The 446559-nt window shown below is 64.4% G+C and carries 447 protein-coding genes, 4 tRNA genes and 1 pseudogene (2 of these 452 running past the window's edge); 236 read left to right on the top strand and 216 right to left on the bottom strand.

Annotated elements, in window-relative coordinates:
- From ligA to WFP36_RS08475, 7 genes are all read left to right on the top strand, one after another.
- Positions 1-3, top strand: partial view of a protocatechuate 4,5-dioxygenase subunit alpha gene (gene ligA, locus WFP36_RS08505; protein WP_336979630.1) — the end only. The gene continues 417 nt to the left of window position 1, outside the view; 3 of the gene's 420 nt are visible here — the last part of the coding sequence; its start codon lies beyond the left edge, outside the window; the stop codon is at positions 1-3.
- A 2-nt stretch (positions 4-5) separates the two neighbouring features.
- Positions 6-917, top strand: a complete 912-nt coding sequence (locus tag WFP36_RS08500) for a class III extradiol dioxygenase subunit beta (protein WP_336979628.1) — start codon at positions 6-8, stop codon at positions 915-917.
- A 104-nt stretch (positions 918-1021) separates the two neighbouring features.
- Positions 1022-1978 (top strand): Gfo/Idh/MocA family oxidoreductase, encoded by a 957-nt coding sequence (locus WFP36_RS08495; RefSeq protein ID WP_336979626.1) that lies wholly within the window; start codon positions 1022-1024, stop codon positions 1976-1978.
- Positions 1979-2150: 172 nt separating this feature from the next.
- Positions 2151-2489 carry a hypothetical protein gene (locus WFP36_RS08490; protein WP_336979624.1) on the top strand — a complete coding sequence of 113 codons (339 nt, stop codon included), beginning with the start codon at positions 2151-2153 and terminating at the stop codon, positions 2487-2489.
- Positions 2490-2607: 118 nt separating this feature from the next.
- Positions 2608-3594, top strand: coding sequence for an aldo/keto reductase (locus tag WFP36_RS08485; RefSeq protein WP_336979623.1), 987 nt, complete (start codon positions 2608-2610; stop codon positions 3592-3594).
- Between the two features lie 36 nt (positions 3595-3630).
- Positions 3631-4455 carry a CmcJ/NvfI family oxidoreductase gene (locus WFP36_RS08480; protein WP_336979622.1) on the top strand — a complete coding sequence of 275 codons (825 nt, stop codon included), beginning with the start codon at positions 3631-3633 and terminating at the stop codon, positions 4453-4455.
- A 19-nt stretch (positions 4456-4474) separates the two neighbouring features.
- Entirely contained in the window at positions 4475-5449 is a 975-nt protein-coding gene (locus WFP36_RS08475) for an alpha/beta hydrolase (protein ID WP_336979620.1), read from the top strand.
- A 223-nt stretch (positions 5450-5672) separates the two neighbouring features.
- Here the strand turns inward: WFP36_RS08475 and WFP36_RS08470 are convergent, their stop codons facing one another.
- Complete coding sequence (locus tag WFP36_RS08470) at positions 5673-6554, bottom strand: dienelactone hydrolase family protein (RefSeq protein WP_336979618.1); 882 nt, start codon at positions 6552-6554, stop codon at positions 5673-5675.
- Positions 6555-6679: 125 nt separating this feature from the next.
- Positions 6680-7609, bottom strand: coding sequence for an SDR family NAD(P)-dependent oxidoreductase (locus WFP36_RS08465; RefSeq protein ID WP_336979616.1), 930 nt, complete (start codon positions 7607-7609; stop codon positions 6680-6682).
- A 72-nt stretch (positions 7610-7681) separates the two neighbouring features.
- Here WFP36_RS08465 and WFP36_RS08460 point away from each other — a divergent pair, with 72 nt between their 5' ends.
- The 7 genes from WFP36_RS08460 to WFP36_RS08430 all read left to right on the top strand — a co-directional run bounded on the left by WFP36_RS08460 (position 7682) and on the right by WFP36_RS08430 (position 16525).
- The gene (locus WFP36_RS08460) at positions 7682-8380 is read left to right on the top strand and encodes a nuclear transport factor 2 family protein (protein ID WP_336979615.1); all 699 of its coding nucleotides are present in this window, start codon (positions 7682-7684) and stop codon (positions 8378-8380) included.
- Entirely contained in the window at positions 8377-8838 is a 462-nt protein-coding gene (locus tag WFP36_RS08455) for a nuclear transport factor 2 family protein (protein WP_336979614.1), read from the top strand. Before WFP36_RS08460 ends, WFP36_RS08455 begins: the two co-directional genes overlap by 4 nt.
- 23 nt (positions 8839-8861) lie before the next feature.
- Entirely contained in the window at positions 8862-9284 is a 423-nt protein-coding gene (locus WFP36_RS08450; RefSeq protein ID WP_336979613.1) for a nuclear transport factor 2 family protein, read from the top strand.
- 36 nt (positions 9285-9320) lie between these two features.
- Positions 9321-10454, top strand: a complete 1134-nt coding sequence (locus WFP36_RS08445) for an amidohydrolase family protein (RefSeq protein ID WP_336979612.1) — start codon at positions 9321-9323, stop codon at positions 10452-10454.
- Between the two features lie 152 nt (positions 10455-10606).
- Positions 10607-13057 carry a TonB-dependent receptor gene (locus WFP36_RS08440; protein WP_336979610.1) on the top strand — a complete coding sequence of 817 codons (2451 nt, stop codon included), beginning with the start codon at positions 10607-10609 and terminating at the stop codon, positions 13055-13057.
- A gap of 387 nt (positions 13058-13444) precedes the next feature.
- The gene (locus WFP36_RS08435; RefSeq protein ID WP_336979608.1) at positions 13445-15784 is read left to right on the top strand and encodes a TonB-dependent receptor; all 2340 of its coding nucleotides are present in this window, start codon (positions 13445-13447) and stop codon (positions 15782-15784) included.
- Between the two features lie 309 nt (positions 15785-16093).
- A complete protein-coding gene (locus tag WFP36_RS08430) occupies positions 16094-16525 on the top strand; it encodes a GFA family protein (RefSeq protein ID WP_463323410.1) in 432 nt (143 codons plus the stop codon).
- A gap of 62 nt (positions 16526-16587) precedes the next feature.
- On the opposite strand, the gene WFP36_RS08425 is transcribed toward WFP36_RS08430, so the two are convergent.
- Entirely contained in the window at positions 16588-17697 is a 1110-nt protein-coding gene (locus WFP36_RS08425; RefSeq protein ID WP_336979606.1) for a 5-methyltetrahydropteroyltriglutamate--homocysteine S-methyltransferase, read from the bottom strand.
- Positions 17698-17925: 228 nt separating this feature from the next.
- On the opposite strand from WFP36_RS08425, the gene WFP36_RS08420 reads away from it, so the two are divergent.
- From WFP36_RS08420 to WFP36_RS08370, 11 genes are all read left to right on the top strand, one after another.
- Entirely contained in the window at positions 17926-18696 is a 771-nt protein-coding gene (locus WFP36_RS08420) for a glutathione S-transferase family protein (RefSeq protein ID WP_336979605.1), read from the top strand.
- Positions 18693-19481 (top strand): glutathione S-transferase family protein, encoded by a 789-nt coding sequence (locus WFP36_RS08415; RefSeq protein WP_336979603.1) that lies wholly within the window; start codon positions 18693-18695, stop codon positions 19479-19481. Before WFP36_RS08420 ends, WFP36_RS08415 begins: the two co-directional genes overlap by 4 nt.
- A 58-nt stretch (positions 19482-19539) precedes the next feature.
- Entirely contained in the window at positions 19540-21651 is a 2112-nt protein-coding gene (locus WFP36_RS08410) for a PQQ-dependent dehydrogenase, methanol/ethanol family (protein ID WP_336979601.1), read from the top strand.
- A 181-nt stretch (positions 21652-21832) separates the two neighbouring features.
- Complete coding sequence (locus WFP36_RS08405) at positions 21833-23347, top strand: aldehyde dehydrogenase family protein (protein WP_336979600.1); 1515 nt, start codon at positions 21833-21835, stop codon at positions 23345-23347.
- 70 nt (positions 23348-23417) lie between these two features.
- On the top strand, positions 23418-24290 hold the full coding sequence (locus tag WFP36_RS08400) for an amidohydrolase family protein (protein ID WP_336979598.1): 873 nt from the start codon (positions 23418-23420) through the stop codon (positions 24288-24290).
- A 134-nt stretch (positions 24291-24424) separates the two neighbouring features.
- On the top strand, positions 24425-24880 hold the full coding sequence (locus tag WFP36_RS08395) for a protein tyrosine phosphatase family protein (RefSeq protein WP_336980044.1): 456 nt from the start codon (positions 24425-24427) through the stop codon (positions 24878-24880).
- On the top strand, positions 24880-25626 hold the full coding sequence (locus tag WFP36_RS08390; RefSeq protein WP_336979596.1) for an SDR family NAD(P)-dependent oxidoreductase: 747 nt from the start codon (positions 24880-24882) through the stop codon (positions 25624-25626). The genes WFP36_RS08395 and WFP36_RS08390 overlap by 1 nt, the downstream gene beginning before the upstream one ends.
- 14 nt (positions 25627-25640) lie before the next feature.
- The gene (locus WFP36_RS08385; RefSeq protein ID WP_336979594.1) at positions 25641-26414 is read left to right on the top strand and encodes a glutathione S-transferase family protein; all 774 of its coding nucleotides are present in this window, start codon (positions 25641-25643) and stop codon (positions 26412-26414) included.
- A gap of 138 nt (positions 26415-26552) precedes the next feature.
- Positions 26553-27557: a zinc-dependent alcohol dehydrogenase family protein gene (locus WFP36_RS08380; RefSeq protein WP_336979592.1), complete on the top strand. Its 1005-nt coding sequence runs from the start codon at positions 26553-26555 to the stop codon at positions 27555-27557.
- A gap of 77 nt (positions 27558-27634) precedes the next feature.
- Complete coding sequence (locus WFP36_RS08375; protein ID WP_336979591.1) at positions 27635-28882, top strand: MFS transporter; 1248 nt, start codon at positions 27635-27637, stop codon at positions 28880-28882.
- 4 nt (positions 28883-28886) lie between these two features.
- Positions 28887-29786, top strand: coding sequence for a TauD/TfdA dioxygenase family protein (locus WFP36_RS08370; RefSeq protein WP_336979589.1), 900 nt, complete (start codon positions 28887-28889; stop codon positions 29784-29786).
- Between the two features lie 151 nt (positions 29787-29937).
- Here the strand turns inward: WFP36_RS08370 and WFP36_RS08365 are convergent, their stop codons facing one another.
- The gene (locus WFP36_RS08365) at positions 29938-30348 is read right to left on the bottom strand and encodes a VOC family protein (RefSeq protein ID WP_336979587.1); all 411 of its coding nucleotides are present in this window, start codon (positions 30346-30348) and stop codon (positions 29938-29940) included.
- A 108-nt stretch (positions 30349-30456) separates the two neighbouring features.
- Here WFP36_RS08365 and ligM point away from each other — a divergent pair, with 108 nt between their 5' ends.
- The 3 genes from ligM (at position 30457) to WFP36_RS08350 (ending at position 33119) form a co-directional block, all read left to right on the top strand.
- Positions 30457-31863 carry a vanillate/3-O-methylgallate O-demethylase gene (ligM, locus tag WFP36_RS08360; protein WP_336979585.1) on the top strand — a complete coding sequence of 469 codons (1407 nt, stop codon included), beginning with the start codon at positions 30457-30459 and terminating at the stop codon, positions 31861-31863.
- A gap of 137 nt (positions 31864-32000) precedes the next feature.
- Positions 32001-32387, top strand: a complete 387-nt coding sequence (locus WFP36_RS08355) for a GxxExxY protein (RefSeq protein ID WP_336979583.1) — start codon at positions 32001-32003, stop codon at positions 32385-32387.
- Positions 32388-32438: 51 nt separating this feature from the next.
- Entirely contained in the window at positions 32439-33119 is a 681-nt protein-coding gene (locus tag WFP36_RS08350; protein WP_336979582.1) for an alpha/beta fold hydrolase, read from the top strand.
- Between the two features lie 850 nt (positions 33120-33969).
- On the opposite strand, the gene WFP36_RS08345 is transcribed toward WFP36_RS08350, so the two are convergent.
- Positions 33970-34434: a GNAT family N-acetyltransferase gene (locus WFP36_RS08345; protein ID WP_336979580.1), complete on the bottom strand. Its 465-nt coding sequence runs from the start codon at positions 34432-34434 to the stop codon at positions 33970-33972.
- 16 nt (positions 34435-34450) lie between these two features.
- Positions 34451-35461, bottom strand: a complete 1011-nt coding sequence (locus tag WFP36_RS08340) for an NAD(P)H-dependent flavin oxidoreductase (protein WP_336979578.1) — start codon at positions 35459-35461, stop codon at positions 34451-34453.
- Between the two features lie 224 nt (positions 35462-35685).
- On the opposite strand from WFP36_RS08340, the gene katG reads away from it, so the two are divergent.
- The 4 genes from katG to WFP36_RS08320 all read left to right on the top strand — a co-directional run bounded on the left by katG (position 35686) and on the right by WFP36_RS08320 (position 41972).
- Entirely contained in the window at positions 35686-37845 is a 2160-nt protein-coding gene (gene katG, locus WFP36_RS08335; RefSeq protein ID WP_336979577.1) for a catalase/peroxidase HPI, read from the top strand.
- Between the two features lie 182 nt (positions 37846-38027).
- Positions 38028-38543 (top strand): nuclear transport factor 2 family protein, encoded by a 516-nt coding sequence (locus WFP36_RS08330; RefSeq protein ID WP_336979576.1) that lies wholly within the window; start codon positions 38028-38030, stop codon positions 38541-38543.
- A 100-nt stretch (positions 38544-38643) separates the two neighbouring features.
- Positions 38644-40866 (top strand): TonB-dependent receptor, encoded by a 2223-nt coding sequence (locus WFP36_RS08325; protein ID WP_336979575.1) that lies wholly within the window; start codon positions 38644-38646, stop codon positions 40864-40866.
- A 32-nt stretch (positions 40867-40898) separates the two neighbouring features.
- On the top strand, positions 40899-41972 hold the full coding sequence (locus tag WFP36_RS08320) for a PepSY-associated TM helix domain-containing protein (RefSeq protein ID WP_419716622.1): 1074 nt from the start codon (positions 40899-40901) through the stop codon (positions 41970-41972).
- On the opposite strand, the gene WFP36_RS08315 is transcribed toward WFP36_RS08320, so the two are convergent.
- Complete coding sequence (locus tag WFP36_RS08315) at positions 41973-43241, bottom strand: aspartate kinase (RefSeq protein WP_419716621.1); 1269 nt, start codon at positions 43239-43241, stop codon at positions 41973-41975.
- A gap of 56 nt (positions 43242-43297) precedes the next feature.
- Here WFP36_RS08315 and ubiG point away from each other — a divergent pair, with 56 nt between their 5' ends.
- Both ubiG and WFP36_RS08305 read left to right on the top strand, forming a co-directional pair.
- Positions 43298-44035: a bifunctional 2-polyprenyl-6-hydroxyphenol methylase/3-demethylubiquinol 3-O-methyltransferase UbiG gene (ubiG, locus tag WFP36_RS08310; protein ID WP_336979573.1), complete on the top strand. Its 738-nt coding sequence runs from the start codon at positions 43298-43300 to the stop codon at positions 44033-44035.
- A 22-nt stretch (positions 44036-44057) separates the two neighbouring features.
- Positions 44058-44948: a bestrophin family protein gene (locus WFP36_RS08305; protein ID WP_336979572.1), complete on the top strand. Its 891-nt coding sequence runs from the start codon at positions 44058-44060 to the stop codon at positions 44946-44948.
- Positions 44949-45131: 183 nt separating this feature from the next.
- On the opposite strand, the gene WFP36_RS08300 is transcribed toward WFP36_RS08305, so the two are convergent.
- From WFP36_RS08300 to WFP36_RS08275, 6 genes are all read right to left on the bottom strand, one after another.
- Complete coding sequence (locus WFP36_RS08300; RefSeq protein WP_336979571.1) at positions 45132-45479, bottom strand: ArsC family reductase; 348 nt, start codon at positions 45477-45479, stop codon at positions 45132-45134.
- Between the two features lie 45 nt (positions 45480-45524).
- Positions 45525-45833 carry an antibiotic biosynthesis monooxygenase family protein gene (locus WFP36_RS08295; RefSeq protein WP_336979569.1) on the bottom strand — a complete coding sequence of 103 codons (309 nt, stop codon included), beginning with the start codon at positions 45831-45833 and terminating at the stop codon, positions 45525-45527.
- The gene (ruvC, locus tag WFP36_RS08290; protein WP_336979567.1) at positions 45833-46306 is read right to left on the bottom strand and encodes a crossover junction endodeoxyribonuclease RuvC; all 474 of its coding nucleotides are present in this window, start codon (positions 46304-46306) and stop codon (positions 45833-45835) included. Before ruvC ends, WFP36_RS08295 begins: the two co-directional genes overlap by 1 nt.
- Position 46307: 1 nt before the next feature.
- Entirely contained in the window at positions 46308-46658 is a 351-nt protein-coding gene (locus tag WFP36_RS08285) for a DUF3147 family protein (RefSeq protein WP_336979565.1), read from the bottom strand.
- Positions 46658-47401: a YebC/PmpR family DNA-binding transcriptional regulator gene (locus WFP36_RS08280; RefSeq protein ID WP_336979563.1), complete on the bottom strand. Its 744-nt coding sequence runs from the start codon at positions 47399-47401 to the stop codon at positions 46658-46660. The genes WFP36_RS08285 and WFP36_RS08280 overlap by 1 nt, the downstream gene beginning before the upstream one ends.
- Before the next feature lie 136 nt (positions 47402-47537).
- Entirely contained in the window at positions 47538-47855 is a 318-nt protein-coding gene (locus WFP36_RS08275; RefSeq protein WP_336980040.1) for a heavy metal-binding domain-containing protein, read from the bottom strand.
- Between the two features lie 121 nt (positions 47856-47976).
- Here WFP36_RS08275 and WFP36_RS08270 point away from each other — a divergent pair, with 121 nt between their 5' ends.
- Positions 47977-48690, top strand: coding sequence for a CPBP family intramembrane glutamic endopeptidase (locus tag WFP36_RS08270; protein ID WP_336979561.1), 714 nt, complete (start codon positions 47977-47979; stop codon positions 48688-48690).
- Positions 48691-48694: 4 nt separating this feature from the next.
- Here WFP36_RS08270 and WFP36_RS08265 read toward each other — a convergent pair whose 3' ends face one another.
- Together WFP36_RS08265 and WFP36_RS08260 are read right to left on the bottom strand one after the other, a co-directional pair.
- Entirely contained in the window at positions 48695-48931 is a 237-nt protein-coding gene (locus WFP36_RS08265) for a DUF2312 domain-containing protein (protein WP_054531130.1), read from the bottom strand.
- Positions 48932-49048: 117 nt separating this feature from the next.
- Entirely contained in the window at positions 49049-49363 is a 315-nt protein-coding gene (locus WFP36_RS08260; RefSeq protein WP_336979559.1) for a DUF1244 domain-containing protein, read from the bottom strand.
- A 60-nt stretch (positions 49364-49423) separates the two neighbouring features.
- On the opposite strand from WFP36_RS08260, the gene pyk reads away from it, so the two are divergent.
- Complete coding sequence (gene pyk, locus WFP36_RS08255; protein WP_336979557.1) at positions 49424-50896, top strand: pyruvate kinase; 1473 nt, start codon at positions 49424-49426, stop codon at positions 50894-50896.
- Between the two features lie 59 nt (positions 50897-50955).
- Here the strand turns inward: pyk and WFP36_RS08250 are convergent, their stop codons facing one another.
- Positions 50956-51639 (bottom strand): pentapeptide repeat-containing protein, encoded by a 684-nt coding sequence (locus WFP36_RS08250; RefSeq protein ID WP_336979555.1) that lies wholly within the window; start codon positions 51637-51639, stop codon positions 50956-50958.
- A 211-nt stretch (positions 51640-51850) separates the two neighbouring features.
- Between WFP36_RS08250 and chrA the strand changes: the two genes are divergently transcribed.
- Positions 51851-53038 (top strand): chromate efflux transporter, encoded by a 1188-nt coding sequence (chrA, locus tag WFP36_RS08245; protein ID WP_336979553.1) that lies wholly within the window; start codon positions 51851-51853, stop codon positions 53036-53038.
- Positions 53039-53054: 16 nt separating this feature from the next.
- Here the strand turns inward: chrA and WFP36_RS08240 are convergent, their stop codons facing one another.
- From WFP36_RS08240 to WFP36_RS08225, 4 genes are read right to left on the bottom strand one after another with little or no spacing between them, the layout of a single operon-like run.
- On the bottom strand, positions 53055-53849 hold the full coding sequence (locus WFP36_RS08240; RefSeq protein ID WP_336979552.1) for a TlpA disulfide reductase family protein: 795 nt from the start codon (positions 53847-53849) through the stop codon (positions 53055-53057).
- A 15-nt stretch (positions 53850-53864) separates the two neighbouring features.
- On the bottom strand, positions 53865-55196 hold the full coding sequence (gene gltX, locus WFP36_RS08235; RefSeq protein WP_336979550.1) for a glutamate--tRNA ligase: 1332 nt from the start codon (positions 55194-55196) through the stop codon (positions 53865-53867).
- A gap of 26 nt (positions 55197-55222) precedes the next feature.
- Positions 55223-55711: a hypothetical protein gene (locus WFP36_RS08230; RefSeq protein WP_336979548.1), complete on the bottom strand. Its 489-nt coding sequence runs from the start codon at positions 55709-55711 to the stop codon at positions 55223-55225.
- Positions 55712-55719: 8 nt separating this feature from the next.
- Entirely contained in the window at positions 55720-57375 is a 1656-nt protein-coding gene (locus WFP36_RS08225) for an NAD+ synthase (RefSeq protein WP_336979547.1), read from the bottom strand.
- 229 nt (positions 57376-57604) lie between these two features.
- Here WFP36_RS08225 and WFP36_RS08220 point away from each other — a divergent pair, with 229 nt between their 5' ends.
- The 3 genes from WFP36_RS08220 to WFP36_RS08210 all read left to right on the top strand — a co-directional run bounded on the left by WFP36_RS08220 (position 57605) and on the right by WFP36_RS08210 (position 62703).
- Complete coding sequence (locus WFP36_RS08220) at positions 57605-60031, top strand: PhoX family protein (RefSeq protein WP_336979545.1); 2427 nt, start codon at positions 57605-57607, stop codon at positions 60029-60031.
- Between the two features lie 176 nt (positions 60032-60207).
- Positions 60208-61812 carry a tetratricopeptide repeat protein gene (locus WFP36_RS08215; protein ID WP_336979543.1) on the top strand — a complete coding sequence of 535 codons (1605 nt, stop codon included), beginning with the start codon at positions 60208-60210 and terminating at the stop codon, positions 61810-61812.
- A gap of 252 nt (positions 61813-62064) precedes the next feature.
- The gene (locus WFP36_RS08210; RefSeq protein WP_336979541.1) at positions 62065-62703 is read left to right on the top strand and encodes a hypothetical protein; all 639 of its coding nucleotides are present in this window, start codon (positions 62065-62067) and stop codon (positions 62701-62703) included.
- A gap of 80 nt (positions 62704-62783) precedes the next feature.
- On the opposite strand, the gene rpoC is transcribed toward WFP36_RS08210, so the two are convergent.
- From rpoC to rpoB, 3 genes are read right to left on the bottom strand one after another with little or no spacing between them, the layout of a single operon-like run.
- Positions 62784-67091 (bottom strand): DNA-directed RNA polymerase subunit beta', encoded by a 4308-nt coding sequence (gene rpoC / locus WFP36_RS08205; RefSeq protein WP_054531138.1) that lies wholly within the window; start codon positions 67089-67091, stop codon positions 62784-62786.
- Positions 67088-67297 carry a hypothetical protein gene (locus WFP36_RS08200; RefSeq protein ID WP_336979538.1) on the bottom strand — a complete coding sequence of 70 codons (210 nt, stop codon included), beginning with the start codon at positions 67295-67297 and terminating at the stop codon, positions 67088-67090. Before WFP36_RS08200 ends, rpoC begins: the two co-directional genes overlap by 4 nt.
- A gap of 9 nt (positions 67298-67306) precedes the next feature.
- The gene (gene rpoB, locus WFP36_RS08195) at positions 67307-71482 is read right to left on the bottom strand and encodes a DNA-directed RNA polymerase subunit beta (protein ID WP_336979536.1); all 4176 of its coding nucleotides are present in this window, start codon (positions 71480-71482) and stop codon (positions 67307-67309) included.
- 420 nt (positions 71483-71902) lie between these two features.
- Between rpoB and WFP36_RS08190 the strand changes: the two genes are divergently transcribed.
- From WFP36_RS08190 to WFP36_RS08180, 3 genes are read left to right on the top strand one after another with little or no spacing between them, the layout of a single operon-like run.
- Positions 71903-72031 (top strand): hypothetical protein, encoded by a 129-nt coding sequence (locus WFP36_RS08190; protein WP_336979534.1) that lies wholly within the window; start codon positions 71903-71905, stop codon positions 72029-72031.
- Between the two features lie 24 nt (positions 72032-72055).
- Positions 72056-72592: a DUF2975 domain-containing protein gene (locus tag WFP36_RS08185; protein ID WP_336979533.1), complete on the top strand. Its 537-nt coding sequence runs from the start codon at positions 72056-72058 to the stop codon at positions 72590-72592.
- The gene (locus WFP36_RS08180) at positions 72592-72810 is read left to right on the top strand and encodes a helix-turn-helix domain-containing protein (protein ID WP_336979531.1); all 219 of its coding nucleotides are present in this window, start codon (positions 72592-72594) and stop codon (positions 72808-72810) included. The genes WFP36_RS08185 and WFP36_RS08180 overlap by 1 nt, the downstream gene beginning before the upstream one ends.
- Before the next feature lie 44 nt (positions 72811-72854).
- Here WFP36_RS08180 and WFP36_RS08175 read toward each other — a convergent pair whose 3' ends face one another.
- Positions 72855-73550: a class I SAM-dependent methyltransferase gene (locus tag WFP36_RS08175; protein WP_336979529.1), complete on the bottom strand. Its 696-nt coding sequence runs from the start codon at positions 73548-73550 to the stop codon at positions 72855-72857.
- 378 nt (positions 73551-73928) lie between these two features.
- On the opposite strand from WFP36_RS08175, the gene rplJ reads away from it, so the two are divergent.
- The 3 genes from rplJ to WFP36_RS08160 all read left to right on the top strand — a co-directional run bounded on the left by rplJ (position 73929) and on the right by WFP36_RS08160 (position 76094).
- Complete coding sequence (gene rplJ / locus WFP36_RS08170) at positions 73929-74444, top strand: 50S ribosomal protein L10 (RefSeq protein ID WP_336979527.1); 516 nt, start codon at positions 73929-73931, stop codon at positions 74442-74444.
- 79 nt (positions 74445-74523) lie between these two features.
- On the top strand, positions 74524-74901 hold the full coding sequence (gene rplL, locus WFP36_RS08165) for a 50S ribosomal protein L7/L12 (RefSeq protein ID WP_226795259.1): 378 nt from the start codon (positions 74524-74526) through the stop codon (positions 74899-74901).
- A gap of 149 nt (positions 74902-75050) precedes the next feature.
- On the top strand, positions 75051-76094 hold the full coding sequence (locus WFP36_RS08160) for a hypothetical protein (protein WP_336979525.1): 1044 nt from the start codon (positions 75051-75053) through the stop codon (positions 76092-76094).
- A 104-nt stretch (positions 76095-76198) separates the two neighbouring features.
- Here WFP36_RS08160 and WFP36_RS08155 read toward each other — a convergent pair whose 3' ends face one another.
- Positions 76199-76750 carry a c-type cytochrome gene (locus tag WFP36_RS08155; RefSeq protein ID WP_336979523.1) on the bottom strand — a complete coding sequence of 184 codons (552 nt, stop codon included), beginning with the start codon at positions 76748-76750 and terminating at the stop codon, positions 76199-76201.
- Positions 76751-76967: 217 nt separating this feature from the next.
- Here WFP36_RS08155 and WFP36_RS08150 point away from each other — a divergent pair, with 217 nt between their 5' ends.
- From WFP36_RS08150 to bla, 4 genes are all read left to right on the top strand, one after another.
- Complete coding sequence (locus WFP36_RS08150) at positions 76968-78347, top strand: MATE family efflux transporter (protein ID WP_336979521.1); 1380 nt, start codon at positions 76968-76970, stop codon at positions 78345-78347.
- 187 nt (positions 78348-78534) lie between these two features.
- A complete protein-coding gene (gene groES / locus WFP36_RS08145) occupies positions 78535-78822 on the top strand; it encodes a co-chaperone GroES (protein WP_226795255.1) in 288 nt (95 codons plus the stop codon).
- A 125-nt stretch (positions 78823-78947) separates the two neighbouring features.
- Positions 78948-80585, top strand: coding sequence for a chaperonin GroEL (gene groL / locus WFP36_RS08140; RefSeq protein ID WP_226795254.1), 1638 nt, complete (start codon positions 78948-78950; stop codon positions 80583-80585).
- Between the two features lie 186 nt (positions 80586-80771).
- The gene (gene bla / locus WFP36_RS08135) at positions 80772-81818 is read left to right on the top strand and encodes a class A beta-lactamase (RefSeq protein WP_336979518.1); all 1047 of its coding nucleotides are present in this window, start codon (positions 80772-80774) and stop codon (positions 81816-81818) included.
- Between the two features lie 280 nt (positions 81819-82098).
- Here the strand turns inward: bla and WFP36_RS08130 are convergent, their stop codons facing one another.
- Positions 82099-82323, bottom strand: a complete 225-nt coding sequence (locus tag WFP36_RS08130; RefSeq protein ID WP_336979516.1) for a hypothetical protein — start codon at positions 82321-82323, stop codon at positions 82099-82101.
- Positions 82324-82598: 275 nt separating this feature from the next.
- On the opposite strand from WFP36_RS08130, the gene polA reads away from it, so the two are divergent.
- Positions 82599-85487, top strand: a complete 2889-nt coding sequence (gene polA / locus WFP36_RS08125; RefSeq protein WP_336979515.1) for a DNA polymerase I — start codon at positions 82599-82601, stop codon at positions 85485-85487.
- Positions 85484-86512, top strand: coding sequence for a mechanosensitive ion channel family protein (locus WFP36_RS08120; protein ID WP_336979514.1), 1029 nt, complete (start codon positions 85484-85486; stop codon positions 86510-86512). The genes polA and WFP36_RS08120 overlap by 4 nt, the downstream gene beginning before the upstream one ends.
- 231 nt (positions 86513-86743) lie before the next feature.
- On the opposite strand, the gene WFP36_RS08115 is transcribed toward WFP36_RS08120, so the two are convergent.
- Both WFP36_RS08115 and WFP36_RS08110 read right to left on the bottom strand, forming a co-directional pair.
- Positions 86744-89053: a CDC48 family AAA ATPase gene (locus WFP36_RS08115; RefSeq protein WP_336979512.1), complete on the bottom strand. Its 2310-nt coding sequence runs from the start codon at positions 89051-89053 to the stop codon at positions 86744-86746.
- 493 nt (positions 89054-89546) lie between these two features.
- Positions 89547-90002 (bottom strand): COG3650 family protein, encoded by a 456-nt coding sequence (locus WFP36_RS08110; protein ID WP_336979510.1) that lies wholly within the window; start codon positions 90000-90002, stop codon positions 89547-89549.
- 128 nt (positions 90003-90130) lie between these two features.
- On the opposite strand from WFP36_RS08110, the gene WFP36_RS08105 reads away from it, so the two are divergent.
- From WFP36_RS08105 to WFP36_RS08085, 5 genes are all read left to right on the top strand, one after another.
- Positions 90131-90838 (top strand): CoA transferase subunit A, encoded by a 708-nt coding sequence (locus WFP36_RS08105; RefSeq protein WP_336979509.1) that lies wholly within the window; start codon positions 90131-90133, stop codon positions 90836-90838.
- Positions 90838-91710, top strand: a complete 873-nt coding sequence (locus tag WFP36_RS08100; protein WP_336979508.1) for an HAD family acid phosphatase — start codon at positions 90838-90840, stop codon at positions 91708-91710. The genes WFP36_RS08105 and WFP36_RS08100 overlap by 1 nt, the downstream gene beginning before the upstream one ends.
- Positions 91707-92366: a CoA transferase subunit B gene (locus WFP36_RS08095; protein WP_336979507.1), complete on the top strand. Its 660-nt coding sequence runs from the start codon at positions 91707-91709 to the stop codon at positions 92364-92366. Before WFP36_RS08100 ends, WFP36_RS08095 begins: the two co-directional genes overlap by 4 nt.
- 192 nt (positions 92367-92558) lie before the next feature.
- Complete coding sequence (locus WFP36_RS08090) at positions 92559-93839, top strand: spinster family MFS transporter (protein ID WP_336979505.1); 1281 nt, start codon at positions 92559-92561, stop codon at positions 93837-93839.
- 92 nt (positions 93840-93931) lie between these two features.
- Entirely contained in the window at positions 93932-95212 is a 1281-nt protein-coding gene (locus tag WFP36_RS08085; RefSeq protein WP_336979503.1) for a hypothetical protein, read from the top strand.
- Positions 95213-95933: 721 nt separating this feature from the next.
- On the opposite strand, the gene metK is transcribed toward WFP36_RS08085, so the two are convergent.
- From metK to WFP36_RS08050, 7 genes are all read right to left on the bottom strand, one after another.
- A complete protein-coding gene (gene metK, locus WFP36_RS08080; protein ID WP_336979501.1) occupies positions 95934-97142 on the bottom strand; it encodes a methionine adenosyltransferase in 1209 nt (402 codons plus the stop codon).
- Positions 97143-97193: 51 nt separating this feature from the next.
- Positions 97194-98789, bottom strand: coding sequence for an apolipoprotein N-acyltransferase (gene lnt, locus WFP36_RS08075; RefSeq protein WP_336979499.1), 1596 nt, complete (start codon positions 98787-98789; stop codon positions 97194-97196).
- 99 nt (positions 98790-98888) lie between these two features.
- Complete coding sequence (locus tag WFP36_RS08070; protein WP_336979498.1) at positions 98889-99581, bottom strand: DUF4167 domain-containing protein; 693 nt, start codon at positions 99579-99581, stop codon at positions 98889-98891.
- 228 nt (positions 99582-99809) lie between these two features.
- Positions 99810-100637 carry a peptide chain release factor N(5)-glutamine methyltransferase gene (gene prmC / locus WFP36_RS08065; protein ID WP_336979497.1) on the bottom strand — a complete coding sequence of 276 codons (828 nt, stop codon included), beginning with the start codon at positions 100635-100637 and terminating at the stop codon, positions 99810-99812.
- A 177-nt stretch (positions 100638-100814) separates the two neighbouring features.
- Complete coding sequence (prfA, locus tag WFP36_RS08060; protein WP_336979495.1) at positions 100815-101885, bottom strand: peptide chain release factor 1; 1071 nt, start codon at positions 101883-101885, stop codon at positions 100815-100817.
- 133 nt (positions 101886-102018) lie between these two features.
- The gene (gene hisS / locus WFP36_RS08055; RefSeq protein ID WP_336979494.1) at positions 102019-103281 is read right to left on the bottom strand and encodes a histidine--tRNA ligase; all 1263 of its coding nucleotides are present in this window, start codon (positions 103279-103281) and stop codon (positions 102019-102021) included.
- Between the two features lie 185 nt (positions 103282-103466).
- Positions 103467-104576, bottom strand: a complete 1110-nt coding sequence (locus tag WFP36_RS08050) for an LLM class flavin-dependent oxidoreductase (RefSeq protein WP_336979492.1) — start codon at positions 104574-104576, stop codon at positions 103467-103469.
- Positions 104577-104852: 276 nt separating this feature from the next.
- On the opposite strand from WFP36_RS08050, the gene ppa reads away from it, so the two are divergent.
- Complete coding sequence (gene ppa, locus WFP36_RS08045) at positions 104853-105392, top strand: inorganic diphosphatase (protein WP_054531162.1); 540 nt, start codon at positions 104853-104855, stop codon at positions 105390-105392.
- A 43-nt stretch (positions 105393-105435) separates the two neighbouring features.
- Here ppa and WFP36_RS08040 read toward each other — a convergent pair whose 3' ends face one another.
- Both WFP36_RS08040 and WFP36_RS08035 read right to left on the bottom strand, forming a co-directional pair.
- Complete coding sequence (locus WFP36_RS08040) at positions 105436-106782, bottom strand: TldD/PmbA family protein (protein WP_336979490.1); 1347 nt, start codon at positions 106780-106782, stop codon at positions 105436-105438.
- Between the two features lie 85 nt (positions 106783-106867).
- Positions 106868-107257 (bottom strand): hypothetical protein, encoded by a 390-nt coding sequence (locus tag WFP36_RS08035; protein WP_336979488.1) that lies wholly within the window; start codon positions 107255-107257, stop codon positions 106868-106870.
- A 192-nt stretch (positions 107258-107449) separates the two neighbouring features.
- On the opposite strand from WFP36_RS08035, the gene lptB reads away from it, so the two are divergent.
- The 5 genes from lptB (at position 107450) to WFP36_RS08010 (ending at position 112435) form a co-directional block, all read left to right on the top strand.
- Entirely contained in the window at positions 107450-108250 is an 801-nt protein-coding gene (lptB, locus tag WFP36_RS08030) for an LPS export ABC transporter ATP-binding protein (RefSeq protein WP_336980038.1), read from the top strand.
- A gap of 120 nt (positions 108251-108370) precedes the next feature.
- A complete protein-coding gene (gene rpoN / locus WFP36_RS08025; RefSeq protein WP_336979485.1) occupies positions 108371-109876 on the top strand; it encodes an RNA polymerase factor sigma-54 in 1506 nt (501 codons plus the stop codon).
- Between the two features lie 212 nt (positions 109877-110088).
- On the top strand, positions 110089-110784 hold the full coding sequence (ctrA, locus tag WFP36_RS08020) for a response regulator transcription factor CtrA (RefSeq protein ID WP_336979484.1): 696 nt from the start codon (positions 110089-110091) through the stop codon (positions 110782-110784).
- Between the two features lie 76 nt (positions 110785-110860).
- Positions 110861-111577 (top strand): tRNA (guanine(46)-N(7))-methyltransferase TrmB, encoded by a 717-nt coding sequence (gene trmB, locus WFP36_RS08015; protein ID WP_336979482.1) that lies wholly within the window; start codon positions 110861-110863, stop codon positions 111575-111577.
- Between the two features lie 93 nt (positions 111578-111670).
- Entirely contained in the window at positions 111671-112435 is a 765-nt protein-coding gene (locus tag WFP36_RS08010; RefSeq protein WP_336979481.1) for a sulfite exporter TauE/SafE family protein, read from the top strand.
- A gap of 21 nt (positions 112436-112456) precedes the next feature.
- Here the strand turns inward: WFP36_RS08010 and WFP36_RS08005 are convergent, their stop codons facing one another.
- A complete protein-coding gene (locus tag WFP36_RS08005) occupies positions 112457-114721 on the bottom strand; it encodes an NADP-dependent malic enzyme (protein WP_336979480.1) in 2265 nt (754 codons plus the stop codon).
- A gap of 113 nt (positions 114722-114834) precedes the next feature.
- Between WFP36_RS08005 and mutS the strand changes: the two genes are divergently transcribed.
- Positions 114835-117435: a DNA mismatch repair protein MutS gene (gene mutS, locus WFP36_RS08000; protein WP_336979478.1), complete on the top strand. Its 2601-nt coding sequence runs from the start codon at positions 114835-114837 to the stop codon at positions 117433-117435.
- A gap of 49 nt (positions 117436-117484) precedes the next feature.
- Positions 117485-117901 (top strand): hypothetical protein, encoded by a 417-nt coding sequence (locus tag WFP36_RS07995; RefSeq protein WP_336979476.1) that lies wholly within the window; start codon positions 117485-117487, stop codon positions 117899-117901.
- A gap of 19 nt (positions 117902-117920) precedes the next feature.
- Here WFP36_RS07995 and WFP36_RS07990 read toward each other — a convergent pair whose 3' ends face one another.
- From WFP36_RS07990 to gluQRS, 4 genes are all read right to left on the bottom strand, one after another.
- Positions 117921-118790 (bottom strand): 3-hydroxyacyl-CoA dehydrogenase family protein, encoded by an 870-nt coding sequence (locus WFP36_RS07990; RefSeq protein ID WP_336979474.1) that lies wholly within the window; start codon positions 118788-118790, stop codon positions 117921-117923.
- A 159-nt stretch (positions 118791-118949) separates the two neighbouring features.
- Complete coding sequence (locus WFP36_RS07985; protein WP_336979473.1) at positions 118950-119534, bottom strand: cob(I)yrinic acid a,c-diamide adenosyltransferase; 585 nt, start codon at positions 119532-119534, stop codon at positions 118950-118952.
- A 20-nt stretch (positions 119535-119554) separates the two neighbouring features.
- Positions 119555-119785 carry a hypothetical protein gene (locus tag WFP36_RS07980; protein WP_336979472.1) on the bottom strand — a complete coding sequence of 77 codons (231 nt, stop codon included), beginning with the start codon at positions 119783-119785 and terminating at the stop codon, positions 119555-119557.
- Positions 119782-120639 carry a tRNA glutamyl-Q(34) synthetase GluQRS gene (gene gluQRS / locus WFP36_RS07975; RefSeq protein WP_336979470.1) on the bottom strand — a complete coding sequence of 286 codons (858 nt, stop codon included), beginning with the start codon at positions 120637-120639 and terminating at the stop codon, positions 119782-119784. The genes WFP36_RS07980 and gluQRS overlap by 4 nt, the downstream gene beginning before the upstream one ends.
- Positions 120640-120760: 121 nt before the next feature.
- On the opposite strand from gluQRS, the gene WFP36_RS07970 reads away from it, so the two are divergent.
- Positions 120761-121369 carry an HNH endonuclease gene (locus WFP36_RS07970; RefSeq protein ID WP_419716620.1) on the top strand — a complete coding sequence of 203 codons (609 nt, stop codon included), beginning with the start codon at positions 120761-120763 and terminating at the stop codon, positions 121367-121369.
- Positions 121370-121723: 354 nt separating this feature from the next.
- Here WFP36_RS07970 and WFP36_RS07965 read toward each other — a convergent pair whose 3' ends face one another.
- From WFP36_RS07965 to dksA, 6 genes are all read right to left on the bottom strand, one after another.
- On the bottom strand, positions 121724-122191 hold the full coding sequence (locus WFP36_RS07965; RefSeq protein WP_336979468.1) for a hypothetical protein: 468 nt from the start codon (positions 122189-122191) through the stop codon (positions 121724-121726).
- A 41-nt stretch (positions 122192-122232) separates the two neighbouring features.
- Positions 122233-122565, bottom strand: coding sequence for a hypothetical protein (locus tag WFP36_RS07960; RefSeq protein WP_336979467.1), 333 nt, complete (start codon positions 122563-122565; stop codon positions 122233-122235).
- Positions 122566-122870: 305 nt separating this feature from the next.
- Complete coding sequence (locus tag WFP36_RS07955; protein ID WP_336979466.1) at positions 122871-123287, bottom strand: DUF4112 domain-containing protein; 417 nt, start codon at positions 123285-123287, stop codon at positions 122871-122873.
- Positions 123288-123292: 5 nt separating this feature from the next.
- On the bottom strand, positions 123293-124762 hold the full coding sequence (locus WFP36_RS07950) for an ABC transporter substrate-binding protein (protein WP_336979464.1): 1470 nt from the start codon (positions 124760-124762) through the stop codon (positions 123293-123295).
- 67 nt (positions 124763-124829) lie between these two features.
- Positions 124830-125189: a PilZ domain-containing protein gene (locus WFP36_RS07945; protein ID WP_336979462.1), complete on the bottom strand. Its 360-nt coding sequence runs from the start codon at positions 125187-125189 to the stop codon at positions 124830-124832.
- 185 nt (positions 125190-125374) lie between these two features.
- Positions 125375-125833, bottom strand: a complete 459-nt coding sequence (dksA, locus tag WFP36_RS07940) for an RNA polymerase-binding protein DksA (RefSeq protein ID WP_336979460.1) — start codon at positions 125831-125833, stop codon at positions 125375-125377.
- 420 nt (positions 125834-126253) lie between these two features.
- On the opposite strand from dksA, the gene WFP36_RS07935 reads away from it, so the two are divergent.
- Complete coding sequence (locus WFP36_RS07935; RefSeq protein ID WP_336980034.1) at positions 126254-126490, top strand: SEL1-like repeat protein; 237 nt, start codon at positions 126254-126256, stop codon at positions 126488-126490.
- 4 nt (positions 126491-126494) lie between these two features.
- Here the strand turns inward: WFP36_RS07935 and WFP36_RS07930 are convergent, their stop codons facing one another.
- From WFP36_RS07930 to WFP36_RS07910, 5 genes are all read right to left on the bottom strand, one after another.
- Positions 126495-127634: a GNAT family N-acetyltransferase gene (locus tag WFP36_RS07930; protein ID WP_336979459.1), complete on the bottom strand. Its 1140-nt coding sequence runs from the start codon at positions 127632-127634 to the stop codon at positions 126495-126497.
- A 314-nt stretch (positions 127635-127948) separates the two neighbouring features.
- Complete coding sequence (locus WFP36_RS07925) at positions 127949-128722, bottom strand: glycerophosphodiester phosphodiesterase family protein (RefSeq protein WP_336979456.1); 774 nt, start codon at positions 128720-128722, stop codon at positions 127949-127951.
- Positions 128719-129177: a RidA family protein gene (locus WFP36_RS07920; protein WP_336979454.1), complete on the bottom strand. Its 459-nt coding sequence runs from the start codon at positions 129175-129177 to the stop codon at positions 128719-128721. The genes WFP36_RS07925 and WFP36_RS07920 overlap by 4 nt, the downstream gene beginning before the upstream one ends.
- Before the next feature lie 17 nt (positions 129178-129194).
- The gene (locus WFP36_RS07915) at positions 129195-129821 is read right to left on the bottom strand and encodes an HAD family hydrolase (RefSeq protein ID WP_336979452.1); all 627 of its coding nucleotides are present in this window, start codon (positions 129819-129821) and stop codon (positions 129195-129197) included.
- Positions 129818-130105 carry a DUF3572 family protein gene (locus WFP36_RS07910; RefSeq protein ID WP_336979450.1) on the bottom strand — a complete coding sequence of 96 codons (288 nt, stop codon included), beginning with the start codon at positions 130103-130105 and terminating at the stop codon, positions 129818-129820. The genes WFP36_RS07915 and WFP36_RS07910 overlap by 4 nt, the downstream gene beginning before the upstream one ends.
- A gap of 57 nt (positions 130106-130162) precedes the next feature.
- On the opposite strand from WFP36_RS07910, the gene WFP36_RS07905 reads away from it, so the two are divergent.
- From WFP36_RS07905 to WFP36_RS07890, 4 genes are all read left to right on the top strand, one after another.
- Positions 130163-130525: a response regulator gene (locus WFP36_RS07905; protein ID WP_336979448.1), complete on the top strand. Its 363-nt coding sequence runs from the start codon at positions 130163-130165 to the stop codon at positions 130523-130525.
- Positions 130526-130722: 197 nt separating this feature from the next.
- Positions 130723-130965 carry an acyl carrier protein gene (locus tag WFP36_RS07900; RefSeq protein WP_054531192.1) on the top strand — a complete coding sequence of 81 codons (243 nt, stop codon included), beginning with the start codon at positions 130723-130725 and terminating at the stop codon, positions 130963-130965.
- Between the two features lie 23 nt (positions 130966-130988).
- The gene (gene spt, locus WFP36_RS07895; protein WP_336979446.1) at positions 130989-132191 is read left to right on the top strand and encodes a serine palmitoyltransferase; all 1203 of its coding nucleotides are present in this window, start codon (positions 130989-130991) and stop codon (positions 132189-132191) included.
- Between the two features lie 64 nt (positions 132192-132255).
- Positions 132256-133719: an ATP-binding protein gene (locus WFP36_RS07890; protein WP_336979444.1), complete on the top strand. Its 1464-nt coding sequence runs from the start codon at positions 132256-132258 to the stop codon at positions 133717-133719.
- A 215-nt stretch (positions 133720-133934) separates the two neighbouring features.
- Here WFP36_RS07890 and WFP36_RS07885 read toward each other — a convergent pair whose 3' ends face one another.
- Positions 133935-134837 carry a LysR family transcriptional regulator gene (locus WFP36_RS07885; protein WP_336979442.1) on the bottom strand — a complete coding sequence of 301 codons (903 nt, stop codon included), beginning with the start codon at positions 134835-134837 and terminating at the stop codon, positions 133935-133937.
- Between the two features lie 107 nt (positions 134838-134944).
- On the opposite strand from WFP36_RS07885, the gene WFP36_RS07880 reads away from it, so the two are divergent.
- Positions 134945-135400, top strand: coding sequence for a cupin domain-containing protein (locus WFP36_RS07880; RefSeq protein ID WP_336979440.1), 456 nt, complete (start codon positions 134945-134947; stop codon positions 135398-135400).
- Between the two features lie 195 nt (positions 135401-135595).
- Here the strand turns inward: WFP36_RS07880 and WFP36_RS07875 are convergent, their stop codons facing one another.
- Together WFP36_RS07875 and WFP36_RS07870 are read right to left on the bottom strand one after the other, a co-directional pair.
- Positions 135596-136144, bottom strand: a complete 549-nt coding sequence (locus tag WFP36_RS07875) for an NADPH-dependent FMN reductase (protein ID WP_336979438.1) — start codon at positions 136142-136144, stop codon at positions 135596-135598.
- A gap of 75 nt (positions 136145-136219) precedes the next feature.
- On the bottom strand, positions 136220-136855 hold the full coding sequence (locus WFP36_RS07870; RefSeq protein ID WP_336979436.1) for a YqaA family protein: 636 nt from the start codon (positions 136853-136855) through the stop codon (positions 136220-136222).
- Between the two features lie 290 nt (positions 136856-137145).
- On the opposite strand from WFP36_RS07870, the gene WFP36_RS07865 reads away from it, so the two are divergent.
- Positions 137146-137718, top strand: coding sequence for a hypothetical protein (locus WFP36_RS07865; protein WP_336979434.1), 573 nt, complete (start codon positions 137146-137148; stop codon positions 137716-137718).
- Positions 137708-139078 (top strand): DNA-packaging protein, encoded by a 1371-nt coding sequence (locus WFP36_RS07860; RefSeq protein ID WP_336979432.1) that lies wholly within the window; start codon positions 137708-137710, stop codon positions 139076-139078. The genes WFP36_RS07865 and WFP36_RS07860 overlap by 11 nt, the downstream gene beginning before the upstream one ends.
- Before the next feature lie 36 nt (positions 139079-139114).
- On the opposite strand, the gene WFP36_RS07855 is transcribed toward WFP36_RS07860, so the two are convergent.
- The gene (locus tag WFP36_RS07855) at positions 139115-139654 is read right to left on the bottom strand and encodes a hypothetical protein (RefSeq protein WP_336979430.1); all 540 of its coding nucleotides are present in this window, start codon (positions 139652-139654) and stop codon (positions 139115-139117) included.
- A gap of 187 nt (positions 139655-139841) precedes the next feature.
- Here WFP36_RS07855 and WFP36_RS07850 point away from each other — a divergent pair, with 187 nt between their 5' ends.
- The 18 genes from WFP36_RS07850 to WFP36_RS07765 all read left to right on the top strand — a co-directional run bounded on the left by WFP36_RS07850 (position 139842) and on the right by WFP36_RS07765 (position 153550).
- The gene (locus tag WFP36_RS07850) at positions 139842-140243 is read left to right on the top strand and encodes a hypothetical protein (RefSeq protein ID WP_336979428.1); all 402 of its coding nucleotides are present in this window, start codon (positions 139842-139844) and stop codon (positions 140241-140243) included.
- Positions 140244-140438: 195 nt separating this feature from the next.
- On the top strand, positions 140439-141590 hold the full coding sequence (locus tag WFP36_RS07845; protein WP_336979426.1) for a phage portal protein: 1152 nt from the start codon (positions 140439-140441) through the stop codon (positions 141588-141590).
- Positions 141587-141895 carry a DUF6127 family protein gene (locus WFP36_RS07840; protein ID WP_336979424.1) on the top strand — a complete coding sequence of 103 codons (309 nt, stop codon included), beginning with the start codon at positions 141587-141589 and terminating at the stop codon, positions 141893-141895. The genes WFP36_RS07845 and WFP36_RS07840 overlap by 4 nt, the downstream gene beginning before the upstream one ends.
- The gene (locus tag WFP36_RS07835) at positions 141892-142389 is read left to right on the top strand and encodes an HK97 family phage prohead protease (RefSeq protein ID WP_419716619.1); all 498 of its coding nucleotides are present in this window, start codon (positions 141892-141894) and stop codon (positions 142387-142389) included. Before WFP36_RS07840 ends, WFP36_RS07835 begins: the two co-directional genes overlap by 4 nt.
- Before the next feature lie 141 nt (positions 142390-142530).
- Complete coding sequence (locus tag WFP36_RS07830; RefSeq protein WP_336979422.1) at positions 142531-143664, top strand: phage major capsid protein; 1134 nt, start codon at positions 142531-142533, stop codon at positions 143662-143664.
- A 144-nt stretch (positions 143665-143808) separates the two neighbouring features.
- A complete protein-coding gene (locus tag WFP36_RS07825; RefSeq protein WP_336979421.1) occupies positions 143809-144357 on the top strand; it encodes a head-tail connector protein in 549 nt (182 codons plus the stop codon).
- Positions 144354-144521 carry a hypothetical protein gene (locus tag WFP36_RS07820; protein WP_336979419.1) on the top strand — a complete coding sequence of 56 codons (168 nt, stop codon included), beginning with the start codon at positions 144354-144356 and terminating at the stop codon, positions 144519-144521. The genes WFP36_RS07825 and WFP36_RS07820 overlap by 4 nt, the downstream gene beginning before the upstream one ends.
- Positions 144522-144524: 3 nt before the next feature.
- Complete coding sequence (locus WFP36_RS07815; RefSeq protein WP_336979417.1) at positions 144525-144911, top strand: DUF3168 domain-containing protein; 387 nt, start codon at positions 144525-144527, stop codon at positions 144909-144911.
- Positions 144912-145074: 163 nt separating this feature from the next.
- Positions 145075-145482, top strand: a complete 408-nt coding sequence (locus WFP36_RS07810; protein ID WP_336979415.1) for a phage major tail protein, TP901-1 family — start codon at positions 145075-145077, stop codon at positions 145480-145482.
- The gene (locus WFP36_RS07805) at positions 145479-145793 is read left to right on the top strand and encodes a gene transfer agent family protein (protein ID WP_336979413.1); all 315 of its coding nucleotides are present in this window, start codon (positions 145479-145481) and stop codon (positions 145791-145793) included. The genes WFP36_RS07810 and WFP36_RS07805 overlap by 4 nt, the downstream gene beginning before the upstream one ends.
- Positions 145790-145987: a phage tail assembly chaperone gene (locus WFP36_RS07800; RefSeq protein ID WP_336979411.1), complete on the top strand. Its 198-nt coding sequence runs from the start codon at positions 145790-145792 to the stop codon at positions 145985-145987. The genes WFP36_RS07805 and WFP36_RS07800 overlap by 4 nt, the downstream gene beginning before the upstream one ends.
- Positions 145980-146543, top strand: a complete 564-nt coding sequence (locus tag WFP36_RS07795; protein WP_336979410.1) for a tail tape measure protein — start codon at positions 145980-145982, stop codon at positions 146541-146543. Before WFP36_RS07800 ends, WFP36_RS07795 begins: the two co-directional genes overlap by 8 nt.
- Before the next feature lie 163 nt (positions 146544-146706).
- Positions 146707-149037 (top strand): DUF2460 domain-containing protein, encoded by a 2331-nt coding sequence (locus WFP36_RS07790; RefSeq protein ID WP_336979409.1) that lies wholly within the window; start codon positions 146707-146709, stop codon positions 149035-149037.
- Positions 149034-149855 carry a DUF2163 domain-containing protein gene (locus WFP36_RS07785; protein ID WP_336979408.1) on the top strand — a complete coding sequence of 274 codons (822 nt, stop codon included), beginning with the start codon at positions 149034-149036 and terminating at the stop codon, positions 149853-149855. Before WFP36_RS07790 ends, WFP36_RS07785 begins: the two co-directional genes overlap by 4 nt.
- Positions 149852-150265 carry an NlpC/P60 family protein gene (locus tag WFP36_RS07780; RefSeq protein WP_336979406.1) on the top strand — a complete coding sequence of 138 codons (414 nt, stop codon included), beginning with the start codon at positions 149852-149854 and terminating at the stop codon, positions 150263-150265. The genes WFP36_RS07785 and WFP36_RS07780 overlap by 4 nt, the downstream gene beginning before the upstream one ends.
- Positions 150266-150275: 10 nt before the next feature.
- Complete coding sequence (locus WFP36_RS07775) at positions 150276-152459, top strand: GTA baseplate fiber-binding domain-containing protein (RefSeq protein ID WP_336979404.1); 2184 nt, start codon at positions 150276-150278, stop codon at positions 152457-152459.
- Between the two features lie 17 nt (positions 152460-152476).
- Positions 152477-152935, top strand: a complete 459-nt coding sequence (locus WFP36_RS07770) for a DUF2793 domain-containing protein (RefSeq protein WP_336979403.1) — start codon at positions 152477-152479, stop codon at positions 152933-152935.
- 63 nt (positions 152936-152998) lie between these two features.
- Positions 152999-153550: a superoxide dismutase family protein gene (locus WFP36_RS07765; protein ID WP_336979402.1), complete on the top strand. Its 552-nt coding sequence runs from the start codon at positions 152999-153001 to the stop codon at positions 153548-153550.
- A gap of 6 nt (positions 153551-153556) precedes the next feature.
- Here the strand turns inward: WFP36_RS07765 and WFP36_RS07760 are convergent, their stop codons facing one another.
- From WFP36_RS07760 to WFP36_RS07730, 7 genes are all read right to left on the bottom strand, one after another.
- Positions 153557-155107 (bottom strand): MFS transporter, encoded by a 1551-nt coding sequence (locus WFP36_RS07760; RefSeq protein ID WP_336979400.1) that lies wholly within the window; start codon positions 155105-155107, stop codon positions 153557-153559.
- Between the two features lie 28 nt (positions 155108-155135).
- Positions 155136-155849, bottom strand: coding sequence for a 7-cyano-7-deazaguanine synthase QueC (gene queC, locus WFP36_RS07755; RefSeq protein ID WP_336979397.1), 714 nt, complete (start codon positions 155847-155849; stop codon positions 155136-155138).
- A gap of 54 nt (positions 155850-155903) precedes the next feature.
- Complete coding sequence (locus WFP36_RS07750; RefSeq protein ID WP_336979396.1) at positions 155904-156317, bottom strand: hypothetical protein; 414 nt, start codon at positions 156315-156317, stop codon at positions 155904-155906.
- A gap of 89 nt (positions 156318-156406) precedes the next feature.
- Entirely contained in the window at positions 156407-157315 is a 909-nt protein-coding gene (gene hslO / locus WFP36_RS07745) for an Hsp33 family molecular chaperone HslO (protein WP_336979395.1), read from the bottom strand.
- Between the two features lie 10 nt (positions 157316-157325).
- Positions 157326-158252, bottom strand: a complete 927-nt coding sequence (gene argF / locus WFP36_RS07740) for an ornithine carbamoyltransferase (RefSeq protein WP_336979392.1) — start codon at positions 158250-158252, stop codon at positions 157326-157328.
- A 4-nt stretch (positions 158253-158256) separates the two neighbouring features.
- Positions 158257-159453, bottom strand: coding sequence for an aspartate aminotransferase family protein (locus WFP36_RS07735; protein ID WP_336979391.1), 1197 nt, complete (start codon positions 159451-159453; stop codon positions 158257-158259).
- A gap of 143 nt (positions 159454-159596) precedes the next feature.
- Positions 159597-160370, bottom strand: a complete 774-nt coding sequence (locus tag WFP36_RS07730) for a cold-shock protein (protein ID WP_336979389.1) — start codon at positions 160368-160370, stop codon at positions 159597-159599.
- 251 nt (positions 160371-160621) lie between these two features.
- On the opposite strand from WFP36_RS07730, the gene WFP36_RS07725 reads away from it, so the two are divergent.
- Genes WFP36_RS07725 through WFP36_RS07710 form a run of 4 tightly spaced genes read left to right on the top strand, consistent with a single transcriptional unit; the run spans position 160622 to position 163169 of the window.
- Positions 160622-161428, top strand: coding sequence for a TerC family protein (locus WFP36_RS07725; protein WP_336979387.1), 807 nt, complete (start codon positions 160622-160624; stop codon positions 161426-161428).
- Positions 161425-161862: a protein tyrosine phosphatase family protein gene (locus WFP36_RS07720; protein WP_336979385.1), complete on the top strand. Its 438-nt coding sequence runs from the start codon at positions 161425-161427 to the stop codon at positions 161860-161862. The genes WFP36_RS07725 and WFP36_RS07720 overlap by 4 nt, the downstream gene beginning before the upstream one ends.
- Positions 161859-162260 carry a hypothetical protein gene (locus WFP36_RS07715; protein WP_336979384.1) on the top strand — a complete coding sequence of 134 codons (402 nt, stop codon included), beginning with the start codon at positions 161859-161861 and terminating at the stop codon, positions 162258-162260. Before WFP36_RS07720 ends, WFP36_RS07715 begins: the two co-directional genes overlap by 4 nt.
- 3 nt (positions 162261-162263) lie before the next feature.
- Positions 162264-163169, top strand: coding sequence for a sterol desaturase family protein (locus tag WFP36_RS07710; protein WP_336979382.1), 906 nt, complete (start codon positions 162264-162266; stop codon positions 163167-163169).
- Positions 163170-163292: 123 nt separating this feature from the next.
- Here WFP36_RS07710 and WFP36_RS07705 read toward each other — a convergent pair whose 3' ends face one another.
- The 11 genes from WFP36_RS07705 to WFP36_RS07655 form a co-directional block, all read right to left on the bottom strand.
- The gene (locus WFP36_RS07705; RefSeq protein WP_336979380.1) at positions 163293-165365 is read right to left on the bottom strand and encodes a tetratricopeptide repeat protein; all 2073 of its coding nucleotides are present in this window, start codon (positions 165363-165365) and stop codon (positions 163293-163295) included.
- A gap of 271 nt (positions 165366-165636) precedes the next feature.
- The gene (locus tag WFP36_RS07700; protein ID WP_336979379.1) at positions 165637-165975 is read right to left on the bottom strand and encodes a P-II family nitrogen regulator; all 339 of its coding nucleotides are present in this window, start codon (positions 165973-165975) and stop codon (positions 165637-165639) included.
- A 256-nt stretch (positions 165976-166231) separates the two neighbouring features.
- Positions 166232-167638, bottom strand: a complete 1407-nt coding sequence (locus WFP36_RS07695) for an ammonium transporter (protein ID WP_336979378.1) — start codon at positions 167636-167638, stop codon at positions 166232-166234.
- Between the two features lie 29 nt (positions 167639-167667).
- Entirely contained in the window at positions 167668-168006 is a 339-nt protein-coding gene (locus WFP36_RS07690) for a P-II family nitrogen regulator (RefSeq protein ID WP_336979376.1), read from the bottom strand.
- Between the two features lie 250 nt (positions 168007-168256).
- On the bottom strand, positions 168257-168865 hold the full coding sequence (locus WFP36_RS07685; protein WP_336979374.1) for a hypothetical protein: 609 nt from the start codon (positions 168863-168865) through the stop codon (positions 168257-168259).
- A gap of 101 nt (positions 168866-168966) precedes the next feature.
- Positions 168967-169467, bottom strand: a complete 501-nt coding sequence (locus tag WFP36_RS07680) for a hypothetical protein (protein ID WP_336979372.1) — start codon at positions 169465-169467, stop codon at positions 168967-168969.
- 54 nt (positions 169468-169521) lie between these two features.
- Complete coding sequence (locus WFP36_RS07675) at positions 169522-170484, bottom strand: IS1595 family transposase (RefSeq protein ID WP_336979371.1); 963 nt, start codon at positions 170482-170484, stop codon at positions 169522-169524.
- Positions 170485-170707: 223 nt separating this feature from the next.
- Positions 170708-171382 (bottom strand): hypothetical protein, encoded by a 675-nt coding sequence (locus tag WFP36_RS07670; RefSeq protein ID WP_336979370.1) that lies wholly within the window; start codon positions 171380-171382, stop codon positions 170708-170710.
- Positions 171383-171471: 89 nt separating this feature from the next.
- Positions 171472-172170: an endonuclease/exonuclease/phosphatase family protein gene (locus WFP36_RS07665; protein ID WP_336979368.1), complete on the bottom strand. Its 699-nt coding sequence runs from the start codon at positions 172168-172170 to the stop codon at positions 171472-171474.
- A gap of 5 nt (positions 172171-172175) precedes the next feature.
- A complete protein-coding gene (locus tag WFP36_RS07660; RefSeq protein ID WP_336979366.1) occupies positions 172176-172754 on the bottom strand; it encodes a pyridoxamine 5'-phosphate oxidase family protein in 579 nt (192 codons plus the stop codon).
- 274 nt (positions 172755-173028) lie between these two features.
- On the bottom strand, positions 173029-174564 hold the full coding sequence (locus WFP36_RS07655) for a peptide chain release factor 3 (protein ID WP_336979364.1): 1536 nt from the start codon (positions 174562-174564) through the stop codon (positions 173029-173031).
- A 110-nt stretch (positions 174565-174674) separates the two neighbouring features.
- Here WFP36_RS07655 and WFP36_RS07650 point away from each other — a divergent pair, with 110 nt between their 5' ends.
- Positions 174675-175322 (top strand): hypothetical protein, encoded by a 648-nt coding sequence (locus WFP36_RS07650; protein WP_336979363.1) that lies wholly within the window; start codon positions 174675-174677, stop codon positions 175320-175322.
- 2 nt (positions 175323-175324) lie between these two features.
- Positions 175325-175978 (top strand): hypothetical protein, encoded by a 654-nt coding sequence (locus tag WFP36_RS07645; protein ID WP_336979361.1) that lies wholly within the window; start codon positions 175325-175327, stop codon positions 175976-175978.
- A 20-nt stretch (positions 175979-175998) separates the two neighbouring features.
- Here WFP36_RS07645 and WFP36_RS07640 read toward each other — a convergent pair whose 3' ends face one another.
- The 10 genes from WFP36_RS07640 to glpX all read right to left on the bottom strand — a co-directional run bounded on the left by WFP36_RS07640 (position 175999) and on the right by glpX (position 185188).
- Positions 175999-176373, bottom strand: coding sequence for a hypothetical protein (locus tag WFP36_RS07640; RefSeq protein WP_336979360.1), 375 nt, complete (start codon positions 176371-176373; stop codon positions 175999-176001).
- Between the two features lie 40 nt (positions 176374-176413).
- Complete coding sequence (pheT, locus tag WFP36_RS07635) at positions 176414-178867, bottom strand: phenylalanine--tRNA ligase subunit beta (RefSeq protein WP_336979359.1); 2454 nt, start codon at positions 178865-178867, stop codon at positions 176414-176416.
- The gene (gene pheS, locus WFP36_RS07630; RefSeq protein WP_336979357.1) at positions 178864-179964 is read right to left on the bottom strand and encodes a phenylalanine--tRNA ligase subunit alpha; all 1101 of its coding nucleotides are present in this window, start codon (positions 179962-179964) and stop codon (positions 178864-178866) included. Before pheS ends, pheT begins: the two co-directional genes overlap by 4 nt.
- Before the next feature lie 119 nt (positions 179965-180083).
- Positions 180084-180998 carry a helix-turn-helix domain-containing protein gene (locus WFP36_RS07625; RefSeq protein ID WP_336979356.1) on the bottom strand — a complete coding sequence of 305 codons (915 nt, stop codon included), beginning with the start codon at positions 180996-180998 and terminating at the stop codon, positions 180084-180086.
- A 179-nt stretch (positions 180999-181177) separates the two neighbouring features.
- Entirely contained in the window at positions 181178-181537 is a 360-nt protein-coding gene (gene rplT / locus WFP36_RS07620) for a 50S ribosomal protein L20 (protein WP_336979354.1), read from the bottom strand.
- A gap of 13 nt (positions 181538-181550) precedes the next feature.
- Positions 181551-181754, bottom strand: coding sequence for a 50S ribosomal protein L35 (gene rpmI, locus WFP36_RS07615; RefSeq protein WP_054531242.1), 204 nt, complete (start codon positions 181752-181754; stop codon positions 181551-181553).
- 153 nt (positions 181755-181907) lie between these two features.
- On the bottom strand, positions 181908-182690 hold the full coding sequence (locus tag WFP36_RS07610) for an inositol monophosphatase family protein (protein ID WP_336979350.1): 783 nt from the start codon (positions 182688-182690) through the stop codon (positions 181908-181910).
- Positions 182687-183094 (bottom strand): cupin domain-containing protein, encoded by a 408-nt coding sequence (locus WFP36_RS07605; protein WP_336979348.1) that lies wholly within the window; start codon positions 183092-183094, stop codon positions 182687-182689. Before WFP36_RS07605 ends, WFP36_RS07610 begins: the two co-directional genes overlap by 4 nt.
- A gap of 43 nt (positions 183095-183137) precedes the next feature.
- Positions 183138-184073 (bottom strand): ribose-phosphate pyrophosphokinase, encoded by a 936-nt coding sequence (locus WFP36_RS07600; protein ID WP_336979346.1) that lies wholly within the window; start codon positions 184071-184073, stop codon positions 183138-183140.
- Positions 184074-184216: 143 nt separating this feature from the next.
- Positions 184217-185188 carry a class II fructose-bisphosphatase gene (gene glpX, locus WFP36_RS07595; RefSeq protein WP_336979344.1) on the bottom strand — a complete coding sequence of 324 codons (972 nt, stop codon included), beginning with the start codon at positions 185186-185188 and terminating at the stop codon, positions 184217-184219.
- Positions 185189-185448: 260 nt separating this feature from the next.
- Here glpX and WFP36_RS07590 point away from each other — a divergent pair, with 260 nt between their 5' ends.
- The gene (locus WFP36_RS07590; RefSeq protein WP_336979342.1) at positions 185449-185859 is read left to right on the top strand and encodes a hypothetical protein; all 411 of its coding nucleotides are present in this window, start codon (positions 185449-185451) and stop codon (positions 185857-185859) included.
- Between the two features lie 54 nt (positions 185860-185913).
- On the opposite strand, the gene WFP36_RS07585 is transcribed toward WFP36_RS07590, so the two are convergent.
- Positions 185914-187224 (bottom strand): homoserine dehydrogenase, encoded by a 1311-nt coding sequence (locus tag WFP36_RS07585; protein WP_336979340.1) that lies wholly within the window; start codon positions 187222-187224, stop codon positions 185914-185916.
- A 106-nt stretch (positions 187225-187330) separates the two neighbouring features.
- Positions 187331-188221: a hypothetical protein gene (locus WFP36_RS07580; protein ID WP_336979338.1), complete on the bottom strand. Its 891-nt coding sequence runs from the start codon at positions 188219-188221 to the stop codon at positions 187331-187333.
- Between the two features lie 352 nt (positions 188222-188573).
- Here WFP36_RS07580 and WFP36_RS07575 point away from each other — a divergent pair, with 352 nt between their 5' ends.
- The 5 genes from WFP36_RS07575 to WFP36_RS07555 all read left to right on the top strand — a co-directional run bounded on the left by WFP36_RS07575 (position 188574) and on the right by WFP36_RS07555 (position 191931).
- On the top strand, positions 188574-189215 hold the full coding sequence (locus tag WFP36_RS07575; RefSeq protein WP_336979336.1) for an energy transducer TonB: 642 nt from the start codon (positions 188574-188576) through the stop codon (positions 189213-189215).
- Between the two features lie 87 nt (positions 189216-189302).
- Positions 189303-190070 (top strand): MotA/TolQ/ExbB proton channel family protein, encoded by a 768-nt coding sequence (locus WFP36_RS07570; RefSeq protein ID WP_336979334.1) that lies wholly within the window; start codon positions 189303-189305, stop codon positions 190068-190070.
- A gap of 91 nt (positions 190071-190161) precedes the next feature.
- Positions 190162-190698, top strand: a complete 537-nt coding sequence (locus WFP36_RS07565; protein WP_336979332.1) for an ExbD/TolR family protein — start codon at positions 190162-190164, stop codon at positions 190696-190698.
- Between the two features lie 24 nt (positions 190699-190722).
- Complete coding sequence (locus tag WFP36_RS07560; protein ID WP_336979330.1) at positions 190723-191184, top strand: ExbD/TolR family protein; 462 nt, start codon at positions 190723-190725, stop codon at positions 191182-191184.
- Positions 191185-191493: 309 nt separating this feature from the next.
- Positions 191494-191931, top strand: a complete 438-nt coding sequence (locus WFP36_RS07555; RefSeq protein ID WP_336979328.1) for an ExbD/TolR family protein — start codon at positions 191494-191496, stop codon at positions 191929-191931.
- Between the two features lie 14 nt (positions 191932-191945).
- Here the strand turns inward: WFP36_RS07555 and WFP36_RS07550 are convergent, their stop codons facing one another.
- On the bottom strand, positions 191946-194414 hold the full coding sequence (locus tag WFP36_RS07550) for a ligase-associated DNA damage response DEXH box helicase (protein WP_336979326.1): 2469 nt from the start codon (positions 194412-194414) through the stop codon (positions 191946-191948).
- A gap of 266 nt (positions 194415-194680) precedes the next feature.
- Here WFP36_RS07550 and WFP36_RS07545 point away from each other — a divergent pair, with 266 nt between their 5' ends.
- Complete coding sequence (locus WFP36_RS07545) at positions 194681-195946, top strand: MgtC/SapB family protein (RefSeq protein WP_336979324.1); 1266 nt, start codon at positions 194681-194683, stop codon at positions 195944-195946.
- A 56-nt stretch (positions 195947-196002) separates the two neighbouring features.
- On the opposite strand, the gene pgmG is transcribed toward WFP36_RS07545, so the two are convergent.
- Genes pgmG through WFP36_RS07530 form a run of 3 tightly spaced genes read right to left on the bottom strand, consistent with a single transcriptional unit; the run spans position 196003 to position 198520 of the window.
- Positions 196003-197406 (bottom strand): phosphoglucomutase/phosphomannomutase PgmG, encoded by a 1404-nt coding sequence (pgmG, locus tag WFP36_RS07540; protein WP_336979322.1) that lies wholly within the window; start codon positions 197404-197406, stop codon positions 196003-196005.
- 9 nt (positions 197407-197415) lie between these two features.
- Complete coding sequence (locus WFP36_RS07535; RefSeq protein WP_336979320.1) at positions 197416-197703, bottom strand: molecular chaperone DnaJ; 288 nt, start codon at positions 197701-197703, stop codon at positions 197416-197418.
- Between the two features lie 4 nt (positions 197704-197707).
- Positions 197708-198520, bottom strand: coding sequence for a division plane positioning ATPase MipZ (locus WFP36_RS07530; protein ID WP_336980030.1), 813 nt, complete (start codon positions 198518-198520; stop codon positions 197708-197710).
- A 329-nt stretch (positions 198521-198849) separates the two neighbouring features.
- On the opposite strand from WFP36_RS07530, the gene WFP36_RS07525 reads away from it, so the two are divergent.
- The 4 genes from WFP36_RS07525 to WFP36_RS07510 all read left to right on the top strand — a co-directional run bounded on the left by WFP36_RS07525 (position 198850) and on the right by WFP36_RS07510 (position 201279).
- On the top strand, positions 198850-199623 hold the full coding sequence (locus tag WFP36_RS07525) for a CsgG/HfaB family protein (RefSeq protein WP_336979318.1): 774 nt from the start codon (positions 198850-198852) through the stop codon (positions 199621-199623).
- A gap of 124 nt (positions 199624-199747) precedes the next feature.
- Positions 199748-200608 carry a pantoate--beta-alanine ligase gene (gene panC, locus WFP36_RS07520; RefSeq protein WP_336979316.1) on the top strand — a complete coding sequence of 287 codons (861 nt, stop codon included), beginning with the start codon at positions 199748-199750 and terminating at the stop codon, positions 200606-200608.
- Positions 200605-200982, top strand: coding sequence for a nuclear transport factor 2 family protein (locus WFP36_RS07515; protein WP_336979314.1), 378 nt, complete (start codon positions 200605-200607; stop codon positions 200980-200982). The genes panC and WFP36_RS07515 overlap by 4 nt, the downstream gene beginning before the upstream one ends.
- 15 nt (positions 200983-200997) lie before the next feature.
- The gene (locus WFP36_RS07510) at positions 200998-201279 is read left to right on the top strand and encodes a DUF3817 domain-containing protein (RefSeq protein WP_336979312.1); all 282 of its coding nucleotides are present in this window, start codon (positions 200998-201000) and stop codon (positions 201277-201279) included.
- On the opposite strand, the gene WFP36_RS07505 is transcribed toward WFP36_RS07510, so the two are convergent.
- The 8 genes from WFP36_RS07505 to pepN all read right to left on the bottom strand — a co-directional run bounded on the left by WFP36_RS07505 (position 201276) and on the right by pepN (position 210061).
- Positions 201276-202643, bottom strand: coding sequence for an O-antigen ligase family protein (locus tag WFP36_RS07505; protein WP_336979310.1), 1368 nt, complete (start codon positions 202641-202643; stop codon positions 201276-201278). The two genes, WFP36_RS07510 and WFP36_RS07505, sit on opposite strands and share 4 nt — an antisense overlap.
- A gap of 238 nt (positions 202644-202881) precedes the next feature.
- Positions 202882-202955 (bottom strand) — tRNA-Gly (locus WFP36_RS07500).
- 110 nt (positions 202956-203065) lie between these two features.
- Positions 203066-203602 (bottom strand): adenine phosphoribosyltransferase, encoded by a 537-nt coding sequence (locus WFP36_RS07495; protein WP_336979308.1) that lies wholly within the window; start codon positions 203600-203602, stop codon positions 203066-203068.
- A 97-nt stretch (positions 203603-203699) separates the two neighbouring features.
- Complete coding sequence (locus WFP36_RS07490) at positions 203700-204542, bottom strand: cytochrome c1 (RefSeq protein WP_336979306.1); 843 nt, start codon at positions 204540-204542, stop codon at positions 203700-203702.
- Between the two features lie 27 nt (positions 204543-204569).
- Positions 204570-205853 (bottom strand): cytochrome b, encoded by a 1284-nt coding sequence (locus WFP36_RS07485; protein ID WP_336979304.1) that lies wholly within the window; start codon positions 205851-205853, stop codon positions 204570-204572.
- Positions 205854-205870: 17 nt separating this feature from the next.
- Positions 205871-206446, bottom strand: coding sequence for a ubiquinol-cytochrome c reductase iron-sulfur subunit (gene petA, locus WFP36_RS07480; protein ID WP_336979302.1), 576 nt, complete (start codon positions 206444-206446; stop codon positions 205871-205873).
- Positions 206447-206655: 209 nt separating this feature from the next.
- Positions 206656-207423 (bottom strand): peptidoglycan editing factor PgeF, encoded by a 768-nt coding sequence (gene pgeF / locus WFP36_RS07475; RefSeq protein ID WP_336980028.1) that lies wholly within the window; start codon positions 207421-207423, stop codon positions 206656-206658.
- 4 nt (positions 207424-207427) lie between these two features.
- A complete protein-coding gene (pepN, locus tag WFP36_RS07470; RefSeq protein WP_336979300.1) occupies positions 207428-210061 on the bottom strand; it encodes an aminopeptidase N in 2634 nt (877 codons plus the stop codon).
- 52 nt (positions 210062-210113) lie between these two features.
- Here pepN and WFP36_RS07465 point away from each other — a divergent pair, with 52 nt between their 5' ends.
- Positions 210114-210950, top strand: a complete 837-nt coding sequence (locus WFP36_RS07465) for a Rossmann-fold NAD(P)-binding domain-containing protein (RefSeq protein ID WP_336979298.1) — start codon at positions 210114-210116, stop codon at positions 210948-210950.
- On the opposite strand, the gene WFP36_RS07460 is transcribed toward WFP36_RS07465, so the two are convergent.
- Both WFP36_RS07460 and WFP36_RS07455 read right to left on the bottom strand, forming a co-directional pair.
- Positions 210860-211801 carry a DMT family transporter gene (locus WFP36_RS07460; RefSeq protein WP_336979296.1) on the bottom strand — a complete coding sequence of 314 codons (942 nt, stop codon included), beginning with the start codon at positions 211799-211801 and terminating at the stop codon, positions 210860-210862. The two genes, WFP36_RS07465 and WFP36_RS07460, sit on opposite strands and share 91 nt — an antisense overlap.
- Positions 211798-212793 carry a threonine aldolase family protein gene (locus tag WFP36_RS07455; protein WP_336979293.1) on the bottom strand — a complete coding sequence of 332 codons (996 nt, stop codon included), beginning with the start codon at positions 212791-212793 and terminating at the stop codon, positions 211798-211800. Before WFP36_RS07455 ends, WFP36_RS07460 begins: the two co-directional genes overlap by 4 nt.
- A gap of 65 nt (positions 212794-212858) precedes the next feature.
- On the opposite strand from WFP36_RS07455, the gene WFP36_RS07450 reads away from it, so the two are divergent.
- On the top strand, positions 212859-213149 hold the full coding sequence (locus WFP36_RS07450; RefSeq protein WP_336979291.1) for a GNAT family N-acetyltransferase: 291 nt from the start codon (positions 212859-212861) through the stop codon (positions 213147-213149).
- Between the two features lie 55 nt (positions 213150-213204).
- A complete protein-coding gene (locus tag WFP36_RS07445) occupies positions 213205-213690 on the top strand; it encodes a PRC-barrel domain-containing protein (RefSeq protein WP_336979289.1) in 486 nt (161 codons plus the stop codon).
- A gap of 119 nt (positions 213691-213809) precedes the next feature.
- On the opposite strand, the gene WFP36_RS07440 is transcribed toward WFP36_RS07445, so the two are convergent.
- A tRNA-Thr gene (locus WFP36_RS07440) sits at positions 213810-213884 on the bottom strand.
- Between the two features lie 113 nt (positions 213885-213997).
- Between WFP36_RS07440 and WFP36_RS07435 the strand changes: the two genes are divergently transcribed.
- Genes WFP36_RS07435 through WFP36_RS07385 form a run of 11 tightly spaced genes read left to right on the top strand, consistent with a single transcriptional unit; the run spans position 213998 to position 223444 of the window.
- Positions 213998-214171 carry a hypothetical protein gene (locus WFP36_RS07435; RefSeq protein ID WP_336979287.1) on the top strand — a complete coding sequence of 58 codons (174 nt, stop codon included), beginning with the start codon at positions 213998-214000 and terminating at the stop codon, positions 214169-214171.
- A gap of 39 nt (positions 214172-214210) precedes the next feature.
- Positions 214211-214909, top strand: coding sequence for a 2,3-diphosphoglycerate-dependent phosphoglycerate mutase (gene gpmA, locus WFP36_RS07430; RefSeq protein WP_336979285.1), 699 nt, complete (start codon positions 214211-214213; stop codon positions 214907-214909).
- A 1-nt stretch (position 214910) separates the two neighbouring features.
- Positions 214911-215420: a 5-(carboxyamino)imidazole ribonucleotide mutase gene (gene purE, locus WFP36_RS07425; protein ID WP_336979283.1), complete on the top strand. Its 510-nt coding sequence runs from the start codon at positions 214911-214913 to the stop codon at positions 215418-215420.
- 10 nt (positions 215421-215430) lie between these two features.
- On the top strand, positions 215431-216495 hold the full coding sequence (locus WFP36_RS07420) for a 5-(carboxyamino)imidazole ribonucleotide synthase (RefSeq protein WP_336979281.1): 1065 nt from the start codon (positions 215431-215433) through the stop codon (positions 216493-216495).
- Entirely contained in the window at positions 216495-216980 is a 486-nt protein-coding gene (locus tag WFP36_RS07415; RefSeq protein ID WP_336979279.1) for a dihydrofolate reductase, read from the top strand. Before WFP36_RS07420 ends, WFP36_RS07415 begins: the two co-directional genes overlap by 1 nt.
- Positions 216980-217903 carry a bifunctional riboflavin kinase/FAD synthetase gene (locus WFP36_RS07410; protein WP_336979277.1) on the top strand — a complete coding sequence of 308 codons (924 nt, stop codon included), beginning with the start codon at positions 216980-216982 and terminating at the stop codon, positions 217901-217903. The genes WFP36_RS07415 and WFP36_RS07410 overlap by 1 nt, the downstream gene beginning before the upstream one ends.
- 11 nt (positions 217904-217914) lie before the next feature.
- Positions 217915-218487, top strand: coding sequence for a GNAT family N-acetyltransferase (locus tag WFP36_RS07405; RefSeq protein ID WP_336979275.1), 573 nt, complete (start codon positions 217915-217917; stop codon positions 218485-218487).
- 19 nt (positions 218488-218506) lie between these two features.
- Positions 218507-219562, top strand: coding sequence for a glycerophosphodiester phosphodiesterase family protein (locus WFP36_RS07400; RefSeq protein ID WP_336979273.1), 1056 nt, complete (start codon positions 218507-218509; stop codon positions 219560-219562).
- 38 nt (positions 219563-219600) lie between these two features.
- Positions 219601-222495, top strand: coding sequence for an isoleucine--tRNA ligase (ileS, locus tag WFP36_RS07395; RefSeq protein WP_336979271.1), 2895 nt, complete (start codon positions 219601-219603; stop codon positions 222493-222495).
- Positions 222495-223025, top strand: coding sequence for a signal peptidase II (gene lspA, locus WFP36_RS07390; protein WP_336979269.1), 531 nt, complete (start codon positions 222495-222497; stop codon positions 223023-223025). The genes ileS and lspA overlap by 1 nt, the downstream gene beginning before the upstream one ends.
- Complete coding sequence (locus WFP36_RS07385; protein ID WP_336979267.1) at positions 223025-223444, top strand: DUF3035 domain-containing protein; 420 nt, start codon at positions 223025-223027, stop codon at positions 223442-223444. Before lspA ends, WFP36_RS07385 begins: the two co-directional genes overlap by 1 nt.
- Positions 223445-223500: 56 nt before the next feature.
- Here WFP36_RS07385 and WFP36_RS07380 read toward each other — a convergent pair whose 3' ends face one another.
- On the bottom strand, positions 223501-224820 hold the full coding sequence (locus WFP36_RS07380) for a hemolysin family protein (protein ID WP_336979265.1): 1320 nt from the start codon (positions 224818-224820) through the stop codon (positions 223501-223503).
- A gap of 169 nt (positions 224821-224989) precedes the next feature.
- On the opposite strand from WFP36_RS07380, the gene WFP36_RS07375 reads away from it, so the two are divergent.
- On the top strand, positions 224990-225682 hold the full coding sequence (locus WFP36_RS07375; protein ID WP_336979263.1) for a YiaD family glycine zipper/OmpA-like lipoprotein: 693 nt from the start codon (positions 224990-224992) through the stop codon (positions 225680-225682).
- 64 nt (positions 225683-225746) lie between these two features.
- Here the strand turns inward: WFP36_RS07375 and WFP36_RS07370 are convergent, their stop codons facing one another.
- Complete coding sequence (locus WFP36_RS07370) at positions 225747-226550, bottom strand: 3'(2'),5'-bisphosphate nucleotidase CysQ (protein WP_336979262.1); 804 nt, start codon at positions 226548-226550, stop codon at positions 225747-225749.
- Between the two features lie 102 nt (positions 226551-226652).
- Here WFP36_RS07370 and sucC point away from each other — a divergent pair, with 102 nt between their 5' ends.
- From sucC to WFP36_RS07350, 4 genes are all read left to right on the top strand, one after another.
- Positions 226653-227852, top strand: a complete 1200-nt coding sequence (gene sucC, locus WFP36_RS07365) for an ADP-forming succinate--CoA ligase subunit beta (RefSeq protein WP_336979260.1) — start codon at positions 226653-226655, stop codon at positions 227850-227852.
- 191 nt (positions 227853-228043) lie between these two features.
- A complete protein-coding gene (locus tag WFP36_RS07360) occupies positions 228044-228790 on the top strand; it encodes an electron transfer flavoprotein subunit beta/FixA family protein (protein ID WP_336979259.1) in 747 nt (248 codons plus the stop codon).
- On the top strand, positions 228790-229719 hold the full coding sequence (locus WFP36_RS07355; RefSeq protein ID WP_336979258.1) for an electron transfer flavoprotein subunit alpha/FixB family protein: 930 nt from the start codon (positions 228790-228792) through the stop codon (positions 229717-229719). Before WFP36_RS07360 ends, WFP36_RS07355 begins: the two co-directional genes overlap by 1 nt.
- Before the next feature lie 85 nt (positions 229720-229804).
- The gene (locus WFP36_RS07350) at positions 229805-230746 is read left to right on the top strand and encodes a hypothetical protein (protein WP_336979257.1); all 942 of its coding nucleotides are present in this window, start codon (positions 229805-229807) and stop codon (positions 230744-230746) included.
- Between the two features lie 49 nt (positions 230747-230795).
- Here WFP36_RS07350 and WFP36_RS07345 read toward each other — a convergent pair whose 3' ends face one another.
- The 6 genes from WFP36_RS07345 to WFP36_RS07320 all read right to left on the bottom strand — a co-directional run bounded on the left by WFP36_RS07345 (position 230796) and on the right by WFP36_RS07320 (position 238056).
- Entirely contained in the window at positions 230796-232001 is a 1206-nt protein-coding gene (locus WFP36_RS07345; RefSeq protein ID WP_336980026.1) for a DUF445 domain-containing protein, read from the bottom strand.
- 112 nt (positions 232002-232113) lie between these two features.
- Entirely contained in the window at positions 232114-235518 is a 3405-nt protein-coding gene (locus WFP36_RS07340; protein ID WP_336979256.1) for an efflux RND transporter permease subunit, read from the bottom strand.
- Between the two features lie 12 nt (positions 235519-235530).
- On the bottom strand, positions 235531-236703 hold the full coding sequence (locus tag WFP36_RS07335) for an efflux RND transporter periplasmic adaptor subunit (protein ID WP_336979255.1): 1173 nt from the start codon (positions 236701-236703) through the stop codon (positions 235531-235533).
- Positions 236704-236994: 291 nt separating this feature from the next.
- Positions 236995-237261 (bottom strand): GlsB/YeaQ/YmgE family stress response membrane protein, encoded by a 267-nt coding sequence (locus WFP36_RS07330; protein WP_336979253.1) that lies wholly within the window; start codon positions 237259-237261, stop codon positions 236995-236997.
- Between the two features lie 178 nt (positions 237262-237439).
- A complete protein-coding gene (gene sciP, locus WFP36_RS07325; RefSeq protein ID WP_336979252.1) occupies positions 237440-237739 on the bottom strand; it encodes a CtrA inhibitor SciP in 300 nt (99 codons plus the stop codon).
- On the bottom strand, positions 237739-238056 hold the full coding sequence (locus WFP36_RS07320) for a hypothetical protein (protein WP_336979251.1): 318 nt from the start codon (positions 238054-238056) through the stop codon (positions 237739-237741). Before WFP36_RS07320 ends, sciP begins: the two co-directional genes overlap by 1 nt.
- A gap of 127 nt (positions 238057-238183) precedes the next feature.
- Between WFP36_RS07320 and mnmA the strand changes: the two genes are divergently transcribed.
- Positions 238184-239335 carry a tRNA 2-thiouridine(34) synthase MnmA gene (gene mnmA, locus WFP36_RS07315; RefSeq protein WP_336979249.1) on the top strand — a complete coding sequence of 384 codons (1152 nt, stop codon included), beginning with the start codon at positions 238184-238186 and terminating at the stop codon, positions 239333-239335.
- A 21-nt stretch (positions 239336-239356) separates the two neighbouring features.
- On the opposite strand, the gene WFP36_RS07310 is transcribed toward mnmA, so the two are convergent.
- The gene (locus WFP36_RS07310) at positions 239357-239716 is read right to left on the bottom strand and encodes a hypothetical protein (protein ID WP_336979247.1); all 360 of its coding nucleotides are present in this window, start codon (positions 239714-239716) and stop codon (positions 239357-239359) included.
- A 32-nt stretch (positions 239717-239748) separates the two neighbouring features.
- Between WFP36_RS07310 and WFP36_RS07305 the strand changes: the two genes are divergently transcribed.
- Positions 239749-240894 (top strand): serine hydrolase domain-containing protein, encoded by a 1146-nt coding sequence (locus WFP36_RS07305; RefSeq protein ID WP_336979245.1) that lies wholly within the window; start codon positions 239749-239751, stop codon positions 240892-240894.
- 10 nt (positions 240895-240904) lie between these two features.
- Here the strand turns inward: WFP36_RS07305 and WFP36_RS07300 are convergent, their stop codons facing one another.
- Both WFP36_RS07300 and pdxH read right to left on the bottom strand, forming a co-directional pair.
- Positions 240905-241849 (bottom strand): cation diffusion facilitator family transporter, encoded by a 945-nt coding sequence (locus WFP36_RS07300; protein ID WP_336979244.1) that lies wholly within the window; start codon positions 241847-241849, stop codon positions 240905-240907.
- Positions 241846-242460 carry a pyridoxamine 5'-phosphate oxidase gene (gene pdxH, locus WFP36_RS07295; protein WP_336979243.1) on the bottom strand — a complete coding sequence of 205 codons (615 nt, stop codon included), beginning with the start codon at positions 242458-242460 and terminating at the stop codon, positions 241846-241848. Before pdxH ends, WFP36_RS07300 begins: the two co-directional genes overlap by 4 nt.
- Positions 242461-242652: 192 nt before the next feature.
- Between pdxH and WFP36_RS07290 the strand changes: the two genes are divergently transcribed.
- Genes WFP36_RS07290 through WFP36_RS07275 form a run of 4 tightly spaced genes read left to right on the top strand, consistent with a single transcriptional unit; the run spans position 242653 to position 245896 of the window.
- A complete protein-coding gene (locus WFP36_RS07290; RefSeq protein ID WP_336979241.1) occupies positions 242653-243609 on the top strand; it encodes a J domain-containing protein in 957 nt (318 codons plus the stop codon).
- On the top strand, positions 243609-244556 hold the full coding sequence (locus tag WFP36_RS07285; RefSeq protein ID WP_336979239.1) for a YihY/virulence factor BrkB family protein: 948 nt from the start codon (positions 243609-243611) through the stop codon (positions 244554-244556). The genes WFP36_RS07290 and WFP36_RS07285 overlap by 1 nt, the downstream gene beginning before the upstream one ends.
- Positions 244557-244608: 52 nt before the next feature.
- Positions 244609-245412, top strand: a complete 804-nt coding sequence (gene fabI, locus WFP36_RS07280; protein WP_336979237.1) for an enoyl-ACP reductase FabI — start codon at positions 244609-244611, stop codon at positions 245410-245412.
- A gap of 52 nt (positions 245413-245464) precedes the next feature.
- On the top strand, positions 245465-245896 hold the full coding sequence (locus WFP36_RS07275; protein ID WP_463323409.1) for a GFA family protein: 432 nt from the start codon (positions 245465-245467) through the stop codon (positions 245894-245896).
- 119 nt (positions 245897-246015) lie between these two features.
- On the opposite strand, the gene wecC is transcribed toward WFP36_RS07275, so the two are convergent.
- The 12 genes from wecC to WFP36_RS07215 all read right to left on the bottom strand — a co-directional run bounded on the left by wecC (position 246016) and on the right by WFP36_RS07215 (position 256994).
- Positions 246016-247329: a UDP-N-acetyl-D-mannosamine dehydrogenase gene (gene wecC / locus WFP36_RS07270; RefSeq protein WP_336979233.1), complete on the bottom strand. Its 1314-nt coding sequence runs from the start codon at positions 247327-247329 to the stop codon at positions 246016-246018.
- Between the two features lie 99 nt (positions 247330-247428).
- Positions 247429-248556, bottom strand: coding sequence for a non-hydrolyzing UDP-N-acetylglucosamine 2-epimerase (gene wecB, locus WFP36_RS07265; protein ID WP_336979232.1), 1128 nt, complete (start codon positions 248554-248556; stop codon positions 247429-247431).
- A gap of 62 nt (positions 248557-248618) precedes the next feature.
- On the bottom strand, positions 248619-249197 hold the full coding sequence (locus WFP36_RS07260; protein WP_336979231.1) for a hypothetical protein: 579 nt from the start codon (positions 249195-249197) through the stop codon (positions 248619-248621).
- 114 nt (positions 249198-249311) lie between these two features.
- Complete coding sequence (locus WFP36_RS07255; RefSeq protein WP_336979229.1) at positions 249312-249827, bottom strand: demethoxyubiquinone hydroxylase family protein; 516 nt, start codon at positions 249825-249827, stop codon at positions 249312-249314.
- Positions 249827-250294 carry a disulfide bond formation protein B gene (locus WFP36_RS07250; RefSeq protein ID WP_336979227.1) on the bottom strand — a complete coding sequence of 156 codons (468 nt, stop codon included), beginning with the start codon at positions 250292-250294 and terminating at the stop codon, positions 249827-249829. Before WFP36_RS07250 ends, WFP36_RS07255 begins: the two co-directional genes overlap by 1 nt.
- A 17-nt stretch (positions 250295-250311) precedes the next feature.
- Entirely contained in the window at positions 250312-251649 is a 1338-nt protein-coding gene (locus WFP36_RS07245; protein ID WP_336979225.1) for a S41 family peptidase, read from the bottom strand.
- Positions 251650-251763: 114 nt separating this feature from the next.
- Positions 251764-252978, bottom strand: a complete 1215-nt coding sequence (locus WFP36_RS07240; protein WP_336979223.1) for a murein hydrolase activator EnvC family protein — start codon at positions 252976-252978, stop codon at positions 251764-251766.
- Positions 252979-252982: 4 nt separating this feature from the next.
- Entirely contained in the window at positions 252983-253405 is a 423-nt protein-coding gene (locus WFP36_RS07235; RefSeq protein ID WP_336979221.1) for a 23S rRNA (pseudouridine(1915)-N(3))-methyltransferase RlmH, read from the bottom strand.
- A 27-nt stretch (positions 253406-253432) separates the two neighbouring features.
- Positions 253433-253867: a ribosome silencing factor gene (gene rsfS, locus WFP36_RS07230; protein ID WP_336979219.1), complete on the bottom strand. Its 435-nt coding sequence runs from the start codon at positions 253865-253867 to the stop codon at positions 253433-253435.
- A gap of 55 nt (positions 253868-253922) precedes the next feature.
- Positions 253923-254588, bottom strand: a complete 666-nt coding sequence (locus WFP36_RS07225) for a nicotinate-nucleotide adenylyltransferase (RefSeq protein ID WP_336979217.1) — start codon at positions 254586-254588, stop codon at positions 253923-253925.
- The gene (locus tag WFP36_RS07220) at positions 254585-255637 is read right to left on the bottom strand and encodes an aldo/keto reductase (protein ID WP_336979216.1); all 1053 of its coding nucleotides are present in this window, start codon (positions 255635-255637) and stop codon (positions 254585-254587) included. The genes WFP36_RS07225 and WFP36_RS07220 overlap by 4 nt, the downstream gene beginning before the upstream one ends.
- An 82-nt stretch (positions 255638-255719) precedes the next feature.
- Positions 255720-256994 carry a glutamate-5-semialdehyde dehydrogenase gene (locus WFP36_RS07215; RefSeq protein ID WP_336979215.1) on the bottom strand — a complete coding sequence of 425 codons (1275 nt, stop codon included), beginning with the start codon at positions 256992-256994 and terminating at the stop codon, positions 255720-255722.
- A 292-nt stretch (positions 256995-257286) separates the two neighbouring features.
- Here WFP36_RS07215 and WFP36_RS07210 point away from each other — a divergent pair, with 292 nt between their 5' ends.
- A complete protein-coding gene (locus WFP36_RS07210; protein ID WP_336979214.1) occupies positions 257287-258453 on the top strand; it encodes a M23 family metallopeptidase in 1167 nt (388 codons plus the stop codon).
- A 1-nt stretch (position 258454) separates the two neighbouring features.
- Entirely contained in the window at positions 258455-258862 is a 408-nt protein-coding gene (locus WFP36_RS07205; RefSeq protein ID WP_336979212.1) for a bactofilin family protein, read from the top strand.
- A 36-nt stretch (positions 258863-258898) separates the two neighbouring features.
- On the opposite strand, the gene WFP36_RS07200 is transcribed toward WFP36_RS07205, so the two are convergent.
- The 6 genes from WFP36_RS07200 to WFP36_RS07175 all read right to left on the bottom strand — a co-directional run bounded on the left by WFP36_RS07200 (position 258899) and on the right by WFP36_RS07175 (position 265338).
- Positions 258899-260620: a long-chain-fatty-acid--CoA ligase gene (locus WFP36_RS07200; protein WP_336979210.1), complete on the bottom strand. Its 1722-nt coding sequence runs from the start codon at positions 260618-260620 to the stop codon at positions 258899-258901.
- A 170-nt stretch (positions 260621-260790) separates the two neighbouring features.
- Positions 260791-261495: a DUF1013 domain-containing protein gene (locus WFP36_RS07195; RefSeq protein ID WP_336979208.1), complete on the bottom strand. Its 705-nt coding sequence runs from the start codon at positions 261493-261495 to the stop codon at positions 260791-260793.
- Between the two features lie 117 nt (positions 261496-261612).
- Positions 261613-262674 carry a glycosyltransferase family 4 protein gene (locus WFP36_RS07190; RefSeq protein ID WP_336979206.1) on the bottom strand — a complete coding sequence of 354 codons (1062 nt, stop codon included), beginning with the start codon at positions 262672-262674 and terminating at the stop codon, positions 261613-261615.
- A gap of 28 nt (positions 262675-262702) precedes the next feature.
- Positions 262703-263608 carry a UDP-2,3-diacylglucosamine diphosphatase gene (locus WFP36_RS07185; RefSeq protein ID WP_336979205.1) on the bottom strand — a complete coding sequence of 302 codons (906 nt, stop codon included), beginning with the start codon at positions 263606-263608 and terminating at the stop codon, positions 262703-262705.
- A gap of 109 nt (positions 263609-263717) precedes the next feature.
- Complete coding sequence (locus tag WFP36_RS07180; RefSeq protein WP_336979204.1) at positions 263718-264335, bottom strand: glutathione S-transferase family protein; 618 nt, start codon at positions 264333-264335, stop codon at positions 263718-263720.
- On the bottom strand, positions 264328-265338 hold the full coding sequence (locus WFP36_RS07175) for an NAD(P)H-quinone oxidoreductase (protein WP_336979202.1): 1011 nt from the start codon (positions 265336-265338) through the stop codon (positions 264328-264330). The genes WFP36_RS07180 and WFP36_RS07175 overlap by 8 nt, the downstream gene beginning before the upstream one ends.
- 97 nt (positions 265339-265435) lie before the next feature.
- Between WFP36_RS07175 and WFP36_RS07170 the strand changes: the two genes are divergently transcribed.
- From WFP36_RS07170 to WFP36_RS07155, 4 genes are all read left to right on the top strand, one after another.
- Positions 265436-265642 carry a DUF1192 domain-containing protein gene (locus WFP36_RS07170; RefSeq protein ID WP_336979200.1) on the top strand — a complete coding sequence of 69 codons (207 nt, stop codon included), beginning with the start codon at positions 265436-265438 and terminating at the stop codon, positions 265640-265642.
- Between the two features lie 143 nt (positions 265643-265785).
- Positions 265786-268152 (top strand): ATP-dependent Clp protease ATP-binding subunit ClpA, encoded by a 2367-nt coding sequence (clpA, locus tag WFP36_RS07165; RefSeq protein WP_336979198.1) that lies wholly within the window; start codon positions 265786-265788, stop codon positions 268150-268152.
- 99 nt (positions 268153-268251) lie between these two features.
- Positions 268252-268653, top strand: coding sequence for a group II truncated hemoglobin (locus WFP36_RS07160; RefSeq protein ID WP_336979196.1), 402 nt, complete (start codon positions 268252-268254; stop codon positions 268651-268653).
- 104 nt (positions 268654-268757) lie between these two features.
- The gene (locus WFP36_RS07155; RefSeq protein ID WP_336979195.1) at positions 268758-269078 is read left to right on the top strand and encodes a DMT family transporter; all 321 of its coding nucleotides are present in this window, start codon (positions 268758-268760) and stop codon (positions 269076-269078) included.
- Here the strand turns inward: WFP36_RS07155 and WFP36_RS07150 are convergent.
- The 5 genes from WFP36_RS07150 to WFP36_RS07130 form a co-directional block, all read right to left on the bottom strand.
- Complete coding sequence (locus WFP36_RS07150; protein ID WP_336979193.1) at positions 269075-269359, bottom strand: DUF167 domain-containing protein; 285 nt, start codon at positions 269357-269359, stop codon at positions 269075-269077. The two genes, WFP36_RS07155 and WFP36_RS07150, sit on opposite strands and share 4 nt — an antisense overlap.
- Positions 269346-269909 (bottom strand): gamma carbonic anhydrase family protein, encoded by a 564-nt coding sequence (locus tag WFP36_RS07145; protein ID WP_336979191.1) that lies wholly within the window; start codon positions 269907-269909, stop codon positions 269346-269348. The genes WFP36_RS07150 and WFP36_RS07145 overlap by 14 nt, the downstream gene beginning before the upstream one ends.
- Positions 269906-270466 carry a GNAT family N-acetyltransferase gene (locus WFP36_RS07140; protein ID WP_336979189.1) on the bottom strand — a complete coding sequence of 187 codons (561 nt, stop codon included), beginning with the start codon at positions 270464-270466 and terminating at the stop codon, positions 269906-269908. Before WFP36_RS07140 ends, WFP36_RS07145 begins: the two co-directional genes overlap by 4 nt.
- The gene (gene hemB, locus WFP36_RS07135) at positions 270459-271457 is read right to left on the bottom strand and encodes a porphobilinogen synthase (protein ID WP_336979187.1); all 999 of its coding nucleotides are present in this window, start codon (positions 271455-271457) and stop codon (positions 270459-270461) included. The genes WFP36_RS07140 and hemB overlap by 8 nt, the downstream gene beginning before the upstream one ends.
- 61 nt (positions 271458-271518) lie before the next feature.
- Positions 271519-273141 carry a M23 family metallopeptidase gene (locus WFP36_RS07130; protein WP_336979185.1) on the bottom strand — a complete coding sequence of 541 codons (1623 nt, stop codon included), beginning with the start codon at positions 273139-273141 and terminating at the stop codon, positions 271519-271521.
- 222 nt (positions 273142-273363) lie between these two features.
- On the opposite strand from WFP36_RS07130, the gene WFP36_RS07125 reads away from it, so the two are divergent.
- From WFP36_RS07125 to WFP36_RS07095, 7 genes are all read left to right on the top strand, one after another.
- On the top strand, positions 273364-276069 hold the full coding sequence (locus tag WFP36_RS07125; protein ID WP_336979184.1) for a helicase-related protein: 2706 nt from the start codon (positions 273364-273366) through the stop codon (positions 276067-276069).
- A 15-nt stretch (positions 276070-276084) separates the two neighbouring features.
- A complete protein-coding gene (locus WFP36_RS07120; protein WP_336979182.1) occupies positions 276085-276396 on the top strand; it encodes an RNA-binding S4 domain-containing protein in 312 nt (103 codons plus the stop codon).
- Entirely contained in the window at positions 276393-276731 is a 339-nt protein-coding gene (gene fdxA / locus WFP36_RS07115; protein ID WP_336979180.1) for a ferredoxin FdxA, read from the top strand. The genes WFP36_RS07120 and fdxA overlap by 4 nt, the downstream gene beginning before the upstream one ends.
- A gap of 92 nt (positions 276732-276823) precedes the next feature.
- Positions 276824-277117: a hypothetical protein gene (locus tag WFP36_RS07110; protein ID WP_336979178.1), complete on the top strand. Its 294-nt coding sequence runs from the start codon at positions 276824-276826 to the stop codon at positions 277115-277117.
- A 318-nt stretch (positions 277118-277435) separates the two neighbouring features.
- Entirely contained in the window at positions 277436-277969 is a 534-nt protein-coding gene (locus WFP36_RS07105; RefSeq protein ID WP_336979177.1) for a CarD family transcriptional regulator, read from the top strand.
- A gap of 140 nt (positions 277970-278109) precedes the next feature.
- A complete protein-coding gene (locus WFP36_RS07100) occupies positions 278110-278868 on the top strand; it encodes a head GIN domain-containing protein (RefSeq protein WP_336979175.1) in 759 nt (252 codons plus the stop codon).
- Between the two features lie 56 nt (positions 278869-278924).
- A complete protein-coding gene (locus WFP36_RS07095) occupies positions 278925-279254 on the top strand; it encodes a hypothetical protein (protein ID WP_336979173.1) in 330 nt (109 codons plus the stop codon).
- Here the strand turns inward: WFP36_RS07095 and WFP36_RS07090 are convergent.
- Positions 279251-280192 (bottom strand): L-threonylcarbamoyladenylate synthase, encoded by a 942-nt coding sequence (locus WFP36_RS07090; RefSeq protein WP_336979171.1) that lies wholly within the window; start codon positions 280190-280192, stop codon positions 279251-279253. The two genes, WFP36_RS07095 and WFP36_RS07090, sit on opposite strands and share 4 nt — an antisense overlap.
- A gap of 228 nt (positions 280193-280420) precedes the next feature.
- Between WFP36_RS07090 and WFP36_RS07085 the strand changes: the two genes are divergently transcribed.
- Both WFP36_RS07085 and WFP36_RS07080 read left to right on the top strand, forming a co-directional pair.
- A complete protein-coding gene (locus WFP36_RS07085; protein WP_336979170.1) occupies positions 280421-282160 on the top strand; it encodes an acyl-CoA dehydrogenase in 1740 nt (579 codons plus the stop codon).
- 11 nt (positions 282161-282171) lie between these two features.
- The gene (locus tag WFP36_RS07080; RefSeq protein ID WP_336979168.1) at positions 282172-282999 is read left to right on the top strand and encodes a DUF815 domain-containing protein; all 828 of its coding nucleotides are present in this window, start codon (positions 282172-282174) and stop codon (positions 282997-282999) included.
- On the opposite strand, the gene WFP36_RS07075 is transcribed toward WFP36_RS07080, so the two are convergent.
- The gene (locus WFP36_RS07075) at positions 282996-284444 is read right to left on the bottom strand and encodes a PQQ-dependent sugar dehydrogenase (protein WP_336979166.1); all 1449 of its coding nucleotides are present in this window, start codon (positions 284442-284444) and stop codon (positions 282996-282998) included. The two genes, WFP36_RS07080 and WFP36_RS07075, sit on opposite strands and share 4 nt — an antisense overlap.
- 63 nt (positions 284445-284507) lie before the next feature.
- On the opposite strand from WFP36_RS07075, the gene WFP36_RS07070 reads away from it, so the two are divergent.
- Both WFP36_RS07070 and WFP36_RS07065 read left to right on the top strand, forming a co-directional pair.
- A complete protein-coding gene (locus WFP36_RS07070) occupies positions 284508-284990 on the top strand; it encodes a GAF domain-containing protein (RefSeq protein WP_336979164.1) in 483 nt (160 codons plus the stop codon).
- A gap of 130 nt (positions 284991-285120) precedes the next feature.
- Positions 285121-285909, top strand: coding sequence for a glycine zipper 2TM domain-containing protein (locus tag WFP36_RS07065; RefSeq protein ID WP_336979162.1), 789 nt, complete (start codon positions 285121-285123; stop codon positions 285907-285909).
- An 86-nt stretch (positions 285910-285995) separates the two neighbouring features.
- On the opposite strand, the gene WFP36_RS07060 is transcribed toward WFP36_RS07065, so the two are convergent.
- The 6 genes from WFP36_RS07060 to WFP36_RS07035 all read right to left on the bottom strand — a co-directional run bounded on the left by WFP36_RS07060 (position 285996) and on the right by WFP36_RS07035 (position 291976).
- A complete protein-coding gene (locus WFP36_RS07060) occupies positions 285996-286988 on the bottom strand; it encodes a ParB/RepB/Spo0J family partition protein (protein ID WP_336979161.1) in 993 nt (330 codons plus the stop codon).
- The gene (locus WFP36_RS07055; protein ID WP_336979159.1) at positions 286985-287761 is read right to left on the bottom strand and encodes a ParA family protein; all 777 of its coding nucleotides are present in this window, start codon (positions 287759-287761) and stop codon (positions 286985-286987) included. Before WFP36_RS07055 ends, WFP36_RS07060 begins: the two co-directional genes overlap by 4 nt.
- A gap of 4 nt (positions 287762-287765) precedes the next feature.
- Positions 287766-288437: a 16S rRNA (guanine(527)-N(7))-methyltransferase RsmG gene (gene rsmG / locus WFP36_RS07050; protein WP_336979157.1), complete on the bottom strand. Its 672-nt coding sequence runs from the start codon at positions 288435-288437 to the stop codon at positions 287766-287768.
- Positions 288434-290302: a tRNA uridine-5-carboxymethylaminomethyl(34) synthesis enzyme MnmG gene (gene mnmG, locus WFP36_RS07045; protein WP_336979155.1), complete on the bottom strand. Its 1869-nt coding sequence runs from the start codon at positions 290300-290302 to the stop codon at positions 288434-288436. The genes rsmG and mnmG overlap by 4 nt, the downstream gene beginning before the upstream one ends.
- Before the next feature lie 76 nt (positions 290303-290378).
- Positions 290379-291653 (bottom strand): tRNA uridine-5-carboxymethylaminomethyl(34) synthesis GTPase MnmE, encoded by a 1275-nt coding sequence (gene mnmE / locus WFP36_RS07040; protein WP_336979153.1) that lies wholly within the window; start codon positions 291651-291653, stop codon positions 290379-290381.
- 56 nt (positions 291654-291709) lie between these two features.
- A complete protein-coding gene (locus WFP36_RS07035; RefSeq protein WP_336979151.1) occupies positions 291710-291976 on the bottom strand; it encodes a DUF6489 family protein in 267 nt (88 codons plus the stop codon).
- A gap of 141 nt (positions 291977-292117) precedes the next feature.
- On the opposite strand from WFP36_RS07035, the gene WFP36_RS07030 reads away from it, so the two are divergent.
- A complete protein-coding gene (locus tag WFP36_RS07030) occupies positions 292118-292816 on the top strand; it encodes a dienelactone hydrolase family protein (protein WP_336979149.1) in 699 nt (232 codons plus the stop codon).
- Here WFP36_RS07030 and WFP36_RS07025 read toward each other — a convergent pair.
- From WFP36_RS07025 to hemE, 4 genes are all read right to left on the bottom strand, one after another.
- A complete protein-coding gene (locus WFP36_RS07025; protein ID WP_336979147.1) occupies positions 292813-293358 on the bottom strand; it encodes an AAA family ATPase in 546 nt (181 codons plus the stop codon). The genes WFP36_RS07030 and WFP36_RS07025 overlap by 4 nt on opposite strands.
- A gap of 7 nt (positions 293359-293365) precedes the next feature.
- Entirely contained in the window at positions 293366-294622 is a 1257-nt protein-coding gene (rho, locus tag WFP36_RS07020) for a transcription termination factor Rho (protein WP_054531345.1), read from the bottom strand.
- A gap of 203 nt (positions 294623-294825) precedes the next feature.
- Positions 294826-295269: a CopD family protein gene (locus WFP36_RS07015; protein WP_336979143.1), complete on the bottom strand. Its 444-nt coding sequence runs from the start codon at positions 295267-295269 to the stop codon at positions 294826-294828.
- Between the two features lie 31 nt (positions 295270-295300).
- On the bottom strand, positions 295301-296332 hold the full coding sequence (gene hemE, locus WFP36_RS07010) for a uroporphyrinogen decarboxylase (RefSeq protein WP_336979141.1): 1032 nt from the start codon (positions 296330-296332) through the stop codon (positions 295301-295303).
- Positions 296333-296687: 355 nt separating this feature from the next.
- On the opposite strand from hemE, the gene WFP36_RS07005 reads away from it, so the two are divergent.
- The 10 genes from WFP36_RS07005 (at position 296688) to WFP36_RS06960 (ending at position 303236) form a co-directional block, all read left to right on the top strand.
- Positions 296688-297521, top strand: coding sequence for a pyruvate, water dikinase regulatory protein (locus WFP36_RS07005; RefSeq protein WP_336980024.1), 834 nt, complete (start codon positions 296688-296690; stop codon positions 297519-297521).
- Between the two features lie 10 nt (positions 297522-297531).
- Positions 297532-298116 (top strand): Maf family protein, encoded by a 585-nt coding sequence (locus WFP36_RS07000; protein ID WP_336979139.1) that lies wholly within the window; start codon positions 297532-297534, stop codon positions 298114-298116.
- Entirely contained in the window at positions 298113-298976 is an 864-nt protein-coding gene (locus WFP36_RS06995; protein ID WP_336979137.1) for a shikimate dehydrogenase family protein, read from the top strand. The genes WFP36_RS07000 and WFP36_RS06995 overlap by 4 nt, the downstream gene beginning before the upstream one ends.
- Before the next feature lie 4 nt (positions 298977-298980).
- Positions 298981-299577: a dephospho-CoA kinase gene (coaE, locus tag WFP36_RS06990; protein ID WP_336979135.1), complete on the top strand. Its 597-nt coding sequence runs from the start codon at positions 298981-298983 to the stop codon at positions 299575-299577.
- A 42-nt stretch (positions 299578-299619) separates the two neighbouring features.
- The gene (gene dnaQ / locus WFP36_RS06985) at positions 299620-300306 is read left to right on the top strand and encodes a DNA polymerase III subunit epsilon (RefSeq protein ID WP_336979133.1); all 687 of its coding nucleotides are present in this window, start codon (positions 299620-299622) and stop codon (positions 300304-300306) included.
- A 42-nt stretch (positions 300307-300348) separates the two neighbouring features.
- Complete coding sequence (gene hpf, locus WFP36_RS06980) at positions 300349-300918, top strand: ribosome hibernation-promoting factor, HPF/YfiA family (RefSeq protein ID WP_336979131.1); 570 nt, start codon at positions 300349-300351, stop codon at positions 300916-300918.
- Positions 300919-301060: 142 nt separating this feature from the next.
- Positions 301061-301522 (top strand): PTS sugar transporter subunit IIA, encoded by a 462-nt coding sequence (locus WFP36_RS06975; RefSeq protein ID WP_336979129.1) that lies wholly within the window; start codon positions 301061-301063, stop codon positions 301520-301522.
- Positions 301523-301543: 21 nt separating this feature from the next.
- Positions 301544-302011, top strand: coding sequence for a PaaI family thioesterase (locus WFP36_RS06970; protein WP_336979127.1), 468 nt, complete (start codon positions 301544-301546; stop codon positions 302009-302011).
- A 21-nt stretch (positions 302012-302032) separates the two neighbouring features.
- Positions 302033-302374 carry a DUF1491 family protein gene (locus tag WFP36_RS06965; protein ID WP_336979126.1) on the top strand — a complete coding sequence of 114 codons (342 nt, stop codon included), beginning with the start codon at positions 302033-302035 and terminating at the stop codon, positions 302372-302374.
- A 193-nt stretch (positions 302375-302567) separates the two neighbouring features.
- Positions 302568-303236, top strand: coding sequence for a cell wall hydrolase (locus WFP36_RS06960; RefSeq protein ID WP_336979124.1), 669 nt, complete (start codon positions 302568-302570; stop codon positions 303234-303236).
- 81 nt (positions 303237-303317) lie between these two features.
- Here WFP36_RS06960 and xth read toward each other — a convergent pair whose 3' ends face one another.
- The 3 genes from xth to WFP36_RS06945 are packed head-to-tail and all read right to left on the bottom strand — an operon-like array spanning position 303318 to position 304884.
- On the bottom strand, positions 303318-304091 hold the full coding sequence (gene xth / locus WFP36_RS06955; RefSeq protein WP_336979122.1) for an exodeoxyribonuclease III: 774 nt from the start codon (positions 304089-304091) through the stop codon (positions 303318-303320).
- A gap of 3 nt (positions 304092-304094) precedes the next feature.
- Positions 304095-304424: an iron-sulfur cluster insertion protein ErpA gene (erpA, locus tag WFP36_RS06950; protein ID WP_336979120.1), complete on the bottom strand. Its 330-nt coding sequence runs from the start codon at positions 304422-304424 to the stop codon at positions 304095-304097.
- Between the two features lie 31 nt (positions 304425-304455).
- On the bottom strand, positions 304456-304884 hold the full coding sequence (locus WFP36_RS06945) for a CBS domain-containing protein (RefSeq protein ID WP_336979118.1): 429 nt from the start codon (positions 304882-304884) through the stop codon (positions 304456-304458).
- Positions 304885-305053: 169 nt separating this feature from the next.
- On the opposite strand from WFP36_RS06945, the gene WFP36_RS06940 reads away from it, so the two are divergent.
- The gene (locus WFP36_RS06940) at positions 305054-305353 is read left to right on the top strand and encodes a hypothetical protein (RefSeq protein ID WP_336979116.1); all 300 of its coding nucleotides are present in this window, start codon (positions 305054-305056) and stop codon (positions 305351-305353) included.
- Between the two features lie 11 nt (positions 305354-305364).
- Here the strand turns inward: WFP36_RS06940 and WFP36_RS06935 are convergent, their stop codons facing one another.
- The 4 genes from WFP36_RS06935 to WFP36_RS06920 are packed head-to-tail and all read right to left on the bottom strand — an operon-like array spanning position 305365 to position 308259.
- Positions 305365-305733: a (2Fe-2S) ferredoxin domain-containing protein gene (locus WFP36_RS06935; protein ID WP_336979115.1), complete on the bottom strand. Its 369-nt coding sequence runs from the start codon at positions 305731-305733 to the stop codon at positions 305365-305367.
- 12 nt (positions 305734-305745) lie between these two features.
- The gene (locus tag WFP36_RS06930; protein WP_336979113.1) at positions 305746-306186 is read right to left on the bottom strand and encodes a DUF2497 domain-containing protein; all 441 of its coding nucleotides are present in this window, start codon (positions 306184-306186) and stop codon (positions 305746-305748) included.
- 25 nt (positions 306187-306211) lie between these two features.
- The gene (locus tag WFP36_RS06925; protein ID WP_336979111.1) at positions 306212-307648 is read right to left on the bottom strand and encodes a TolC family outer membrane protein; all 1437 of its coding nucleotides are present in this window, start codon (positions 307646-307648) and stop codon (positions 306212-306214) included.
- Between the two features lie 2 nt (positions 307649-307650).
- A complete protein-coding gene (locus WFP36_RS06920; protein WP_336979110.1) occupies positions 307651-308259 on the bottom strand; it encodes a protein-L-isoaspartate O-methyltransferase family protein in 609 nt (202 codons plus the stop codon).
- 154 nt (positions 308260-308413) lie between these two features.
- On the opposite strand from WFP36_RS06920, the gene WFP36_RS06915 reads away from it, so the two are divergent.
- The 3 genes from WFP36_RS06915 (at position 308414) to WFP36_RS06905 (ending at position 312073) form a co-directional block, all read left to right on the top strand.
- Positions 308414-309934 carry a fumarate hydratase gene (locus WFP36_RS06915; protein ID WP_336979108.1) on the top strand — a complete coding sequence of 507 codons (1521 nt, stop codon included), beginning with the start codon at positions 308414-308416 and terminating at the stop codon, positions 309932-309934.
- A 137-nt stretch (positions 309935-310071) separates the two neighbouring features.
- A complete protein-coding gene (locus WFP36_RS06910) occupies positions 310072-311343 on the top strand; it encodes a sensor histidine kinase (protein WP_336979106.1) in 1272 nt (423 codons plus the stop codon).
- A complete protein-coding gene (locus WFP36_RS06905) occupies positions 311336-312073 on the top strand; it encodes a LytR/AlgR family response regulator transcription factor (RefSeq protein ID WP_336979104.1) in 738 nt (245 codons plus the stop codon). The genes WFP36_RS06910 and WFP36_RS06905 overlap by 8 nt, the downstream gene beginning before the upstream one ends.
- Positions 312074-312180: 107 nt before the next feature.
- Here the strand turns inward: WFP36_RS06905 and WFP36_RS06900 are convergent, their stop codons facing one another.
- On the bottom strand, positions 312181-312477 hold the full coding sequence (locus WFP36_RS06900) for a UrcA family protein (RefSeq protein WP_336979103.1): 297 nt from the start codon (positions 312475-312477) through the stop codon (positions 312181-312183).
- A 207-nt stretch (positions 312478-312684) separates the two neighbouring features.
- Here WFP36_RS06900 and WFP36_RS06895 point away from each other — a divergent pair, with 207 nt between their 5' ends.
- The 4 genes from WFP36_RS06895 to WFP36_RS06880 all read left to right on the top strand — a co-directional run bounded on the left by WFP36_RS06895 (position 312685) and on the right by WFP36_RS06880 (position 314836).
- Positions 312685-312951 (top strand): hypothetical protein, encoded by a 267-nt coding sequence (locus WFP36_RS06895; protein ID WP_336979101.1) that lies wholly within the window; start codon positions 312685-312687, stop codon positions 312949-312951.
- Positions 312952-312961: 10 nt separating this feature from the next.
- Positions 312962-313810: a diacylglycerol kinase family protein gene (locus WFP36_RS06890; protein WP_336979100.1), complete on the top strand. Its 849-nt coding sequence runs from the start codon at positions 312962-312964 to the stop codon at positions 313808-313810.
- Entirely contained in the window at positions 313810-314553 is a 744-nt protein-coding gene (locus tag WFP36_RS06885) for a metallophosphoesterase family protein (protein ID WP_336979098.1), read from the top strand. Before WFP36_RS06890 ends, WFP36_RS06885 begins: the two co-directional genes overlap by 1 nt.
- Before the next feature lie 103 nt (positions 314554-314656).
- The gene (locus WFP36_RS06880) at positions 314657-314836 is read left to right on the top strand and encodes a hypothetical protein (RefSeq protein ID WP_336979096.1); all 180 of its coding nucleotides are present in this window, start codon (positions 314657-314659) and stop codon (positions 314834-314836) included.
- A 65-nt stretch (positions 314837-314901) separates the two neighbouring features.
- Here WFP36_RS06880 and rpsI read toward each other — a convergent pair whose 3' ends face one another.
- The 4 genes from rpsI to WFP36_RS06860 form a co-directional block, all read right to left on the bottom strand.
- Positions 314902-315441 (bottom strand): 30S ribosomal protein S9, encoded by a 540-nt coding sequence (gene rpsI / locus WFP36_RS06875; protein ID WP_336979094.1) that lies wholly within the window; start codon positions 315439-315441, stop codon positions 314902-314904.
- Positions 315441-315920: a 50S ribosomal protein L13 gene (gene rplM / locus WFP36_RS06870; protein ID WP_336979092.1), complete on the bottom strand. Its 480-nt coding sequence runs from the start codon at positions 315918-315920 to the stop codon at positions 315441-315443. Before rplM ends, rpsI begins: the two co-directional genes overlap by 1 nt.
- A 151-nt stretch (positions 315921-316071) precedes the next feature.
- Positions 316072-316401 (bottom strand): divalent-cation tolerance protein CutA, encoded by a 330-nt coding sequence (gene cutA / locus WFP36_RS06865; protein ID WP_336979090.1) that lies wholly within the window; start codon positions 316399-316401, stop codon positions 316072-316074.
- A 5-nt stretch (positions 316402-316406) separates the two neighbouring features.
- Positions 316407-317471, bottom strand: a complete 1065-nt coding sequence (locus tag WFP36_RS06860) for a COX15/CtaA family protein (protein ID WP_336979088.1) — start codon at positions 317469-317471, stop codon at positions 316407-316409.
- A gap of 159 nt (positions 317472-317630) precedes the next feature.
- On the opposite strand from WFP36_RS06860, the gene WFP36_RS06855 reads away from it, so the two are divergent.
- The 6 genes from WFP36_RS06855 to WFP36_RS06830 all read left to right on the top strand — a co-directional run bounded on the left by WFP36_RS06855 (position 317631) and on the right by WFP36_RS06830 (position 321421).
- Positions 317631-317954, top strand: a complete 324-nt coding sequence (locus WFP36_RS06855; protein WP_336979086.1) for a MerC domain-containing protein — start codon at positions 317631-317633, stop codon at positions 317952-317954.
- Positions 317955-318076: 122 nt separating this feature from the next.
- A complete protein-coding gene (thiS, locus tag WFP36_RS06850) occupies positions 318077-319060 on the top strand; it encodes a sulfur carrier protein ThiS (RefSeq protein ID WP_336979085.1) in 984 nt (327 codons plus the stop codon).
- Between the two features lie 124 nt (positions 319061-319184).
- Positions 319185-319601 (top strand): hypothetical protein, encoded by a 417-nt coding sequence (locus WFP36_RS06845; protein WP_336979083.1) that lies wholly within the window; start codon positions 319185-319187, stop codon positions 319599-319601.
- A 146-nt stretch (positions 319602-319747) separates the two neighbouring features.
- The gene (locus tag WFP36_RS06840) at positions 319748-320269 is read left to right on the top strand and encodes a hypothetical protein (protein ID WP_336979081.1); all 522 of its coding nucleotides are present in this window, start codon (positions 319748-319750) and stop codon (positions 320267-320269) included.
- Between the two features lie 16 nt (positions 320270-320285).
- Positions 320286-320795: a hypothetical protein gene (locus WFP36_RS06835; RefSeq protein ID WP_336979080.1), complete on the top strand. Its 510-nt coding sequence runs from the start codon at positions 320286-320288 to the stop codon at positions 320793-320795.
- Between the two features lie 89 nt (positions 320796-320884).
- Positions 320885-321421: a TIGR00645 family protein gene (locus WFP36_RS06830; RefSeq protein WP_336979078.1), complete on the top strand. Its 537-nt coding sequence runs from the start codon at positions 320885-320887 to the stop codon at positions 321419-321421.
- 23 nt (positions 321422-321444) lie between these two features.
- Here WFP36_RS06830 and WFP36_RS06825 read toward each other — a convergent pair whose 3' ends face one another.
- From WFP36_RS06825 to WFP36_RS06815, 3 genes are all read right to left on the bottom strand, one after another.
- Positions 321445-323271 (bottom strand): AMP-dependent synthetase/ligase, encoded by a 1827-nt coding sequence (locus WFP36_RS06825; protein ID WP_336979076.1) that lies wholly within the window; start codon positions 323269-323271, stop codon positions 321445-321447.
- A 93-nt stretch (positions 323272-323364) separates the two neighbouring features.
- Positions 323365-325086, bottom strand: coding sequence for a gamma-glutamyltransferase (ggt, locus tag WFP36_RS06820; protein ID WP_336979074.1), 1722 nt, complete (start codon positions 325084-325086; stop codon positions 323365-323367).
- Positions 325087-325095: 9 nt separating this feature from the next.
- The gene (locus tag WFP36_RS06815; protein ID WP_336979072.1) at positions 325096-326139 is read right to left on the bottom strand and encodes a quinone-dependent dihydroorotate dehydrogenase; all 1044 of its coding nucleotides are present in this window, start codon (positions 326137-326139) and stop codon (positions 325096-325098) included.
- 402 nt (positions 326140-326541) lie between these two features.
- Here WFP36_RS06815 and WFP36_RS06810 point away from each other — a divergent pair, with 402 nt between their 5' ends.
- The 8 genes from WFP36_RS06810 to WFP36_RS06775 are packed head-to-tail and all read left to right on the top strand — an operon-like array spanning position 326542 to position 332524.
- Entirely contained in the window at positions 326542-327000 is a 459-nt protein-coding gene (locus tag WFP36_RS06810) for an RrF2 family transcriptional regulator (protein ID WP_336979070.1), read from the top strand.
- Positions 326997-328478: a Fe-S cluster assembly protein SufB gene (gene sufB / locus WFP36_RS06805; protein WP_336979068.1), complete on the top strand. Its 1482-nt coding sequence runs from the start codon at positions 326997-326999 to the stop codon at positions 328476-328478. The genes WFP36_RS06810 and sufB overlap by 4 nt, the downstream gene beginning before the upstream one ends.
- Entirely contained in the window at positions 328475-328951 is a 477-nt protein-coding gene (locus WFP36_RS06800; protein ID WP_336979066.1) for an endonuclease domain-containing protein, read from the top strand. The genes sufB and WFP36_RS06800 overlap by 4 nt, the downstream gene beginning before the upstream one ends.
- Positions 328952-328958: 7 nt before the next feature.
- Entirely contained in the window at positions 328959-329699 is a 741-nt protein-coding gene (sufC, locus tag WFP36_RS06795; protein ID WP_336979064.1) for a Fe-S cluster assembly ATPase SufC, read from the top strand.
- Positions 329696-330445 (top strand): SufD family Fe-S cluster assembly protein, encoded by a 750-nt coding sequence (locus WFP36_RS06790; RefSeq protein WP_336979062.1) that lies wholly within the window; start codon positions 329696-329698, stop codon positions 330443-330445. Before sufC ends, WFP36_RS06790 begins: the two co-directional genes overlap by 4 nt.
- Complete coding sequence (locus WFP36_RS06785; protein ID WP_336979060.1) at positions 330442-331653, top strand: aminotransferase class V-fold PLP-dependent enzyme; 1212 nt, start codon at positions 330442-330444, stop codon at positions 331651-331653. The genes WFP36_RS06790 and WFP36_RS06785 overlap by 4 nt, the downstream gene beginning before the upstream one ends.
- 5 nt (positions 331654-331658) lie before the next feature.
- Positions 331659-332168 carry an SUF system Fe-S cluster assembly protein gene (locus WFP36_RS06780; protein WP_336980023.1) on the top strand — a complete coding sequence of 170 codons (510 nt, stop codon included), beginning with the start codon at positions 331659-331661 and terminating at the stop codon, positions 332166-332168.
- Complete coding sequence (locus WFP36_RS06775; protein ID WP_336979058.1) at positions 332168-332524, top strand: HesB/IscA family protein; 357 nt, start codon at positions 332168-332170, stop codon at positions 332522-332524. Before WFP36_RS06780 ends, WFP36_RS06775 begins: the two co-directional genes overlap by 1 nt.
- On the opposite strand, the gene WFP36_RS06770 is transcribed toward WFP36_RS06775, so the two are convergent.
- Both WFP36_RS06770 and WFP36_RS06765 read right to left on the bottom strand, forming a co-directional pair.
- On the bottom strand, positions 332525-332962 hold the full coding sequence (locus WFP36_RS06770) for a hypothetical protein (protein ID WP_336979056.1): 438 nt from the start codon (positions 332960-332962) through the stop codon (positions 332525-332527).
- Positions 332949-333659 (bottom strand): EI24 domain-containing protein, encoded by a 711-nt coding sequence (locus WFP36_RS06765; RefSeq protein ID WP_336979055.1) that lies wholly within the window; start codon positions 333657-333659, stop codon positions 332949-332951. The genes WFP36_RS06770 and WFP36_RS06765 overlap by 14 nt, the downstream gene beginning before the upstream one ends.
- Before the next feature lie 113 nt (positions 333660-333772).
- On the opposite strand from WFP36_RS06765, the gene WFP36_RS06760 reads away from it, so the two are divergent.
- Positions 333773-334768: an adenosine kinase gene (locus tag WFP36_RS06760; protein WP_336979054.1), complete on the top strand. Its 996-nt coding sequence runs from the start codon at positions 333773-333775 to the stop codon at positions 334766-334768.
- A 134-nt stretch (positions 334769-334902) separates the two neighbouring features.
- Here WFP36_RS06760 and purD read toward each other — a convergent pair whose 3' ends face one another.
- Entirely contained in the window at positions 334903-336210 is a 1308-nt protein-coding gene (gene purD, locus WFP36_RS06755) for a phosphoribosylamine--glycine ligase (RefSeq protein WP_336979052.1), read from the bottom strand.
- Between purD and xseA the strand changes: the two genes are divergently transcribed.
- The 4 genes from xseA (at position 336209) to WFP36_RS06735 (ending at position 339771) form a co-directional block, all read left to right on the top strand.
- Positions 336209-337612 (top strand): exodeoxyribonuclease VII large subunit, encoded by a 1404-nt coding sequence (gene xseA / locus WFP36_RS06750; protein ID WP_336979050.1) that lies wholly within the window; start codon positions 336209-336211, stop codon positions 337610-337612. The genes purD and xseA overlap by 2 nt on opposite strands.
- A gap of 27 nt (positions 337613-337639) precedes the next feature.
- On the top strand, positions 337640-337843 hold the full coding sequence (locus tag WFP36_RS06745) for a DUF2093 domain-containing protein (protein WP_336979048.1): 204 nt from the start codon (positions 337640-337642) through the stop codon (positions 337841-337843).
- Between the two features lie 77 nt (positions 337844-337920).
- A complete protein-coding gene (locus tag WFP36_RS06740) occupies positions 337921-338760 on the top strand; it encodes a M23 family metallopeptidase (RefSeq protein WP_463323411.1) in 840 nt (279 codons plus the stop codon).
- Between the two features lie 6 nt (positions 338761-338766).
- Positions 338767-339771, top strand: coding sequence for an esterase-like activity of phytase family protein (locus WFP36_RS06735; RefSeq protein WP_336979044.1), 1005 nt, complete (start codon positions 338767-338769; stop codon positions 339769-339771).
- A gap of 96 nt (positions 339772-339867) precedes the next feature.
- On the opposite strand, the gene rpmB is transcribed toward WFP36_RS06735, so the two are convergent.
- Positions 339868-340155, bottom strand: coding sequence for a 50S ribosomal protein L28 (gene rpmB / locus WFP36_RS06730; protein WP_054531394.1), 288 nt, complete (start codon positions 340153-340155; stop codon positions 339868-339870).
- A gap of 140 nt (positions 340156-340295) precedes the next feature.
- Here rpmB and WFP36_RS06725 point away from each other — a divergent pair, with 140 nt between their 5' ends.
- Positions 340296-340751: a nucleoside deaminase gene (locus tag WFP36_RS06725; protein WP_336979043.1), complete on the top strand. Its 456-nt coding sequence runs from the start codon at positions 340296-340298 to the stop codon at positions 340749-340751.
- An 8-nt stretch (positions 340752-340759) separates the two neighbouring features.
- Here WFP36_RS06725 and WFP36_RS06720 read toward each other — a convergent pair whose 3' ends face one another.
- The 5 genes from WFP36_RS06720 to WFP36_RS06700 all read right to left on the bottom strand — a co-directional run bounded on the left by WFP36_RS06720 (position 340760) and on the right by WFP36_RS06700 (position 344924).
- Positions 340760-341440, bottom strand: a complete 681-nt coding sequence (locus tag WFP36_RS06720; protein ID WP_336979041.1) for a ribonuclease T2 family protein — start codon at positions 341438-341440, stop codon at positions 340760-340762.
- 25 nt (positions 341441-341465) lie between these two features.
- Positions 341466-341900 carry a hypothetical protein gene (locus WFP36_RS06715; RefSeq protein WP_336979039.1) on the bottom strand — a complete coding sequence of 145 codons (435 nt, stop codon included), beginning with the start codon at positions 341898-341900 and terminating at the stop codon, positions 341466-341468.
- Positions 341897-342763 carry a carboxylating nicotinate-nucleotide diphosphorylase gene (gene nadC, locus WFP36_RS06710; RefSeq protein ID WP_336979038.1) on the bottom strand — a complete coding sequence of 289 codons (867 nt, stop codon included), beginning with the start codon at positions 342761-342763 and terminating at the stop codon, positions 341897-341899. Before nadC ends, WFP36_RS06715 begins: the two co-directional genes overlap by 4 nt.
- 128 nt (positions 342764-342891) lie before the next feature.
- Positions 342892-343689, bottom strand: a complete 798-nt coding sequence (locus tag WFP36_RS06705) for a LytR/AlgR family response regulator transcription factor (RefSeq protein WP_336979037.1) — start codon at positions 343687-343689, stop codon at positions 342892-342894.
- Positions 343686-344924, bottom strand: coding sequence for a sensor histidine kinase (locus WFP36_RS06700; protein WP_336979035.1), 1239 nt, complete (start codon positions 344922-344924; stop codon positions 343686-343688). The genes WFP36_RS06705 and WFP36_RS06700 overlap by 4 nt, the downstream gene beginning before the upstream one ends.
- A 135-nt stretch (positions 344925-345059) precedes the next feature.
- On the opposite strand from WFP36_RS06700, the gene WFP36_RS06695 reads away from it, so the two are divergent.
- Entirely contained in the window at positions 345060-345608 is a 549-nt protein-coding gene (locus WFP36_RS06695; RefSeq protein WP_336980022.1) for an HD domain-containing protein, read from the top strand.
- 3 nt (positions 345609-345611) lie between these two features.
- Here the strand turns inward: WFP36_RS06695 and WFP36_RS06690 are convergent, their stop codons facing one another.
- The 11 genes and pseudogenes from WFP36_RS06690 to WFP36_RS06640 all read right to left on the bottom strand — a co-directional run bounded on the left by WFP36_RS06690 (position 345612) and on the right by WFP36_RS06640 (position 357134).
- Positions 345612-346355 carry a DsbA family protein gene (locus WFP36_RS06690; protein WP_336979033.1) on the bottom strand — a complete coding sequence of 248 codons (744 nt, stop codon included), beginning with the start codon at positions 346353-346355 and terminating at the stop codon, positions 345612-345614.
- A gap of 11 nt (positions 346356-346366) precedes the next feature.
- Complete coding sequence (locus WFP36_RS06685) at positions 346367-347734, bottom strand: M48 family metalloprotease (protein WP_336979031.1); 1368 nt, start codon at positions 347732-347734, stop codon at positions 346367-346369.
- Positions 347735-347744: 10 nt separating this feature from the next.
- Positions 347745-348644: an alpha/beta hydrolase gene (locus WFP36_RS06680; protein WP_336980021.1), complete on the bottom strand. Its 900-nt coding sequence runs from the start codon at positions 348642-348644 to the stop codon at positions 347745-347747.
- A 145-nt stretch (positions 348645-348789) separates the two neighbouring features.
- Positions 348790-350286 (bottom strand): PAS domain-containing protein, encoded by a 1497-nt coding sequence (locus WFP36_RS06675; RefSeq protein ID WP_336979029.1) that lies wholly within the window; start codon positions 350284-350286, stop codon positions 348790-348792.
- 162 nt (positions 350287-350448) lie between these two features.
- Complete coding sequence (locus WFP36_RS06670; RefSeq protein ID WP_336979027.1) at positions 350449-351726, bottom strand: MFS transporter; 1278 nt, start codon at positions 351724-351726, stop codon at positions 350449-350451.
- Between the two features lie 63 nt (positions 351727-351789).
- Positions 351790-352185: a DUF2141 domain-containing protein gene (locus WFP36_RS06665; protein ID WP_336979026.1), complete on the bottom strand. Its 396-nt coding sequence runs from the start codon at positions 352183-352185 to the stop codon at positions 351790-351792.
- A gap of 35 nt (positions 352186-352220) precedes the next feature.
- Positions 352221-352931, bottom strand: a complete 711-nt coding sequence (locus WFP36_RS06660) for a sterol desaturase family protein (RefSeq protein ID WP_336979024.1) — start codon at positions 352929-352931, stop codon at positions 352221-352223.
- A gap of 631 nt (positions 352932-353562) precedes the next feature.
- Positions 353563-354933: pseudogene (locus tag WFP36_RS06655) on the bottom strand (DEAD/DEAH box helicase); the annotation flags it as partial.
- A 250-nt stretch (positions 354934-355183) separates the two neighbouring features.
- Complete coding sequence (locus WFP36_RS06650) at positions 355184-355684, bottom strand: MmcB family DNA repair protein (RefSeq protein ID WP_336979019.1); 501 nt, start codon at positions 355682-355684, stop codon at positions 355184-355186.
- A 75-nt stretch (positions 355685-355759) separates the two neighbouring features.
- Entirely contained in the window at positions 355760-356173 is a 414-nt protein-coding gene (locus WFP36_RS06645; RefSeq protein ID WP_336979017.1) for a hypothetical protein, read from the bottom strand.
- 118 nt (positions 356174-356291) lie between these two features.
- Complete coding sequence (locus tag WFP36_RS06640) at positions 356292-357134, bottom strand: hypothetical protein (RefSeq protein WP_336979016.1); 843 nt, start codon at positions 357132-357134, stop codon at positions 356292-356294.
- 127 nt (positions 357135-357261) lie between these two features.
- Between WFP36_RS06640 and WFP36_RS06635 the strand changes: the two genes are divergently transcribed.
- Positions 357262-357681: a DUF6152 family protein gene (locus tag WFP36_RS06635; RefSeq protein ID WP_336979015.1), complete on the top strand. Its 420-nt coding sequence runs from the start codon at positions 357262-357264 to the stop codon at positions 357679-357681.
- Between the two features lie 97 nt (positions 357682-357778).
- Positions 357779-357855: transfer RNA gene (locus WFP36_RS06630), tRNA-Arg, on the top strand.
- Between the two features lie 72 nt (positions 357856-357927).
- Here WFP36_RS06630 and WFP36_RS06625 read toward each other — a convergent pair.
- On the bottom strand, positions 357928-359331 hold the full coding sequence (locus tag WFP36_RS06625) for an aminotransferase-like domain-containing protein (protein ID WP_336979013.1): 1404 nt from the start codon (positions 359329-359331) through the stop codon (positions 357928-357930).
- A 124-nt stretch (positions 359332-359455) separates the two neighbouring features.
- On the opposite strand from WFP36_RS06625, the gene WFP36_RS06620 reads away from it, so the two are divergent.
- The gene (locus WFP36_RS06620; protein ID WP_336979011.1) at positions 359456-360316 is read left to right on the top strand and encodes a DMT family transporter; all 861 of its coding nucleotides are present in this window, start codon (positions 359456-359458) and stop codon (positions 360314-360316) included.
- 17 nt (positions 360317-360333) lie between these two features.
- On the opposite strand, the gene WFP36_RS06615 is transcribed toward WFP36_RS06620, so the two are convergent.
- Genes WFP36_RS06615 through WFP36_RS06605 form a run of 3 tightly spaced genes read right to left on the bottom strand, consistent with a single transcriptional unit; the run spans position 360334 to position 362708 of the window.
- Positions 360334-360957: a hypothetical protein gene (locus tag WFP36_RS06615; protein ID WP_336979009.1), complete on the bottom strand. Its 624-nt coding sequence runs from the start codon at positions 360955-360957 to the stop codon at positions 360334-360336.
- A gap of 5 nt (positions 360958-360962) precedes the next feature.
- A complete protein-coding gene (locus WFP36_RS06610; protein ID WP_336979008.1) occupies positions 360963-362174 on the bottom strand; it encodes a M20 metallopeptidase family protein in 1212 nt (403 codons plus the stop codon).
- A gap of 45 nt (positions 362175-362219) precedes the next feature.
- Positions 362220-362708, bottom strand: coding sequence for a DUF2141 domain-containing protein (locus tag WFP36_RS06605; RefSeq protein ID WP_336979007.1), 489 nt, complete (start codon positions 362706-362708; stop codon positions 362220-362222).
- 278 nt (positions 362709-362986) lie between these two features.
- Here WFP36_RS06605 and rpe point away from each other — a divergent pair, with 278 nt between their 5' ends.
- From rpe to WFP36_RS06570, 7 genes are all read left to right on the top strand, one after another.
- Positions 362987-363649, top strand: a complete 663-nt coding sequence (gene rpe / locus WFP36_RS06600; RefSeq protein ID WP_336979005.1) for a ribulose-phosphate 3-epimerase — start codon at positions 362987-362989, stop codon at positions 363647-363649.
- Positions 363649-365544, top strand: a complete 1896-nt coding sequence (locus tag WFP36_RS06595) for a heparinase II/III family protein (RefSeq protein ID WP_336979002.1) — start codon at positions 363649-363651, stop codon at positions 365542-365544. The genes rpe and WFP36_RS06595 overlap by 1 nt, the downstream gene beginning before the upstream one ends.
- 5 nt (positions 365545-365549) lie before the next feature.
- Complete coding sequence (gene purH / locus WFP36_RS06590) at positions 365550-367172, top strand: bifunctional phosphoribosylaminoimidazolecarboxamide formyltransferase/IMP cyclohydrolase (protein ID WP_336979000.1); 1623 nt, start codon at positions 365550-365552, stop codon at positions 367170-367172.
- Between the two features lie 323 nt (positions 367173-367495).
- Positions 367496-368179 carry a peptide-methionine (S)-S-oxide reductase MsrA gene (gene msrA, locus WFP36_RS06585; protein WP_336978998.1) on the top strand — a complete coding sequence of 228 codons (684 nt, stop codon included), beginning with the start codon at positions 367496-367498 and terminating at the stop codon, positions 368177-368179.
- A gap of 50 nt (positions 368180-368229) precedes the next feature.
- Positions 368230-368691: a Fur family transcriptional regulator gene (locus WFP36_RS06580; RefSeq protein WP_336978995.1), complete on the top strand. Its 462-nt coding sequence runs from the start codon at positions 368230-368232 to the stop codon at positions 368689-368691.
- 95 nt (positions 368692-368786) lie between these two features.
- Positions 368787-370709 (top strand): 1-deoxy-D-xylulose-5-phosphate synthase, encoded by a 1923-nt coding sequence (gene dxs, locus WFP36_RS06575; protein ID WP_336978993.1) that lies wholly within the window; start codon positions 368787-368789, stop codon positions 370707-370709.
- Positions 370710-370777: 68 nt separating this feature from the next.
- Positions 370778-371134 (top strand): hypothetical protein, encoded by a 357-nt coding sequence (locus WFP36_RS06570; protein WP_336978991.1) that lies wholly within the window; start codon positions 370778-370780, stop codon positions 371132-371134.
- Positions 371135-371140: 6 nt separating this feature from the next.
- Here WFP36_RS06570 and WFP36_RS06565 read toward each other — a convergent pair whose 3' ends face one another.
- The 4 genes from WFP36_RS06565 to WFP36_RS06550 are packed head-to-tail and all read right to left on the bottom strand — an operon-like array spanning position 371141 to position 376139.
- The gene (locus tag WFP36_RS06565) at positions 371141-371827 is read right to left on the bottom strand and encodes an NnrU family protein (protein WP_336978989.1); all 687 of its coding nucleotides are present in this window, start codon (positions 371825-371827) and stop codon (positions 371141-371143) included.
- Between the two features lie 27 nt (positions 371828-371854).
- On the bottom strand, positions 371855-373144 hold the full coding sequence (locus WFP36_RS06560) for an amidohydrolase family protein (RefSeq protein ID WP_336978987.1): 1290 nt from the start codon (positions 373142-373144) through the stop codon (positions 371855-371857).
- The gene (locus WFP36_RS06555) at positions 373141-374550 is read right to left on the bottom strand and encodes an amidohydrolase (RefSeq protein ID WP_336978986.1); all 1410 of its coding nucleotides are present in this window, start codon (positions 374548-374550) and stop codon (positions 373141-373143) included. The genes WFP36_RS06560 and WFP36_RS06555 overlap by 4 nt, the downstream gene beginning before the upstream one ends.
- 14 nt (positions 374551-374564) lie before the next feature.
- Positions 374565-376139 carry a peptide MFS transporter gene (locus tag WFP36_RS06550; protein WP_336978984.1) on the bottom strand — a complete coding sequence of 525 codons (1575 nt, stop codon included), beginning with the start codon at positions 376137-376139 and terminating at the stop codon, positions 374565-374567.
- Between the two features lie 222 nt (positions 376140-376361).
- Between WFP36_RS06550 and WFP36_RS06545 the strand changes: the two genes are divergently transcribed.
- Both WFP36_RS06545 and WFP36_RS06540 read left to right on the top strand, forming a co-directional pair.
- Positions 376362-376703, top strand: coding sequence for a GntR family transcriptional regulator (locus WFP36_RS06545; protein ID WP_336978982.1), 342 nt, complete (start codon positions 376362-376364; stop codon positions 376701-376703).
- Positions 376704-376854: 151 nt separating this feature from the next.
- Positions 376855-377133, top strand: coding sequence for an integration host factor subunit beta (locus WFP36_RS06540; protein WP_336978980.1), 279 nt, complete (start codon positions 376855-376857; stop codon positions 377131-377133).
- 203 nt (positions 377134-377336) lie between these two features.
- Here WFP36_RS06540 and WFP36_RS06535 read toward each other — a convergent pair whose 3' ends face one another.
- Positions 377337-379829 carry a TonB-dependent receptor gene (locus WFP36_RS06535; RefSeq protein ID WP_336978977.1) on the bottom strand — a complete coding sequence of 831 codons (2493 nt, stop codon included), beginning with the start codon at positions 379827-379829 and terminating at the stop codon, positions 377337-377339.
- 401 nt (positions 379830-380230) lie between these two features.
- Between WFP36_RS06535 and WFP36_RS06530 the strand changes: the two genes are divergently transcribed.
- From WFP36_RS06530 to WFP36_RS06520, 3 genes are read left to right on the top strand one after another with little or no spacing between them, the layout of a single operon-like run.
- Positions 380231-381520: an MFS transporter gene (locus WFP36_RS06530; RefSeq protein ID WP_336978975.1), complete on the top strand. Its 1290-nt coding sequence runs from the start codon at positions 380231-380233 to the stop codon at positions 381518-381520.
- Positions 381513-382730, top strand: coding sequence for an FAD-dependent oxidoreductase (locus WFP36_RS06525; RefSeq protein WP_336978974.1), 1218 nt, complete (start codon positions 381513-381515; stop codon positions 382728-382730). The genes WFP36_RS06530 and WFP36_RS06525 overlap by 8 nt, the downstream gene beginning before the upstream one ends.
- The gene (locus WFP36_RS06520; protein WP_336978972.1) at positions 382727-383515 is read left to right on the top strand and encodes an alpha/beta fold hydrolase; all 789 of its coding nucleotides are present in this window, start codon (positions 382727-382729) and stop codon (positions 383513-383515) included. Before WFP36_RS06525 ends, WFP36_RS06520 begins: the two co-directional genes overlap by 4 nt.
- A gap of 2 nt (positions 383516-383517) precedes the next feature.
- Here the strand turns inward: WFP36_RS06520 and WFP36_RS06515 are convergent, their stop codons facing one another.
- On the bottom strand, positions 383518-384855 hold the full coding sequence (locus tag WFP36_RS06515) for an MFS transporter (RefSeq protein ID WP_336978970.1): 1338 nt from the start codon (positions 384853-384855) through the stop codon (positions 383518-383520).
- Positions 384856-384956: 101 nt separating this feature from the next.
- Between WFP36_RS06515 and WFP36_RS06510 the strand changes: the two genes are divergently transcribed.
- Positions 384957-385769, top strand: coding sequence for a CmcJ/NvfI family oxidoreductase (locus WFP36_RS06510; protein WP_336978968.1), 813 nt, complete (start codon positions 384957-384959; stop codon positions 385767-385769).
- Positions 385770-385775: 6 nt separating this feature from the next.
- On the opposite strand, the gene WFP36_RS06505 is transcribed toward WFP36_RS06510, so the two are convergent.
- Positions 385776-386966: an FAD-dependent monooxygenase gene (locus tag WFP36_RS06505; protein WP_336978967.1), complete on the bottom strand. Its 1191-nt coding sequence runs from the start codon at positions 386964-386966 to the stop codon at positions 385776-385778.
- A gap of 119 nt (positions 386967-387085) precedes the next feature.
- Between WFP36_RS06505 and WFP36_RS06500 the strand changes: the two genes are divergently transcribed.
- From WFP36_RS06500 to WFP36_RS06460, 9 genes are all read left to right on the top strand, one after another.
- The gene (locus WFP36_RS06500) at positions 387086-388324 is read left to right on the top strand and encodes a serine hydrolase domain-containing protein (protein WP_336978966.1); all 1239 of its coding nucleotides are present in this window, start codon (positions 387086-387088) and stop codon (positions 388322-388324) included.
- Between the two features lie 16 nt (positions 388325-388340).
- A complete protein-coding gene (locus tag WFP36_RS06495) occupies positions 388341-388730 on the top strand; it encodes a carboxymuconolactone decarboxylase family protein (RefSeq protein WP_336978965.1) in 390 nt (129 codons plus the stop codon).
- Entirely contained in the window at positions 388727-389212 is a 486-nt protein-coding gene (locus WFP36_RS06490; RefSeq protein WP_336978963.1) for a nuclear transport factor 2 family protein, read from the top strand. Before WFP36_RS06495 ends, WFP36_RS06490 begins: the two co-directional genes overlap by 4 nt.
- A gap of 1 nt (position 389213) precedes the next feature.
- Positions 389214-389627 carry a nuclear transport factor 2 family protein gene (locus WFP36_RS06485; protein ID WP_336978961.1) on the top strand — a complete coding sequence of 138 codons (414 nt, stop codon included), beginning with the start codon at positions 389214-389216 and terminating at the stop codon, positions 389625-389627.
- Positions 389628-389630: 3 nt separating this feature from the next.
- The gene (locus WFP36_RS06480; protein WP_336978959.1) at positions 389631-390380 is read left to right on the top strand and encodes an SDR family NAD(P)-dependent oxidoreductase; all 750 of its coding nucleotides are present in this window, start codon (positions 389631-389633) and stop codon (positions 390378-390380) included.
- A gap of 126 nt (positions 390381-390506) precedes the next feature.
- Positions 390507-391652 (top strand): serine hydrolase domain-containing protein, encoded by a 1146-nt coding sequence (locus tag WFP36_RS06475; RefSeq protein ID WP_336978957.1) that lies wholly within the window; start codon positions 390507-390509, stop codon positions 391650-391652.
- 34 nt (positions 391653-391686) lie between these two features.
- Positions 391687-393249, top strand: a complete 1563-nt coding sequence (locus WFP36_RS06470; RefSeq protein ID WP_336978955.1) for a phytoene desaturase family protein — start codon at positions 391687-391689, stop codon at positions 393247-393249.
- Positions 393246-393467: a hypothetical protein gene (locus WFP36_RS06465; RefSeq protein WP_336978953.1), complete on the top strand. Its 222-nt coding sequence runs from the start codon at positions 393246-393248 to the stop codon at positions 393465-393467. The genes WFP36_RS06470 and WFP36_RS06465 overlap by 4 nt, the downstream gene beginning before the upstream one ends.
- The gene (locus tag WFP36_RS06460; RefSeq protein ID WP_336978951.1) at positions 393464-394249 is read left to right on the top strand and encodes an SDR family NAD(P)-dependent oxidoreductase; all 786 of its coding nucleotides are present in this window, start codon (positions 393464-393466) and stop codon (positions 394247-394249) included. Before WFP36_RS06465 ends, WFP36_RS06460 begins: the two co-directional genes overlap by 4 nt.
- Before the next feature lie 119 nt (positions 394250-394368).
- On the opposite strand, the gene WFP36_RS06455 is transcribed toward WFP36_RS06460, so the two are convergent.
- From WFP36_RS06455 to WFP36_RS06420, 8 genes are all read right to left on the bottom strand, one after another.
- Entirely contained in the window at positions 394369-395841 is a 1473-nt protein-coding gene (locus WFP36_RS06455; protein WP_336978950.1) for an ATP-binding protein, read from the bottom strand.
- A gap of 278 nt (positions 395842-396119) precedes the next feature.
- The gene (locus WFP36_RS06450) at positions 396120-397058 is read right to left on the bottom strand and encodes an AraC family transcriptional regulator (protein WP_336978949.1); all 939 of its coding nucleotides are present in this window, start codon (positions 397056-397058) and stop codon (positions 396120-396122) included.
- A gap of 131 nt (positions 397059-397189) precedes the next feature.
- On the bottom strand, positions 397190-398083 hold the full coding sequence (locus WFP36_RS06445) for an NAD(P)-dependent oxidoreductase (protein WP_336978947.1): 894 nt from the start codon (positions 398081-398083) through the stop codon (positions 397190-397192).
- Positions 398080-398889, bottom strand: coding sequence for an N-acyl homoserine lactonase family protein (locus tag WFP36_RS06440; RefSeq protein ID WP_336978945.1), 810 nt, complete (start codon positions 398887-398889; stop codon positions 398080-398082). Before WFP36_RS06440 ends, WFP36_RS06445 begins: the two co-directional genes overlap by 4 nt.
- A gap of 136 nt (positions 398890-399025) precedes the next feature.
- Complete coding sequence (locus WFP36_RS06435) at positions 399026-400207, bottom strand: cytochrome P450 (protein ID WP_336978944.1); 1182 nt, start codon at positions 400205-400207, stop codon at positions 399026-399028.
- 88 nt (positions 400208-400295) lie between these two features.
- Complete coding sequence (locus tag WFP36_RS06430; protein WP_336978942.1) at positions 400296-401186, bottom strand: MBL fold metallo-hydrolase; 891 nt, start codon at positions 401184-401186, stop codon at positions 400296-400298.
- Positions 401187-401200: 14 nt separating this feature from the next.
- Positions 401201-402901, bottom strand: a complete 1701-nt coding sequence (locus WFP36_RS06425; protein WP_336978941.1) for a GMC family oxidoreductase — start codon at positions 402899-402901, stop codon at positions 401201-401203.
- A gap of 109 nt (positions 402902-403010) precedes the next feature.
- A complete protein-coding gene (locus WFP36_RS06420) occupies positions 403011-403793 on the bottom strand; it encodes a citryl-CoA lyase (RefSeq protein WP_336978939.1) in 783 nt (260 codons plus the stop codon).
- A gap of 67 nt (positions 403794-403860) precedes the next feature.
- On the opposite strand from WFP36_RS06420, the gene WFP36_RS06415 reads away from it, so the two are divergent.
- The 9 genes from WFP36_RS06415 to WFP36_RS06375 all read left to right on the top strand — a co-directional run bounded on the left by WFP36_RS06415 (position 403861) and on the right by WFP36_RS06375 (position 412929).
- On the top strand, positions 403861-405009 hold the full coding sequence (locus tag WFP36_RS06415; RefSeq protein WP_336978938.1) for a CaiB/BaiF CoA transferase family protein: 1149 nt from the start codon (positions 403861-403863) through the stop codon (positions 405007-405009).
- A gap of 79 nt (positions 405010-405088) precedes the next feature.
- The gene (locus WFP36_RS06410) at positions 405089-405634 is read left to right on the top strand and encodes a VOC family protein (RefSeq protein WP_336978937.1); all 546 of its coding nucleotides are present in this window, start codon (positions 405089-405091) and stop codon (positions 405632-405634) included.
- Positions 405634-406665, top strand: coding sequence for a uroporphyrinogen decarboxylase/cobalamine-independent methonine synthase family protein (locus WFP36_RS06405; RefSeq protein ID WP_336978935.1), 1032 nt, complete (start codon positions 405634-405636; stop codon positions 406663-406665). The genes WFP36_RS06410 and WFP36_RS06405 overlap by 1 nt, the downstream gene beginning before the upstream one ends.
- Positions 406665-407780 (top strand): cobalamin-independent methionine synthase II family protein, encoded by a 1116-nt coding sequence (locus WFP36_RS06400; protein WP_336978933.1) that lies wholly within the window; start codon positions 406665-406667, stop codon positions 407778-407780. Before WFP36_RS06405 ends, WFP36_RS06400 begins: the two co-directional genes overlap by 1 nt.
- Before the next feature lie 287 nt (positions 407781-408067).
- Positions 408068-408152 (top strand) — tRNA-Leu (locus WFP36_RS06395).
- A 234-nt stretch (positions 408153-408386) separates the two neighbouring features.
- Positions 408387-409028 (top strand): PilZ domain-containing protein, encoded by a 642-nt coding sequence (locus tag WFP36_RS06390; protein WP_336978932.1) that lies wholly within the window; start codon positions 408387-408389, stop codon positions 409026-409028.
- A 61-nt stretch (positions 409029-409089) separates the two neighbouring features.
- On the top strand, positions 409090-410688 hold the full coding sequence (locus tag WFP36_RS06385) for an NAD(P)/FAD-dependent oxidoreductase (protein ID WP_336978931.1): 1599 nt from the start codon (positions 409090-409092) through the stop codon (positions 410686-410688).
- A gap of 37 nt (positions 410689-410725) precedes the next feature.
- Positions 410726-411142, top strand: a complete 417-nt coding sequence (locus tag WFP36_RS06380; protein WP_336978929.1) for a GtrA family protein — start codon at positions 410726-410728, stop codon at positions 411140-411142.
- A complete protein-coding gene (locus WFP36_RS06375) occupies positions 411139-412929 on the top strand; it encodes a hypothetical protein (RefSeq protein ID WP_336978927.1) in 1791 nt (596 codons plus the stop codon). Before WFP36_RS06380 ends, WFP36_RS06375 begins: the two co-directional genes overlap by 4 nt.
- Here WFP36_RS06375 and msrB read toward each other — a convergent pair whose 3' ends face one another.
- The 3 genes from msrB to WFP36_RS06360 form a co-directional block, all read right to left on the bottom strand.
- A complete protein-coding gene (gene msrB, locus WFP36_RS06370) occupies positions 412930-413421 on the bottom strand; it encodes a peptide-methionine (R)-S-oxide reductase MsrB (RefSeq protein ID WP_336978924.1) in 492 nt (163 codons plus the stop codon).
- Positions 413422-413482: 61 nt separating this feature from the next.
- Positions 413483-414766 carry an ABC transporter permease gene (locus WFP36_RS06365; RefSeq protein WP_336978923.1) on the bottom strand — a complete coding sequence of 428 codons (1284 nt, stop codon included), beginning with the start codon at positions 414764-414766 and terminating at the stop codon, positions 413483-413485.
- The gene (locus WFP36_RS06360; protein WP_336978921.1) at positions 414763-415746 is read right to left on the bottom strand and encodes an ABC transporter ATP-binding protein; all 984 of its coding nucleotides are present in this window, start codon (positions 415744-415746) and stop codon (positions 414763-414765) included. Before WFP36_RS06360 ends, WFP36_RS06365 begins: the two co-directional genes overlap by 4 nt.
- A 44-nt stretch (positions 415747-415790) precedes the next feature.
- On the opposite strand from WFP36_RS06360, the gene queG reads away from it, so the two are divergent.
- Together queG and gdhA are read left to right on the top strand one after the other, a co-directional pair.
- Positions 415791-416864 (top strand): tRNA epoxyqueuosine(34) reductase QueG, encoded by a 1074-nt coding sequence (gene queG / locus WFP36_RS06355; RefSeq protein WP_336978920.1) that lies wholly within the window; start codon positions 415791-415793, stop codon positions 416862-416864.
- A gap of 110 nt (positions 416865-416974) precedes the next feature.
- Positions 416975-418321 carry an NADP-specific glutamate dehydrogenase gene (gdhA, locus tag WFP36_RS06350; protein WP_336978918.1) on the top strand — a complete coding sequence of 449 codons (1347 nt, stop codon included), beginning with the start codon at positions 416975-416977 and terminating at the stop codon, positions 418319-418321.
- Positions 418322-418372: 51 nt separating this feature from the next.
- Here gdhA and WFP36_RS06345 read toward each other — a convergent pair whose 3' ends face one another.
- The 6 genes from WFP36_RS06345 to WFP36_RS06320 all read right to left on the bottom strand — a co-directional run bounded on the left by WFP36_RS06345 (position 418373) and on the right by WFP36_RS06320 (position 429295).
- Positions 418373-419599, bottom strand: a complete 1227-nt coding sequence (locus WFP36_RS06345; RefSeq protein ID WP_336978916.1) for an NAD(P)/FAD-dependent oxidoreductase — start codon at positions 419597-419599, stop codon at positions 418373-418375.
- A gap of 85 nt (positions 419600-419684) precedes the next feature.
- Positions 419685-424436, bottom strand: coding sequence for an NAD-glutamate dehydrogenase (locus WFP36_RS06340; RefSeq protein WP_336978914.1), 4752 nt, complete (start codon positions 424434-424436; stop codon positions 419685-419687).
- 124 nt (positions 424437-424560) lie between these two features.
- Positions 424561-425544: an LLM class flavin-dependent oxidoreductase gene (locus WFP36_RS06335; protein WP_336978912.1), complete on the bottom strand. Its 984-nt coding sequence runs from the start codon at positions 425542-425544 to the stop codon at positions 424561-424563.
- Positions 425541-426389, bottom strand: a complete 849-nt coding sequence (locus tag WFP36_RS06330) for a tetratricopeptide repeat protein (protein ID WP_336978911.1) — start codon at positions 426387-426389, stop codon at positions 425541-425543. Before WFP36_RS06330 ends, WFP36_RS06335 begins: the two co-directional genes overlap by 4 nt.
- Positions 426386-427147 (bottom strand): alpha/beta fold hydrolase, encoded by a 762-nt coding sequence (locus WFP36_RS06325; RefSeq protein WP_336978910.1) that lies wholly within the window; start codon positions 427145-427147, stop codon positions 426386-426388. The genes WFP36_RS06330 and WFP36_RS06325 overlap by 4 nt, the downstream gene beginning before the upstream one ends.
- Positions 427148-427201: 54 nt before the next feature.
- The gene (locus WFP36_RS06320) at positions 427202-429295 is read right to left on the bottom strand and encodes a putative bifunctional diguanylate cyclase/phosphodiesterase (RefSeq protein ID WP_336978909.1); all 2094 of its coding nucleotides are present in this window, start codon (positions 429293-429295) and stop codon (positions 427202-427204) included.
- A gap of 378 nt (positions 429296-429673) precedes the next feature.
- Between WFP36_RS06320 and thrS the strand changes: the two genes are divergently transcribed.
- Both thrS and WFP36_RS06310 read left to right on the top strand, forming a co-directional pair.
- On the top strand, positions 429674-431668 hold the full coding sequence (thrS, locus tag WFP36_RS06315) for a threonine--tRNA ligase (RefSeq protein WP_336978907.1): 1995 nt from the start codon (positions 429674-429676) through the stop codon (positions 431666-431668).
- 131 nt (positions 431669-431799) lie between these two features.
- Positions 431800-433887: a PQQ-dependent dehydrogenase, methanol/ethanol family gene (locus tag WFP36_RS06310; protein ID WP_336978905.1), complete on the top strand. Its 2088-nt coding sequence runs from the start codon at positions 431800-431802 to the stop codon at positions 433885-433887.
- Positions 433888-434058: 171 nt separating this feature from the next.
- On the opposite strand, the gene WFP36_RS06305 is transcribed toward WFP36_RS06310, so the two are convergent.
- Complete coding sequence (locus tag WFP36_RS06305) at positions 434059-435054, bottom strand: agmatine deiminase family protein (protein ID WP_336978903.1); 996 nt, start codon at positions 435052-435054, stop codon at positions 434059-434061.
- A gap of 8 nt (positions 435055-435062) precedes the next feature.
- On the bottom strand, positions 435063-436775 hold the full coding sequence (locus WFP36_RS06300) for a M28 family peptidase (RefSeq protein ID WP_336978901.1): 1713 nt from the start codon (positions 436773-436775) through the stop codon (positions 435063-435065).
- 152 nt (positions 436776-436927) lie between these two features.
- Between WFP36_RS06300 and WFP36_RS06295 the strand changes: the two genes are divergently transcribed.
- The 5 genes from WFP36_RS06295 (at position 436928) to WFP36_RS06275 (ending at position 443510) form a co-directional block, all read left to right on the top strand.
- Entirely contained in the window at positions 436928-439642 is a 2715-nt protein-coding gene (locus tag WFP36_RS06295) for a bifunctional [glutamine synthetase] adenylyltransferase/[glutamine synthetase]-adenylyl-L-tyrosine phosphorylase (protein WP_336978900.1), read from the top strand.
- Positions 439642-440115 carry a peroxiredoxin gene (locus tag WFP36_RS06290; protein WP_336978898.1) on the top strand — a complete coding sequence of 158 codons (474 nt, stop codon included), beginning with the start codon at positions 439642-439644 and terminating at the stop codon, positions 440113-440115. Before WFP36_RS06295 ends, WFP36_RS06290 begins: the two co-directional genes overlap by 1 nt.
- 29 nt (positions 440116-440144) lie before the next feature.
- The gene (locus WFP36_RS06285) at positions 440145-440939 is read left to right on the top strand and encodes a ferritin-like domain-containing protein (protein ID WP_336978896.1); all 795 of its coding nucleotides are present in this window, start codon (positions 440145-440147) and stop codon (positions 440937-440939) included.
- Positions 440940-441158: 219 nt separating this feature from the next.
- Complete coding sequence (locus tag WFP36_RS06280) at positions 441159-441815, top strand: M23 family metallopeptidase (protein WP_336978894.1); 657 nt, start codon at positions 441159-441161, stop codon at positions 441813-441815.
- Between the two features lie 111 nt (positions 441816-441926).
- Positions 441927-443510: a tryptophan halogenase family protein gene (locus WFP36_RS06275; protein WP_336978892.1), complete on the top strand. Its 1584-nt coding sequence runs from the start codon at positions 441927-441929 to the stop codon at positions 443508-443510.
- Positions 443511-443514: 4 nt separating this feature from the next.
- Here the strand turns inward: WFP36_RS06275 and galU are convergent, their stop codons facing one another.
- On the bottom strand, positions 443515-444387 hold the full coding sequence (galU, locus tag WFP36_RS06270) for a UTP--glucose-1-phosphate uridylyltransferase GalU (RefSeq protein WP_336978890.1): 873 nt from the start codon (positions 444385-444387) through the stop codon (positions 443515-443517).
- Positions 444388-444489: 102 nt separating this feature from the next.
- On the opposite strand from galU, the gene murA reads away from it, so the two are divergent.
- Positions 444490-445773, top strand: coding sequence for a UDP-N-acetylglucosamine 1-carboxyvinyltransferase (murA, locus tag WFP36_RS06265; RefSeq protein ID WP_336978888.1), 1284 nt, complete (start codon positions 444490-444492; stop codon positions 445771-445773).
- A 67-nt stretch (positions 445774-445840) separates the two neighbouring features.
- Positions 445841-446086: a hypothetical protein gene (locus WFP36_RS06260; RefSeq protein ID WP_336978887.1), complete on the top strand. Its 246-nt coding sequence runs from the start codon at positions 445841-445843 to the stop codon at positions 446084-446086.
- On the opposite strand, the gene WFP36_RS06255 is transcribed toward WFP36_RS06260, so the two are convergent.
- Positions 446080-446316 (bottom strand): ribbon-helix-helix domain-containing protein, encoded by a 237-nt coding sequence (locus WFP36_RS06255; RefSeq protein ID WP_336978885.1) that lies wholly within the window; start codon positions 446314-446316, stop codon positions 446080-446082. The two genes, WFP36_RS06260 and WFP36_RS06255, sit on opposite strands and share 7 nt — an antisense overlap.
- A 5-nt stretch (positions 446317-446321) precedes the next feature.
- A protein-coding gene (fumC, locus tag WFP36_RS06250) for a class II fumarate hydratase (protein WP_336978883.1) crosses the window boundary here: on the bottom strand, positions 446322-446559 show its end. 1160 nt of this gene lie beyond the right edge of the window; 238 of the gene's 1398 nt are visible here — the last part of the coding sequence; its start codon lies beyond the right edge, outside the window; its stop codon occupies positions 446322-446324.

The following is a 446559-nucleotide window of genomic DNA, read 5'->3' as shown; positions in this document are numbered from 1 at the left end:
TGATCATGGCACGCGTTACCACTGGCATTACGTCCAGCCACATCCCCGCGCTGGGCGCCGCCCTGCAGACCAAGACGTCGGACAACGAATATTGGGGTCCGGTCTTCAAGGGCTACGAACCGATCAAGGAATGGATCAAGCAGCCGGGCAACATGCCCGACGTGGTGGTGCTGGTTTATAACGACCACGCTTCCGCCTTCGACATGAACGTGATCCCGACCTTCTCCATCGGTTGCGCCGAAAGCTTCAAGCCGGCCGACGAAGGCTGGGGCCCGCGCCCGGTTCCCGACGTGATCGGCCACCCGGATCTTGCCTGGCACATCGCCCAGAGCCTGATCCTCGACGATTTCGACATGACCATCTTCAACAAGATGGACGTGGACCACGGCTGCACCGTGCCGCTGTCGATGATCTTCGGCGAGCCGGAAGAATGGCCCTGCAAGGTCATTCCTCTGCCGGTCAACGTCGTGACCTATCCGCCGCCGTCGGGCCGCCGCTGCTTCAACCTGGGCGATTCCATCCGCGCCGCGGTCGAGAGCTTCCCGGAAGACCTGAACGTCCATGTCTGGGGCACGGGCGGCATGAGCCACCAGTTGCAGGGTCCGCGCGCGGGCCTGATCAACAAGGAGTTCGATCTGAACTTCATCGACATGCTGATCAAGGACCCCGAAACCCTCAGCAAGATGCCGCATATCGAATATCTGCGCGAAGCAGGCAGCGAAGGCATCGAACTGGTGATGTGGCTGATCATGCGCGGCGCGCTGGGCGACAAGGTGAAGGACCTCTATACCTTCTACCACATCCCGGCTTCCAACACCGCGCTGGGCGCCCTGCTGCTCCAGCCGGAAGAAACCGCCGGCGCTCCGCTCGAACCGCGCAAGGTGATGAGCGGCCACAGCCTTACCGCCGGGGCCTGATAGTTACACGTCGTCCCGGCGAAAGCCGGGACCGCTGGCAGGTTGGTACCAACCGATAGCGGTCCCGGATCAAGTCCGGGACGACGAATTTTTGGAGAAGAACCATGCGCATTGCACTCGTGGGCGCCGGTGCTTTCGGTGAAAAGCACCTCGATGGCCTGAAGAACGTCGAAGGCGTCGAAATCACCTCGGTCATTTCCCGCCGTGCCGATCAGGCCGCGGAAGTGGCCGCCAAATATGGCGCGAAGCATTCGGGCACCGAACTTTCGGAAGCGCTGGAGCGCGACGATGTGGACGCGGTGATCCTGTGCACCCCCACCCAGATGCACGCCGAACAGGCCATCGCCTGCATGAATGCGGGTAAGCACGTGCAGGTGGAAATCCCCCTGTCCGATAGCTGGGCCGATGCGGAAGCAGTGGAAGCCAAGCAGAAGGAAACCGGCCTGGTCTGCATGGTGGGCCACACCCGCCGCTTCAACCCGAGCCACCAGTACGTTCATAACAAGATCGCAGCGGGCGAACTGAACATCCAGCAGATGGACGTTCAGACCTATTTCTTCCGCCGCAAGAACATGAACGCCAAGGGCGAGCCGCGCAGCTGGACCGACCACCTGCTGTGGCACCACGCGGCGCATACGATCGACCTGTTCGCCTATCAGGCGGGCAAGATCGTGACGGCCAATGCCATCCAGGGCCCCAAGCACCCGGAACTGGGCATCGCCATGGACATGTCGATCCAGCTCAAGAGCGAAACGGGCGCGATCTGCACCCTCTCGCTGTCGTTCAACAATGACGGGCCGCTCGGCACCTTCTTCCGCTATATCGGCGACAATGCGACCTACATCGCCCGTTACGACGATCTCGTCACCGGCAAGGAAGAACCCATCGACCTGACCGGCACGACCATTTCGAACAATGGCATCGAGCTGCAGGACCGTGAATTCGTCGCCGCGATCCGCGAAGGCCGCGAGCCGAATTCCTCGGTCTCCAGCGTGCTGGACTGCTACCGCGTGATCGGCGAACTGGCCGCCAGCCTCGAAGCTCAGGACGGCTGGTCCTGATTCCCGCACTGCCGCGCCGATTCTCAAACGTTTCGGCGCGGTTACGGTTGCGGATTTAGCAGTTACGGGTAAATCATTACACGGGTTCAACGATTTAGGCGTTGGGCCCGTGTTTTTTGCGAAACTTGGGGGAGTATTCGCCTTGGCTGAACTTGAGCGCATCTTAGGCGCCATGGAACAGATAAATCGCCAGATGCGGGTCGCGGTGCACAAGGCCGGCCCGGACCTTAATGGGCAGATCGTCTCGCTGCGGCAGGAATTCTCCACCGCGACGGGCAATCTGATCGGCAGCCTGCCGGGGGATGAGCGCCTGCGCTATCGCCCTGAACTGTTCGCGGAGTTCCAGCATCGGCTCGACGGCGTGCGCACGCGGCTTGCCAACCATCAGGCCCGCTGGTCGCTGCACGCGATCAGCACCCAGCGCGACGACTATATCCATTCGGCCGATGCCGTCCATGCCAGCATCGCCGACTATCTCGACTGGGCGAAGGGCGCACTCTCTTCGCACTGAGCGCGCATCTGGCTCGCGCAGCCGATTGCCAATACGCGCCCGGCGATTAAAGAGGGCCGGCAAGGCGGTTCAGGCCGCCATCCGCTGAGCCCCCTTCACGCTCCAGACGAGGAAATCCATGAAGCGCCAACTGGCAAACCGCTCCGTCCATCCCGTCGGCCTCGGCTGCATGAACCTGTCCTGGGCCTATGGCACTCCGCCGAGCCAGGAAGACGGGATCAAGCTGCTCAACCGCGCGCTCGATCTGGGTTACGATCACCTCGACACTGCCCGCATCTATGGCGCGGGCAAGAACGAGGCGCTGATCGCCGAGGCACTGAAGGGCCGCCGCAAGGAGTTCTTCCTCGCATCCAAATGCGGCATCGTGGTGGAAGGCCCCAAGCGCGGCGTCGATTGCAGCCCCGAAGCGATCGAAAGCGCGATCGAGACCAGCCTGAAGCTGCTCGATACCGACCATATCGACCTTTACTATATGCACCGCTTCGATCCGAAGGTGCCGATCGCCGATTCCGTGGGCGCGATGAAGGCCGCCATCGATGCGGGCAAGATCGGCGCCTATGGCGTGTCCGAATGGAGTTCCGCCCATATTCGCGAGGCCCATGCGGTTCATCCGGTGGGCGCGGTGCAGACCGAATATTCGCTGTGGACCCGCAATGTCGAACTGGGCGTTCTGGATACGTGCAAGGAACTGGGCATTCCGCTGGTTGCCTTCTCCCCGGTAGGCCGCGGCGCGCTGGGCGGTGTACTGAAAGACCCGACCACGCTGGAACAGGGCGATCTGCGCAACGTCATGCCGCGCTTCAATGCGGAAAACTGGCCCAAGAACCTGGCACTGATTGAGCAGTTCGTGGCGCTTGCCACCGAAGCGGGCGTGACGCCCGGCCAGCTCGCCAATGCCTGGGTGCTGAGCCGCGGGGACAATGTGCATGTAATCCCCGGCACCACCAGCCTCCAGCATCTGGAAGACAATTACAACGCCGCCAACGTTGCCATCTCGCAGGATGTGCTTGACCGGGCGGATGCACTGATCAACCAGCAGACGGTTGCCGGACACCGTTATCACGACGCGATCCGGCCGACGATCGACACGGAAGACTTCGCTTAAGCAAAGCGGACACCGCGAGGAGAGGGAACGGGACATATGGCAGGCGGAAGCGTGCGCGCGGCAATCGGCTATACCGAGGATACCGGCAAGCAGCCCTATTTCTACGCCAACGCTCATGAGAAGGACTATGTCCCGCTCGCTCCGGTCGAAATGGAGATCGAGGATGCGCGGGGCATGGATGCCTCGCTCGACCGCGAAGGCTTCATGCTGGTGGAGCATGCCAGCGCCGTTCCCGACCTGACCGATCTGGACGCCGTGCTGCATGTCCATGCCGGCGAGATCGAGCAATTGCTGAAGGACGTCAGCGGCGCCGATCATGTCGCCATGGTGCCGCGCGGCATCCTGCGCTTTTCCGAAAGGCTGGGCCAGAACGCGGCGCATGACAATTCGCACCCCGCGCGCTTCGCCCATGTCGACATGTCGATCTCCGCTGCCGAGGAGGCCCGCGACAAGGGCGCGCCCGGCCCGGAAATCACCGGCGGGCGCAAGATCGTGCGCAGCGCGCAATATAATGTCTGGCGCGTGCTTTCCGGCCCGCCGCAGGACGTGCCGCTGGCGCTGTGCGCATGGCCCAGCGTGGAGGAAGGCGATTTGATCGACTGCCTGGCGATTTTCGATCCGCCGGATGGCGGGCCCGAATGGAGCTTCGGCAATTACGTGATCAAGCACAATCCGGCCCACCGCTGGTATTATTACAGCGACATGCGGCCCGATGAGGCGATCGTGTTCAAGACCAGCGAGAGCGACACGGACAAGGCGCGGCTGATGCCCCATGGCGCCTTCGACAATCCGGCGGTCGGCCCCGATGCACCCGCCCGCGTCAGCCTGGAAATGCGAGGCACTGCCTACTGGTTCGAATAGATCATAAGAGGGGGAAGAGATGCAAAGGAAGCTCCGTTACCTGACTGGCGGGCTTGCCCTGCTTGCCGCCGCCGGCCTGACGGCGCAGGCCGCCGCCCAAACTTCGCCCGAGGATATGGCGCGGCAAGAGGCCGAGCGGGACAAGGTGCCCGACACTGCCGGGGATGGCCCCTACCCCTCTCTGATCGAGGTCGCCCCTTCCCTGCCCGATCACGTGATCTATCGCCCCGCGGACCTGTCGAAGCTGGGCAAGGGCAAGCTGGGCCTGTTCCTATGGGGCAATGGTGCCTGTGCGGACGATGCCACCAGTTCGCGCCTGCATCTCTCGCAGATCGCTTCCTATGGCTATCTGGTGATCGCGCCGGGCAAGTGGCGCAGCGGGCCGAACGCGCGCGATCCCAAGGCCGCACCGCGTGGGCGTAACGCCGATGGATCCTATCCCCCGCCGCCCACCACCGCAGCCGACCTGACCAGTGCGCTCGACTGGGCGCTGGCCGAAAATGCGCGCAAGGGCAGCCCCTATGAGGGCATGATCGACCAAAAGGCCATTGCTGCGGGCGGGTTCAGCTGCGGCGGCATTCAGGCGCTGGAGATCGCCCCCGATCCCCGGATCGACACTCTGGTGATCCAGAACAGCGGGTTGCTGACCGATCCTTCGCTGGGCATTCCCGGCATGGAACTGCCCAAGAGCGCGCTGGCAAAAATCCACACTCCGGTGATCTATATCCAGGGCGGGCCGACCGACATCGCCTATGCCAACGGCAAGGACGATTTCGAACACATCAACCACGTGCCCGCCGTGATGGTGAACCTGCCCACGGGCCATGGCGGCACTTATCACGAGCCGCTGGGCGGCAAGGGCGCGCGGATCGCGGTGGACTGGCTGGAGTGGCAATTGCGCGGCAGCCAGAAGGCTGCACGCAGCTTCACCGGCGAGGATTGCGGCCTGTGCAACGATCCGGACGTGACGATCGAGCGCAAGAACCTGCGCTGAGGCGGCAAGGGCAACGCACTATCGTCATGCTGAACTTGTTTCAGCATCCATCTTTCAGCGTAGGCTGCTGCTCGATCCGGAGAAATGGACCCTGAAACAAGTTCAGGGTGACAATTGAGGGCTGGTGTAGGTATTTCCAAGGCCACGACCGCTCCCGAGAAAAAGGCCCCGCCTCACTTGGTGAGACGGGGCCTTTTTAAACCTTGGCGTGACGCCGGGCAGATCAGCCCATCTTGCCGTAGTTCCACAGCGAGAGCGTACGCGCGCGTTCGGCTTCGACCTGCTCGTATGCGGCCGAATCCACCGTGCACCAGCCGTGATCGGCGGCGAATACTTCGACCCGAGCGCCAACGCCCGCATCTTCCGCCGCGTGGCGCAGGGCCACCTTGTCGTCAGGGCTGCGCTTGTCGTCATTCTGGGCGATGGCGAAGAGGTAGAGCGCCTTGGTGCCCTTGAGCATCTTGTGCGGGCTGTCCGGCGCCGGAGTGACGAGGCCGCCACCGTGGAACGAGCTGACCGCGCCGACACGGTCGGGCACGGCAGCGGCAGTGCGCACGGCGTAAGAGCCGGTCATGCAATAGCCTTCGGCCGCGATCTTCTTGGTCGTGTCGACCGCCGGGTTCGCGTCGAGCCAGGCAACGATCGCCTTGGCATCGCTGACGATGGCCGGAACGGTAAGCTTGGCCATCATCGGCCCCAGCTTCTCGCGCCCTTCGGGGGCAAAGAATTCGGAGATGGTGTTCATTACCGGCGCCTTGGCGCTGCGGTAATAATGGTTCACCGCCACCACCGCATAGCCCGATGCGGCCAGCGTGCGGGCCATCACCTTATAGGCATCGCGCAGACCGGCGATGTCGGGATACATGATGACGGCGGGATGCTTGCCTTCGGCCGGGTGGACGAAGAAGGCGTCCATCTTGCCGTCGGGCGTGGTGATGGTGACGGTCGATTCGGTCAGTGCCGGGCCGGTGCCCTGCGCGGCACATGCAGTGCTGACGGTCAGCGTACCCATCGCTGCCGCACTGATCGCCGCAAAGTCCCTGCGGCTAAGGCCCCGTTTCGTCAGCGTGGCATCATCGGCCAGCGCCGTGAAATCATCGCACATCGATTCTCTCCTTGATCTTCTCCCGTCCAGCCGGTGGACGAAGCCCCGCCGGATCGCCGCCACTATGTTGTTTTTGTCCGGGCCTGCCAATGCCCAATCAGGCACCGGCAGGCAGGGGACGGAAATCAGGTGAGATCGTCGAGGCGGATGACCAGCCCGGCTTCGGCGGCCTTCATCGCGTCACGGCGCAGCTGTTCGATCTTGAGGCGTCCGGCCGGGGCTTCCTCCTTGGGCAGCGCGGCCATGGTGGCCGCGTGGATTTCCTCGAAATCCGGGCCATGTTCGGGGTGGGTCAGGATCAGGCCCTTCTGCTCGGTCATGCCCGCAAGGATCTTGGTGCCCACCTCATAGGGGTCCATCCCTTCCTCGAAGGCGGTGCCGAACTGTTCCAGCTCGCCCTTGGCGACATCGGGGAAGCCGCTGGTGCCGAAACCGTCCGGGCGCTTCAGCGCGCTGGTCCAGGCATTGGTGCGGGTCAGCGCCGGGCAGCACAGCGAACAGCCGATCTTGTGCGGCGCCAGATTGTATCGCAGCGATTCCGTCAGCCCGCGCACGGCGAACTTGCTGGCGGTATAGATGCCCGCCTGCGGGCCGGGCAGGAAGGCAGCCATGCTGGCGATGTTCACAACGTGGCGGCGGCCATGGCTGGCCTTGATCTTGGGCAGGAACGAGACGAGCCCGTTCACCACCCCGCCGAAATTGACGCCCATGATCCAGTCATAATCGTCATAGCTCGCCTCGTCCGTCGGCCCGAAGACCGAGACGCCGGCATTGTTCACCAGCACGTGGACTTCGCCGAAGTGCTTCACCACCTCTTCGGCCACTTCGGCAAAACGCGCGCGGTCAGTCACGTCGAGCTTGAGGAACAGGGGCTGTTCATAGCCCTTGGCCTTGAACCATTCGGCCACGCGGTTCTTGTCATCCTCGTTGCGGTAGGACAGCGCCAGCCGCATCCCCGCATCCGCAAAGGCCTGCGCCACGCCCAGGCCGATGCCGGTGACCGCGCCGGTGATGAAGGCAACCCGGCCTTCCCAGGGCCGTTCAGCAGTGCTCATATTTCCAAAATCCTCTCGCCAAAATTATCACGGTCGTTAGTAACGGCTCGAACGCAAATTGGGAGAGAGCAAATGAGCGACGTTGAAGCCCGCCTGGCCGAACTGGAACACAAGGTCGGCGTGCTGGAGGACGTGCAGGCCATCCGCCGGCTGCATTGGGCCTATGGCTATTACATCGATTTCAACCGCCCCGACGAAGTGGCGGACCTGTTCGCCGAAGACGGCGCGGTGGTCTTCCTCTCCGGCGAATATGTCGGCCATGCGGGTGTGAAGCGCCTCTATGGCGACTGGATCGCGGGCCGCTTCACCGGCGGACGACCGGGCCCGGTCAACGGCCTGCTGCTCGACCATTTCCAGATGCAGGACATCATCACCGTCGCGCCTGACCGGCAGACCGCCAAGGGCCGCTTCCACGGCATCCTGCTGGGCGGCTGGCATGACGACTTCCAGGACACCAAGGAAGAGATGATGCCGCAGCAGTTCATGGAAGCCGGCATCTACGAGAACGATTATGTGAAGGTCGACGGGATCTGGAAGATCAAGCGGCTGGACTACATGATGCAGTGGCAGGGCGATTACGAGCAGGGCTGGGCGCACACCACCGCGCACCTCCAGCCGGCAGAAAAGACCTTCCCCGAAGATCCGCTCGGCCCGGACGTGCTGCTGCCCGCCGACCAGCATCGCCAGACCTGGCCCTATCGCCAGGACGTGCCGATGCACTTCGCGCATCCCAAGTTCGGCTCGGTCCTGGCCGGACAGGAGAAGAAGTGAGATTGGCCCTGTTCGCGGCGCTGCTGGCATTGCCTGCAGCGCCGTCGCTGGCCGGGGAAGGCCCGGCCGGCGCGGCGGAGAAGCCATGCACGACGCGCGACGTCGCCAATGGCTTCATTCCGCTGTTCTACGAACAGGGCAAGGTCCGCGAGGCCTACGAAACCTGGGTGGCCGAAGATTACATCCAGCATAACCCGCATGCGACCGATGGGCGCGACGCCGCCATCGCGTTTCTGGAACCCTTCTATCAGCGCAATCCCACGCACCGGATGACAGTGCACCGGGTTCTGGTCGACGGCGATCTGATCGCCGTTCACCTGCATGGCCAGACCGGCCCGGACGACCGGGGCGCGGCGGCAGTCGACATATTGCGAGTGAAGGACTGCAAGATCGTGGAGCACTGGGACGTAACCCAGCCCGTGCCCGAAAAATCCGCCAATCCGAACGGCATGTTCTGACAGCAGCGAGGGAGACGCAGCCGATGACCGATCCCGCCGATACATCAGACCGCGAGAAGCTGTCAGTCCGCGAAGTGGCGGAACGCTTCATCGAGCTGTTTCACCATCAGGACAATCCGGCCGCCGCTTTCAAGGCCTGGGTCCACCCGAACTATATCCAGCACAACCCCAACGCTCCCACCGGTCGCGATGCCACACTGGAGGTGCTGGACGCCGCCGTGCGCAACAATCCCGAACTGACCCACGACGTGAAACGGGTGATCTTCGGCGAGGAGAAGGACGGCGAGGGGCTGGCAATGGTCCACCACCATTTTCGCCGCCGGCGCGACGAGCGCGGCTATGCCGTGGTAGATATTCTGCGGATCAAGGACGGCTATGTCGTCGAGCATTGGGACGTGATGCAGGAAGTGCCCGAGACGGCACGCAACAATAACGGAATGTTCTGACCGGCCACAAAGGCCGGCTGAGGGAGGGAGAGAGGAATGCCGCTTCTGCCGGATGGTAGCGAAAAGGGCCTGAAGGGCCATTTCGAGGAAGATTTCAGCGTCAGGACCCGGATCGGGTTGGCCCCGCGCGCGGGCCATATCGACCGGGACGCGCCCTATAAGCGCATAGCCACCGAAGAGGCATGGACCTTCCCCTCGCTGGTCGAGGCACAGGTGAAATATCTCGAGAGCGGGGCCGCCACGGGCGACGATTCCCTCAAGATGGCGGGCATGTTCGCCCGGATGCCGTCGCTTCAGGAAATGCTGCAGGACCTTGGCGAGCTGCGCATCTCGCACATGGATGAATTCGGGATCGACCGGCAATTGCTGCTGCTCACCGCGCCCGGCGTTCAGGTAGTGAAGCCCGGCGAAGGCACGCCTCTCGCGCGCGAGGGGAACGACATCGCCGCCGATGCCTGCGCCCGCCATCCGTCCCGCTTCTCCGCCCTTGCCGCCTTCGACCCGCGCGACGTGGCCGGATCGGTGAAGGAACTGGACCGCGCATTGGGCACGCTCAAGCTCAACGGCGCAGTGCTCAACTCGCACTGGCAGGGCCATTATATCGACGAGCAGGATTACTGGCCGATCCTGGAAGCGCTGGAGGCGCATGACGGCGCGCTCTACATCCACCCCACCGCGCCCTTCAACGCCCCGCATTACGAGACGCGCGGCTTCTTCGGCGCACTGGGCGGCTTCCCCCACGATGTGTGGCTGCACACGATGGGCCTGATCTTCTCCGGCGCCTTCGACCGCTTCCCCAAGCTCAAGCTGGTGATCGGCCATCTGGGCGAATGCCTGCCGCTGCATCTCTATCGCTTCGACTGGATGCAGGGGAATGCCGATAACCGCGCGGGCCTGCGCGGCGGGCAGCCGCCGGTGAAGCTGAAGCACCCGGTCAGCCACTATTTCCGCAACAACATCTGGGTCACCACCAGCGGCGTGGGCTGGGAGCCGGGCATCAAGTTCTGCATGGACGTGCTGGGCCCGGAACGCGTGCTCTACGCCATGGACTATCCCTATCAGCAGTCGAGCGACGAAGTGGCCGCCTATGACCGGCTCTCGATCAGCGACGAGCACAAGAAGATGTTGATGGAAGGCAATGCCCGCAAGGTGTTCAACCTTCCTGCCTGACACCGGCCTGCCGCCCGGCCTTTGATGGGCGGCAGGCAAGCTGCAAACACCACGGAATGAGGAAAGGAGAAAGCACGCATTTACAGCCGGATACACGAAAATTCGGACCGGCTCGTTTCGAGAAATGCACTCAATAATCTGGAGAGGGTATCATGACTGACAGGCATAATCTGCGCACCGCAATGGTGCTCGGCGCATCCGCACTTGCGATCGGGATCGCAAGTCCGGCCTACGCCCAGGCAGAGCAAGCGGACACGTCCGGTAACCAGGACATCATCGTGACCGCACAGTTCCGCGAACAGAATCTGCAGGACACACCGCTGGCCATCACCGCGGTCACCGCAGAAACGATGGAAGCCAAGAGCCAGACCAATCTGGCGCAAGTGGCCGACAGCGCCCCCAACGTCACATTGAAGCCGCAGGGCGCCTCTTTCGGGCCCTCCATCGCGGTTTCGATCCGCGGGATCGGCGGGGCGGACTTCAACCCCGCCTTCGAGCCGGGCGTGGGCATCTATATCGACGATGTCTATTACCCGCAGCTGACTGGCGCGGTGTTCGACCTGCTCGATCTCGAACGGGTCGAAATCCTGCGCGGGCCCCAGGGCACGCTTTCCGGACGCAACTCCGAAGGCGGCTCGATCAAGATGTTCACCCGCAAGCCCGAGGGCAGCAACACCGGCTATCTCGAAGGCACCTATGGCAGCCGTAACCGCATCGGCCTGCGCGGCGGGTTCGACTTCAAGCTGACCGACGACCTCTCGGGCCGTGTCTCGGGCGTCTATAAGCACCAGGAAGGCTATGTCGAACGCTACGATTTCGGCTGCCTCTACCCGGCGGGCGGATCGGCCACGTTCAAGGCGAATGACGGCACTACCCAGCTGGTCAATCCGGCAGGCGGCATTCCGTCGTTGCGGCCGCAAGGCTCGTGCCTGATCGATAAGCTGGGCGAGGTCGGCTATCAGGCGATCCGCGGGGCGCTGCGCTACAACCCCTCGAGCGACATCGATATCAACCTGTCGGCGGAATATATCCACGATTCCCACACCGCGGCGGGCGAAGTGCTGGCAGCGACCGATGTGATCGACAACCCCAACACCAATATCGGCGTCGTGCCTTACGACAACCGCTTCATCTGCGGGCGGTTCTGCAACTTCTCGTCCTATTCGTCGCCGGCGATCACCTATTACGGCGTGGCAACCCCGCCGGAGGGGCAGCCCTTGTTGGCGACCAGCAATTCGGACCAGAGCGTCTATGACGGCTACAATCTGGCCGCGAATTTCCACTTCGGGCTGAGCGACACTTTCTCGATCGACAATATCCTGGCCTATCAGGCCTGGGATACGACCTTCGGAGTGGATGACGACCTTTCGCCGATCCCGCTCTCGGGCGGCTATAACAGCCTGACTCACTGGAACTGGAGCGAGGAGCTGCGGCTCAACGCGCAGCTGGCGGACAACATCACGGCAGTGCTGGGCGGCTACTACTTCAAGCAGCGCACCGACTATTATTCCTATCAGGACCTGCGCTACCTGAACGTCGCGCCGGGCGTGGGCCTGTTCCCGCTGCAATTCATCCAGCCGGACGAGACCCCCGCCGAAGCCAAGGCGGTGTTCGCCAATGTCAGCTGGGAAATCACCCCCGGCCTGACCTTCGACGGCGGCCTGCGCTACACTGATGAGAGCAAGGAGTATCGCTACTTCCGCCTCAATCCGGACGGGACGATCAACCCCTATCTCGACCCGGTCGGCGCGGTCGACGGTGCCGGCGCACCGGGCGCCCTCACCGGCCTCGTCGCTACGTATCAGGGGCAGAGGTGGGACTGGCGCGCTGCGCTCAACTATCGCTTCTCACCCGACGTGATGGTCTATGGCAGCGTGGCGACCGGCTTCAAGGGCGGCGGCACCAATCCGCGGCCTTTCTATGCCAGCCAGGCGATCAGCTTCGCTCCGGAAGTGCTGACCAATTACGAAGTCGGCGTGAAGGCCGACCTGTTCGACCGGCGGCTGCGCATGAATGTGAACGCATTCTACGGCAAGCTGAGCGATCTGCAGATCGGCGTTTCGGTCTGCCCCGACGGTTCCACCCCCTGCGCCGCGCTGGTCAATGCCGGCAACGCAGAGGAAAAGGGCGTCGAGGCGGAATTCACGGCCCGTCCGGTCGATGGGCTGAGCATCGACGGTTCGATCAGCTATCTCGACTTCAAATATACCAAGCTGGACCCGTCGGTCAGCGGCACCTCGCTTGACGATCCGCTCGCCGGGGCGCCCAAGTGGAAATGGACGCTGGGTGCACAATACGAAATCGACGCCGGCTCGTTCGGATCGATCACGCCGCGTATCGACGCGACCTATCAGGGCGATATCTATACCGGCTTCAAGTATAATGGCGTGCCGCAGAACATCGATGCCTACACCATCGTAAATGCAAGACTCACCTGGCAGAATCCCGATCGGGATCTGTCCGTGTCGCTCGAGGTGACCAACCTCACCGACGAATATTACTACGTGACCCTGTTCGACCTGCGCGGAGCCGGCGCCGGGCTGGACAAGGCACAACCTGGCCGCCCGCGCGAATGGGCGGTGAGCGTCAAGAAATCGTTCTGAACCTTTTGCCCAAGCGGCAAGATTTGAAGGGCGGCCCCGCGTGGCCGCCCTTCGTTTGTTCAGTTGCATAAATCTTCGCAAATTGTATGTAAAACTTACAATTCACTTTCAGGGCATGTGCTGATATTGCACGCGCCACAGCCCCAAATCAGCCTAATACTTTTCCAGCGCAACAGCGAACAACTGTTCTACTTGTTCGCCCCGTCACGCCCGCGCCAGTTTGCCTCCGTCAAACTGTTGATTTCGTGCACCACTTGTTGCCCGGATGCGCAGAACACCGCGTAAATGGTTGCGACGGAACCTTTCCTGACTATGTGCCGCCGGACCAGGGGATTCATTAGCTATGCAATTGCACCCCCTCGCAATTGCGCCCTTCTGGAGAGGTACATGACCACATACAACCGTTCCACGGCGTCGCGCCGTGCGCTCACCCTTGCCGTTTCGACGCTTGCCGTCGTTGCGGCTACTCCCGCTTTCGCCCAGGACGAAGCCGAAGAAAACCGCGGCAACGAGATCATCGTGACCGCGCAGTTCCGCGAACAGGCCCTGCAGGACACCCCGCTGTCCATCACGGCCGTCGACGCAGCGCTGCTTGAATCGCGCAACCAGGACGACATCAAGGCTGTTGCCGCTCAGGCTCCCAGCGTGACGCTGACCGAACAGGGCGGTGCCTATGGCGCTTCCATGTCGGCCTCGATCCGCGGCATCGGCCAGTACGACTTCAACCCCGCCTATGAACCGGGCGTGGGCATGTATATCGACGATGTCTATTATCCGACCCTGACCGGCGCCAACTTCGACCTGCTCGACCTCGAGCGCGTGGAAATCCTGCGCGGTCCGCAGGGCACGCTGACCGGCCGCAACTCGATCGGCGGCGCGATCAAGCTGTTCTCGAAGAAGCCCGGCCCGGATTCGGAAGCCTATGCCGAAGCCAGCTACGGCAGCCGCAACCGCATCGAACTGCGCGCCGGTGCGAACTTCGCGATCACCGACAGCCTGTTCGCGCGCTTCTCGGCCGTGCACAAGAACCAGGAAGGCTATGTCGACCAGGTCGATTACGGCTGCGCCAATCCCGACAACCCGGAAGGCATCGCCCCGAAGATCGCGGCGCACCCCGGTTCGGACGACAGCTGCGTCATCGATAAGCTGGGCGAACAGAACTACACCGGCCTGCGTGGCGCTCTGCGTTACGAAGGTTCCAAGCTCGAACTGATGGTGACCGCCGATTACCAGAAGTCCGACCGCACCAGCTCGGCCGACGTTCTTTCGGTCACGAACAACGCGCAGTCGAACTTCATCTGCGGCGATTACTGCACCTATGCCAGCTGGTTCCTGGACGGCAAGGGTCAGACGGGCGACTGGTACACCGGCAACCGCAACGTGTTCGAAGGCTGGGGCGTATCCGGTCACGCGAACTACGAAATCAGCGATTCGCTGAACATCCAGTCGATCACCGCCTACCGCACCTACAACAACAAGTGGGGCTCGGACGACGACTTCACGCCGAACCCGGCAATCGCCGCGGGCGGCTACAACGATCTCGATTTCTGGTTCTTCAGCCAGGAACTGCGCCTGAACGGCAAGATCGGCGATCTGGTGGAATACACCCTGGGCGGCTTCTATTCCGACCAGAAGAGCACCTACTACACGATCCAGGACATCCGTTACGGTCCTTACTCGGGCACCCCGCTGCAGTTCGTGGGTAACGACCCGGTCAATGCCGACACGATTGCCGCCTTCGGTACCGTGATCGTCCACCCGACCGACAACATGACCCTGACGGGCGGCCTGCGCTACACCGACGAGCACAAGGACTACACCTTCGTGCGTCGCCGGCTCGACTACAGCCAGGGCCCCGTGGGCGGCGGCGTCGAAAATCTCGACGGCCTCGTCTCGATCTATGACGGCGACCGTATCGACTGGCGCGTTTCGGCGGACTACCGCTTCAACCGTCAGCTGCTGGCCTATGCGACCGTCAGCACCGGCTTCAAGGGCGGCGGCGTCACGGCGCGTCCGTTCTACCCGGCACACGCCACGATGGGCACCTTCCAGCCCGAAACCGTCACGTCCTATGAGCTGGGCCTGAAGTCCGACCTGTTCGATCGCCGCCTGCGCCTGAACATTGCCGGCTTCTACAACAACTACAAGGACATCCAGCTCGGCCTGTCCGACTGTACCGCTTACGGCGGCATCGCGGCACCTTGCGCCGTCCGTGCCAACGCCGGCGACGGTGAGATCTGGGGCGTGGAAGCGGAACTGTTCGCAGAACCGATCGACGGCCTGACCATCGACGGCTCGGTCAGCATCCTGGATTCCAAGTACACCTATCTCGCGTCGGCAGTCGGCACGAGCGTGACGCTGAACGATCCGATCGTTTCGCCGACCTTCCAGGGCAGCTTCGGCATCCAGTACGAAATCGGCCTGGGCGACAAGGGCACGATCACGCCGCGCTTCGACGTGTCGTATCGTGACAAGCAGTACATGGGCCACCAGCTGGACTCGATCAGCACCGATCTCCAGTATCTGGACGCCTACACGCTTGGCAGCGCCCGCCTGACCTATCGCAATGCGGACAAGGACGTGGAAGTTGCACTCGAAGTGACCAACCTCTTCGACGAATACTACACCCCGACCCGCTTCGCGTCGGTCTATGCCCTCAGCGGCACGGCCTACTCGACCGTGGGTGCGCCGCGCGAATGGCGCGTTTCGGTGAAGAAGTCCTTCTGATCCGAAACTCCGGCATACCGGAAAAAGAAAGGGCGGCCTCTCGGGGCCGCCCTTTTTGTATGTGCGCCTTGGTGGCCCCCTCCCCGCGCCCGCCCCTCCCCGCACCCGTTCGTCCTGAGCCTGTCGAAGGACACGGGAAACCGCCAGCCCGGCACTCCTTGTTGGGCGAAGGCTGGTGCGTGTCCTTCGACAGGCTCAGGACGAACGGAAGTTGGAAGAATTTGTCATTCCCGCGAGCGCAGGCGCCCTGCTGCAACCGTCTGGTGGCATTTCTTCATCGAACCAAGCATAGGCCCCACAGAAGAGGCGATGAAGCCAACGGGAGGAACACCTATGCCGCAGATCACGTCGGGTTCGTGCCAATGCGGCGCGGTGCAGTTCGAGATCGAGGGAGCCTTCGAAAGCTTCTTCCTGTGCCACTGCGGCCGCTGCCGGAAAGACACGGGTTCCGCGCATGCGGCGAACCTGTTTTCAACGACGGCGGCAGTCACATGGCGTAACGGCGAGGAGAAGATCGCTCATTATCAGATCCCGGATACCCGGCATGCGAAGAGCTTCTGCTCCGTTTGTGGAGCCGCTCTGCCAAGCATCCAGATGGGAGGCGCTTTGCTTGTAGTGCCCGCAGGCAGCCTTGACGGGGAGGTGGAGATTTCCCCGGTCGCCCATATCTGCACTGCCAGCCGGGCACGCTGGGAGGATGCGATGCGCGATATTCCCAGGCTTGAAGGCCTTCCGGCCTGATCCGCCCTGCTTGTCACTGCGAGGGGCAGATGCCCTCGCAGTGACGAAACAGGCGGGGGTGCTTAGCCCCAGACTTCCTCGGCCACTTCGATCACCAGGCGGATCTTGGCCGCCTGCTGCTCGGTGGAGATGTCGTTGCCGTGGACCGTGCTGGCGAAGCCGCATTGCGGCGACAGGGCCAGCTGGTCGAGCGGGGCGAACTTGGCCGCCTCGTCGATCCGGCGCTTGATATCGTCCTTGGTTTCCAGCTCGCCGAGCTTGGTGGTGACGAGGCCCAGCACCACCGTCTTGCCCTTGGGCAGGAAGCGCAGCGGGGCGAAGTCGCCCGAGCGGGGATCGTCATATTCAAGGAAGAAGGCGTCGATATCGAGTTCGTTGAACATGATCTCGGCCACCGGCTCATAGCCGCCTTCGGCCGCCCAGCTGGAGCGGAAATTGCCCCGGCACAGGTGGACCGCCTTGATCATGTCGGCCGGCGCGCTCGCGAAGCTCTCATTGATGAGCTTGGCATACTGGCGCGGCGTGTCGTTGGGATCGACCCCGCGCGCGGCGGCATCGGCCCGGTGGGTATCGTCGCACAGATAGGCGAGGTTGGTGTCGTCCATCTGGATGTAGCGGCAACCCGCATCGGCAAGGCTCGTCACTTCCGCGCGATAGGCGGCGGCCACGTCGGCGTAGAATTCGTCCATCGTGGGATAGACGTCTTCGGGAATGCCGCTGCGACCCGCACGGAAATGCAGCATGGTGGGCGAAGGGATCGCCACCTTGGCGGTCTCTTTCGTCAGGCTGGCGAGATATTGGTAATCGGCCAGCTGGATCGGTTCGACATGGCGGATCTTGCCCGAAACGACCATCTTGGGCGGGGCGAAATGCACGTCCTTGCCGGTGTCGTTCTTGAAGGCCTTGGCGATACCGCCCTGTTCTTCCACCCCGTCCAGCTTCAGCAGGAAGTCGGTATGGAAGAAATAGCGGCGGAATTCGCCATCGGTGATCGCCTTGAGGCCCAGCTCCTCTTCCCATTTCACGAGGTCGGCAATCGCCTTGTCCTCGATCTTGCGCAGGGTGGCATAGTCGATGTTGTTGGCCGCGCGATGCTCGCGCGCTTCGATAATCTCGCGCGGACGCAGGAAGGAGCCGACATGGTCGGCGCGCGAGGGCAGTTTGGTGGTCATGTGAGAGTTTCCTGATCTTAAGCTATAGCAGTGCTAAGCCAGGGTCATAACGCGGGCTCGCGCTCTTCTGACCCGCATGGGATACAGGCATTCCCCCAGCCGAAGCAATGGAAATTTGTGCGCCGCAGCGCAGGCAATCGCGCGTTTTCGCCGCTTGACCGGACTCGCGGGCGAACCGTAAGTGTTGCTTACAAACGAGCGCCGCACAGGCGCCGTGGGAGGATGTGGATGGCCGACGTGACGCTCTATCACTGGGAGCCCAACGCCAATTCCGGCAAGCCGATGCTTGCGCTGGTGGAAAAGGGCGTTCCCTTTCAGAGCCGCTACATCAACATGCTGGAGTTCGACCAGCACAGGCCCGAATATCTGGCAATCAATCCGCAGGGCACGATCCCGGCGATGACTCATGGCGACAGGGTGCTGACCGAGAGCACCGCGATCATGGAATATGTGAACGAGGCGTTTGACGGCCCGGCCCTGATGCCCGCCGATGCGCAGGATCGCTGGCGCATCCGCTGGTGGATGAAGTTCATGGACCAGTGGCTTGGCCCCAGCTTCTCCATGATCGGATGGAGCGCCTTTGTCGGCCCCAAGGTTCGCGAGAAGGACCCGGCGGAGCTGGAAGCCGCCATCGGCCGCATTCCCCTGCCCGAACGCCGCCGCGCATGGCGCAAGGCGATCTACGGCCAATTCTCGCCCGAGGAGCTTGCCGAAAGCCGACGCCGCGTGGCGCTGGGCATCGACATGCTGGAAGCGGAACTGGGCAAGCGGGATTATGTGGCGAGCGACACCTATTCGCTGGCGGACATCAACGTGTTTAATTCCACCTATTCGCTGCCCGTCAGTCAGCCGGACCTGGCCAGCGTGGAGAAGACGCCGAACATCATGGCCTGGCTGCGGCGCGTCTATCGCCGCCCGGCGGTGAAGCAGACCTGGGCCATGGGCACCACGGACCTCGCCAAGCGCTATGGCCTCGTGATGGAGGAGCTGGGCGAATGAGCGAGGCGATCCTCTATCACGGCGAACCCAATGGCCCCTCGCTCAGCGTGCTGGCGGCGCTGGAGGAAAGCGGGCTGGCCATCGAATGCCGCCCCATCGACCTGCTGAAGGGCGAACGGCACCGCCTGCCCGGCATTACCGAAAGCGTGGCGCTGGACTTTGCCGTGGAAGGCGAAGGGCCGGTGCTGGTGATCGGCGGCGAGGCCATGACCGAGGCAGTGTTCCTCGCCCAGTATCTGGATGAGCAGGCCGGCGGCTGCGGCCTTCAGCCCAGCGATCCCTATGCCCATTGGCAGATGATGATGTGGTGCCGGCAGGTGACCGAGCGGCTGAGCCCGGCCGTCGCCTGGCTCGGCGCTTTCGCCCATGCGCAGGCTCCGCTGGCCGCGATGGATGCGGGCGAGTTCGCCGCCCTGTCCGACGCCATCGTCAGCGAGGACCTGCGCCAGCGCTGGCAGGATTTGCGCGATGGCGCGGGCGACGAGGCAAAGAGCGAGGACAGCCGCGCCAAGATCGCCCAGTTCGCCGAACGCGCCGAGGGCCAGCTGGCCGACGGGCGCGAGTGGCTGATGGGCAGCTTCTCCATCGCCGATCTGGAAACCTATGCCTGGCTGGCGCCTGCCGCGCTGCTGGAACCTGCCGCTTTCGGAGGCAAGCCGAAGCTGGCGGCCTGGATGGACCGGGTGCGCACGCGGCCCAGCGTCCAGCGCGCGCTGGCCCGTGCGCAGACGGACGATCCGCTGCGCAGCTTCGCGCCGGGGCCGGAAATCAATCGCTGGGGTTGAACGAGATGAAACGGGCCTGCGCCGGAGGGATCACGGCAGGGCCGATTGGGAGGTGTGAATGCGGCTTGGAATTATCGCGGCACTCGCCGCGTCGCTGGCCCTGGCGGGCTGCAGCAAGAGCGAAAGCGCCGAAGGCGGCGTGACGGAGGCGATGATCGTCTCCCCGCCCGACGGCGAATGGCTGACTTATGGGCGCGATTATGGCGAGCAGCGCTATTCCCCGCTCGACAAGATCAACCTCGATAACGTCAAGGATCTGGGCCTCGCCTGGTCGGCCGATCTCGATACGGCGCGCGGGCAGGAAGGCACGCCGCTGATGATCGGCGGCAAGCTCTACATCACCACGGCGTGGAGCAAGGTGAAGGCCTATGACGGGAAGACCGGCAAGCTCCTGTGGGAATACGATCCCAAGGTGCCGGGCGAGACAGGCGTGAAGGCCTGTTGCGACGTGGTCAATCGCGGGCTTGGCGCCTGGGGCGACAAGCTGTTCCTCGGCACGCTGGACGGCCGCCTGATCGCGCTGGACCGCGAGACGGGCAAGGAAGTCTGGTCGCAGGTCACGGTCGACCAGACCAAGGCCTATACGATCACCGGCGCCCCGCGCGTGGTGAAGGGCAAGGTGATCATCGGCAATGGCGGCGCCGAATATGGCGTGCGCGGCTATGTCAGCGCCTATGATGCCGACAGCGGCAAGCAGCTGTGGCGCTTCTACACGGTGCCCGGCGCACCGGATGAGGCGAAGGACGAGCCGGAATATCTCGCCAAGGCCCGCAAGACCTGGAACGGCGAGTTCTGGAAGCTGGGCGGTGGCGGTACCGTGTGGGATTCCATGGCCTACGATCCGGAACTGGACCTGCTCTATATCGGCGTCGGCAATGGCTCGCCCTGGAACCAGTCCTATCGTTCGCCGGGCGGCGGCGACAATCTCTATCTCAGCTCTATCGTGGCGATCCGGCCGGATAGCGGCGAATATGTCTGGCACTATCAGGAAACGCCGGGCGAGACGTGGGACTTCACCGCCACGCAGCACATTATGCTGGCCACGCTGAAGATCGACGGGAAAGACCGCAAGGTGCTGATGCAGGCGCCCAAGAATGGCTTCTTCTACGTGATCGACCGCGAGACCGGCAAGCTGATCTCCGCCAAGGCCTATACGCACCAGACCTGGACCACCGGGGTGGACATGAAGACCGGGCGCCCCGTCGAAGTGCCCGAGGCGCGCTATGACAAGACGGGCAAGCCCTTCGTCTCCACGCCCGGCGCGGGCGGGGCGCATAGCTGGCACCCGATGGCGTTCAGCCCGAAGGAAGGGCTGGTCTATATCCCGGTGATCGAGGCGGCCTTCCCCTATTTCCCCGAGGCGAACTGGAAGCCCAACACGAAGCGCGGCTTCAACGTAGGCATCGACCAGGCCGCAGGCGGCATGCCCGCCGACCTTGCCGCCCGCAACGGCGCCCGCGCGGCGACCAAGGGCGCGCTGGTGGCGTGGGACCCGGTGGCGCAGAAGGAACGCTGGCGCGTACCCTACAAGGGCCCGTGGAATGGCGGGTTGCTCTCCACCGCCGGGGGCCTGCTGTTCCAGGGTACCGCGGCGGGCAATTTCGTCGCCTACGATGCCAGGGACGGCAAGCAGCTATGGTCCTTCGCCGCACAGACCGGCGTGGTCGCCCCGCCGATGACCTATATGATCGATGGCGAGCAATATGTCGCCGTGCTGGCGGGCTGGGGCGGCATCTGGCCGCTGGCGCCCGGGGGCGTGCTGAACGAAGTGGCGGGCCCCGTGCCCAACATCTCGCGCCTGCTGGTGTTCAAGCTGGGCGGCACGGCCAAGCTGCCCCCCGCCCCGCCGCTGTCGCGCATGCCGCTCGATCCGCCGCCCTTCACCGGCGACAAGACCAAGCTGGCCTCGGCCGTCTATAATTACGGCCGCTATTGCGGGCAGTGCCATGGCGATGCGGCGGTAGGCTCCACCGTGCTGCCCGACCTGCGCCGCAGCGCCCTGCTGGGCGATGCCAATGGCTGGGCCACTGTAGTGCATGACGGCGCGTTGCAGGATAACGGCATGGTGAGCTTCGCCGGCACGCTCTCGCGGCAGGAGATCGAGAGCATCCGCCAATATGTCATCATGCGCGCCAATGAGGACAAGAAGCTCGGCGGGCCCGGAAGCTGATGGGGAACCAGAGGCAAACCGGGCGCATTTGAAGGCTATTCCGGCGCATTTCTGAATCGACAGAAATGCGCCGGAGATTATAACGCACGTTACATTGGCGCCCTGCCCGCCATGGGCAGAGAGACGGAATTTGTGGTAGTTTGAGCGAGCAATAGGGATTCGCTTCGGGAAAGGACCTGAGATGAACGAGATCACCACCATCGACCGCACCCAGCGGGAATATTCGGACGCCGCCAAGAGGGCGCTGGCACGCAAGCCGCAGCTCTACATCAACGGCGAATGGGTCGACAGCTCGGGCGACAAGACCATCGACGTGGAAGATCCCTCGTCGGGCAAGGTCATTTCCAGCTTCGTGGAAGCCACCGACAAGGACGTGGACAGGGCTGTTGCCGCCGCCCGCGCCGCCTTCGACGATGGCCGCTGGCGCAACCTGCCCCCGATCGTGCGTGAAAAGACCATGCACAAGATCGCCGATTTGATCGAAGCACATGCCGCCGAACTGGCCGAGCTGGAAGCGATCGACGTGGGCAAGCCGGTAGGCATGGCCAATGCGGTGGACGTGCCGGGCGCGGCCGCCCACTTCCGCTACATGGCTGGCTGGGCCGGCAAGATCGGCGGCGAAACCCAGGCCCCCTATTCCATGCCGGGCGGCATGATGTTCGCCTATACGGTCAAGGAACCGGTCGGCGTCTGCGCGCAGATCGTGCCGTGGAACTTCCCGCTGCTGATGGCCTGCCTCAAGATCGCCCCGGCTCTGGCCGCAGGCTGCACCACTGTGCTGAAGCCCGCCGAACAGACCAGCCTCACCGCGCTGCGCCTGGCTGACCTGATCAACGAAGCGGGCGTCCCCGCCGGCGTGGTCAACATCATCACCGGCTATGGCCACACTGCGGGTGACCGCATGGTCAAGCACCCCGATGTGGACAAAGTGGCCTTCACCGGCTCGACCGAGATCGGCAAGCTGATCAACCGCAACGCCACCGAAACGCTGAAGCACGTCACGCTGGAACTGGGCGGCAAGAGCCCGGTCGTGGTCATGCCCGACGTCGATGTTGCCGAAACCGCCCCCGGCGTTGCCGGCGCGATCTTCTTCAACTCGGGCCAGGTCTGTGTGGCCGGTTCGCGCCTCTATGCGCACAAGTCCGTGTTCGACAAGGTGGTGGAAGGCATGGCCGAAACCGCCGATTTCTGGGCGCCGCGCCCCTCGCTGGACCCCACTGCCCACATGGGCCCGCTGGTGTCGAAGGAACAGCATGAACGCGTGCTCGGCTATATCGAAGCGGGCAAGCGCGACGGCGCTTCCGTGCTGATGGGCGGCGACGTGCCGTCCAACAATGGCGGCTATTATGTCAGCCCGACCATCCTGACCGACGTGAACCCGCAGATGAGCGTCGTTCGCGAGGAAATCTTCGGCCCGGTCGTGGTCGCCCAGCGCTTCGAAGATCTCGACGAAGTGGTGAAGGAAGCCAACGACACGCCGTTCGGCCTTGCCGCCGGTGTCTGGACCAAGGACGCCAGCGCCGCCGTGCGCATCGCCAGCCAGCTCAAGGCCGGCACCGTGTGGGTCAACTGCCACGCGATGATCGACCCCGCGCTGCCCTTCGGCGGCTACAAGGAAAGCGGCATCGGCCACGAACAGGGCCGCCTGGGTCTCGAGGCTTACCTCGAAACCAAGTCGGTGCTGATGAAGCTCTAAACTCTTTGACAAGTCAGGCCCGCCTCCGGCACCAGCCGGGGCGGGCCTTTTCATATCCGGGATACCGTACGTGCCAATCGACCTGAACAAAATCCGCGCCATCGACGTCCACGTGCATGCGGAGGTTTCGTGCCACGATCCGGAAGATCCGGTGATGGGCGAATTCTTCGATGCCGCCAGCGCCTATTTCAAGGCGCCGCGCCAGCGGCCCAAGATGCCCGAGATCATCGAGCTGTACCGCGAAACCAACATCGCGCTGGTGCTGTTCACGGTGGACTGCGAAAGCGGCATGGGCGCCAAGCGCGTCAGCAATTACGAAGTGGCCGAACAGGCGCTGAAGAACGACGATATCTGCATCGCCTTCGCCAGCATCGATCCGCACAAGGGCAAGTATGGCGCCCGCGAAGCGCGCGACCTGATCGAGAATTACGGCGTGAAGGGCTTCAAGTTCCACGGCATCGCCCAGAACGCCCACCCGGCCGACCGGATGGCCTATCCCATCTATGAAGTGATCGCCGAATATGGCCTGCCCGCCATCTTCCATACCGGCCATTCCGGCATGGGCACCGGCATGCGCGGCGGCGGCGGCATGCATCTGAAGTTCGGCCAGCCCATGCTGATTGACGATGTCGCGGTGGACTTCCCCGACATGAAGATCATCCTGGCCCATCCCAGCTGGCCCTGGGTTGACGAGAGCCTCTCCATGGCTCTGCACAAGACCAATGTTTACATCGACCTGTCGGGCTGGAGCCCCAAATACTTCCCCAAGCAGGTGATCCAGTACGCCAACACCCAGCTGAAGCATAAGATGCTGTTCGGCAGCGACTTCCCGCTGATCCACCCCGACAAGTGGATCGCCACCGCACAGGAAGTGGGCTTCCGCGAGGAAGTGATGCCGCTGATCATGAAGGACAACGCCGCCAAGGTGCTGGGGCTGGTCTGACAGATAATCGGGCGGGTCTGGCAAAGACCCGTCCAGGCTGAGCCTGTCGAAGCTCCGCTTTTCCTTCTCGTCCGGCCCGGAAGAAAGAAGAGCCGCCCTTCGACAAGCTCAGGACGAACGGAGGTTGGGAATTGGTGGACCCGGAGGACATCAGAGGCTGGCAACGCCTGTCCCCCCGTGTCACCACTTCCGGGCGGATCGAGGATGCGGACATCGCCCGGCTGAGCGCACTCGGGGTGGCCCATGTCGTCAATCTGGCGCTGGACGATCATCCCGATGCGCTGGCGGATGAGGGCGCGAAGCTCGCCGCCGCCGGGATCGGCTACACTCACATCCCCGTGCCCTTCGATGCGCCGGGCGAGGATCACTTCCGCGCCTTCGTGGATGCGCTGAGTGCCGTCGAGGCGCCGGTGCATGTCCATTGCATCGCCAACTGGCGGGTTTCCGCCTTCTTCTATCGCTACAATCTGTCGCGCGGCATGGCCGAAGGCGAAGCCCGCGCGCTGATGGAACGCCAATGGTCGCCGCTGACGAGCGACCACCCCGCCGCCCCCGCCTGGGCGGCCTTCATTGGAGAGAGTGAAACCTGATGCACTTCAAGGGAATGCATATCGTCGTCACTGGCGCATCCAGCGGCATTGGCCTGGTCAGCGCGCGCATGCTGGCAGAGCGAGGCGCGCGCGTTTCGCTGATCGCGCGGCGCAAGGAAATGCTGGACGAGGCTGTCGCCTCGCTGGGCGGCAATGCGGCCGGCTTTGCCGCCGATGTCGGCGTGAAGGAAGAACTGGAAGCCGCGCTGGATGCCGCCGCCGCCCATTTCGGGCCGATCGAGGGCCTGTTCGCCAATGCCGGGCTGACCGGCGGTTTCACCCCTGCCGTGGCCTTCGATCCCGATGTGTTCGAACAGACGATCAAGGTGAACTTGGTCAGCGTGTTCTGGGCGATCCAGAAAGTGCTGCCCGCCATGATCGAGGCGGGCAAGGGCACTATCCTCGTCACCGGCTCCATGGGTTCCAAGCGCGGCATGGCGATGAACCCGGCCTATGTCGCATCCAAGCATGGCGTGCTGGGCCTGACCCGCGCCATCGCGGTGGAAATGGCCCCGCACAATATCCGCGCGAACTGCATCATCCCCGGCTTCATCCGCACCGAGGCACTGGACCGCATCCCGCCCGAACAGGCCGGCAAGATCGCCGCCCGCGTCCCCCAGCGCCGGATGGGCAGCCCCGAGGAACTGGCCGAAGTGGCCTGCTTCCTCCTGTCCGACGCGGCAAGCCATGTGACCGGCCAGGACTGGGCCGTGGATGGCGGCGTGCTGGAAAGCATCGAAGTCTGAGAGAGGACACAGCAATGGCCCTGAAATATTACCACGCCGAGCCGGTCGCCAATTCGCTCAAGTCGATGATCCCCCTGAAGGAGAAGGGGCTCGCTTACGAGAGCCACTATGTGGACCTCCACCGATTCGAGCAGCATTCCGACTGGTTCGTGGCGATCAATCCCGAAGGGCAGGTGCCCGTTCTGGACCATGACGGGACGATCATCACTCACACCACAGTGATCAACGAATATCTGGAAGACGCCTTCCCCGATGCCAATCCGGAAAGCGGCCCGCTGCGGCCCCGCACGCCGGTGGGCGCGGCACGGATGCGCTACTGGAACAAGTTCGTGGACGAGCATGTGATGAACCATGTCTCCATGCATGGCTGGCACCGCATGGTGGGCGTGATCGCGCGCAATATCGATGCGGGCACTTTCGAGGAATTGCTGAGCCACATCCCCCTGCCCGATCAGCGCAAGAAATGGGCCGCCGCCCGTTCCGGCTTCTCCGAAGCCGAGCTGCAGAACGCGACCGACAAGATCGTCTATGCGCTGGAGAAGATCGAGCGCCAGCTGGAGCAGACCGAATGGCTGGCGGGCGACAGCTATTCCCTCGCCGACATCAATTTCTTTGCCCATTGCGGGCTGATGGTGGCGCGCATGTTCCCCGAAATGGAAGTGGATGCGACCTATCCGCGCCTTGTCGCCTGGCGCGAGGCAGTGATGGCCCGCCCCGCCGTTCAGGCCGCGCTTGCGGGCGAGGACCGCACCACGCCGGGCCTGCGCACCTGGAGCGGGGACCGCTGAATATTTCCGCCGCCGGCCTGCCCGAAAGGACACTTGCCGGCGGCGCCCTGCGATAGTCCGGCAGTGGCTGGCCAATTCTCCGAAATGGCCTAGAACCGCTGCAACAATCCGATACGGAATGAATTGGGGAGAACGATAATGCGCGCATGGCTGATGCCTGCCGGGTCCGACGGTTTCGACAAGCTCTATCAGGACACCCTGCCCGATCCCACGCCCGGCCCGGGCGAAGTGGTGGTGGCGCCCAAGGCCTGGTCCATCAATTATCGCGACTTCGCCGTGGTGGCGGGCAAATATTTCGGCGGCGTGCTGCAGAAGCCCGCCGTGCCCCTGTCCGACGGCGCGGGCGAAGTGGTTGCCGTGGGCGCGGGCGTGACCGGCGTGAAAGTGGGCGACAAGGTCCAGTCCAGCTTCTTCCCCCTGTGGGTCGAAGGGCCGCCGCGCATGGGCCCGGCGCTGGGTGACGGCATCTCGCCCGGCATGCTGGTCGAATTGGTCGTGCTGCCCGCCAGCGGCGTGGTGCCGATGGCCGAGAGCCTCAGCTATGCCGAAGCCGCCTGCATGCCCTGCGCGGGCGTTACGGCGTGGAATGCCCTTTACGAAGGCCCCCGCGCCCTGCGCCCGGGCGACCGCGTGCTGGTGCTGGGCAGCGGCGGCGTTTCCACTCTCGCGCTGCAGATCGCGCGCGCGGGCGGCTGCGAAGTGTTCGCCACGTCCTCTTCCGATGCCAAGCTCGCGCGGCTGAAGGAACTCGGCGCGGCGCATGGCGTGAATTACAAGGACACTCCCGATTGGGGCGCGCATATCGCCCGCACTTTCGGCGGCGTGGACAAGGTGATCGAAGTGGGCGGCGCGGGCACGGCCGAACAATCCATGTCGGCCCTGCGCACACAGGGCGAAGTGGCCTTCATCGGCGTGCTTTCGCCCGAAGGCGGGCCCAATCCGCGCGCCCTCATGATGACCGGCGGCAGCTTGCGCGGCATCTTCGTCGGTTCGGCCGCCATGGCCAAGGCACTGAACGCCGCCGTGGACGTGAACGGCATCAAGCCGGTGATCGGCAAGAGCTTCGCCTTCGATCAGGCCAGGGACGCCTATGCCCATGCCTGGGGGCCGGAGAGCTTCGGCAAAACCGTGATCGAATTGTAAGACTATCCTTCGCGCCGGGCGAGACTTCGAAACGAAGCCGCCCGGCGCGCAAGGCAAGGTTCTGGGGGAGAGAATTGATGGCGAGTATCGAAGCGGGCCCCGTGCCCGCGCGTAACCGGTCGTATGAATTCGGCCTGCTGATCGTGCTGACCCTGGCCAATGGCGTCGTCGGGTTCGACCGGCAGACCGTGGCCTTCCTCGCCCCCTTCATCGTGGACGATCTGGGGCTGAACAACACGCAGGTCGGCTGGACTGCCAGCGCCCTGTCGCTGGCCATCGCGCTCAGTTCCTTCTTCGGCAGCCAGATCGCGGACCGCACCGGCAAGCGCCGCACCGTGCTGATCATCTGCACTCTGCTGTTCTCGCTGCTGTCGGGCGTCAGCGGGCTCGCCACCACTTTCCTGGTGCTGCTGCTGGCCCGCTTCACGCTGGGCGCAGCGGAAGGGCCGATCGTGCCGATCAGCCAGACGCTGATCCTCCAGACCAGCAGCCCGGAACGGCGCGGCCTGAACATGGGCTTCATGCAGATGGTCGGCGCCTTCGGCATTGCCGGCTTCATCGGCCCCATCGTGGCGACCCAGCTGGGCGCGACCCATGGCTGGCGCACCGCCATGTTCCTTTCCATCCTGCCCGGCCTTGCCGTGGCGGCCATGATGCTGTTTCTGATCCGGCGCGATCCGCCGCAGGCGGCCCGGCCGGCCGAGCATCAGGGATCGAGCTTCGCGGCTTTCGGCGTTCTGCTGAAGAACCGCAACATGCGCGCCTCGCTCGCCATCGCGGGCCTTATCACGGCATGGCTGGTGCTGCAGAGCACTTACCTGACCCTGTTCCTCACCAAGGCCAAGGGGCTGGAGCCGACCACGGCGGGCTGGATCGTCGGCATGGGCGGCTGGGCCGGGCTGATCGGCGGGATCGCCCTGCCGCTGCTGTCGGACAGGATCGGGCGCAAGCCGGTGCTGCTGTGGGGCGCGCTGGCGGGCACGCTGGGCCCTGCCGCGCTGCTGCTGCTGCCGGCAGACCCGGTGATGCTGGCACTGGCCGTGCTGCTCGGCTGGCTGCCGCTGGGCATCGCCCCGCTCTATTGCGCGGCCGTGCCGACCGAGAGCGTCAGCCCGGCGCTGGCGACCACGGCCGTGGGCCTTTCCATGGGCACGGCGGAGCTGCTGGGCGGAGTGGTGGCGCCGCTGCTCGTGGGGCCGCTGGCCGACGCATTCGGGCTGGCGGCAGTGTTTGTAACCTGCATCGGCCTTGCACTGGCAGCCGCGCTTGTTGCACTGTTCCTGAAAGAAACCGCGCCCCGCAAGGTCGCGGCAATGGAGAGCTGATCCGATGTGGGAAGTGCGCGTTACGCCGTGCGGCGATTTCGATAATCATCCGCGTGAATACAAGAACTTCACCGTCGCGCCGCTGGCGGCCGCCATGGGCGCGGAAGTGGTGGGCGTGCGCCTGCCGGACCTGTCGGACGAGGGAATCGAGGAACTCAAGCAGGCGCTCTACCGGCACAAGATGATCTACCTGCGCGATCAGCGCCTTTCCCATGCCGAGCACGAGCATTTCGCATCGCGCCTCGGCCCCTTCGCGGTGGATGCCTATACGCAGGGCGTGCCCGAGCATCGCGACGTGCACCCGATCATCAAGGAAGCGGACGAGGTCACTCCCTCGCTGTTCGGCGGCGGCTGGCATACGGACAGCCCCTTCCTGCCCGAACCGCCCAGCATCACCACGCTGCGGCAGGTGGAAGGCCCGCCCTATGGCGGCGACACCTGCTGGACCAATTGCGCGCTGGCCTTCCGCCATCTGTCCAAGACCTATCAGGATATGCTGCGCGGCCTTCGCGTGCATATGAGCGCAGCAAACAACTTCGCCACGCAGGCCAAACTGCGCGGCGAGGCGATCGGTTTCGGCGATGCGGGCAAGCAGGAACAGGGGCTGAAGGGCAGCTTCCACCCGCTGGTGCGTACGCATCCCGAAACGGGCGAGGAATCCCTCTTCATCTGCGATACCTACGCCGTGGGGATCGAGGGTATGACCACGCATGAGGCGCACCCGATCATCGAATTTCTTGTGCAGCATACAGTGCAGCATGCCTTCACCTGCCGCCTGCGCTGGCAGCCCGGCATGGTGGCCATGTGGGACAACCGCAGCACCATGCATCTGGGCCCCAACGACTATGACGGCTTCCGCCGCGAGATGTACCGCACGACGACGGCGGGCGGGGTACCGGCTTAAGGGGAAAAGCTCCTCCCTGTCGCGAAGCGATGGGGAGGGGGACCGCGACACCGCAGGTGTCGTGGTGGAGGGGTAGCGAGGTTACCCCTCCGTCAATCGCTGCGCGATTGCCACCTCCCCATCCCGCAATGCGGGACAGGGAGGATCTTTCTCAATCGGCGAAAAAGTTGAGTTCCAGCAGCACGTTATTCGGATCGGGCGTGAAAATCTGGCGCAGGTTGATCGCGGAAACCAGGTTCTCCTGATAGTCCGCGCCCATTGCCTTGATGCGGCCCAGCACTTCGTCATAGCCGTTGCACTTGAGCGCAACATGGTGCAGCGCGCCAGTGAGTTCGCCCGGCTTCACTTCGCGATCATAGGCGCGATAGCAGTCGGTGGAATTGATGTGGATGATCGCCCGGTTCTCCGAATCGAACATCCATGTTGCAGTTTCGGGAGTGAGCGGAGGGGGCGCGTCGCGGCGTTCCAGGCCAAGCAGTTTTGCGTAGAATTCCGCGGTTTCATCCAGCCTGTCGGTGATGATGTTCACGTGGTCCAGCGCCTCGACGTTCATATGGTCCATCTCCTGTGCATTTCGGGCTCTTTTCGCTTGCAGCCATAGCCCAATATTGTATGTGCCGCATACAAATTTCGCATATATGATTCTTTCATGAGTGAGAGGAAAATCAGCATGGCAAAGAACCTCCAAGAAATCGTGCAGGGCAGCAGCGACATCGTCGCCACGCTCCGCAACTCCCAGATCGGTGCCTATGTGTACCCGGTCGTCGCTCCCGAATTCTCGAACTGGCGTTCGGAACAGTGGGCGTGGCAGCACAGCGCCGTGCTGTTCGACCAGTCGCACCACATGTTCGACCTCTACATCAAGGGTCCCGACGCGCTGAAGCTGCTGTCGGACACCATGGTGAACTCGCCCAAGGGCTGGGAAAAGAACAAGGCCAAGCAGTACGTTCCGACCACCCCGGCCGGCCACGTCATCGGCGACGGCATCATCTTCTGGCTCGAAGAAGACGAATTCGTTTATGTCGGCCGCGCTCCGGCTGCCAACTGGCTGATGTTCCAGGCCCAGAAGGGCAACTACAACGTCGACATCATCAACGATCCGCGTTCGCCGAGCCGCCCGATGGGCAAGCCCGTGAACCGTATCTCCTGGCGCTTCCAGATCCAGGGCCCGCAGGCCTGGAACGTGATCGAGAAGCTGAACGGCGGTTCGCTCGAGAAGCTCAAGTTCTTCAACATGAGTGAAATGAAGATCGGCAACAAGACCGTCCGCACGCTGCGTCACGGCATGGCCGGTTCGCCGGGTCTCGAAATCTGGGGTCCGTATGAAGAGCAGGACTACATCCGCGACGAAATCCTCAAGGCTGGTGAAGAATTCGGCCTGATCGCCGTCGGTTCGCGCGCCTATCCGTCGAACACGCTGGAATCGGGCTGGATCCCGAGCCCGCTGCCTCCGATCTACACCGGCGACGAACTCAAGGATTACCGCGAGTGGCTCGGTGCCGACAGCTACGAAGCCACCGGCGCTATCGGCGGTTCCTTCGTCGGCAAGACCATCGAAGACTACTACCTGAATCCGTGGGAACTGGGCTACGGTCCGTTCGTGAAGTTCGACCATGACTTCATCGGCCGCGAAGCGCTCGAAAAGATCGACCCGTCGGTCCAGCGCAAGAAGGTCACCCTCGAATGGAACAAGGAAGACATCCAGAAGATCGTCTCCTCGCTGTTCGAACCCGAAGGTGAACAGTACAAGTTCTTCGACCTTCCGCTCGCCAACTATGCCAACAGCAACTACGACGCCGTTGTCGACGCTGACGGCCGCAACGTCGGTCTCTCGCTGTTCACCGGCTACTCCTTCAACGAAAAGAAGGCTCTGTCGCTGGCGACCGTCGACCACGAAATCCCGCTGGGCACCGAACTGCACGTTGTGTGGGGCGAAGAAAACGGCGGCACCAAGAAGACCACCGTCGAGCCGCACAAGCAGCTCAACGTCCGCGCCATCGTCTCGCCGGTGCCGTACAGCCAGATGGCTGGCGACACCTACCAGGCTGGCTGGCGCTCGGGCCGCAAGGCGCTCTAAGCGTCGCGGCTTCAAGCCAAACGAACAAGGGCCCGCTACCGCAAGGTGGCGGGCCTTTTTCGTTTGGATGGCCGCATTCCGTCCGTCCGGGATCTTTTCTGCCTCACGCAAAGGCGCGAAGGCGCTAAGAAGACCAGGTGGGCATAGAGGCACTTGCGAAAGAAGCGGTCGATTGCGGGTTCAAGCTGCATAAGGAGCTTGGTCCCGGCCTGCTTGAATCGGTCTATGAAGTCCTGCTTGCGGCTTCGCTCTCCGAACGGGGACTGGCGGTTATGCGGCAGGTTCCGGTTCCGATAAGCTACAAAGGCGTCGTCATCGACAACGCTTTCAGGATCGACCTGCTGGTCGAACAACGCCTCGTGATAGAACTGAAATCCACGGAGCGCGACAGCCCTCTCTATCCCAAGCAGCTACTTACCTATCTGCGCCTGATGGATTTGCCGCTCGGCCTACTGATGAATTTCGGACAGGAAACCTTCAAGCAAGGCATCCAGCGCGTTGTGAACAATCATCGCAATTCCTAAAACCTTCTTTGCGCCTTCGCGCCTTTGCGTGAGAAAAATCGGGAGAGAATAATGGCGAATTACGTTCTGGTTCACGGCGCCTGGGGCGGTGGGCAGAGTTATGACAAGACCCGCGTCGATCTGGAGGCCGCTGGCCACAAGGTGCTGGTCTGCGCCCTGAAGGGGATTGGTATTCGCCAGAACGAGCTGCATCCCGGCATCACCCTCACCGACCATATCAACGACGTGCTGGTGCAGATCGCCACGGCCGGGTTCGACCGCTTCATCCTTGTCGGCCATTCCTATGGCGGCATGGTGGTGACGGGCGTTGCCGCGCAGCTGGGCGCGCGGATCGATGCGCTGGCCTATCTCGATGCGTTCTGGCCCGAGGACGGCCAGTCGCTGTGGGACATCACCGGCGAGTTCGAGCATAATTGGTATATCGACCAGCAGAAGGGCAATCCGGGCCTCGTGCCGCCGATCGGCGGGATCGATTTCGAGATCGTCCCGAACGTGGTCGGCCTCCACCCGCTGCTGACCCTGCTGGAAGGCGTGAAGCTGACCGGGGAGGAGAAGAAGATCCCCCGCCACGCCTATGTCTATGCCACGGACTGGCAGCCCACGCCCTTCACTCGCTTCGCCGAGAAGGCCAAGGCCGACCCGGCCTGCGACTATTACGAGAGCAAGGCCAGCCATCACGTGATGAGCGACCAGCCGGAACAGATCGCGGAGATTCTGCTGGGGCTGGCGTGAGGGGATCGCCCCACTCTTTCGTCATTCCCGCGCAGGCGGGAATCCAGCTTCAAAGGTTGCCACTGGATCCCCGCCTGCGCGGGGATGACGAAGTGTAAGGGGGAAACGGGTGTCCTCCACGTCGTCCCGGACTTGATCCGGGACCGCTGTGAGGTGGGCGCCCAGCCGCCAGCGATCCCGGCGTTCGCCGGGATGACGAGGGGGCCCGGATGACGAAAGATGCAGACACACCTCACCCTCCGCTGGCGAATGCGGAGTAACGCCGGAAGGGAAAACCAGTCGGACGGGGTCCGGGCCGGTGTTTCGGGGCGCCCGCATGGGAGCCCGGTGACGCGGTTTTGTCTGCGAATGGCGGGTAAAGTCCGCGAGAACTCGCCGCTCGGCCCTTTCCGGCTCAGACGGGGGGCGACGAAGGGCTCGCAAGTGAGCCGCCCCCGGCGCTACCCGCGCGGCCCGCGCCGTGACATTCGGCGAGAGCCGGCGCCTGTGCCGGCAGAAGGTGCGGACGCTTCCGTGAAAGGCGAGCGAGGCGTTGCTATCCGCCTCACCTCACCCGGCTCACCCGAAACGCCGGCCCGGAAACGGAGGAGCACAAGAGCGAAGCGCAAAGCGCCCCCGACCCGCCGCTGGTGCCAGTTGGTTACTGGCGGACGACCATATAGCCAATATGGTTCGTTTTGTCAAGATGGGGAACCAATCAGCTCCTCCCTGTCCTGCGCAGCAGGATGGGGAGGTGGCGCGCGCCGCAGGCGCGTGACGGAGGGGTATGGCGCAACTCCCCCTCCACCACCGCCTTCTACGGCGGTCCCCCTCCCTATCGCTACGCGACAGGGAGGATCTTTGAGAAGCTTTACAACCCCAGCCGATAGGTCAGAAAGCCATCGTCCCGCTGCCAGCCCTCGCGCTCGTAGAGGGTCTGCGCCGTGAAATTATCCGTCGCCGTGGACAGCACCAGCCGCACGGCGCCTTCCGCTCGCGCGAACTCCGCCGCGCGGCGCAGCAGGGCTGTCGCCACGCCCTGCCCGCGCGCTTCGGGCGCCACGAACAGATCGTTGAGGATATAGATGCGCGCCATCCCCGCCGAAGTGAAAGAGGGGTAGAGCTGCGTGAAGCCCGCTGCCTTCCCGCCCAGCTCGGCCCCGCCAAGCTCAGCCAGGAACAACACGGATTCGCCGCGCGCGATCCTCTCCGCCAGAAACGCCCGCGCCCCCGCGACATCCGCGGGCTGGCGGTAGAACCGCCGATAGGCGTCGAACAGGCCCGCCAGCGCGTCGAGGTCTTCCGCCCCGGCACGCCTGACAGTCAGCCCGTTCATGTCGTTTGCGCGCCTCTTACTTCCGGCTGAGCGCGGCTTCGCACTCGCCCATCAGCGTCTGGATGATCTGTGCGGCGGGTTCTTCCGCCTTGACCATGCCGACCGACTGGCCCGCCATGACCGAGCCGGATTCCACATCGCCGTCGATCACCGCGCGGCGCAGGGCACCGGCCCAGAAATGTTCGATCTCAAGCTGGGCCGCGCCCATGTCCAGCTTGCCCTCGTCCAGCTTCTGGGCGACTTCGCGCTGCTTGGCGGTGAATTCTTCCGTGCCCTTGTTCTTCAGGGCGCGGACCGGGATCACCGGCAGGCGCGGGTCGATCTGCACGCTGGCCACCGCATCGCGCGCATTGGCGCGGAAGAAGGCCTTCTTGAAATCGGGGTGAGCGATGCTTTCCGTCGCACAGGCAAAGCGGGTGCCAAGCTGCACGCCCGATGCGCCCATTTCCAGATAGGCCGCGATCATGTCGCCCGTGCCGATGCCGCCCGCCACGAAGACCACGTGATCGGCGGCGAGTTCGGGCAGGAATTCCTGAGCCAGCACGCTGGTGGCCACCGGGCCGATATGACCGCCCGCCTCGCTGCCTTCGATCACCAGTGCATCCGCGCCGGAACGCAGCAGCTTCTTGGCCAGCGCCAGCGTGGGCGCGAAGACCAGCACCTTGCCGCCGAATTCCTTGATCGCTTCCACGCTGCCCTTGGGCGGAATGCCCCCCGCCAGCACCACATGACTGACCTGGTGGCGCTTGCACACTTCGATCAGGTCGAACAGCATCGGGTGCATGGTGATGAGGTTCACGCCGAAGGGCTTGTCGGTCAGCGCCTTGGTCCCGGCGATTTCCGCATCGAGCAATTCGGGCGTCATCGCGCCGCAGGCGATCACGCCGAAGCCGCCGCCATTGCTGATCGCCGCCACCAGATGCCGTTCCGAAACCCAGCTCATCGCCCCGCACAATATCGCATAGTCGCTGCCGAGGAATTCGCTGCCGCGGCGCATGAGGGCGGAGGTCTTGGGGAATGCGGTCATAGGCTGAGTGATCTCGATTGGACGCCCGCGAAAGGGGCCGGTTGGGCCGCGTTTTGGCGGCGCGCGGCCCGGCGCGCAAGCCTTTCGCTCAAAATCGCCTGAAGCGATCACAGTTTGAGTTTTAATCGGTTTCGCCGAATTTTACTCTTCGCCTATATTCTCTTCATCAGCGGACAACACCGTTTGAACGACACCCACACGCACAAGCCTAAGGGGAAGATGTCATGAACGCCGAAGCCAAATGCCCCGTCATGCATGGCGGCAACACCACCACTTCCATGGCCGCAACCGGCTGGTGGCCGGAAAGCCTCAATCTCGAAATCCTCAGCCAGCACGATCGCAAGACCAACCCGATGGGTCCGGACTTCGATTATCGCGAGGAGCTGAAGAAGCTCGATATCGAAGCACTCAAGGCCGACATGCACGCCCTGATGACCGACAGCCAGGACTGGTGGCCGGCGGATTGGGGCCATTACGGCGGGTTGATGATCCGCATGAGCTGGCACTCTGCCGGGTCCTATCGCGTGGCCGATGGCCGCGGTGGCGGCGGCACGGGCAACCAGCGTTTCGCCCCGCTCAACTCCTGGCCCGACAATGTCAGCCTGGACAAGGCACGCCGCCTGCTGTGGCCGATCAAGAAGAAATACGGCAACAAGGTAAGCTGGGCCGATCTGATCGTGCTGGCCGGCACTATCGCCTATGAGAATATGGGCCTCAAAACCTTCGGCTTCGGCTTCGGGCGCGAGGATATCTGGCACCCGGAACTGGACGTCTATTGGGGTTCGGAAAAGCAGTGGCTGGCCCCCAGCGGCAGCGAAGGCAGCCGCTATTCCGGTGAGCGCGAGCTGGAAAACCCGCTGGCGGCCGTGATGATGGGCCTGATCTATGTGAACCCCGAAGGCGTGGACGGCCAGCCCGACCCGCTGCGCACTGCCCGCGACATTCGCGAAACCTTCGCCCGCATGGCGATGAATGACGAGGAAACCGTCGCTCTCACGGCCGGTGGCCACACCGTGGGCAAGGCCCATGGCAATGGCAATGCCGCCCTGCTCGGCCCCGATCCGGAATCCGCCGGGGTGGAGGAACAGGGCTTCGGCTGGAAGAACCCCACCGGCAAGGGCAAGGGCCGCGATACCGTGACCAGCGGCATCGAAGGCGCATGGACCACGCACCCGACCGTATTCGACAATGGCTATTTCGACCTGCTGTTCAAATATGAGTGGGCCCTGACCAAGAGCCCGGCAGGCGCCCATCAGTACGAGCCGGTGAACATCGCCGAGGAAGACAAGCCGGTGGACGTGGAAGACCCGTCGATCCGCCTCAACCCGATGATGACCGATGCCGACATGGCGATGAAGGTGGACCCGATCTATCGCGAGATTTCCGAACGCTTCCACCGCGATCCGGACTATTTCCGCGAAGTCTTCGCCCGCGCATGGTTCAAGCTGACCCACCGCGACATGGGGCCCAAGGTCCGCTATTTCGGGCCCGACGTTCCGGAAGAAGACCTGATCTGGCAGGACCCGATCCCGGCAGGCCCCACCGGCTACAATGTGGAAGCCGTGAAGGCGAAGATCGCCGCCAGCGGGCTTTCGGTGGCCGACATGGTCGCCACTGCATGGGACAGCGCGCGGACCTATCGCCAGTCCGACATGCGCGGCGGTGCCAACGGCGCGCGCATCCGGCTCGCCCCGCAGAAGGACTGGGAAGGCAATGAGCCTGCACGCCTCGCCATGGTGCTGCCGGTGCTGGAACAGATCGCGGCGGAAACCGGCGCCAGCGTGGCCGACGTGATCGTGCTGGCGGGCAATGTCGGCGTCGAACAGGCAGCCAAGGCCGCCGGTTACGACATCGCGGTGCCCTTCTCCCCCGGTCGCGGCGATGCGACCCAGGAGCAGACCGACGTGGAAAGCTTCGAACCGCTCGAGCCGATCCATGACGGTTTCCGCAACTGGCTGAAGAAGGACTATGCCGTGCGCCCGGCGGAACTGCTGCTGGACCGTGCGCAGCTGATGGGCCTCACCGCGCCGGAAATGACCGTGCTGATCGGCGGGTTGCGGGCACTGGGCGCCAATCACGGCGGCACCAAGCATGGCGTGCTCACCGGCCGGGAAGGCGCGCTGACGACCGACTTCTTCGTCAACCTGACGGATATGGCCAATAGCTGGCATCCGGCAGGCGGCGGCACTTTCGAAATCCGCGACCGCAAGACGGGCGCGGTGAAGTGGACCGCCACCGAGGTTGACCTGACCTTCGGATCGAACTCGATCCTCCGGGCCTATGCGGAAGTCTACGCACAGGACGATAATCAGGAGAAGTTCGTGAAGGACTTCGTCGCCGCCTGGACCAAGGTGATGGAAGCCGACCGGTTCGATCTCGCCTGATCCATTCGGTCACCCCGAAGTCCCCGGGCCGCCACCCCCCCCTTTTTGGCGGCCTGGGGCGACCTCCCCGTCCTGATGGGCGGGGAGGTTTCCCTTTTCCGGCCTTGCCCTGCGCGGGCCTGCGGTTACTGTCCCGCCCCGAAGCCGCCACCAGCGCGGCCATATGGGAAGAGGGACATTTCATGAGGAAGATCTATTTCGGCCTGGCCGCCGCCTGCCTGGCCGCAACTGCCGCCGCCCCCGCCACGGCGCGCGAGCCGCTTACCGCGCAGGCCGTGATCGACAAGGCCGAGATCGAGGATCTGCTGACCCGCTATTACGCCCAGTTCGGCGGCGGGGTGCAGGATCACGTCGCCGAATATTATACTGCGGATGGCGAGATGGTGCTGGGCGCCAACAGCTATAAGGGCATCGAGGCGATCAAGGGCGCCTATGCCGCCGTCCCCGCCGATGCGCCGCAGCGCAAGAGCTTCGCGCTCAACATCCTGATCGGCAATCCGCTGATCAATGTGACGGGCGATACGGCCACCGCCCGCCTCGTCTTCACCGAATATGTCGTCGACAAGCAGGGCGATGCGCCGCGCATCCTGACGATGGGCCGCGAATTCGACTGGCTGGTGAAGGAAGGCGGGAAATGGCTGATCCAGAAGCGCCAGATCATGGGCGCCAATGGCACGCCCGAAGGCTGGGTCGACTGACCTCCTGCTCTTGAGAATGACTTGCAGTAGTAGGTAACCGCTGCTAGCGAGCCCCCGAATCCCGGATGGCGTCCTGCCGTCCGGGCGCAGGGGATATTCCATGTCGCTTCGCTTGCCGTTTTCGCTGTCCGTCTTCGCGCTGGTCGCAATGGCGGGATCGCCCGCCCTCGCGCAGAGCGAGACAGGCGCGGCAGCCAGCGAGAGCGGCGCGGAAGCGACCATCGAAAAACCCATCGTCGTCACGGCCGCCCGCACGATCCTGCCGGCCAATGCCCTGCCGCTGACCATCGACGTGATCGACGAGGAGGAACTGAGCCAGCAGGTCGTCATCGCCGGTTCGGTGACCGACGCAGTGGCGAACCTGCTGCCGTCCTTCTCCCCCACCCGCCAGAAGCTCTCCGGCGCGGGCGAGACCCTGCGCGGCCGCTCGCCGCTCTATGCCATCAACGGCATTCCGCAATCGACCCCGATGCGCGACGGCAGCCGCGACGGCTTCACTATCGACGCCTTCTTCGTCGACCGGGTGGAAGTGATCTTCGGCTCCAACGCGCTGCAGGGCATCGGCGGCACGGGCGGCATCGTCAATCAGGTGACGGTCGGCGCCCCGCGCGAGGAAGGCGTGAGCGGGCGCGTGCTGGTGCAAGGCACGGCGAGCGACGATTTCAATGGCGACGGCTTCGGCGGCAAGCTGGCCGGTCTCGTCCAGTACAAGGCCGGCGCCTTCGATGCGACTTTCGGCGCGGCCTATGAAAAGCGCGGCGTGTTCTACGACGGCGAAGGCCGCCGCGCGGGCATCAACCTGACGCAGGGCGAAACGCAGGATTCGCAGACTGTCTCGCTCTTCGCGCGGCTCGGTTACGAAGTGGGCAGCAGCGGCAGGCTGGACCTGATCGCCAGCCGCTTCGAACTGGATGGCGACGGCGATTTCATTCCGCTCGCCGGCAATCGCAACACTGGCCTGCCCACCAGCGCCGTGCGCGGCGACCCGCCGGGCATTCCCGCCGCGAACCAGGCGGAAAGCATCGCCCTGTCCTACACCGATAGCGATCTGGGCGGCGGCAATTTCATCAGCCAGGTCTTCTTCAACCGCACTTACGACACGTTCGGCGGCGAGCCCAATCCGATCGCGACCTTCCAGGACCCGGCGATTGCCCCCATCGGCACCCTGTTCGACCAGTCGGAGAACCGCAGCCGCAAGCTGGGCGCGAAATTCAGCTATGAACGGGCGATCCCCGGCATCGAGGCACTGACCGCAACCGTCGGCCTCGACATCATGACCGACAAGACCGAGCAGCGCCTGATCGCGACCGACCGCGTCTGGGTGCCGCCAAGCGACTTCCGCAGCATCGCGCCCTTCGCCCAGTTCAATCTCGGCCTGTTCGACGATGTGCTGCGCCTGGCGGGCGGCGTGCGTTACGAAAACGTCCAGATCAAGATCGACGATTATCACACGCTGGCTTCCACCACTGCCACCGGCAACCCGCCCAACCCGGCGACTTTCGGCGGCGTGGCGGTTTCCGGCGGCAAGCCGACTTTCGAGGATTTGCTGGTCAATGGCGGCGTGATCGTGGAGCCTTGGGCGGGCATCCGCGCCTATGCCAGCTATGCCGAAGGCTTCACTGTGCCCGACATCGGCCGCATCACCCGCGCGGTGAAGGTGCCCGGCGTCGACATGGACGATTACCTCGACATCAGCCCGGTGGTTTCCAACAATCGCGAAGTGGGCATCGAGGCCAAGCGCGGGATCGTGGATGCCAGCGCGACCTATTTCTGGTCATCCAGCGACAAGGGCCAGCTGCTGATCGCCGCAGGCAACGGCATCTTCGACGTGCAGCGCCAGCGAGTGGAAATCGAAGGGCTGGAACTGAACCTGGCTGTCACGCCCACGGACGGGCTGCGCCTGTCCGCCGGCTATGCCCGGATCAAGGGCCGCTATGACAGCGACAGCGCCAATCCCGACGGCATTGTCGATACCGATCTGGACGGCACCAATATCTCGCCCGACCGCGTGAATCTGGCCGCCAGCTACAGCGCCGGGCCGATCTCGGCTCGGGTGCAGACGCAGTTCTATCTCAAGCGCAGCTTCGATGCCGATGCCGGCAAGCCCGTGCCCGACGTGCGCAACAATTTCGGCGGCTATAACGTCACCGATGCCAGCATCCGTTACGACACGGGGTTCGGCGGCGTGACGCTGGCGGTGCAGAACCTGTTCGACCAGTTCTACATCGATTACAGCAGCGACACTCGCCTGCCGACCGACAATCTGGCCTATTTCGCCGGTCGGGGCCGCACCTTCACGCTCGCATGGGACGCCCGGTTCTGAGCCGCACGCCGGCCTGAAGCGGGGCATAGAAGATGATGCGGATAATCGACCTCGTCCATCGCTGGGCGGGCGGCATTGTCGGGTTGGTGCTGGCTGTGCTGGGGCTGACCGGCGCGATCCTCGTCCATAAGGAGGAATGGATCGCGCTGCCCCATGCCGGCGACGCGCGCGTGGCCGATGCCGCAGCGATTGCCGATACCACGGCCAGGATACTCGCTGCCGAGCCTGAGGCCGAGAGCATCATCTATGCCAGCGACCGTTTCGGCCTGCACCAGCTACGCCTGCCGGACGGAGCCGCCTATTACGACCAGTCCGGCAATCTGGTGACGCGCTGGTCCAGCCAGTGGGAACGGCCCGAAGTCTGGCTGTTCGACCTGCACCACCATCTCTTCACCGGCGATGTCGGGGAATGGGTTTCGGGCATAGCGGGCCTGTGCGCGGTGCTGTTCGTGATCACCGGCGCGATTATGTGGTGGCGCACCCGCAAGACTTTCAAGTTCCGCCTCTGGCCCAAGCGGATGAGCCGCCCCGCCATCGTGATGCAGCATCGCGATCTGGGGATCGTGGCCGCGCCCTTGCTGCTGCTTTCGGCGCTCACCGGGTCGATGCTGCTGTTCCGCCCGGTGGCCGAAGTGGTCGTGGCGCCCTTCTCCGGCTATGGCTCGATTGCTGCTGCCTTCAAGCAGCCCGAACTGGAAAGTGGCCCGCGTTCGGCAAATCTGGATGTGCGGGCGCTGGTCCTGACGGCCCATGCGCGCTTCCCGGATGCGCAGATCCGCATCCTTTCGTTTCCCGATGTGCCTGAAGCGGGCAAGCCCGGCAGGCCGATCACCATCCGCATGAAGCGTGCGGCGGAATGGTTGCCCAATGGGCGTTCGACCCTGTGGTTCGATGCCGCGGACGGGCGCCTGCTTTATGCGCGCGATGCGCTGGCCCTGTCGGCCGGTGCGCAGGCTTTCAACGCCTCCTACCCGCTCCACGCGGCCAAGGTAGGCGGGCTGCCCTATCGCCTGCTGATGACCTTCTCCGGCCTCGCCATGGCAATCCTGGGCAGCTTCGCGGTTTGGACCTTCTGGTTCAGAAGGCCCAAACCCAAGCGCGGCTGATCAGGCCGCTTCGTCCTTCGCGTCCAGATCATAGGCAGTGTGCAGCACGCGGACGGCCAGTTCGGTCTCGTCCTCGTCGATCAGCACGCTGACCTTGATCTCGCTGGTGGAGATCGCCTGGATGTTGATCCCGCGATCGGCCAGCGCCTTGAACATGGTGCTAGCAACGCCTGCATGGCTGCGCATGCCGACACCCACGACGCTGACCTTGGCGACCTTGTCGTCGCTGATCATGCGGAAGAAGCCGATCTTGTCCTTGTTCTCTTCCAGCAGCGCCTGAGTGCGCAGCAGGTCGGCCTTGGGGACAGTGAAGGTCACGTCCGTCTCGCCCTTATCCTTGGCGACATTCTGGATAATCATGTCGACATTGATGTTGTTGGCGGCAAGCGGTTCGAACACCGTGGCCACCGCGCCGGGGCGGTCCGCGATGCGGGTAAGGGTCACCTTCGCTTCGTTCTTGTCGGCGGCGATGCCGGTGATCAGCTGACGTTCCATGTCCAGTCCTTCGAGTTCCTCATCGCTGACGATCATCGTTCCGGGGAGCGTGTCGGCAGCCGGCGCATCGTCGTCGATGAAGGACGAGAGCACCTGCACCCGGACCTTCTCCTTCATGGCGAGGCTGACCGAGCGGGTTTGCAGCACTTTCGAGCCGACCGAGGCCAGTTCGAGCATTTCTTCGTAAGTCACGTGGCTGAGCTTGCGCGCCTTGGCCACGATGCGCGGATCGGTGGTGTAGACGCCGTCCACGTCGGTATAGATGTCGCAGCGATCGGCATTGACTGCCGCAGCCACGGCCACTGCCGAAGTATCCGAGCCGCCACGGCCCAGAGTGGTCACGCGATTGGCGGGCGACAGGCCCTGGAAGCCGGGGATCACCGCGATCTCGCCCGCGGCCATGCTGGCCAACAGGGCGGCGGAATCGATATCCTCGATCCGGGCCTTGGCATGGGCATCGTCCGTATGGATCGGCAGCTGCCAACCCAGCCAGCTGCGCGCCTTGCAGCCCATGGCCTGCAACGTGAGCGCGAGCAGGCCCGACGTGACCTGTTCGCCCGAAGCGACCACCACGTCATATTCCGCGGGGTCGTAAAGCGGGTTCGCCTCGCGGCAGAAGTTCACCAGGCGATCGGTTTCGCCCGCCATGGCGGAAACCACCACGGCGACTTCATGCCCCGCGGCCTGCTGACGGCGCACGATATTGGCGACGCGACGGATACGTTCCGTCCCCGCCATCGAGGTGCCGCCGAATTTCATCACGATCCGGGCCAAGTCGTTCTTGCTCCTGCACGCTGGAATCAGGTCTGGCGCGCTGTTAGGAGGGCAGCATGCCTAATGCAACTGTCGCATCTGCAACGATCCGCCCCGAAGAAGCCGAGCATTTCGGCGCGCTGGCGGCGGACTGGTGGAACCCCAAGGGATCGTCCGCCATGCTGCACAAGCTCAACCCCGTGCGGCTGGGCTTTTTGCGGGAGGCCGTGAACCAGCATTGGGGCGCCGATCCCGCCTCGCTCAAGCCGCTGACCGGGCGCAGCGCACTGGATGTGGGCTGCGGCGCGGGCCTGCTGGCCGAACCGCTCGCACGGCTGGGTGCGGCAGTCACGGGCGTGGACGCGGCGGCCCAGAACATCGCGGCGGCGCAGGCCCATGCGGCGGGCGGCGGGCTGGCGATCGATTATCGCCATGGCGAATTGGGCGCGCTGGGGCTTGGGCAATTCGACCTCGTCACCGCGATGGAAGTGATCGAGCATGTGGCGGACAAGGCGCTGTTCGTGCGCCAGCTGGCCGAGCGGATGGCGGATGGCGCACTGATGGTGCTCTCCACTCCCAACCGCACGCCGCAATCGCAATTGCTGATGGTCAGCGCGGCCGAAGGCGTCGGACTGATTCCCAAGGGCACCCATCATTGGGAAGATTTCATCACTCCCGACGAATTGGGCGAGTTGCTCGCCGATGCCGGGCTCACCATGGGCGAGCCGCGCGGTATTTCCTTCTCGCCAATGAAGGGCCTGCATTTGTCGGGCGATCTCTCGCTCAATTACATCGTCACTGCGCGGGCGGTCTGAACGCGATGTCGGGAGCCCCACGATGATCCTGCGCGACAAGCCGAGCTGGCTGGAACTGGCCTTCGCCGTGCGCGGCTCCATCGTGCCGCTGATCGCGCCGCGCATCTTCGGCCTGATGGCATTTTCGGCCGGGATGGTGCTGCTGCACCACCGCTATGCCGCCTTCCCGCAGATCGAGGCCGTGGGCTTTACCGTGTTCGGTATCGCGCTCTCGCTGTTTCTCGGCTTCCGCAACAACGCCGCCTATGACCGCTGGTGGGAAGGGCGCAAGCTGTGGGGCGGGCTGCTGGCCGACATGCGCAGCCTGGCGCGCGAAGTGCAGCTGTTCGTGCAGGGCGAGGAACGCCAGCGCCGCATCATCCGCGCCGCACGTGCCTTCATTCACCTGCACCGCGCCAATCTGCGCAAGCTGAAGGATGACGAACGGGCAAGGGAATTCGGCGGCGTTCTGGCCGATGCCCCCCACCCGCCCTGCGCCGCGCTGGATGCGATCTCCGCCGATCTGGGCGATGCCCTGCGGCAAGGGGCAATGGACGGCTTCGGCGCCAAGGCCCTGCAGGAGCGCCTCGCCAATATCGCCCTGCAACAGGCCGGGTGCGAGCGGATCGCCAATACGCCGCTGCCTTACGTCTATTCCCTGCTGATCTACCGCACGACCTATGTCTATTGCCTGCTGCTGCCACTGGCGCTGGTCGGCACCGCAGGCTGGATGACGCCGGTTTTCGTGGGCATCGTGGGCTATGTCTTCCTCGGCCTTGCCGAAGTGACCGAAGACCTCAGCCACCCCTTCGGCACTACGCCCAACGCCCTGCCGCTGGATGCGATCTGCCGCGCGGTTGAAATCAGCCTCGCCCCCCATCTGGGCGAGGAACCGCCCGAACCGCTGGGGGCGCGGAATTATTATCTGAGCTGAGGGGCGGGGAAGGCGCCCCTCAACTCGTCATCCCGGCGAAAGCCGGGATCGCTGCCCTTGTTTTCCATTGGTCATGGCAGAGCGCAGCTGTCGTTCTGCATAACACCTCGACGGCCCAGACATGGAAGCCGCCCCTAGCCGCCAGCGATCCCGGCTTTCGCCGGGATGACGCGGCCGGCGGCCTCACCCTAGCGCAGCCGCCCATTCATCCGCCTTGAAACCCACCAACAGCCCGCCGGAATATTCCACCACCGGGCGCTTGATCATGCTGGGCTGCTCCACCATCAGCGCCACCGCCTTGGCCGTATCGAGATCCTGCTTCGCCTCGTCCGGCAGCTTGCGGAAGGTCGTACCGGCGCGGTTCAGCAGCTTTTCCCAGCCTACGATCCCCGCCCAGCCTTCCAGCTTCGCGGCATCGCCCCCTTCCTTCTTGTAGTCATGGAAGGTGTAGGCGATCCCCTGTCCGTCGAGCCATGTGCGCGCCTTCTTCACCGTGTCGCAATTGGGAATGCCGTAGAAGTGGATCGTCATATCAGGCCTCGAATATCGGAATTGTGATCCTGCGCGCCTTATCGCTCAGCCTTCGCGCGCGAAATGGCGCACGCGCGGATCGGGGCAGGAATAGACGGTGTAGCTCTCGTAATAATCCGCACGGCCCCGGCCCTGCACCATGGCGTGTTCCGCGTGGCGGGCCCAGGCGCGGGCGTGATCCTCGCTCTCCCATTCGGACATGGAGAGGGTTTCACCATCCTCGGCGCGATAGCTGCGATAGGCGATGAAGCCGGGCTGCTGGCGCGCCAGCGCCTCCATCCGCGCGGAATCCTCGGCATAGGCTTCGGCGTCCATGTCCGCGCTTTTGCGGCTGCGGAACACATTGAGATACATCAGCGCCCTCCCCCAAGATGCGCATCGGCAATCGCCACGGCCAGCGCGTCCGCCGCATCGGCGCCCGCCACTTTCGCGCCGGGCAGCAGCACCTTGAGCATGGCCTGCACCTGATGCTTCTCCGCCGCGCCCGTGCCGACCACGGCCTTCTTCACCAGCCTTGTGGCGTGTTCGGCCACGGGGATCGATCCGCGCGCGCAGGCGGCCAGAATGGCGCCGCGCGCATGGGCCAGCTTCAGGGTGGATTGCGGGTTCTTGTTGACGAAGATCTCCTCCACTGCCGCCCTGTCCGGCGCATAGGTGGCGATCACCGCACTGACGGCATCGTGCAGGTGGAGCAGCCGTTCGGGCAAGGGCGCCTTGGCATCGGTGGCAATCTGGCCATTGGCGATGTGGCTGAGGCGCGAGCCTTCGCTGCGCACCACGCCCCAGCCGGTGCAGGTGAGCGAAGGATCGAGGCCAAGGATCAGCATGCTAGAGCCGCAGGCCAAGGCGCGGGGCAAGCGCCATCAGCGCCCCGTAAAGCGCAATGGTGAGTACGCAGCCCGCCAGCAGCGAAAGCCAGAAGGGCAGCCCGGCGCGCAGCATGGCCGGGATCAGCAGAAACATGGGCAGCGAGGGCAGCACGTACCAGAAGGTCGCCGCCGAATGCACTGCCATGTTCTCCGCATCGGGCCGTTCCCGCCACAGCAGGATCATGCCCAGGATCGAGACGAGCGGCAGGGAAGCTACCAGCGCGGCAAAGGCCGGCAGGCGCTTGCCGATCTCGGAAATGGCCGCGATCAAGGCGCCGGAAAGCAGCGCCTTGGCGACCAGTCCCCACATCAGCCCAGCTTTTCCATCACGTCGTCGGGAATTTCGTAATTGCCCCACACGGTCTGGACGTCGTCGTCGTCGTCCAGCGTGTCGATCAGCTTGAGCAGGGTCGCGGCAGTGCCTTCGTCCACCTCGGTCTTGAGGCTGGGCTTCCACGCCAGCTTCACGCCTTCGGCTTCGCCGAGGACCTTTTCCAGCTCGCGCGCGACTTCGTGCAGCGAATCGACCGACACCCAGATCGAGTGGCTGTCCTCGTCGCTCTCGACATCGTCGGCGCCCGCTTCGATCGCGGCTTCCAGCACCTTTTCCTCGTCACCCACCTTGCCGGGATATTCGATCAGGCCCAGCCGTTCGAAGCCGTGGCTCACTGCGCCCGAAGCGCCGAGATTGCCGCCATTCTTCGAGAAGGCCGTGCGCACATTGGTGGCGGTGCGGTTGCGATTGTCGGTCAGCGCCTCGACGATCAGGGCAACGCCGCCCGGGCCATAGCCCTCATACCGCACTTCTTCGTAATTCTCGCCATCGCCCTTGCTCGCCTTGTCGATGGCGCGCTGGATATTGTCCTTGGGCATGGACTGGGCCTTGGCCGCGTTGACGGCGGCGCGCAGGCGCGGGTTCATGTCCGGATCGGGCATGCCCATCTTGGCCGCGACAGTGATTTCGCGGCTGAGCTTGGAAAACATCGCGGAGCGCTTCTTATCCTGCGCGCCCTTGCGGTGCATGATGTTCTTGAATTTGGAATGGCCTGCCATGGGAACCTTCGGAAGTCTGTGTTCTTGCGGACTCCGGCGGGCGGAATCCCGTGTGGGCGCGCTCCTAGCTTACAGGCGCGCGCGCGGCAATGAGTGAGCTTTACTTGCGCGCTTTACTTGTCGGCTTAGCTGATCGTCAGAGCAACACCGCCGTGCCGCTGGCGCTGACCATCAGCATCGATCCGTTGGAGCCCAGCACTTCGTAATCGAGGTCCACGCCCACAACCGCATTGCCGCCGCGTTGCAGGGCCTGCTGCTTCATTTCCTCGATCGCCTCGTCCCGCGCGCGGCTCAGCACTTCCTCATATTTGCCGGAACGCCCGCCGACGATGTCGGTGATGGAGGCAAACAGATCGCGGAAGATATTGGCGCCCACGATCACTTCGCCGGTCACGATGCCGAGATATTCCTTTACCGGACGTCCTTCCACCAGGGCAGTGGTGGTGACGATCATCCCTTGCTCGCGCGAACTCTCCCAGGGGCCTGCCATCTTTGTTTACTCCCACATGCCATTGATGCGAGGAAGATAACGCGGCGCTCGCGCCTGCCAAGCCATTGGCGATGGAGTATTTCCTGTGACGGCCGACACGACCTATCCCCCGCCCATCACCATGCTGCGCGAGTTGGGGGGCTGGCTGCGCAATCCGCACCGGCTGGACCCGACCGGCCTGCGCGCGCCCGGCGCGCTGCGGCGGCTGGCGGTGCTGACCGCATTGATGGTGGCAGGCCTGCTGCTGGTGCTGCTGCCCGTGCTGGGCCTGTGGCAGAGCCTGTTCGACCTGCCCGCGCCCGACGCCTTCGGCAAGCTGGAGCCGCGGGTGATGATCCCGGTGGTGATACTGGCCGCGCCGATTCTGGAGGAAATGCTGTTCCGCGGCTGGCTGACCGGCCGCATCCGCGCGCTGTGGCTGCTCGCCTGCGCGCTTGTCATTGCCGCGCTGCTTTATGGCAGCACGCAGGGGTTGAATCCGGTTGCGGTAGGGGCGGGCTTTCTTGCCCTGCTGATCGCCATGCCGATCGGCTGGTTCTTCCTGAGGAAGCAACGCACGCCCGGCTGGTTCGACGCGGGCTTCCCGGCGATCTTCTATCTCGGCGCGGCGGGCTTCGCGCTGGTGCACATGGCCAATTATCCCAGCTTCTCCGCGCTCGCCCTGCCGCTGGTGCTGCCGCAATTATGGGCCGGGCTGGTGCTGGGCTTCATCCGCATGCGGATCGGGCTGGTGGCGGCCATGCTGGCCCACGCCCTGTCCAACAGCGCCGCCCTGACGGTGGCGCTGTTGGCAAGCTGATCGATCAGTCGAGGCCCAGCGCGCTGCGATAGGTATCCAGCACAAGGTCCATCTCGCGGCGATCGTCCGGCTTCATCTTACGCAGGCGCACGATCTGGCGCATGATCTTGACGTCGTAACCCACGGCCTTGGCTTCCGCGTAGACGTCGCGGATGTCGTCGGAGATGCCCTTCTTTTCTTCTTCCAGGCGCTCGACGCGCTCGATCAGCAGGCGCAGGCGATCATCGGTGGTTTCGGCCATCTGTGTGGGGCTCCGTTGGAATGAGAATCGGTTGCCGCGCTGATAGCGAGCGGCGCCGGAGGGGTGAAGGCGGCTTGGCCGATTCCTCCCCAGAATGGGAAAGATCCGCCGACCGGCTCAGTGCGTCCCGCCGTTCTTCTTCAGGCTCTCTTCCATCCGCGCCATCTGCTCGGGCGTCGCCTCGGTCTGGTACTTCGCCTTCCATTCTTCCATCGGCATGCCGTGGATCAGGGCGCGCGCATCGGGCTTGGACAGGCCCGCACCGGCATCGTTGATCCAGTCGGCCAGGCAATTGCGGCAGAAGCCGGAAAGCCCCATCAGGTCGATATTCTGGGCATCGTGGCGCTTGCGCAGATGGCGCACCAGACGGCGGAAGGCGGCGGCGGCCACGTCATCGGGCAGGGTGTCGAGCGGATCGGTTGCGTCGGTCATCAATATTTCCCGCAAAGCTGTAGTTGTAATGTCCCGTGCCTCTGACATAGGCACCGTCCCATGGCAAAATTCGAACAGCCCAAGCTCAAGCCCCGCAACCGCAAGGTCAAGATCCTCGCCACGATCGGCCCGGCCAGCCGCGATCCGGACATGCTCCGGCGTCTGGTGCAGGCAGGCGCGGATGCGTTCCGCGTGAACATGAGCCATGGCGACCATGCCACGCATGAGGAAACGATCAAGGCGATCCGTGCGCTGGAGAAGGAACTGGCCCACCCCATCGCGATCCTGTGCGACCTGCAGGGGCCGAAACTGCGCGTGGGCACTTTCCGCAAGGGCGACCGGGTGGTGATCCGCCATGGCAGCCACTTCACGCTGGACCGCAACCCCGAGCCGGGCGACGAAAACCGCGTCTGCCTGCCGCATCCGGAACTGTTCGGCATCCTCGAAAAGGGCCAGCGCCTGCTGATCGACGACGGCAAGATCCGCCTGCGCGTGATCCGGGCCGACGAGAACGAGATTCTCACCAGCGCCGAAGTGGGCGGCGTGATTTCCGACCGCAAGGGCGTGAACGTGCCCGATGCTGTGGTGCCCGTTCCCGCCCTGACGGAGAAGGACCGCAAGGACCTGGCCTTCGCCGTGAAGCACGGGGCGGACTGGATCGCCCTGTCCTTCGTCCAGCGGCCGGAAGACGTGGCCGAAGCGCGCAAGCTCATGGCCGGGCATGGCGCGCTCTGCGCCAAGATCGAAAAGCCCGCCGCGATCGACCGGCTGGACGAAATCATCGAACTGTCCGACGCCGTGATGGTAGCGCGCGGCGATCTGGGCGTGGAACTGAACCCGGAAGACGTGCCCCCGCTGCAGAAGCAGATTGTCAGCTGCGCGCGCAATCAGGGCAAGCCGGTGATCGTGGCGACGCAGATGCTCGAATCCATGATCGAGAACCCGACCCCCACGCGCGCCGAAGTGTCCGACGTGGCCAATGCGGTCTATGACGGGGCGGACGCCGTGATGCTCTCGGCCGAAACCGCCGCGGGCCAGTGGCCGGAAGAGGCAGTGACGATGATGGACCGCATCGCCGCCAAGATCGAAGCCGATGCCAGCTATCGCACGCGCATCCGCATGCATGACACGCGGCCCGATCCGACCACGGCGGATGCCCTGTCCCACGCCTGCATGACCATTGCCGAGACCATGCCGATTTCGGCCGTAGTGGTGTTCACCGGATCGGGCTCCACTGCCCGCCGCGTCTCGCGTGAGCGGCCTTCGGTACCGGTGATGGTGCTGACCCCCTCGCTCAAGACCGCACGCCGGATGGCGCTGCTGTGGGGCACTCATGCAGTGGCCACGCGCGATATCGGCAGTTTCGAGGAGATGGTGGCCAAGGGCAAGCGCATGGCCCTGCGCCACGGCATGGGCGAAGCGGGATCGCGGCTGGTGATGCTGGCCGGCGTCCCCTTCGGCACGCCTGGCTCCACCAACCTGCTCCACGTCGTGCGCCTGACCGGCGACGAGCTGGAACGCCACGGGGAATGAGGGTTTCACCGGGCAGCCGGTGAAACTCCTCCGCGCAAAACGGTAGCCTTCCGCACACCCTAGCGGACCTTCAGGCCAACCTCGCTGAGGAGCTGCGCGGCCTGTTCGCGCGAAATCGTGGCGCCGCGAAAACGGGACGCATCCCCCAGCCGCACACCGCCGAGATCGGCCCCGCGCAGGTCCGCGCCTTCGAAACCCGCCCCGTCCAGCACTGCCTCGCGCAGGCTGCAATCCTCGAAGGTCGCCATCCGGAAATCGCATTTGCGCAGGTCGGCCTGCGAGAAGTCGACCCGCAGGAGGCTGGCCTTCCTGAACGAGCGACCCGTCAATCTGGCATTGACCAGCAGTGTCTCCGAGAAATGGAGATCGATGGCCTTCACTTCGGAGAAATCCGCACCGGTGAGCTTGCAGCCGACGAACCGCGCACCCTCGAGCGTGCTGCGCTTCATCGAGGCATTGTTGAAATCGCAGGCCGCGAACGAGGCTTCGGACAGATCGCATCCCACAAGACTGGCAAAGGCCCCGCGGCAGGATTGCCAGCTGGTGCGATCAACCCTGGCGCCGCTGAAGTCGGTCCGGCGCAGGTTGCATTGCCGGAACGTCCATCCCGAAAGGTCGAGGCGCGACAGGTCCGCTTCTTCCAGATCGCAGCCGATCAAGGTCTGCGACCCCTTCAAAGCCCGGATTTCCTCGCGGTTCATGGCCCGATCGCGGATCGACTTGTCGGAAAAGAGGTCCTCCATCCCCACGCTGTTAAACACAGGCCCCCTGTTCGGCCAGCCCCTGCCCAACCAGACAGGCGCCCGTTTATAGGCAGGGAAAACCACTGCCCTCTTTTCCGGCGTGCCCGATCCGGCTAGAAAATCCGCACGGGCAATGCGGACGCCCGTTCAGACGGTCATTCGTCCAAGTTCCGCTCCTATAGCCGCGCCTGCGGCACGGAGCGTATTTGACATGACGATGCCTGACCCCATGCCCCCTCGCCTCACTCTGCCGCAGCTTTTCGGCAAGTTCCTGCGCTTCGGCTGCCTCGCATTCGGCGGGCCGGTCGCACAGATCGCGATGATCCGCCACGCGCTGGTGGAGGAAGAACGCTGGATCGCCCCCGCCCGCTTCAATCGCCTGCTGGCGGTGATGCAGATATTGCCCGGCCCGGAAGCGCATGAGCTGTGCGTGCATATGGGCATGATGGCGCGCGGGCGCATCGGCGGGTTGCTGGCCGGGCTGGGCTTCATGCTGCCGGGCCTGATCCTGATGCTGGCGGCGGGCTGGTTCTACACCGAATGGGTCGTGTCCCACCCGGCCACCGCCACGGCCCTGTTCGGGGTGCAGATCGTGGTGCTGGCGATCATCCTGCGCGCCGTGCACCGGATCGGCGGGCATATTCTCGAAGACCGGCTGCTGTGGGCGCTGGCCATCGCCAGCTTCGGCGCCACCTTGCTGGGAGTGCCGTTCTGGATACCGCTGGCGGCCTCCGGCCTCGCCTGTGCCCTGGCCGGCCGGAAAGCACTTGCAGGGCTGGTGCTTGCGATAGCGGCAGTGCTCGGCTGGCTGCTCCATTCGCCCGAAACGGCCGGAGTCGTCACCGTTCACGCCAATGCCGGGCCGCCCACCGCCCTTGCCCTGTTCATCGCCGGGCTAAAGGGCGGGCTGCTGACCTTCGGCGGCGCCTATACCGCCATTCCCTATCTGCGGGCCGACACAGTGGGGCGCGGCTGGCTGTCCGATGCCAGTTTCCTCGATGGGGTGGCGCTGGCGGGCGTGCTGCCCGCGCCGCTGGTCATCTTCGCCACTTTCGCGGGCTATGTCGCCGGTGGGCCCGTGGGTGCACTGGCTGCCACGGCGGGGATGTTCCTGCCCGCCTTCGCCTTTTCCATGATCCTGTTCGAACGGCTGGAAGCAGTGGTGGAGAACCCGGCGCTGCACCATCTGCTGAACGGCGTGGCCGCAGGCGTGGTGGGGATCATCGCCGCAACGCTGGTCCAGCTGGGCTGGGCCACCGCGCAACGGATCACGAACCTGCCCGCCGCGCTGGCGATCTTCGCGGGCGGCGTGGCGGGTATCTGGCTGCTCAAGGGCAGATGGGTCACGCCCGTGCTGGTGCTGGCGGCCGGTCTGGCAGGCTGGGTTCTGACGCCCTGATCCGCGCTAATCCGCCCTAATCCGCGATGCGAGCTATCCCGTCGGCCAGTGCCGCGCGGGATAGCTCGCCCACATGGCTTTCCACGATCCGGCCCTGCCCATCCACGAAGAAAGTGGTGGGCAAGGCAGTGCTGTCCAGCGCGCGGGACAGGCCGGAGGCGTGGTCCAGCAGCACGGCGTCACTCTCGATGCCCTGACGCGCCAGATAGGCGTTCACGATGCGGCTATCCTCGCCCTGGCTGACCAGCAGGATCGGCACCTGCGCGCGCCCCGCCTCATCCGCCAGCATCGGCAGCTCGCGGCGGCAGGGCGGGCACCATGTGGCCCACAGATTGACCACATAGGGCCTGCCTTCCAGCTGCTTGGGCAAGAAAACCCGGCCCTGCAGATCGGCCAGTTGCGGCAGTTCCGGCATCGGTCGAGGCGCCGGGCGCAGCAGGGCCGATCCGGCGAACCACAGCGCGGCAATCGCGGCCAGCATCGCCAGCGAACCCAGCAGCGCGGGCCGCGGCTTCACTCGCCAAGCGATCACGGCGCCGGCACCCAGGAACCCCGCCCAGCCCGTGAACCCACCCTGCCAGAGCGCGAAGGCAGACGCCCAATCCCGGGCAAAGGCATCGGTGTGAGTGAGGACATAGGCCAGCCGCGCGGCGACAATACCCACCGCCAGCGCCAGCCCGCCGGTCCTGGTCGGCAGGCCATGGCGTGCGGCGATCCGGTCGAATCCGAACAGGAAGGCCATGATCAGGGCCAGCGCCAGCAGCCGGTCGCTGGCCATCACCAGTGGCCCGAGCTGGACGATCCCCGGCATGGCCCGCTTGCCGCCTTACCCCTGCGCGGCCCGTTCCAGCCGGGCGCGAGCTTCGGCTTCCCCGATCAGGGGCAACAGCGCCTTCATGTCCGGCCCGGAATCGCGGCCGGTCAGCGCAAGGCGCAGCGGGTGGAACAGCGGCTTGCCCTTGCGCCCGGTCGCATCCTTCAGCGCGCCGGTCAGCGCGGGCCACGGGTCTTCGCTCCACGCCAGCAGGCGCGCAGCTTCGGCGAGGAACGCGCGGTCTTCGTCCGAGAACTCCGCCGCCTCGATAGGGCCAGTGACGACCTGCCACCAATCCGCCGCCTCGCCCACGTGGGTAAGGTTCGGGCGGATGGCCAGCCACGCATCCTCGCCCATGACGGCGGGCAGGCGATCCTGCACATCGGCATAGCCGAGCTGGTGGACGATCCCGGCATTCACCCGTTCCAGTTCCACATCGTCGAAACGGGCAGGCGCGCGGCCGAATGTCGTAAGGTCGAAGCTCTCGATCAGCGCGGCGCGATCGGCAATCGGCTCCACTGGCTGCGAAGTGCCCAGCCGGGCGAGGAGCGCCACCAGAGCCGCCGCCTCGATCCCGCGCTCGCGGAAGGCATCCGCGCCCAGCGAGCCGAGCCGCTTGGACAATTTGCCCTCGCTCCCCACCAGCAGCGCCTCATGCGCGAAGCGGGGATGCCCGGCACCCAGCGCGGCGAACATCTGGATCTGCAACGCGGTGTTAGAGACATGATCCTCCCCGCGCAGCACGTCGGTCACGCCCATTTCGATATCGTCGATCGCGCTGGGCAGCATGTAGAGCCAGGATCCATCCGCGCGACGCACCACGGGGTCGGAAAGCTGGGCCGGGTCGAAATGCTGGGGCCCGCGAATGCCATCTTCCCATTCGATGGCGGCGGAATGGTCCAGCTTGAAGCGCCAGTGCGGGGCGATGCCCCTGGCGGCATAGTCCGCATGGTCCGCCTCGGTCAGCGCCAGAGCCGCCCGGTCATAGATCGGCGGCAGGCCGCGCCCCAGCAGCACCTTGCGCTTCAGTTCCAGTTCCTGCGCGGTTTCGTAGCAGCGATAGAGCCGGCCCTCGTCGACCAGATAGTTGAACTGCATCTGATAGAGCTGGAAGCGTTCGGACTGGCGTTCCTCCCCTTCAGGCTCCAGCCCCAGCCAGGCCAGATCGGCGCGGATCGCCTCGACATATTCCTCTTTGCTGCGCTCCCCGTCCGTATCGTCGATGCGCAGCAGGAAGCGCCCGCCATGCTTCTTCGCCAGCATCCAATTATGGAGTGCGGTGCGGATATTGCCGACATGCAGCCGCCCGGTGGGCGACGGGGCGAAACGGGTGGTGACGGTCATGCGCGGCGCTTAGCGCCTATGGCCGCCTATTGCGAGAACAGCGTGACGCTGCCGCCACTGCCTTCGAACAGGATTCCGTTCGCCGCCGTGCGGCTGACGCGGCTTGCGCCAGTGAAAGCGCGCATGATGGCCGCTTCTTCGGGGAACACGGCGCGGCGGCAGGTGGGGTCTTCAATGGTGCTGGTGATCAGTTGCTGCCCTTCGAAGCGATAGGCCCAGTCGGAACTGACGCAGCTTTCCAGCACGTCGATCCGGTCGCGGGTAATCTCGACCGCCAGCCCTCTGTCCAGCGCCGCCATATCGATGCCTTCGATATCCGCCACGCGATAGATGCCCTCAAGCTCTTCCGCACTGGTGATCGGCCCCACCCGCACGCGCGCATCGCCAGTGCTTTCGGGGGCGCGTTCCGGGGCACTTTCGTCAGCGCTCTCCGAAGCAGGCTCGGGCGCCGGGCCGGGCTGGCAGGCGGCAAGGCCGAGCAGGGCGGCGAAGGCGAAGGCACTGCCGGGCCGCATCGCCAGCCTCACTTGCTGCGGAACTTATGCGTGATCGGATAGCGCCGGTCGCGCCCGAAATTGCGCATGCCCAGCTTCACGCCCGGCGGGGCCTGGCGGCGCTTGTATTCCGCGATGTTCAGCAGATGCTCGATCCGTTCCACCGTAGCGCGGTCCAGCCCTTCGGCGGCAAGCTGGTCCACGCTCTTCTCATGCTCCACCAGCCCCATCAGGATGCGGTCCAGTACCGGATAGGGCGGCAACGAATCCTCGTCCTTCTGGTCGGGGCGCAATTCCGCGCTGGGCGGCTTGTCGATGATCCGCTGCGGGATCACTTCGCCCGCCGGGCCCAGCCCGATGCGCGGCACTGCCGTGTTGCGCCATTTGGCGACGCCGAACACGGTCATCTTGTAGGCATCCTTCAGCGGGTTGTAGCCGCCGGCCATGTCGCCATAGATCGTGGCATAGCCCACGCTCATCTCGCTCTTGTTGCCGGTGGTCACCAGCATCGGCCCGAATTTATTGGACAGCGCCATCAGCGTCACGCCGCGGATGCGCGATTGCAAATTCTCCTCGGTGATATCCACCTGCGCATCGGCGAAGCTTTCCTCCAGCATCGCGTCGAATCCTTCGACGGCGGGCTGGATCGGAATGATCGAATAGCGGCAGCCCAGCGCCTCGGCACAGGCCTTCGCATCGTCGAGGCTTTCCTGGCTGGTGAAGCGGCTGGGCAGCATGACGCACCACACCCGGTCCGCCCCCAGCGCATCCACCGCGATGGCGGCGCAGACGGCGGAATCGATCCCGCCCGAAAGGCCCAGCACCACGCCGGGGAAGCGGTTTTTGTCCACATAGTCATGCAGGGCGAGGACCATGGCGCACCAGGTTTCCTCCGCCTGGTCGGTCAGTGGTTCCAGCTCGCCCCGGTTGCAGTTCCAGCCGCGCGCGATCTTGGTCCACTTCGTCTCGACGACCTGCTCTTCCCAGTCGCGCATCTGCACGGCCAGCGAACCGTCGCCATTGATGACGAAGCTCGCCCCGTCGAACACCAGTTCGTCCTGCCCGCCCACGCGGTTGAGATAGGCCATGGGAATGCCGGTATCGACCGCGCGGCGACGGGCGATCTCGTCGATACGCAGCACGTCCTTGTCGATCTCGTAAGGGCTGCCGTTCACGCAGATGAACAGGCCCGCGCCGAAGTCGGCCAGATGGCGGCATACGTCGGGGTGCCAGATGTCCTCGCAGATCGGCAGGCCCAGCATCGCGCCGCGGAACAGCACCGGCTCCGGCAGGGGGCCGGGCGTGAAATAGCGCATTTCATCGAAAGTGCCGTAATTGGGCAGCTCGTGCTTGAAGCGCGTGGCGGTCACGCGCCCGCCATCCAGCAGGGCCACGCCATTATGCAGCGCCCCGTCGCGCACGAACACGCTGCCTACCAGCATGGCCGGGCCGCCGTCGCCGGTGCACAGGGCCAGCCGCTCCATTTCCGCCGCCGCGCGCTCGATCAGGGCGGGCTTCAGGATCAGGTCCTCGGGCGGATATCCGATCAGGTGCATTTCGGGAAATACCACCAGATCGGTTTTACCTGCCTCGGCGCGCACCTTGAGCATCGCCTCCGCATTGGCGGCAATGTCACCGACATTCTGGTTCATCTGGGCGAGCGTGATCGAAAGGCTATCGGGCATAGGGTCAGGATTAGGCGGCCAGAGAGGCGCGGGCAATCGCGAAGACGCACGCCGGAGGCGATGCTCCACACCCTGCCGCGATTGAGACAGGGCCGAGGCTGTGTTTCATCGGGATTTCAAGCGTGTGTCAGCATGTTACGCGGCAGTCGCAACCCTGCCGCCTGGCGTGAGTAGAGCGGACATATTCACCGCATAGGCGGGAGCCCTCAAATCCTTTGGGGGCGTATACATGACCGATCTGATTCCCGGCCACGGCTATACCGATGGCGATGTCGACACCAACAACACTCCCGGCCAGACCCTGTGGGAACTCGCCGACGCGCGCCATTCGCGCCGCTCGGTGATGCGCGGCGGCCTTGCCGCCAGCAGCGCGGCCTTCCTCGGCGGCGCCATGCTGACGGGCTGCACCGAGGATATCCTCGGCGGCACCGATGGCGGCAAGACCGTGGCCGTGAACCAGGAAGTCGCCGTCACCACCGGCCAGGCCGTGGAACTCACCACCAGCGCCGGCAAGGACTGGAAACAGGTCGAAGGCCCTGAAGTGGAGCTGGTCACCGAGGAAGATGGCCGCATCTCCTTCATCGCTCCGGCCGTTTCGAACGTCACCACGCTCGTCTTTTCGCTGCTGAACGGGCTTGCCCGCGTGCTGGTCAGCCCGGCCAAGCTCAGCTTCCAGGCAGTGGACAAGAACCGCAACGACATCGTCACCGTGCCGCAGGGCTATTCGGTGCAGGTAATGACGCGCCTTGGCGATCCGATCGCGGCGGGCGTTGCCGATTACAAGAATGACGGCACCGACACCGATTTCGACAAGCGCATCGGCGACCATGGCGACGCGCTGCACTTCTTCGGCCTGAGCCCGAACGGCAAGCGCAACGACAATTCGTCCAAGCGCGGCCTGCTGGTGCAGAACCACGAGAACCTGAACATCCAGTACCTCCACCCCAACGGCCCCACCAATGTCGCATCCGGCCCGCGTCCGGAAGCCGAGGCGGTCAAGGAAATCGACGCCCACGGCGTCAGCATCACCGAATACAAGTCGGATCGCCGCGCCGGCTGGAGCTGGGTGAAGGACAGCGCCTTCAACCACCGCATCACGCCCAACACGCCGATGCAGTTCAACGGCCCGGCGAAGGGTTCGGACTTCCTCAAGACCGTCTATTCCACCGATGGCACGCAGGGTCGCGGCACGATCAACAATTGCGCCAACGGCCATACCGAATGGGGCACCAACCTGACCTGCGAGGAAAACTGGGCCGGCTACTTCAAGCGTAGTGGCGACGATGCCCTGCGCAGCGCCCGCGAACTGACCTCGCTGCGCCGCTATGGCGTGACCGGCAGCGCCGGCAATTATGCCTGGTCGAGCGTGACGCCCGCCAATCCCTCCGACACCCGCTTCCGCCGCTGGGACGCCCGCGCCACCGAAGGGCTGACCGCGGTGCAGGATTACCGGAACGAGCCCAACCAGATGGGCTGGGTCGTGGAAATCGATCCCTACGATCCCGCCAGCAAGCCCCGCAAGCGCACGGCCCTGGGCCGCTTCGGCCATGAAGGCGCATGGCTGGGCAAGCTGGAATCCGGCCGCAAGGTCGCCGTCTATATGGGCGACGATGCCCGCCGCGAATATTTCTACAAGTTCGTGTCCAGCGTCGCCTGGGATTCGCGTGATGCTCTGGCGGAAAACCGCCTGACCATCGGCGACAAATATCTGGACTCGGGCACGCTCTACGTCGCCAAGTTCAATGCCGACGGCACTGGCAGCTGGCTGCCGCTGGTCCACGGTCAGGTGCCCAACCGCCCGGCCGCAGGCAACGATCCGGAATATGTGTTCCAGAACCAGCAGGACATTCTGGTCAACACCCGCCTTGCCGCCGACGCGGTGGGCGCGACCCCGATGGACCGCCCGGAATGGACCGCCTGCAATCCGCGCACTGGCGAAATCTACCTGACGCTGACCAATAACAACTCGTCGGGCCGCCCGCTCAACGGCACCGATGCGGCCAATCCGCGTCACTATGTCAGCCAGCCGGGCAACAGCTATGGCAATGCCAATGGCCACATCATCCGCATCCGCGAAGGCGGGGACAATCAGGCTGCCACCAGCTTCATCTGGGACATCTACCTGTTCGGCGCGGATTCGGCGGAAGCCGGCGCGGATGTGAACATCTCGGGCCTGGATGCCGGCAACGACTTCTCCAGCCCGGACGGCTTGTGGTTCTCGCGCACGCAGAACCCGGCCGGCCACCTGCGTCCGCTGCTGTGGATCCAGACCGACGATGGCGCCTTCACTGACCGGACCAACAACCAGATGCTGGCGGCCCTCCCCGGCTTCGTGGGCGATGGCGGCAGCAAGACCATCACCAATAGCGGCACTGGCGGCGCCACGGCGGTGCAGACCACCCAGGCCGGCACTGCCGCGACGGCAGGCACGCTGAAGCGCTTCCTCACCGGCCCGCTGGAATGCGAGATCACCGGCGTGGACACCACTCCGGACGGCCGCACCCTGTTTGTCGGCATCCAGCATCCGGGTGAAAACGGTTCGGCCGCCACGCCCAGCAGCAACTGGCCGCAGAGCCAGGGCGGCACCTATTCGGGCCGACCGCGCTCGGCCGTGGTCGCCATCACCAAGGACGATGGCGGCGTCGTCGGTCTCTGATCCGACACCTCAATCGAACGACAGGCTGGCCGGGGCATCGCAAGGTGCCCCGGCCTTCCTTTTTGCTGTGCGCTTGGTCGCGGGAACTCCCAGTCTGTTCCGGAAATTCGCGGACTTGCGGATTGCGGCATCTTGGACAAGAACCGGCACGAAACGGGGAAACCGGGGGCACTGAAATGATGAAACGTTTGGCGCTGGCGGCTGCGGCCGCCGCAATGGTTTGCAGCGCGAGCGCTGCCGGGGCGGAAACGCCCGAAGAAAAACTGGCACGCAAGGAAGAGGAAAAGCGGCTCGGCTCGCTCTATCTGCGCTGCGACGGCAACCCCAATAATATGAGCGACGGCGAGAACTTCGCGCGCATCCTCGGGGCAGTTACCCTGCTGGGCATCTTTGCCAAATCGCCCGAAGCGCCGGATGCCTCCAAGCGCTTGTTCGGGCAGGCGGGCGTAGATGCCTGCACCCAGCTGATCGACGGTGAAAAGGCTGAAACCAACGGCCTGCGCCGCATTCCGCTGATCCTCGCCCGGTCGCTTCACCGGATCGAGGCAAAGGACTACCGGGTCGCGCTGGACGATGTGGCCAAGGCACGTGATGAGGCAAAGACGCTCGGACTGGTGGGCAACCCCTATTTCGATCGCTCGATGGGCCTGTCGTTCGACAATATCGAGGCGGAAGCCCTGCTGCGTCTGGACGATGTGGCTGGGGCACAAAAGGCCTCGGTCAGGCGGACTGAGGGCTTGGCCTTCAGTTACGTTCCGCTGGTTACTGCCAGGACATATCTCGAATTTCGCCGCGAGAGCGAGCCAGAAACCGAACTCGTTCTGAATCGGCTGCAGCGTTTTCAGCCCGAGTCATTTTTCTCCTACGCCCGAGTGCTTGAAGAGCAAGGCCGGTTTGCCGAGGCCGCCAGCAAATTTGAAGAGGTGCTGAAAGCACTCGACGAGTTGAAGCCTGAAGAAGCCAATTCCGGCTTGTACGCCCAGACCGCACTCAGTCATGCCCTCGCCGGAAACTGGGAGCGCGCGCGCGAACGCGCCGAGTTCGCAAGGAACAACATCGTCGACCGGCGCAATCGCGGCGTTCCGGAGGATAACAGCTCCAGGACAGTGGAACTGCTCGACCTGCATGACATTCTGCAGCTCGCCCATGACGGAAACATCGTCCAGGCACGGCGCAGCTTCGCAGCCCGCTCGCAATGGCTGGAACCCAGCCTGGGCGCGGTGATGGAAGCCAACCGCATCCTGCGCGAAGGCGCCCCGGCTGAAGAACTGACCGGCATGCTGGCACACACACCGGACGAGCTGTGGAAGGAACGCCGGGACGCCGCAATGGCGGTCAAGTTGCAGAAGGATACGGACAAGGACACGCTGTTCACGCTCATCTGGCCCTATGCCAAGATCGGCGAATTCGAAGGCCGCTCGAAAGACACATGGCGCATCGCCAAGTCGAAGATGATGAGTTCCAAGCCCGACGAAGACACCGGGCTTTGGCGCATCGGCGCCTTCGGCAATCGGCAGGTTACCATCGATTCCATCGTGCTCCACTCAGCGCTGCAGGCCAAGGCGGCCGGCAAACAGGGCTTCACCATGATGCTCTCTCTGTCCGACATCAAAAGCTATTATGGCTCCCTGACCTTCGCGTTTGTCCGCTTCGTCGATCCGGACGAACCTGGCGTCAGCGCCGAACGCTACATTGCGGCAGACGATGCAATCGCGGAGCTGCGACAGGTGATCCCCTCGCCGGATGAGATCAAGGCACGGAAGAAGCAGAAGAAAGTCTGATAGCAGCCCGATGACGCCGCAGAGCCGGGGCATAGCAATGTGCCCCGGGTTTTTCGTAGATTGTTGAAACAGAATGCTGACCCGAAGGCCTTAATGCTCCGCCGTGGACTGAACGAGATTCCTCATCGAAGCACTTCTTTTGCCGAATTTCCCAATCTTCTGCGGTTTCTGGCGGAACCTGCGCCCAGTCGCAGTATTTTCTCCCGGCCGTGGGTTCACAATATTTCAAACTGACTGCCGCAGGATGCCGTCATGTATGTCCGCCATGACGATATTCTTGAGCGTGTTTCCGACAAGCCCCTGTGGTGGGTCGATGGATTTCCACGCTACACGCCCTTCCGGCCCCGGGACGCGTACTTCTTTGCAGGCGAAGTCGCGCTGGTCCACTGCCAGTGCGTTTGTGGCAACCGCTACGACATAGCCATCAAGAGCGGGATGCACTTCAGCTTACGAGACGAGATCGCTTACTCTAGTGAAACTCCAATCGGGGATCCCCCCAATGCATGCCACATTCGCAATTCGGGAGCCTGTGCATGCATGACCGTCCGCCAGGTGGAAGTGCTGGAGTTCTGGGCGAGGGTCGGCCGACCGATCCCTGCCTGGTTTCGTGACCATGCGTGGGAAAGGCCGCTGGTCGATGCCGATCTGATCGGCAAGACACCCCCCAGGCCGATCTTCCAGCAGATCCACGCTTCAGACCGCAAAAGCGACTGGATGCAGGCCATGAAGAAGGGCGACTTCGGGGCAATGGCCGCCATACTGGCCGAGTTCGGCTGCGAACGGCCGAGAGAAATCGCGCATGCCTTCGACCTTCAGCGGCGGCACGGCAGAGCGATGCGTGATTATGTGGATACGGCCAAAATACTGCGGAAACAGCGCTTCCGCGATTAGGCCAGCCCCACACCAAAGAAAAACCCCGCCGGATCGCTCCGGCGGGGTTTTCTGTTTATTCGCACGAAGGCGGGTGGGACTTATTCCTCGCCCGTTGCTTCGTCGGCCGCTTCGGGGTTCAGGTAATCGCCCGCATCGGCATCGGTGCCGTGGGTTTCGCCTTCCACCCGGGCCAGCGCGTCATTGCCGGTGTCGTCGGCCGGATCGCGCAGCAGTTCAGCGGCATGTTCTTCTTCCGCACTGTCAGGAGCGATGATCACTTCCTGCAGCTTGCGGTAGGAGGCACGCAGTGCGGCATCGCGGCTGGAAGCGGCGACGCGGATGCGGTTCATGCCCGCGCCGGTACCGGCGGGGATGAGACGGCCCACGATCACGTTTTCCTTCAGGCCGATCAGCGTGTCCTTCTTGCCTTCCACGGCCGCCTGCGTGAGCACGCGAGTGGTTTCCTGGAACGACGCGGCCGAGATGAACGAACGGGTCTGCAGGCTGGCCTTGGTGATACCCAGCAGAACCGGGTTGCCGCTGGCCGGCTGCTTGCCCTTGGGCAGCTTGGAATTGACCTCGTTCATTTCCTCGTAGTCGACCTGTTCGCCCGGCAGCAGGGTGGTGTCCCCGCCATCGGTGATCTCGACCTTCTGCAGCATCTGGCGAACGATCACTTCGATGTGCTTGTCGTTGATCTTCACGCCCTGGAGTCGATAGACTTCCTGGATTTCGGCCACGAGATATTCGGCCAGCGCTTCCACGCCGAGCACTTCGAGGATGTCGTGCGGATCGGGGCTGCCCGAGATCAGGTTGTCGCCCTTCTTCACGAAGTCGCCTTCCTGAACGTCGATCACCTTGCTCTTGGGGATCAGGTACTCGACCGGTTCGCCTTCCTCGGGAATAATCGCGATCTTGCGCTTCGCCTTGTAGTCGCGGACGAATTCGATCCGGCCGCTGATCTTGGCGATGATCGCGTTATCCTTCGGCTTGCGTGCTTCGAACAGTTCGGCAACGCGCGGCAGACCGCCGGTGATGTCGCGGGTCTTGGCGGCTTCGCGGGTCGCACGGGCGAGAATGTCGCCCGCTTCGACCTGCTGGCCGTCTTCCACCGACAGCGTCGTGCCCGGGGCGAGCATGTAGCGCGCCGCCTCGGTCTCGTCCGAACCCTCGTTCAGCAGGGTCAGGCGCGGACGCAGGTCTTCCTTCTTGGAACGGCTGGCCGAAGCGCGATATTCCGTCACCACGCGGCTGGTCATGCCAGTGGCTTCGTCGGTCTGCTCGGTCAGGGTCTTGCCGTCCAGCAGGTCCTGGTAACGCACCACGCCCGACTGTTCGGTGATGATCGGCAGGGTGAACGGATCCCACTCGGCCAGGCGATCGCCTTCCTTCACCTTGTCGCCGTCCTTGTGCATCAGGACGGTACCGTAAGGCACCTTGTGGATTTCGCGTTCACGGCCTTCCGCGTCGATCACGAGGATTTCGCCGTTCCGGGCCAGCGAGAGCATGCGCCCGCGCTTGTCCTTGATGGTCGGCATGTCGCGATATTCGATGCGGCCCACCGAGATGGCTTCGAGGTGCGAGGTTTCGTTCACCTGCGCCGCGCCGCCGATGTGGAAGGTACGCATGGTCAGCTGCGTACCCGGTTCACCGATCGACTGCGCCGCAATCACGCCCACGGCCTCGCCGATGTTCACCGGCGTACCGCGAGCAAGGTCACGGCCGTAGCAGGTGCCGCACACGCCCTGGGCTGCTTCGCAGACCAGCGGGCTGCGGATCTTGGCCGACTGCACTTCCGCTTCCTCGATGGCCTTCACCATCGGTTCGTCGATCAGCGTGCCCGCCTTCACGATCACTTCGCCGGTCTTGACGTTCACCAGATCCTCGGCCGCGGTACGGCCCAGGATACGCTCGCCCAGCGAGGCGATGGTGGAGCCGCCCTGCACGATGGCGCGCATTTCCAGCGCGTTCGTGGTCTTGCAGTCTTCCTCGACAATCACGCAATCCTGCGACACGTCGACCAGACGGCGGGTCAGGTAACCCGAGTTCGCCGTCTTGAGCGCGGTGTCGGCCAGACCCTTACGGGCGCCGTGCGTGGAGTTGAAGTATTCAAGAACGGTCAGACCTTCCTTGAAGTTCGAGATGATCGGCGTCTCGATGATTTCGCCCGACGGCTTGGCCATAAGGCCGCGCATACCGCCAAGCTGCTTCATCTGGGCCGGGCTACCACGGGCGCCGGAGTGGCTCATCATGTAGATCGAGTTGATCGGCTTCTGACGGCCGTTCTCGTCCAGCGGAGTGGCGCGTAGTTCTTCCATCATGGCATTCGCCACCTGATCGCCGCAACGGCTCCAGGCGTCGATCACCTTGTTGTACTTTTCCTGCTGGGTGATGAAGCCGTCCTGATACTGCTGCTCGTAATCGGCAACCAGCGCCTTGGTCTGATCGACCAGCTCGGTCTTCGAAGCCGGGATGATCATGTCATCCTTGCCGAACGAGATACCGGCGCGGCAGGCGTGGCGGAAGCCCAGCGCCATGATGGCGTCGGCGAACAGCACCGTGTCCTTCTGGCCGGTGTGACGATAGACTTCGTCGATCACGTCACCGATGTCCTTCTTGGTGAGAAGGCGATTGACGACGTCGAAGGGAACCTTGTGGTTCTTGGGCAGGCATTCGCCGATCAACATGCGACCCGGCGTGGTTTCATAGCGCACCATGCGCTCCACACCGTCTTCGCCGGTCTGCGGCACGCGGCTAGTGATCTTGGTGTGCAGCGTCACCGCCTTCACTTCCAGCGCCTGGTGCACTTCGGCCATGTCCGACAGGATCATGCCCTCGCCCGGATCGCCTTCGCGCTCCATCGAGAGGTAGTAGAGGCCCAGCACCATGTCCTGCGAAGGCACGATGATCGGCTTGCCGTTGGCGGGCGAGAGGATGTTGTTGGTGGACATCATCAGCACGCGGGCTTCCAGCTGGGCTTCCAGCGAAAGCGGCACGTGGACGGCCATCTGGTCACCGTCGAAGTCGGCGTTGAAGGCCGAGCAGACGAGCGGGTGCAGCTGGATCGCCTTGCCTTCGATCAGCACGGGTTCGAAGGCCTGAATGCCCAGACGGTGCAGGGTCGGCGCGCGGTTCAGCAGCACGGGGTGTTCGCGGATCACTTCGTCCAGGATGTCCCAGACTTCCTTGCGTTCCTTTTCGACCCACTTCTTGGCCTGCTTCAGGGTCATGGAGAGACCCTTGGCATCGAGGCGGGCGTAGATGAACGGCTTGAACAGTTCGAGCGCCATCTTCTTGGGCAGACCGCACTGGTGCAGCTTGAGTTCCGGACCGGTCACAATCACGGAACGGCCCGAATAGTCGACGCGCTTGCCGAGCAGGTTCTGACGGAAGCGGCCCTGCTTGCCCTTGAGCATGTCGGACAGCGACTTGAGCGGACGCTTGTTGGCGCCGGTGATGACACGGCCGCGACGGCCATTGTCGAACAGGGCGTCGACGGCTTCCTGCAACATGCGCTTTTCGTTGCGGACGATGATGTCCGGCGCGCGCAGCTCCATCAGGCGCTTGAGGCGGTTGTTGCGGTTGATCACGCGGCGATACAGGTCGTTGAGGTCCGACGTCGCGAAGCGGCCGCCATCCAGCGGAACCAGCGGGCGCAGTTCGGGCGGGATGACCGGCACGACTTCCAGGATCATCCATTCCGGGCGGTTGCCGGAATCGATGAAGCTTTCCACGACCTTCAGGCGCTTGATGATCTTCTTGGGCTTGAGGGCCGACTTGGTGGTGGCCAGTTCCTCAAGCAGTTCCTCGCGCTCGCGCACAAGGTCCAGATCCATCAGCATGTGCTTGACCGCTTCCGCGCCGATGCCGGCGGAGAAGGCGTCTTCGCCATATTCGTCCTGCGCGTCGAGCAGCTCGTCTTCGGTCAGCAGCTGGTACTTCTCAAGCGGGGTCAGGCCCGGCTCGATCACCACATAGCTTTCGAAATAGAGGATGCGCTCAAGCTGCTTGAGTTGCATGTCGAGCAGCAGGCCGATGCGCGAGGGCAGCGACTTGAGGAACCAGATGTGCGCAACGGGCGCGGCCAGTTCGATATGGCCCATGCGCTCGCGGCGCACCTTGGTCACGGTGACTTCGACGCCGCACTTTTCGCAGACGACGCCCTTGTACTTCATGCGCTTGTACTTGCCGCACAGGCACTCGTAGTCCTTCACGGGGCCGAAGATGCGCGCGCAAAACAGGCCGTCGCGTTCCGGCTTGAAGGTACGATAGTTGATCGTTTCCGGCTTCTTGATCTCGCCGAAGGACCAGGAACGGATGCGCTCAGGCGAGGCGATCCCGATCTGGATCTGGTCGAAGGTGTCCGGCTTGGCCAGCTGGTTGGTGAACTTGGTCAGGTCGTTCATTTTTCAATCCCTCTAAAGGGGCCAATCTGCGCTTGGCGAGCAATTGCCAAGACAAGAAATCCTATTAAAAACAATGACGTAAGTGCTTGCCCAACGCCTTTGATCGGTGGAGAGATTTCCAAACCGGTCAGTTGTGTGACGTTGAAAATTGCGATGACCCCGCACAGGCCGCGGATCATCCAATCCAGCGCCCTGCTCTTGGCCATCGCAACCACTTACTCAGCCGCCTCGGCGAAACCTTCGTCGTCCTCTTCGTCTTCAACCGACTTGAGTTCGACATTGAGGCCAAGGCTGCGCATTTCCTTGACGAGCACGTTGAAGCTTTCGGGAATGCCGGCCTCGAACGTATCGTCACCCTTGACGATCGCGTCATAGACCTTGGTGCGGCCGACCACGTCGTCCGACTTCACCGTCAGCATTTCCTGCAGCGTGTAGGCCGCGCCATAGGCCTGGAGCGCCCAGACCTCCATTTCCCCGAAGCGCTGGCCGCCGAACTGCGCCTTACCGCCCAGCGGCTGCTGGGTGACGAGCGAGTAGGGGCCGATCGAACGGGCATGGATCTTGTCGTCGACAAGGTGGTGCAGCTTCAGGACATACTTGCAGCCGACGGTGACCTTGCGGTCGAACGCCTCGCCGGTACGGCCATCGAGCAGGGTCACCTGCCCGGATTCGTCGAGCCCGGCGAGCCGGAGCATCGCCGAAACGTCGGCTTCCACCGCGCCGTCGAACACCGGAGAGCCCATGGGCACGCCGTTGCGAACGTTCTGCGCCAGTTCCACGATAGCGTCGGTGCCACGGCTCTCGATCTCGTCGGTATAGTTCGAGCCGTAGACTTCCTTGAGCAGTTCCTTGACCGCTTCCGGCGGTGCGCCGGCTTCGGGGTTCGGATTGGCTTCGCGCCATGCGTCCAGAGCATCGCCGATCTTGCGACCGAGGCCGCGTGCGGCCCAGCCCAGATGGGTTTCGAAGATCTGGCCGACGTTCATGCGCGAAGGCACGCCCAGCGGGTTCAGCACGAAGTCCACCGGAGTACCGTCTTCGAGGAAGGGCATGTCTTCGGCCGGCAGGATGCGGCTGATGATACCCTTGTTGCCGTGACGGCCGGCCATCTTGTCGCCCGGCTGCAGCTTGCGCTTCACCGCGACGAAGACCTTGACCATCTTGAGCACGCCCGGTGCGAGTTCGTCGCCCCGTTCCAGCTTCTCGCGGCGGTCCTCGAACTTGTCGTTGATGAGCTTCACTGCCTCGTCATACTGGGCCTTAACGGCTTCCAGCTGGCTCTGGCGGGTGTCATCGGCGACAGCGAACTTGAACCATTCGTGACGGTCGACGCTTTCCAGCAGTTCCTCGTCGATCTCCACGCCCTTCTTGATGCCCTTGGGGGCAGCCGACGCGACCTGGCCGGCCAGCATTTCGCGCAGGCGGTTGTAGGTCGCACGGTTGAGAATGGCGCGTTCGTCCTCGGCGTCCTTGCGGAGGCGTTCGATTTCCTCGTTCTGGATCGCGCGGGTACGGTCGTCGATTTCGATACCGTGACGGTTGAAGACGCGGACTTCCACGATCGTGCCGGCAACGCCCGGCGGCAGGCGAAGCGAAGTGTCGCGCACGTCGCTGGCCTTTTCACCGAAGATGGCGCGCAGCAGCTTTTCTTCCGGCGTCATCGGGCTTTCGCCCTTGGGCGTGATCTTGCCGACCAGAATGTCGCCAGGATGCACTTCGGCGCCGATGTAGACGATGCCCGCCTCGTCGAGGTTGCGCAGCGCTTCCTCGCCGACATTCGGGATGTCGCGGGTGATGTCTTCAGGCCCAAGCTTGGTGTCGCGGGCCATCACTTCGAATTCCTCGATATGGATCGAGGTGAAGACGTCTTCCTTCACGATCCGCTCGGAGATCAGGATGGAGTCTTCGTAATTGTAGCCGTTCCAGGGCATGAACGCGACGAGCACGTTGCGGCCCAGCGCCAGTTCGCCCAGCTCGGTCGAGGGACCGTCGGCGATGATGTCGCCCTTTTCGATCAGGTCGCCCACCTTCACCAGCGGACGCTGGTTGATGCAGGTGTTCTGGTTCGAACGCTGGAACTTCTGCAGCGTGTAGATGTCCACGCCCGACTTGCCCGGCTCGATATCGCCCGAAGCGCGGATAACGATACGGGTCGCGTCGACCTGGTCCACCACACCGGCGCGCAGCGCGGCAATGGCAGCGCCGGAATCGCGGGCCACGGTTTCTTCCATGCCGGTGCCGACGAAAGGCGCTTCCGCCTTCACCAACGGCACGGCCTGACGCTGCATGTTGGAACCCATCAGCGCGCGGTTGGCGTCGTCGTTTTCCAGGAACGGAATGAGCGAGGCGGCAACCGAGACGAGCTGCTTGGGCGAAACGTCCATCAGCGTGATCTGTTCGCGCGGCAGCATCACGAATTCGCCGTTTTCACGAGCGGAGACGAGATCTTCCACGAAGCGGCCATTGGCATCCAGCTCGGCCGAAGCCTGCGCGACGGCGTGCTTCTGCTCTTCCATGGCGGAAAGATAGACGACTTCGCCGGTCACCGTTCCGTCGAGCACGCGGCGATACGGGGTTTCGATGAAGCCGTATTTGTTGACGCGGCTGAACGAGGCCAGCGAGTTGATCAGACCGATGTTCGGGCCTTCCGGCGTTTCAATCGGGCAGATACGGCCATAATGGGTCGGGTGAACGTCGCGGACTTCGAAGCCTGCGCGCTCACGGGTAAGACCGCCCGGCCCAAGTGCCGAAACGCGGCGCTTGTGAGTGACTTCCGACAGCGGGTTGGTCTGGTCCATGAACTGCGAGAGCTGGCTGGAACCGAAGAACTCGCGCACGGCAGCCACGGCGGGCTTGGCGTTGATGAGGTCATTCGGCATCACGGTCGACACGTCGACCGAGCTCATGCGTTCCTTGACGGCGCGCTCCATGCGCAGCAGGCCGACGCGGTACTGGTTTTCCAGCAGCTCGCCCACCGAACGCACGCGGCGGTTGCCGAGGTTGTCGATGTCGTCGACTTCGCCCTTGCCGTCCTTCAGGTTCACCAGTTCCTTCACCACGGCGAGGATATCGTCGCTGCGCAGGGTGGTGACGGTGTCCTCGCATTCGAGGCCAAGACGCATGTTGAGCTTCACGCGGCCCACGGCCGAGAGGTCATAACGGTCGCCGTCGAAGAACAGGCCTTCGAACAGGGCTTCGGCAGTTTCCTTCGTCGGCGGTTCGCCCGGACGCATGACCTTGTAGATCGCTTCCAGACCTTCGTCGCGGTTCTCGGCCTTGTCGACCTGCAGGGTGTTGCGGATCCACGGACCGGTGTTGACGTGATCGATGTCGAGCAGTTCGAGGCGGTCGATGCCAGCCTTGTCGAGCGCGTCGAGGTTTTCCGGCGAGACTTCGTCGCCCGCTTCGATCCAGATGCGGCCGGTCGACTCGTCGATCATGTCGTTGGCGGCATAGCGGCCGAAGATTTCCTCGGTCGGGATCAGCAGGTCGGTCAGGCCGTCCTTGGCTGCTTTGTTGGCGGCGCGCGGGCTGATTTTCTGGCCGGCGGGGAACACTTCCTCGCCCGTATTGGCGTCGATCAGGGCGAAGCCCGGCTTCTGGCCGCGCCACTGCTCGGCCACGAAGGGGATCTTCCAGCCATCGCCATTCTTGCCCGAGACGCGGGCCCAGGTGATGGTGTTGTAGAAGTAGTTGAGGATTTCCTCGCCATTCATGCCCAGGGCATAGAGCAGCGAAGTGACCGGCAGCTTGCGCTTGCGGTCGATACGCACGTTCACGATGTCCTTGGCGTCGAACTCGAAGTCCAGCCACGAACCACGGTAGGGGATCACGCGGGCAGCGAAGAGGAACTTGCCCGAAGAGTGCGTCTTGCCGCGGTCATGGTCGAACAGCACGCCCGGCGAACGGTGCATCTGACTGACGATCACGCGTTCCGTGCCGTTGACGATGAAGGTGCCGTTCTCGGTCATGAGCGGCATGTCGCCCATGTAGACGTCCTGCTCCTTGATATCGAGGACGGAGCGGGTTTCGGTTTCCGAATCCACTTCGAACACGATCAGGCGCAGCGTGACCTTCATCGGCGCAGCGAAAGTGATCCCGCGCTGACGGCACTCGGTGGTGTCGTACTTGGGGTCTTCCAGCTCGTAATGGACGAAGTCCAGCTCGGCAGTGCCGGCGAAGTCGCGGATCGGGAAAACCGAGCGCAGCGTCTTTTCAAGGCCCGAGACATAGCCCGTTTCCTTGTTGGAGCGCAGGAACTGCTCGTAGCTTTCGCGCTGAACCTCGATCAGGTTCGGCATCTGCACCACTTCGTGGATGTCGCCGAAGATCTTGCGGATGCGCTTCTTGGCGGTGCCGGAAATGGCGGGAGCTTTCGCCTTGCTTGCCATGGAGGAGATTGCCTCTTCTTCGTTACGCCAGCGCCTCTACACGCCGACTTTATGAATTCTGCCACACGCGAGTGGCCCATATTGCGAAACGCCAAAAAGCCGCAGGCATACGCACCCCACCGGGGCCGCAGCTGCAGCTTGCGTCGCGATTATGGATAGCCAGCGCTTCCTTCCTGAGTGAACCCCCGCGCAGGGCCCGCCTTGCTCGAAGCGATCTGACAGGGGCGGATATAGGAAACGGGCCCGATTCTGTCAAACGCTGCGGCGCAGCAAGGATGCAATCAGGCGCGCCCGGAACGCGGAAAACCGCCACTTCCTCGCAAAACGATAAGCTACATATTGTTTTTCGATATTATCGTTTGACAATAAGGCCGACTCGTCTTATTGAATATCGATATCAGCCATATCGGAGTTCGAGAAATGACCAAATATGCTTCCAACCTCGCCGCCGGCCTTGCCGCCCTGTTCATCGCTGTCGCCCTGTGGGCGCCGGTAATCACTGTCCCCGGCTCGGCCCCCGCGGCCTATGCCGCGCCTCAGCTGGCCTGAGCCCGAACGGAAGGAACCCAATCCATGTCCAAGGGCAACAGGGATCCGCTGCTGATCGCGGCGAAGGGCGGCACGATCCTGGTGCGGATCGGCCTTGTCATCGGGATGATCGGCCTCGGTGTCGCCATGGCAGTGAGCGTGATCGACAACAGCTTCATCGCGGACCATGTGAAAGTTCAGGTCGAGCCGACCAGCCTGGCGGAGATTACCGGCGGGGTGGCGCTCGCCCTCTTCTTCGCCCTGATCTCGCTCGGCCTCATCTATGATTTCGTCACTCGCCTGGCGCAGGTGATCGACACAGTAGGCCACGGCGATCCCTTCACTCAGGAAAATGCCCGCCGATTGCGACGGATGGGCTGGCTGGCGATCATCGTCCAGCTGGTGAACCTGCCGCTGGCCCTGATCTCGACCTGGCTCGAAAGCAATATCGAGGAAGGCAGCTTCCAGCTCGACAGCGACATTTCGCTCACCGGCATCGGCCTTGCCATCGTGCTGTTCATCCTTGCCCGGGTCTTCACCCGGGGCGCCGAGATGCGCGAAGAACTGGAAGGGACCGTGTGATGCCCGTGATAGTGAAACTGGACGACCTGCTGCATGCACGGCGCATGACCCTGACCGAACTGGCGGAACGGATCGACCTTACTCTCGCCAACCTCTCGATCCTCAAGACCGGCAAGGCCAAGGCGATCCGCTTCTCCACTCTCGAAGCGATCTGCCGGGAACTCGAGTGCCAGCCGGGCGACCTGCTCGGCTACGAAGACGGCCCCGACAGCGAATGAACCGGCGACGCGCCCCCTTCCGCACAGACGGCAGGGGGCTTCGCCTATCGGGCCAGCACCATCATCGATGCCCCGCCCATCACTCTCACCGCAAAATCCTCGTTCAGCGCACGCATGGCCTTGCGGGGGAAGTTCAGCAGCCGGGTGCGCAATTTGCGGCCGGGCAAATCTTCCGCCCCATGCGTATAGTTCCAGTCGACTATCTCCAGCCCGCAATCGCGCAAGGTCGCCAGCGCCGTGTCCTTGCAGAAGTAATGCAGGTGCCCCACCACCTGCCGCGAATAGAGCAGCGGCTTGCCGCGCAGCAGCCCCTGGACCGAGAGATCGAGCGGGATGTGAAACAGCTTCCATTCCGCGCGCGACCTGAGCCCGCGAATGAAGCCGAAATAATCCTCCACATGTTCGAACACGTCGATCGCCATCAGCAGGTCCACTGACGGGGTCTCCACGCGGTGAAAATCGGCATGATGGAAAGTCAGGCCCAGCGCCTGCTTGGGCGCGGCGATCGCATGGGCATTGGATGAGATGTCATAGCCGCTGAGCACGGCATCCGTCAGAAACGGGCGCAGGCGGACGAGAATCTCTCCCGACCCGGAGCCCACTTCCACGACCGTCGCCGGCTGGAGCCGGTTACGCCTCAGGATCGCGGCAATCCATTCGGCCTTGTAAGGCGCGTCGGCCTCGTGCCAGCCAGGGTTGCTCTCCAGATAGGCGCCGCTCTCATAGATCGTCTGGCCCATGTTTCCCCCTTTACCGGGAACATTCTCGACCCTTTGGGACGAGATACAATTGCCGTGATCCCCTAGGCCGCCGCCGCTGGACGGCTTGACTTTTCCGACCCTGTGCGCCAATGGCCCGCCCGACCGGCAGGCTCAGGCCTTTCGGTCATCCGTCCGAGACAGTTGGTGGAGGCAATCTGGCCTCCTTAATGTCCAGCCTAGACGGGAAAGAGATTCAAGGCATCCGCGCCAAGCGGTGCCCTATTCGCGCCCCTTATCCAATCGGATGGTGCGCACCTCCTTCCCATCAACGGACTCGCCCGTGCCTTTCATCAGGCACGGTCAAACGTAGCCGGTCGTCCGGAGCCTAACCGGGCGGCCATTGTGAAGGAGTAAGGCATGGATCGTTCGCAAAAAGCCGATTCGGTCGCCCAGCTCAACGCGACTTTCAACGAGGTCGGCGTGGTGGTTGTCACCCGCAACCTCGGCCTGTCGGTGGCTCAGTCCACCGTACTGCGCGCGAAAATGCGTGAGGCTGGCGGCTCGTACAAGGTTGCGAAGAACCGTCTTGCCAAGCTTGCCATCAAGGACACGGATTACGCCGGTCTCGACGAATTTCTGTCGGGCCCGACGGCACTGGCGACTTCGGTCGACCCGGTAGCCGCCGCAAAGGCAGTCGTGGACTTTGCCAAGACGAACCCGAAGCTCGAAATCGTGGGTGGTTCCATGGGCAATACGCTTCTCGACGAAGCCGGTGTCAGGGCGCTCGCGTCCCTGCCGTCGCTCGACGAGCTGCGGGCAAAGCTTGTTGGCCTCGTTCAGGCTCCGGCGACCAAGATCGCTCAGCTCTCCACCGCTCCGGCGGCGAAGCTGGCGCGCGTCTTCGGCGCCTACGCCGCGAAGGATGCCGCTTAAGACGTTTTTTCAGCGTTCACCCGGTACATTCCTGGCAGTCAGGAACCCGGGCCAAGCTATCTGATTGGAGTAAGTTCAAATGGCCGATATCGCCAAGATCGTAGAAGAACTGTCGCAGCTCACCGTTCTCGAAGCTGCTGACCTCGCCAAGGCTCTCGAAGAAGCATGGGGCGTTTCCGCCGCTGCTGCTGTCGCCGTTGCGGCTCCCGCCGGCGGTGGCGCTGCTGCCGAAGCAGCCGAAGAGAAGACCGAATTCGACGTGATCCTCACCGGCGACGGTGGCAAGAAGATCAACGTCATCAAGGAAGTCCGCGCCATCACCGGCCTGGGCCTGGGCGAAGCCAAGGCTCTGGTTGAAGAAGCGCCGAAGCCGATCAAGGAAGGCGTCTCGAAGGCTGAAGCCGAAGAGATCAAGAAGAAGATCGAAGAAGCCGGCGGCACCGTCGAGCTCAAGTAATCTTCTTCCGGTTCGCCGGACGATTTACGCGAAGGGCGGTGCCGCAAGGTGCCGCCCTTTTCGTTTGCCGCTTTCGCGCGGTCCCGAAGCCGTCGCGATATTGCTTAGCACGCTAATCGTGTTACCCTCTCCCACGAAAGGGGAGAGTGATGACGATTGGAAGAACCGGCCTGCTGGCCCTGTCCGGCCTTGCGGGGCTAGCCGCCATGGGTTCGGCCGCCACGGCGCAGGAGGGGGACCTCACTGTCCTGCCGCCCGTTTCCACCACCTATGCCGCGGCGAAGACAGCCTGGGGAGAACCCGATCTGCGCGGCACCTGGCCAATCGACTATCTCAACGGCACGCCGATGCAGCGCGCTCCGGAGCAGGGCAACCGCATCTTCATGACCGATGCGGAATATAAGGAACGGGCCGACCGTATTTCCGCCCTCGCCTCGCGCTATGACAATGAGGAATCGCAGGACCGGCTGGGCCAAGGACATTGGGTTGAGATGGGCGTGGTCAACCGCCGCACTTCCCTGCTCGTCGCACCGGTCAATGGCCGGCTTCCCGAAATGACCGAAGAAGGCAAGCGCCGCTCCGCCCTGATGCGATCGAGCTGGCGCAAGGACCAGACTTTCGACCGGCCGGAGGATTTCGACAGCTGGGACCGCTGCATCACGCGCGGCCTGCCCGCTTCCATGCTGCCGATGATGTACAACAACGGCATCCGCGTGTTCCAGTCCCCCGGCATCGTGGCGATCCAGCTGGAGATGATCCACGAGACGCGGATCATTCCCACCGACGGACGGGCACCGCTGCCTGCCGCCATCGGCAACTGGATGGGCGAGAGCCGGGGCCACTGGGAACATGGCAACACGCTGGTGGTGGAGACGACCAATTTCCGCCCCGGCCCTTCGGCCACCAATATCGTCACCAGCGGTTCGCCGCCGGAAAACGACACGCCGATCAGCACCTCGGCCAAGCTGATGGAACGCTTCACCATGACCGGCCCGGACAAGGTCAGCTATGAAATGACATGGACCGATCCAGTGATCTTCACTCAGCCCTGGAGCGTCCAGCTCGACTGGCAGCGAGACCAGTCCTACCAGTTCTTCGAATATGCCTGCCACGAAGGCAACGTCCAGCTGCGCAACTACGTCAGCGCCTCGCGCGCGACCCGTGCCGGGGTGACGCTGGACGAGGTAGAATAGCGCCAGGCTCTCGCCGGCAAAGCAAAAGGGCCGGAGCATCGCCCCGGCCCTTTTCGTTTGTCTGAGCGGGCCTTGCGCCCGCCAGCCGCCAGTTTCTCGGCCGCTTACTTGAGCGTCTTGAGGTAGGCGATCACTTCCTTGCGCTTGGTCTCGTCCTTGAGACCGGCGAAGCTCATCTTCGTGCCGGGGACAGTGCCGCGCGGATCGGCCAGATACTTGTCCAGCGTGGCGTCGTTCCACTTGAGGCCCGATTCCTTCATCGGCTTGCTGAATTCGTAGCCCGGAATGTCGCCGGCCTTGGTGCCGTAGACGCCGGCAAGCGACGGACCGATGCCATGCTTGCCCTTTTCGACCGAGTGGCAGGCCTTGCACATGTTGAAGCCGGCCGGCGGGGTTGCCGGGGCGGCAGCCGCAACGGTCGCGCTGGCGGCCGGGGTCGGGGTAGCGGCAGCCTTGGTGGCAGCTTCGCTAGGGGTGGCGCTAGCCGAAGGGGTTTCGCTAGCGGTCGGCGTAGCTTCTTCGGAAGGCGTGGCGGATTCTTCCACGGCCGGAGCGGCGGTGGTTTCTTCCGCGGTCGGCTCTTCGCTGCTTGCGCCGCCACACGCGGCCAGAAGCAGCGCGAGCCCCGTCATCGAAGCGAGTTTCACAGAATTCATCACCAGGACTCCTGTCACGTCATGCGACTCAATAAAAACGCGCAGGCCCATGCACGCAAGGCGGGGTTCTGCCAAGCCCTAACTGGCCGCATTGCGCGCTTTGCGGGCACTTGTAGGGCCGTGCTGTGGCAAGCCTGCCGCAGAATGCCCGCAATTCCCGAGCGGTAACGATTGTTACTTCCTCCCCGGCACCCCCGCGCCTATCCGGACCGGCCGCATGTTCAAGGACGACCTTCATCCGACATGGCGATCAGAGCTCGCCGCCACACTGCGCCTTGCGGTGCCGCTGGCGCTGGCCGGGCTGCTGCAGATGGCAACGCATGCGACGGATGTGATCTTCGTCGCGCGGCTGGGGGAAGAGGCCCTGGCCGCGACCAGCCTGGCCATCGCGATCTATGGCGTGATCGTGTGGAGCCTTTCCGGCCTGACCGGCTCGGTCGCTGCCCTGATCGCGGCGGAGCTGGGGCGGCGCAAGCATGCCGTGCGCGAAGTGCGCCGCTCCACTCGCATGGCCCTGTGGCTGGCGATCGTCGCTTCGGTGCTGGGAATGATCCTGTGCGCGCAGGGTGAGGGGCTGATGCAGCTGACCGGGCAGGATCCGGCGATTGCCGACCTGTCCGACGCCTATCTGGACCTTCTGCTATGGGCGATGCCCTGCACCATCATGGCCGCTGTGCTGCGCACTTTCGTCTCCGCGCTGGGCAGGCCGGTCTATGCCACGGTAATCACCGGGCTGGGCGTGATCGTGAACTGCATCGGCAATTACGCGCTGGTCTTCGGCAATCTGGGCGCGCCTGCCCTGGGCCTCGACGGATCGGCCATCGCCACGATCTGCGCCTCCATCTTCACTTTCGGCGCCTATGTGCTGGCCATCCAGCGCAACCGCATCCTGCGGCGCTATTACATCTGGGGCCGCTTCTGGCGCGCGGAATGGACGCGGCTGCTGGACATCCTGCGGATCGGCGCGCCCGTGGCGGTCACCGTGGTGGCGGAAGCCGGCTTCTTCAGCGGCGCGGCCTTCCTGATGGGCCGGATCGGCCCGGCCGAACTGGCCGGGCATACGCTGGCGCTCAATCTCGCTTCCTTCGCCTTCCAGGTGCCTTTCGCCATCGGACAGGCGGCAGCGATCCGCGTGGGCTTCCATTACGGGGCGAAGAACCTGCCCGCCATTGGCCTTGCCGGCTGGGCAGCCATCGCATCGGGCACTGCCTTCATGGCGACCACGGCCGCCGCGATGCTACTGGCGCCGCGCCTGCTGCTGTCGGCCTATGTCGACGTGGACGATGCCGCCAATGCCACGATGGTGGGCTTTGCCGTCAGCTATATGGTGGTCGCCGCCGCCTTCCAGCTCGTCGACGGTATCCAGGCCGTGGCGATGGGCTCGCTGCGCGGCCTGCAGGATACGCGCCTGCCCATGGCCTATGCGGTGTTCGGCTATTGGGTGCCGGGGCTGGGCTGCTCGCTGGCGCTGGGCTTCTATACCCCGTTGGCGGGGGTTGGCGTATGGATCGGCCTTGCCGTCGGCCTGGTGGTGGTCGCCGCGCTGATGCTGCGGCGCTGGATGCGGCGCGAGAGGCTGGGCCTGCTGCCTGCCTGAGCCGAACGGCTCTCCCCCGCGGTTCGCCTCGCCCGCCAGGCGGATGATCGCACCGAAAAAATAGCCGAAAAAATACTGGCCGGGAATCGCTTGACGCTCTGCGGGGGTGCACCCATATGCGGCCCGCTGGCACTCTCAACGTCAGAGTGCCAACGCTGTTATCAATTTTTTGGAAGAGGTCATCATCATGGCATTCCGTCCGCTGCACGACCGCGTGCTGGTCCGCCGTATCGAAGCCGAAGAAAAGACGGCTGGCGGCATCATCATCCCCGATAGCGCCAAGGAAAAGCCGAGCGAGGGCGAAATCGTCGCCGTCGGTTCGGGCGCTCGCGCCGAAAACGGCACCATCACTCCGCTCGACGTCAAAGCTGGCGATCGCGTGCTGTTCGGCAAGTGGTCGGGCACCGAAGTGAAGGTCGACGGTCAGGACCTCCTGATCATGAAGGAAAGCGACATTCTGGGCGTGATTGCCTGAGGGCAACGCCCCTGTCCTGACGCAAGTCAGGATCTCATGCCGCTAGATTGAACATTTCGAAGGGCGGCCCAGCCGCCCAGGATCCCAGCCTCCGCCGGGATGACGATTTGAGAAGGAACAGGAAAATGGCTGCCAAGGACGTGAAATTTTCGCGCGACGCGCGCGAACGCATCCTCAAGGGCGTCGACACGCTCGCCAATGCTGTGAAGGTCACGCTGGGCCCCAAGGGCCGCAACGTCGTGATCGACAAGAGCTTCGGCGCTCCCCGCATCACCAAGGACGGTGTTTCGGTCGCCAAGGAAATCGAACTCAAGGACAAGTTCGAGAACATGGGCGCCCAGATGCTGCGCGAAGTCGCTTCCAAGACGAACGACCTCGCCGGTGACGGCACCACCACTGCCACCGTGCTGGCCCAGGCCATCGTGCGCGAAGGCATGAAGTCGGTTGCCGCCGGCATGAACCCGATGGACCTGAAGCGCGGCATCGATCTGGCCGTCGGCAAGGTGATCGCGAACCTCCAGTCGCGTTCCAAGGCCGTGACCGGTTCGCAGGAAGTTGCCCAGGTCGGCATCATCTCGGCCAATGGCGACACCGAAGTCGGCCAGAAGATCGCGGAAGCGATGGACAAGGTCGGCAAGGAAGGCGTGATCACCGTGGAAGAGGCCAAGGGCCTCGAGTTTGAACTCGATGTCGTCGAAGGCATGCAGTTCGACCGCGGCTATCTGTCGCCCTATTTCGTGACCAACCCCGAGAAGATGACCGTGGAACTGGATAATCCCTATATCCTGATCCACGAGAAGAAGCTTTCCAACCTCCAGTCCATGCTGCCGATCCTCGAAGCGGTCGTGCAGTCGGGCCGCCCGCTCCTCATCATTGCCGAGGACATCGAAGGCGAAGCGCTGGCAACGCTGGTGGTCAACAAGCTGCGTGGCGGCCTGAAGGTTGCTGCAGTCAAGGCTCCGGGCTTCGGCGATCGCCGCAAGGCCATGCTGCAGGACATCGCGATCCTCACCGCCGGTGAAATGATCAGCGAAGACCTGGGCATCAAGCTGGAAAGCGTGACCGTTGGCATGCTCGGCCAGGCCAAGAAGGTCACTATCGACAAGGACAACACCACCATCGTCGATGGCGCCGGCAATGCCGACGAGATCAAGGCCCGCGTCGAACAGATCCGCGCCCAGATCGAAGTCACCACCAGCGATTACGACCGTGAAAAGCTGCAGGAACGTCTGGCCAAGCTGGCTGGCGGTGTTGCCGTGATCAAGGTCGGCGGCGCTTCGGAAGTCGAAGTGAAGGAACGCAAGGATCGCGTCGACGACGCTCTTCACGCGACCCGCGCGGCGGTTGAAGAAGGCATCGTCCCCGGCGGCGGTACGGCTCTCCTTTACGCCACCAAGGCCCTCGAAGGCCTGGCTGGCGCGAATGACGACCAGACCCGCGGCATCGATATCGTCCGCAAGGCGCTCTACGCCCCGGTTCGCCAGATTGCCGAAAATGCCGGTCATGACGGCGCGGTGATCTCGGGCAAGCTGCTGGACGGCAATGACGAGAACCTCGGCTTCAACGCCCAGACCGACGTCTATGAAGACCTCGTGAAGGCCGGCGTGGTCGACCCGACCAAGGTTGTCCGCACGGCTCTGCAGGATGCGGCTTCCGTCGCCGGCCTGCTGATCACCACCGAAGCGGCGATCAGCGAACTGCCGGAAGACAAGCCGGCCCCGGCAATGCCCGACATGGGCGGCATGGGCGGCATGGGCTTCTAAGCCCAGCCTCTTCGCGAAAAAGATCGAGGGCCGGGGAAGCGATTCCCCGGCCTTTTGTCTTGCCCTCAAACTGGCCTCAAACCCGCCTCGGAACCCCGCTCCACACTCCACTCGTCCCATGAGACGAGTCGTTTCATCGACCCCTTGATTGCAAAGCAAAAAAGCGTGATTAATAGTTTCCCAAGCTTGAAGGGGCATATTAGTCGCATGGCAGTCGGCAGGTTAGGCAGGATTTTCGCGGCGCTCGCACTCGGTGCGGCAGCGCTCGTTCCTGTTCAGGCCGGGGCCGAAAACTTCGAAGCCGCCTTCGACAAGGCCTTTGGAACCGAGCCGCGCGCGCCGCGCCAGTTCCAGCAGGGCAGTGGCTCCGCTCTCGAACAATATGTCGCCAAGCTGGCCGATGGCACCAATGGCCGCATCGGCGTGGCCGCGATCGACCTGAAGACGGGCGAACAGGTGTCCGTACTGGGCAGCCAGCGCTTCCCGATGGCCAGCACCAGCAAGATCGCCATTGCCGCGACTTTCCTGGAAGGCGTCGACAAGGGCCGCTGGAAGCTGGACGACCAGTTCCCGCTGATGGTGCCGCTGCCTTCCAAGAAGCTTTCCACCAAGGTTGCTCCGGTCCGGCCGGGCAAGCTGATGCCCGCGCGCGAACTGATCGACCTGATGCTGGTGCACAGCAACAATCAGGCGACCGACGGCCTGCTGGCAGTGATCGGCGGCCCCAAGGCAGTTAACGATTGGGTGAAGCGCGCCGGTGTCGATGGCTTCAGCCTCGATCGCGATATCGCCACTCTGGTGCGCGACGAAACCGAATTCGATCCCTCGCTCTATATCGATCCGCGCGATTCCGCGACGCCGCTCGCCATGGCGAAGCTGCTCAAGGGCCTGCACGAAGGCAAGTGGCTGAGCAAATCCAGCCGCGACCTGCTGATCGTGACGATGGAAAACTGCAAGACCGGCGCGAACCGCATCAAGGGCCAGATGCCCGCGGATGTGCTGGTGGCGCACAAGACCGGCTCGCTCTACAATACATCGAGCGATGTCGGCATCATTACCGGGCCGAATGGTCATTCGATCGCCGTGGCGATCTATGTCACCGGGGGCGGAATGGATCGCAATTACCGCACCGGCCGCATCGCGACCATTGCCCGTGCGATCTATGACGGCTTTTCAGAGCCTGCACGCGTCCAGCTGAGCGCCCGCGAGTACAGCAAGGCTGCCGAGTACTGATCTGAAATCGCACCGATTTTCAGATCGCCCTCTCTTTCAGATCACGTTGATTTTCGCAGGTCCGGCACTGCCGGCTCTTGCCTTGCGCCGCCAAGGCGCTGCGCGATCTCTCTTGAGCCCACAACCCCCGCGCCATTGCCGCCTGGTCCATTTTAGGACCCGTGCCTGCGGGGACGTCCTGCATGCCAGTCCAGCAGACGGCCCGCGCGCGGATTGCGGACAAACAAAAAGGGCGCGGCCTTGCGGCCGCACCCTTTCTGATTCGGATCGAACCCCGAGATTACTCGGCGGCAGCCGAAGCAGCAGCCGAAGCGTCGGTCGCAGCAGCCGAAGCGTCGGTAGCGGCAGCCGAAGCGTCCGTAGCAGCAGCCGAAGCGTCGGTAGCGGCTTCGGTGGCTTCTTCCATGGTGGGTTCTTCGGTGGCTTCTTCGGTAGCTTCCGAAGAGCAAGCTGCGAGGGTCAGAGCAGCGCCGGCAGCGGCAGCGGCGAGAACGATCTTGCGCATGAATAGTAATCCTTGAACAGCGAGTAGACTACGCACGGCAAGCTGCCGCACGCAAAGCCTGCCGTCTCAAGCAGACTTCGGAGGGGACAAATAATGTCCAATTCAGGGGGATGCAAGCATGTTAGCTGCAAGCGCGAAGTGTCGCACCCTTTCGCATGCCTTTCAACCGGTGTTCTGAGCGCAAAATGCGTCCGGTTTATGACAAGCCTGAAGGGCTCGCATCGCGGGGGACGAATGGGGCTGACCTCGCCCCGGCACACTGCTACCACCACGCCATGTCTACCGGATCACATGACAAAAGCCCTGCCGAAGCGCCACTCCGGGCCGAGCCCAAGCGGCATCTCTACCTCGTAGACGGCTCGTCTTACATCTTCCGGGCCTATCACCGCCTGCCCCCGCTGACCGACCCGGAAGGAACACCGGTAGGCGCGGTCTATGGCTACACCACGATGTTGTGGAAACTTGCCGACGATCTGCACAAGGCGGACGGTCCGACGCATCTTGCGGTGATTCTCGACAAGTCCGGCACCTCGTTCCGCAACGAGCTTTACGAACACTACAAGGCGAATCGCCCCCCGCCGCCGGAAGATCTGGTTCCCCAGTTCCCCCTGATTCGCGATGCGACCCGGGCCTTCAGCCTGCCCTGCATCGAGGAAGCCGGCTTCGAAGCGGACGATCTCATCGCTTCTTATGCACGCGAGGCGAACCGGCAGGGCTGGGACGTGACCATCGTCTCTTCCGACAAGGACCTGATGCAGCTTATCGGCCAGGACCCGGTGACGGGTGCCGAAATCGACATGCTGGATACGATGAAGAACCAGCGCATCCACATTCCCGAAGTTGTCGAGAAATTCGGCGTGCCCCCGCAGAAGGTGGGCGACGTGCTCGCCCTGATGGGCGATTCGGTGGACAATGTTCCCGGCATCTTCGGCATCGGACCCAAGACGGCCACCAAGCTGATCCAGGATCACGGCGATCTGGAAAGCGCCCTGGCCGCGGCGGAAGGCATGAAACCCTCCAAGCTGCGCGAGCGCTTGCTGGAAGGCGTGGCCATGGCCCGGCTGAGCCGCGAGCTGGTGGAGCTGAAGCAGGACTGCCCCCTGCCCCTGCCACTCGACGCGTTCGAACTGGGCGAGATCCCCAAGGACCCGCTGGCCACTTTCCTTGAGAAGCACGGCTTCATCAGCCTGCTCAAGCGCCTCGGCGACGGGCGCGGCAGTCCGGAACGCAAGACCCAGCTCAATCCCGCCAAGGCGGACCGCAAGGGCGAGGCGGCCTCCGCAGAAGGCAACCGCCAGCCCGCGCCCGAAATGCCGCCAGTGGACCGTTCGCTCTATGCCACAGTGCAGACGGTGGAAGCGCTGGAGAGCTGGATCACCCGCGCGCATGCGGCACGGGTGGTGGCGATCGACACCGAAACCAGCGCGCTCGATGCGATGCAGGCCGATCTGGTGGGCGTCAGCATGGCCCTGGGGCCGAACGATGCCTGCTATATCCCGCTCGGCCATGGCGGGACGGACATGTTCGCCGAACGCGCCGACCAGATCGAGCTGAGCATGGCCCTCGCCCTGCTCAAGCCGCTGCTGGAAGACGATGCGGTGCTCAAGGTCGGCCAGAACATCAAATACGATCTCAACGTGCTGGCGCGATACGGCATCGCCGTGGCGCCCATCGACGATACGATGATCGTCAGCTTCGCGCTCGATGCCGGGCGCTCGCTTGACGGGATCGGCGGCGGGCACGGGATGGACGAGCTTTCGCAGCGCCACCTCTCCCACACGCCGCTGGCGTTCAAGGATGTGTGCGGCACGGGCAAGAAGGCGATTTCCTTCGCCGAAGTACCGCTGGACCGGGCGACCGAATATGCGGCCGAGGATGCCGACGTCACCTGGCGCCTGTGGAAGCTGCTCAAGCCCCGCCTCGCCCAGGAAGGCGGCACGCGCATCTATGAGCAGGTGGACCGCCCGCTGATTCCGGTGGTGGCCGAGATGGAGCGCAACGGCATCCGCGTGGACCGCGAACAGCTCGCCCGCCTCTCCGGCGAGTTTGCGGAAGAACTGGGCGCGCTGGAAAAGCAGATCCACGAACTGGCGGGCGAGGAATTCACGATCGGCAGCCCGCAGCAGCTGGGCCGCATCCTGTTCGACAAGCTGGGCCAAAAGGGCGGGAAAAAGGGCAAGAGCGGCCAATATTCCACGGACCAGTCGGTGCTGGAAGGCCTCGCCGCAGGCGGGGCGCCCATCGCGCAGAAAGTGCTCGACTGGCGCCAGTTGGCCAAGCTCAAGAGCACCTATACCGATGCGCTGCAGGCCGCGATCAATCCCAAGACCGGCCGCGTCCACACCAGCTACAGCCTGGTGGGCGCACAGACCGGGCGGCTTTCCTCCACCGATCCCAATCTGCAGAACATCCCGGTCCGCACCGAGATCGGCCGCCAGATTCGCAAGGCCTTTGTCGCCGAGCCCGGCAATGTCCTGCTCGCCGCCGACTACAGCCAGATCGAACTGCGCCTTGCCGCCCATATGGCGGACGTGCCGCCGCTGAAGGAAGCCTTCGCCCGGGGCGAGGACATTCACGCGCGCACGGCCGAGGAAATGTTCGGCCATGTGGACCGCGACACGCGCGCCCGGGCCAAGACGATCAACTTCGCCATCCTCTACGGCATTTCGCGCTGGGGCCTCGGCACCAGGCTGGGCGTGCCGGCGGATGAGGCGCAGGCGATGATCGACCGCTATTTCGAACGGTTCCCCGGCATCCAACGCTATATCCACGAGACGCTGGAGAGCGTGCGGGAGCGCGGCTATTCCGAAACGCTGTTCGGCCGCAAGACGTGGTTCCCGCGCATCCGCTCCGGCAATCAGGCCGAACGCGCCGGGAGCGAACGCGCGGCGATCAACGCGCCGATCCAGGGCACCAGCGCCGATATCATCAAGCGTGCCATGGCCCGCATGATGCCTGCCCTGCGCGCCGAAGGGCTCGGCCATGTGCGGATGTTGCTGCAGGTGCATGACGAACTGGTGTTCGAACTGCCCGAACAGGACGTCGCAGCCGCCGCGCCGGTCATCGAAAGGGTGATGGCCGAAGCCGCCGGGCCTTCCGTAAAGCTCGACGTGCCGCTCGGCGTGGAAATCGGCACCGGGCCCGATTGGGGAGACGCGCATTGATCACCGCATTCGGCGATCTGCACCTGCTGGCCAAGGAAGCCACCAGTGCGGCCATCGCCGGCGGAATCGCGGTGGGCATCGCACTGGCGCTGCATTTCGCCATCTTCGCCATTGCCGGACGAATCACGCGCCTGTCGCAAATGCAATCGGACGAGCTGGTGCTGGACCGGCTGCGCCAGCCCTTGCGCTGGTCGCTGGTCGCGGTCGCCCTCTCCATCGCGGCGGAGGCCCAGCCCACGCTCGCCCATCTGTGGGACAATGTCGCCCGCTTCGTGGTGCCTGCCTTGCTCGGCTGGGTCGCCTTCTCGCTGATCAAGGCCTTTGCCCTTGCCATGGACAGCCGGGCGGAACTTTCCGCCGACGAACAGACCGCACGCAGCCGCCGCACGCGCATCGCGATCTTCTCGCGCACGGCGGGCTTTGTGATCGTATTCGTCACCGTGGCGCTGATGCTGCTGGGCATACCCGGCGTGCGCAATGTGGGCGTCACTCTGATGGCTTCGGCCGGCCTTGCGGGCCTGGCCGTGGGCGCCGCCGCCCAGCCGGCGCTCAAATCGCTGATCGCGGGCATGCAGATGGCGCTGACCGAGCCGATCCGCATCGGCGATCTGGTGGTGGTGGAGCATGAGACCGGCCGGGTGGAAGATATCCGCCTGACCTATGTGGTGATCCGCACCGCGGACGAGCGCCGCCTGATCGTGCCGACGTCCAAGTTCCTGGACACCAGTTTCCAGAACTGGACCCGCGTTTCGGGCGGGCTGACCGGGTCGGTAGTGCTGCCGATTGCATCGGGCCGCCCCGTCGCCCCGATACGCGAAGCCTTCCTCGCCCTGCTCGCCCAGCGGCCCCAATGGGACAAGCGTACCGGGGAACTGCAGGTGGCGGACGTGACGATCGACGGGGTGCAGCTGAAACTGGTTGTCAGCGCGAAGAACGCAGCGGACCTCGCCCGCCTGCGCCTCGACATGCGCGAGGCGATGATCGAATGGCTGCGCGAGAATATGCCGGAGGCTTTGAAGGGGTAGGGCCGCCCGGCTTCACACTCCAACACCGCTCGTCCTGAGCCTGTCGAAGGACACGCGATACGGAAAGTTCCTGGCGCCTTCTAGCTACGCCAAACGGGCGACGGTTGTGCTTGAGGACGGATGCCAGGCGAACGACAGCGCGTGTCCTTCGACAGGCTCAGGACGAACGGGTGTGGTGGTTGGAAGATGCACCCCGCCCCTCCCCACGAGGAAGAGAGGCGGGGCACCCGATCAATCGTGCTTCCGGCTGCGGGTGGATTCCACCATGCCTTCATGGATGAAACCAATCGGCTGGACTTCAGCGGCGCGCTTTTTCAACTCGCCCTTCATCTTCTGATATTCGGTTTCCATCTCCGGCGTCACTGTGGCGCGCGAATCCTTCAGTGCCTCGTCGAAATCGCCGGCAGTGACGGTCTGCACGTCCTCGCCCGCGCGGCGAATGGCCACGAGGCCCGCACGGCGGACCACGTCCTCCAGATCCGCGCCGGTGAAGCGGTCGGCCTGTTTCGCGATGGCGCCAAGGTCCACATCCGATGCCAGCGGCATGTCGCGCGTGTGAATCTTGAGGATATGCGCGCGGCCTGCCTCATCCGGCGTGCCGACATAGACCAGCTCGTCGAACCGGCCCGGTCGCAGCAGCGCCGGGTCGACCAGTGCCGGGCGATTGGTCGCGCCGATCACCACGATGGACTGCAATTCCTCCATCCCGTCCATTTCGGCCAGGATCGTGTTCACCACCCGCGCCGTCACCTGCGGTTCGTTGCCGCTGGTGCCGCGTGCGGGCACGAGGCTGTCGATCTCGTCGATAAACAGCACGCAGGGCGCCACCTGCCGCGCACGGGCGAACAACCGGCTGATCTGCTGCTCGCTCTCGCCGAACCATTTGGAAAGGAGGTCGCTCGACTTGATCGAGATGAAGTTCGCCTCCGCTTCCTTGGCCACGGCCTTGGCCAGCAGGGTCTTGCCGGTGCCGGGAGGGCCATAGAGCAGGAAGCCCTTGGCCGCGCGAATGCCCAGCCGGTGGAAGGCCTGCGGATTGCGCAGAGGCAGTTCGACGCCTTCCTTGAGCTTCTCCTGAGCCTCGCCCAGCCCGCCGATGTCGCTCCAGCCCACATTGGGCGCCTGCACCATCACTTCGCGCATGGCGCTGGGCTGTACGCGCTTCAATGCCTCGACGAAGTCCGCGCGTTCGACGCAGAGTTCTTCCAGCACTTCGTTGGGGATGGTCTGCGCTTCCAGATCGAGCTTGGGCATGATCCGGCGCACGGCCTCGATTGCTGCCTCGCGCGCAAGGGCGGCAAGGTCCGCGCCGACAAAGCCGTGAGTCGTCCGGGCCAGCTCGTCCAGATCCACGCCCTCGCCCAGCGGCATGCCGCGCGTGTGGATGGAAATGATCTCGCGCCGGCCCTTCTCGTCGGGCACGCCGATCACGATCTCGCGGTCGAAGCGGCCGGGGCGGCGCAGGGCCTCGTCAATCGCATCGGGCCGATTGGTGGCCCCGATGACGACGAGGTTGGCGCGTTTATCCAGCCCGTCCATCAGGGTCAGCAGCTGGGCGACAAGGCGCTTTTCCGCCTCGCCATGCACTTCGCTGCGCTTCGGCGCGATCGAATCGATCTCGTCGATGAAGACGATGGAGGGCGCCATGCGGGTCGCCTCCTCGAACACTTCGCGCAGGCGCTTTTCGGATTCGCCATAGGCCGAACCCATGATCTCGGGCCCGTTGATGATGAAGAATTCCGCCTCGCTTTCATTGGCGACGGCCTGGGCCAGGCGGGTCTTGCCCGTTCCCGGCGGGCCATGCAGCAGCACGCCCTTGGGCGGATCGACGCCCAGGCGGCGGAACAGCTCGGGATAGCGCAGCGGCAGCTCCACCATTTCCTGCAACTGGCGGATCGTATCGCCCATGCCGCCGACATCGTCGTAATTGACCGAACCGCGCCCGTCGCGCGGCTCCTCGAATTCGGGGCGCAGCTCCACCTCGGTATTCTCGTCGATATGGACGATGCCCTTGGGCGCGGTGGACACCACGGTGAGGCGAATCTGCGTGAGCGCATAGGCCGGCGCATTGAACATGCGCATCACTTCGGGCGGCACGTCGCGCACGGGCTGCTGGCCGGCAGTGGCAACCAGGTCGCCCGCCACCAGCGGCTTGCGGAAGAAATTCCGCTTCAGCGCCTGGCTGGGGCCCTGCAGGCGGATTTCGCGCTGGGCCGGCGCGAAGACCACGCGAGTGGCCGGGCGCGATTCGGCCTTACGGATCATGACATGCTCGCCGGAACCGGTTTCGGCATTGCCGCGCTGGAGGCCGTCCAGCCGGATCATGTCGATGCCCTGGTCTTCTTCATAAGCGGGCACGGCAATGGCTGCCGTGGCGCGCTTGCCGGTGATTTCCACCACATCGCCTTCGGTGATGCCGAGGCGGGAAAAGGCGGATCGGGGAATGCGGGCAATGCCGTGGCCGGATTCTTCCTGCCGTGCATTCGCCACCTGGAGCCGGACGGTGCCCTGATCCAGTGTTGCGACGTCCGCGTCTGCCATGCGTCCTGCTCCTTGCGGGCCCGACAAGGGCCTGATTGATCTTCAGAAAGGAAGCTAGGAACGCGGCGGGCCGATTGCAAACGGCGATAGAGGCGCAGGCGCGATCATGGGGCCGTCGGGGCAGCACCAAGTCCTGCGCAGGCCCTGCAAACCCGCGCGAAACGCAGGTAAGAAAAAAGGCCCGACCGTTGCCGGCCGGGCCATGGAAGTTTTGGGAGAGGATGCCTGAAAGGCCATTTTGATATGCTCCGGGGGGGTGTTTTGTGCAAGTGCGAAAAGGTCAAGCGTTGTTGCATGGAATGCAACTAGAGTTGAAACGCACGCATTTCCGGTATTTTTAATCTCAGGTTCAGGCAATCGGCGCGGCGAAACCTACGTTGAGTTGATTTTCGCAAAATAGCTTGCTGCATTGCAGCATAGTTGGCTGACGCTACGGAATGCTAGCTTTCGAGAACAAACCCCTGTCGCACCGCCCGCCGATCCGATTCGGGAATCACTCTTCCGCAGGCTTGGCACAGCCCAGCACGGTCTGTTCGCCCAGCGTCCGCTCGACACTCCACGGATAGGAATTATCCGACATGCCATCGCTGCAAGTGCCGGGAGTGACGAGAATCTGCAGCACCTGCCCGTCCACTGTCGCAGTGAACAGCACGCTTTCCGCCCCGTCGGCGCGACTCACCGGCGCCTTGACCCCGCCGTCGGCGAGATTCTCAGGCGTGGTATAGGTCAATTCGCCCTTGCGGATATCGACGCTCCAGAACGGCTCGGTTCCGGTCGCGCGAATATCTGCCGGGAGAAAGGAGAGCGAAACAGGGTCCGGTTCCGGCGTGGACGAGGCACTCGGGCCGGGCGCCACGGACGGCGTTGCATCGCCTGCATCGTCTTCCCCGCTGCCGCAGGCGGCGAGCAGGAGAGTGAGCGCGAGCCCGAAAAGCCTCGACTTGCCCATAACGGCCCCTTCTGTTGGTCGGCCGCGATGTTAGCGCGTCTTGCGCCACATGCACCATTGCAATGTATGCTGCATCGCAGCAGGATCGAGGCCGCAACGCGCAAGGGCATCCTCGCAAGGAGATTCGATTGAACAAGCTCTACCCCGATGCAGCCTCCGCGCTCGACGGGCTGCTCAAGGACGGAATGCTGGTCGCCGCCGGGGGCTTCGGCCTGTGCGGCCTGCCCGAGCGGCTGCTGGACGCGATCCAGGCGAGCGGGGTGAAGAACCTGACCTTCGCCAGCAACAATGCCGGGATCGACAATGAAGGCATCGGCAAGCTGCTGCGCACGCGGCAGGTCTCGAAGATGATCAGTTCCTACGTCGGCGAGAACAAGGAGTTCGAGCGGCAATATCTGGCAGGCGAGCTGGAAGTGGAATTCTGCCCCCAGGGCACTCTGGCCGAACGCATGCGCGCAGGCGGTGCGGGCATTCCCGGCTTCTATACCAAGACCGGCGTCGGCACGGCCGTGGCCGAGGGCAAGGAAGTGAAGATCTTCGACGGGGAGGAATATATCCTCGAGCGCGGGATCTTTGCCGACCTTGCCATCGTCAAGGCATGGCGGGCGGACGAGACGGGCAACCTCCAGTTCCGCAAGACGGCGCGCAATTTCAACCAGCCCGCCGCCACCTGCGGCAAGGTCTGCGTGGTGGAAGTGGAGGAAGTGGTGCCCGCTGGCAGCCTCGATCCCGATGCGATCCACCTGCCCGGCGTCTATGTGCAGCGCATGATCGTGGGCGCGCCTTACGACAAGAAGATCGAGTTCCGCACCGTGCGCCAGCGGGAGACTGCCTGATGCGCGGCGCGATTGCGCGGAGCCTGTTCTCCGCTTCGCTGGGCGCGCTGCTGGCCGCCTCCCCTGCCGCAGCGCAGGATGCGTCCAAGGGCTTTCAGTTCCTCTATGGCTCGGCAGAAGGCGCGGCGATCAGCCGCCAGGCCTTCAACGGGGTGGTGAGCCTGGCCATGGCGCGCAAGGCCCAGCGCGAGGCTGGCCTGCCGCTGGTGCAGACCGTGCTTGCCCCCGGATCGACGCTGGAACACCCGGCCTTCGAAGCCTGCGGCGACAAGCCGCTGGCCGCCGTGTTCGACGTCGACGAGACGATGCTGCTCAATATCGGCTTCGAATATTGGGACGCGGGCCGCCCGGCCGGTTCCACCTTCTCCTTCAAGGCGTGGGAGAACTGGGAAAAGACCGGCTTTGACAAGGTGGCTGCCGTGCCCGGCGCACTGGAAGCGGCCGCGAAGCTGAGCGCAGCTGGCATTACGGTGATCTACAACACCAACCGCACCTCCGCCCATGCGGAAGAGACGGCGCAAGCGATCGAATTCGCAGGCTTCCCCAGGCCGGTGCCGGGCAAGGACCTGTTCACCGACGCCGATGGCAGCGGCGCCAAGGACCCACGCCGCGCCGCCATCGCCGCGACCTATTGCGTCGTCGCCATGGGCGGGGACCAGCTGGGTGATTTCTCCGACCTGTTCAGCCCCAAGCCGATGGACATCCATGCGCGCCGCGCCACCACCGCGGGGCCTGCCATCGCCAGTCTGTGGGGCCAGGGCTGGTTCGTCCTGCCCAATCCCGTCTACGGCAAGGGCGTGGTGGGCGATCTGGACACTGTCTTCCCCGACACTGCCCTGCGCTGGACCTATTCCGAAGGAAAACAGCCATGACCATCCATGACGGCCTGACCAAGGGCTGGAGCCGCGACCAGATGGCCGCCCGCGCCGCGCAGGAATTGCAGGACGGGTTCTATGTGAACCTGGGCATCGGCATTCCCACACTGGTGGCTAATCACATCCCGGCGGGAATGGATGTGACGCTGCAATCCGAAAACGGCATGCTGGGCATCGGCCCCTTCCCCTTTGACGAAGATGTCGATCCCGACCTGATCAATGCGGGCAAGCAGACGATCAGCGAGTTGCCGCAATCGGCCTATTTCGATTCGGCAATGAGCTTCGCCATGATCCGCGGCGGCCATATCGACCTGACCGTGCTGGGCGCGATGGAGGTTTCCGAAGGGGGCGACATCGCCAACTGGATGATCCCCGGCAAGCTGGTGAAGGGCATGGGCGGCGCGATGGACCTTGTGGCAGGCGTGAAGAAGATCATCGTCGTGATGGAGCATGTCTCCAAGAATGGCGATCCCAAGTTCATTCCCCAATGTACCCTGCCGCTGACCGGCAAGAACGTGGTGGACATGGTGATCACCGATCTGGCGGTGTTCCAGCGCCCCGATCACGCCAGCCCCTTCCGCCTGATGGAACTGGCCCCCGGCGTGACGGCAGAGGAAGTGGCGGCCAAGACCACGGCACATTACGTGATGTAGCATACACTCGTCATTGCGAGCGAAGCGACGCAATCCAGGGCGGAACGCGTTGGGCTCTGGATTGCGTCGCTTCGCTCGCAATGACGAGAAAACGCGCATTCGCGCTGGCACGCCCGGCAGGAATAGTGTCTATCCTCTTCGCCGATAAGTTTCGGGCCTGAATGCTTTTCAGGGATGAGGGGAATTTCCGACATGCAACTGGCCACACGCCGCGATTCGCCCTGGCTGGCGCTCATTCTGCTGACCGGCGTCGCGACAGTGGGCTTCATCGACCGCATCGTGCTCAACGTGCTGGTGGAGCCGATCAAGACCGAATTCGGCCTGACCGACACGCAGATGGGCCTGCTGACCGGCCTCGCCTTCGCGGTGCTCAACGTCACGCTGGGCATCTTCGTGGCGCGCATGGCGGAACGGCGCAACCGGATCACGCTGATCGCCTTCGGCACTTTCGCCTGGTCGATTGCCACTGCCCTGTGCGGCGCGGTGACCAACTGGGTCCATCTGTTGCTCGCCCGCATCGGCGTAGGCGTAGGCGAAGCTGTCGGCCTGCCCGCCAACCAGTCGGTCGTGGCCGACTATTTCCCGGCGGAAAAGCGCGCCACGGCCATGTCCGTGCTGCTGCTCGCCCCGCCCATCGGCGCCTTCCTCGGTTCGGCTGGCGGATCGTGGATCGCGCAGGATCATGGCTGGCGCATGGCCTTCGTGGCGGCCGCCGTGCCGGGCATCATCCTGTCCATCCTCGTCTTCCTGTTCATCCTCGAGCCGCCGCGCGGCCGCCACGATCAGGGCGATACGGAAACCGTGCCTTCCACCATGGACGTGGTGCGGCGCTTCTGGCGGCTGAAGGCCGCACGCCATCTGGTGGCCGGATCGACTCTCGCCTCCATGGTCGGCTTCGGCCTCAACGCCTTCTTCGCCGCGCTGATGATGCGCCGCTTCAACCTGACGCTGGTGGAAGCGGGGCTCTATGCCGGCCTGCTGGCCAGCGCGCCCGCCACGATCTCCGTGCTTGCGGGCGGCTGGCTGGGGGACCGGTTCGGCCCCGCCCGCCCGGCCGCCTATGCGCTGATCCCCGGCATCTGCCTGCTGATCGGCTTCCCGCTCTATGCCTATGCCATCACGCTGAGCGAGCTGGTGCCGCTGCTGGTGCTGGTGACCATCGCCGCGCTGTTCCAATACACCTATCTGGGCTGCACTTACGGCACGCTGCAGAACATGATGCACACCCGCATGCGCGCAACGGCCTCTGCCCTGCTGAACGCGCTCTACAGCCTCGTCGGCAGCGGCCTCGGCCCGCTGGTGGTCGGCGGGCTGAGCGACAAGTTCGCGAGCAACGGCGTCGATCCGGGGCAGGCGCTGGCCTGGGCCATGGCGACCTCGACCCTGTTCTACCTCTGGGCCGGTGCGCATTACCTGCTGGCCGCCCGCCATCTGCGCGGCGATCTGGAAGCGGTTCGCGAGGGGCGGGTTTAGGGTTTGCGGGCGGCTTTCGGTTTTGGACCGGGTGCCGCCCGTCAGGGGAAGGCCTGATTGCGGCCATGCCCAAAACGAAACACAACTCCCTAATGGTTTGGCAAAATCAACCTAGATGCCGGCTGGCGACGCGCCTGTTCTTGGGTATCCCGGCTTGTGTGCTTCTGAGCATATCGCTGCCCAATGGGGCAAAGGCGCAGCAAGACGTCCCCACGGAGGTTTTTTCCATAATCCTCCAGGACATGAATGCCCCCCGCCGCCTGCAATTCTGCGGTTATGTTGCTCAAGAGGCAGCCAGTCAGGCGCGTGAAACAGCCGACGTTGCGCTACGCTCTGCTCGCTATGCCTCGGCGCAGACGTTGCAGTCCAGATTGGCAACCGGTGTCGCTGACGCCAACGCGAAATTATCGCGCGAGCAATTAGAGACCATCCAGCGCGAAAATGGAGTTGCCTTGGGTCTGTTGACCTATGAGCCGTCTTCGCAGCTTGCCGCTCAGATCGAACAACACGGAACGAACGACGTTATCGGTCTCTTCCTGAGCGATCTCGTTGCGCAGTGCGACGGCCTTTTGGACTCGATGGGAGTGGCAGCGGCACCGCCCAATCCTGCCCGTTCATCGCCGATTCCGATGAGTTTCGAATGGCGTGGCAAAACTGCCGAAGAGGCGTTTGAGGGAACCGGCCTGGCACCTTATGCCTTGCGAATATGTGCGGGCACTGAGAGCAAGGTTTCGGATTTCGCGGGTGCGAACCTTGCCGAGCGGGGCAAGGATGGCGTCTCCCTGCTCGACTGGGCTTTTGAATGCGGTGACAAGTCCGCGTTCAAGGCCTTGCTTGACGCAGGGTTCGATGCCGCCAAGCCTGGTCAATTTGACGATCCTCCGCTCGTCAATGCGGCTGGCCACGATGATAGCTGGTACCTGCGTGAACTGCTCGCCTACGGCGTATCGCCCGATTCAATGGGCCACCGCAGTACGGCACTCGCGGAAGCATACCAGCCCGGCGAGCCGGGCGGCGGTGGGAATTTTGAGATTCTGCGAGCAGCTGGCGCGTCGCTGAACTTCCCCAATCCCGGCCGGTCGATGTGGGGAACATGGGCTATATTCGCGAGCTGGGAAGAAATTCTTGAGAATTGGGACGCGTTCGACAGCGATCCATTCTATTTAGGGCGTTTCATTACTTTGGAGTTGGAGAAGCCGAATGTGCGGGGGAGCAAGCAAGCACTGGAAGAGGTCAGAGATCGACTCATCGTTGACTTTGGCGTTTGCTTCCCGGTCAGCTTGCACAAAGATACCATGCGTGACGCACGCGGCTATTATCTGCAGACCAATTGCTCCGAGCAGGGCCAGCCTGACAGGACCGACGGCCCGTAAGAGTTGAGCAACACCACATCCATCTTGACATTTTGAACCTATTTGGTTATATGCGCACCCATCCTGCATCTCAAAACAGGATATGGAACCGGGAGGCGGCTCGGCCGGCTTGCCTTCCCCTCCAATCGCGGGGGCTCCTGCTTACAACAGGAGATGTCACTCCCGCATCGCGGCCGGCGCTCATGCGCCTTGGGCAGGCTCTCGCCGGCCCAGCCGCCGGATCGGATCAGGCGCGGCACCAGCCGCGATGGAAGTGCGCCTCGTGCGAGCCCGCCCGCGCTTCCCAGCCGCTCCGGACAGGGCCGAGCCCATGCGCGCTGCGGAACAGGCGCCCGGGCCACTCGCAAGATAAACCTTCCGCACTGCCCCCGGCGCATTGCCGGCCGCGCGGTTCCTTTGGGTTTTCACACTGGCGTTACGTCCGGGCTCGCCGCCGGATGATGGGGTGTGCGTGCGCCACGCTTCCCGCCCCACTCACCAACCCCCGCTCATCCTGAGCTTGTCGAAGGACACGCGGAACACTCGCCCCACAGATCACTCCACAACAGGCCCAGCGCGCAGACCGGAATGCACCCGGACCAAAGGTCAGCGCGTGTCCTTCGACAAGCTCAGGATGAGCGGGGGTTGGGAGATAATCGTAGGGATGACGAAGCCCCACGCCCCCAAACGAAAAAGGCGGAGCCTCGCGGCCCCGCCCTTCTCGATCCGATGAGGCGTAACCTCAGACCAGTGCAGCCTTGAGGTCTTCCACCAGATCGGTCTTTTCCCAGGGGAAGAAATCGCCTTCCGCCTTGCGGCCGAAGTGACCGTAGGCCGCCGTGGTGCGATAGATCGGCTTGTTGAGGCCCAGATGCACGCGGATGCCGCGCGGGGTTAGGCCGCCCAGCTTCTCGATGCCCTTGATCGCTTCCTCGATCTTGTCGTCGCCCACTGTGCCGGTGCCGTGGGTGTCGACATAGAGCGAGAGCGGCTTGGACACGCCGATCGCATAGGCCAGTTGGATCGTGCAGCGCGTGGCGAGGCCTGCGGCGACGATGTTCTTGGCCAGATAGCGGGTGATATAGGCAGCCGAACGGTCCACCTTGGTGGGGTCCTTGCCGCTGAAGGCGCCGCCGCCATGCGGGGCCGCGCCGCCATAGGTATCCACGATGATCTTGCGGCCAGTGAGGCCCGCATCGCCATCCGGCCCGCCGATCTCGAAGCTGCCGGTGGGGTTGATGTGATATTCGGTCTCGTCCGAAAGCAGCTCGGCCGGCAGGATATCGGCCACCACGCCCTTCACATAGGCCTTCAACTCGGCTTCCTTCTCGCCCTGGTCGTAGCCCGGCGCGTGCTGGGTGGAAACGACGATGGCAGTGGCGGCCGCCGGCTTGCCGTTCTCGAAGCGCAGGGTCACCTGGCTCTTGGCGTCAGGCTCGAGGAAAGGGGCCGCACCGGAATGGCGATCAGCCGCCATGCGCTGCAGGATCTTGTGGCTGTAATCCAGCGTGGCGGGCATGAGGTCGGGCGTCTCGTTGCAGGCGAAGCCGAACATGATGCCCTGATCGCCCGCGCCTTCATCCTTGTTGCCCGAGGCATCGACGCCCTGGGCGATATGGGCGGACTGGCCGTGCAGATTGTTTTCGAAGCGCAGGCTCTCCCAGTGGAAACCTTCCTGCTCGTAGCCGATCTCGCGCACGGTGTTGCGCACCGTCTTCTCGATCTCTTCCAGCGCGCCCGGCGCCCACTGGCCATCTTCATAGATGCCCTTGCAGCGAATCTCGCCCGCCAGCACCACGAGTTGGGTCGTAGTCAGCGTTTCGCAGGCGATGCGCGCTTCGGGATCCTTGGACAGGAACAGATCGACAATCGCGTCCGAAATCTGGTCGGACACCTTGTCGGGATGGCCTTCGGAAACGCTTTCGGAAGTGAACAGATAATTGGCGCGCATTGAGGCAAAATCCTCCCTTGCCATAAGGTGGCTATAACAGGCCGGCAGGTCCTAACGGCGGCGCAGGCGCAAGGCAATCGCGGCGACGACAAGAAGCCCCGCCCATGCGAGCGGTAAGCGGTTTCCCATATGGGAGAACAGCGTGGGTGCGAGGGCCGGCGGCACCAGCCCATCGAGCCGGCCGGCGACACGCTGCGGCACATATTCGCGCACCACGCCGTGCCCGTCGATCACGCCGCTGATCCCGGTGGTGGTGGCGCGCAGCACGGGCAGGCCTTCCTCGATCGCGCGCATGCGGGCCTGGGCGAAATGCTGCGGCGGTCCGAAGCTGCCGAACCAGCCATCGTTCGAAGGGTTGAAGATGTAATCGGGCCGCTTCTCCGGATCGACCACCGAGCCGGAGAAGATGATCTCGTAGCAGATCTGGATGCCCGCCTGGCCCCAGCGCCCGAGATCGAGCGTACGCGGCCCCGATCCGGGCCAGAAATCAATCGCGCCGGGCACGAGGCGGGAAAAGCCGATCGGCTCCAGCAGCCAGCGCATCGGCAGATATTCGCCATAGGGCACCAGATGGGCCTTGTCGTAACCGGCCACGACCTCGCCCTTGTCGTTCAGCGCGGTGACGGCGTTGCGCGCGGCGGCGGCGCGGCCATGGCGGATTTCCAGATCGACCGTGCCGGTCATCAGCAGGCTGTCGGCCCCGATCACCCGCGCAATGCGCAACCGGGCAAGGTGCGGGTCGCCGAAGGCGGTCATGCTGTCATAATAACGCTGCGGATAGCCATCGAGCAGGTAATCCGGAACGCCGGATTCGGGCCACAGCACCAGCCGGTGCTCGCCGGGGCGGCGCGGATAGGTGAGCTGCGCCGTCTTGCGGAAATTCTGTTCGAAGAAGGGCGATTCGTTAAGCTGTTCCTGCCGGATGTCCGGTTGGACGAGCGTGTAGCGGAGCGTTCCGTCGGCATCGGGAGGGGCGGGCCAGAGCATGCCCCCCGTCACCGCCACGCCCAGCAGCACCAGCAGCACGAATTGCTTGCGCGCGGCCAGCAATGCCCCAAGGCAGCCGAGCAGCACGGCCAGGCCGGACAGGGCATAAGTGCCCATCCACGGCGCCAGCGCGGCAATGCCGGGGCGCGAGAAGCTGCCCAGCAGCACCATGCCGAAGGGGTTCCACGCATAACCGGTGAAGACCCAGGCCCGCATCCATTCGGTCACGATCCAGCACCCGGCAAAGGCGATGGCGAGCGCAATGCCGCCGCCCTTGGGCGTCAGCAGGCGGGCGCCCAGCGCGGCGAGGCCGGGATAGATCGCAAGATAGAGCGAGAGCAGCGGAACCGCGGCCCAGCCGAGAATGGCGGGCATTTCGGCCTGATAAGTGAAGGCCGTGGCGATCCAGTTATTGCCGAAGGTGAAATGGGCAAAGCCGAACAACCAGCCCAGCAGGAACGCCTCGCGCCGCGCTTCCGCGCCTGCCAGCAGCAGCACGAAGCCGCCCATTGCCAGCAGCGCCAGCGGCCACAGGCCCAGTGGCTGGAACCCCATGGCGGAGAGCAGACCGAGCCCGAGCGCCGCGAATCGCCGGCGCCTGGAGGGGCGCTCGATCTCGCGGGCCAGAATCACGCGCTGGGCTTTCAGCTCTGATTTCATCGACGTGGCATGTGGCCTGCCCCGGCAGGACGCGCAAGCGCCATTGCCGGGCAGTCACACACCGCGCGGATTTTGCCCCCGGAGAAGGGGGCAGGCGGATCAGCCGACCGCTTCGAGTTCCTGATCGCCCCCGCTGCTGCGGGCACGAGTGGTACGGCGGCGGCGCGGCGCGGGAGCGGGTTCTTCCACGTCCCCGGCAGGCGCGTCAGCCGATTCGTCGCGGCCGATGGCCGGCGGCAGGGCAGCCGGATCGAGACCGCCGGAATAGTCCGCTTCGCCTTCGGATGCCTTGGGCGCGCGTTCCTTGCGCGGACGGCGCGGCTTGGCAGCGCGGGCCGGACGCGTGAAGGGATTCTCCGCAGGCTCGTATTCGTCGCCCTCGGCCCCCGTGGAATGCACGTCCTCGACAGCGCCTTCGCGCTCTTCGGAAGCTTCCTCGCTCGCCTGTTCTTCGCGGCGACCACGATCCTGGCGCGGAGCCCGATCGTATTCGTCCTCGAAATAATCCTCGTCATCGCCCCGGTCGCGATCCTGATGGCGCGAGCGCTGCTCGTCCTTCATGGCGCGGCTGTCGGCAATCACGCGGAAATAGTGATCGGCGAACTGCAGGTAATATTCGGCCTGCACCCGGTCCCCGTTCATCGAGGCGTCGTGAGCGAGCTTCTTGTACTTTTCGAGCAGCTGCGGAGCGTTGCCACGTGCGCGGCTGTCGATCCGGTTAAGCTGACCTCCGCCTTGCGAGCGGTTATTCCCGCGGCCGCGGCGGCGGTTATTATTGCGATTGTTACTCAAGGGAATTCACTTCCTCAGCTTGACCGCTCATGCACGAGAATGCGCGGCAGTCGCATGACCCCTCGCCACGCCGCGCTTTTCACGCGTTCGTGGTCCCTCCACCTGCATGCAGACCGGGTTACCCCGCGCGCCATACGCAAATGTTGGAGCAGGGCAAACAGTTGGGAATTTGCGTCCAACTGCCGGCCTTGGCTTTTTGCCTAGCTTCTAAGCCGTGCATTGCCAAGCTCAAAAACGCAAGAACAATGCGCGCGGCCTTCCGGCGAGGTCTTCATGCAACACGGCCGAAAATCCGGCCTTTTCAGCCAATTGCCTTACCGCCTCGGCCTGGGTCCAGCCGATTTCAAGAACGGCTATCCCATCTGGAGACAAAAGTTTCGGCAATTGGGGCACCAGCACGCGGTAATCGTCGAGTCCGTCAGGACCGGCAAACAGCGCGCCCGAAGGCTCGAACTCCCGTACCGACGGGGCAAGTTCGGCCTCGCTTTCCACATAGGGAGGATTGGCCAGAATACAATCGAACCGCCCCAACCCTTCGGCCCAGCCGGGCTGCGTCCAGTCGCGCTTTTCCATGCGGGCACGCCCGGCAAGGCCCAGCCTTTCGGCATTGGCGGAGGCCATGGCCAGCGCGCCTTCGGACCGGTCGATCCCCAGGCCTTCGGCACCCGGCCGCTCCGCGAGCAGGCTGAGCAGCAGCGCGCCGGAGCCGACTCCGCAATCGAGCACGCGGGCAGGCGCGAGGCAGGCGGCAAGCGCTGCATCGACGATGGTCTCGCTATCCCCGCGCGGGATCAGCACATCGGGACCGACGAGAAAATCGCGGCCGTAAAATTCCTGCTGGCCGGTGATGTAAGCCACCGGCTCCTGCGCCGCGCGCCGCTCCACGAGGGGGGCGAAATTCTCCGGCGCCGCATCGCGCATATGGCGCAGCAGCAGGTCCGACCGCGTGACGCCCAGCGCATGGGCCATCAGCACCTCGGCATCCAACCTTGCGGTGTCGCTGGTCGATTCGAGGCGGAGGGCTGCTTCGCGGATGGCCTGGGCGATGGGGATCATGGGCGGTGCGTGGGATTGGTGATTGGGCGGGTGTCGCGCGCGGCCTTCGACAGGCTCAGCATGAGCGGGTCCTGGTGCAATTTCCGCTCAGCCTGAGCCTGTCGGGGCATGTCCTGAGCGGCTGCTGCAAGCAGCCAGCCGAAGGGGCCACGCGCAACATCAGCCCAACCCTTCACGTCACTCCCCCAGAGCCGCCAGCCGCTTCGCCTCGTCCTCGGCGATCAGCGCGTCGACCAACTCGCCCAGCCCCGGCCCTTCGAGCACTTCGGTGAGTTTGTGCAGCGTCAGCCCGATGCGGTGATCGGTCACCCGGCCTTGCGGGAAATTATAGGTGCGGATGCGTTCGGAACGGTCGCCCGAACCGACCATGGCCTTGCGCGCTTCCGCTTCTGCCCCCTGCGCCTCGTCGCGCATCTTCTCATAGAGGCGGGCGCGCAGCACCTGCATCGCCTTGGCCTTGTTCTTGTGCTGGCTGCGCTCGTCCTGGCAGATCACCACCAGCCCGGTGGGCAAATGGGTGATGCGCACGGCCGAATCGGTCGTGTTCACATGCTGCCCGCCCGCGCCGGACGCGCGATAGATGTCGATCTTGAGGTCCTTGTCCTCGATCTGCACATCCACTTCGCTCGGCTCGGGCAGCACGGCCACGGTCGCCGCGGAAGTATGGATGCGCCCGCCGCTTTCCGTCACGGGCACGCGCTGCACGCGGTGGACGCCGCTTTCGAACTTCAGCTTGGCGAACACGCCTTGCCCGGCGATATTGGCGACCACTTCCTTGAAGCCACCGATATCGGAAGCATTGGCGCTGATCATCTCGACCCGCCAGCCCTGCTCCGCCGCATAGCGTTCATACATGCGATAGAGATCGGCGGCGAACAGGGCGGCTTCGTCGCCCCCGGTGCCCGCGCGGATTTCCAGCATGGCCGGGCGGCTGTCGGCCACGTCGCGCGGCAGCATGGCGATGGCAAGGCGGCGCTCGGCCTCGGGCAGTTCGACTTTCAGCCGGGCGACTTCCTCCTCGGCGAGCGCGCGCATTTCCGGATCGGGATCGTCCAGCCTTTCCAGCTCGGCCAGCTCGCCGCGCATGGTGCGCACCTGCTCGGCCGATCTGGCCACCGGCTCCAGCTCCGCATAGTCGCGGCTGGCGGAGACGAAAGCGTCGCCTTCCAACTGGCCGGACGCCAGGCGGGCTTCCAGCTCGGCAAAACGGTTCGCGATCTGGGCGAGGCGGTCACTGGGGATGGTCATGCCGTCGTCCCACCCCATCTGTCATGCCGGACCTGTTCCGGCATCCGGCTTCCTGCCCCCCGCAAAGACAGAGGAAGGCAGCGGGACCCCGGAACAAGTCCGGGGTGAGGAAAATGGGAAGTGCGCAGTCGATTCATTCCGCCGGGCCGCGCCAGTCATAGCTCGCCAGCACGCCTTCGATTGCCACTTCATCGCCGCCCGTAATGCGCAGGCGATGCGCGGTAGCGCCATTGTCTACCGACAGGGCGAGGATCGCCTTCGGCTCTTGCTTCACGGCCTTGTCGAACCGCTTGCGCGGCGAACCGCTGGCGAGGAGATCGGCCGCGACACCGCTGCGACGCAAGGCGGAGGTAACGCCGATGCCATCCTGCAGCACGGCATCGTTTTCCACCACGACGATGACCTCGGCCCCGGCCTCGTCCACATCCCCCACCAGCATCGCCAGCCGCTCGATCCCCGCAGCCCAACCCACGGCAGGCGTCGGTGCGCCGCCGAGCGATTCCATCAGGCCATCGTAGCGCCCGCCGCCCAGCACGGTGCCTTGCGCGCCCAGCCGGTCAGTGATGAATTCGAAGGCGGTGTGGCGATAATAGTCCAGCCCGCGCACCAGCGCCGGGTTGCGGCTCCACGCCACGCCCGCCGCATCCAGCCCCGAAGTGACGGCGCCGAAGAAGTCCTGCGCCTCGCCCGAAAGGAACTGGTCGATCTGCGGCGCGTCGGCGACGAAGGCCTTGTCGCGCTCATCCTTGGAATCGAGGATGCGCAGCGGGTTCTTTTCCAGCCGGTCCTGGCTGTCTTCCGAAAGGCTGGCTTTCACATCGCGGAAATAGGCCACCAGCGCGCTGCGCCATGCCTCGCGGCTGTCCGAATCGCCCAGCGTGTTGAGGTTGAGCGTCACAGCCCCAGGGTCATTGGCGCCGATGCCCAGTTCCTTCAGCAGCTGGTCGGCCATCACCAGCAGTTCCACATCGGCCTGCGGTTCGGCCGCGCCGATGATTTCCGCGTCGATCTGGTGGAACTGGCGATAGCGTCCCTTTTGCGGGCGCTCGTAACGGAACAGCGGGCCGTGAGTGGCCACTTTCAGCGGGGCATATTGCTGCCAGCCATCGGTGAGATAGGCCCGCGCGATGCCGGCAGTGAATTCCGGCCGCAGGGTCAGCGATTCCCCGCCGCGATCCTCGAAGGAATACATTTCCTTGGAGACCACGTCGGTCGTCTCGCCGATGGAACGGCTGAACACTTCCGTCTTCTCGAACACGGGCATTTCCACCCGGCGAAAGCGATAGAGCCGGCGCACGCGCTCGAAGGTTTCGACCACATGGGCGAAAGCCTCGGCCTCTGCGCCGAAAATGTCCTGGGTGCCCCTGATCGGGCGGGGTGTTTCGATCTTTGCCATTGCGGGCGGCCTTTAAGCCCCGCGCGGGTGCGGCGCAATCTTTGCGGGCGCCCGCGTCGGAAGGGGCCCCACGTGAGGGGGAAAGTCATTGCGAGGGGTCGGGGCGGGCGGCGCAATCGGAATTGGAGTGACCCGATCCGAGCTCCGCGGGGCCCCGCCCCTCGCAATGGCAGCGGACTAGCCCCCTACTCCGCTGCTTGGAGGAAGCGATCGTCGATATCGACGTCGGCTTCCCAGCTCTTGATCTCGGGCAGCACCTTCTCGGCGAAGAGGTGCATGTTCTTGCGCGCCTCATCCAGTGGCATGCCGCCATAATAGACATGGGGGAAGAAGCCCTGCGGCTGGTAGATCTCCTTCAGTTCCCACATCCGGTCGAGGATCATCTGCGGAGTGCCGGTGACGGCGCCCTTGGCGAAGTCCTCCACATAGGGTTCGACCTGTTCGGGGGTGAGCACCATCTTCTCGTAATGCTCATAGCCCTTGATGTGCGGGAACTTGCCCGGCGTATCGAGGCCGTAATTCCTGATCGCGGCGCGCATCGTGTGGGCGAGGTACTTGCGGCCCTGCTCCTCCGCGAATTCCGCGCTTTCGTCGATATAGTAATTGCCGCCGAGCATGGGGGGCGGAGGCGAGCTGTCCGGCCCGTTCACTTCCTTCCACACTTCGGTGTATTTATCCGGCGGCACGTCCTTGCCGCGCTGGGGCAGCATCAGGATCATGTTGCCGCAGCCCAGCTTGGCCGCCGTGTACATCGAATTGCCGGAGAGCGATCCGCAGAACTTGCGCCCTTCGAAGCTCTTGATCGGGCCGGGATGCAACTCGCGCCGGGGGATGGTGCCATAGGCGCCTTCGCCTTCCAGCACGCCGGTTTCCAGCGCCGGGATCACTGCTTCCAGAATATCGGTGTAAAGCTGGCGGCTCAGGTTCTGGTCGATCCCCAGCCCGGTGAATTCATGATGGGCCAGCCCGCCGCCGAAGCCCAGGATCGCCCGCCCGCCGGAAAGGATATCGAGATTGATGATCTTTTCGGCCAGCCGCGCCGGATTGTGCCACGGCACGATGATGCACTGCGTGCCCAGCTTCACATGCTTCGTCTTGGCGGCGATGTAGGTGAGCAGCTGCAGCGGATCGTTCGACATCGAATAGTCGGAGAAATGGTGTTCGGTGATCCACACCGAATCGAACCCCAGTTCTTCCGCCATGACGAGGTTTTCGACCTCTTCCCGCACGAAACGGGCATCGTCATAACCCTTGCCGCGCTGATGCGCGAAGCCGCTGGCCAGGCCAACATGCATCCCAACTCTCCTCTGCCCGTACCCTGGAGCCCTTTTGCGGGCCTCTCAGGTTGAGACTCGGCTTTTGCCGGTCATTGATTTTTCACGAGAGTGCCAATTTCTGGCCTCGCAGGCAATCGGTTCCTTCGCGCAGGGAATTGCCCCCTCGCCTTTCGGTCCGGGCTGGGCTAACGGCGCGGCTCAAGCAGAAGGGCACGAGCCCTCGCATATTGGACAGGATGCCGCTTCGTGGCCCCGGGCAGGGCCGTCAGCAGAATCGCGGAAAAAAGAGCACTCATGCGTATCGATCTGATCCCTACCGGCGACAATCCGCCCGAAAGCCTCAATGTCATCATCGAGGTGCCCACTGGCGGCGAGCCCGTGAAATACGAATTCGACAAGGCATCGGGCGCCCTGTTCGTGGACCGCATCCTGCACACGCCGATGCGCTATCCCGCCAATTACGGCTTCGTGCCGCACACGCTTTCGCCCGATGGCGACCCGCTGGACGCGCTGGTGATCTCGCGCAGCCCGTTCATCCCCGGCTGCGTCGTGCGCGCGCGCCCGATCGGCGTGCTGAAGCTGGAAGACGAAGCCGGCGGCGACGAGAAGCTGGTCTGCGTGCCGGTGGACACCACCTTCCCCTATTATTCGGACGTGGGCGAACGGCAGGACCTGCCCTCGATCGTGCTCCAGCAGATCGAGCACTTCTTCAAGCACTACAAGGATCTGGAATCCGAAAAGTGGGTCCGCATCGGCGCCTGGGGCGACGCTGCAGAAGCACGCCAGATCGTGCTGGAAGCGATCGAACGCGCCAAGGAAGCCAAGGGCGCCTGACGCTTGCCAGAAGCCGGCGCGGGCCCGATGGCTCGCGCCGCTCCTACTCGCCCGCCACCGTCATCCCTTCGATGCGGATGGTGGGCGCGTCCATCGAACGGTGGATGTCCAGATCGTCGGCCACGCTCATGCGAGCAAACATGTCGATCAGGTTCCCCGCCACAGTGAATTCGGCCACCGGCCCGGCGATTTCGCCCTTCACGATACGATAGCCAGAGGCGCCGCGGCTGTAATCGCCGGTCACGCCGTTCACGCCCATGCCGATCAGTTCGGTCACCAGCACGCCGTCCTCGATATCCGCGATCAGTTCCGCCCGGCTCAGCTTGCCGGGGGCGAGGTGGACATTGGACGGCTGCACGCCCGGTGCGCCGCTGGCTCCGCGCGCGGCATGGCCGGTGAGGCCGATGCCGAGCTGGCGGGCCGAGGCCGCATTGGTCAGCCAGCCGGTCACGCGGCCGTTTTCCACCAGCGCGCGCGGGGCGCAGGGCAGCCCTTCCCCGTCGAACGGGCGCGAACGCAGGCCGCGCGGGCGGTGCGGGTCTTCCAGGATCAGGATGTCGGCCGGGAACAGCTGTTCCTCCAGCCGGTCGAGCAGGAAGCTAGAGCGGCGCGCAATACCGGGTCCGGACATGGCGCCAATCAGATGGCCGAGCAGCGAATTGCCCACGCGCGGATCGAACACCACGCTCATGCCCTTGCTGGGCATCTTGCCGGGATTGAGCCGGGCCACGGCCCTCTCGCCCGCGATCCGGCCGATTTCGGCCGGGGACAGCAGATCCGCCACATGACGCACGGTGCGATATTCGTAATCGCGCTGCATCGAACCGCCCTCGCCCGCCAGCACACTGGCCGACAGGCTGATGCCGGTGGCTTCATAGGCGCCCGCAAAGCCGTGGCTGGTGGCCAGCGCCACCGCGCTGCGGCCGAAGCTGGCCCCGCCGCCTTCGCTGTTGGTGACGCCCTTCACCGCGCGCGCGGCGTCTTCCGCTTCCTCGGCCAGGCGGCGCAGTTCCTGCGGGCTGGGTTCGGATGGATCGACCAGGTCAAGTTCGGGGAACGGACCCTTCGCCAGCAATTCGGCCGGGGCGAGGCCGGCATATTCATCTTCCGGCGCGGCCTTGGCCATCGCCACGGCGCGACTGGCGAGTTCCGCCAGCGCCGCATCGCTCATATCCGTGGCGTGAATGGAAGCGGAGCGCTGGCCGACGAAGACGCGCAGGCCCAGTTCCTCGCTTTCGGAACGGCCGACATCTTCCAGCTTGCCCAGACGCACCTGGACTTCTTCGGAAGAGGAACCGATCGCCACGGCATCCGCCGCGTCGGCGCCGGCTTTCAGGGCAAGGTCGATTGCTGCCGCGCAGCGTTCCTGGGCGGCTTTGGGATCAAGCATGAGGGTTTCCGGAAGGCATGATTACCACGCGGTCCTAGCCGCTGCGGTGCCTTCCTGCAAAGCCTGCGTGTGCAGGCCCGCTTTGTCAGAGGAACTGTTCGGCGCCCCTGATCGCGCCGGTGACCAGAAACGGTAGGGCCGCAGCCGCAACCCAGATCAATGCGCGGTCCCGCCGGAACAGCGGCGCCAGCGATGGATCGGCGGCCTGATCGTCATCCAGCCCTTCCCAGCGCTTCTCGAAGACGCGGCAACCGGGAATGACCGCGGCGACCAGCACGACCAGTGCGAAATAGGGGAGGATCGATTCAGCGGTGTGGCGCAGGGCGGCCATGGTCACGTAAATCTGGAGGCCGGTGTAGAACAGCAGGGCATAGGCAACATGGTCGCTCATCCTGCGGCGCCAGTCGATGCGCTTGCCTGTGTGGACCTGGACTTCCGCCTGCTGGCGGCTTGCACCCCGAAGCGCCTTGTCCATGCGCCTTTCCTCCTCATCCAACCCGAATCGGACTATTTCACGGGATCGGGCCACGATCAAGCATTCTGAACGATTGTTCAGCAGCGCGAAGCCTTCGGATTTGCGAAGGCCATGCAGGAATCTTGCCAGTTTGCCCCCTTCGCCACCGCAAGGGGGTTTTCTGCCCGGCAAGCCATGATAAAAGCCCGCTGGATGACGACACTCGACCAGACTGCCGCGGCGGGCCAGCCCGCCCCCCAGGCCGCGGTGAGCGCCACTGCCCCCCTGCCGCAGGGCGGGCTTGAGGTTGTCTCGATCGCCAAGAGCTATGACAAGCGCGCCGTGCTCACCGATATTTCGCTGTCGGTCGGCAAGGGCGAGGTGCTGGGCCTGCTCGGCCCCAATGGCGCGGGCAAGACGACCTGCTTCTATTCGATCATGGGCCTGGTCCGTCCCGATAGCGGCCGCATCCTGATGGACGGCGTGGATGTGACCAAGCTGCCCATGTATCGCCGCGCGATATTGGGTCTGGGCTATCTGCCGCAGGAAACCTCGATCTTCCGGGGCATGACAGTGGAACAGAACATCTCCTGCGTGCTGGAGATGATCGAGCCGGACAAGGCGACCCGCGAATCCGAGCTGGAACGGCTGCTGGACGAATTCGGCCTCACCCGCCTGCGTTCCAGCCCGGCCATGGCGCTTTCGGGCGGCGAGCGGCGGCGCTGCGAAATCGCCCGCGCGCTGGCGGCCAAGCCTTCGATCATGCTGCTGGACGAGCCCTTTGCCGGCATCGATCCCCTCTCGATTCAGGACATCCGCCATCTGGTGATCGACCTGAAGCAGCGCGGCATCGGCGTGCTCATCACCGATCACAACGTGCGCGAAACGCTGGATATCGTGGACCGCGCCTGCATCATCTATGGCGGCCAGGTGCTGTTCGCGGGCAGCCCGGAAGATCTGGTAGCCGACGAGAATGTGCGCCGCCTCTATCTGGGCGAGAGCTTCACGTTGTGAGATGGGCATAGCAATATTACCCACCGTTCGTGCTGAGCTTGTCGAAGCACCGTCTTTCTCTTCCGAAGAAAAGAACGGCCCTTCGACAAGCTCAGGGCGAACGGGACAGGGGGACGACTGATGGCCCTGGGCCCCCGTCTCGATCTCAGGCAGACCCAGTCTCTGGTGATGACGCCGCAGCTGCAGCAGGCGATCAAGCTGCTTGCGCTGTCGAATCTCGAACTGGAAACCTTCATCGGCGAAGCGCTCGACGCCAATCCCCTGCTCGACATGGGCGTGGGGGAACCGGGCGAGCCGGTCGACCAGCCGGAAGATCGCACCGAAGCGATTGCAGAGGGCGCCACCACGTCCGATCAGCTCATGCTGGAGGGCCATGGCGAAGCCGACGCCCCGCTGGACCTCGATCCCGCCGCGCTCGACCATGACCGGGAGACCGGCGACGGCAGTGTGCTGGGCATGGGCACCGACTATTCCGGCGGCACCTCGGCCGGATCGGGCGAGGAAGGCCCGGCGATCGAGGAACGCGGCGGCGAAGGGCCGACCTTAGCCGAGCATCTGGAAAGCCAGATCGGCTCCGTCGCGCCTGACCCGCAGACCGCCTTCATTGCCCGGCACATTATCGGCCTGCTCGACGAGGCCGGTTATCTCACTGCCTCCCTGCGCGAGATCGCCAGCGATCTGGGCATTGCCCTGGCCGAGGCGGAGGCGGCGCTGGAAGTGGTCCAGTCGCTCGATCCCACCGGCGTGGGCGCGCGCGGCCTTTCGGAATGCCTTGCCCTGCAGGCGCGGGAAGCGGACCGTTACGATCCGGCAATGGCCCGGCTGATCGACAATCTCGACCTGCTGGCCAGGGGCAGCTTCGCCCAGCTCAAGCGCATGTGCGGCGTGGATGACGAGGATTTCGCCGAGATGCTGGCCGAACTGCGCGGCTACGATCCCAAGCCGGGCCTGAAGTTCGGCGGGCGCGAAAGCGAGCCGGTGGTGCCCGACATCCTCGTGCGGGCATCGTCCAAGGGCGGGTGGGACATTGCGCTCAATCAGGCGACCCTGCCCCGGCTGGTGGTGAACCGCACCTATTATGTCGAGCTGCGCCATGGTTGCCACGACAAGACCTCGAAGGCCTGGCTGAGCGAGAAGCTGGCCGATGCCAACTGGCTGATGAAGGCGCTGGACCAGCGGCAGAAAACGATCCTGAAAGTGACCGCCGAGATCGTGAAGCAGCAGGAGGGCTTCTTCCGCAAGGGCGTGTCCGAACTGCGCCCGCTCACCCTGCGCGCCGTGGCCGAGGCGATCGACATGCACGAATCGACCGTCAGCCGGGTGACCAGCAACAAATATCTCAATTGCGAGCGCGGCACGTTCGAGCTGAAATATTTCTTCACTTCCGGCGTCGCCTCCGCTGACGGCGACGGCGCGGTTTCCGCCGAGGCCGTTAAGGCGCAGATTCGCGCGCTGGTGGACGCGGAGGACCCGAAGAACATCCTGTCCGACGATACGCTGGTGGACCTGCTCAAGGAAAAGGGCTTCGACCTTGCCCGGCGCACCGTCGCCAAATATCGCGAGGCCATCGGCATCGGGTCCTCGGTGCAGAGGCGGCGGCAGAAGAAGCTGGAAGGCGTAAGGTAGGAAGGATTTTCGCGCGACCCGGAACTGCCGTTCACCTTGCCTGCGCAAGGCCGCCGGGAAAAACCGTATCCTTAAAGACTCATACGGGAATCTCCGGTTCGCTTTACGATAAATTAACCTTTTTCATTGAGACCTTGCGTGGTTAATAACTGGCAACTCGCCACTGCGGGCGGTTACCGAGTGCTAATCGGGGCGACGAAAAGGGGGCTCCCATGCGTGTGCTGTTGATCGAAGACGAGCCGACGACTGCCAAGGCGATCGAGCTGATGCTCACGACCGAGGGTTTCAACGTCTATTCGACCGATCTGGGCGAAGAGGGTTTGGATCTCGCCAAGCTGTATGATTACGACATCATCCTGCTGGACCTGAACCTGCCTGACATGCACGGTTACGATGTGCTCAAGAAGGTCCGCGTCGCCAAGGTGCAGACGCCGGTCCTGATCCTCTCGGGCATTTCCGAAATGGATTCCAAGATCCGCAGCTTCGGCTTCGGCGCCGACGATTACGTGACCAAGCCCTTCCACCGCGAAGAACTGGTCGCCCGCATCCATGCCGTGGTGCGCCGTTCCAAGGGCCATTCCCAGTCCATCATCCGCACCGGCAAGCTGGCGGTGAACCTCGACGCCAAGACCGTGGAAGTCGATGGTGCCCGCGTACATCTGACCGGCAAGGAATATGCGATGCTGGAGCTGCTTTCGCTCCGCAAGGGCACCACGCTCACCAAGGAAATGTTCCTCAACCACCTTTATGGCGGGATGGACGAGCCGGAACTCAAGATCATCGACGTGTTCATCTGCAAGCTGCGCAAGAAGCTCTCTCATGCCTGCAGCGGCGAGAACTACATCGAAACCGTCTGGGGCCGCGGCTACGTGCTGCGCGATCCGGGCGAAGAGGCGGAAGCGGCCTGAGCCCACCCCCGATACGGATTTGAACACCGCCCCGAGGCCTTGCTCCGGGGCGGTTTTCGTTTAGGGGCACTGCCCCATGACAGCGTATAAATCCGGCGATCCGACCACGCTCAACCGGCTCTATGGCCGCGCCAAGGGCAAGCCCCTGCGCGCGGGGCAGCAGGAACTGGTCGACAAACTGCTGCCGCAGATCGCGGTGCCGGAGGAAGGCCCGGTTACGGCGCAAGTTCTGTTCGGTCAGGATTGCCCCATGCATTTCGAGATCGGCTTCGGCGGGGGCGAGCACATGGCCTATCGTGCCGACCTGCTGCCCGATCACGGCTTCATCGGCGCGGAGCCCTTCCTCAACGGCGTGGCGCAGGCGCTGACTCATCTCGATGGCGATGGCGGCAAGCATCCCCCGATCAAGAATGTGCGCATCCATCATGGCGACGCGCTGGAAGTGCTGTCCCGCATTCCGGACGGCGCGCTGTCCTTCATCTATCTGCTCCATCCCGATCCTTGGCCCAAGGCCCGCCACGCCAAGCGCCGGATGATGAACGATGGCCCTGTGAACATGTTCGCGGCCAAGCTGAAGCCGGGCGGCGAGTTCCGCTTCGGCACCGATCACGCGATCTATCTGCGTCACGCCCTGATGGTGATGCAGCGTCACACCGATCAGTTCGAGTGGCTGGCCGAAGGCCCGAAGAGCTGGCAGAATCGCCCCTCCGGCTGGTGCGAGACGCGTTATGAGCACAAGGCGCGCACCGTCTACGGCCACGAGGTCTGGTATTTCCGCTATCGCCGGAAGTGACCCCAGGGGGCACATGGCCCTTTAGAATTTCTATCTTTCCTGTCGCGCGCGCCCACTGCATCTGGCCCCGGGGCAACAGGAACGACAGGCGCCATGGACTTTTCGAGTTTCGACATCGGCGCGCTTCTGCCGTTCATCGCGGTCGGCTTTGCGGCGCAGCTGGTGGACGGAGCGCTGGGCATGGCCTTCGGCGTGCTGGCGAACATGCTGATGGTGGGCGTACTGGGCGTTCCGCCCGCCCTCGCCTCGCAGCGGGTGCATGTGGTGGAATGCTTCACCACGGCCACTTCCGCGATCAGCCACCTGCTGCACGGCAATATCGAGAAGGCGCTGTTCTTCCGCCTGCTGATTCCCGGCATGATCGGCGGCATCGGGGGGGCCTATTTGCTCACCTCGATCGATGGCGACGTCATCAAGCCCTATGTGCTTGGCTATCTTACGCTGGTGGGCGTCTATCTGCTGGTGCGCGGCATTCTTTACCCGCCCAAGCCGCGCAAGCCCAAGCATGTCGAGCCGCTGGGCCTTGTCGGCGGCTTCCTCGACGCGGCGGGCGGCGGCGGCTGGGGGCCGGTCGTGACGTCCAACCTGCTGGTGCAGGGCGCGGAACCGCGCAAGGTGATCGGCACGGTGAACGCGGTGGAATTCTTCCTCACCCTCACCATCTCGGCCACCTTCATCTCGCAATTGGGCGTGGCGGACCTTGCCGGGGCAACGCTGGGCTTCCTGATCGGCGGCGTGGCGGCGGCGCCCTTCGGCGCCTATGCCGCCAAGCATTTCTCCACCAAGGTCATGCTGATCCTGGCCGGCACCGTGCTGACCCTGACCAGCGCCTATGGCGTCTACAACGCCCTGACCTGAGCCCCTCGCGGGGTTGCCGGATTACCCGACAACCCCGGCGGCGGCCAGCACGGCCAGCGTCAGCAGATCGGGCGCGATCGCCGTCATCGGGGCGATCTGCACCGGCTTTTCCATCCCGATCAGCATCGGCCCGATCGTGGCATTGCCGCCCAGTTCACGCAGCAGCTTGGCCGACAGATTCGCCGATTGCAGGCCCGGCATGATGAGCACATTCGCCGGAGCCGACAGGCGGCTGAAGGGATAGAGCTTCATCACCGTGGGGTTGAGCGCTGCATCAGGCGCCATTTCGCCTTCATATTCGAAGTCCACGCCCTGTTCGTCCAGGATGTGCACCGCGTCGCGGATGTTCATCAGCCACTTGCCCGGCGGGTTGCCGAAAGTGGAATAGGACAGGAAGGCCACGCGCGGTTCATGCCCCAGCCGCTTGGCGACCTGCGCCGCACCGCAGGCGATCTGGGCGAGTTCCTCGGCGCTGGGCCTCTCGTTGATCGTCGTATCCGCCAGGAAGGCGGTGTAGTTCTTGCCGATCATCATGTGCATGCCGAAGGGGATGGCCCCCGGCTTGGGATCGAGCACATGGCGCACTTCGCGCATGGTCTGGGCAAAGGGCCGGGTAGTGCCGGAGATCATCGCATCGCCATGGCCGAGCGCGACCAGCAGCGAGGCGAAGACATTGCGTTCCTGGTTCACCATGCGGCGCACGTCGCGTTCGGTGAAGCCCCGGCGTTGCAGCCGGTTGTAGAGGAACTCGACCATCGCCGGCACATATTCGGACACTGCCGAGTTCTGGATCTCGAACGAGTCGGGATCGCTCACGCCCAGTTCCACCAGCTTGTCGCGCACCGCCTGGGTGCGGCCGACCAGCACCGGCACGCCATAGCCGAAATCCTTGAACTGGATCGCGGCGCGCAGGGTCACTTCCTCTTCCGCCTCCGCAAACACCACTCGCTTGGGATCGCTTTGCGCATCGGCATAGACCTGGGTCAGCACCGAGGTGGTGGGGTTGAGCCGGGCCTTGAGGCTGAGGCGATAGGCCTCGAAATCCTCGATGGGCTTCGTGGCCACGCCCGTATCCATCGCCGCCTTGGCGACGGCAGCGGAAACCCGCTCCATCAGGCGCGGATCGAAGGGGGCGGGAATGATATATTCGGTGCCGAAGCTCTGGTTCTTGCCATAGGCGACCGCCACTTCTTCCGGCACGCTTTCGCGCGCCAGCGAGGCGATGGCTTCGGCGGCGGCGATCTTCATTTCTTCATTGATCGCGGTGGCCCGCACATCCAGCGCGCCGCGGAAGATGAAGGGGAAGCCCAGAACATTGTTCACCTGATTGGGATAGTCGCTGCGGCCGGTGGCGATGATCGCATCGGGGCGCACGGCCTTGGCATCGGGCGGGGTGATTTCCGGGTCCGGATTGGCCATGGCGAAGATGATCGGCTGCGGGGCCATCTTCTTCACCCATTCCGGCTTCAGTGCGCCGGCTGCAGACAGGCCCAGGAACACGTCGGCCCCGTCCAGCGCCTCTTCCAGCGTGCGCGCGGCGGTTTCCACCGCATGCGCGCTCTTCCACTGGTCCATGCTGTTGGTCCGGCCGCGATAGATCACGCCGCTGCGGTCGCACATGGTGACGTTGTCGGATCGCACGCCCATGGCCTTGATCAACGCGGTACAGGCAATGGCCGCCGCGCCCGCGCCGTTCACCACCACCTTCACGTCCTTCATGGCGCGCCCGGTGAGGTGGCAGGCATTGATCAGGCCGGCCGCGGTAATGATCGCGGTGCCGTGCTGATCGTCATGCATCACGGGAATCTTCATCCGCTCGCGCAGGGCCTGCTCGATGATGAAGCATTCGGGGGCCTTGATGTCCTCAAGGTTGATGCCGCCGAAGGTCGGCTCCATCAGGGCCACGGCATTGACGAAGGCGTCCGGGTCTTCCGTGGCGAGTTCGATATCCATCGCATCGACATCGGCGAAGCGCTTGAACAGTACCGCCTTGCCTTCCATCACCGGCTTGGCCGCCAGCGCGCCCAGATTGCCCATGCCCAGAATGGCCGTGCCATTGGTGATGACGGCAACCAGATTGCTGCGCGCGGTATAGTCTGCAGCCTTGGCCGGATCCGCGGCGATCGCTTCCACCGGAGCCGCCACGCCGGGCGAATAGGCGAGCGAAAGATCGCGCTGGGTTGCCACCGGCTTAGACGGGATGATCTCGATCTTACCGGGGCGGATGGTCTCGTGGTAGAAAAGCGCCTCGCGGGTGGTGAAACGCGGATTTTCGTCGTCGGCCAAGAATTCCTCCCTGTGTGCAAATCCGCAGTAACCCGCCGAAGCGCGACGCGATAGGGGAAAGCTTGGTTTTCGCCCTCCCGAATCGCGGTTTTGCCGTCTAACCCCCGATGAGCATGTCCGGTTCCGCAACCCCGATGATGGAGCAGTATTTCGCGCTCAAGGCGGAGGCCGGCGATTGCCTGCTGTTCTACCGCATGGGCGACTTCTTCGAGCTGTTCTTCGAGGATGCCCGCACCGCCAGCCAGGTGCTGGATATCGCGCTGACCAGCCGGGGCGAACATGGCGGCACGCCCGTGCCGATGTGCGGCGTGCCGGTCCATGCGGCGGAAGGCTATCTCGCCCGGCTGATCAAGGCTGGCTGCCGGGTGGCGATTGCCGAACAGGTCGAAACCCCGGAGGAAGCCAAGGCGCGCGGCGGCTACAAGGCGCTGGTCAAACGCGACATTGTGCGCTTCGTCACGGCGGGCACCCTGACCGAGGAAGCGCTGCTCGAACCGCGCCGCGCCAATATGCTGGCCGCCGTGTGCGATTTGCGCGGTACGATCGGCATTGCCGCTTGCGATATTTCCACCGGGCGGATGGAACTGGAAGAATGCGCACCCGAACGCATGGGCGCCGCCCTTGCCCGGATCGGCGCGAGCGAGCTGATCGTCCCCGAAGGCTGGGACGAGGCGCCCTTCGACGGTATCCCCCGCCCGCGCACCACTTTCGCCAGCGATGAGGGCGAGGCACGGCTGAAACGCCTGCACGAAGTCGCCACGCTGGACGCCTTCGGTAGTTTCACCCGCGCCATGCTGGCGGCAGCGGGCGGGCTCGTCTCCTATCTGGAGCATGTCGGGCGCGGCAAGCTGCCCTTCCTCCTCCCGCCGGAAGCCCGCGCGGGCGAGGAACGGCTGGCGATGGACGAGGCGACGAGGAACAGCCTCGAAATCCTATCCAGCCAGCAGGGCGGCCGGGCCGGAAGCCTGATCGCGGCAGTGGATCGCTGCGTGACCGGCGCGGGCGCACGCCAGCTGGCAGACGATCTTTCCGCTCCGCTGACCGATGCCGATGCCATCACCGCCCGGCTGGCGCTGGTGCAATATTTCCATGAAGACCCGCTGCTGCGTGCCGACCTGCGCGAAGTGCTGCGCGGTGCGCCCGATATCGGCCGCGCGCTGGGCCGGATCGTGGCCGGGCGCGGTTCCCCGCGCGATCTCGGCCAGATCCGCGACGGGCTGAACGAGGCGCGCAACATCGGCGAGCATCTGCAGCGCCGCAATGGCAGGCCAGAGTTGCTCGACGCACTGCTGCCCAAGCTGGGCGGCCATGGCGCGCTGACCGATCTGCTCGGCCGCGCGCTCGTTCCCTCCCCTCCCACGGAACGCAGCCAGGGCGGCTTCATCGCCGAGGGTTACGACCATGCGCTGGACGAATTGCGCGCCGTATCGGGCAATGCCCGCCGCGCCATCGCCGCGATGGAGGCCCGCTATCGCGACGATACAGGGATTTCCGCCCTGAAGATCCGCCACAATGGCGTGCTGGGCTATTTCATCGAAGTGCCCGCCCGCTATGGCGACAAGCTCATGGCTCCCGATAGCGGCTTCACTCACCGCCAGACCATGGCCAATGCGGTGCGCTTCAATTCGCTGCAGCTGCATGAGGAAGCCAGCCGCATCGCGGAAGCGGGCGGCCATGCGCTGGCGGCGGAAGAGGCGCATTTCGAGGAACTGACCGCCGCCGTGGCGGCCGCGCGCGAGCAGATCGCCAGCACTGCCGCCGCCCTTGCCCGCATCGACGTGGCCGCCGGGCAGGCCGAGCGTGCCGCCGAGGGCAATTGGTGCCGCCCGGAGATTTCCGAAGGCCTTTCGCTCGACATCAAAGGCGGGCGCCATCCGGTGGTGGAGCAGGCACTGGCATCCTCGGGCGAGCGTTTCGTCGCCAATGACTGCATCCTTTCGCCTGTCGACCGGCTGTGGCTGATCGGCGGGCCGAACATGGGCGGCAAGTCGACTTTCCTGCGCCAGAACGCGCTGATCGTGCTGCTGGCGCAGGCAGGCGGCTATGTCCCCGCCGAAGCCGCGCGGGTCGGGCTGGTGGACCGGCTGTTCAGCCGCGTGGGCGCATCCGACAATCTGGCGCGCGGGCGTTCGACCTTCATGGTCGAGATGGTGGAGACCGCCGCGATCCTTGCCCAGGCGAGCGAGCGCAGCTTCGTGATCCTCGACGAGGTCGGGCGCGGCACTTCCACTTATGACGGGCTGGCGCTGGCATGGGCCGTGGTGGAAGCGGTGCATGAAAAGAACCGCTGCCGCTGCCTGTTCGCCACCCATTATCACGAACTGGCCCGCCTTGCCGAAACCTGCGAAGCCCTGTCGCTCCACCATGTCCGCGCGCGCGAATGGAAGGGCGATCTGGTGCTGCTGCACGAATTGAGCACTGGCCCGGCAGACCGCTCCTACGGCCTGGCCGTCGCCCGGCTGGCAGGCGTTCCGGACCTCGTGGTGAAGCGCGCAAGGCAGGTGCTCGACAAGCTTGAACAGGGCCGCGCGCAGACGGGCGGGCTCGCCGCCGGGCTGGGCGACCTGCCGCTGTTCGCCGCGGCCCAGGTGCATGAGGAAGAAGCGCGCGACACTTTGCGCGACCGGCTGGAAGAGCTGGATATCGACGCACTGAGCCCGCGCGAGGCGCTGGACCTGCTCTACGAACTGAAGCGCCTTTCCGCGCAGGGGTGAAGCGCGGCCCTTACCCGGTATTAACCCTGTGGGCGTATCCCACGGGACCATGAATCAGTTCATCTTCAAGAACCGCTGGTTCGCGGTCGGCTTCGTGGCGTTCATCCTGCTGAGCGCCTATTTGCTGGTGGGCGATGAGAGGGGCGGTCTTGTCACAGGTCTGACCGGGAGCCTTGCCGGAGATCAGCAGGATCAGACGGAACCGCAGCCGGCCAATGCCGGCCAGGCCGCGCCGCCGCCAATGCTCTCCGAATCGGAGATGGAGCAGGATAATGTCGACCATCTGGAAGACGAGGAACTGATCGATCCGGCGAGCGGCACAGACCCCACCCCGCCCGACATTATGGGACAATCCGAAGAAGAAGCAGGCGGCGAAAGCCCCCCGGAAGCGGACAATGCACAATCTGCCCCCCGAGTGATCGAATATGTCAACGGCGTGCCGGTACTCGACCGGTTGCCACAATAAGGCTGCGCCGGATCGCGGCTCAGACGGCCGGTACCGGCACCTCGCCCGAATAATCGTAGAAGCCGCGCCCGGTCTTGCGGCCGAGCCAGCCGGCATCGACATATTTCGCCAGCAGAGGCGCCGGGCGATATTTGGAATCGCCGGTGGAGGCGAAGATCACCTTCACGATCTCCAGGCAGGTATCCAGCCCGATGAAGTCCGCCAGTTCGAGCGGGCCCATCGGGTGATTGAGGCCCAGCCGCGCGCCCTTGTCGATATCGGCGACATTGGCCGTGCCCTGCCCTAGCACGAAACATGCCTCGTTGATCATCGGCAGCAGGATGCGGTTGACGACGAAGCCCGGCTCGTCCCCGCTCAGCACTACCTGCTTGCCCAGGCTTTCGGCAAAGGCGCGAGTGCGAGTGACGGTATCGGGGCTGGTGGCAAGGCCGGGGATCACTTCGATCAATTGCATCAGCGGCACGGGGTTGAAGAAGTGCAGCCCGATGAAGCGCGCCGGGTCCACCGTGCCTGCCGCCATGCGAGTGATGGGAATGGAACTGGTGTTGCTGGCCAGGATCGCACCTGCGCCCAGCACTTCGCCTGCATGCGCGAAGATCGCGCGCTTGATATCCTCGCGCTCGGTCGCGGCCTCGATGATGATGCCCGCCCCGGCCATCGGCGCATAATCGGCCACGGGCACGATCCGGGCGAGCGTGGCGGAAGCATCGCCAGCGCTGATCTTTTCCTTCTCCACCAGCCGGGCGAGGGTCTTCTCGATCTTCGCCTTGGCCTTTTCGGCCAGCGCCAGATCGACATCGCACAGCAGCACTTCGATACCGCGCTGGGCCACGGTCTGGGCGATGCCCGATCCCATCTGGCCCGCCCCGATCACGCCGACGATGTCCATGTGCTCAAGTCCTTCGCAATTGCGGCACAAGCTTAGCCATTATGCAGATTCCACGCCATGATTCGTCATTGCGAGGGACCGCAGGTCCCGCGGCAATCCAGGGCGGAACGCGCTGGGCCCTGGATTGCGTCGCTGCGCTCGCAATGACGAATGTTGTTTCTACCGCCCGGCCCCCGGCTGCCACAGCACATCGCCGCCGGCATCGACATTGAGCGCGCGGGCGAGGACGAACAGCCAGTCCGACAGGCGGTTGATGTAATGCAGCGCTGCCGGGTTCACCGGCTCGGCCTGAGCCAGAGCGGCCATGGCGCGTTCCGCCCGGCGCACGGCGGCGCGGGCAATATGGGCGCGGGCGGCCGCTTCGGTGCCGCCGGGCAGAATGAAGCTGCGCAGCGGCCCCACCCCTTCGTTCAGCACGTCGATTGCCGCTTCCAGCGCCGCGACCTGCGCGGGCACGATGCGCAGCACCATTTCGGACGGAGTGAAATCCTCGCCGCCGATCCCGCCCAACGGCGTGGCAAGATCCGCCCCCAGATCGAACAGATCGTTCTGCGCGCGGGTCACGCCTGCCAGATGCGGAGTGCCCGCCAGAGCCACTGCCAGCAGGCCGAGGGCGCAATTCGCCTCGTCCACCGCGCCGATGGCTTCGAAGCGGGGATCGGACTTTACCCGGCGCGATCCGTCGACAAGGCCCGAAGTCCCGTCATCCCCGGTGCGGGTATAGATCTTGGAAAGCCGGACCACGCCCCCGCGCCGTCAGCCGGTCAACGGCCTGCGGCAAGGATGATGACGATCACCACGATGGCCAGCGCCTGGTACTTGATGCGCGCGAACATCATCTTGTTCTGCTGCAATTGCAGCTCGCGCAGATTGGTGGTGCCGCCATTGTCGATATCGCGGCGGGTCGTCTGCAGAAAGGCGACGATGCCGCGCACGAGCGAATAGACCACCATGGCCATCAGGCCGAGCAGGACGATGACGAGGAACGTGTTCATACGCCTCTATCTAGGCCTTTGCTGAGCGAAATGCCAGATGGCAGAACCCTGTCCCTCAGGGCAGCGGCAAGTGCCCTCCCGTCCTCTCCGGCCAGCCGCAATTCGGTGAGGCCCAGCGAGCCCGAGCCCGAGCCGCGCCTTTTGGCCAGCTTCCTGCCCTCCCCATCCACCAGCAGCCGGTGGTGATGCCAGACCGGCACCGGCAGGCCGAGCAGAGCCTGCAGCAGCCGGTGGACATGGCTGGCCGGGAACAGGTCCATCCCGCGCGTGACCAGCGTGACCCCATCCGCCGCATCGTCCAGCGTGGCGGCAAGGTGATAGCTGGCGGGCGCTTCCTTGCGCAGCAGCACCACATCGCCGAAGATTTCCGGCGTGGCGCGCTGCACGCCTGCCAGTTCGTCCGTCCATTCGAGCGGCCCGGCCAGCGCCGCGGCCTTGGCCATGTCGATCCGCCAGGCGACCTCGCCCGAAGGATCGAGATGGCGCCCCCGGCAGGTGCCGGGATAGAGCGGCCCGTCCGGCCCCATATCAACCGCCGCCGCCGCGATCTGCGCCCTAGTGCAGGTGCAGGGATAGAGCAGGCCCAGGGCCTTCAATCGCTCCGCCGCGGCCTCGTAACTGGCAAGGCGCGAGGATTGGCGGGGCACTTCCTCCCATTCCAGCCCCAGCCAGGCGAGGTCGGCGCGGAAGGCCTCGGCCAGTTCCGACCGGCTGCGCGCGCCGTCGATATCCTCGATCCGCAGCAGGAAGCGCCCGCCCCTTTCCCGCGCCAGATCATGCGCCACCACGGCCGCGAAGGCGTGGCCCAGATGGAGCGGCCCATTGGGGCTGGGGGCAAAACGGGTAACGATCATGCGAAGTGCGGGTTCTTTCGGGCGCGAATCGGCAAAAATCCTGTGGATTCGCGATTTGTAACAGGCTTGACGCTTTTCAAGGCAAATGCTCCCTTGCGCCAATCAGGGAGGACACCAGCACGTGTTCAACGCCGAACTGATCGAACGGGCAGCACGCTTCCGCACGGCGGAGGGGGATCCGTTGCGGAGGCTGGAAAGCTGCCCCGCCCTGGTCCTCAACGCCGATTACACCCCGCTGTCCTATTACCCGCTCAGCCTGTGGCCGTGGCAGACGGCGATCAAGGCGATATTCCTCGAACGGGTGGACATCGTCGCCAGCTATGAGCGGGAAGTGCATTCGCCTTCGCTGGACATGAAGATCCCCTCGGTGATCGCGCTGCGGCAATATGTCCGGCCCAACGAATTTCCCGCCTTCACGCGCTTCAACCTGTTCCTGCGCGACAGGTTCACTTGCCAATATTGCGGCAGCCCGGAACATCTGACTTTCGATCATGTGATCCCGCGCCGTCTGGGCGGCAAGACCACGTGGGAGAACATCCTCACCGCCTGCGCGCCCTGCAACCTGAAGAAGGGCGGCCGCACCCCGGCCCAGGCCCACATGCCCCCACTGGTCGCGCCGATCCGCCCGACCAGCTGGCAATTGCAGCAACAGGGCCGCAGCTTCCCGCCCAATTACCTGCACGAAACCTGGCGCGACTGGCTCTATTGGGACATCGAACTGGAAGCCTGACAGCCTTGCGAAAGTGACACGCAACGGGCGGCGAAACCCTGTGACCTTCGGGGTGGGCTTTTCGGCATCAGGGGATTTGGGCCGCCCGAAAAACGGCGGTTTTGCGTGGGTTTCCCGATATTTTTTGCGGTGGATCGCGTTTTGGGCATGCGCTTCCGCGCTGGCAATGTGTGACTTTCCCCGCGGGCGCTGTACCGCCCTTTTCGGGGCGACAGATTGAACCGGAAAGGCGCGCTGAACGATCATCGCGCAGGATGAAGCAGATTCCGGCCAAGTAGGAAAATGATTGTTCGGGCAGGGCAAGGGCGCCCCCTTCCTCCCATCGTCATTCCCGCGCAGGCGGGAATCCAGCCCTCAGGCTTCACCGTTACATCGGGCGCTCTCGACCTTCCGTGATCGCGGGTCGAAAACGATTTCGATCAGCGCGCACCCTCCATCTGTGAAATACGGCAGGGCGTCAGGGTCATCGAACCAACGCGATTCATCGGCCTTGCCAAATGCGGCGACACCTTGCGCATCCTCGCGCACCATTTCCGCGACTTCTTCCTTTGTGCAGGGCCTGCTCTTGAAATCTCCAAGCGCCACCTCACACCCGTCGGCCCAGAGGGATTCTCGGGGTTCTCTTGGAATGACGTAAACCGCAATGACTTTTCCGTCCGACCCCATGGCATAATTGCGGGAATAGTCATCGATCGGCCGCGCGCCTTCGGGCAAACGCACGATTTCCTCGATAGTGCTCATCAAGCCCTGATGTTCGGAAGGCTGGCCCGCACAATTGCCGACCGAGGTGAGAAGCGACATCAAGAGGAAACCCGATTTCATGGCTCGGGGATGCCCTGAAAAGCCACCACTCGCAATCCGCGCTACTTCTCCCCTTCAGTCTCCGCGAACTCTACATGCGCAATGTCCACCAGATAGGCTGGCGGCGCGTGATTCTCGCCTGAGACCGCAACGGTGAGCTTACTGCGCGGTCTGCCCGGATAGGCTTGCATCGCGCCCGGCTCCCGCTGGTCCGATATCAGCAGGCCCGCCCAGCGGCTCACGCAATCGATAACCGCTGCGTCCCTGTCATCGAAAGCGACAAATTCGCGAACTTCGCCGTCAAACGCCGGGACTTTGCGCCACACGGCGCCTTCCAACCCAGCGCTGCGGCTGCATGAGCGGAATATGTGATCGAAATAGCGCTGCTTGGCCATGCCGGAATTCGCATAGGCGATGGGAGTCAGGAGAATTGCCGACAGCGCCGCAACTGCAGCGATTTTCGGCCAGCGCGACTGCCCCTTTCCGCCCATGGCACGGCTCCCTTGCCAGACAGCCCCGGATTGTTAACGAGGCAGCACACCAGGGGCAATCGCCAAGGTCTCGCGCCCTTAACCCACCTCCATTCGCCCTGAGCCTGTCGAAGGACGCGCACTGCCATCTGATCGAGGGAATTCAGCCCAACCCCGCCGTCCCGCGCGTCCTTCGACAGGCTCAGGACGAACGGACTGCAGGTGATACCCTACCCCTCGATGATCCGCGTCGAGGGGTGATGCTTGTCCAGGTGCTTCTTCACGATCTTCAGATTGCGGCTGTTGGAGCGATAGAGCACGTCGAACAAATCGCCCGCCACCGGGATCGCGCCCAGGGCCGTGTCGAAGGCGATATTGGCGGCCATGCGCGCCAGTTTCCATTTGGGCAGGCCCAGATTGCGCGCTTCCCACACGATATAGGCGCCCATGGCGGCGGTCAGCACATCGCCCACTACAGGCACGAGGCCGATGACAGCGTCGAGGCCCACGGCGCGGTTGATGCCGGGGATGGTGAAGCTGCGTTCCAGCACCATTTCCATCGCTTCGATGCGCTGGCGCACGGAGGCGGGATCGGTGCCCACTGGCAGGCTTGTGCCCATGGGGCGGGGGCGGCTCGTCTGGCTCATTCCCTCTATCTGGTAACGGTGGCCAGTTCCGGCAAGGGATGGAACGCCCAGGCGTTGGCGGCGAACCCGTCCACCCCGGCACGCACGAGCGACCAGCGCAGGGGCGCACCGAAGGGAATATAGGCGTCGAGCGCGGTCAGTTCGGCCTCCGCCTCGGCCATCAGGGCGGCGCGTTCGTCCGGGTCCTGGCTGCGCGAGGCTTCTTCCACCCGGGCATCGGCCTCGGCCGAGCAGAACCCCCGCTGCAGGCCGCAATTGAACTGGTTGAGGAACCAGCGCGCATTGGCATAGCGGGCCACGCGGTCCACCAGTTCCAGGTCGGGCCGTTCACCCGTCCTCGCCCGGCGCAGAGTAACGCCGATGGCCGCCATGTCGCGCGAGAGGCCGCCGAACAGCAGATCGCCGCCCGGCCCCTGCGGCAGGGCGATGGAGATGACGGGCGCCGCGCCGCCATTGACGGACTTCCACATATTCACTCGCGCCACGGCCGCGATGCGCCGCTGGGCAAGCGCAGTGCCTTCCCAGCGTTCGCCGATAGTGCCGAGATCGCCCGGCAGGCCCGGCGGCACGAGCCGCGTGGTGGGCTGCCAGCCACCGACATTGAACGGGGCGATCAGCGCCGCCCGGTCGATAGCCATCGAAACCGCTTCCCGGCCCGAAGCATCGCCCAGCAGCCCCTGCGCATTGCGCACTGCCAAGCCGAACAAGCCGATTGCCTGATCGACCCGCACCGTCCCGCGCGAGAGCGGGCCGGTATCGACCAGTGGCAGGCTTTCGATCCGGCCGTTGAGCACCACATCGACCTGCCCTTCGTCGAACAGGGCGACTGCCCGCTTCGCATCGGTCCCGTGGACCCGCAGTTCGCGGACATCCTCCTGCCAGTTTTCCCGCACGGGCAGGCCCCGCGCCTCGGGCGCGAGCATGGAAAGGACCGCCGTCTTTTCCACCTTGCGCAGGCTCATCGGGCCAGTGCCGCGCCCATTGTGAGGCAGGCCAAGCTCCGGCTGGGCCAGCAATTGCAGGAAATCGGGCATCGGGCCCTTGAGGCGGATTTCCACCACTCGCCCCGCCATGGCGCGAATCTCGTCGATCTGGGCAAGGTCATAGCCCAGCGAGGTTCCCGCAAGGCTGCGGACCACGCGGCGCAGGGCAGTGCGGGCGCTTTCGCCGGTCAGTTCGCTGCCATCGGGCCAGGTCCCGTCACGCAGGCGGAAGATGTAGCTCTGCCCGTCCTCGGTCACGATCCAGCGGTCGGCCAGTCCGGGGATCACCTGCCCCTGCGCATCGAGCCCGACCAGTCCCTCGGTCGTCGCCGCATGGACATGCTGGCCGGCCACGGAGAGCAGCACGCCGCTCTGGAACGGATCGTCCGCCCCGCCCACGATGGCCACTTCCAGCGCACCGTCATTGCCCCGCCCGCAGGCAGCGGCAAACAGGGCCAGACCGACGGCCAGGATGCGAAGGAGGCGAGACATCTGCGTCAGCCGTAAGCCCTGCAGCGGCGCGCTTCAATGGGCCCCATCGCGTTGGGCCCGGCGATTGTCAGATCTTGCGGAGCTTGGACGCTTCCGGGAGGCCGCTTGCCAGCGGCGGGCGCACGAAGCGGGGAGTTTGCAGCTCTGTTTCGGAAGAGATCGGCGACGGCGTGAGGACCAGCCGGTGGTCCACTTCCTCGAGGAAGGCGATGCCGAAGCGATTATCCTGCTTCCAGGCAACGGTGCCGTCCACCCAGCCGATATTGCGCAGGTCGACGCTCACCAGCGAACCGCGGGAGACCTTCACATCCCCTTCGGCCATCATCCCGGCTGCGGAAAGGTTGCGCACCTTCACCCGGTGCTCCGTGCCGCTGGCGTCGCCCTCGACCTTGCACCTGGCCATTACGAACAGGCTGTCGCGCGACATTTGGCGTGTGTCGACGTTGCTCATTCGCTTGCTACCCAACCCTTTGCTACACGGGGCGCGCACGGCCCGATTCCGGCCTTTTGCCCACCGGTTGGCCCGTGCATAGCACCGCACTCGCAAACAAAGCATTAATCGCGCGAAGGGGCGGAAATCCGCGAATCCCGAAGGGTTTCGCGGGGCTTCCGTCAATCGTCGCGAGAGATCTTTTCGCGCCGTTCGTGGGCTTCCTGCGCTTCCACCGTCATGGTGGCGATCGGGCGAGCGATCAGGCGCTTGATGCCGATCGGATCGCCGGTCACTTCGCAAAAGCCATATTCGCCCTTGTCGATGCGGCGCAGGGCCGAATCGATCTTGGCGATCAGCTTGCGCTGCCGGTCGCGAGTCCGCAGCTCGATCCCCCAATCGGTCTCGCTCGAGGCGCGATCGTTGAGGTCCGGCTCGCGGATCGGGCCATCCTGCAGCGATTGCAGCGTGCCCTCCGAAGCGGAAAGGATCGACTTTTTCCATTCGACGAGCAGCGAGCGGAAATATTCCACCTGCTGGTCGCTCATGTACTCTTCGTCATCGGAAGGCGTGTAGTCGCTACCAAGCGTACGACGCGCCTTTGCTAGAATATCGATATCGTCACCGGCAACCGAAGCCATCGAGTCACTCCGTGTCCAAGTTCTCTCCCGGGAACCGGCAATTTGCCCTGCATGCCCCAGGTTTTCCCAGTAGCGCGTCCGGTCTGGTTTGGGGGCGCCTATAGGGTGCGGCCATGGGCGGCACAAGCGGCAATCGCGGGATATCACCGGAGGATAAGAGCTATTCCTAAGGCGGCGAAACCCCGCCACCCCGCGCGCTTCCTTGGTTTCCCGCAAATGACGTTAACCATTTATTGACCATGGCGACCCCACCTTCTCCTCAGGGGCAGGCAAAGTGCCGCTCCGGACAGGGGTAAATTGGGGGTACGAATCATGGGACTTCGCCTGATCGAACAGACCGCTCCGGCGGCGAACACCGCCACCATCGGAAACAACACCGGCGCCGACAAGCTTGTCGCCGCCTGCCTCGCCGCCGCCGCGATGGGCGATATCAATGCCTATTTCGACCTGGGCGTGGCCTTCTCCACCGGCAGCCACGGCGCGCAATGCGATCTGATCGAAGCGCATAAATGGTTCAACCTCGCCGCAGCGCAGGGGCATGACGAAGCCGCCTGGTGCCGCGCCGACGTGGCCGACGAGATGACCGCCCGCGAAATCGCCGAAGCCCAGCGCCGCGCGCGCCAGTGGCTGATTGCGATCGACCGCCGCGCGGCCTGAGGGCTCAACCCTTCCTGAAGGGCGTCCTCGCGCCCAGCACGAACTGGTCTGCCGCCACGCCCGCATCCTCGCGGGCAAGGAAATCGGCCACTGCATCGCGGAAACCGGGATCGGCGATCCAATGCGCCGACCATGTCCGCACCGGCTCATAGCCTCGGGCAAGCTTGTGCCCGCCCTGCGCGCCCGCCTCCACTCGCGAAAGCCCGCGCGCGATCGCATGGTCGATCGCCTGATAGTAACACAGCTCGAAATGGAGGAAGGGCTTGTCCAGCAGGCAGCCCCAATAGCGGCCGTAAAGCGCCGATCCACCGATGAAATTGAGCGCTCCGGCAATCGGCATATCGTCCATATAGGCCAGGATCAGCAGCACCTTTTCGCCCATGCGCTTGCCGAACAGGTCGAAGGCCTCGCGAGTCAGATAGGGCGTGCCCCATTTGCGCGCGCCGGTATCCTGATAGAAGTCCCAGAAGGCATCCCAATGGGCCGGTTTCAGTTCCGCCCCGGAAAAGGCGCGAATCTCCACTCCCTCCTGCGCGGCGGCACGTTCCTTGCGAACCGCCTTGCGCTTGCGCGAGGACAGGGCGCCGAGGAAATCCTCGAAGCTGGCATAACCGCGATTTTCCCAGTGGAACTGGATATCGCTGCGTTTCAGCCAGCCGGCTTCCTCGAACAGGGGCAATTGGGCAGGCTCGATGAAAGTGGCGTGGACGGATGACAGTTCCTCGCGCCGGCAGAGCGTTTCGGCCGCGCGCAGCAGGGGCACGCCCAAGGCCTCGTCCGCCAGCAGCAGGCGCGGACCCGTGGCAGGCGTGAAGGGCACGGAAATCTGCAGCTTGGGGTAATAGCTGCCCCCCGCCCGCTCCCACGCATCGGCCCAGCCATGGTCGAACACATATTCGCCCTGGCTGTGGGACTTGAGATAGGCCGGAAGCGCGGCGGCGAGCCGCCCCGCCTCGTCCTCGATCACGATCGGCACGGGGCTCCACCCGGTGCCGGGGCCGACACTGCCCGAATCCTCCAGCGCGGAAAGGAAGGCATGGCTGACGAACGGATTGTCGTCGCCCGCCAGCAAGTCCCACTCCCCCGCCGGAAGCGCGCCCACGGACGGGGCGATCCGGGCAGTGAGAGTCGGCTCTTCGCTCATGGGCGGCACCCTAGCCAAAGGTGATCCCGGCTGTCGATTGCCCTTGGGGCGGATTGAACAGTGGTCGGCCCGGCGAAAGGTGGGGGCGGTGGGGGCGGTGGGGGCTGGGCAGCGCGGGAATGGGGGAAGCGGACGAAACTCCTCTCCCGCAATCATCCACATCCGCTCATCCTGAGCTTGTCGAAGGACACGGGAAACCGGCAGCCCCATGTCTCTTTGTTGGGCGAGCGCTGGCGCGTGTCCTTCGACAGGCTCAGGACGAGCGGGGGTTGGGGGTGTCCACCAGCGATCCCGACCTTCGCCGGAATGACGGATCAGCCGCCCTGAACCCCATCCCCCTCCGCAATCGGGGCATCGGCGTGCAGCGCAGCCCGGTCCCGCAATTCCGGCGAGCGCACGGTCCAGCTCGTCACCGGCAACCCGCGCCTGCGCTGGGCGGCAGCGAAGCGGCTGGGCAGGTCGCGTATGTCATAGGCGAGGAAATCGGGCTTCGCGATCCACAGCCACAGATGCCGCCGCGCCCAGCCGGCGATCCCGCGATCGCCTTCCTCGGTCATCACCAGACCGCGCAGGGTGCGAGGGCTGTTGGCGGCGAACCAGCAGCTGACACGCGGGTCGAAGCTCATCACCGCATGGGGCGCCTGATAGCCTTCCAGCACGCGGCGCACGGCAAGGCAGCTTGCAGCCACGTTATAGCCGCGCTTCGATTTTATCTCGATCAGGATCGGCGCACGCCCGCGCACCATGCCCAGCATCTCGCGCAGGGTGGGGATGCGGTCCCCGTTCCCGCCGCTGAGCATGATCTGGCCAAGCGCGGCGGCACTGCGATCCGCCACCGGCCCGCTCTCGCCGGTCAGCCGGGCAAGGTCCCAATCGTGGAACACCATCGCCTGCCCGTCGCCGCTGCGCTGGATATCGCATTCGATCCCCATGCCGCGCGCGATGGCCCCGGCAAAGGCGGAGAGCGAGTTTTCGGGCACGCCCGGCCCGTGCAGCCCGCGATGGGCATATTCGTGCTGCGCCAGCCACGCCACCCGCGCCGCATCGGGCGCGGGGGCAAGCAGCCGGTCGAGCAGCGCGGCGATCATCCCTTGACGGCGAAGATCGCGTCCACTTCCACCGCGGCGCCCAGCGGCAGGACGGGCACGCCCACGGCGCTGCGGGCATGGCGGCCGGCATCGCCGAATACTTCCACCATCAGTTCCGAGGCGCCATTGGCGACCTTGGGCTGATCGGTGAAGCTGCCCGCGGAATTGACGAAGGCGCCCAGCTTCACCACGCGCTCCACCTTGTCGAGCGAGCCGAGCGCGGCCTTGACCTGAGCCAGCAGCATCAGCGCGCAGGCGCGGGCGGCGGCAGTGCCGTCCTCAAGGCTGACATCCTCGCCCAGCCGACCGGTGACGAGCTTGCCATCCACGAAGGGCAGCTGGCCCGAGACATGGGCCAGGCCGCCAGCCACCACCACGGGAACATAGGCCGCGACCGGGGCGGCGGGTTCGGGCAGAGTGATGCCGAGTTCGGCGAGTTTGGCTTCGATGCTCATGATCCTGTTTCCGGTCCTCACTTGTCTTCCAGCCGGGCCAGCAGCCACGGCAGGGCTTCGTCCCATGTGTCGATCCGGGCATGGGCCTGCCCGGCGGTAAAGGCGCAGGGCACATAGGGTGCCATCAGCGGCTCGCCCACGAAATGCAGGCGCGTGACATGCCCGGCCTCTTCCGCGACCGAGCCGTGGTGATGGGCGATATCGTCGATGAAGAAGGCGCGTTCCGCCCCAAGCTCGCCCAGGATCGCCTTCAGCGCCGGGCCCTTCGGCCCCTGATTGGTATAGACGCGCGCATTGATGCCATGCCCGGCAAGCTGCGCCGCACGGGTCTGTGCCCGGTGGTCCTTGAGATTGGTCAGCACCACCACATCGGCCTGCTCGGCCAGTGTGTTGATCGCTTCCACGGCCCCGGCGATGGGGTTCTGGCGGTGCATCTCGGTATCGAAGAACAGGTTCAGCAGAACCCACATCTCTTCTTCGCTCAGCACTTCGCCGGTTTCGCGGCGGCGCATGGAATTGAGGAAGCTGTTGCCATCCAGCGCGAACTCCACGCCATGCTGCTCATCCACGAAATCGCGGAAATGGGCGGCCATGTGCAGCAGCACCTCGTCGCAATCGGTGACGATCAGGGGGCGGCGGCTCATCGGGTCAGGCTCCTTGCGGCATCGGCCAGCTTTTGCGGTTCGGTCCCCAGCGCATCTGCGGCGGCGACCAGATCGGGTTCATGCCCGGCGAGGAATTCCAGCACCGCGGCCAGCACGGCGCGGTCACCCAGCCCGGCCCGCAATATGTCGGGTGTCAGGCCGGTCAGCGCAAGCAGCCGGTCCGCCCGGCTTTCATCCGACAATAGCCAGACGAGCGCATTCAGCGCCAGCGATTCGGCACTTTCCGCCTGTGCGGGGGATTCGCTGGAACCGGGAATTGTCACCACCTTGCCGGGGTCCTAGAAACAAGCGACGGGGAATGTCCCCAGGGGAAACGGGCAGTGGCAAAGAGAATCCTCGTTGTCGAGGACAACGATCTCAACCGGAAGCTGTTTTGCGACGTCCTGCGCGCCAATGGCTTCGCGGTGGAGCCAGTGGCAGACGGGCTGGAAGCGATCGGCAAGGCCCGCGATTTCGTGCCCAATCTGGTGATCATGGATATCCAGCTGCCCAATGTCTCGGGCCTGGACCTGATCGCGGGGATGAAGACGGACGCATCCTTGCGCACTATCCCGGTACTGGCCGTCACTGCCTATGCCGGCAAGGGCGACGAGGAACGCATTCGCGATGCCGGGGCGGAAGGCTATCTGGCCAAGCCGGTGTCCATCGGCCCCTTCATGCAGGCCGTGAAGGCGCTGCTGTGAATCATGCGGACTGTCACCCCGGACCCGTTTCGGGGCACGGCTCCCTTGCGGGTCCCGACGTCCGGAGCGCACTATTCGCCAATTCGGGCTGGACCCCGGAACAAGTCCGGGGTGACAATCGGGGGATCACGCCAGCTTCGCTTGACAACCATCCCCCGCGCCGCTTTTGCGCCGCAATCGAGCCCTAGGAGCCCCAAATGGACCGCGCAGACGTCGACACCCGTATCCGTTCGCTGATCGCCCCCTTCAACAAGAAGGGCGCCGATATCGCCGACGCCACCACCTTTGCTGGGGACCTCGAGTTCGACAGCCTGACCGTGATGGATTTCGTCGCCGCGATCGAGGACGAATTCGACATCATCATCAGCATGAACCAGCAGGCGGAAATCGAGAATTTCGGCCAGTTGGTGGATGCCGTCTGCAAGCTCAGCGGCAATTGACGGGCGATAGGGAGAAGCCCGACATGACCGGCGACCTGTTCAGCAAGTTCGACGATATCATCGCCCTGCGCCAGAGCCTGCTGGCCGGCGGGGGCGAAGACCCTTTCAGCCTGGTGATGGAGAAAGTGCTCTCCCCCACCCGCGCGATCTGCAACGGGCGGGACACGATCCTGCTGGGCACCTACAATTACATGGGCATGACCTTCGACCCGGACGTGATCCAGGCCGGCAAGGATGCGCTGGACAATTACGGCGCGGGCACCACGGGCAGCCGCGTTCTGAACGGCACCTATCAGGGCCACAAGGAATGCGAGGAAGCGCTGAAAGAGTTCTATGGCATGGAGCATGCCATGGTGTTCTCCACCGGCTATCAGGCCAATCTGGGGATCATCTCCACCGTGGCGGGCAAGGGCGATTACATCGTCCTCGATATCGACAGCCACGCCTCCATCTGGGACGGCTGCGCGCTCGGCAATGCCGAGGTGGTGCCGTTCAAGCACAATGACATCGAAGCGCTGGAAAAGCGGCTGAAGCGCATTCCCGAAAGCGCGGGCAAGCTGGTGGTGCTGGAAGGCGTCTATTCCATGCTGGGCGACATCGCCCCGCTGAAGGAAATGATCGCCGTCTCCAAGGCCAATGGCGCCATGGTGCTGGTGGACGAGGCCCATTCCATGGGCTTCATCGGCCCCAATGGCCGCGGCGTGGCCGAGGAACAGGGCGTGCTGGAGGATGTCGATTTCGTGATCGGCACTTTTTCCAAGAGCGTGGGCACGGTGGGCGGCTTCTGCGTGTCCAACCATCCCAAGTTCGAAGTGCTGCGCCTGGTCTGCCGCCCCTATGTCTTCACTGCCAGCTTGCCGCCCAGCGTGGTGGCGACGGCGGCGACCAGCATTCGCAAGCTGATGAATGCCGGGGAAAAGCGCACCCATCTGTGGGAGAATTCGCGCACGCTTCACGGCGGGCTCAAGCAGCTCGGCTTCCAGCTCGGCACCGATGCCCCGCAGAGCGCGATCATCGCGGTGATCATGCCCGACCTGCAGAAGGGCGCGGCCATGTGGGAGGCGCTGCTGCACGAAGGCCTCTACGTCAATCTCGCCCGCCCGCCGGCAACGCCTGCGAACATGACCCTGCTGCGCTGCTCGCTCTGCGCCGAACATTCGGCCGAGCAGGTGCAGACCATCCTCGGCATGTTCGAACGCGCCGGGAAGGCCGTGGGGATTATCTGAGGTTGTACCGGCATGTGAATGCCGCGATTGTCTGCCTATCAACTTGCCAAAAAGGTGATGGCGAATGACCGACGAGCAACCGGGTTTTCGTGAACGTCTCGTCTACGAATTGACGCGATTGCCATCGGAAACCGGTTGGGTCGAGTTCAAGCACAACAATGCCGATCCCGATATGATCGGCAAGACCATCTCTGCTCTGTCCAATTCCGCCGTGCTGGAGGATCAGGAGAAAGCCTATCTTGTTTGGGGCGTAGACGATGGCACTCACGCCATTCTCGGAACGACATTCAATCCTGCAATCGCCAAGAAGGGCAACGAGAATCTTGAGGCGTGGCTTGTACGGTGTCTGGAACCACGGCTGGACATCAGGTTCCACTCGCTGACGGTCAATGAAAGGGCCGTTGTGGTTCTCGAAATCCCGGCTGCTAGGCTTCAACCAACGCGCTTCTCGGGCCGTGAATGGATTCGTGTTGGCTCTGTTATCCAGCCGCTTGGCAACCATGGCTCAAAGGAAGCCGAATTATGGCGGCAGTTCGACCGGAGTCCTTTTGAGGCCCTCGTCGCACTTGGCGATTGCAGCGGTGAACGAGTAATATCCTTGCTGGATTATCCCGCTTATTTCGAAAGTCTGGGCCTTCCCTTTCCAAGCAACCACACCGGTATTCTTGAGAAACTTGAGGAAGATCGCCTGATCACACGGAACGAGGCGGGGCATTTTAATATCACAAATCTCGGCGCAATTCTCTTTGCACGCCGTTTGCAGGACTTTCCTGCGCTCGGCCGCAAGGCAGTGCGTGTTATTGTCTATCAAGGTCGTAGCAGGGTCCATACTGAGCGTGAACAAGAAGGCACGCGCGGCTATGCTGCTGGTTTCGCGGGATTGATGGAATGGATCGACGGTCAATTGCCACGCAATGAGGTGATCGGCCAAGCTCTGAGAACAGTGGTACCTCTCTTTCCCGAACTCGCTGTGCGCGAGCTTGTGGCGAACGCCTTAATCCATCAGGATTTCACGATTGAAGGCACTGGCCCCATGGTCGAGATTTTCGATGGGCGGATCGAAATCACCAACCCGGGCTCACCATTGATAGACGTAGAGCGATTGCTGGATCATGCTCCCCGCTCACGCAACGAAGCTCTCGCTCGCTTCATGCGGCGTCTTGGAATCTGCGAAGAACGGGGCAGCGGTGTAGACAAGGTCGTCTTCGAGACTGAGTTTCATCAATTGCCCCCTCCAATCTGGGAGCGACAGGACGGTGCTTTTCGAGTCACACTCTTTGCACCTAAGCCGCTTCGCGAAATGGATCGACAAGAGAAGGTCCATGCCTGCTACCTGCATGCCTGCCTTCGCTATGTGAATCGCGAGCCGGTAACCAACACTTCCCTCAGAGAACGCTTTGGCGTGGAAGCCGGAAACGCTGCAATCGTCTCTCGGATTATCCGTGACGCACTCGAAGCTGGGGTTATCAAGCCCTTTGAGGAAGGGCAGGCCAAAAAGGCCGCTCGTTACCTGCCTTGGTGGGCCTGATTTTCTTTGATGGGTATTTGATCGCAAGGCCTTACGGCCTCTCTCTTGGGTCAATTTTCCACGGAAATCCTTGGTTTATCGCCCCTCTGTTTGTTTGATCACGATTTGCGTGAGATCGGCTTTTCCCGTGTTGGATTGCATTGTCTCCCTCAAAGGAGACCAAATCAGCTTCGCCACAAGGTGTTAGAATAGCAAAACTCAAGGGCTGAATCCCCTCACTTTGCCCCGGTGATATAGGCGGGCAGATGCGGGATGATGTGTTCGACGAACAGCTTCACCTTGGGCGTCATCAGGCGGTTTGAGGGATAGACGGCATAGAGCCCGCTTTCGGCCATCGGATAATCGGGCATCAAATGCACCAGCCGCCCGTCGGCAATGGCATCGGCCACGGTCCATTCGGGCAGAGCAGTGACGCCCACTCCGGCCAGCGCCATGGAGCGCAGGCTCTCGCCGCTGTGAGTCAGCACGCGCGGCTGGACCGGCACGCTCATCGGGCGGCCCTCCACTGTCATGCGCCATTCGCGGTCGTAATGAAGCGGGGCGAAGGCCATCAGCCGGTGCTGCGCGAGCTGCGAGGGATGAGTGAGTGGCCCGAAGCGGTCGAGATAGGCAGTCGCGGCCACCGGGAACACGCGCGAGCGGCCGAGCTGGCGCACGATCAGGCCCGGTTCGGGCTGGGGTGAGACGCGGATCGCCAGATCCATCCCGCCCGCCACCAGATCGACCGTGGAGATGCCTTCCACGAACTCAATCTGGAGCGAGGGATTGGCATCGAGGAAACTGCCCAACCCTTCGGACAGCCCGATGCGGTGATAGCTTTCGAACACCGCCACCCGCAGGCGGCCCACCGGTTCGGCCTGGAAACGCTGCGCTTCCTGCACCGCGCTTTCCGCCTCGGTCGCGGCGCGCACGGCGCGGCCGTAATAGGCCTCCCCCGCTTCGGTCAGGCGCAGGCTGCGCGTGGTGCGATCGAGCAGGCGCACGCCGAGGCGTGCCTCCAGTGCCTTCACCTTCTCGCTAACGAAGCTCTTGGACAGGCCCAGCCGCCGGGCCGCGCCGGTGACGCTGCCTTCCTCCACCACGGCGATGAAATGTTCGAGCCCGGAAAATAGCGACATGGCGCACCTTTGTTCGGCAATAGCGAACAAGTTATCCGGATTTACCTCGCTAGTCAGGCCCGAAACATCGCAATATCTGGATGCCCCACAGGAATGTGGAGGAAACCATGTCTGATACTGCGAACAAAGTGACCATCACCCGCCCCGGCGAAGGGCGCTGCTACAACGTGCTGGGCGCGCCGATCACCGTGATGTCATCCGGCGACAAGCGCGAGCTGTTCTTCGCCCATCACCCCGTGCCTGCCGGCTTCGGCGTGCCGATGCACCTGCACCATGACGAGGACGAAATGGCCTATGTGGTGGAAGGCGAGATCACCTTCGAAACCGCCGAGGGCGAGACTCTGGCCGGGCCCGGCACTTTCGTCCACCTGCCGCGCGGCGTCGCCCATGGCTTTTCCAACCGCAGCGGCAAGGACGCGCTGATGGTAGCCGTGGCCAGCGCGGGCGGCGCGCTGGAAGGCGTGTTCCGCGAGTTGGACAAGGAAGCCCGCAAGGCCCCGCTCGACGGCCCGACCATCGGCGGCGTGCTGGCGCGCAACCGGCTGGAATTGCTGGCGGGGTGACGGGGCCGGGGTGGTTGGGGTTGCCCGGAAGGCAGGCCAGCCCCCACCACCGTACCCGTTCGTCGTGAGCCTGTCGAAGGACACGCGAGGCGTTAGCCCCAAGGGAATCTGACCCAGGCCAAAGGGCAGCGCGTGTCCTTCGACAGGCTCAGGATGGGCGGAGGCTGGAGTAGTCCGAGGCGAGCAGTCTCGCCCCTACCCCGAATGCTTCTCCACATGCTGGAGGAAGCGCACCATCCAGCGGTCGAGGAAGGCGTGGCTGCGCTCGCCCACCTCGCCATCGGCGGTCAGCAGGTCGTCGCTCCATTTGAGGAAGATCTCGGGCAGCGCCATGGTCAGCACGTCGAGCGCGGCGAGCACATTGCGCAGGTGCTGCTGCGCCATGGCCGTGCCGGTGGCGCCGGGCGAGACGCCCACGATGCCGGCGGGCTTGCCGGTCCACCCGCTCTCCCCATAGGGGCGCGAGCAATGGTCGATGGCGTTCTTGAGCACGCCGGGGATCGAGCGGTTATATTCCGGCGTCACGAACAGCAGGCCGTCCGCCGCGAGGATCGCCTGCTTGAACTGCCTGGCCGCTTCCGGCGGGTCCTTGTCCGTATCCTGATTGTAGAGCGGCAGGGCGCCGATTTCGGCGAAGCTGAAGTGGTGGCCCTGCGCGGCGGGCAGGCGGATCAGGGCATCTGCCAGCCGGCGATTGTAGGATTCCTTGCGCAGGCTGCCGACGATGATGGCGATACGGCTCATGCTGGTTCCTTTCCCGAAAGACCAATGAGCAACGCGCCCGGCGAGTTCCGCGCACCGCCGCTCCTGAGGAACCGCTCAGACGATAGTCGCGGTCGCCTCGCACTTTTCCTTCACTGCGCCCGACCCGTCGCCTTCCAGCAGGGTGATGGCGAGGAAGCCTGCCACGACCAGCACCGCAAATCCAGCCGTGGCGAGGCCGAGATATTTGTCGATGAAGGCCTTGATCGGCCGGCCGAACAGCCGGAACAGCACGCCCACGATCATGAAGCTGATCGAGCGGGAGACAATGCTGGCCAGCACGAAGGTCAGCAAGTTCATGTGAATGAACCCGGCCGTGATCGTCAGCAGCTTGAACGGGATGGGCGTGGCGCCCTTGATCATGATGATCTCTGCCCCGTATTCGCGCAGATAGCAGGCGGCCACGGGGAAGCTGGCGGTCATGCCCAGCAGGTCGAGCAATTGCTTGCCTACCGTATCGTAGAGCCCCCAGCCGATCGCATAGCCCAGCACGCCGCCCGCGACGGAGGAAAGCGTGGCGATAGTGGCGAAGCGCACGGCCTTTTTCGGCTCGGCCAGGCACATCAGCCCCAGCACCGGATGCGGCGGAATGGGGAAGAAGCTGGCTTCCACGAAGGCAAACAGGGCCAGCCACCATTCGGCATGGGGATGGCTCGCCTTGGCCATGGTCCATTCGTAAAGGCGGCGCAGCATGGGGAAACCTCGGGCTCTGGAACCTTGATCGTCATTGCGAGGGGCATGGCCCCGAAGCAATCCAGCACCCGGCGCCGGGCCCCTGGATTGCTTCGCTTCGCTCGCAATGACGAGCCGAAAGCCCCGCCCGTCTACGCGAGGGCGTGAACCACGACAAGCCCAAGCAAATAACCTATATGGCACTTTTCTATTGACATCGTCACGCTGTTTGGTTAGACAAGGCCAACATCGCGATAGTGCGACTCGGGGCCGCAACGCCCTTCGATCCTCTCTCAACACGGAACCTTGCCATGACCGAGCCGACCTCCCGGCCCGGCGCCTCTGCGCGCCCGGCTGCCATTACCCGCGCCAAGCCTGCCCACCCCGCCACTTCCCGCACCGCCCCCGCCACCGGCTGGCGCCGCGCCTTCCTGGCCGCGCTGGCCGAAACCTCCAACGTCGCCCGTGCCGCGCGGATCGCGGGCGTCGCCGTCTCCACTGTCTATGAAACCCGCCGCCGCAACCGAGATTTCGCTGCCCAGTGGCGCGATGCATTGTGCGAGGGATACGACAATCTCGAAATGGAACTGCTCGGCCGGCTGCGCGAGGGCGAGATCAAGCGCGCCGCCGGGGCGAAGGTGGGCGTGCGCGGCTTCGACAATGCCACCGCCTTCCGCCTGCTGATGGTCCACCGCGAAAGCGCGGCAAAGGCCCGCGCCCAGCGCGCCCATCTTTCCGCCGCCGATGTGCGCGCCTCTCTGGAACGCAAGATCGCCGCGATGCGCACGCAGGTCCTCGCCCGCGTGGAGGCCGAAAAGGCGCTCCCCGCCCCTGCCGGGGCCACTGCCGGGGCCAATTCCGGGGAGACCGGCGATGGCGAATGAGGATGAAGCGGAGGACGAGGATGCCCTCCACCCGCAGGCCTGGCTGAAACGGGCGAAGTCTCACGAAAAGGCGAAGCTCAGTCGAGGCCTGACCCCGGCCGAGCGGGCCGAACTGCCCTATGCCTTCGCCGCGTTTCAGGCCCATGCCGGGCAAATTCCCCCGCCGGGCGACTGGCGCGTCTGGCTGGTGATGGCGGGGCGCGGCTTCGGCAAGACGCGGGCCGGGGCCGAATGGGTGCGATCCGTGGCGGAGGGCGATCCCGATGCGCGGATCGCGCTGGTCGCCACCTCGCTCGCCGAAGCGCGCATGGTGATGGTGGAGGGCGAAAGCGGGCTGCTGGCCTGCTGCCCGCCCGATCTGCGCCCCACCTACGAACCCAGCCTGCGCCGCGTCACCTTCCCCAATGGCGCGCAGGCCATGCTCTATTCGGCGGGCGAGCCGGAAAGCCTGCGCGGCCCCCAGCATAGCCATGCCTGGTGTGACGAGATCGCCAAATGGACCAATGCCCATGGCCGCGCCGGACAGGCGTGGGACAATCTGCAGCTCGGCCTGCGGCTGGGGCCGGACCAGCGCGCGATGGCCACCACCACCCCGCGCGCCGTGCCGCTGCTGCGCCGGTTGCTTTCGGGCGAGGAAGCCGAAGACGTGGCCGTGACGCGCGGATCGACCTTCGACAATGGCCATCTGCCGCGCAGCTTCACTCGCCGGATGCGCCGCGAATATGGAAGCTCGCTGCTCGGCAGGCAGGAACTGGACGGAGAGTTGCTGGACGAGATCGAGGGCGCCCTGTGGACCCGCGCGCTGCTGGAGGAATGTCGCGAGGCGGAAGCCTCTGCTGCGGCACCCCCCACTTTCCGGCGCATCGTGATCGGCGTCGATCCCCCGGCCTCCGCGCATGGGGATGCCTGCGGGATCGTGGTCTGCGCGCTGGGGGAAGACGGCGTGGCCCGCCTGCTGGCGGACCGCTCCATCGCCCGCCCCAGCCCGGAACGCTGGGCCCGCCGCGTGGCCGAAGTGGCGCGCGATTACGGCGCGGACCGGGTGGTGGCCGAAGCCAATCAGGGCGGCGCCATGGTCCGCTCCGTCCTCAAGGCCGCCGACATCGCCCTGCCGGTGAAACTGGTCCACGCCAGCCGGGGCAAAAGCGCCCGCGCCGAACCCGTCGCCGCGCTCTACGAAGCAGGCAGAGTGCGCCACGCAGGCCAGTTCCCCCAGCTGGAAGACGAGCTGTGCGGCATGCTGGCGGCAGGCGGCTATGAAGGGCCGGGAAGGTCGCCGGACAGGGCCGATGCGCTGGTCTGGGCACTGAGCGAGCTGATGCTGGGGGTGAGGCGGGTGCCGCGAGTGCTAAGGTTCTGATGTGTCGTCACCCCGGACCTGTTCCGGGGTCCAGCTTCAGGAAGCGGGCCGCTCCTGCGGTACGGCCTGCACTTCCTGCTCAAGGAACTCGAGCATCCGCTCAAGATCGGCTTCCGCGCCTCTGGTCAGAATGAAATGCATGATCAGCGGCGAGACATAGAATGCCAACATCACGAGCAGGAAATATGGCAACGCTTCACGATCCAGCCTCGGGTCACCGTGAATGGCCGGGAACGCGACAATCACTGTCACGAACGTCAGCAGAAGATAGAAAAAGGCGAAAACAACGAACACCCATACCGGCGTGCCGAAGCGAACATTCAGTTCCGTCCCGCCCAGCGAGTTGCACAAGCGCCCGCTCAGCCGGGGCTTGGCGTTGTAGTCGAAAATCGAACTGCGATAGCCAAGGCTAAGCCAATTGAGGACAACCCCGCCGGTCACTCCGGACGCAAAGACGGTCAGCATTGAAATACTGCCACGATTGATACGCTGAGCCACTTCGCTCACCGGCAATGGCGAGCGCAAAGTGAACCTCTGCCCGAAGAAAAAGCCCCTCAACCCCATGGCCTGCATCATGGGCGGATCGGGGGCTTGGGGCAAGGTTTGCGGGGTCTCACGGAGTAGCGAAGCCCTGCACCAAAGCTGGACCCCGGAACAGGTCCGGGGTGACACATCTCGTCCAGCCTCACCGCCGTGGAAGGCACCGGAAGCCTACGGATTGGCCCGCATGGATGGGCGAACACCGACAGCATAGGATAGGCAGATGGCCACCCGACACAGACTGTTCGCGCTCTTCGCCGCATGTGCCCCAATGGCCTTCGGCGCGGCCCCTGCGCAGGCCTGTCGAGGCTATAACTTGGAAGTTCCGTTTCTTCATCGGACTTTACCTGAAAAAGCGGAGGGCAACTTTGCCGCCGAAGTGGAGATTCTGACCAGCGAACACGGCCCGGATGGCTACAGCTTCACTGCCCGTATCATCCGGCTCCTGCGGGGGGAGCAAACCCCCGCCACGGTGGTGCGAGTGGAAGCCACGGTGTTCACAAGCTGCACGCACTATCCCTCGGTCGGAGAGAAGGGGATTCTGATCGGCATGATCGCGGCGGCGGGGCCGGATGAAATCCTGCTTTATCCGATCCCGGCTCCCAGAGGGTCCCACACAGAATAAGGCAGATGTTCCGCCCAGCCTGCCCCAATCCCGGATCCTCCCCGTCGCGCGCAGCGCGATGGGGAGGTGGCAGCCGCGCCAGCGGCTGACGGAGGGGCCGGCACCCACGGCAATACCCCTCCACCGCGACACCTGTGGTGTCGCGGTCCCCCTCCCCCTCGCTTTGCGACGGGGAGGATCGAAAAAGGAAAACCCATGTCCTTCCTCACTTCTCTGGCCTCCGCCTTCAAGGGCGGGGGTTTTTCGCGTGCGCCCTTGTCGCGCTGTTATTCCGGCGGCTGGCCCGCCGCCTTCGATGCAGGCCCCCGCGCCTTCGATTATCGCGGGGCGGTTGGCCGCGCCTTTCTCGACAATCCCGTCGCCCAGCGGGCCGTGCGGCTGGTGGCCGAGGGGGTAGGCAACGTGCCGCTGGCTCCTACCGATCCCGCACTGCAAAAGCTCGTTACCGCCACCAGCGCAGGGCAGCCGCTGCTGGAAACGCTGGCGGCGCAATTGCTGCTGCATGGCAATGCCTTCCTCCAGATCGTGAAGGACGGGGCCGGGCGGCCGGTGGAGCTGTTCGCCCTGCGGCCCGAACGCATGGCGATGCTGCCCGATGCCAGTGGCTGGCCCGCCGCCTGGCTCTATCGCGTGGGCGAGAAGGAACTGGCCCTGCCGGTGGAGGATGAGGAAGGCTGGCCCGCCATCATCCATATCAAGGCCTTCCACCCCTCGGACGATCATTACGGCGCGGGCTGCCTTTCCGCCGCTGACGAGGCAGTCGCCACGCACAATGCCGCTGCCCGCTGGAACCGCGCCCTACTGGAAAACGCCGCCCGCCCATCGGGCGCGCTGGTGATGGAAGGGGGCGAGGCCGCGACGCTCAGCAGCGAGCAGTTCGAGCGGCTGAAGGCCGAGCTGGAAGGCGCCTTTGCCGGGATGGCCAATGCCGGGCGGCCGATGCTGCTGGAAGGCGGGCTGAAATGGCAGTCCCTCTCGCTCAGTCCGGCGGACATGGATTTCGCCGCGCTGAAGGCCGCCGCCGCGCGCGACATTGCCCTGGCCTTCGGCGTGCCGCCCATGCTGCTGGGCCTGCCGGGCGACAATACCTATGCCAATTATCGCGAGGCCAACCGCGCCCTGTGGCGGCTCACTCTGCTGCCGCTGGCGGGCAAGATCCTGTCTGCCATCGCCGAGGGACTGGCCTCGTGGTTCCCCGAGGCACGGCTGGCGGTGGACCCCGACCGCATCCCCGCCCTTGCCGAAGACCGCGAGCGGCTGTGGGCTCAGGTGAGCGCCGCCGCCTTCCTTTCCGATGACGAGAAGCGGGCCCTGCTGGGCCTCGACAACCAAGGAGCAAGCCAATGAACCGGCAAGACATGCTGGCCAGCCTGATCGCGCAGGGCGCGCAGGAAGGCAGCGACCTCACCACCTTGCGCGCGATCGTGGAGGAAGCCTCCGAACTGGGGGCGGACCGGGTGCTCGCCCGGCTCGGCCTCGCCGACGATGGCGCGCAGGGCGATATCGACGAATTGCGCGAGCTGCTGCAGGCCTGGCGCGACGCGAAGAAGAGCGCCTGGCGCGCGGCAGTCGCCTGGGCGGCGCGCGGGCTGCTGGCCATGCTGCTGGTGGGCTTTGCCTGGCGCTTCGGCCTGACGGAACTGCTGCGGTGAAGCGCCCTCCCCTCCCCGCTCATGGTGAGCCTGTCAAACCAGGCGCGGCGCGCGCCCTTCGACAGGCTCAGGACGAGCGGAGTTCAGGATTACGCTTCGCCGGCTATGCCGCGCTGTTCGGCATTGCCGATGGGGCAGGCGACGTGATCCGCCCCGGCGCCTTTGCCCGCACGCTGGCGGAGCGCGAGGCGAAACCGGGAGCGGGGCCCTTGCCGCTGTTCTGGCAGCACCGGCCGGACCAGCCCATCGGCGCCGTCACTCTCGCCGCCGAGGATGCCAAGGGCCTGCGGATCATCGCCCGGATCGACAATCCGCTGGGCCGCGCTGCCAGTGCCCTTGCCCGGCGCGAGGTGAGCGGCCTCTCCTTCGGCTACCGCGCGCGGGGCTGGCAGCCTTTGCCCAAGGGGCGCGTACTGGAGGAGATCGACCTGTTCGAGATCAGCCTTGTTACTCACCCCCTGCAACATGGGGCGCGGGTTCATATGATTGTGTGAACGATGTGAGTCCCTGCGAAGGCAGGGACCCAGAACCTGGGCTCCTGCCTGCGCAGGAGCGCACCAAGAGAACACTCCCAACTCCCCCAACCCCCTCCCCAACCGGAGGGGGTTTTCTTTTGCCCACCGAAAGGACCATCCATGGAAAACGAAACCGACACCACCATGCTCGAAACCAGCTTCGACCTCGCCGCCCGCGTGGACGAGGCTGAAAGTGCCATCGGCACCCTGCGCTCCGACGTGGACGAGGTGAAGGCCCGGCTCGACCGCGTCAGCCGCGCCGCCTCCCGCCCGGTGCTCGATGGCGCCCGCTCCGCCCCGGAAGTGAAAGGCTTCATCGACGGATATCTGCGCCGGGGTTCCGAAACGCAGGTGAAGTCCATCAGCGGCGCGGCGCCGGGCGATGGCGGCTATGCCGTCCCGCGCGAGATCGACGCCGCCATTGCCCGCCAGCTGCAGGACATCAGCCCGATCCGCGCCGTGGCCCAGGTAGTGCAGGTGGGCAGCGCGGGCTATCGCAAGCTCGTCACCACCGGGGGCACCTCCAGCGGCTGGGTGAGCGAAACCGCCGCCCGGCCGGAAACCGACACGCCCAGCTTCGCCGAAATCGCCCCGCCCTTCGGCGAGCTTTACGCCAATCCCGCCGCCAGCCAGGCTATGCTGGACGATGCTGCCTTCGATCTGGAAGGCTGGCTGGCGGGCGAGATCGCCATGGAATTCGCCCGGGCGGAAGGCGCGGCCTTCATTTCCGGCAGCGGCGTGGACCAGCCCAAGGGCTTCCTTGCCGCGCCCAAGTCGGAATCCGGAGATGCGACCCGCCCCTTCGGCACGCTGCAATTCGTGAAGAGCGGCGAGGCAGCGGATTTCTCCGAACTGGCCGAAGTGACGCTGATCGATCTGGTCCACAAGCTCAAGGCCGGGCACCGGCAGGGCGCGTGCTGGGTGATGAATTCCGCCACGCTCGCCAAGATCCGCAAGCTCAAGACCACGGACGGGGCCTTCCTGTGGCAGCCGGGGCTGGTGGAAGGCCAGCCGGACCGGCTGCTCGGCTATCCGGTGGTGGAAGCCGAGGACATGCCGGATGTGGCGGCAGGCAATTTCCCGATCGCCTTCGGCAATTTCAAGGCCGGCTATCTGATCGCGGAACGCAGCGCCACGCAGATCCTGCGCGATCCCTTCACCAACAAGCCCTTCGTCCACTTCTACGCCACCAAGCGCGTGGGCGGGCAGCTGCTGGATAGCGCGGCGATCAAACTGCTGAAGATCGCGGCGTAACCCAGTCGATCCTCCCCGCTGGGGGAGGGGGACCATCCGCAGGATGGTGGAGGGGGCGTGCCCGAAGGCGAACCCCCTCCGTCATCGCTGCGCGATGCCACCTCCCCCGAGGGGGAGGATCTTTTTCCAACATCGGGAGATTCCATGCGGACGATCCTTACCCCCGCCCCATTGCCGGAAGCGGCGCTGGGCGAACTCAAGGCGTGGCTGGCCATTACCTCCGCTGCGGAGGACCAGCTTCTCGCCGCCCTGCTGCGCGCCGCGCTCGACGCATTCGAGGGCTTAACGGGCCGCATTGCGCTGGCGGCGGAATGCGAGGAACTGCTGCCCGCCCGCCCCCTCTGCTGGCTGCGATTGTCCGCCGATCCGGTGCAGGCGATCACGGCAGTGGCAGCCCTCGCCCCGGATGGCACGCGCACGCCGCTGCCCGCCGATGCCTATGCGGTGGAGCTGGAGGCGGACGGCTCGGCGCGCTTCCGCCTGCTGCGGCAGGGCACTGCGAAACGCATTGCCTTTGCCCTCACCGCCGGGCTTGCCTCCGACTGGCCTGCCCTGCCCGAGGCGATCCGCCACGGTGCGATCCGGCTGGCCGCGCATCTCTATCGCGAACGCGATGGGGAAGCGGCACAGGCCAGCCCGCCCGCGGCGGTGGCGGCACTCTGGCGGCCATGGCGGCGAGTGCGGCTCGTATGATCCGGGCGAGCCTTTCCACCCGCACCCTCGTCTCAAGGCTGGCCGCGAAAGCCGCCACCCTTGCCACGACCGCCGCCGAAAACCGCCTGCGCGCCCGCCGCGCCGACCCTCTGCGCTGGCGCCTGCCGCGCCTGCTCTGGCCCCTCCTGTCGAAAGGCGACTGACCGATGGAAATCCTGTTACGCGCCGCGCTGCTCGACTGGCTGCGCGCCGATCCCGCGCTCGCCGCCGTCAATCTGGTGGCGGAAGAAGCGCCCCCGGCCGCCAGCCTGCCCTGGCTGGGCATCGCCGCCAGCGCCAGCACGGACTGGAGCGCCAAGGGCGTGGCGGGCCGCGAAATCCGCATCGCGCTGGAATTGCATTGCCGGGGCGGCGATCCCGCCACTGCCGGGGCGCTGGTTCGCGCGATTGGCGAGTGCGTGGAGGCCATCCCGCGCGGCCAACCTGGCTTTGCAATCATCACCACCCAGTTCCTGCGTGCCCGGGCCGAGCAGCGGGCGAGGAACACTCGCTCGGTGCTGCTGGAATATCGGTTCCGGGTTCTGGCCTCTTAACCGCGACCGCCCCGCGCATGCCCTTCGGCTGGCTGCTTGCAGCAGCCGCTCAGGACAGGCTTCGACAGGCTCAGCATGAGCGGGGGTTTTCCAAGCTCCAATATCCGCTCGTCCTGAGCCTGTCGAAGGACGCGCGCAACCGCCCCCCATCAGGAGACCCAGAATGACTGCCCAGAAAGGCTCCGCCTTCCTCCTCAAGATCGGCGACGGCGCCACCCCCGCCGCTTACCAGACCGTCGCCGGGCTGCGCACCACGCAGATGTCCATCAATGGCGACAGTGTCGTCATCACCCACAAGCAATCGGGCGGCTGGCGCGAGCTGCTTTCGGGCGCGGGCATCCGCTCCGTCTCGGTCAGCGCGGCGGGGATTTTCCTCGGCAGCGAGGCCGAGGCCGACCTGCGCAGCCATGCGCTGGCGGGCACGCTGGAGGACTATGAACTATCCTTCGAAGATGGCGAGCGCCTGCGCGGGCGCTTCCTGATCCAGCGGCTGGATTATGCCGGGGATTTCAATGGGGAGCGGAACTACACGCTCCAGCTTGAAAGCTCCGGCGCCGTGGTGCCGGCATGAGCCGCCCGGCAAACGCACTACGGGGCGAGGCGGCGATCGTGGTGCAGGGCCGCGCCCGCCTGCTGCGCCCCAGCTTTGCGGCGCTGGTCGCGGCGGAGGAGGAACTCGGCCCGCTCTTCGCACTGGTCGAACGGGCCGGGCGCGGCACCTTGCGGCTGGCGGAAATGGCCGCCCTGTTCTGGCACTGCCTGGCCGAGCCGGAAGGCCTGACGCGCGAGCAGATGGGCGAGGCCCTCCTCGCCATCGGCCTTGCCGAAGCGGCCAAGCCCCTGCGCGTGCTGCTCGGCCAGATCTTGCAGGGGCGCGAGTGAAAGACCGCTTCGCCCCCTCCGCCCTGCGCCTTTCCGGCCTCGTCCCGCGCCTGCTTGGCTGGAACCCGGACGCCTTCTGGGGCTCAACCCCCGCCGAACTCGCCGTGATCCTCGCGCCAGAAGCCGGAGGCGATCCCGCCCCGCTCTCCCGCGCCGACCTCAACCGATTGATGGAGCAAGATGGCCATGGATGACGAAATCGAGAGCCTGCTGGTGGATGTGCGCGCCAATACGCAGGGCTTCGCGCAGGATATCGAGGCGATGCGCTCCACTTTGGACGGCACACTGGTCGGCGGGTTCGAGCGGGCGGGCAGCGTGCTGGAAACAGGTCTTGCCTCCGCGATCCGCCGGGGTGGGCTGGGCTTCGACGATCTGAAGCGCGTGGCCCTGCGCACCATGGACGAGATTGCTGGGCAGGCAGTGCAAAGCGGGTTGGGTTCGATCCTCGGCACCGGAAGCGGCGGGGGCGGCGGGCTGGCCGGAAGCCTTGTCGGCGCCCTCTTCGGCCTGCCCGGCCGGGCCACCGGCGGCCCGGTCAGCCCCGGCAGCGCCTATGTAGTGGGGGAGCGCGGCCCGGAAATTTTCGTCCCCACCAGCGCGGGCCGGGTGGAGGCCCAGCCCGCCAGCGGCGCCCGCGACGTGCGCGTAGCGATCCGGCTCGCAACCCCGCGCGGGAGCGACACGCCCACAGCCCTGCGCCGCTCCACCCGCCAGCTGGCCAGCGCCGTGCGGCGGGCGGTGGAGGGGTGAAAGCTCCTCCCTGTCCTGCACAGCAGGATGGGGAGGTGGCGCGCGCCGCAGGCGCGTGACGGAGGGGTAATGGCGCAACGACCCCTCCACCACCGCCTTCGGCGGCGGTCCCCCTCCCCATTCACCCGAGGCGAACGGGGAGGATCTTTAGAAAGGACATCCCATGGCATTCTGGCTCGCCGCCCGGCGGAACGGGCAGCATTCCGACTGGGTCCAGCGCTTCGATCCGCGTTTCTGGACCGTCGATTTCCCTCGCCCGATGATGGCCAGCGTCACCACCACGGCACCCGATGCGCTGCGGGTGGAGGCCGAATTCTTCCGCGCCTCCGACCTTGCCGGGCTGATCTGGGACAGCGAGGACCGGATCGACCACCCGCTGCTCGCCTATGAGACGGACCGCGATTATTCGCGCACTACCTTGCGCTTCCGCTGGCGTTCCGGCGGTATCCAGCCACTCGACGCCACCAATGGCCCGACCCTGACCATCGAGGGGCGCGATACGGCAGGCGTGCCGCGCGCCTGGTATGTCCGCCTGTGGAACTATGCCAGCGGCACGCCGGAAGATGCGCTGGTGGAACTGCCCTTCTCCGCGCTCGACAGCGGGTGGAGCGTTTCGGAAGGGGCCGACCCGGTGAACCCGGCGGCCATCGACCGCATGTTCATTTCGCTCGCCCCGCCCGGCTATCTGCCCGGCGCGGATGACCTCCTGCCTGCCCGCGTCGATGGCTGGGCCGAAATGAGCGACATCGCCTGCGAGGGCCATCGCCCCATGCTGCGCATCGGCGATGTGCTGCTGCCCCCGCACGGCACCGGCATCGCGAGTGGCTATGACGATTGCTACAACCAGACCCCCGCCCGCGTGCTGCGCTCCATCCGCGGCCTCGGCTATCGCGGGCGGATCGTCCATTATCTGGGCATGAGCCATCTGTTCCGGCTGGTGCCCGATGGCGCGGCGCTGCTGGCCGATCCGGCAGGCACCCTGTCCGGTCCCGCCGCCACATGGCATGCGGATTTCTTCCACCTCTGCGCGGCGCAAGGCTATCAGGCCATCGCCTCGCTCTCCTACGAGATGCTGGCCGAGCACTGCCCGCCCGCCTGGCAACAGCGCGCCTTCGATGGCACGCCCGCCCGCACGGCATGGAGCCCGCCCTCCGCGCTGCTCTCCCCCGCCAATGAAGATGCGAATGGCTGGTTGCAGGCCGTCGCGGCGCAAGTGGCGGCGCTGCAGAAGGATGCGGACCTGCCGGTGCTCTTCCAGATCGGCGAACCGTGGTGGTGGGTCACGCCGGAAGGGCGCATCTGCCTGTATGATGGCGCGGCGAAAGCAGCGTTCGGCGGCGATCCGCCCGACATACCGGATATGCGCCTGCCGCTGAGCGCGGCGCAGACGGCTTTGCTCGACGAAGCGGGCGCACTGCTCGCCGCTTCCACCGCCGCGCTGGCCGATGCGGTGCGCGGGGCGGCAGGAGAGGCGGGGGCCGAAGTGCTGCTGCTGGCCTTCACCCCCACCATTCTCGATCCCGCCATGCCGGAACTCTACCGCGCCAATCTGCCCGCAGGCTGGGCCTTCCCCGCCTTCGACCGGTTGCAGGTGGAGGATTACGACTGGCTGACCGCCGGGGCCGATGCCCTGCGCCGCGCGGCCTATGCCACGCTGGACGAGCGGCTGACCTATCCGGCTGACCTCCAGGACTATCTCGCGGGCTTCGTCCCCTCGCCCGAGAACGCCGACACGCAATGGCGGCGGATCGACGCGGGCCTCTCGGAAGCCGCCGCGCGCGGCATTGCCCGCCGCTTCGTCTGGGCCCTGCCCCAGGTCGCGCGGGACGGCTTCACTCTGCTTGCCCCACCGGAAGGAGATGCCATGCAGGCCTTCGACAATGTCCATTACCCCCTGGCCCTCGGCCGCGATGCCGGGGTCAGCCCGGAATTTTCCACCAGCATCACTGTCACCGCATCGGGCCATGAACGCCGCGCGAGCCATTGGGCCGATGCACGGCTGCGCTTCGATGTCGGGCCGGGCATCCGTTCCGAAGAGGAACTCGGCACTCTGATCGCCTTCTTCCGCGCCCGGCGCGGCGCGGCGCGCGGTTTCCTGCTGGCCGATCCCTTCGATTACAGCTCCAACGCGATGAGCGGCACGCCCACCATGCTCGACCAGCAGCTCGGCACGGGGGATGGCGCCACGGCCAGCTTCCGGCTGGTGAAGCATTATGGCGGGGCAGGCGATCCCCAAATCCGCCCGATCACCCGGCCCCGGCCCGAAAGCATCACCGTCAGCATAAGCGGCATGCCCGCCACTGGCTGGACACTGGGCGAGAAGGGCCTGCTGACCTTCGATGCCGCCCCGCCCGCAGGCGCGGATATACGCGCGGGTTTCCTGTTCGACGTGCCGGTGCGCTTCGCGGAAGATCGGCTCGACGTGACCGGCGCCAGCTTCGCCGCCGGGGAAGCGCCCAGCGTGCCGCTGATCGAAGTGCGGGAAGCGGCATGAGCCGGGTGTTCTTCTCCAGCGAGCTGGAAGGCACCGCGCTGTACTGGCGGATCGAGCGGCGCGACGGCGTGGCGCTGGGCTTCACCGGCCATGATCGCGACCTGTGGTTCGACGGGTTGCTACACTGTGCCGCGCCGGGCATGCTGCCTTCCGCCATCCGCCGCAATGCCGGACTGGAGGCCGACAGCGCCGAGGTGGAAGGCGCCCTGTCGCACGATGCCATTTCCGCCGCCGATCTTGCCGCCGGGCGCTTCGACGGGGCGCGGATCGCCATGGGGGTCGTGGATTGGGAGACGCTGGAACGCTGCGTGCTCTATTCCGGCGAACTGGGCGCGATCGCGCAGGAGGCGGAAGGCTTCTCCGCCGATCTGCGTTCGGCCAAGGCCGCGCTGGACCTCGACCCGGTCCCGCGCACCAGCCCGACCTGCCGCGCGGCTTTCTGCGGGCCGGGCTGCACGCTCTCGCCTGCGCGCTTCACGCATGAGGGCGTGCTTGCCGCCTTCGATGCAGAGGCCAATTGCGCATATTTCACCGGCGGCCCCGCGCCGGAAGCCTTGGCGAGCGGCAGCCTGCGCTGGATCGACGGACCGCAGGCCGGGCTGGCGATGGAAGTGATCGAGGCAGCCGCGGATGGGCTGGTGCTGGACCTGGCCGTCGATCCCGCCACGCCCATCGGCACGCGCGCACTGCTGCGCGAAGGATGCGACCATACGCTCGCCACCTGCGCCGCGCGCTTCGGCAATGCGGCGAACTTCCAGGGCGAACCGTTCCTGCCGGGCATGGATCTGCTCGCGCGCTATCCGGTGGCGCCCCAATGAGCGGAGACGCAAGCGCCTTCGCCCGCGCCGCTGCCGGTCTGGCGGGCGCCCCCTTCCGCATGCACGGGCGCGATCCGGCCACCGGGCTGGACTGCGTGGGGCTGGTGCATGCCGCGCTGGCCGCCATCGGGAGAGAGACACCCGCGCCCTGCGGTTACGGTCTGCGCAATCGCGATATCGGCCCCGCTCTCGCCTTTGTGGCCCCGGCGGGCTTTGTCGAAACAACCGCCCCGCCGCTTCCCGGAGACCTGCTGCTCGTCCAGCCCGGCCCACTGCAACAGCATCTGCTGATCGTGGGCGAGGATGGCGCGGCGATCCACGCCCATGCCGGGCTGCGGCGCGTGGTCATCACGCCGCCGCCCTGCCCCTGGCCGATCCTGCGCCACTGGCGCCTCGCCCCTTCCGCCTGAGGAGCAATCCATGGCTACCCTGATCCTTTCCACTCTCGGCTCGATGGCCGGGCCGCTCGGCGGTGCACTGGGTGCGCTCGCGGGCCAGCAGCTTGACCGCGCGCTGATCGGCAGCCCCCGCCGGGAAGGCCCGCGCCTCAAGGAACTGGCCGTCACCACCTCCACTTATGGCGCGCCGATCCCGCGCCAGCATGGGCTGCTGCGCAGTGCCGGGACGATCATCTGGGCGACCGAGCTTGCCGAAAGCAGCGCAACAAGCGGCGGCAAGAGCGGCCCCGCCATCACCACCTATGCCTATTCCGCCTCCTTCGCAGTGGCGCTGTCCTGCCGCCCGATCCGGGAGATCGGGCGTATTTGGGCGGACGGGAACCTGCTGCGCGGCGCGGCGGGCGATCTCAAGGTGGGCGGGATAATGCGGCTCTATCGCGGATATGGCGACCAGCCGGTCGATCCGCTGATCGCCTCCGATATCGGCCCGGCCTGCCCGGCCTTCCGCCACATCGCCTATGTGGTGTTCGAGGATTTACAGCTCGCCGATTTCGGCAATCGCATCCCGGCCCTGACTTTCGAGATCGTGGCCGACGATGGCGAAGTGACATTGGCGCAGCTTCTCGAACCGCTGGACGAACCCTTTACCGGCCACCGCGATCTGGCGGGGCTACAGGGCTTCTCGCTGGAAGGCGGACGCATGGCGGAAATGCTGGCCGTGCTCGACACGGTCTGGCCGATGGCGCTCGATACCTCGGGTAGGGCACTGGCGATCCGCGCCGCCGATGGCCTGCCCGATACCCCGCCGCTTCTACCCCCGCCCGCCGCCGCTCCGGATGGCGAGGGTTTCGCCAGGGCAGGCGGCGTCCGCCACATGCGCGGCGGCGCCAGTGGGCCAGTGCCCGATGCGCTGCGCTATTACGATGCGCAGCGGGATTTCCTGCCCGGAATGCAGCGGGCCGAAGGACGCGCCCGGCCAGGCGAAGGAATGACCATCGATCTGCCCGGCACCCTGTCTGCCGCCGACGCCCGCGCTCTGGTGAATGCCGCCGCCCAGCGGCAGAGCTGGGGGCAGGAGAGCCTCGCCTGGCGGCTTGCCGATCTCGATCCGGCGCTGGCACCAGGCGTGGTGGTGCGGGCGCCCACCTTCCCCGGCCTCTGGCGGATCGAAGGCTGGGAATGGAGCGAGGAAGGCGTGACGCTGGAATTACGCCGCCTGCCGCGCGGCCCAGCCCGCCAGCCCCGCGCCGATCCGGGCAGCGCCCTACCCGCGCCTGACGTTGTCGCCACTGCGACCCTGCTCGAATGTTTCGAACTGCCCTGGGACGGAACCGGCACGGGGGACCGGCCCGCAATCCACGCCGCGCCGAGTTCCGCGGGCGCAGGCTGGCGCGGGGCGGCGCTGCATGCGGAGCGGGACGGCGTGCTCGCTCCGCTGGGTGGAACCGGCGCCCGGCGCTGCGTCATCGGCCATTCGGCAGGCCCCGTGCCGCCCTCGCCCGCCATGCTGCTGGAACGCGGCGCATCGATCGATGTCATGCTGGCTTCGGCCGATTTCGCGCTCACTTCTACCACGCCGGAGGCACTCGCGAACGGCGCGAACCGCGCCTTGCTGGGCGGGGAAGTGATCCAGTTCGCTGCGGCGACCGCATTGGGCGGCGGGACATGGCGGCTGGCGGGCCTGCTGCGTGGGCGCGGGGGGACGGAGGATGCGGCGCAGGCCGGGCATCCGGCGGGCACGGTTTTCGTGCTGCTCGACGGGACGGCCCGCCTGCTCGATCCGGTAAAGGTCGGGCCATCGCAGGGAACCTTGATCCTGGCACAGGGCCTTGCCGACGCCGAGCCGGTCAGTGCCCCCATCGCCAATCCGGGCCTCAGTCTGCGGCCCCTCGCTCCGGTCCATCCGCGCGTGCAGAGGCCGGGCGATGGCGGTCTGACGCTCGGCTGGACCCGCCGGGCGCGGGGAGCCTGGGGCTGGGCGGACGAAGTGGATGTGCCGCTTGCCGAACAGATGGAGGCCTATCGCGTCGGGCTTGGCCCAACCGACGCCCCGCTTGCGGCGTGGGACGTCTCCGCACCTGCCCTCACTCTCTCCGCCGGGACTCTGGCGCCGCTGCGTGCCGCCCATCCCGGCGCGCCCTTCTGGGTACGACAAGTGGGCAGTTTCGCCCAGTCGCACCCGCTTTTCCTCACGACCCTTTCCTGATCCCAAGGAGGCTCTCCATGCCCGATCCCATCAGCTTCACCTCTGCCAGCCCGCGCTTTGCCCTGCCCCTGCTGTTCGCCGGGCAGGCGCAGAAGGAATTTACCGTCAACGAAGCCCATGTGCTGATCGACGCCCTGCTGCACCCGGCCGTGGCGGGGGAGCGTTCCGCACCGCCCGGATCGCCCGATCCCGGCGAATGCTGGCTGGTCGGCGCAGGCCCTTCCGGCGCATGGGCGGGCCATGCGGGCGAGCTTGCCTGCTGGAGCGCGGGCGCGTGGATTTTCGTGCCCCCACGCGACGGCATGCACCTGCTCGACAGGTCGACCGGGCAGCTCAAGCTCTATCGCGGCGGCTGGCATGCGGCGGCCGCCCCCGCCCTGCCCACTGGCGGCGCCACGGTGGACATACAGGCGCGCACGGCCATTGCCGGGCTGATCGCGGCGCTTGGTGCGGCAGGAATCTTGCCCTTGCCCTGAAGTTTCGGAGCCATTGAAGGATTCTTGCGTTAGAGGAACTCAGGCACCGCAAGGAGTTACGCCATGACCACCCCTCGAATCATCGCCCCGATCGCCCTTCTGGCCGCTTTGGCCGCCTGCCAGTCCACCAGCGATTCGAAGCCCGCCAGCACGGCAAAGCCGCTCGCCCCGATGGGCATGGCCACGCTTCAGCTGGCCGACGGCACGGCTGCGGGCACGGCCCATCTCTTCGCCAGCGGTGACCAGATGTCAGTGCAGATTTCGCTGCAGGGCATCTCGCCGGGCATCCACGCAGTGCACCTGCACACCACCGGCACTTGCGAGGCGCCCGGCTTCACTTCGGCCGGCGGGCATCTCAACCCCGGCATGAAGCAGCACGGAATGCAGAACCCGCAGGGCTCCCATCTGGGCGACCTGCCCAATGCCACTATCGGCGCGGACGGCACCGGTTCGATCTCCGCCACTCTGCGCGGCACGAAGGATGAAGTGCTGGCCGATATCTACGACGCGGACGGCACGGCCATCGTCGTCCATGCCGGGCCGGACGACAATATGACCGATCCGGCGGGCAATGCCGGTGGCCGCATCGCCTGCGGCGTCGTCAAGGCGCACTGAGCCCGCTCAGGCGGCGAGCTTTTCCCCTGCTGCCCGGGCCCGCTCCATGATCGTGGCGGCGGCCCGGGGGGCAGTGCGGATGGCGATTGCCAGCGCGATCAGCCCGAAGGGGGCCGAGATCAGCGTGGACTTCACGCCGAGGGCGAGGTCCCCGGTCGCTTCCGAAACGAAGCCTGCCATGAAGGGCCCAAGGCCAAGCCCGCATAGGGTGGTACCGAGGAAGAATATCCCCGTCGCCGTTCCGCGCATACGCGGCAGCACCAGCGACTGGCTGGCCGCACCCGCCGCTCCAAGGGCCGAAGCAGTGACGAACTGCACCGCGAAGGCGAGAATGTAGAACAGGGTCGGGTTGCCGGTGCTATAGCCCACCAGCATGATCGGCACCGGCATGATCAGGGCTATCGCCAGCACCATGATCCGCCCGGCCGGGAAGCGCGCCTGCAGCATGTCGGCCAGCTTCCCGCCGAACACCACACCAAGGAAGCCGCCCAAGGCCGCCGGGGCGCCGATCAGCAGGCCGAGCGCGGCCTTGTCCACCTCGAACACCCGTTCCGCATAGGGCGCTGCCCAGTAGGACACAGTGTAGCCGACAAAGCAGTCAGCCCCATAGGCGATGACAATGCCCATGAAGGCGGGTGAGCCCCAGGTAAGCGCGAAGAGCGGGCGGTCCCGGTCATAGAGCGCACAGGCCCAGCTGAAGACGGCATAATAGCCAAGGCCGAGGAACAGGAACTGCGCCGGGCTGGCGGTAAGATGAGCAAGCAGCCAGAAAATTCCGCCAATGACACCCGCACCGGCAAGGTTGATCGCCAGTGCCTTCGGCCCGCGTCGGGTGGCGTCAATGAGCGTGAGCGGGGGGATCAGCTGGACGAGCTGTTCGAAGAACACTCGCCAGGGACGAGGATCGCCGGCTGTGGGCAGGCCGTCAATCGCCCCGCGCACCGGCTCGCGCAGGGTCAGCACCCAGAGGGCCAGAACCACGCCCGGCAGGCCCACGCCAATAAAGGCGGCCTGCCAGCCGACCAGCCCCAGCGGGCCGCCTTGCGGATAGGCGCCGTTCCACGCCTCCACGATTGCCCCGCCAATCAGCAGGGAGAGCCCGCTGCCGATGAACAGGCCTGCAGAATAGATGCCCAGCGCCGTGCCGCGCATCCGGGCGGGAAACCAGTCAGCGATCAGCGAATAGGCGCAAGGAGTGGCCGTCGCCTCGCCCACGCCCACGCCGATGCGCGCCAGGGCCAGCGTGGCGCCATTGCGCGCGAAGCCGGAAAGGGTGGTCATTACGGACCAGAGCGTAAGGCCAAGGCTCAGCAACCGAACCCGGTGCCACCCATCCGCGAGCCGCCCCAGTGGAACGCCGAACAGGGCATAGAAGATCGCGAAGGCAGTGCCGTAGAGAAAGCCCAGATCGGCATCGGACAGGCCCAGATCGGCCTTGATGTCGTTCGCCAGGATGGAGAGAATCTGCCGATCGATGAAATTCAGCATATAGACCAGCACCAGCACGCCCAGGGCATACCACCCATAGGTGCCGGCCGGTTTTTCCGCCTCGGTCATCCTGCTCTCCTCCCCCGTGAGTTCTGTTCTATACCGGCGGGGCGCCGGGCGCGTATTCCGTGTCATCCGTCAGTCCGGCATCGGCAAAGCCCTTGCGGCGCAGACGGCAACTGTCGCACGCCCCGCAAGCCTGGCCATCCGGGGTGGGATCATAGCAGGACCAGCTCATCGCCGGATCGAGCCCCAGCCTTATGCACTCGCGCGCGATATCGGCCTTGCCCATGAATTGCAGCGGTGCCTGGACCGTGAAGGGATCGCCTTCCACGCCCGCCTTGGTGCCCAGCCGGGCGGTTTCGGTGAAGCTGGCGATGAATTCCGGGCGGCAATCGGGATAGCCGGAATAATCGAGCGCATTGACGCCGATGAACAGGTCCCGCGCGCCGCTGGCTTCCGCCATGGCGAGAGTGAGCGAGAGGAACACGAGATTGCGCGCCGGCACATAGGTGACGGGGATTTCCTCGCCCACGCCATCCTTGGGCACGGCGATCTTGTCGCTGGTCAGCGCCGAGCCGCCAAAGCGGCTGAGATCGAGCGGCAGCACGACGTGGCGGCGCACTTCCAGATGGCGGGCAATGCGGCTGGCCGCCTCGATCTCGCGCCGGTGGCGCTGGTTATAGTCGATGGTCAGCGCATAGAGCGTATAGCCGGCCTCCCGAGCGAGGCCGGCGGAGACCATGGAATCGAGCCCGCCCGAAAGCAGAACGACCGCGGATTTGCCTGAAACTTTGGAAAGAGCGCCCATGCGCCGGGGCTAGCCCGGCTGTATCGCAGTGGCAAGAAAAGCCTCTGCTCCGGCTCAGCAGCCACCCACATGGCGCGCTTCCGCGCTGAAGTTGAACGGCGATTTGCCCTCCACACCCTGAGTGCTGATCTGCACCAGCTGCGGGCTTTCCTTGCGGATGGTGGTCTGGCCATAGCCATTGCCGGGACAAGAATAATGCACCGTCACTTCGCTTGCCCCGTCATTCACTACGAAGCGGCTGCAGCCTGGCTGCTTGTGGCGAAGCTGGATGAAATCGCGCCCGCTGCGGACGCAGATGCGCTTGCGCGCCTCCTCGCCGCGGATGCGCAGTTCCCACGAGCCGCTGCGCAGCCCGTCCAGCATGGCAAGCTCCGGCCCCTGTGCGGCGACCGGCGCAACCACCATTCCCAGCAGGATACCGGCAATCGCCGCCATCGGGCGGACGCCTGCCACATTTCCCCAACGCATCAGATGAAAACTCCGCCCCCGCATTGTCGCGTGCCTTGTAACACGACGAAGCTGAACGGCAAATTGCACTTTATGAGCGACGAACCGTGCTACAATTCAATATTGAACAGTCTGGAACAGAATGCGCAATCGACCACGATCTTGCCATCCTCATTGCGCATTTCGGCACGCTCGGCCTCGGGAAAGCGCGAAAGGACGCTCTCATAATGCGCCACCGTGCAGCGGCAACCGCGCGAAAGGCGGGCTCCCTTTTCCACGCGCACTTCGCGTTCCTCGTGGAACAGCCGCCAGACCAGCGCCTCCAGCGAGAGCGAAGGATCGGTCAGCTCGTCATGCCGCGTGCTGCCGGCGATCACTGCGACATGCTCCCATTCGGGATGATCGAGTTGCACGTGCAGTCGCTCGCGCCCTTCTTCGCCTTCGGGCAAGTGCTGCACCAACAGCCCGCCCGCGACGCAGCTTTCGCCATTCGTGCGAACCGCCGCGCGAATCAGGGTCGGCACCTGTTCGGACTGGGCGAAGTAGCTTTCGCAGGCCTGTGCGAGCGATCCGCCTTCCAGCGGAACGATGCCCTGATAACGCTGCCCGGTAGCGGCAAGATCGAAGGTAATCGCCAGATAGCCCTCGCCGAACAGCGCACCGAGCGAAGGATTCGAACCAAGCGCCGCAACACCCGCTTCATCGAACTGGGCATAGCCGCGCAATTCGCCGCCGCGATAATCGCATACCAGCAGCGAAACGATCCCGCCCTGGGCCTGCGCCTGCATCGTGATCTGGCTGCCATCTTCCTTGAGCAGCGAGCCCAGCAGCGCCGCCAATACCAGGGCTTCGGCCAGCAGGCACTTGATCGCAGGAGGATAGGAATGGGCCGAGAGGATTTCTTCCACCACCGGGCCAAGGCGCACTACCCGGCCGCGAGCATCGCGGTCGGGCAGTGTGAAGGCCAGCAGCCGGTCGAAACCGGTTTCGTCTTCGAGAATCGGGATCACGTCAGTCAAGGATGTGCCTTCAGAGCTTTCCGAATGCCCAGAGCAGCACGGACTTCTGCCCGTGAATACGATTCTCGGCTTCATCGAACACCACCGACTGGGCGCTTTCGAATACGCCTTCGCTCACTTCCTCACCCACATGGGCAGGCAGGCAGTGCAGGAAGATCGCATCGGCAGCCGCACGAGCCATCAGCGCTTCGTTCACCTGGAACGGAGCCATGGCGGCCAGCTTTTCCTCGGCATGGGCCTGCCCCATCGACACCCAGGTATCGGTGACGACGACATCGGCGCCCGCCGCTACTTCGGCCGGATCGTTGGTGAGCGTGACCACCGCCCCGCCCGCACGCGCCATCTCGACGAATTCGGGATCGGGTTCATAGCCGGCGGGCGTGCCCACGCGGACGTTGAACTTCATCAGCCCTGCCGCCTCGAGGATCGAATGGAGCACATTGTTCCCGTCGCCCAGCCAGGCAACTTCGAGGCCGGGCAGCGGCTTGCCGTGTTCCACCACGGTGAGCAGGTCGGCAACGATCTGGCAGGGATGCGAACGGTCGGTCAGGCCGTTGATCACCGGCACGCTGGCATGGCGCGCCAGTTCGTCGATCTTGGCGTGATCGTCGGTGCGGATCATGATCGCATCGCACATGCGGCTGAGCACGCGCGCCGTATCGGCCAGCGATTCGCCACGCCCGAGCTGGGTAGTGCCCGCATCGAGGATCAGCGCACTGCCGCCCAGCTGGCGCATGGCGATGTCGAAGCTCACCCGCGTACGGGTGGAATTCTTCTCGAAGATCATCGCCAGCACATGGCCCGCCAAAGGAGCATCAGCATCGGACGCCCCCTTGGGCAGGGCCGCACGCGCGGCCTTGCGCTCCATCGCGTCATTGATCATCGCCGCGATCGCGTCGCCTCCCGCATCGGAGAGGTCGAGGAAATGCCGGATCATCGGATCAGTCATCGCTAAGCGGCGCGTAACTCCGCGCCCCCTCGCTCAGCCGTTCCATGCATTCGGCGATGTGGCTTTCGTCGATCACCAGCGGCGGCAGGACGCGGAACACGTTCTCGCCCGCCGCAACGGTGAGGAGTCCGTGATTGTCGCGCAGATGCGCCACGAAATCGCGCGAAACGGCCGGTTCCTTCAGTTTGATACCCAGCATCAGGCCCTTGCCGCGGATTTCCTCGAACAGGTGATCGTGATTGGGCATCAGCTGCTCGAACGCCGCGCGCATGCGCTCGCCCATGGCGGTGACGTGGTCGAAGAAGCCGGGTTCCAGCATGACATCGAGGATCGCCATGCCCGCTGCCATGGCGAGCGGATTGCCGCCATAGGTGGAGCCATGCGTGCCGAACACCATGCCCTTGGCCGCTTCAGCAGTGGCGAGACAGGCGCCGAGCGGGAAGCCGCCGCCAATGCCCTTTGCCGCCGTCATGATATCCGGCGTGATGCCATAATGTTCATGGGCGAAGAACTTGCCGGTCCGGCCATAGCCGCACTGGATCTCGTCGAGGATCAGCAGCATGCCGCGCTCGTCGCATGCCTTGCGCAGACCCTGGATGAATTCCGGCGTGCCCGCCGTCATCCCGCCTTCGCCCTGCACCGTTTCCACCATGAAGCCGGCCGTATCGTCATCGACCAGTGCCAGCGCGGCTTCCAGATCGTTGAACGGGGCATAGGCGAAGCCCGGCACGAGCGGTTCGAAACCGTCGCGCATCTTGGGCTGATTAGTGGCCGAGATCGCACCCATCGTCCGCCCGTGGAAGGCGTTGTTGAAAGTGATGATCTTGGTCCGGTTCGGCTGGCCGTTGACGTAGAAATAGCGGCGCGCGGTCTTGATCGCGCATTCGATCGCCTCGGCGCCGGAATTGGTGAAGAACACCGTATCGGCAAAGCAATTGTCGACAATGCGCTGCGCCAGCGCTTCACCCTGCGGCGAACCGTAGAGATTGCTGACATGCATCAGCGTGGCGGCCTGTTCCTGGATCGCCTTGGTCAGGTGGGGATGACCGTGACCAAGCGCGTTCACCGCAATCCCGGCCGCAAAGTCCAGATATCGTTCGCCGCGCTCCCCGATCAGGTAGCAACCCTCGCCGCGCACCGGGCGGACGTCGCACCGGGGGTAGACGGGCATGAGCGGAGTGATCGACATCGTGGAACTCCCTTGGACTGTTGAGGTGGTATTATCCGTAAGGTTTATTGGAACGACAAATGGCGGCCCCGGAGGGCCGCCATTCGCTACCGTTTAGGCTTTTGCGGAAGCCCGGTCAAACCACCGGGCGAAACGCGGGCTGGTCAGCCCTGAACGGGCACAAGGTTGACCGCCGAGTACTTGCCTCGTCGATCGACTTCGAGTTCGAATTCCAGCTTGTCGCCTTCGTTGAGCTGGGACAGGCCGGACCGTTCCACTGCGCTGATATGCACGAATGCATCGGGTTCGCCATCGTCGCGCGTGATGAAGCCGAAGCCCTTCATGGAATTGAAGAACTTCACCGTGCCGGTGGCCTTCTCGCCAGTGCGCTGACGCTGCGGCGCAGCCGGAGCGCGCTGCTCGACCGGGATCACATCACCAACGACCTGAAGATCGGCTGCGGAAATCTTGCCGCCGCGATCGACGAGGTTGAAGGCCAGTTCCTGACCTTCAGCGAGACCTTCAAGGCCTGCGCGCTCGACCTGGCTGATATGGACGAACACGTCCTCTCCGCCGCCTTCCTGCTGGATAAAGCCGAAGCCCTTGCCAGCATTGAAGAACTTCACGGTGCCCTTGCCGGCACCGACGACCTGGGCAGGCATACCGCCACCGCCGCCGCCGCCACGAGGGCCGCCGAAACCACCACCGCCACCGCCACGGGGACCGCCGAAGCCGCCGCCACCGCCGCCGCGCGGACCGCCACCACCGAAGCGATCGCCGCCGCCAAAGCGGTCACCACCGCCGAAGCGATCGCCACCACCGAAACGATCGGAATCACCGAACCGCGGACCGCCATCCATGAAGGGATCAAAGCCGTCTTCGCCGATGCCATCCCTTTTGTCGCGTCCCCGGCCGCGACGACCTCTGTCAAAACCCATGAAACCTAACGTACCTTCACTTCGTCACATACGTTTCGCGGATGCGAGACACCCGGCCGCGCGGACGAAACGCGCCGGATGCGAGGGCGGACACCCCTCTCCCGCCCTACAAACATCCACCACGTATAACGCAGATTCGTTTTCGGTGCGAACGATTTAAGCGATTCCTTCTTGACTGCGATATTACGGCCTCTTGCAGCGCTTCGGCGCGCTTGCCAGCCGCCCCGCGCTTCGGCACAAGGCGCCGCATTATGGATATCATCGCGCTGTTTTCCGACCCCGCCGCCTGGGCCGCACTGGTCACACTTGTCGTGCTCGAAGTCGTGCTGGGCATCGACAATCTCGTCTTCATTGCGATCCTGTCCAACAAATTGCCCGAGCATCAGCAGGCCAAGGCCCGCCGAATCGGCCTGATGCTGGCATTGGTCATGCGCATCGCGCTGCTGATGCTGATCGGCTGGATCGTGACGCTGCAGACCCCGCTGTTCGATCTCGGCATCACCGGCGCACCGGGCGAACATGGCGAACCGAGTTTCGAGACGGCTTTTTCAGGCCGCGACCTGATCCTGCTGGCGGGCGGCCTGTTCCTGCTGTGGAAGGCCACCAAGGAAATCCATCATAATATGGACCCCGAGGGGGAGAGCGGCGAACTGCTGGACCAGGACAAGGGCATTGCCCAGATCGCCTTCGGCTCCGCTATCGCCCAGATCATCGCGCTGGACCTGGTCTTTTCCATCGATTCGATCCTTACGGCCGTTGGCATGACGGATCATGTGCCGATCATGGTCGCCGCCGTGGTGATCACTGTGGGCCTGATGCTGGTCGCCGCCAATCCGCTGGCCGGCTTCATCGAGAAGAACCCCACCCTGGTGATGCTCGCCCTCGCCTTCCTCGTGATGATCGGCCTCGTGCTGATTGCGGATGGCTTCGGCTTCCATGTGCCCAAGGGCTATGTCTATGCCGCCATGGGCTTCTCGGTGGGCGTCGAGATGCTCAACATGGTGAAGCGCAACCGCCGCGCCAAAACGCACGCGGCCGCGGGGGAGAAAACGGCATGAGCGATTTCCGCAAGCTGGGCGAGGGCATCTATGCCAGCCCGCAAATCGGCTTGGCCGACATTGCCCAGGCCGCGCAGCTGGGCGTCACGCTGGTGATCAACAACCGCCCGGAAGGCGAGTCCGACGAACAGACCCCCGGCGCCGAGATCGAGGCAGCCGCTCACGCGGCGGGCATGGACTACATCGCCATTCCGGTAACGATGCAAAGCCTCTCGCAGGACGATGTTTCCTCCATGGCCCAGGCGCTCGGCGAAGCCCATGGTCCAGTGCTGGCCTATTGTCGCAGCGGCACGCGCTCCACCCTGTTGTGGTCGCTGGCCGAAGCCATGCGCGGGCGCGAACCTGCCGAGATCGCCGATGCGGCAGCCGCTGCCGGCTATGACGTCGCGCCCGTGCGTGCCGCGATGGACGCGATTTACTCCGCGCGGGGATGAGCGGGCAGTTGCTCGTCTTTGCGGGCTCGCTCGTCGGGGTCGCTTTTCTTGTTCTCGTTTCCTGGTGGCTCGGCCTTGGAAGAGGCGCGCGCATAGCGGGCGAAGCCGAAGCGCGCGAACTGGCGGATAATGCGCTTTGCGGCTTCAGCGCCGAACATGTGACGTTGGCCAAAGACGGCCGCGGGGCACTGCTGGCCGATTCCCGAAATCGTATCATGGTGCTGGTTCCGCATGGCGCCCTGTTCGTCGCCCGGCTGCTGGACGAAACCGCCCGCGCCCTGCGCACGGGAACGCAGTTGACGGTGACAGGCTCCGACCCCACTTTCCCGGCAATGACACTCGATCTCGGCTACGAGGCCGAGGCGTGGGAAAGGCGCATAAACGCGCCGGAGGGCTGAGCGGTGCCGGATTTCGATCCCGTCAATTACGCGATTCCTGCATTCATATTGCTGGTCCTGGCCGAAATGGTCTGGGCAAGGCTGCGCGCACCGCAGGCTTACGAACCGCGCGACACCGCCGTCTCGCTTGCCTTCGGGCTGGGCAGCACAGTGGCGGGCGCCCTCACCGCGTCGCTGGTGCTGGCGATGCTGGTAAAGCTGTATGACTATCGCCTGTTCGAGATCGGCTGGCAGTGGTGGGCTTGGGGGCTGTGCTTCGTACTGGACGATTTCGCCTATTACTGGTCCCACCGTTTCGGCCATCGCATCCGCTGGTTCTGGGCCAGCCATGTGAACCACCATTCGAGCCAGCATTACAACCTGTCCACCGCATTACGTCAGACCTGGACGGGCTTCATCGCGATCACGTTCATTTTCCGCCTGCCGCTTGCCCTGATCGGCTTCCATCCGGCGATGATCCTGTTCTGCGGCGGGCTGAACCTGATCTATCAGTTCTGGATTCACACCGAGGCGATCGGGAAGCTGCCGCGCTGGTTCGAGGCAGTGATGAACACACCTTCGCACCATCGGGTCCACCATGCGACCAACCCGCTCTATCTCGACCGGAACTATGCGGGCACATTCATCCTGTGGGACAAATTGTTCGGCACTTACCAGCCGGAACGGGACGATCTGCGCATCCGCTATGGCATCGTGAAGCAGCTCGGCAGCTTCAACCTGCTGTGGTCCGTATTCCACGAATGGATCGGGATCGTGCGCGACATGTGGCACGCGCCCTGGCGGCACAAATTATCCTACCTGCTGCGCGAACCGGGCTGGAGTCACGATGGCAGCCGCGAGACGTCCGACACGATCCGCGCACGCTGGCTGGAACAGCAAGCAGCCGGGAAGCCGCACACCGGAGACTGACGCGCCGGGCCCGTATCTGCCGGACATGCCCGAGAAACAGGCCACCGGAAGGCGGCCAAGAAAAAGGGGAGCCCAAAGCTCCCCTTTTTCTTTTCCTGTCTGCGGGTTGAGCGCGCAACCGGCTCAGGGCTTCTCGATCGCGTCGATCAGCGGCTGCAGGCCGTCGCCATATTTCTTCCAGCGCTGGACCGCAGTCTTGTAGATCGGCTTGCGCACCTGGGCGACGCTGGCGGTCTTCACCGGGCGGCTGGACTTGTGGAATTCCAGCATCTTGTCGTCCCAGTCGAGGCCAAGGAATTCGATGATGCCACGCGCTTCCTTCTCGGTATCGGCGACGACGTTTTCGTATTCCACCGCCTTCAGCACGCCTTCGGGCAGCACGGATTCCCAGTGCTTCATCAGCGCGTCGTACTGGCGGTAATAGCGGCCCAGTTCACCCATGTCGTAGCTGTGCGGCATGTCGTCCTTGAACAGCTTGGTGAAGGCTGACAGGCAGCAATCGACCGGATCGCGACGCGTGTTGATGAACTTCGCGTTCGGGAACAGCAGGTGCAGCATGCCGATGAAGAAGTAGTTCGTCAGCAGCTTGTCGGTAACGATCCGGGCATCGCCGGCGTTCTTGAACATGGCCTGCTGATACCCATCAGCCACCAGCTTGTAGTGGTTGGGCTTCAGTTCCGAAACCATCTGCGGGAAGCGCGACAGCGACGGGAACCGATCCCGCAACTTGTGCAGCATCTGGCTGAAATACTTCACTTCGCCCGCGCCATAGACGGCGTCGTTGCTCGCCAGGATCTGTTCAACCAGCGTGGAGCCCGAACGCGGCATGCCGACGATGAACAGCAACCGGTCGGTCTGGTTGCCTTCATAGGGCCGGTTCTTGAAGATTTCCGCAGGGAAGGCCTGCTTGATGTCTTCGAAGAACTTGAAGGTTTCCTCCTCGCTGTAATTGAGGAGCTTGCGCTTGATCTTGCCGCCTTCGATGTAGTTTTCGAGCGCCTTTTCCGGCTGGCCATTATCGTCCAGCGCCTTGGCATAGGCGTAATAGAGCGGCAGGCGCAGCTCGACCGGACGATCCTTCATCCGCTCCACCACCTCGGTGAGGCTTTCGTAAAGCTCGGTTTCCTTGGAATAGTCGACCAGGTCGTTGAGATTGGCATAGGCGCCGATCAGGTTCGGATTGAGCTTGAGCCCGCTCAGGATCTTCTCCCGTGCATCGTCGAGCCGACCGACCGACTTCAGCGCCACGCCGTAATAGCTCAGCGTCTCGGCATTATTGGGCTGCAGCTTGTCTGCCTTTTCCAGCAGCGCCACAGCCTCGTCGTAACGGTCAGTCTCGTGCAGCACGCTGCCCAGCACGGTCAGCGCCTCGCCATTTTCCGGCCGCTCGCGCAGCACGAGGCGCAAGGCCTGCTCGGCGGCGGCGAAATTGGCCCGGCGCGCCTGAATCCGCGCGGTGAGGATCAGCGCGCGGACATCCGTGGGTGCCAGCTTGAGCGCGTCGCCCAGCAGGCGCAGCGCGTCCACGTCACGCTTTTCGGTGTAATAGAGATTGGCAAGGTTGGTATGCGCTTCCACGTAGCGCGGGTTCTGCTGGATCGCCTTGCGCAGCGCATGCTCGGCCTGCTCGGTCTTGCCCAGTTCGCGCAGCATGGTGCCGAGATTGTTATAGGCCTCGGGATAACGCTCGCGATAGGCCAGCGCGTTCTGATAGGCCTCGATCGCTTCCTCGCGCTTGCCGATGCAGCGCAGCGCGTTGCCCAGATTGTTGTGCACTTCCGGGAAGTCCGCCTGCAGTTCGAGCGCCTTGCGATAGCAGGCGACTGCTTCGGCATAATTGCGGCTGTCGAAACGCGCGATGCCCAGGTTGTTATGGGCCTGCGCATTCTTGGGATCGATCTCGATCGCTTCCTGCAGGCTGACGATCGCATCCGCGAGATGGCCCTGCTGGCGCTGGACCTCTCCCAGATTGGAGCGGAAGCGGGCGACCTTGGGCTGAAGCTTGATCGCGCGCTTCAGGCTGGCAATGCCTTCCTTGGCCTTGCCCTGCGCCGTCAGCGTCACGCCGAGGATCGAATGGACATCCGCCAGCTTGGGCTTTGCCTGGAGGATCTGGCGGCACATGTTTTCCGCCTGCTTGTAGCGCTTGCTTCCGTAAAGCTGACCGGCGATCGCGATTGCGTCGTCCTCAGTCATCCTCATCGATCCCTTCTGGATCTTCTTGATCATCTCATCGAGACGGCGGTCGGTCATGGACTGCTGCATGGGCGTTCTTTCGTCGTTTCCTGTTCTTGCGCCCGGTGCCGCTTTTGCGCGGTTCATTGGGCGCACCGGGTAAGAGATCGGCGCGATCCTGTCACTACACTACCGGCACGACAAGCAAGATGGCGCGGGCTGTGTGGCAGATGCGGCGCGGGCGTATCGCAATAGCGCTCCACGACCGGCGCATGGTTCACATATCGGGCGCCTAGAGCGCGGTTTCGCCGGTTTCGCCTGTGCGGATGCGCAGGGCCGAACCGAGTTCGAGCACGAAAATCTTGCCGTCCCCGATGCTGCCGGTGGCCGCGGCCTGCTGGATCGCCTCCACCGCGCGTTCCGCCAGTGCATCCGGCAGGGCGACTTCCACTTTCACCTTGGGCACCATGTTGGTGGCATATTCGGCCCCGCGATAGATTTCGGTCTGCCCCTTCTGGCGGCCGAACCCCTTCACTTCGCTGGCCATCATCCCGGCCACACCGATCGCCCCGAGTGCCTCGCGCACTGCGTCGAGCTTGTGCGGCTTGATGATCGCGATGACATATTTCATCTCAATCCAACTCCTTCTCCGCCGGTCGGGCCGGCTACGCCTGTCAACAAAGCAGCAAGCTGGCCCCGCGTCCAGTGAAGCGCATCACGATATGAACGCCTGCGCGCATCGCGGCGGCGCAAATGCCTCGGCCGGGCACAAAAAAAGGGCCGGAGCGGCTGGCTCCGGCCCTTGTTCAGTTTGCGTTCGCAGGAGGAACGTCGTGAGGCGGGATCGGGGGAGGAGAGGAGGAGCCCCGATCCCGCCAAGCTTGCGATCAGTTGTAGGCGCGTTCCCCGTGTTCCCCGAGGTCGAGACCTTCGACTTCGGTTTCCTGGGAGACCCGCAGGCCGGTCAGGGCCTTCGCGATGAAGATCGCGATGGTGGTGCCGACAGTGGAGATCACGATGGTCGCGGCGACGGCCAGAACCTGAGTGACGACCTGGCTGCCGATCACGTAGTCATCGCCGCCCGGGCCACCGAGGGCCGGCGAGAAGACGATGCCGGTGCCGATGGCGCCGACGATACCGCCGATGCCGTGGATGCCGAAGGCGTCAAGCGAGTCGTCGTAACCGAGGGCAGGCTTGAGCTTGGCGACCGCGAAGTAGCAGATCACCGAAGCGACGGCGCCGAGCACGATCGCACCGAACGGACCGGAGTTGCCGGCAGCCGGAGTGACCGCGACGAGGCCGGCGACGATACCCGAGCAGAAGCCCAGAGCCGAACCCTTGTGGCCCATCAGGCGTTCGGTCAGCATCCAGAAGAGACCGGCCGAAGCGGTGGCGACGAAGGTGTTGATCATGGCGAGCGAGGCCGAACCGTTGGCTTCCAGAGCCGAACCGGCGTTGAAGCCGAACCAACCCACCCACAGCAGGCCGGTGCCGACCATGGTCAGCGTCAGCGAGTGCGGCGGCATCGGCTCGTTCGGATAGCCCTTGCGCTTGCCGAGGATCAGCGCGGCGACCAGCGCCGAGACACCGGCGTTGATGTGCACCACGGTACCGCCGGCGAAGTCCAGCGCGCCCATGGCGAAGAACACGCCGCGAGCTTCCCAGACGAGGTGAGCGATCGGGAAATAGACGATCGTCAGCCAGACGGCGGCGAAGACCATCACGGCCGAGAACTTCATGCGCTCGACAACCGCACCCAGGACGAGCGCCGCGGTGATTGCCGCGAAGGTCATCTGGAAGCAGATGAAGACATATTCGCTGATCACCACGCCATCGGTGAAGGTGGCGGCAGTGGAATCGGGCGTCACGCCGGCGAGGAAGAACTTGCCCCAGCTGATGTACTGGTTGCCTTCGGGACCGAAAGCGAGGCCATAGCCCCACATCACCCAGATCAGCATGGCCAGAGCGGCGACAGCGCCGATCTGCGTCATGGTGGAGAGCATGTTCTTCGAACGGGTGAGACCGCCATAGAACAGGGCGAGGCCCGGCAGGATCATCATCAGGACGAGGACCGTCGACGTCATCATCCAGGCATTGTTGCCGGGATCGGGAACGGCGGCGGCCGCTTCGGTAGCAGCTTCGGCGACCGGGGCCGGCACAGCGGCGGCAGCAGCTTCAGTGGCAGCCGCGGTGGCGTCGGCCACCGCCTGGGTGGCTTCCTGCGCCCAGGCTGCAGTAGCGGCGAACATCGACGCGCCAAGCGCACCGGCGCCGCAAACAACTTTGCGGATCATAGTAGTACCCCTCAAGTGATGCGCCCGGATCACAGCGCGGTATCCCCGGATTCGCCGGTGCGAATGCGGGTTGCGGAAGCGAGATCCAGCACGAAGATCTTGCCGTCGCCGATGCTTTCGGTGCTGGCGGTCTGCTGGATGGTTTCGACAACCTGCGCGGCAATCGCATCGGTTGCGGCAACCTCGATCTTCACCTTGGGCAGCATATTCGTGGAATATTCCGCACCGCGATAGATCTCGGTCTGGCCCTTCTGCCGCCCGAAGCCCTTGACCTCGGACACGGTCATGCCTGCGACGCCGATGGCGCCGAGAGCTTCACGCACCTCGTCGAGCTTGAACGGTTTGATGATGGCGATGATGAATTTCATCTCAAACCCCTGTCTGCTTACCGGCGACACTCCCCGGCTGAGAGAGGGGTTTGCAAACAGCGTGCCAAATGCGGGATTCCGACGATTAAGGCACGATTTACGATTCTTTCCCGCAGGTTAAGCGGAAGGGCCAGCCCGAATCTTGTGCAGATGCCTATTTTTTAGGCAGTTATATACATGACAAAGCATCGACTCTGTGATATAGAATCCGAGCGTGACAGGCTGGCAATCGAGATTACTGAGCAGGCGCTTAGGCGCGCTGTAGGCGTGTTGCGTCAATCAGGCTTCGTATCTCCTTCAGAGAGCGGACTTGCAGTTCTTGCTGAGAGGATTCTGCGGGCCGCCAACGGTGACCTTGAGCTTTCGCCATTATACCCAATAGGGCATTTGAAGCCCTCGCAAACTGCCTTGCGGCTAGATCGATATCTTTGACGCAAAGCGAGTCGGGTGGAGGCCCTGGCGCCTTGCGCTGTTTTTTTAGTGGCCTGAATGAGATTGGCACGATGGCTTCTCGCCGTCCTGGCGTTGCCTCTGGATAGCCAATCGTTCTGCTGTGAGCGATTTTGTTACGAAGGACCGACAGCCCCCGCGCTCGGTCGCGCTCGGTTGACCATTCGGCAACCAGCTCTGTAAACCGACTAGATTGCTGAACGGCGCTGTCAGTAAACGACAGTTTGGTTCTGAAGTTGTCGATTGAGTGGAAGGATGCCCCGAGAACCGGTGATTGCTTTTCACCAAAGGCGACAACGCAGATATTGTATAGCGCGTTTTCAACGTGCGCCCATTGCGCGATGGCCTGCCCTATGGCGAAGTGAAAGACGATCTGCTCCTCAATGGGGGTTAGCACTGGAATAGCCATGACAGACACCGATCAAGAGAAAGAGGACGCGGTTCTGCGGAAGCTGCTGGGCACTCCGCATAAGCCGCATGATGCTGAGAAGACGAAGGAGAGGTGCCCAGCTATCTCCCGCGCCCCCAAGTCCCGCTAGAACCACGGCTGGGGACTGCGCGCCGTCCGTGCGTTACGATTTCAAGCCCGCATGGGTTGCATCGAAGAACATCCACGCTTCCTTCAGGAATTAGATCATGAGCCAAGATCGACTTCTTGCCCTGCTCATAGCAGTGGGGGCAAATCCAATGCGGTGGCTGGCTCGCCTCCATGCCTTCCTTCAATTTGTAAGCAGGCGTCCCTTGCCCCGTATCTGCCAACTCGTAGCGCTGTTTCTCTGCTTCCCAGTCTTTGAGATTCACAATCTCTTGTTCAAGATTAGCTATTCTTTGGGCCGCCGCAGATTGCATCTCTTGTGCCGCAAACAATCCTTGCTGGGCATCAAGAATAAGGCCTTGGAGTTCGATCTTAACATCATTGACCCTAGCCTGAGTGTTGGCAGCATTGAGGCCCTGAACGATGTCCTTGGCCGCCTTGAGGCTGCTAAGGCCCGTAGCAATTTCCGCTAACATTATTTCCTCCCGACTCGCTTCTTGCGCCAGCGGAGGAACTTAGCGGCCTTTTGTTTACGCGAAAGCGGCTTCGTCAGTCCGCCGATAAGTAAGGCGCTTACCCTTGATGCCAACAAGGGCTTCGTCTGAACGTTCAAAGTCATTCAGCTTGCGAGTGTTATAGCGGAAGTCGAACTCGGTAACGTAGCGCTTGAGGTGAGCTTCGGAGACGTGGTGATAAACGCCCACGATCCCGCGCTTGAGGATCGAGAAGAAGTTCTCAATCGTATTGGTGTGGAAGTAGGTGGCGCGGCCATATTCGCCCAGCGAGTGCTTCACCACGCCATGACCGACATATTCCTTGCCCAAGGTCTTATAGGCCGCGTGTTCGTCAGTCATAAGCCAGCTACCACGGTCCGCATTGGTAACGAGGACATGGCGGAGGTTGACGGCAGTCACCTTGGGGACATGGAAGGAGCGGACGCGGCCACCGCGTTCTACGAGTGAAAAGACAGGCTGCTTGCCAGCACCACCTTGGCGACCCGCAACGCGCTTGTTGGCGTGCTTGTTGGTTTCCTTGCCGCCAACATAGGTTTCATCGGCTTCAATGGTCTTGCCATAGCCGCCCATGGGTTCGTTATCGGTATCGCGCATGGCTTCACGGATGCGGTGCATCATGAACCAAGCAGTCTTGTAGCTGACACCGACCATGCGGGCGATCTGGTGAGCGCTCATGCCCTTCTTGGAGGCGCAAAGCAGGTGATTGCAGAGCAGCCACTTGTGCAGGGGCACCTTGGAGCTTTCGAATACGGTGCCCACGGTGACAGTGAACTGCTTGCGGCAGGCATTGCACTGGACAACGCCCTTGCGGACCGCGCCTTCGGGGTGAGCCTTGGTAGGACGGCCACGCTGGGCAGGCAGGCGAGTAGCCTTTTCGGACTTGCAGTGAGGGCAGACAGGACCGTTCGGCCAGTGGAGCGCTTCAAGGTGCTCACGGGCTGCATCTTCATCGGTAAAGCGGGGTTCGTAGATGGACATAACGGCTCTCTCTGATCGTGAGAAAACCTTGGCCTATCGCTTCTGCTTTGTCAAGTATATAACTGCCATTTTTTAGGCAGTGACTGCTTGAACTCTTGAACTAGGGCGCCCTGCTTCGCACCGACAGATTGGGTAAGAGTGACCGAGCCTACGGAGGCGCCCACGGAGGCGCCGGGCAATTATTATTCAGCTCTGAGTGCGTGGAGAAAAATGACAACTAACCCTAGTCGCGGATATTTGGGCGAGATTCCTTAAGGTCAGCAATTATTTGGTCGAGGCGACGCTTCCGTTCCTCTGCGATTTCCTTACCCTTATCAATTAAGGAAATTGTTATTGATAGGCAGGCCGCCTCAAACGTCACCCTATTCTCAGATTTAGCAGGGAGAAGTGCATTAGCCATCTTTGGTTCCATGTGGTGCTTCTTAAGCAGCTTGCACGCCGCCCCTACCTCAGGAAGTGTGAAATCTATGACCCGCAAGGCATGAGAGAACTGGTTTCTAATCTCTCTGATTGCGTCAATCTCGCGCTTCCTCTCTTTGTCACAATACCCGAGCGCGTAGATGGCCAACGTTTTTGCGCTGAATGTTCCAAATGGGGCGCCGACACCTTCGAAGAGAGCGTCTGTTGCATCTAGATTACGAACGAGCGCCCAACACACGTGCTTGACGCCCAACTCAACAAGTGCAGCGCCCATTATGGCCGAGCCGCGGTCTGTCTCGTTATGCATGGCAAGCACCGCTGCCCTAATCTCTTCGGCTGAGAGATCATCCCTAGAGAGTTTAGAAAGGGACTTCCGGCCGACTCCTCTCGCCGCCGCGTGCGCAGCCCTGTCTTTATCTGGGGAGGGCTTTCCCGTGCCTTTTGGACCACGTTTAGAGTTCCTATGACGACCGGCCATAACAGTCCTCCGCTGGATATACCGTTTGCGAAAAGTTAGCTCGCCTCGCGATGCCAGTCATAAATAGGGTCGGCCACTTCGTCCAAACCTCACCCTGCAAGCCGCGCGACGGCCCAAATCGGCAGGTGATCCGATGCGGCTGCGGCAAGGGCGCTGTGGTGGACGCCGTGGCTCAGGATGTCCCAGCCGCGCGAGAAGACTATGCGGTCCAGCGGGGCGAGGGGCTGGCGGCTGGGGAAGCTGCGCCCCGGTGCGATCGGTTGCCAGCCATGGCCGAATTCGCGGATACTGCCGCCGCGCAGCGACCATTCGTTGAAATCGCCCAGCATCACGGCCGGGCAATCTTCCTCGCAGGTGGCAAGATCGCTCGTCACCGCGCGGATCTGGTCGCGCCGGCGGATGCCCGACAGGTCCAGATGCATGCCCACCACGCGCAACCGGCGCCCTTCATGCGCCAGTTCCGCCCGTACCGCGCCGCGCGGCTCCAGCGTGGGCAGATGCACGGCATGCGTGCCCAGCACGTCGAAATGGCGGCGGACCAGCACGGCATTGCCGTGCCAGCCCATGCTGTCGGGCCGCATGGCGAGATGGGCGATGGCATAGCCCTGTTCCTCCACCAGCGCGCGCGGCAGCACCGAGGCGCGGCGGCCGAAGCGCCGGTCGACCTCCTGCAGGGCGACGATATCGGCATTCACTTCATGCAGCACGGACAGGATGCGATCGGGATCACGGCGCCCATCGGTGCCCACGGCCTTGTGGATGTTGTAGCTGGCGAAGCGGATTTCCAAACGGGTCAGTCCTGCGGGATGGTCGAAGGATCGCCCGCGATATAGCGGTCGGTCGTGCGCACGGGCAGACCGTCGATACTGGTGCGGCGGGTCTTGTGCTTGCCTGCCCATTCCGCCGGATCGGCCTTGGCATGGACCTTGAGCAGGGTCGGCCGTTCCCGCTCCATGCTCATGATCGGCACGCCATAGCCGCAGCTGGTCTGGACGCTTTCCACCTCGATATCGAAAATCTGCCGTGTGCCGGGCATCAGGGTGAAATGGGCGGACAGTTCCTCCCAGTCGCGATCCCACGGTACTACCGGGCGGCCTTGCCCATAGATGCGCAGGATCAGCGCGGGCTGCTGGAAATTGCAGAACATCACAGTGATGCGCCCATCCTCCAGCAGATGGGCATTGGTCTCGTTTCCCGAGCCGCCTAGATCGAGATAAGCCACCCGATTGGGCGAGAGGATGCGGAAGGCATCGTATCCCTTGGGACTGAGATTGATCCGCCCGTCCTTCGCTGCCGTGGCGACGAAGAACATGGGCTGCCGCTCGATCATGGCGGCATGGGCGGGAGTGAGCGCGTCGAAGAACTCGGCCATGGGGGATTGGTAGGCAGTCGCTGGCGAGGCGGCAAGCGGGGAGGTGGGCATGCCCCCATCGGCATTCTGCATTGTCACCCCGGCTCTGTGCCGGGGTCCAGCTTCCCTTCCGGCGACGAGGAAGCGGGATCCCGGAATAAATCCGGGATGACTGGGGGGGGTGCGAGTGAGGAAAGGAAAGTGGAGGCGTGAAACGCACCATCGCGATGCTGCCCAGCCTCTAACCGGACAGCGTCACGATGTCAAGACAAATTCACCAAATAGGTGAAATACCTCACCGCTCCTTGGTGGCGTTGAATTTCAGCTCGGAGTGCTTTTCCTGCTGATAGTTCACGTCCCAGGCCGATTTGGCGAGGAACACCATGTCGCCATCGCGGTCTCGCGCGAGATTGGCGCGGTTGAACTGTTCGAACGCCCGCAGCGCCTCCTCGGTGCCTTTCAGCCACCGTGCCGTGTCGAAAGGCGAGGCTTCGAGGCGGGCCTCCACCTTGTATTCCGCCTCCAGCCGCGAAACGAGCACGTCGAGCTGGAGCTGGCCGACCACGCCGACGATCCACTGGCTGCCGATCTCGGGATAGAACACCTGGATCACGCCTTCCTCCGACAGATCGTCGAGCGCCTTGCGCAGTTGCTTGGTCTTGGTCGGGTCCTTCAGGGCGATGCGGCGCAGGATTTCCGGCGCGAAGTTCGGCAGGCCGGTGAAGCGCACGTCGTTCTTTTCCGAAAGCGTATCGCCCACGCGCAACGTGCCGTGATTGGGGATGCCGATGATGTCCCCCGCCTCGGCCGTGTCGGCGATCTCGCGATCCTGTGCGAAGAACAGGATCGGCGAATGGACCGCGATCGGCTTGCCCAGGCCCGAAGGGGTGAGCTTCATGCCGCGCTTGAAGGTGCCGCTGACCATGCGCATGAAGGCGATCCGGTCACGGTGCTGCGGGTCCATGTTGGCCTGCACCTTGAAGATGAACCCGGTCACCTCGTCCTTGTCAGGCGAGATGGTGCCGCCTTCGGCCGGCTGCGGACGCGGCGGCGGGGCGAAGCGGGCAATCGCGTCGATCAGCTCGGCCACGCCGAAATTCTTCAGCGCCGATCCGAAATAGACCGGGGTCAGGTCGCCATTGCGATAGGCGTCGATGTCGAATTCGGGATAGATCCCGCGCGCCAGCTCCATTTCCTCGGCCACATCCTCGGGCAGGGCGGGATCGACATCCCGCTTGCCGAGGAATTCGCGGCTGTCGCCTTCCGGGCGGCTGGCCGTGTTGGTGGCGAAATCGAGAATCCCCTCGAACAGCCCGCCCATGCCGATGGGCCAGCCTTGCGGACTGACGTCCAGCGCCAGCATGTCGGCCACTTCGTCCAGCAGTTCGAAACAGGGGCGCCCTTCGCGGTCCACCTTGTTGACGAAAGTAATGATCGGCACGCTGCGCAACCGGCAGACCTCGAACAGCTTGCGCGTCTGCGGCTCGATACCCTTGGCCGCATCGATCACCATGATGGCCGAGTCCACCGCCGTCAGCGTGCGATAGGTATCTTCGGAAAAGTCCTCGTGCCCCGGCGTATCGAGCAGGTTGAAGGTAATCCCGTCTTTCTCGAAGGTCATCACCGAGCTGGTGACCGAGATGCCGCGCTGCTGTTCGATCTTCATCCAGTCCGAACGGGCGCGCCGGGCCGCCCCGCGCGCCTTCACTTCGCCCGCAAGGTGGATCGCGCCGCCCTGCAGCAGCAGCTTTTCCGTCAGCGTCGTCTTACCGGCGTCCGGGTGAGAAATGATCGCGAAGGTGCGGCGGTTGGAAAGGGTCGCTTGAGCCATGGCCGCGCGGTTAGCCGCAGGGCGCGCCCGCGTCCATATTTCCCGTAAGCGCGCAATTACGCCGAATTAACGCGCGGGCGCTAAAGCCGGGCGTGAAAAGGGGGCACTTCATGCGCAGACTGGCGTTCACCATTGCGATCGCATCCATGCTGGCCGGCTGCGGCGGGGCGGAGCCAGGCGTCTATGCCGTGCCGCTGGCCGAGGCATTGCAGCGGCTCAAGAAGGCGGATGTCGACGGTTTCCGCTCCGCCCGCCAATGCGGCATCCTGATCCACTTCGCCTCCGACAGCCCGAAGGATGATGCCATCACCTGGCGCGTTTCCAGCAGCGGGCGCGAAGTGTTACGCTTCACCGTGCGGCTCACGGCCGAAGGCGATGGCACGCGCGCGCAGATCGAAGTCCCCGCCGAGGCCAAGGGCGGCGAGATGTATGACGGCAGCCAGTTCTACCCCCGCCCCGCCCTGCACCAGCCGCTGCGCCCCGCCGTGCAGGAACTGATCGACGCGGCCATGGAACAGCGCCCCTTCGATGTCATGCGCATTCCCGATGACAAACGCAGCAGCCCGAATGACGGGCCATGCGAAGTCCAGCGGGCGGGGCTGGAGCAAGGCAGTTCCCGTTTCGGGCTGGACGACAAGCCGGGTTATGATTCGCGCCGGTCGCAGCAGTTGCGCGACATGGAAGATGCCCGGTCCGCGCAGGAGGGGCAGGACAGTTCCTATGGCCAGCCGATGGACGATACGCGGGGAAGCTGGTGACCATGGGCCGCGCCATTCTCGCCCTGGCAGTCGCCACCCTGATCGCTGCCTGCGGGCTGATACCTTCGGGCAAGAGCTATCCGATTGCGATCCGCGACGTGCGCCAGACACTGACCGCGATGCAGCCGCCGATGGAATTCTTCCCGGCCGAAGCCGCCGGCGCCCAGGTGAAGCGGGAGAGCGATACGAAGATCAGCTGGCTGCTGGTCGACCGGCAGGGCAGCGGATTGCTGACCTTCGTGGCGGAACTGACCGAGGCCGGTCCGGAAGAAACCCGCATATCGGTCGACATCCTGCCCCCGCCCGGCGGACGGCACGATCAGGTGGCCAAGGGGCTGGAGGAAAATCCCACAGTCGTCGATTTCTATCGCTCCGCCATGGCCGAACAGATCGGGGCGACGCTGGAAAAGCGCGATTTCAACATGGCTGCCATCCAGGGCAAGATGATGATGGCCGCCTTTGCGACCATGCCCAAGATGCAGGAACAACTCGACAAGGCCGTGGAGCAGGAACACGCCCGCAATCGCGACAATATCGACAAGGCCTATCGCGAAGAGGCGCAGGGCGGTTCGTCCTACTCCTCGCAAGGCGGCTATGGTTCCAGCGAACCGGCCTATGGCGAACCGATGGACCCGGCGACGGGATCGGGCTGGTAGCGCTGAAGCCCGGCCCCACCTCATCCCACGCTATGTGTGCGCCAGCTTTCCCAGCCCCGGGTCAGGGCCCAGGACACCAGAATGACGGCGCATAGCGCCATATCCACTCTGCCTGCGACAGCGGCTTCGGCCACGTCTCCCACCCACCAATGGGTCACGACCATTGCGGCCTTGTGGAAGAACACCAGTTCCCACACGAGCGGCGAACGGGTCGGCCGCCACGCCAGCAGGGCGAAAAGCCCCGCAAAAACCAGAAAGCCATAGGCCCGCCAGCTTTCCACCCACAGCCGATCCGCTCCGGCATCGGAAAGCAGTGGCACTGCCCCGGCAAAGGCCCCCACGGCGGAGAGCGCGGCAATACCCATCAACACCTGTCCGATCAGACGCATGCGCATAGGCCGCTTCTCCGTCCGGTTACGCGGATGACCCGCGCAATTACGATTTCAGATTTATCGCTGCGGAATCCGCATTCTCCGTCGCAGCTAGTGGACCTTCAGATTTGCGCAGTTCCGCTCCCATCTTCACTGCCGCAGCCACGATCCGCTCGGCAATCGCCTTCAGCTCTTCATCCGTATAGCTCTTCTCGCCCGGCTGGAGCGTGACTTCCACCGCCAGCGACTTCTTGCCTTCCGGCACGCCTGCTCCGCGGAAATCGTCGAAGATGCGGGCATCGACGATATTCGCCTTGTCCGCGCCCTTCACGGCTCGCAGCAGATCGCCTGCAGGCTTGGCCGCATCCACCAGGAAGGCGAAATCGCGCGTCACCGCCTGCAGGGCGGGCGGCGAATAGGCAGTCCGGGCAAAGCTGGCGCCGCCCTTCTTTTCCGGAATGGCATCGAGATAGATTTCCGCCGCCACGACCGGCCCGTCCACGTCGAAGGCTTCGAGCGTCTTGGGATGCAGCGCGCCGAAGCGGGCCAGCACCGCCTTGGGGCCAAGGCGCAGGGTTGCGGACTGGCCGGGATGGAACTGGCTGCCTGCCTCGCCCATCACCTGCAGCTTGTCCACCGGCGCGCCGGCTTCTGCGAGCAGGGCCAGCACTTCGCCCTTGGCGTCGAATGCGTCGAACAATTGGGCCTTGCCGGTGCTCCAGCCGCTGGGAACCTTCTCGCCCGCCAGCACCACGCCAAGCGTCAGGCGCTCGTCGCTCGCTCCGCCTTCGCCGCGCAGATAGCGGCGGCCGATCTCGAACAGGCGCACGCCCTTGGCGCCGCGATCGAGATTGCGCTTGGCGGCAGACAACAGGCCGGGGATCAGCGCCGGGCGCATGGCCTTCATGTCTTCGCTGATCGGATTGTCGAGAATCCACAGCCCGCCGTTCCCGTCCGCGAAATGTTCCGCATCGGGCACGGGCAGGAAGCTCCAGGTCACGGCCTCGTTCAGCCCGCGCGCGGCAGCGGCGCGGCGCAGGCGGCGCTCCAGCTTCTGGGCCGGAGTGGCAGTCGGCTGGGCGACCCCATCCACGCGCGGCAGGGCGACACTGGCCACCTTGTCGATCCCATGGATGCGGACCACTTCCTCGACGATGTCGGGCGCGCCTTCCACATCGTGGCGGCGCAGTGGCACGGTGACGTTCCAATCTGGCGAAACTTGGAAACCAAGCGCGGCGAGGATCGCCTTCTGTTCGGCTTCCGGCACGGCAACGCCGCCCAGCTGCTCGGCCAGCGCCGGATCGTAGCTGACGACCTTCTGCTGGCTCGGCGGGCTACCCGCGCGGACAACTTCGGAGGCTTCGCCGCCGCAGATCTCAAGGATCAGCTGAGTCAGCAGATGCAGCCCATCCTCGAGGAAGGCCGGGTCCACCCCACGTTCGAACCGGGTGCGGGCATCGGAGGCCAGGCCCAGACGGCGGCCGGTCATGCCGATCCGCTCAGGCTCGAAATAGGCGATTTCCAGCAGGACATCGGTAGTGTCGTCCGACACGCCCGAATGTTCGCCGCCCATGATCCCGGCAATGTCATGCACACCGGAATCGTCGGCGATCACGGTCATATCCGCGTCGAGCGTATAGGTCTTCTCGTTCAGCGCGAGGACCTGCTCGCCCTCCTTCGCCCGCCGCGCCACGACCGCGCCGTTGAGCTTGGCCAGATCGTAGGCATGGGCCGGACGGCCGAAACCGAGCATCAGGAAATTGGTGATGTCCACCAGCGCACTGATCGGGCGCTGGCCCGCACTGCGCAGGGCAGCCTGCATCCATTCGGGCGACGGGCCATTCTTCACCCCGCGCACCACGCGGCCATAGAAGGCCGGGCAGCCTTCGGGATCGTCCGTGCGAATTTCGACCGGGCAGGGGAAGCTGGACGGCGCCTCGCGCAGGGGCACCGGCTTCAGCGTGCCAAGGCCTGCCGCCGCCAGATCGCGCGCAATGCCATAGACGCCCATGCAGTCCGGCCGGTTGGGCGTGATTGCCACGTCGAACACCGGGCCTTCGCCGCGATAATCGGCAAAGCTGGTGCCGATGGGCGCGCCTTCGGGCAGTTCGATGATCCCGTCATGATCGTCACCCAGTTCCAGCTCGCGGGTGGAACACATCATGCCGTTGGATTCGACGCCGCGGATCGCGCTCTTGCGCAGGACCATGCCATTGGCGGGCACGCTGGCGCCGGGAGTGCCGAGCACGCCGACAAGGCCCGCACGAGCATTGGGCGCGCCGCAGACAACCTGCAGCGGATCGCCCGCGCCGGTATCCACGGTCAGCACCTGCAGCTTGTCCGCATCGGGGTGCGGCTTTGCCGTCAGCACCTTGGCGACGATGAAACCGGCCAGCGTCTCAGCCGGGTCTTCGATGCCTTCAACCTCGATCCCGATGGCGTTGAGCTTGGCCGAAATGGCCGCCGCATCCGCATCGGTTTCCAGATATTGCTTCAGCCAGAGGAGCGAGAACTTCATGCGCGTGCTCCCACACCGGCGGAAAGGGTCGGCTGATCGAAGGCGGAGAAGCCGTAATGCTTCAGCCAGCGCACATCGCCGTCAAAGAAGGCGCGCAGATCGTCCATCCCGTATTTCAGCATGGCGAGGCGATCCACGCCCACGCCGAAGGCGAAGCCCTGCCACTGATCGGGATCGTGGCCCGACATTTCGATCACCTTGCGGTTGACCATGCCGCTGCCCAGCAGTTCCATCCAGCCATGGCCCGGCTCGTCTCCGCTGCCGCCCAGCACACGCCGCCCATTTTCGATAGCGAAGCCCACGTCCACTTCCACCGAAGGTTCGGTGAAGGGGAAATAGGACGGGCGCAGGCGCAGCACGATGTCATCACGCTCGAAAAAGGCCTTGAGGAAGGTCTCCAGCGTCCACTTGAGGTGGCCGAGGTGAATGCCCTTGTCGATCACCAGACCTTCCACCTGATGGAACATCGGCGTGTGGGTGGCATCGGAATCCGAACGATAGACGCGGCCCGGCGCGATGATGCGTACGGGGGTGCCTTCGGCCATCATGGTGCGGACCTGAACCGGGCTGGTATGCGTGCGCAGCAGCATCCGGCCGCCCTTGGGCGCAGTATCCGGGAAGTAGAACGTATCGTGCATCGCGCGCGCCGGGTGGCTTTCCGGCATGTTGAGCGCGGTGAAATTATACCAGTCGTCCTCTATCTCCGGCCCGGTGGCGACGGCGAAGCCCATATCGGCGAAGATTTCCGCCAGCTCGTCCATCACCTGGCTGACCGGGTGGACGGAGCCCTTGGGCGCGTCAGGCGCGGGCAGGGAAAGGTCCAGCGTCTCGGCCGCAAGCTGGGCTTCCAGCGCGGCGCCTTCCAGCGCTTCCTTGCGAGTGGAGAGCGCCGTCTGCACGGCCTCGCGCAGGGCATGGATCTTGGGCCCCTGGGTCTGGCGTTCTTCCGGCGACATGCCGCCCAAAGTCTTGAGCAGGCCCGAAATGCTGCCCTGCTTGCCCAGATATTCGACCCGCAGCGCTTCCAGTGCGGCGGGATCTTCCGCCGCGCCGATCCGCGCCAGTGCGGCGCCTTCGAGAGTATCCACTTCGCCCATTCCCGTCCGGTCCTGCGATTGCGAGACGCCTCTAGGGCCCCTGCCCGGTGCTGGCAATGGTGGAGAGGGGAGCGCGAGGCGCACCGGAGAGGGCGGGAGCGCGTCCCCCTGCCCGCAGGTCAGCCCGCGGCAGACCCCTTGGCGGGCGAGCCCTGCACGCCCAGCGACTGGTCGGGCCGGTCGAGCGTCTGCGCCGCAGCGCCCCACACCCTCGCGCGATGCTTCATGAAGGCACCAAGGATCGGATGTTCGCGCGCGGCATATTCACCAGGGCTCATCCCCATGAAGGAACGGAACTCGCGCACGAACTGCGCCTGATCGTGATAATGCGCGTCCATCGCCTCGCTCCAGTTCGCGGCATTCTCCAGCATGAACTGGGCAAGGCTGCGCATGAAGCGCTGGCGGCGTAGCAGCAGCTTGGGCGAAAAGCCGAAATAGCGATGACATAATCGTTCCAGCGTGCGCCGCCCGAGGCCGGTATGATCGGCAAAGTCCGCCACGGTGGCCACGGCAGGATCGACCATTGCCGCGTGAGTAGCGATGATCCTCTCCTGATCGGGCACCTCGCGATTCATGGCCCGGAAACAGGCTATCATCCGTTCCAGCTCTTCTGCCTCCCCCGAACCGTCCTGAAACAATTCTTCGGACAGCTGGCGGAAGTTGGCGAAGGCGCCATGCTGTTCGCCATCCACCACCCGGTTCGCCAGATCGGTGGCAGGTCCGTGGCAGAACTTGGCCCAGCCGAGCGGAAACAGGCCGACACCCCACATGCGCGTCGTGCCGAGTTCGAAATGGGCGGGCAGCGAGCTTGGCCCGGTGGCAGTAAGCCGCGCGCCGCGCAGCAGATCGCCGCCGATCATTCCGGCATCCGGACGGTCCCCGTTGAAGAAGCGCAGATTGGCCCATTCGGGCTGCAACAGGTCATTTACGCGCTTGCCATCGGCAACCGCGAAGCTTGCACTGTAAAAGGAGGAAAAACAGCCCTGCAGGTCGGGCGGCGCCGGGTAAAAGCGCACGTCGATCTGGCACTCCATTACGACCCCCAATTGCGACCCGCCCGTTTGGCGCCGGTTCCCCGTTCATAGAGTATACGAAAACGGGCGCGAAACGGAATATTACCGTTTCGCGCCCGTATCCAGACTTGCCGTCTACACTTCCCGAAAGAAGCTGCCTAACGGCTTGTTCAGTTCAATGGCGTCGGCCCGGAAGGGGCTCAGGCCGGAAGGGCCTTCTTCGCCTGAGCGATGATCGCAGCGAAGGCAGCGCCTTCATTCATCGCGAGATCGGCCATCACCTTGCGGTCCAGTTCGATGCCGGCCAGCTTGGTGCCGTGGATGAACTGCGAGTAGGTCAGGCCTTCAGCGCGGACGGCAGCGTTGATGCGCTGGATCCACAGGGCACGGAAGGTGCGCTTCTTAACCTTGCGGTCGCGATAAGCGTACTGGCCGGCCTTTTCGACTGCCTGACGGGCAACGCGGATGGTGTTCTTGCGGCGGCCGCGATAGCCCTTGGCCGCGTCCAGAATCCGCTTGTGCTTTGCGCGCGTGGTAACGCCGCGTTTAATACGGGACATTGGCTAGTACTCCTCAGTTCAGCCCGTAGGGCGCCCACTTCTTGATCACCTTCGCATCGGCGTCGGAGATCACGTCGGTCCCGCGGTTCTGGCGGATATACTTGCCGTTATGGCTGATCAGGCGGTGGCGCTTGCCGGCAACGCCGTGCTTCACCTTGCCGGTTGCGGTGAGCTTGAAGCGCTTCTTCACACCGCTCTTGGTCTTCAGTTTGGGCATTTTCGTCTCCTTGTTCGAGACACATCGGCCAGCCCTGGCAGCCCTTTCAGCCAGGCGGACCCAGAATCACTATTACGCGATCACGTGTCTTTGAAGGGGGCGCCTTTAGCGTGATGGCCCCAAAATGCAAGGCGCAGATTGGAGCGGGCAGCCTCAATGCCTGCAGGCCAGCGCCTCGATCACATCTTCCAGCCGGGCCGGATCGCCCAGGGCAAGCACATGCCCGCCAGATCCAGCATGGAGCGGCTCGCCATTCCAGTCGCACATCGTTCCGCCCGCGCCTTCGACCACGGGGACAAGCGCGGCATAGTCATGCAGCTTGAGCCCGGCCTCGCACACGATATCCAGATGGCCGGAAGCGAGCATGGCGTAATTGTAGCAATCCCCGCCCATCACCATGCGGCGATGCGCCGTCTTGGCGGCGAGCGCCATGAAATGCTCGCCCTCGTGATCGTCGAAATATTGCGGGCCGGTTGTGGCGAGCGTTGCCAGGGCGAGTTCGCGGCAGGCACGGGTATGGGCCGGCTTGCCGTTGAAAGTCGTCTGCCGCCCGGCCACTCCCAGCCAGCGTTCGCCAAGGATCGGCTGGTCGATCACACCCAGCACGGGGAAACCATCCACCAGCAGCGCGATCAACGTGCCGAAGATCGGGCGACCCGCGAGGAAGGCCGTGGTGCCATCGATCGGATCCAGCACCCATTGCCGGCCGGACGTGCCGACACTTACGCCATATTCCTCGCCATGCACGCCATCGGCCGGAACCTCTGCTTCCAGCATGCGGCGCATGGCCTGCTCCGCCTCGCGGTCGGCCAGCGAAACCGGAGTGGCATCGTCCTTGGCCTCGCTATGCACTTCCTCGCGGAAATGCGGACGGATCGCGGCGCGGGCCGCGTCGGCAAGGCGGTGCGCCAGGGCAATTTCGGCATCGAGCTTCATTCGGGAACTGCCTCACGCAGGGGCTGGCCGTCGACCGCAACCCAGGAAGAAACCGCACGCACGCCTTCAGGGCCAGCCTTGCCCCAATGCACAATGCCCGGAGCGATCCGGATACCCTGCCCGGCTGTCAGTTGCACATCGGCCTCGCCTTCGCGCGAGACAGTGGCCGATCCGCCGAGGACATAGAGGAATTCTTCCCCCAGATGGCGATGGCGCGGGATGTTGCCATCTGCCGCCATGACCAGATCGCCCACGACCAGCGAATGGCCCGGCGCCGCCTCTATCGGTCCTTCGAGGACCTGATTGGAACCGGCGGGCGGCTGATAAACGAATATCCGGCTCTCGTCGGCGGGAGGGGCATCGGCGGCATGGACCATGGAGGCACAGGCAAGCGCCCCTGCCATCGCGGCCATCCCTTTCCCTGCCCTGCGCAAGCAGGCGGGCATATCAGTCGAACAGGCTCGAGACCGAGCTCTCATCGGCAATACGGCGCACGGCCTCGCCGATCAGCGGAGCGATCGGCAGGATGCGAATGCGCTGCGAATCCAGTGCCGCGTCGGTCGGCAGGATCGTGTCGGTGATGACCAGTTCCTTGAGCGCGGAATTGTCCACCCGCGCCACGGCCCCGCCCGAAAGCACGCCGTGGGTGATATAGGCCGCCACGCTCTTGGCCCCGGCATCGAGCAGCGCCTGCGCCGCGTTGCACAGGGTGCCGCCGGAATCGACGATATCGTCGATCAGGATGCAGGCGCGGCCCTTCACATCACCGATGATGTTCATCACTTCGGATTCGCCGGCGCGTTCACGGCGCTTGTCGACAATGGCGAGCGGAGCGTTCTCGAGCCGCTTGGCCAGCGCCCGGGCGCGCACCACGCCGCCCACGTCGGGCGAGACGACCATCAGGTCCGAATCCCCGTAACGCGCCTGGATGTCGGCCGCCATCACCGGGGCGGCATAGAGATTGTCGGTCGGGATATCGAAGAAGCCCTGAATCTGCCCGGCATGGAGATCCACCGAAAGCACGCGGCTGGCACCGGCCTGAGTGATGAGGTTCGCCACCAGCTTGGCCGAGATCGGCGTGCGCGGCCCGGGCTTCCGGTCCTGACGCGCATAGCCGAAATAGGGAACCACCGCCGTGATCCGCTTGGCCGACGCGCGCTTGAGCGCATCGATGCAGATCAGCAGTTCCATCAGATTGTCGTTCGCCGGATAGGAAGTCGACTGGAGAACGAACACGTCCTCGCCGCGCACGTTATCGTAAATCTCGACGAAGATTTCCTCATCCGCGAAACGACGGACCGAGGCATCGGTCAACGGCATTTCGAGATAGGCCGCGATTGAACGCGCGAGCGGCAGGTTGGAATTGCCGGCCATGATCTTCATCGCTTGGGGGCCCCTGTTCTCGCGGCGGGAATCACTGCGCCCGGCTCTAGCCAAGCGTCACACGATTGCAACCTGCAGCAGGGCTGCGCTGTTGAAAGCATGTGCCCCGTTGCAGGAAATCCGTTCATACGATGCGGCATTATCTATGCAGTGCGATGCTCGCCCCGCACCCACCGCACCGTGCCCGAACTTGCGCGCATCACGACGCTTTCGGTCGTCATCTTGCCGCCCTTGAGGCGCTTCACCCCGCTGAGCAGCGAACCGTCGGTCACGCCGGTGGCGGCAAAGATGCAGTCGCCCTTGGCCAGATCGCGCAATTTGTAGATCCGGTCGAGGTCCTCGATGCCCCATTTGCGGGCACGCGCGCGCTCTTCCTCGTTGCGGAAGATCAGGCGGCCGTTGAACTGCCCGCCCACGCAGCGCAGGGCGGCAGCGGCGAGCACGCCCTCCGGCGCACCGCCCGACCCCATATAGATGTCGATCGTGGTGTCCGGATCGGTGACCGCGATCACGCCGGCCACATCGCCATCCGGGATAAGCTGGATACCGCAACCGAGCCCGCGCAGTTCCTCGATCAGATCGGCATGGCGCGGCCGGTCGAGCACACAGGCGATGATCTCGCTGGGCTTCACACCCTTGGCGGCCGCCAGCGCCTCGATATTCTCGGTGGGCGTCTTTTCCAGGCTGACGAGGCCTTCGGGGTAACCCGGACCGATTGCCAGCTTTTCCATATAAACGTCAGGCGCGTTGAGCAGGCAGCCTTCCTCCGCCGCCGCCAGCACGGCCAACGCATTGGGCCCGGCCTTGGCGGTGATGGTGGTGCCTTCCAGCGGATCGAGCGCGATGTCGATCCTCGGGCCCTTGCCCGGCGCACCGCCGACCTTTTCGCCGATATAGAGCATGGGCGCTTCGTCGCGCTCGCCCTCGCCGATCACCACGGTGCCGTCGATATAAAGCTCGTCGAAGGCCTTGCGCATGGCTTCGACCGCCGCATGATCGGCGGCCTTCTCGTCACCCCGGCCCACGAGCTGCGAGGCAGCGATCGCGGCGGCTTCCGTGACCCGCACCATTTCTAGAACAAGCACACGGTCGAGTACCTGGCTGGCTTTGGGCATTACCTCTCCCTTCACGTCCGCGCCCCCGATAGGCGACCGGCCGGGGGCTTGTCGAGTACGCCCTCTTGCCCGCCATTGCGTATCCACGGTGACATGAGCCTGACAATTGCCAAGCCGCAACTGCCGCGCCATTCATGCGCGATCAAGCTGCACCGTCCGAAGTACCCGCGGTGCAAGGCCCCAGGGACGGGGGAGCTTGGCGGGAAATCTTGGCGGGGAAAATGCCGGCTATGTTGAAACGATGCGCCTTGTTGTGCCTGATGGCAGCGCTGCCGCTGTCGCCGCTGGCCGCACAGCGCAACGGCGTTTCGGCCGAGGAAGCCGTGCAGAATACCAAGGACATGTATGGCCCGCCGCCGCCGACGCGCAATTGTTCGAAGCCGAACGACCAGCAGAGCCAGAGCGAAATCGTCGTCTGCGCGAGGAAAGTGGACGATTCCCAGTTCCGGGTGAAATCCACCAGCGAGCTGGATCCCAATTCCAAAGAAGCGACGGATGACGGACTGCCGCGCGCGCCGGATGTGGCAGGCGACGGCATCTTTAAGGGCAAGGGCATGTCCCTCGGCGGGACGCCCGATCCGGCTTACATGATCGATTTCAAGCTGTTGCCCGACGCGCCCGAAGGGTCCGACGCGGACCGGATCGCCAAGGGCGAAAAGAAGGCGGACTGATCAGCCGAAAAGGCCCCGCACGCCGCGGGCACAGGCCCGCAGCCGCATGGGCACTCAATTATCCAGCAGTTGCAGAACCAGCGGCGGCTCGGTCAGGCTCGGCGAGCCTGCGAGCAGTTCCAGCGCCCGGTCGACATTGGCTTCCGGCCCTTCGTGAGTGACGAGGGAGACCATCACCTCACCGCCTTCTTCCGGCCGCCCCTTCTGGATCAGGCTTTCGATGGAAACCCCGGCGTCGCGCATCGCGGTGGCGATTTCGGCCAGTACGCCCGGACGATCGGCCACCATGAAGCGCAGGTAATCGCGTGCCACGCGGTGCCCGGCATCCGCGCGGGGCATGGGGGCAAGCTCGCCCGCAGGCACCGAGAACGGCGCCCCGACATCGCCGCGCGCGATATCGATGATGTCGGCCACTACTGCGCTGGCAGTCGGCCCGTCACCGGCACCCGCACCCTGGAACAGCAGGCGGCCGGCGAAATTGCCTTCCACCACCACGGCATTGGTCGGCCCGCTCACCCGTGCGAGCGGATGGTCGACCGGCACCAGATAGGGGCAGACCCGCTGGAACAGGGTTTCCTCGCCATTGGCGCCCGTTTCCGTATCGGCGATGCCGATCAGCCGGATGACGAAGCCAAGCGCGGCGGCCTGTTCGATATCGGCCGCGCGCAGGCGCGAAATGCCTTCGGTCTCGACCGAGGGGAAATCGATCTTCGCGCCGAATGCGATGGCCGCCAGAATGGAGAGCTTGTGCGAAGCGTCGATGCCTTCGATGTCGAAGGTCGGATCGGCTTCCGCATAGCCCAGTTCCTGCGCTTCCTTCAGCACGTCGCCAAAGTCGCGCCCGGTCGCTTCCATGGTGGAAAGGATGTAATTGCAGGTGCCGTTGAGGATGCCATAGACGCGCTCGATCGTATTGGCCGCGGCGCCTTCGCGCAGGCCCTTGATCACCGGCACGCCGCCAGCCACCGCCGCTTCGAACTTCAGCGCCACGCGGGCTTTCTCCGCCAGCTCTGCAAGGGCAAGGCCGTGATGTGCGATCATCGCCTTGTTCGCCGTGACCAGCGACTTGCCTGCCCCCAGCGCGTTGCGCGCCAGGGTAAGCGCCGGCCCGTCGGACCCGCCGACCAGTTCGACGACCACGTCTACATCAGGCCTGGCGGCCATGGCGGTCATGTCGTCTTCCCAGGCGAAGGGCGAAAGATCCACGCCGCGATCCTTGGTGCGATCGCGCGCGCTGACGGCCACGATCTCGATCGGACGGCCCGCACGGCGCGCGATCACATCGCCATTGGCTTCGATCAGGCGGATTACGCCGGCACCCACCGTGCCAAGACCGGCAAGTGCAATACGGAGCGGAGCGGCCATCATTCTTCCTCTTCGGCGCGGGTCAGGCGGCACCGGAGAGGCACCGCGCAAGTCGCCGCGCGCGTTAGTGCAGCCGGGGCCGAAAGGCCAGCCCCGGGTTAGGCGATCAATTGGCGTTGGGGAACTTCGGCGGCCCGCCGCGCGTGCGCGAACAATGCCCCAGCTGATCCAGGACATAGCGGTAATCGGCCGCCGCCAGCGCGCGCGACTGCCCATCGCGCGAGAGGATGGAATCGTAAGACAGCTCGGGCGGCAGGAAGCAGGCCAGGCGATACCATTCGAGCGAGCCTTCCTGCGGCGGCTGGGCCGACTGGTCGACCAGCTCGGTCCAGGAAACGCCCCATTCGGGCTCCATATTGGGTCGCCGCACGACGTTGAGCGACACTGGCGCATCGTTCTTGGTCACCAGGAAAACCTGGGTTTCCGATTCGCCGGAGAGGTTGCCCTCCACCGCCAGTGCCTCGCCCACACCGGTAACGATGGGGGGCGCATCGGGCGACGCCAGCTGCATGAGCACATCGCGAATCCGCGCTTCGAGCGCCGGGTCGGTAGGGAATTGGGAGTCCACGTCGATCAGTTGCAGGTCACGCGGCACGCCAGGCACCGGAAAAGCGAAGATCAGGAAGCTCTGCTTCTTGAGCTTGGGCGCCTTTCCTTTTGCATCCAGCGGCACGTCGACCAGGTAGCGAAGCGATTCGCCGATGGCCGAGCGGCCGGAAATTAGTGCTTCTGTATCTGCCTCCACAAGCAGCCGGACAGTGCCCGGACGCAGGCCCGGAGACTGCACGGGCGCGAGCGTGCTTTGCTTGCGAATCCTTGCTTTGACGACCATCGTCGAACTGTCCGCAAGGTCGACGATATCCGCGTAAGTAAGCGGCGAAGCCGCCACGGGCGCGGGCTGGCCCGCCGCCACGGCCGGCTGCACCGCCAGAAGCGACAAAGCAGCCGCCGCCGAGGCGATCAGCTTGCCGGAAGCGCGAATTTCTCTGCTTTTCATGCGTTTCCCTCGCCGGTCTTTGACCCCGCCATCTGGGGAGCGCCTTTCCCATAGACACCCCCACTCAAGGCCGGAAGTGCTGAATTGGCGGTTAACCGATAAAGCGATTGCTCCACCCTGCCATCGTCGCTAAACACCCCCCGGAAACCGGGGCGGGACAAGAAAAACAAGAGCTCCGGGGCAGGGCCCTGCCGGGTCATTCGGAATCCCCGGTGGGCACCGGCTTGGCCGACAGGGTGGACAATTGTTGGCGTTACCTGTCAGGGTGCGATTCCCCTTGGCTGGTACAAGCCCGGCTTGCCGGGCGACGGAAATGGAGTGATGCGATTGAATGGCCTACGCTGATCAAACAATGAGCGGCAACAAGATTGTCGCTATCATCATTGTGGGGCTGGTTCACTTGCTGGTCGGGTATGCTCTTGTGACTGGTCTTGCCTATTCGGCGACCAAGAAGATCATCGAGCGCGTTACGACGGTCGATATCGACGAGCCCGAGCCGGAAAAGACGGAAGAACCGCCGCCGCCCCCGCCGGATGAGGCACCGCCGCCGCCGATCGTGGCGCCGCCTCCTCCGATCAATGTCAATGTCGCTCCGCCGCCGATTACCGCGGTGGATCGTCCCCCGCCGCCGGCACCGGTGATCCCGATCGCGCGTCCTGCGCCGCCGGCACCGCCTGCGCCTCCGCCGGCGGTCTCGAAGGCCAAGCCTGCACAGGCAAAGGGCCAGCAGCGTTGGCAACAGCGGATCATGGACAGCTATCCCCCCCGCGCCATCCGTTCGAATACGGAAGGTACTGTGGGCGTGTCCGTGACGGTTGATGCGGAAGGCAAGGTTTCGGCCTGCCGTGTCTCGAGCTCGAGCGGCTCGGACATCCTGGACGAGGCAGCTTGCGACGGTATGCAGCGCTACGCGCGCTTCGACCCGGCGCTGGACGATGCCGGCCACCCGACGACGGGCAGCTGGTCCACGCGCATTGTCTACAAGCTGAACTGATTTGGTGGCCTAGCCGCGAGTGGCCGCTGGCCGCTCCGGCAGCGCCCGATTTGACCCATCGCGATTTTTTTAGAGAGGACTACCCGCATGCTTATCGAATTTCTGGCTGCAGCCGCTGAAGCGGCTCCCAAGAACCACTTCGGCTTTTGGGAAGCGCTCCAACAGGGCGGTGTGATCGCCTACTCCATCTTCATCGTGCTCGTGATCATGTCCGTGGGCTCGTTCTACATCCTGATCACCAAGCTCCTCGAACAGCGCAAGATCTTCGGCGAACTGAAGGACGTGCGCACCAAGTTCTGGCAGGCCCCGTCGATCAAGGACGGCGCTGCCAAGCTGAACAAGAACGGCGCATGGCGCCAGTTGGTCGAAGACGGCCTCGCCGCTGAAGAACAGCACAACAAGATGACCGACTCGCTGGAAGCCCATGACTGGCTCCACGGCTCGCTCGCCCGTTCGGAAGCCTCGATCAACTCGAAGCTCGCCAGCGGCCTTCCCTTCCTCGCCACCGTGGGCGCTACCGCTCCGTTCGTCGGTCTGCTCGGTACCGTTATCGGTATTTACCGCGCTCTGATCGCCATCGGTCTCGCCGGTTCGGCCTCGATCGACAAGGTCGCCGGTCCGGTCGGTGAAGCCCTGATCATGACCGCCATCGGTCTGCTCGTGGCCGTTCCCGCCGTGCTTGCCTACAACTGGCTGCAGGCTCGCAACAAGCGCATCGGCGAACTGATGAGCGGTTTCTCGACCGACATCCTCGCCAACATCACGTCCAAGGGCGCGGTGAAGCCGTCGGTCGCTCCGGTGAAGGCTGCTCCGGCCAAGCCGGCTGCTCCTGCCGCTGCCGCTCCGAAGGCCTAAGGGCACCGGATCCGATTGAGTGGGGCGGGCTCCGGCATGCGGGCCGCCCGCCCTGCCCTTCCAAGGCGAAGATTGAGAGTAGGATAGTACCATGGCCATTTCGACAGGCGGTGGCGGCGACGAAAGGCCGATGTCGGACATCAACACCACGCCCCTCGTGGACGTGATGCTGGTGCTCCTGATCATCTTCCTTATCGCGGTCCCGGTCGCCATGCAGACGATCGAGAAATTGCAAATTCCGGTGTTCGAATCGGTCGAGTCCAAGGACAAGGTCGAGAACCTGCTGCTGACCGTAAGCACCACCGACGCAGCCGGCCGCAGCGCTGGCGATCCCGGCTTCGAAGGCGCCCAGCGTGGCGGCGAATGCCGAGTTTACTTCAACAACATCACTCCGGTGACTTCGCAGGAACTGTACGACCAGGCATTCGAACGTCTGGATTCGATCGTGCAGCGCGAAGGCGGTATCGAAGCGATCCGCAACGATCCCGAAAAGATCCCGCAGGTTCACATCCGTGGCGACATCAACGCGCCCTGGCGCTGTGTGGCCGGCGCGATCTACAACGTCCAGGCGGCCGGCTATCCGACCGTCGGCTTCATCTCCAACCCTGTCGATCCGAACGCGGGTTGAGAGAAAGCGCAGGAGTAATTTCCCATGGCAATGTCAGGCGGCAAAGATGATGGCTCGCCGATGATGGAAATGAACACGACGCCGTTGATCGACGTCATGCTCGTTCTCCTCATCATGCTCATCTTTACGATCCCTGTGGCGACTCACTCGGTCGATATCGACCTTCCGAGCCCCACGCCTCCGACGGACACGCCTCCGGTCGACCCGATCAAGAACAAGATCGTGCTGACCCCGAACAATGAAATCCTCTGGAACGGTCAGCCGATCAGCCAGGCGGGTCTCATTTCGAACCTGAAGCAGTCGCTCACCTTCTCGGTCGAGCCCGAGCTTCAGTTCGAACCGGAAGCGATGGCCAGCTACGATCTCTCGGCCAAGGTGCTGAACCTGATCAAGGCTTCGAAGGTCACCAAGTTCGGCTTCGTCGGCAACGAGAAGTACCGCGTATTCGGCAAGGCCGAAGGCGGCGCGGCAGCAGTCGCGAACTGAACCGAACAAGGCGCCAAGGCGCTGAAAGGATAGAGGGGCGGGTCAAACCGCCCCTTTTTCTTTGTCTTCTTTGCGCACAGGACGCATCGGCAAAGATAACTCCGCGCCTTGCCCAGGCCCCTCCCCCAGGCCGCTACCGTAGTAGTCAGGCGTGGCCGAGTGATTGCACCCGGCGCGCCGTCCATCCCCGCCTCCTTGGTACATCCGCTCCCCGCTCAGCACATCCCCCCTCGGTACATCCCCTCATTGCCAACGCTATGTAATGGTATATCATCCTTATCAGTTCATGCTGATACGGGAGAGGTACACATGGCTTTTGCATCGTCGCGCGATGGGGCGCTGCCCTTGGGAGAAATGAACACCACGCCGCTGATCGACGTGATGCTGGTCCTGCTGGTGATGCTGATCTTCACGATCCCCGTCGCCACCAACTCGGTCGACATCGACCTTCCGGGCAACGTCGATGATCCCGTCGTCCTGCCGCCCCGCCCCCTGGTGAACAAGATCGTCCTCACCCCGGACGGTTCGATCCTGTGGAACGGCACGAAGACCGACCGGGCAGGCCTTCGCGCCAGTCTCAAGGCGGCAACGGCCCTGTATCCGGAGCCGGAACTGCAATATGAACCCGATGCGCTCGCCAGCTACGATCTTGCCGCCAGGGTCCTGAACGACATCAAGGCATCCGGCGCCACCAAGTTCGGCTTTGTCGGCAATGACCGCTATCGCACTTTCGAGAAGCAGGACTGACGCGCACCTGCCCGTCAAAGCTCGTCGGGATCGAGGGGATCGCCCAGCGCGTCCCCTCGCATCGCGGCTTCCGCCAGATGTTCCGCCTCCATCAACAGCGCATCGTCGACCGAGCCCTGCGGCAGGCTTTCCCGCCCGATCATCACCATCACCGGAACCGCCAGCGGGCTCACCCGGTCCAGTTCCACATGGACCAGTTCGTGCTGTGCCCGTTCCAGCACATCGGCCAGCCGGCCTACATCGGTCAGCCGCGACCGGGCGTCCGCCCAGGCCGCTTCGATCAGCACGTGATCCGGCTCGTATTTGCGCAGCACGTCATAGATCAGGTCGGTCGAGAAAGTGACTTGCTTGCCCGTCTTGCGCTTGCCTGGATGCTGGCGTTCCACCAGCCCTGAAATCACCGCCACTTCGCGAAAGGCGCGGCGCAGCAGATAGGATTCCTGCACCCAATCGACGAATTCATGGGCCAGAATATCGGGCGAAAGCAGCGGCGCGGGCTCCTTGACCGGCTTCAGCCCCCAGACGCCGAGCGAATAGTCATTCGCCACGAAGCCGCCCGGCTGAAGTCCCCGTTCCTCCATGCGCCGGGTGATGAGCATCCCCAGCGACTGGTTCGCGTTCCACCCCTCGAACGTATAATAGACCGAGTAATGCAGCTTCTCATGCGGGAAGCTTTCCACCAGCAGCTTGCCCGGCCCGGGCATCTCGCTGCGCCAGTCCTGCATTTCCAGCCATTCGCGCACATCGTCCGGGAAACGCGCCCAACCCGCCCGGTCGGCCAGCATGGCCTGCACCCGATTGGCCAGATGGGTGGTGAGCGGCATGCGCTGGCCCATATAGGAAGGGATCGCGGCGGCTTTCTTCGCGGCGCGGACGATCAGTTCCATATCCTTGAGCTGTTCCACTTCCAGCGCCATGCCCGCGAAAGTGAAAGTATCCCCCGCTGACAGAGTGGAGGCGAAATATTCCTCCACCCGCCCAAGCGAGCGCCCGTTGCGGAACCGCACATCGAGCATTTCGGCATCGACGATGATGCCCGCATTCATCCGGTGCCGCTGGGCATGTTCGGGATGAGTCAGCCGCCACATCCCCTTCGGATCGCGCACGATCCGGCGGAACTTGTCATAGGCTTCAAGCGCATAGCCGCCGGTCGCCACGAAATGCAGCACCCGCCGCCATTCCTCCTCCCCCAGCCAGGCATAGGACGCGCTGGAGCGGACCTCCTTCAGCAACTCCGCCTCGTCGAAGGGCGCCGCACAGGCGCAGGCCATCACATGCTGGGCCAGCACGTCCAGCCCGCCCGCCCGGAAGGCATCGCCATCGCGCTGCCCCTGATCCACCGCGTCCTTGGCCGCCATCGCCTCCAGAAACTCGAAGCGATTGCCCGGCACGAGGATCGCGCGGCTGGAAAGATCGAGCCGGTGATTGGCCCGCCCGATGCGTTGCAACAGGCGCGAGGAGCCCTTGGGAGCGCCCATCTGGATCACGCAGTCGACATCGCCCCAGTCGACCCCCAGATCGAGACTGGCAGTGCAGACCAGCGCGCGCAGATCGCCCCGCGCCATTGCCCCTTCCACCTTGCGCCGCGCCTCTTTGGAGAGCGACCCGTGGTGAATGCCGATGGGCAGATTGGCGTCATTCGCCTCCCACAGCTTCTGAAAGATGAACTCGGCCAGAAAGCGCGTGTTGGTGAAGACCAGCGTGGTGCGATTGCGCGCGATGATGTCGATCAGCTGCGGCACTGCCCAGATCGCCGCATGGCCGCCCCAGGGCACGCGCTCTTCCTCCGGCAGGAGGATTTCCACTTCGGGAGGGGCGCCTTTCTCGCCCTGCACCAGCTCGACGCTGTCCAAATCCCCCCACGGGGCCAGCCAGCCCTTGAAGGCATCGGGGTCCGCCAGCGTGGCCGAGAGCGCCACACGCTGCATCTGCGGCGCGATGGCCTGCAGGCGGGCAAGGCACAGCGCCAGCAGGTCCCCGCGCTTGCCAGTGGCGAAGGCATGCACTTCGTCCACCACCACGCGCTTCAGCGTGGCGAACAGCTCGAAACTGTCCTCATAGCTGAGCAGCAGCGAGAGCGATTCCGGCGTGGTCAGCAGCACATGGGGCGGGCGGCTGCGCTGGCGCTTCTTCCGGTCGGTCGGCGTATCGCCGCTGCGCGTCTCGATCTTCAGCGGCAGGCCCATCTCCTCCACCGGGGTGAGGAGATTGCGCTGCACGTCATGCGCCAATGCCTTGAGCGGCGAGACGTAGAGCGTGTGCAACCCTTCCGGCACCGGGGCGCCCGCCAGTGCCGAGGGCGCGAAATCGGCCAGAGTGGGCAGGAAACCAGCCAATGTCTTGCCCGCGCCCGTATCGGCCACCAGCAAGGCATGCTTGCCGCTGCGGGCGGCGCTATACATGCCCCGCTGATGATCGCGCAGGCGCCAGCCGCGCCCGGCAAACCACGCCTCGATTTCTTGCGGGAGCGCGTCCTCTGCCATCACACCCGCAGACTTCCGCCGAAGTTGACAAGGTTGACACTGTCCTGAGGGCAAAACTCCCTCCTGCCCCACAGGCGGCAGGCCACTGGCGTGACCGGCGCGGAGGAAGCAGGGAAAGCAGGCTGGCGCATCGGAACATTTGGAGCACAAAAGCGCCCTGTAGGAAAGGGCGACCCGTCCCGCCCATGCGCCTGTCTGCGAATGTCGCTTGCCCTGAGGCGCGGCCTGGCCGATGAATCGGGAAGAATGCAGGCACGCGGCGCATAATGACGGGCAGTCTCGATATTTCCCACTTCGTCGGGGTCGGGCTGGCGCTGGCGCTGGGCCTGCTGGTGGGTATCCAGCGCGGCTGGACCTTCCGCGAACTGCCCGATGGCGCCCGCTTTGCCGGCATCCGCACCTATGGCCTGCTCGGGCTGGCCGGCGGCATTGCCGGAGTGCTCTATACCCATGCCGAAGGCCCGGCGCTGATCCTGCTGGCTGCGGCCGCCGTGCTGGTAGTGGCCGGTTATCGCCGGTCGAGCAGCGGCACGCAGGTGAGCGGCACTGCCAGCCTGGTGGGGCTTATCACTATCGCCAGCGGCTTCATGGCCGCAATGGGCGAAAGGCTGCTGGGCACTATCATCGCCGTGGCCATGGTCGTGCTGCTATCGCTGCGCGGGCGGCTGCATGACTGGGTGAAGCATCTGGAAGAGCGCGAGATGATCGCCATCGCACGCTTCGCGGTGATCGCCATGGTGATCCTGCCGCTGCTGCCCGATCGCGGCTTTGGCCCATATGACGCGTGGAACCCCCGCCAGCTCTGGACCGTGGTGGTGATGGTTTCCGGCTTTTCCTTCTGCGGTTACTTCGCCGCCAAGTGGCTGGGCGCCTCGCGCGGAAATATCGCCACTGCGGCGGCGGGCGCGGTCGTCTCGTCAACCGCGGTCACGGCGGGAATGGCCAAACGCATGCGCGAAGGCGCGGCAAGCCCGGCGATCCTCTCGGCGGCCATCAGCGCCGCATCGGTGGTGATGTATCTGCGCGTGGCAGTGCTGGTGGGCGTGCTTGCCCCCTTCGCCCTGCCCAGCCTCGCCGTGCTGATCGCACCGGGCGCGCTGGTGAGCCTTGCCGCGACCGCCTGGGCGATCCGCACCGCCGTGCGCGAGCCGCAGCAGGCATCGGGCGAGGTCGGCGTGCGCAACCCCTTCGATCTGGGCCCGGCCCTGTTGCTGACCGTGCTGGTCATGGCGCTGACCGTAGTGGCCCATTGGGTGCTGGAGAGCTTCGGCGATCGCGGGCTGGCGCTGGTGCTGGCCGTATCGGGCATCGTGGATGTCGATTCCGCGATCATCACCATGGGCAATCTGCCGGCGGGCACGCTCGATCCGATGGTGGCAGGCACAGTGCTGGCCGTGCCGGTGACGCTCAACACGATCTTCAAGGGCACGGTCGCCATCGGCATTGCCGGATGGAACAAGGGGAAGCTGGGCGCCCTGCCGCTGTTCGCCAGCGCCCTGGCAACCGGAGTGGCCTGGCTGGTGGTGCGCTAGGGCCAGTAGCACCTTAGGGCCGGCGGGGCGCTAGACCGCCAACCTGGCCTGCAAACTCAGTGCCCGGCCTGCGGGCCCCGTTCGAGGCCCGAGAGTTCCAGCTGCTCGTCGATCTGGGCGACCAGACGCGCCAGCCCTTCCTCGCTGCCGCTCTCGGCGCGGGCGACCAGCACGTCCTGCGTGTTGGAAGCGCGCAGCAGCCACCAGCCGTCCGGCGTGGAGACCCTGACGCCGTCGGTCGCATCCACATCCGCGCCGCTGGCGGCGAGACGGTCCTTCACTTCCTCGATCGCGCCGAACTTGCGGCTTTCATCCACCTGGAAGCGCAATTCGGGCGTGTTGATCATGGCGGGCATGGCCGAGCGCAGCTGCGTGACCGACTGGCCCAGCCGGGCCGAGGCGGCAATCAGCCGCACCCCGGCATATAGCGCGTCGTCGAAGCCGTAATAGCCATGGGCGAAGAAGATATGGCCGCTCATTTCCCCGGCCAGCGGGGCGCCCGTTTCCTTCATCTTGGATTTGATCAGGCTGTGGCCGGTCTTCCACATCAGCGGCTTGCCGCCGCATTCCGCGACCCGTTCGAACAGGGCCCGGCTGGCCTTCACATCCGCGATGATCGTAGCGCCGGGCACGTCGCGCAGCAGATCCTCGGCATAGATCATCAGCAACTGATCGCCCCAGATGACCCGGCCCTGCCCGTCCACCGCGCCGATCCGGTCGCCATCGCCATCGAAGGCGATCCCGAAATCCAGGCCCTTCTCAGCGACCAGCGCCTGAAGGTCCGCCAGATTTTCCGGCATGGTGGGATCGGGGTGGTGATTGGGGAAAGTGCCGTCGACATCGGTGTAGAGCAGGTGATGCTCCCCCGGCAGGCGCGCGGCGAGCGCTTCCAGCGCGGGGCCGGCGGCGCCGTTGCCGGCATCCCAGCCCACCCGCAGCGAGGCAAGGACCGCAGGATCGATCCCGGCGAGGCCCTGCAGCATCCGCTCGACATAGGCATCCAGCACGTCGCGGCTCTCGACCGTGCCGCTACCGTCCATCCAGACGCCTTCGGCCGCGATCTTGCCCAGCAGCTGGATGTCGTGGCCAAAGAACGGACGGCCCTGAAAGACCATCTTGAAGCCGTTATAATTGGGCGGATTGTGGCTGCCGGTGATCTGGATGCCGCCATCCACATCGTCTGCCGAGGCTTCCGCATAATAGAGCATCGGCGTGGCGCCCATGCCGATCCGCACCACGTCGCAGCCACTGGCGGTAAGCCCTTCGATCAGTGCCTCTTCCAGCATGGGCGAGCTGGTCCGCCCGTCATAGCCGACCGCGACCTTCTTCCCGCCCGCATCGCGCAGCAGCGTGGCGAAGGCCCGCCCGATGGCGCGCGCATCCGCCGCGCCCAGCGTTTCGCCGATAATGCCGCGAATATCGTATTCCCGCAGAACGGTGGAGTGGAACCGGTGGCTCATGGAAAGTCCTCAGTTGCCGTCAGGCAGTTCGTCGAGCAGCAGGTCGCGCGCGGCATTGGCCTCGTGCACCTGTTCGTTCGTGCCGCCGCGATCGGGATGGACCATGGCGATCAGGCGGCGATGTGCGTCGATGATTTCCTCGCGCCCGGCGCCTGAACGCACGGCCAGCAGCTTGCGCGCGCGGAACACCGCCTGGCTGCGCGTGGATGGCCCCTTCAGGAAGTCCCACGGCCAGCGCCCGGTCAGCGCCTTGCACAGCGCGATCCCGATCACGGCGAAGAGGATCAGGCGCGCCATAGGCTCAGACCGTCTCCACGCCCCGCGCCTTCCTGGCGCTGAAGGGCAGGTTGAGCCCCGCGATCAGAGTGCGCAGTTCCTGCCGGGCAACCAGATGGCTGGTACCCAGCTCGCCCAGATGGCCCTTGTCGAGCAGAGTGAGGCCCGAGGGGAACAATTCGCGATAGATCACGCGTTCGGACAGGCCCTGCGCGATACGGAAGCCGACGCGCTTGGAAAGCTCGTTCAGCGCATCGTCGATACGCTTCTGGTTGCGCGCTTCCTGCTTCTGCGTGCGGTTGCGCACCACCACCCAGTCCATCTCGCGGCGCTGGTCGCGGATCGTGGCCATGGCGCGCTTCTTGCGGGTTTCCCAGATCAGCTCGGCATAGAAGCTCAGCCGCTTGACCTTGAAGTTCTCCGCATCGACCTGGCCGATCAGGTCGAAATCGACGAAGCTGTCATTCAGCGGGGTGACCAGCGTATCCGCGCTGGTCGCCGCATGGCGCGCAAAGACGTCATCGCGCCCTGGCGTGTCGAAGATCAGGAAATCGCAACCCTCGCCGGTTTCTTCGGCGAGCAGGTCCAGCTCTTCCACCGTTTCCCCGGTGAACACCGCGAAACGCGCATTGGGCAGGCTGATGTTGCGGCGCTTTTCCGTATCGGCCCGGTTCTCCAGATAGCGGAACAGGGTACGCTGGCGCGGATCGAGGTCGAGCGCGGCAACCTTCGCGCCGTGATAGGCAAGCGCGATCGCGACATGCACGGCAGTGGTGGACTTGCCGGTGCCTCCCTTTTCGTTGGCAAAAACGATACGGTGAGGAGCGGTGGCAGGCACGATCTGGCTGGTCTCTTTCTGTTGCGGGCAAAGGCTTCCGGCCAGCGGCCGGGCTCTCACAGGCTATTATCCAACGCAAAGTTACGAGGCAATTGCGCTATCCCCAATCTTGGCCCCAATCTTGCCCCCTATCCCGGCCCCAATCATCCAGTCCGGAGCGGACAGAACATGCCCGGCGCAGCGCCCGACCGAGGAAAACCGGGATACTAACTGCCTATGTGTCTTTCCGTGACACGGCGAGCACGCTAAGGTGCGCGCCATTCTGGGAAGGAAGACGGGACGCCACCCAGGGATCTCGACATTGCAGTCAAGTTTTAGGGAGCGATTCCATGAGGAAGTTGATCGCCGGCGTCCTTGCGTCGGCACTTGTGCTGGGCATGGCCCCGGCTCCGGCCTTTGCGAAGGAGAAGGACAAGTCCTCCGCGCGCAAGGACCAGGAAAAGGGCACCAATGAAATTCCGCGCTGCACCCGCAAGCTGGGCACGCTGGCCATCGTCGAGCCGGACGATCAGTGGTGGCGCGAATATAATCTGGGCAGCCCCGAGGCGATCATCCGCATCTTCGTGCAGCGGTCCGGCTGCTTCACTCTGGTGAACCGCGGCGGCGCGATGCAGAGCCGCAACATGGAACGCGCCCTGGCCGATTCCGGCGAGCTGCAGGAAGGTTCCAACCTCGGCAAGGGACAGGTGAAGGCGGCGGATTATTTCCTCCAGCCCGACATCATCTCCACCAACAACAATTCCGGTGGCGGCAAGGTGCTGGGCGGGATCGGCGGCCTGTTCGGCGGCACTGTCGGCGCGATTGCCGGCGGCATTTCGGTGAAGAAGGGCGAAGCGAACGTCACCCTCTCGCTCGTCGATGCCCGGACCACCGAGGAAGTGGCGCTTGAAGAGGGCTATTTCCGCAAGAAGGACCTCAGCTGGGGTGCCGGCGGCGGCCTCTTCTCCGGCGGCGTGTTCGGCGGCGCCGGCGCGGGCGGCTATCAGAACACCGAGATCGGCCAGATCATCGTGCTCGCCTATCTCGATGCCTATACCAAGCTGATCGATCAGCTGGGCGGCCTGCCCGAGGATGCCTCGGCCGCAGCACCCGAGGCACAGTAAGGTTTCACGCCCGGACGCCGTGCTGCGTCCGGACAATGGCAATCGGGGGACGGACCGCAAGGTTGCGCCCCCTTTGCTGTTTGGCGGCTTGCTTTCGGGGCGTTTGCATCCGATGTGACCGCCCATGAAAGCTGTCACCACGATAGGCGAACTGCGGGATGCAGTCGCACAGCTCCGCAAGGCCGGCCCGGTCGCTCTGGTCCCCACCATGGGCGCCTTGCATGAAGGGCATCTCACGCTCGTGCGCCGCGCGCGGGAGCTGGCGCCATCCGTAGTGGTGTCGATCTTCGTCAACCCCACCCAGTTCGGCCCGAACGAGGATCTGGGCGCCTATCCCCGCCAGCTGGCCGAGGACACCCGCCTGCTGGAAGCGGAGGGCGCCACGCTGCTCTGGGCGCCTTCGGTGGACGAGGTCTATCCGGCGGGCTTCGCCACGACCATTTCGGTCAGCGGCGTGAGCGAAGGCCTGTGCGGCGCGGCGCGGCCCGGCCATTTCGACGGGGTCGCCACTGTAGTCGCCAAGCTGTTCAACCAGGTCCGGCCCGATATCGCCCTGTTCGGGGAAAAGGACTGGCAGCAGCTGGCCGTGATCCGCCGCATGGCGCGCGATCTCGATCTGACCCAGCCCGAGGCAGCCAATATCGTCGGCGTGCCCACCGTGCGCGAGGGCGACGGGCTCGCACTGAGCAGCCGCAACCGCTACCTCTCGGCCGAGGAACGCGCAGCCGCTGCTGCCCTGCCACGCTCGATCAAGGCGGCAATCGCCCTGATCGAACAGGGCGCGGACGTTCCCGCCACGCTCGCCGTGCTCGAAGCGGAACTGGTCGAGGCCGGTTTCACCTCCGTCGACTATGCCATGCTTGCCGATGCGGTGAGCCTTGAGCCACTGGCCGCCTTGGGCAATGCTGCGGCCCGGCTGCTGGTCGCCGCGCGGATCGGCCGCACGCGGTTGATCGACAATATGCCGGTGGGGGAGGTAGCGTGACCGAAGAGGATTTCCGTAGCTATGTCGCCGCGTTCAACGCGAATGATTTCGACGGCTTCGGCCGCTTCTATGCCGACGATGTGATCTTCGAACTGGGCGCGATGAAGCGGATCGACGGGCGCGATGCGATTCTGGATTTCTACCGCGAGGTAAAGGCCCACATCACCGAGATCGTCACCCCGCTCGACGTGATTGTCACCCCCACGCGCATCGCCATGCACTGCCGCACCACTTTCGAAACCTTCAAGGACTGGCCCGATTTCGAGATCTGGCCGACCCGCGCGGGCGACAGGCGCGAGGTCGAGACCATCGTGATGTACGAAGTGAAGGACGGCCGCTTCACTCATATTCGCGGCGCACGTTTCAAGCCCTGAAGAAAGGCCCTCCACTTGCTTCAACTGTTCCGCAAAGTGGCGCTTGCCGAAGGCGTCAGTACCCTTCTGCTGTTCCTGGTGGCGATGCCGCTCAAATATCTCTTCGACCAGCCCGGACTGATCCGGCCGGTCGGCTGGGCGCATGGGGTGCTGTTCATCACCTATATCGTGGCGATGGGGCCCGGCCTGTGGGGCAGGAAAGCCGGCATTCTGGGCTGGCTGCGCACATTCGTGGCCGCCTTGTTCCCCTTCGGCACCTTCCTCAATGACGGGTTCCTGAAGCGCCTCGAACGCTAGGCCCGGTCTTCCGGAGATCGGGGCGGCTTCGCCAGCATCGCAACCGCCACTGCGGCAAGGCAGGCTAGCGACATGGATCGCAGCGGATAGTCGACAAGGGAATGCGCGGCGATAATCGCCAGCGCCGCCAGCCCGAAGGCGATCTGCACGCGGCCATCGCGTTCTCTGCGCCAGCTGCGTATCGCCATGAACAGGATCAGCAGCGCGATTGCTGCAAGCGCCGCGATGCCGAAGACACCGGCCTCGAGCGCCAGTTCGAGATAGTCGTTATGCGCCCGGTTGGGCATGCCCATATCGACTGCCTCGAGCGGCTCGAGCGCGATAAACGTGGGCACGAAGGTTCCGGTACCGGAGCCGAACGGCCAATATTGGCCGATGGCATATAGCGTATCGCGCCACAGGCCTTCCCGCCCATCGCCCGCAATCGTGTCGAACCGCCCGGCGACGCGCTGCAGCACGGTGTTGCGCCCCAGCAGGAAAAGTCCGGCCGCCACGATCGCCAATGCGCCGGCAGCAAGGGCGGGCAGCGCCCTGTTCCATTTCTTGCGCGGATCGAGCGCAAGGATAGCCCAGGCCGCAATCGCGGCAGGCAGGATAAGGGCCACGCCCGTACGCGAGGCTGTGAGGACGCAGGCCAGCGTCAGCAGAAGGGCAAGGCCGATCTGCCACCACCCGTCCCGCCCCTTTGCGGCGGCGCCATGCGGTTCCCGCGGTGATCGCTTCCCGGCTGCGAATGCGGCCAGCGCAAGCAGCCCGATCAGCAGGACATCGGCCGTGGCATTGCGATTGGCCTGGAAGCCCACAAGGGTGGCGTGGCTGGAAGCGTAGAAGCGGAACGCCTGGCCCCCGGCGTTGAGCTGGAACGCTCCGATGACCGCAGAGGCAACCGCCATGGCAAGGATGGCGCCCAGCAGGCGATGCCGTTCATGGCGCTGAAGCGCGCCGGCCATCAGCATGAGCGTAAGCGGCGGGATGAAGGAGAGCAAGCTGGCCAGCGTGCGTGGCGGCGACATGGAGAGCGGGCGCCAGCTGTCTTTCTCCCCAACCAGGGCAAGTGCCGCAGCCTGAGCCTCCCGGCCCGGTAATGCCTGCCACACATCCGGCGGAAGCGGCACCAGCTGAATCGCCGGTACCGCCAGTGCAAGGCCGGCAACGATCCACAGGGCCGGATCGGCAGGCAGGCGGATTGGGCCTGGCAGCCAGAGCCATGCGAGCATGGCGAGCGCGGCGAGCAGTTCAAGCCAGAGCTCCGGCAGCGGGCTCGGCGTGCCTCCGCCCCCCAGCAGGATCGCCAGGATCAGCAGGGCCGTTGCCAGTGCGGCGTGGCGCCGGGAGGGATCGAAAGCCGGAAAAAGCCGCGTCAAAGCATCGCACCCCATGATTGCTTGGAGACGTCAGCCATCAAGGCATAGTCGGCCCTAACAGGGCGTCAACGCGGCGAGCGGGTTTTCGCGGCGAGGCGATTCATCGGTCAGGCCACAGGTGCTGCGTCGGCTTGGTGGGAGGAGGAACAGATTGCAGGGAAGCGCAACTGAACGGCTTTGGGCAGGACAATCGAACCCACCGGTTCAACCAGCGCAACTGCGACAGGATTGGGAAGGCTGGAGCGGGTAGCGGGAATCGAACCCGCCTAACTAGCTTGGAAGGCTAGGGCTTTACCACTAAGCTATACCCGCCCGTTCCAGAGGGCGCTGCACTGCCATTGCCGGGCATGGTCCGTCAATAGCGGCGTTTCGGACTGGCGGCATTCTGGCTGGACGTGGGGCTGGATGTGGGCCTGCCGCGATCAGTGGCCTTCGAACTGCATCAGTGCCTCGACCTCGATGCCATTGGCACGCAGCACCTCCGCACCGCCGAGGTCCGGCAGGTCGATCACGAACAGGGCGCGGTCCACTATCGCCCCTGCCTGCCGCAGGAGCTTTGCCGCGGCCAGAGCCGTGCCGCCTGTGGCGATCAGATCGTCCACGATGATCACCCGCTCGCCGGGCTGGATAAGCGTGGGATCGATCTCGAGCCGCGCTTCGCCATATTCGAGCGCATAATCGATCCCGAGGGTCGGGACCGGCAGCTTGCCGGCTTTTCGCACGGGCACGAAGCCCAGCATCAGCAGCGAGGCAACGGCCGCCCCGAAGATGAAGCCGCGCGCCTCGAGCCCGGCAATCGCGCCCGCGCCGACTGCGTTTGCCCGCCTGGCAATATGCTCCACCGCTGCCGTCAGGCCCTTGCCGTCAGCCAGCAGGGTGGTGATGTCGCGGAACAGAATGCCTTCCTTCGGGAAGTCAGGCACCGTACGAATCAGCGACTTGAGTTCATCGGTCGTCATACGGCTCCCCTTTTCCCGAAGCGGGCTTCAGAAACAGAACGCCCCTCGCATCCGGGGATGGAGGGGCGTTCGGATATTCAATTCCAGCGAACCGGTCTCAGTGCTTGGCTTTCTTCTCAGCCCAGATGTTCCGGTAGGCGAGATAGGACAGCACGGTAGCAAAGATCAGGAAGCCCAGAACCGGCCAACCCGTCTGCTTGCGCTTGTCGAGGGTCGGTTCGGCCGTCCAGGTAAGGAAGGCCGCCACGTCCTTGGCCATGGCATCGACCGTGTTGGGCGAACCATCGGCAAAGGTAACCTGACCGTCGGTGAGCGGCGGAGCCATCGCGAGGTTCAAATTCGCGAAGTACGGATTGTAGTGCAGGCCGTTCGGCGTCTTCGAATCCGGGAACTTCTTGATCAGTTCCGCAGGCTGGTTCGCATAACCGGTCAGCAGCGAATAGACATAGGCCGCACCGTCATGACGGGCCTTGGTCATCAGCGAAAGATCCGGCGGAACCGCATTGTTATTGGCCGCACGCGCCGCGATGTCGTTCGGATAGGGCGACGGGAAGAAGTCCGTCGGCAGGCCCGGACGGCTATTCGCCTCGCCGGTGTTCGGGTCGACGCCCGGCACCTGCTTGCTGGCGGCAATCGCCTTCACTTCGGCTTCGGTATAACCGAGCTGCTCAAGATCGCGGAACGCGACATATTTCATCGAGTGGCAGGCCGAACAGACTTCGCTGTAGACCTGGAAGCCGCGCTGGAGCTGCTGCTTGTCGAAACGGCCGAAGGGGCCGTCGCTGGCAAGGTGCAGTTCCTTGGGCGTCTTGTGGAACTCGTGTTCGGCGGTCGGCGCGGCCGGCTCGGTAATCGCGGTGTAGGCGCCGCTGACAAAGGCAGCGAGCGCGGACAGCACGAAGAACAGGCCGACGGCGACGGATGCTATGAGGCGGTTCATGTGTCGTTTTCCCTCGGGACTGTTCGCTTAGCTCTTCGCCGCCAGCTTCGCTTCGTCATCCGAACCGAGCACCGCCTCGGTGATCGAGAAGGGCAGCGGCTTGGGCTTTTCCATCAGCGCGACAAGCGGAAGAACGACGAGGAAGTGGAGGAAGTAATAGGCCGTGGCGATCTGGCTGAGCATCACGTAGGGCTCTGCAGCCGGAGCGCCGCCGCAATAGAACAGGACGGCCATCGTCGGGATCAGACCGAACCAGAAGAACTTCTTGAACATCGGGCGATAGTGGCCCGAGCGCACCGGCGAGTTGTCCAGCCAGGGCAGGAAGAACCACACCAGGATCGCCGCGAACATCGCCAGCACGCCCATCAGCTTCGCAGGAATGAAGAAGATGTCGAAAGTGAAGGCGCGCAGGATCGCGTAGAACGGCCAGAAGTACCATTCGGGCACGATGTGCGCCGGCGTGGAGAGCGGGTTCGCCGGAATGTAATTATCCGGGTGGCCCAGCTGGTTCGGCATGAAGAACAGGAAGGCGCAGTAGATCACCAGGAACACGCCCAGCCCGAAACCGTCCTTCGCCGTGTAATACGGGTGGAAGGGCACGGTATCGCTCTCGGTCTTCACTTCCACGCCCGTGGGGTTCGACGAACCCGGGATGTGCAGTGCCCAGATGTGCAGGATCACGACGCCCGCGATCACGAAGGGCAGCAGGAAGTGCAGCGAGAAGAAGCGGTTCAGCGCGGCGTTATCGGGAGCAAAGCCACCCAGCAGCCAGGTCTGCAGCGGTTCGCCGATGACCGGGATCGCGCCGAACAGGCCGGTGATCACCTTGGCACCCCAGAAGCTCATCTGGCCCCAGGGAAGCACATAGCCCATGAAGGCGGTGGCCATCATCAGCAGGAAGATCACGACGCCCAGCAGCCAGATCATTTCGCGCGGCGCCTTGTAGGAGCCGAAATAGAAACCGCGGAAGATGTGGAGATAGACGACCACGAAGAAGGCCGAAGCCCCGTTGGCGTGCGCATAACGCAGCATCCAGCCCCAGTTGACGTCGCGCATGATGTGCTCGGTCGAGGCGAAGGCGACGCCCGCATTGGCTGCATAATGCATCGCCAGGATCACGCCCGTGACGATCTGCAGCATGAGGCAGAAGCCGGCGAGGACGCCGAAATTCCACATGTAGTTGAGGTTGCGCGGAACCGGATAGCCGGCGCCGACCGCATTATAGACGAGACGCGGCAGAGGCAGCTTCTCGTCCATCCACTTCATCACGGGATGCGACGGGGTGTAATGGTTTGCCCAGGGAAAGCTCATGATCTCTCTCTTTCGCCTCAGCCGATCTTCACGACAGTGTCGGAGGTGAATTCATATTCCGGCACTTCCAGATTCTTGGGAGCCGGACCTTTGCGGATGCGAGCCGCGGTATCGTAGTGCGAACCGTGGCAGGGGCAGAAGTAACCGCCGAACTCGCCCTTCACCTCGCCTTCGGCGGCGCCCAGCGGCACGCAACCGAGGTGGGTGCAGACACCCATGGTGATGAGCCAGTTTTCCTTGCCCGGCTTGGTACGCTCATCCAGCGTCTGGGGATCGCGCAGGCTGGCCGCGTCGACCGCGTTCGCCTCTGCGATTTCCTTCGCCGTGAGATTACGGATGAAAAGCGGCTGCTTGCGGAAAATCGCCTTGATCGCCTGACCCGGCTGGATCGCGCTGAGATCGACCTCGGTCGAACTCTCGGCCAGCACGTCCTTCGACGGAGCCATCTGGCTGATCAGGGGAACGAGCGTCGCAATGCCGCCGACGCCAGCGGCACCGACTGCCGCGATATTGATGAAGTCCCGGCGCCGGATGCCTTCACCTTCCGTCCCGGCGATCGTTGCCGGGTCTGCGGTGCCAGTCGTATCTGCCATCAACCTTGCCTTGCCTGTCGGCCGTACCGGCGGACCCTTCCGCCGGCAAAGCCGGGAAAACCAACAAAAGTCGCGCGTTCAGGAAGCCCCCGCCGCAAGCATAGAACACAGGTCTAGCGCCTGCTGCCAATGCCGACTTGGGCGGGCTGATAGACGAGAGGCGCCCCTATGCCAACAGGCATTTTGGCGGTTTTGCGACCCTCTTGCAGCTAGAGGGGAAAAGGCAGGCCGATCAGCGAGAATTGGCGCCCGTAATTGGGCTCCGCCCGATGGGTCGAGCGGCGGAAGGAGAAGAAGCGATCCTCCTGCCTATAGGTGTCGAGGCCCAGGCCCTCCACTGCGGCGATACCGGCGACTTCAAGGCGTGCGGCGACATAGGATTCGAGGTCGAACTGGAAATGCCCCGGCCTGCCTTGTGCGAAGAAGCGCGCATCTTCCGGTGTGAAATTGCCGCGGAAATCCTCGCCCACTTCATAACTCGGCTGCGCGATGCAGGGGCCGATCGCGGCCACGATGCGATCCCGCCGGGCGCCCAGCGCCTCCATGGCCTCCACTGTCGCTTCGGCGACGCCGCCATGGGCGCCGCGCCAGCCGGCATGGGCCGCGCCGACCACCCCCGCATGACGATCCGCGAACAGAATCGGCGCGCAATCGGCAGTCACAATGCCCAGCAGCGTGCCGGGCCTTGCCGTCACCAGAGCATCGGCGGTGGGACGATGATCGTCGCTCCACGGTTCTTCCACCGTGACGCAGATCGCCGAATGAACCTGATGGACCGCCACAAGCGGCGCGCCGGGCAGCACTGCCTCGCCCGCGCGGCGGCGATTCTCCGCCACGGCGGCCGGATCGTCGCCCGCGCCGAAGCCGACATTGAGCCCGGCGACGAGCCCGGTCGAAATTCCGCCACGGCGCCCGAGGAAACCGTGCGGCACGCCTTCCAGCAAGGCGGCGCAATTCACTTCGACGGCTTCGGACAGAGAATCAGCCAAGGCTCTTGGTCACCTGCTCATACGTGTCGGCCGAAAGATTCGGCGCCGCCGCAATCCGCTCCAGCTCTGCGCGCATCATTTCCGCCCGCTTCGGTTCGATCCGGCGCCAGCGGCCCAGCGGCGGGACGAAGCGGGCCGCCGTCTGCGCGTTGAGCGGATCGAGCGCGAGAATCAGATCCGCAATCATCCGATAGCCTTCGCCATCGGCCGCGTGGAAGGCATGCGGGTTCACCGCGAAGCCCATGTAGAGCGAGCGCACCCGGTTGGGGTTCTTGAGCGTGAAGTCCTCGTGCAGCGCCAGCGCCTTCACATGTTCCAGCGCCTGCGGGTGGAGCGACTGCGCCTGGAGCGAGAACCATTTGTCGATCACCAGCGCATTGCCTTCATAGCGGGCGTGGAAATCGGCCAGCAATTCTTCCCTCAAAGGCGTATCCAGCCCGGCCAGAACCATCAGAGCGCCCTGACGGTCGGTCATATTATCGGCCGCGCGGTACTGGGCAGCGGCCAGTTCCGCCGCCTTTTCCGGCACAGCGGAGGCGAGATAGACCAGGGCCTGCGTCTTCACCTTGCGTGCGCCGCGCGCTTCCGCTTCCAGACTATAGGGCACGGCGGAGGCGCGGGCGTGGAGGGCAGTGAATTCCTCTTCCAGCTGCGCGCCGAGCCAGGCCTTAAGCCCCTCGCGCTCGCCATGGACAGCGGCGGGATCGGAAACCAGCATCTGTTCGGCAAGATAGGTCTGGCTGGGCAGCAACATCAGTTCGCCGCGCATCAGATCGTCGAGCGCGGAATCGGTCAGCACCGCCCGCAATGCCGTGGCAATCGCCGCGCGGCCGGCAGCGCGCGAGGAATCGTCCAGCGTGCCGCCCAGAGCCGCCGTGAGATGGCCCACGGTGAGTTCCTGCATCGCTTCATAGCGGGCGAAGGGATCGTCATCCTTCGCGGCAAGGAAGACGAGATCGTCATGGCTCATCTCGCGCTCGATCGAGACCGGGGCGGAAAAGCCGCGATTGATCGAAAGCACGGGAGCTTCGCTGAAGCCGCTGAAGGCAAAGCGCGCTTCCGCATCCTTCAGCACAATCAGTTCCTCGCCCCGATGCGTGCCACTTGCCCGGTCGAACAGGGCCAGCCGCAGCGGGATCACCATGGGCTGCTTCACCTTCTGACCCGGAGTCGCGGGCACGATCTGGCTCAGATGCAGCGTGGCGGTATCGCCCGCATGGTCCAGCCGCACGGTCACCTTGGGCGTACCTGCCTGCGAATACCACAGGCGGAACTGCGCGAGGTCCAGCCCGGCGCCTTCCTCGATCGCCTTGACGAAATCCTCGCAGGTCGCGGCCTCGCCATCGTGGCGGTCGAAATAGAGGTCGCTGCCCTGCCGGAACCGCTCCGGGCCGGCCATGGTGCGCATCATGCGGATCACTTCCGCGCCCTTGTTGTAGACGGTCGCGGTGTAGAAATTGGAGATTTCCTGATAGGAATCCGGCCGGATCGGATGGGCGAGCGGGCCCGAATCCTCGGGGAACTGCGCCGCGCGCAGCACGCGCACATCCTCGATCCGCTTGACGGCCTCGGACCCCATGTCCTGGCTGAACAGTTGGTCGCGCAGCACGGTGAAGCCCTCTTTCAATGAGAGCTGGAACCAGTCGCGGCAGGTGACGCGGTTGCCCGACCAATTATGGAAATACTCATGGGCGATCACGCTTTCGATGCCGTCATAATCGGCATCGGTCGCGGTTTCCGGGTCCGCCAGCACATAGCGGGTGTTGAAGACGTTGAGCCCCTTGTTCTCCATCGCCCCCATGTTGAAATCGCTGACGGCGACGATGTTGAACAGGTCCAGATCATATTCGCGGCCGAAGACCTGCTCGTCCCACTCCATGCTCTTGATGAGGGAGCGCATGGCATGGTCCGTCCGGTCGAGATCGCCGGGGCGCACCCAGATGTTCAATTCGACTGCGCGTCCGCTCATAGTGGTGAAGCTGCCGCGATTGGCGACTAGATCGCCCGCCACCAGCGCGAAGAGATAGCAGGGCTTGGGCCACGGATCGTGCCATTCGGCCCAATGACTGCCGTCCGCATTCTCGCCAGCGGCTTCGCGGTTGCCGTTGGAAAGCAGCACGGGGAAAGCCGCCTTGTCGCCCGCCATGCGCACGCGATAGGTGCTCAGCACGTCGGGGCGGTCGGGGAAAAAGGTGATGCGGCGGAAGCCTTCCGCCTCGCACTGGGTGCACAGCATGCCGTTGGAGGCATAGAGGCCCATCAGCTGAGTGTTCTGCGCGGGATCGATCTCGGTGACGATTTCCAGCGAGTGCGCCTCGCCCGGCAGCGCGATCAGCAGATCGCCGCGTTCGAGCCGCCAGCTATTCACTGCCTCGCCATCCACAAGCACTTCCAGCGGAGAGAGGCCGTCGCCATTGAGGCGGATCGTTCCATCCTTTGCCGCCTCGGGATTGGCCGCCACTTTCAGCGTGGCGCGGACCCGCGTCTTCTCAAGCCCAAGCGAGAAATCGAGCGACACTTCGGGCACCAGCCATGCGGGCGGGCGGTATTCTTCGCGCATGACGATGATCGGGGCATGGGGCGTCTCGGCCGCGTCGGCCATCTCGGGATTGGTCACGATATCCATGCTTTTTCACTTAAGTGCTTTGCAGGCCGCATCCAATGGCTAGATTGGCGGCATGGCCCATTTCCTGATCTTCGGCCTTGGTTACACGGCCGGCTTCATCGCCAGAGACCTGCGGGCGCAGGGCTGGCAGGTCGATGCAACGGGCAGAAGCGGCAATATCGCCTTCGATGACGAGCACGGCGTGCACGAGGCGCTGGATCTGGCCAGCCATGTGATTTCTTCCGTCCCACCCGATCCCGAGAGCGGGCTGGACCCGGTGCTGCAACGCTATGGCCCGGCGCTGGCAGGCCGCTGGCTTGGCTATCTCTCTTCCACCGGCGTCTATGGCGACACTGGCGGGGCCTGGATCGACGAGGGCGCGCCGACCGGCGGCGGCAGGCGCACGGCGCGGGCCGCAATCGATACGCGCTGGCTGGAACTGGGCGCGCATGTGTTCCGCCTGCCCGGTATCTACGGACCGGGCCGCAGCGCGCTGGACCGGGTGCGCGAAGGCAAGGCGCGGCGGATCGACGTACCGGGGCAGATGTTCAGCCGGGTGCATGTGACAGACATTGCCAGCGGCGTGGTGAAGGCCGTGAACGCGCCAGCCGGAGCCTATAATCTGGCCGACGATTATCCCTGTTCGCAGAACGAGGTGATCGAGGAAGCCTGCCGCCTGCTGGGCGCGCCCCTGCCGCCGCTGGTTGCGCTGGAAGATGCCGGGTTGAGCGAGCAGGCGCTGGCCTTCTACACGGAAAACCGCCGCATCGCGAATGGCAAGGCCAAGCGCGTGCTTGGCTGGAAGCCCGCATACCCCACTTATCGCGAAGGGCTGCGCGCCCTCAACGCCAGCACCATGCCCAGCAGCGCCAGCACCGCCCCGGCAGCCGAAAGCAGCGACCAGCGATAGCCTTCCGCCAGAGTCGAGATCAGCATGGCGACAATCGGCACCACCACGCCATTATAGGCCGCGCGGCCCGGCCCAAGCTCGCGGATCAGGGTGAAATAGAGCGGGAAGGTCACGACCGACCCCATGATTCCCAGATAGAGCACCCCGGCGAGATAGCGCGCATCCAGCGGCAGCACAGGCGGGCCTGCGAGCACCCAGGCAATGCAGAAATCGCCCACGGCGCCCCACAGCAGCGCCCAGAACAGCATGGCGAGAATCGGTTGCCGCCGGGCCGTCTGCCCGGCCTGCATCACATTGGCCGCCGACGCCGCGAGAATCGACGCACAGGCCAGCACGATACCGGTGACGACCCCGCCGCGCGCCAGCCCGCCGGCCAGTGACGCCACCTGCGCTTCGTGCAGCAGCAACAGGCCGATCCCCGCCAGCGCCACCAGCGTTCCCACAACGAAGCGGGCCGTCACCCTGATCCCCAGGAAGACCCGCCCCAGCAGCGCATTGGGCAGCATCAGCATGGCGAACATCACCGCGACGATGCCCGATGTGAGATAGGCCTCGGCCCGGTAGAGCAGGTTGAAATTGAGGCAGAACTGAGTGAGCCCGAATAGGGCGGCCACAACGTGCCCTCCGCGGCTCAGGCGGAAACTCTGCCCGCGCGCCAGCACCAGCACACCCATGCCGATGGCCGCGACGATGAAACGCCAGGTGACCGACCAGCTGGGCGGCGCGGCGTGGAGCTGATCCTTGATCGCAAACCACGTCGCGCCCCAGATCAGGGCGGTCAGCGTGAAGGGAATGACGATGGCGGGCCGCAGCAGGGGTTGGGCGGCGCCGTCGGCAGGCGTCTCGCTCATAGGGCGGCAATCGCCTTTGCCAGCGCGCCTGCGTGTTCAGCCTTCGTATCCCACGCCGTGACCATACGGACGGAGGCATCGTCCCAGTCATAGAAAGCGAAGCCCTGCGCCCGCAGGGCCGCGCGTTCCGCGCCGTCCATGCGCAGGAACACCTCGTTCGCCTCCACCGGATGGAGCAGGCGATCCAGCGCGCCGCTCGCCACTTCCAGCGCCGCCGCATTGGCCGCGCGGGCATTTTCCAGCCACAGGCCTTTTTCGACCAGCGCGAGCACTTGTGCCGCCAGGTAACGACCCTTGGACTGCAAATGCCCGGCCCGCTTGCGCCGCCAGCGGGCAAGGTCGGCCTGAGCAGGATCGAAGAACACCACTGCCTCGGCATCCATCCCGCCATTCTTCACGCAGCCGAAGCTCAGCGCGTCGACCGGCCCGGCCGATTCGGACGGCGAGCAGCCAAGGAAAGCGGTGGCATTGGCAAAGCGTGCGCCGTCCATATGCAGGCCAAGGTCGTGGCTCTTCGCCAGCGCGCCGATCGCCGCCAGTTCATCCGGACAATAGGCCCGGCCATATTCGCTCGCCTGCGTGATCGAGATCGCCTGCGCCGGCACCTGATGCACGCCGCGCGTAATGCCCGCCAGCACCGCGCCGATGCTTTCCGGCGTCAGCTTCGCCCCTTCCCCATCGGCCAGCAGCAGCTTGGCGCCATGGAGGAAAAAGCCCGGTGCGCCGCACTCGTCCATTTCGATATGGGCCTCGCGGTGGCAGATCACGCCGCCATGGGGCTGCACCATGGTAGTGAGCGCAAGGCAATTGGCCGCCGTGCCGGTGGCCACCCAGATCGCCGCCACCTCGCGCCCGAACAGGGCCGAAAATGCCTCGTCCATCCGCTGTGACACGGCATCGCCGTCATAGGGCCGGTCCGCCGAATCGGCTGCCTGCATTGCCGCCCACACTGCCGGATGCACGCGCGCCGCATTGTCGGAGAGGAACTGCATGGCAGCGCCATGGACCCGGGCCGGGCCATGTGCAAGATTCCCGCGAAGGCAGAAGGAGCATCCCCATGGAAGGCTTATCCATCACCCGCATCGATCATGGCGACCATGGCGAATATCGCGCCCATCCGGCGGACAGTCACTTCATCGGCCGCCTGACATGGGTGCAGCAGGACGATATCCGCACGGTCGATCATACTCTCGTGCCCAAGGAGATCGGCGGACGCGGCATTGCGAGCGAACTGGTGAAAGCGCTGATCGCCGATGCGCGCGAGCAGGGTTTCCGAATCGTGCCGCAATGTTCCTATGTCGCCGCCCAGTTCCAGCGGCACCCTGAATGGGCCGATCTGCGCGCCTGACGCCCATTCCTCGCCGGTCCGCGCCCTGCCTGCGGTGAGCGCCGGAACAGGTCGCATGGCCTCCCGTTGGTTCTTCATGGGCGAGGCGGATGCATCGCGCCGCCATATCGCCTCCAACCCAACGGAGAGATGCGACATGAACCAGATGACCAACGACACCTTCGCGACCGGCTCCACCGGCACTCGCCCTCTGGAAGATGACGAGACCCATGACCTCATCTCGTCCGACAAGGTCGATGGCACGGCGGTCTATTCCACCGATGGCGACAGGCTTGGCCATGTGAATCACCTGATGATCGGCAAGCGCAGCGGGCAGGTGAAATATGCCGTGATGAGCTTCGGCGGCTTTCTGGGCCTGGGCGAAAGCTATCACCCGATTCCCTGGGATGCGCTGGATTACGACACCGAAAAGGACGGCTATGTCGTGGCGATCGACAAGGAAAAGCTGCGCGATGCGCCCTATTACACGGGCGACGAGCCGCCCGCATTCGACACGGCCTATGGCAGCAGCCTCTATCGTTATTACGGTGTTTTCTACTGACGCCGCATAATCGGGCCGGGCGGCCCGACGCATCCGCACCGGCCCCGGGGCCTCGGCGCAAGCCGGGGCCCTTCGCTTTTGGGCCACGTTCCGGAAGTTCTTTCAGGAAAGTAGGGAAATGGTGCTGCTGGGGAGGATTGAACTCCCGACCTCAGCCTTACCAAGGATGCGCTCTACCACTGAGCTACAGCAGCCAACCATTTCATATGCGGGGCAAGGCGCAAAAGCCCTGTCCGGCAGGGGCGCGCTATTGGCGGGGCCGGCAGGGCTTGTCAAGCACTGCCCGGCTGCGGCAATGCCTTTCGCAATGAAGGACGATCCCGCCACCCTTACCCGAGAAGAACGGCTTGCCGCCAAGCTCCGCGAAAACCTGCGCCGCCGCAAGGCGCAGTCCCGCGAGATGGAGACGCGCGAAATGCAGGACGGCAGCGCGGATCGGGGCGAAAACGCCGCACTTCCCAAAGAGGCTTCGAAAAGCTAGGGCGACGTGCTCCCGACCGAGAGCAGGAGCAGATTGCCCGTGTCCACCCCCCGCGCCAGCCTTATCCTAGTCCGTCATGGCCAGAGCCAGTGGAACCTGGAAAACCGATTCACCGGCTGGTGGGACGTGGACCTGACCGATCAGGGAATCGCCGAAGCGCGCGCCGCGGGCGAATTGCTGGGCGCCAAGGGCCTGCTGCCCACCCGCGCTTTCACTTCGCTGCAGACCCGCGCGATCCGCACCCTGCATATCGTGCTGCGCCATTGCGGCCGCCTGTGGATTCCCGAAACCAAGGACTGGCGCCTGAACGAGCGCCACTATGGCGGGCTGACCGGGCTCGACAAGGCGGAGACCGCCGCCAAGCATGGCGACGAGCAGGTGAAGATCTGGCGTCGCAGCTTCGACGTGCCGCCCCCGCCGATGGATGCGGGCGGGCCTTTCGACCTGGCTTCCGATCCGCGCTATGCCGGGATCGACGTGCCGGCGACCGAAAGCCTGAAGGACACTATCGCCCGCGTGCTGCCCTATTACGAAAGCACCATCCTGCCTGAGCTTTCCGCAGGCAAGACAGTGATCGTCGCCGCACATGGCAATTCGCTGCGCGCGCTGGTGAAGCATCTGTCGGGCATTTCCGACGATGATATCACCGGGCTCGAAATCCCGACCGGCCAGCCCATCGTCTATGATTTCGACGATGCCCTGGTGCCGGGCGAACGGCACTATCTGAAGGACAGGTAAGATGGGGGAAGCGACTGCACCGAGCGGGGCGCCGAAAGTGGCGATCATCATGGGCAGCCAATCGGACTGGCCGACCATGCAATGCGCCGCCAAGGTGCTCGACGATCTGGGTGTCGCTTACGATGCGCGAATCGTTTCCGCCCATCGCACGCCCGAACGCATGTTCGATTTTGCCCGGTCGGCCGAAGCGCAGGGCTTCCACGTGATTATCGCGGGTGCAGGCGGCGCGGCGCATCTGCCGGGCATGGTCGCCTCGCTCACTCACCTGCCCGTGCTGGGCGTTCCGGTGAAGTCCAAGGCGCTGTCCGGGCAAGACAGCCTGCTTTCCATCGTCCAGATGCCGGCAGGCATTCCCGTGGGCACACTGGCCATTGGCGAAGCGGGCGCGACCAACGCCGGACTTCATGCCGCCGCGATCCTCGCCTTGTCTGACCCCGCCCTTTCGGACAGGCTGAAGGCCTGGCGCGCGGCCAATACGGCATCGGTGGCGGAAAAGCCTTCCGACGACTAGAGCGAGGTCCATGCTTCTTCCCGGCGCCACAATCGGCATTCTCGGCGGCGGCCAGCTCGGCCGCATGATGGCGGTTTCGGCCGCCCAGCTCGGCTATAATTGCCATATCTACGCGCCGGAGACGGAAAGCGTGGCGGGCGAGGTTTCCGCCCGACTGACCCGTGCCGACTGGCACGACACACAGGCGCTGGCCGATTTCGCCGCGCAATGCGACGTCATCACTTACGAGTTCGAAAACGTCGCCGCCGGCCCGCTGGCGATGATCGCGGACATCGCCCCGCTGCGCCCCGGCCCGAAGGTGCTGGAAATTGCCCAGTCGCGCAGCAACGAGAAGAATTTCGCACGCGATTGCGGCGGGGTAACCGCGCCCTTCGCGCTGGTCGAATCGCCAGAACAGCTTGCGGCGGCAATTGCCGAGATCGGCACGCCCTCGATCCTGAAGACCAATCGCCTCGGCTATGACGGCAAGGGCCAGATCCGCCTTTCCGGCGGAGAAGACCCGGCACAGCTTTGGCAGGAGATTGGCCGCCATGCCTGCGTGCTGGAAGGCTTCGTGACTTTCGCCGCGGAATTCTCTGTGATTCTGGTGCGCGGCCTCGATGGCGAGATTCGCTTCTGGGATAGCGCCGAAAACGTCCATGTCGGCGGCATCCTGGCCACTTCGACCGTGCCGGGATCGCCTGCGGTGCAGGCCCAAGTGGCCGAAGCCCGTCACTTTGCCGCGCGCATGGCGGAAGAGCTTGGCTATGTCGGCGTGCTCTCCTGCGAATTCTTCGCCACGGATGACGGCCCGGTATTCAACGAAATGGCGCCCCGGGTGCACAATTCGGGGCACTGGACCATCGAAGGCGCGGTGACGAGCCAGTTCGAAAACCACATCCGCGCGATCTGCGGTCTGCCACTGGGCGATACCTCGCTCACCGGCGCGCAGGTGGTGATGGACAATCTGATCGGCGACGAAGCACTGGACGTGCTGCCCATCCTGCTGGACGGGGCGAACCACCTGCACCTGTACGGCAAGAGCGAGGCGCGCGAAGGCCGCAAGATGGGCCATGTGACGAAGGTGATCCGCTGATGGCGCGCGACATTTTATTCATCGTTGCACGTGCGAGCGATGGGACAATTGCCATCGATGGCCGGGTTCCCTGGCAGATTTCCGCCGATCTCAGGCGGTTCAAGCGGCTGACCATGGGTACGCCGATGGTAATGGGCCGCAAGACTTTCGAAAGCCTGCCCGGCCTGCTGCCCGGCCGCCGCCATATCGTGCTGACCCGCGATGCCGCATGGCAGGCCGAGGGCGCGGAAGTGGCGCATTCGGTGGAGGAAGCGCTGGCGCTGGCGGGCGATGGCGATGTTTCCGTGATCGGCGGGGCGGAAATCTTCGCCCTGTTCGAGCCCCTGGCCACCCGCTTCGAACTGACCGAGGTGCACGAGGATACGAAGGGCGACGTCCACATGCCCTATCCCGGCCCCGAATGGCGCGAGATTGCGCGCGAAGACCATCCCGCCGCCGATGGCTGGCCGCCCTACGCCTTCGTTACACTGGAGAAACGCCCCTGATGCGCCTCGACCACCGCCAGCCGATCCCCGAAAACCTGCGCGGCGCGATCGTGGCGCTGGGCAATTTCGACGGCTTCCACCTGGGCCATCAGGCCGTGGTCAGGGAAGCGGTGGAATGGGCACGCAGCGAAGGCCGCCCGGCGATCATCGCCACGTTCGACCCGCATCCCATCCGCCATTTCGCGCCGCATGTGCCGCCCTTCCGCCTCACGACGCTGGACCAGCGCGAGGAAATGTTCACCGCCGCCGGGGCGGATGCCATGCTGGTGTTCCATTTCGACGAGGATCTCGCCACCACCCATGCCGACGATTTCGTCTGCACCCTGCTGGCCAAGCGCATCGGCGCGGCCGGCGTGGTCACGGGTGAGGATTTCACTTTCGGCAAGGGCCGCGACGGCAATCGCGAAACGCTGATCGCGCTGGGCAAGCCCCATGGCATCGCCGCGCGCGCCGTGCCCGAAGTGATGGAAAGCGGCATGGTCGTGTCTTCCAGCCGCATCCGCGATTCGCTCAAGGCCGGGGAATGCGACGTGGCCACTCGCCTGCTGACCCGCCCCTTCGCCGTGCGCGGCACTGTGCAGCATGGCGACAAGCGCGGCCGGGAAATCGGCTTTCCCACCGCCAACATGGCACTGGGCGCCTATCTGCGCCCGCGTTTCGGCGTCTATGCGATCACCGGCACCGTGCTGGATACGGGCGAGCAGCTGAAAGGCGCCGCCAATATCGGCATCCGCCCGCAATTCGAGCCGCCGATCGAACTGCTCGAACCGCATTTCTTCGATTTCTCCTCCGATCTCTACGATCGCGAGATCGAAGTGCAGTTCCGCCACTTCCTGCGGCCGGAGGCGAAGTTCGATTCGCTCGACGCACTGATCGCGCAGATGAATCGCGACTGCGACCGCGCGCGCGAATTGCTGGCCTGAGAGCCCCGGCCATGGCCGATATTCCCGTGGTGGAAACCGAAAGGCTGCTGCTGCGCGGTTTTCGGCCGTCCGACCGCGAACCCTTCATGGAAGCGCTGGCGAAGGACGAATTCGCCCGCACCATCTCGCGCGAGGGGCGCGGCCTGACACGCGAAGAGGCGTGGCGTTCCATGGCCATGATCAATGGCAGCTGGTCGCTGGAAGGCTTCGGCAATTGGGTGGTCACGCTGAAGGAAACGGGCGAGACTATCGGCCGCCTCGGCCCCTTCGCCCCGCCGGGCTGGCCCGGTTTCGAAGTGGGCTGGGCGATTTTCCCGGAACATCAGCGCCGCGGCTATGCCGTGGAAGGCGCCGCCGCCGCTCTGGTCTGGTGCAAGGAAGCGCTGGGGCACGATCTGGTCATGCACTGCATCCTGAAAGGCAATGCGGGCAGCGAAAAGACGGCTGCCGCGCTCGGTTCGCAGCCCGAACGGGACTGGAGCCCGCCCTGGGGCGGCGATGTTACCATTTGGTACACGCATTGGGATGAATTCACCCGCAGCATGCCCTATCGGCAGCTGATGGCGTGGCGCAGCGGCGCCTGATCGCGATTCGGGGGGAATCATGGGGGGTAATCGAAAAGCCTGGCTCACCGGGGCCGGGATGGTGCTGGCGCTCGGCTTCGTGGCGCTGACCTTCACCAATGCAAGCTGGCTGGCCGACGCGCCGCGCGGCACGCCGTGGAAGGTCGCCCATCGCGGCATCGGCCAATATGCCGCCGGCACGGGCCCCAACGGCTGCAGCGCTGCCGCAATCGAACCGCCGGTGCATGAGTTCATCGAGAATAGCCTGCCCTCGCTCGCCCAGGCCCGGCGCCTTGGCGCAGGCATGCTGGCAGTGGACCTCGTCCCCACGGCGGACGGCAAATTCGCCGTGTTCCGCGATACAGCGCTCGATTGCCGGACGGATGGCAAGGGCGAAGTGCGCAAGCGGACGATGGACGAGCTGAAGCAGCTCGATATCGGCTATGGCTACACTGCCGATGGCGGCAAGAGCTTCCCACTGCGCGGCAAGGGCGTGGGCGCCATGCCTTCGCTGGACGAATTGCTGGCGGGTTTTCCCGATACGCCGATCCTGTTCAACCTCACCGGCTTCACGCCCTCGGATGTGGACCAGCTGGCCCGCACCCTGCGCGGATCGCTGCGCGACGTGGACAATTCGCGCGACGGTTTTTCGGGCGACACCCCCGCCATCCGCCGCATTGCCGAACATTTCCCCAATGCCTGGGCCTTCAGCGTGGAAGGCGCGAAGGCCTGCCAGAGCGACTATATGCTCGGTGGCTGGACCGGCGCCCTGCCCGACAGCTGCCGCGGCGGTACCATGCTGGTGACGATGGAAAACAGCCTCTTCCTGTGGGGCTGGCCCAATCGCCTGATCCAGCGGATGGAGGCACAGGGCGGGCACATGATGATCGCCCCGCCCGCGCGCGATGGATCGCCGCTGGGCGGCCTTTCCCTGCCCGAACAGATCGGCGAGATTCCCTCCACTTTCAACGGCCATATCCTGATCGACGACATGTGGACCGTGGGCCCCGCCCTGCATCCCTCGCTGGATAAGAGACGCGACGATGAAATAGAGCGGGCCGAAGCGGGGCTCGAAAGACGCAGGCAGTCCCAATAGTCTTTATCAGGCCGGTTCTTTGCTCTAACGGCGCAGCCATGTCAGAACAGCGCGATTATCGTCCCACGGTTTTCCTTCCGAAGACCGATTTCCCGATGAAGGCCGGCCTCCCCGAGAAGGAGCCGGGCATTCTTGCGCGCTGGCAGGCCGATGGGCTGTATGAAAAGCTGCGCGCCGCCCGCGCGGGCGCGGAAAAATTCATCCTGCACGATGGCCCACCCTATGCGAATGGCGACATGCATATCGGCCATGCGCTGAACCACATCCTGAAGGACATGGTGGTCCGCACCCAGAGCCTGCTGGGCAAGGACGCGCCCTATGTGCCCGGCTGGGACTGCCACGGCCTGCCCATCGAGTGGAAGGTCGAGGAAGAATACCGCAAGAAGAAGAAGAACAAGGACGAGGTTCCCGCAAAGGAATTCCGCGCCGAATGCCGCGCCTATGCCCAGAACTGGGTGAATGTGCAGCGCGAACAGCTCAAGCGCCTGGGCGTGAACGGCGATTGGGACCATCCCTATCTGACCATGGATTTCCAGGCCGAAGCCACCATCGTGGGCGAGTTGCTTAAATTCGCGGAAGCCGGCCAGCTCTATCGCGGCGCCAAGCCGGTGATGTGGTCGCCGGTCGAGAAGACCGCGCTGGCCGAGGCCGAGGTCGAGTATGAGGACATCGTCTCGACCCAGATCGACGTGGCCTTCGAGATCACCGAGAGCCCGATCAAGGAACTGATCGGCGCCTATGCGGTGATCTGGACGACGACCCCTTGGACGATCCCGGTGAACCAGGCTTTGGCCTATGGGCCGGAGGTCCCATACGTGATGGTTGTGGATGGAGATAAGCGTCTCCTCGTTTCAGCGGGTCTCGTCGAAGAACTAGAAAAGCGGCTTGGCCGAGGTTTCGACACGCCTGCCCGACCCGAAGGTGATAGCTGGTGGATAGGTGCTCAACTCGCCGGCACCGTTGCCCGCCATCCGATGCATCATCTCGGCGGCTTCTATGCCGAACCGCGCCCCTTCCTGCCCGGCGACTTCGTCACCACCGACAGCGGCACCGGCCTCGTCCATATGGCGCCCGACCATGGCGAGGACGATTTCGACCTGTGCAAGGCGCATGGGATCGAGCCGAAATTCGTGGTGGAGGCCGATGGCCGCTATCGCGAGGACTGGGCGTGGCTGCCGCGCACCGACGAACGCTCGATGAGCGTCATCAATCCCAAGTTCAACGCGCCCGATGGCCCGATCTGTTCGGACCTGCGCGAAGCAGGCGGGCTGCTGGCCGCATCGGCGGATTACAAGCATTCCTATCCGCATAGCTGGCGCAGCAAGGCCAAGGTGATCTTCCGCTGCACGCCGCAATGGTTCGTGCCGATGGACCGCCCGCTGGCCACGCTGGAATTCCCGGTCGCCCCGCTTGACGGCATCGGCGGCGCCGTGGCTGCGGCGGTTGCCGCCGATAGCGGTACGCTGCGCGAAGTGGCGCTGAAGGCCATCGCGGAAACCCGCTTCGTGCCCGACAAGGGCCGCAACCGCATCGGCAGCATGGTGGAAGGCCGCCCGGACTGGGTGCTGTCGCGCCAGCGCGCCTGGGGCGTGCCGATCACCCTGTTCGTCGATCGCAAGACCGGCCAATATCTCAACGATCCCGCCGTCAATGCCCGCATCGTCGCCGCCGTGCGCGAACAGGGCGTGGATGCCTGGGATGACGAAAACGCACAGACACTGCTCGGCAGTGATTACAAGCTCGAGGATTACGAGCGGATCACCGACATTCTGGACGTGTGGTTCGATTCGGGCAGCACTCATGCCTTCGTGCTGGAAAGCGGCCGCTGGCCCGAATTGCTACGCCCCGAAGGCTATGAAGGCCCGCCGGCGGACCTTTATCTGGAAGGCAGCGACCAGCATCGCGGCTGGTTCCAGTCCTCCCTGCTGGAAAGCTGCGCCACGCGCGGCCATGCGCCCTACAAGGCTGTTCTGACCCACGGCTTCACCATGGATGCCAAGGGCATGAAAATGTCCAAGTCGCTCGGCAACACCGTCAGCCCGCTGAAGGTGATGGAGCAATATGGCGCGGACATCATCCGCCTTTGGGCGCTCTCGGTCGATTACACCGAAGATCACCGCATCGGGGACGAGATCCTCAAGGGCGTGGCCGACCAGTATCGCAAGCTGCGCAACACCTTCCGCTATCTGCTGGGCGCGCTGGACGGCTTCACCGAGGAAGAACGCCTGCCGGTGGAAGAAATGCCGCAGTTGGAGCATTACATGCTCGCCCTGCTGCGCGATCTCGATACCGAACTGCGCCGCGCGACCGACGCCTTCGACTTCAACGCCTATGTCCGCGCGCTGACCGATTTCTGCAATGAAGACCTTTCGGCCTTCTTCTTCGATATCCGCAAGGACAGCCTCTATTGCGATGCTGTGTTTGATGGTGTTTCGGGGGACCCGCGCCGCCGCGCCTATCGCAGCGTGCTGGACACTCTGTTCCACGCGCTGATCCGCTATGCGGCGCCGGTGCTGGTCTTCACCTCGGAAGAAGTGTGGCAGAGCCGATATCCGGGCAGCGACAGCGTGCATCTGCTGGTCTGGCCGGAACTGCCGGAAGCCCATGCCGCCATGGCGGACTGGAAGGGCCTGCGCGAGTTGCGCCAGAAGGTGACCGAGGCAATCGAACCGCTGCGCCGCGACAAGACGCTGGGTTCCAGCCTGCAGGCCGAAGTGACCCTGCCGGAAGGCCCGCTGCCTTTCGACGAAGCGCAATTGGCCGAGCTGTTCATCACCGCGTCAGTCACGCACGCTAAGGGCGATGATGTGATCGTGACAGCCACCTCCAAGCACAAATGCGGCCGCTGCTGGCGCCATCTGCCCGAAGTGGCGGAAGACGGCGCCCTGTGCGACCGCTGCGAGAGCGTGGTTGCCGAAATGGACGCCGCCTGATGACCGCCGTCACCCGCAACCGCCTTTACGGCTTCGGCCTTGCAGCCACCGTGCTGGCGCTCGACCTGTGGGTGAAGGGCCTGATGCTGGGGCCCCTCGCCCTGCGCAGCCAGCCTGGCGGCCAGATCGAGATCCTGCCCTTCTTCAACTTCACCTGGACGCGGAATTTCGGCGTCTCGCTGGGCATGTTGCAGGCCACTTCGGCCGAAATGCGCTGGGGCCTGGTGGCGATGACCGGCCTGATCGCGCTGGTGGTGCTGGTGTGGATGCTGCGCGAGCGCAAGCTGTGGGACATCCTGCCGCTGGCCTTCGTGCTGGGCGGCGCACTGGGCAACATCCGTGACCGCACCGTCTATGGCTATGTGATCGACTATGCCGACCTCCATTTCGGGGAATGGCGGCCCTTCATGATCTTCAACATCGCCGATGCCGCGATCAGCATCGGTGTCGTGATTATCCTTGCCCGCGCGATCTTCCTGCGCGAAAAGCCTGCTCACACGAGCGCCGAGACGGCCCCGGAGACGAATTGATGCGCAAGACCACCACCATCCTCCTGCTGCTGGCCGGTTCGGCCATGCTGGCTTCCTGCGGCAGCGGCGGCGGCATCTTCAACCGCGCCCGTCCCGACGAATTCGCGGTGCAGCGCCAGGCGCCGCTGGTGGTTCCGCCCGATTTCAACCTCGTGCCCCCCGCCCCCGGCGCCCCGCGCCCGGCCGAAGGCACTGCCAGCCAGCAGGCGCTCGACACACTGTTCGGCGGCACGGCGCCGCGTTCCAGCGTGGAAACCAGCGCGCTCGACAAGGCGGGCTCGGCCGAAGCCGGCATCCGCTCCGCCGTGGGCGATACGCAGACCAACACGGTGGACAAGGGCACGGTCACCCGCGCCATCGTCTCCGCCCCCCAGGGCGACGGACGCGAAGCGCAGGCCGTGATCCCCGAACAGGGCTGATCGGCACCGACAGATTATGAAAAAGGCCCGCTTCGGCGGGCCTTTTTTGTTTTGCCTCAATCCCCCGTATCGGGCTCGGGCTCTTTCAGCTCGCTCACCAGCAGCTTGTCGATCCTGAGCCCGTCCATGTCGACGACCTCGAAACGCCAGCCCTGCGCCTCGAACACTTCGCCTTCGGCCGGCAGCTTCTTGAGCACGGCGAGGACGAAACCGGCGGCAGTGGCATATTCCCGGTCTTCCGGCAGTTCGATGCCCAGCCGTTCCGCCATGAGGTCAGCCGGCATGAAGCCCGCGATCAGCAGCGAGCCGTCCGCCCGCTCGATGAGCTGCGGCATGTCGCCTTCATCCTGATGGCTGACGAAAGTTCCCACCAGCGCCATCAGCAGATCCGCCGGTGTAACGATGCCTTCGAGATGGCCATATTCGTCATGCACCATGGCCATGCCGGTGCCCGATTGCTGAAGCATGCGCAGCGCGTCCATCGCGTCCAGCTGGTCGGGAATCACTTCGGGCTTGCGCAGCAGGCTGTCGAGATCGAAGCGCTTCTTCGTCAGCATCAGCGCCAGCACTTCACGTACTTTCACCACGCCGAGAATCTTGTCAGGCGAGCCTTCGGCCACCGGCAGCAGCGAATGAGGCGAGGCGGCAATCGTCTCGCGGATCTCCGCCTCGCTCGAAGCCCGGTCGATCCAGTCGAGTTCGGTGCGCGGAGTCATCAATTCGCGCACCGGGCGGCTGGCGAGCTTCATGATTCCCGCCATAATCGCGCGTTCGTCTTCCTCGATGGCGCCCGAGCGGGTCGCCTCGGCGAAGATCATCTGCAGCTCTTCCGCCGTCAGCCCATGTTCGCCGCGATGGCCGATACGCAGCAGCCGCATCAGCGTGGCGGACGACTTGTCGAGCAGCCACACGAAGGGCGCCGCCACCTTGGACAGGATTTCCATCGGCCGCGCCATCAGCAGGGCAATCGGCTCTGCCGCACGCAGGGCGAATTGCTTGGGCACCAGTTCGCCCACCACCAGGCTGAAATAGGTCGTGAGCACAATCACCAGCGCAAAGCCGACTTCGTCCGCCACCTTGTCCGGGACGCCCAGCAAGCCCAGCCTTTCGCCCACAGGGCCGCCGAGGCTCGACCCTGAATAGGCACCGGCAATGATGCCCACCAGCGTGATGCCGATCTGGACGGTGGAGAGGAACTTGCCCGGATCGGCCTCCAGCGCCAGCGCGGCCTTGGCGGCCTTGCTGCCCTTTTCAGCTGCAACTTGCAGGCGCGCCGGGCGCGCAGAAACGATAGCCAGTTCGGACATGGCGAACAGGCCATTGAGCAAAATCAGTCCTGCGATGATCAGGACGTCGATCCAGGGGAAAGGTGTCACACCGCATCGCTAGCAGATTCTGGCCGCCCCGCAAATCGCTCAACCCGCCCATTGTGCCTGGGCGGGTTCCAATCCGTTCATGTAAGAGTAAAGACCGGAAAGGCAGCAGGAATTGACGCGGGCATTCTCCCCCCTTTCGCCCGCGCAAGAACAGAAAGGAGCCTTCACCATGAGGAAATCGCGCCTTTTCATCTCGAGTTTCGCAGCAATTGCGCTGCTCTCCACCACCGCTTGCGTGACCGATCCGAACACGGGCGAGAAGAAAGTCTCGCGCACGGCGATCGGCGGCGTGGGCGGCGCGCTGGGCGGTTACCTTCTGGGCGGCCTGATCGGCGGCAAGACCGGCCGTATCATCGGTGCGGGGATCGGCGGCGTGGCTGGCGCAGCGGTCGGCTACACGATGGACAAGCAGATCAAGGAACTGAAGGAACAGACCGCGGGCAGCGGCGTGGATGTTTCCGAAACGCCCGATGGCCAGGCCATTCTGGTCAATCTGCCCAATGGCGTGACCTTCGATGTGGACAGCAGCACGGTGAAGCCGGAATTCCAGCGCACGCTGGATACGATCGCCAACAGCCTGGTGACCTATCCCAACAGCCTGATCGACGTGATGGGCCACACCGATTCCACCGGCAGCGACGAATATAATCTCGCGCTCTCGCAGCGCCGCGCCAATGCGGTGGCCGATTATCTGGTGCTGCGCGGCGTATCGCGCGCCCGCGTGGCGACTATCGGTTATGGCGAACGCTATCCGGTGGCCGATAACAACACCGAATATGGCCGCGCGCAGAACCGCCGCGTGGAACTGAAGATCACTCCGATCAGCCAGGAAGACGTGAGCGCCGCCCGCCAGGGCAACTGACGCTTACCCGCTTTCGGCAAAGGAAAAGGGCCGGCCGCTGCCACGGGGCAGCGCGCCGGCCTCTTCATTCCTGCGGCCGGGAAAGCACTGCCGCCCGCTCCGCCAGCCGATCTATCGCGGCACGGTGGATGGCAGGGGCGCAGACAAGCACGCCGAAAGCGCGCGGATCGCGCTTGTTATAGGCCAGCGGCTCGCCGAAAGCGTCGCTGACGGCGGCACCCGCCTCTCGCGCGATCAAGGTTGCGGCGGCGATATCCCATTCATAGCCCCAACGCAGGGTTGCCAGCAGGTCCGCCCGGTCATCCGCCACCATGGCGATGCGCAAGGCGATGGAATTGGGTTTTTCGACCATGGTCAGGTCGCGATCTTCCTTGGGCAGGGAATCGGCGGGCACGCGCGAACCGGGAAATTCGCGCCGGGTGCTGGCCCTGAGGCGCCTGCCGTTGAGCCAGGCCCCCTGCCCTGCCATGCCGTACCACTCCTCGCCGCCCGGTTCCGGTCCGCGCGCGGGCGCGACCAGCATGCCGATCAGGGGGCGGCCCGCGCTCACCAGCGCAACCGAGACCGACCAGCCGCTGCGCCCGCGCATGAAATCGCGCGTGCCGTCAATCGGGTCGACCAGCCAGCACAGGCCCCGGCCCAGCCGCTCGGGATGGTCGGCGGTCTCTTCCGACAGCCAGCCCGCAGAGGGCAGCAGGCCCAGCAATTCGCGGCGCAGGAAATCGTCCACTTCCATATCCGCATCGGTGACGGGAGCGCCGGGGGTCTTCTCCCAGCTCTTCACTGTGTGGCCCGCACCCGGCCATTGGCGCATGGCGATCTGCCCGGCTTCGCGGACGATCTGTTCGAGGCGTTGCCGGTCGATCATTTCCTAATGCCAGTTGAAGCGGTGCGCGGCACTTTTCAAGCCATGGCGATTGTGCTTATGCGAAAGGACTCCCTTCACATCCTTGAAAGAGCCGAGTCCCTCATGAACATTCACGAATATCAGGCCAAGGAACTGCTCGCGAAATTCGGTATCGGCATTCCGGCCGGCTATCCCGCACTCACCGTCGAAGAAGCGGTTGCAGGTGCGAAACAGCTGCCCGGGCCGCTCTATGTCGTGAAGGCGCAGATTCATGCGGGCGGCCGCGGCAAGGGCAAGTTCAAGGAACTGGCGGCCGACGCAAAGGGCGGCGTGCGCCTGGCCAAGAGCATCGAGGAAGTCGAAGCCAACGCCAGGGAAATGCTCGGCAACACGCTGGTGACGGTGCAGACCGGCGAGGCCGGCAAGCAGGTGAACCGCCTCTACATCACCGATGGCGTGGACATCGCTTCGGAATATTATCTTTCCATGCTGGTCGACCGCAAGACCGGCCGCGTGGCGATGATCGTGTCCACCGAAGGCGGCATGGATATCGAAACCGTGGCGCATGACACGCCCGAGAAGATCACCACTATCACTATCGATCCGGCGCAGGGCTTCATGCCTCACCATGGCCGTGCGGTTGCCTTTGCCCTCAAGCTGACCGGCGATCTCAACAAGCAGGCCCAGAAGCTGGCCAAGCAGCTTTACGATGCCTTCATGGCGCTCGACTGCTCCATGCTGGAAATCAATCCGCTGGTCGAAACCGAAGACGGCAAGCTGCTGGTGCTCGACACCAAGATGAGCTTCGATTCCAATGCGCTCTATCGCCACCCCGACGTGGAAGCGATGCGCGACGAGACCGAGGAAGATCCGATGGAGGTCGAAGCCTCCAAATACGATCTGGCCTATATCAAGCTCGACGGCGACATCGGCTGCATGGTGAACGGCGCGGGCCTTGCCATGGCGACGATGGACATCATCAAGCTCAACGGCGCCTTCCCGGCCAACTTCCTCGACGTGGGCGGCGGCGCCAACAAGGAAAAGGTGACGGCCGCCTTCAAGATCATCCTGTCCGACCCGGCGGTTAAGGGCATTCTGGTCAACATCTTCGGCGGCATCATGCGCTGCGATACGATCGCGGAAGGCATCGTTGCAGCGGCCAAGGAAGTCGACCTGTCCGTGCCGCTGGTGGTCCGCCTGGAAGGCACCAATGTGCAGCAGGGCAAGGACATCCTGAACAATTCGGGCCTGCCGATCGTTTCGGCCAACGATCTGGGCGATGCCGCCAAGAAGATCGTTGCCGAAGTGAAGCAGGCGGCCTGACGCTACGGCGCGCTTGCGCCATTGCCGGATGTTGCGGGCCCGGGCGGAAGCGTCCGGGCCCGCTGCGTTTCAACCTGCCCTTCCTGCCCCCCTTGACCTTGGGCTTGGGGGGCGCGATGGCAGCAGCCAACAGCGTGTAACCAGCCGGTTAAACGCGATTTCGGGAACCTTAAGGGAAGGATGCACTCCCCATGAAGATCCTCGTCCCCGTGAAGCGGGTGATCGACTATAATGTGAAGCCCCGCGTGAAGGCGGATGGCACCGGCGTCGATCTGGCCAACGTCAAGATGAGCATGAATCCGTTCGACGAGATCGCCGTGGAAGAGGCGATCCGGCTGAAGGAAAAGGGCGCCGCGACCGAGATCGTCGTGGTCTCCATCGGCCCGGCCAAGGCACAGGAAACGCTGCGCACCGCGCTCGCCATGGGCGCGGACCGCGCGATCCTGGTGCAGACCGATGACGAGGTCGAACCGCTGGCCGTCGCCAAGATTCTCAAGGCCATTGCGGACGAGGAACAGCCCGGCCTGGTGGTGATGGGCAAGCAGGCGATCGACGACGATTCCAACCAGACGGGCCAGATGCTTGCCGCGCTGATGGGCCGCCCGCAGGGAACCTTCGCCAGCAAGGTGGAAGTCGCGGGCGACACAGTGAACGTCACCCGCGAAGTGGATGGTGGGCTTGAAACGGTGAGCCTCTCGCTCCCTGCCATCGTCACCACCGATCTGCGCCTCAACGAACCGCGCTATGCCTCGCTGCCCAATATCATGAAGGCCAAGTCCAAGCCGCTGGCGACGAAGAGCCCGGCCGATTTCGGGGTCGATACCGCGCCGCGGCTCAAGACGCTGAAGGTCAGCGAACCGCCGGTGCGCAAGGCTGGCATCAAGGTTGGCTCGGTCGACGAGCTGGTGGCGAAGATCAAGGAACTGGGAGTCGCCTGATGAGCATTCTGGTCTGGGCAGAACATGACAATGCGTCGCTGAAGGACGCAACTCTCGCCGCCGTCACTGCCGCCGGCAAGCTGGGCGATGTGGCCGTGCTGGTCGCGGGCAAGGATTGCGGCGCCGTGGCCGATGCTGCCGCGCAGATCGCAGGCGTAGCCAAGGTGCTGAAGGCCGACGATGCCGCTTACGAGCATGCGCTGGCCGAAAACGTCGCACCGCTGATCGTCGGGCTGATGGACGGGTTCGATGCTTTCGTCGCGCCTGCCACCACCACGGGCAAGAACATCGCCCCGCGTGTTGCCGCGCTGCTGGACGTGATGCAGGTTTCGGACATTCTCTCGGTCGAAGGGCCGAAGACCTTCACGCGCCCGATCTATGCCGGCAACGCCATCGCGACAGTGGAATCGAGCGACGCCAAATTGGTGGTCACGGTGCGCGGCACTGCATTCGAACGCGCCGCCGCCACGGGCGGTTCGGCCGCGGTCGAGAGCATCTCCGGCCCGGGCGATGCCGGCCTGTCGAGCTTCGCCGGCGCGGAAGTCGCCAAGTCCGACCGTCCCGAACTCACCAGCGCCAAGGTGATCGTCTCCGGCGGACGCGCGCTCAAGGACGGGGAAACCTTCCAAGCCGTACTCACGCCGCTGGCCGACAAGCTGGGTGCTGCCATCGGCGCCAGCCGCGCGGCAGTGGACGCAGGCTATGTACCGAACGATTACCAGGTCGGCCAGACCGGCAAGATCGTGGCGCCCGAGCTTTATATCGCCGTGGGCATTTCCGGGGCGATCCAGCATCTGGCGGGGATGAAGGATTCCAAGACCATCATCGCCATCAACAAGGACGAGGACGCGCCGATCTTCTCGGTCGCCGATTATGGTCTCGTCGCCGATCTCTTCCAGGCCGTGCCGGAACTCACCGACAAATTGTGAGGTCCGGCACACGGGTCTAATCCCGTGTTGATTATCTCCCCGTTCCGTTGATAAAGTCCGGAAAAAGGGATTGGGAGATAATGCCATGAGGAAGATTCTCGCTTCGGCGAGCATGCTTGCCGTGCTTTCGGGCACGGCACATGCTGCTGATGACAGCGCACCGCACATCTACAAGCCGTCCAGCGCCTGGCAGGCCGATTTCGGTGACGATTACTGTCGTCTCGCCCGCAATTTCAGCGACGGGAAGGATACGCTCTCCGTCGCGCTGGAGCGCATTCAGCCGTCGACGGCCATGCGCCTGATACTGGTCGGCAACGGCATCAGGATGTTCCGTGGGTCCGACCAGATGGGCTACACGCTGTCGCCTTCGGGCGGAGAGCGGAAGGGGCCCTTCTGGCGGTCGGAGACGGCAGACAAGCAGCAATATCTCAATCTGGGCGAGATCATGATGGCCCCGCCCATGAATTTCGGACCGCCCCCGCCGGGGGCCAAGCCACCCCCGCCGCGCGAACCGGGCAAGCCGATGGCAATCCCGCCCTATGACCGCACGGCCGAACAGGACTTCGCCAAGGGCGTGAACGCCATCGACATCACCAGCGGTGTGATGGAACCAGTCCACATCGAAACCGGTGCCCTGAAGGCACCGATCGGCGTGTTGCAGCAATGTGCCGACGATCTTCTGACGGTGTGGGGCCTCGATCCGGAAAAGCACAAGACCATGACCCGCCCGGTCCAGCCGGCGAGCGAGGCCAATAAATGGCTGCCCAGCGGCACTATCGGCTTCGGCGACTTCGGCAAGCTTGGCGGCGCGAGCAACCAGTTCCGCATCATGGTGAGCGCCGAAGGCAAGCCCACCGGCTGCTCCGTGCACTGGCCCTCGCTGGAGCAGAAAACCAATGACGCAGTCTGCAAAGCCATCATGAGCAAGGGCACGTTCTTCCCGGCGCTCGATGCAGCCGGGCAGCCCATGGCCAGCTACTGGACCGTGGCGCCTATGTTCCTGATGCCCCCTTTCGGCGGGACGTGAGCCCCGCCAGGCAGCCTGTAGGGGGCGGCAGGGGGCAAAGCGCTGCCTCTTACAGGCTGTCGATAAAGTGGATCGTTACCCCGACGAGCCCGCCCACCATCGTGCCGTTGATGCGGATGAACTGAAGATCCCGCCCCACGGCACTCTCAATCCTGTCAGTCACCGTGCGCGCATCCCAGCGGCGCACGGTTTCTGAAACCAGCCGCACGATCTGCGAGCCATAGCGCGTGGCGATACCCACCACGATGCGGCGGGCAAAGCGGTTCACTTGCACCTGCAGCACCACATCGTCGCGCAGGGCCGTGCCCAGTTCGGAGAGCGCCCCGCCCAGCTGTCCCGACAGCGCCGCATCGGGGTTGCGCGCCGTGGCGATGAGGGTCTGGCGGATACGTTCCCACACGCTTTCCCACCACAGGCCCAGGGCCGGATTATCGAGCAGGTCCCGCTTGATCCGCTCTACCCTGGCGCGCATCTCCGGGTCCTGCGACAGATCTCTGGCGAGTTGCTCCAGCCCTTCTTCCACCTTGCGGCGTAGCGGATGATCCGGATCGACGATGCATTCGGCGAGAAGTTTGTAGAGCCCGTCCAGCACCGAATTGGCGAGCTTCTCGTCGAGCCCGGTCAGGCGCAGCAGGGCATTGGCGCGATCGTGGATCATGCCGCGCACCAGTTCCTCATTTGCCTCCAGCGTCATGCCTGCCCAGCGCAGCAGGCTTTCCAGCACCGGCAGATGGCGCTTGTCGGCAATCGCGGCCTGCATCATCTGACCCAGCAGGGGCGCGATCTCAAGCCGCTCGAGCTGGCCCTTGAGCCCGGCCTTGACCTGCCCGCCCAGCCGTTCCGGATCGAGCGATTCGAGCACTTCGGCAAATAGCTCCGCCGCGCCGGCCCTGATACGCGAGGGGCCGCCGCCAGCCGGTTCGGCGAGGAAATTGCCCGCCGCCAGCGCAAGGTTCATTCCCTGCATTCGCCGTGCGACCACGGCAGGCGTCAGGAAATTGGCCTGAAGGAAGGCCGCCATCGTATCGGCGATACGGTCCTTGTTTTCCGGAATGATAGCCGTGTGAGGAATCGGCAGGCCCAGCGGCCGCCGGAACAGGGCCGTAACCGCGAACCAGTCGGCCAGGCCGCCCACCATCGCCGCTTCGGCAAAGGCGAGCGCATAGCCCCATGCGGGGTGCACTCCGGTGTAATGGCGTGCCGTCAGATAAAGGCCCGCCATCGCGACCAGCAAGGCCGTGGCGATCAGGCGCATGGAGCGCGCGCGGTCCACCGGGGCGAACACGCGCAGGGCAGGCTTGAGACGCGGGCGACCGCCCGGCCGGGAGGCGGGCCGGCTGTCCGGCCCGCTCATGGCGCCCGCTCCGTCACTCCGCGGGCAAGGCCTCCGTCCCGTGGCCACGGCGACGCTCATCGCCGGGATTATAGGTCAGCAGATTGCGACGCAGCCACGGGCCGACGCGCTTTTCGAAACCGTCCGCCAGGCTGAAGCCCGCCGGCACGATCAACAGGGTGAGCAGCGTCGACAGGATCAGGCCGCCGATCACCGTAGTGCCCATCGGCGCACGCCAGGCCGCGTCACCCGAAAGCGAAAGCGCAGTGGGGATCATGCCCGCCGTCATCGCCATGGTGGTCATCACGATCGGCTGGGCGCGCTTGTGCCCGGCTTCGAGAATCGCTTCCTGCTTGGGTTCGCCGCGCTCCATTTCCTCGATCGCGAAATCGATCAGCAGGATCGAGTTCTTGGCCACGATGCCCAACAGCATCAGCAAGCCGATATAGACCGAGATGGAAATCGGCTGCCCCAGAAGGGCCAGTGCAAGCAGCCCGCCCAGGGGAGCGAGCAGCAGCGAGGTCATGTTGACCAGCGGGGAGACGAAACGGCGATAGAGCAGCACCAGCACGCCGAAGACCAGCAGGACGCCGCTGACCACGGCGATGACGAAGTTGTAGATCAACTCCGCCTGCCACTTTTCGTCACCCACGGCGTTGTTGGAGACGCCGGCGGGCAGGTTCTTCATGATCGGCAGCTTGTTGATCTGCTCCATGACCGGGCCCTTGAGCACGCCTTCTCCAAGGTCGGCCCCGACGAAGATGCGGCGCGACTGGTTGTAGCGCTGAATCTGGGTGGGTCCGGCGCCGAAACGGATTTCCGCCACGCGCTTGAGCGGCACCGAGCCGCCGCTGGCAGTCGTCACCGGCAGGTTTTCGATCGTCGAGATGTCGCGGCGCGAATCCTTGGGCAGGATCACGCGGATCGGCACCTGACGGTCCGAAAGCGAGAACTTCGCCGCGTTCTGGTCGATCTCGCCCATGGTGGCGATGCGGATGGTCTGGCTGAGCGCCGAAGTGGTCACGCCAAGCTGGGCAGCCAGATCGAGCCGGGGCACGATCACCAGTTCGGGCCGCTGAAGGTCCGCCGCGATACGCGGAGCGACCACGCCCTTGATGCCCTTCATCTGTTCGACCAGCGTCTGCGCGGTCTGTTGTAGCATTTCGGGGTTCGAACCGGCGAGCATCACGGAAATCTCGCGTCCGGTGCCGCCCCCGCCGCCTTGCGACGAGAAGGTCACGCGCGCATCGGGAATATTCTGGAATTCCTTGTTCAGCCGCCGCTCGAAATCGATGCTCGTATTCTCGCGATCGGCCTTGAGCATGATGAACAGGGTCGCGCTGCCTTCGCTGACGCGTTCCATCACCAGGCGCACTTCCTGCTGCTCGCTGAGGATGGCGGCAACGTGGTCCGCCACTTCCTCGGTCTGCTCGATAGTCGTGCCGGGGACCATTTCGATATTGGCGCGGCTCGAATCGGAGTCCGTCAGCGGCTGGAACTGGTTCGGCAGCAGGTAGAACATCGCCAGAGTGCACCCCAGCGCCCCCACACCGATACCGAAGCACCACAGGCGATGATCCCGCAGGCGCGCACGCACACGGCCGCGGAAGAACTCGTGATATTCGGCCACCATCCCGCCCAGAACCTGGGTGATGAGGATATTGAGGATCACCGCAGCGAGCCACGCGGCCACCAGGGCGCCAATCAGGATTGCCGGAATATTCGCATAATTCGGCAGGCCCAGCAGGCCGACAAGCTTGGCGCCGCCATAGCCGCCACCCACCAGGGCACTGGCCACGGCAAGGACGAACACCGTCTCCACCAGGCCCGTGGCAAAGTTGGAAGGAACCTCCGTCAACCGCGCCCGCATGGCCTGCGCCACGCGCGTATCGAGCGACCAGGCGAGCACCTTCATGTAAAGGTCCATCAGCCAGCCGCCGCCATGTTCCTGATGGCCCTTGGCCTTCAGGAAATAGGCCGCGATCATCGGCGTAATCATACGCGCCACGGCAAGGCTCATCAGCACGGCCGCGACCACGGTGAGGCCGAAATTCTTGAAGAACTGGCCCGAAATCCCCGGCATCAGGCCCACGGGCAGGAACACTGCCACGATCGAGAATGTGGTGGCCATCACGGCCAGACCGATTTCGTCTGCCGCGTCGATGGCCGCCTGATAGGCGCTTTTGCCCATGCGCATATGGCGCACGATATTCTCGATCTCCACGATCGCGTCGTCCACCAGCACGCCCGCCACCAGGCTGAGCGCGAGCAACGAAAGTTCGTTCAGGGTGAAGCCCAGCAGGTCCATGAACCAGAAGGTGGGAATCGCCGAAAGCGGAATGGCGATGGCGCTGATGATGGTCGCGCGCCAGTCACGCAGGAACAGGAACACCACCACGATGGCCAGCACCGCGCCCTCGATCATGGCTTCCATCGAGGTCGAGTACTGGTCCTTGGTATATTCGACGGAGGTATAGAGCTCCGTGATGTGGATTCCGCGGTTTTCCTTCTGCAGATCCTGGATGACCTTCTGCGCCTCGTCATAGACGGTCACGTCGGATGCGCCCTTGGCGCGTTCGAGGCTGAAGGTGACGACCTGCTTGCCCTTGATCTTGGCGATCGAGGTCTGTTCCGAATAACCGTCATACACGGTGGCGACATCGCGCAGGCGGATCACGCGGCCGTTCGAATTGATCCGCGTTTCGCCCAGCTGATAGGCATCGTCGGCATTGCCGAGCACACGCACGGATTGGCGCGCACCGGCGATTTCCGCCCGGCCGCCCGCCGCATCGGTATTCACCTGACGCAGCACCTGATTGATCTGGCTGGCAGTGACTCCCAGCGATTGCATCCGCGCCGGATCGAGCACCACGCGGATTTCGCGGTCCACGCCGCCCGCGCGGCTGACTGCCGCCATGCCTTCGATCGACATCAGCTTGCGCGAGACGGTATCGTCGACGAACCAGCTGAGCTGTTCCATCGTCATGTCATCGGCGCTGACCGCGTAATAGCCGATCGGACCGTTGCCGCCGACTTCGATCTTGGAAACGCGCGGTTCCAGGATGCCGTCGGGAAGATCGCTGCGGATCTGATCCACCGCGTTCTTCACTTCGTTTACCGCATCATTGGCATCGGTGCCGATGACGAACTGCACGAAAGTGGAACTGCTGCCTTCCGAAGCGGTCGACTGGATTTCGTCCACGCCATTGATCGAACGGACCGCAGCTTCCACCTTCTGGGTGATCTGGGTCTCGATTTCGGTCGGCGCGGCGCCCGGCTGCGAGATGAAGACGTTGACGCCCGGGAAGTCGATATCCGGGCTGCCGTTCACGTCCATCCGGTTGAACGCCACCACACCCGCCAGCAGCAGGCCGATGAACAGGACGATCGGAACGATGGGGTTCCTGATCGACCAGGCGGATAGGTTGCGAAGGTTCACGATGCCGTCGCCTTATTTCGTCACGACGCGCGGCCGGACCTCATCGCCCGGAGCAAGGAAGCCACCAGCACGCAGGACGACCTTTTCGGAACCGGTCAACCCTTCGGTGACGGCAATGCCGTTTTCGGTGACAAGGCCGGTCTTGACCCCGCGCCGCTCCACCTTGTTGCCCTTGCCCACGATATAGACATAGCTGCCTTCCGCATCGCTCAGGATAGCGCTTTCAGGCAGCATCGGTGCAACCACCGTGCCGCTGCTGATCGTGGCCGAGGCGAATCCGCCGGGGCGCAGTTCGGGCGCGTAGCTCAGCGCGATGCGGGCAGTACCCTGACGGTTCTGCTGATCGATCACCGGCGCGACCTGCCACACCTGGCCCGTAAAGCTCTTGTCAGTGCCCACGGGGGTAACCTGTGCGCTCACGCCGACCGCGATCTTCGCCAGTTCGGATTCGCCGACCAGCGCCAGCAGTTCGAACTGCCCGTCCTTGGCGATGCTGAACAAGGTGCCGGAGCCGGTGCTGACCACCTGGCCGGGTTCGACATTGCGGGTCAGCAACAGGCCCGAAGCGGGCGCGACGATGTTGAGCTGGGCATTGCGGGCATTACGCTCGCCATACTGGGCTTCGGCCACTCGCACCCGCGCCACGGCGGCATCGCGCGTGGCAGTGAGGCGATCGATATCGGCCTTGGAAATGAACCCGCGATCCACAAGCTGCAGGGCACGGTCCAGATTGGCCTGCGCGAGGCGCGCATCGGCCCTGGCCACTTCGATGTTGGCGGCACTGCTGGCGGTCTGCTGCGTCTGGACCGAGCGGTCGATCACGGCGAGAATCTGGCCCGCGCGGACCCACTGGCCCGCCTCGACCGGCACGGAGACGACACGCCCGCCTTCACCGACCACGCCGATCGGCATTTCGCGGCGCGCGGCCAGCGTGCCGGTGGCCTGGATCGCGCCCTGCACAGTCGCCTGCCCGGGCGCGATGACGGTCACGGCGGGGGTCTGCGTAGCCTGCTGCCCGGTCGATTCACTGCCGCCACCGCGGGTCAGCACAACGGCGCCGATCGCAAGGACCAAGGCCACGACAACCGCGATGATAATCAGCTTCCGGCGACGCGCAGCCTCTTCGGCATCCTGCCCCGACAGGGCGGCCCGGCTGCTGGCATCGACAGTGGTTTCGTAATTCATCTTTTCCGCCAAGTGCCCGAGATCCCTGCCCCCAAATCCGCCGCGTATTATCCCGCGAACCGGCAAGGTATGTTGTTCCCCAAGCCACCCGGCACAAACCGGGCAGCATTTCCCTTTTGCCCATAGACCCGCACAGGAGCGGTGACAATCGGCCCTCTGCCGACCGCCATCGATGCCCGACGAAGGGCATGTGGCGCGGCCAGGATCAAAACCGGCCGCGCGCTATTGCGTTCCTGCCCCTTGGGGCGGTGAGGTTAGGGTAAGGGATTCAGGCGGTTAGCTGATGAGAACTTACCGTACGCTGCCGCGCTGCACGAGATTGACGATCGCCAGCAGGATCACGGCACCGAGTACGGCAATAAGCAGGCCGGTGAGCGAAAAGGACTTCACCGTGCCCTGGACGCCCAGCAGTGGCCCGGCAACGGCATTGCCCACAACCGATCCGACACAGCCGACCACGATGTTCCAGACGATTCCCATCGAGGCATCGCGCTTCATGAGAAGGCTGGCCAGCCAGCCCGCGATACCACCGACGATGAGTGCAATGATCAAGCCCATTGAACTTCTCCTGCATTGTTGTCCGGCCTCCGTTTTTCCGGAGGCTCGTCCAAGCGAGGCTACAGCAAAGCCGACAGGTTGGGCAGGCCACAGGCTCGGGCCGCCTTGCGTGAGGGGCAGACGAACGAAAAAGGGCCGGAAAACCGGCCCTTTCCCAATCATTCACGCGCTGCAAGAATCAGTATTTGAGCTGCCGCTCATAAAGATCGCGATAATGCTGGATACGCGTGACGCGCAGGCCCTGCATGCCCGACCGGTCGACCGCGCGCTGCCAGGATGCGAATTCCTCCAGCGTCAGCCCGTAACGCTCAAGCACTTCGTCAATCGTCAGCAGGCCGCCATTCACGGCAGCCACGACTTCCGCCTTGCGGCGCACAACCCAACGCTTGGTGTCGGGCGGCGGCAGGTCGGAAAGCGACAGCGGCTCGCCGAGCGGGCCGATCACCTGCGCAGGACGGATTTTCTGGTTCTCGATCATTACCTTCCTCGATCGCCGTGCGTCTCTTCGCTCGTAGCGGCGAAGTCGATGCCACGGGCGCATTTGCCATTGGCTAAAACAATAGGGTTAACAGTCGGTTTGCCATCGCCCAGCGTTGCAAGGTGGCGCGCGGACGCCAGATTGAAGCTTCCGCAGGCGAACGGGTGATGCGCAACCGCCAGACGGCGGAAATCCCGCGCCGCCGCAAGCCGGGCAGCGATATCGCCCCAGCTGAGTTCGCGCAGTTCCGCGCCCCCTGCAGCCCCTTCGGGTGCAGCGGATTCGTCGCCGGGTTGCATGATGGTAGCTTCGTACATGAGCCCCTTTTGGCACCAGCCCGTCAAGATCGGGTAAAGCCGGGATTTACCGCGCGTTAGGGTTGATTAACCGGTCGCTTAAACGCCACGCTTTGCCTGAAGGCCGCACGCGTGTATGGGCCGCGCCATGCCCGCAGCCCCCGCCCTGACGCTCGGTTTCGATCCGGCCAGCCTGTTCGACCTGCCGCGCCCCGCGCGGGAGAGCCGGATTGTCGTGGCCATGTCGGGCGGCGTGGATTCTTCGGTGGTTGCCGCGCTGGCAGCCGCGAGCGGGGCTGAAGTGATCGGCATCACGCTGCAGCTTTACGATTACGGCGCCGCGACCGGCCGCAAGGGCGCGTGCTGCGCGGGCGACGATATTCGCGATGCGCGCAATGTGGCCGACCGGCTGGGCATCGCCCATTACGTGTTCGACCATGAAAGCGCCTTCCGCGAGGAAGTGGTGGAGCGCTTTGCCGAGGATTACCTCGCCGGCCGCACGCCGGTGCCCTGCATTCGTTGCAATATGGGGCCCAAATTCACTGACCTGCTACGCATGGCAAAGGAACTGGGCGCCGATTGCCTCGCCACCGGCCATTATGTGCGCCGCGTGGAAGGCCCTGCCGGGCCGGAACTGCACCGCGCGCTCGATCCTGCGCGGGACCAGTCCTATTTCCTCTATGGCACCACCGAGGAGCAACTGGCCTTCCTGCGCTATCCGTTGGGCGGCCTGCCCAAGCAGGACGTGCGCGCCATCGCCGCGCAGGCCGGGCTGCTGGTGGCCGACAAGCCCGATAGCCAGGACATCTGCTTCGTGCCCGATGGCGATTACGCGAAGATCGTCCGCTCGCTGCGTCCCGAAGGCGTGCGGCCGGGCGCGATCGTCCACGCGGAAACGGGCAAGGAACTGGGCCATCATGCCGGCGTGATCCACTTCACCGTGGGACAGCGCCGGGGCCTCGAGATCGGCGGCCAGCCCGAACCGCTCTATGTCGTGGCGCTGGACGCAGAAAACGCCCGCGTGCTGGTGGGGCCCAAGCGCCTGCTGGCAACCGGTGCCGCGCGGATCGTGGAGACCAATCGCATCGGTCCGATTCCCGACGCTCCGCTCACCGCCAAGGTCCGCTCGCTCGCCAAGCCCGTACCGGTGACGCTGGAAGGCCCGCTGGGCGAAGGCGCCCCCACGCTGTTGCGCTTTGCCCAGCCCGAATATGGCGTGGCGCCCGGACAGGCTGCGGTGATCTATGCGGGGGACCGCGTGGTCGGCGGCGGCTGGATCGACGGAACCGAGCCGGCCTGATCAGGGCGGCCTCAGAGCCGGTCAATCGTCCCACTTCTCCAGCACGCAGCCGTAACCTTCGCGGAAACTTGCCGTCTGGCTGGCGAGCAGGGGCACACTGGCCGTAACGCTCTTGGCCGCCTCATCCTCGCTCAGCGAGACGAGGCCCATGCCGGGCTCGAAATCCTTTTCGCAATCCGCCAGATCGCGCCCGCCGATGAAGCGGCAGGAACAGGCCACGCGCGCGCCGTAAGCCGTCCCGGCAGTCGCCTGCGCCATCACCGTATCGCGATAGAACCACGCGGTAATCGCCGCGATCAGCCCGAGGCCGAGCACGATGCGCGGCCAGCCGAACCTCCGGCGGGAGGCCTGGTTTCTGCTGGCTGGTTTTGCGGTTGCCATTGATCCCCAACTGACCGAGAGATGCACGCGCCATGCAGCGCCGCATCCTCTCTATCGCCTCGCTCGCCCTGCTGCCAGCCCCGCTGCTGGCACTGGCCGCATGCGGCGGGGGATCGGGCGAGGCGGCGGCTCCCGCTCCGCTGAGCGAGGCCGCGCTGGATGCCGTGGTGGCCAATCCCGGCGCCCCGCGTGAGGAACTGGCCCGGCGAATCGATCACCTCTTCACCGGGCAGGGCATGGGCGAGACCCGCGCCGTGATCGTGATGCAGGGCGGGCAGATCGTGGCTGAACGCTATGGCGAAGGTTATGGCGAGGAAACCCGCTTCATCAGCTGGTCCATGGCCAAGACAGTGACGGGCGTGATGATCGGCATGCTGGTGGCTGACGGCAAGCTGCGGCTGGACGAGACGCCGCCCATCCCCAACTGGCGCCGCACCGGCGATCCGCGCGGGGCGATCACCCTGCGCCAGCTGCTGCAGATGCGCAGCGGCCTGCGCCATACGGAAAGCACCGACCCGGCCTATGAGGCGGACACGGTGAAGATGCTGTTCCTGCAGGGGCGCGACGACATGGCCGCCTGGGCCGAAGCCCAGCCGCTGGAAGCAAAGCCCGGATCGAGCTTCGAATATTCCACCAACACCACCGTCATCCTGGCCGACATCGCCGCGCGGGTACTGACCGACAGCACCGATCCCGAAATGCGGCGCAAGGCAGTGGACGAATACCTCAAGGCGCGGATCTTCGTGCCGCTCGGCATGTATTCCATGGTGCCGGAATATGACCGGGCGGGCACGCTGATCGGCGGCAGCCTGATCCACGGCACAGCGCGCGACTGGGCGCGTTTCGGGGAATTCCTGCGCCATCAGGGCGCCGTGAAGGGCGCACAGCTGGTGCCCAAGGGCTGGATCACCTTCATGACCACGCCCAGCCCGCGCTCGCCCGATTATGGCGCGCAGGTCTGGCTCAACCGCCCCTCGGGCACGGACCGCAATGTGCTGTTCGCCGCGCGCGGCCCGTCGGACCTTTATTCGATGGTCGGCCATCTCGGCCAATATGTGATGGTCTCGCCCCGGCAAGGCCTCACCGTGGTGCGCCTGGGCAAGACCGACGATGCGATTCGCGATCCGCTGGTTGCCGCTCTGGGCGATGTGGTCGCGCTGTTCCCGGTCCGCAAATAGGCCGATCCGGTCAGCCGTCCTTGCGCTCGCCCAGATCGGGCAGCAATTCCTGCGCCGCCGTGCCATCCTCGTTCACCAGCCCTTCCGGGTCCGGGTGGATAAGCACTTCGACACCGGGAAAGGCGCGTTCCAGCTCTTCCTCGATCTCGTCCATCACGCGGTGGGCCTCGGCCACACTCATATGGGGATCGACCGAGGCGTGGAACTGCGCGAAATCATGCGCTCCGCTGGTGCGGGTGCGCAGATCGTGCACGCCGCGCAAGGCCGGGTGGCGGGCGACAACCTCCAGGAATTCCCGCCGCCGTGCCTCCGGCCATTCGCGGTCCATGATCTGGTCGATCGCCTCGGTTGAGGCACGCCACGCGCCCCAGGCAAGCCACAGAGCAATACCGATGCCGAACAGAGCGTCAGCGCCTTTGATCCGAGCGAAATGATCGAGCACCAGTGCCGCGATCACTGCCAGATTGAGTACCAGGTCCGACTTGTAGTGCAGATGGTCAGTGGAAATCGCGATGCTGCCGGTCTTGCGGATCACGTGCCGCTGCCATGCCAGCAGGGCAAAGGTGGCGGCCATCGCGATGAGCGAGACGGCGATCCCCTCTTCTGCCGCTTCGGTGCGGGCACCGGCCAGATATTGCTCCACCGCGCGGAACAATATCCCTGCCGCCGAAAGCGCGATCAGCACCACCTGCAGCATGGCCGCCAGTGCTTCCGCCTTGCCATGACCGAAGCGATGATCCTCGTCTGCCGGCATGGCCGCGATCCACACCCCGGCCAGCGTGGCGATGCTGGCGATGAGGTCCAGCATGGTATCGGCAAGGCTGCCGAGCATGGCGGTGGAGCCGGTCAGGGCCGTGGCCCAGACCTTGATCACCACCAGCAGCAACGCCACCGCAATAGAGGCAGTGGCCGCGCTGCGCGTGAGCTTCGAATGTTCCTGGCTGTAACCGGTCACGGATAGAGCAGGCTGCTGGTCCAGCCGCCATCCTCGGTGCGGACGAAGCGGCGGCGTTCGTGGAGGCGATTGGGCCGGTCGATCCAGAATTCCACCGCGCGCGGCTTCAGGAGGAAACCGGTCCAGTGCGGCGGGCGCGGGATTTCCGTGCCTTCGGGATAGAGGGCGGAGATTTCCTCCACCCGGTCCAGATAGGTTTCGCGCCGGTCGAGCGGGCGCGACTGGTCGGACGCGGCCGAGCCGATCTGCGAGACACGCGGGCGCGAATGGAAATAATCGTCCGCCATCTGGCCGCTCACTTCGGTCAGCGGGCCTTCGATACGGATCTGGCGGCGCAGGCTCTTCCAGTGGAACAACAGGGCGGCCACCGGATTGGCGAGGATTTCCCCGCCCTTGCGGCTCTGCGCATTGGTGTAGAACACGAAGCCGCCCAGATCGGCACCCCAACCCTTCAGCAGCACCATGCGCACCGAAGGCACCGCATCGGGCGTGGCGGTGGCCAGCGCCATGGCGTTCGAATCGTTCGGCTCGCTCGCCCGTGCCTCGGCATACCAGGCGTCGAACAGAGTGAAGGGATCGGTTTCGGGGATCGCGTCCTGTTCAGCTGTCACGCTCTATTCCTGTCGAAGTTGACAATGTTGACACAGTCCCAAGTTGAAAATCCGGCACCCCGGCGCGCGGCAGGCACGGGCGGAGCGGGATCGGGGTGGAGACTGTTCCATGCCCCCTGCCCTAAGCCCGTAATGCGTTGTAGGAAAGAGCAGCGCTTGCGCGTTCCTGTTGCATTACCTAGCTAACACACCATGGCAGACCCTTATACGACACTGGGCGTGGCACGCAGCGCGAGCGAGAAGGAGATCAAGTCCGCCTATCGCAAGCTGGCCAAAGAGCTCCACCCCGACCGGAACAAGGACAATCCCAACGCGGCGGAGCGCTTTTCCGAAGTGACCCGCGCCTATGATCTGCTGTCCGACAAGGACAAGCGGGCCCAGTTCGACCGCGGCGAGATCGATGCCGACGGCAACCCCGCCATGCCCTTCGGGATGGGCGGCATGGGTGGCGGCGGCTTCCGCCCCGGCAGCGGGCGCGGCTATTCAGCGCAGGATTTCCAGGGCTTCGGCGACGAGGGCATGGATCTGGGCGATATTTTCGAAGGGCTGTTCGGCGGCCGCGCGGGGGGATCGCCCTTTGGCGCACGCGGGGGCCAAGCCGGCTTTGGCGGCGCGCGGCGCCCGCCCCAGCCCGGCGCCAATGTGCAATATCGCCTGAAGGTTCCCTTCGTGGATGCCGCCACCGGCAAGGATCAGCGCATCACCCTGTCCGACGGCAAGACGATTGACCTCAAGCTGCCCGCAGGAGTGGAAGAAGGCACGCAAATGCGGCTCAAGGGCCGGGGCGAGCAGGGGCCGGGCGGCCCCGGCGACGCGCTGGTGACGATCGGCATCGAACCGCATCCCTTCTTCCGCCGCGAGGGCAACGATGTGCGCATCGACCTGCCGATCACGCTGGACGAGGCCGTGAACGGCGCCAAGGTGAAGGTGCCCACGGTGGACGGGGCCGTGATGCTTACCGTCGCGCCGGGCAGCGGATCGGGCAAGGTATTGCGCCTCAAGGGCAAGGGCTTCCAGCTGAAGGGCGGCGGCCGGGGCGACCAGCTGGTCACGCTCGAAGTCGACCTGCCCGAGCATGACGAAGACCTCGTCCGCCGGCTGGAAGGCTGGCGCGATACGCGCGACGTGCGGGCCAGGCTGAAATCCTGATGGCGGATGGCGGGAAGCGGAAGCGGCCGGAAGAACCCGGCCAGCCGGTTCCCGACCTCACGCCCGAGGCGCGCCGCGCGGCGCACAAGCCGCTGTTGCAAGGCGAAAGGGGCCATTCGCGCCTCTACATCATCGCCCGCCGCGTGGCTTTGGGCACCTGGAACGACGGTTTCATCCATGCCGGGAATCTCGCTTACCTGACCGTTCTGGCGATTTTCCCCTTCTTCATCCTCGGCGCGGCCGTGTTCACTGCCGTGGGCGAAACGGACGACCAGCTTGCCGCATTGCGCGCGCTGCAATCCGCCCTGCCGCCCAGTGTCGCCAATGTGATCGGCCCGGCGGCGAGCGACGCCATCGCCTCGCGCAGCGGGTGGCTGCTCTGGGCGGGCGGGCTGTTCGCCCTGTGGACCGTCGGCAGCCTGATCGAGACGATCCGCGATATTCTGCGCCGCTCCTACGGCACGCAGCACACCAAGGGCTTCTGGCACCACCGCCTGATTTCCACCGGCCTCATCATCGGCGCGGTGGTCCTGCTGCTGGTGGCACTGGTCGCACAGGTCGCGATCGGCACGGTGGAGGAAGCGATCGACGCATGGGCGCCGCAACTGGCCAGCGCGCTGGACGGGCTCGTCTATTCGCGCGCGGCTACCGGGCTGGCGATCTATTTCTCGATCTTCATGCTGTTCATCACGCTCACCCCGGCGGCCTATCGCGGGAAGCGTTATCCCAAATGGCCGGGCGCGCTGCTGGTCACAATATGGTGGGTGGGCGTCACCCTGGCCTTCCCGCCGCTCCTCCGGTCGCTTTTTTCCTACTCGCTCACCTATGGCGGGCTCGCGGGGATCATGATCGCGCTTTTCTTTTTCTGGCTGGTCGGCTTAGGAGTGGTCGCAGGTGCCGAACTCAACGCTGCGCTCGCGCGTACGCCGGAAGAGGAAGGCACATAAGGATTTACGGTGGCCGGCCCCCTGGGGGGTCGAGAAGGAAGGACAGGGCCCGATGAGCGGTCTGATGGCAGGAAAACGCGGCCTCATCATGGGGCTCGCCAATGACAAGTCCCTGGCTTGGGGCATTGCGCAGAAGCTGCATGAACAGGGCGCCGAAATGGCGTTTTCCTATCAGGGCGAAGCCCTGGAAAAGCGCGTGCGCCCGCTGGCCGAGAGCCTGGGTTCGGATTTCCTGTTCGACTGCGACGTTTCCAGCATGGAAGCGCTGGACGAGGCATTCGAGACGCTGAAGAGCCGCTGGGAAACCATCGACTTCGTCGTCCATGCCATCGGCTTTTCCGACAAGAACGAGCTTCGCGGGAAATTCGTCGACACCAGCCTCGACAACTTCCTGATGACGATGAACATCTCTGCCTACAGCCTCGTCGCAGTGTCGCAGCGTGCGGCGCGGATGATGCCCAATGGCGGTTCGATCCTCACTCTCACCTATTACGGCGCGGAAAAGGTCGTGCCGCATTACAATGTGATGGGCGTGGCCAAGTCGGCGCTGGAAACCAGCGTGAAATATCTCGCCAACGATCTGGGGCCGGACAATATCCGGGTGAACGCCATTTCGGCCGGCCCGATCAAGACGCTGGCCGCCAGCGGCATCGGCGATTTCCGCTATATCCTGAAGTGGAACGAATATAATTCGCCGCTGCGCCGCAACGTCACCATCGAGGATGTCGGCGGCGCGGGCCTCTATATGCTGTCGGACCTGTCCTCGGGCGTGACCGGGGAGATCCACCATGTCGATTCGGGCTACAATGTCGTCGGCATGAAGCAGGTGGACGCGCCGGACATCTCGCTCGTCTGACCCTGCCTGCGCCGCCCGTCAGGGCGCGGTGGACTCAATCTCTGTTCGTGATATGTTCCATATCGCGAATCGAGGGAGAGATGTCATGCGCCAGGGCGGTTGCCAGTGCGGCAGAGTGAGATACGCTATCGACGGCGATCCTATGCATCACGCATTGTGCCATTGCGCGGATTGCCGCGCATCGGCCGGTGCGCCGATGGTGGCGTGGCTGGCGGTGCAGGAAAACCAGCTGCGCCTGCTTTCGGGCGAGCTTTCGACCTATGAGGGCAAGAATGGCGCCGTGCGCCAGTTCTGCCCCCATTGCGGCACCGGCCTGTTCTATCGCAACGAAGCCGTGATGCCGGGGTTGGTGGATATCCAGTCCACCACGCTGGACGATGCCGCCAAGCTCGTTCCGGGCGCCCATATCCAGTGCGCCGAGCGGCTGCCGTGGATGACGATGCTGGGCGAATTGCCCGAGTTCGAGCGCTTTCCGGGCGGTTAGCGCTTGCTCGCCGTTGTTTGGTGTGGCTCGTCGTTGCGAGCGTAGCGAAGCAATCCATGGCCCAGTGCGTTACCCTCTGGATTGCAGCGGGGCGTTGCCCCTCGCAATGACGAAGGGGATCAACCCGCCAGCCGCTCCGGCTCGCCTTCTGCCGTCGCCGCGAAAGGATCGGGCTGATCCGGCCAGATGCCGCGCGTATCGTAGACGCGCTTGCCGATCCGCTTTTCGAGCGGGACGGATTTGAATGCATCGTGATCCACCAGCACGATCAGCACGCCGCAGGTAGCAAGCGCGGTTTCGAGATCGATCTTGCTGGCGCCGGTGCCCTGATATTCGATCGGCAGTTCGGCCGTATGCGGTTCCACCACATGGATGCGCGAGCCATATTTGCGCGCCAGAGTGGCCGAGACGAGCCGGGCCGGGCTCTCGCGAAAATCGTCGATATTCGCCTTGAAGGCGAGGCCGAGGCAGGCAACCTTTTCGCCCGGCGCGGCGTCGACCAGTGCGGATGCGCGGGCAATCACGTGGCGGATCTTGCCGTCATTCACCCCGCGCGCAGTCTGGATCAGCGGCGTCTGCTCACGCGCGCCATGGACGATGAACCACGGGTCGACCGCGATGCAATGCCCGCCAACGCCGGGGCCCGGCTGCAGGATGTTCACGCGCGGATGGCGATTGGCCAGCCGGATCACTTCCCACACATCCAGCCCCATCGCATCGGCGACGATGGAAAGTTCGTTGGCGAAAGCGATGTTGACGTCGCGATAGGCGTTTTCGACCAGCTTGGTCATTTCCGCGCTGCGCGCGTCGGTAGTGATGCATTCGCCGCGCACGAAGCGCTGATAGAATGCCGCTGCCTTTTCCGCGCATTCGGGGGTCAGGCCGCCAATCGAGCGGTCATTATGGATCAGTTCGACAAGTATCTTCCCCGGCAGCACGCGCTCCGGGCAATAGGCCATGGCGATATCCGCCACACCGCGCGTCAGGCCCGGCAGTTTGAGGTCCGGCCGTTCCGCCGCGATCACATCGCGCATCTGCTCGGTCGTGCCGACTGGCGAGGTCGATTCGAGGATCACCGTGTCGCCCGGCTTCAGCACCTTGGCCACTTCGCGAGTAGCCGCCAGCACGTAGGAAATATCCGGCGTGTGATGCCCGTCCTTCTCGAACGGGGTCGGCACGGCGATGACGAATACGTCGGCAGGCTCCACACCGGTCGATGCCCGCAACATGCCGTCGCGCACCACGGCCTGCACCAGCGCATCCAGATCGACTTCCTCGATATGAATCTCGCCGCGATTGATCGTTTCGACGACCTTCTCGGAAATATCGACGCCCAGCACTTTCATGCCCGAGCGCGCGATCACCGCGGCAGTGGGCAGGCCAATATAGCCCAGACCGACCATGCAGACTGCAGGAGCTTCACTCGAACGCATGCGGATTCCTCGCTTGTTGCGGAAATCCATTGCCCGGGAACGGTAAAGATTGAGGTAACGATGCCCCGGTTCGGCGCGGTCTGCCCCGTTCAGCCCGGTTCAGCCGCGCGTGGCCAGCAGGTCCACGATCCGCTGCGCGCTCTTCCCGTCGCCGAAGGGATTATGCGCCCGCGCCATTGCGCCATAGGCGATGGGATCGTCCAGCAGGCGGAAGGTTTCGGCCACGATCCGGTCGGCATCGGTGCCGACGAGTTTCGCCGTGCCGGCCTCCACCCCTTCGGGCCGCTCGGTCGTCTCGCGCATGACCAGCACCGGCTTGCCCAGCGCAGGCGCTTCTTCCTGCACCCCGCCGCTATCGGTGAGCATGAGGTAGGAAAGGCCGATCAGCCGGGCGAAATGCGGATAATCGAGCGGTTCGATCAGCGCGACATTGTCCAGCCCCGCCAGCTCGCCCTGCATCACTGTGCGGACATTGGGATTGAGGTGGACGGGATAGATCACCGCCACGTCGGGACGCGCGGCAATCCGGCGGATCGCATCGGCGATGTTCATCATCCCCGCGCCGAAATTCTCGCGCCGGTGGCTCGTCACGCCGATGATCTTCTTGCCGGCAAAACGCTGTTCCAGCTCGGCCAGGCCGCCTGCCAGTTCAGGCTCCGCCTCGATCCGGCGCGTGATCCAGTAGAGCGCGTCGATCACCGTATTGCCGGTGACATGCACGGTGGCGGGATCGGCATTTTCCGCCAGCAGCGCCTTCGCGGATGTCTCGGTAGGGGCACAATGCAGCGCCGCGATGGTGCCGATGATCTTGCGGTTGACCTCTTCGGGCCAGGGATGGTGGATGTTCCCGCTGCGCAGCCCCGCCTCGATATGGCACACGGGAATCTTGCGGTAATAGGCCGCCAGTGCGCCGGCCATGGCCGTGGCCGTATCGCCTTGCACCACCACCCAATGCGGCTTTTCCGCATCGAGCACCTTGCCGATTTCCGTGAGCAGTGCGGAAGTGAGTGAATCCAGCGTCTGGTCCGGCTGCATCAGGTCCAGATCGTATTCGGGCGAGAGCCGCGCGATTTCCAGCACCTGATCCAGCATCCCGCGGTGCTGCCCCGTGACGCAGACGCGCGAGAGGAAGCGGCTGTCCGCCGCCAGCGCGTGGACCAGGGGGAAAAGCTTGATCGCCTCTGGCCGAGTGCCGAAGACAGTGAGGATACGTTGCGCGCCTGACATGGCCCGCCCCTTAGCGCTTCAATGGTTAAGGCCGGCTTTTCCGCCGGACCGGTGCGCGCGCCTTACTGGCCGCCCTGCGGCGTAGCAGCGGCAGGTTCCTCGCCGGGCAGCGGAGCGTCCCGCTCAGCCTTGAGCCGCGCTTCATATTCCTTTTCGATCTGTTCGACCCGCGCCTGTTCGGCGGCGGCATCGGCGTCGATCGTTCCCAGCCGCTTGGCCCGTTCTTCCTCGATCAGCTGGCTGAAGCGGATATCGGAACTGCCGTGCTTTTCCTTGTAGGCCGCATCGATCAGCTGCGCGGTACAACCGGTCCAGCCGCCATAGCCGGAAGGCGAGCACGACATGGTGCCGAAGGCACCCACGGTCTCATAGGCTTCCACCCGGTTGGCCCAGGCCTCGTTCGCGGGCGATTCGCTTTGGCGCAAGGCCTCGGGAATGCGGTAACGTTCGCTCTCCGCCTTGCGGGCGCAGACCACGATTTCGTTGCCGGTGGAGGCCGGGCAGGGATCGTCACCGAAAACGATCAGCTGGTTCACCGTCTCGCCCGCGACCTCGATCGGCCCGACCTGTGCAAAGGCGGGAACCGAGCCCGCGAACAGCACGGACGGAACTGCGAGGACGGCAAGGCTAAGGCGTTTCATCGTGTCTCTCCGATGCGGCATGGCCGCAGGCAAATCTCATTCGCCCTTACAGGGCATGATCCGCAGTGAACATGATCTGAAGCAAGAACGGCCGCAAGCCCAGCACCCTTTGCTTCAGATTCGTTCCGACAGGCGGATGGCCAGCTTGCAACCCAGCCGGATCGCGCCCGAAAGCAGCGGATAGGCAGGCGCACGCTCGGCCCCGGCGGCAAGGGCAGCGTCGCGATGCGCCCGCTCGTCCTCGCGGAAATCCTCGATCACGGCAGCGAGTTCCGGGTCCTGCCCATCCCGCGCCAGCTCTTCCAGCTGGCTGGTATAGTGCCGGTCGATCTCTTCTTCCACCGCGGCCGTGCAGGCCATCGCGGCTTCCGGTCCGATCAGCGCGGTCGCCGCGCCCAGGGCAAAACCCGCTACCGACCAGAAGGGCTGCAATGCCGTGGGGCGCACGCCACGCTGCGCCAGCATGGCGTTGAAGCGGGCGAGGTGATCGTCTTCCTGCGCGGCCATGGCGCGGATTTCGGTGGCATGCGGCCCACGCTCGCCCAGAACGGCAAGCTGCCCGGCATAGATGCGCGTCGCGCCATATTCGCCGGCCTGATCGACCCGGATCATGCGTTTCGTATCCACCATCACGCCTTCCTGCGCAGCAGTGCCAGGGCAAGCAGGGCCCCGGCCGTGGAGATCAGGAAGTTGTAGCCCGCCAGCGAGATGCCGAACAATTCCCATTGCGCCACGTCGCAACGGATGATCGGCGCGGACATGATCGCTTCCAGCGGATCGCTGCTGCCGGAGGAAATGGAGGTGCAGGTGGTGAAGCCTTCCCACCAGCCATATTCAACGCCCGCATGGAACGCGCCGATCAGGCCGGAGGCAAGCACGGCCAACGCCGTCAGCCCCACCCACAGCCGCTTCGGCGGCAGGACGAAGGCCACAAGGCCCAGCGCCACGGCCACGAAATGGGCATAACGCTGCCACCAGCACATTTCGCACGGATAGAGGCCGAAGCCATATTCCGAGATATAGGCCCCGGCCAGCAGGGCCACCGGAACGCCCAGCGCCAGCGCGTGCGCCTGCTTGAGAGATTTGTCCGTCGCCATTCCTGCCCCCTTGGCGCTTACTTGCGCAGCGCCATTGCGCTGCTGGTCGTGCGGCGCAGGGTGGAAAGCGCGTAATAGAGCTGGAAGTCCTTGATGCCCTTCGCCTCAAGTTCTTCCGGCGTCATCTTGAAGCGCGGATCGACATCCTTGTCCTGTTCCAACTGCTTGTCGTCGAGGTCCACCTCGTTGATCAGGTGCTTGCGCAGGTCGGATTCGCGCAGGGCGAACTTGGCGCGCTTGGCGGCATCGGGGTCGGACAGCTGCGGCACGCGGATATCGGGTTCGATCCCGCCTTCCTGCACCGAACGGCCCGACGGCGTGTAATAGCGCGCGGTAGTCAGCTTGATCGCACTGTCGCGCGTCAGCGGCATCAGCGTCTGCACGCTGCCCTTGCCGAAGCTGGTTTCGCCCATCACCAATGCGCGGTGCTGGTCCTGCAGCGCGCCGGCGACGATTTCGGAGGCCGAGGCGGAGCCGACATCGATCAGCACGATCATCGGCATCTTGGGCACCACATCGCCGGGGAACACGGTTTCCGCATCGAACGAGATGTTCTCGTTCTTGTTGCGGCCGCGCTGGGACACGATCTGGCCCTTGGTCAGGAACAGGTCCGACAAGGCGACTGCCTCGTCCAGCGAACCGCCGGGGTTGGAACGCAGATCGAGCACCAGCCCGTTGATCCGTCCGCCTGCATCCTTGCGCAGGGCGGCGATGGCGGCGCGGACATCCTTGCCCACATCCTTGGAGAATTCGTTCACCGAGATGACGCCGATGGCGCCGTCTTCCAGCTTGTAGGTCACCGGTTCCAGTTCGATCACGCCGCGCGTCACGGTCACGTCGAACGGTTCCTCGCGGCCCGCGCGGAAGATGGTCAGGCGCACGCTGCTATCGGCCGGGCCGCGCATCTGGGCCACGGCCTCGTCCAGCGTCTGGCCGAAGATCAGCTTGCCATCGATATGGGTGATGAAGTCGCCCGCCTTGAGGCCGGCCTTCTCTGCCGGGCTGCCCTTCATCGGCGAGATGATCTTCACGGCGCCGTCATCCATGCCGACCGAGATGCCCAGCCCTTCGTAATTCCCGTCGATCAGCGTATCGAGGCGCTTCAGTGCCTCCCCGTCGAGATAGGAGGAATGGGGATCGAGCGCGCCGAGCATGCCGTCGATCGCGCCCTTGATCAGCACATCGTCATCCACCGGATCGACATAGGCCGCCTTGATCCGCTGATAGACCGCGAACAGCTTGCCGAATTCAGGCGCCGCGCGGCCTTCCACCTGTGCAAGGCCAGCCGTGGTGGCCGGAATCAGTGCCACCGCCGTAACCAGTGCAGCAGATCGGAAGAGCTGGACGAATTTCATCTCAATGGCACCTTGAACACTTGTGCGACCGGCACATTTCGGCGCGCTTGTATCGCGCCCGGCAGCTTAACGCCAGATGAGGGCGCATGAAGGAGAATTCCAGAGCCAGCGGTTCTAGCCAAGGAATTCCAGCGGATTGACTGGCGCCCCATCGCGCCGCAATTCCAGCGTGATGAGCGGGCGGGTCGGGGCAGCGATGCCCAGCGGGGCGCCGCGCACCAGTTGCTGGCCCACGACCACGTCCACCCGCGCCATGCCGGTCACCAGAGTGGTCCAGCCGCCTTCATGTTCGATGATCGCGATCCGGCCATAGCCGCGATAGGGCCCGGCAAAGACCACTCGCCCGGCAGCCGGTGCGACAACCTGCGCGCCCCCGCGCGGCGCGAGCGTGATGCCCTGCGTCAGCGCCCCGCCGGAAGTGGGCGCTCCGAAACCCGTCACGGTGCGCCCCGCTACCGGCAGCTGATAGCCCGCGGGCGGGCGCGCTGCGGCGGCAGCCTGCGTCTGCACCGCGATCACCCGCGATTCTTCCGGACGGGGCGGGCGGATGATCGGCCCAGGCAAGGCGGCCAGCCGTTCACGCAGATTTCCCGCCGCGTCGAGCTGGGCGACCAGCCCGTTGAGATCGCGCGCTTCTTCGGCAAGGGCCAGCGCCCGCTCCGCCTCGCGCGCGGCATCGCCGCTCGCCCGCCGCGCATCGAGCCGCTGGCGGGTTTCGAGCGCAGCCAGTTCCTTGCGGCGGGCTTCGAGCAGGCTTTCATTCCCGCGCAGATCGGCCAGTGCCCGCTCGGCCTGGCGTTGCAGGGCCTTTCCGCGCGCGAGTTCTCCGCGCAGGGCAGCAGTGCGGCGCTGCACTTCGGGCACGGTGGAGCCCAGCATCGCGCGCAGATAGACCATTTCCTTCACCGAACCGGGCCGCATAACCGACAAGGCGAGCGGGCGGCGGGAAAAGCGCTGCAGCGCGGCGGTGAGGCGCACGACCGGCTTCTGCCGCTGGGCCAGCCGCGCGGCGAGCGCCCGGCGCTGTCCGTCGATCAGGGAAAGCCGGGCTTCCGCAGCGGCGATACTGGCTTCGGATTCCTGGATGCGAGCGGCAAGCGCGGCAGTCTGCTGCGCGATCTTCTCCGCCGCCTCTCCGGCGCGGGCGGCCTCGCCTTCCAGCACCCTGGCACGGGCCTCGGCCGACTGCCGGTCTTTCAAGGCGCGGCTGATCGCCTGGCGCGTCTCGTCCACGCTGGAAAACCCGGCCTCGCGCTGGGCGGAAGCACCTGCGGAAAGCAGGGCCGCCAGCAGCAGCGGGGCAAGGACAAGGCGCACGCGCATTCGCATGGCGCTAGCCTGCCCGATGATAGGGATGGCCTGCAAGGATAGAGGTTGCGCGGAACAGCTGTTCCATAAGCATGGCGCGCGCCAGAAGATGCGGCCAGGTGGCCTTGCCGAAGGCGAACAGCAGGTCAGCGCCCTGCCGCGCGGCCTCGCCATGCCCGTCCGCCGCGCCCAGCACGAAACGCGTCTCGCGCACGCCATCGTCGCGCCAGCGGCCCAGCAAGGCAGCGAATTCTTCCGAGGAAAGCTGCTTGCCGCGCTCGTCCAGCAGCACGGTGCGGCATGGGGTAAGCGGTTCGGGAATATTGCCGCCGGTTTCCGGAAGCTCGGTCAGCTTCAGGGGCCACTGGATGCGCTTTTCATAGCGCGCGACGAGTTCCGCCTCGGGCGAGCGCCCGATTTTCCCTCTGGCAATTACGTGCAGGCGCATGGAGCCCTCCCGCGCCTGCCTTACAGGTCAGGCTTGCCCGGCTGCAACCGGCGGTGCGTCGCCAAACGCCCACATGCGCTCGAGATTGTAGAAGCTGCGCACTTCGGGGCGGAACAGGTGCACCACCACGTCGCCCGCGTCGATCAGCACCCAGTCGGCGGCCGGAAGGCCTTCGATCCGGGAGGAGCCGAAGCCCGCTTCCTTCACACGCTCGGCCAGCTTCTGGGCCATGGCGGCCACCTGCCGGGTCGAACGGCCCGATGCGATCACCATGTGATCGGCAATGCTCGATTTCCCTTCCAGGGGAATCGAGATCACGTCCTGCGCCTGGTCATCGTCCAGCGACTGGAGGATGAGGGCATGAAGCCGTTCGGCTTCGCCAGCCACCTTGCCGCCCGTGGCGGGAAGAGGACTGGCCTTGGAAGTGCCGGTACTGGCCGGCGATGTCTGCGCGTGGTTCATCGCAGCGTGTGGTGCTCCATCTGGGGGGACATGAACGCAAAGGGAGGCGTGCGCCTCATGCGCGCTCCTCCCCGGATCGGTCTTGAATGAGACAATGCGTCACCTGATCCCGTGGCGGCGCGCCCTTGAAGCGGCGGGCCCAGTCAGGATCTGCGCGGCGTATCAGTGTCGCCGAACGCGGATCGGGATCAAAACGCAATTCTATCAGCGCCGGTGCGCTCCATTCACCCCGGTTTCTCAAGCTGGCGGCAGGTACCCGGAAGCGCCTGAGCCAGGCCATCGCGGGGCTCGCGAAGGCAGCGGCATCATAGCCGGGGCGGGCGATGACCGCAATCGGCATTTCCCGGGCAATGCTGCGCCAGTCCTTCCAGCGGTGAAACTGCGCAAGATTGTCGGCCCCCATCAGCCACAGGAAACGGCGGCGCGGATAGCGGCGTTTGAGGGCTCTGAGCGTATCGATGGTGAAGCGCGTGCCCAGTTCCCGCTCGATCGCCGAAACCCTGATCGGGGCTCCGCGCGCGGCCTTTTGCGCGGATTTTACCCGCGCCGAGAGCGGCGCCATGCCTGCATCGGGCTTGAGCGGATTGCCGGGCGAGACGAGCCACCACAGCTCGTCCAGCGCCAGCGCATCCCGCACGAACAGGCTGACCCGCCGATGCCCGCGATGCGCGGGATTGAAACTGCCCCCCAACAGGCCGGTCAGTGGATGACTGCGCGTCATCGCGGCTCCCGCCGGGGCGAGATTCGGGCGGAATTGGTGCCAGTCTGCATCCCGATTGCCCAGCCCGGATATTCAGGTTCCAGTGCGCCAAGTTCGGCAAGAATACCCAGTTCCTCGGTGGTAAGTTCCACATCGCTGGCAGCGATGTTCTCGGCCAGCTGGTCCGCCCGCTTGGCGCCTACGATCACGCTGCTGACCACGGGCTGATGCAGCAGCCAAGCCAGCGCGATGGCGGGCACCGTGAGTCCGCGCAGCTGGGCCATCGGGCGCATCGCTTCCACCAGCGCGGCCGCCCGTGCCTTGTCCACGCGCGGGAAATCGAGCTTGGCGCGGCGGCCGTCGCCCTGCGTCGTTCCATCCTCGGCAAAGGCATATTTCCCGCTGAGCAGCCCGCCGGCCAGCGGGCTCCACACCATCAGCCCCAGCCCTTCGCTGGCCAGCATGGGCGCCAGCTCGCGTTCCAGATCGCGCGAGGCGACCGTGTAATGCGCCTGGAGCGAGACGAATTTGTCCCACCCGCGCCGCTCGGCAATGCCCAGCGCCTTGACGATCTGCCACGCCGCCCAGTTGGAAACGCCGACATAGCGCGCCCTTCCGGAACGCACGATGTCCTCCAGCGCACGCAAGGCCTCTTCCATCGGGGTGAGCGGGTCCCAGCCATGGATCTGGTAGAGATCGACATGGTCGAGCCCCAGCCGGGCGAGGCTTTCATCCACGTGGTGCAGCAGATGCTTCGCGCTCATGCCCGCATCGTTCGGCCCCTGCCCCATCGGGCCCATGCCCTTGGTGGCAATCACGATTTCCTGCCGGGGAATGCCCAGCGCGCGCAACGCACCGCCGACGAATTCTTCCGACTGGCCCTGCGTGTAGACATTCGCGGTATCGATGAAATTGATCCCGGCTTCCACCGCCTGCTTCACCAGCGCGGTGGCGCCTGCCTGATCCAGTTCATGCGCGAAAAAGCGGCTCGGCCGATTGCCGAAAGTCATCGCGCCGAGGCACAGCTCCGATACGACGAGGCCCGAATTGCCGAGACAATTGTAACGCATGGCTGGCTCCTCCCAACTGGGAGGTGGTGATGCGGGGCAGGCCCGGTGCCGTCAAGCGGCACCGGTTCGCCACGAAGCCGGATCAGGGCCGGGTCTGGCCCTTGCCCCGCGCTACCCATTTATAGGTGGTCAGCCCTTCAAGGGCGACTGGGCCGCGCGCATGAAGGCGCCCGGTGGCAATGCCGATTTCCGCGCCCAGCCCGAATTCGCCGCCATCGGCGAACTGAGTGGAAGCGTTGACCATGACGATCGCGCTGTCGACCTCGTTGAGAAAGCGTTCCGCCACGGCCTCGTCCGAAGCGAGAATCGCATCGGTGTGGCCCGAGGAATGGCGCGCAATGTGATCGAGCGCGGCATCGAGCCCGTCCACCACGGCGACAGACAGGATCGCGTCGAGATATTCGGTGTCCCAATCATTCGCGCTGGCAATGCCGATACGCGGATCGAGCGCACGGGCGCGCCCGTCGCCGCGCAATTCGCAACCGGCATCGATCAGCGCGGAGACGACATCGGACCCGCCCGCGAAATTAGCGTCGATCAGCAGCGTTTCCATCGCCCCGCAAATGCCGGTGCGGCGCATCTTGGCGTTGAGCGCCACGGTGCGGGCCATTTCCGGATCGGCGGAGGAATGGATGTAGGTGTGGCAGATGCCGTCCAGGTGGGCGAGCACGGGCACGCGCGCTTCGGTCTGCACCCGCTCCACCAGATTCTTGCCGCCACGCGGTATGATCATGTCGATCAGACCCGCAGCACGCAGCATGGCGCCTACGGCCTCGCGATCCTGAGTAGGCATCAGTTGCACAGCATCGGCGGGAATCCCGCCTTCTTCCAGCCCCTTGGCCAGTGCGGCGTGAATGGCGCGATTGGAATTGACCGCTTCGCTGCCGCCGCGCAGCAGCACGGCATTGCCCGCGCGCACGCACAGGGCCGCCGCGTCCGCCGTCACATTGGGGCGGCTTTCATAGATGATGCCGATCAGGCCGATGGGAATGCGCACGCGCGACAGTTCCAGGCCATTGGCAGGCACCGAACGGTCGATCACCTGGCCGACGGGATCGGGCAGGTCCGCCACGGCTTCCACCGCCGCGGCAATGCCTTCCAGCCGCGCCGGATCGAGCTTCAGCCGGTCAATCATCGCGCCGGTCAGGCCCCGGGCCTCGCCAGCGGCAACGTCACGCGCATTGGCCTCCAGCACCTCTGGCCCGGCCGCGCGCAGGGCAGCGGCGGCGAGCTTGAGCGCGGCGGACTTTTCCGCATCGCTCTTCCTCGCCAGCACGCGCTGCGCTGCGCGGCCAGAGCGGGCAAGCCGCTCAACCAGGTCAGTGCATTGGGCGTCGGTATCGTGCTGAGTAGCCATGGCGGCCCCCTACCATCCGGGGGACCACTTGTCACCGATCTCGATTCGCAATGCATTTGCGAGCGACGAAGCCAGCGACTCGGGGAGCGAATCGCATGAGTCAAAAGCGTGGTTAACCCGCCGTTTTCCGATTCCCCGGAGGAATCGCTATGCGTCAAAACGATTCATCGCGCGACTCCACCGTTCTGCCCCTGGACTCCCCTGCCGCGATAGACGGTTACCGGCAGCCCTGTAAGCAGCGTGCCCCATACCGAAACAGTCCGGGCTTGGGCCGGGTATTGGGGTCGTCAACTTGATCAGGGCGGATGCCGCAAAACTGCGGGAAAGGCTGAAGGCCTGGTTCCCGGACCGCGAATTCTTTATGCGGTCCCAGGGCCAGGTTCGCTTCATCAAGCTCTCCTCGCGCGTCCAGATGGCCGCAGCGGGGGCAGTGGCGTTTGCCCTGCTGGTCTGGGCCGTGACGATGGTGAGCGTGGCCGTCAGCCAGTTCATTTCCCAGCGTGACCGGCTGGCGATGCTGGAACGGGAAGCCAAGGTCGAATCCGCCGAAAGCCGCGTAGAAGCCTATCGCGAGAATCTGGACGAGACCGCCGACGAACTGACCCGCCGCCAGGAATTCATCGAACAGACCCTCGACGGCGTGCTCGACGATATCAAGGTGACCGACAAGGACACGGTAAGCGATTCCTCCAAGGAAGCCGCCGAAACGGTGAAGAAGGTCAGCGCGGCCATCCCGGAAGCTGCGGGCCTTGCGCAGATCGAAGCGCGGCAGATCGCCTTTGCCGAAAAGCTGACTCTCTATGCCGACCAGCGCTCTGCCCGCGCGGCGCGCGCGATCCGCAAGCTGGGGCTCAATCCCGAGGCCATGCTGCGTTCCGCCCGGGCGGCACAGGGCGGTCCGCTGGAATTGCTTTCCACCCGGCGTGACGGCGGGATCGACCCGCGTTTCGAGCGCATGGGCCTCAGCCTTGCGCGCATGGAAGCCCTGGAAGACAGCCTGCAGGGCATTCCGCAATATCTCCCGGCCGCCGCATGGTCGATCTCGTCCGGCTTCGGCTATCGCCGCGATCCCTTCACCGGGCATGGCGCAATGCATGCCGGGCTCGATTTCCGCGCCGGCTACGGTTCGCCTATCCATGCCGCGGCCAAGGGCAGGATCAGCTTTGTCGGCCAGAAATCCGGTTACGGAAGGGTCGTGGAAATCAGCCATGGCAATGGGCTGATGACTCGCTATGCTCACATGTCCGCTTTTCGCGCCCGGGTTGGGCAGCAGGTTGCCGCAGGCGACGTGATTGGCGCCATCGGCAGTTCCGGCCGTTCGACCGGCCCGCACCTTCATTTCGAGGTGCGTATCAATGATCGCGCGGTGAACCCGCGCCCCTTCCTGGAGGCTGCGCCCCATGTTCTCGAAGAAGTCCGCGGAACAGCCGCGGCCCGCAGCGGCAAAGCCGCAAGGTAGGATGACCATGACCGGCAGTGCGACTTTCTCCGTGATCGGCAGCGACGTCACCATCAAGGGCGACATCAGCGCCAGTGCCGATCTGCATGTCGACGGGCGAGTGGAAGGCGATATTGCCTGCGCATCGCTGGTTCAGGGCGAATCGAGCGTGATCGAAGGTTCGATCGAAGCGGAAACCGCGCGCCTTGCCGGCCGTGTCACCGGATCGATCCATGCGCGCGAACTGGTGGTGCTGCGTTCTGCCCGAGTCGAAGGCGACGTGCATTACGATGCACTAACCATCGAACAGGGTGCGCAGGTGGATGGCCGCTTCTCGCATCGTATTCCTGGCCAGGCCAAAGGTGCAACGCCTGCTGGTGGCGAAGGGCCGGACGATGAAGGCGGCCCTAAGCTGCATCTCGCAGGCTGAAGCCACACGGACTGAAGGCTGAGCGAAAGCCCGGCCTTACCCTTCTCCCAGAACCTCGCGACGCAGGGCCTTGCGGTCCAGCTTGCCGATGGGCGTCTTGGGCAGGGTATCGCGGATTTCCACCCGCTGCAGCCGCTCATGCTTGCCGAGATGGGAATTGGCCCAGTTGCACAATTTCTCGCCATCGGTCGGCGGCGAACATTCCGCCAGCGTGACGAAGGCCGCCGGACGCTCGCCCAGATAAGCATCGGGCACCGCGATCACCAGCACTTCCTTCACGCAGGCATTGCGCAACAGCACATCCTCCACCTGGCTGGGGAAGACCTTGAAGCCGCCGACGGTGATCATGTCCTTCGAGCGGTCGACGATGCGGATGTAGAAATCCGGATCCAGCGTGGCGATATCGCCCGTGCGCAGCCAGCGCTCGCCATCGCGCAGGGCAAAGGCGGCCTCCGCGGCTTCGGGGCGGTTCCAGTAACCCTGCATCACTTGCGGGCCGCAAATCGCCAGTTCCCCCGGCTCGCCCGGCGGAGCGTCCTGCGTCGGATCTTCCTTGTCGAGCAGGCGGATGCGGGTCTCGGGCAGAGGCTGGCCGATCGTGCCGTGGCGGTTTTCCCCCTCATAGGGGTTGGTCGACACCACGCCCGAGCTTTCGGTAAGCCCATATCCTTCCACCAGCCGCGCGCCGCTGGCTTCCTCGAACCGCTGATGCAGCGGTTCGGGCAAGGGCGCGCCGCCTGAGATGCACACCAGCAGGCTGGAGAAATCGGTATGCTCAAGGCGCGGATTGTCCAGCAGCGCCTGATACATGGTCGGCACGCCGGGAAAGGCAGTGGCGCCCACTCGTTCCATCGTCTTCAATGCCTGCGCCGCATCGAAACGCGGCAGCATGGAAAGGCATCCGCCCTTCACCACCGTGCGGTTGAGCACGCAGGTATTGGCGAAGACATGGAACAGCGGCAGCACGCCCATGATGATATCGGGCCCGCTGCGGAACGGATCGATCGCATCCACCTGCCGCGCATTGGCGGTAAGGTTCTGGTGGCTGAGCATCGCGCCCTTGGGCACGCCGGTGGTGCCGCCCGAATATTGCAGCAGCGCGATGTCCTTTTCGGCATCGAGCGCGACGGGCGTGGGTTGGCCCCGACCGATCATGTCTTTCCAGGCAAGCACTTCGGACCGTCGGGGCAGAGGGCTTGTGCTCTTGCGCCCGACAAGCCTGAGCGCCAGCCCCTTATACCAGGGCAGCATGTCGGCCAGCCGTCCGACCACGAGTTTCTGGAGCGAAGACTGATCCAGCACCTTGCAAGCCGTGGGCAGCAACGCCGGCACATCGAGCGTTACCAGCAGCTTCGTGCCGGAATCCTCCACCTGCGCTTCCAACTCGTCGACGGTATAGAGCGGCGAGAAATTGACCGCGATGGCACCCGCCATCATCGCGCCGAAATAGGCCGCGACGTAGATGGGCACATTGGGCAGGAACATCCCCACCCGGTCGCCCTTGGCGATGCCCAGCTTCTGCAGCCCGGCGGCAAAGGCGCGCGCATCCTGCAGAATCTCCGCATAGGAATAATGCCGCCCCATGAATTCGACCAGAGTCGCACCCGGATGGGCGGCCACGGAATGCTCGAGCATTTCCGGCATGGTCAGCGGCGGAAGGTCCAGCTCCCACGCGCAGGCATGATTGTAGCAATCGGGCGCCGGGCGAAACGCTTCGTCCGGTGCGGCTGCTGACGGCCCTGCCTTACTGACATCCATGTTAGTCAGTGTGGCTTAAGCAGGTAGTTAAGGCAAGTGGGAAGGCGAGCGAAACGGGCCCCGGAAGTGGCGGACAGGCAAAGAAAAACGCCCCCGGAACCGGTCCGGGAGCGTCTGGATTTCCTGAAGCGGCGATGCCGTAGCGTCAGCCCCGGATCGCCGGTTTCCGATCAGCCCTGACCTTCAGCAGCCTCGGCCGCGCGCTTGGCTTCGAGCCAGGCTTCCACTTCGGCTTCCTGCGCGGCTTCGATTGCGGCCTTGGCGGCAGCTTCGCGTTCCGCGCGCAGTTCGTCGATCAGCGCCTGACGATCGTCGGACGTGCCGGTTTCCACCGGAGCGTTGGGATCGATGCCGGCCTTCTTGGCGGCCTTGGAGACCACGGCGTCCAGCTCGCGCTGCGAGCACAGGCCCAGAGTCACCGGGTCCTTCGCCTGAATGTTCTGGATGTTCCAGTGCGAGCGGTCGCGAATCGCGGCGATGGTGTTGCGCGTCGTGCCGATCAGCTTGGAAACCTGCGCATCGGAAATTTCCGGATGGTTGCGCAGAATCCAGGCGATGCCATCGGGCTTGTCCTGCCGCTTGGACACCGGAGTGTAGCGCGGGCCCTTGGTGCGGCTGACCTGCACCGGCGCCTTCTGCATCTTCAGCACATAGTTGGAATCTGCCTGACCGCGCTCGATTTCCTCATGGGTGAGCTCGCCCGAATGGATCGGATCGCGGCCGGTATATTTGGCGCTGGTCAGATCGTCGGCCATGGCCTGCACTTCCAGGATGTGCAGCCCGCAGAAATCCGCGATCTGTTCGAAGCTGAGAGCGGTATTGTCTACGAGCCACGACGCCGTGGCATGCGGCATGAGCGGTTTGGACTGGGACATGGTCTTCTCTCCGCCCGCCTCTTCGCGGGCCCAAAATAGAAGGGCCGCCCCTTTCGGAGCGGCCGTTTGCCTGCCCTAGATAGGACATTGCCCCCGTTTGGGCAAGCAGGAGCGCGATCAGGCCGCGCGGCGGATCGCCAGGGGAAGCGTGGGCGCGGCAGGTTCGGCCACCGGCTCGGCAGGGCAGACCAGCGCATCGAGAAACTGGCGCGCGCTCGCCTCCCACGTGAAGCTGCGACCGTGAGCAAGGCAACGCTCACGGTCGAGCGTCAATGCGCGGGAGATCGCGGCGGACAGATTCTCGTCCATTGCGCCGCTCTGGGGGGTGAGTATGTCGACCGGCCCGGTCACCGGATAGGCTGCCACCGGCGTGCCGCAAGCCAGTGCCTCGATCATCACCAGCCCGAAGGTATCGGTGCGACTGGGGAAAATGAAGACGTCCGCCCCGGCATAGCAGGCCGCCAGTTCCGCCCCCATCTGGCGGCCGAGGAAATGGGCGTCGGGAAATTCCTGCCGCAGCCGGGCCAATGCGGGCCCATCGCCCACCACCACTTTCGATCCGGGAACATCGGACTTCAGGAACGCCTCGATGTTCTTCTCGACCGCGACCCGCCCGACATAGAGCTGAATCGGGCGCGGCAGATCCCAGTAGAAATCGGGCGGCGCCACCTGCGGGCCGAAAGCCTCCAGATCGACGCCCCGGCTCCATTCGCGCAGATTGGACAGGCCATGGGCGCGCAGATCGCGCCGCACGCTCTCGGTCGCCACCATGATCCCGGCGGAGGGGCCGTGGAACCAGCGGATATAGGACCAGAACCATGACGCCGGCAGGCCGGTGCGCTTGGCGACATAGTCCGGGAAATGCGTGTGATAGGCCGTGGTGAACGGCACTGCCCGCGCCACGCAATGATTGCGCGCGGCAAGGCCCAATGGCCCTTCGGTGGCGACATGCACGGCATCGGGTGCGAAATCTTCGATCCGCTTGCCGACCGAACGGCCACTCGCCAGCGCCAGGCGGATTTCGGGATAGGACGGGCAGGGAACCGAGCGATACTGGTCCGGCGAGATCACCAGCACCTCATGCCCCCAGCGGGCAAGGATTTCGGTGATTGCCTGCAACGTGCGGACGACGCCGTTTACCTGCGGAGCCCAGGCATCAGTGACAAGGGCGATTCTCATGGGTGAAGGCCCTTTCCCGCCATGCCGATCAGGCCGCCTGCGCCAGACGGGCGACGGCTTCGGCAGTTTCCGTCTCTGCCGCGTTGCGCTTGGCGATCTCGTCGGTCCAATGGAGGATTTCCATGCGCCCGTCGAAATGTTCGACCAGCGCATTGCAGCCTTCCACCCAATCGCCATCGTTCCAATATTCGATCCCGTCGAACATCCGGAACTCGGCCGTGTGGATGTGTCCGCACACCACCCCGTCAACCCCCCGTTGGGCGGCGGCGCGCGTGACGATCTCTTCATAGCGGGAGATGAACTCGACCGCGTTCTTCACCTTGTGCTTCGCCATCTTGGACAGTGACCAGTAAGGCAGGCCCAGCCGGGCACGTACCGAATTGACCCGGCGGTTGAGCCCCATCAGCAGCGTGTAGGCAGCATCGCCCACGAAGGCGAGCCAGCGATGGGCCAGCATCACCGCGTCGAACTCGTCGCCATGCAACACCATCAGCCGGCGCCCGTCGGCCGTATCGTGGAAGGCGGCGCGGCGAATCTCGACTCCGCCGAAATTCAAGCCGGTGAACTGGCGGAACATCTCGTCATGATTGCCGGGAATGTAGACGATACGCGTTCCGCGCTTGGCGCGTTTGAGGATGCGCCAGACGATGTCGTTATGCGTGGCGGGCCAGTAGAACTTCTTCTTCAGGCGCCAGCCATCGATGATGTCGCCCACGAGATACATCGTCTCGCTGTCGACATTGTCGAGGAAGTCGATCAGCAATTCGGCATTGCAGCCCTTGGTGCCGAGATGGACGTCCGAAATCCAGATTGTGCGATAACGCCGCCGCCCTTCGCCCGAAGGTTCGGGGACGCTGGGCTCGCTCACCGTGAAATGAGGAAAAGCCGAAACGGCGATGCCGTTTTCACCGTAATTGTCGCGCTCGCCAAACATTCGGCATTGCCCTTGAACAACCTGATCTTGGCTTTGCGCCTATGAATCCCAATTGTTACAGGCGATTCACAGTTCAGGGACAGTTCCGCGACTCTTTACAATAAAGTCGTCATTCCATCGTCACATAGCCGGGCAGGTTTCCGACCCTGTCGAGCCAGGCGCAGACATTGGCATAACCGCCCAGCACGAAGCCGCCTTCTTCGGCGACATGGGTATAGGCATAGAGCGCGATATCGGCGAGCGAGGCCGCCTTGCCCACGAACCAGTCCTGTGCCGCCAGGTGCCGGTCCATCAATTCCAGCGCAGCTTCACCGGCAAGGCGCTTGGACGGGATCAGGCCCCGCTGCTGCTCCGAAAGGCTGCCCTGCCCGACATAGGTCAGCCAGAAGCGCAAAGTGGCGATGTTCGGTTCGTGATTATATTGTTCGAAGAACATCCAGCGCAGCATGTCCGCCCGGTCGAACCGGTCAGCGGGAACCAGCCGCGAACCCTCCGCCAGATAGAAACAGGCGGCATTGCTTTCGGGCAGAAAGCGATGGCCGATCTGCAGCACCGGGATGCGGCCGTTGGAATTCACTTTTGCGAGAAATTCGGGCGTGCGCGTCTCGCCCTTGAGAATATCGTAGCTGCGCCGTTCCAGATCGAGGCCCAGCAAGGCGGCGGTGAGGCGAATCTTGTAGCAATTGCCGCTGACCGGGTCCTCGTGAAGGATCAGCTTGTCATCCATCATCCACCTCCAGCACGATTTTGCCGATGTGCTCACCCGCTTCCATCCGGGCATGGGCCGCACCCGCCTCGCTCAGCGGGAAGACCCTGTCCATCACCGGGCGCAAGGTCCCTTCGGCCACCAACGGCCATACATTTTCTTCGATTTCCTGGGCGAGCAGCGCCTTGAACCCGTCGGAACGCGGACGCAGCGTCGATCCGGTCATCGTCGCGCGGCGGACCATCAGTGCGGCCATGTTGATCTCGGCCTTTGCCCCGCCCAGCACGGCGATAGTCACATGGCGGCCGTCCTCAGCAAGGCAGCGCAGATTGCGCGGCACATAGCTGCCCGCGACCATGTCCAGCACCAGATTCACGCCCTTGCCGCCAGTGAAGGCCTGCACTTCCTCCACGAAGTCCTGCTCGCGATAATTGATCGCCAGATCCGCACCGATCCTGCGCGCGGCCTCGCACTTGTCCTCGCTGCCGCAGGTAGTGATGACGGTGAGGCCGAACAGCTTGCCCAGCATGATCGCCATCGAACCGATGCCGCTGGTGCCGCCATGGACCAGCAGCGTTTCCCCCTCCGACGCCCAGCCGCGATCGAACACATTGTGCCACACGGTGAACAGCGTTTCCGGCAAGGCGGCAGCCTCCGCCAGCGAAAGGCCCTGCGGAACAGGCAGGCAATGGCTGTGATGGGCGAGGCAATATTCGGCATAGCCGCCGCCCGGCACCAGCGCACAGACCTTGCGGCCCAGCATTTCGGGCTCAACGCCCTCGCCCACCGCCACGATAGTGCCCGACAGTTCGAGCCCGGGGATCGGAGAGGCGCCCGGCGGGGGCGGATAATGGCCCTGGCGCTGAATCACGTCCGGCCGGTTGACCCCGGCAAAGGCAGTGCGAAGCAGCACCTGCCCCGCGCCCGGCCGGGGCACGGGCAGGGTTTCCGCCCGCAATACTTCGGGGCCGCCTGGGGCGTCGAAGCCCATTGCCGTCATCGTTTCGGGAAGAGCTGCTGCCATTGCTTCCAATCCGGCTGGTGGCCCGCCGGCCACACTCCACATGCCAATCGAAGCCCCCATTGACAGAAAGCGCGGACAATTGCGATGCTGCGACGCAATGGATGACGACGATCTCCCCAGGCGGCGCGGAGATGCAGCCGGCCAGCTCTCGAAAGAGAGCCTGGACAGCTATTCGCTGGACGAACTGGCGGATCGCATCGCCCTGCTCGAAGCGGAAATCGCGCGGGTGAAAGCCCATCGCGACAAGGCCGGGGCCCACAAGCTGGCGGCCGAAGCACTCTTCAAGCCGAAAGCGACTACCTGATGCGGCCCGCCCCTCCCAATCCGGCGGGGCCACCCCATATAGGTCTTGTCCCTCCTGCCCGTGGCCATACAGCTTCGGTCAATCTCGCTCCCTTACCCCTTCCGGTAACGGAAGGGTCTTCCCCGCAACCGAAAGAACGCTGAATGCCCAATTTCGCCCAGAGCCTCGAAAAGACGCTGCACAACGCGCTCCAGAATGCGAGCGACCGCGCGCATGAATATGCGACGCTGGAGCACTTGCTGCTGGCGCTGGTGGAAGACCCGGACGCCGCCGAGGTGATGACCGCATGCGGCGTGGACCTGGGCGAGCTTGCCGAAGTGGTGAAGCAATATCTCGATCAGGAATATCAGTCGCTGAAGACCGAGGATGAGGCCGATCCCCAGCCCACGGCCGGATTCCAGCGGGTAATCCAGCGCGCGATCCTGCACGTCCAGTCTTCCGGCAAGGATACGGTTACCGGCGCCAATGTGCTGGTGGCCCTGTTTTCCGAGCGTGACAGCTATGCCGTCTATTTCCTGCAGCAGCAGGATATGAGCCGCCTGGATGCGGTAAGCTATATCAGCCACGGCATCGGCAAGGGCGGTCGCCAGGTCGAAACCCGCACGCCCGGCGGCGCGGAAGAACCGCAGCAGCAGGCCGAGGAAAAGAGCGACAAGTCCAAGAAGGATTCCGCGCTCGACCAGTTCACGGTGAACCTCAACCAGAAGGCGCTGGACGGCAAGGTCGATCCGCTGATCGGCCGCGGGCCGGAAGTGGACCGCACGATCCAGATTCTCTGCCGCCGTTCCAAGAACAACCCGCTCTATGTCGGCGATCCGGGCGTGGGCAAGACGGCCATCGCCGAAGGCCTCGCGCGCAAGATCGTGGAAGGCGACGTGCCCGAAGTGCTTGAAAAGGCGGTGATTTACTCGCTCGACATGGGCGCACTGCTGGCCGGCACCCGCTATCGCGGCGATTTCGAGGAACGGCTGAAGCAGGTCGTCTCCGAACTCGAAAAGATGCCGCATGCGGTGCTGTTCATCGACGAGATCCACACGGTAATCGGCGCCGGGGCGACCAGCGGCGGGGCCATGGACGCTTCCAACCTGCTCAAGCCAGCGCTTTCGGGCGGCACGATCCGCTGCATCGGTTCGACCACCTACAAGGAATTCCGCAATCACTTCGAGAAGGACCGCGCCCTGCTGCGCCGGTTCCAGAAGATCGACGTGAACGAACCGACCGTGGAAGACACGATCAAGATTCTGCGCGGCCTGCGTTCGGCCTTCGAGGAACACCACAAGGTCAAGTACACGCCCGAGGCGATCAAGACCGCCGTCGAGCTTTCGGCCCGTTACATCAATGACCGCAAGCTGCCCGACAAGGCGATCGACGTGATCGACGAAGTGGGCGCAATGCAAATGCTGGTGCCGCCTTCCAAGCGGAAGAAGAAGATCACCGCCAAGGAAATCGAGGAAGTGATCGCCACCATGGCGCGCATCCCGCCCAAGACGGTCAGCACCGACGACAAGAAGGCGCTCGAATCGCTCGAGAAGGACCTCAAGCGCGTGGTCTTCGGGCAGGACAAGGCCATCGAAGTGCTCTCCACGGCGATGAAGCTGTCTCGTGCGGGCCTGCGCGATCCGGACAAGCCGATCGGCAGCTTCCTGTTCTCCGGCCCCACCGGCGTCGGCAAGACCGAAGTGGCCAAGCAGCTGGCGAACATCATGGGCATCCCGATGCAGCGCTTCGACATGTCAGAATATATGGAACGCCATTCGGTCAGTCGCCTGATCGGCGCCCCTCCGGGCTATGTCGGCTACGATCAGGGCGGGTTGCTGACCGATGCAGTGGACCAGCAGCCGCACAGCGTGTTGCTGCTCGACGAAATCGAGAAGGCGCACCCGGACCTGTTCAACATCCTGCTGCAGGTGATGGATAATGGCCGCCTGACCGACCATCACGGCAAGACGGTGGACTTCCGCAACGTGGTGCTGATCATGACCACCAATGCCGGCGCTTCCGACATGGCGCGCCAGGGCATCGGCTTCGGCGACGTATCCAAGGAGGATGCGGGCGACGAGGCGGTGAAGAAGATGTTCAGCCCCGAATTCCGCAATCGCCTCGATGCGATCGTGCCCTTTGCCTATCTGGGCCAGGAGACGGTCAGCCGGGTGGTGGACAAGTTCATCCTCCAGCTGGAATTGCAGCTGGCCGAGCAGAACGTCCACATCCAGTTCGATTCGGATGCCCGCCAGTGGCTGGGCAAGCGCGGTTACGACAAGCTCTACGGCGCCCGTCCGATGGCCCGCCTGATCCAGGACAAGGTGAAGCAGCCGCTGGCCGAGGAACTGTTGTTCGGCAAGCTCGTCCATGGCGGCGAAGTCCATGTGAGCGTGAAGGACGACAGGCTCAGCTTCGAACTGACGCCCGCCCCGCCCAAGGAGGAAAAGCGCAAGCGTCCGGCTGCGAAGAAGGCCGTGCCGAAGAAAAAGCCCGTCCCGCAGGCCGACAAGGGCACCGGGGAAGACTGAGCACGCCTCCCGCGCAAGGAAATTTGAGGCGAGTCAAAGCGCTCGCCTCGAATTTCCGCGATGGAAAGGCTGGAGCAGTCTTTTCAGGAAAGGGAATCCATGGCCGCCGCACCCGAGGAACCGCGCGTCACCGCCTTTGAGCGGCTGGGCGGAGCTGAGGCGATCCGGCGGATTGTCGAGCGTTTCTACGATTTGATGGACGGCGATCCGGCCTATGCCGAATTGCGCGCGATGCATGCAGCCGACCTTGCCCCCATGCGCCAGTCGCTCGCCGGCTTCCTGACCGGCTGGAGCGGCGGTCCGCGCGACTGGTTCGATGCGAATCCCGGCAAATGCATGATGAGCATGCATTCGGCCTTCCCCATCGGCGCCCAGACGGCGGGCCAATGGGCCGAGGCGATGCAGCGCGCCATCGCCGATGCGCATTTGCAGGATGCCGAAGTGGCAGGCCTGCTTTCCGAAAGGCTGCACATGATCGCCCGCGCCATGGGCCGCGCTTGATTCCCCTGCCCTGTCGCCTATCTTGAGGCGGCGAGGCCACGTCCTCCCCCTTTTAAAGGGCACAGGTCCGGGACGGCCCGGCGACTTTTGAAAGGAAGTTCGCCATGGCTTGGGCCACTCTCATCGTCGCCGGTCTGTTCGAGGTCGTCTGGGCCTATTCCATGAAGCTGTCCGGCGGCTTCTCTCGCCTCTGGCCATCCCTGCTCACTATCTCCGCCATGCTGGTCAGCTTCGGCCTGCTCGCATGGTCCATGCGCACGCTGCCGCTCGGCACCGCCTATACGGTGTGGACCGGCATCGGTGCGGTCGGAGCCTTTGCCGCCGGCATCCTGTTCCTGGGCGAGGCCGTCACGGCCAGCCGCCTGCTCGCCGCCGGCCTGATCCTGAGCGGGATCGTGCTGATGAAGCTGTCGAGCCCCGCCTAGACGGTCTGAATCTTCACCAGCTTCTCGCGCGAAGTATCTCCGCGCAGCAAGGTGACACGGCTGCGCGCCACGCCCAGGGCTCCGGCGATCAGGGCCAGAACCGCCTCGGTCGCTTCCCCATCCTTGGGCTTGGCGCGGGTCTTCACCAGCAGCTTGCCTTCCGCGATTTCGAGCAGTTCCACCCGCGCGCCGGGCGTGACTTTCACCGCCAGCCGGCCATCCGTATCGGCCAGGGCGAGTATCGCCTCGGCGGGTGGGGCTTCCGTCTTAGGCCGCGCCATCTTTCAACGCGGCGGCATGGTGGCGGGCATTCTCGACATAATGGGCAACCCCCGCGCGCATCTCGGCGATCGCCTTTTCGGGCAGATCGCGCGCATGGGTGGCAGGCCTTCCGGTCCAGAGCTGGCCGGAAGGCATCGCCTTGCCCGGCGTAAGCATCGCGCCGGCCGCCAGCATGGCGTCGGCCCCGATACGGCAACCATCCATCACGATGGAACCAAGGCCGACAAAGGCCCGGTCTTCCAGAATGCAGCCATGGACCATGGCGAGATGGCCGATCAGCACATCTTCCCCGATCAGTGTCGGGAACCCTTCCGGGCGGCGCGGGCTGGGGCTTTCGCAATGGATCACGGTGCCATCCTGCACATTGGTCCGCGCGCCGATCACGATGCGGTTCACATCCGCACGGATCACGCAATTGTACCAGATGCTGGCATCCGGCCCGATCTCGACGTCGCCGATGATCCGGCACCCCGGTGCGATGAAGGCAGTATCGTGGATTTTCGGCGTCTTGCCGTGGATGGACAGGATAGTGACGTCACTGCGGTTCATTGCGCGGCCTCCCATTCCGCCCGGTCGATCGAATAGACGATCGTATCGCGAAACGGCGCTTGCGGGCGCAGATCGGTGAAGTCGAGGTCTTCGCGGCGCCGCATCCCGATCCGCTTCATCAGGCCCCAGCTGGGCGCGTTCTCCAGCACGGTGAGGGCGACGATCTCTTGCGCGCCGAAGGTGTCGAAGCCTGCCGCCAGCGAGGCCAGTGCTGCCTCCTTGGCGTAACCCTGCCCCCACGCGTCCTCGCGCAGGCGCCAGCCGACTTCCATCTCGCCCAGTGACGGGCTGTCGGGGGCATCGGTGCGCTTGAGGCCGCAAAAGCCCAGCACTGCGCCATCTTCCTTGCGTTCGACCAGCCAGAAGCAGTGGCCGTTGCGTTCGCGGCAGGTTTCGACCCGGCTGCGCTGCGCCGCCACGCCTTCCGCCTGCAGCACGCCGCCCAGCCAGCGCATCACTTCAGGCGTGTTGGTGTGAAGGAAGAATGCCTGCCAGTCCTCATCGCCGCTCCAGTCGCGCAGGACCAGCCGTGCAGTCTCCCGGCGGAACTCAGCCATGGAGCAGGCGCGCGGCGAGCGGCGCATGATAGGTCAGCACGCCGGAACAACCGGCGCGCTTGAAGGCCAGCAATGTCTCCAGCACAAGGTCCTCGCGCTTGCCCGCACCGGCGGCCGAAGCTGCCTCGATCATCGCATATTCGCCGCTCACCTGATAAGCGAACACCGGAACTTCGAAGCGTTCCTTCACCCGGCGCACGATATCGAGATAGGGCAGGCCCGGTTTCACCATCACGCTGTCGGCCCCTTCGGCAAGGTCCAGCGCCACTTCGCGCAGGGCCTCTTCCGAATTGGCCGGGTCCATCTGGTAGCTCTTCTTGTCGCCCTTCAGCAGCCCGCCGGAGCCCACCGCATCGCGGAAGGGACCGTAGAAGGCGCTGGCATATTTGGCGGCATAGGACATGATCTGGACATTGGCGTGGTTGCCCTGTTCCAGCGCGGCCCGGATCGACCCGATGCGCCCATCCATCATGTCCGACGGGGCAATGATATCCGCCCCGGCCTCTGCCTGATTGAGCGCCTGGCCCACCAGCACCTCAACCGTGGCGTCGTTGAGGACATAACCCGCCTCGTCGATCAGCCCATCCTGGCCGTGGGCCGTATAGGGATCGAGCGCCACGTCGGTGAGGACGCCCACATCGTCGCCGCAAGCATCGCGGATCGCCCGGATCGCCCGGCACATCAGATTATCGGGATTGAGTGCCTCGGCCCCATTGTCGCTGCGCCGTTCAGGCTGGGTGTTAGGGAACAGGGCAAGGCACGGAATGCCAAGCGCCACTGCTTCCCTCGCGCGGGCGGCAATGCCATCCACCGACCAGCGCGAAACGCCGGGCAGCGATCCAACCGGTTCTTCCACGCCCTGCCCTTCGGTAACGAAGAGCGGCCAGATAAGATCGGCCGGGGTGAGAATGGTTTCACGGTGGAGCGCGCGGCTCCATGCACTGGCGCGGGTGCGGCGCAGGCGGGTTGCGGGGAAAGATGCGCTCGTCATGGCGCGCCTCCTGCCGGAAATCGCGCCAATTCGCAATTGAATGGAGCTATGCCAAACGCCTTCAGCGCAACTCGCGCGGGCGATCCACGCGTTCGATTTCCCGCTTCGGCTCTTCGGCAACGCTGGAAGCGGGCGCCAGGCTCACCAGCGCGGCACCGGGCTGCACCTGCAGCAGGCCCGCAAGCTGCGAGCGGAAGCTGGCCAGTTCCTTACCCGAAAGCGTGGCGCGAGTGACGAATTGCACGCTGGCCGGATTCACCGTCTTGCCGCCACGATACATCTCGTAATGCAAATGGGGCCCGGTCGAGAGGCCAGTGGAGCCGACATAACCGATCACCTGGCCGCGCCGCACGCGCTGACCGTTGCTGACGGAAATCCGGCTCATATGCGCATAGCCAGTTCCCAGCCCGCCGCCGTGATTGAGCTTTACATAATTGCCATGCCCGCCATGACGACCGGCGAAGGCCACCGTGCCATCGCTGACGGCATAGATCGGCGTGCCGTAGCCCGCCTTGAAATCCATCCCCGCATGCATGCGCGTGTAACCGAGGATCGGATGGCGGCGCATGCCGTAATTGGAGGTCACCCGGCCTGAAACCGGCGCGAGCAGGCCGCTACGCTGCTCGCCCACGCCCGACGCCTCGAAGAACTGGCCGTCCTTGCCCCAGCGCATCAGCTGGGTCTTGGGTTTTCCGTTCCGGATCACCCCCGCATAGAGCAACTGGCCGGTTTCCACTTCGCCCGTAGCCGCGCGCTTGTAGGAAACGATCATGTCGAATTCGTCATTCGGGCCCAGGGCACTGTCGAGATCGTACTGGCTCGCCAGAGTGCGCAGATAGTCCTGCACGGCCCGAGCCGGAGCGCCTGCCCCGCGCGCGGAGCGATAGAGGCTGGAGCCAACTCTGCCGCGGATACGTAGCGGGGTCGAATCGACACGAATCGGCCGGGGATCCAGCGCCAGAGCCCCGTTTCGCCGCTCGAGCGCGAGTTCGAGATCGAAACGCGCGCGGAAGGATAGCGAATCGAGCGGCCGCGGCTGGGTGGGCGAAACGCGGCGGCCCAGAACGAGATCCACTTTCGTGCCTGCGGAAATGTCCGACAGCGGCATGGCAGCCGAAACCAGCGAGACAACGCGGTCCGCTTCTGCCGAGCCGACACCGGCACGTTGAAGCATCCGCGCGAAACTGTCGCCCTGGGCAAGGGTTGCCACCAATTCGATCTGCGGCCGTTCCGGAGCCGACTGCAACGGGCGCACGGCAGCCGTGGCGGCCATATGGCGGCCGCTATCGCCGCCAAGCGCCAGCGGCATGATCATCTGGCTGCGAAATTCGTCGCGTTCGGCATCGCCGATGCTCATCGGCGCGGCGGCTTCCACGGGGGCGAAATCGGGCCAGAACAGCAGCGCCACGGCAGCAAGGCCGAACATGGTGCCCGCCCCCCGGAACCAGCGCGTGCTGCCGATATCCTCGGCAAGGTCCGGTGCCAGATCGAGGCCTGAGAAATGAAGCGAAAGGCGCTCACGCCACTGGCCATAGCGTTCCGCAAAGGAATTGAAGCGGGCAATCACCAGCTTGCGCGGATCGTCCAGGATCAGGGAATGCGAAAGCTGGGCCGCGGCAGAGCCTGGCCCGCTTACGCTGCCGGCATCGATACCGGCTTCCCCCTGGTCACGCGGCTTGAACAAACCCGTCTCCACTCGGCCTGGCCGGCCATCCGCTCTTGAGGATGGCGCGACCCGATCCCGCCCGCCTGTCTGGCGCAAATCCATGGCGGATCAAAGTTAATAAGCCGTCAATTTCGATGGAGTGACTCGGACGGACGGCTAGCTGAAACAAGGGCGCCATCGGCAAAGTCGGCCAATGTTCGGTTGCCTGCCCCGCCCGCACCTGCCACATTGGATATCATTGTGACCCGAAGTTCCGCCGATAGGCGCATCAAGGCCGTACTCGGCCCGACCAATACCGGCAAAACCCATCTCGCGATCGAGAGGCTATGTGCCCATTCGAGCGGCGCCATCGGCTTTCCGCTGCGCCTGCTGGCGCGCGAGGTCTATGACAAGGTCCGCGCGATCAAGGGCGACCGTTCGGTTGCGCTGATCACTGGCGAGGAACGAATCGAACCGCCCGAAGCGCGCTGGTTTCTCTGCACTGCCGAAGCCATGCCCGCCGGTCGGCCCGATCGCCTGGGCAAAGGATTGCTGAGCAAGGGCGATCTGGCCTTCGTTGCGCTGGACGAAGCCCAGCTCTCGGCCGATCCCGAACGCGGGCACATCTTCACTGACCGGCTGCTCAATGTGCGCGGGCGGGAAGAGACGATGCTGCTCGGCTCTGCAACGCTCTCACCCATGGTGAAAGCGCTGATCCCGGATGCGGAGATTATCGAACGTCCACGCTTTTCCACGTTGCGCCACGCAGGCAGCGCCAAGCTCTCCCGCCTGCCCCCCCGCAGTGCCATCGTCGCCTTCTCGGCGGAGCAGGTCTATGCCGTGGCGGAAATGCTCCGCCGCTTCCGGGGCGGCGCGGCCGTGGTCATGGGTGCGTTGAGCCCCGATACGCGTAACCGCCAAGTCGAGTTGTTCCAGTCCGGCGAGGTGGACTACATCGTCGCCACCGATGCCATCGGCATGGGCCTCAATCTCGATGTTACCCATGTGGCCTTTGCCGGGCTCTCCAAATTCGACGGATCGCGCCAGCGGCGTCTTACTCCCTCGGAAATGGCCCAGATCGCGGGGCGTGCGGGGCGACACCAGAAGGACGGCACCTTCGGCACCCTGTCGGGTGGCGGACGCGGCGGCGCTCCGGTGGAGTTCACCGAGGAAGAAATCTACGCGATCGAGGAACACCGTTTCGCGCCGCTGACCAAGCTGTTCTGGCGCGAATCCGATCCCCGCTTCGACAGTGTCGACATGCTGATCGCCGATCTGGAAACCAAGCCCGATCTGCCCCAGCTTGCCCCGGCACCCGAAGCGATCGACCTCAAGGTGCTCAAACGCCTGGCGGAAGAACACGGCATTGCCGAGACCCTGACCACGCCGGGAATGGTACGCCGCTTCTGGGATGTCTGTTCGCTGCCCGATTTCCGCCAGCAGGGCGCAGAAACGCATGCCCGCTTCGTCCAGCGCCTGTGGCAGGAGCTGAAAGACGGCTATCTCGGCGCGGATTACGCGGGGGCCAGGATTTCGGAGCTGGACAATCTGTCCGGCGACATCGACACGTTGCAGGGCCGCATCGCAGCGATCCGCAGCTGGGCCTATATCGCCCAGCGGCCCGATTGGGTGCTGGCAAAGGATGAAATGGCCGCACGCGCGCGCTCTGTCGAAAGCCGGCTTTCGGACGCGCTCCATCAGCGGCTCACCGAACGTTTCGTCAATCGCCGCACTGCTGTATTGATGAAGACCATGGGGAAGGATGCAGGTCTCTTGAAGGTTGAACTGAACGACGACGGCGCTGTGCTGGTCGAGGGCGAAGCGATCGGCCATCTGGACGGTTTCCGTTTCGTGGTGGACGCGCAGGCCGGCCATGCCGATCGCAAGCTGCTGCTCGCCGCGGCGGAAAAGCACCTGCCGCAGTTGCTGGCCCAGAAGGCACAGAAGATGGCAGCAAGCGAACTTGGCACGCTGACACTGGAAGGCGGGCAGGTGCTGCGCGAAGGCCAGCCGGTTGCCACGCTGCATCCTACGAAGGACATCACCCGTCCGAGGCTGGAACTGGCGAAGGAACTCACCGCGCTCGGCCCGGTGCAGGCCGAAAAGCTGGCGGAGACGCTTGGTCACTGGCTCGAAGGCGAACTGGCTCCACTGGCGCCGCTGCGCACGTTGGAAGAAGCGACTCGCGACCCGGAAGCTGGCACCGAATTGCGCGCGCTGTTGCTGCAGGTTGTCGCCGGCGCCGGCATGGTCGCGCGTGAGAAGGCAGGCCTTGCCTATCTTCCCAAGGAACGGCGTCACCTGCTGCGCAAGCTGGGTGTCACCATCGGCGCACTGGACGTCTTCGCCCCGGCCCTGCTCAAGCCCGCGCCACGCCGGCTTCTGCGCGCAATCGGTGCAGATAATCGCGCGGTGCAGGATAATATGGCCGCCGTCATCGAGGGCGCACGGCATCTTCCGGCGGGTTATCGCCATGCCGGCAGGCACGCGATCCGGCTCGACATGGCCGAAAAACTGTTCCGTGCCGCGCATGAAGCGCGTGCCGCCGCTTCCGGTAAACGGTTCTTCATCGATCTGGCCCTGCCCACTTCGATGGGACTGACCGAGGAGAGCTATGCGCGGCTGATGCGAGACGCTGGCTTCCGCCCCGTGCGCCACCGCGCATTGGCCGAGGGTGCCTTTGGCCCGCCCGCCCCGCTGATGTGGGATTGGCGCGCCCCCAGAACCGACCATCGCGGCGAACGCCAGGAAGAAGAACGCCGTGGGCGTTCCCCGCGCGGGGAAACCCATCGCAAGGATGCCGGATCGTCAGCCCGCGGAAATCAGGATCGCAAGGATGGACGCGTCCGCAAGGACGGCAGGGGCGGCAAGCCCACCGGCGGCGGCAAGCGTCCGGAAAACCGGCCAGCACCGTCCCGCCCGGCGGAAGGCAATGCCTTCGCGGTCCTGGCGGATCTCCTGCGCTAATACCAAGGCCACGAAATGCGGATCGACCGGCTCCTCTGGTTCCTGCGTTTCGCAAAGAGCCGGGGGCTGGCACAGAAATGGGTCGGTGAGGGCCATATTCGCCGCAACGGTGCCCGGGTTGTGCATCTGGATCAGGCCATCGGGGCGGGTGATGTGCTCACTCTGCCCCTAAGAAGCCGTGTGGTGGTGATAGAAATCCTGTCTTTGCCAAGCCGGCGCGGTCCGGCAGAAGAGGCACGCGCCTGCTATCGGGAACTTGACGCTTCCGGCACAATCGCCATAGCAGGCGGCGAAAGCCAATTGAGCGAAGGACAACCGCACCCATGACCTATGTCGTCACCGACGCCTGCATCCGCTGCAAGTATACGGACTGCGTCGAGGTCTGCCCGGTCGACTGCTTCTACGAAGGCGAGAACATGCTGGTGATCAATCCCAGCGAGTGCATCGACTGCGGCGTGTGCGAACCGGAATGCCCGGCCGAGGCCATTCTGCCCGATACCGAGGGCGGCCTTGAAAAGTGGCTCGAGCTCAACGCCAAATATTCGGCTGAATGGCCCAATATCACTGCCCGCAAGGATCCGCCGGCCGACGCTGACGAGCACAAGGGCGAAGAGGGCAAGTTCGACAAGTACTTTTCCGCCGAAGCCGGCGAAGGCGACTGATCCAAATCAGGACGTTTCTCGTCCACTCCAGTTGTTGAAATGCGAATTTCGCACTAGGTTGCGCCTTTCAGTGCATATCTGAGGGGCAACAGATGGGCACGTCACTGCTTGTTTTGAGTTTTATCGCGTTGGGTTCCATCGCGGCGTGTATCGGTGTCGTCATTGGCGGAGTTTTGGCTTCGTCCAAGGTGGCCGACCTCCATGTGCGCCTTGAGCAATCGGAAGAGATTGCCCGCCAACAGGCGCAATTGCTCGATTCTTTACGTGAAGTCCTGGCCAAACTTCTGGATGAGGTGGGTAGCGCTCAGCCGGAGGGAGTTGCGCCCAAGAGCTTCTCGATCGCCAGTGATTTGCTGGCCCGGGTCAGCACTTCAGATAGGCCTTGAATCATAAAACTTCTCAAGACCTTTCATGGCGCTAGCTCGCCACACGAAGACTTAGTCAACTAATTCGCCTTGGGCGATTTGGCGGATCGTACCGCTACCTTGCTGCGGGGCTGGAATTTTTGTTGCGAAACTGCTACATAATGCGTCGATGGTCGCAATTATCCACAACCGGCCACAGGAATCACGAAAGGCAGGCCCAGTAACGCAACAGGGTTGAACGACAATTTCGGGTCGCGGCTCCGGCTTGCGGCCCCGGAATGGTTTTGACGTCAGTCACCCTGCAAAGCGCCTGGTTCCTGCACTGAGAAAGGACGATTCATGGTAGCCAAGGCTCCCGCCTTTTCCGTCGGCGATTATGTTGTTTATCCCAAGCACGGCGTTGGCCGTGTAATCGAGCTGCAGAACGAAGAAATCGCCGGCATGCAGCTCGAACTCTATGTTCTCCGCTTCGAAAAGGAACGCATGACTCTGCGCGTTCCGGTCAACAAGGTCGAAGCGATCGGCATGCGCAAGCTTTCCAGCGACAAGACACTGCGCGAAGCGCTCGACACGCTGAAGGGCAAGCCCAAGGTGAAGCGCACCATGTGGTCGCGCCGCGCGCAGGAATATGAAGCCAAGATCAATTCGGGCGATCTGGTCTCGATCGCCGAAGTGACGCGCGACCTGTTCCGCGCCGACGATCAGCCGGAACAGAGCTATTCCGAACGCCAGATCTTTGAAGCCGCTTCCAGCCGCCTCGCTCGCGAGCTGGCCGCGATGGAGAAGACGGACGAACCGGCCGCGCTCAAGAAGATCCTTGCGATCCTCAACGAACACGCGCCGAAATATTACGAGACTGCCGAAACCGCCTGAGCGGATCGCACCTCAAACACACGCAAGGGCCGCCCCCACCGGGGCGGCCTTTTTCGTTCAGCCCAACCTGCCCCTTGCATGATTGAGACGACTCCCCATTTAGTGTATTGCTGTATTAATACACAATGGGAGTAGGTTCCATGCGTCTGAACAAGTTCCTCAAATCGGTCGGGCCGGTCATCGCCATGGCAATGGCAGCAGGTGTCGCCGGGTGTGACGGTGCCAAGTTCTCCGTGAACGGCACGAAAGGCGTTCCGCTCGCCGAATTGGACCTTTCGGGCAAGGCGCCGGAAGAAATCGCGCTGCTTGGCCCGGACATCGTCAGAATTACACCAGGCGAGGATTTCACCATCGCACTGGAAGGGGATACGCAGGCCAAGGAGCGGATGCGTTTCCTGCTGCAGGACGGCCGGCTTTCGGTGATGCGTGACGCCTCTATGATGCAGGACAACAACCGCGCTACCGTGACCGTGACGATGCCGGCACCAAAACGCCTCGTACTCGCCGGATCGGGCAACATCTTCGCGGAACATCTTGCCCGAACTTCCGAAGTGACCATTGTCGGCTCAGGCATGATCGAGACACTGGGGATCGACGTCGATTCGCTGGAAGCAGAGATCGCAGGTTCCGGCAGCTATCGCGCATCGGGCGTTGCGAAGGTGCTGGACCTTTCCATAGCCGGGTCAGGCGATGCGGATCTTGCGGAACTGAAAGTGGCGAACGCGGAAATCTCCATCGCCGGATCGGGCGATGCGAGCTTTGCTTCCGACGGCACGGTCAAGGCGAAGATCATGGGCTCCGGCAATGTCACCGTGCGGGGGAGCGCCACCTGCAAGGTACAAAGCCTGGGTTCGGGTTCGCTGAGATGCGAACGCGGCGCTGCGCAAAGCACCGAATAGCAAATTCATCGCCCGGCAACTTCCTGCCCGGATAATTGGGGGTGGAGGAGCATGTTATGGGCCCGGTTCGCTATATTTGTCTGCCTCTTCTGGCTGTTGCCCTTTCCGGTTGCCTGGCCAAGGCCGCGCTGGATGTGGCCACGGCTCCGGTGAAGGTGGCAGGCAAGGCCGTGGACATGGCCACCACCAGCCAGTCGGAAGCGGACGAAAAACGCGGCCGCGAGCTGCGCAAACAGGAAGAGCGCCTCGGCAAGCTGGAAAGGGAATGGCGCAAGCTGGACAAGGCTTGTGGCGAAGGGAACACAACAGCCTGCACCAAGCGCGACGAAATTGCCCTGGAGATCGATTCGCTAAGCCATACGCTCCCGGCACAGCCCGAACGCTAGGCAGCTGCCCGGGCAAGCCTGTCCCGAATGGCCGCACCAATCCCATCCATCGGTATCGGCGCGACGGCGATGCGCGGCTTTTCAGACGCGGCGCCCATATGCAGGCACGCATAGAGTCGCGCGGCGGCCTCAGCGAGATCGCCCGACGCCGAGAGGGTGCAGTCTCCGGCAATCTCCGCGTAGCCGATCATGAACTCGTCTGGCTCGCCCACTTCCACATCGAGCCGTACCGGTTTGCCGGGCGCATAATGCTGGGCCAATTGACCCGGTGCCTCAACCTTGGCGGAAGTGACGTCATGCGGTCGCCCAAGAATCGCGGAAATCTGCGATTCCTCAATCGGACCGGGGCGCAGAAGTTGCCATGTACCGTCGGCCCTGAGGGCGACAATGGTGGATTCCAGGCCTCGTTCACAGGCTCCGCCGTCAACCACAGCATCGATCCTGCCGCCCAGCGAGGCAACGACGTGGTCGGCCTCCGTCGGGCTTACCGCACCACTGCGGTTGGCCGAGGGCGCTGCAAGAGGAAGACCGGTTTCAATGAGCAAGGCGCGCATCGCAGGATGTGCCGGCATGCGCAAAGCGATGGTCGGCAGTCCCGCAGTTACAGCCGGAGCGACAGACGCACCGTCCCGCAACGGCAGAACCATCGTGAGGGGGCCAGGCCAGAAACGCTCGGCCAACTCGCGGGCCCTGCTATCGAAATGGGCGAGCCCTTCAGCCACGTCCAATTCCGCGACATGTACGATCAGCGGATTGAAGTCCGGCCGGCCCTTGGCGCGATAGATCGCGGCAACCGCCGCATCCGAATCCGCGCGGGCGGCGAGTCCATAGACAGTCTCGGTCGGCACGGCGACGAGGCGCCCGGCGCGCAGCAATTCGGCCGCACGCGCGATTCCCGCGGCATCGGGCACCAACAACTCGGTTCCGCTCTGGTCCATGATGGCTGTGCCGGTTCCCTGGCTGTCCGGCGCGGGAAGCGCGCCCGTGTTTATGCGTTCAATCGCGGATTCCCTCGGCAGGTCAAGCCAATGTCCAGCATCAGTGATTCGCCCGCGCGTGCGAAGCCGCCCTTCCGTAGCGTCCTTGCCGCTCCTGCTGCGGGGCTATAGGTGAAGGAGCACAAAGCCAAGACAAAGCGCCCCAGCGGCGCCTGAAGGGAGCCGAAGATGCCTTATGCCCCCGCTCTCGACGACCAGCTACTGGCCATCGCCGTCAATGCCGGAATTGCCGAGCTTGCCGCCCATGAACGCTTCAGCGCTGCCGAGGCCGATATGGTCGAGGCTATCGTCCAGGGTATCGGCGCATTGGCCGCCGGGGAATGGGCGCCGCTCAACCGGATAGGCGACACGCAGGGCGCGACACTGGCGGATGGCAAGGTCAGCCTCCCTGCGGGCTTCGCGGAAGCCTATGCCGCCTATGTCGAGCAGGGCTGGAATGCCATTTCAGGCTCAGCGGAATATGGCGGGCAAGGCCTGCCCTATACGCTGGCCATCAATGTGATGGAAAATCTCGGCAGTGCTAACCTTGCGTTCTCCCTGCTGCCCATGCTGACGGTCGGCGCGATCGAGGCACTGGAAAAGCACGGCAGCGAGACGCAACGCGCGCTATACCTACCCAAGCTGATCAGCGGTGAATGGCCGGGGACGATGAACCTCACCGAGCCGCAGGCCGGCAGCGATGTCGGCGCGCTCCGCAGTATTGCAGTGCCGATCCAGGATGGCGAGCATGCGGGCAAATACCGCATTGCCGGCCAGAAGATATTCATTACCTGGGGCGATCACGAATTGGCGGACAACATCGTCCATCTGGTCCTGGCGCGATTGCCCGGTGCGCCTGAGGGCAGCCGCGGTATTTCACTGTTCCTGGTGCCCAAATTCCTCGTTGGCGAAGATGGCTCGCTGGGTGCGCGGAATGATTTGCGTGCCGTCAGCCTGGAACACAAGCTGGGCATCCACGCTTCGCCGACCTGCGTCATGTCCTATGGCGATAATGGCGAATGCATCGGCGAGCTGGTTGATCACGAGAACGAAGGCCTGCGGGCCATGTTCACGATGATGAACTCCGCGCGCATCAATGTAGGCAATCAGGGTGTGCAGATCGCAGAGCGGGCGACACAGCAAGCCCTGGCCTATGCGCGCGAGCGAGTGCAGTCTGCCCGCGCTGGCGCTCCCAGCCGCACGCCAGTACCGATTATCGAACATCCAGATGTTCGCCGCATGCTGCTGCGGATGAAAGCGCTTACCGAAGGCGCGCGCGCCCTGCTCTATTACACTGCCGGGCAAGTGGACCGGGGGACCTTGGATGATAGCGGCGCACAAGCCCACGCCGATCTGCTGGTGCCGCTGATCAAGGCCTGGGGCACCGACATCGGCGTGGAAGTCGCCAGCCTTGGTATCCAGGTCCATGGCGGGATGGGCTATATCGAGGAAACCGGCGCTGCCCAGCACCTGCGCGATGCCCGTATCCCGCCGATCTATGAAGGCACGAACGGCATCCAGGCGGCCGATCTCGTTACCCGAAAGCTCTCGATGGAAAATGGGGCGGTGCTCGCTGCCCTGATGGCCGATATTGTCCGGGAAAGCGCGGAGGAGCCCAATCTGGCCGCTTTGGCGCAGGAATGCGCGGCGATTGGCGAGTGGATGCTGCATGACGCCACGCTGGACGACAGGCTGGCCGGCAGTGTGCCCTTCTGCACCATGTGCGCCGTCACTGTCGCCGGATGGCAATTGCTGCGCCAGTTGCGTGCTATCGAGGCGGGCGAGGTGGCAGTCCCGGCCCCGACAAAGCCGGTGACGGTGCGCTTCTTCCTCGATCGCATTGTGCCTGAGACACTGGGGCTCGCCGCCTCGGCCCGGGCAGGCGCCGAATTGCTCTATGCCCTTGACGCGGAGCGGCTGGCAGGCTGAACCCTGCCCGCATGACCGACCAAGGAGACCCCCTCGCCCGGATCGCCGCCGCGCTTGAGCGGTTGGCCCCGCCGCCCCGCCTCCAGACCGATTGGCTGGCCTGCCCTGCCTATGTCTGGACCGGAGGCTTTGCTCGCCCGGTCGAACGGCTGGAAGCGCCACGGCTGGACCTGCTGCAGGGAATCGATGCCCAGAAAGCTCGCGTGGCTGAAAACGTGCTGCGACTGGCACAGGGCTATGCCGCCCATGACATGCTGTTGTGGGGATCGCGCGGCATGGGCAAGTCGGCCCTGATGCGCGCCTCGATCCTTGCCGCCCAGCAGGCACATCCGGGTCGCATCGCGCTGGTTCAGGTGGGAACCGACGCGCTGGAGGGCATTTCGGACCTGTTCAGTGAACTCGGCCGGGTGAGCCGCAATTTTCTCGTCTATATCGACGATCTCGGCTTTGCCGAGGGTGATTCCGTCGGGCCGCGCCACCTCCGCAGCTGGCTGGAAGGCGGCGTAGAAGCGCGGCCAGGCAATGTCCGCCTTGCCGTAACATCCAATCGCCGCGCGATCGTGCCGCGCCATGCGGCCGAACAGGACGATCCGCTCAATCCGCGCGACGTGGTGGACGACAGCCTTGCATTGGCCGACCGCTTCGGCCTCTCGCTCGGCTTTCACAATTGCAATCAGGACGACTATCTCGCCATCATCGCAGGCTATTGCCGCGAATTCGGCCTCAGCTTCGAACAGGGTGACGCACTGGAATGGTCCAGGCGGCGCGGCGCCCGTTCGGGACGCACCGCCTGGCAATATGTGAACGAACTGGCCGGCCGCGCAGGCCGCCAGATTTAGTTAGGGACGCCGTTCTCCTCGAACGCCGCTGCCGGATCGCCCAGCAGCTCCTTGATCGGCGGCAGGCGTTCGCCCTTGTTGCGCTTGGGTGCCGCATTGGCTGGCGCACCCGGCTTCACCACGCGCCACACGATATTGCCCGTATCGTCGCTTACCAGCAGGGCGCCGGTCTTGTCCCACGCAACCCAGGTCGGGCGCCCCTTGGTGGTGCCGTCCTTGTTGAGGAAACCGGTAAGGACAGACACCGGCTTGCCGATGGGATTGCCGCGTGCGTCGAACTTCACAAATACCACGTCATAGCCGGCAGCAGGCTTGCGGTTCCAGGAGCCATGCCGCGCGACGAAAGTGCCCTGCCCGAATTCAGGCCCCATGCGATTGCCCGCGCCCGTGAAGACGAAGCCCAGCGCCGCCACATGCGGCCCCATCGCGAATTCCGGACGACGAACATAGCCGGTAAGGCCAGTCGGCATCGGCGCCTCCACCCGGTCGTCGATCACATTGCCCCAGTAATACCAGGGCCAGCCATATTGCGCGCCCACGGGCACGTTGGTGAGGTAGTCAGGCACGAGATCCGAACCGAGCATGTCTCGCTCGTTCACGGTGGTCCACAATTCACCGGTCCAGGGATTCCAGTCGAGCCCGTTGGGGTTACGCAAACCGGCGGCAAAGGGGCGCGAGCGCCCTGTAGCGATGTCCAGTTCATGGATCATCGCACGGCCTTGCTCCGCTTCAATCCCACCTTCCGCAATATTGGAAGCGGAACCGACCGCTACATAGAGCTTCTTGCCATCCGCGCTCAGCAGCAGATTGCGCATCCAATGATTGCCGGCGGCCGGCAGGTCCATCAGCTTTTTCGGAGCCCCGGTGAGCACCTTGGCGCCGAGTTCGTAATTGAACTCCACCACTTCGTCATGATTGGCGACATAAAGCTTGCCGTCGTGCCAGGCCATGCCTGAAGGCGAATCGAGATCGCTGCGGATCACCGTCTTGCCTTCGGCCACTCCGTCGCCATCCGCATCCTGCAGCAGCACGATCTTGTTCGGCGAAGGAATCGCCGCGCCTGCCTGGCTGAACAGGATGCCCGCCACGAAATTCGTGATCCCGCCACCAGCGACGACGCGTGCCGGCGCATTCGATTCGGCCACAAGAATATCCCCATTGGGGAGCGCAAGCATGGTGCGTGGATGTTCCAGCCCTTCAGCGAAGCGCGACACCTTCAATCCGTCAGCCGGTGCCGGAGCCTCACCCGCCTTCCAGCCCACCGGCTTGGCGATCTTGACTGTCGGGATCGTCTGCGGATCGGGATCGGCCAGCTTGGGATCCGTGCCCGTCACCTGATCGAACGGAATCTCGGCCGGATCGCCGCGCAGGATGAAATAGCCAGCAATCGCCAGAGAGACGACCGCAACGAGCAATCCGATGAGGATCTTCTTGAGAATGCGCATGGGTCAGCGAGATACGCCGTCCAGCGGCTTGCGGCAACGGGGCAGCGTATTACATCTGAAGCCATGTATGATTTCACGCCAGATCCGACACTTTCCCGGGCAGACCTTCACGCGGAGTTGCTCGCCGCTGCAGACGCCATCACCGCGGGTGAACCGGATGCGATTGCCAATATGGCCAACGTCGCCGCATTGATCTGGCAATTCCTGCCCGATCTCAACTGGGCCGGCTTTTATCGCACCATCGGCAGCGAACTTGTGCTGGGCCCCTTTTGCGGCAAGCCTGCCTGCATTCGAATCGCGTGGGGCCAGGGCGTGTGCGGCACCGCCGCCGCGAACAGCGCCACTCAGTTGGTGGAAGACGTCCATGCTTTCCCCGGCCATATCGCCTGCGACGCGGCAAGCCGGTCCGAGTTGGTGGTTCCCGTTCTGCGGGATGGCACCGTTATCGCGGTGATCGATCTCGACAGCCCGCTCCCCGCCCGTTTCGATGCGGAAGACGCGGCTGGGATCGAGCGCCTGGCCGAACTGCTTTCCTCACGCATCTGAGCGCCCCGAAACGGGACAGGCACGACAGGCTGTTTTGGCGTTCCCCGCGCCACGATGCTAAATTCCCAGTTAACGCGCAGCGCATCGCTTTGCCCAAAACGATGTGCCCGCCTGACAGGGGAACCAGCCAATGCGCCTTAGCCGCCCGATCCTTCTTGCCACCATTGCCGCCAGCTCCGTTCTAGCATCTGCTCCCGCTCATGCCGGGGAACCCTACACGCTTCCGCAGCTCGAAGTGGTGGGAGGTCCCATTGATCCGGCCTTTGACGCGGCAGTAGAGGAACAGGCGACCTGGGGCGGCGAATGGGAAGCCGTTCATGGCACTTCGGGACCGGGAACGATGTATCCCATGAGCGCGATGCCCTATCCTGCCCCCATGGCCATGCAGGGCCATCCGATGATTTATCCGAATGCGGGTCTCCCACCTCAGCCCAGCGCGCCGCGCCTTGCCTATGGCGCGCAAGAGCGAGAGGATTGGCTGCACGAATGCCGCAAGCGTTACGCCGCTTCGGACAACGGGGTGGGCGGCGCGTTGATCGGCGGTGTTCTGGGCGGTGTCGCCGGCAATGTCATTGCAGGAAAGGGCAATCGCACGCTGGGGACCGTGATCGGCGCAGCGACCGGGGCCATCGCCGGGGCCGCGATCGACAAGAGTGAAGACAACGAGAAAGCGCGCGACTTCTGCGAGGATTATCTCGTCCGCTACGAGAGCGGCGCGCAGGGTTCCTATCCTTACGCCCATGGTGGGAATGTGATGTGGGTACCGACCGTTGTGGGCTGGAAGTGCGAGCCGAAGGAAGAGGTCGTGGAAGAATGGGTCGAGGAGAAACCCGCCCGGCGCGCCATTCCCAGTAAGACAAAATACGTGCCGGTGAAGACGGTTCCGATAAAGACAAAGAGCGTCAAAACCACGAAATGACCTGTTTCGGAGTCGAAGTCGCGCGGCGCGACTTCGACATCCAGGTCACTTTTGGCGCAACTTTCCGGCGCAAATCCAATGCTGAATCAGATCGCACCCCCGGTAAGCCGCTGGCACACCAGATCGAGCTGATCGAGCGTGGCATAACGAATCGTCACCGAGCCGGAGCGTGGATCCGGGTCGGTCGTGATCCGCACCGGCAGGCCCAGAAACTCCTCCAGGTGGTTCTGCACGGCGGCAATGTCTGCATCTTCGGCACCACTGGCGACCGCTGCCCGACGCGGTTCACGCGGTTTGCCTGGCTTTCGCGCCAGCCGCTCCATATCCCGCACCGATAGCTTCTTGCTGACAGCCTGCTCCGCCAGCGCCTCGGCATCCTCGTGCCCTACCAGAGCACGGGCATGTCCCATGGTAAGGCGGCCCGCCTCAAGATGCTCGATCACGCTCTCGGGCAGCGAAAGCAACCGTTGAAGATTCGCCACATGGCTGCGCGATTTCTCTACCAGTCGGGCAATTTCAGCCTGGGTCAGCCCTTCAAGTTCCGCCAGGCGGCTATAGGCTCGCGCTTCCTCGACCGGATTGAGATCCTCGCGCTGAATATTCTCGATCAGCGCAAGGGCCATCACATCGCGATCGGAAAGTTCGCGAATTAGTGCTGGAATTTCATGAAGTTGGGCCTTCTGGGCGGCTCTCCAACGCCGTTCGCCGGCAACAAGCTGATATCCACCCTCGATCGGGCGCACAATCACAGGCTGAATAACACCCCGAGCGGCAATCGAAGCCGCGAGTTCGTTCAACGCCTCCTCGTCGAAGTGCCGACGAGGCTGATCGGGATGTGGCGAAATCGACGACACCGGCACGCTGGCCAGTCCACTACGGGGAGCGGCGACTGCTTCCGAGCGTTCCATCACGGCCACATCGGAATTCGCCGCTTCGCTCGGCGCGCGGCCCTGAGCCACTAGCGGTTCTTCCCGGCGTACCTCGCCCAGCAACGCGCCAAGCCCCCGGCCAAGGCGCCGCTTTGCATCCGGCTTTCCGGATACAGCAGCCAGACGTACCGGTTCGTTTGCGTCGCTCATGCCGCTTTCCTCTTTTCGGGCAGTCGGGAAATCAATTCACGGGCCAGTGCCATATAAGCGCGGCTGCCGGCGCAGGAGTGATCGTAGATCAGCGCAGGCAGGCCATGGCTAGGCGCTTCGGACAAGCGGACGTTGCGCGGAATTACAGATTCGAACACAAGATTGCCCAAGCACCCCCGTACGTCTTCCGCGACCTGGTCAGTCAGGCGGTTACGGCGGTCGAACATGGTCAGTGCAATACCGACAATACCCAGATCGGGATTGAAGAGCTGTTGAACCTTCTCGACCGTCTGCAACAACTGGCTGAGCCCTTCGAGCGCAAAGAACTCGCACTGCAGCGGCACAAGCAAGGTGTCTGCCGCCGTCAACGCGTTAAGCGTCAACAGACCGAGCGAAGGCGGACAATCGATGAAGCACACATCATGCCCCGCATGACCGGCAAATGCGCGCCGCAAGCGACCAGCGCGATCTTCGAAATCCACCAGCTCGATCTCCGCCCCACTGAGATCGACTGTCGCCGGAATGACGTCCAGACCTGGAATTGCGCTGGGTACAGTCGCTTCAGCGACGGTCGCCTCGCCAAGCAATACATCATAACTGGAAACAGTACGTTGCCGGGAATCGATACCGGTACCGGTCGAAGCATTGCCCTGAGGATCGAGGTCGATCAGCAGAGTTTTCCAGCCCGTAGCTGCCATGGCGGTCGCCATGTTGATTGCGGTTGTGGTCTTGCCCACCCCGCCCTTCTGGTTCGCAATGGCGATACGAATCACGGCATTAGCCTCGCTTGGTGTCTGAGGCCTGCTTCGGACCTCGGTGGTCGGCCTGTTCGAGCCGGCCGACGATAATCCCCGCTTCCGGATCGGTGCAAGACTGTTCCACGTGAAACAGATGGCGGGTCGATTCGGGCAGAGAAGCCAAATCCTGTGCTGCGGACCGCCCCTTGGGCAACAGCCAAAGAGTCCGGTTTGTGGAAAAACGTGCGGAAAGATCGATAAGTTTCTGCATTGGTGCAAATGCGCGCGCAGATATGACACCTGCTTCTACGGTTGCGACCATTTCCAGACGCGATGCGACCACCTGACACCGTCTAAGACCGAGTTCGATTCGGGCTCGCTCCAGCCAGTCAGTGCGCTTGCGACGGGATTCAATCAGACGGACATCCCACTCGGGACGCAAGACAGCAATAACCAGACCTGGAAAGCCCGCACCCGTTCCCAGATCCAGCCACACGCCAGGATTGGCTGTTTCACGTGAAACATGCGCGAGAAGTTGCGCGGAGTCGGCAATATGCCTCAACCAGACTGCTGGCAGAGTGGCGGCCGCGATCAGGTTCTGCCGATCATTCTCCTCACGCAGCAGCGCATCAAGCCGGTCAAGACGGGCCATCGCCGCTTCATCCGCGAAGGATGCGACATAGGCTCGAGCTTCTTCCTCTGTGCGAATCATGCGGCGGTATCCATTCTGCGGCGCGCGTGGACGAGCAGAGCTGCCAGTGCGGCGGGCGTAATTCCCGGAATACGCCCTGCTGCCGAGAGATTGGCAGGGCGCGCGGTCTCGAGCCGTTCCACCATTTCACGTGAAAGCCCGGGCACGGCTACAAAGGGAAAATCCTCGCCCAGAGGCACTGACTCACTCGCGCGCAGATCGCGCAACTCCGCTTCCTGTCGCGCCAGATAGGGCGCATAGGCAGCGTCCTCGGCCATTTCCAACGCGGTCTCCGATTGCAGGTCGAGATCATCCGGCAACCAGGCCCTCAGCCCCTCAAGCGCGACCCCGCCAAAACGCAACCATTCGCGCAAGGATCGTCTCCCGCTGTCGCCGCGCACAGGCAATCCGGCAGTGGCCAGTTCGATCGCACTCAACTCCCGCTCCAACGCGACATCCCAAAGGCTGCGATCATCCTCGCGCCGCATGAACCACTCGCGCCGCTCTTCACTTACGCAACCTAGCTTCAATGCCAGTGGAGTGAGGCGAGTTGTCGCATTATTGGCCCGCAGGCGCAGACGATATTCGGCGCGCGCGGTGAGCATGCGGTAGGGTTCACTCACCCCGTGGAGCGTGAGATCGTCGATCATCACGGCCATGTAGCTGTTTGCGCGGTCGAGCCCAGGGGCTTCGCGTCCCAGCACGGCTGCGGCTGCATACATCCCTGCAGCAAGGCCTTGAGCCGCAGCTTCCTCATAACCGGTCGTGCCATTGATCTGTCCGGCGCAATAGAGACCAGACATCGCCCGAAGCTCCAGCGTAGGATGAAGCGCGCGAGGATCGACATGGTCGTATTCCACCGCATAGCCCGGCACTTCCATCGCGACATTTTCAAGTCCCTCCATGGTCCTGAGCATGTCGAGCTGAACATCCGCCGGCAGCGAAGTGCTGATCCCGTTGGGATAGACGAGATGATCGTCCAGCCCCTCCGGCTCCAGAAACACCTGATGCCCATCGCGGTCCGCAAAGCGGTGGATCTTGTCCTCGATCGACGGACAATAGCGAGGGCCTCTCGCATCAATGGCCCCGGTGAAAAGCGGTGATCGGTGCAGATTGGTTCGAATGACGTCATGGCTCTTTTCGTTCGTGCGCGTAATCGCGCAGAAGAGCTGAGGATTCGCACGAGTCGAAGTTAGAGGAGACATCGTCCAAGGATCGGGATCGCTTACCTGCTCTTCCAACCGGCTCCAATCGATCGTTCGGCCATCGAGCCTTGGAGGGGTTCCGGTCTTGAGGCGGGACATGGGCAGGTCCGCTTCCCACAACTGCGCTGCCAGTCTCTGCGCTGACGCCTCCCCGATGCGCCCGCCCGTGATCCGCTCCTCGCCACGAAACAGGGTGCCGCCGAGGAAAGTACCAGTGCAGAGAATGACTGCACGCGCTGGGAGGCGTTGCCCACCACTCAGCACGACACCAGCTACCCTGCCCTGCTCGACTATCAGCTCTGCCGCTTCACCCGCGACACAGCTGAGATTGTCGTGCTGGGCGATCATTGACTGGATAGCCGCCTTGAACAGCTTGCGATCCGCCTGGATTCGCGGACCCCATACAGCACTGCCCTTCGAGCGATTCAGCATGCGATAATGGATCGCCGCAGCATCGGCGGCACGACCGATCAGCCCGTCAAAGGCATCGACTTCCCGGACAAGATGCCCTTTGCCGAGCCCGCCGATCGCGGGGTTGCAGCTCATCGCGCCAATGGCCGAGAGATCAAAACTCACCAGTGCCGTCCGCGCACCCATACGCGCAGCAACGGCAGCCGCTTCGCAGCCAGCATGGCCGCCGCCGACCACCACGATATCAAAGCTGTCCGCAGAAGGAGTCATGAGCCAGCCCGTTACTTCGTCCCACGACTCCGGTCAAAGACTTGCGATGTTTCACGTGAAACATCAGTGGTGCGATCTATTTCCCGATACAGAAGCGGCCAAACAATGCGTCCAGCATATCCTCTGTCGCCGCGCGGCCAATCAGGCGGTCAAAGGCAACACGTCCCAATCGGAGTTGCTCCGCTATCAAAAGCGGATCGCTCTGGCTGACAGCACCTTCAAGCGCCGCAACCGCATCCCGCAGCAGCCCACGCTGCCGCGCACTGAGGGCCGCCTGCCCCGGCCTAGGCATCGCGTCCTGCGCGAGCACGATCAGATCCTGCTTCAGGGAGGCTATCCCTTCTCCACTTACGGCGGAGACCCGATGGCTCGGAGCAGACTTCGCATCATGGTGCGGAAGGTCGATCTGTGCCTCCACATCCCAGGCACCTTGAGGCCCCTGCCCTTCGGATCCAAGCCAGAGAACGAGATCGGCACGCTCCAATTCTGCCTGCGCACGGGCGATACCGATCGCCTCGATCTCTCCCGCTCCTTCATCGCGCAATCCGGCGGTATCGATGAAACTGAAGGGCACCCCGCCCAAAGCAACAGGTCGGACAAGCACATCGCGTGTCGTCCCGGCACTGGGCGACGTAATTGCGGCTTCGCTCTCTACCAACGCGTTGAAAAGGGTAGACTTACCCGCATTAGGTGGGCCTGCGAGAACCACGCGAAATCCTTCGCGCAGGGTTTCGGCATGGGGTGCGTCGAGCGCCTCGCGAATGCCATTGGCCAACCCTAGAATTTCCGCCGTGAATTCGCTGGGAAGTGAGGCAACATCATCCTCATCTGCAAAGTCCAGCACAGCTTCAATCTGCGCAGAGCAGATCAATATCCGGTCGCGCCAGTCAGCCACCTGCCGGGAAAACACCCCTTCCGCCATGTCGAGCGCGACACGGCGCTGAAGCTCTGTCTCGGCAGCGAGCAGATCGGCCAGACCCTCCGCCTCGGCGAGATCGATGCGGCCATTGGCGAAGGCCCTGCGCGTAAACTCGCCTGGCGCTGCGCGACGCAGCCCGGAAAGGTTGGCGAGTGCAGCTTCTACCGCTGCAATGACTGCTCGACCGCCGTGCAAGTGCAATTCAGCCAGGTCTTCTCCCGTTGCCGTATTTGGACCTGGAAACCACAGAACCAACGCACGATCCAGCACGTCACCCGATCCGTTATGCAATGTCCGGAGACTTGCATGACGCGCTTCGGGAAGACTTCCCGCAAGTTCGCGCAGAGCTTCTGCTGCACGCGGGCCACTGATACGCAGCACAGCGACACCTGCAGGAGGCTGTCCGCTCGACAGGGCAAAAATCGTATCCATGGGCCGAGCGCCTAGCCTATCCGCCCGCCGCCGTCAGCCGCTCACGACAAGCGCCCTCAATTGTCGGACTTATCGCCTTTGCCCTTGGCACCCTGAGTGAAGGCTGCGCCATTTTCCATGAAGTTCTGGAACAACTTCAGCCCGAACTGACCCATCGGCGCGAGGTTCCTGGCATATTCCTGCAACTGATCGACGCTCGACACGCCCTGCATCGCCTTGGTGATCGCATCCATATAGGCTTGGTTTGCCTTCTCCACGTCGGGCAATCCCATAAAGCGGCGCGCCTCTTCCGGGGTGCAATCGATCTCGACATGGACCTTCATCGCGCAAACCTCCTCAGGCGAAAATGCCTCTTAAAACAGATGGCGATCTGTTCCTCAGGCTACAAGGCTGTCACAGGGCACTGGCAAAGTCCATCTCCGGACAATAGCTTGCCGCACCTGACCAGAGAGAGGAGCATCCCCATGCCCACCAACATCTCCATTCCTGCGCTTGCTGGCGAAGGCGCAATTCCCGCCTGGTGTGCGCACCCCGAAGGCTCACCGCGCGCCGTAGTAATCGTGATCTCTGAAATCTTCGGGGTGAATGCCGGAATCGTGAAGAAATGCGAAGACTGGGCAGCACAAGGTTATCTCGCCATCGCGCCCGACCTGTTCTGGCGCTTTGCCCCGGGCAGCGAACTCGATCCGGATGTAGAGGCAGAGTTCAAGCAGGCCATCGACAACATGATGCGATATTCCGCCGATGACGGCGTGAAGGATATCGAGGCCTGCGTGAAATACATCCGCGCAGAGCTGAGCGTGGAGAAGGTCGGCGCAGTGGGTTTCTGCCTTGGTGGGAGGCTTGCCTATATGGCAGCGACCCGTACCGATGTGGATGCCAGCGTGGGCTATTATGGCGTGATGATCGACCAGATGCTGGAAGAATCCCACGCCATCGCTCGCCCACTGCTATTGCACATTCCCACGGCTGACCATTTCGTTGGACCGGAGGCACAAGCCGCGATGCACAAGGCTCTCGATCACCATCCCCGCGTGACTTTGTACGATTATGAAGGGCTGGACCACGGTTTCGCGGCGACGTCAGGCACTCGGCGCAACGAGGAAGGCGCGCAACTGGCGGATGCGCGGACACAGGATTTTCTGGCGAAAGCTCTGGGCTAGGCGCGATTGTCCAACACTCCGCAGACAAATCGCAGGCGATCCTCAACCGGTGCGAAGGGCAAATCGATAGACTGGTAGCCGAAACGGCGCCAAGCGGAACTGATCGCGGCATCGCTCGCCACGGCTTCCTCCCAATCCTGAATCCGCTCCGCATCCTGAGCGTAAATCTCACGCCAGGGAGGCGCCCGGAAGATCGGGCCCTCATAACGCAAATCCCGGCAGATCCGCTCAAGCTCGCGCGGAATAGGTAGGCCCTCCAGGTCAAGGAAGCCTGCTATGTCGGGAAAGCCGCGATCGAACAGCACCGTCACACCTTGACGAAGACTATCTTCGAACGCTGCCAGTTCGTGCGCCAGCATTGCCTGGGCAAAGCCGACGGGGTTGTGCTCACGCAGTTCCATGCCGCCCGGCGCCTGAAGGATTTCCCGGGCGACTTCGGGTGAAACAGCCATGCCCGCTGCCGCCGCGGCATTGAGCAATGTGGACTTGCCCGCCCCCGGTCCGCCGGTAACCACCGAGCGGAAGGGAGGGCGGGCAGCCATCCGAACCTTACTGGTTCATCGTCGCGAAAAAGTCTTCGTTGGTCTTGGAATCCTTCATCTTGTCGAGGAGGAATTCCATCGCATCCACAGTACCCATCTGCATCAGGATACGACGCAGGACCCACATCTTGCTGAGCTGGTCCTTGCCCACCAGCAGTTCTTCCTTGCGGGTGCCGCTCTTTCCGACATCCAGTGCCGGGAAGATGCGCTTGTCCGCAACCTTGCGGTCGAGCACGATTTCCGAGTTACCGGTGCCCTTGAATTCTTCGAAGATCACTTCGTCCATGCGGCTGCCGGTATCGATCAGCGCAGTGGCGATGATGGAAAGCGAACCGCCTTCCTCGATATTGCGGGCGGCGCCGAAGAAGCGCTTCGGCCGCTGGAGCGCGTTGGCGTCCACGCCGCCGGTCAGCACCTTGCCCGAGCTGGGCACCACGGTGTTGTAAGCGCGGCCGAGACGAGTGATCGAGTCGAGCAGGATGACGACATCCTTCTTGTGCTCGACCAGACGCTTGGCTTTTTCGATAACCATTTCAGCGACTTGAACGTGGCGCGAAGCCGGTTCGTCGAAGGTGGAGGAAATCACCTCGCCCTTCACCGAACGCTGCATGTCGGTCACTTCTTCCGGACGTTCGTCGACCAGGAGAACGATCAGGAAGACTTCCGGGTGATTGTCAGTGATGGCCTTGGCGATGTTCTGCAGCAGCACCGTCTTACCGGTGCGCGGCGGCGCCACGATCAGGGCGCGCTGGCCCTTGCCCTGCGGCGCGATCAGATCGATCACACGAGCCGACTTGTCCTTCACGGTAGGGTCGACCGTGTCGAGCACAAGCCGCTCATCGGGATAGAGCGGCGTAAGGTTATCGAAATTTGTACGATGACGCACTGCATCGGGATGATCGAAATTGACGCTGGTAAGCTTGGTCAGCGCGAAATAGCGTTCGCCATCCTTGGGCGCGCGGATTTCGCCTTCCACCGTATCGCCGGTGCGCAGGCCCCATTTGCGGACCTGGTTGGGCGAAACGTAAATATCGTCGGGACCAGCGAGATAGTTCGCTTCGGGGCTGCGCAGGAAGCCAAAGCCGTCCTGCAGCACTTCGATCGTGCCGACGCCGAGGATTTCCTCCCCGTCTTCGGCCACTTCCTTGAGGATGGCGAACATCAGGTCCTGCCGGCGCATGGTGGACGCGCCTTCGACCTCATATTCCTCGGCCATGGCGACCAGTTCGGCCGGCGTCCTCTTCTTGAGTTCTTTCAGATGCATTGTCTCGGTTCCACTTGGGAAATGTTGGGAAGCCGGCGGGCCTGATGGGCTTGGAGAAAGCGGACCCTGCCGCCCGGAATGGCGGCTACAGCCGGAGTGGGTCGGAAATAGGCGCCCCGCGCCTTTCCGTCAATTCGCAATGGCTGCGGCAGGCGCACGGCCTGCCGCAAATGAATCGCGGCCGATAGCGGTCAAACCCAGCCTCAGAAGGGCTTGATGACTACCAGCACCACGATCAGCGCCGCGGCCATGCCGGGCACTTCGTTGAGCATGCGCAGCTTCTTGCCCACAAGCTTGCGCTCTCCGCGGGCCAGTGCCTTCGCATAGGCGGAAAGCCAGCCGTGATAGCCTGACAGGATCAGCACCAGCAGCAGCTTGGCATGGAACCAGCCCTGGCTGAACGCGCCGATCTGCCATGCAAGCAGCAGGCCCAATACCCAGACCACGATAATCGACGGCAGCAGGATGATCTTGAGCAGCTTGCGTTCGCGATCGATCCACACGGCATTCTCGGGCGAATCCGGCGCACATTCCTGATGGTAGACGAAATAGCGGGGCAGCATGAAGAGCCCGGCCATCCAGAAGATCACGAAGATTATGTGGCCGGCCTTGAGCCAGAAATAGAGCATGGAGAGTAGGTCCTGCATGACGGCGATTTAGAACATTTCGCCGAAGAAATCACCCCTGCGCAGACCAGCCGCGCACGACGCCCAGCAGCCGTTCGACATTGGCGATGGGTGTGGTCTGGCCGATCCCGTGGCCCAGATTGAACACATGCGGGCGCCCGGCAAAGGCATCGAGCACGATGCGGGCCTGCCGGTCCAGTTCCTCACCGCCCGAAAGCAGCAGCAGTGGATCGAGATTGCCCTGCACCGGCATGCCCTCGGGCAGGGCCCTGGCGGCCCAGAGGGGATCGACCGTCTCGTCCACCCCGATGGCATCGACGCCCGTCTCGCGCGCATAGGCGGAGAGCTTCTCGCCCGAGCCCTTGGGGAAGCCGATCAGCGGAATATCGGGATGGCGGCGCTTCATTTCGCTGGCGATGGCCGCATTGGGTGCGATCACCCAGCGCTCATATTGCGTGGGCGACAGACTGCCTGCCCAGCTGTCGAACAATTGCAGGGCTTCCGCCCCCGCCTGGACCTGGCCGGAGAGATATTCCACCGTCACTGCCACGATCGCATCCACGATCGCCTGGAAGGCCTGCGGATCGCGATAGGCATATTCGCGCGTCACATGCTGGTCCCGGCTGCCTTCGCCTGCGACCATGTAGGTTGCGACAGTCCAGGGACTGCCTGCAAAGCCCAGCATGGTCACCTCAGGCGCAAGGGAGGCCTTCACCTTGCTCACGGTCTCATAGATCGGAGAAAGGCGCTCAGGGACCTCCTGGAGGCTTTCCAGAGCCACATCTGCAAGTCGAGGGGAGAGGTGCGGGCCTTCGCCTGCAAGGAACTTCAGATCCTGGCCCATTGCATAGGGCACGATCAGGATGTCGGAAAACAGAATTGCCCCATCGAAACCGAAGCGGCGCAAAGGCTGGATCGTGATCTCTGCCGCGGCGTCTGAATCATAGACCAATTCGAGGAAACCGCCCTTCTCCGCCCGCAGCGCGCGATATTCGGGAAGGTAGCGTCCTGCCTGGCGCATGAGCCAGACCGGGCGCCTGGCGACATTGGTTCCACGCAGCGTTTCGAGAAGGGGGCCGGGCATCGCGGGAAGGTCCAATCCAAATAAAGATATTTATTTATATAGGTTTATGGACTCTGTTGGTCCTGTGGATATCGGGGATTGCCGCGCCTTGCCCGATTTCTCCCGCAATGAACAGCCGGAGCGCACACTCGAATCGCGGGAATATGACGTCAACGAGACTCTTTCCCCGCTGTCCACAGCCTGTCGATAGTCGTTTCCACCTGTCCACATCTCGCCCGGTGAAGGACTCGATCCGGGGAGTGAATCCCTCCCCGAACTTGTCCAGAGGTTGCTCCCGTGGTTTATGCCGGGTGTTATCCACATGGCCCCGTCTGCATCGGTTCTGGCGGGATCGGCAAAGGTTTCCCCTGGCGCGATGACCCGGCTTCACCTGCATCTTCTATCGGATTCCACCGGCGAAACGCTGGAAAATATCGCCAAGGCAGCCCTCGCCCAGTTCGAGGGGATCGAGATCGTGCGCCATTTCTGGCCGATGGTCCGTTCCCAGCAGCATCTGGAGCGCATTCTGGGCGAATTGAGTACCAATTCGGGCCTGGTGCTGTTCACTCTGGTCAATCCCGACACACGCAGGCGGCTGGAGGAACATTGCCGCGCCGTGGGCCTGCCGATGGTCGCGGCACTCGACGCGGTAACCGAAGCGCTCGAGCACCAGCTCGGCCAGGCGGCCGTGGGGCGGCCGGGCCGCCAGCACATGATGGACGAGGCCTATTTCGCGCGCGTCAACGCGATCCATTACACCATCGCCCATGATGACGGGGTGCTGTGGGAAGAATGGGAGGAAGCCGATATCGTGCTTGCCGGTGTCTCCCGCACATCCAAGACGCCGACCAGCATCTATCTCGCCAATCGCGGCTACAAGGTCGCCAATATACCGTTGGTGGTGGAGAGCCCGCCGCCCACTTCGCTCTTCGGCCTGCGCCACCCGATGGTGGTGGGCCTGACCACTGCCCCCAAGCGCCTGATCGAGATCCGCCGCAACCGGCTTCTTTCGCTCAACGAGGGAACAGAGACGGCATATGTGGACGAGGAACGGGTGGAAAAGGAAGTGGCCTTCGCCCGGCGCATGTTCGCCGATAATGGCTGGCCGGTGATCGACGTGACCCGCCGCTCGATCGAGGAAACCGCCGCGGCGATCATCCGCCTCTATAATGAACGCAAGACTGCCACTCATGATGGCGGCGCCATATGATTGCCCGCACATGATCGTACTCGCTTCACAGAGCGGCTCGCGCAAGGCGATGCTCGCTGCCGCCGGCATTGCCTTCGAGGCGTGCCCCGCCCATCTCGACGAACGCGCCTTGGAAGAAAGTCTCGGCGATGCCCGTCCGCAGGAGGTCGCGCTGGCCTTGGCCTCGGCCAAGGCGCTCGCCGTCTCGCGCGAGATGCCCGGGCGGCTGGTGCTGGGCAGCGATTCCCTGGTGGCCGTACTTGGCCAGCGTTTCGACAAGCCCGCCAGCCGCGAGGATGCCGTAGTTCATCTGCGCTTCTTTTCCGGAAAGCCGATGCATCTTCACAGCGCTGCCGCGCTTGCCCGCGACGGCAGGATCGTGTGGAGCGCGGCGGACGATGCGGTGCTGCATGTCCGCGAGCTTTCCGAAAGCTTCATCGAGCATTATCTCGCCGCCGAATGGCCCGAAGTGGCCGGCTGTGTAGGCGTTTTCCGGATAGAGGCGATGGGAGTGCAATTGTTCGAGCGTATCGAAGGCAATCAGTTCACCGTGCTGGGCATGCCGCTCCTGCCCGTTCTGGGCGCCTTGCGCGCCGAAGGGGAGCTTGAAGCATGAGCTTACCCTATGCCGAAGTGATCGGCGATCCGATCGTCCAGTCCAAATCGCCGGCCATCCATGGCTACTGGATTGCCGGTCTTGGCCTCGATGCCGATTACCGGGCTGCCCATGTGACTTCCAGCGGGCTTGAGGATTACCTCGCTTCCCGCCGTGCGGACCCTGACTGGCGCGGCTGCAATGTCACCATGCCGCACAAGCAGGCCGTGATTCCCTTCCTCGACCGGCTCGACCCGCTGGCGGCAAAAATCGGCGCGGTGAACACGATTATCCGCGAAAAGGATGGCTCGCTCACCGGATATAATACCGATGCGGGCGGGTTCCTGGAGCCGCTGCGGCCATTGCTGGCGAGAGAACACCTTTTCCGCATGGCCCGCGTGCTTGGCACGGGCGGCGCGGCACGGGCGATCATCGCCGCTCTGGCGCAGGAGCATGTCGTGATTGTACTGGCCGGCCGCGATCCGGCAAAGGCACGCGCCTTGCTCGACGAGCTCGATCCAAAGGGCGAACATCACGTCGCCCCACTCGCCCATTTTGCCGAGCCGACCGATTTCGAGTTCGACGACCGTGCAGGTTGTTTCGATCTGGTGGTGAATGCCAGCCCGCTCGGCATGGCCGGCCAGCCTCCGCTTGAATTCGATTTCAGCCATGTGCCCCCTGGCAGCGTGATCTACGACATCGTCACTCACCCGGTGGATACGCCGCTGCTTCAGGCAGCGCGGGCGGCAGGCTTCCGCACGGTTGATGGGCTTTCGATGCTGATCGGCCAGGCGGCCGAGGCCTTCGAGAAGTTCTTCGGCGTCGCCCCGCCGCGGACCGATGGCGATGCGGGGCTGCGGGCACGGCTGACCAGGGGCTGACCCAGTGAGCCATCCCTTCATCCTCGGTCTTACCGGCTCGATCGGGATGGGCAAATCCACCGTGGCGCAGATGTTCCAGCAACAGGGCGTGCCGGTTTTCGATGCCGATGCGGCAGTCCATCGCCTGCAGGGCCCCGGCGGGCGGCTGCTCGGGCCGATCGAGGCGGCGTTCCCCGGCACTACCGGTCCGGGCGGGGTCGACCGTGCGGCGCTGGGCGCGCAGGTCTTCGGCGACGATGCGGCCATGGCCCGGCTCGAAGCCATCGTGCATCCTGCCGTGGCGGCGGAGCGCGAGGCGTTCCTGCTCGAACATGCCGGGCAGAAGCTGATCGTGTTCGACATTCCCCTGCTGTTCGAAAAAGGCACGCAGGACAGGGTCGATGCCGTGGCGGTCGTATCTGCCGATGCGGAAACCCAGCGCCACCGGGTGCTGGCCCGCCCCGGCATGAGTCCGGAGAAATTCGCCGCGATCCTGGAACGGCAGATGCCCGACGCGGAAAAGCGCGCTCGCGCCGATTTCGTGATCGATACGGGCTGCCCGATCGAGCAGACGCGCGAGGCGGTTCGCCGCCTGATTGAGAATCTGACCGTTCCTCGCTGACAACTCTTGCCAGCACCGGAAACGAGTCCGATATTGAATTCGATGAGAGAGATCGTCTTCGACACCGAAACCACCGGTTTCGATCCCGCCAAAGGGGATCGGCTGGTGGAAATGGGGTGCATCGAACTCGTCAACCGGGTTGCTACCGGCCGCTCTTTTCACGCCTATTACAATCCCGACCGTTCGATGCCCGCCGAAGCGGAAGCCGTGCACGGGCTCTCCGATGCTTTTCTGGCGGACAAGCCGCGCTTCCATGAAAGCGCGGAAGAGCTGCTCGAATTCCTCGGCGATTCCCCGCTCGTTGCCCACAATGCCACGTTCGACTTCGGCTTTCTCAATGCCGAACTGGCGATGTGCGGGCTGGAAGCGGTCAGCATGGACCGGATGGTCGACACGCTGGCTATCGCCAAGCGCCGCCATCCGGGTGCAAAGCTTTCGCTCGATGCTTTGTGCTCGCGTTACGGCGTGGATCGCAGCCATCGCACTTTCCATGGCGCTCTGCTCGACGCGGAACTGCTTGCGCAGGTCTATGTCGAACTCACGGGCGGGCGTCAGATCGGTCTCGAACTGGCGTCAACTGTTACCGAGACCACCATCATCGAATTCAGGCGCAGCCCGGCGAAGAAGCGCGAATTTCGCGCCCCTCGCCCTCACGATGCGAGTGAGGAGGAACTCGCACGGCACAGGGAGTTTTTGACAACGATCGCATCCCCGCTCTGGGACACATGAGAATCCCTCCGGGCGGCGGATCGAAGCAGGAGTAGCGTTACGATGGATATTCGCGTGTCCGGCCACCAGATCGATACCGGCAGTGCCCTTCAGGAGCATGCAGCCGACCGGCTCAATTCGATCATCGACAAATATTTCAGCCGCGCGCTTTCCTCACACGTCACGTTCGGCAAGGCGCCGACCAGTGCCTATACCAGTGACATCGTGATGCATGTGATGCACGGCCTGATCCTCAAGGCCCGTGGCGAAGCGCATGATGTTCATATCGCGTTCGACCAGGCGGCCGACAAGATCGACAAGCAGCTCCGCCGCTACAAGCGCCGGCTGAAGGACCGGCACGAGCAGATTGCCTTCGCCGCGCGCGAGGAAGATGCCGCCTATACGGTCTTCGCGCCCCTCGCCGAGGAAACGGAAGAAGTGGTCGAAAGCGATGCACCGCTGGTGATCGCGGAAACCCGGGTGGACATTCCCGAAGCCAGCGTCTCCGATGCCGTGATGATGCTGGACCTGCGGCACACCAACGCCCTGTTCTTCAAAAATGCTGGCACCGGGCGTCATAATATGGTCTACCGCCGCCACGACGGCTCGATCGGCTGGGTCGAACCGTCCTGAAGCGGGCACGCGAACGGCGTGCCAGGGCTCGCAGACCTCGGGCAACTCCCTGAATTTGACGGTGTTTCCGTCAGGCTTTTGGCGTTGCCCGGCTGCACCTTGCCTTAAAGTGGGTCGCAAGAAGCAGAGCTTTTGAAGAGTGATGACGTCGCTTTTTTCCATCCTGCCTGAATCGGTGGCCGTGATCAGGGCCGAAACGAAGCACGAAATTCTTGGCCGTCTGGCCGGGATTTTCGCCGCTTCCTATGATCTCGATCCGGCCGACGTGCTCGACCGGCTGGAAGAGCGTGAGAATCTCGGCAGCACGGGCTTCGGTCGTGGCGTAGCCATTCCGCATGCCCGTGTTCCCGGAATCAAACGCCCGGTGGCGGCCCTGCTCAAGCTGGAAGAACCGGTCGATTTCGCCGCGGCTGACGGCTTGCCGGTGGAACTCGTCTTCGGTCTGCTCTCGCCCGAGAATGCCGGGGTCACTCATCTCCACGCCCTCGCGGCCATTTCGCGCCTGGTACGCGATGAGCGCACGCATGAGGCGCTGATGGAAGCGGGCGGAGAAGAGGCGCTCTACGCTCTCCTCGCCAATGCGACCGACCGCGACGCTGCCTGACGCAGTGAGAGGCATGGCGCGGTGACGGGGCAGGAAGATCCGGGCGCCGCGCTGCATTATCGTGCGCTGGAAAATCTCTACGCTTCGGCGCCGATCAACGCGCTGTTTCCCTCACGCCTCGAGATAACCGGGCGCGGTACTTCGCGGATCGAGTTCGAAGTGGACGAACGGGTCTTTCACGCCGCGGGCGCGGCCCATGGCACGATCTATTTCAAGATGCTGGACGATGCCGCCTTCTATGCGGCGAACAGTCTGGTGTCCGACCGCTTCCTGCTGACCACTGGCTTCAACCTGCATTTCACTGCGCCGGTTCGTTCCGGCAAGGTGATTGCCCAAGGCCGCTGGATCAGCGGCAAGAGGCGCGTCTTCGTGGCGGAAGCCAATCTGATGGATGCGCAGGGGGAAGAGATCGGGCGCGGCACGGGCACTTTCATGCGATCGCGCATCGCTCTCTCGGGCTTGCCGGGCTACACGATCCCCTCGGAATGAGGTTTTCGGAAAGTTCCGCCGATGGATGACAGGATACCCGCTCACCTCGAAATTTCAGGCCTGATCCGCGCAGTCGATGCGGCCGGAGGCTTTGCGACGGTTATCGCAAAAGGTGAACGCGATGCGGGCACAATCCTTGTCATTTGTTGCGAGAGCGGGGCGAGGGGCAGAATTTACGAACGTATGCCGCAGCTGGACGGCACGCGGAAGTGGGTACTCACTCGCACTCAAAACGCTGAAAATCCTATGGAATTTTCGGATTATTACCAACGGCGCAAGCGGCAGGATGAGGATCTCTGGATTCTGGAACTGGACATCGCCAATGGTGAACGGTTCATCGGATTGCAGCCCTTCCAAGGTTGACTTCCCCGGTACTGGCCGTAAGGGCCCCGCGACCTAATGCGCAGGCGGTCAGACCGGCAAATCGGCCGGTGGGCTAGCACGCAGACGGGGAACGGCCGGCAGGCCAACGGTCGCAAGATCGGAACAGGTTCGTCGCTTTTGAACGAACCAAGGCCTGCGTCGGAGCGCGTTCACCGCCGATAAAAACAGGATTATGAGTCGCAAAACCCAGCTAGCCGCGGCCTTTGCCGTGGCGGCCATGATGGTCTTTACGATTTCAGGCGCCGCAGCATCCGGTGCCTTCGCACAAGACCCCGAGACCAAGGAAATGGCCCGGGGAGAGGCTGATACGGAAGCGGCCGCAGCGCCGCTGGCACAGGCCGAGGCTGCCAATGCAGGCGCGGTCCGTTTCGTTTCCCAGGAAGTTGTGCAGCCCCTGCCCACGGATAAGCCCGTGGCGGCAGGTGATACCGATTCTCTTGAAGAACTGGTGGCCGCACTCCCTGCCGCAGGCGACATGTCCAGAGACATGCAGTGCCTTGCAGGCGCAATCTATTTCGAAGCGCGCGGCGAACCGCTGGTCGGTCAGCTGGCTGTGGGCCAGGTGATCGTCAATCGCGCCGAATCCGGCAAGTTCCCCGAAAGCTATTGCGGCGTGGTCTACCAGCCCTCGCAATTCTCCTTCGTGCGCAACGGCCGGATGCCTTCGATCCGCACATCTTCCGCAGCCTGGCACAATGCCAAGGCGATCGCGCGGATCGTGCATGAAGGCCTGTGGGACAGCCCGGTGGACGATGCGCTCTATTTCCATGCCGCATCGGTGAAGCCCAACTGGCGCCGCGCCCGCATCGCACGGGTCGACAGCCACATCTTCTATCGCTGATCCCGTCAGCCGACCGGCCGGATTCCGGCAGGATATTGAAAGCCCCTCCCTTCGTGGAGGGGCTTTTCGCTTGGGGAAGGCTCAGTCTCGCAATTCGACCCAGACGGGCGCGTGATCGCTGGCCTTTTCCCGCCCGCGATATTCCTTGTCCACGCCCGCCGCCGTCAGGCGGTCTGCGCATGCCGGCGAGAGCAGCAGGTGATCGATGCGGAAGCCATGGTCCTTCTGCCAGGCGCCGGCTTGATAGTCCCAATAGGTCCACACCCCGCCCCGCGGGTTGAGCGTGTCGAGCGCATCCGTCCAGCCATCGTGGAGTAGGCGAAAATAGGCATCGCGCGATTCCGGCTGGGTCAGGGCGTCATCCGCCATGGCCTTGACCGAGAACGTGTCTTTGTCCTGGGGGATGACGTTGAAATCGCCCAGAACCACGGCAGGGATTTCTGCCGCACGCAGTTCCGTCATCCGGGCACGCAGCCGCTTCATCCAGGCGAGCTTGTAATCGAATTTCGGGCCAGGCTGCGGATTGCCGTTGGGCAGATAGAGATTGCAGACCCGCACGCCGCCAATATCGGCTTCGATATAGCGGGACTGCTCATCTTCCGGATCGCCGCCCAACCCGCGCTGGATTTCGACTGGCTCCACCCCGTCGGACAGGATCGCCACGCCATTGAAACCCTTCTGGCCGTGCCAGATCGCCTTGTAGCCGATCTTCTCGAACTCGGCCGCGGGGAAGGCATCGTCCTGGCACTTGATTTCCTGAAGTGCGGCCACGGTCGGCCGGCGTTCCTCAAGCCATTCGAGCAGGCGAGGCAGGCGGGCCTTGATGCCGTTGATGTTGAAGCTGGCGATCCGCACGCGTCAGATGGCGAAGCTGGAGCCGCAGCCGCAGCCGGAAGCGGCGTTGGGATTTTCGACGCGGAAGGCCGCGCCGCCCAGCGATTCGACGAAATCGACGGTGGCGCCCGCCACAAGGTCCAGGCTTACCGGATCGACCAGTAGCTTCACCCCATCAGTCTCGCTAATGGAATCGTCCGCTTCCTGCCCTTCTGCCAGATCGAACTTGTACTGGAAGCCGGAACAGCCGCCGCCTTCCACCGAAAGACGCAGAATAGCGGGTTTCGCCTGACGCTGGGCGATCCATGCCACGCGCTTGGCAGCGGCGGGAGTGAGGGTGAGCATTTGAGCCATGGCCCCGATGTAGGGAACCGGGGCGTCCGGCTCAAGCCATGCGGATATATTCGCGCATCTGCTCTGCTTCGGCTTCGACCAGCTCGATCCGGTGCTTCACCAGATCGCCGATGGAAACGAAGCCATGCACTCTCTGCCCCTGCATCACCGGCAAGTGGCGGATACGGCGCCGGGTCATCAGCGCCAGTGCCTCAAGTACGTCGGTTTCCGGGTCCACCGTGATGGCAGGCGTAGTCATCACTTCGCCCACGCGGCGCTCCAGCACGCCTGAACCTTCGCCCGCGATGGAATAGAGCAGATCGCGTTCCGAGAAGATTCCCGCGATCACGCCATTGTCATAGACGGGCATTGCACCGATCCTGTGCCTTGCCAGAAGCCGTGCAGCCTCTTCCACCGTGGCGCTCACTTCGCAGCTGACAACGCTGTGTTCGCGCCCTTCGATAATCCTCCCGATCGTCATCATCACTCTCCCGCGCTTTTGTTGCGTCTCGCAGGTCTCCCTTGGTTCGCCCTATCTACGGGATAACCCGGTGACATCATGCCATAAGAAGGCGAGTCTTCCCAAATCGCGCACGAATGATGGCACCGACCGATTGCCAATGGCCGAATCGCAAGGCATCACGCGCCTCATGAATCGTCCCTCCCCTCTCGACGATCCCGAGACCGCGGCCCATGCGTGGGCGCGTTTTCGCCGGATCATGCGCTTCATGATGCTGGCCACGGTGCTGGTGGTGATCCTGGCGCTGGCCGCGCTTTACGCGAAGAACGGCATGGTCTCGATCCATCTCTACATCGCCACTGCGGCTGGGATCAGCTTCACCATGCTGCTGGGTTCGGCGCTGATGGGGTTGGTGTTCCTTTCCAACGGCACCGGCCATGACAAGGCAGTGAGCGACCACCCGAAAGAGGATCGCAAGCGCCCGCGCTGAATGCGCGCGCGTCAGCGAGTGGGATAAAGGCGGAAATCCTCCACCGGCACGCCGCCGATCAGATGTTCCTGAATGATCCGCTCCAGCACGTCCTCGGTGCAGGAATGGTACCAGACGCCGTCCGGCCAGACGACTGCGACAGGCCCGGCCTCGCAAATCTGAAGGCAGTCCGCCTTGGTGCGCTGAACCCGACCCTTGGGTCCTGCCAGGCCCAGTTCGCGCAGGCGCCGCTTGAGGAAATTCCACGCAGCCTCGCCCGTCGCACGGTCACAGCATTTGCCCTTTTCGGACATGGCGCAGATGAAGATGTGTCGCTCGATCCCGGCGCCGCCGATGAGGTCCAGCGCCTTTCTGGCCCGCTCAATGCTGTCCAGGGCCATGCGGGGCTGCCGTCAGCCCCGCTTGCCGGCGATTCGCGCGATTTCCGCCGCGACGAGCTTCTCGACCATGGCGGGCAGGTTCTTGTCGAGCCAATCGGCCAGCATCGGGCGAAGCATTTCGCGCACCATGCCTTCCAGCGAGGTTTCGCCCGAACGGACGATCTGCGGCGGTGCGCCCGGCTCGGCGAGCATGGCGAGGGCTGCAAGCGATTCGCGCATCGAAGCCCGCGATTCTTCCGCGATCAGGCCCGAATCCTCGTCAGCCTCGTCGATCGAGTGCAGCACGGCCTCAGTGCTGAGTTCGAGCACGTCTTCCACCGTGCGAGCCGCGGAAATCCCCCGATTCTCACGACGACGATGTTCTTCCTGCGCGGTCTCGCGATTGTCGCGCGCGATCACTTTTTTGATCGATGCGAGGATTTCCTCGACCGACGGTTCGCTCTCATGCCGCATGGTTTCAAAGCCCCCAAAGCTCTTACTATTTAGGAACTTCGCCGTCCTGCGTCGGCGTGTCAACGGTTCGCGTCGATTGCGCGACCGGATCGGGGTCGAAAGCCCAGTCCCAGATCTTGCTCTTCACCCGGTCATAATTGACCTGCGGATCGTAAAGCACACCCTCGTCGCCCAACCCCAGATCGCGCGCTTCGGCACGCCCCATGGCGGCCAGCAGGGTGAAGCCGGCGACATAGGCATTGCGCCGTGCCGTCACCAACTGGACCCGCGCGCTGAGCAATTCCTGCTCGGCGTTGAGGATTTCAAGGATCGTGCGATTGCCCACCGTGTTTTCGGCGCGCACGCCCTCAAGGCTCAGTTCCGCAGCGCTGACGGCGGTCTGGGTGGAAGCAATGATGGAGTTGGCCGCTTCAAGGCTCGAAAAGGCGGCGCGGACCTGCGAGATCACGCTGCGTTCGGTGCCGATTTCCTGCTCCAGTGCCGCAGCGGACCGGGCCTGGGCCTGGCGTTCCTGCGCGGCGGGACGGCCGCCCTGGAACAGCGGTATAGTGGCGCGCACGCCTGCCGATGCACCCGTGGCGCCGGTGGCATTGGTTACGCTGCCCAGAGGATCGCTATATGTGCCGGTAGTGAATACTTCCAGCTTGGGCAGGCGGCCGGCGCTGGCCACGTCGATATCGTATTTCGCCGCGTTCGAGCGTTCCTTGGCGGCGAGCAGGTCCGGATTGCTATCCAGCGCGGCCGAGACTGCTTCTTCCGGCGTCGCGGGCAGGCCAGGCAGAGGCGGCGGCGGCTGGAGGTTTTCGGGCTGTTTGCCCACCAGCTGGATATAACGTTCCCGCGCCGAGGCGAGATTGGCCCGCGCGCTGCGCAGGTCGCCCTGCGCAAGGGCAAGACGCGATTCGGATTGCGCAACGTCAGTGCGGGTGAGGTCGCCGATCTCGAACCGGTCGCGGGTCGCCTGCAGGTTGACCGTCAGAACATCGACATTGTTGGCCGACAGCCCGACCACTGCCTCGTTCAGGATCACGTCCATATAGGCGGTCACTGTCTGGCTGAACACGCTGCTTTCGGTAGCGCGCAGGTCCAGCTGTCCGGCCTTCACGCGGGTTTCGGCCGCGCTGATCGAATTGCGCACCGAACCGCCGGAATAGACCGGAACCGAAAGCGAGATCGATCCGCCAAGGGTCCGGTCCGCGAACAGGTTGGTCGGATCGGGCGTCGTTTCCTTGAGCTGTTCGGTATAGGTGGCCGAGCCGCTGACCGAAGGCAGGCCACTGGCGCGATTGATCGGCACGTTCTCATCGGTGGCACGCTGATTTGCGCGGGCCGCCTGCAGCGTGGGGTTCGTCTGGTAGGCGCCCAGCAGGGCATCCTTCAGCGTGTCGGCCAGCACCGGCGTCGGCGCCAGCAGCGCAGCCGTACCGGCCAGCAGGGCCAGCCTCGTTCCCCCCGCGGGCATGATCAGAAGCTCCAGCTCTTGGGCACCGCGAATTCGGGAAGCACCGGAATGCCGATTTCTGCGAGCGGAATCAGCGAAACCTCGCCCGCGATCTTGCGGCCCGAGGCAAGGCGCGTAAGCCCGCGCACCACCAGCCCGGAAACGACCCGGCCATTGTCGGCGAGGCGCTTGGCCAGCGCGTCGGGCAGCTCGCCGATCGCACCATCGATCACCAGCAGGGTGATGTCGCCCTTCTTGCGCGATGCTGCCGCGGCATCTTCCGGCGTCGCGACTTCGAGCGAAGCGACAAGCGGGCGCAGCAATTCGGCCAGGTAGCCACTGCCGCCATCCACCAGCAGCACGCTGTCATCGGCAGCGGGGGCGGATTCTTCCAGCATCATGCCATGGACGAGCGGCGCGGCCAGGAAACGGCCGTTCCCCAGCGGCACGGCGCGGTCCATGTAGGCGATGGCGCGCATGGCTGCCGGCACGAATTCCTCGCGTGCGACAGCGCCCATGCGCTCGCGCACGATATCGGTGTTGACCCCGCTCACGCGCAGCTGGCTGTCCACCATTGCCTTGCGGGCTGCAGCATATCCGGCATCGGCCGGCCGATCTTTCACGATTGTCATTCCCGAACCCTTCATACGGGCTGTATTGTACCTCTAACACGCCCGCGCAATCTGCTCCGCTTTAGGCGGAACGACGCCGCCAGCCAAGCGCTTTGACGGTAAAGCGCGTGGGCGATAAGGGGGCGGGCATTCGACAGGCAGGAGGCTACGCTCGATGAGCGACATGGTTACGATCCGCGAAGAAGACCTCATCGAAAGCGTGGCCGACGCGCTGCAATATATCTCGTATTTCCATCCGATGGATTACATCCGCGCGCTGGGCGATGCCTATGAGGCGGAACAGGGCCCGGCGGCCAAGGATGCGATTGCGCAGATCCTCACCAACAGCCGCATGTGCGCCGAAGGGCACCGGCCGATCTGCCAGGACACCGGTATCGTCAACGTCTTCATCGAATGGGGCCAGGACTGCCGGCTTGAATCGCGCCGCTCGCTGCAGGACGTGGTCGATGAAGGCGTGCGCCGCGCCTATCTCCACCCGGAAAACAAGCTGCGCGCTTCGGTTCTGGCCGATCCGGCCTTCACCCGCCGCAACACGCGCGACAACACGCCCTGCGTGCTGAGCGTGGAGATGGTGCCGGGCAGCAAGGTTTCGGTCGATGTCGCGGCCAAGGGTGGCGGCAGCGAGAACAAGTCCAAGTTCAAGATGATGAACCCCAGCGACAATATCGTGGACTGGGTGCTGGAAATGATTCCACAGATGGGTGCCGGCTGGTGCCCGCCGGGCATGCTGGGCATCGGCATCGGCGGCACGGCGGAACATTGCGTCAAGCTCGCCAAGCAGAGCCTGATGGAACCGATCGACATGGCTCAGCTCAAGGAGCGGGGGCCGCAGAACGATATCGAGGCGCTGCGGATCGAGATCTTCGACCAGGTGAACGCGCTGGGCATCGGCGCGCAGGGCCTGGGCGGCCTTGCCACGATTCTCGACGTCAAGATTCTCGACTGGCCCTGCCATGCCGCAGGCAAGCCGGTTGCGATGATCCCCAATTGCGCCGCAACCCGCCATGCGCATTTCACGCTGGACGGATCGGGCCCTTCCTTCCTCGAGGCGCCGAACCTCGACGAATGGCCCAAGGTCGACTGGCAGCCCGACAGTGCCGCGATCCGCGTCAATCTCGACGAGTTGACGCCCGAAATGGTGCAGGGCTGGAAGCAGGGCGACCGCCTGCTGCTCAACGGCAAGATGCTCACTGGCCGCGATGCCGCTCACAAGCGCATTCAGGACATGCTGGCCAGGGGCGAGGAACTGCCGGTCGAGTTCAAGGGCCGCGTGATCTATTATGTCGGCCCGGTCGATCCGGTGGGCGAGGAAATCGTCGGCCCTGCCGGCCCCACTACCGCCACCCGCATGGACAAGTTCACGCGCATGATGCTCGAACAGGGCCTTTTGGCCATGGTCGGCAAGGCAGAGCGGGGCCCGATGGCGGTCGACGCGATCCGCGATCACAAGAGCGCTTATCTGATGGCTGTGGGCGGCGCAGCCTATCTGGTCGCCCGCGCGATCAAGGGCAGCAAGGTCGTCGGCTTCGAAGATCTCGGCATGGAAGCGATCTACGAATTCGAGGTGAAGGACTTCCCGGTCACTGTCGCCGTCGATAGCGAGGGCAACAACGTTCACCAGCTCGCTCCGCTGGTGTGGCGGGAGAAGATCGCCAGGGAAAAGCTGCTCGCCTGAGACACCGGAGGCACGGCTGGTCCGATCCGCTCGACATTCGTCGGGCGGAATCGGGTGCTGGTGGTTCGACCAAGGGCTGACCCGTGCCGATTGCCGGGCTGGCCATCGGGCAGGCCTTGCGGCTATCCCGGTTGTGCATGCAGGAACCCGCACTCGATCTCGCGCGTCCGCGCGTACCGGTAAGCACTGTCCTGGCCTCCATTGTGGGGCTGTGGGCGTGCTATTTCGTGCTCACCACGATCCGGGCGGAGCTTCTCGATCTCGGCTTCGAGTTCGAACTGCTGTGGCGCCGCGCAGTCGTGGCGCTGATCGGCGTGGCGGTGACCTTCGCCATGTGGCTGATCCTGCGCCAGTTCGATCACAGGCCCCTATGGGTGAAGGTCGCTGCCGCCCTGGTCATTTCGGCCCCGGTCTCGATCGTGCTCGCCCAGGCGAATCGGCTCGTCTTTTCCGACCTTGAAACCCAAATCGCCAAGAGCTTCGGCGAAAAGCAGGGCTTCAAGGTTCGCCGCGACGAGAGCGGCAATCTGCTGGTCGATATTCCCGTGACGTCTTCCCCCGCACCGCGGGCCACGCCGACGGGCGAGGAGACCGATGGCGGTTCCGCCACGCTGGAGGAATTGCCGCAGGCGATCACTATCAATACGCCCTCCCCGCAGGATACCGGGCTGCCCGAGATCGCGCTTGGCCGATATTTTCTCATGCTGGCATGGTGCGCGCTCTATCTCGCTCTTGTCGCGGGTGAGCAGGCGCGCACGGCGGAGCGGCGCGAAGGGGCGTTTCGCCGGGCGGCGAAGGCAGCGGAACTACGCTCGCTGCGTTATCAGGTGAACCCGCATTTCCTGTTCAACACGCTCAATTCGCTGTCCGCGCTGGTCCTTACTGGTCGCAATCAGCAAGCCGAGCGGATGATCCAGATGATCTCCACCTTCTATCGCAGCAGCCTGGCGGACGATCCGACGTCGGACGTGCCGCTGCGCGATGAATTCGGCCTGCAGCGGCTTTATCTCGATATCGAGGCTGTGCGTTTTCCTGACCGGCTGGTGGCCGTCTATCAATTGCCCCCCGAACTCGAAGGGGCGAAGGTGCCGGGCATGATCCTGCAGCCGCTGGTGGAAAATTCGGTGAAGCATGCCGTTGCGCCTTCGGCCGGAAAGGTCACCATCACCCTTTCTGCGCGGGAGGAATATGGAAGGCTGGTCATCACCGTATCAGATGATGGCAAGGGCAAGCGCGCGGCGGGCCCTGCACAGCCGGCGGATGGTTATGGAATTGGCCTGCAGAATGTGCGTGAGCGGCTCGAGGCGCGGTTCGGCGAACAGGCCAGCATCGTTTCCGGACCGACCGGATCGGGTTATGCAACCCATATCCGGATTCCCCTTCTGACTCACAGGACTGCCGATGCCTGACGACAGCCCCGCCCCGATGCGCACCCTGATCGTGGATGACGAACCGCTCGCGGTGGAGCGGATGCAGGTGATCTGTGCCGAACTGCGGGACCTTGCGGTGATCGGCACCGCGAGCGACGGCGGCGCGGCCCTGCGGCTGGTGGATGCGCTCTCGCCCGATCTGTTGCTGCTGGATATGACCATGCCGGAAATGGACGGGCTGCAGGTCGCCCGCGCACTTGCTGGGCGTGAGGTGCGTCCTGCCGTGATCTTCGTTACCGCGCATGATCATTTCGCCGTGGAAGCCTTCGATCTTGATGCGGTGGATTACGTCCTCAAGCCGGTCACTCCGGAGCGGTTGGAACGTGCGATCGGCCGAGCTGTTGCCCGCCGGGGCACCGTGGGCAGCGTCGCGAGCGAGTGGCTCACCGAATTCTGGGTGCCGCACCGGTCCGAACTGATCCGTATCGAGGCCGCACAGGTCGAACGGATCGATGCGGAGCGCGATTATGTGCGGCTGCATGTGGGGGAAAGCAGCTATCTGCTGCTGCAGACTATTGCCGGGCTTGAAGCGCGGCTCAACCCCGCGGAATTTATCCGCATCCACCGGTCCTGCATCCTGCGCCGGGATTCGATCCGCGGCCTCAGGCACGAAGGGCTGGGCGTGTGGTCGGTCGAGGTCGATGACGGGGAGGCGCTGCGCATCGGGCGCACCTATCTGTCCCGTGTGAAGGCCATGGCCGGCCGCTGATCGGGCGGAACTGCAGCACACAAGCGCCCGATGGGGATCGCCGGCCATGGCAGGTGTCCCGCCGGTATCTTGGGACTGGGTTGGACCCGGCGGGACTCTCCAACCGGTCAGCTGCCGGCGGTTTCCTTCTTGGTGATGCTAGCGACGCGCTTTTCGATCTGCTTGCGCGCATCTTTCACGCAGGCCTTCGCCTCACGCGTGGGAAGCATGCTGCCGACCTGTTTTTCGTTCAGGCCGCACACGTCCCTGGCGGCCTTTTCGATCCGCAGGTCGAGTTCCTTCTGGCCTTCCTTGGTGGTCAGATCGAGATCGTTGTAAGTAACTGCAGCCGTTTCGGCGAGCGCCGGCTGGGCCGCGACCAGGCCGGCAATCACAGCGGCCAGTGCGAAAACAGGGGCTTTCATTTCCTCATTCCTCCATCTGGCGGTGGCCGCGGAATTCGCCGGGCCATCGCTCGCAAACAGGGATAGGGCAGGCCTTTTTCGTCCGCATGCGCACTTCGACGGCGACGCAAAGTCGCCCGACGAGCGAGTCCCTCATGGACGAAGTGCGCGAACCGGCGGACGAACAGCGTTTGGCAATCGACGAAATTGCGGCCATCCTCCCGGTCAATGGCGATTCTTTTCACCTTCCTGTTCGGCATCGGCAATTTCGCGCTGCACAAGGCAGTGCTTGAAAGCCGCCATCCGGTGATCGGGATGCTGCCGCGGTTTCTGGTGCGCTCGGGCGGAAAGGCCAGTCTCGCTGCGGAGTTCCTGGTGCTGCTCGCCGTCATGCTGCTGGTGGCCAATGGCCAGACCGGGTGGAGCTGGGGCTATTTCGCCTATACCGCTTCCAATGCCGTGGCCGCCTGGCTGATCCTCTCGAACCGCTGGTAATCTTTCCCCTATGACGAAGTCCCTATCGATCTGGCTGGTCACCAATGCGGCCAGCGGCAGCAACGGGAAGGACAAGCTCGCGGCTCTGGACAAAGCAGCTGAGGGGGCGGGCGTCGTCTTTTCCCGGACGATCCATTTCCCGGAGGACGATCTTCCCACGGCTGCCGAGCTTGATGGTGCGGGCATCAAGCTCGTCGCGGTCTATGCCGGCGATGGCACGGTCAACGCGTTGGTTACGTCCCTTTACGGCTGGAGCGGCGCCGTACTCGTGCTGCCGGGCGGGACAAAGAACCTCCTGTTTCATCGGCTGCACGGTCAGCGGGATGTGAGTGAAGTGCTTGCCGCCATGGCGCGCGGTATGGCGCGGATTGTGCGGCCGGGCGTCGTCCGCTGTCCGCAGGGCGATGGCCTCGCCGGGCTGATGGCCGGGCCGGGCACGGCCTGGTACGATGTGCGCGAAGCCATGCGGAAGGCGGATCTCGCCGCCGTCGCAAGCGGTACCGCCCAGGCGATCGAAGCCTCTGTCGCGGCCCCGATGATTGCCTGTGTCGATCCCAAGCTCGGTCGGCCCGAAGGCTACCCGCTGATCATGCTGACCCCGCGCGAGAATGGTTTTGCGGTCGATGCCTATTATGCGGAGACAGTGCAGGATTACCTCGTCCAGGGACTGGCCTTGCTCCGCCGTGAATTTCGCGATGGGCCGAGCGAATTGCTGGGCGTGGTCACGGAACTGGAGCTGGCCTGCGTCGCGGGCGATCCGCTCGGCCTGCTGATCGACGGCGAGAAGGCCGATTGCGGACCGCGCGTGTGTTTCACGCTGGTCCCCTGCGAAGTCGATCTGCTAGCTACCGAGCCGTAATGACGATCGCTGCCAGACTATTCCATTTGAGCGACATCCATTTCGGAGTGGAGGATCGCGGCGCGCTTGCCTGGTTCGAGGAAGCAGTGCTGCGCGAAAAGCCCGACGCGGTGATCTGCACGGGCGATCTTACCCAGCGCGCGAAGAAGAGCGAATATGCTGCCGCCGCCCAGTGGTTCGCCCGTCTGGGTGTTCCGGCGGTGATCGAGCCGGGCAATCACGACATGCCCTATTTCAATCCGGTCGAACGCTTCCGCACGCCCTTTCGCCGTTTCGGCCGACTGGCAGGCATGGTCGGCAGCGAACTGGAGCTGGACCATGTCGCAGTTGTCACCCTGCGCACCACGGTGAGTGCGCAATGGCGCTGGCCGTGGTCCGACGGGGTCGTGCGCGGGCGCGCCCTGGAAGAGGCTTTGCAGGAGCTGACGCGCCTGAAGGGCGATCACCGCTTCAAGATCGTGGCGTGCCACCATCCCTTGTCCGGTCCGTCGCTTGTGGGGCATAATCCCACGGTGCGGGGTCATTCGGCACTGCGGGCTCTGGTGGATGCCGGGGCGGATGCGATCCTTTCAGGCCATGTCCACGATGCCTTCGACATCACGCATGAGGTTGCCGGGCGCAAGATCCGCATGATTGGCAGCGGCACCATGTCGGAACGGCTGCGGGGCACGCCGCCTTCCTACAATGTGCTGCATTTCGATCTCGTCCACGGCCTCTCGGTGGAAAATCGGCAGTTCGGCTGATCCGGCCCTGCGGTTGATCCCGGTCAAGGCACCTGACTGCGGCCTGTGCGAGATGCGAGTATCGATATTTGCGGCCCCGGAGGACGGCATGCTCAGACTCGCGATGATCCTGCATTTGGTGATCGGCTCCACCCTGATGGGGGTGGGCGTGATCGCCGTTCTGGTCATGGGAATGACTGAACCCAGGCCGATCTTGCTGGCTGCCCTGGCCGGTTTCTTGATCGCCTTTCCGGTCAGCTGGATGGTGGCCCGCGCGATTACGCGGCAGACCGGCACGAGTTGAACTTGCAACGAAAAAGGGCGGCCTGTTGCCAGGCCGCCCCTTCGTAACGGGTTTCCCCGAAAAGCTTAGCGCTTCGAGAACTGGAAGCTGCGGCGTGCCTTGGCGCGGCCGTACTTCTTGCGTTCCACCACGCGGCTGTCGCGGGTGAGGAAGCCGGCAGCCTTCACGGCACTGCGCAGGGCCGGTTCGAACTTCGCCAGAGCCTGGCTGATCCCGTGCTTCACGGCACCGGCCTGACCCGAAAGACCGCCGCCCTTGACGGTGGCGATCACGTCATACTGCCCTTCGCGTTCCGAAATCTGGAACGGCTGGTTGATGACGAGGCGCAGCGTCGGACGTGCGAAATAGACTTCCTGATCGCGGCCGTTGACGGTGACCTTGCCAGTGCCCGGCTTCAGCCACACGCGGGCCACGGCGTCCTTGCGGCGGCCGGTGGCATAGGCGCGGCCCAGCGAGTCCACTTCCTGCTCGCGCAGGGGGGCGGTGCTGGCGTGAGTGACTTCGGCAACGCCCGCAGCAGCAGCGGCAGCGTCGGCGGCAGGAGCTTCGCCGGTGATCGACTTCAGATCGGCGAGATCCGTGACGGTGTTGGTTTCGTCGGCCATTAGGAGGTAGCCTTGTTCTTGCGGTTCATCGAAGCGACGTCGAGCGCCACCGGCTGGGTGCCCCCATGCGGATGTTCGGTACCGGCATAGAGGTGCAGCGCACGCATCTGCGCACGGCCCAGCGGGCCACGCGGAATCATGCGTTCCACGGCCTTTTCGAGCACGCGCTCGGGGAAACGGCCGCCCAGCACCTTGGCGGGGCTGGTTTCCTTGATGCCGCCCGGGTGACCGGTGTGCTTGTAGTAACGCTTGTCCTGCAGCTTGTTGCCGGTGAAGCGCACCTTGTCCGCGTTGATGACGACGACATGGTCGCCGCAATCGACATGCGGGGTGAAGCTCGGCTTGTGCTTGCCGCGCAGGATATTGGCGATGATCACCGCGAGGCGGCCGACCACCAGGCCGTCGGCATCGATCAGATGCCAGTTCTTTTCCACCTCGGCCGGCTTGATCGACCGGGTGGTCTTGCTGAGCGCCTTCATGGGCCTGAATTTCCTTATCGTCTGTCCATCACCGGGTGCAGACTTGCATTTGAAATACAAGCGCGTGCCCGCGAATGGCGGGGCCTTTGTGCGGAAATGGGCCGCAAGTCAAGCAAAACGGGGGGTTTTGGAGGAGGTAAAATAATACCGTTCAGGTGTCCGCGCCCGCAAGACCGGCCAGCCAACCGGCGGTTGCGGTACCGCAGCGGTCCGCCTCCCACCCGACGATGGCGGGGGCATCATAGGGATGAATCTCTTCCAGCCGCGCGATTGCCCGGGCGAGCAAGCCCGCTTCGGTCTTGAACAGCACGCCGCATTCGCGCGAATCGCCCCGCTCGCCCAGCCACTGGTAAAGCGAACGCACGGCGGGCATGAGGTTCGCGCAGGCGATCAGCCCTTCGTCGAGCAGGATAGTGGCCGCAGCGGCGGCGTCTTCCTCGCTGGCGAAGGGGCTCCAGATCAGGGCGGCCTTCGCGCTCATCGGATTCAGATCCGCCGGCCCGCCGAATGGGCACCCCAGGCCGTCGCTGCCACCAGCAGTGCGCCGACCAGCTGGTGTAGCACGGCGATCCACAGGGAAACCCCCGTCATCACAGTGGCGATGCCGAGAATGACCTGCGTGCCGAAGGCCGAATGGATCGCGACGGAGGCCGGCCTGTCACCCGCGCGGCGGCATATGCGCGCCAGCACGATCAGGAATGCCACGGCAACCCAGGCCCACCAGCGGTGGATGAAGTGGAGCAGGAACGGCTCGTGCGTGAAGGCCCAGAAGGCGCCCTTCGACCAGTCGACTTCCGGAAACAGCCGCCCCTGCATCAGCGGCCAGCTATCCGAAGCGAGCCCGGCATTGAGACCGGCCACCCAGGCGCCCAGCAGCAATTGCACGAACAGCACGGCACTCGTCACCGCGCCGATCCCGGTCAGCCGCGCAGGTCGCGCGCCGGGCGACTTCGCCAAATCCCGAAGGTCCAGCGCGGTCCACACCAGCCCGGCCAATGTAACGAGGGCGGTGAGCAGGTGGATGGACAGCCAGAAATGGCTGACATCGGTGACCTTCGCATTGAGGCCCGAACTGACCATGAACCAGCCGAACACGCCCTGCAGCCCGCCCAGCGCAAGCAGCGCGACGAGGCGCGACTTGTAGCCGGCGGGGATCGCCCGGCGCAGCCAGAACCACGCCAGCGGCGCGGCAAAGGCCAGGCCGATCACGCGCCCCAGCAGGCGATGGAACCATTCCCAGAAATAGATGAACTTGTAATCGGCCAGCGTCATGCCCGCCGGGCCGTTGATCTGCAGATATTCGCCGATTTTCCGATAGCCGTCGAACTCGGCCTGCCACTGTGCCTCGGTAAGCGGCGGCAAGGTGCCTGTCACCGGCTTCCATTCGGTGATCGAAAGGCCGGATTCGGTCAGGCGGGTGATACCGCCCACCATCACCATCAGGACGACTAGGAAGGCAACGAACAGCAGCCAGCGGGCAAGGGCCAGAGGGCGAACAGTGCCGCCAACAGCCGCCTTGGGGCCGGACTCAACGGGCATCGCATTATCCATGCGCCGCCCTCTGCGCCGCATGGTGGCAAAGCGCAAGGGCGGAGCGTCCTCCCTCTATTTCGGACCGAGGCGCCAAAGGCCTTGCGCAATGATACATCGTTACATACATGGGCGCCCATGCCGACGCCGACGAATCGCAGCCGCCTTGATCGGGCTGGAATGCTCCTTTCGGGGCTCTGTGCCCTGCATTGCGTTTCCGGCATCGTGCTCGTCGCCGTGCTGGGCATGGGTGGCGGCATTCTGCTCGATCCTGTCATCCACCGCGTCGGCCTTGCCATTGCCGCACTGATCGCGGCCGTTGCCATCGGCATCGGTGCCCTGCGTCATCGCCGTGCCCTGCCCTTCGTGGTGGCAATGACCGGCCTGTCCTTCATGGGCGGCGCGCTTGCCGTGCCCCATGGCATGGAAGAGGCGGTGCTGACCATCATCGGCGTCAGCCTGGTCGCGATCGCGCATTTCCTGAACCTGCGCCACAAACACTGAGGCTGCCTCGCCTTTCAGCCAATCGGTCGGACAGGCGAGTCAAACTCGCCCAGTTCGCCCCTCGCCTGAAAATCCTCACTTAGCCCTGTAACCTTGCCCCCTCAGGCGCTATCTGGCCCGGCATGGCTGACCAGATTTCCCTTACCGTCAATGGCGAAGCCCGGCGCAGCGCCGCCGCGACCATCGCCGAACTTGTTGCCGAACTGGGCCTCAAGCCCGAAAAGGTCGCGGTGGAGCGCAATGGCGCGATCGCGCCGCGTTCTGCCCATGGCGAAACGCCGCTGACCGATGGCGATGTGCTGGAGATCGTGCATTTCGTCGGTGGAGGCGATCATGCTGCCGATACGTGGACTGTGGCGGGGCACACCTTCCGCTCACGCCTGATCGTGGGGACCGGCAAGTACAAGGACTTTGCTCAGAACGCTGCGGCGGTGGAGGCTTCGGGGGCGGAAATCGTCACTGTGGCAGTGCGGCGCGTCAATGTATCGGACCCTACGGCCCCGATGCTGACCGACTATATCGATCCGAAGAAGATCACTTACCTGCCTAATACCGCTGGTTGCTTTACGGCGGACGAGGCAATCCGCACTCTGCGTCTGGCGCGCGAGGCGGGCGGCTGGGAACTGGTGAAGCTGGAAGTGCTGGGCGAGGCTCGCACCCTTTATCCCGACATGCGCGAAACGCTTAAGGCAACTGAGATTCTGGCCGCCGAAGGCTTCAAGCCGATGGTCTATTGCACCGACGATCCGATCGCGGCCAAGCAGCTGGAATCGGCCGGCGCGGTGGCAGTGATGCCGCTCGGCGCCCCCATCGGTTCGGGTCTCGGCATTCAGAACCGGGTGACGATCCGCCTGATCGTGGAAGGCGCCAGCGTGCCGGTGCTGGTCGATGCAGGTGTGGGGACGGCTTCCGACGCTGCCGTGGCGATGGAACTAGGCTGCGATGGTGTGCTGATGAACACTGCCATTGCCGAAGCGAAAGACCCGCTGCGCATGGCCCGTGCAATGAAGCTGGCGGTCGAGGCCGGGCGCGATGCCTATCTCGCCGGCCGCATGGGCACCCGCAAATATGCCGATCCTTCCAGCCCGCTGGCGGGGCTGATCTAGGCGGCGTGGAAATTCTCCTGACCGATCGTCCGCTATAGGCGAGCCGCTTTTCCGCGCGGCGTGGCCAGAAGAGGGTGGCTAGCGGACATTGCGCATACCAACCGACCTCGCATATCGTTAGCGCATGGTTGATCTCGCGTTCGAACCGTGCGGCGGCTTGCAGGGCCTCCCTTTGGGCTCATCCAAAGAGACCGTCCGCGCATTCTTTGGAAATGGCCACCAGCTTTTCAAACGCTCGCACGAGAGTAATCCGGCTGACTATTGGCCGGTTACTGGCGTCTTCGCGTATTACGATGACGCACATCTGCTGGAAGCCCTCGAGTTTTCAGGCCCCAGTGATCCGAAATTGAACGGAGTATCGTTCATGATGGTCGCGATGGCCGAAGCCATTGAACGCTTGCGTTTGCTCGATCCCGAACTGAGCATTGAACCCGGCAGCGCAACCTCGCGAAATCTCGGAATAAGCATCTGGTCTCCAACAGATGAGCTTTGCCAGTCGGTGATGTCCGTCATCACTTTTGGGCCGGGATATTACGACTAGGTCGAACAGCTGACTTTGTCGTCGTCTCCGGAAAGGCCGCTCCCGGCGCCCCTCAAATTATCCACAAGCGGTTTACCGGATACTAACCATGGAGCGCGCATGTCCGGTTCCACAGGCCAATCAGGACGGGCCTGGGGGACAAGGACATGCACGACGCCCAATCGCTGACGATTGCGGAATTGCGCGAATTCGCCAGCTTCGCGCCCTCTGAACAGCGCTATATCAAGCGCAGCCTCGATGTGGGGCTGGGCCGCGCCGATGCATCCAAGCTGTGGGCGCGCGATGCGGAAGAACTGGCTTCGATCCGCTGCCAATATCTCGCCTATCAGGACCTGAAGGGCCTCAAGGGCATCACGCCTGACGAGATGTCGCTCGACGGGATCGAGGATTACATGGGCAAGCTGCTGCGCGTCACGGCCTTCGATCTGGCGCAGGAGCGGCTGAACGGCTTTTCCGCCTATCGTTTCCTCTACGAGCGCCTGCTGGGTGCCGATGTGCGCCCCTGGCTGCCCGCGGCCTTCTGTGGGGCCTCTGCCCTGCCCCAGCTGCGGCCCGAACGGCGCAAGCTGCTGCTGCAGTCGCTCAGTGAAGCTGCGGCGACAGCTCCAGGCTGGTCGGCCCGCGCGCCGATCTTCTATCCCGAATTCGTCGAAGCCGAAGCGGCCTGAGCAGGATTAGACCCGGATGAGCGCGCAGGATTTCGACCAGCTTTCCCCCCACGATGTTGCCCGTGCCGAAGTCGAGGCGTGGCGGGCCGAATGTCTGGACCTGTTCGCGCAGGGCGAGATCCTGATCGGCACTTTGCTCGAACTGGCACGCGAGGCACGCTATCGCGTCAATCTCTATCCCGTTGCCACACAGCGCACGCTGGAGGCTTCGCGTCTGGTGGACATGCTCGGGGCCGATACGGAAGCCAAGGATGCCGGGCCGGTGCTGGCCGCATGGCAGAGCCTTGAATCGCGGCGCGACCTGCTCGCTTCCGGCGTGGCCACCGAAACGGTGGACCGGATGGGCAATTGGTATGTGCTGTTCGACATGATTTCCTATCGCGGTAACGGCGCGGTGCGTGGCCGTTGGGCCGTGAGCCGCAACGAGGCAGAGGCGTTCCTGCAGGAGCTGGAACATTCCTACATCATCCTCAAAAGCCAGCTTGGCGCGATCCGCCTGGAATTGGGCAACCGCTTCGCAGCATGAGCCGCCTTCCCGCCGGGTCGCTATCGAAGGGTAGCATTTCTGCTCGCCTGTGGGGTGACAGGACGAAAGCGTCCGACTAGACACCGCGCATGCAACAGGATCCCAACGCGCCCCTCCGCCCGCTGCCTCTCCTGATCTTCGGTTCCCGCTGGCTGCAGCTTCCGCTCTATCTGGGGCTGATCGTCGCGCAGTGCGTCTATGTCTATCTGTTCCTCAAGGAACTGTGGCACCTCATCACGCATGCTGCCGGTTTCAGCGAGCAGGAGATCATGCTCGTCGTGCTGGGCCTGATCGATGTGGTGATGATCTCCAACCTGCTGATCATGGTGATCGTGGGCGGTTACGAAACCTTCGTGTCGCGCCTTGGCCTGCAAGGCCATCGCGACCAGCCCGAATGGCTCAGCCATGTGAATGCCGGCATCCTCAAGGTGAAGCTGGCAATGGCGATCATCGGCATTTCCTCGATCCACCTGCTGCGTACTTTCATCGAGGCGAGCGCGATCGGCACGCCGAGCGCGCGGCTGACCGAGACGGGCGTGATGTGGCAGACGATCATCCACGGGATGTTCATCGTCTCGGCCATCGGCATCGCCTATGTCGACCGGATGACCCAGCACAAGCACTGACCGCGCCCTAACCCTGTCAGGCTTCACGCCTTGTAGAGCGCGTCCAGCCGCTCGCCGTAGCGGGCCTTTATCATGTGGCGGCGAATCTTGAGGCTGGGGGTCATCTCCCCATTCTCGATGGCGAAGGCTTCATCCGCGAAGGCGAATTGTCGCACCTTCTCCACTATGGAGATGTCCTTGTTCACCCGGTCTACCGCGGCGCGGATCGCGCTCTTGAAAGCTGGCAGTTCCTGCAGCGCGTCCATGTCGAACTTCTCGCCATTGGTGCGCGCCCATTCCAGTGCCCATTCTGCATCGGGCACGATCAGCCCGACGATGTAGGGCCGCTTGTCGCCCACCACCATCGCCTGCGCGATTTCGGGCTGGAGCGTCAACATCCCCTCGATCTTCTGGGGCGCGACATTGTCGCCCTTGTCGTTGACGATCATGTCCTTCTTGCGGTCGGTGATGACGATGCGGCCCTTGTCATCCAGATGGCCGATATCGCCCGTATGCAGCCAGATCGCGCCGGTAGGGTCGATGGAATTGGGTTGCAGCGCCCGCGCCGTTTCCGCCGGGTTCTGCCAATAGCCCTGCATCACCAGTTCGCCGCGCACCAGGATTTCGCCATCCTCGGCGATCCGGACTTCCACGCCTTTCATCGGCGGGCCGACCGTGTCCATCTTCAGCCCGACCTTGGGCCGGTTGCAGCTGACCACCGGGGCGGATTCGGTCTGGCCATAGCCTTGCAGCATGGTCAGGCCCATGGATTCGAAGAAGGTGCCGACATCGGGATTGAGCGGCGCGCCGCCCGATACCAGCGCCTTGATCCTTCCGCCGAAGCGATCGCAGATTTTCGGGCGCAGCGTCTTTTCCAGCAACAGGTTCATCGGCAGATCGCGCAGCCGCCTGCGCCCGGCGAAGGACAGTTCCCCGATGCGCAAGGCCCGGTCCATCAGGAAGTTGGCGACCCTTCCCTGCTTTTCCACCTGCTTCATGATGCGGGTGCGCAGCACTTCGAACAGGCGGGGAACCACCACCATGATAGTGGGGCGCACTTCCTCGATATTGCTGGCCAGCTTGTCGAGCCCTTCGGCGTAATAGATCTGCGCGCCCAGCCCGATGGGCAGGAACTGCCCGCCCGTATGTTCATAGGCGTGAGAGAGCGGCAGGAAGGAGAGGAACACTTCCTCGTCCCAGCCGAAATCCTCCACCAGCAGGTCGGCCGCGCCGTCGATATTGCACAGGATCGCCCCATGGGAAAGCATCACCCCGCGCGGCGCGCCGCCCGTGCCGCTGGTGTAGATGATGCAGGCAGTCACATCGCGTCCGATCTTGGCGATGCGTTCCTCCACGGCCTTGCGTGCGGCATCGGCATCGCCTGCCAGCATCTCGTCCCAGCCATGGAAATCGAAGGTGCCGGACTGGTGACGATGGAGATTTTCGATCCCGATCACATGTTCGGCAACGCCCGATGTCATCACGGCCGGAAGCAGGGGCTTGGCCAGCTTCTCGTTGGAAACGATCACCACCCGTGCGCCGGAATTGTCCAGCACATGCTGATGGTCGCGCTCCGTATTGGTGGTGTAGGCGGGCACGGTGATGCAGCCGGCGGCCATGATCGCCAGATCCGCGATGCACCATTCGGGCCGGTTTTCGGAGACGAGTGCCACTCGGTCCCCTTCCCTGAGGCCCAGCTTGCGCAGGTTCTCGGCCAGCAGGCAGACCGACCGGGCCACTTCGTTCCAGCTTTGCGAATGCCAGCTGCCGCCGTTCTTGGCCCACAGGAAGGGACGGTCGCCAAGCTCGTCGGCACGCTGCAGGAACAGCGTGACCAGATTATTGGCCGATCCGAAATCGGTAAGCTTCATCGGCAATCCCCTCGCGCCCCATCACCCTCCAAGGGCCCTTTTCCCAAGATGTAAGCCGGGTTTCGGCAGGCGACAAGCACGCAGACGGGGCCGTTATTCGCTGACCGAGGCCCCCGCGCTGCGCGGGTCGGCCGCACCGCGCCAGCCGGCACTGCTGCGCTCTGCTGCATTGGCCTTGAGCGGCAGTGCGCGCGCCACGATGGCCTTGTGGCCCAAAGCCTCCAGCGCGGGCTTCATCCCTTCCAGGGCAGTGCCCGGTTCGATGAACAGCGTATCGCCGGGGGAATAAAGCATCGGCAGGGCAATCGCCTCCTGCGCCGAAAGGTCCCAGTCGATCCAGCCGATCAGTGCCTTGGCCACTTGCACCGGAATGGTCGGCCCGCCAGCCGCGCCGATTGCCAGCACCAGATTACCGTCTGCGTCATAGACCAGCGAAGGCGCCATGGAACTGCGCGGACGCTTGCCCGGTTGCACGCGGTTTGCCACGGGCAGCCCGTCCTTTTCTGGCGAGAAGCTGAAATCGGTCAGCTCGTTATTGAGGTAATATCCGCCCACCATCAGGCCCGAACCGAAAGAGCCTTCGATAGTCGAGGTATAGCTCACCGCATTGCCCCAGCGGTCCACGGCCACGAAATGCGACGTGCCATGCTCTTCGGGTTCGTCGCCATCGGCCCAGCTCAATTTCGCGCCGTCTGCCGGCGGCGTGCCTGCACTGACGGTTGCCATGGTGCTGTCGGGCGAGATCAGCGCGCCGCGGCCCGTGAGATAGGCATCGCTCACCAACCCCTTCACTGGCACGGGCACGAAATCGTCGTCGCCCAGATAGAGTTCGCGGTCCGCGAAGGCGAGGCGCTGGGATTCCGCGAACAGGTGCCAGGCGACAGGCGAATCCTTGCCCAGCGCATGCAGATCGAACCGTTCAAGCTGCTTCAGGATCGCCAGCACCGTGGTCGCGCCCGAGGAAGGCGGGCCCATGCCGCAGATGCGATAAGTGCGATAGCTGCCGCAAACCGGGGTGCGGTCACGCGCGGCGTAATTCTCGATATCGCCGGTCACCATGCCGCGCGCATGCGGGGTTTCGGCCGCGACGTGAACCGCGATGGCGAGGGCATTGTCGCCGATATAAAATGCGTCGGGGCCTTCCTTGGCCAGCTTTTCCAGCGTTGCGGCCAAAGCGGGATTCTTCACCAGCGTGCCCACGGGCAGCGGCTCACCCGTTTCGTCATAGAACAGGGCCTGCCCTTCCGCCTCGGCGGCGGCGCGGTTTTTCGCGTTGACCAGGAATTCGTGCAGCCGTTCATTGATGACGAAGCCGTCGCGCGCCAGGGCAATGGCGGGCTCGAACAGCGCCTTCCAGGCGAGCTTGCCGTGGCGTTCATGTGCCTTGGCGGCCAGCCGGACATTGCCCGGCACACCAACGCTGAGGCCCGACATCACGGCGTCCATGAAGGGGCGCGGCTTGCCTTCACTGTCGAGAAACCAGTCCGGCCCAGCCGCCACTGGCGCGGTTTCCCGCCCGTCCAGCGTTTCGAGGCCGCCCGTCGCATCGCCGAGCACCATGAAGCCACCGCCGCCGATGCCTGAGCTTTGCGGTTCGACCACGGTCAGGGCCAGCATGGTGGCGATGGCGGCATCGGTGGCACTGCCGCCTTTGCGCAGTATCTGCGCCCCCGCCTCGGCCGCGCGCGGATCGGCCGCGCTGACCAGTCCCGGCGCTTGCGGGGCGGGTGTGCTGGCCAGTGCCGCACCGCCATCGCCGGTGCAGGCCCACAGGGCAAAGGGAAGAAGGGCGGCTGCGGTAAAGCGTTTCAGCATCGGACCTGCCTATTCGCTCCCCACGGCCTCTTCAATGGAGGCAAAGCCATCCCGCCGCATCAGGGCCTCGATTCCGCGGGCAATCTTGCGGGCAATCCCCGGCCCTTCATAGACCATGGCGGAATAGAGCTGCACCAGATTGGCCCCGGCCCGGATCCGGGCCCAGGCATCCGCTGCCGTCGCGATTCCGCCCACGCCCACCAGCGGTACTGCGCCGCCGGTCGCCTTGCGGAAATCGCGCAGGCGCTGCTGGGCCAGATCGCGCAACGGAGCGCCGGACAGGCCGCCCGTCTCCCCGGCATGGCGCGATTTCAGTGGCGGGCGCGAAATGGTGGTGTTGGACACGATCAGCGCGCCCAGCTTCTTCTCGATCGCGATGCGGGCGATGGCCTCCACGTCCGCGGGCTCCAGATCGGGGGCGACCTTCAGAAACACCGGCGGCGGCTTGCCATGCGTGGCCTCGCGCGCGCCATCAAGCACTGCGTCGAGCAGTTCGGCCAGCGCGCTTTCATCCTGCAAGGCACGCAGGCCCGGCGTATTGGGACTGGAGACATTGATGGCCAGATAAGTCGCCAGCGGAGCCATCACGCGGGCCATCACACCGTAATCGGAAATACGGTCGGGCGAATCCTTGTTCGCGCCGATATTGATGCCCACTACGCCGGGCTTGCCGGCACGAGCGGCCAGCCGGTCATGCGCGGTTTCGGCACCCTTGTTGTTGAACCCCATGCGGTTGATCACCGCGCGGTCCTGGGTCAGGCGGAACAGGCGCGGTTTGGGATTGCCTGCCTGGGGCAGCGGAGTGATCGAGCCGACTTCCGCAAAGCCGAACCCCAGGCCCAGCAGGGCGTCGGGCACTTCGCCGTCCTTGTCGAAGCCGGCCGCCATTCCCAGCGGATTGGGAAAGCGGATGCCGGCAACCGTGGTTGCCAGCGGGCCATCGGGCGCAGGCGGTGCGCCATGCGGCAAGGCCTTGAGTGCGGCAAGCGCCAGGCCATGCGCAGTTTCGGGATCGAAGGCGAACAAAGCGGGGCGGATCAGGCGGAAAAGCATGGCCAGCCGGTTATGGCAAAGCGCACGCGCTGTCGATGGCAAGACGTAGCCGGGGGTGCCGGGGCGGGGATAAGCAGGAGCCACTTAGCCCGCTAACAAAAGTTACATTTTCTTGCGCTTGTCACCCATTTGCCACTGTGATTGTCGCTTTCTTACAATTCCTGTTCATCTTTCCCGACTACATAGATCGCGCGACCCGAAGGGCTCGAAGCAGCAATGCTATCGAGTTCTCAACTTAATAGGGCGGCTTCCCTTCGGGGCGGCCGCCCTTTTTTCATCGGATTTTCCCGCGCATTTCCGCCATTCGCGCATTGGTTGTTGCAATGCGGCAAAGCATGCCTAGATGAAACCGGAACGAATCACTCTGAATTGGAGTGGCCCCAATTCCGCAAGGGAAGGCAGATGCGACTTTCGAGCATGGCCGATTATGCCGTCGTCACGATGAGCGCCGCCGCGCGCCATTGTGGGTCCACGTCGCTTGTCGACGCGGACGGACGAAAGCGCGCGCGTGTATCGTCCGCGCAATTGGCCGATGAAACCGGCCTGCCCGTGCCTACGGTGCAGAAGCTGGTCAGCATGCTCAGTGCCGCCGGCCTGCTGCGCTCGGTACGCGGGGCACATGGCGGGTTGCAGCTTGCCCGCCCGGCAGCGGCGATCTCCATTGCCGATATCGTGGAAGCGGTGGAAGGGCCGATTGCGCTGACGGCCTGTGTCGATCACGGCAAGCAGGATTGCGCGCTCGAATGCTCCTGCTCCGCCCGCCCGCATTGGGGTGAAGTGAATGCGGCGATGCGCGGCGCGCTGGCGGATGTTCCGCTCAGCCGCTTCGTTTCCCAGCCGCCCAAGGAAGCAGCATTGTGACGGACGAAACCACCCTGCAGGATCAGGAAGCGCGCGAAGCCGCGAAGAAGCTCGAAACCTATGAATGGGGTTTTTCGAGCGATATCGAGCAGGAATTCGCGCCCAAGGGCCTGGACGAAAATACCGTCCGCTTCATTTCGGCCAAGAAGGACGAGCCGGAATGGATGCTCGAATGGCGCCTCAAGGCTTTCCGCCTGTGGCAGACCATGCCCGCGCCGGACTGGGCCAAGCTTTCCATTCCGCCGATCGATTATCAGGACGCCTATTATTACGCTGCGCCCAAGCAGAAGACCGAGCTGAAATCGCTCGACGAGGTCGATCCCGAGATTCTGCGCGTTTACGAGAAGCTGGGCATCCCGATCGAGGAACAGAAAGTCCTCGCCGGGGTGGAAGGCGCGCGCAAGGTGGCAGTGGATGCCGTGTTCGACAGCGTCAGCGTGGCCACCACTTTCCGGGAAGAGCTGAAGAAGGCCGGTGTCATCTTCCTGTCCATCTCGGAAGCAATCCGCGAGTATCCGGAACTGGTGAAGCAGTGGCTCGGCAAGGTCGTGCCGATGCACGACAATTACTTCGCCGCCCTCAATTGCGCGGTCTTTTCGGATGGGACCTTCGTCTACATCCCCGAAGGCGTGCGCTGCCCGATGGAGCTTTCCACCTATTTCCGCATCAACGCGGAAAATACGGGGCAGTTCGAACGCACGCTGATCGTGGCCGACAAGGGCAGCTATGTCAGCTACCTCGAAGGCTGCACCGCGCCCCAGCGCGACGAGAACCAGCTCCATGCCGCCGTGGTGGAACTGGTCGCGCTCGACGATGCGGAGATCAAGTACTCCACCGTGCAGAACTGGTATCCCGGCGATGCCGAGGGCAAGGGTGGGATCTACAATTTCGTCACCAAGCGCGCCCTGTGCCAGGGCAAGCGCAGCAAGGTCAGCTGGACGCAGGTGGAAACCGGCAGCGCGATCACCTGGAAATATCCCAGCTGCGTGCTGAACGGCGAGGATTCGGTGGGCGAGTTCTACTCCGTCGCCGTCACCAATAATTACCAGCAGGCCGATACCGGGACAAAGATGATCCATAACGGCGCACGCAGCCGTTCGACCATCGTGTCCAAGGGCATCAGCGCAGGCAAATCGAACAATACCTATCGCGGGCTGGTGCGCGTTGGCGCCAATGCCGATGGCGTGCGCAACTTCACTCAGTGCGACAGCCTGCTGCTGGGCGACAAATGCGGCGCGCATACCGTGCCCTATATCGAGGTGAAGAACCCCTCTGCCCAGATCGAGCATGAGGCGACGACCAGCAAGATCAGCGAGGATCAGCTGTTCTACGCCATGCAGCGCGGATTGGACCAGGAAGCCGCGGTGGCCCTGATCGTGAACGGCTTTGCCCGCGAAGTGCTGCAGCAATTGCCGATGGAATTCGCCGTGGAAGCACAGAAGCTGCTCGGCATCAGCCTTGAAGGAAGTGTTGGATGACTGCCGCCCGCTCGAAACTGACCCTGGGCGCCCCGCGCGAGACGGCCCCGGCCGATCGCACCCGCGCCTGGAACGTCTCGCCCGCCCGGGCCGAGAAACTGAAGGAGCGTGCGCGCAACATGCGGCTCAATCCCACTCCGGCGCAGGCGCTGCTGTGGGAGCGGATCGGCGACAAGCAATTGGGCTTCAGCTTCACCCGCGAAGTGGTGATGGGCTCCACCATCGTCGATTTCGCCTGCCGCCCGCGCTGGGTGGTGGTGGAAACCGGCGGCACCGAAGGCCCCGATGCGACCCTGGCAGAACTGTCCGACCGCAAGCTGACCGAAGTGGGCGTGCGCGTGCTGCGTTTCTCGGACGAGCAGGTGCTGGAAGACGTGGAGACGGTGCTCGCCGCGATCCGCGAGGAACTCGCCAAGCCGTTCGAAAAGCCGAAGACCGCCCGCGCTCCGCGCCGTGCCCGTCCGGAATATTGAGAAGACCATGCTGAAGATCGAAAACCTCCACGCCGAAATCGACGGCAAGCAGATCCTCAACGGGCTCACCCTGGAAGTGGGCGCCGGTGAGGTGCATGCGATCATGGGGCCCAACGGCGCTGGCAAGTCCACGCTGGGCTATGTGCTGGGCGGGCGTCCCGGTTACGAAGTTACGCAAGGGTCGGTGACCTTCAAGGGGCAGGACCTGCTGGCGCTTGAACCGCATGAGCGGGCCGCTGCGGGCATGTTTCTGGGCTTTCAATATCCGGTCGAGATTCCCGGCGTCAGCTTTGCCCAGTTCCTGCGTGAGGCTGTGAATGCCCAGCGCAAGAGCCGGGGTGAGGAGGCGCTTTCGGGCGGCGAGTTCCTGAAACTGGCCAAGGAAAAGGCCGGGCTGCTGCGCCTCGACATGGATATGCTCAAGCGTCCGGTGAATGTCGGCTTTTCAGGCGGCGAGAAGAAGCGCGCCGAGATGGTCCAGATGGGCATTCTCGATCCCGCCTTTGCCGTGCTGGACGAGACGGATAGCGGCCTCGACATCGATGCGCTGCGCATCGTGGGCGAAGGTATCAATGCGATCATGCGCGCGCCGGACAAGGCCGTGCTGCTGATCACGCACTATCAGCGCCTGCTCGATTACGTGAAGCCTGACGTCGTGCACGTGCTCGCCAAGGGCCGCATTGTGAAGACCGGTGGGCCGGAACTCGCGCTCGAACTCGAAGAGCAGGGCTACGAGGCGGTTGCGTGAGCGATCTGGCCACCCTTCCCACCACGCGTGACGAGGATTGGCGCTATGCCGATCCTGACTGGCTGGCTGCTGCCGATCCGGTGGCGCTTTCGCAGTGGCGCGAAATTGACGTGCCGGCAGGCGCTGCAATCAGCGAAACGCTCGAAATCGCACCGGGCGTGGATCGGCTGCGCGTCCATGTCGGGCGCGGGGGCAGTTTCGCCCTGTTCTGCATCAATGCCGCTGGTCCCTATGCCCGTGCCGAAGTGGAAGTGACGCTGGAAGAAGGCGCGCATTTTGAATTTGGCGGTGTGACTATTGGCGGCGGCGATGCGCGGCAGGAATTCGTTACCCGCGTGATCCATGCCCATCCCCATGCCACCAGCAACCAGACGGTGCGGGCGGTGCAATGGGGCCACTCCACCGGCAATTTCCTCGGCCGGATCGAGGTTGTGCGCGATGCGCAGAAGACCGATGCGGCCCAGAATTTCCGCGCGATCCTGCTGGAAAAGGGTGCTTCGGCCAATACGAAGCCGGAACTCGAAATCTACGCCGACGACGTGAAATGCGCCCATGGCGCGGCCATCGGTGCGCTGGACCAGACCGCGGCCTTCTACATGGCGGCCCGCGGGATTCCGCCCGAAGTGGCGAAGAAGCTGCTGATCCGCGCCTTCGTGGCCGATGCCTTCGCTGCGATCGAGGACGCCGATATGCGCGAAACCATGCTTGAAAAGGCGCTGGATGCCTTGGGCGAGGAGGCGGCATGAGCACGGAAACCCTCACTCGCAAAGTGGACTTTCCCGGCTTGCAGAATGCCGATGGCGGGGAGTGGCACTATCTCGATACGGCCGCCACGGCGCAGAAGCCGGTGGCAGTGATCGAGGCTGTCAGCCGTGCGCTGGGGCAGGACTATGCCACGGTGCACCGGGGGGTCTATGCCCGCTCGGCCGAGATGACGCTCGCTTATGAAGAAGCCCGTCGCAAGGTGGCGCGCTTCATCGGTGGGCAGGAGGACGAGATCGTCTTCACTCGCGGCGCGACCGAGGCGATCAATCTCGTCGCGGCGACATGGGGTGTGGCTAACCTCAAGCAGGGCGACCGCATTCTGCTTTCGGTGCTGGAACATCATTCCAACATCGTGCCCTGGCAGTTGGCGGCAGAGCGGACCGGGGCCGCTATCGATGTCTGCCCGCTCACCGAAGATGGCCGGATCGATCTCGACGCGGCCGAGGCAATGCTGACCCCAGCGCACAAGCTGGTCGCCTTCGCGCATGTCTCGAACGTGCTCGGCTCGGAACTCGATGCGGCGCGGGCGGTGAAGCTGGCCCATGCGGTGGGCGCGAAGATCCTGCTCGACGGGTGTCAGGCCGTGCCGCGTCTGAAGGTCGATGTCGAAGCGCTGGGTTGCGATTTCTACGCCTTCTCGGCGCACAAGCTCTATGGCCCCACCGGCATCGGCGCGCTGTGGGCACGGCACGAAATTCTGGCCGGCATGCCTCCCTATCAGGGCGGTGGCGCGATGATCGACAAGGTGACCTTCGAACGCACCACCTATGCCCCTGCCCCGCAGCGGTTCGAGGCAGGCACGCCCGCCATTGTCGAGGCAATCGGCTTCGGTGCGGCGGTGGATTACCTCTCGGCCATGGGGCTCGACGTGGCCGAACGACATGAGCGGGAACTGGTGGCGAAGCTGCGCGGCGAATTGCGGGCGATGAACGATGTCACCCTGTTCGGGCCCGAACGCTCGGCCGGCATCGTCAGCTTCGCGCTCGATGGCATTCACCCCCATGATCTCGGCACGATCCTCGACGAGGCGAATGTCGCGATCCGGGCGGGCCATCATTGCGCGCAGCCCCTGATGGACCATCTGGGCGTGCCCGCCACCGCGCGGGCGAGCTTCGGTATTTACAGTGACGAAAGCGATATCGCGGCCCTGCTGGCCGGTATCGAGCGGACCAAGAGGATTTTCGCCTGATGTCTATGACCGCACGCGAGGAAGCGGATAAGGGCTTCACCGTGGAAGAAGTTGCCGGCGTGGAAGCGCCGCGCCGTGCACGCGTGGATCTTGAGAACACGCCCGATGCACCGCCTGCCGAGAGCGCGACCGAGAAGCTCGAACGCAAGCGCGACTATCTTGAAGGCTTCCTCGCGCAGAAGCCCGAAGGCGCGAATGCAGGCGAGCCGGGCGGCGCGCTTTACGAAGCGGTGATCGCCTCGCTGAAGGATATCTACGATCCGGAAATTCCGGTGAACATCTATGATCTGGGCCTGATCTATGGTGTCGACGTGTCAGAAGATGGCGATGCGGTAGTGACCATGACGCTCACCACGCCGCATTGTCCGGTGGCAGAAAGCATGCCGGGCGAAGTCGAACTGCGCGTCGGCGCGGTGCCGGGCATTCGTGATGCCGAAGTGAATCTCGTGTGGGACCCGCCGTGGGACCCGGCGAAGATGAGCGACGAGGCTAGGCTCGAGCTGGGGATGCTGTGATGGTTGAAACCCAAACCCGCCAGCGCCCCGCCGCCGTGATCCTCACTCCCGGTGCCGAAGCGCGCATTGCAGAGCTGATGGCGAACGCGCCGGAAGGGGCGATCGGCGTGAAGCTTTCCACCCCGCGCCGGGGCTGCTCGGGCCTCGCCTATTCGGTCGATTACGTGAACGAAGCCGTCCCCTTCGACGAGCGGATTGAGACGCCGGGTGGCACCTTCTTCATCGACGGGGCGAGCGTGCTCTATCTCGTCGGTTCGATCATGGACTGGAAGGAAGACGATTTTTCCGCCGGCTTCGTGTTCGATAACCCGAACGCCAAGGGCTCCTGCGGTTGCGGGGAGAGTTTTACCGTCTGACTAGCGCTTGCGCAGCGCCTCCACGCAGGCCGCGCGGTCCACATCCTGCCCGTCACTGCCGCGCCGGGCATCGACATGCGTCGCCACCGGATCGGCACTGCCGCCTGACGGGTAGAGATAGATATCCAGCACGCAGGCATTGCCGCTGAATTGCAGCTTGCGCACGTCCCCTTCCCGCAGGTCGATCCTCGGCTGGCCGAACTGGCGCTGCAAGTCAGCGGCATTGGCGCCGATCACCCCTTCCAGCCCCGGCAGATGCATGACCTGCGGTTCGGGGCGCGGGCGGGGCACGACCTCATATTGCACGGGCGGGCGGGTATCTTTCTGCACCGGCGGCAGCGGCTGGCTGCGCGGGCGCGGTACGGCTCCGCCGCAGGCCGAAACCAGCACGGCCAGTGTGGAAAGCAGGGCAATTCCCGCCAGACTACGCCGCGCCATTGGAAGCTTTCTCCTTGCCATGGACCAGATGTGCCGCACTTGCCGCGCCAAGCACGGGTGCGAGGAAATTGGCGAAAGGCACCGCCAGCAAGGCAGCCGTCGCCCCGCCCAGCACGAAGCGTTCCCCCCTGGAAAGCGGTGCTGCTGCGCCTTCGGCATGGCGATGGCGCAGCCATACCATGTCGGACAATTCGCGCCCCAGCAGCACCGCATTCACTGCCCAGAACAGCAGCGCAGTGCCCACGCCCGTCACCAACAGCGCAAGGGCGAAGGGCAGCACGATCAGATTGGCGATCAGTGCGCGCCCCACGGCGGCAAGGCTGGACGTCAATTGCTCCCGCACAGGCAGGTCGCGCGCGCGGGCGGCGGCATCGGGATAATAACGGGCCTCCACCGCCAGCACGGCTTCATCGGCGTAGAAAGAGATCACGCCCATCGCGATCACGCGCCACAGCAGCCAGCCGGCGATCAGGGTGATGGCGAAGGACACCACGCCCCGCACTCCTCCGGCGCCAGTGAAGGCTGCATCCTTCAGCCCTGCCCAGGCCAGCAGCCAGTCGAGCGCGATCCAGCCCAGCCAGCCGAGGATGACGAACAGGATCAGGCTTACGCCCACGGTCTTCGCCAGTAGGCGCAGGATACGCGGATCGGCCAGCTGGCCCAGCGCACGCAGCATTGCGGAAAGGATGGCACCCATCGGGCTTGCGATTGCGCGCCGCGCGCGGCAAGTCAACGGCGCCTTTACTGCTGTCGCATCAGACACGATGCGCCGCCCGGCAAGGCGAGTGCAAATTCGGACGAAGGATTCCCATGACCAAGCCCCGCTATGACGTGATCGCAATCGGCAATGCGATCGTCGATGTGATGTCCCCCTGCGAGGAGGAACTGATCGAAGAGCTGGGGCTGGCCCGCGGCGGCATGACCCTGATCGACACGGACCGGGCGAAGGAACTCTATGCCGCCATGGGTCCCGCGCGCGAGATTTCGGGCGGTTCGGCAGCCAATACGCTGGCGGGCATTTCCGCGCTCGGCCTGCAATGCTCCTTTATCGGGCAGGTGGCGGACGATCAGCTGGGCGAGGTCTTCGCGCATGACATCCGTGCCGCCGGGATCGATTTCGATGTGGCACCGCGCGCGGGCGATCCGCCCACGGGCCGCTGCCTGATCTTCGTCACGCCCGACGGCCAGCGCACGATGAACACTTTCCTCGGCGCGTCGCACTATCTGCCGCGCGAATCGCTGAATGTGGATGCTGTGGCCGATGCCGCCGTCCTCTACCTCGAAGGCTATATGTGGGACCCGCAGGAGCCGCGCGCGGTGATGCGCCAGGCGATCGAGGCCGCGAAGGCAGCCGGGCGCAAGGTGGCCTTCACTCTGTCCGAAGTGTTCGTGATCGACATGCATGGCGGCGATTTCCGGGCCATGATCGACGATGGGCTGATCGATATCCTGTTCGCCAACCACCACGAACTGGCTGCCCTGACCGGCGAAGACGATCTGGAGGCCGGGATCGCCGCGCTTGCGCCCAAGGTGCCGGTGCTGGTCGTCACGCGCAGCGCCGATGGCGCGGTGGCCGTGGCGGGTGAAGAACGGGCCGAAGTCCCGGCTGAACCGATCGACGAAGTGGTCGACACGACCGGCGCGGGCGACCTGTTCGCGGCGGGCTTCCTCACCGGCCATGTGCGCGGCGAAAGCCTGACCCGTTGCCTTGAAATGGGTGCGGTCGCGGCGGCCGAGATCATCTCGCATTTCGGCGCGCGGCCTGAAGCCGACCTTGCCGAACTGATGAAAAAACGATTCGGCTAGAAGCCTTTACCGCACCTTCGGGTGCAGCATGGATACCTCTTCGTCATTGCGAGCGGCGAAGCCGTGAAGCAATCCAGAGCGAAACGCGTTGGGCCCTGGATTGCTTCGCTCGCAATGACGAGAATACTCTTCGCTTAGCCCAGCCGCTCGCGTGCAGCTTCGCGGGCCACTTCGCGATAGCCGATATCGTGGCGATAGAAGCCGGTGGGGAAGTCGATTGCCGTCACCGCGCGATAGGCGGCGGACTGCGCTTCGCTCACCGTGCCGCCCAGAGCGGTGACGTTGAGCACGCGCCCGCCATTGGCCACCAGATTGCCTTCGGCATCCAGCGCGGTGCCTGCATGGAACACCTTGGCGCCGCTGGCTTCGGCGGCGTCGATCTTGCGGATCGCCCCGCCCTTTTCCGGCTCGCCCGGATAGCCCTTGGCAGCCATCACCACGGTCAGCGCGGTGCGGTTGGCAAGGCGGGCCTGCTCCATCGAGCCCAGCCGGTTTTCCGCGCAGGCCAGCAGCAATTCGCCCAGATCGGCTTCGAGCCGCAGCATCAACACCTGGCATTCGGGATCGCCGAAGCGGCAGTTATATTCGATCAACTTCGGCCCTTCGGGCGTCAGCATCAGGCCAGCATAGAGCACGCCGGAATAGGGCGTGCCTTCATCGGCCATGGTCTTCACCGTCGGGGCGATGATCCGTTCGATCACTTCGCCGCGCAGGGTGGCGTTGAGCACCGGGGCGGGGCTGTATGCCCCCATGCCGCCCGTATTCGGACCCGTATCGCCATCGCCCACGCGCTTGTGGTCCTGCGCGGAGCCAATCGCCATGATCGAGGCGCCATCGGTCAGTACGAAGAAGCTTGCTTCCTCGCCCGTCAGGAATTCCTCGATCACCACTTCCGCGCCCGCTTCGCCGAAGGCGCCGCCGAACATGTCGGCCAGCGCCTCTTCCGCCGTCGCGCGGTCTTCTGCGATCACCACGCCCTTGCCGGCGGCCAGGCCGTCGGCCTTCAGCACGTAAGGCGGCTTGAAGCGGCCCAGGGCCTCCAGGGCCTGCTCCAGCGACTTGGTGCGCACATAGCCGGCCGTGGGAATGCCTGCGCGCTCGCACAGATCCTTGGTGAAGCCCTTGCTGCCTTCCAGCTGGGCGGCGGCCTTGTTCGGGCCGAACACCGGAATGCCTTCGCCGCGCAGGCTGTCAGCCAGGCCGTCCACCAGCGGCGCCTCGGGCCCGATCACCACCAGGCCGATGCCCTTTTCCGCGCAGAGCGCGATCACAGCGGCATGGTCCGTCACGTCCAGCGACAGCAGCGAGGCATATTGGGCTATGCCGGGATTGCCGGGCGCGGCATAGAGCGTGCCCCCTTCCGACGCGATCAGGCGGGATTGCGCCAGCTTCCAAGCCAGAGCATGTTCGCGTCCACCCGATCCCAGCAAAAGGATATTCATGTCCGGCCCTTCATTCATTAACGACGATGTTCAGGCCGGTCTCGTAGCGCGCGGCAACCCCGGGGACAACGCCGAGCCGCTCTCCATCACCGAGATTTCGGCCCGGCTGAAGCGCGTGGTGGAGGATCGCTTCGGCTTCGTGCGCCTGCGCGGAGAGCTTTCTGGCGTGAAACTGGCGGCCTCCGGGCACCTCTATTGCCGCCTCAAGGATGAGAACGCCCAGATCGATGCCGTGATGTGGCGCGGCAGCATGCAGAGGCTCGCTTTCCGCCCGGAAGACGGGATCGAGGTGGTCGCAGCCGGCAAGCTCACGACTTATGCGGGGCGGTCTTCCTATCAGATCGTGATCGAAAGCATGGAGATCGCGGGTGAAGGCGCCCTGCTGGCCCTGCTGGAGAAGACCAAGGCCCGGCTTGAGGCCGAAGGGCTGTTCCGACCCGAACGCAAGCGCCCCCTGCCCTTTCTGCCGCGCACTATCGCTGTGGTCACTTCGCCCACCGGCGCGGTGATTCGCGATATCCTTCACCGGCTGGCGGACCGTTTCCCCAGCCATGTGCTGGTCTGGCCGGTGCTGGTGCAGGGGCAAGGCTCGGCCGAACAGGTGGCAGCGGCGATTCGGGGCTTCTCCGCAGTGGAGCCGGGCGGCTCGGTCCCCCGGCCCGACCTCGTGATCGTGGCGCGTGGGGGCGGTTCGATCGAGGATCTGTGGAGCTTCAACGAGGAAATCGTCGTCCGTGCGATTGCCGATTGTTCCATCCCGGTAATTTCCGCCGTCGGCCATGAAACCGACACCACCCTCGCCGACTTCGCGGCGGACCGGCGTGCGCCCACCCCCACGGCTGCGGCCGAAATGGCGGTGCCGGTACGGGCGGAACTCGCCGCCACGCTGGACGAACTTGCCCTGCGCAAGCGCCGGGCGATCCTGCGGCCCGTCTCGCTTGGGCGCGAGAGGCTGGAGGCCCGCGTCGCCCGCCTGCCCCGGCCCGAAGTGCTGGTGGCCCAGGCGGCGCAGCGGCTCGACGATCTGGGCGAGAGGCTGCGGCGCGGACTGGCGGACCGGGCGCGGCAGGCGGATGGCCGCCTGCAACTTGCCTCCGTGCGTTTCACCCCTGCCCTACTTACTCGCCCCCTTGCGCAGCGGCAGGACAAACTCGCCGCGCTGGAGCGTCTGCGCCTGCAATTGGATCCAAAGGCCCTGTTAAGGCGCGGTTATGTTCTGGTTCGCGATGTTTCCGGCCATGTCGTGAAGACCGCTGAAGATGCCCGCCAGCAGCCTGTGCTCACCATTGAATTCGAGGATGGGAAGCTGGACGTATCGACCGCCGGTGCGCCCGTTCCTTCGGCGAAGCGCCCCGCAAAACCGGGCAAATCCTTGCCCGGAGAGCAGGCGGAATTGTTCTGAAGGCTCAGGATTGCTAGAGGCAGGCCCATGTTGATGTCATCGCGCGGCAACCCCGCCACTCTCATTTACGGCCCTAACGGCTTTCGCGTCGCCAAGCCGGGCAAGTTCGTGATCTGCGCTGTAACGGGTGAGGAAATCCCGCTCGAAGCGCTGCGTTACTGGTGCGTCGAGCGGCAGGAAGCCTATGCCAGCCCGGAAATCGCCACGCGCCGGCTGCTGGGCAAGGCGTGACGGCGGGCCACCGCACCTGTCTCTTTGCCATCTGCCTCCTGCTTGCCGCTTGCGGGGCTGAGCAGCCGAAGCCGCAAATCGCGCCCCCTCCCCCGCCCACACCTGCGGCGGACCCGGCCCCCCCGCCGGTCGAATTGCCGGTGGTTCAGCCTTTGCCCGCCACGATCGAATTCGGCGGCGAACTGACACAGGGCGGCTGGATTCGGGGCACCTTGCCCGTAAGCACGGTAGAGGCCACGCTGGATGGCGTGCCCTTCCCCTTCGCACCCGACGGGTCTTTCTTCGCCGCGTTCGACCGGGATGCAGCCACCAGCGCGAGGCTCGTGGTGCGGCTCGCCGATGGCCGCTTGATCGAGCGCGAGATCGCCATATCTCCACGCAAGTGGAACATCGAACACGTCAATACCGCCCGCACCCCCGGCGGGGCAGGTGCGGATTTCATGAAGATTCGCGAGCCAGAACTGGCGCAGATCGCCGCCGCGCGGGAAGTGCGCTCAGATGCGGAAGGCTGGCGGCAGAGCTTCATCTGGCCGGCCAAGGGGCGCATTTCCGGGCGTTTCGGTTCCCAGCGCATCTATCGCGGCGAGCCGGGCAGCTACCATTCCGGCCTCGATATATCGAGCGGCACCAGCGGCACGCCCTTCGTCGCCCCGGCGGATGGCGTGGTGATCCTTGCGGCGCAGACGCCTTTCAGCCTTGAAGGGCATCTGCTGATGATCGACCATGGCAACGGCCTTAACAGCGCCTTTCTCCATTGCTCGGAAATCGCGGTGAAGCTGGGGGATCACGTGAAGCAGGGGCAGGTGATCGGGAAGATCGGCATGAGCGGGCGGGCCACCGGACCGCATCTGCACTGGAGCCTCAAATGGCTGGATGCCCGGCTCGATCCGCTGCTCTTCCTCGGCCCGATGCCCTGACGCATCATGCGCCGTCCGCTCCGTATCTTCCTCGCTGTGTCGCTGGCGCTCGGCCTTGCACCCGGGATTGTCTGGCGCAGCCCGCCGCCGGCGCCGGATTCAAGCCAGCGCATAGACTACGTGCGGCTGCCCATCCCGGAAGGCGATGCCGCACGGATTGGCGGAGCGGGCAGCCCGGTGCTGACCGGGGCCTGGCGGATCGAGAGCCCGAATTCGCAATTCGGTTCCTATTCGGCACTGCTTCCGGAAGGGGACGATGCGTTCCTTTCGTTCAGCGATCAGGGGGGCTTCCTGCGGGCTCCCTTGCCGGGACGGCGCGGGAAAGTGGAGATCGGCCGCGCCTTGCCCGGCGCGGGAGATTTCAAGCAGATGCAGGATATCGAATCGGCCACGGCCGATCCGGCCAGTGGGCGCATCTGGCTGGGGCTGGAAGGCCGCAACGCCATCATCCGTATGAACCGCGATCTTTCCCATGCTCGGGTCGTCCAGCCACGTCAGATGCGGTCATGGCCGGAAAATGGCGGCCCGGAATCGCTGCTGCGCCTCAGGGACGGGCGATTTCTCGCCCTGGCCGAATCGCCTTTTTCATGGAGCAGGGGCAGGGCCAGTCCGGGTCTGTTGTTTCCGGGCGATCCGTTGAACGGGGAAGAGGGGCTCGAATTTCGCTTCGATCCGCCCGAAGGCTATCTGCCGACCGACATCAAGCAATTGCCCGATGGGCGCATACTGATCCTGCTGCGCGGCATCGGCATTGCGCCGCCGCGCTTCACGGCAAAGCTGGCGCTGGCGGATCCGGCGGATATTCGCGAGGGCGAGCCATGGCCCTGGCAGGAAGTCGGCACGATCGACCGGCCGTTGCCGCTCGACAATTATGAGGGGCTGGCAATTACCGGCGGCGCGGATGGGGCTCCGCTGACGCTCTGGATCATTTCCGACGATAATGGGGGCGAGTTGTTGCAGCACACATTGCTGCTGCGCCTCTCGTGGCGGGTCCCGCCGCCCGCGCGGTGAACGAATCGCACGGCGAGCGAGGACGCGAAAAAGCGCGCGGTTTTGCCGCGCGCTCTTGCGATCAGAATGATCGGCTGGCCCCGAGGGGCCGAAGAATCAGGCGGCTGCCTGAACCTTCTTCAGCTCGCGCTTCACCTTGAGGGCGCGCGGGCTCAGCTTCTCGTCCGAGGTCTTGAGCAGCCAGTTGTCGAGGCCGCCATTGTGCTCGACCGAGCGCAGACCATGGGTCGACACGCGGAACTTGTAGCTGCGGTCCAGCTTTTCGCTCAGCAGCGTGACGTTCTGCAGGTTGGGCAGGAAGACGCGCTTGGTCTTGTTGTTGGCGTGGCTCACATTGTGGCCAACCTGGCGGCCCTTGCCGGTCAGTTCGCAGATGCGCGACATGGTTCTCTCTCGTTCGAATGACTGTCGGGATGTCCCGGAAAGCGGCGCGCATAGCGGGCAAGGTCCGAATCGTCAAGCAATCCCGGGCCTTGGATGTGCCTCGGTTGCGATAGCTGCCGTTGCGGGGTAGCGATCCGGGCATGACCCGATGGCCTCTTCCCGAACCGATGGCCCGCGCCCTGGCTTTGGCGCGGGAAGGTGCGGCGGCAGGGGAAGTGCCGATCGGGGCGGTGATCGTCAAGGATGGCTGCGTGATTGCCGAGGCGCATAACGCCCCGCGCACTCTTAAAGACCCCACTGCTCATGCCGAGCTGTTGGCGATTCGCCGGGCGAGCGAGGCTTTGGGGGCGGAGCGACTGGAAGGCTGCGAGCTGTGGGTCACGCTGGAGCCCTGCCCGATGTGCGCCGGGGCGATTTCCCACGCACGAATCGCCCGGCTTTATTATGCCGCACCCGATCCCAAGGGCGGTGCGGTGGAACATGGCGCGCGGGTGTTCGAACAACGGCAATGCCTCCACCGGCCCGATGTCTATTCTGGCATGGGTGAGGACGAGGCTGCCGGCCTGCTGCGCGAATTTTTTGCCGAGCGGCGCTGAGGCTCTTCCTATAAGCCGCGCCAGATCTTTGCCGGAGCGGCGTCGGCAGGGCCGAATTGTGCCCTTGTGCAGCGCGTGGGGCGGAAGTTCCTGCCGTAGCAGAGGTGGATTTCCTCCAGCCAGCCGCGTTCGCTCAGCTGCACGCCCACCATGTCCGGGGTGAAGGCGGGGAAGGCATCGGCCATGGCTTGCCGGATTGCCCCGGCATTCAGGGCCTTCTGGCGCGAAAGGCGGTCCAGATCGGGCAGCGTAAGCGAGTTCCACAGGATGCGCGCGGTCTTGAAATAGGCTTCTGGCCGCCTTGTCATGCAGGAACCGTGCTTGGCCCATGCATGGGCCAGCAGCGCCGTCGACGGCGTCATGCAAAGGTTTTGACGAGCGATCTGCGCAGTGACCTGCCGATTGGTAGGGCACCATTGCGGCCAGGTGCCCCCTTTCCCTTCCGGCCACAGGCCATGGAGCACGAGGCCGAAGCGGCCATTCTTACCTCCGCACTGGAACCGGTCGGGGGCACTCGCCTTGCGGTTGCGGCAATATTCCGGGGACCAGCTGAGGGCGAGCGTATAATGCGTCACCGGCATCCGCCGCACGGGTCCGTCGATTATCGGCTTGGGGACTGCGAAGGAGGTATTGGGGACATGGCACTGATAGGCTTGCGCCAGTGCGCCCGTCGGGAGAGCGGCCAGCATTGCCGCGCTGGCAAACGCCATGGGTTTAGGGAAGAGGCGCTGCATCGCCGTCCTTCCGGGCAAACCAGCCGCGCGCGGAATGTGTGAACAGGAGCGCCGCGGCCAAGGGTTTCAGCACAATGCTGGCAATGGCGAGCGGCCACAGGCCCCACCCCTCATTCATGGCCGTGATTGCCGATGGCAGGCCCAGAATCCCACCGATTGCCATAAGCGTGACCAGCCAGCGGGCGAAATTTGCCCGAAAGAACCAGATCAGTGCAATCGGGATGAGTGCGATGGAAAGGCGCGCGGAAAGAAGCACGATCACACTATCGTGATCGAGCGGAACACCCGGCAGCGAGGCATGAAAATCCGCCCCGAAACGCCCCAGATCGAGCATCCCGGTGATATAGGCACTCAGGGCCTGGACAAAGAACAGCACCGCGAAAAGCCGGATCGAGGCCGGTCGCGCGGCTTTCATAGCGGAGTGAAATCGAGCCCGATATCGGCGGCCGGTGCGCTCTGGGTCAGGCGGCCGACCGAAACGTAATCGACCCCGCTTGCCGCGATGGCGCCGATGGTGGCGAGCGTGACCCCGCCTGAGGCTTCGGTGGCGCAACGCCCGGCGACAATAGCCACGGCTTCGCGCAGGGTTTTGGGGTTCATATTGTCGAGCAGCAGATGGCTCGCGCCCGCGATGAGCGCCGGTTCGATCTGGTCCAGCCGGTCGACCTCGCAGATGATGTCCTTCACGCCGGCGTTGCGCGCGCGGCGCACCGCTTCGCCCACATCGCCTGCGACAAGGACGTGGTTGTCCTTGATCATCGCTGCATCCCACAGCCCCATGCGATGGTTCTGGGCCCCGCCCATGCGGGTGGCGTATTTTTCGAGATGGCGCAGGCCGGGAATGGTCTTGCGCGTATCGAGCAGCTTCGCCTTGGCGGGCCCCATCGCACGGACATAGTCGCGCGTCATAGTGGCGATGCCGGAGAGGTGCTGCACCGTGTTGAGCGCACTGCGCTCTGCCGTCAGCATCGCGCGGGCATTGCCGGAAAGGCGCATGATGTCCGATCCGGCGGGTACTTCCTGCCCTTCTTCGGCGAGGATTTCGATTTCCATGGCCGGGTCGAGCAAGCGGAAGAAAGCGGCCGCAATCGGCAGCCCTGCGACCACAATCGGATCACGGCTGTCCATGACGCCCGAAAAGCGGGCATCGGCAGGGATCACGCTTTCGGCGGTAACATCGTGCCCGCCGCCCGGCAGGCCTGCGCCCAGATCCTCGTCCAGTGTTGCACGGACGAAAGCGGCGAGGTCGAAGCCGGGGATATGCCAGTCAGCAGCCAAGAAATCCATCCGTCCCGAGCCTGTCGAAGGACAGTCCTTCTTCTTCAGGCGTGTTGCCACGCGCTAAGTGAAGAGCGGCTCTTCGACAAGCTCAGGCCGGACGGAATTTTCGAGTCCGCGAACCTCGATCAGTGCACGAAGCGGGCCACAACGTCGCGATAGGAACGGCTGACCTTCACCTGTGCGCCGCTTTCCAGCACCAGGAAGCATTCGCCATTGGTGTGGGGCTTCACTTGCCGCACCTTGTCGAGATTGACGATGGTGGAGCGGTGCACGCGCTGGAAAGTGCGCGGGTCCAGCCGGCGTTCGAGATCCTTCATGGTTTCCCGCAGGATCAGCGAATTGTCGCCGGTATAGATGCACATGTAGTCGCCAGCCGCTTCGATATGCTCGATCGAATCGACGTCCACACGGAAGATTTGCCCGCGATCCTTGACGTTGATGAGCTTTTCGTAGCGGGAGGCGGCGCTTTCCTCCTCATCGCCCAGGCCTTCGACGGCATCGGGGGCGACTTCGGCCAGCACTTCCTTGAGCTTTTCCGCCTCTTCGGCGGAGCGCTTTTCGGCAAGGCGGGTGCGCACGCGTTCCATCGTGTCGGCCAGCTTGTCCACGTCCACCGGCTTCATCAGGTAATTGACCGCATTGGCCTCGAAAGCGCGGATCGCATGTTCCTGAAAAGCGGTGACGAAGACGAACAAGGGCGGCTCGATCTCCATCACGCCCTTTACGACGGAAAATCCGTCGAAGCCGGGCATCTGGATGTCGAGGAAGACCAGATCGGGCTTCTCCGTCTTGATCTTGCGGATCGCCTCGCGCCCGTTGGCGCAAGTATCGATTATCTCGACGTCGGAAAATTCCTGAAGCCGCAATTGCAGCCCTTGGATAGCGAGTTTTTCGTCATCGACGATGATTGTGCGGATGCTCATGCGCCAAGCCCCAATTCACGCTGGACGGGGTGGGGCCCGTGATTGTCCTGGGGGCTTTGCGCGGTGTGTCCGGCCTGGGCCGGCTTGCTCTGCGGTTTCAGCAGGGTCGGGGTCTCCTCTTGCTCGGCCGCTTCATATGGAATTTCGATCACCACAGTGAAGCCGCCTTGCGCCGGTGTGCGGGTCTCGAAGACATGATCGTCGCCATAGGCCTGGGCGAGACGGTCCCTGATATTGGTCAGACCGACGCCAGTTGACGAAACCACGCCCGCGCTACCCACGCTGGCACCGGTAAAGGTCGCCCCCGTGCGTGCGTTTTGCAATCCCGGGCCGGTGTCCGCAACGGTGACGCGAAGCCTTTGCCCGATGAGCCGCGCCGAGATGCTGATCTTGGCCCCTTCTTCCTGCGGCGAGACGGCATATTTGATGGCATTCTCGACCAGCGGCTGGAGCAGCAGCGAAGGCAGCAGGGCCCGCCGCGCTGCATCGTCGATCCGGAATTCGGTGCGCAGCCGCTCTTCAAACCGCATCCGCTCGATATCGAGATAGAGCTTCAGCGTCTCCACCTCTTCCTCGACAGTCACCTTGCCGCCCGGTTCGTTCACCAGCGTATGGCGCAGGAAGGCCGAGAGCCGCGTGAGCATCGCGTTCGCTGGTTCGGTCTGCTTGAGCAGCACCAGAGTGGAGATCGAATTGAGTGTATTGAACAGGAAGTGCGGATTGAGCTGATAACGCAGCATGGCGAGCTGTGCCGTGGTCGCCTGCAACTGCATCTGGGCCAGTTCGTCGGCCTTTTCCTCCGCCTGGAGGAAGTAATTGATCGCGTAATAGAGCGCGGACCATGCGCCCAGCAGGGTCATGTCGATATAGAACACGCCCAGGAAGAGCTGGGCGAAGCTGGCATCGCTGGTCGGCCGGTAAAGGCTGATCACCCAGGCATCGATGAAGCAATAGAGGCATACCGCCAGCCCCAGCGCCAGCGGGCTGAAGGTCCAGGTGATGACCGGCCGCCGGTTGATCAGCTGGCGATAGATGACCGACAGCAGCAGGCTGATCGAAAAGCCGGTGATTGCTTGGATCAACAGCAATACCAGGAAGTCGAGCGGCAGATTGTTGGCCAGTGCGGAGACCGTGCGGAACACGAGAATCCCGCCCCAGCCCGCGAACTGGATCTGCCAGAATGCCCGGTTCTTGTTCGCAAAGAACGGCGTGGGTTGGAAAGGCAGCACGGCCATGGTCGGGCTTCTACCGCAAAAATTGTCGGAACGTCAGAATGTTTTGCGTCGTTTCGTGCAAGGAGTAGTTTGATCTGCGGGAGACATGCCGTGACTGACCTGCATCACCCCGCCGCCCGTGCGGCTTTCCGCTCCATGCAGGAAGGCACCGCGCAGGACTGGCGGATCATCGCCGGGGAATTCCGCCCTTACGCGGCTGCCTTGCCGGGCAGGGTTCTGGATCACCTGCAATTGCTGCGGGGCGATTATGGTGGTTTCCCGGTCGACCGGCTGGAACATTCCTTGCAAACCGCGACGCGCGCCCATCGCGACGGACGGGACGAGCCCTATGTGGTGATGGCCCTGCTGCACGATATCGGCGATACGCTGGGCGCCTATAACCACCCGGACATTGCCGCGGCGATCCTCAAGCCCTTCGTTTCGGAGGAATTGCACTGGATCTGCCTGAATCACGGCGTGTTCCAAGGGTATTACTTCTTCCACCATCTGGGCATGAACCGCGATCTGCGGGAGAATTTCCGCGGCCATCCGTGGTTCGATGCCTGCGCGGAATTCTGCGAGAAATACGATCAGGCGGCCTTCGATCCGGATTACCGGTCCGAGCCGCTGGAATTCTTCGTGCCGATGGTGGAACGGGTCTTCGCCCAGCCGCTCAATTCGATTTACGCCGCTGCGGTGGAATAGGGCCTAGAGGCCCTTTGCCTTGGCTACGCGTTCGATGGACGCGGCCAGCACGTCGCGCGAGAGGGCGCCCGAATGGGCCTCGTCCCCGATCACCCAGGATGGCGTGCCGGTAAAGCCTACTGCTTCGGCGATGCGCTGGTTGTTCTGGATTTCCATCTCGTATTTGCCGCTTGCGATAGCCGCCTTGGCCTTGGCAAGGTCCAGCCCGGCATCCAGCGCTGCGGCGTCGATCGTGGCAGGCGTGACCGTGTCCTTGGTGAACATGGCCTTGTGGAAGGCGGCGTAACGCCCCTGATCGGCCGCGGCCAGCGCCATGCGCGCGGCATCGTCGCTATCGGGCGAGATCACTGCCTCTTCGCGGACCACAACCTTCAGTTCCTTGTTGGCGGCGATCAGCGCCTCCACCTCAGGTACGCTCAGCCGGCAATAGGGGCAGGCATAGTCGGAGAATTCGACCAGCACGATCTTGCCGTTCGGATTGCCCAGCACCGCGCCGGGATAGGGATTTTCGATCGCTGCGCGCAAAGGGGCGAGCCGCGCCTGCATTTCGCGCTGCTGCATGCGCTGCATCGCTTCGGGCAGGATTTCGGGATGTTCGAGGATGTAGTCGCGCACGATCGTTTCGGTCGCGCCGCGTCCGGCGCCCGTCGCCTGCCACGCCCAGCCACCAGCGAAGCCGAGCAGGGCGGAGCCCAGGACCAGGGCAAGAGAAGGCAGGATGCCGCCGAAGCGCGAGGAAGAAGCCATGGGCAAGAGCGCTACTTGCGCTTCTTCTGCCGTTCAAGCTCGGCTTTCGCCGTCATGGCAATATCCTGCGCGCGCAGCCAGTCGGGCGTGCCCGTGGGCAGGCCGCGTTCGGCCGCTTCCGCGCTGCGCATGGCTTCCTCCATCCGGCCGCTCATCGATTGCTGTTCGGCGCTGGCCAGCCTTGCGCGCGGCATGTCGCCCTGCGCGGCATAGACAACGCCCAGCTGATACCAGGCGAAGGGATTGTAGCGGTCGCGCGTGACGGCGGCTTTCAGCACTGTCTCGGCCTCCGCGAAATTCGCATTATCCTCGGTCGCGATCAGGGCGTGGCCGAATGTGGTGGCGATCAGCGGTGTGTTGTTGGTCAGCCGCGTGGCTTCCCGCAATGGCTCCAGCGCCTCGCGCGGGCGACCCGATTCGAGCAGGATCTGCCCTTCCAGCTCCAGAAAATAGGGATCGTGAGGATCGGCTTCGATCAGCGCCTTGGTTTCGGCCAGCGCTTTGTCCACCTGCGCATCCTTGTGATAGGCATAGGCTCGGGCATAGCGCGCCGGAATGCCGGTCATGGTAGTGGGGTAGAAACGCAAGGTATCCTGCGGTTCCGCCAGATAGCCGTAGAGCTTGGCCTTGGCACGCTGGAAGCGTTCCTCCAGATCCGCGTCATTGGGCTTGGCCCAGGCAGGATCGCGTTCGTAATCGCGCTGCAGGTTTGAGATGCGGTCGCCGGTCAGCGGGTGGCTGCGGGAATAGGTCGCATCGTCCTTCTGGCTCACGCCATAGCGGAATTCGAGGTTCTGCAGCTTCTTGAAGAACTCGATCGAACCGCGCCCGGAAATCCCGGCCTTGGAGAGATATTCTACGCCTGCCGCGTCGGCAGAGCTTTCCTGCACCCGGCTGAAAGCGAGATATTTCCCCATCGCTGCCTGTTGCCCGGCAGCCAGAATGCCCATGCCTGCATCGCCTGCGCCTGCCGCGATTGCGGCGACGCCCAGCAGCAGCGAGACGATGGTGATATTGGTGGCCTGCTGGATACCTTCGGAACTGCGGATGATGTGCCCGCCGGTGATATGGCCCAGTTCGTGCGCCATCACGCCCTGCACTTCATTGGCAGTGTCGGCGGCGTTGATCAGGCCGCTATGAATGTAGATGCGCTGTCCGCCGGCGACGAAGGCGTTGATCGAATTGTCCTGCACCAGCACGATCTCGACCGCGCCCCTGCCCAGCCCGGCCGCCTCGGCCAGCGGGTCGACCATGTCCTGCAGCAGCTTTTCCGTCTCGGCATCGCGCAGCACGGATTGCGCGGCGGCTGGCTGGATGGCCAGTTGCAGCGCGGCAAGCAGGGCCGCCAGTCGGGCTATGATCCGGATGGGTGCGCGCATTGCCTTCCTGCTAGCGTTCCGGCGGCTGAACCGCGGCTGAAGCCCGGGCAGATTCCGCCCTTTCGGCAAGGAAGGCAAGCACCCTCTCCTTCGCCTCCCCGCCGAGATCGAAGGGTTGGGCCAGCTGCATCAGGATGCCCGCATGGCCCACGCCATCCAGCACTACCGGCTGTGTCGGTGCACCGGCAGCGGTCAGAGCCCGGGCAAGAGCTTCGGAATTGCGCGGGCGCACGGCGGTGTCGTCGGAACCGGTCAGCAACAGCATGGGCGGCGCCTGGGCCCGGGCGAAGGTGATCGGCTGGGTATCGGCGGGCCGGGGCCAGCGGCCGAAGGCCTCACGCGTGGCCTGTGTGGTGAAGGGATGGAAATCGTAAGGCCCGGCAAGGCCGACCACCCCTGCAACGATATCCGTACTCAACCCATGATGGGCGAGCCATTGCGGATCGAGCGCGACCATGGCGACATTATAGGCCCCGGCCGAATGGCCCATCAGCAGAATGCGATCCGGGTCCCCGCCATAGCGCGCTGCATTGCGATGCGCCCAGGCCACGGCCGCGGCCGTGTCTTCCAGCATGGCGGGAAAGCGCCCCTTTGGCACCAGGCGATAGCCGGCCAGCACCACGACATAGCCCTGCGGCGCGAAATTGCGCGCGATGAAGCCGTAATCGGCCGGATCGCCGCTGTTCCAGCTGCCGCCATGGACGAAGACCAGCACCGGCAAGGGCTCTGCCCCGCGATTGGGATAGATATAGAGCTGTTGGGCCGGATCGGGCCCGAGACTGGCTCTCAGGCGGTGCCGCTCATGCGTGAACCAGCTGTCGATCCGGTCGAGCGTCGCGACAGATTGGGTCTGCCGTGCCCAGAGATAGAACCCGCCCAGCAAGATCAGGGCAAGCACGGCGAGAATCACCGCCGGCAACAGGCAGCCGATCCTGCGCCGCCCGCGCCTCACGGCGTAGGCAATCCTTGCAAGGCAGTGAAGCAGGCGGGGCGGATCATGGCCGCCTTGTTAAGGCCTTCCCGGGCGGAACGAAAGCCCGCGCGGCAGTATGACCTTAGCCGATGAGCTTCTTGGCGACCTTTTCGATCAGGGCGACATCTTCGGAGATTTCGCCCAGCACGGCCACATCGCCAGTGCCCATCCGGCGGATCATCACAAGGCCGAATTCATGGCCTTCGCCTGCGAGTGTCTCGAAGGCCATCGGCTGCAGCTTGCGCAGCTGGCGGGCGATCCGCGCGCGCGGTTCGCGAGTGACCGGGGTGGAAGGCTTGCCAGCTTCCTCGCGGCGCAAGCGGCGTTCGGCCGCGACCACGCCTTTCAGGCCGCCATCCGCCACACGCAGGAATTCTCCCAGCGCGCCGCGTTCCAGCCCCTGACGATGCGCATGGCTGAGTGCCGCAGCATATTCGGTAAGGCGCGTCTTGTCGTATTCCGCACCGAAGACGAGCTTCACCACGGGGGTCATCGGAGCACGGTCCTGCACGGCAAGGCCGGAGGCTTCGAGCAGATCGGCAAATTCGTCAGGCTCTGCAGCGGCGGCGAGCGAGAAATCGTAAGCGCGCGAAATCGCCGCGTACAAGGCCGCGCGGGAACGGTCTTCGCTCGACACCGCGACCTGCGCGAGTTCGCGGGCGGAAGCGAGCCAGTCGCCCAGGCCCATTTCGCTCTCGTCCATCACGGAAAGGCCATAGGGCGCCAGGTCGCTATCCTCGTCCGCAGCATAGGCTGTGTCGGAAGAGGGCGTCGTGTCGAAGGACTCCATGCCGCCGAAATGCGGCACGGGCAGAACCGCGTCATCCAGCGCCGGAATACCGCCATGAATATTGAGGTTCACTACGCCGTCTGCCGGCGTGGCGGGCAGATCGGCCGTTGCAGCCGGACCGTCGGCCCAATCGGTCATCGGCCAATCGGTCATTGGATGGTCGGAAGAGCGCAGCGGCGTCGCCTCGGGTTCTTCTTCCAGAGCCTGGTCGATTTCGAGCATCAGCTCGTCCGTGGTGCGCTGGTCGGCCATTTCCTTCCAGTTGATCACGCCATAGATGAAATCGATCGTGTCATCGTCGCTGGAAAAAGGCAGCAGGATTCCGCGGTAGAGAATCGTTTGGCTGCGCTGATTCACGAATTCCGCCTCGAAGCCGATCGGCGCCTGATTGGCGAGTATCTGCATGTAATGGTCGGTAATGCGCGAAAGCAGTGAACGGGTCGGCACATCGGCCAGATGCTCGATCGTTTCGTCGGCATCGCATTCGGCGGCCAGCTTGTCGCCCAGATAGGAGATGCCCGGATTGTCGATCCCGGCCGTGAAATCCAGCAGCACGCTGTAAGGCCCGAAATCCGTGAGCGACTCGGGATCGAGATCGTCGATAGAAGGGAAGTTGCGGTCTTCCAGCAGGCTGGCCCAGTGGTTGTAGGCCCGCACCTGCATGCGGCGCTCGTCCTGCCCGATCAGGCTGGGTGTCTCGCGGCCGGCACCGTCTTCAACCGGATCATAGGCATCGCCGTCGTCGATCAGGTCGGCGCGGTCGGCGAAATTTCCCCTAAGCGTGTCCATGGCCCTCAAGCCCCCATTGCAACATCTGGGGGAGGGTTCTGGCGCGACATGGTAAACTTATCGTTAAGTTGTGCCAAACTCTGTTCGAGGTTCGGTATTTTGCCGCCAGCGTGACGTCACGCCGCCAATCCGGCGCAGCGGAATGGCTGTAGAACAGGGTTTCTAGACAGCGGGCGGAGCGTGGCCCTCGCCGATTCCCGGCATGGGCGCCAGGCTGCGAAGCACGACCAGCGAAGCCAGCAGCCAGACGGCCGAAGCGAGCAGGGCGTTGGGCGTTCCGACATAGTCCGACAGGGTGCCCCAGGCCGCAGAGCCCAGCGCCATGCCGCCGAAGATCATCGCCTGGAAGATGGAGAGGCTGCGGCCGAGCAGTTCATCCGGGCTGCGCATCTGGATCGAGACGTTGAGGCTGGTCATGGCCGAGACATGGCCGCAACCCGCCATGAAGGCCGCTGCCATAGCCAGCGGGATATTGGGCGCGAAGGCCAGCAGGGTAACGGCAACGGCCGCGATGACGCTGGCCGCACTGACGATCGCTTCCGGCCCGTAACGGCGACGGACGCGCGCCACCCAGACGGCGGTGATGACCGATCCGACACCGAAGGCGCCGAACATCAGGCCGAATCCGATCTCGCTGCCTTTCAGCTGTTCGCGCGCCACCAGCGGCAGCAGCGCCTGGAAGCTGATGACGCCGATGCCGAAAGCCAGGGCGCGGGCGAGCACGCGGCGCACCGGGCTGCTGGACATGGCAAAGCGCAGGCCGGCACCGATCGCCGCGGTCATCCTGTGGCGCTGCGCGCGGGCAGGCATCTCGGGCCGCCAGCGCAGCAGGATATAGACCAGCGCCAGATAGCTCAGCGCGTTGATGGTGAAGGCCGTGGAGGGCCCCCAGATCGACAGGACCACCCCGCCTATCGCCGGGCCGACGCTGCGCGCAGCATTATAGGCGATGGTATTGAGCGAGATCGCCTGGGGCAGGTCGCTGCGGGGCACCATCTGGCGCACCGATGCCTGCCAGGATGGGCCATTGAGCGCGAAGCCCATGCCGATGGCCATGGTGAAGAACAGCAGCGAATAGGGCCCGATCGCGCCTGCCCACGCAAGCGCGGCGAGAATCGCGGAGAGCACCAGCATGCCGACATTGGCGATCAGCATCACTTTGCGCCGGTCGTAATTGTCGGCAATCACCCCGGCGAAGATGCCGAACAGCAGCACCGGCACAGTGACGGAAGCCTGCACCAGCGCGACCAGCAGGTGCGATTCGGTCAGCTCGGTCATCAGCCAGGCCGCCGCGGTCATCTGGATCATGCTGCCCAGTGCCGAGGCCAGATTGGCCATCCATACCTTGCGGAACACCGGCCAGCGGAATGGCGCGAAAGGCGAATCGAGCGCTACTGCCGCCGAAGGGTTGCCAAATTGAGTGCTGTCCGCGTCCGCCACGGCTGAGGCCCTAGGCGTGCTTTTTGATTGCCGCAAGCGCCCCTGCGGGCGGCGCCTGCCCGATCAGAGCATGTAGCGCATGCGGATCGTCTGGCTCAGCGGCTTGTCCGCCACTTCGAAGGCAGCCGATTTGAAGCTGGGCGGGCCCATCTTCACCTTGGCGTCGCGGGAAAAGCCGTATCCTTCCTTGGGCATCATCATCAATGCCCGGTCGGCCTTGCCATTGTTGTTCTCATCGTGAAGCAGCGCGATGGCATAGGTGCCCGGCGCCACATTCTCGAAGGTGATCGTCACCGTGCCAGCGGCATTCACCACCGCGCGATGGGATTTCGGGTCCTGCCGGCATTTGGGGAAGACCTTGGTGTCGTCCGTCATGCAGGCGCGCACCACGCCCTTGCTGTTCCGCAGGTCGGTGACGGTGATCGTCACGCTGGTGCCGCCCGTCGATGCGGCCAGCAAAGGCGCGCCGGCAAGGGCCAGCGCCGGGGCGAGAATCAGGGCTGCGAGAGGCCGCGATCCGTGCCGCACAGATGATCCCAGAAGCGGAAATAGAGGCCGTAGTTGCATCGGTAATTCTCGTGATGACGGTGGTGGTGGCTGGCGGTTATCAGCCAGTGCCCTAGCCGGGAATGAACGAGGGCGCGGGGGAACATCTCCCAGCCCATGTGATTGGTTACGCCCATCAGCGTCATGATCGCCAGTACCGTGCCCAGCATGGCGATATGGATGGGGATGAAGAACACCAGGGCGGGGATCACTACCGCGCCAGTGACGGCCTCCACCGGATGGAAGCTCATCGCCGCCCAGGCTGTGGGCGGGCGGCTGGCATGGTGCACGGCATGGGCCACGCGGAACACGGCCGGGCGATGCATCCAGCGATGGGTCCAATAGAACCAGGTGTCGTGGAGGAAGAGGTAGAGGAACAGGGAGAGCGGCAGGTACCACAGCGGATAGTCGGTCCAGCCGGTGTAGATTCTGGTCCAGCCCCGCTCCTGCCAGCCCCAGGCGACGATCCCTGCGGGCACGCCATAGATCGCCGCCGAGGCGAGCGACCAGAAGATTTCCATGCGGATCTGGGGATTGAGGCCCTTGTAGAGCCCGGGGCGCACCTTGTGCGTCGCCCAGGCGAAGGCCCCGCTGGTGATCAGATAGCGCACGCCCACGATCAGCGTCATGGCGAGTGCAGAGAGGAGCAGCGCGGTCATGGCCGGGCTCGCGCCGAAGCAGGTGTTACACCTGTTACACAGTGCAACGCCCCCGAAATTCCGCCCCGGCCCCCTGCGTGCAAAGGATGCTGGGCGGATCTGGCGGCGCGCGGAATCATGGCGGGCTCCCTACCACCTGCTTGGCGTGTAGGACAGCCCGCCCGATCCTGTCTGAAGCGGTTTAGCTCTGGCGGGGTGCCTGGCGGCGCTGCGGGCGCTGGCCGCCTTCGCTGCGCGGGCCACGGCCCTGTACACTGCGGGCCTGCCCGTTACGGCCCTGCCCGCCATGTGCCTGGCCGCCATGTGCCGAGCCGCCGTGAGCCTGGCCGCCGTGGCGCTGTTCGCCCTGACGGCGTTCACCGCGATGATCCGGACGGGCATCGCGACGTTCGCCGCGATTGTCGCCCCGATATTCACCGCGCTGCTCGCCACGATGCTCGCCCTGACGACTGTCGCGGCGCGGATCTGCGGAACGGGCTCCGTCGCGCTGGCCCTGGGCCTGGCCGCCGCGAGCGTTGCCGCCATTCCGGTTGCCGCCCTGCCGCTGGCCGTCGCGGCCGGATTTGGCTTCGCGCGCCTCGTCGGAATTGGGCCAGGGATTGCGCGGAGTGATGAACTTGCGCGCGGCTTCGCGGCGTTCGCTGTCGCGACGCTGCCCGCCACCATTGGCACTGCCGCCGCCATTGCCGCGAGCGTTGCCGCCACGGCCCTCACCGCCACGGCCCTCACCGCCACGGCCCTCACCGCTACGACGCTGCCCGCGCCCGTCGCGCGAATTGCGGCGATCGCCGCGGCCTTCCTCGCGCTCGTCTTCCGGCTTCGGGCGCGCCGGCAGGGGCAGGCGGGCCATTTCGGTGCGGAAGCTTTCGGGCAAGGGCATGGCGGTCAGCCGGACACCAGTGAGCTTTTCGATGTCGCGCAGATAGGCTTTCTCGTCCGGCGCGACGAAGCTCATCGCGATGCCGTCCGCCCCCGCGCGGGCCGTGCGGCCGATGCGGTGGACATATTGTTCGGGCACGTTGGGCAGTTCGAAGTTGAACACGTGGCTCACGCCCGAAACGTCGATCCCGCGCGCGGCGATGTCGGTCGCCACCAGCACTTTCACATGGCCCTGACGGAAGCTGTCCAGTGCACGGATGCGCTGGGCCTGGCTCTTGTTGCCGTGGATCGCGACCGAATCGATATTCGCGGCGGAGAGATGACGCACCACGCGGTCGGCGCCGTGCTTCGTGCGGGTGAATACCAGTGCGCGGTCGAGGCTCTGGTCGTTGAACGCTTCGCGCAGGCGCAGGATCAGCAGGGCCTGCTTTTCCTTCTGGTCCACGAAAGTGGAATATTGTTCAACTCGCTCGGCCGTGGTGGCCTGCGGAGTCACTTCCACGCGCACCGGGTTCTTGATGAAGCGCTTGCCCAGATCGGCGATCGCCTTGGGCATGGTGGCGGAGAAGAACAGGCTCTGGCGCTTTTCGGGCAGCAGGGCAGCCACGCGGGTCAGCGGCTTGATGAAGCCGAGATCCATCATCTGGTCCGCCTCGTCGAGCACGAAGATTTCGACATGGCGCAAGGTCAGGGCGCGCTGGTCGATCAGGTCGAGCAGGCGGCCGGGCGTGGCCACCAGAATGTCGCAGCCGCGCGTCAGGGCGCGGGCCTGCTTGCCCACGGGCACGCCGCCGAACACGCACTGCACGGAAAGGTCCAGGAAGCGTGCATATTGCTTCATGTTTTCGGCGATCTGGGCGGCCAGTTCGCGAGTGGGCGAAAGCACCAGCATGCGGCAGCCGGCATTGAAGCGGCCGACGGGATTTTCCGCCAGACGGTGCAGCGAAGGCAGCGAGAAGGCCGCGGTCTTGCCGGTGCCGGTCTGCGCAATGCCCAGAATGTCGCGCCCTTCCAGCAGGGCGGGAATCGCCTGGCGCTGGATCGGGGTGGGATCGGAATAGCCCTTCGCGTTCAATGCACGAAGGATGGGCTCGGCCAAGCCAAGCTCGGTGAAATAGGACATGAAAATCTCTCGTTGGGGCGGCGCGCAGACGCATTGCGCCTGTGCACGGGCCCGGGTTCGTTTCTGGCGAACCTTGCGTGAAAAAGGCAGCTTGCTTGCGATGTCTACGATCGGAAGTTCGGGCGGAACGCCGGGGAATGCCCGTGCGCCCTCACGCTGCCGGAACCGCGGCGGGAAGGCCCCGCTCGCCGATTGCTGCGCTGCACATAAGGAGGATTGCCCCGAAAAGCAAGGAAATTGCGCGGGCGCCTTATGCTCCGCCCCAGCGGCCGACATGGGGATCGAGCAGGGCGAGTTGGCGGCGCAGGGCCGTGCGGGCCAGCCGTTCCATTTCCACCTTGCGCCGGGCGGCGGCCAGCGGCTGCAAGGGGGCGGGCCTTAGAATCTCCGCATCATAGCCATCGGCCACGATCACGCCGCAGGTTCCCGGCAGGAAGCTGTCCGTCTCCAGCGGAGCCCGGTCGAGCTCGGGCGGAAGACCCCAGAAGAAGCGGTCGCAAAACTCGAGGTAGTCCGGCCATTTGGCGTCGCCCAGCAGGTCTGCCCGGCTGACTTTGATTTCTACAATCACGATCTGGCCCTTGGGATCGATCCCCATGAGGTCGGCTCGCCGGCCGTTGCGCAGCGGCATCTCGGCCAGGCACCAGATGTCGTTGCGGGCAAACAGCCGCGCAATTCCGCGCGCTACGGCCTGTGCGTGGCGCTCTGCGGCTTCCTGTTCGGGGGTCAATATTGCGGGAGAATCGCCCATGCTCCGAAAATGGAACATAGCAGGAACTTCGTCAACGGGCTTTCGCCTCGTAGTTCTGAGGCGGGAATTGCCGGATCAGGCGAAGCGCTTGCGCTGGATCATCCCGTGGGGCGCCAGCGAGAGCAGGGCGGTGCGGGCGGCAAGGAATTCGTGCCACAGCGCCAGTGCCGGCGCAGTCGTATCGGCGCCGCGTGCGTTCACGGCCAGCAGGGCGGTGATTCCGGGTTCCAGTATGGCGGCCAGATCGTCGATCCCCTTTTCCGCCAGTTCGCGGCGCCAAGCGCCAGCATGGCGAATGGTCTCGGGGAAGGCGATGATTTCGGGCGTGAGCACTTCGGGCTCGATTCCCGCAAGGCTCGCCACCACGGCAGCGGCATCCTGCAGGGCAGCCCATTGGGCGGCCGTCGCGCCGTAAATGGCTTCGGCGAAATACGGCGTTCCGACCAGCGAATCGCCGTGGGGAATCATGTTGGGAGGGACCGCGTTCATGCCCAAGGCATAGGGGCCAGAAGTTTGAGAAATGGTTAGTGGCGCGGCAACCTATGTGCGCCACTAACCTCGTCTATCAGGCAGTCGATATGCCAAATGCTTGATTCAAAAAGCGGTATCAGTTCGCGAAGGGATCGTCGTCCACCGTGTCGTTGCTTTCGAGACCGAGGTCGATATTCGCCCCGTTCTCGCCCGTGGTCAGGTGGTTGTTTTCCGAACAGACATATTCGCGAATCGGGAAGGAATTATCCAGCTTGTAGGCCACGCGGGTCACGAAGGGGGCGGTCAGCACTTCGGGATCGGTGATAGTCATCTCGTCGATCAGCTGGCCGGGCTTTTCCAGCCAGATCTTCTCGTCCACGCGCATCTTTTCGCTGTGATTGATCCCCGGCGCGATGAAAGTGGACAGGTTGAAGCCGGTGTTTTCGATCACCAGCGTATCGCCTTCCCAATGGCCCACGGAATTGCCGTTGAAGAACAGGTCAGGCTCGGCAGGCAGCTTGCGCCCGTCCGTATAGATGCGGCGGGCCTGGGCATAGGCTTCGGTCAGGATCGTCACCCGGCCCGGGGAATAGAGAATCTCGATCGGATAGGGCTGCTGCATCAGGCCGGGCAGGCCCGGCGGCAGGCAGTGGGCCTGGGCATACTGGTCGGGCCCGTTTTCCTTAGTGTCAGCCAGATATTTGTCATAAGCGGCCTGCGCCGTGGGCGTCAGCTGCGGCTTGGCGGCCGCGCGGCCGCCGAACAGGGCGCCCCAATCGGGATACCAGATGCCGGTCCAGTCCGGCAGCTTGGTCACTTCCTGATAGGCCGTCGCCCGCGGAGTGGCTTCGTCGGCGGCCATGGCGGGGGCCGTCAGGGCGGGGGTGACGAACGCCAGCGCAGAAGCGCAGGCAAGCATGCTGGCAATGCGGGGTAGGCCCTTCATTTCACTCTCCGGAATGTGATTTTCTTGTTTCATTTTTCGCCCTCGTGTGGCGAGAATTTGTTCCAAGTCAAGCAGCGGGTTGATAAAGTCATGTAAGATTGCCAGATGGGACGAAAATCAGCATCCGCCATTCCAAGTCGGATGCCATACGGAGAGTAGCATGCCTGGGAAGATTTCATTCCGCAAAACCCTGATCGGTACCGCCCTCGCCGCTGGTGCCGTTTTTGCCGTGGGGGCGCCGCTGGCTGCCCATCATTCGACCGCGATGTTCGAATGGGGCAAGGAAAAGCCGATGCCCAACGCGGTGGTGGATCGCTGGGAATGGACCAATCCGCACACCTTCCTTTACGTGAAGGTGAAGGAAAAGGACGGCAAGGAACACGTCTGGGCGCTTGAGGGCATGAGCCCCAACCACCTGCAGCGCTATGGCTGGGCGCGCACGTCGCTCAAGCCGGGCGACAAGGTGAACCTCACCTATTACCCCCTGCGCGACAAGCGCCGTGGCGGCTTCAACGTCACCGTCACCAAGGCGGACGGCACCAAGCTCAACCAGTTCGGCGAGCGCGGTTCGGTCCAGTAAGCAGCGCAAGGTCCGGGCATGACTGCGGTGCGCCCTTGGCGGGGCGCATCGCTTTTGCCTTGGCGCGGGCAAGCAAGCTTGCTAGGCGGCGCTCCACGCACCCGTAGCTCAGCTGGATAGAGTACTGCCCTCCGAAGGCAGGGGTCACAGGTTCGAATCCTGTCGGGTGCGCCATAGACAGGCCTCCAGCCGGAGGCCTTTTTTATGCGTCCGATGGCGTTGAAGCAGCGCGAAGCCGGTCCGCTTCTATCCTTTTACGCTCTCCCTCATCGCCTTGCGGATCGCGGTGAATACCTGCTCGTCTTCAAGCTGGGTCACGTTGAAACGCAGGAAGTTTGCTGCGGTCTGCGATGGGCTGAACACGTTTCCGGGCCCGAGCATCACCTTGTCCCGCATGCAGCGCCGGGCAAGATCGCCGGAATCATATCCTGCCGGCAAGCGACACCACAGATGGAAGCCGCCGCGGGGCATGATCCATGGCGTGATGCCCAGTTCGGCCAGGCGTTCTGCGGCCTGCTTGCGCGCGCGGGCCAGGCGCTGGCGCAGTTCTTCCATGTGCTTGCGATAGCCGCCGCCGGCCAGCACACCCGCGACCAGTTCCGTCGCTAGTGTCGATGGGCCGCCGAAATTGGTGGCGACCTGCAGGTCGGCCAGTTCCTCGATCCAGTCCGCCCGTGCGGCGATGTAGCCGCAGCGTGCCGAGGCGGAGAGGGTCTTGGAAAAGCTGCCGATGCGGATCACCCGCTCCAGCCCGTCAAGCACGGCGAGGCGGGGCGAGGGGGAGGGCTCGAAATCCGCGAAGATATCGTCTTCCACGATCGTCATGCCGTGAGCAGCAGCCAGCGTCAGCACGCGGTGGGCGGTCTGCGGCGAGAGGCTGGCGCCGGTGGGATTATGGATGGCCGAATTGGTGATGTAGAGGCGGGGCAGGTCATCTGTCAGGGCCTGTTCCAACGCGGCGCAGTCCGGCCCGCTGGGCGTATAAGGCACGCCGATGATCCGCACCTGATGGGCGCGCAGAAGCGCCTGGAAATTGAAATAGCACGGATCGTCCACCAGCACACTATCGCCCGGACGCAGCAGCAGGCGGCAGACGAGGTCGATTGCTTGCGTGCCCGATCCGGCGAGCATGATCTGCTCCGCACCGGCGGCAATGCCTTCATCTGCGAAGCGGGCCTGCAACAGGCGGCGCAGGGCCGGCGATCCGCGCGTTCCGCCATAGCTCGTCAGCAGTGTATCCTCCGCTCGCGCAAGGGCCCTCAGCCCCTTGCGCAACGCCGCATTGGGCATCCAGTCTGCCGGCAGCCAGCCGCAACCGGGAGTGAGGACGGCGGGATCGGCATCCAGCGACTGGCGCGAGACCCAGAAGGGATCGAGTTCGCGTTCCCGTTGCGGGCCCATTTCCGCAAGTGCCATCGGCGGCAGGTTCGCGCCCGTGACGTAGAAGCCCGAGCCGCGCCGGGCGCGGATGACGCCTTCCGCTTCCAGCCGGTCATAGGCCTCGACCACCGTGGAGGGCGATACGCCCATCGTGCGGGCAAAGCCGCGTACCGAGGGCAGCCTGTCGCCAGGCGTCAAGGCGCGGGTGGCGATGCGAGTGCGGATCGCTTCCATCAGCGCTTCGGTGCGAGTCGGTGCCGGGCTGACCATTCCTTGGTTCCTGCGTTCTGTATGGCTATTTGGACTAATACAGTTTGGCATAATTGTATTCTATCGTTGCTGTCCGGCCAAGCCCTCGCTGCCTAGTGCGGCGCCTCATAGGAGGCACTGGCATATGGACCGGACAAGCGCGGGCTGGGGTAGCGGCCTGCTGGGCGTAATCATTTTCAGCGGATCGCTGCCGGCGACACGTCTCGCCGTGGCGGAACTTTCGCCGCTGTTTCTCACTTCGGCCCGGGCCGCGATTGCCGGGCTGCTCGGCGGGGCGTGCCTTGTCGCCCTGCGCCAGCCGCGTCCTGCCCGGGCCGATCTCGCCCCGCTCGCTGTCGTGGCGCTCGGGGTAGTGCTGGGCTATCCGCTGCTCTCCGCATTGGCGCTGCAATATGTCAGCGCGGCTCATTCCGCCGTCTTTCTCGGCCTCCTGCCGCTCAGCACGGCATTTTTCGGGGTTCTGCGCGGGGGCGAGCGGCCCCGGCCTGCCTTTTGGGTCTTCTCCCTGGTCGGAGCGGCGATCGTGGCGGGCTTTGCCCTGTCGCGCGGTGCGGAAAGTTCCCTTCCTGGCGACCTGCTGATGCTGGCGGGAATTCTCGTTTGCGGCCTTGGCTATGCCGAAGGAGCCGCCCTTTCGCGCAGGCTGGGCGGCTGGCAGGTCATTTCATGGGCGCTGCTGTTGGCACTCGTCCCGATGACAATGATCGCCCTTGCCGCTGTACCCGCGCATCCGGGCGGGATCGGCACCTCTGCCTGGGCCGGCCTGTTCTACGTCTCGGTCTTCAGCATGCTGGTGGGTTTCGTGTTCTGGTATCGCGGCCTGGCGCTGGGCGGGATCGCGGGCGTGGGCCAGCTCCAGCTGTTGCAGCCCTTTTTCGGGCTGCTCGCGGCCGGCGTGGTGCTTCACGAACCTGTGGCCTGGACGATGATTGCCGCAGCGGCGGCAGTGATCCTGTGCGTTGCCGGAGCGAAGCGCTTTGCCTGAGGCTTGCGCCCTGCAGATCAGGGCCAGGCCTTGGCCGGCGCTTCGGCACGGCAGCCGGTGAGCCTGAAGGCGCCGCGCGGCATTGTGTCGCGTTCGGCCTCCGGATCGGCAGTCAGCATGGTGACGTCATACCACAGGGCCTGACCCAGCTCCGGCGTCATCAGATAAGGCGGTGCGTCCTGCCCGGCAGAGGGCGGATTTTCGGCCACCATCAAATCCCGGTCGAGCGGGAGGAAGCGCAACTTGGCAAGCAGCTCAAGTTCCGCGTCCTGATCTTCCGGCGTTTCCGCGTCCGGCAGGAGGCTGGCGGGGCCGCCATCCTCGGCCTTGGCATCATAGGGGTTTTCGACCGGCAGCAGGGTAATTCCGCCATAGCCGTTGGAAACCGCGAAGGAGAACCAGTAGTCCCGCTGGGCAGTGGTGACCTTGAAATAGAGGTCGGATGCCACGGAAGGCCAGTGCTTTGCCGGAATGAAGGCGGCCTGGATCGCGCCTTCCTCTGAAGGCAGGGTGTAGATTGCGCGTTCGGCCGGGCAGGTTGCCCCCTGTGCCGGGCGGTCTTCCGCATGGGCCAGGGCGGGAGCGAGCGCAAAGGCAGCGGGAAGCGCGCACCGCAGCGCGGCGCGGAAAACATGTGCCATGAAAATCAGCTCCAGCCTTGTTCGAGAAAACGCGTGGCGCAGCCCGCCAGAAAGGCGGCTCCGCGTGGAAGGACGGCCTCGTCAACCATCATGCGGCTGGAATGGAGGCCGCAGCACTGGCTCCAGTCGTCGCCCTCATGCGCGACGCCCAGGAAGAACATCGCGCCCGGCATGGCCTGGAGGACATAGGAGAAATCCTCCGCGCCCATGATCGGGTGTTCCATGCGCAGGAAGCCCTGTTCGCCGCCCAGTTCCTTCGCGACTGCTTCGCCCAGCGAAACGGCGCGCGGGTCGTTGATGGTGGGCGGGAAGCCCTGCACGAAACCGGCAGTGGCCTTCATTCCATGCGCGGCGGCGATGCCTTGCGCCAGTTGCGACACTTCCTCCCGCACGCGGGCGCGGTTTTCGGGGGAGAGCGTGCGGATCGTGCCGCGCAGCCGCGCCTCGTTGGGGATGATGTTGTGTGCGCTGCCTGCATCGAGCTGGGTGATGGTGATCACCACTGCCTCGGCCGCGTTGAAGCGCCGGGTGACGAGCGTCTGCAGCGCGCCCACGATCTCGCAGGCAACCGGAACCGGGTCGCGCGTGTCATGCGGCATCGATGCGTGGCCGCCCTTGCCGGTGACGGTGATCTCCACCATGTCGGCGGCGGCCAGCAGTGCCCCGTCGCGGCTGCCCAGTACCCCGTGCGGGGCGTTGGGCATGATGTGCATGGCAAAGGCCGCTTCGGGCAGGGGATAGCTGTCCGTGCCGCCAAGCAATCCGTCTTCCAGCATGAAACGCGCGCCGTGAAAGCCTTCCTCGCCCGGCTGGAACATGAAGCGCACTTCGCCAGCCAGATCGGCCTGACGCGCGGCCAGGATGCGCGCGGCGCCTGCCAGCATGGCGGTGTGCGTGTCATGCCCGCAGGCATGCATCCGTCCGGGAATGGTGGAGGCGAAGGGCAGGCCCGTTTCCTCGCCCATAGGGAGTGCGTCCATGTCGCCGCGCAGCAGCACGGTGCGGCCGGGTTGCGCGCCTTTCATGATCGCCACCGCGCCGGTGGTGGACGGCCCTTCGCGCCATTCCAGCGACAGGTCCGCCAGTTCGGCGCGGACCTTGGCCAGGGTCTTCGGCGTCTCGAGCCCCAGTTCGGGTTCGGCATGGATCGCCCGGCGCAGGGTGATGATGCGATCCGCGATCGCGCGGGCATCGGCGAGCAGGGATTCAGTCAGCATCCCGGAGTGATAGCGTCAACCGGCGCGGGCCGCCAGCCGCTGCTATCACGGATATTTCATCTGGATATGAGTGGTCAGGCCCGATTTTGTCACATTGAGGCGCACGGCACTGAACGCGGGCAGGCCGGCAATGGTCGACGGGTTGTTGGAAAAGCCGAAGCCTTCCTTGGGCAGCAGCCCGCGGTCGAACTTACCGCCGCCATCCTCGTCGTGATAGACTGCGATCGCGTAGACGCCCGGGCCCGGAATGCACACTTTCGCGCGGGTCGTGCCCTGCTGCGCATTGACCTTGCCGACATTGATCTCGCCCTTTGAGGCGAGGAAGCGCTTGCGCTCGTCAGGATAGACGGTGACCACCAGCTTGCCGTTGTTGTTACGGATGCCGTTCGCCGCGACGGTGATCGAGGAAGCGAACTTGGTGCGGCCTACGCAATCGCCGTCGCCCTGCGCGGATGCAGGGGCCGCCGCGGGGGCGGCTGCCGCCGCCAGGGCGAGGGTCAGTGCGGATTTTCGGAAGAAGGAAGTGTGGGTCATAGCTTTCTACATGGGTTTGCGGTTTCAATTTCACAGGGCCGACTGGCAAAAGCCGAAGCCATCGCCATTGCGCCCTTTGTCGAGATGCGAACCCTGTTCGTCGGGGATTTTTGCCCCCGCCTCCTTTAACGGCCTCTGAATTGTCCGATCAGGCCGCTGCAAGGCACCGTCCTGTCGCCAATTTGATTCGGACTGGCGATAAAACAAGATTCTGTGTGGAAAATGAGGCAAGCCCCGCTTGTCGCCCCTACCAGTGGTAGATAGGGCCATTGGGCAGTATGAGCGCTCCGCTGATCTCGCCCTCGATCCTCTCGGCCGACTTTTCCCGGCTTGGCGAAGAAGTGCGCGCGATCGACGCAGCCGGTGCCGACTGGATTCATGTCGACGTGATGGACGGGCATTATGTGCCCAATCTCACCATCGGCCCGGCAGTGGTGAAGGCGCTGCGTCCGCACACGACCAAGCCGTTCGACGTGCATCTGATGGTCTCTCCGGTCGATAACTGGCTGCAGGAATTCGCCGATGCCGGGGCCGATATCATCACGGTCCATCCCGAGGCGGGTCCCCACATCCATCGCACGGTGCAGGCGATCAAGGCGCTGGGCAAGAAAGCGGGCATCTCGCTCAATCCCGGCACGCCGGCCAAGATGCTCGATTACCTGCTGGAGGATATCGACCTCGTCCTGGTGATGAGCGTCAATCCCGGTTTCGGCGGGCAGAGCTTCATTCACAGCCAGCTCAAGAAGATCGAGGCGATCCGCAAGCGGATCGACCAGATGGGGCTTCAGGTTCATCTCGAAGTCGATGGCGGGGTGAACGAGGAAACGGCCCGCCTGTGCGTCGATGCCGGGGCCGATGTGCTGGTGGCGGGATCGGCTACCTTCAAGGGCGGGCCCGATCGATATGCCGCCAACATTGCCGCCCTCAAGGGAGGCGGGTGATGGAGCAGGTCGCCAGCCAACCGCGTCTCGCGCTTGATGGCGACCCCGCTGCGTCGCAGGATTCTAACATGGCCGTGCCGCTTTCCACACCCGGTGCGGAACCGCTCGCCACTCACGCCCCGTCCGATGACGGCATGTATGACATTCCCGCCAGCGAACTGATCGAGCCCGGCCGTTCGCTTGTCCTCAGCGATATCCAGCCACCTGCGCTGAGCGCGGGCGAGAAGCTGATCCGCCTCGCCTATCGCATGGGCGTTCCTGGCTCTGCCATCGTTTCGCCCTTCCGCAAGCCCGCCAAGCCGCGCCTGCTTGCCACTGTCGAAAGTCCGCTGCCGGGCGACCGTGTGGCCGGGGTTGCGCTTCGGGCCGGGCATTTCCTGATCCACGGGCTGAAGGCTCCGATCGGGCAGATGGACTTCACGCCCGCCGCGCGGCTTACCCCGCCGTTTGAGCGGACGATCCATGGCTTCGACTGGCTGAGAGACCTTTCATCCAGCGCCCCGCGCGAACAATGCGCTCCCACGGCGGAACGGATCGCTGCTGCCTGGCTCGATGCCAATGCGCATCCCGGCAAGGGCGCGGCGTGGAGCGTGGGCAACGCCGGGCACAGGCTGCTGAACTGGCTGGTCCATGCCCCGCTGGTGCTGTCGGGCACGGACAAGGCTTTGCGCGGCCGGATGCTGGCGGCGATGAACGAGACGGCGCGCTGGCTCGACCGGGCCGTGCTGCGCGCGGAAGACCGGCTGGCCGAAACCGCCGGTTGGTGCGCGATTGTCGCCGCCGGGCTGCTGTTGCCCGATGGCAAGCCGCGCCGCCTGTATGGCGAGGCGGGCCTGATCAAGGCACTGGGCGAACTGGTGGGCGACGATGGCGGCGTGCTTTCGCGCAGTCCGCTGGCGCAGATGGAGGCAATCGGACTGCTGGTCGATCTGACTGCCTGCTACCGCGCCACGCGCCGCGATCCGCCCGAGGCAGTGGACGCCATGCTGCATCTGCTGGTGCCGCCGCTGCTTTCGCTGACCCATGGGGACGGCTCGCTGGGCAACTGGCAGGGCGCAGGCGCAGTCTCCGCGGATGTGCTGGCCGGATTGATCGAGGCAAGCGGCGTGCGCACCCGTCCGCTCAAGGATGCGCGCCAGTGGGGCTATCAGCGAGTGACTGCCGGCAAGGCGGTGCTGCAGATGGATGCCGCCCCGCCGCCGCTCGCTCGCCACACGCGCAGCGGTTGTGCTTCCACCCTGGCGTTCGAGCTTTCGGATCGCGGACAGCGGATCATCGTCAATTGTGGCGGTGCGGCCTTTGCCGGCGGGCAGGTGCCGGTGCGGATCGAAAGCGGTCTGCGCGCCACGGCAGCCCATTCCACGCTGGTGCTGGACGATGTGAATTCCACCGCCGTGCTGATCAGCGGCAAGATCGGTTCCGGCGTCAACGAAGTAGAACTCGACCGGCGGATGATGCAGGACGAGAAGGGCGGTGCGGCCACGCGGATCGAGGCGAGCCATGATGGCTATGCCCAGCGCTATGGCCTGATTCACCGCCGCATCCTGATCCTGCGGGACGATGGCACCGAACTGCGCGGGGAAGATTTGTTGCTTCCCGTCGGCCGCAAGGGCAAGCGCGGCAAGGTGCCCTTCGCGATTCGCTTCCATGTCGGGCCGGGTGTAGAACTGCGTCTGTCGGAAACCGGCACTGGCGCGGGGCTCGCCCTTCCGGATGGAAGCTACTGGCAGTTCCTTGCCGGCGCCGGCGCGCTGGAAGAAGGCGAGCTGGCAGTCGAGGAGAGCTTGTGGGTCGATGGCGGCGGACGGCCGCAGGCGATCCAGCAACTGGTGTTGCAGGGAATGGTGTCGCGCGGCGGGGGAAGCTTCTCCTGGCTGCTCAAGCGAATGGGATGAATCCGGTGAGCAACGTAACAATCAAGCGGGCGCTGCTGTCAGTGTCCGACAAGGGCGGTTTGGTGGAACTGGGCCAGGCACTGGCGCGGCATGGCGTGGAACTGGTCTCCACCGGCGGCACGGCCAAGGCCCTGCGCGAGGCGGGCCTTGCGGTGATGGACATTTCGGAGCTGACCGGCTTTCCCGAAATGATGGATGGCCGGGTGAAGACCCTGCATCCCAAGGTCCATGGCGGGCTGCTGGCCGTGCGTGACAATGCCGAGCACGTCGCCGCGATGGTCGAGCATGAAATCGGCGCGATCGACCTGGTGGTCGTCAATCTCTATCCCTTCGAAGCGACCGTGGCGCGCGGCGCCGAGCGTGAAGAGGTGATCGAGAATATCGACATTGGCGGACCTTCCATGGTCCGCTCGGCCGCGAAGAACCATGGCTTCGTCACCATTCTCACCGATCCGGCCGACTATGCCGAAGTGATCGCGGAAATGGACGCCACGGGCGGCGGCACCTCGCTGGCGTTCCGCATCCGCATGGCGGGCAAGGCCTATGCGCGCACCGCTTCCTACGATGCGGCGATCGCCAACTGGTTCGCCTTTGGCGACGCATGGTCCAACCCGCTGGGTGCCGAAGCGCTCAAGGCCACGCCGTTCCCCGCAGCCTTGCCGCTGGCGTTCAAGCGCGAGGCGGAGCTGCGGTATGGCGAAAATCCGCACCAGATCGCGGCGGTCTATCTCCCGCAGGCGACCAATGTGAAGGGCATTGCCCAGGCCGAGCAGTTGCAGGGCAAGGAACTGTCCTACAACAATTTCAACGATGCCGACGCCGCGCTGGAACTGGTGAGCGAGTTCCGGGGTGGCGATCCGGCAGTCGTGATCGTCAAGCATGCCAATCCGTGCGGCGTGGCGCAGGCGGGTAGCCTGCTCGAAGCCTATAATGCCGCCTTCGATTGTGACCGGATTTCGGCATTTGGCGGCATCGTGGCAGTCAATCGCCCGCTCGACGGGCCGACGGCGGAAGCCATCACCTCGATCTTCACGGAAGTGGTGATCGCCCCCGGTGCGGACGATGCTGCCCGCGCGATCTTCGCCCAGAAGAAGAACCTGCGCCTGCTGCTGACGGGCGAACTGCCCGATCCGGCCCGCCCCGGCCTCACGCTCAAGACCATTGCGGGCGGCCTGCTGGTCCAGAGCCGAGACAATGGCGAGATCAAGCTGTCCGACTTGAAGGTCGTGACGAAGCGCGCGCCGACCGAGCAGGAATTGAAGGATTGCCTGTTCGCCTGGACGGTGGCCAAGCATGTGAAGTCCAATGCCATCGTCTATGCCAAGGACGGCGTGACGGCGGGCATCGGCGCGGGCCAGATGAACCGGCGCGATTCCTCCCGCATCGCCGCAATCCGTGCGCGTGAAGCGGCGGAGGAGGCCGGTTGGCCGCAGCCCCGCACCGTGGGCAGCGCCGTGGCATCGGATGCGTTCTTCCCCTTCCCCGACGGCCTGCTGGCCGCTGCCGAAGCGGGCGCGACAGCCGTGATCCAGCCCGGCGGTGCCATGGGTGACGACAAGGTGATTGCTGCGGCCGATGAGGCTGGCCTCGCCATGGTATTCACCGGAATGCGCCACTTCAGGCACTGATCCGGCAGGCACAGCCCTGTCATTCGTCGCTGAATCCGCTCGATTCGCGGATTCAGCCCTTGAACCGGCCCTGTCGGGAACCGAACTCGCGCTCCGTCGTCAATGCGACGGGGCGGCTTTCAGCTGTCCTTTCGCACCCGAGGCCGTTCACGCCCGGGCAATGGTTTTGCGTTAGACAAAGGCGATCCGAAGATCGCGAAGAGCTGAAAGTTACCCCTCATGGGCCTTTTCACTGCCGACCTTTACCGTTCCTTCGCCATCGGCTTTGGCCTTGGGGGTCTTGCTGTCGCGATCGCAATCGCAACCCAGACCCTGATAGCGTGATGAACCGGAAGACACCCAGCAGAACGCTCCTTTTCGCAGCATCGCTGTTCCTTTCCGCAGCCTGCACTCAGCCCGCCTTCGCGGAAGACGTGGTGCTGGCCCCCGCCGCTAAGCTCGCGGCACAGGAAAGCGGAATGCAGGCCGCGATCTTTGCCGGCGGCTGCTTCTGGGGCATCGAGGCAGTGTTCAGTCACACGAAAGGCGTGTCCAGTGCCGTCTCGGGCTATCACGGCGGCAGCAAGGCTGACGCAGTTTACAGCACGGTGAGCGATGGCAAGACGGGCCATGCCGAAGCGGTGAAAGTGACATACGACCCCAAGGTCGTCCGTTACGATCAGTTGCTGCGCATCTTTTTCTCGGTAGGCGCCGATCCCACTACCCTCAATTACCAGGGCCCCGATCAAGGCACGCAATATCGCAGCGCGCTGGTGCCCCTGAATGCGGAGCAGACAAAGGTCGCCAAGGCCTATCTGGCGCAGATGGGCAAATCTGGCGTGTGGAAGTCCCCCATCGTCACGAAGATCGAGGCCTACAAGGTCTTCTACCCGGCCGAGCAGTACCATCAGGACTTCATGAAGAAGAATCCCAACCAGGGTTACATCGTCCGGTGGGACAAGCCGAAGGTCGCGGCGCTGAAGAAATTGTTCCCCAACCAATATAGCGCCACTTTCAAGGCCGGCTGATCAGAAGCGGCAAGATTGCGGGCCGGGCCTGCAATCCCTATATCTCCCGTATGGCCGGGCATCATCATCACGAACATTCGGGCGACAAGCTGGTGAACGCCGCGCGTTCCGCCCTCACGGACGCGGGCGAGCAGTGGACCGACATGCGCGCGGATGTGTTCGAGGCGCTGGCCGCCTATGAGAAGCCAGCATCGGCCTATGACATTGCCGAAAGCCTTTCCGCCAGCCGCGGCAAGCGCGTGGCGGCCAACAGCGTCTATCGCATTCTGGACCTGTTCGTGCGCACCAATCTCGCCAACCGGATCGAAAGCGCCAATGCCTATCTGGTCAATACCCATCCCGGTTGCCGCCACGATTGCATCTTCCTGATCTGCGACAAATGCGGCCAGGCCACTCATTTCGACGATGACAGAATCACCGGCAGCTTGCGCGATGCCGGGCAGAAGAACGGCTTTGCCGATGTCCGCCCGGTCGTGGAATTGCGCGGCCTGTGCGATAGCTGCGCGGCCTGAGCGGCCTGCCGCAACATTCTGCAAGAAATTGCACCATAGTGCGTAACACTCACCTAGCGTTCGACACTGCTTTGACCTTGGGGTAACAGGGGCCGATGTCCAATCCTCCCGCCACGCCGTTGCTCGATACGGTCGATATTCCTGCAGACCTGCGCCAGCTCAAGCCGGGGCAGCTGCGCCAACTGGCGGATGAACTGCGGCAGGAAATGATCTCTGCGGTGGGCTCCACCGGAGGGCATCTGGGTTCCGGCCTCGGTGTGGTCGAATTGACCGTGGCGATCCATTACGTGTTCAACACGCCGGATGACCGGCTGATCTGGGACGTGGGCCACCAAGCCTATCCGCACAAGATCATCACTGGCCGGCGCGACCGTATCCGCACCCTGCGTCAGGGCGGCGGGCTGTCGGGCTTCACCAAGCGCAGCGAAAGCGAATACGATCCGTTCGGCGCCGCGCATTCCTCCACCTCGATTTCGGCGGGCCTCGGCTTCGCCATCGCCAACAAGCTGGCGGGTACGCCGGGCAAGGCCATCGCGGTGATCGGTGACGGCGCGATGAGCGCGGGCATGGCCTATGAGGCGATGAATAATGCGGAAGCCGCCGGCAATCGGCTGGTGGTGATCCTCAATGACAACGACATGTCGATTGCGCCGCCGGTGGGCGGGCTTTCGGGCTATCTCGCGCGGCTGGTTTCCAGCGCGCAATTCCTCGGCCTGCGCGATCTGGCGAAGAAATTCGCCCGTCGCCTACCCGCCCCGCTGCATCGCGCGGCGAAGAAGACGGACGAATTCGCACGCGGCATGGCCATGGGCGGCACCTTGTTCGAGGAACTGGGCTTCTATTACGTCGGCCCCATCGACGGGCACGATCTGGACCAGCTGGTGCCGGTGCTGGAGAATGTCCGCGATGCGGCGGAGGGGCCGTGCCTGATCCATGTCGTGACGCAGAAGGGCAAGGGCTATGGCCCCGCCGAACAGAGCGCCGACAAATATCACGGCGTCCAGAAGTTCGATGTCATCACCGGCGAACAGAAGAAGAGCGCGGGCGGCCCGCCTAGCTACACCGGCGTTTTTGCCAATGCGCTGATGGCCGAAGCGGCGCAGGATGACCGCATTTGCGCGATCACGGCGGCCATGCCGTCGGGCACCGGGCTCGACAAGTTCGCCGAGGCCTATCCGGATCGCACGTTCGATGTCGGCATTGCCGAACAGCACGCGGTTACCTTTGCCGCCGGGCTTGCCGCGCAGGGCATGAAGCCTTTCTGTGCGATCTATTCCACCTTCCTGCAGCGCGCCTACGATCAGGTGGTGCACGATGTGGCGATCCAGAACCTGCCGGTGCGCTTTGCCATTGACCGTGCGGGTCTGGTCGGTGCCGACGGAGCGACCCATGCGGGCAGCTTCGATGTGACCTATCTCGCCAGCTTGCCCAATTTCGTGGTGATGGCCGCCGCTGATGAGGCGGAATTGGTTCACATGACGCACACGGCCGCCTACTATGACGATGGCCCCATCGCCTTCCGTTATCCGCGCGGCAATGGCGTTGGCGTGCCGCTGCCCGAAGTTCCGCAGATGCTCGAAATCGGCAAGGGCCGCGTGGTGCGCGAAGGGACCAAGATCGCCCTGCTCTCGCTCGGCACTCGCCTTGCCGAAGCGCTCAAGGCGGCCGACCAGTTGGAGGCCAAGGGCCTTTCCACCACGGTGGCCGATCTGCGCTTCGCCAAGCCGCTGGACAGCGAGCTGATCCGCCGCCTGATCGCCACGCATGAAGTGGTGTTAACGATGGAGGAAGGCTCCATCGGCGGCCTCGGCGCCCATGTGCTGACCATGGCCAGCGACGAAGGGCTGACCGATAGCGGCCTGAAAATCCGCACCCTGCGCCTGCCGGACATCTTCCAGGATCAGGACGCGCCGGAGAAGCAGTATGACGAAGCCGGGCTGAACGCGAGCGGGATCGTCGATACGGTGCTGAAGGCGCTGCGGCACAATTCGGCCGGCGTGGAAGAGGCGCGGGCCTGATTGGCAACTTGCCCGAATGGCTTGCGCCTACAGCTTTTGTGGGCATTTGCCTCGCGGTTTGGGTGACTATGGCGGTACGCAATACCCGTAAACAGGCCGCGCGAACTTTGTCTCGCAGAACGAATCCTAATCGCGATCAATTTCTTTTGCTGATGGCGCCTGATGTAAGCCGTATTACTGCCGAGTTTTTGTGGGAATCCGCATCGTTTTATCTGGAGCCTCGTTTGGCTCCGCACCCAGAAGACGATCTTGTCCGCGATCTGCCAATTGATGGCGATGATTGGAGCATGGACTGGCCTGCCGAGTTTGCGAGGCGCCGGGGCTTTGACGAAAAGGATCTTCCCGCTTGGCCGGAAGGTTGGCCGGTAACTCTACGCAACTATGGTAAGTGGTTGGACATGGGTTTAAGCGAGAGGTGTCATTAGGCTTTCCTACCCCACCCAACGCCAGATTCCAGCCGGAACCCCGGCAGCGTGGATATGGCCGTAAGTCGCTGCCAACCACAGGACCAGCGCGATCAGCCATAGGGGCAGGCCGACCGAAGCCAGCTTGCCCCAGCGCGGCCAGAAGCTCGTGCGGGCTTCCCATTGCTCCCAGGCAGTGCCCAGCAGTTCGGCCTTTTTGCGGTCCTGCAAATGGCTGCCGACCAGTGCAAGGATCAGGATGGCAGTGGCGACGATGGCAGTGCGCGCGCTCCAGCCGATCAGGATATGGGCAATGGCCCACAGCGCGATGCCCCACATCATCGGATGGCGCGTTACCGCGAAGACGCCGGTCGGGCTGGCCGCCGCGATCTTCTCCATGGGCGTCTCGGGCATGGCCGGATTGCCGCGAAACGAGCCGAACAGCAGGACCAGCGCTGCCAGAGTGAGCAGGCTCGCCAATATCCAGGAAACATCGCCCGCCATTCCGCTCAGTCCGCCACTGCCCGGAGGCGCGGCGCGAAAGGCCAGCACCATCCAGATCAGGCTGGCGAAGGCGACCAGCGAATAGAGGCCAAGGAACGGCTTTTCACCCAGTACACGCACCAGCGGCGCGCGAAGCGGGTGAGACAGCACGAAATGCCCGCCCGTAAAGGCAGTCGAAGCGGCAATCAGCGAAACGAGCGACGGGTCCATCGGGTACCTCCCTCGCCGGCGATCATCTCACCAATCGTAAGCCTTGGGCAAGGCGCCTTCCTGCGGTGTCCGATAACGGTCGCGCAGCTTGGTCTGGTGGCTTTCCAGCGGCTGTTCCACCCCGTCCACGAATACGCGCATCGGGGCGGAATTGAGTTCCAGCGGGTCGCCGTCCCAGATCACCACATCGCCTGTCGCGCCGGGCTTCAGCACGCCCATACCGGGCATACCGCTGATCTCGGCCGGGACGGAACTGATCGCGGCGAATGCCTGGCCCCAGCTCAGTCCGCTGGCGCCGGGCAGCTTTGTCAGCGCCACCAGATTGCCCGCCTGCTGCGGGGCATAGCGCGGCTGGTTCATGTCGAAGAAGCGGCCGATAGCCACTTTCACCCCGGCAGCATGCATGCGGCCGACATTGGACTGGGTCGCGGCCAATTGTTCGAACTGGGCGGGCAGGTCGTTCAGGGCATTGGCGATTACCGGTACTTTCGCCGCCGCGATTTCCTTGGCTACCATCCAGCCTTCGCTCGCCCCGGCAAGGACGAGATCGAGCTTCGGGAAATCCTGCCGCAGCTTCAGCACTGCCAGAATATCGGCGGCGCGCTCGACATGGACGTAAAGCGGTTGGCGACCTTCCACTATGGGGATCAACGCCGCCGCATCGGGCCGGTTGAGCAGCGCATCGTCGTTCCTGCCGTTGCGCCCGGCAAGATCCTGTGCTTCGGCAAGGGCATTGCGGAACGTGACATGAGCGGCTGTGCGGCTGCCTCCGGCCAGCCCGCCACCGCCTTCGCCAAGCTCGACATATTGGAAGGCACGCGGCTTCACCACTGGTTCGCTGTCCGCGCCGAGGTCTATCACCGCGCCCTGCCCGGCGAAGATCGCATTGCCGGAACGGGGGAATACGCTGGCCCGCGTCACCCCGCCCGCACGGCTGACCTTGATGTTCTGCGCCAGTGGGTTGACCACCGGGGCAATGTCCAGTGCGGCACTGAACACCGATCTGTCGGCGCTGATGTCGCGGCTCTGATCCACCGCATCGACATCGTACAGGCCGAGGTCGGTGAGGGCCGAGAACAGGCCGGGCGTCACCCATTTGCCGGTGCCGTCGATCTGCTCGACGCCCTGTGGCACGGCGATGTCCTTGCCCACGGCCGCCACCTTGCCTCCACGCACCACCAAGGTGGCATCGGGGATCGGCTCGCTCCCGTCGCCCAGCGCGACGGTGGCGTGTGTGATGGCGAAATCCTGCGCGGCGGCTGGGGCTGCCATCGCAAATGCGGCTGCGGCGGCCAGAAGGGTGGGAAGGCGCGTCATTTCACGTCTCCTTCACCGGGCTGGCCCAGTTCGAAATCGCTCACCGGGCGGCGCTGGGGATCGAGCGCGTCGAACATCAGCGCGCCGTCGACCCAGACCTTTTCGGGCCGCGAATAGACCGATAGCGGATTGCCGTTCCACAGCACCACATCGGCCATCTTGCCGCTTTCGAGACTGCCGGTCACCTTGTCGATGCCCATGGCCTTGGCGGGATTGAGCGTGAACCAGCCGACGACCTGTGCGTCTGGAATGTCGATGCCGATGCGCCTGCCTGCGGCCTGCGCCTTGGCGGCTTCCTGATTGAGACGCTGGATGCCGTTCTCGTCATCGGAATGGATGATGACACAGGCCCCCGCCTGCTGGATCAGCGCGGCATTTTCCGGGATTGCATCATAGGCTTCCATCTTGAAGCCGTACCAATCGGCCCACACGGCGGAGCAGACATTGGCCTGCCGCAGGAGGTCCGCGATCTTGTAGCTTTCCACCGCGTGGTGGAAGGCCGTGACCTTGTAGCCCATCTCCTTGGCCATATCGAGGACAAGGGCCATCTCGTCCGCGCGATAGCAATGGTTCTGGACGAGGATGTCGCCATCCAGCACTCCGGCAAGTGTCTCCATCGCAAGGTTGCGTTCCTTGCGGTCGCCCTCGGCATATTTCTTTGCCTCGAACCAGGTCTTCCGGTTGACCGCGAAATTGCCCATCCGCGTCATCGGCGAGCGGCCCTGGCTGCCATAGACGCGCTTGGGGTTTTCCCCGCAGGCCATCTTGAGGCTGTAAGGCGCACCGGGGAATTTCATCCCCTGCACCGTGCGGCTGGGCACGTTCTTGAGCGTGACGGAGCGCCCGCCCATCAGATTGCCCGAGCCCGGCAGGATCTGCAGCGCGGTCACCCCGCCATTGGCCAATGCGCGAGTAAAGCCCGGATCCTGCGGCCATACGCTGTGTTCGGCCCAGACCTGCGGGGTGGCCGGATCGGTCATCTCATTGCCGTCTTCGTGAGAGGCAACGGCGGGGGAAGGATAGTCGCCCAGATGGGAATGGATGTCGATCACGCCAGGGGTGACGAACTTACCCGTCCCGTCAATGCGGGAATAACCCTCGGGAATGGTGAGCGAGGCATTGCCTACCGCGACGACCTTGCCTTCCGAAAACAGCACCGTGCCCTTGTCGATCCGGCCGCCCTTGCCGTCATAGATCGTGGCGCCCACCAGCGCGGTTGGCGTGCCGGGATAGGGGCGATAGGTCGAGGGGTAGGGCTGGTCCTTGGCGTCGTCTTTCTTCGCTTCGGCCTTGGCAGGAGGGGGAGCGGCGTTTGCGCTCTTTACTGCGCCTTTGTTGCCTGTGCATGCGCCCAGTGCCAGCGCCCCTACCAAAGCTGCGCCGATTACCGCCTTGCTCAATCCCATCGCTTGGCTCCGCCTCAGTTCGGTTGCTTCGTGGCCGGGTGGATACCCGCTGCCTCGGCTTCGCCGGCTTGCGCTTCGCCCAGCAGATCGTCGCCGACATTGTCGTCGCTCAGCGTGTCGAGATGCATCAGCTTCTTCACCAGCGGGCTCACGACCAATACGCCGATACCCACGGCAACCGCGATCCAGCCGATCTGGCTATAGACATCGAGCACCACCTGCTGACCTGCGCCTTCGCCGCTGGCCCTTTCCGAACCAGTGGCGGCCGCGATCAGCCCGGCGGCGAAATTGCCGGTGGCCGAGGCGAAGAACCAGGTGCCCATGATCAGGCTGGCCATATGGGCCGGAGCGAGCCGGTTCATGGCCGAAAGCCCGACCGGGGAGAGGCACAGCTCGCCCGTGGTGTGGAGCAGGTAGATCAGGAAGATGAACAGCACCGCCGTCTTCGCGCCGTCTCCGCCCAGTGCCGCGCCTGCCACCAGCACCAGGAAGCCCGCGCCGAGCTGGATCATGGCGAGGCCGAACTTGGCGGGAGTGGAAGGCTCCAGCTTGTGGCGGCCCAGCCAGGTCCACAGGGCGGCGAAAAGCGGGCCGAGCAGCACGATGTAGATCGCGTTGATCGACTGGAACATCGATGCCGGCACGCCCCAGCGGTCCACATAGCGGTCCGTATAGAGGTTGAGGCTGGAGCCGGCCTGTTCGAACAGCGCCCAGAACAGGATCGAGCCGATGATCAGGAACATAGCGGCGAAAATCCGGTCGCGCTCATGCGGGGTGAGCTTGATCACCGCGGTGAGCAGGACATAGCCGACCAGGATCGCACCGGCGATCATCAGCAGCCAGCCGACGAGATCCTGATACTGGATCAGGAGCCAGATCACCGCGACCGAGGCGACGCCGATGGCGTAGATCGACCATTCGCGCGGTTTGGCCAGGGGCGCGGGCGGCTCGCCCCGGCCCAGCAGCAGCGGCTTGAACACAGTGAACACGATCAGGCCCAGCAGCATGCCGACGCCCGCCGCGCCGAAGCCGTAGCTCCAGCCATAGGTTTGGCCCAGATAGCCGCACAGCAGCGAGCCGAGCGCGGCGCCCAGATTGATGCCGACATAGAAGATCGTATAGGCGCCGTCGCGCCGCACGTCGGTGCGGGGATAGAGCTGCCCGACAATCACCGAGATATTGGCCTTCAGGAAGCCTGAGCCCACGATGATAAAAGACAGCGCCAGCCAGAAGAGGCTGAGGCTGGCCGCATCCTGTCCGCCGTCCCCTTCGAAGCCCATCAGGAAGTGGCCGAAAGTCAGCAGCACGGCGCCATAGGCGACGGCCTTGCGCTGGCCCAGATAGCGATCGGCCAGATACCCGCCCAGCACGGGGGTGATGTAGACCAGCGCCGTATAGGCGCCGTAGATCACGCCGGATTCACCGTCCGAGAACAACCAGTGCTGTGTCAGGTAGAAGATGAGCAGGGCGCGCATCCCGTAATAGGAAAAACGCTCCCACATTTCGGCGAAGAACAGGACGAAAAGCCCCTTGGGATGCCCCAGGAAGGTTCCGCGGGCATCTCCGCTTTCCGCATATTGGCTGGCCATCGGCGCTTGGTCCCCATTTATTATGCGTCTGCCGGGCAGGCCCGGTCTGGCGAATGGGTTACCCTACCGGAAAAGGCTGGCTTGTGAAGCGGGCTTGTTGCATTCGTAACCGAATTGCGACCGCCACACCCGCGCGCGTCTTGACCTGCCCCGCTGTATTATGGCACTGATGCACCTCGCGCTCTCGGGCGGAAATCGCAGGACCAGCCATCAGGATCGACCATGTCGCAAGCCAATCGTCCCGTCTATCTGAAGCTGCGCGATCTGATCGCTGCGGCGATCATAGAGGGGCGCTATGCCGAGGGCGACATGCTGCCATCCGTGCGTGCCTTCGCGGCCGAGCAGGGCGCCAATCCGCTCACCGTGGCCAAGGCCTATCAGCAGTTCCAGATCGACGGGCTGGTGGAAGTGCAACGCGGCGTCGGCATGTTCGTGGTGGCAGGCGCGGCGGAGAAGTTGCGCCGGGCCGAGCGCGAGGCGTTTCTCGCGCAGGAATGGCCCGAAATCAGGGCGAGGATGCAGCGTCTGGGGATCGCCACTGCGGATTTGCTCAACAGCGCATGAGCGGAGGCGGGATCGGGAAGGTTTCCCGATCGAATTGTCCCATTCCTGCCCGCCATATCCGGGATTTGACCTAACTCATTGCAACAAGGGGCGGCCTCTGGCAGTTTTGCCCATTGGCGCATGAATCGCCATGCCCCAGGGGGTTGGAACGATGATCAGATCCGAATTGCTGCAGGCACTGGCGAAGGACAATCCCGAGCTGCGCGCTGACGAGATCGAACAGGTCGTCGATATTTTCTTCGACGAGATTGCCCAGCGGCTCGCGGAAGGCGGCCGAGTGGAACTGCGCGGCTTCGGTGCCTTTTCTACCAGACAGCGCGAAGCCCGCACCGGCCGTAATCCGCGCAGCGGGGACGCGGTTAGTGTCCCGTCCAAGCGCGTGCCCTATTTCAAGCCGGGCAAGGAAATCCGCGAACGCCTGAACAAATAGGCCGCCGCTACCCTAGTCTTCCTCCAGCTGCATCCCATCCGGATTGCCGGGCCTCTTCCGCTTGCGGAAGGGGCCGGGGCTGTGTCTGAAGCCTTGTCCCTGGCTTGGTCTGAAGCCCCGGAACGTGGCGACAAAAGAAAGGGCGCGGGCCCTTGTGGACCCGCGCCCCTGTCCGTCCGTCCCCGCCTGCGCGGGGAGCGGGATCAGAATTTGCGTTCGACGGAAACCGACCAGGTCCGCGGTTTGCCGGGGACGCCGGAGACGATCCCGAGCGACGTCGTCGCATCGCTGACCGACTGGAAGTAGTACTTGTCGAACAGGTTCTGGACCTCCAGCGAAACCTTCCAGTCGCTATCCTTGTCCGTCCAGGAAAGACGGCCATTGCCGATGAAACGCCCGGGAATTTCCGACCAGGACGTATTTTCGGCAGTGGTGAACAGCTTGCCCTGATAGGAGCCATCGAAACGAATGCCGAATGTGCCGACATCGGTTTCATGGTCATACTGGATGCCGATCGAGTAGGACACTTCAGGCGTGTAGGGAGTAATCCCGTCAGCCGGAATCGAGCTTCCGACCAGCACCGGAGGCGTCCCGGTAGTGGGGCTGGTGTATTTGAAGTTGAGGTAGCTGAAGCTGCCGTCGATCGAGAGCCCGTCGACCGGGAAGATCGAGGCTTCGAGTTCAAGGCCCTTCACGTCCGCGGAGCCGATGTTGTCGGGCCGCAGACACGGCGAAGGCAGCGACGATTCCGGACATACCAGCTTGCCCAGAGTGATGTCGTTGTACTTGTTGATGAAGCCCGCGCCGTTCAAACGCAGCCTGCGATCGAACAGGTCCGCCTTGAAACCGACTTCATAGGTAGTGAGCGTTTCCGGATTGAACGCCAGCGCCTGGTCGGCAACGAAGGGACGCGGATTTACGCCGCCGCCCTTGAAGCCGGTCGAGACCGAGGCATAGGCGAGGAACTCTTCCGAGAAACGATAGTCGCCAACGATGCGCCAATCCCAGCGATCGCCCTCGAAGGTGCCGGTAACGTCGTAAATGCCGGCGAGGAGGCAGTTGGGCTCCGAATAGGGGCCGTTCGCGACAAAGCAGTTGAAGCCGTTGGGAAGGGTACCGTCCGGATTGCGCCGGAAGTAGGTATAGTCCTTCTTGTCCTTCGTGTAGCGCAGGCCGCCGGTGATGCTCATGGCGTCGGTCGGGTGCAGCGTCACCGTGCCGAACACCGCCTTCGTGGTGCTGGGGGTGGAGTCCGGGCCGTGAAGGAAGTCGATCGTCGGATTGACGTAATTCAGATCGACGCGGGCGGTGTAGGTACCTTCCTGATTGAGGTAGTAACCGCCGACAGTGCCTTCAACCAGACCGTCGCCCGCACTGAAGTTGAGCCGGACTTCCGAACTGAACGCGTGATGGTCCAGCTGGTTGTCGAGCTGTGCAATGGGGACCGGCGTGCCGTCCTGGTCCTGGCCGAATTTCGAAGTGTAGGCCCTGTACGAACCGATATAGACCAGCTGCACATTGTCGCTGATGTCGTAGGTGAAGTTGCCGTGGACGCCCCAACCCTGGAACTGGGTGATCGGCAGCGCGAAATAGGGCTTGAAGGGTGCCTGAACCGAAGGGTCCATCGCATCCATGAAGTTCGAATAGCTGACGAACCGCGGATCGTAGCCCTGGAGATTGCCCCCCGTGTCGCAGCTATAGGGCCCAGCGGGCACAAAACGGCAATCGAGAGGAACAGGCTGGCCATTCTTGCCGACCAGCAGCGGTGTTCCGTTACCGTCGACTGACTGACCGGTCGAAGTGGGATCGAAATTGCCGCTGGCTGCGCCCGCTGCCAGCAGAACCACCGGGATCGCTTCCGACTTCTCGCGGGTATAGTCGCCCGAAATGTTCACTTCGAGAGTGTCGACCGGCGTCCAGCGCAGTGCGGCGCGGCCGGCGATGATGTTCTGGCCACCCATGGACGCGTAATCGGCGTTTCCGGATCCACGAGAGTTGTTGCCGACATTGACGTTCGAAGTGGGATGCGTCTGGCCATAGTCGAGCATCGCGACGTAGCCGTCGTTCCCGCGGGACATTCCCGACACGCGCATCGCCAGGTTAGGGGTAATGGCGAAATCGGCCATGCCGCGAACGCTCAGTTCGTTATACGAACCGTATTCGACCTTCAGCGAACCCGAACCATCGCCTTTCGGCTTGGCGCTGAACAGTTTGATCGCGCCGCCAATCGCGTTCTTGCCCGCCAGCGTGCCTTGCGGACCGCGCAGGATTTCAACACGATCGAGGTCGATCAGTTCGAGCAGCGAGCTCGACAGGGTGGGAATATAGACGTCGTCGATATAGACGCCGACACCCGGATCGAGCGCGTAGTTGAAGTCGGTCTGGCCGACGCCGCGAATGAAGGCGATCAGGCCCGAGCCGCCGTTCTGCGGCTGCGGTCGCAGTGACACGTTCGGTGCCTGTGCCGCGACCTGCGAAATGTCGGTCTGGCCGCGCGCTTCGAGCATCTCGGCGTTGACCGCCGTGATCGCGATCGGCGTATCCTGCAGCTTGGCCTCGCGGAATTCCGCGGTCACAATGATTTCGTTGGGGCGAACCGCGCTGGTGTCCTCCCCTTCATCTTGCGCAAAAGCCGGCGTGGCCATGCTGGCCGCAATGGCCAGCGAAGACACGACGCCCATAATCCTGAGCTTCATGTAAACATCCTCCCAAACCGGAGCCGAACCGGCCCCGAATTCTCACCAATTATCCCGCGCGGCCCCGGCTGTTGCCCGAGCGTCCGCGAAAGACCCCAGTGGGGAGGCTTCCCGATGAGCGCATTCATGGCGCCCAATTTTCCTCCCCATTCCTGCCAAGTAGCCCTGAACAGAGGCGGCGCAAAGAGCCCAGAACGCAACCGACATACAGAAAGCGAACTTGATGTTACTATGAGGCAACACTGGAAAAGCCCGGAAATACGACGAAATTTGACTAAGTCCGGATTGAACGTTTCGCTCCCGGGCAAGACGTTTCGGGGTGAAGCAAGTAAACCGCAGACAAGATAAAGAGCCCATCGGGAGAGGCTAAATATGCGAAATTGCTTGTATAAGAGGCGCCCGTGTCGGGTTTGATGCTGGACGGGATGGCCTCCGCAGAAGGCGGCAACGCGGCGCCCCACTCCTTCGCTTACGAGCTACGCGTGTTGCTTTTGCTCGGTCTGGCATTCGGCTTCGCCTATTTCGACCGCATGGCGATGACGTTCCTCGGTCCCTTCGTGATCGAGGACCTTTCGCTCAGCAATACGGAGGTCGGCGCTCTCGGATCGGGGCTTTCGGTGACATGGGCGCTGGGCGCCTATTTCGTCGGGCGGTGGTCTGACTCTATCGGCGCGCGCAAGCCCTTCCTCCTGGCGGCACTGGTGATCTTCTCCTTCTGTTCGGTGATGTCGGGGCTCGCCTGGAACTTCGGCACGCTGTTTGCCACGCGCGTGGTGATGGGCGCTGCGGAAGGGCCGTTCCTGCCGATCTGTCTCGCGATCATGGCTGCGGCCTCGGCAGAGGGGCGGCGCGGGCTCAATGCCGGGATGGTGCAGAATGTCTTCGGGTCGCTGCTGGGTACTGCAGTGGCTCCGATCGTGCTGGTGTGGCTGGCAGAGGCCTATGGCTGGCGTGTCGCCTTCTATCTGGCGGGCGTGCCGGGGCTGATCCTGGCCCTGCTGATCTGGCGCTTCGTGGCCGAACCGCCCCGTGCGGCCGCCCCGGCGGCGGCAAAGGCGCGCGATGCCTCGCTTTCGCCGTGGCACATGCTGGCGGAGCGCAATGTGCTGTTATGCTCCGTCCTCAGCTGTTTCGCGGTGGGCTCGGCCGTGGTCGGCTCGATCTTCATGCCGCTCTATCTCGACGGGCCGCGTGCCATCGATCCCACGACCTGGAAGTGGATGATGGCGGTTGTCGGCCTGTGCCCCGGCGTGGGCGCGGTGGTGCTGGCCGCCTTGTCCGACCGGATCGGACGCAAGCCGCCGATGATCCTGGGGGGTTTTCTGATGGCGCTGCCGCCGCTGGCACTGCTGCTCGTTCCGGGCACGCCCGCCATGCTCACGGCGCTGATGTTCCTGGGCTGGATGGGCATGGGGATATTTCCGCTCTTCATGGGCGTCGTCCCAGCCGAGACGCTGGGCGGTGCCCGCGCCGCGACCGCCATGGGGCTCGTCGTCGGTATCGGCGAGCTGACCGGCGGTGTGCTTGGCCCGATTCTGGCCGGGTGGCTCGCCGACAGCTTCAGCCTCGACGTGGCCCTGTGGCTGCAGGCCGGGCTCGCCTTGGCGGGCGGGCTGACCGCGCTGCTGCTTTCCGAAACCAATCCGCGCGTGCTTGCCCGCCGCGCTCAAGCGAGTCCGCTCCATGCCTGAGAAGCAGAATGTCATTATCGTGGGCGCAGGCCCGGTCGGCTTCCTTACGGCGCTGGGGCTTGCCCGGCAGGGGATAGAGGTGACCGTGCTCGACGCGGAAAGGGAAGTGAACACGTCCCCCCGCGCGGCCGTCTATTATCACACCACGCTTTCGATCCTGAACAAGCTGGGCGTGGCCGACGATGCGCATGAAATCGGTCTGCCCAGCACAGAGTTTCGCATGCACTGGCTGGCGACCGGCGAAAAAATGAGCTCCGACATGCGCGAGACGCTCGATCCCGGTCAGGAATACGATCACAATCTCCATTTCGGGCAGCACGTATTGGCCGAACTGGTGATGAAGCACCTTGCCCGCCTGCCGCATACGCAGGTGCTGTGGGGCCACAAGGTCACGGCAATGGACCAGTCGGCCGATGCCGTGACCCTGACGGTCGAGACGGACGATGGCGTGAAGCAGATGGCAGCCCATTGGGTAATCGGCACCGATGGCGCGCGTTCCACCATTCGGCGGCTGATGGGGCTGGAATTCGAAGGCATCACCTGGCCCGACCGCTTCGTTGCGACCAATATCGAATATCCGTTTCTGGAAAACGGCTTCTGCAACGCCAACATGGTGGTCGATCCGGTGAACTGGGCCGTGGTCGGCAGGCTGGGGCGAGAGAATTTGTGGCGCCTGACCTATGGCGAGGATGCGGAACTGGATGAGGCATCCATCCTCGAACGCCTGCCGGAGCGTTTCGCGGCGATCCTGCCCGATCCGTCCATCCCTTATCGGATCGACAATTTCTCCCCCTATCGCGTGCATCAGCGCAGCGCGCCCACCTATCGCGTGGGCCGTGCGCTGCTGGCGGGCGATGCGGCCCATGCCTGCAATCCCTGCGGGGGGCTGGGGCTGACCGGCGGGGTGCTGGATGCCGATGCGCTGAGCGATGTGCTGGGCGCGGTGATCCATGGCAAGGCGGCTGGCGGCGTGCTCGATTTCTATTCGCAGGAGCGGCGCCGGGTGTTCCTCGAAGTCGCTTCTCCCCTGTCTTCCAATTTCAAGCGCTTGCTTTCGGAGAGCGATCCGGTGCAGCGGGCCAGGGACAAGGAACAGATGCTGGCGGAAGGGGAAAAGGGCGGAGCCGAGATCCGCGCTTCCTCGCTCGCCGAGCTGATGAAGGGCCAGCCGATGCCGGTTCCCGCGCCCGCGATACAGGAAGACGCATGAGCGAGTTTGCCTACAGCACCGAAGGGTTCGAACGCACCGTCTATCGCATCGACGGGGTGGAGAGCGTGGTCTACGAAATCGGCGAGGGGGAACCCTGCGTCTATTTCCACGGTGGCGGCACTTATCACGGCTTCGAATGGGCCCGCGATTTCGCCGATTCCTTCCGCATGATCCTGCCGATCCACCCCAATTTCGGCGAAAGCGGCGATGCCGATTTCAGCGGCATTGGCGATTATGTGATGCATTACGAAATGCTCTTCGCCGCGTTGGGTCTGGAGACGTTCCACCTGATGGGTGCGTCCATGGGCGGCCATTTCGCCGCGCGCTATGCCGGGGAACATTGGGAAGAGATCGACAAGCTGGTGCTGGTTTCCCCCGCCGGGTTGAAGAGCGACAAGGCCGCCATTCCCGATTTCTCGCAGATCGCGCCCGAAGAACTGCCCGGCTGGTTCGTGGAAAGCCGCGAATGGCTGGAACCCTATTGGCCTGCGCAGCCCGGCCCGGAATGGCTGGCCCTACGCCAGCGCGAGGGTGAGGCAGCGTTCCGCACGCGTGAAGACCTTGCCGTCACCGATGCGAAATTGCGCGAATTGCTCAAGGGCTTCGATCGGCCGGTGCTGCTGTTGTGGGGCGGGGATGACCGGATCGTGCCGCCCGGCTTCATTCCCGAATGGCAGGGTTTGCTGCCCGATGCCCAAGTGGCCGTGATCCCCGGCGGGGCGCACCTGCTGCTTGACGAGAACATGGCCGCCCGCAAGGCGGCAAAGGACTTCCTGCTGGGGTGAGCCTAGCGCCCCGGCTCCATCCGCCGGGCGCGGCTGAAGGTCAGGGCGGAAAGCACGGCGGGCACGGCCATGGCGGCGCAGACGGCGCCCACGGTCAGCCCTTCGCCCAGCAGCCATCCGCCCACGATCGGCCCGAAGATCGATCCGACCCGCCCGGCGGTGGTCGCAAAGCCCAGCCCGGTGGCGCGCAATTGCGGCGGGAAGGCATAGGCGATGGTCAGCCAGTTTGCCGTGGCAGAGCCGAACAGCATTGCGCCCACCAAGGGGGCGATCAGCCACAGGGCCTGCGGATTGCCGGTAGACTGGCCGAACAGAGCGATCAGCCCGGCAAGACTCAGCATGGTGAACCACATCATGCGTTTCACCCCGATGGTGCCGCACAGGAAGCCGGTGGTCATCCCGCCAACTATCCCGCCATAGGAAACCCAGGCCGAATATTGCGCGCCCAGCGTGTCGGACGCATTGGCCTGCGCCACCAACGGCGGGCCCCAGTTGATGATGAAATACCAGGCGAACATGTTCAACGCATGGGCGAGGAACAGCCTGGCCAGTTCCTTCAAATGAAAGGGCTGAACGATTTCCGCCAGCACTGCACTACGCGCGCCTTCGGGCTTGGGCGGCAGTTCTGAAATCTCGGGAATGGCCATGCGGCGCAGCATTTTGTTGGTGCGGGCAACTGCGTTCCTCGGCTGGCGGGAGAGCAGATAGTCGAGCGATTCCGCCAGCCACAGGAATGCGATGGGAAGCAGCAGTGCGGAGAGGGCCGAACCGACCCAGAAGATGCCGCGCCAGCCATAGGAATCCAGCACTGCCACCGCCACCATCGCACCCAGGATCGTGCCGACCGGATAGGCTGCGGCCACGCAGCTCGATGCGAATTCGCGGCGCTTGAAACTGGCATATTCCAGCGCCAGCATGCCCGCCGTGCTGGTCATCCCGCCAATGCCCACGCCCGTGACGATGCGCCCAGCTGCCATGGAATAGAAGCCGTGCGACATGGCGGAAATCGCCATGCCAATGCTCATGAAGATCAGGCAGGAAAGGATCGCCGGACGCCGCCCCCACTGGTCCGCCACGGGCGATACGCCCAGCGCGCCGATCGCCATGCCGACCAGGTTCATGGACAGCAGCGTGCCCAGCGCGGCATCGCCCATGGCCCATTCGCGCTTCAGGGCGGAACCCGCCTGGGCGAGGGCAAGGATATCGTAACCGTCGATCATGTTGATCAGCACGCACAGGCCGATCACCGCATATTGCGGCAGCTGCATGGCCCGGTTGCCCAGCACTTCGCGCGGATCGGAAACGGAAACCGAAACGGGCACCGGCGTTTCGCTTGCCACCAAGACTTCCCCCTCACCCTGCCGCTATGTTGCGGTCTGCCGGGCAAGCTATGCTGCGCAGCATGGCGCGCCAAGTTCACCGGGCGAAGGAGAGGTTGACCGTGAGCGAAGCCGAACAGATCACCTGCGATGTCGAAGCGACGATGAATTATGTCGTGCGCGGCGAGAAGGCGACTTTCCATCCCGGCGCGCGGGAGAAGAGCTATTGGCCGGTGGAAGAACGCCGGGTGACGATCCATGACATGCGGCCGTTCACTGGCGATCTCGGCTTCGATCGCAACGGCTTTGTCCTGCTGGACGAGCCCACCAAGGTCACGGACTTCACGGACAAGGACGCGCTTGCCCACTATTCTCGCGAGACGGAGGCACTGGTGCAGCGGCTGACCGGCGCGGCGAAGACGATCAGCTTCGGCCCGGTGGTGCGCACCAATGCGGGCGGAACCCATGGCCACAACATGCCGGCCTATGGCGCTCACGTGGATTATGGCGACCGTACGGTGCGGGACTTCACCTACGATTTGCTGCCGAAGGAAGAGGCCGACCGGCGCCTGTCGGGCCGCTATATGCTGATCAATGTCTGGCGCCCGATCACCATGGTGGAAAGCGCGCCTTTTGCCTTGTGCGATGCCAGCACAGTGAAGCGCGAGGACATGTTCCCCAGCGAAGTTGTTGGCGGGCTGGGCGACTTCAATCGCCGCTCGCTTTGGGGCTTCAACCTGGCATGGGCGCCGGGCCAGAAATGGTACTGGGTGCCGCATATGCAGCCCTGGGAAGTGCTGGCCTTCAAGCTTTACGATAGCGATCCCGATGCGGTGCAGTTCACTGCGCACAGCGCCTTCGATGCGCCCGATACGCCCCATGATGCCGCACCGCGCCAGAGCATCGAACTGCGGACGATTTCGTTCATGGAGTGAACGGGCTCATGCTTCCACGGGCGAAGGTGTCTCCAGCGTCTTGACGAACCACAGGCCGTTCAGCCGGGCTTCGGCATCGCTGCTCATGGCGCGCAGCCCGCCCAGCGTAGCTTCCAGTGCCGCCCCGCCGCCGCATGCATGGAAGACGAGTTGCTTGTTCGCCACGGCCTTGGGCGAGGTCCGTTCGAGAAACACCCGGCGGCGATCCTCCGCATAAATATCGAGCAGCGCCGGGTCCGCCCCGTCCAGCACGATGGCGGCCAGCGTCGGCCACAGGGCATAGGCGTCGAACAGGCCAGTGGTCAGGCCATAACCGCCCGTGGGATTGGTGACATGGGCGGCATCGCCCGCCAGCACCACGCGCCCCTTGCGGAAGCTGTCGGCCGCGCGCTGGTGCATCTTGTAGGGGGCGGCCCGCTCCAGCCTGTAGCCACCCGTGCCGGGCAGGAGATGCTCATAGGCGGCGGGCAGGCGCTGGAGATAGTCCCGCTCTGGCAAGGCGGCGTCCTCCATATAGGTGCAGCGCCATAGCCCCGTTCCGTCGATCTTGACGATCACCGCCCCCCATTCCTCGTCGATCACCATGGTGGTGAGGCCGTAATTCGCGCTTTCGAAGTCGTGATGGACATTGGTGGCGACGAACCGCTCCGGCCAGGTCATGCCATCGAAGCCCAGGTTCAGCACCTTGCGCACGAGGCTGGCCGCGCCGTCCGCACCCACGACATAGGCGCAGGAGAGATATTCCACGCCTTCCGGCCCTTCCACTGCCACGCGCACGCCATCGGAATCCTGCGCCAGCGTGATCATGCCGGTGCCGAAGCGGATTTGCGCATTGGGCAGGGTCTCCAGCCGGTCGCGCGCAATGGCGGCGAGCCGGTCCTGCCCGAGATGGATGTTATAGGGAAAGGCGGTGTGCCCCTCGAGCACGGAGAGATCGTAATGGATTTCCTCGCCGGTCTTCTTCACCAGCCAGAGATAGTCCTGCTTGGGAAAGCCGCTCCGCTCCGCTTCCTCGCGTATGCCCAGCCGTTCTAGCCCGTCGAGCACTGACCAGTGATAGACGGCCGCGCGGGGGCTATCGATGATCGCCTCTTCCTGCTCCACCACGCAGACCTTCACCCCGGCCTGCGCGAGGCCCAGCGCGGTGACGAAACCGGTGGGGCCGCCGCCCACGATAATCACGTCATAATCGTACATGCATCTCTCTCCCCTGCCGCACCTGCCAGAGGGCTTCGCGCGCTGCCAAGAGATTTTCGCCCCGGTTCAAGCGGTGGCGACGGGCGCGGCCTAGGACTTGGTGCGGGAAGAGGAGAGGAATGCCAGTGGCGCAGGCCCAGTTAGACGAAACCATCGAAGCACGCGGCGGCACCTATCGCCTGCGCGGCCGGTACGATTCCGAATTCAGCGGAGTGGCCGAAGCCTTCATCGAGAATTTCCGGGTTGAGGAAGAACTCGGCGCGGCCACCAGCGTAGTGCGCGATGGCGAGACGGTGGTCGACCTGTGGGGCGGCTGGGCGCGCGAGGATCGCTCTCGGGAATGGGACGAGCATTCCACTGTCTGCATGATGAGCGTGGCCAAGGGCGTGACCGGCATCGCCTTCAACATGCTGGTAGACCGGGGGCTGGTGGATATCGACAAGCCGGTGGCCCATTACTGGCCCGGATTCGCGCAGAACGGGAAAGAGAATATTCTGGTGCGCTGGTGCCTCGATCACCGCGCGGCAATCCCTGTGCTGACCACCGACACCATGTATCCGGGCGGGTTCTTCGATTATTCGGCCTATATCCGTGCGCTGGAAGTGCAGGAGCCCTTGTGGGAACCGGGCACGCGTGCGGCCTATCACGTGCATAATCAGGGCTTTCTGCTGGGCGAGATCATGCGCCGGGTGACGGGCATGACCGTTGGCCCCTTCCTGCGCCAGAACGTCAGCGGGCCGCTCCATGCGGAATATTGCATCGGCGGGATGAGCGATGAGGAACAGTCCCACGTCGCCGAAGTGCTGCCCAACACCAAGGCGCGGCTGTTCGCGGCGAAGGACCAGACCGTGCCGCCCAAGCCGACGACGCCGGAAGGCTGGCAGGACGGGGCGACCCTGCGCAGCTTCGCCTTCCTGCAGAACCCCAGCGAACCGTGGCATACCACGATGAATTCGCCGATCTGGCGCACCTGCGAGATCGCCAGCGGTTCCGGCCATGGCAATCCGCGCGGGGTGGCGCGCATCTATGGCGCAGCCGTGGGCGAGGTCGACGGGGTCAGCCTGCTGTCGAAGCGCGCGCTGGAAGCCATGCTTGTCGAGCAGCACAACCAGATCGAACTGTTGCAGGACCGGCCCTATCATCAGGCGCTGGGCGTACTGCTGAACACGCCGGAGGCGGTCTATATGGGCCCCAATCCGCGCAGTTTCGGCCATCATGGCCTGGGCGGTTCGATCGGCTTCGGCGATCCGGATGCGAAGCTCGGCTTTTCCTATTGCTGCAACCAGATGCACGCCGTGGGCGATAACGGCCCACGCGCAAGGCGCCTGATTGATGCGGTTTACGCGGCGATCGGCTGAGAAAGGACACGATCAGATGGATAAGGAACTTTTCGACAAGGGCATGAAGATCCGCCGCGAGGTGCTGGGCGATGCCTATGTCGACCGGGCACTGTCGAAGAGCGGGCCGTTCAACGATCCGCTGCAGGAACTGGTGACCACCTATTGCTGGGGCTGGACCTGGGGGCGGGAAGGCCTGCCGCGCCGCGACCGCTCGCTGATCAACCTCGCGATGATCTCGGTGCTCAACCGCAGCCACGAGCTGAAGGCCCATATTCGCGGTGCGCTCAATAACGGTCTTTCGAAGGAAGAAATCCGCGAAGTGCTGCTGCAGGTGGGCATCTATGCCGGCATCCCGGCCACGGTGGACAGCTTCCGCATCGCCAATGAGGCTTTTGCCGAAATCGAAGCGGAACAGGCATCATGAAGGATCAGAAACGCCTGCGGATCGAGGCGGAATGCGGCAAATTGCCGCTGCTCTTCGCGCGCTATGCCGACAATGGCGATCACGAGGCGCTTGCCGCGCTTTTCACCGAAGATTGCATCTTCGCTCGCCCGTTCCAGCCGGACTTCCCGTTTTACGGGCGGGATCGGGTGCAGGCGATCTTCCGCGACCGGCCACCGATCCTTGTCCGCCACATCGTCACCAATGTGCTGGTGGAAGTGATTTCGGAGACGGAGGCCAAGGGCACCAATTACCTCGCCATGCTCTCCAGCCACAAATCGGTGGAGCCGCCGCAGGAAGCGGGCGGGCTCTATGTCGGGGGCTTCGAGGATCATTATGTGAAGACGCCCGAAGGGTGGAAATTCGCCAGCCGCTACGGCCAGGTCGCGTTGCATCTGGGCGGCGCCATGCCGGTCATTCCGCCGCCGACCGAGCAGGCCCGCGGCGTTGGAAAGGGAGAGTGAAATGAGCGTGACTGCCGCCAACGCCGACGAGCAGCTGGTGCTCGATTTCTTCGAAGTGCTGTCCTCGGGCGATCTGGAGAAGCTGCGCGGCTTCTATCACGACCAGTCCGTGTGGGAGCCCAAGGTGAAGGACATCGCCGGTGCCGGCAAGCACATCGGAATGGACATCATCGACAAGTTCCTCGCCCCCGTGCGCGGCATGTTCCATCCGGGCGACCCCAAGGTCCATGTGCACAACATGTTTTCGCGAGGCGGCTGGGTCTGCGTGGAATCCAATTCCACCGGCACCACCATGGACGGCAAGGTCTATGACAATGACTATTGCTGGGTGTTCGAAATCTCGAACGGCAAGATCGACGCGATGCGGGAATATATGGACAGCCATTATACCGCCAAGCTGTTCGGGATGGACTGAGCCATGAAGTTCGCGGGCCGCCCCATCCTCATTTCCGGCGCCGGGCGCGGCCTTGGCGAAGGGATCGCGAAGCATCTTGCCGCCGAAGGCGCCATTGTCGGCGTGGCGGATATCAATCAGGCATCGGCCCACAAGGTGGTGGACGAAATCCGCGCCGCCGGGGGCGAGGCACATGCCTATGGCGGCGATCTGGGCGAGCGGGCGCAGTTCTTCGGCGTGGCGGAAGCCTTCCGCTACGACGCGGGCCCGCTGCGCGCGGTGATCAACAATGCTTCCGTGCTGGTCTACGAACCGATCGAGGACGTGACCGAGGAAACGCTCGAACTCATGCTGTCCGCCGGGCTCAAATCGGTGTTCTGGGGCGTGCAGGCCTTTCTCGCCTATCGGGACGAGGGGGCGAGCGGCAATATCCTCAATTATTCATCGCCCGTCGCCTATCGCGGGCGGCCGAATACCGGGGCCTATACCACGATCAAGGCGGGGATCGCCGGGCTGACCAAGGTGCTGGCGGGCGAACTCGGCCCGCGCGGTATCCGCGTCAACGCTATCGCGCCGGGCAGCGTGCCGACCCCGGCGACGGACGGCTTCGTCACGCCCGAACAATATGCCCAGCGGGCAAAGAACATCCCCCTGCGCCGCAACGGTACGCCTGAGGACATTGCCCGCGCGGCGGCCTTCATCCTCTCGGACGAGGCGGATTTCGTGAATGGGGCGATGCTGGCCATCGATGGCGGCATCATCGCGGCGGGGTGAGGGGATGAGAGAAATCCTCCTCCTTCCGTTTGCCCTGAGCTTGTCGAAGGGCCGCTCTTCCCCTGGACAGCACGCCGATAAAGAAAAAACGGTCCTTCGACAGGCTCAGGACGGACGGAGTTAGCTATGGCAAAAGTCTGGCAGGAACGGCTCGACACACTGCGCGAGGTCATCCTCGCGGATATTGCGCGCGGCGATTATTACGGGCTGGTGCTCACCGCCGGGCGCGGCGGGGAGAAACTGTTCGAGGAAGCGCTGGGCGCGCAGGACGCAGCGGGCGAGCAGCCTCTGCGGCTGGATAATGTCTTCTCGATCTTCTCCACCACCAAGGCCTTCACCAACATCCTGATCCTCAAGGCAATCGAGCAAGGCCGTTTCGCGCTGACCACCAAGGTGCGCGACGTGCTGCCGGAATTCACCGGCAAGCCCCGCGAGGAAGCGACCTTTTATCACCTGCTCACCCACACGGCAGGCATGCCCGGCGTGTGGACGCCCAAGCCGGGCATGTATCTCGACCGTCTGTCGGAACTCTACGAGGCGACGATCGAGGCCGTACATGGCGTGGTGGAGCCGGGCAGCCGCTGCGACTATTCGCCGCTGGTCAATCACGTGCTGATGGGCATGGCGCTTGTCCGCACCGATCCGAAGGGCCGCGATTACCAGACCCTGCTGCATGAGGATCTGTTCGCCCCGCTCAGGATGGACAGCACTTCCATGGGGCTTCGCGCGGACCTGAAGGACCGGCATGTTCGCCCGGATATGCGCGGCACGGTGCCGATCAAGCATCTCAGCCGCAATATCGAGGGTGACCACGCCCTGTTCGAAGACCCGGCGACCGAATCCCCGCATGTCGGCTGCGCTTCCACCTCTGGCGATCTCTATCGCTTTGCCGAGATGTTGCGCCGGGGCGGGGAGCTGGACGGCGTGCGCATCCTGTCCCCGCGCATGATCGAGGTGGCGCGGCAAGTGCACACGGGCGAGATGCCCAATGAGCTTTACAAGGCGGCCCATCTGCGCGCGGGCTGGCAGGTCGCGCCCGCTTACATGGGGCTGGGCTTCAACGTGCGTGGCACGGCCATCGTGAACCATCAGCTGGGCACGCTCACCTCGCCGGAGACCTACGGCAATTATGGCGCGGGCAGCACTTTGTTCTGGGTCGATCCCGAACTCGACGTCAGCTTCGCGGCTACCAGCGCGGGGGTGATGACCCAGACTGCCAATATCGAACGCTTCCAGAAGCTGTCCGACATGATCGTGTCGGCCATGCTCTGACGGCCCCAACGGCCGCAGAATTGAGGATGATTGAATGAGCGACGCAGACATCATTGCCATCGGTTCGGGCCATAACGGCCTTGTCGCCGCGGCCTATCTGGCTGTGGCCGGCAAGAAGGTGCTGGTGCTGGAGCGTAATGACTGGTTCGGCGGCGGCGTGGTGACGCGCGAACTGACGCGGCCCGGCTTCCGGCACGACCAGCATTCGATGAGCCACATCTTCATCCAGGGCAATCCGCTGCTGCTGAATGACGATCTGGGGCTGAAATCGAAATACGGCTTGCGCTACGTCTTCCCCGACGTGCCGATGATGAGCGTGTGGGAAGACGGGTCAACCCTGCCGCTGCATCGCGATCCGGCGAAATCGGCCGAGGCGATCCGCAAGTTCTCCCACAAGGATGCGGAGACTTTCCTCGAGATGTCCCGCCAGGCCGCGCAATGGCTGCCGATGATCCAGGCGGGTCTTTATTCTCCGCCCATGCCGATGGGCGCACAGACGGCGATGATGGACCAGAGCGCCGAAGGGCGCGAGATCATGCGCACCATGGCCGTCAGCACTTTCGACCTGATGGAAGAGCTGTTCGAGCATGACAAGGTGAAGGCCCATTTCGGCCGCGTGGCAGGCGAAAACCTCGTCAGTCCGGACGAGAAGGCCACCGGCATCGGCGCCTATGTGTTCCTCGGCTTCCTCGAGAAATTCGGCTTTGGGGTGCCAGTGGGCGGATCGGGCAGCCTCACTGCCGCACTGATCGCCTGTATCGAAGATCATGGCGGCAAGGTGCTGAACAATTGCGAGGTGCGCGAGATCGTGACCGACGGCACGCACGCGACAGGCGTGGTGCTGGACGATGGTTCGCGTCTTTCGGCGAATGACGGGATCATCGGCGCAATCCATCCGCACATCCTGCCCGATATGGTCGCGGCCCTGCCCGCCCATGTCGCGAAGAATGCGAAGCGCACGCACATCACCGATGCCGCCTGCTTCACGGTCCATGCCGCGCTCGATGCGCCGATGAAATTCAAGGCGGGCGATATTTCCGCCGTGATGTATGAGCTGATGCCCGCCAGCTATGAGGATATGCGCCGCGCGTTCGACGAGCTGCGCTATGGCAATTTCTCGCCCACGCCGCTGGTCGGCGTCGGCCAGCTGACCCAGCACGATCCCAGCCGCGCGCCCGATGGCAAGGCGGTCTTCCATGCATGGGACTATGTGCCTTACACTCGCAAGGATGGCCGCAACTGGGATGAGGCAAAGGGCGAATTTGCCGAAAAGATGATCCGCCGCATGGGCGATTTCATCGAGAACGTGCCCGATGTCGTGCTCGATTATCATTGCGACAGCCCGGTGGACATGGAACGGACCAGCCCCAGCTTCTTCCGCGGCGATCTGCACGGCATTGCCACCACCACCTATCAGTCCGGCTCCCACCGGCCGACGCCTGAGTTGGGTCAGTATCGCGTGCCGGGGGTGGAAGGGCTCTATCTCGTCGGGCCGTTCCAGCATCCGGGCGGCGGTGTGTTCGGCGCCGGGCGGGCCACGGCGCAGGTAATGGCCGAAGACCTGGGCATCGATTTCGACGGGATCCACGTCTCGTGAAGATCTATTCCGCCGACAAGAGCGAGCTGATGCAGGTTTCCGCCATCGAGCGGAAAGGCAACGATCTTGTCCTGAAGGGCAAGGTCTTCGGCACCATGCCGATGAGCGCCACGCTCACCCCCGAACAGGCGCGCGCGGCGTTCAAGCTGCTGACGCCCAGGCTGATCCTGTTTCTCCTCACCATGCCATTCCGGTTCTCGAAAGGAGCCAAGAAATGAAGCGCCACGAAGGCAAGACCATGCTCGTCACCGGCGCGGCCGGTTCGATCGGCTATGCAACCTGCGAAATCCTCGCCCGCGAAGGGGCGCAGGTTATGCTGGTGGATATCGATGCCGCCAAGCTGGAAGAACGGGTGAAGGCGCTCAGCGATGCGGGCCACACAGTGTTCGGCCATCACGCCGATTGCGCGGATGAGCAGCAGGTGATCTCCTATGCCGAGGCGGCGCTGAAGGCGATGGGCCGGGTGGACGGCTTCTTCAACAATGCCGGGATCGAAGGGCATCTCGCCCCCACGCACGAATATGAGGTCGCCGAGTTCGACCGGGTGCTGCACGTAAACCTGCGCGGCATGTTCCTGGGCCTGCGTTACGTGCTGCCGGACATGGTGAAGCGCGGCGCAGGCGCGGTAGTGAACACTGCCTCCATCGGTTCCGAACGCGGCCTTGCGGGCGCCTGCGCTTACAACGCAGCCAAGCACGGCGCAGTGGGCCTTACCCGCACGGCGGCCAGCGAAGTGGCGCAGAAGGGCGTGCGGGTGAACTGCGTGATGCCCGGCGTGATCGAGACCCCGCTGCTGGTCGGCATGCTGGAACAGATGTTCGACGATGTGGCTGCCGGCATGCGCAAGCTGGGCGAAGTCGCCACGCTCAACCGCGTGGGCCAGCCCGCCGAAGTGGGCAATGTCGTCAGCTTCCTGCTCTCTGACGAGGCAAGCTACGTCAACGGCGCCAAGTGGGAGATCGACGGCGGCGCGCTGGCGACGATCCGCAACGATATCTGAAGCGAACCGACAGGCATTTCATCGGCGGGTTCGTCATTGCGAGCGTAGCGAAGCAATCCAGAGCGGAACACGTTGGGCCCTGGATTGCTTCGGACCGACGGTCCTCGCAATGACGGAAATTACCCGCTCAGCACGGCGTCCAGACCGGGCACGATCAATGTGCGCCCGCCGCCGAAATCGTGGCGAACCACGATCAGGCCTTTCCTCTCCAGATGTTCGAGCAGGCGGCGCGTGCGGCCGGGGGAGCTGGTGCCGTAAACGCGGGAGAGTTCCTCGTCATCCGGCTCCTCGATCCCTTCGGCGGCATGGCGCGCGATGGTGAGGAAGGGCGCCAGCACATCGTCATCCAGCGTGCTGCCCATTTCCAGAATGTGCTCGCGTACATGGGGCTCCAGCCCTTCCAGCCGGGCGAGCGCGATGGCGAACATGCGACGGAAACCGGCCATGTCGGGCGTGGCGGCGCTGGCCTGCCGCTTGCGGCAATGGAGCAGGAAGGTCTGATAGAGCGCGGCGGAAGGCTGGAAGGCAGCGCGCGGGTCGCTCGCCATGGCGCGCATGATGTCTTCCACCACCTGCGCGGCGGCGCCCGGCGCTGCGGAAGAAGGTTCCGCGCCATCCTCGTCGCTTGCCACGGGATCGGATTCGAAGCGGGTGATCTGCTCCGACAGCTGCTCGGCCGTGAAAGCAGGCGGAGGCGGCGCGGCGCGCTTGGCTTCCGCCTGGCTTTCCATCACGGTGGCCAGTTCGGCATGGAGCAAGGCCTGCATTTCCTCTGCCGGGGCAGTTGGCAGCGGGGCGAGCTTGCTGGCGGTCTGTTTGGGGCCGGATTTCACCGGGCCGACCTTCACCGCGCTCGGTCGGCGGCAGATCGCCGGGCCGAGGCCGAGGAAACGCCCGCGTTCCAGATCGCGGATACGCTCGGCCTGCCGCCGTTCCATGCCCAGCAAATCGGCCGCGCGCAGCATGTCGATATCGAGGAAGGTGCGCCCCATCAGGAAGTTGGACGCTTCCGCCGCGACATTCTTGGCCAGCTTGGCAAGGCGCTGCGTGGCCACGATCCCCGCCAGCCCGCGCTTGCGGCCGCGGCACATCAGGTTGGTCATCGCATTCAGCGTGATGCGGCGCGTATCCTCGCTGATTTCGCCCGCCACAGCGGGGGCGAACATCTGCGCCTCATCCACCACTACCAGTGCTGGGAACCAGTGTTCGCGCGGGGCGTCGAACAGGGCAGTGATGAAATGGGCGGAGCAGCGAATCTGCTGTTCCACATCCAGCCCTTCCAGCGCCAGCACCACCGAAGCGCGATGCTGCCGCACGCGGGCGGCCAGTGCCTCGATCTCGGCAATGGAATGGGCCGCGCCGTCGATCACCACATGGCCGAAATGGTCGGCCAGCGAAACGAAGTCCCCTTCCGGGTCCACCACCACCTGCTGCACCATGCCGGCGCTCTCTTCCAGCAGGCGGCGCAACAGGTGCGATTTGCCGGACCCGCTGTTGCCCTGAACGAGCAGGCGGGTGGCCAGCAATTCTTCGAGGTCGATCCGGACCGGCTGGCCCGTTTCGTCCTCACCTATGACGATGTTCGAATCCACGCGCCTGAGCTAGCGGCAGGCGCCCGCTGGCCCAAGGGGGTGAGGGAGGTTTTCCAGATGTGCGTGCGGGTAGGGGCAGATTTGCGCGACATCGTCACCCCGGACTTGTTCCGGGGCCCAGCTTCTTAGTCAGCATAAAGGCGCGGGGACGTGTAGCCCCACATCCCCGGAAATGACCCGGGAAGACATGGCGCGCCTCTCGCTTGCTTGATTTTTTACCAATACAAGCTGGACCCCGGAACAGGTCCGGGGTGACGGTAGAAGATTGGCTGACCGCCCTACCCCCGCCCGCCTGCACGATAGTTCCTCGGGCTCATTTCGAAACGGCGGCGGAAGGCTCGGCAGAAGCTGGAGAGGTCGTTGAAGCCGACATCATAGGCTACGTCCGTCACTGTCACGTCGCCGCCTTCGCGTTCCAAACGGCGAGCGGCGAGTTCAAGCCGGCGGTTCTGGATGAAGGCGCGCGGGGTGGTGCCCATTTCGGCGAACAGCATCTGCACATAGCGCGCGGAAACGCCCATGCGGCGGGCGAGGCGGTGGACGTCCAGATCGGGATCGGTCAGGTCCGCCTCCACCGCTTCGAACAGGGCGCGGCGGCGCTCGTCGCGGCGGTTGGGCTCCAGTGCCGGGCGGGCGGAGGCATAGGCCATTTCCAGCAGCGGCCAGATCGCATCGCCCAGCGCATCGACCCATTCGCCGCTGCCGTCATATTCCAGCTCTTCCCACGCATTGCGCATGAAGCGGGAAAACAGGGCGCCCGCCCCCCGGCTGCCGCTCACCGGAATGCCGGCCTGGCTGCGCAGATGGGGCATGCGTTCTTCCACTGTCGCCAGCGGCAGGCGCACGACGATGGCCTGCGTATATTCCTCGAAATTGAGCCAGAGCGGCTTGGTTGGATCGTAAAGAACGAAGTCCCCTTCCTCCAGCACCGCAGTGCGGCCGCCGGTGTGGTTGGTGCTGCGGCCGCGGTGCTGCACCTGGATGTTCAGCACCCCGGCGCTTTCATGGTCCGGCGCGCTGTAGATGCGGGCGGGGCTGGAACAGGGCGACAGCAATTCGCATTCGCGCAGCTTGCGGCGATAGAGGCGGGCCTCGAAAGGCGCTTCGCCCAGAGGCTCGACCCGGATCGGGGCGACCATGCGGGCGATGTCGTTCCAGAAGGGCAGGCGATCGCACGGAGCAACCTCTGCCGTGCTCAGTTGCTCGAGCAGCGACATGACATCCAAACTCCCAATGCCGCGAGATTCGCAGCGGGCCTCGTATCGGGCCATTGAGGGGGAGGTTATGGAGCCTTTGGGCGCTTGGCAAGCGGCGCGCGAATCGGCGGGATTCAGGCGCGCTCCATTTTTCAGGCAGGCCTTTCCGGGTCGAGCCCGGCATCGGCTTCCACCACCTTGGCCATGGCGGTGAAATCCGCGTCCTGCCCGTAATCGGCCAGCGCCCGTTCCAGATATCCCCGCACAACCTGCCCCAGTTGCAGCGGCACGCCCATGGCCTCCGCCTCGTCCAGCAGCAGGTTGGTGTCCTTCAGGCTTAGCGCGGCGGCGAAGCCGAAATCGAAAGTGCGCGGCAGGACGGAGCGAGGCCATTTGTCGCGCGTGGCGGAATTGATGCCGGTGCCGCTGTTCAGCACCTCGATCATGCGGGCAGGGTCCAGCCCGGCCTTGATCCCCATAGCCATGCCTTCGGAGGTAACGCCGATGGCCACCGCGCCCAGCAGATTGTTGACCAGCTTCATCACCTGCCCGGCGCCCGGGGTCTCGCCCATGTAGAAGGGCTTGCCCATAAGTTGCAGCAGCGGGAGAATCTGATCGTATGGAGCCTGCGGCCCGCCCGCCATGATGGCCAGAGTGCCGTCTTTCGCGCCCTTGATCCCGCCGGAAACCGGTGCGTCGATGCTGGCGATGCCCTTGGCGGAAAGGGCAGCGTCAAGGTCCTGCGCAAGGCGCGGGCCGGAGGTCGAAAGGTCGCACACGATCTTCACCCTTCTGCCTTCGGCAACGCCGCCGGGGCCGAGGATCGCCTCGCGCACGATGGGCGGGGTCGGCAGGCTGGCGAAGACGATATCGCATTCATCGCCCAAGGCCCTGGCCGATCCGGCTGCCTGCGCGCCTTGCGTCACCATTGCGGTGACGGCATCGGGCGAGACATCATGCACGAGTAACAGGTCGACATGACCGATAAGATTGGCCGCCATATTGGCGCCCATGCGGCCGAGGCCGATGAAACCGACAGTGCTCATAGATACTCCGAAACGGGTTTGTGCGGAGCCAGATCCACGCGGGCGATGCCGTTTTCCGAAGGGAAACAGGCCAGCACCAGCGGATCGTGGCCGGGGATGAGGCGATCGAGCGATCCGCCCGCAAGTTCCAGCGCGCGGGCCTGTGCGGCGCGATATTGCGGCTCGTCGATGAAGATCGGGAAGGGCAGCTTGCGCGCGATATTGGCGTAGAGATGCGCCGCATCGCTGGCCAGAACCACCGTGCCGCGCACCGTCTCGCAAGCCACTACCATCAGCCCGGCGGTGTGGCCGGGGCACAGGCGCAGCGAAATGCCGGGGGCGAATTCGCTGTCTCCGGCATGGAACACTACCCTGTCGGCATAGAGCTTGCGCACCAGCTGGGCGACCGGCTCGCCATCGAAAGGCGCGCGAGTATCGTGATCGCACATGGCACGGCTGGTGGCGAAGGCGAGTTCGGCATCCTGCACATGGAAATGCGCATTGGGGAAGGCGCCCAGCGATCCCGCGTGATCGTAATGCAGGTGAGTGAGGATCACATGTTCCACCAGCAAATGGTCGATCCCCGCCTCGCGCAGCCCTTCCGCGACCGGGCGGATCAGCGTGCGCCCCCGTGCCATCGCCGCGGCCTCGCCAAAGCCGGTATCGACGATCACGGGCGGATGGCCCTCGCGGTGGATCGCCCAGACATAATAGTCGAGCGGCATGGGCAGATCGTGATCGTCCACCGGATGCGAAAAATTTGCCGCCGCCACACGCTCGTGCCGCGCATAAAGGATCGCGTCGATACGGGTGACGGGGGCGGTCATGAGGCGATCATACCCTGTTCGTCATTCTTCGTCATTGCGAGGAGCCGAAGGCGACGCGGCAATCCAGAGCCCAGCGCGTGGTGCCCTGGATTGCTTCCCCCGGCACAAGGCCGGGGTCGCAATGACGAAGGACGCTTCACGCAAACCTGAGCCGCACCGGCTGGCGGATCGGGCCGTGGCCCACTGTCGTCATCCACGGTTCGTAAGGTCCGGCCAGTTCGAAGCCTTCCACCTCGCGGACGATAGTGCCGAGCAGCGCCTGCGCCTCCATTTGGGCCAGCACGCGGCCCACGCAGCCATGCACGCCGTAGCCCCAGCCGAGCGAGTGCTTGGTATCGCGCTCGATCCGGTATTCTTCCGGAGCGTCCCAGAAGCGCGGATCGCGATTGGCGGCGGCGAACATCAGCCCGCAGCGCGTACCGGCGGGGATGAGGATGTCGTCCACCTCCACGTCCTTCACCGCGATGCGCCCCGCCATGCGGCTGGGGCTGTCCCAGCGCAGACTCTCGTCAAAGGCGTTGCGCAGCAGCTTGGGATCGGCGCGCAGCTTCTCATATTCGCCGGGGAACATCGCCCAGGCGCGGATGGCATTGGCCATGGTGAGATAGGTGGTATCGGCCCCGGCGCTCAACACGGTCTGCAACAGCAGCTTGGCTTCGGCCAAAGTGACCTGGCCTCTATCGGCCGCGCGGAAGAATTCCGCCCCGATTCCTTCCGGGTCGATCGCATCGCGCTCACAGGTGGTTTCCAGCCATTCGATCACGCCGGAAAAATCCTGATCCATCGCCTCGTCGAACAATTCTCCCGGTGGGCCCATCGTGGCCCAGACCATCTGGGAAAAGCCGTGCATATGGTGCCGCCCTTCCTGCGGCAGGCCGAGAATGTCAGGCAGGACGCGGAAGATATAGGCCTGGGTGATGTCGCCCACGGCGTCCACCACCGCGCCTTCCTTAGCGCGAAGCTCGTCGACGAATTCCTGTGCGGCGCTCTCGAAGATCGCCTTTACTCGCTCCAGCGCGCGGGGGGAAAGGGCATCTGCCACCACCTTGCGCACCTGCGTGTGGCGTGGCGGATCATCGGTCAGCAGGATTTCCGGCCGGGGCGAATTGGGATCGTGCCATGGCCGCGAGGTGGAGGAGAAGGTCTGCCAGTCCAGCAGGCCCTTCGTCACATGCTCGTGCCGGGCGATCATCACCACCCCGTCATGCAGCCGCACGGCAGGGGCGAATTCGCGCAGGGCATCGTCCACCTCGCGCGCGTTGCGCACGGCATCTGGGGTGAAAATGTCCAGCGGGTAATCGGGGATCGGATTTGCCATAAACGCTACCTCCGTTCGTCCTGAGCCTGTCGAAGGACGCGCGCATGCTTCGACAGGCTCAGCATGAACGGGTGTTGGGAGAGCAGGCTCACAGCCCCAGTCCCTTGAACCAGCGCTCGCCCTTGGCGTCGGTGGTGAAATGCCCGGCGGTGGGATCGGCGAAATGCGCGCCGATGATCAGCACGCCGCTATCGGTATATTTCTCGGCAAAGCGCACGCGACTGGCGCGTCCGGCGTCCTTGTCCATGTCGAAGGTCGCGTCGCGCTGCGGCATGGCGCATTGCATCGGGTGGTGCATCAGGTCGCCGGTGATGACGGCCCGCTCACCATTCGATTCGATGCAAACATGCACATGGCCCGGCGTGTGGCCGTGGCTGGGCTCGCAATAGAGCTCTTCGCAGATGCGGTGATCGGCATCGATGAAATCCGCCATGCCCGCCGCCACGATGGGATCGACGCATTCGATCATGTGGCCCGGATGGTGGATGCCGTCATTGCGAATATGCTTCCATGCCTCGAACTCGGTCTTGCCGAACAGATAGCGGGCATTGGGGAAGGTCGGCCTGAACTCGCCCGTTTCCGGGTCTTTGTAAGTGTTCCAGCCCACATGGTCGAAATGCAGGTGCGTGCACATCACGATGTCCACATCGTGCCGGTCCACGCCAAGGCTCTCCAGATCCTGCATGAAGCCTTCGGGCAGGTTAGTGAACACATCGAACTGCCGGTCGCGCCCGGCGCCGATGCAGCTGTCCACCACGATGGTCTTCGTCGGGGTCTGCACTACAAAGCCCTGGAAGTTCATCCGCTGCTGCCCGTCGGGCGTGGCGTAATGCGGGTGCAGCCATTCCAGCGCGATCACTTCCTCGGGTGTCGCATCGGGCATGGTCATGTTGATGTTATCGCGAAAGTCCCACACTTCCACGATCCGGCTGACGGTGACGTCGCCCACCTGCCAGCTTTTGACGTGTTCCTTCGCCATGTCGTGCCCTCTCCTCAGGCGGCTTTCTTTGAACGGGATGCCGCCTTCTTCGGGGCGGATTTGTATCGGGCGACCGATTCCGGCGGCAGATCGGCGGCCGGAAGGGCGGGCTTGCCCAGGATGAAATCGGCCGCGCGCTCGGCAATCATCACGCAGGGGGCATTGGTGTTGCCACCGATGATGCTGGGCATCACGCTGGCATCGGCCACGCGCAGCCCGGCAATGCCATTGAAGCGCAATTGCGGATCGACCACGGCGCCTGCATCGTTGCCCATGCGGCAGGTGCCGACCGGGTGATGCACGGTATAGCCGGTGCTGCGGATATAGGCGTCGATTTCCGCATCGCTCTGCACTTCCGGCCCAGGCGCCACTTCCACGCCGCCATAGGGCGCGAAGGCTTGGCTGGCGAAGACCTTGCGCGCGATCTTGATGGCGCGGATCAGGCAGTCGATCTCGCCATCCTCGGCCAGCAGGCGCGGGTCGATCAGCGGCGCGGCGGCGGGATCGGGGCTGGCCAGCCGCAAGGTGCCGCGCGCCTTGGGATAGAGCGAGACCGGGCTGATTGCGTAGCCATGGCCCACGGGGAAGGGGATCTTCGTCGTCAGGCGCTTGGCGGGCTGGAACACGAATTGCACGTCCGGCCGGGCCAGCGACGGGTCCGTGCGCAGGAAGGCCACGCTTTCGAACACATTGCCTGCCAGCGGCCCGGTGCGGGTGAGAATGTACTGGAACAGGTGCAGGATGTCGCGGGGCAGGGCCGGCAGCGACAGGCCATAGGATGTGGTGTTGGCCGTTTCCATATGGACGGGGGAGGCGACATGATCGTGGTAATTGGCGCCCACGCCGGGCACATCCTTCACCAGCTCGATGCCCATTTCCTGCAGATGGGCGCCCGGCCCGATGCCGGACAGCAGCAGGATCTGCGGCGTCTGCACCGCGCCCGCGCACAGCACCACTTCGTGCCGGGCGCGCACGATCCGCCCGTCGAGCAGTTCCACACCCGTGGCGCGGCCTTCTTCCACCAGCACACGGCGCACCGGGGCGCCGGTCTGCACGTGGACATTGCCGCGCTTCAGCGCCGGGCGCAGCATGTTGATCGACGTGCTCTCGCGGCGGCCTGCGCGCATCAGGCCCTGGCGCCGGCCATAGCCTTCGGAATTGGGGCCGTTGAAATCGGGGCAGGCGGGGAATTGCAGCGAGGCGAGCCCGTCCATGAAGGCGTAGTTCAGCGCGTTGGGGTTATCGACCACCTTGACGTTGATCGGCCCGCCCTTGCCGTGGAATACGCTCTCGGGATAATTCTCGTTATTCTCGGTGCGGGTGAAATAGGGCAGCACTTCCGCGTAAGACCAGCCAGTGGCCCCGGCGTCTGCCCAATCGTCGTAATCCGTCGGATGGCCGCGGAAATAGACCATGCCGTTGATACTGCCCGATCCGCCCAGCACCTTGCCGCGCGGCACGGGAATCGGCCGCCCCGCCATGCCGGGCTGGGGCACGGTGGCGAAGTTCCAGTTGAGGCCCTTCGTATGGATCGCTGCGGCCACGAAGCTCGGCACGTGGATGAAGGGATGGCTATCCGCGCCGCCCGCTTCCAGCAGGCAGGTCGTGCGATCTTCCCGCTCCCCCAGCCGGGCCGCCAGCGCCGCGCCGGAAGTGCCGCCGCCCACCACCACGTAATCGAATTCCGCCGCATCCATCCCGCGCATCTCTCCCATTATCGGGAGGGGGATAGACCGTGCATGCGTTCAGCGGCTTGGCAGGGTGCGAAGAGGGATTGCCGAGGGGCGAAGGGGCCGTGTCACCCCGGAACAAGTCCGGGGTGACTTATTTCCCGTCATACTCGATCCCTTCCGCTGCCTTGCCGGACAGGATGAAGCCGATCGGGCGCTCCGCCTCTTCGGTCAGGTGGCCGATCAGGCCGGCCGTGCGGCAGAGCAGGCCGATGCCTTTCAGTGCTGCCAGCGGGAAGCCGACATCCAGCATGATCGCCGGGATCGGGCCGTTGACGTTCACCGGCAGGTGGCGGCCGATGGTTTCGGGCAGGGCCGCCTGCAGCGCGCGCATCATCGCCACGTGATCGCCGGAGACACCGCGCCGGTCGGCGAGGTCGAGCAGCAAGTTCGCGCGGGGATCGCCTTCGGAGTGTTGAGGGTGGCCGAAGCCGGGGATGGCCTTGGTCGTCTGGCGCAGGCGAGTGATGTTGCGGACGGCCACGGCATTGATGTCGTCCCCGCTTTCCCGCCAGTCGGCCACGCAATCGGCATAGAAACGGCCCGCCACTTCCGCGCTGCCCAGCACGACCGATCCGCAGCCGAGCAGCCCCGCCGCGACCGCGCCCTGCAAGGCCTCCGGCGCGGCGGCATAGGTCATGCGGGCGGCGACCACGCTTGGCACCAGCCCGTGCTCCGCCAGCGCGCAGAGCACGGCATTGGCAAAGAACAGCTGATCCTCGTTCGGTTCGACGCCTGTGACCAGGAACCAGAAATAGCTGGTGAAGTCCGTCTTGCCGATGATCTCCTCCACCAGATCCTTGCCGCGCACGGTGATGCTATCGGCATCGGACGTGCAGATGGCGGTGAAGGGGGCGTCCTGTTTGCCGATGCGCATATTCTCTCTCCTTGCTGGTGCTATCCGCCGCTGCCTATACCGGCGTCAAGATTGGGAGAGGTGCACAATGGCAAAGCCGCTCGAAGGCATTCGCGTGCTGGATATGGGAACCTTCATCACCGGGCCGCAGGCCGGCTCGCTGCTGGCCGATCTGGGCGCGGAAGTGATCAAGGTGGAGATGCCCGAAGTGGGCGACCCGTTCCGCGCCTTCAAGGGCGGGCTCTATTCGCCGCATTACCAGACCTATAATCGCAACAAGAAGTCCATCGAGCTGAACACCAAGCAGGCGCAAGACCTCGCCGCTTTCGACGAGCTGGTGAAGGGCGCGGACGTGTTCATCCAGAACTTCCGCCCCGGCGTGGCCGAGCGGCTGGGCGTGGATGCCAAGCGGTTGCAGGCGATCAATCCGCGGCTTGTCTATGCGCTGATCACCGGCTTCGGATCGGACGGCCCGCATCGCGACCGCCCGGCCTTCGATACGGTGGCGCAAGCCTCCTCCGGCTTCCTGCGCTTGCTGGTGAACCCCGAACATCCCCGCGTGGTCGGCCCGGCGCTGGCCGACGCATTGACCGGTTTCTATGCCGCCCACGGCGTGGTTGCCGCGCTCTATGAGCGGGAGAAGACCGGCAAGGGGCGCCTGGTGGAAACCAGCATGTTCGAGGCGATGTGCCACTTCAACCTCGACGATTTCACGCATCTGCTCTCGATGGGCGAAGTGATGGGGCCCTATTCCCGCCCGCATGTCTCGCAGAGCTATGTCTTCGAATGCGCCGATGGCGGCTGGCTGGCGCTGCACATGTCATCCCCGCCCAAATTCTGGGAGAACCTGGCCGAGGCGGCCGGGCAGCCCGACATGCTCCAGCGCCCCGAATTCGCGGATCGCAATGCCCGCATCGCCAATTACGACAAGGTGATCGCTTTCCTCGCCCCGATCTTCAAGCAGCAGCCGCGATCCTATTGGGCAGGCCGGCTGGCCGAGCTTGAAGTGCCGCATTCGCCCGTCTTCACCTCGCAGGAAGTGGTCGATGGCGAACTGGCGCGGCATCACGAAATCGTGCTGGAAACCGAAGGCCCACACGGCACCTTCCGCACCATCCGTTCGCCCCTGCGTTTCGATGGGCAGAAGCAGGAAGAAGTGATCGCGCCGCCAGTACTTGGCCAGCACAATGAAGAAATCCTTGGGCGTAACGGGGGCGTAAACCGGGCCAAGGAGTGAATTGCGTGCAGCAATAGCTTTGATATGCTCGCCCGGTAGAGCCGGGTTCTGAAAGGACTCGGCGCGAGGGAGAGACAAGATGAGCAAATTGCCGAGCAGGCTGCACCACACTGCCTATGTAACCAAGGATCTGGAGGCGACGCGCGCCTTTTACGAGGATGTGATCGGCCTGCCGCTCTCTGCCACCTGGTGCGAGACGGATTTCCTGTTCGGCAAGGATCGCACCTATTGCCATGTCTTCTTCGATCTTGGCGATGGCAGCAGCCTTGCCTTCTTCCAGTTCGCCGATGCGGAAGATCAGGCGCAGTTCGGGCCTGAAATTCCGGCATCGCCCTTCATCCATATCGCGCTGAATGTGGACAAGGAAACGCAGGCCGAAATCGAGGGGCGGATCGCGGCGGCAGGCATCCAGCCGCCCAACACCTACACGCTCGAACATGGCTATTGCCGTTCGGTCTATGTGAACGATCCCAACGGCATGATCGTGGAATTCACCTGCGACGATCCGCGCGCGGCAGAAGGCGCCGCAGACCGCCGTGCGCGGGCCCATGCCGAACTCAAGCGCTGGCTGGCGGGCGATCACACCAACAACAACCTCTTCCGCCACGAAGAAGAAGCGGCCTGATGGCCCTGCCCTTGCTGCCGACCTCGCTGGTCGGTTCGCACGCGCAGCCGGACTGGCTGATCGATCGCCAGAAGCTCGCCGGCCGCTTCCCGCCGCGCACCCGTGCCAAGGAACTGTGGCGCGTGGCCGAGGAATGGCTGGAACAAGCATGGGACGATGCCACCATCGTGGCGATCCGCGAGCAGGAAGAGGCGGGGCTCGACATCATCACCGATGGCGAGATGCGGCGCGAGAGCTATTCCAACCGCTTCGCCACGGCGCTGGACGGCGTGGATATCGAAAACCACGGCACCGCGCTCGACCGTTCGGGCGAGCCCGTGCCGGTGCCGCGCGTGGTGGGCGAAATCCGCCGCCGCCACCCGGTGCAGGTGCGCGACGTGGAATTCCTGCGCGCCCATACCGATCGCACTACCAAGATCACCGTGCCCGGCCCCTTCACCATGGCCCAGCAGGCGCAGGACGATTATTACGGCGATCCCGAGGCGCTGGCGCTGGCCTATGCGGCGGCAGTGAACGAGGAGATCAGGGACCTCTTCGCCGCGGGCGTGGACGTGGTCCAGCTCGACGAGCCCTATATGCAGGCCCGGCCGGACAAGGCGCGCCAGTTCGGCCTGAAGGCGCTCGAACGCGCGCTCGAAGGCGTGCGCGGAACCACGGCGCTGCATATCTGCTTCGGCTATGCCGCGCTTATCCACGAACGGCCCGAAGGCTATAATTTCCTGCCCGAACTGGCGGCTACGGCACTGGGCCAGGTCTCGGTGGAGACGGCGCAGTCGCACCTCGATTGCACTGTGCTGGAAAAGCTCGCGCCCAAGACAGTGATCCTCGGCGTGCTCGATCTTTCGACCCATGAGGTGGAAACGCCCGAGACCGTGGCCGTGCGTATCCGCCGGGCCTTGCCGCATGTCGATGCGAACCGGCTGATCGTCGCGCCCGATTGCGGGCTTAAATATCTCCCGCGCGATGTGGCGAACGGCAAGCTGCGCGCCATGGCGGCGGGTGCCGCGATCGTGCGCGAAGAGCTAGCCTGATGTTCAAGACCACCCATACGGGCAGCCTGCCGCGCCCCGAACAATTGCTCGCCCTCGTCTTCGCACGCGAAGGAGGGGAGCAGGTCGGCGAGGCGGAAATGGACGCAGCAGTGGAGGAAGCCACTGCCTATGTCCTTGCGCGGCAGGCCGAGGCCGGGATTACCATCCTGGGCGATGGCGAAATGTCGAAGCCCAGCTATGCCACCTATATCAAGCATCGCCTGACCGGCTTCGATGGGGAAGCGGGCAGCTATGAATTCCAGGATCTGGAGGAATTCCCCGGCGCCAAGGCGAAGGTGTTCGGCGATGCCGGGCGCGCGCGGCGTTCGGCCCCGGCCTGCACTTCGGCGATCACCGTCAAGGACATGGAAGCGCCGCGGATCGATGCCGAGAGGCTCAACCGGCTGGCGGGTAGCCACGAGACTTTCATGTCCGCGGCCTCGCCCGGCGTGACGGCGCTGTTCTTCCCCAACCGCTTCTACAAGGATGACGAGGAATATGTCTTCGCCATCGCGGAGGCGCTGCGGCACGAATATGAAACCATCGCCAATGCCGGGATCACCCTGCAGCTCGACTGCCCCGACATGGCCATGGGCCGCCATGTGCAGTTCACGCATCTTTCGACCGAAGAGTTCCGCAAGAAGCTGGCCATGAACGTGGCCGCGCTGAACCACGCTTTGCGCAATATCCCGGCGGAAAAGCTGCGCATGCATCTGTGCTGGGGCAACTATCCCGGCCCGCATCATTGCGACGTGCCGCTGGGCGATATCGCCGATATCGTGTGGCAGGCCAAGCCGCAGACCGTGCTGCTGGAAGGCGCCAATCCGCGCCATGCGCATGAATTCGCCTATTTCGAAGAGCATAGCCTGCCCGATGGCAAGGTGCTGTGCCCCGGCATGATCGAGCCGCAGAGCAGCTATATCGAGCATCCCGAGCTGATCGCCCAGCGCATCGGCCGCTATGCCGACCTGTTAGGAACCGAACGGGTTCTGGCGGGTGTCGATTGCGGTTTTTCCGTCCATGCAGGCAGCGGCAATCTCGATCCCGAAGTGGTCTGGGCGAAGCTTGCCGCGCTGGCGCAAGGGGCCGAGATCGCCGCACGACGCTACCGTTAGGTTAACCGGCTCAGGCCTCGGTTGGCGGAAACGCGTGCCGGCAGCCCAGCGCCGGACGAACCGGCGCGTTCAAGAATTGCGATGATGACCGGCGGGCGCCGAAATAGTTGCGGCCTGCCGGTAACCAATCGTTTCGTAAGAATGACCGGATATTGCTGTCCCGCTTTGAGCCGGAATTTGCCGCGCGACTCGTGTCAAAAATGCTCGCGCTGCATGCGGAAAGCCGTTATCCGGCAAGAGCTTAGTTGGTTAGCGCAGATCCGGCAGCGGGTCTGCCCCTCACGCGTGCGGGCGTGGCGGAATGGTAGACGCCGGGGACTTAAAATCCCCTGAGCATTGCTCGTGCGGGTTCAAGTCCCGCCGCCCGCACCATCAGTGTTTACTACAAGGCTTCACCACACACTTTATTCACGTTTGGAAGTGAGAGAATATTAGCAATTGCCGCCTAGACCGTTCGAATGCGGGGTGTTCTGCCCCGGGGGCGGGCAGGTCTCTCCCCGGGCGGCATTCTCGCAGGGCGGAAATTGGGCGGCCTGGCGGTTGTCCATGCGAGAAAAAGCTATGACTGAGGTTGTGCAATCGCCTGGCGGTCATGTGCCGGACCAGATGACAGGCTCGCTGACTGACGACGGCGAGGAGCAGCGGATCGCGCCCCGATTCACGCTGTTGATCCGTACTGCCAAACTCATTTGCGCCCAGGGCGAATATCTCTGCATCGTTCGTGACGCTTCTTCCACCGGGGTCAGCATCCGGACGTTCCACCCGCTGCCGCAGGGCGTGCAGCTGACGCTGGAACTGCCCAATGGCGACCGGCACCCGGTCGAGCGTGTGTGGGAAAAGGAAGGCGCCGCCGGTTTCCGCTTCCCGGTAGAGGTCGATATCGACCGCCTGCTCAACAACAAGAGCCGTTTCCCCAAGCGCGCGGTGCGGCTGAAGCTGCAACTGCCGGCGCTGATTTCATGCCATGGCCGCACGGCCGGCGTGGTGGTCCACAATATCTCGCAGCAGGGCGCGCAGATCGAATCGCCGCTCTATCTGGCGATCGACCAGAAGCTGCGGCTGGAAGCGGACAATCTGCCCATCATCCAGGCGCGGGTACGCTGGCGCAAGGATGCCAATTACGGGCTGGTATTCGACGATACGTTCCAGTTCGCCGAACTCGCCCGGCTTGCGGCTCAACTGCAGGGCAGTTGCAATATCGAAAGCGGTACCTGGATCCCCGGGCCGCAAGATTCCGCGCGGCGTTAACCTCCCCCTAACCATTATCCTTCACTCCCGGACAGGACCATTTCACCGGGGGCAGATCGTGATGGAACTCAGTCGGAATTCGCAGGCGCGCGAGATCGTTGTCGACGTGGCGATCATCGGCGCGGGGCCTGCCGGCCTTACTGCGGGCTATCTGCTGACCAAGCAGGGCAAGACCGTCGCGATCATCGAGAAAGACGAAACCTATGTCGGCGGCATCAGCCGCACGGTGGAGCATGAAGGCTACCGCTTCGACATTGGCGGCCACCGCTTCTTTTCCAAGAGCGCGGCCGTGGTCGACCTGTGGAACGAGATCCTGCCCGACGATTTCATCCAGCGCCCGCGGATGAGCCGCATCTATTACGAGGGCAAGTTCTACTCCTACCCGCTGCGCGCCTTCGAGGCGCTGCGCAATCTGGGCATCTGGCGCTCCACCACCTGCATGGTCAGCTATTTGTGGTCGAAGCTGTTTCCGATCAAGGATGTGAAGAGCTTCGAGGACTGGACCACCAACCAGTTCGGCCAGAAGCTCTATTCGATCTTCTTCAAGACCTATACCGAGAAGGTGTGGGGCATGCCCTGCAACGAAATGAGCGCCGACTGGGCCGCCCAGCGCATCAAGGGGCTCTCGCTCTGGGGTGCGGTGGTCGATGGGCTCAAGCGCTCGCTGGGCCTCAACAAGCGCCCGAACGACGGGCAGCAGGTCAAGACCCTGCTCGAAACCTTCCGCTATCCGCGCCTCGGCCCCGGCATGATGTGGGAAGCCGCCCGCGACCGGATCGTGGAGCGCGGCAGCCACGTGATCATGGGCCATGGCCTCAAGCAGCTCGCCTCCGACGGTCAGGGCGGCTGGCGCATGGTTGCTACGGGCAAAGATAGTGAACTTGTGGTGCGCGCCAAACACGCCATCAGTTCGGCCCCGATGCGCGAACTGGCAGCGCGTTTGCACCCGCTGCCGGAATCGACGCTCAACGCGTCGCAGCTCAAATATCGCGACTTCCTCACCGTCGCGCTGATGATCCGTTCGGAAGACCTCTTCCCGGATAACTGGATCTATATCCACGACAGCAAGGTGAAGGTTGGTCGCGTGCAGAACTTCCGCAGCTGGTCGCCCGAGATGGTGCCGGATGAGAGCGTCGCCTGTGTCGGGCTGGAATATTTCTGCTTCGAAGGCGACGGCCTGTGGTCGTCGAGCGACGCCGATCTGGTCGAACTGGCGAAGAAGGAAATGGAAATCCTCGGCCTGCTCGATCCTTCCGCCGTCATCGGCGGCGCAGTGGTGCGTCAGGAAAAGGCCTATCCGGTCTATGACGAGACCTATGCCGCCAATGTCGATGCGATGCGCCGGGAACTGGAAGACAAATTCCCGACCCTGCATCTGGTTGGCCGCAACGGCATGCACCGCTACAACAATCAGGACCATGCGATGATGACCGCGATGCTGACGGTGGAGAACATCCTCGCCGGCGAACGGGTCTACGACACCTGGTGCGTGAATGAGGATGCCGAATATCACGAGGCGGGCGATGAAGGCGCCGAAAAGGTCCTGCCGCAGCGCGATAATGCAGGTCGCCAGCCGGTAAGCGAGGATCAGGCCGCGGCGCTTGCCTCGGTGCGCGACGTGCCGGAACGCATTTCCAAGGAACGCCGCAAGGCTGCCTGACCGAAAAGGTCGCTAACCGACGATCGGAGAGCATGACGTGATTGCCACTCTTGCCCGTTTCCGCGACATCCGGCTGGTCCGCTATCTGCTGGCCAGTGTCGGCGCTCTGGCGGTGGACATGGGCAGTTTTCTTGCGCTGCTTTCCCTCGGGGCCATGCCCGCTCCCGCTTCGGCGGCGAGCTACAGCCTTGGTATTCTTGCCCATTGGCTGCTTTCCAGCCGGACGGTGTTCCACGATACGGTCGCTCGGCGCGGTATCGGGCGGACCAAGCAGAAAGCACTGTTTCTTGTCTCTGCCTTGCTGGGACTGGGACTTACCACGCTGATCGTCGGCCTTGGCCACCATGCAGGCATCGATCCGCGTCTGGCAAAGATCGTGGCGGTCGGGGCGAGCTTCACGCTTACCTGGCTGCTGCGCAGCAAGGTGGTGTTTCGCCGGAAGATCGCCGGATGACCATTCCGGCTGTCGCCCGCGAGGGCGTGCCGATGCCCTGGCTGCGCATCGGCCTGCTCTGGCTGGTCCTCTGCCTCATTCTGCTGGCGGTCGGTGCCGCCAATGTGGTTGGGCGCGTGTTTCCCGATCCCGACGATACTTTGCGCCTTGTCGAGGTGCGCGATCTCATGGCCGGGCAGGGCTGGTTCGATCTGCACCAGTATCGGATCGATCCTCCCGCCGGGGTGCTGATGCACTGGTCGCGGATCGTCGATCTGCCGATCGCGCTGATCGTTGCCCTGCTTTCGCCGCTGCTGGGCAGGGAAGGGGCCGAGAATGCGGCGCTGATCCTCGTCCCGATGATCACGACCGGGGCGCTGATGCTGGTAGTGGCACGCATTGCGCTGCAATCGCTGGGGCGAGAGGTGCTGCCCTATTGCTGCCTTGCCATCGGGCTTTCCCCCTTGTTGGCCGCCCAGCTCCAGCCCTTGCGGATCGACCATCATGGCTGGCAGATTTTCACTGCAGTCCTCGCGATGTTGGGCCTCATGCCTGGGCGTGAGCGCCACGGGCCGATTTTGGCTGGGCTTGCTCTTGCCGCAGGGCTGACGATCTCGCTCGAATTGCTGCCCATCGCCGCTGCTTTCGGGGCGGTCTTCGCGCTACGCTGGTTGCGCGATGCACAGGCGCGCTGGGGCTTCGTGCGCTTCATGGCGGCGCTTACCGGCGGACTGGCGCTGCTCTATCTGGCCACCCACGGGTTTGTCGAAAACGCGATCCATTGCGATGCGATCTCGCCACTCCATCTTGCCACCTTCGCGGTGCTGACCGCTGGCGGTATCGTTGTCGCATTGCTCTGGCCTCGTGCCGGTTTGACGACATTCCTCCTGCTTGGTCTGGTGGGAGCCGCCGGGGCGGGAACCTATCTCGCCATGGCGCCGCAATGCCTTGCCGGGCCCTTCGGTAGCCTTGATCCGCTGGTGCGTGAATTCTGGTACATGAATGTGCTGGAAGGTCGGCCGGTATGGGAACTCCCGTGGTATCGCGCGATCGAAGCGCCGCTTCCGGGGCTGGTTGCGCTGGCTGCACTTGGCCTGCTCATTCGCGGTACTTCGGGCGAGACGCGCATCTGGTGGTGCGAATATCTGCTGATCACTGCGGCATGTTATCTCACCGGGCTGGCGGTATGGCGCTCGCTCGCCTTTGCCGGGGCTCTGGCAGCGGTTCCGGTGGGATGGCTTGCATCGCGCCTGATGGCCTGGATGCGCGAGGCACCCGGTAGCGGGGCAAAGCTGCTTGCTGCTGCTGCGGTAAGCTTGGTGCTGGTTCCCGGTATTCCGGTGAAGGTCGCGCATATGCTTCTGCCCGAGCATAGGCCGGAAATCCGCGTGGCGGGCAATGCCACCATTGCCATTCCGGACGATGCCACCTGCCCGATTCACGACTACCGCGCCCAATTCGCGCGCCTTGCGCCCGGGACAGTGCTTGCCCCGCTCGATATCAGCCCATCCATCGTCGAAAGCACGCCGCACAGTGTCGTGGCTACCGGTCATCACCGGGGTGCGGAGGCGATGCGCGATGTGGTAGCGGCAATGACCGGCTCCCAGGAGCAAGCACACCGGATCGCCGCGGCGCATGGCGTGCGCTATGTCATGCTGTGCACGGCGATGAGCGAAACCTATATGCTGGCGCGCAAATGGCCCGATGGTTTCGCCGCGCAATTGATCCATGGGCAGACTCCCGCCTGGCTGCGGCCGGTGAGGATCGGCGCGCCGCCGTCGATCATGCTGTGGGAAGTGGTCCGCTGATCAGGCAGGCCTGAACTTCATCGCCGCGCCGTTCATGCAGTAACGCAGGCCGGTGGGCTTCGGCCCGTCGCGGAACACGTGGCCCAGATGGCCGCCGCAATCGGCGCAATGCACTTCGGTACGCGGATAGCCGATCTTGTTGTCGGTCGACGTGCCGATCGCGCCGGGCAGCGGTCTCCAGAAGCTGGGCCAGCCGGTCCCGCTCTCGAATTTCGTTTCGCTCGAATACAGCTCGTTGTCGCAGCCCTTGCACAGGAAGGTGCCCTTGCGATGTTCCTTGTTGAGCGGCGAGGTGAAGGGCCGTTCGGTCGCTTCGTGGCGCAGCACGTCATAGGCCTGTCGGTCCAGCAGCTTGCGCCATTCGGCATCCGTGCGCGTCACGCGATAGCCGGCGGCAAAAGCCGGGGCGGCGCCCGACAGGGCGGTGAGCGAAACGGCACTGCCGAACCAGCCGAGCAGCGTCCTGCGCGATGAGGTGAGATGCTGTTTCATGTGCCTCTCCAGTCTTCACTTATCCTATCACGCCAACGCGCGAATGGCGAAAGGGTTGCGTCTATCCGGCGGGTGTCGCCCGTCCCTTGACGATCGCCAGCAGCCCGCGACGCGCCTTGCCACCGTGTTGCGGGCCCGATTTCATCACCCGCTTGCGGAACAGGGCCGAGCCCACCCGGACGAAGATCGCCACGGCCACGGCCTGCCAGGCGAGCGCGGCGACATGCGGCCACAGCGTATCGTCTGTCGCTGCGCGGGCGAGCATGGCGAAGGGGGAGCTCAGCGGGAAGGCGATTGCAGCCAGTTCCATCGGCTTGCCGGTTTGCGTCAGCGCATAGGCGGAAAAGAAGAACACCAGCACCTGCAGCATCGTTACCGGCATGGACAGAGTCTGCACTTCGCGCACCGTTGCCGCCATCGAACCGATCGCCAGGAAGATGGAGCCGAGCAGCAGGTAGCCCATCGAGAAATAGATCACGCCAAACAGGAAGAAGAGCGGCCAACCCACGCCCGGGGTCGGCAGATCTTGCAGGTTCCACCCGCCGGGCAGGGTCTCCTGCATTCCCGCAAGGCCGACAAGGCCGCCGATGACAGTGGCCCACACCGCGATGCCTACCAGCGACACGGCCAGCATGGCGAACAGCTTGCCCAGGAACACCGCGTCCATCGGGATTGCGGCGGCCAGCACCTCGATGATCTTGTTGGCCTTTTCCTCCACCAGGTTGGAAAGCACCATCCCGGCCAGCAGCATGATCAGCAGGAACAGCACGGTCTGGCCTACCTGTGCGGTTGCCATCCGGCCCTGCTTTTCCCGCGCGCCGCTGGTGGCAACGCTGGTGAGCTTGACGGGAGGGAATTCGGTCGGCGCACTTTTCAGTGCCTGCGCGGCAATCAGCCCGACCGGGCCCTGCCACCAGTCCAACCGTTCCTGCGTGGCGGTAAGTTCAGGCGTGGCAGGCGTGCCGGTGACAATGCCCGCCATGTCGCCCTTCGCCTCTTCCAGCAGGGCCCGCGCGTCGAATGTCTCGCCCGGGGCCAGCCGCTTCAGTTCCACCATGCGGGGAATGGCCGGGCCGATTTTCGGCGCCAGTTCCTCATAGGCGGCGAGCATCCGGTCGACATCTGCGCCTTCCATCGCGACGCCGATTTCCGGCCGAGCGGCTTCCTGCTGCACCTGTTCCCCGATTCCGCCGGCAAGACCGCCTACGATCAGAGGGAACAGCGGGCCTAGCAGGAAGAAGATGAAGGCGCGGCTGAACAGGATTGCGACGAAATCGCGCCGGGCGACGACGAAGGCGGCCTGCCAGATCGACAGGCGCCCTGCGGTGCTGCCGGAAATGTTCATCGGGCGCCCTCCTCTTCCGGGGATGCTTCCAGTGCGCGCGCCGCCGCTTCGCCTGCGATGGCGACGAAAGCATCATGCAGGCCCGCGCGTTCGATGGAGAGCGAGAGAATGCCCGCTTCCCCTTCGATCAGCGCGCGCAGCAAGGGCTCGATCCCGGTATCGGGCAAGTCGAAATACCAGTAGGCGCCTTCATGGCGGGCCTTGGCCGGCAGGGCCGCGCGCCAGGGGCCATCCGCATGGGCAGTTTCCAGCCGCACCTGTGCCGGGATGCGATCCCGTGCCTCGTCCACGCGCCCGGCGAAGGGCACCTTGCCACCCGCGATGATCGCGATCTGCTCGCACAGACGCTCCGCATGGGCGATCACATGAGTGGAGAAGATCACCGTGGTGCCTTCTTCGGCAAGGCGGCGGATCATCTGTTCCAGCTTGCCCTGATTGAGCGCATCGAGGCCGGAAAAGGGCTCGTCCAGCACCACCAGCTTCGGTTTGTGGACCAAAGTGCCCAGCAATTGCACCGTCTGCGCCATGCCCTTGGACAGCTGGCGGATCTGCCGATCCGCCGCGTGGCCTAATCCGTGGCCTTCCAGCAATTCACGTCCTCGCTCGCGCCCTTCCTTCAGCGGTACGCCGCGCAGGGCGCCCATGAAGGCAATCGCCTCATAGGCTTTCATGGACGGATAGAGCCCGCGTTCTTCCGGCAGATAGCCGATCAGCCGCGCGACATCGTGCGGGCGCTCATGCCCCAAGACGCGGCGGGTGCCTTCGTCGGGATCGATAATGCCCAGCAGCATGCGCAAAGTAGTGGTCTTGCCTGCGCCGTTCGGGCCGAGAATGCCGTAGATCGCGCCTTCGGGAACGGAGATATCCACTCCGTCCACCGCCAGTGTGCCGTCGAAACGTTTCACGAGGCCGCGGGCTTCGATCGCCAGCGGCCTTGTATGGTTGTCCGCCGGTTGGGGATCGCCTAGCTCGGTCTGCATAGGCGCGAGTTAACTCCCGCCTGTGAACAGGAGCAACAGCGAACTTGGTTAATTCCAGCCTCGATGCATTCAAGGGGCAGCTTGTGGCGGAAGCGAAGCGGCTGGGCTTTGCCGCCATCGGCTTCGCGCCCGCGGCGGATGATCCGCAACGGGCAGCACGGCTGGACGAGTGGCTGGCGGCGGGCTTTCACGGTGAGATGGAATGGATGGCGGACCGGGCCGATGTTCGCCGGGGCCCGCAAAGCATGTGGCCGGGGGCGCAGAGCGTGATCGCGCTGGGCATGTCCTATGCCCCGCCGCACGATCCCCTGGCGCTGGAAGGCGATGCCGAGAAGGCGCGCATTTCCGTCTATGCGCAGGGTCGCGACTATCACGACGTAGTGAAGAAGGCGCTGAAGGCGCTTGCCCGCTGGCTGGTGGCCGAGGCGGAGAAGATGGGGCTGGAGGCGCAGCTCAAGGTCTTTGTCGATACCGCGCCGGTGATGGAAAAGCCGCTGGGCGAAGCGGCGGGGTTGGGCTGGCAGGGCAAGCACACCAATCTGGTCAGCCGCGCGCATGGCAGCTGGCTGTTCCTTGGCGCGATCTACACTACCGTGCCCTTCGCGCCGGACGAGCCCCATTCCAATCGCTGCGGCAGCTGCACTGCCTGCCAGGATGCTTGCCCGACCCAGGCCTTCCCTGCGCCCTACCGGCTCGATGCGCGGCGCTGTATTTCCTATCTGACCATCGAGCATAAGGGCCCGATCCCGCCGGAATTCCGCAAGGCGATCGGTAATCGCATCTATGGCTGCGACGATTGCCTGGCCGTGTGCCCGTGGAACAAGTTTGCGGATCAGGCAGCGCGTCACGCCGCCTTCCTCCCGCGAGAGGAATTGGTGGAGCCACGGCTGGAAGATTTGCTGGCGCTGGACGATGCCGCGTTCCGCGCGAAATTCTCGGGCAGCCCGATCAAGCGCATCGGCCGCAACCGCTTCGTGCGCAATTGCCTGATCGCCGCCGGGAACAGCGGCAACCAGGCCCTCGTCGCGCAGGTGCGGGACCTGACCGGCGATGCCGATCCGGTTGTCGCCGAAGCTGCAAGCTGGGCGTTGCAGGAACTTGCCGACTCTAGCGGCTGATACGCTTTTCCTTCCCGCCGATTTGCTTCCTTCCTCTGGGTGCTTTGACCTTCGCACGCATTTGGGCCACCGGGGACTCAGCCAGAAAACTGGCACCCAAGGAGGAACTTTTGACCAAGATTGATGAGAAACTGCAGCCCATCCTCGACGATGTGCTGCGAAGGAACGCAGGCGAAGGAGAGTTCCTGCAGGCAGTGCAGGAAGTGCTGGAAAGCCTGGGGCGGGTGATCGCCAAGCATCCTGAGTATGCCGACCACGCCCTGATCGAACGAATCTGCGAACCCGAACGGCAGATCATTTTCCGCGTGCCCTGGGTGGACGATGCCGGACAGGTGCAGATCAACCGCGGTTTTCGCGTGCAGTTCAATTCCGCCCTTGGCCCCTACAAGGGCGGGTTGCGGTTTCACCCTTCGGTGAATGTCGGGATCATCAAGTTCCTGGGCTTCGAGCAGATCTTCAAGAACGCCCTCACCGGCCTGCCGATCGGCGGCGGCAAGGGCGGGTCGGATTTCAACCCGCGCGGGCGCTCCGACGGGGAAATCATGCGCTTCTGCCAGTCCTTCATGACCGAGATGTATCGCCATCTGGGCGAATATACCGACGTGCCAGCTGGCGACATCGGCGTTGGCGCGCGGGAGATCGGCTTCCTGTTCGGCCAGTATAAGCGCCTGACCAACCGCTATGAGGCCGGCGTGCTGACCGGCAAGGGACTGGTCTATGGCGGCTCGCGCGCGCGGCGCGAAGCGACCGGCTATGGCGCGGTCTATTTCGTGAACCGTATGCTGGGCACCCGCGGGGAGGGCTTCGATGGCAAGCGCGCCGTGGTTTCCGGCTCCGGCAATGTCGCGATCTACACGATCGAGAAGATTCGCGAGTTCGGCGGTAAGGTCGTCGCCTGTTCTGATTCCAACGGATACATCGTGGATGAGGACGGGATCGATCTCGAGCTGGTGAAGGAGATCAAGGAAGTCCGCCGTGGCCGCATTTCCGAATATGCCGACCTGAAGTCAGGCACGCATTATATCGAGAAGGGCTCGATCTGGGATGTGCCCTGCGATGTCGCCATGCCGTCTGCAACCCAGAACGAACTGACCGGCAAGGATGCCGGGACGCTTATCAGGAATGGCGTGACTGCAGTGGGCGAAGGGGCAAACATGCCTTCCACTCCGGAAGCCGTGCGGTTGTTTCAGGAAGCGGGCGTGCTGTTCGCGCCGGGCAAGGCGGCGAATGCCGGCGGAGTGGCGACGTCTGCCCTCGAAATGCAGCAGAACGCATCGCGCGACAGCTGGACATTCGAGCAGACCGAGGAACGCCTCGCCGGGATCATGCAGGACATTCACGATCGCTGCGCTGCTACGGCCGAGGAATACGGCGTGCCGGGCGATTACGTGCTTGGCGCCAACGTGGCCGGCTTCGTGCGCGTTGCCGAAGCGATGCAGGCCTTCGGCGTGATCTGACGTCGATCAAGGAGTGGCCGGCCGCCGTCAGGCTTCAGCCGGCCATTTCCTTCAGTTGCCCATTTCCTTGAGCTGAACGCTCGTATCCATCAGCATTTCGGGGGCGATCTTAGCGCCGGCTTCCACCAGCTTGCGGCCCTGGACATAGTCCTTCATCGCATTGACGCAGTCGAGCGCGATGATCTTCCCGTCCTTGAGATAGACCACGCTGAAGCTGCGTGTGGCCGGATCGCCGCGCAGCACAGTGGTATCGTGTCCCAGGCTGAGCCCGGCGGTCTGCAGCTTGAGATCGTACTGGTTGGACCAGAACCAGGGCAGCGCGTGATAGGGCTGCGGATCGCCGCAGATCGCCCTGGCCGCCGTGGTCGCCATGTCATTGGCGTTCTGCACGCTTTCCAGCCGGATCACCGCCCCGCCTGCAAACCCGTTCGCATGCGCTGCGCAATCGCCAATGGCATAGACGTCATCCAGCGCAGTGCGGCAGAATTCGTCCACATCCACGCCATTGCCGCCCGCTGCCCCTGCCGCGATCAGCGGGCCGACCGCGGGCACGATGCCGATGCCTACCACAACCATCTCGGCGGGAACGACTTCGCCGCTGGCCAGCTTCACGCCGGTTACGCGAGTGCCGTCGCCCTCGATAGCCTCGACCATGGTCTCGGTGCGCAGGTCCACGCCGTGGGCGCGATGCTCGGCTTCGTAGAAGCGCGAGAGGTCCTCGCCCGCCACGCGCGCCAGCACGCGGGGCAGGGCTTCGAGCAGCGTGACTTCGCAACCGAACTTGGTGAGCACGGCGGCCGCTTCCAGCCCGATATAGCCGCCGCCGATCACGGCAACGCGCTTGGCCCCGCCATCGAGCTCGGCCATCATCGCGTCGGCATCGGCAAGGTCGCGCACATAATGGATGCCGGCAAGATCCGCGCCGGGGCAGGAGAGGCGACGCGGATCGCCGCCTGCGGCCCAGATCAGCGAACCGTAACCGAGCCGGGTCCCGTCGCCGAGCACCACCTCATGCGCGGCGGGATCGACTTCGGTTACCGCGGCGCCCAGTTTCAGTTCGACATTCTTGTCGCCCCAGAAATGCGGCGGGCGGATCAGGATGCGTTCGAGCGGCTTCTCGCGCGAGAGATATTCCTTGGACAGAGGCGGCCGCTCATAGGGGGGCTGGCTGTCGCGCCCCAGCATCAGGATCGATCCTTCGAAGCCCTGCTGGCGCAGTGCGATTGCCGCCTGTGCCCCGCCGTGGCCCGTGCCCACAATGATTACGTCATATGCCATGATCCGGCCCTTCGCATATTCGCAGGCTTGGCCTCAAGTGCCCCCGGCGCACATTGTTTTGTGCAAGCGCCGGGGCGTGGCGAAATCAGCGGGCGAGGAGGTTCCTTCCCTGGCTGGCGATCTGGGCGAGCATGGCGGGGGTAGCGGGCACGGCGGCACGGGCACGGGCCACGGCGTTGCGGAACTGGGCGATGGCAGGTTCCTGTGCCTGCACCCAGCTTTCCACCGCCGCCACCGGGCCCGTCTTGCGGCCCATCACCCGCCGCAGGAATTCCAGCCGCATATGCTGGAAATCACGCGCAAGGCCGTTGACCAGCAGGCGCTCCCACGGGTCGGACGGGCTCATCCGCGCGGCAGTCTGCTGGGCCCAGTCGAGCCCCAGCCTGGCGCCCAGATCGATGAAGGCCCTGGTCAGTTCCAGCGTATCAGTGCCGCTGCCGCGTGCCAGCAGCGCAAGGCCGATCGCTCCATCCAGATCGTAGAGGTGGGCAACCGACGCGGCTTCCTTCTGCGGGGCGCCCGCCTCGATAAAGGCATTGCGCATCCGTTCGGACTGAGTGCGTGCTTCGGCGGCAAGCAGCCTGTCCGCCGCGCCGGACAGGGCGCTGACGCCCTTGCCCAGTTCGTCCACCAGCTTCGAAGGGCGCAGCGATCCCTTCCCGGCCCGCAGCAGATCGGCCATGTGGTCGGTCAGCGCGGCGGCGGCGCGGTCGAACAGTTTCAGCCGCGCGCCTTCGGGCATGGGGGCGGTTTCGATCCGTTTCCAGATCGCGCCCATGCCGAACAGGGCCTCGGCACAGGCAAAGGCGGCAGCCACCTGTTCCAGCGGGGCACCTTCTTCCTCGGCCAATTCGAAGGGATGGATCAGCCCCATGCGATTCACGATGCGATTGGCCAGCTTCGTCGCGATGATTTCCCGCCGCAGGCGGTGGCCCAGGATCTGCTTGCGGAACTTGTCCTGCATCGGCCCGGGGAAGGCTGCGATCAGTGTGGGTTCCAGCAATTCGTCATCGGCCAGCACGCTCTGCTCGATCGCGCTTTGCAGGGCCAGCTTGCAGCTGGAGAGAAGCACCGCCAGTTCGGGCCGGGTCAGCCCCCGCCCGTCCGCCGCGCGGCGGGCCAGCGTCTCGTTGTCGGCCAATCCCTCGGTCTTCCGGTCGAGCTGGCCGAGTTCTTCCAGCTTGTCGATCACCCTGAGGTAGGACGGCATGGCCGCCGCCCCGCCTGCCTGCGCGATGGACAGGCCCAGCGCTTGCAACCGGTTATCTTCCAGTACGATGGCAGCGACCTCGTCGGTCATCTCGGCCAGCAGCACGTCGCGCCTTGCCTCGCCCAGCTTGCCCGCTCGTCTGGCGGCAGCGAAGGCGATCTTGATGTTCACTTCATTGTCGGAACAATCGACCCCGGCGGAATTGTCGATGAAGTCGGTGTTGATCCGGCCGCCGGTTCCGCCATTGCCGCGCAGGGCAAATTCGATGCGGCCCGCCTGGGTGCAGCCCAGATTGGCGCCTTCGCCCACAACCCGGGCACGGATGTCCCGCCCGTCGACGCGCAGCGTGTCGTTGGCCGGATCGCCCACTGCCACGTTGTTCTCGCTCGAAGCCTTCACATAAGTGCCGATGCCGCCGAACCACAACAGGTCCACCGGGGCCTTGAGGATTGCCGAAATCAGGCTCTCAGGATCGATCTCGCCCGCCTTGATCCCCAGCGCCTCGCGCGCTTCGGGCGAGAGGGGGATGCTCTTCATCCCACGCGGGAACACGCCGCCACCCCTGGAGATCAGCCCCTTGTCGTAATCGTCCCAGCTTGAACGCGGCAGGCCGAACATGCGCTTGCGTTCCTTCCAGCTCTTCGCCGGATCGGGATCGGGGTCGATGAAGATGTGCCGATGGTCGAATGCAGCAACCAGCTTGATCGACTTGGACAGCAGCATGCCATTGCCGAACACATCGCCCGACATGTCGCCGCAGCCTACCACGCGCACCGGCTCTTCCTGAACGTCCACGCCCAGTTCCAGGAAGTGCCGCTGGACGGAAAGCCAAGCACCGCGCGCGGTGATGCCCATGGCCTTGTGGTCATAGCCATGGCTGCCGCCGCTGGCGAAGGCATCGTCCAGCCAGAAATCGCGCTCTTCGGCCAGCGCATTGGCCGTGTCGGAGAAAGTCGCAGTGCCCTTGTCCGCCGCGACGACGAAATAGGGATCGTCCCCGTCGCGCACCACCACGCCTGCTGGGTGGACGACCTTGTCGTTCACGATGTTGTCGGTCAACGACAGCAGGCTGCGGATGAAGGTCTGGTAGCTCGCCTTGCCTTCCGCCGCCCATGCGTCGCGGTCCCGGCGCGGATCGGGCAATTGTTTGGGATAGAAGCCGCCCTTGGCCCCGGTGGGCACGATCACGGCGTTCTTCACGCGCTGGGCCTTCATCAGGCCGAGGATTTCCGTGCGGAAGTCGTCCCGCCGGTCAGACCAGCGGATACCGCCGCGCGCGACTGGCCCTGCGCGCAGGTGGATGCCCTCCAGCCGGCGCGAATAGACCCAGATCTCGCGCCATGGCACGGGCCGGGGCAGGCCGGGAACCAGTGCGGAATCGAGCTTGAATGCCAGCGCCTCGTTCCCTGCAGGGCCGAAGGCGTTGGTGCGCAGGACCGCGTCCAGCACGGAATGGTAGAGCCGCAGCAGGCGGTCGTCATTGATCGCCTCGACCTTGGCCAGGCCTTCGCGGATCGCATCCTCGGCGGCGGCGATGGCCTTGTCGCGATTGCCCTTGAAGGCAGGATCGTGCTGCGCTTCGAACAGGGCGATCAGGGCGTGAGTGACATCTGGCGCGCGGTCCAGCGCGTCGACCACTGTGTAGATCGTGTAGCTGACCCCAGCCTGCCGCAGGTAACGGTAGAAGGCGCGCAACAAATCGGCATCGCGGGCAGACAGCGCCACGCCCACGGTGAGGCGGTTGAATACATCGTTTTCCGCTCCGCCATTCAGGACGGCGGAAATTGCCCCCTCCACCGCGTCGGCGCGGGCGATGATGTGCTCGGCCTCGCCGCCCTTGGACAGGGCAAGGGTAAAGTCGTGGATCGTGGCCAGCCGGCCGCCTTCAAGAGAGGTCGGCACTTCAGACAGAACGCGGAAGCCGAAATTCTCCAGCGCCGGGACGGCATCGGACAAGGGCAGCGATCCGCCCAGCTGATAGATTTTCAGGCGCAGGCGCGAATTGTCATCCTCTTCCCGGCGATAGAGCCGGGCGCTGCGGCCTTCGGCGCTGGGCGGCTCGGCATTCTGCAGCGCGCGCAGGCGCAGAATATCGCGCGCGGCCTCGGCCGGGCCGTAATCCGCGTGGTAGGCAGGAGGGAAAGTATCGGCATAGCGGGCGGCGAGGGCGGCGGCGCGGCCGGGTTCCTCGAACTGCGCAAGTTCGTTCTCCACTGCCTCGGCCCAGCCGCGCAGCATGGCCTGCAGCCGCGCGTCGAGTTGGGTTTCTTCAGGCAGGGTGGCCGAACTGTCGCGAATATCGAGCAGCACGCGCAGGGTGACGAGATTGCCGCCTTCGACCGAAAGGCTCCAGTCGAGCACGTCGCCCCCGGTTTCGGCTTCCAGCATGGACTGGATGCGCAGCCGTACCGAGGTGGAGAGCATGTCGCGCGGGAACCAGACGAAGGCGAACAGATGCCTTTCCAGCGCAGCGGGCACGATGGCCACGCGGGGGCGCGGGCGGTCCACCAGCGCCATCATGGTGGTGATGACGCGTTCGACTGCCTCGTCGGAAAAGCCGATCACCACGTCATGCGGCAGGGTGGCGAAAGCGTGGGCCAGACTCTTGCCGTCATGATCGTTGGGTTCGAAATGCAGCCGTTCGAGCAGGCGCTCCATCTGCAGGCGCAGGCGCGGAACGCTGTCAGGCGCGGCGCCCAGCGCGGCGCTGGTCCAGATGCCGGCATGGACGGACAGCGCCTCGACCTTGCCGTTTTCGATCACTGGCACGATGAACAGGTCCAGCGGCACGTTGCGATGGACACGGGCGAGGCGGTTGGCCTTCACCACCAGGGGCGCGCGGATGGTGCCGGCCGTATTCGCCTCGTCGAACCAGGCAAAGGCGCGATCATAGCTGGCATCGGCCAGAATCGCGCGGGCCGAGCGGCGGCAGATGCCCAGCAGGGCCGAATTGCTGCCATCGCGCCGGCGAGTGACATGGCCGAGCTGCGTCAGCATGCCGCTGCCCAGCCAGCGCAGCAGTTCCGCGCCCTCTTCATCGGCCAGCTTTTCCGCATCGGCCTGGATTGCCGCCTGCATCCGGGGCCAGTCGGCCACGGCGACGCGAACGTCGGCGAGCGTGTCTTCCAGCGCATCGGTCAGAATTCGGCGCTGGCGGGCATCGATCCGGGTGGTTTCGACATAGATCAGCGATTCGCGTTGCCCGGCGGCTTCATCATCGGGATAGGCGAGAAGCTGCCCGTCTTCCCCGCGCTGTACAGTCATCACCGGATGGATCAGCTGGTCGATCGCAAGGCCCTGTGCGGCGATGGCCGCGGCCACGGAATCGACGAGGAAGGGCATGTCGTCATTGACGACGGCAATGCCCATGTAGCGATGCCCATCCGCGCCGGACCGGATGGCAATGGCTGGCTTTTCGGGCGTGCGTTGCCGGGCGGTTTCGAGGAGGAACGCGGCGGCTTCGTTCAGCCTGTCCTCACCCAATGGCGTGTCGCCGGGAAGGACCGATTCAGCAAGCGCCCGGGCAATGGCTCCGGCCAGCGGGTCCTTAGTCGATCCTCCGGATTGGGAGTTGGGGCTGGCGGCTCTTGAATGCTTGGTCTTTGCCTTCGAACGCGACGGGGCCATCGCTTGCTCCTCTCGGTGCCGGACTTTCACCGGCAGGAAATTATCTTACGGCATTTGGTATCATTTGATCCTACCCTAGCCCCGCACCCCCAGCTGTTCAAGGCAATGCGGCGCATGCCCCCAGCTATTCCTTGAGGGCCTCCATGGTGATTTCCAGCGAGCGGCAGCGGGCGGCAGGATCGTAGGTTGCACCGGACAGGATAAGCTCGTCGGCCTGGGTGCGTTCGGCGAAGCGCATGATCGCCTCACGCACCGTGGCACGGCCGCCCACGGCCCGCGCGGAACCCATATGTTCCAGCATCGCCAGTGCCTGCGGGGGCAGGGTGGCGCGATAGCCCGGCACGGGCGGAGGCAGCTTGCCCGGATCGCCGCTGCGCAGCCGCACGAAGGACTGGTCCTGCGAAGAGGCGAGCAGTTCTGCGTCGGCATCGGTCTCCGCCGCGATCACGGTCATAGCGGCCATGGCGTAGGGCCGTTCCAGCGTAGGCGAGGGGCGGAAATTGCGGCGATAGATGGCCAGTGCCTCATCCAGATGATCCGGTGCGAAATGGCTGGCAAAGGCATAGGGCAGGCCCAGATGGGCGGCGAGCTGGGCGCCGAACAGGCTCGATCCCAGCATCCACAATTGCACCTTCGCGCCAAAGCCGGGTGTGGCGCGGATCGGCAGATCGAGGTCGCCGGTCAGCAGCGCGCGCAGTTCCACCACGTCCTGCGGGAAATTCTCGGCGGCGGCCATCAGGTCCTTGCGCAGGGCCTGGGCAATCCGGCCGCCCGCACCGGGTGCGCGGCCGAGCCCGAGATCGACCCGGCCGGGAAACAGCGCATCGAGCGTGCCGAACTGCTCCGCGATCACGAAGGGGTTGTGGTTGGGCAGCATGATCCCGCCCGATCCGATGCGGATGGTCTTCGTCGCATGGCCGATATGGGCCAGCACCACCGATGCCGCCCCGCCCGCGACGCCCTCGGTCGCATGATGCTCTGCCACCCAGAAACGCTTGTAGCCTGCTGCTTCCGCCGCCTGCGCATAACGGGCGGCCTGGGCCAGTGCCTCGGACACGTCGCCGCCTTCGCGGATGGGGACGAGGTCGAGGACGGAAAGAGGGATCATCCGCCGGTTCCTTCATTGCCTGTTTCCGCGCCCGTTGCGGCTGGCGCAGGGGCGGGCGCTTCGTCCAGTTGTGCGAGATAGCCGCGCGCCGTCTGAGCTTCGGGGCTGTCGGGCGAGGTCTCGATGACCGATTGCCAGCTCTTGCGTGCCGCAGCGTCGCGGCCGGACAGGGCAGCAATCACGCCTGCCTCCAGCCCGATCGCGGGATTGCGGGGGTCGAGCGCTGCGGCCGTGACGATATGCGCCTGGGCGCTGTCCAGATCGCCACCCCGCCGGGAGAGGGTCGCGGAAAGCAGCCAGCCTTCGGCGTTCTGCGGGGCATCGCGCCGGGCGTCGGCAAGCGCGGTTCCTGCATCGTCTGTTCGGCCAAGGGCGACGAGCGCGCGGGCGCGGTCGATCTGGATCTCGCCTGCCAGTGTCGTGTCGCTGGCCGCGGCGGCATCTCCCGCCGCCAGCCCGAGATCGACCAGTGCATTCTCGTATCGACCATCGGCAAAAGCGGCATTGCCGGCCATCGCGGCCAGCCTGGCGCGATGGCCGGCAGTGGCTTCCGGAACTTCGCCGCGCGCCGCAAGGAACGCGGCCTCGGCCGCCCGCCAGCGCAGCAGGCTGATATAGGCCATGCCGAGACATTGCCCGGGGAAGCTGCGTTCCGCGCCTGACGATTGATCGAGCCAGCTGCTGGCGGCTGCAATTGCAGTGGAAGGATCGCTTGCTGCCTGATCGAGGCAGTAGGTCAGCCGGTCCTGCTCCAGGGTGGAGGGCATCCGGTAAGCTTCGAACCCGGCCATGTCGGGCGCGGCGGCCTGGGCGAGCAGGGGAATGAGAAAGGCGGCAGCGATCATGAGGCGATGTTCCGGCTGAGCGCGTCGACGGTTCGCAGCAGCAGGGCGATGTCCGCCTCGCGCGAGAGGCGATGATCGCCGTCCTTGACCAGCACCACCTGCACATCGTCTGAACGCAGGCACTCCGCCAGCTGAAGCGCGATAGTCCAGGGCACGTCCTCGTCCGCCTGTCCGTGGAGCAGGCGGACGGGGCAATCGAGCGCGATCTCCTGATCCAGCAGCAAAAAGGCCTGCCCGTCCCGCCAGAAGCGGGCATGGGTCGGCGTAGGTTCGGGGCCGTAGGGATTGTCTTCCAGAAGGGTCTCGCCTGCGGCCAGGAGGGCTTTCTGGTCGGGATCATATCCCCATTGGGTGAAATCCGGTGCCGCGGCGATGCCGACCAGGCCCGCCAGCCGGGAGCCGAGTTCCAGCCCGCAAAGCAGCATCAACCACCCACCCATGGAGGAGCCGACCAGCACCACGGGGCCCTGCGTCTGCGCTTCGATCAGGGCCAGCACCTCGTCCCGCCAACGAGTGAGCGTGCCGTCCGAAAATGCGCCCTCGCTCTCGCCGCAGCCGGAATAGTCGAGCAGCAGGCAGGTGCGCCCTTGGGCAATTGCCCAGTCGAACAGCGCAGTCGCCTTGCTGCCCGCCATGTCGGACATATAGCCGGGCAGGAAGACCAGCGTGGGCCCTACCCTTTCTGTCTGGTCCCCTTCGGTCTTGCGGAAGGCAATCCGCTGGCCATCGGGCAGGGTGTGGAAGCGCGTCTCGCTCATCGCGGTGCAATGTGGTCCGGCCGCTCGCAAACGGCAAGGGGCCGAGCGGGTCGATCACGCCACCCGGCGGCGTTCCTCATGCATGCGGGCGAAATAGGGGGGCACTTCATGCGCCTCGATCGGGCGGCTGTAATGGAAGCCTTGCATATGGGTGCAGCCGGCACGGCGGACCGGTTCCACCAGTTCCTCGTCGCTGATCCCTTCGGCCACCACTTCGGCGCCGATCTTGAGCGCCATGGTCACTGCCGCGTCGAACACGGCCTGCGAAGTGGGGTCCTTGCCCAGATCGGCGATCAGGCTGCGGTCCAGCTTCAGCCGGTCGAACTTGAAGGTCTTCATCAGGCAGAGCGAGGAATAACCGGTGCCGAAATCGTCGAGCGCGATGCGAAAGCCTGCGTTGCGCAGCAGGTTCAGTGTCATCAGCGCGCGGGTGTTGCGTTCGATGGAAAGCGATTCGGTCACTTCCAGAATCACCCGGCGAGGCGTGATGTTGTGCTTGCGGCAGCAGCGCATCAGGAAGCCGACGAACCCGTCCTGCTGCAACTGCAGCGAAGAGATGTTGAGGCTCATGGAAAGGCCCTGCCACCCTGCAAGGTCGGCCAGCGAGCGTTCGATGATCCAGCTGCCCAGGCGCACGATCTGGTTGGATCGCTCTGCTGCGGGAATGAAGCGCGAGGGGGAGATTTCGCCCAGCTGGGGATGCGTCCAGCGGACCAGCGCCTCTACCTCGTCCTCGCGCTCCACATTGGAATGGATCGGCTGGTAGACCATCCGCAGCTGGCTGCGTTCGAAGGCCGAGGCGAGTTCGCGCTCCAGCCCGCGATCGGCCTCGCGCTCGTTCTCCAGCGCCCTCGTGTAGCAGGAGGCACGGTTGCGGCCGTTATTCTTGGAGGCGTAGAGCGCAAGGTCCGCCCGGTTAAGCAAGCTGTGTACTGCCGCCTCACCGCTCTCCCCTGCCGCCTCCGCCAGGCCGAGCGAGATGGAAACGGTCACCGTGAAGCCGCCAAGGTCGAAGGGTTCGCGCATCGCGGTGACCAGCTGCGAGCCGATGGAGAAGGCGGAAGCCGTATCGTAAAATGGCGCGCAAATGACGAATTCGTCGCCGCCGGACCGGCCGACGATCGCTGTCTGGCCCAGAACTTCCTGCATGCGCTCGCCCGCCAGCCGCACCAGCAGGTCTCCGCAGGCATGGCCGTAATCGTCATTGACGTGTTTGAAGTTGTCGACGTCGGCCACCATCACCGCCAGACCGGCCTCGCCCTTGCGGGGCCCGGCATCCAGTCTCGCGCAGGTCAGCTCCATGAAGGAACGGCGATTGGGCAGGCCGGTGGCGGAATCGGTATAGGCGAGGTTCTGCACCGCCAGTGCATTGCGGCGGAAGGTCTCCAGCGGACCGGCCAGCGCTGCCAGTTCCTCAAGCTTGAAGTGACCGATTTCGACATCGAGATCGCCACTGGCCAGGCGGCGGATGATCAGGTTGATACGCCGCAGGGCGGGCAGGATATTGGCGATCAGGTCGGCCAGGATCACCAGCGCGAGCACCATCATCAGGATGCCGATCACGCTGACCTGCGTGTGCCAGCTATGGGTGGAAGCACTGATCCGGGCATAGGCCCGGTCGCGTTCCGCATCGAGCTTATTATCGATAGCGCGGGCAAGGTTCTGCATCTGTGCGGTGCGCGCTTCGATGGAAACCAGCAGCGCCAGATCCCGCCCGTCGAGATCGGCCTCGCGGCGGATATCGGCCACCAGCCTGCCCATATCGTCAAAGGCGGAACTGTGGTCCGGCAGTCTGAAGATCTCCACGCCGTTCAGGCGCAGCGCAGTGATCTGCTGATCGATGCGCACGGCCGTATCGGTCAGGTCCGCTTCGGCATTTTCCGGCTGGTTCGGCATCAGGGCGAAGTGGGACTGCATGTGAAAATCGGCGACCGAGCGAATCAATTCGCCCGCGTGCTCGGCGTTTTCGGAAGCGATGCGCATCGCCTCGCTCTCTTCGTGCAGGGTAATCGCGCGTTCGTCGGATACGATCTGCAAGGCCGCGGCGGCGACCACGATCAGAAGCAGCGCACCGGAAAGTCGCCTTTCCAGCGATCCGAAGACCCAGCGGAATGCGCGCACGGCGCCCATCCGCCACAAATGCCTCATCAGGTTCTCCCCTTGCCCCGCACGATCCGGCCAAGAACTGGCCGTGCCGTAAGGTTAAGAACATTGTGCGGGGATAAGCGGAAAAGGTTGAGAAATTCTGGCCTGGCAGAATGTTCTGTACCTGTCGGCTGCCTTGGTGACTTTGCCGTCAACCTTCCCTATATCCAAGGAGATGACGCAAAACTGCCTCACGCCGCTGACTACTACTACCACCCGGGTCGCCCGGGGGTGTGCGGTCGCTTAGCGAAGCTTACCGCCGCCCGGGTTCGGGCGGTGCGGCGTCTCCCTCCCGAACCTTGCCGAACTGAACGACGCCAGGCCTTTGCGCGCACGGCCAATTCTGCCATGGCGCCGCCACGGGAATGAAAGACGGGTTCGATGAGCGAGATGTTGAAGATCAGCCTGCCTGACGGTTCGGTTCGCGAAATGCCGGTGGGTTCCACTCCGGCAGATGTCGCCGCCGCGATCGGGCCGGGCCTTGCCAAGGCAGCCCTTGCCGCGCGCGTGGATGGCGAGCTGGTCGATATCACCCGGCCCTTCACCGGCGATGCACAACTCGCACTGGTCACCTCGCGCGACGAGGCGGAGGCATTGGAGCTGGCCCGCCACGATTTCGCGCATGTTCTGGCCGAAGCCGTGCAGAGCCTGTTTCCCGGCACGCAGATTACTTTCGGCCCGTCTACCGACGATGGCTTCTATTACGATTTCGCCCCGAAGGACCGGCCCTTCACGGATGAGGACCTGCCCGCGATCGAGGCGGAAATGCGCAAGATCATCGCTGCGGACAAGCCGCTGCGCCGCGAGGTCTGGAGCCGCGAGCAGTTGATCAGCCGCTGGAAGCAGCAGGGCGAAAGCTTCAAGGCCGAATGGGCCGCCGAACTGCCCGAGAACGAGGAACTCTCGGTCTACTGGTCGGGCGATGACTGGCTGGACATGTGTCGCGGCCCACACCTTGCCTCCACCGGCAAGCTGGACCCCGCCGCCTTCAAGCTGACCCGCGTGTCGGGCGCCTATTGGCGCGGCGATCAGAAGAACGCGATGCTCAGCCGCATCTACGGCACCGGCTGGCTGAACAAGAAGCAGCTCGACGCGCATCTGACGCGGCTGGAAGAAGCCGCCAAGCGCGACCATCGCAAGCTGGGCCAGGAAATGGACCTGTTCCACCTTCAGCAGGAAGCGCATGGCTCGGTGTTCTGGCACCCCAAGGGCTATCTCATCTGGCGCGAGCTGGAAGCCTATATGCGCCGCGCGATCGACGATTCCGGCTATCGCGAGGTCAAGACGCCGCAGGTGATGGACGCCCGCCAGTGGGAACAGTCCGGCCACTGGGGCAAATATCGCGAGAACATGTTCGTCATCCCCGACGAGGTTCCGAACGTCGATGACGAAGGGCCGATCATCTCGGGCGATGCGGACTGGATGGCGCTGAAGCCGATGAACTGCCCGGCCCATGTCCTGATCTTCAAGCAGGGCATCAAGTCCTATCGCGACCTGCCGCTGCGCATTTACGAGAACGGCTGCTGCCACCGCAACGAACCGCATGGCGCGCTGCACGGGTTGATGCGCGTGCGCCAGTTCACGCAGGACGATGCGCATATCTTCTGCCGGGAAGACCAGATCGTCCACGAAGTGCAGAAATTCTGCCAGCTGGCTGACCGGGTCTACAAGCACTTCGGCTTCACCTATTCGATCAAGCTCGCCCTGCGTCCGGAACAGCGTTTCGGCAGCGACGAGATGTGGGATCAGGCGGAAAACGAACTGCGCGACGCAGTGGCTGCCGCTGGCCTCAATACCGAGGAATTTGGCTGGGAGGAACTGCCGGGCGAAGGCGCCTTCTATGCGCCCAAGCTGGAATGGCACCTGACGGACGCCATCGGCCGCACCTGGCAGGTCGGCACGATCCAGTCGGACCGCGTGCTGCCCGAACGTCTGGATGCCAGCTACATTGCCGAGGATGGCGAACGCCACCGCCCGGTGATGCTGCACCGGGCGATCTTCGGTTCCTATGAACGTTTCATCGGCATCCTGATCGAACATTTCGCCGGTCGCATGCCGCTGTGGCTGGCGCCGGTGCAGGCCGTGGTCGCCACGATCGTTTCCGATGCGGACGACTATGCCCGCGATGTGGAAGCGAAGCTCAAGGCGGCAGGCATCCGCGTCGAGACCGATCTTCGCAACGAGAAGATCAACTACAAGGTGCGCGAGCATTCCGTGGCCAAGGTTCCGCACCTGCTGGTGGTGGGCAAGCGCGAGGCGGAGGAAAACACTGTCGCCATGCGCACGCTGGGCGAACAGCAGCAGGAATTCCTCTCGCTCGACGAGGCAATTGCGCGGCTGGTGGCAGGGGCAAAGGCGCCCGATCTGCGTAACTGATTGTGCAAGCCCCGCCGGGCGGACCGGCGGGGCTTTGCCTCCCGCTGCGAAAACCGGCGCTTGCGGCCTGCGTGCTTCTGCCTATTGTGCACTCGCATAAGGGCGAAACGCCCCGGGGATCGGGAGGATTGATGTTCAAGCGCGCATTGGCGGCAGCGGCCTTGGCCCTGCTTGCGGCCTGCAGCCAGCAGGCGGAAAACGGGGCAATCGACGAACAGCGGCTGCTCGCCGCGGAAGACGATCCCGATAATTGGCTGTCCTATGGCCGCACTTATGCCGAGCAGCGCTTCTCCCCGCTCGAAGATGTGAACGACGGTAATGTCGGCAAGCTGGGGCTTGCCTTCTCTGTCCAGCTCGACACCAATCGTGGGCAGGAAGCCACGCCCATCGTGGTCGATGGCATCATGTATTTCTCCACTGCCTGGTCCAAGGTCATGGCGGTGAAGGCCGATACGGGCGAAGTGCTGTGGCAGTACGATCCCAAGAATATCGGCGCCAAGGGCGTCCACGCCTGCTGCGACGTGGTCAATCGCGGCGTTGCGGTGTGGGAAGGCAAGGTCTTCGTCGGCACGATCGACGGCAGGCTGATCGCGCTGGATGCCGGAACAGGCAAGGAAGTGTGGTCCACCGTCACGGTCGACCAGAAGAAGCCCTACACCATCACCATGGCGCCGCGCGTGGTGCGCGGGAAGGTCATCATCGGTAATTCCGGCGCCGAACTGGGCGTGCGCGGCTATGTCAGTGCCTATGACGCCAACAGCGGCAAGCTGGTCTGGCGCTTCTACACCGTGCCCGGCAATCCGGCGGACGGGCCGGACGGGGCCGCATCGGACGAAGCCTTCGCCAAGTTCGCGGGCAAGACCTGGAACGGCAAATGGTGGGAAATGGGCGGCGGCGGCACCGTGTGGGATTCGGTGGTCTATGACGCCGATTTCAACCAGCTGATCGTCGGTGTGGGCAATGGCTCGCCCTGGAACCACCGCGCACGCTCGGCGGGCAAGGGGGACAATCTGTTCCTCTCCTCGATCCTCGCGCTCGATCCCGACACCGGCAAATACAAGTGGCACTATCAGGTGAACCCGGGCGAGACCTGGGACTTCACGGCCACGCAGCAGATCACGCTGGCTGACCTGACCATCGACGGCAAGCCGCGCAAGGTGCTCATGCAGGCGCCGAAGAACGGGTTCTTCTATGTGATCGACCGCAGCAACGGGAAGCTGATCAGCGCCGAAAACTTCGTGCCGCAGAACTGGGCCGAGAAGATCGACCTTGTCACCGGCAGGCCGGTCGAACGGCCCGAGGCGCGTTTCGCCGACAAGCCCTACATGGTCTATCCTTCGGGCCTTGGCGCCCATGCCTGGATGCCGATGAGCTATTCGCCCAAGACCGGGCTGGTCTACATCCCGGCGATGCACGCGCCCATCGTGATGCAGGACAATGTGAATTACGAGCGGCATCCGGGCCGCTGGAACACCGGCGTCATCATGGGCGGTCCGCCGCCCAAGGGGCAGGAGCATGAGGCCGCCTTCATGGGCTGGCTGGTGGCGTGGGACCCGGTGAAGCAGAAGGCCGCGTGGAAGATCGAGCGGCCCTGGCCATGGAATGGCGGCACGCTGGCGACCGGCGGCAACCTCGTCTTCCAGGGCGATGCCTATGGCAAGTTCCATGCCTATGATGCGCGCAACGGCAAGGAATTGTGGACCTTCAATGCCGGGCAGGGCGTGCTGGCCGGGCCGATCACCTACCGGGTGAACGGCGTGCAATATGTCGCCGTGCTGGCCGGCTATGGCGGCTCCATGGGCATGGCGCGTCCGGCGGACTGGATGGAAACCCCGCCCCCTCCGGGCCAGTTGCTGGTGTTCAAGGTCGGCGGCACGGCCAGGCTGCCCGAGCGCCCGCCGTACATTCCCCCGCCCTTCGCGGTGAGCGACGAAAAGTTCACTCCGGCCCAGCTTGAGGAAGGCCAGAAGTGGTATCTGACCTATTGCAGCATCTGCCATGCCGGGCCGACCAATCCGGACCTGTTCCGCTCGCAATATGCGCTGAGCGCGGATGCCTGGCGTTCCGTGGTGATCGACGGCGCGCTGCAGGATAACGGCATGGCGAGCTTTGCCGAGCAACTGACTGCGGATCAGGCCGAATCGATCCGCGCCTATATGCTCAAGCTGGGCAAGGAAGGTGCGGCCGCGGAAGCGGCGCGCACAGGTAAGGGGAAGTAATCGGGGCTTAGAAAAGCGCCGGAAGCGCGGGCCCTGCGGCAATCAGGGCCAAGGCGCAGCCCCACACGAGGATACGGCGGAGAACCTCGGCCGGATCGAGTGCGATACCATCAGAGAGGGCGAGAGCGCGTGCCATGCATGTGTTCTCGCCCCGAATCTCCTAACGAAGCGTTAAGCCTCGTTACCGGCGATAGCGCTGGGCATTTGCTGGCTGGCGCAGTGGAAGCTGCCGCCTCCGGCCAGCACGCCGTCCGCCGGCAGGCCGATGGTCTCGCGATCCGGGAAACAGGCCGCCACTGCCGCAACGCCTTCTTCGTCCATGGCGGTGCCATAGGTCGGCACGACCACCAGTTTCGATGTGATGGCGAAGTTCATGTAGCTCGCCGGCTCGGCGTCTTCTCCACCCACCAGTCCAGGTGAGGGAATGTCGCGCACTTCTAGTCCAAAGGCCTTCGCCCGTGCGCGCGCATCGTCATAGACCTCGGCGTTGGGATCGCTTGCTCCGCTTGCCACGGGCAGCGCCAGCACGCCGGGCGCCACGAAGCGGGCGAGATTGTCGACATGGCCGTCCGTATGGTCGTTCAACAGCCCGTCGCCCAGCCACAGCACCCGTGCGAAACCCAGATCGCGTGCCAGCCGCTGCTCGATTTCCGCGCGGGAAAGCTGCGGGTTGCGATTGGGGTTGAGCAGCACCTGCTCGGTCGTCACCACCAGCCCGGTTCCGTCATTGTCGATCGCGCCGCCTTCCAGAATCCAGTCGCAGTTTTCCACTGCCAGCCAGGCATCGCGCGCGATTTCGGCACCGATCTCCTGATCGCCATCCATCAGATATTTGCCGCCCCAGCCATTGAAGCCGAAGCGCCGGGCAATGCGGTTTCCGGCAGCATCCATCACCACCAGCGGGCCGGTATCGCGCAGCCACACATCGCCATAGATGCGCCGTTCCACCGTCACGGCGGCGCTCACCAGCGAGCGGGCGCGCGCCTCGTTCTCCTCGTTGCGCACCAGCAGCCGAGCCTGCTGGCCGCTTTCGGCCACGGCGCTGGCGAAGGCAGCGATCTGTTCCTGCGCGCGGGGCAGCGAATCCGGCCATTCCACGGGATCGTGGGGAAAGCCGATCCACAGCCAGTCCTGCGGGGCGAATTCGGAAGGCATTCGATAGGTCATTGCGTGTCTCAGCATCCGGCCTTGTTGGTCTTGCAGCTGGCATCGCGGATGCGGCGGAATTCGTCGCCGATCACCCAGTTGGGCCAGGCAGAGCTTTCGGCCAGCATCCGGCCCAGCATGTAGTAAAGTTCCATATCCTGCTTCATCGATGAGAAGTCCCATTTGGGATCGAACTCGTCATTCGCCGCGTGATAGGCATTGGCGGTGTAGCGTTCCTGCCATGCGCCGCCTGCAGCCGGGCCGCCATCCACGAAATCCTCGCCCCCTTCAACATAGAGCATCGGCACGCCGCGCTTGGCGAAGCTGAAATGGTCGGAGCGGTAATAGAAGCCGGCCTGCGGCGACTGGTCGGGCGTGGCGGAGCGGCCCTGCTTCTCCAGCACCTTGGCGAGGAAGGCGTCCAGCTCGCTCTTGCCGCCGCCGATCACGCTCACATCGCGTGCCGGGCCCGCCAGCAGCGGGGTGTCGATATTGAGCCCGCCCACGATATGATCGAGCGGGAATACCGGATTGGCCGCCAGATATTCGCTGCCCAGCAGGCCCTGCTCTTCCGCTGTCAGCGCCACGAAGGCCATGCTGCGCGCTGCAGGCCCCGCCTGCGCCTGTGCCTTGGCCAGTGCGACGATGGCGGCGACGCCGGCCGCATTGTCGATCGCGCCGTTGCAGATATCGTCGCCCTTGGCGTCGGGGGCGCAGCGGCCGAGGTGATCCCAGTGCGCCGAATGCAGCACATATTCGTCAGGCCGGGTCGTGCCCGGCAGCACGCCGATCACGTTCTTCGAGCTGTAGCGGCGGATATCGTTGCCGAAGGCGGTGGAGATGGAAAGGCCCAGCGGCACGGGCTTGAAGCCCTTCTGCATCGCCGCGCCTTCCAGCGTGCCCAGATCCTTGCCGGCAGCTTCCATCAGCTTCTTGGCGGCATCGTTCTGCAGCCAGCCATTCATCAGCGTCTGCCCTGCCCCGCCATCGGCGCGTTCGGCAAAGGCTTGCGGACCGGTCCAGCCTTCCTGCACCACATTCCAGCCATAGGAGGCGGGGAACGTGTCATGCACGATCAGTGCGGCTGCCGCGCCTTGCCGGGCGGCTTCCTCGAACTTGTAGGTCCAGCGCCCGTAATAGGTCATGGCCGCGCCGCCGAAGGGGCCTTCCAGCCCATCGGTCAGCCAGTCCGGATCGTTGACCAGGATCACCGCGGTCTTCCCGCGCATGTTCACCCCGGCATAGTCGTTCCAGCCCTTTTCGGGCGCGACAATGCCATAGCCGACGAAGACCAACTCGCTGTCCTTCACCTCGACCTGTTGCTGCTCGCGATAGGACACGCCCACCCAATCGGCATTATGGGCCAGATCGAATTCCTGCCCGGGCCCGGAAACTTTCAGCGGCCCGAAATCGCGCCCGGTGATTTCCACCAGAGGCACGTCCTGGAACCAGCTGCCCTTGTTGCCCGGCTGCAGCCCGGCGGCAGTGAACTGTTTGACCAGATAGTCCAGCGTCCTGGTTTCGCCTGCCGTGCCGGGAAAGCGACCTTCATAGGCATCGGACGAAAGTTCCTTGGTCACCTCCCGCATCAGCGCGGTGTCGACGGGCACGGGTTCGACATCGGGAATGTCCATCGCCGCGACATCGGTCATGCCCCTGGCCATTCCCGAGCCTTCGGTTCCGGTGGCGGCGCAACCGGCCAGCAGCAGGGCTGCACCGGCGGGTAGGAGAAAGCGTAGCATCGCGGACCCTGTTCGAAAGCGTGAACTCCGCAGCCTTGGCAGAGCGTGAAGGACGAGACAAGCATGCCACGCGGCCCGTCCCTCCTACCCGTTCGTCCATATCGGGCAGGTCTGCCTTGCCCGCTCCGGCGCGGCGGTGCAGGGAAGGGGCGATGGAACGTTCATGGCAATCCGCGCTCGAAAGGGCCCGCAAGCATTCGGCTTTCCTGTCGCTGGGGCTCGACCGGCAGCCTGAGCTTGTCCCTCTGCTGGAAGCGGGCAAGGGCGAGGAAGCGCTGGCCTGGGCCAAGGCCGTGGGCGAAGGCGCGCCGGATGCCGCCACGGCCCTGCGGCGCGAGAAATGGGGGCTCGCGGTCGCTCTGGGCATCGGCGATCTGGCAGGCGCATTTCCGCTGGCGCGGGTGATGGCGGAGCTGTCGTCTTTCGCGGACCGGGCGATGGACGCGGCGATCACCGCCGCGATCCGGGCACGGGTTGAGGATGCCGAGCCGGCGGGCTTCACCGCGCTGGCACTGGGCAAGCACGGCGCGGGGGAACTGAACTACAGTTCGGATATCGACCCGATCCTGCTCTACGATCCGCAGACCCTGCCCCGGCGCGAGCGGGACGAGCCCGGCGAGGCCGCCCAGCGCGTGGCACGCACCCTTGTGGAAACGCTTTCGCGGCAGACGGCGGACGGCTATGTCTTCCGTGTCGATCTGCGGCTGCGCCCGGCGTCCGAAGTCTCTCCGTTGGCGATCTCCTTCAATGCGGCCCTGTCGCATTACGAATCGCTGGCGTTGGCGTGGGAGCGGGCGGCCTTCATCCGCGCGCGGGCCTGCGCGGGGGATATTGCGGCGGGCGAGGAATTCCTGCGCCAGATCCGCCCCTTTGTGTGGCGGCGCAATCTCGATTTCGGGGCGATCGAGGAAATCCGCCGGCTGACGGCGCGCATCCGCTCTCACCATGGCGGACCACAGGCGCCGGGGCCGGGTTTCGACGTGAAGCGTGGGCGCGGCGGCATTCGCGAAGTGGAATTCTTCGCCCAGACGCATCAGCTGATCCATGGCGGGCGCAAGCCGAGCCTGCGGCTGCGCGGCACGCGCGCGGCGCTGGATGCGCTGGCGGCGGAAGGGATCATCGCCGCCGAAGACGCGCTGGTGCTGGGCGAGAGCTATGATCGGCTGCGCGAGATCGAGCACCGCCTGCAGATGGTGGCCGACCGGCAGACGCACAGCCTGCCGACCGATCGCGAGGCGCTGGACAATGTCGCCCGGCTCGACGGGCTGGCCGATGGCGCGGCGCTGCTGGGCGAACTGGCGGAGATCACCGAGAGGGTTGCAAGCCGGTACGATGCGTTACTCGATGGGCCGGACCGGGCAGCCTCTCCCCTGCAGCTCGGGCAGGACGGCGTCGTCGCGGAACGTCTGGGCCAGCTTGGCTTTTCCGATCCCGTGCATCTTGCCGAACGGATCGCGGGATGGAGCGACGGGCGCGTGCGGGCCCTGCGCAGCGAGGCGGCCCGCGCTGCATTCGAAGCGGTGTTTCCTGCTTTGCTGGAAGCTCTGGCCAAGGCTCCGGACCCCGACCGGGCCGTGGCGCGTTGGGAGACCCTGCTGGTCAATCTCCCCAGCGCGGTGAATTTGTTCCGCCTGCTCGAGGCGCGGCCGGGGCTGACGGAACAGCTCGTCGCGATCCTCACACTGGCACCGCCGCTGGCGGATGAACTGGCGCGGCGGCCCGACCTGCTCGATGCGCTGATCGACACCACCGCGCTCGATCTGCCCGGCAGCGTGGAAGAACTCGCCGCGCGCATGCGCAGCCTGCCCGAAGGCGTGGGTTACGAGGAACTGCTCGACCGGGTGCGCCGCGTGGTGGGCGAAACCCGCTTCGCGCTGGGCGTGCAGCTGATCGAGGCTGCACAGGACCCGCTCGAAATTGCCGAGGCGCTGTGTCGTACGGCTGAGGCTGCACTGGACGTGTGCCTCAAGGGTGCGGAAGAAGAATTCGCTCGCGTCCACGGGCGCATTCCGCAGCACGACCTGCTGGTGCTCGGCCTTGGACGGCTGGGCGGCGGGGCGCTGACCCATGCTTCGGACCTCGATCTGATCTATCTGTTCAGCACCGGCGGCGGGGACGAAGGCGATCTCCAGTCGGATGGCGAAAGGCCTCTCGGCGTCACGCTCTATTTCAACCGGCTCGCCCAGCGGGTGACGGCGGCGCTCAGCGTCGCGACTGCGGAAGGGCCGCTTTACGAGGTGGACACCCGCCTGCGCCCGCAGGGTAATCAGGGCCCGCTCTCGGTCAGCCTCGACAGCTTCGAGCGGTACCAGAAGGAAGATGCCTGGACCTGGGAGCATATGGCGCTCAACCGCGCCCGCGTGCTGGCCGGCCCGCCGGAAGCGCGTGCCCGGCTGGAAGCGATCCTGGCCGAAGTGCTGCACAGACCTCGCGATCCGGCAAAACTTAAGGCCGACGTGCTCGCCATGCGGCACGAGATGGCCGCGCATAAGCCGCCCAAGGGCGTGCTGGACGTGAAGCTCCATCGCGGGGGACTGGTCGATCTGGAATTCCTGATCCACTATCTGCAACTGCGCGAACGGATTGCGATCACGCCGGAAATGGTCGGGGCGCTGACCGGGCTGGTGGAAGCAGGCCTGCTGCCCGAAGCTCTGCTCAAGGCGCAGAAGGTATTGATCCGGGTGCTGGTCGCCGCGCGGCTGCTCGCCCCCGATTCGCAGGAACCGTCCGTCGCCGCCTGCGCCGTGCTGGCGCGCAGCTGCGGTGCGGCTTCCTATCCCGACCTGCTTGAACTGCTGGCCGAAGCGCGCCACGGCGTCGCTGCGGCCTGGGCTGCTACTTTTGGCGAAACACTGGAGATGGAATGATGAGCGAACGCCCCGATATCGGCGATACCGTGCCTGACATCGCCCTCGAAAAACCCGAAGGCGGCGCCGTGAAGGTCTCGGACTTCAAGGGAAGCAAGCTGGTGCTGTTCTTCTACCCCAAGGACGATACGCCGGGCTGCACGACGGAGAACAAGGATTTCTCCGCCTTGGCCGCAGAATTCGCCGAAGCCGGGATCGCCTTGCTGGGCATCAGCAAGGACCCGCCGAAGAAGCATGCCAAATTCATCGAGAAGCACGCCCTGTCCGCTCCGCTCGCTTCCGATCCGGAAACCGATGGCCTTGCCGACGCGCTGGGCATCTGGACCGAGAAGAGCATGTATGGGCGCACCTATATGGGCATGGAACGCACGACCTATCTCGTCGACGGCGACGGAAAGATTGCGCGCGTATGGCGCAAGGTGAAAGTGAAGGGCCACGCGGAGGAAGTCCTGGCTGCGGCCAAGGCGCTCTAGGTTCCGGTCGGTTCCTTCAAGCTAGCCTTATGTCCTGCTCAGTCGCCTCTGCGATCCGTTCCGCCCTGCTTACTGCGAACCCGCGGGAGAAGGTCTTCGCCACGCGGGAAGTGGCGCGAAACTGGCGGCTGGGTCGGCTGGATTTCAGCTTCGACGTCGGCATGCCGGACAGGCCTGCATGGCCGGAAACGCCGGAATTGCTGCCGCCCAACCGCATGCCCAAGCGGGGCAAGGGCGGCTCGGAGCGGGCCCGCGTCGCCCTGTGGCATGCGCTCTGCCACATCGAATTCGTCGCCATCGATCTGGCGCTCGACATGGCCGGGCGATTCGGTGCCGAGATGGGTGAGGAGTTCGTTTCGGACTTTCTCTCGGTCGCCGCGGATGAGGCGATGCATTTCGCCCTGCTGGAACGCAAGCTGCGGGTCCTGGGCAGCTTCTACGGTGCTCTGCCTGCCCATGGCGGGCTGTGGGAAGCGGCAGAAAAGACCCGTCACGATGTCGCGGCAAGGCTTGCGGTCGTGCCGATGGTGCTGGAAGCGCGCGGGCTGGATGTCACGCCCGCCACGCTCGAACGGGTGCGCGCACAGGGCGACGAAGGCGGCGCCCGCATCCTCGAACGGATTCTCTGCGATGAAATCCGCCATGTTTCGGTCGGGACGAAACACTTCACCGCACGGAGCGCCGGGGCGGGAAAAAGCCCGGAAATCCTTTGGCGCGAACTGGTCGCGGCCCACTTTACGGGTGCGATTAAGCCACCGTTCAACGACTCAGCGCGTTCAGCAGCCGGTTTATCGCTGAGCTACTACGGCGCGCTTGCCACCTGAGCGCGGCCCTGTTTACCACCCTGTCAGCAAATGGGGGTTCGGGGTCACATTCCTGACTTTGAACAGTTAGAACCGGCCTTTTCCTGGGCCATCGCTCTTGGGGGATCGAGGGCGGCGGGAGCCGCACAAGATTTTTAGGACGGGACAGACAGGTCGCTCATGGTATTTTCGCTTTCGCTTCGCACCCTGCCGACAGCTCTGCTCGCAGCTCTGGCAATTATGGGGGCAAGCCCCGCCTCGGCTCAGACCGAAGCCACCGCTGCCCAGATCAGCACCACCGTTCACAACCTGACCGACGGCCCTGACGCCCAGCTCGGCAAGGGTGATGAAGAATTCAGCCAGCTCTTCGCCAGCTGGAAGTCGCTCGACAGCGGCACGGGCATCGCGATGCCTGCGGCGCGCGTCACCATCTCGGTGCCCTCGCGTTCGCCTCTCGCCAAGATGACGCTCACCAGCGGTTTCGGCATGCGCAACCATCCGGTTCTGGGCGGCCGCCGCAATCACAAGGGCATGGATCTCGCCGCTCCCACCGGAACGCCGGTCTATGCTCCGGCCGATGGCCTGATCGCCCGTGCGGACTGGTTTTCCAGCTACGGCAATTACATCCAGATCGAACATGGCGGCGAACTGCAGACCCGCTATGGCCATCTCTCCGGCTTCGCGGTTCAGGCCGGCCAGCGCGTGAACAAGGGCGACCTGATCGGTTATGTCGGTTCCACCGGCCGCTCCACTGGGCCGCACCTGCACTATGAAGTGCGCGTCGGCGGCGTCGCCGTGGACCCCAGCCCCTATCTCGTGGGCGAAGTTTCCATGGCCAACCTTGACCAGAAGGTTGCTGAAGGTGCTCTGGGCGGTCCGGACGACGACGAGGAATAAGCAGCCTGCCCAATGGCAGTTGCATGAGGCGGCAGGGTATCCCTCGCCGCCTTTTTGCTGCCTGCATTCCACCAGCTTGTCTTCGGCGGCAAATCGTTCATGTTGGCGCGCATGACCGATCTGGCACCTGACGAATATCTGCCCGTCGATCCCCGCAAGGATGCGATCCGCTCGGTTCTGGTAGTGGGCGGGGGCTCCTCCGGCTGGATGGCCGCGACCATGCTGGCCACTTATCTCGGACGGGATACTAGCGTCACGCTGGTCGAGAGCGATGCGATCGGCATTATCGGCGTGGGCGAGGCTACTATCCCGCCGATCAAGAAGTTCAACAACTTCATCAGGCTGGATGAAGGCGCCTTCATTCGGGATACGCACGCTACCTTCAAGCTGGGCATCGAGTTCCATAATTGGGGCCGTATAGGCGACCGCTATCTGCACCAGTTCGGCCGCACGGGTCGCGAGATCGACGAGGCGGTAAAGCTCCACCATTGGTGGTTGCTGGGCCGTCTGGCGGGGGAGCCCGATTATCCCGCGTGGGAGGAACTTTTCCCAGCCCGGACGCTGGCGAAATACGATCGCTTCGCCCTGCCCAATCGCCAGCCGCGCGATCCGCTGGGTCGCTTCACTTACGCCTTTCATTTCGATGCGCATCTCTACGCCTCCCATCTGCGCAAGATTGCCGAATCGCGCGGGGCACAGCGCGTGGAAGGCAAGATTTCAGGGGCGGAGCGCAATCCCGCCAATGGGCACGTCTCGGCGGTGGTGCTGGAGGATGGCCGACGGCTGGAGGCCGATCTTTTCATCGATTGTTCGGGCTTCCGCAGCCTGCTGCTGGGCAGTGAACTGGAAGAACCCTTCCAGGACTGGAGCGAGTTCCTCCCCTCGGACCGTGCCTTGGCTATTCCCACTCAGCGCGCGCCCGGCTCGATCACGCCCTATACCAAGGCCATCGCTCACCCGGTGGGCTGGCAATGGCGCATCCCGCTCCAGCATCGCACCGGCAACGGGCACGTCTTCACCAGTGCCTTCAGCAGCGAGAGCGAGGCAGAACAGCGCCTGCTCGCCACGCTCGATGCGCCTGCGCTGGACAGCCCCCGACTGATCAAATTCACTACCGGTTGCCGCAACCGCGCCTGGGTGAACAATGTCGTGGCAGTCGGCCTGTCCTTCGGGTTCCTCGAGCCGCTCGAATCGACCAGCATCCATCTGGTGCAGTCGGCGCTCGAACGACTGATCGAGAGTTTCCCCACCAGGGCGATGGACCATCGCCTGCGCGATCGGTTCAATCGCGAGACGGGCATCGAATGGAACCGCGTGCGCGATTTCATCATTGCCCATTACCACCTCAACGAACGCAGCGATTCCGAATTCTGGCGCCACTGCGCAACGATGCGGCTGCCCGACAGTCTGATCGAAACGCTGGCCCTGTGGCGCGAGCGCGGGATTCTGGACGTGGAAGGCAATCACCTGTTCCAGCTCGGCAGCTGGAGCGCGATCCTGATTGGCCAGCGTTGCCTGCCCCGCGCGGTCCATGCGCTGGCGAACCGCGCCGAACCGGCCTTTGCCGCGCGTCAGATCAGGCAGATCGTGCAGGAATTGGAGGAGTCAGCGCGTACCGTTCCGGACCATGCCGAATTCATCGCGCGCCATTTTGCCTCGCGCGCGCCTGCCGAAGAAGCGGGGGCGCCGGCCTGAAGTATCAGGCCAGCAGACGCTTCGCGATCGCGCGCACTTCCTCGCCCATGTCCTCGCGTTCCAGCGCCAGGGCAAGGGTCGCCTCGATGAAGCCCGTTTTGCTGCCGCAGTCGTAACGGCGGCCGGCAAAGGTCACGGCGTGGAACGGCTGCTGGCCGATCATCTTGGCCATGGCGTCGGTCAGCTGGATTTCTCCGCCAGCACCCTTTTCCTGATTTTCCAGCGTCCGCATCACCTCGGGTTGCAGGATATAGCGGCCGGAAATGATCTTGTTGGAAGGCGCATCCTCGCGCTTGGGTTTTTCGACGAGCCCCTTCACTTCGGTCAGTGCGCCCTGTGTCTCGCCCGGGGCAATCACGCCATAGGAGGAGACTTCCTCCATCGGCACTTCCAGTACGGAAATCAGATTGCCGCCCACTTCCTCATAGGCTTCCACCATCTGCTTCATGCAGCCCGGCGTGCCGATCATCAGCTCGTCCGGCAGGAAGATCGCGAAGGGATCGTCGCCCACGATGGCGCGCGCGCACCAGATGGCATGGCCAAGCCCCATGGGGACCTGCTGGCGTACGGTGATGATATCGCCCGGCGTGGCGCGGGTCGGCTCGAGAATGGAGAGGTCCTTGCCGCGCTCGGCCAGCGTCGATTCCAATTCATAGGCCACGTCGAAATGCTCGACGATTGCCGATTTGCCGCGCCCGGTGACGAAGATCATCTGTTCGATCCCAGCCTCCCGCGCTTCGTCGACCGCATATTGGATCAGCGGCCGGTCGATCACCGGCAGCATTTCCTTGGGGATTGCCTTGGTCGCGGGGAGGAAGCGCGTGCCCAGTCCGGCGACTGGAAAAACGGCTTTCTTGATCGGTTTGCGGCTGGTCATGGGCAGGGATGTATGAACGGCCGGAGCGGGCCGTCAACCTGCAGATATTAACTAATCGCCAGAGGCCGCTTGCCCCGTTCCGCATTCGGGTTAAACGGCATCATGGACAAGATCATAATCGAAGGCGGACGCCGCCTTTCCGGCACTATTCCCGTCTCCGGCGCAAAGAATGCCGCGCTCACCCTGCTCCCTTGCGCCCTGCTGACAGACGAGCCGGTGACCCTGCGCAACTTGCCGCGCCTGGCCGACATTGACGGCTTCCAGCACCTGATGACCCAGTTCGGCGTTTCGACCTCCATCGCGGGTGCGCGGCCGGAAGATTTCGGCCGGGTGATGACGCTGGAGGCAACGCGCCTTACCTCCACCACCGCGCCTTACGATCTGGTACGCAAGATGCGCGCGTCGATCCTGGTGCTGGGCCCCATGCTGGCCCGCGCGGGCGAGGCCACCGTTTCGCTGCCGGGTGGCTGTGCCATCGGCAATCGCCCCATCGATCTGCATCTGCGCGCGCTGGAGGCTTTCGGCGCGGAGATCGAACTGGCGGCGGGCTATGTCCGTGCCCGCGCTCCCGATGGCGGCCTGCCGGGCGGGCGTTATTCCTTCCCGGTCGTGTCGGTGGGGGCGACGGAGAATGCGCTGATGGCGGCCGTGCTGGCCAACGGCAAAAGCACGCTCCACAATGCCGCGCGCGAGCCCGAGATCGTAGACCTGTGCAATCTTCTGGTGGCCATGGGTGCGGAGATCGAGGGCATCGGCACGTCGGACCTCATCATCCATGGCGTGCGGCGCCTGCATGGCGCGACCTATAAGGTGATGGCCGACCGGATCGAGGCCGGCTCCTATGCCTGCGCCGCGGCAATCACTGGCGGCGAAGTGACGCTGCAGGGCGCGAAGTTCGAGGAAATGGAAGCCACGGTGCAGGCCCTGCGCGATGCGGGCGTTTCCGTGAATGCAGTGAAGGACGGCATCCATGTCGCGGCGGACGGCCCACTGAAGGCGGTCACTCTCTCCACCGCCCCCTATCCGGGTTTCGCTACCGACATGCAGGCCCAGCTGATGGCGCTGCTCTGCCGGGCGGAAGGCACCAGCGTGCTGACCGAGACGATCTTCGAAAACCGCTACATGCATGTGCCCGAACTCAACCGCATGGGCGCGCATATCGAAACCTCGGGTCGCACCGCCATCGTCCATGGGGTTCCGAAGCTCACGGGCGCCGAAGTGATGGCCACCGATCTGCGCGCTTCGATGAGCCTGGTAATCGCCGGCCTTGCGGCTGAAGGAGAAACCAAGGTTCACCGCCTCTATCACCTCGATCGCGGTTATGAGCGGCTGGAAGAAAAGCTGGCGCTGCTTGGCGCACAGATCGAACGCGTCGGCGACGGTTAAGCCCCTGTTCGGACCCTTTGGCCGAGCCTGGGCATTGTTCCAATGAATCAGCAAAGGAGCGACTCATATGGGAATCGTCAGGCTCGGAATTTTCGCGGCACTGGGCGCTTTCGTCTATAGCGCCTTTCGCAAGAGCAAGCAGGAAGCGCCGCCTGCAGCCTTTGCCGAGGGGCAGCAGGCCCCCGGCAACCAGACCCAGGTGCGCGACGCCGGCCCCGAAGCAATGCGCGATGGTGCCCGCCGTCCTTGGACCAAGGAAGACGAAGCGAGCGACGAGAGCTTCCCGGCGAGCGATCCGCCGGCGACTTATTGAGCCCCGTAGCGCGCCGCCAGCCATAGTCGGATCGCGCCCGCCAGCCCCGGTGGGGTTTCCGCCGCGATGCGCTCCGCATCGATCCGCGCGACAAGCGCATTGATCGGCACGCCTTCGCGCGCGGCGGCATCGAGCAGCAATTCCCAGAACAGCGGTTCAAGGCTGATCGAGGTCTTGTGCCCGGCGATCTCGACCGAACGCTTGATCGGGGGATGATAGATATCGTCCATTATTGTCAGGCGCGGTCGGGCCCCAGCATCTTTTCTGGGCGCACGATCCGGTCGTAATCCTCGGAAGAAACTGCCCCGCTGGCCAGCGCCGCTTCACGCAGCGTTGTGCCTTTCGCGTGGGCATCCTTGGCGATGGCGGCGGCCTTGTCATAGCCGATCGTCGGCGCAAGCGCGGTGACCAGCATTAGCGAGCGTTCCACGCCCGCGGCGATGTTGTCCTCGCGCGGTTCCAGCCCGTCCAGC

The sequence above is a fragment of the Fulverythrobacter fulvus genome (assembly GCF_037154085.1).
Taxonomy (GTDB): Bacteria; Pseudomonadota; Alphaproteobacteria; order Sphingomonadales; family Sphingomonadaceae; genus Andeanibacterium; species Andeanibacterium fulvum.
The sequence above is the reverse complement of the archived record's forward strand: the minus strand, read 5'-3'. Positions and strand labels throughout refer to the sequence as shown.

Excerpts from the sequence above, each read along its gene's own strand:
- WFP36_RS08500 (WP_336979628.1), top strand. The coding sequence starts at position 6 with ATGGCACGCGTTACCACTGGCATTACGTCCAGCCACATCCCCGCGCTG.
- WFP36_RS08495 (WP_336979626.1), top strand. The coding sequence starts at position 1,022 with ATGCGCATTGCACTCGTGGGCGCCGGTGCTTTCGGTGAAAAGCACCTC.
- WFP36_RS08490 (WP_336979624.1), top strand. The coding sequence starts at position 2,151 with ATGGAACAGATAAATCGCCAGATGCGGGTCGCGGTGCACAAGGCCGGC.
- WFP36_RS08485 (WP_336979623.1), top strand. The coding sequence starts at position 2,608 with ATGAAGCGCCAACTGGCAAACCGCTCCGTCCATCCCGTCGGCCTCGGC.
- WFP36_RS08480 (WP_336979622.1), top strand. The coding sequence starts at position 3,631 with ATGGCAGGCGGAAGCGTGCGCGCGGCAATCGGCTATACCGAGGATACC.
- WFP36_RS08475 (WP_336979620.1), top strand. The coding sequence starts at position 4,475 with ATGCAAAGGAAGCTCCGTTACCTGACTGGCGGGCTTGCCCTGCTTGCC.
- WFP36_RS08470 (WP_336979618.1), bottom strand. The coding sequence starts at position 6,554 with ATGTGCGATGATTTCACGGCGCTGGCCGATGATGCCACGCTGACGAAA.
- WFP36_RS08465 (WP_336979616.1), bottom strand. The coding sequence starts at position 7,609 with ATGAGCACTGCTGAACGGCCCTGGGAAGGCCGGGTTGCCTTCATCACC.
- WFP36_RS08460 (WP_336979615.1), top strand. The coding sequence starts at position 7,682 with ATGAGCGACGTTGAAGCCCGCCTGGCCGAACTGGAACACAAGGTCGGC.
- WFP36_RS08450 (WP_336979613.1), top strand. The coding sequence starts at position 8,862 with ATGACCGATCCCGCCGATACATCAGACCGCGAGAAGCTGTCAGTCCGC.
- WFP36_RS08445 (WP_336979612.1), top strand. The coding sequence starts at position 9,321 with ATGCCGCTTCTGCCGGATGGTAGCGAAAAGGGCCTGAAGGGCCATTTC.
- WFP36_RS08440 (WP_336979610.1), top strand. The coding sequence starts at position 10,607 with ATGACTGACAGGCATAATCTGCGCACCGCAATGGTGCTCGGCGCATCC.
- WFP36_RS08435 (WP_336979608.1), top strand. The coding sequence starts at position 13,445 with ATGACCACATACAACCGTTCCACGGCGTCGCGCCGTGCGCTCACCCTT.
- WFP36_RS08430 (WP_463323410.1), top strand. The coding sequence starts at position 16,094 with ATGAAGCCAACGGGAGGAACACCTATGCCGCAGATCACGTCGGGTTCG.
- WFP36_RS08425 (WP_336979606.1), bottom strand. The coding sequence starts at position 17,697 with ATGACCACCAAACTGCCCTCGCGCGCCGACCATGTCGGCTCCTTCCTG.
- WFP36_RS08420 (WP_336979605.1), top strand. The coding sequence starts at position 17,926 with ATGGCCGACGTGACGCTCTATCACTGGGAGCCCAACGCCAATTCCGGC.
- WFP36_RS08415 (WP_336979603.1), top strand. The coding sequence starts at position 18,693 with ATGAGCGAGGCGATCCTCTATCACGGCGAACCCAATGGCCCCTCGCTC.
- WFP36_RS08410 (WP_336979601.1), top strand. The coding sequence starts at position 19,540 with ATGCGGCTTGGAATTATCGCGGCACTCGCCGCGTCGCTGGCCCTGGCG.
- WFP36_RS08405 (WP_336979600.1), top strand. The coding sequence starts at position 21,833 with ATGAACGAGATCACCACCATCGACCGCACCCAGCGGGAATATTCGGAC.
- WFP36_RS08390 (WP_336979596.1), top strand. The coding sequence starts at position 24,880 with ATGCACTTCAAGGGAATGCATATCGTCGTCACTGGCGCATCCAGCGGC.
- WFP36_RS08385 (WP_336979594.1), top strand. The coding sequence starts at position 25,641 with ATGGCCCTGAAATATTACCACGCCGAGCCGGTCGCCAATTCGCTCAAG.
- WFP36_RS08380 (WP_336979592.1), top strand. The coding sequence starts at position 26,553 with ATGCGCGCATGGCTGATGCCTGCCGGGTCCGACGGTTTCGACAAGCTC.
- WFP36_RS08375 (WP_336979591.1), top strand. The coding sequence starts at position 27,635 with ATGGCGAGTATCGAAGCGGGCCCCGTGCCCGCGCGTAACCGGTCGTAT.
- WFP36_RS08370 (WP_336979589.1), top strand. The coding sequence starts at position 28,887 with ATGTGGGAAGTGCGCGTTACGCCGTGCGGCGATTTCGATAATCATCCG.
- WFP36_RS08365 (WP_336979587.1), bottom strand. The coding sequence starts at position 30,348 with ATGGACCATATGAACGTCGAGGCGCTGGACCACGTGAACATCATCACC.
- ligM (WP_336979585.1), top strand. The coding sequence starts at position 30,457 with ATGGCAAAGAACCTCCAAGAAATCGTGCAGGGCAGCAGCGACATCGTC.
- WFP36_RS08350 (WP_336979582.1), top strand. The coding sequence starts at position 32,439 with ATGGCGAATTACGTTCTGGTTCACGGCGCCTGGGGCGGTGGGCAGAGT.
- WFP36_RS08345 (WP_336979580.1), bottom strand. The coding sequence starts at position 34,434 with ATGAACGGGCTGACTGTCAGGCGTGCCGGGGCGGAAGACCTCGACGCG.
- WFP36_RS08340 (WP_336979578.1), bottom strand. The coding sequence starts at position 35,461 with ATGACCGCATTCCCCAAGACCTCCGCCCTCATGCGCCGCGGCAGCGAA.
- katG (WP_336979577.1), top strand. The coding sequence starts at position 35,686 with ATGAACGCCGAAGCCAAATGCCCCGTCATGCATGGCGGCAACACCACC.
- WFP36_RS08330 (WP_336979576.1), top strand. The coding sequence starts at position 38,028 with ATGAGGAAGATCTATTTCGGCCTGGCCGCCGCCTGCCTGGCCGCAACT.
- WFP36_RS08325 (WP_336979575.1), top strand. The coding sequence starts at position 38,644 with ATGTCGCTTCGCTTGCCGTTTTCGCTGTCCGTCTTCGCGCTGGTCGCA.
- WFP36_RS08320 (WP_419716622.1), top strand. The coding sequence starts at position 40,899 with ATGATGCGGATAATCGACCTCGTCCATCGCTGGGCGGGCGGCATTGTC.
- ubiG (WP_336979573.1), top strand. The coding sequence starts at position 43,298 with ATGCCTAATGCAACTGTCGCATCTGCAACGATCCGCCCCGAAGAAGCC.
- WFP36_RS08305 (WP_336979572.1), top strand. The coding sequence starts at position 44,058 with ATGATCCTGCGCGACAAGCCGAGCTGGCTGGAACTGGCCTTCGCCGTG.
- WFP36_RS08300 (WP_336979571.1), bottom strand. The coding sequence starts at position 45,479 with ATGACGATCCACTTCTACGGCATTCCCAATTGCGACACGGTGAAGAAG.
- WFP36_RS08295 (WP_336979569.1), bottom strand. The coding sequence starts at position 45,833 with ATGTATCTCAATGTGTTCCGCAGCCGCAAAAGCGCGGACATGGACGCC.
- ruvC (WP_336979567.1), bottom strand. The coding sequence starts at position 46,306 with ATGCTGATCCTTGGCCTCGATCCTTCGCTCACCTGCACCGGCTGGGGC.
- WFP36_RS08285 (WP_336979565.1), bottom strand. The coding sequence starts at position 46,658 with ATGTGGGGACTGGTCGCCAAGGCGCTGCTTTCCGGCGCCTTGATCGCG.
- WFP36_RS08280 (WP_336979563.1), bottom strand. The coding sequence starts at position 47,401 with ATGGCAGGCCATTCCAAATTCAAGAACATCATGCACCGCAAGGGCGCG.
- WFP36_RS08275 (WP_336980040.1), bottom strand. The coding sequence starts at position 47,855 with ATGATCGTCACCACCACTGCCCTGGTGGAAGGACGTCCGGTAAAGGAA.
- WFP36_RS08265 (WP_054531130.1), bottom strand. The coding sequence starts at position 48,931 with ATGGCCGAAACCACCGATGATCGCCTGCGCCTGCTGATCGAGCGCGTC.
- WFP36_RS08260 (WP_336979559.1), bottom strand. The coding sequence starts at position 49,363 with ATGACCGACGCAACCGATCCGCTCGACACCCTGCCCGATGACGTGGCC.
- pyk (WP_336979557.1), top strand. The coding sequence starts at position 49,424 with ATGGCAAAATTCGAACAGCCCAAGCTCAAGCCCCGCAACCGCAAGGTC.
- WFP36_RS08250 (WP_336979555.1), bottom strand. The coding sequence starts at position 51,639 with ATGGAGGACCTCTTTTCCGACAAGTCGATCCGCGATCGGGCCATGAAC.
- chrA (WP_336979553.1), top strand. The coding sequence starts at position 51,851 with ATGACGATGCCTGACCCCATGCCCCCTCGCCTCACTCTGCCGCAGCTT.
- WFP36_RS08240 (WP_336979552.1), bottom strand. The coding sequence starts at position 53,849 with ATGCCGGGGATCGTCCAGCTCGGGCCACTGGTGATGGCCAGCGACCGG.
- gltX (WP_336979550.1), bottom strand. The coding sequence starts at position 55,196 with ATGACCGTCACCACCCGTTTCGCCCCGTCGCCCACCGGGCGGCTGCAT.
- WFP36_RS08230 (WP_336979548.1), bottom strand. The coding sequence starts at position 55,711 with ATGCGGCCCGGCAGTGCCTTCGCCTTCGCCGCCCTGCTCGGCCTTGCC.
- WFP36_RS08225 (WP_336979547.1), bottom strand. The coding sequence starts at position 57,375 with ATGCCCGATAGCCTTTCGATCACGCTCGCCCAGATGAACCAGAATGTC.
- WFP36_RS08220 (WP_336979545.1), top strand. The coding sequence starts at position 57,605 with ATGACCGATCTGATTCCCGGCCACGGCTATACCGATGGCGATGTCGAC.
- WFP36_RS08215 (WP_336979543.1), top strand. The coding sequence starts at position 60,208 with ATGATGAAACGTTTGGCGCTGGCGGCTGCGGCCGCCGCAATGGTTTGC.
- WFP36_RS08210 (WP_336979541.1), top strand. The coding sequence starts at position 62,065 with ATGTATGTCCGCCATGACGATATTCTTGAGCGTGTTTCCGACAAGCCC.
- rpoC (WP_054531138.1), bottom strand. The coding sequence starts at position 67,091 with ATGAACGACCTGACCAAGTTCACCAACCAGCTGGCCAAGCCGGACACC.
- WFP36_RS08200 (WP_336979538.1), bottom strand. The coding sequence starts at position 67,297 with ATGGCCAAGAGCAGGGCGCTGGATTGGATGATCCGCGGCCTGTGCGGG.
- rpoB (WP_336979536.1), bottom strand. The coding sequence starts at position 71,482 with ATGGCAAGCAAGGCGAAAGCTCCCGCCATTTCCGGCACCGCCAAGAAG.
- WFP36_RS08190 (WP_336979534.1), top strand. The coding sequence starts at position 71,903 with ATGACCAAATATGCTTCCAACCTCGCCGCCGGCCTTGCCGCCCTGTTC.
- WFP36_RS08185 (WP_336979533.1), top strand. The coding sequence starts at position 72,056 with ATGTCCAAGGGCAACAGGGATCCGCTGCTGATCGCGGCGAAGGGCGGC.
- WFP36_RS08180 (WP_336979531.1), top strand. The coding sequence starts at position 72,592 with ATGCCCGTGATAGTGAAACTGGACGACCTGCTGCATGCACGGCGCATG.
- WFP36_RS08175 (WP_336979529.1), bottom strand. The coding sequence starts at position 73,550 with ATGGGCCAGACGATCTATGAGAGCGGCGCCTATCTGGAGAGCAACCCT.
- rplJ (WP_336979527.1), top strand. The coding sequence starts at position 73,929 with ATGGATCGTTCGCAAAAAGCCGATTCGGTCGCCCAGCTCAACGCGACT.
- rplL (WP_226795259.1), top strand. The coding sequence starts at position 74,524 with ATGGCCGATATCGCCAAGATCGTAGAAGAACTGTCGCAGCTCACCGTT.
- WFP36_RS08160 (WP_336979525.1), top strand. The coding sequence starts at position 75,051 with ATGACGATTGGAAGAACCGGCCTGCTGGCCCTGTCCGGCCTTGCGGGG.
- WFP36_RS08155 (WP_336979523.1), bottom strand. The coding sequence starts at position 76,750 with ATGAATTCTGTGAAACTCGCTTCGATGACGGGGCTCGCGCTGCTTCTG.
- WFP36_RS08150 (WP_336979521.1), top strand. The coding sequence starts at position 76,968 with ATGTTCAAGGACGACCTTCATCCGACATGGCGATCAGAGCTCGCCGCC.
- groES (WP_226795255.1), top strand. The coding sequence starts at position 78,535 with ATGGCATTCCGTCCGCTGCACGACCGCGTGCTGGTCCGCCGTATCGAA.
- groL (WP_226795254.1), top strand. The coding sequence starts at position 78,948 with ATGGCTGCCAAGGACGTGAAATTTTCGCGCGACGCGCGCGAACGCATC.
- WFP36_RS08130 (WP_336979516.1), bottom strand. The coding sequence starts at position 82,323 with ATGCGCAAGATCGTTCTCGCCGCTGCCGCTGCCGGCGCTGCTCTGACC.
- polA (WP_336979515.1), top strand. The coding sequence starts at position 82,599 with ATGTCTACCGGATCACATGACAAAAGCCCTGCCGAAGCGCCACTCCGG.
- WFP36_RS08115 (WP_336979512.1), bottom strand. The coding sequence starts at position 89,053 with ATGGCAGACGCGGACGTCGCAACACTGGATCAGGGCACCGTCCGGCTC.
- WFP36_RS08110 (WP_336979510.1), bottom strand. The coding sequence starts at position 90,002 with ATGGGCAAGTCGAGGCTTTTCGGGCTCGCGCTCACTCTCCTGCTCGCC.
- WFP36_RS08100 (WP_336979508.1), top strand. The coding sequence starts at position 90,838 with ATGCGCGGCGCGATTGCGCGGAGCCTGTTCTCCGCTTCGCTGGGCGCG.
- WFP36_RS08095 (WP_336979507.1), top strand. The coding sequence starts at position 91,707 with ATGACCATCCATGACGGCCTGACCAAGGGCTGGAGCCGCGACCAGATG.
- WFP36_RS08090 (WP_336979505.1), top strand. The coding sequence starts at position 92,559 with ATGCAACTGGCCACACGCCGCGATTCGCCCTGGCTGGCGCTCATTCTG.
- WFP36_RS08085 (WP_336979503.1), top strand. The coding sequence starts at position 93,932 with ATGGTTTGGCAAAATCAACCTAGATGCCGGCTGGCGACGCGCCTGTTC.
- metK (WP_336979501.1), bottom strand. The coding sequence starts at position 97,142 with ATGCGCGCCAATTATCTGTTCACTTCCGAAAGCGTTTCCGAAGGCCAT.
- lnt (WP_336979499.1), bottom strand. The coding sequence starts at position 98,789 with ATGAAATCAGAGCTGAAAGCCCAGCGCGTGATTCTGGCCCGCGAGATC.
- prmC (WP_336979497.1), bottom strand. The coding sequence starts at position 100,637 with ATGATCCCCATCGCCCAGGCCATCCGCGAAGCAGCCCTCCGCCTCGAA.
- prfA (WP_336979495.1), bottom strand. The coding sequence starts at position 101,885 with ATGACCATCCCCAGTGACCGCCTCGCCCAGATCGCGAACCGTTTTGCC.
- hisS (WP_336979494.1), bottom strand. The coding sequence starts at position 103,281 with ATGGCAAAGATCGAAACACCCCGCCCGATCAGGGGCACCCAGGACATT.
- WFP36_RS08050 (WP_336979492.1), bottom strand. The coding sequence starts at position 104,576 with ATGCATGTTGGCCTGGCCAGCGGCTTCGCGCATCAGCGCGGCAAGGGT.
- ppa (WP_054531162.1), top strand. The coding sequence starts at position 104,853 with ATGCGTATCGATCTGATCCCTACCGGCGACAATCCGCCCGAAAGCCTC.
- WFP36_RS08040 (WP_336979490.1), bottom strand. The coding sequence starts at position 106,782 with ATGCTTGATCCCAAAGCCGCCCAGGAACGCTGCGCGGCAGCAATCGAC.
- WFP36_RS08035 (WP_336979488.1), bottom strand. The coding sequence starts at position 107,257 with ATGGACAAGGCGCTTCGGGGTGCAAGCCGCCAGCAGGCGGAAGTCCAG.
- lptB (WP_336980038.1), top strand. The coding sequence starts at position 107,450 with ATGACGACACTCGACCAGACTGCCGCGGCGGGCCAGCCCGCCCCCCAG.
- rpoN (WP_336979485.1), top strand. The coding sequence starts at position 108,371 with ATGGCCCTGGGCCCCCGTCTCGATCTCAGGCAGACCCAGTCTCTGGTG.
- ctrA (WP_336979484.1), top strand. The coding sequence starts at position 110,089 with ATGCGTGTGCTGTTGATCGAAGACGAGCCGACGACTGCCAAGGCGATC.
- trmB (WP_336979482.1), top strand. The coding sequence starts at position 110,861 with ATGACAGCGTATAAATCCGGCGATCCGACCACGCTCAACCGGCTCTAT.
- WFP36_RS08010 (WP_336979481.1), top strand. The coding sequence starts at position 111,671 with ATGGACTTTTCGAGTTTCGACATCGGCGCGCTTCTGCCGTTCATCGCG.
- mutS (WP_336979478.1), top strand. The coding sequence starts at position 114,835 with ATGTCCGGTTCCGCAACCCCGATGATGGAGCAGTATTTCGCGCTCAAG.
- WFP36_RS07995 (WP_336979476.1), top strand. The coding sequence starts at position 117,485 with ATGAATCAGTTCATCTTCAAGAACCGCTGGTTCGCGGTCGGCTTCGTG.
- WFP36_RS07990 (WP_336979474.1), bottom strand. The coding sequence starts at position 118,790 with ATGGACATCGTCGGCGTGATCGGGGCGGGCCAGATGGGATCGGGCATC.
- WFP36_RS07980 (WP_336979472.1), bottom strand. The coding sequence starts at position 119,785 with ATGAACACGTTCCTCGTCATCGTCCTGCTCGGCCTGATGGCCATGGTG.
- gluQRS (WP_336979470.1), bottom strand. The coding sequence starts at position 120,639 with ATGATCGTTACCCGTTTTGCCCCCAGCCCCAATGGGCCGCTCCATCTG.
- WFP36_RS07965 (WP_336979468.1), bottom strand. The coding sequence starts at position 122,191 with ATGAAATCGGGTTTCCTCTTGATGTCGCTTCTCACCTCGGTCGGCAAT.
- WFP36_RS07960 (WP_336979467.1), bottom strand. The coding sequence starts at position 122,565 with ATGGCCAAGCAGCGCTATTTCGATCACATATTCCGCTCATGCAGCCGC.
- WFP36_RS07955 (WP_336979466.1), bottom strand. The coding sequence starts at position 123,287 with ATGAGCCAGACGAGCCGCCCCCGCCCCATGGGCACAAGCCTGCCAGTG.
- WFP36_RS07950 (WP_336979464.1), bottom strand. The coding sequence starts at position 124,762 with ATGTCTCGCCTCCTTCGCATCCTGGCCGTCGGTCTGGCCCTGTTTGCC.
- WFP36_RS07945 (WP_336979462.1), bottom strand. The coding sequence starts at position 125,189 with ATGTCGCGCGACAGCCTGTTCGTAATGGCCAGGTGCAAGGTCGAGGGC.
- dksA (WP_336979460.1), bottom strand. The coding sequence starts at position 125,833 with ATGGCTTCGGTTGCCGGTGACGATATCGATATTCTAGCAAAGGCGCGT.
- WFP36_RS07935 (WP_336980034.1), top strand. The coding sequence starts at position 126,254 with ATGGGCGATATCAATGCCTATTTCGACCTGGGCGTGGCCTTCTCCACC.
- WFP36_RS07930 (WP_336979459.1), bottom strand. The coding sequence starts at position 127,634 with ATGAGCGAAGAGCCGACTCTCACTGCCCGGATCGCCCCGTCCGTGGGC.
- WFP36_RS07925 (WP_336979456.1), bottom strand. The coding sequence starts at position 128,722 with ATGATCGCCGCGCTGCTCGACCGGCTGCTTGCCCCCGCGCCCGATGCG.
- WFP36_RS07920 (WP_336979454.1), bottom strand. The coding sequence starts at position 129,177 with ATGAGCATCGAAGCCAAACTCGCCGAACTCGGCATCACTCTGCCCGAA.
- WFP36_RS07915 (WP_336979452.1), bottom strand. The coding sequence starts at position 129,821 with ATGAGCCGCCGCCCCCTGATCGTCACCGATTGCGACGAGGTGCTGCTG.
- WFP36_RS07900 (WP_054531192.1), top strand. The coding sequence starts at position 130,723 with ATGGACCGCGCAGACGTCGACACCCGTATCCGTTCGCTGATCGCCCCC.
- spt (WP_336979446.1), top strand. The coding sequence starts at position 130,989 with ATGACCGGCGACCTGTTCAGCAAGTTCGACGATATCATCGCCCTGCGC.
- WFP36_RS07890 (WP_336979444.1), top strand. The coding sequence starts at position 132,256 with ATGACCGACGAGCAACCGGGTTTTCGTGAACGTCTCGTCTACGAATTG.
- WFP36_RS07885 (WP_336979442.1), bottom strand. The coding sequence starts at position 134,837 with ATGTCGCTATTTTCCGGGCTCGAACATTTCATCGCCGTGGTGGAGGAA.
- WFP36_RS07880 (WP_336979440.1), top strand. The coding sequence starts at position 134,945 with ATGTCTGATACTGCGAACAAAGTGACCATCACCCGCCCCGGCGAAGGG.
- WFP36_RS07875 (WP_336979438.1), bottom strand. The coding sequence starts at position 136,144 with ATGAGCCGTATCGCCATCATCGTCGGCAGCCTGCGCAAGGAATCCTAC.
- WFP36_RS07870 (WP_336979436.1), bottom strand. The coding sequence starts at position 136,855 with ATGCTGCGCCGCCTTTACGAATGGACCATGGCCAAGGCGAGCCATCCC.
- WFP36_RS07865 (WP_336979434.1), top strand. The coding sequence starts at position 137,146 with ATGACCGAGCCGACCTCCCGGCCCGGCGCCTCTGCGCGCCCGGCTGCC.
- WFP36_RS07860 (WP_336979432.1), top strand. The coding sequence starts at position 137,708 with ATGGCGAATGAGGATGAAGCGGAGGACGAGGATGCCCTCCACCCGCAG.
- WFP36_RS07855 (WP_336979430.1), bottom strand. The coding sequence starts at position 139,654 with ATGATGCAGGCCATGGGGTTGAGGGGCTTTTTCTTCGGGCAGAGGTTC.
- WFP36_RS07850 (WP_336979428.1), top strand. The coding sequence starts at position 139,842 with ATGGCCACCCGACACAGACTGTTCGCGCTCTTCGCCGCATGTGCCCCA.
- WFP36_RS07845 (WP_336979426.1), top strand. The coding sequence starts at position 140,439 with ATGTCCTTCCTCACTTCTCTGGCCTCCGCCTTCAAGGGCGGGGGTTTT.
- WFP36_RS07840 (WP_336979424.1), top strand. The coding sequence starts at position 141,587 with ATGAACCGGCAAGACATGCTGGCCAGCCTGATCGCGCAGGGCGCGCAG.
- WFP36_RS07830 (WP_336979422.1), top strand. The coding sequence starts at position 142,531 with ATGGAAAACGAAACCGACACCACCATGCTCGAAACCAGCTTCGACCTC.
- WFP36_RS07825 (WP_336979421.1), top strand. The coding sequence starts at position 143,809 with ATGCGGACGATCCTTACCCCCGCCCCATTGCCGGAAGCGGCGCTGGGC.
- WFP36_RS07820 (WP_336979419.1), top strand. The coding sequence starts at position 144,354 with ATGATCCGGGCGAGCCTTTCCACCCGCACCCTCGTCTCAAGGCTGGCC.
- WFP36_RS07815 (WP_336979417.1), top strand. The coding sequence starts at position 144,525 with ATGGAAATCCTGTTACGCGCCGCGCTGCTCGACTGGCTGCGCGCCGAT.
- WFP36_RS07810 (WP_336979415.1), top strand. The coding sequence starts at position 145,075 with ATGACTGCCCAGAAAGGCTCCGCCTTCCTCCTCAAGATCGGCGACGGC.
- WFP36_RS07805 (WP_336979413.1), top strand. The coding sequence starts at position 145,479 with ATGAGCCGCCCGGCAAACGCACTACGGGGCGAGGCGGCGATCGTGGTG.
- WFP36_RS07795 (WP_336979410.1), top strand. The coding sequence starts at position 145,980 with ATGGATGACGAAATCGAGAGCCTGCTGGTGGATGTGCGCGCCAATACG.
- WFP36_RS07790 (WP_336979409.1), top strand. The coding sequence starts at position 146,707 with ATGGCATTCTGGCTCGCCGCCCGGCGGAACGGGCAGCATTCCGACTGG.
- WFP36_RS07785 (WP_336979408.1), top strand. The coding sequence starts at position 149,034 with ATGAGCCGGGTGTTCTTCTCCAGCGAGCTGGAAGGCACCGCGCTGTAC.
- WFP36_RS07780 (WP_336979406.1), top strand. The coding sequence starts at position 149,852 with ATGAGCGGAGACGCAAGCGCCTTCGCCCGCGCCGCTGCCGGTCTGGCG.
- WFP36_RS07775 (WP_336979404.1), top strand. The coding sequence starts at position 150,276 with ATGGCTACCCTGATCCTTTCCACTCTCGGCTCGATGGCCGGGCCGCTC.
- WFP36_RS07770 (WP_336979403.1), top strand. The coding sequence starts at position 152,477 with ATGCCCGATCCCATCAGCTTCACCTCTGCCAGCCCGCGCTTTGCCCTG.
- WFP36_RS07765 (WP_336979402.1), top strand. The coding sequence starts at position 152,999 with ATGACCACCCCTCGAATCATCGCCCCGATCGCCCTTCTGGCCGCTTTG.
- WFP36_RS07760 (WP_336979400.1), bottom strand. The coding sequence starts at position 155,107 with ATGACCGAGGCGGAAAAACCGGCCGGCACCTATGGGTGGTATGCCCTG.
- queC (WP_336979397.1), bottom strand. The coding sequence starts at position 155,849 with ATGGGCGCTCTTTCCAAAGTTTCAGGCAAATCCGCGGTCGTTCTGCTT.
- WFP36_RS07750 (WP_336979396.1), bottom strand. The coding sequence starts at position 156,317 with ATGCGTTGGGGAAATGTGGCAGGCGTCCGCCCGATGGCGGCGATTGCC.
- argF (WP_336979392.1), bottom strand. The coding sequence starts at position 158,252 with ATGATCCGGCATTTCCTCGACCTCTCCGATGCGGGAGGCGACGCGATC.
- WFP36_RS07735 (WP_336979391.1), bottom strand. The coding sequence starts at position 159,453 with ATGTCGATCACTCCGCTCATGCCCGTCTACCCCCGGTGCGACGTCCGC.
- WFP36_RS07730 (WP_336979389.1), bottom strand. The coding sequence starts at position 160,370 with ATGGGTTTTGACAGAGGTCGTCGCGGCCGGGGACGCGACAAAAGGGAT.
- WFP36_RS07725 (WP_336979387.1), top strand. The coding sequence starts at position 160,622 with ATGGATATCATCGCGCTGTTTTCCGACCCCGCCGCCTGGGCCGCACTG.
- WFP36_RS07720 (WP_336979385.1), top strand. The coding sequence starts at position 161,425 with ATGAGCGATTTCCGCAAGCTGGGCGAGGGCATCTATGCCAGCCCGCAA.
- WFP36_RS07715 (WP_336979384.1), top strand. The coding sequence starts at position 161,859 with ATGAGCGGGCAGTTGCTCGTCTTTGCGGGCTCGCTCGTCGGGGTCGCT.
- WFP36_RS07705 (WP_336979380.1), bottom strand. The coding sequence starts at position 165,365 with ATGACTGAGGACGACGCAATCGCGATCGCCGGTCAGCTTTACGGAAGC.
- WFP36_RS07700 (WP_336979379.1), bottom strand. The coding sequence starts at position 165,975 with ATGAAATATGTCATCGCGATCATCAAGCCGCACAAGCTCGACGCAGTG.
- WFP36_RS07695 (WP_336979378.1), bottom strand. The coding sequence starts at position 167,638 with ATGATCCGCAAAGTTGTTTGCGGCGCCGGTGCGCTTGGCGCGTCGATG.
- WFP36_RS07690 (WP_336979376.1), bottom strand. The coding sequence starts at position 168,006 with ATGAAATTCATCATCGCCATCATCAAACCGTTCAAGCTCGACGAGGTG.
- WFP36_RS07685 (WP_336979374.1), bottom strand. The coding sequence starts at position 168,865 with ATGGCTATTCCAGTGCTAACCCCCATTGAGGAGCAGATCGTCTTTCAC.
- WFP36_RS07680 (WP_336979372.1), bottom strand. The coding sequence starts at position 169,467 with ATGTTAGCGGAAATTGCTACGGGCCTTAGCAGCCTCAAGGCGGCCAAG.
- WFP36_RS07675 (WP_336979371.1), bottom strand. The coding sequence starts at position 170,484 with ATGTCCATCTACGAACCCCGCTTTACCGATGAAGATGCAGCCCGTGAG.
- WFP36_RS07670 (WP_336979370.1), bottom strand. The coding sequence starts at position 171,382 with ATGGCCGGTCGTCATAGGAACTCTAAACGTGGTCCAAAAGGCACGGGA.
- WFP36_RS07660 (WP_336979366.1), bottom strand. The coding sequence starts at position 172,754 with ATGGCCGAGTTCTTCGACGCGCTCACTCCCGCCCATGCCGCCATGATC.
- WFP36_RS07655 (WP_336979364.1), bottom strand. The coding sequence starts at position 174,564 with ATGGCTCAAGCGACCCTTTCCAACCGCCGCACCTTCGCGATCATTTCT.
- WFP36_RS07650 (WP_336979363.1), top strand. The coding sequence starts at position 174,675 with ATGCGCAGACTGGCGTTCACCATTGCGATCGCATCCATGCTGGCCGGC.
- WFP36_RS07645 (WP_336979361.1), top strand. The coding sequence starts at position 175,325 with ATGGGCCGCGCCATTCTCGCCCTGGCAGTCGCCACCCTGATCGCTGCC.
- WFP36_RS07640 (WP_336979360.1), bottom strand. The coding sequence starts at position 176,373 with ATGCGCATGCGTCTGATCGGACAGGTGTTGATGGGTATTGCCGCGCTC.
- pheT (WP_336979359.1), bottom strand. The coding sequence starts at position 178,867 with ATGAAGTTCTCGCTCCTCTGGCTGAAGCAATATCTGGAAACCGATGCG.
- pheS (WP_336979357.1), bottom strand. The coding sequence starts at position 179,964 with ATGGGCGAAGTGGATACTCTCGAAGGCGCCGCACTGGCGCGGATCGGC.
- WFP36_RS07625 (WP_336979356.1), bottom strand. The coding sequence starts at position 180,998 with ATGGAGTGCCAGATCGACGTGCGCTTTTACCCGGCGCCGCCCGACCTG.
- rplT (WP_336979354.1), bottom strand. The coding sequence starts at position 181,537 with ATGTCCCGTATTAAACGCGGCGTTACCACGCGCGCAAAGCACAAGCGG.
- rpmI (WP_054531242.1), bottom strand. The coding sequence starts at position 181,754 with ATGCCCAAACTGAAGACCAAGAGCGGTGTGAAGAAGCGCTTCAAGCTC.
- WFP36_RS07610 (WP_336979350.1), bottom strand. The coding sequence starts at position 182,690 with ATGAAGCTCGATGCCGAAATTGCCCTGGCGCACCGCCTTGCCGACGCG.
- WFP36_RS07605 (WP_336979348.1), bottom strand. The coding sequence starts at position 183,094 with ATGGCAGGGGCGCTTGCCTGTGCCTCCATGGTCCATGCCGCCGATGCC.
- WFP36_RS07600 (WP_336979346.1), bottom strand. The coding sequence starts at position 184,073 with ATGAAGATCATGGCCGGCAATTCCAACCTGCCGCTCGCGCGTTCAATC.
- glpX (WP_336979344.1), bottom strand. The coding sequence starts at position 185,188 with ATGCCCAAAGCCAGCCAGGTACTCGACCGTGTGCTTGTTCTAGAAATG.
- WFP36_RS07590 (WP_336979342.1), top strand. The coding sequence starts at position 185,449 with ATGGCAGCGCTGCCGCTGTCGCCGCTGGCCGCACAGCGCAACGGCGTT.
- WFP36_RS07585 (WP_336979340.1), bottom strand. The coding sequence starts at position 187,224 with ATGGCCGCTCCGCTCCGTATTGCACTTGCCGGTCTTGGCACGGTGGGT.
- WFP36_RS07580 (WP_336979338.1), bottom strand. The coding sequence starts at position 188,221 with ATGAAAAGCAGAGAAATTCGCGCTTCCGGCAAGCTGATCGCCTCGGCG.
- WFP36_RS07575 (WP_336979336.1), top strand. The coding sequence starts at position 188,574 with ATGAGCGGCAACAAGATTGTCGCTATCATCATTGTGGGGCTGGTTCAC.
- WFP36_RS07570 (WP_336979334.1), top strand. The coding sequence starts at position 189,303 with ATGCTTATCGAATTTCTGGCTGCAGCCGCTGAAGCGGCTCCCAAGAAC.
- WFP36_RS07565 (WP_336979332.1), top strand. The coding sequence starts at position 190,162 with ATGGCCATTTCGACAGGCGGTGGCGGCGACGAAAGGCCGATGTCGGAC.
- WFP36_RS07560 (WP_336979330.1), top strand. The coding sequence starts at position 190,723 with ATGGCAATGTCAGGCGGCAAAGATGATGGCTCGCCGATGATGGAAATG.
- WFP36_RS07555 (WP_336979328.1), top strand. The coding sequence starts at position 191,494 with ATGGCTTTTGCATCGTCGCGCGATGGGGCGCTGCCCTTGGGAGAAATG.
- WFP36_RS07550 (WP_336979326.1), bottom strand. The coding sequence starts at position 194,414 with ATGGCAGAGGACGCGCTCCCGCAAGAAATCGAGGCGTGGTTTGCCGGG.
- WFP36_RS07545 (WP_336979324.1), top strand. The coding sequence starts at position 194,681 with ATGACGGGCAGTCTCGATATTTCCCACTTCGTCGGGGTCGGGCTGGCG.
- pgmG (WP_336979322.1), bottom strand. The coding sequence starts at position 197,406 with ATGAGCCACCGGTTCCACTCCACCGTTCTGCGGGAATACGATATTCGC.
- WFP36_RS07535 (WP_336979320.1), bottom strand. The coding sequence starts at position 197,703 with ATGGCGCGCCTGATCCTCTTCGCCGTGATCGGGATCGCGCTGTGCAAG.
- WFP36_RS07525 (WP_336979318.1), top strand. The coding sequence starts at position 198,850 with ATGAGGAAGTTGATCGCCGGCGTCCTTGCGTCGGCACTTGTGCTGGGC.
- panC (WP_336979316.1), top strand. The coding sequence starts at position 199,748 with ATGAAAGCTGTCACCACGATAGGCGAACTGCGGGATGCAGTCGCACAG.
- WFP36_RS07495 (WP_336979308.1), bottom strand. The coding sequence starts at position 203,602 with ATGACGACCGATGAACTCAAGTCGCTGATTCGTACGGTGCCTGACTTC.
- WFP36_RS07490 (WP_336979306.1), bottom strand. The coding sequence starts at position 204,542 with ATGAACCGCCTCATAGCATCCGTCGCCGTCGGCCTGTTCTTCGTGCTG.
- WFP36_RS07485 (WP_336979304.1), bottom strand. The coding sequence starts at position 205,853 with ATGAGCTTTCCCTGGGCAAACCATTACACCCCGTCGCATCCCGTGATG.
- petA (WP_336979302.1), bottom strand. The coding sequence starts at position 206,446 with ATGGCAGATACGACTGGCACCGCAGACCCGGCAACGATCGCCGGGACG.
- pepN (WP_336979300.1), bottom strand. The coding sequence starts at position 210,061 with ATGGATATCGTGACCAATCCCGAGATGGCCGACGCGGCCGAGACGCCC.
- WFP36_RS07465 (WP_336979298.1), top strand. The coding sequence starts at position 210,114 with ATGGCCCATTTCCTGATCTTCGGCCTTGGTTACACGGCCGGCTTCATC.
- WFP36_RS07460 (WP_336979296.1), bottom strand. The coding sequence starts at position 211,801 with ATGAGCGAGACGCCTGCCGACGGCGCCGCCCAACCCCTGCTGCGGCCC.
- WFP36_RS07455 (WP_336979293.1), bottom strand. The coding sequence starts at position 212,793 with ATGCAGTTCCTCTCCGACAATGCGGCGCGCGTGCATCCGGCAGTGTGG.
- WFP36_RS07450 (WP_336979291.1), top strand. The coding sequence starts at position 212,859 with ATGGAAGGCTTATCCATCACCCGCATCGATCATGGCGACCATGGCGAA.
- WFP36_RS07445 (WP_336979289.1), top strand. The coding sequence starts at position 213,205 with ATGGCCTCCCGTTGGTTCTTCATGGGCGAGGCGGATGCATCGCGCCGC.
- WFP36_RS07435 (WP_336979287.1), top strand. The coding sequence starts at position 213,998 with ATGAAGGACGATCCCGCCACCCTTACCCGAGAAGAACGGCTTGCCGCC.
- purE (WP_336979283.1), top strand. The coding sequence starts at position 214,911 with ATGGGGGAAGCGACTGCACCGAGCGGGGCGCCGAAAGTGGCGATCATC.
- WFP36_RS07420 (WP_336979281.1), top strand. The coding sequence starts at position 215,431 with ATGCTTCTTCCCGGCGCCACAATCGGCATTCTCGGCGGCGGCCAGCTC.
- WFP36_RS07415 (WP_336979279.1), top strand. The coding sequence starts at position 216,495 with ATGGCGCGCGACATTTTATTCATCGTTGCACGTGCGAGCGATGGGACA.
- WFP36_RS07410 (WP_336979277.1), top strand. The coding sequence starts at position 216,980 with ATGCGCCTCGACCACCGCCAGCCGATCCCCGAAAACCTGCGCGGCGCG.
- WFP36_RS07405 (WP_336979275.1), top strand. The coding sequence starts at position 217,915 with ATGGCCGATATTCCCGTGGTGGAAACCGAAAGGCTGCTGCTGCGCGGT.
- WFP36_RS07400 (WP_336979273.1), top strand. The coding sequence starts at position 218,507 with ATGGGGGGTAATCGAAAAGCCTGGCTCACCGGGGCCGGGATGGTGCTG.
- ileS (WP_336979271.1), top strand. The coding sequence starts at position 219,601 with ATGTCAGAACAGCGCGATTATCGTCCCACGGTTTTCCTTCCGAAGACC.
- lspA (WP_336979269.1), top strand. The coding sequence starts at position 222,495 with ATGACCGCCGTCACCCGCAACCGCCTTTACGGCTTCGGCCTTGCAGCC.
- WFP36_RS07385 (WP_336979267.1), top strand. The coding sequence starts at position 223,025 with ATGCGCAAGACCACCACCATCCTCCTGCTGCTGGCCGGTTCGGCCATG.
- WFP36_RS07375 (WP_336979263.1), top strand. The coding sequence starts at position 224,990 with ATGAGGAAATCGCGCCTTTTCATCTCGAGTTTCGCAGCAATTGCGCTG.
- WFP36_RS07370 (WP_336979262.1), bottom strand. The coding sequence starts at position 226,550 with ATGATCGACCGGCAACGCCTCGAACAGATCGTCCGCGAAGCCGGGCAG.
- sucC (WP_336979260.1), top strand. The coding sequence starts at position 226,653 with ATGAACATTCACGAATATCAGGCCAAGGAACTGCTCGCGAAATTCGGT.
- WFP36_RS07360 (WP_336979259.1), top strand. The coding sequence starts at position 228,044 with ATGAAGATCCTCGTCCCCGTGAAGCGGGTGATCGACTATAATGTGAAG.
- WFP36_RS07355 (WP_336979258.1), top strand. The coding sequence starts at position 228,790 with ATGAGCATTCTGGTCTGGGCAGAACATGACAATGCGTCGCTGAAGGAC.
- WFP36_RS07350 (WP_336979257.1), top strand. The coding sequence starts at position 229,805 with ATGAGGAAGATTCTCGCTTCGGCGAGCATGCTTGCCGTGCTTTCGGGC.
- WFP36_RS07345 (WP_336980026.1), bottom strand. The coding sequence starts at position 232,001 with ATGCGCCTGATCGCCACGGCCTTGCTGGTCGCGATGGCGGGCCTTTAT.
- WFP36_RS07335 (WP_336979255.1), bottom strand. The coding sequence starts at position 236,703 with ATGAATTACGAAACCACTGTCGATGCCAGCAGCCGGGCCGCCCTGTCG.
- WFP36_RS07330 (WP_336979253.1), bottom strand. The coding sequence starts at position 237,261 with ATGGGCTTGATCATTGCACTCATCGTCGGTGGTATCGCGGGCTGGCTG.
- sciP (WP_336979252.1), bottom strand. The coding sequence starts at position 237,739 with ATGATCGAGAACCAGAAAATCCGTCCTGCGCAGGTGATCGGCCCGCTC.
- WFP36_RS07320 (WP_336979251.1), bottom strand. The coding sequence starts at position 238,056 with ATGTACGAAGCTACCATCATGCAACCCGGCGACGAATCCGCTGCACCC.
- mnmA (WP_336979249.1), top strand. The coding sequence starts at position 238,184 with ATGCCCGCAGCCCCCGCCCTGACGCTCGGTTTCGATCCGGCCAGCCTG.
- WFP36_RS07310 (WP_336979247.1), bottom strand. The coding sequence starts at position 239,716 with ATGGCAACCGCAAAACCAGCCAGCAGAAACCAGGCCTCCCGCCGGAGG.
- WFP36_RS07305 (WP_336979245.1), top strand. The coding sequence starts at position 239,749 with ATGCAGCGCCGCATCCTCTCTATCGCCTCGCTCGCCCTGCTGCCAGCC.
- WFP36_RS07290 (WP_336979241.1), top strand. The coding sequence starts at position 242,653 with ATGGCAGACCCTTATACGACACTGGGCGTGGCACGCAGCGCGAGCGAG.
- WFP36_RS07285 (WP_336979239.1), top strand. The coding sequence starts at position 243,609 with ATGGCGGATGGCGGGAAGCGGAAGCGGCCGGAAGAACCCGGCCAGCCG.
- fabI (WP_336979237.1), top strand. The coding sequence starts at position 244,609 with ATGAGCGGTCTGATGGCAGGAAAACGCGGCCTCATCATGGGGCTCGCC.
- WFP36_RS07275 (WP_463323409.1), top strand. The coding sequence starts at position 245,465 with ATGTTCCATATCGCGAATCGAGGGAGAGATGTCATGCGCCAGGGCGGT.
- wecC (WP_336979233.1), bottom strand. The coding sequence starts at position 247,329 with ATGCGTTCGAGTGAAGCTCCTGCAGTCTGCATGGTCGGTCTGGGCTAT.
- wecB (WP_336979232.1), bottom strand. The coding sequence starts at position 248,556 with ATGTCAGGCGCGCAACGTATCCTCACTGTCTTCGGCACTCGGCCAGAG.
- WFP36_RS07260 (WP_336979231.1), bottom strand. The coding sequence starts at position 249,197 with ATGAAACGCCTTAGCCTTGCCGTCCTCGCAGTTCCGTCCGTGCTGTTC.
- WFP36_RS07255 (WP_336979229.1), bottom strand. The coding sequence starts at position 249,827 with ATGGTGGATACGAAACGCATGATCCGGGTCGATCAGGCCGGCGAATAT.
- WFP36_RS07250 (WP_336979227.1), bottom strand. The coding sequence starts at position 250,294 with ATGGCGACGGACAAATCTCTCAAGCAGGCGCACGCGCTGGCGCTGGGC.
- WFP36_RS07245 (WP_336979225.1), bottom strand. The coding sequence starts at position 251,649 with ATGAAATTCGTCCAGCTCTTCCGATCTGCTGCACTGGTTACGGCGGTG.
- WFP36_RS07240 (WP_336979223.1), bottom strand. The coding sequence starts at position 252,978 with ATGCGAATGCGCGTGCGCCTTGTCCTTGCCCCGCTGCTGCTGGCGGCC.
- WFP36_RS07235 (WP_336979221.1), bottom strand. The coding sequence starts at position 253,405 with ATGCGCCTGCACGTAATTGCCAGAGGGAAAATCGGGCGCTCGCCCGAG.
- rsfS (WP_336979219.1), bottom strand. The coding sequence starts at position 253,867 with ATGAACCACGCGCAGACATCGCCGGCCAGTACCGGCACTTCCAAGGCC.
- WFP36_RS07225 (WP_336979217.1), bottom strand. The coding sequence starts at position 254,588 with ATGACGCGCAGTCATCCACTGACCGGCCTGTTGGGGGGCAGTTTCAAT.
- WFP36_RS07220 (WP_336979216.1), bottom strand. The coding sequence starts at position 255,637 with ATGCGTTACAATTGTCTCGGCAATTCGGGCCTCGTCGTATCGGAGCTG.
- WFP36_RS07215 (WP_336979215.1), bottom strand. The coding sequence starts at position 256,994 with ATGGCTACTCAGCACGATACCGACGCCCAATGCACTGACCTGGTTGAG.
- WFP36_RS07205 (WP_336979212.1), top strand. The coding sequence starts at position 258,455 with ATGACCATGACCGGCAGTGCGACTTTCTCCGTGATCGGCAGCGACGTC.
- WFP36_RS07200 (WP_336979210.1), bottom strand. The coding sequence starts at position 260,620 with ATGGATGTCAGTAAGGCAGGGCCGTCAGCAGCCGCACCGGACGAAGCG.
- WFP36_RS07195 (WP_336979208.1), bottom strand. The coding sequence starts at position 261,495 with ATGTCCCAGTCCAAACCGCTCATGCCGCATGCCACGGCGTCGTGGCTC.
- WFP36_RS07190 (WP_336979206.1), bottom strand. The coding sequence starts at position 262,674 with ATGAGAATCGCCCTTGTCACTGATGCCTGGGCTCCGCAGGTAAACGGC.
- WFP36_RS07185 (WP_336979205.1), bottom strand. The coding sequence starts at position 263,608 with ATGTTTGGCGAGCGCGACAATTACGGTGAAAACGGCATCGCCGTTTCG.
- WFP36_RS07180 (WP_336979204.1), bottom strand. The coding sequence starts at position 264,335 with ATGGATGACAAGCTGATCCTTCACGAGGACCCGGTCAGCGGCAATTGC.
- WFP36_RS07175 (WP_336979202.1), bottom strand. The coding sequence starts at position 265,338 with ATGGCAGCAGCTCTTCCCGAAACGATGACGGCAATGGGCTTCGACGCC.
- WFP36_RS07170 (WP_336979200.1), top strand. The coding sequence starts at position 265,436 with ATGGATGACGACGATCTCCCCAGGCGGCGCGGAGATGCAGCCGGCCAG.
- clpA (WP_336979198.1), top strand. The coding sequence starts at position 265,786 with ATGCCCAATTTCGCCCAGAGCCTCGAAAAGACGCTGCACAACGCGCTC.
- WFP36_RS07160 (WP_336979196.1), top strand. The coding sequence starts at position 268,252 with ATGGCCGCCGCACCCGAGGAACCGCGCGTCACCGCCTTTGAGCGGCTG.
- WFP36_RS07155 (WP_336979195.1), top strand. The coding sequence starts at position 268,758 with ATGGCTTGGGCCACTCTCATCGTCGCCGGTCTGTTCGAGGTCGTCTGG.
- WFP36_RS07150 (WP_336979193.1), bottom strand. The coding sequence starts at position 269,359 with ATGGCGCGGCCTAAGACGGAAGCCCCACCCGCCGAGGCGATACTCGCC.
- WFP36_RS07145 (WP_336979191.1), bottom strand. The coding sequence starts at position 269,909 with ATGAACCGCAGTGACGTCACTATCCTGTCCATCCACGGCAAGACGCCG.
- WFP36_RS07140 (WP_336979189.1), bottom strand. The coding sequence starts at position 270,466 with ATGGCTGAGTTCCGCCGGGAGACTGCACGGCTGGTCCTGCGCGACTGG.
- hemB (WP_336979187.1), bottom strand. The coding sequence starts at position 271,457 with ATGACGAGCGCATCTTTCCCCGCAACCCGCCTGCGCCGCACCCGCGCC.
- WFP36_RS07120 (WP_336979182.1), top strand. The coding sequence starts at position 276,085 with ATGCGGATCGACCGGCTCCTCTGGTTCCTGCGTTTCGCAAAGAGCCGG.
- fdxA (WP_336979180.1), top strand. The coding sequence starts at position 276,393 with ATGACCTATGTCGTCACCGACGCCTGCATCCGCTGCAAGTATACGGAC.
- WFP36_RS07110 (WP_336979178.1), top strand. The coding sequence starts at position 276,824 with ATGGGCACGTCACTGCTTGTTTTGAGTTTTATCGCGTTGGGTTCCATC.
- WFP36_RS07105 (WP_336979177.1), top strand. The coding sequence starts at position 277,436 with ATGGTAGCCAAGGCTCCCGCCTTTTCCGTCGGCGATTATGTTGTTTAT.
- WFP36_RS07100 (WP_336979175.1), top strand. The coding sequence starts at position 278,110 with ATGCGTCTGAACAAGTTCCTCAAATCGGTCGGGCCGGTCATCGCCATG.
- WFP36_RS07095 (WP_336979173.1), top strand. The coding sequence starts at position 278,925 with ATGGGCCCGGTTCGCTATATTTGTCTGCCTCTTCTGGCTGTTGCCCTT.
- WFP36_RS07090 (WP_336979171.1), bottom strand. The coding sequence starts at position 280,192 with ATGGACCAGAGCGGAACCGAGTTGTTGGTGCCCGATGCCGCGGGAATC.
- WFP36_RS07085 (WP_336979170.1), top strand. The coding sequence starts at position 280,421 with ATGCCTTATGCCCCCGCTCTCGACGACCAGCTACTGGCCATCGCCGTC.
- WFP36_RS07080 (WP_336979168.1), top strand. The coding sequence starts at position 282,172 with ATGACCGACCAAGGAGACCCCCTCGCCCGGATCGCCGCCGCGCTTGAG.
- WFP36_RS07075 (WP_336979166.1), bottom strand. The coding sequence starts at position 284,444 with ATGCGCATTCTCAAGAAGATCCTCATCGGATTGCTCGTTGCGGTCGTC.
- WFP36_RS07070 (WP_336979164.1), top strand. The coding sequence starts at position 284,508 with ATGTATGATTTCACGCCAGATCCGACACTTTCCCGGGCAGACCTTCAC.
- WFP36_RS07065 (WP_336979162.1), top strand. The coding sequence starts at position 285,121 with ATGCGCCTTAGCCGCCCGATCCTTCTTGCCACCATTGCCGCCAGCTCC.
- WFP36_RS07060 (WP_336979161.1), bottom strand. The coding sequence starts at position 286,988 with ATGAGCGACGCAAACGAACCGGTACGTCTGGCTGCTGTATCCGGAAAG.
- rsmG (WP_336979157.1), bottom strand. The coding sequence starts at position 288,437 with ATGATTCGCACAGAGGAAGAAGCTCGAGCCTATGTCGCATCCTTCGCG.
- mnmG (WP_336979155.1), bottom strand. The coding sequence starts at position 290,302 with ATGACTCCTTCTGCGGACAGCTTTGATATCGTGGTGGTCGGCGGCGGC.
- mnmE (WP_336979153.1), bottom strand. The coding sequence starts at position 291,653 with ATGGATACGATTTTTGCCCTGTCGAGCGGACAGCCTCCTGCAGGTGTC.
- WFP36_RS07035 (WP_336979151.1), bottom strand. The coding sequence starts at position 291,976 with ATGAAGGTCCATGTCGAGATCGATTGCACCCCGGAAGAGGCGCGCCGC.
- WFP36_RS07030 (WP_336979149.1), top strand. The coding sequence starts at position 292,118 with ATGCCCACCAACATCTCCATTCCTGCGCTTGCTGGCGAAGGCGCAATT.
- WFP36_RS07025 (WP_336979147.1), bottom strand. The coding sequence starts at position 293,358 with ATGGCTGCCCGCCCTCCCTTCCGCTCGGTGGTTACCGGCGGACCGGGG.
- rho (WP_054531345.1), bottom strand. The coding sequence starts at position 294,622 with ATGCATCTGAAAGAACTCAAGAAGAGGACGCCGGCCGAACTGGTCGCC.
- WFP36_RS07015 (WP_336979143.1), bottom strand. The coding sequence starts at position 295,269 with ATGCAGGACCTACTCTCCATGCTCTATTTCTGGCTCAAGGCCGGCCAC.
- hemE (WP_336979141.1), bottom strand. The coding sequence starts at position 296,332 with ATGCCCGGCCCCCTTCTCGAAACGCTGCGTGGAACCAATGTCGCCAGG.
- WFP36_RS07005 (WP_336980024.1), top strand. The coding sequence starts at position 296,688 with ATGACCCGGCTTCACCTGCATCTTCTATCGGATTCCACCGGCGAAACG.
- WFP36_RS07000 (WP_336979139.1), top strand. The coding sequence starts at position 297,532 with ATGATCGTACTCGCTTCACAGAGCGGCTCGCGCAAGGCGATGCTCGCT.
- WFP36_RS06995 (WP_336979137.1), top strand. The coding sequence starts at position 298,113 with ATGAGCTTACCCTATGCCGAAGTGATCGGCGATCCGATCGTCCAGTCC.
- dnaQ (WP_336979133.1), top strand. The coding sequence starts at position 299,620 with ATGAGAGAGATCGTCTTCGACACCGAAACCACCGGTTTCGATCCCGCC.
- hpf (WP_336979131.1), top strand. The coding sequence starts at position 300,349 with ATGGATATTCGCGTGTCCGGCCACCAGATCGATACCGGCAGTGCCCTT.
- WFP36_RS06975 (WP_336979129.1), top strand. The coding sequence starts at position 301,061 with ATGACGTCGCTTTTTTCCATCCTGCCTGAATCGGTGGCCGTGATCAGG.
- WFP36_RS06965 (WP_336979126.1), top strand. The coding sequence starts at position 302,033 with ATGGATGACAGGATACCCGCTCACCTCGAAATTTCAGGCCTGATCCGC.
- WFP36_RS06960 (WP_336979124.1), top strand. The coding sequence starts at position 302,568 with ATGAGTCGCAAAACCCAGCTAGCCGCGGCCTTTGCCGTGGCGGCCATG.
- erpA (WP_336979120.1), bottom strand. The coding sequence starts at position 304,424 with ATGGCTCAAATGCTCACCCTCACTCCCGCCGCTGCCAAGCGCGTGGCA.
- WFP36_RS06945 (WP_336979118.1), bottom strand. The coding sequence starts at position 304,884 with ATGACGATCGGGAGGATTATCGAAGGGCGCGAACACAGCGTTGTCAGC.
- WFP36_RS06940 (WP_336979116.1), top strand. The coding sequence starts at position 305,054 with ATGAATCGTCCCTCCCCTCTCGACGATCCCGAGACCGCGGCCCATGCG.
- WFP36_RS06935 (WP_336979115.1), bottom strand. The coding sequence starts at position 305,733 with ATGGCCCTGGACAGCATTGAGCGGGCCAGAAAGGCGCTGGACCTCATC.
- WFP36_RS06930 (WP_336979113.1), bottom strand. The coding sequence starts at position 306,186 with ATGCGGCATGAGAGCGAACCGTCGGTCGAGGAAATCCTCGCATCGATC.
- WFP36_RS06925 (WP_336979111.1), bottom strand. The coding sequence starts at position 307,648 with ATGCCCGCGGGGGGAACGAGGCTGGCCCTGCTGGCCGGTACGGCTGCG.
- WFP36_RS06920 (WP_336979110.1), bottom strand. The coding sequence starts at position 308,259 with ATGACAATCGTGAAAGATCGGCCGGCCGATGCCGGATATGCTGCAGCC.
- WFP36_RS06915 (WP_336979108.1), top strand. The coding sequence starts at position 308,414 with ATGAGCGACATGGTTACGATCCGCGAAGAAGACCTCATCGAAAGCGTG.
- WFP36_RS06910 (WP_336979106.1), top strand. The coding sequence starts at position 310,072 with ATGCAGGAACCCGCACTCGATCTCGCGCGTCCGCGCGTACCGGTAAGC.
- WFP36_RS06905 (WP_336979104.1), top strand. The coding sequence starts at position 311,336 with ATGCCTGACGACAGCCCCGCCCCGATGCGCACCCTGATCGTGGATGAC.
- WFP36_RS06900 (WP_336979103.1), bottom strand. The coding sequence starts at position 312,477 with ATGAAAGCCCCTGTTTTCGCACTGGCCGCTGTGATTGCCGGCCTGGTC.
- WFP36_RS06895 (WP_336979101.1), top strand. The coding sequence starts at position 312,685 with ATGGCGATTCTTTTCACCTTCCTGTTCGGCATCGGCAATTTCGCGCTG.
- WFP36_RS06890 (WP_336979100.1), top strand. The coding sequence starts at position 312,962 with ATGACGAAGTCCCTATCGATCTGGCTGGTCACCAATGCGGCCAGCGGC.
- WFP36_RS06885 (WP_336979098.1), top strand. The coding sequence starts at position 313,810 with ATGACGATCGCTGCCAGACTATTCCATTTGAGCGACATCCATTTCGGA.
- WFP36_RS06880 (WP_336979096.1), top strand. The coding sequence starts at position 314,657 with ATGATCCTGCATTTGGTGATCGGCTCCACCCTGATGGGGGTGGGCGTG.
- rpsI (WP_336979094.1), bottom strand. The coding sequence starts at position 315,441 with ATGGCCGACGAAACCAACACCGTCACGGATCTCGCCGATCTGAAGTCG.
- rplM (WP_336979092.1), bottom strand. The coding sequence starts at position 315,920 with ATGAAGGCGCTCAGCAAGACCACCCGGTCGATCAAGCCGGCCGAGGTG.
- cutA (WP_336979090.1), bottom strand. The coding sequence starts at position 316,401 with ATGAGCGCGAAGGCCGCCCTGATCTGGAGCCCCTTCGCCAGCGAGGAA.
- WFP36_RS06860 (WP_336979088.1), bottom strand. The coding sequence starts at position 317,471 with ATGGATAATGCGATGCCCGTTGAGTCCGGCCCCAAGGCGGCTGTTGGC.
- WFP36_RS06855 (WP_336979086.1), top strand. The coding sequence starts at position 317,631 with ATGCTCCTTTCGGGGCTCTGTGCCCTGCATTGCGTTTCCGGCATCGTG.
- thiS (WP_336979085.1), top strand. The coding sequence starts at position 318,077 with ATGGCTGACCAGATTTCCCTTACCGTCAATGGCGAAGCCCGGCGCAGC.
- WFP36_RS06845 (WP_336979083.1), top strand. The coding sequence starts at position 319,185 with ATGGTTGATCTCGCGTTCGAACCGTGCGGCGGCTTGCAGGGCCTCCCT.
- WFP36_RS06840 (WP_336979081.1), top strand. The coding sequence starts at position 319,748 with ATGCACGACGCCCAATCGCTGACGATTGCGGAATTGCGCGAATTCGCC.
- WFP36_RS06835 (WP_336979080.1), top strand. The coding sequence starts at position 320,286 with ATGAGCGCGCAGGATTTCGACCAGCTTTCCCCCCACGATGTTGCCCGT.
- WFP36_RS06830 (WP_336979078.1), top strand. The coding sequence starts at position 320,885 with ATGCAACAGGATCCCAACGCGCCCCTCCGCCCGCTGCCTCTCCTGATC.
- WFP36_RS06825 (WP_336979076.1), bottom strand. The coding sequence starts at position 323,271 with ATGAAGCTTACCGATTTCGGATCGGCCAATAATCTGGTCACGCTGTTC.
- ggt (WP_336979074.1), bottom strand. The coding sequence starts at position 325,086 with ATGCTGAAACGCTTTACCGCAGCCGCCCTTCTTCCCTTTGCCCTGTGG.
- WFP36_RS06815 (WP_336979072.1), bottom strand. The coding sequence starts at position 326,139 with ATGCTTTTCCGCCTGATCCGCCCCGCTTTGTTCGCCTTCGATCCCGAA.
- WFP36_RS06810 (WP_336979070.1), top strand. The coding sequence starts at position 326,542 with ATGCGACTTTCGAGCATGGCCGATTATGCCGTCGTCACGATGAGCGCC.
- WFP36_RS06800 (WP_336979066.1), top strand. The coding sequence starts at position 328,475 with ATGACTGCCGCCCGCTCGAAACTGACCCTGGGCGCCCCGCGCGAGACG.
- sufC (WP_336979064.1), top strand. The coding sequence starts at position 328,959 with ATGCTGAAGATCGAAAACCTCCACGCCGAAATCGACGGCAAGCAGATC.
- WFP36_RS06785 (WP_336979060.1), top strand. The coding sequence starts at position 330,442 with ATGAGCACGGAAACCCTCACTCGCAAAGTGGACTTTCCCGGCTTGCAG.
- WFP36_RS06780 (WP_336980023.1), top strand. The coding sequence starts at position 331,659 with ATGACCGCACGCGAGGAAGCGGATAAGGGCTTCACCGTGGAAGAAGTT.
- WFP36_RS06775 (WP_336979058.1), top strand. The coding sequence starts at position 332,168 with ATGGTTGAAACCCAAACCCGCCAGCGCCCCGCCGCCGTGATCCTCACT.
- WFP36_RS06770 (WP_336979056.1), bottom strand. The coding sequence starts at position 332,962 with ATGGCGCGGCGTAGTCTGGCGGGAATTGCCCTGCTTTCCACACTGGCC.
- WFP36_RS06765 (WP_336979055.1), bottom strand. The coding sequence starts at position 333,659 with ATGGGTGCCATCCTTTCCGCAATGCTGCGTGCGCTGGGCCAGCTGGCC.
- WFP36_RS06760 (WP_336979054.1), top strand. The coding sequence starts at position 333,773 with ATGACCAAGCCCCGCTATGACGTGATCGCAATCGGCAATGCGATCGTC.
- xseA (WP_336979050.1), top strand. The coding sequence starts at position 336,209 with ATGTCCGGCCCTTCATTCATTAACGACGATGTTCAGGCCGGTCTCGTA.
- purD (WP_336979052.1), bottom strand. The coding sequence starts at position 336,210 with ATGAATATCCTTTTGCTGGGATCGGGTGGACGCGAACATGCTCTGGCT.
- WFP36_RS06745 (WP_336979048.1), top strand. The coding sequence starts at position 337,640 with ATGTTGATGTCATCGCGCGGCAACCCCGCCACTCTCATTTACGGCCCT.
- WFP36_RS06735 (WP_336979044.1), top strand. The coding sequence starts at position 338,767 with ATGCGCCGTCCGCTCCGTATCTTCCTCGCTGTGTCGCTGGCGCTCGGC.
- rpmB (WP_054531394.1), bottom strand. The coding sequence starts at position 340,155 with ATGTCGCGCATCTGCGAACTGACCGGCAAGGGCCGCCAGGTTGGCCAC.
- WFP36_RS06725 (WP_336979043.1), top strand. The coding sequence starts at position 340,296 with ATGACCCGATGGCCTCTTCCCGAACCGATGGCCCGCGCCCTGGCTTTG.
- WFP36_RS06720 (WP_336979041.1), bottom strand. The coding sequence starts at position 341,440 with ATGCTGGCCGCTCTCCCGACGGGCGCACTGGCGCAAGCCTATCAGTGC.
- WFP36_RS06715 (WP_336979039.1), bottom strand. The coding sequence starts at position 341,900 with ATGAAAGCCGCGCGACCGGCCTCGATCCGGCTTTTCGCGGTGCTGTTC.
- WFP36_RS06705 (WP_336979037.1), bottom strand. The coding sequence starts at position 343,689 with ATGAGCATCCGCACAATCATCGTCGATGACGAAAAACTCGCTATCCAA.
- WFP36_RS06700 (WP_336979035.1), bottom strand. The coding sequence starts at position 344,924 with ATGGCCGTGCTGCCTTTCCAACCCACGCCGTTCTTTGCGAACAAGAAC.
- WFP36_RS06695 (WP_336980022.1), top strand. The coding sequence starts at position 345,060 with ATGCAGGAAGGCACCGCGCAGGACTGGCGGATCATCGCCGGGGAATTC.
- WFP36_RS06690 (WP_336979033.1), bottom strand. The coding sequence starts at position 346,355 with ATGGCTTCTTCCTCGCGCTTCGGCGGCATCCTGCCTTCTCTTGCCCTG.
- WFP36_RS06685 (WP_336979031.1), bottom strand. The coding sequence starts at position 347,734 with ATGCGCGCACCCATCCGGATCATAGCCCGACTGGCGGCCCTGCTTGCC.
- WFP36_RS06675 (WP_336979029.1), bottom strand. The coding sequence starts at position 350,286 with ATGGACACGCTTAGGGGAAATTTCGCCGACCGCGCCGACCTGATCGAC.
- WFP36_RS06660 (WP_336979024.1), bottom strand. The coding sequence starts at position 352,931 with ATGACCGCGCTGCTCCTCTCTGCACTCGCCATGACGCTGATCGTGGGC.
- WFP36_RS06650 (WP_336979019.1), bottom strand. The coding sequence starts at position 355,684 with ATGGGCGATTCTCCCGCAATATTGACCCCCGAACAGGAAGCCGCAGAG.
- WFP36_RS06645 (WP_336979017.1), bottom strand. The coding sequence starts at position 356,173 with ATGAACGCGGTCCCTCCCAACATGATTCCCCACGGCGATTCGCTGGTC.
- WFP36_RS06640 (WP_336979016.1), bottom strand. The coding sequence starts at position 357,134 with ATGAAACAAGAAAATCACATTCCGGAGAGTGAAATGAAGGGCCTACCC.
- WFP36_RS06635 (WP_336979015.1), top strand. The coding sequence starts at position 357,262 with ATGCCTGGGAAGATTTCATTCCGCAAAACCCTGATCGGTACCGCCCTC.
- WFP36_RS06625 (WP_336979013.1), bottom strand. The coding sequence starts at position 359,331 with ATGGTCAGCCCGGCACCGACTCGCACCGAAGCGCTGATGGAAGCGATC.
- WFP36_RS06620 (WP_336979011.1), top strand. The coding sequence starts at position 359,456 with ATGGACCGGACAAGCGCGGGCTGGGGTAGCGGCCTGCTGGGCGTAATC.
- WFP36_RS06615 (WP_336979009.1), bottom strand. The coding sequence starts at position 360,957 with ATGGCACATGTTTTCCGCGCCGCGCTGCGGTGCGCGCTTCCCGCTGCC.
- WFP36_RS06610 (WP_336979008.1), bottom strand. The coding sequence starts at position 362,174 with ATGCTGACTGAATCCCTGCTCGCCGATGCCCGCGCGATCGCGGATCGC.
- WFP36_RS06605 (WP_336979007.1), bottom strand. The coding sequence starts at position 362,708 with ATGACCCACACTTCCTTCTTCCGAAAATCCGCACTGACCCTCGCCCTG.
- rpe (WP_336979005.1), top strand. The coding sequence starts at position 362,987 with ATGAGCGCTCCGCTGATCTCGCCCTCGATCCTCTCGGCCGACTTTTCC.
- WFP36_RS06595 (WP_336979002.1), top strand. The coding sequence starts at position 363,649 with ATGGAGCAGGTCGCCAGCCAACCGCGTCTCGCGCTTGATGGCGACCCC.
- msrA (WP_336978998.1), top strand. The coding sequence starts at position 367,496 with ATGAACCGGAAGACACCCAGCAGAACGCTCCTTTTCGCAGCATCGCTG.
- WFP36_RS06580 (WP_336978995.1), top strand. The coding sequence starts at position 368,230 with ATGGCCGGGCATCATCATCACGAACATTCGGGCGACAAGCTGGTGAAC.
- dxs (WP_336978993.1), top strand. The coding sequence starts at position 368,787 with ATGTCCAATCCTCCCGCCACGCCGTTGCTCGATACGGTCGATATTCCT.
- WFP36_RS06570 (WP_336978991.1), top strand. The coding sequence starts at position 370,778 with ATGGCGGTACGCAATACCCGTAAACAGGCCGCGCGAACTTTGTCTCGC.
- WFP36_RS06565 (WP_336978989.1), bottom strand. The coding sequence starts at position 371,827 with ATGGACCCGTCGCTCGTTTCGCTGATTGCCGCTTCGACTGCCTTTACG.
- WFP36_RS06560 (WP_336978987.1), bottom strand. The coding sequence starts at position 373,144 with ATGACGCGCCTTCCCACCCTTCTGGCCGCCGCAGCCGCATTTGCGATG.
- WFP36_RS06555 (WP_336978986.1), bottom strand. The coding sequence starts at position 374,550 with ATGGGATTGAGCAAGGCGGTAATCGGCGCAGCTTTGGTAGGGGCGCTG.
- WFP36_RS06550 (WP_336978984.1), bottom strand. The coding sequence starts at position 376,139 with ATGGCCAGCCAATATGCGGAAAGCGGAGATGCCCGCGGAACCTTCCTG.
- WFP36_RS06545 (WP_336978982.1), top strand. The coding sequence starts at position 376,362 with ATGTCGCAAGCCAATCGTCCCGTCTATCTGAAGCTGCGCGATCTGATC.
- WFP36_RS06540 (WP_336978980.1), top strand. The coding sequence starts at position 376,855 with ATGATCAGATCCGAATTGCTGCAGGCACTGGCGAAGGACAATCCCGAG.
- WFP36_RS06535 (WP_336978977.1), bottom strand. The coding sequence starts at position 379,829 with ATGAAGCTCAGGATTATGGGCGTCGTGTCTTCGCTGGCCATTGCGGCC.
- WFP36_RS06525 (WP_336978974.1), top strand. The coding sequence starts at position 381,513 with ATGCCTGAGAAGCAGAATGTCATTATCGTGGGCGCAGGCCCGGTCGGC.
- WFP36_RS06520 (WP_336978972.1), top strand. The coding sequence starts at position 382,727 with ATGAGCGAGTTTGCCTACAGCACCGAAGGGTTCGAACGCACCGTCTAT.
- WFP36_RS06505 (WP_336978967.1), bottom strand. The coding sequence starts at position 386,966 with ATGTACGATTATGACGTGATTATCGTGGGCGGCGGCCCCACCGGTTTC.
- WFP36_RS06500 (WP_336978966.1), top strand. The coding sequence starts at position 387,086 with ATGCCAGTGGCGCAGGCCCAGTTAGACGAAACCATCGAAGCACGCGGC.
- WFP36_RS06495 (WP_336978965.1), top strand. The coding sequence starts at position 388,341 with ATGGATAAGGAACTTTTCGACAAGGGCATGAAGATCCGCCGCGAGGTG.
- WFP36_RS06490 (WP_336978963.1), top strand. The coding sequence starts at position 388,727 with ATGAAGGATCAGAAACGCCTGCGGATCGAGGCGGAATGCGGCAAATTG.
- WFP36_RS06485 (WP_336978961.1), top strand. The coding sequence starts at position 389,214 with ATGAGCGTGACTGCCGCCAACGCCGACGAGCAGCTGGTGCTCGATTTC.
- WFP36_RS06480 (WP_336978959.1), top strand. The coding sequence starts at position 389,631 with ATGAAGTTCGCGGGCCGCCCCATCCTCATTTCCGGCGCCGGGCGCGGC.
- WFP36_RS06475 (WP_336978957.1), top strand. The coding sequence starts at position 390,507 with ATGGCAAAAGTCTGGCAGGAACGGCTCGACACACTGCGCGAGGTCATC.
- WFP36_RS06470 (WP_336978955.1), top strand. The coding sequence starts at position 391,687 with ATGAGCGACGCAGACATCATTGCCATCGGTTCGGGCCATAACGGCCTT.
- WFP36_RS06460 (WP_336978951.1), top strand. The coding sequence starts at position 393,464 with ATGAAGCGCCACGAAGGCAAGACCATGCTCGTCACCGGCGCGGCCGGT.
- WFP36_RS06450 (WP_336978949.1), bottom strand. The coding sequence starts at position 397,058 with ATGTCGCTGCTCGAGCAACTGAGCACGGCAGAGGTTGCTCCGTGCGAT.
- WFP36_RS06445 (WP_336978947.1), bottom strand. The coding sequence starts at position 398,083 with ATGAGCACTGTCGGTTTCATCGGCCTCGGCCGCATGGGCGCCAATATG.
- WFP36_RS06440 (WP_336978945.1), bottom strand. The coding sequence starts at position 398,889 with ATGACCGCCCCCGTCACCCGTATCGACGCGATCCTTTATGCGCGGCAC.
- WFP36_RS06435 (WP_336978944.1), bottom strand. The coding sequence starts at position 400,207 with ATGGCAAATCCGATCCCCGATTACCCGCTGGACATTTTCACCCCAGAT.
- WFP36_RS06430 (WP_336978942.1), bottom strand. The coding sequence starts at position 401,186 with ATGGCGAAGGAACACGTCAAAAGCTGGCAGGTGGGCGACGTCACCGTC.
- WFP36_RS06425 (WP_336978941.1), bottom strand. The coding sequence starts at position 402,901 with ATGGGAGAGATGCGCGGGATGGATGCGGCGGAATTCGATTACGTGGTG.
- WFP36_RS06420 (WP_336978939.1), bottom strand. The coding sequence starts at position 403,793 with ATGCGCATCGGCAAACAGGACGCCCCCTTCACCGCCATCTGCACGTCC.
- WFP36_RS06415 (WP_336978938.1), top strand. The coding sequence starts at position 403,861 with ATGGCAAAGCCGCTCGAAGGCATTCGCGTGCTGGATATGGGAACCTTC.
- WFP36_RS06410 (WP_336978937.1), top strand. The coding sequence starts at position 405,089 with ATGAGCAAATTGCCGAGCAGGCTGCACCACACTGCCTATGTAACCAAG.
- WFP36_RS06405 (WP_336978935.1), top strand. The coding sequence starts at position 405,634 with ATGGCCCTGCCCTTGCTGCCGACCTCGCTGGTCGGTTCGCACGCGCAG.
- WFP36_RS06400 (WP_336978933.1), top strand. The coding sequence starts at position 406,665 with ATGTTCAAGACCACCCATACGGGCAGCCTGCCGCGCCCCGAACAATTG.
- WFP36_RS06390 (WP_336978932.1), top strand. The coding sequence starts at position 408,387 with ATGACAGGCTCGCTGACTGACGACGGCGAGGAGCAGCGGATCGCGCCC.
- WFP36_RS06385 (WP_336978931.1), top strand. The coding sequence starts at position 409,090 with ATGGAACTCAGTCGGAATTCGCAGGCGCGCGAGATCGTTGTCGACGTG.
- WFP36_RS06375 (WP_336978927.1), top strand. The coding sequence starts at position 411,139 with ATGACCATTCCGGCTGTCGCCCGCGAGGGCGTGCCGATGCCCTGGCTG.
- msrB (WP_336978924.1), bottom strand. The coding sequence starts at position 413,421 with ATGAAACAGCATCTCACCTCATCGCGCAGGACGCTGCTCGGCTGGTTC.
- WFP36_RS06365 (WP_336978923.1), bottom strand. The coding sequence starts at position 414,766 with ATGAACATTTCCGGCAGCACCGCAGGGCGCCTGTCGATCTGGCAGGCC.
- WFP36_RS06360 (WP_336978921.1), bottom strand. The coding sequence starts at position 415,746 with ATGCAGACCGAGCTAGGCGATCCCCAACCGGCGGACAACCATACAAGG.
- WFP36_RS06345 (WP_336978916.1), bottom strand. The coding sequence starts at position 419,599 with ATGGCATATGACGTAATCATTGTGGGCACGGGCCACGGCGGGGCACAG.
- WFP36_RS06340 (WP_336978914.1), bottom strand. The coding sequence starts at position 424,436 with ATGGCCCCGTCGCGTTCGAAGGCAAAGACCAAGCATTCAAGAGCCGCC.
- WFP36_RS06335 (WP_336978912.1), bottom strand. The coding sequence starts at position 425,544 with ATGATCCCTCTTTCCGTCCTCGACCTCGTCCCCATCCGCGAAGGCGGC.
- WFP36_RS06330 (WP_336978911.1), bottom strand. The coding sequence starts at position 426,389 with ATGATCGCTGCCGCCTTTCTCATTCCCCTGCTCGCCCAGGCCGCCGCG.
- WFP36_RS06325 (WP_336978910.1), bottom strand. The coding sequence starts at position 427,147 with ATGAGCGAGACGCGCTTCCACACCCTGCCCGATGGCCAGCGGATTGCC.
- WFP36_RS06320 (WP_336978909.1), bottom strand. The coding sequence starts at position 429,295 with ATGAGGCATTTGTGGCGGATGGGCGCCGTGCGCGCATTCCGCTGGGTC.
- thrS (WP_336978907.1), top strand. The coding sequence starts at position 429,674 with ATGAGCGAGATGTTGAAGATCAGCCTGCCTGACGGTTCGGTTCGCGAA.
- WFP36_RS06310 (WP_336978905.1), top strand. The coding sequence starts at position 431,800 with ATGTTCAAGCGCGCATTGGCGGCAGCGGCCTTGGCCCTGCTTGCGGCC.
- WFP36_RS06305 (WP_336978903.1), bottom strand. The coding sequence starts at position 435,054 with ATGACCTATCGAATGCCTTCCGAATTCGCCCCGCAGGACTGGCTGTGG.
- WFP36_RS06300 (WP_336978901.1), bottom strand. The coding sequence starts at position 436,775 with ATGCTACGCTTTCTCCTACCCGCCGGTGCAGCCCTGCTGCTGGCCGGT.
- WFP36_RS06295 (WP_336978900.1), top strand. The coding sequence starts at position 436,928 with ATGGAACGTTCATGGCAATCCGCGCTCGAAAGGGCCCGCAAGCATTCG.
- WFP36_RS06290 (WP_336978898.1), top strand. The coding sequence starts at position 439,642 with ATGAGCGAACGCCCCGATATCGGCGATACCGTGCCTGACATCGCCCTC.
- WFP36_RS06285 (WP_336978896.1), top strand. The coding sequence starts at position 440,145 with ATGTCCTGCTCAGTCGCCTCTGCGATCCGTTCCGCCCTGCTTACTGCG.
- WFP36_RS06280 (WP_336978894.1), top strand. The coding sequence starts at position 441,159 with ATGGGGGCAAGCCCCGCCTCGGCTCAGACCGAAGCCACCGCTGCCCAG.
- WFP36_RS06275 (WP_336978892.1), top strand. The coding sequence starts at position 441,927 with ATGACCGATCTGGCACCTGACGAATATCTGCCCGTCGATCCCCGCAAG.
- galU (WP_336978890.1), bottom strand. The coding sequence starts at position 444,387 with ATGACCAGCCGCAAACCGATCAAGAAAGCCGTTTTTCCAGTCGCCGGA.
- murA (WP_336978888.1), top strand. The coding sequence starts at position 444,490 with ATGGACAAGATCATAATCGAAGGCGGACGCCGCCTTTCCGGCACTATT.
- WFP36_RS06260 (WP_336978887.1), top strand. The coding sequence starts at position 445,841 with ATGGGAATCGTCAGGCTCGGAATTTTCGCGGCACTGGGCGCTTTCGTC.
- WFP36_RS06255 (WP_336978885.1), bottom strand. The coding sequence starts at position 446,316 with ATGGACGATATCTATCATCCCCCGATCAAGCGTTCGGTCGAGATCGCC.